A 456,841-nucleotide genomic window follows, 5' to 3' on the forward strand; every position below is an offset into this window, starting at 1 on the left:
CCTTCGATGGCTTCGTGCTCGGCAGGTTCGTCGTGTGAGCGGTAGAGCGTGCGGGCCACGGCGGCGTAGAGGGTGTCGTTCACCAGGGTTGATTTGCCCGAGCCCGACACACCGGTCACGCAGGTGAGCAAGCCCACGGGGAAAGCCACGCTCACGTTTTTAAGGTTGTGCCCACTGGCCCCCACCACGCGAATCTCTTGCAATTCGCCCAGCGTGGCAACGTGTGCCGCTTCGCGCGCCGCGCGTCGTTCGGCGGCCGGGCTGGGGGCAAAGCGGGCTTTGCTGGAAGGGGCAAAGGCTTTGGGTTTCACCGTGGGCAACCAAGGTGTTCGCCTTTTGGGTGTGGCGATGGCGCGCGCGCCGCTCAGGTACTGGCCGGTCAGCGAGCCTTCGGTGGCCATCACTTCGGCGCAGGTGCCTTGTGCCATCACATGGCCGCCGTGCACACCCGCGCCCGGTCCCATGTCGATGACGTGGTCGGCGCAGCGGATCATGTCTTCGTCGTGCTCGACCACCAGCACCGTGTTGCCCAGATCGCGCAGGTGTTGCAGGGTGGCGATCAGGCGGTCGTTGTCGCGCTGGTGCAGGCCGATGCTGGGCTCGTCGAGCACATACATCACGCCGGTGAGCCCGCTGCCGATCTGGCTGGCCAGGCGGATGCGCTGGGCTTCGCCACCCGAGAGGGTATCGGCGCTGCGGTCCAGGCTCAGGTAGTTCAGGCCCACATCGTTCAGGAATTTCAGCCGCTGGCGAATCTCGTTGATCACGCGCGCTGCGATGTCGCCTTTGGCGCCCGACAAGTGCAGCGCACTGAAATAGGCCAGGGATTCCCCCAGCGTGACGTGGCTGATCTTGTAGATAGGCTGGCGTTGCTCACCCTCGCCCACGAACACGTGGCGCGCTTCCTTGCGCAGGCGGGTGCCGTGGCAGTCGGGGCAGGGCTGGGTGGCGCGGTACCGCGCGAGTTCTTCGCGCACATGGGCGCTGTCGGTCTCACGGTAGCGGCGTTCGAAGTTGCGGATGATGCCTTCGAACGGGTGCTTCTTGTTGATCTTCTTGCCCGCGCGTTCACCCGATTCCAGCGCGTAGCTGAATTTGATTTCTTCTTCACCCGAACCGTAGAGCAGGGCCTGCTGCACCGCTTCGGGCAGCGACTCCCAGGGCCCCTCGGCGTCAAATTTGTAGTGAGCCGCCAGGCTTTCAATCATGGCGAAGTAATAGCCATTGCGGCGGTCCCAGCCTTTGATGGCGCCACTGGCCAGGCTCAGCGAGGGAAAGGCGACCACGCGCGCCGGGTCGAACACCTCGGTGTGGCCCAGGCCATCGCAGCTGGGGCAGGCGCCCATGGGGGAGTTGAACGAAAACAGGCGGGGCTCGAGTTCACCCACCGCATGGCTGCAGATCGGGCAGGCGAACTTGGCGGAAAAGCCCTGTTCGGCGCCGGTGTCCATGTCCACGGTGAGCGCACGGCCTTCGGCGAGGCGCAGTGCCGCTTCGAAACTCTCGGCCAGGCGCTGGCGCAAGGGGTTGGCCTTGTCTTCTTCGGCTTCGTCGTGCGCGCGCACCTTGATGCGGTCCACGACCACATCGATGTTGTGTTTCTCGGTTTTTTTCAGCGCCGGCAGGTTTTCGGCCTCAACCACTTCTCCGTTGAGCCGGAAGCGCACATAGCCCTGGGCTTGCATGTCGGCAAACAGATCCAGAAATTCGCCCTTTTTCTCGCGTGCCACGGGCGCCACGATCAGGAGCTTGGTGCCCTCAGGCATGGCCAGCACCGTGTCCACCATCTGGGCCACGCTTTGTGAAGCCAGCGGCAGATCGTGGTCGGGGCAGTAGGGCGTGCCGGCGCGGGCGTAGAGCAGGCGCAGGTAATCGTGAATTTCCGTTACCGTGCCCACGGTGGACCGGGGGTTGTGGCTGGTGGCTTTCTGCTCGATGGCGATCGCCGGCGACAGGCCTTCGATCAGGTCCACATCGGGTTTGTCCATGAGTTGCAGGAACTGGCGCGCATAGGCCGAGAGGCTCTCCACGTAGCGGCGCTGGCCTTCAGCGTAGAGCGTGTCGAAGGCCAGGCTGGATTTTCCCGAGCCGGACAGCCCTGTGATCACCACCAGCGCGTGCTTGGGGATGTCCAGGTCGATGTTCTTGAGGTTGTGCGTGCGCGCGCCGCGCACGGACAGCGTTGCGACGTGGTGCGGGGCAGCTGGGACAAGCGCGGGCGATGACGCTGCGGGCGTGACGGGCAGGGGGATCGGGTTCTGGTTCAAGGCAGGCAGGCGGGCAAAGACGCGGCAAATGGGCAACCCATCATGATAAGCGGCTGAGACAGATGCTGCTTGGGGCCCCCGGCAGGGTCTCTGGATATGGGTTGCGGGCCCCGAGCTGTCATCGTTTCGCCAGGGCACGCTGGCGGAGCCCCTCGAATTCGCCGGCGGTCTGCCGCCCCAAAGAACGGCCGCTGCAGCTCACTCAGGTGGGGCGCCTGCGCCGGAACACGGCCACGGCGGCCACCAGGCCCAACGAGACCAAGCCCAGACCCACCAGCTGCGAGACCGTTGGCCATTCGCCCGTGACCGGGATGCCGATCAGAATCGTGGCGGCGGGCACCAGCGCCGGAAATATGCCGGCGCGTGCGGCGCCCGCCAGTTCGGCCGCGCGGGTGAAAAAAATCACCGCCACCACGCCGGTCAGCACCCCTTGCACCAGCACTTGCGTGGCGAGGCCGGACCACGGCATGGCCGCGATGCGGGAAACGTCCTGGGTGAGCAGGAAGATGGGGATGATGGCCAAGGCGGCCACCGCTGAGAGCGCGGCCGTGGCGGGCAGCGCCTTCACGCGCCAGCGGTTTGTGGTCACCGTGAAGCCTGCCCACATCAGGCCAGCCACGGCAAACATGGCATCGCCTATGGGTGCCTGGCTGCCGCCCTGGAACAAGCCTGGCCCGGCAATCACCGCCAGGCCCAGCACCATCACCGAGATCCCGATCAGGCGCTGCCGTGGCGGCCGGTCTTTCAACACCCAGGCGGCCAGCAGGGTGGTGCCCATCATGGCAAAAGCCGGTTGAATGACTGCGCCGTGTGCCAGCGGAGCAAAGGCGTATCCCCCGGCCCCGAGCAAGATGAACAGCGGGCCGGCCAGCAGCGCCAGCGCCGTGGCGCGTGGCCAGCCCACGCCCGCCAAGGTGGCGGGCTGGTGCAGCAGCAACCAGGGCAGCACCACCACGCCGGCGGTGCCGTAACGAAACAGGGCGAAGTCCATGCCGGTGAGGCCTTGTGTCATGCCGGCGCGCGCATAGGCCATCGAACTGCCCCAGATCAACACGGCAGCGAGCCCGAACAACACGCCCTTCGTGGCGTCAGAGAGCCCGGGTCGGATCGGTTCGATGGGAGAGGTGTCGGGCATGAGGGTGGGGGCTGGCGGTCGGATAACGGGAGGACCCCGGAAGGTGGCTGCAGTGCGGGAGCGCCCATGATGCGCCCCCCACGGCTGGCGCAGGTGTCGCCCGTGTGGCGCGGGCGCTTGGCGCACAATATGGGCCTGACTCACACACCCACAGGTATTGGCTTTCAGCCACTTGTACTGCCTGCACCGATCCGTGTCGCTTTCATCTGCTTCCTCCCCCCCCTTGAATGCCGATGCCGATCCGACGGCTTCGCGCATGACGCCCGGCGAGCGCCGCGCCAGTGCCTCGCTGGCACTGGTGTTCGCGTTGCGCATGCTGGGCCTGTTCATCGTGTTGCCCGTGTTTGCGCTGGAGGCCGCGCGATTGCCGGGTGGCGACGATCCGGCGCGCGTGGGCCTGGCCATGGGCCTGTATGGCCTGACCCAGGCGTTTTTGCAGATCCCCTTTGGTCTGGCCTCTGACCGGTTCGGCCGCAAACCCACCATCGTCACGGGCCTGCTGGTGTTTGCCTTGGGCAGCGCAATCGCCGCCTGGGCACCGGACCTCACCTGGCTGGCCGTGGGCCGGGCGGTGCAGGGCGCGGGCGCCATCTCGGCCGCAGTCACGGCCTTTCTGGCCGATGTGACCCGCGACAACGTGCGCACCAAGGCCATGGCCATGGTCGGCGCCAGCATCGCACTGATGTTTGCTGTTTCGCTGGTGCTGGCACCTTTGCTGGCCGGCTGGGTAGGTCTTTCGGGCATATTTATGCTGACCTGCGCGTTGGCGTTGAGTGGCATTGCGGTGGTCATCTGGGTGGCACCGCCCGAGCCTCGGGTGCACCAACCCGCTGCGATCGGGCAGATCAAGGGCAAAGGGCTGGGCGAAGTGTTGCGCCATCCGGGGCTGATGCGCATGAATCTGGGTGTTTTTGTGTTGCACGCGGTTCAGCTGGCCATGTGGATGGCCGTGCCTGCGCTGCTGGTGCAGGCCGGCTTGCCCAAGGCGGCGCACTGGCAGGTCTACCTGCCCGCCGTGGTGGCCTCACTGTTGGTTATGGGCGGCGTGTTGTTCCCCATGGAACGCCGGGGCCATTTGCGCACCGCTTTTCTGATTTCCATCGGGCTGATCGCCGCGGTGCAGGTGGGGCTGTGGTGGGTGGCTTCATCAGCGGAGGCGGCGCCTCCGGGGGTGTGGGCCCTGGGTGGGTTGATGTTTGTATTTTTCATCGGCTTCAACATGCTGGAAGCCAGCCAGCCCAGCCTGGTGTCCAGAATGGCGCCCGCCCATGCGCGCGGCGCGGCGCTGGGGGTTTACAACACCCTGCAGTCGATCGGATTTTTTGTGGGTGGGGCAGCGGGCGGTTGGTTGGCCCGGGCTCACGGCCCAACGGGCCTTTTTGTCGCTTGCGCCGTGGCTGCGCTGGTCTGGCTGGCAGTGGCTTGGCCCATGCAGGAGCCTGCTGCTCGGCGCTGAGTATCGGCATTGGGTCGGGATTTGTGGTCCCGGGGGGTTGCGCGGTCAGGGCGCCTTAGCGGGACTGGCTTTGCCAGCCCGTCCCAGCCTCAGTCGGGGTTGCGATCTTTGGGCTCAGCTGGCGGCGGCGTGTCGCTGCCACTCAACGGATCGCTTCCGTTTTGGGGCCCTGATTCATCGGGATCAAAGAGACCGGCTTGCGGAGGGCGGGCAAGCGGTGATCCAGCATCATCAAGGGCCGGACCGGCCGGCTGGTCGGGCTGGGCCCCGGGACGGTCAACAGGGCGGGACACTGTGGTCACTTGGGCTGGGGCCTGTGTTGTCTCGACGGCCGCATCGGGTGTCGAAACAACCTTGGCATCCGGGTCATCCGATCGCTCGGGCGGAGCCGCTGTTTTCACCACGGCCTGGATCATCAGCCCGGACAATGTGGTGTAGAGCGGCCGGCTGATGAGGCGGGCGATCAGGCTGGCCAGCATGGCGCCGGCCATCAGGCTCAAGACCATGGAGCGACCGTTGATCATCTCCATCACGATGATGAAGGAGGTCAGCGGTGCCTGCGTGGCCGCGGCGAGAAAACCGGCCATGCCCAGGGCGATCAGGCTGGAGGCCAGCGCACTGTTGTTGCCCGCGAACAACTGGGCCACGTCGTGCCCGATGCCGGCGCCGATAGACAGTGACGGCGCAAAAATGCCGGCCGGCACACCGCTCCACGAAGTGATCCAGGTCGCCATGAACTTGAGCAGCACGTAAAGGCGTGAAATATCGCCCTCGCCCGCCAGCATGCGGCGCACTTCCTCGGCACCCGCGCCAAAGGTCGCTCCGCCGCTGACCAGACCAATCACGGCCACAGCCAGGCCAGCACCGGCCGCAAATCGGATCGGAGCCCCTTTGCGCCACCGGCTGAAGCGATCGGGCATGCCTTCGATGGAGGCCGCCAGCAAGCGGGCGAACAGGCCGCCCAGCAGACCGCAGATCACCACCACCATCAGGCCAGGCCAGAAGGCGCCCCAGCTCAGGCGGGGCACGGCGATGGAGCCGAAGTAGGTGAGGTTGCCGAAAAATGAAATACCCACCAGACCGGCGATCACGATGGCCGTGATCACCAGGCTGTTGTTGCGCGTCACGCTGCGGTTGGTCAGCTCTTCGATGGAAAAAACCACCCCGGCCAGCGGGGCGTTGAAGGCCGCTGCGATACCGGCTGCGCCACCGGCCACCATCAAGGCGTGGTCGCTCAAGGCGGAACCGGAGCGCATCCAGTGGCGTGCGCTGTGCATCACACCAGCGGCCACCTGAACCGAGGGCCCCTCGCGTCCGGCCGACATCCCGGCCAGCAGGCTGCCTGTCCCCAGGGCGATTTTGGCCAGGGTCAGCTTCATGGAGACGAAATGGCGACGTGCCACCGAATTCACCTGGGGGTCGATGGCCGCCATGACTTGCGGAATGCCCGACCCTGACGCGCCGGGGAAAAAGCGCCTGGTTGCCCAGACGATGCCGGCGGTCAGTGCGGGCGTCCAGATCAGAACGGCCCAAGGGTAGGCCTCGTAGAGGTGCTGGAACAGCTCGAAGGCGCCTTCGCTGAGGTAGGTGAACGCCACGACGAATAGGCCGGCCAGGACAGCATAAGCCAACACAATGCTGCGATCCAGCCAAGCACGGCCATCGGACAGCTCGTGGTGCAGGTTCTGGAAAAAGTCGGGTTCGCGGTTCATATTGGCTGGTCTATTGTGGCATTTCACGACCCGAAGCGCGCATGCGGCACAATCTGCTGGATAGCCACCTCAGCGCTAGGCGCAGTGGCTGCCCGTTTTTTCTGCCATCTCAAGGAACCCGTCATGGCCTCAGTCAACAAAGTCATCCTCGTCGGCAATTGCGGCCGCGATCCCGAAATCCGTTACCTGCCCTCCGGTGGCGCTGTGGCCAACGTGACCGTGGCGACGTCCAGCCGCCGCAAGGACAAAAACAGCGGCGAGATGATCGAAGACACCCAGTGGCACCGGGTGACCTTTTTCGAACGGTTGGCCGAAATCGTAGGCGAATACGTCAAAAAGGGCAGCCCGATCTACATTGAGGGTCGGCTTCGTTACAGCACCTACATGGATAAAACCACGGGGGTGGAAAAGAATTCGGTGGAAATTGTTGCCACCGAAATGCAGTTGCTTGGCGGCCGTGAAGGCCGGGGCGGTGGTGATGAGGGCGGTGGCAGTGGTTACTCCCGCCCGGCGGCTGCTCCACGGCAGGCGCCAGCCCGTCCGGCCCCAGCACCCGCGCCTGCAGCCGCCCGGCCTGCCAGCGGCTTCGACGACATGGACGACGACATTCCGTTCTAGACCCTGCTGAGTCAACTCTTGTTGATAGAAGCCCACGGCTCTCAGGCGCTGTGGGCTTTTTTTATGTCCTGAGGGGATCGGGCGGGGTGGCCTGGCAATGGGGGTGAATGCCACGGGTGCTTGGCAATGGGCGCGGCAGATGCGCCCTTCTTTACGCTGGATCAATACTTCCTCCTCAATGTGTGGGCACCATGGACGTGTGCCGACCCTTGACCGTTGGCAGACGTCCGATCCGACCGTGTGCGTTGGTTGAACGGTCACCCATCCTTCGCACGCGGGATTTGAAACGGACAAGATTGTGCTCAGGAACATCAAACTTTCGCTTTGGGGCGTGCTCCTTGGATTGACCGGCCTGTGGGCACTGGCCAATACCGGTCTGCCTGAAACCTTGACCTTTGTCGCCATTCGCAATCTGCTCACCCAATACTCTGGCGTCATCGGCGTCGGCGTCATGAGCGTGGTCATGGTGCTGGCACTGCGCCCGGTCTGGCTGGAACCCTGGCTCGGCGGCCTGGACAAATCCTATCGGCTGCACAAGTGGCTGGGTATCTCTGGCCTGGTCGCCTCGGTGTTCCACTGGGTCGTGGTGAACGGGCCGCATTGGTTGGTCAATCTCGGCTGGATGGAACGCGGCAAGCGCCCCCCGCAATCGGATTCGACCAGCCTGGGCGCGGTCGAGCAATTTCTGGGTGATCTGCGCCATCCGGCCGAATCGGTCGGTGAGTGGGCGTTTTACGCGGTCGTGCTGCTGATTGCCCTGGCCCTGATCAAACGGTTTCCCTACCGGCTCTTTGCCAAGACGCACACCTTGATTGCCGTGGCCTATCTGGCGCTGGCGTTCCACGCGGTGGTGCTGATGAATTTTTCGGCCTGGATGCAGCCCCTGGGCATCGTGATGGGCCTTTTGTTGACCTCGGGCGTGGTCTCTGCCCTGCTGGTGTTGAGCCGCCAGGCCGGCAAGTGGCGACGGGCTGAGGGCGCCATTGAGGCCTTCCACCATTTTCCCGACATGAAGGTGCTGGAGACCATGATTTTGCTGAAGAATGGCTGGAAAGGCCACAAAAGCGGCCAGTTCGCTTTCGTGACCTTCGATCCGAAAGAAGGGCCACACCCCTTCACCATTGCCTCGGCCTGGGATGCCAGCAACCCCCGCATCATGTTCATCACCAAGGGGCTGGGCGACTACACCGACTTTTTGCCCGAACACGTGCAAGTGGGGAACACGGTGGCGGTCGAGGGCCCTTATGGGACGTTCACGTTTGACGACAGCGCCCAGCGCCAGATCTGGATCGGCGGGGGCATCGGCATCACGCCCTTCATCGCGCGGATGAAACAGCTGGCCCGAACGCCCGGCGCCCAGGCCATCGACCTGTTCCACAGCACCACCGAACTGGCGCCCGACGCGCTGGCCAAGCTGACGGCGGATGCCGCCGCGGCCAACGTGACGCTGCACGTGATGATCGATCATCGCGACGGGCGGCTCACCGGGGACGTGCTGCGCCAAGCGGTACCGAACTGGGCAAAGGCGAGCGTCTGGTTCTGCGGACCGGCCGGTTTCGGCAACGCCCTGCACAACGACCTGCTGGCCCATGGTTTGCCGCGCCATGCGTTTCACCAGGAATTGTTCAACATGCGTTGATCGACCGATGGATCGCTCGATAGATCGATCGGTCACAAGAAGGCAATCCAAGGTGCCCCACCGGAGAACGCCCACAACCGCATCCATGGTGTTCCCCCGCCCGGTTGCTGCTCGCAGGCGCGACCCTCATGGTGGCCTCAAGCCATCGATGGGCAACGTCCGGATGTATCCCCTCAACGCCACGGAGGCCCAACCGCACATCAACCTTGCGCCCAAGGCGGATGAAACGCCCCGACAAGCGAAAATCCATCCATTGTCAACAGAGTCAAAGTGGAATGTGGGCTTGAGGACCATGGATCTCGTCGATCTCGTCGGCAAACGAGGGTGCAACCGGGTTCAGTGGCGTGTCCGTTTTTGTGGAAGCGTGGCGGATGGTTTTTTGGGAGCGTCACCGCTTCAGATGGGTGGGGTTTCTTTGAGATGAGATAGGGGACGAGCGCATGAATTTTTGGGATCAGAATTTTTCCGTGGACGGGTTCAAATACGGCACCGAACCCAACGCTTTTCTGGTGCAGCAGGCACACCGGCTACCCGCCGGTGCCGACGTGCTGGTGCCGGGTGACGGTGAGGGGCGCAATGGCGTCTGGCTGGCACAGCAAGGGCACCACGTGACCGCCATGGACGGTTCGTCGGTCGGGCTCGAAAAAGCGCGGGCCCTGGCGCAGGAGCGCGGTGTGACCATCGACACGGTGTTGGGCGATCTGGCCGACTGGGCGCCAATCCCGGGGGCCTTCGATGCCGTGGTGTTGACCTATGTGCACCTGCCTCCCGCGATCCGACAGGGTGCGCACCGGCGCCTGGCCCGGGGGTTGCGGCCCGGTGGTTGGCTGGTGCTGGAGTGTTTCCATCCCCTGCAGCTCGCCAACAGCAGCGGCGGACCCAAGGATGCGGCCATGCTCTATTCGGCCAGCCTGTTGCGCGAGGATTTTGCGGGCTGGCTGGACGAGGTCGAGGCCTGGGAAGGTGCGGTTGAACTGGCGGAAGGTGGCGGGCATCAGGGCCAGGCCCATGTGACCCGCTGGGTGGGCCGCCGCGGCGCCGTTGGCGGCACAATGTGAGCCATGGTCCCATCTGCTGTTCACCACGCCCTTCCCACCGACGACCCGTTGCGCCTGGAGCTGCACAACGAGGTCCATGCGCGGCCATCTGCCCGGGTGCGGTTGCCGGTGCTCATCATCTATGTGGCGGTGTTCAATGCGGGCGTGAGCCGCGAGCAGGAGTGTGAGCACCTGAGCAGGTTGCCGGGGCAGTCCGATCTGGACGTGGGGCAATTGCGGGACAACTTCCTGCGTCTGCGCCTGAGTGGCTGCACGCTCAAGTGGGAGCGGCACACCGAGTTCACCCGCTATTCCATCGTGCAGCCCTTGCCGGAGGCCGCTGCTCTGGGGGCGTGTGATCCCGAGTTGCTGCCCCACAGCATATTGCCCACCGACTGGCTGGCCGGCATTCCCGGGCGCACGCTTGCGGCCATCAAGCTGGTCATGCTGCATGGCGACCTGTCCTCCCCCGGTGTGAGTCTGGACCAGGCCCGCACCTGGATGGGCGAACACACCGTGGTGGCTTCGCTCATGGGCAACCAGGGGCACTCCATGGTGGTCACCGATTTCATGCTGCGGCCTTCTGGGTTCGAGCGCATGCTGGTGGTGGCTCCGCCGGAGACCACCGACACCCGGGCTGGGCGCATCTCGCAGCGGTTGCTGGAGGTGGAGACCTACCGCATCATGGCTTTGCGCGGCCTGCCTGTGGCCAAGCAGCTGGCGGGTTTTCTCGCCGAAAGTGAACGCCAGCTCGCCGAGATCACCGCGCAGCTGGAAAACAAAAGCACGTCGGATCAGGCGCTGCTCGACACATTGGTGGCGCTGGCCGCTGGCGTGGAGCGGGTCACGGCGGAGAACACCTACCGCTTTGCGGCGACACGCGCCTACGACGCGCTGGTGGCGCAGCGCATCGCCGAGCTGCGGGAGCGGCCCATACCCGGCACACAAACCATTGGCGAGTTCATGCAGCGGCGGCTTTCGCCCGCCATGGCCACGGTCGCGGCCACGGCGCAGCGGCTGGCGTCGCTGTCGGAGCGGGTGAGCCGGGCCAGCGCCTTGTTGCGCACACGGGTGGACATTGCCACCGAGCTGCAAAACCACGAATTGCTGGCCAAGCTCACCCGCGGGCAAGACCTGCAGTTGCGCCTGCAAAGCACGGTGGAAGGGCTGTCGATCGCGGCGATCTCGTACTACGTGGTGAGCCTGTTGCTGTACGTGGGCAAAGCCGGCAAGGCGGCGGGCCTGCCCATCAACCCGGAGATGGCGGTCGGGGCACTGATCCCGCTGGTGTTGTGGGCCGTGTGGCGCACCATCAGGCGCATCCACGACAAGCTGCACGCCGAGCACTGACGACGCGCAGTTTCCGCGTCAGTGGGGCTTGGCTTTTCCGCGCGGGTCGGCTTTCAGCCCGGCCCCGCGCACTTCGATGCGCACCGCGTCCAGCACCGTACCCCGGGCATCCACCAGCTCGATGCGGTGCACCCCCGGCCAGGGCGACCACAGGGCTTTTTCACCCCGCGCCACGGTGCGCTGGTCGATGCGCCAGCGCAGGCCGGGGGCATCACTGTTGAGGGTCAACCGCTGGTTGCGGGGCGGGATGTCGGGGTCCAGGGCCACGATGGTGCCACTGGTGGGGCTGAGGATGCGGGCGGGCGCCAGGGGATCGCGCACCCGCGCCGTGGTAGGTGAGGCGCTGTCGTTCAACCGCATCAGCGCCTGTTGGGTGCCGGCGATGAACCACTCCTGTCGCGGCGCTTCCAGCCGGGGCTCGAAGGCCACGGCTTGTGCCATCAGGCCTGGAGGCGGAACGGGCGCGCCGCTGGCGGGGTGGCGGGGTGCCTGGGTGTGCAGCCACTGCATGACGCCGGCCCAGATGGGGGCCGCACCGGTTGAGCCGCTGACCTGGCCCATGGGCGCGCCGCTGGCGTTGCCCACCCACACGCCCACGGTGTAGCGCGCCGACCAGCCCACCGCCCAGTTGTCGCGCATGTCTTTGCTGGTGCCGGTTTTGACGGCGGTCCAGAAGCGCGTGGCGAGGATGCTGTCGGTGCCGAAGGTGGTGGCGCGGGCGTTGCTGTCACTCAGGATGTGGCCCACGATGAAGCTCGCCGCGGGGTCCAATGCGGGCGGCGCTGGCGATGGCGTTGCACCGGATCGGCGGGGTGCCAGCGGCAGGGGCGCCACCTCGCTGAAGTGGCCCTGGTTGGCCAGTGCGCGGTAGGCGTTGCTCAGGCGCAGCAGCGACACCTCGGGGCTGCCCAGCGCCAGGCCCAGGCCGAAGTAGTCGCCGGTTTCGCGCAACTCGAGGCCCAGGCGGTTGAGCTGCTGGTGAAACCGGTTGGGGGACACCATGGCCAGGGTGCGCACGGCGGGCGTGTTGAGCGAAGAAGCCAGCGCGGTGCGCACCGAGACCCAGCCGTGGAAACGGCGGTCGTAGTTTTGCGGGATGTACAGGCCGCTGGGGGTGGGAATGTGGGTGGGCGCGTCTTCGATGAGCGATGCGGCGGTGAGCCGGCGCTGGGCGATGGCCTGGGCATAGAGAAAGGGTTTGAGCGTGGAGCCGGCCTGGCGCTGTGCCAGCACCGCGTCCACTTCGGGCGCCTCGCTGAGCGAGCCCGACGAGCCGACCCAGGCCAGCACTTCGCCACTGGCGTTGTCCAGCACGATGATGGCGCCGTCTTGCACGCGCTGGCTGTGCAGCTCGCGCAGTTGCTGGTTGAGCAGGTCGCTGGCGATGCGTTGCAGGGGCGCCCACAGTGTGGTGTGCACAGCCGCGGGGGAGAATTCGGCGCGGTCGCCCGAAGCCTGGGCGAGGGCCCGGCGCGCGGCGTGGGGTGCGATGCCGTCGCTGGGCGTCCAGTCGCGCCGCCGCAGCCGTGCGTCCATGTTCCAGCCCAGGGGCTCGCAGCGCGGTGGCGCCAGGCGCTGGGCGGTGTGCATCTGGCGCAGCAGGTCGCAGGCGCGCGCGGTCACCCGCTCGGGCGCGGCGTTGGGCGCCCGGACCAGCGCCGCCGCGATCGCCGCCTCGGTGTTGTCCAGCCCGTGGGCGGCTTTGCCAAACAGGCTGCGCGAGAGCGCGTCGATGCCCACCAGCTCGCCCCGGAACGGCACCAGGTTGAGGTAGGCCTCCAGGATCTGGTCTTTGCGCCACGCGCTTTCCAGTTCGCGCGCGGTGAGCACCTGCCCGATTTTCTGGCCCCAGCTGCGCCCGCCCGGGCCGAGCCGCAGTTCGTCGTCGATCAGGCCGGCGAGCTGCATGGTGATGGTGGACGCGCCGCGTGTGCGGTTGTGCCACAGGCGCCCCCAGGCGGCGGCGGCCGCGGCCGACCAGTCGATGCCGGCGTGTTCGTAAAAGCGCCGGTCTTCACTCAGCAGCAGGGCCTGGCGCAGCGCAATCGACATGTCCTCCAGCCGCACCCATTCCCCCTGGCGCCGCTGCGGGTTGCTGCGCAGGCGTTGCAGCAGCTCGCCGTGGCGGTCGAGCACGCGGGTGTCTGAGCCGGCCTCGCCGGCGCGCACCGCTTCGAAGCCGGGCAGCGCTGCGAGGGCTCCGCTGCAGGCCAGCGCGATGGCCACGCAGAGCGCGGCCGGGTGCCAGCGGCGCCGTGGCATCAAGGCGCGGCCTCCACACGGATGCGGGGGTTGGGGGCCTCGCCAAACACCTCGGGCGCGTACAGGGCTTCGACGCGGGTGGGCGGCACTGCAAAGTCGCCCACGTTGTTCAGGCGCAGGGTGTACTGCACCTGCAGCGAGCCCTTGGGCAGATAGCGGTAGTAGCTGCGGTAGGCCTCGAAGCTGCGCTCTTCAAACGCCGGCCAGGCGTTGCCGCGCTGCTGCTCGCCCTGGGTGCTGATCACCGAGTCGCGCCCCAGGCCGTTGCCGAGAATGCTGGCGCCACCGGGCACAGGGTCGCTCACCACCACCCAGGTCATGTCGGTGCTGGCTGTGATGTCGAGAGTGATGCGCAGCACATCGCCCCGGCTGTAGCGGCCCTTGACCTTTTGCGCCAGTGGCGTGATGGTTTTGCGCACCTGGTAGCCCGAAAACAAGGGCTGCGCGCGCTGGACCGCCGCCACGGATTGCACGGTGAGCCAGGGCTTGCCCGTGCCCTCCTGTGTCACGTTCAAACTGGACGGGGCCGTGGCTTTGGGCCAGGGCAAGGCCATGTGGTTGTTGAGCCAGCCCTGGGTGGGCGAGGGCGCGGCGCCCATGGCGGGGGCTTGCTCGGCATCCACTTTTTTCACCTGAGCCCAGTCCACGCTGGCCGTCGCTTCGCCCAGCTTGGCAACGGTTTTGCCTTGCACCGGTGTGGATTCAAAACGGGCCGAGAACTTCTCCAGCGCCAGGCCGCCCCAGAGGTTGGCCGTGGTGGTGGGCCACACGCCCCGCTCCTGGCGCCCCACCAGCCCGCTCGCCAGGCGGCCCATGTCGACTTTCCAGTCGGGCTCGTCCATCACGGCCAGCAGCAGGCGGGCGGCGTTCACATCGGCGTTCTGCATCAGCCACCACCAGTCGTCGTCGCGTTCGGTGCTGAAGCTGGTGCGGGTGCCTTGCTGGCTCAGGCGTGCACGCAGGGTCTGCTGGGCCTCTTTCAGGCGGTCGGCGCGTTGAGGCGCGTCGGGCAAACGCTGCAGAATCTGCAGCCAGTCGATCACGGCATGGGTGGGCCAGCTTTGCGGTGTGATCGCCAGGCTTTGCAGCATGCTCGGCCGGGCCAGGCGGTAGCGCGAAAGGGCTTCGATGGCGGCGAGCTTGCGCACGGCGAGATCGGCCCTGGGGCTCCAGAACTTGCGCTCGATGCGGCCTTCGACAAACGCGGTCAGGCCGCGCTGCATTGCCGCCAGCGGCACGGCCGGCAAGGTGAAGGTCGGGTCGATGCCCGACATTTCATGCGACACCGCCAGCAGGTGGGCGGTGAGCGTGTCGCTGCCCTGGCTCGCTTCTCCGTCGCGCGGGGGGAAATAGTTGGCCAGGCCGTCGGTGTCGAGGTAGGTGGGCAACTGTTCGGCGAGTGTTTTCCACAGGGCGGCGTCGCGCAGGCCGGTGGCCTTGCTGGCTTTTTGCTCCAGGCAGGCAAACGGGTAGTCGGCGAACCAGGCTTTCACTGCGGGCAGGCCGTCGGCCAGTGAGGGCTGCAGGAACATCGAGAGCCCGCCGCGCAACGCCCCATCGGCGCCGGACTGCGCCTGGGCCGGTGCGCGCACCGGCCAGGTCAGCGGGCCGTCGAGCTGCACCAGCGTGGCCTGCTGAACCGCGAGTGGCACCGCCGGCACGATGCGCTGGCTCACCTTCATGCTGTCGCTGGCACCCGAGGCGCTGTCGTTGGCTTCGATTTCCCACAGCAAGGCCTGCAGCCGGCCCTGGCCCAGCGACACGGGCGCGGTCACATCCCACTGAATCTCCCTGGATTCACCCGCCGCCAGTTCAAGCGACTGGGGCGCGGTTTCCATGCCCGTGGCGCGCGCATTCACGCTCAGCTGCATGGGCTTGTCGGTGGTGTTGCGCAGGGTGAACTGGGCCCGGAACGGATCGCCCTCGCGCACCAGGGGTGGCAGGCCGCTGATGAGCTGCAGGTCTTGCGCCGTGCGCAGGGCGGTGCGGCCGGTGCCGAACGCGCTGGTGCCGGCTTCCACGATGGCGACCACCTCAAAACGGCCCAATGTGTCGTTGAGCGGCACCTGCACCGTGGCCTGGCCCTGGGCATCCAGCACCACACTGGGTTGCCAGGTGAGCAGGGTGTCGAACAGCTCGCGCGTGGGGCTGCGCCCGCCGCCACCGCCGGCCGGAATGGCTTTGCGGCCGTAGTGGCGCCGTCCGATGATTTCCATCTGGGCGGTTGAGGTCTGCACGCCCCAGCTGCGCCGCTGGAACATGGCCGCCAGCAGTTGCCAGCTTGGGTTGGGGCTGAGTTCCAGCAGGGCCTGGTCCACGGCGGCGAGGGTCAGCTCGGCAAAGGCCGCGGGCTGGCCGTTGGGCAGCGTGGCCTGCACCCGCACACTGGCGGTCTCACGCACTTTGTAGCTGGTGCGGTCGGGTGTGAGCGTCACCGCGATCTCGTGGGCTTTGACGCCCACCTGCAGTTCGGCCACGCCCAGCCGGTAGGCGGGTTTGCTCAAGTCCACCAGCGCCGTGGGCGCGATGTATTCCTTGCCGTCGTACCAGAAGGCGGTCCACCAGGCGCGGGGGGCCTTGAAGCCCCAGGTGAAGAAGCTGTACCAGGGCACTTCGCGGATGCGCCCGCGCACGGCCAGCACGCTCACGTAGACATTGGGCCCCCAGTCTTGGCCCACCTGGAGTTCGATGGTCGGGTTTTGTCCGCTGAGCTGGACCACGCGCGTTTCCATCACGCCCTCGCGTTCGATAGAGACCAGCGCGGTGGCCGAACGGAAGGGCATGCGCACCTGCAGGCGGGCGGTGTCACCGGGTTGCAGGTGTTTCTGTTCGGCGATCACGTCCATGCGGTCGTGGTCTTGTCCGCCGAACCAGATATCGCCCTGGCGCGTGACATACACCGAGGTGGCGCTCTGGTGGATGCGGCCATCGCTGTCGGTGGCGGTGACGGTGAGCTCCACTTCGCCCGCCTGTCCGAGGCGAGCGGTGCAGTGCAGCAGCCCATTGGCGTCGCTGCTGCCCGAGCAAACCGTGCCCAGGTCTTCTGTCTGGGCCTGGTTGTCGTAGGTGTAGAAACCCCCCACCATGCGCTTGCGTGTGGTGGTGAAGGTGCGCGACTGGGCGCGAACGCTGAGCTTCACGCCGCGCTGGGGTTTGCCCTCAAGGTTCAGCGCCAGTGCGGTGAGCGCCACGTCCTTGCCGGTGGCGATCCAGTCGTCGGCCTGGATGCCGGCCACCACCGCTGCCGGCCAGATCGTGCCGACCTGGCGCAGCGTCTGCACCTCGCCATTGGGGTCGGCGTAACTCGCTTCGATCACCAGCTCGCGGGGGCGTGCGCTGGCCGGCAGGCGGTCGATCACGGTCTTGCCCTGGCCCTGGGCCCCGAGCTTCAGCGGCAGCTTGTCGGCCACGACCTTGGGTGCGTCGCTGTCACTGTTGTCGGTGGCACCGAAGTCACCTTCTTCGCTGTCGTCGTCTCCGCCCGATGCGCCGTCTGGCGTGTCGCTCGGGCGAGGCGGGTAAAAGCTGAAGCCCTCGTGGGCATCAAAACGCAGCAACTTGTTGCGCAGCAAGGCCGAGACATGGGTGGCCAGACCCGCGGCCGGGCCACCAGCCAGGTAGCTCACCTGCAAGCTGACCGGTACAGCGGTCACCGCGATCAAGGGTTTTTTGTCGTTGGTGGTCAGGCTGCCCTCGAACACCGGCAGGCGGAATTCCTCGACCCGGAAGCTGCCGCTGTCGTAGCCTTGCCCCTTGGGCCCGGTCGTTTCCAGCGCAATGCGGTACAGACCCAGCTTGGCTGCCGGGGGCACCTGCCATTCGCTGGTCGCCACCTGCCCGCCGCTGCGGGTCTTGCGCCACACCAGGGGCAGCTTCACTTCTTGTCCGCTGCCCTGGTGTGTGATCACCAGTTGCTGTGGCATCGCTGGCGGCAATGTGAGACCGGTGCGCGTTTCCACGCGCACCAGGTGTTTCATCGACACCTTTTCGCCGGCGCGCAACAGCGTGCGGTCAAGCACGGTGTGCACCCGTTGATCGGGCTCGGCGCTGTCGCTGGTGGGCAGGTTGAAGCGCCAGGATTCAATGCCCTTGTCCCAATGGCTCCAGACGAAGGCCAGATCGGCGACGCCATCGACCCCCTGGGCCCGTGCGCTCACGAAATAGGCGTTGTTGCCATCGTTCACGCCGTCGCAGCGCGGGGCTTCGGGCAAGGGTTTGTCGAAGCGCGCGATGCCCTGGGAATCGGTGGTGGCGCTGGCCAGGGTCTTGCCCTGGCAGGTCGAGATGCGCACCTGTGCACCGCCCACAGGCCGACCCTTGTCCAGCGTGGTGACCCAGACCAGAGCGTTGTCCCGCCCGCGTTTGAAGTGCACCCCCAGGTTGGTGACCAGGGCCGACGTGCGCACGTACATCGTGCGGTTCGCGCCACGCTCGGGGTTCAACAGGGCCGCGCCCAGCTGGGGCGATGCGATTTCCAGCACATGGAAGCCGGGGGGCAAGGGAATGCCCACCACCTCGAAGGGCCGGGGGTCTGCGGCATCGGCCCTTGGCAGCTGGAGCTGGCGGGCGGGCGCCAGGCCGTGGAGCAGGGACAGGCTGCGTGTCTCCACCCAATGTTTGCTTTCGTCGCCCAGGGCAGGAGGCACCGGCGTGCGGGACTCGGCTTGGGCTTCCTTGCGCCCGATGGAGCCGCGCTCAAAACGCTCCAGTCGACCCAACCACGCGATGATGTCGGCGTCGGCCTTCAAGGCCAGCGCGCTCACTTGCCCGACCGGCAAGCCCTGGATCTGAAGGGCCGCTTCGACGTTGCGCACCGTCACCGGCAGCAGCGCCTGCCCGTCGGGCTCGGCCAGCCGCTCGATCACGCCAAACGGTGAGGCCGCGAATTTCGCCAGGGGCGGCATCGGGCCGGTGGCCACGTCGAGCGGGAAGGATGGTGCGTTGTCGGCGGTACGCTCGGCATCGTCCACAAAACCGCCGGGCAACATGATCCGGTAGCGGGCGTTTTCCGGGAAAGGCGGTCGAAACTGCACGCCGCTCACATGGCTCTGGCCTTTGTCGTCCTCGTCGATCTGCGCCGGGGTTGTTGCGCCGCCGTCTTGTGAGGCCAGGCGAATGGCCAACGCCCGCTCACGGGCCACCGGCGCACTGAAGCTCAGCGTCATGGGGCGCAGGGGCAGACAGGCGGCCTGTGCATTTTCACGCTGGCAAGAGAACTCCAGCGAAAACGGCTCGCGCACGCCGTAGTTATTGACCTGAGGCTGGCGGCTCTTGACGCCGTTGGGCGTGCTGATGCCGGCGCCCAGCACCAGCTTGACCGGGGCCGAAGCCGACAGCCGCCGTCCACAATCCAGCACCGCGAGGTCCGGTGTTTCGCTTTCTGGCTTGGCGGCGATGCCCCGCGCTTTGAGGGTCGCTGCGCGCGCTGCGCCGCCGACCCACTGCACGGGCAGGCGCTCCCCGACGCCGTCGAGCTCACACCAGGACTGGGCGAGCAGGCTGGACCGGGTCACCTGACCAGCGAAGCGAACGACAAAATGCTGGTCTTCGGCGATGGTTGCACCGTCGCCCGGCCAGGTGCGTTGCACGACCGGCCCACCGGTGCCGAAGGCATAGGCAGTGCGGCCGGTGATGGCGAGGCCTTGGGGCGAACGGAAACCGGGGGCGGCCACGGAGGTGCAGCGGGTGCCCGCTGGCAAGGAATTCTCGAAATCAAACACCCACTGGCGTTCGCTGAGCCACCGGCCGCTGCCTTTGGCGACGGGCTGGCATTGCAGCTTCAGGGGTGCCGTGGCCTGGGGGTCGCCCAGCGGGACGGCCGGCTGGTCGAACTGCACCGACACTTGTTCAATCTTGGCGATCTCGCCTTGTGGCGAAAACTGGGTGATTTCCAGCGCCATGGCCGATGTCGCCAGCCAAGCGCCCAGCAGCAAAAGACCGGTGGATCTCACCGGCCTGTGTTGTGTATTCACGTTCCGCCTCCTGCGACCTGCCTCGAATTGGGCAAATTTCAAACCGCAATTGTGAATCAGTCGGGCAAGGGGGCCGGCCCGTTGTGCTGAAAACACCCCCTCTCACGGCTGTGGTCGATCGCCACACCCCAGGTGGCGTTTGAGTTACCCCTGCGCTGCTCCCCTTCCTCCGTGAGCGGGTGGCCCAATCCATGGGCTGGCGGCGTCAACGCTTTGAGGACAGTGGGGCTGCGTGCGTGCGGCCTGTCTTGACGTGGCGCCGGGGTGAACCTCTTGGCAGCGTGCGCGCCATTGCGTTGTGCCGCTCGGGCAGCGTCCGACCCTGGTGATTTGAGTTTGTGAAAATGGCACTCAAATACCCCTTGGGGTTTGACCGAACGCAAAGACGTGCAGGGCATCTTGCGATCCAATGGCACCTGGATTCATTCACGTTCATTCCCAAAGCAGGAGGTAAGGCATGAACCCCGCCCAACGCATCACCATCATCGGCGCCGGCTTCGGTGCACTCTCCAGTGTGCGGGAAATCCGCCAACGCGATCCAGACGTGGAGATCACGTTGATCGCGCCACGCGCCGAGCTGCACTACCTGCCCGGCATCATCTGGATTCCCAGTGGCCTGCGCACGCGCGAGCAACTGATCGTGCCGCTGGACAACTTTTTCCAGCGCATGAAGGTGCACCACGTGGCGGCCGAGGTGACCGGGCTGCGCAAGGGTGGGCGCGTGGTGGACACCACCACGGGCGAGGTGAGCAACGACGCCCTGGTGATCGCCAGCGGCGGACGCTTCATCAAGAAGCTGCCCGGCATCGAACACGCCATCACCCCCTGCGAAGGCATTGCCGCCGCCGAGAAGATCCGCGACCGGCTGCGCGCCATGACCGGCGGCACGATTGCGGTGGGCTTTGGGGGCAATCCCAACGAACCCAGTGCGGTGCGCGGTGGGCCGATGTTTGAATTCCTGTTCGGCATCGACGCGCAGCTGAAGCGCGAACGCCGCCGCGACAAATTCGACATCGTTTTCTTCAATCCCTCCAAGGAGCCCGGTGCCCGGCTCGGCCCCAAAGCGGTGAAGCACCTGCTGGCGCAAATGGCCAGGCGCGGCATCCGCACCCATCTGGGTCACAAGATGAAGCGCTTCGATGCCGATCGGGTGGTCACCGAAGGCGGCGAGTTTCCGGCCGATCTCATTCTTTTCATGCCCGGCATGACGGGCAACGCCTGGTTCGATCAGACCGAGCTGGCGCGGTCCCCTGGGGGCTTGCTGCAGGCCGATGCGCAATGCCGGGTGGTGGGCAGCGAGCATGTGTACGTGGTGGGCGATTCAGGCAGTTTCCCCGGTCCCGCCTGGATGCCCAAGCAGGCACACATGGCCGACCTTCAGGCCGCCGCCGCGGCTGAAAACGTGCTGATGGGTCTGCGCGGTGAGACGCCCCATGCCACGTTCAAGGTCGAGCTCATCTGCATCATCGACGCCATCGACCACGGCACGCTGGTGTTTCGCAATGAGCAGCGCCAGATTGTCCTGCCCTCGACGCGCTTGTTCCACTGGGCCAAGCGCTACTTCGAGGGTGTTTACCTGAAGAAATACCGATGAACGACACCCCTTCCAACCCATCCCCAGTCAACGACAGCGCGACCACGATTTACGCCGCCCTGGGCGGTGCCGATGGCATTCACAAGCTGGTGGACCGTTTTTACGGGCTGATGGACGAACTGCCCGAGGCCTACACGGTGCGCCAGATCCACCCCGAGAGCCTCAAAGGCAGTGCCGAGAGCCTGTTTGAATACCTGTCAGGCTGGTTCGGCGGGCCCCAGCTCTACACCGCCAAGAAGGGCCACCCCCGCTTGCGCATGCGCCACGCGCCCTACGCGGTGGGGCCGGTCGAGCGCAACGAATGGTTGCTGTGCATGACCCAGGCATTGACCGAACAGGTGGCCGATCTGCCCCTGCGTGAGGCCCTGATTGACCGCTTCACCCAAATGGCGGATCACATGGTCAACACCGCGGCAGGCGCCCAGGGCTGCAGCCACGCGGTGCAGCGTGCCTGATATCCATTCAAATGCCATTCAACGCCAGGAGATATTCATGGACGCTTTTCAAGACCACTATCCCGAGAACGTGTCGCACTGTTACGGCTGCGGCAGCCTCAACACACACGGCCACCAGATCAAGACTGTCTGGGACGGCGACGAAACCGTGACCCGGTTTCAGCCCGAGCCGTTCCATACCGCGGTGCCGGGATTCACCTACGGCGGGCTGATTGCCTCACTCATCGACTGCCACAGCACCGGAACCGCGGCGGCGGCGATGTACCGGCAAGCCGGACGCGGCATGGACTCGCTGCCCGCGTTTCGCTTCGTCACGGGTTCGTTGCACGTGGATTTCCTCAAGCCCACGCCGCTCACCACCCTGGAAATCCGGGGCACGGTGAAAGAAATCAAAGGCCGCAAAGTGGTGGTCTCGACGACGGTGTTTGCCGATGGTGTGGCGACCGCACGGGGCGAAGTGGTGGCGGTGCAGATGCCCGAGAGCTTCGGACAGTCCTGAGCAAAAAAACGGCACCACAAGGGTGCCGTTTTTCATCGGTTGGAAGGACTCAAAAAGCCAGTGTATGCATGCCCGGCTTGATCAGGTGCGCCGCCACATCGGCTGGCTTGGCCGGCGTCACGCCGTCAATCAGGTCGGTGGGTTTATGGCCGGTGTTGGGCAGGTACAAAGCGCAGACTTCCACCTTTGCGCCGGCCTTGATCAGCCCTTGCAGCATCTGCTGGGGGGTCACATCTTTGGGTTTGAGTTTGGGCAGTTCCTGGCCGGTCACGGCGATATCGGCGGCTTTGTCGCAGAGCAACACGCGCACATTGGCCTTCTGTTCCAGGGCCTGCCCGGCGAGCACCAAGCCTGCGCCTTGCGCCATGGCGTTGCCGCTGTGGATGTTGACGAAGAGCTCTTCAGCGTGCACAACGCCCACAGACAGCAGGGTGGCGGCGCTCAGCGCGATCAGACGTTTCATACAGATGACTCCTTGAATGTGTGAAGGGAAAAAGACCGGTTGCATGACCGGTTCAGTCCATTCTTCATATACTCCGCGTGGTATCCATGAGAAAACGCAAACCTCTCTAAAATTCATGGCATTGAAAGGCACAACATGAACACAACTCCATCCGGTCCCGATCAATGGCCCCAGGTGCCCGATGAGCTCGATGTGCTGGCGGAACTGGTGCCGCTGCAGGCGCAGGCCATCATCGAGCTGGGCTGTGGCGCTGCCCGCCTGGCACGGGGCTTGTTGATGCGTTGGCCCCAGTGCACAGTCACGGGGTTGGAAGTTGACTCGGTGCAGCACGCCAAGAACCTGGCGAGCCCGCAAGACGGGTTGAGTTTTGTGGCCGCGGGTGCGCAGGCTGTGCCGTTTCCCGATGCGTCGTTTGACTTGGCGCTGATGCTGAAGTCGTTGCACCATGTGCCCATGGCTGACATGGATCAGGCGCTGGGCGAAGTGGCTCGGGTGCTGCGGCCGGGTGGGTTCCTGTATGTGTCCGAACCTGTCTACGGCGGCGCGTTCAACGAATTGGCGCGTCTGTACAACGATGAGGCCGTGGTGCGCCCTGCGGCACAGGCTGCGTTGGACCGGGTGCTGGCTAGCGGGCAATCATGGGAGGCGGTGGCGGAACGGCGCTTTGCACAGACCGCCCATTTCGCCAGCTTCGAGGACTTTGCCCAGCGCATGATGTATCCGAGCTTTGCCGACCACAAGGTCGACCAAACCTTGCTGGACCGGGTCCGCGTGGCTTTCGAGCCGCACTGTGGCGAGCAGGGCGCCAACTTCATGCGGCCCATGCACGTGCGGTTGCTGCGCCGAAAGGCCTGACCGATTTCAGGCGGGCGGCTGGGTCAGCGCAGTCACGGCCTGGTGGTGTGTGAGAAACACCCGGCCCGTCAGTTGTTGCAGGAAGTCGCTGCGTTCAAGCCGATCCATCACGGGCCCCTTGACCTCGCTCAGGTGCAGCTTCACGCCGGCGTCCTTGAGGCGCAGTGTGATGGCTTCCAGACTCTCCAGTGCGCTGGCGTCAATGGCATTGATGGCGCTGCACTGGAGCACCACGTGCTTGATGTCCGGGTGCGCCGCCACCTCGGCCGCGATGTGGTCTTCCAGCGGCCGCGCATTGGCGAAATACAGGCTCTCGTCCACCCGCAGACCGAGCACGCCGGGATGGGTTTCAACGGTGTGGCGCAAGACGTTGCGGTAGTGTTCCGTACCGGGCACGCGACCGACCGTGGCGATGTGTGGCCGGCTGGTGCGCCAGAGGTGCAGCAGCAGCGAGACTCCGACGCCAGCCATCAGGCCCGCCTCGATACCGACCGCCAGGGTCAGAACAAAGGTCAAGGCCAGCGCAGTGAAGTCGGTGCGGGCATAGCGCCAGGTGCGCCCAAACGCATGCACATCCACCAGGGTGAGCACGGAGGCCACGATGGTGGCGGCCAGGGCCGTCTGGGGCAGGTGGTAGAGCGCCGGTGTGAGCAACAGGGCCGCCAGCAGCAAGCCGATGGCGGTGTAGATACCGGCGGCCGGGGTGCGCGCGCCAGCGTCGAAGTTCACCACCGAGCGCGAGAACCCGCCCGTGACCGGGAAGCCGCCGGTGAGACCCGCTGCGATGTTGGCGGCGCCCAGGCCGCGCAATTCGGCGTCGGGTTCGATGCGTTCACGCCGTTTGGCCGCGAGCGACTGGCCGAGTGACACCGACTCCACAAATCCCACGAGGCTGATCAGCAGGGCCGCGGTGGCCAGCTGTTGCACCTGAGGCCACAAGTTGGCATCCAGCTTGGGCAGGGTGAGCGGCGGCAAACCGCCCGGCACCGCGCCCACGACGCGCAGTCCACCGTCTTCCAGGCGCAACCCCCAGGCGATCAGCGTGGCCACGGCCAGGGCCAGCACGGGCGCGGCCTTGGCGATCACGTCGGAGGCCATGGGCTGGAGGCCCAGCGCGCGCAGACGGACTTTGAACGAGCGGCGCGCCCACACCAGAAAGACGAGGGTGAGCAAACCAATGGCCGCTGCCGGTGCTTGCCATTGGCCTATGTGTTGCCCAAGGCTGGTCGCGAGTTGCGGCAGCGTCTGGCCTTGAAGGGGAATGCCCAGCAGGTGTTTGAGCTGGCTGGCCGCGATCAGCAACCCGGAGGCCGAAACAAAACCGGAGATCACCGGGTGGCTGAGGAAGTTGGCGATCACGCCCAGGCGCAGCGCGCCCATGAGGAAAAGCATGATCCCGCTCATCAGCGTCAACAAGGCCACTGCGGCCACATAGCCGACGCTGCCAGCCAGGGCCATGGTGCCCAGCGCCGAGGCCGTCATGATGGAGGTGATGGCCGCCGGGCCCACGGCCAGCGTGTTGCTGGTGCCGAACACCGCGTAAGCCACGAGCGGAAGCATGCTGGCGTAAAGACCGGTCTGGGCCGGCATGCCTGCGAGCAGGGCGTAGGCCAGGCTTTGCGGGATCAGCATCAGGGTGACCACAGCCGCGGCCACGCCGTCGGCCGCCAGGTGCTCGGCGCGGTATTGCGGCGCCCATCGCAAGATGGGCAGCCAGTGGGTCAATGGGTTTTTCATGGGTGCGGCACCTGAGCTGGGTTGAGCCGAGTGCTTCAGTGGGTCAGACCGCGTTGATCGGAATCTTCAGGTAGGTCGTGCCATTGTCTTCGGCTGGCGGCAGGTGACCCGCGCGCATGTTGACCTGAACCGCTGGCAGTATCAGAACCGGCATGGCCAGTGTGGCATCGCGCTTCTGGCGCATGGCGACGAACTCGGTCTCACCTCCGCCACCGGGCAGTTGCACGTTGCAGGCTTTCTGTTCGGCCACGGTGGTGACGCACTGGGGCTGGCGACCGTCGGGCGGGTAATCGTGGCAGAGGTACAACTCGGTGTTGTCGGGCAGGGCGAGTACGCGCTGTATCGAGCGGTAAAGGGTGGCCGCGCTGCCGCCGGGGAAGTCGCAACGGGCGGTGCCGTAGTCGGGCATGAACAGCGTGTCGCCGATGAAGGCGGTGGTGCGCAGCGGATCGACACTGTGGTCGCGCACCACGTAGGTCATGCAGGCGGGTGTGTGGCCGGGCGTGTGCATCGCGGTGAGTTGCAGGCCGCCGATCTGGAGGTGGTCACCGTCTTTCAGCAGGCGATCGAACTGGCTGCCGTCACGCGCGAATTCGCTGCCTGCGTTGAACAGCTTGCCGAAGGTGTTTTGTACGGTGGTGATCTGCGCGCCGATGGCGAGCTGGCCGCCCAGGCGCTCTTGCAGGTAGGGCGCGGCGGACAGGTGGTCGGCGTGGACGTGGGTTTCCAGCAACCATTGCACAGTCAGGCCGAGCGCGCTGACGCGATCAATCAGGCGATCGGCGCTGGTGGTACCGGTGCGGCCGGATTTGGGGTCGTAGTCGAGCACGCTGTCGATCAGCGCGCATTGGGCGCTCGCCTGGTCCCAGACGATGTGGCTGAAAGTGAAGGTTGCGGGGTCGAAGAAGGACTCGATGTTCAGTCGTGATGGGGTGGTCATGGTGTGCAACTCCAGAGGGTCATGAGAAAAAGGGCCCAGCCTTTTCAGGTGGGCCCTTGCTGAGCGCACGGTTCGCTTACAGCGATTTGGTTGAGTAGTACCAGTCCACCGTCTTGTAACCTTCGCCGGCGCGCTTGGCAACCGCATCAGCGGTTTTGGGCGGTGGGACGATCACATCGTTGCCAGGCGTCCAGCCTTCAGGCGTGGCAATCGCGTTTTTGTCGCTGGTCTGCATGGCTTGCAGCAGGCGCACGAACTCTTCGATGCTGCGGCCGTTGCTCATCGGGTAGTACACCATGGCGCGCAGGACACCGTTGGGGTCGATGAAGAAGGTGGCGCGAACGGCCTGCGTGTCGGCTGCGCCGGGGTGCACCATGCCATAGGCGCGGGCGACATCCATCTTGATGTCTTCAATGATGGGGAAGCTGATCTCCACGCCAAATTTTTCCTTGATGCTCTGCGTCCAGGCCAGGTGCGAATACAGGCTGTCGATCGACAGACCGAGCAACTCGCAGTTCATGCTGCGGAAGGTGTCGGCATGCTTCTGGAAGCCGATGAACTCGGTGGTGCAGACAGGGGTGAAGTCGGCGGGGTGCGAAAACAGGATGAGCCACTTGCCTTTGTAGTCGGCCAGGCTGCGGTCACCGTGGGTGGTCTTGGCGTTGAAGTCGGGGGCGGCCTCGTTGAGGTGGGGAAATGTGCTGACGGCGGTGTCCATGAGAACCTCCTTGGGGCGGGTTGTTGAAGTGGTCGATCAAGAGAGCGTCTTGTTCGATGGCTTCAGTGTCCATACCCCTGGGCGTTTACCGGTTGCGATTTGTCAAGGCAGCGGTTGAGATTCTCAATGGGCCCGATAGCCGCTTGGGTGCTCAGAATTCGGTGGCCGCGTCGGTGGTGATCACGCCGCCGCCCAGGCACACTTCGCCGTCGTAGACTACCGCGCTCTGCCCGGGCGTGACCGCCCATTGCGGATCGCTGAAACGCAGCGTGAAATGCTGGTCGTCGGGGGCTTCGAGTGTGCAAGCTGCGTCGGCCTGGCGGTAGCGCGTTTTGGCCGCCATGCTGCCCGCGGCAGGCGCGTGGCCGGCGACCCAGCTGGCGTCTTGTGCGTTCAGAGCAGCGGACATCAGCCAGGGGTGCTCATGGCCTTGCACCACCCACAGTGTGTTCTTTGCTATGTCCTTGCGTGCCACAAACCAGGGGGCATGCTCGTTGCCACCTTTCTGGGCGCCTTTTTCCTTGATGCCACCGATACCCAGTCCCTGGCGTTGCCCCAGGGTGTAAAAGCTCAGCCCAACGTGTTTGCCGATGGTGCGGCCGTCGGGGTCCTTGATCGGACCGGGTTCTTTGGCAATGTAGCGGTTCAGAAAATCACGGAAAGGGCGCTCGCCGATGAAGCAGATGCCCGTGCTGTCTTTCTTCTTGGCGTTGGGCAAACCGATTTGGGCAGCGATGCGGCGCACCTCGGTTTTGGGCAATTCGCCCACCGGGAACAGCGTTTTGCTCAACTGCGCCTGGTTCAGCCGGTGCAGGAAGTAGCTTTGGTCCTTGAGGGGGTCCAGCCCCTTGAGCAACTCAAAAAAACCATTGCGCTCGCGAACCCGTGCGTAGTGCCCGGTCGCGATCTTCTCGGCACCCAGGCGCATGGCGTGGTCGAGAAAAGCCTTGAACTTGATCTCGGCGTTGCACAGGATGTCGGGGTTGGGCGTGTGCCCAGCCTGGTATTCGCGCAGAAATTCGGCGAAGACCCGGTCTTTGTATTCGGCCGCGAAGTTGACGTGCTCGATCTCGATGCCGAGCACATCGGCCACGCTGGCCGCGTCCACGAAGTCGATGTTGGACGAGCAGAACTCGCTGTCGTCATCGTCTTCCCAGTTCTTCATGAAGATGCCGATGACCTCGTAGCCCTGTTGTTTGAGCAGGTAGGCGCTCACCGCCGAGTCCACGCCGCCGCTCAAGCCCACCACCACACGCTGTTTATTTGCCATGGGGTGATTATCTCGCTGTGGCAGGGGTCTGCGCTGGACCAAGGTTGCGCCTCGCTTCAAATCCTTTCACGGCTGTGACCGTCTGGCGTGGTCGAATTGGGGCCGAGGGCGCCGTACAGTGTCTGGACGCCACTCTGGCTCGCTCATTCACTGGAATCACACCATGTCCCGACTGCCTGTCGTATTTGTTTCCCACGGCTCACCCATGTTCGCTGTCGATCCGGGCATCGCGGGCCCCGCGCTGACAGCCCTGGGCCAGCAGCTGCCGCGCCCGAAGGCGGTGCTCATCGTGTCGCCGCACTGGATGACGCCTGAGCCGCGTGTGACCACCTCGATTGCGCCACCGACCGTGCACGACTTCGGGGGCTTTCCGCCGGCGCTCTACGGCTTGGACTACCCTGCGCCCGGGCAGCCCGCGCTGGCCGGGCGCGCCATCGCTGTGTTGCGCGCCGTTGGTTGGGCGGCCGAGGCCGATCCACAGCGTGGCCTGGACCATGGCGCATGGGTGCCTTTGAGCTACCTGTTCCCGCAGGCCGATGTCCCGGTTTTTCAGGTGTCGTTGCCGGCTCGCCTCGATGGCGCGCAGGCGTATGCGTTCGGTCAGGCGCTGGCGCCCCTGGCCGACGAGGGCGTGCTCATCGTCGGCTCGGGCAGCCTCACGCACAACCTCTACGAAGTGCGTTTCGACACGCCCGACGCCGTGGGCGAGGCCTATGCCCTGGGGTTTTCGGCCTGGATACAGGAAACGCTGGCCAGCCACGATCACGAGCGCCTGCAGCAGACCATGGCGCTGGCACCCCAGGCCCTGCGCGCCCATCCCACGCCGGAACACCTGTGGCCGCTGATGGTGGCGGCGGGCGCTGCGGGCACCGATGCACCGGTCTCGCGCATCGAAGGTGGGATGACCTATGGCGTGCTGTCCATGGATGGCTTCCTGTTCGGTGGCCTGCCGGCCCCGACCGCCGAGCCGCTTGCCGCCTAAGCGGCTTGAGCTTTTGGTGCCTGCAGATTTCCTTTGGCCCTTCCTGTGTTGCATCTCGAGGTCGGGGCTCGGTCCACCGCGGTCTGCCTCCTATGGTTTTGACGCCGCTGTGGGCGACGCGCTCATCCTGAGCTTGCGGGAATTCATGCGCCACCTTGGCGTGGATGCACTTTAAACGCCGGATTGATCGCCTGGAGATGGCGGGGCTGCGCCTGTCATCAAACATTCACGTGCTTGACTTATTCTGGGCTTTGCTGGATTCTGCGAAGGTGCAGATTTCGGCGATGGCTGGCACGCTTCGTGCAGGCTTTTCGTGAGTTCCAACGTTTCATCCAACTTCCCCGAAAGCGAGTCTTCCCATGAAGATCAAGTTCACTACCCTTGCCTTGGCCGCTGCGGCCTTGATGACCAGCGCTGCCCACGCCGACGACAAAACCCTGCGCCTGCTGACCTGGGGGGGCTATGCGCCGAAAGACGTGATCGAGCAGTTCACGAAAGAGACCGGCTATACCGTCGAGGTCACCACCTCCAACAACGAAGAAATGATCTCCAAGCTGCGCGCCACGGGCGGCGCCGGTTTCGATCTGGTCCAGCCCAGCCAGGACCGCATCGCCGGTCCGCAGACCGAGTTCCGCATCTACAAGCCCATGGACATGAGCAAGCTCAAGGCCGAGCTGTTCATTCCTTCGATGCTGAAGTCCACCGAAAAGAACACCACGGTCAACGGCAAGATTTATGGCGTGCCACACATCTGGGGCACCGATGGCCTGGTGGTCAACACCAAAACCTCCAAGGCCATGGACTACGCCGACCTGTGCGCGCCTGAAAACGCGGGCAAGGTCAGCATGCGCCTGAAGCGTCCAACACTGATTGCTTTTGCCTTTGCTTCGGGCAAGGACCCGTTTGCCCTCTACAACGACCCCAAGGCCTATGGCGCCTTGATGGACGAAATGGGCAAGAAGTTGGCCGACTGCAAGGCCAATGTGAAGTTTTACTGGGACGCCAAGGACCAGCTGCTGGCCGGCATCCGTTCGGGTGAACTGACCACGGCCATGATGTGGGACACCGGCGGCTGGGAGCTCAACAAGGCCAACCCCGATGTGAAATTCATCGCGCCGAAATCGGGTGCCCTGGGCTGGGTGGATACCTTTGCCCTGCCCGCCAAAGGCAAGAATGACGCAGCCGCCTACGCGTGGATCAACTACAACATGCGCCCGGAAGTCGCGGCCAAAGTGGCCAGCGCTGCCGGCAACTTCACCGCCAGCAAAGGCGCCGACCAGATGATGGACCCGGTGCTCAAGAAGCAGTTCGCCGAGAGCTTCCCGGAAGCTGCGCTGAACAACATCAAGTGGTACCCCGCTGTGCCGGCTGGCATCGAGGAGATCGAAGGTCGCGTGCTCGACCGCGTCAAAGCCGGCAAGTAAGCCCAGCTGCGCCGCGTGTCCGACATCAACGCAGGCAGTCCCGCCGCGTTGGATCTCGAAGTCTTGGCAGCCCGCAAACGCTACGGTGCGTTTGCGGCGGTCGATGATTTGAGTTTCAACGTGCCGCGGGGCTCATTTTTTTCCATCCTTGGCCCATCGGGCTGCGGCAAGACCACGCTGCTGCGCATGATTGCGGGATTCATACCGCCCGACGCGGGTGACATCCGCATCAAGGGCCAGTCCATGGCGGGCGTGGGTCCCAACAAGCGCCCGGTCAACATGGTGTTCCAGCACCTGGCCTTGTTTCCCATGATGAACGTGGGCGAAAACATCGCCTATGGCCTGGAGCGCCGCGGTGTCAAAGGGGCTGCGGCCAAAGTCCAGGTGATCGACATGCTCAAGCGTGTCGGGTTGCCGGGCAGCGAGGGCAAACGCATCGACCAGCTTTCCGGCGGCCAGAAACAGCGCGTGGCGATTGCCCGCTCCCTGGTGTTGGAGCCGGCGCTGTTGCTGCTCGACGAGCCCTTGGGCGCACTCGATCTGAAACTGCGGGAGCACATGAAGGTGGAGCTCAAACAATTGCAGGCCGAGGTGGGCACCACCTTTGTGTACATCACGCACGACCAGTCGGAGGCCTTGGTGATGTCCGATCAGGTGGCCGTGATGAACCACGGCAAGTTTGAGCAGGTGGGCAGCCCTCAGCAGTTGTACTACCAGCCGAAAACCGCTTTTGTGGCCGGCTTCGTGGGCAACAGCAACCGCTTCGAAGGCGTGATCGAATCGCGCAACGGTGAACAGGTCGAGTTGCGCACCGCACAAGGCCTGGGGCTCTGGGCGCAGCGCATGGGCACAGCAGACGTGGGCCAAAAAGCCACGCTGTTCATCCGGCCTGAAGCCATTGAGATCGGGCGAAATGCCAACGAGTTGCCTGCGGGTGATCCGGTGTGGAGTGCCCGCGTACAAAGCGTGTTGTTCGACGGCGGCAACTCCACCGTGCAAGTGACCGAGTCGCGGTCGCAAGCAGCCATGCAGATCGCCTTGCCGTTGACAGGCCGCCTGGCCGATTTGCGCGCGGGCGATACGGTGCATTTCGGTTATCAGCCTGCCCAGGCCTGGTGCTTCGCTGTATGACGGGGTCCTCTCAACACCGCTGGATGCTGGGCCTCTTGCTGGCTCCAGCGTTGCTGTGGCTGTTCGGCCTGGTGATCCTGCCCCACATCGAGTTGCTGGTGTTGTCTTTGCAGGGCCGCGTTGGTCCGGGGGAATACGCGTTCAGCACCGAGCAATACCAGACCTTCATCGACGAGCCGCTGTATTGGAACACCTTTGTGCGCACCGCCACGATGTCGGTGCTGGCCACGTTGCTGACCTTGCTGCTGGCATTTCCTGCGGCCTGGTACATCGCCAAGATAGCGCGTGGGCGCGCCAAGACGGCCTTGCTGGTTTTGTGCCTGCTGCCCTTCTGGGTCAGTGAGATGGTGCGCACGCTGGGTTGGTTGATTCTGTTGCGCGAAACGGGCGTGGTGTCCAGCGTGTTGCAGGTGGTGGGGCTCGCCGACCAACCGGTGGAGTTGCTGTACCACGATGCCACGATTCTGGTGGGCCTGGTGTATGCCTCGCTGCTGTTCATGGTGATCCCGCTGGTCAACAGCCTGGAGAGCCTGGACGACAGCCTGATTGAAGCCGCCTACGACCTGGGTGGCTCCACCGCCAACATCGTGCGGCGCATCGTCATCCCCCACGCTGCGCCGGGCATTGCCGCCGGCTCCATCGTGGTCTTCATGCTGTGCCTGGGCAACTACCTCACCCCCACCTTGCTGGGTGGCAAGAACTCGCTCTGGTTCACCGAGCAGATCTACACCCAGTTCATCACCCGATTCAACTGGAACCAGGGCGCGGCGTTCGGCTTCCTGCTGCTGTTCCTGTCCACCGCGCTGGTCTGGGCTGGCTTGAAAATCACAGGCCAGCGCTTTGGCGCGGTGATGAAAACATGAAACAGCACAAGCCCGTTCCTGGTTGGTGGTGTGACGTTCAATCCGCAGTTGAGGTGATCGGATGATCCCCAGCCTTCCACGCCCCTGGGCACAGCGTGTCGGCCTGAACGGGTTCATGGTTGGCTTCTTTGTGTTCCTGTTTGTGCCCTTGCTGGTGGTGGCGGTGTTCGCTTTCAACGATGCGGCCTATCCCACGCCACCCTGGAAGGGCTTCACACTGGACTGGTTCACGGCCAACACCGACGAGCGGGTGGGTCTGTTGTTCGACCGTGATTTGCTCAAGAGCCTGGGTACCAGCGCCTGGGTTGCCCTGTGGGTGACGCTGTTGTCGGTGGGTGTGGGCACCTGCAATGCCTTCCTGCTGGAGCGTTTTGAGTTCCCCGGCAAGAACGCGGTCGCGATGCTGACCATGCTGCCGCTGGTCATCCCCGGTGTGATCCTGGGCATCTCCATCCTGGCCTTCGCCAGCCGCATCGCCAACTTCGCCTACGACACCTGGGACATCGAGCTGGAGTTCTTGCGCCCCGGTTTGCCGCTGGTGATCCTGGGCCAGTTCTGTTACATCGTCACCATCGCCACGCTCACCATTTCGGCCAGCCTGCGGCGCTTTGACCGCACGCTGGAAGAAGCTGCGCTGAACTTGGGCGCCAGCCGCGCAGCGGTTCTGCGGACCATCACGTTGCCGTATTTGCGGCCCAGCATGATCGGCGCGGGCGCCATGGCTTTCCTGATGTCGTTTGAGAACTTCAACACCACGTTGATGCTGGTGGGCTCCGACTCGCCGCTGACCGTGCTGATGTACAGCCGCATGCGCGAAGGCGCCACGCCCGTGCTCAATGCGGTGAGCCTGTTCCTGATGGTCGCGTCAGCCGTGCTGGCCCTGCTGCTGTTGTGGCGAGGCGGTGCGAAGCCGGCGCCCGAGGGCCACTGAGAGAGCACCACCGTGGCTTACCTGCACACCATCGGCTCGCGGCAATACCCATTTGATGACCTGCGCACGCTGATGGGGCGGGCATCGCCTTTGCGCTCGGGCGATCAGTTGGCCGGCGTGGCCGCGGCCGACGCCACCGAGCGGATCGCGGCTCAGATGGCCCTGTCCGATGTGCCTCTGACCCGCTTCCTGAGCGAAACTGTGGTGCCCTATGAGGCCGACGAAGTGACCCGGCTCATTATCGACACCCACGATGCAGCGGCGTTCGCTCCCGTGAGTCATCTCACGGTGGGGGATTTTCGCAACTGGTTGTTGAGCGAGGCCGCAGACACGGCAGCGCTTGGCGCGCTGGCACCCGGGCTCACGCCCGAGATGGTGGCCGCGGTGAGCAAGCTCTGCCGGGTGCAAGACCTGGCGCTGATCGCACGCAAATGCTCGGTGGTCACGCGCTTTCGAAACACGCTGGGCCTGCCCGGCCGGCTGGCCACGCGGCTGCAGCCCAACCACCCCACCGACAACCTCAAGGGCATCGCTGCGAGCCTGATCGATGGCCTGCTCATGGGCAGTGGTGATGCGGTGATCGGCATCAACCCGGCCAGTGACAACGTGCCGCAGGTGATGCGGTTGCTGAACATGCTGGACGAGGTGATCCAGGGCTACGCCATGCCCGCGCAAAGCTGCGTTTTGACCCACGTGACCAACACGCTGCAGGCGATGGAACGCGGCGCACCGGTGGATCTGGTGTTCCAGTCCATCGCCGGCACAGAAGCGGCCAACCGCGGGTTCGGCATTGACTTGTCTTTGCTGGCCGAAGCGCGTGCGGCGGCTCTGTCTTTGCAGCGAGGGGCGTTGTTCGACGAGGGTCATCGCGGAGAGCACGTGATGTATTTCGAAACCGGGCAGGGCAGTGCGCTCTCGGCCAACGCGCACCATGGTTGCGATCAGCAAACGATCGAAGCGCGCGCTTACGCAGTGGCGAGGCATTTCAAGCCATTGCTGGTTAACACGGTGGTCGGCTTCATCGGCCCCGAGTATCTGTTCGACGGCAAGCAGATCCTGCGAGCCGGCCTGGAAGACCATTTTTGCGGCAAGTTGCTGGGCGTGCCCATGGGTTGCGATGTTTGTTACACCAACCACGCCGAAGCGGACTCTGACGACATGGACGCCTTGCTGACGCTGTTGTGCGCCGCCGGTGTCAACTTCATCATGGGCGTGCCGGGCGCCGACGACATCATGCTCAACTACCAGAGTACATCGTTTCACGATGCCCTGGCCATGCGCCAGTTGCTGGGCTTGAAGGCGGCCCCCGAATTTGAAACCTGGCAACAACGAATGGGTTTGACCCAGTCGCAGGATGCGGGGTTGGGTGGTGCGCCCTGGCGGTTGTCCGGTGACTTGCCGCCAGCGTTTGCCCAACGCATTCAACGGCTGATCGCCTGATGACCACGCCCGCCAGCTGGAACAGCCTGCGTGCGTTCACCGACGCGCGCATCGCGCTTGGCCGTGCGGGGGTGAGCCAGCCCACGGTTGCCCATCTGGATTTTCAGCTGGCCCATGCGCAAGCACGCGATGCCGTGCATGGCCAGCTGGATGTTGTCGATATGAAACAAACCCTGGAGGCGTTGGAGCCGGGCGTGTTGCAGCTGCACAGCGCCGCGCCCGATCGCACCCACTACCTGCAGCGCCCCGACTGGGGGCGTCGCCTCGATGCGCCTTCGCGGGACAAGGCCATGGGCCAGCGACCCGCCGAAGGTGCAGCGCCCTATGACCTGGCTGTGGTGGTGGCCGATGGGCTCTCCGCGCTGGCGGTGCAGCGCCATGCGCCGACCTTGCTCGGCCACCTGTTGCCGCTGTTGCGCGACGATGCCGCGCTGCGCTGGCACCTGGCGCCACTGGCGGTGGTTGAGCAGGGCCGGGTCGCGGTGGGCGATGAAGTGGGCGAGTGCCTGGGAGCGCGTTGCTCGCTGGTCTTGATTGGCGAGCGGCCAGGTTTGAGCTCTCCGGACAGCCTGGGCGCGTACTTCACCTGGGCCCCTCGGGTGGGGCGCAGCGATGCCCAGCGCAACTGCATCTCCAATATCCGCGACGCAGGCCTGGCGCCCGCCTTGGCTGCCCGAAAACTCCACACTTTGTTGTCAGAAGCTCGCCGCCGCGAAGTGTCGGGCATCGAACTGAAAGATGAAACCACCGATGGGATGGAACTGGCAGTGCCTTTGAACACTTCGCAGATCTCATCATCTTGAGGTGCCTGTACAGGCGGTTGCACGGCACCCTGGGTGCTCACATTTATTACAAGTGCATTTAAGGTTGGCTTCAAGTTGGGCGGTTGCAATACATCCACCAGCACATGCTGGGTGTTTCCAAACAAGGATGTTTCATGAAGAAGATTATTCTCGCGGCTGCCCTCTTCGCCGTCGCTGGTATGGCGTTTGCTGAACCCTCGTGCAGCGTGCCCAAGGAAAAGTGGATGCCAGAAGCCACCTTCAAGAAGATGGTGGAAGAGCAGGGCTACGCGATCAAGACCTTCAAGGTCAACAAGGGCCAGTGTTATGAGGTTTATGGCAAGAAAGACGGCAAGAACGTCGAGCATTGGTTCAATCCAGAGACCGGCGCCCAGGTGACCAAGTAATTGATCACCTAAGCGGCGACCGTTGCAGATGAACCCCTCCCAGATCATGGAAACCAGCCGCCCTGTGTGGGACCGTTTCGTGCGGTTCTTTCACTGGACGGTGGTGAGCTGCGTTTTTCTCAACTACTTTGTGTTTGAGGCAGGTGAGTGGCCGCACCAATGGGCGGGCTATCTGGCCACGGGCTTTGTGGTTGCGCGCATTGGCTGGGGGTTCATCGGTTCGCGCCATGCGCGCTTCTCAGATTTTTTCCCCACGCCGTCCCGCCTGACGCAACACCTTCGGGCCGTGCGCATGGGTCAGCCCGTTCACCATTGGGGCCACAACCCTTTGGGGGCACTCATGATGCTGGCGCTCATGTCGGTGGTGTTGACGCTGGGCTTCACGGGCTGGTTGCAAGGCACAGATGCCTTTTTTGGTGAAGAGTGGCTGCAAGATTTGCACCGCTACCTGGCCAACTCGCTGATGACGCTGGTGGGACTTCATGCGACATCAGCCCTGATCATGGGTCGCGTCGAGCGCACGCGCCTGGTCAAAGCCATGGTGACTGGGGTCAAAGAGCGCTACTGACACTGGACCCGGCAGGGCAGGTCCGCGCTGTGCCAAACTTGCGTCATGAGTGCGCCGTCTTACACCGTCAACGAAGCCGAAGTGGATTTCACTGCCATCCGGGCGCAAGGCTCGGGCGGTCAGAACGTGAACAAGGTGTCCAACGCGGTCCACCTGCGCTTCGCCATCCACGGATCCTCCTTGCCGGAAGCGATTCGTGAACGCCTGCTGTGCCTGAGCGATCAGCGCATCACCACCGAAGGCGTGGTGGTGATCAAGGCGCAGACCAGTCGCAGTCTGGAACAGAACAAGGCCGATGCGCTGGCACGCTTGCAGGCCCTGGTGGACAGCGTGGCCATCTTGCCCAAAAAACGCAAAGCCACGCGACCGACCCTGGGGTCTCAGCGGCGCCGCGTCGACAGCAAAGTCAATCGCGGCCAGATCAAGGCTTCGCGCGGGCGTGTTTCGGGCGGGGATTGATCGGTTTCAGCGCTTGAAAACCGTTGCGTCGGTGATGACCGTGTTCATGGGGCGCCGCTGACCAGCCAGGTGGTCTTCCATGCATTGCAGCACCAGTGGGCTGCGGTGGCGATCCACGCTGGCGCGGATTTCATCGGGCGTCATCCACAGCGTGCGCACGATGCCGGTGTCCAGAGCGCGCCCTGGTTCCTCGGCCCCCAACTCACCCGCATAGGCAAAGCGCAGGTAAGTGACGTCTTCGCCGGTGGCTTCGCGTTGGAAACGCGACATGTAGATGCCCACGAGTGCCGTGGGCGTGAACGCGTGGGCCGTTTCTTCCAGGGCTTCGCGGGCGGCGCCTTGCTCGGGGCTCTCGCCCGGATCGAGGTGGCCGGCCGGGTTGTTCAGCCGCAAACCTTCGGGCGTGTGTTCTTCAATCAGCATGTAGCGGCCGTCACGCTCGATGACCGCCGCTACAGTGACATTGGGTTTCCATCGGGTGTTCATGGAAGGCGATTATCCGGGATTGGCGGGCTATTCAGGTGGCGGTCGCGTGTGTCGGTGGCACCTCAAGGACATACCCTGATGGGTAGCTGCGGCACAATCCCTCACAATCTGACGGTGTCCTGACGGGTGGCTATGCTGATGTGGCATGACATCGCAAGGCCCGTTCGAGAGTGGTGGGTGATTGGCAACCCACCTCGGATCGCGTTTTTTCAAAACATTGCATTGAGGAGCTCCCCATGACTTCTGCCGTATCGACTGAAACCGCAGCGGCCAGCGCTGCCGCACCAACGCCTCAGCGCATCGGGGTACCGCGCGAGGTCTTCCCTGGTGAAAAACGCGTCGCCACCGTCCCTGAGGCCGTGGTCAAGCTGGTCAAGCTGGGGTTCGCTGTGGTGCTGGAAACCGGCGCGGGCGACCTGGCCAACTTCAGCGATGACGATTACCGCGCGGCCGGCGCCAGCATCGCCGGCTCGGCCGCCGAGTTGTGGAGCAGCAGCGACATCGTCTTCAAGATGCGCGGCCCGACGCCGGAAGAAGTTGAGCTGATGCATGAGGGTCAGACTCTGATCGGCTTCATCTGGCCAGCCCAGAACCCCGAGCTGATGCAGCTGCTCGCCGCGAAGAAAGTCACGGTACTGTCCATCGACGCGCTGCCGCGCATGCTCAGCCGCGCGCAGAAGATGGATGCACTGACCTCGATGGCCGGCGTCAGCGGCTACCGGGCCGTGGTTGAAGCCGCCAACGCTTTCGGCCGCTTCTTCAATGGTCAGATCACGGCAGCGGGCAAGGTGCCTCCGGCCAAGGTCTTCATCGCCGGTGCTGGCGTGGCTGGCCTGGCCGCCATCGGCGCGGCCTCCAGCCTGGGTGCCATCGTGCGGGCCAACGACACCCGCGCGGAGGTGGCCGACCAGGTGGTGTCGCTGGGCGGCGAGTTCGTCAAGGTGGATTACGAGGAAGAAGGCTCGGGCGGCGGCGGTTATGCCAAGGTGATGAGTGAGGGGTTCCTGCAGGCTCAGCGCGAGATGTACGCGAAACAGGCGCGCGAGGTGGACATCATCATCACCACCGCGCTCATCCCCGGCAAGCCCGCACCCCGGCTGATCACGGCCGAGATGGTCCGCAGCATGAAGCCCGGCAGCGTGATCGTCGACATGGCCGCGGAGCAGGGCGGCAACTGCGAGCTGACCGAGCCCGGTCAGGCGGTGGTGAAGCACGGCGTGACCATCGTCGGCTACACCGATCTGGCCTCGCGCATGGCACAACAATCGTCCACTTTGTACGCGAACAACCTGTTTCGGCTGAGCGAAGAGTTGTGCAAGACCAAGGACGGCGTCATCAACGTCAACATGGAAGACGACGCCATCCGCGGTCTGACCGTGGTGAAGCATGGTGAGATTACCTGGCCTGCACCGCCACTGGCTGCCGCGCCGAAGCCACCGCCCAAGCCCGCTGCTGCCCCTGCAGCGAAGAAAGGCCATGGTCACGGCGAGGCTTCCGGGCCGATGCCTGCCCGCAAGCTGCTGGTCGTCGCCGGTGTCACCGCCGTGCTGTTCGCTCTGGTGGGCGCTTACGCGCCTGCCGAGTTCCTGTCGCACTTCACGGTGTTCGTGCTGGCCTGCTTCGTGGGCTACATGGTGGTGTGGAACGTGAAGCCCGCGCTGCACACCCCGCTGATGAGTGTGACCAACGCCATCAGTTCCATCATCGCCATCGGCGCGCTGGTGCAGATATCGCCCCTGGCCAACGCCGGCGAGCGGCCCAACGGCTTGATCGGCGTCTTGGCTGCCATTGCGCTGGTGCTCACCGCCATCAACATGTTCGGCGGCTTTGCCGTCACCCAGCGCATGCTGGCGATGTTCCGCAAATAAGAAGGAGACCCACTCATGTCATCAAGTCTGGCCACGGTCTCCTACATCGGAGCAACCATCCTCTTTATTCTCAGCCTGGGCGGTCTGTCCAACCAGCAAACGGCGCTGCGCGGCAACCTGTACGGCATGGTCGGCATGTCGCTGGCTGTGCTGGCCACGGTGTTTGGCCCTCAGGTCACGCTCGCCGGTGTGCCCTGGATCATCGTCGCCATGCTGATTGGCGGGGGCATTGGCCTGTACGCCGCACGCACCGTGCAAATGACGCAGATGCCAGAGCTCGTGGCGCTGATGCACAGCATGGTGGGCATGGCCGCCGTCTTGGTGGGTTTTGCCACCTATGTGGATCCAGTCGCGTCCATGGGTATTGAAGGCGCCGCGCACTCGATCCACCAAATGGAAATCTACATCGGCATCTTCATTGGCGCCGTCACGTTTTCGGGCTCCATCGTGGCCTTCGGCAAACTCTCGGGCCGCATCGGTGGCAGCCCCATGCTGCTGCCGGGTCGCCACTGGATGAACCTGGCCGGCTTGGTGGCCGTGATCATCTTTGGACGCTTCTTTTTGCACGCCGAATCGGTCGCAGGCGGCATGTTCCCGTTGTTCGTGATGACCGTCATCGCGCTGCTGTTCGGCGTGCACATGGTGATGGCCATCGGTGGCGCCGACATGCCGGTGGTGGTGTCGATGCTCAACAGCTACTCGGGCTGGGCGGCGGCGGCCACCGGTTTCATGCTGTCCAACGACTTGCTGATCGTGACCGGTGCGCTGGTCGGCTCCAGCGGTGCCATCCTGTCCTACATCATGTGCAACGCGATGAACCGCAGCTTCATCAGCGTGATCGCCGGTGGTTTCGGTACCACCAAAGCTGCGCCCAAGGCAGCGGGTGGGGCGGCCGAGCCGGTTGGCGAGGTGTCTCCCATCCTCGCCCAGGAGACCGCCGAGCTGCTGCGCGACGCCAAGAACGTGGTCATCGTGCCCGGTTACGGCATGGCGGTGGCGCAGGCGCAGCACACGGTGTTTGAGATCACGCGTTACCTGCGTGAGAAGGGCGTGAACGTGCGTTTCGGCATCCACCCGGTGGCCGGCCGCATGCCCGGCCACATGAACGTGCTGCTGGCCGAGGCCAAGGTGCCCTATGACATCGTGTTCGAGATGGACGAGCTGAACGACGACTTTCCCACCACCGATGTGGTCATGGTGATCGGTGCCAACGACATCGTGAACCCGGCGGCGCAGGACGACCCGACCAGCCCGATCGCCGGCATGCCAGTGCTCGAAGTCTGGAAGGCACGCACCTCCATCGTGATGAAGCGCAGCATGGCCGCGGGCTATGCCGGGGTGGACAACCCGTTGTTCTACAAAGACAACAACCGCATGCTGTTTGGCGACGCCAAGAAGATGCTCGACGAAGTGCTGACGGCGTTGAAGGCCTGACTGGCGCTCTGATGCTGGCGATCAACGGGCTTTTTTGGTGTTCGGTGACGTCAAGCAAGTGGTCGAGGGCCGGAGCATGGCGATCGAATCCGGCTGGGTTCTGGCCTCGCAAGAGGGCGAACATTTTGGGTGGCCCTTCCTGTTTTCATAGCAGCAGGACGGGCCACAGCGCTTTTTTAGAGTGGGCTGTCAGTATTTCGTCAGGGAAAAACACGAGCCCCTGATGTTGGTTTTTGTCGGAGAATGTTGCCCGACCGATTGTTACAAGATACCTGGAGATCACGCATGACCGCATCGACGGCAGACCGCCCCTGGCTGGCCTCGTATTCACCTGGCGTGCCCGCCGACATCGATGTCGAGCAATACCCTTCGCTGGTGCACCTGCTGGAAGAAAGTTTCCAGAAATACGCCAGCCGCACGGCCTACAGCTTCATGGGCAAAGACATCAGCTACGCCCAGGTCGACAGCCTGTCCCAGGCATTTGCCGCCTATTTGCAGGGTCTGGGCCTGGTCAAGGGAGACCGTGTCGCCATCATGATGCCCAACGTGCCGCAGTACCCTGTGGCCGTGGCAGGCATCTTGCGCGCCGGTTTTGTGGTGGTCAACGTCAACCCGCTGTACACCGCCCGCGAGCTGGAGCACCAGCTCAAGGACTCCGGCGCCAAGGCGATTGTCATCATCGAGAATTTCGCGGCCACGCTGGAGCAGTGCATCTCGAAGACGCCCCTGAAGCATGTGGTGCTGGCGGCCATGGGCGATCAGCTCGGGCTGCTGAAGGGTGCGATCGTCAACTATGTGGTGCGCAACGTCAAAAAGATGGTGCCCACTTTCAGCCTGCCCCAGGCGGTGCGGTTCAATGACGCCATCGCGCGCGGTACACGCGGCACGCTCAAGCGGCCCGACATCAAGCCCGACGATGTGGCGGTGCTGCAGTACACCGGGGGCACCACGGGGGTGTCCAAGGGTGCCGTATTGCTGCAGCGCAATGTGATCGCCAATGCCTTGCAGTCAGAGGCCTGGAACGAGCCCGTCATGAAGCAGGTGCCGGCTGGCGAGCAGCCCACCAGCATTTGCGCTTTGCCGCTTTACCATATTTTCGCGTTCACGGTGAACATGATGCTGGGCATGCGCATAGGCGGCAAAGTCATTCTGATTCCCAATCCTCGCGACATGCCTGCCGTGCTCAAAGAGCTGTCCAAGCAGCGTTTCCACAGCTTTCCGGCGGTCAACACCCTTTTCAACGGCCTGGCCAATCACCCCGATATCGATACCGTCGACTGGAGCCACCTCAAAGTTTCGGTGGGCGGCGGCATGGCGGTGCAGGGCGCCGTGGCCAAACTCTGGCTGGAAAAAACGGGTTGCCCTATCTGCGAAGGCTACGGCCTGTCTGAGACGAGCCCGTCGGTCAGCTGCAACCCGGTGACCAACACCGAGTTCACCGGCACCATCGGGTTGCCTTTGCCCAACACCTGGATGAAGTGCATCGACGATGACGGCGACGAAGTGGCCCTGGGGCAGGCTGGAGAGATAGCGATCAAGGGGCCGCAAGTGATGGCCGGCTACTGGCAGCGCCCGGATGAAACCGCCAAGGTGATGACCGCCGATGGCTACTTCAAGACGGGCGACATTGGCGTCATGGACGAGCGCGGGTACTTCAAAATTGTGGACCGCAAGAAAGACATGGTGCTGGTCAGCGGGTTCAACGTTTATCCCAACGAAATCGAGGAGGTGGTCGCTGATCTGCCGGGTGTGCTCGAGTGCGCGGTGGTGGGTGTGGCCGATGACAAATCGGGTGAGGCGGTCAAGCTGGTGATCGTGAAAAAGGACGACTCCCTCACGGAAGCGGCGGTGCGCGCTTTCTGCAAAGCCAACCTCACAGGCTACAAGCAACCCAAGGTGATCGAGTTCCGGGAGGATCTGCCCAAGACCCCGGTGGGCAAGATCTTGCGGCGCGAACTGCGCGACAAGAAGTAAACCCGCGAGCACGGTTTCCTGAAAGAACGCCCGGACAGCGCTTGCGAGCCTGGCCCGGGCGTTTTGCCTGGAGCGTGTGGCTCACACCTTGTAGGTGGAGAGCAGAATGCTGGTTTCGGTGCCTGCGATCCCGTCGATCAGGCGAATTTGGCCCAGCACACGGTCAAACGCCTCCAGCGTGTCGGCCTGCAGTTCGACCACGATGTCCCACCGCCCGTTGGTGGAGTGCAGGCGCGACACGTTGGGGTGGCCTCTCAAGGCCCGCAGCACCTCGGGGCCCCGGCTGCCCTCCACCGCAACGGTCATGAGCGCACCTATGCGGTGGGCTTCGGTCTGGGGGCGCAGGCGCACCGTGTAGCCCACGATGACACCCTCTCGCTGGAGCCGAGCCAGGCGGTTTTGCACCGTGCCCCGGGCGACCTTGAGTTTGCTCGCCAGGGTGGCGACGGGCAGGCGGGCGTCATCGCGCAACAAGGCGATCAATTCGCGGTCGGTGTCGTCGATGGTGGTCATATTGCTAGATTGATAGATCAAAGTGATCGGTGTGTTGATCATATCGGCCGGTTTGATGGCTGGAAATTGCCCTTGCCTCACACGACACTGCACCTAGGGCTCGCGCATTGAGTGGGGGCCATTCGAATCCAAATGCCATGTCGTCCACTGCTGTTGCTGCTTCGTCCGTCGCCCGTTTTTCCGTGCAAGCCCCTTCGGCAGTGGTCATGGTCCGGCCCCACCGGTTTCACCCCAACCCCCAGACCGCCGCCGACAACGCGTTTCAGGGCCAGGCGGTCGGCATGGGTGCCGAGCCGCTGGCAGCAGCGGCTTTTCAGGAAGTGAGCCAGGCCGCTGAGGTGCTGGAGGCGCAAGGGGTTCGGGTGCATTTGTTCGAAGACGACGGCTCCGGTGACATGCCCGATGCCGTGTTCCCCAACAACTGGTTTTCCACCCACGCCGGTGGCCATGTGGCCATCTATCCCATGTACTCGCCCAATCGCCGGCGCGAGCGGCGCGCCGACGTCATTGAAATGCTCAAAAGCGAATACCGCGTGCAGGACGTGATCGACTATTCGGGCCTGGAGGCCGACGGGGTGTTCCTGGAGGGCACGGGGGCGATGGTGCTCGACCATGTGGCCCGCGTGGCCTACACAGCGGCGTCCAACCGAGCCCATGCCGTGGCGCTCGAGCGTTTTTGTACCCACTTCAATTTTGAACCCGTGGCCTTTGATACCGCCGACGCCCAAGGACGTGCGGTGTACCACACCAATGTGCTGATGTGTGTGGCCACCGAGTTTGCGCTGGTCGGTCTGGACCTCATCACCGATCCGGTCAGGCGCCAGGCGGTGCGGGCGCGCCTGGAGGAAACCGGTCGCACCGTGATCGCCTTGACGCGCTCGCAGATCGAACACTTTGCGGGCAATGCACTCGAGCTGGTGGGCAGTGCGGGCCGTGTACTGGCCCTGTCGACCCAGGCACATGCCAGTTTGAACGATGAGCAGCAAGTGGCCATTGAGCGGTCGGCACGCCTGTTGCCTCTTGCGGTCCCCACCATCGAGCTGGCCGGTGGTTCGGTGCGTTGCATGCTCGCAGGGATTCATCTCGCCCGGCGTTGAGGTTGCTCGAGCGGGCGACAATGCAGGCTGTCTTGTCTCTGGAGCCTTGGAATGACCCGTATCGCCCTCGTAGCCGCCTTGCACGAAGAACTGGCCAGTGTGCTGGGGCTCATGCCCGACGAACACAAGGAGACCTTCGGGGGGCGCGATTTCTGGGTGGGTCACTTGCACGGCCAAGACGTGGTGGCCGTGCTCAGCGGCATTGGCAAGGTGGCCGCCGCCACCACGGCCACATTGTTGATCCAACAGTTCGGCGTGAGCCGCATCGTGTTCACTGGCGTGGCCGGTGGCTTGGGCCCAGGGGTGAACGTGGGCGATGTCGTGGTGGCCCAGGCGCTGCTGCAACATGACTACGACGTTTCGCCCATCTTTCCGCGCTATGTGATCCCTGGTCACGGTTTGAGCGAGTTTCCGACCGACCAGGCACTGTCCGGTCAATTGGCACAGGCGAGCGCATCGGTGCTGGCGGACTTGTCACAGCACGTGGATGTCAGCAGCATCACCGCCTTTGCGCTGCAACAACCCAGGCTTCACCGAGGTTTGATCATCAGCGGCGACCGATTTGTGTGCACCACATCCGAGAGCGACGCCTTGATGCAGGCGCTGCCCGAAGCGCTGGCCGTGGAGATGGAAGGCGCGGCTTTCGCGCAGGTGTGCAAAGACTTCAACGTGCCGTTGGCCGTGGTCCGCACCATCTCAGACCGAGCCGACGACGAAGCCCACGTTGACTTCCCTCGCTTCCTGAAAGAAGTTGCCAGCAAATACAGCGGCGCCATTATCGAGGCCATGTTCACCGACTGATCGCCCCGGATTCAACATCCAGCGGGTGTCCGGAGCGGCGGGTCTTGCCGAGGATGCCGCGGAACCGGCTCCGCCGGGCCGCCTCAAGGCGAATCAGCCCCCTTGGGGGGCAGCGACCCGCACAGCGGCGGAGTGTGGGGGCCGCCGACCGCAGCGCAGGGCCGCCCCAAGCCAGGTCAGCCCCCTCGGGGGGGCAGCGACCCGCGCAGCGGCGGAGCGTGGGGGCCGCCGACCGCAGCGCAGGGCCGCCCCAAGCCAGGTCAGCCCCCTCGGGGGGGCAGCGACCCGCGCAGCGGCGGAGCGTGGGGGCCGCCGACCGCAGCGCAGGGCCGCCCCAAGCCAGGTCAGCCCCCTCGGGGGGCAGCGACCCGCACAGCGGCGGAGCGTGGGGGCCGCCGACCGCAGCGCAGGGCCGCCCCAAGCCAGGTCAGCCCCCTCGGGGGGCAGCGACCCGCACAGCGGCGGAGCGTGGGGGCTCTACTTCAACCAGCCCCGCTTGCGGAAATAAAACATGGGCACGGCACCCGACAAAACCATCAACACGAGCGCAAACGGGTAGCCCCATTTTTGACTCAGCTCGGGCATGTACTGGAAATTCATGCCGTACAAGCTCGCGACCAGGGTGGGGGGCAGCAAAGCCACGCTGGCCACTGAGAAGAGCTTGATGATCTTGTTCTGGTTGATGTTGATGAAACCCACCGTGGCGTCCATCAGAAAGTTGATCTTGTCGAACAGGAACGCCGTGTGGCTGTCGAGCGAATCCAGGTCGCGAAGAATCTGGCGCGCGTCTTCAAACTGCTCTGCGTTGAGCAAGCGGCTGCGCATCATGAAGCTCACGGCACGGCGCGTGTCCATCACGTTGCGGCGGATGCGCCCCGACATGTCTTCGTGCCGTGCAATCGCCGAGAGCACCTGGCCGGCGGTGTCGTCTGTCACTGCGCCAGCCAGCACCTGGCGGCTGACCTTTTCCAGGTCGTCGTAAATGTTTTCGAGCGTGTCGGCGCAATATTCGGCGTCGGCGTCAAACAGCATCAACAGCACGTCTTTGGCATTCTCGATCAAGCCGGGCATGCGCCGTGCGCGCATGCGCAGCAAGCGGAACACGGGCACGTCTTCGTCATGAATCGAAAACAGCACACCCTGGCTGCGCAACTTGTCGTTGTGCTCGTTCAAGATGAAAGCCACGCGGATGGCGCGCGGGTTCTCGTTGTCATCGATCAAGAAGTCGCTGCGCACGTGCAGCTCACCGTTGTCCTCCTCAAAGAAACGTGCAGATTCCTCGATGTCTTCGTCCATCGCGTCTTCTGGTATGGACAGGCCAAAGATGCGTTTGACCCAGCGTCGCTCCTCGAGCGTGGGAGATTCCAGGTCGATCCAGATTGGCTTGACACCTTCGAGGGCATCGCTGGAATTGATTTCTTCTTGGAACAGGCGGCCGTTGACCAGCGTAAAAACATTGAGCATGGGTGCTCCCCGGCAAAGAAATCTGAGAGGCCGGGGCGCAGCAGGGTGCAGCTCCGGCGGGCGGTGTGGACGGGGCTTTCAGCCGTAGAACCGCCAGGAGGCTGCGAAGCTCACTTCAGTGAAGCCGTTCGGTCAGCCCGCAGTGGAAACGACTGAAAGCACGCAACTGGGGGGCGTGCTTTCCATGGAGGTCGATGCGTGGATGGGAGGGCCCAATTATGGCATTGGCGCGGTGCGCGGATGCACCTGTCAAAGGTTGAAAAACACCTTCAGTTCATCCAGCCGTGCCCAGGCGTCGCGCTCCCCGAGCTCGATCAAGGCATTCACAAAATCGGGCTCGAAGAGCAGGTAGCTGGCCAGGGATGCCGCACTGCCAGCAGAAGCCCGGCCGGTGTCCAGCGCGCCCAAGCCTTTGAGGGTGTTGCGCGTTGCAGCTGGAAGCGCTCCGATGTGTTTGTGTGCGAGCTCGTCCAGAGACAAAGACGGCTGGATGGCCAATACCTGCACCGGGTGGTAGGGCAGCGCTGCTGCGATGTGAGGTGGCAAATGGGCCAGAGTCTCACTCACCCGCTGGGCTTGTTCGACATCGTGCATCAACGTGTCGTGAAAGACGCTGGCCATGGCGTGGCCAGCAATCGTGCCCGCTGTGGGCTCCGGGTTGTAGCGACCCACCAGACCCGAGCGTTGCGGTTGACCGACGCCAATGACCAGTACCCGGCGCGCGCCAAACTGGATGGCCGGCGACAGCGGTGAGAGCTGCCGCATCGAACCGTCGCCAAAATGTTCCTTGTGGCCTTCAACCCACAAAGGCACCGCCGGAAACAGGAACGGGATGGCGCTGGAAGCCATCAGGTGTTCGATGGTGATGGGTTGGAATGCTGCACGCCTGCCTGGCCTGTGCCAGGGGCGCAGTTGATGACCAGGGGCGGTCTGGCAAAAGGTCCAGTGTTCGCCCGAGGTGTAGCTGGAGGCTGTGATCCCCAATGCCTCGATCACGCCGCGCGCCAGGGCGCGCTCCAGGCCGGGCAGGTCGATGGCCCTGTGCAAGGTGTCGATCAGGGGCAGGGTGTCGAGCAAGGCGTGGTGGCGCCTGACCTGTCGGGCCAGAATCAGCCCCGCGAGCACGCGGTTGGCGCTGACCCAGCCGGGCGCTTCGAGGCTGTAGACGCGGTCCGAGCGCAGCCCGCTCCAGAACGCGGCCAATTCGGGCAGGGCTTGCAATCCCATCAGTGCGCGGCTCGCGAGGTAGCTGGCGTTCAGCGCCCCGGCCGAGGTGCCAAACAGCCACCGAAACGGAAAGCTGTGCTCATCGGTGGAGTTCACCTTGGGGGACCCGGCCATCACGCGGGCCAGCGCCTTGAGCACGCCTGCCTGGTAGGCGGTGCGGGCTCCGCCGCCCATCAGCACCAGGGCGCAAGCCTTTTCGGTTGACACCGGGGCACGCAAGTCGATGAAGCTGGGGTTGATCAGGGTATCCAGGGACACAAGCGGTGCTTCCGATCGGTGATGCGTGGACGGCAATGGGCCGCCTTTGTCCAAAATCATGACACAGGTCTCCGGTTCGCTGGACGCTCTTTCTGGCGCACTGTCTGCGTCCGTGGCGCGCATGCCTCACCCCGTCCCGGCTTGGACTTTGGGTGCGAGCTCGGTCAGGTGCGGAAAAAGCTGTCACGGTTTCCCGTTGTCGTGCGACCAAGGTGGGGATGGCGCTGCATATGGCAGAGCTGCAACACTTTTTGAAGGACCGCGAACCCCCCACTGTCTTTCCACCCCGTTGCCCTTTACTTTCTTGTCACACCCCCCTGCTCCATCATCATGAAAAAAACCCTGATCGTCCTCGCTGTTGTGGCCACCTCCAGCGCTGCTTTTGCCCAGTCCAACGTTGTGCTCTACGGCGTGGCCGACGCGGCCATCACCAAACGCAGCGATGAGAGTGCCCGCCTCAGCAGCTCATCCGGCCTCAACAACGGCACCAGCCGTTGGGGAGTGCGTGGCACGGAGGACCTCGGTGGCGGCCTGACCGCAGGCTTCAACTACGAGGCCGGTCTCAACCTGGAGACCGGTGCCACCGGTCAGAGTGGCGGCAGTTTCTTTTCTCGTGCAGCCCAGGTGAGCCTGGGGGGGGGTTGGGGTTCGGTGGCGTTCGGGCGTGGCAAGAGCGCGTCGGGCCAGGCCTTGCCGGCCTGGGAATTGACGGGCGACGCCAACTACGCCGTGGCGGTGAAGCAATTTGGTTATGCCGGCGAGACGAGCTCCCGCAACAGCGCGCAGTTGAGCTACACCACACCGAGCATCAGCGGGTTCAGTGCCTCGCTCGCGACGGTGCTCAAGGGCAACCGGGGCACGGCCGCCACGGCCACGGAAGTTGCAGTGGCAGCCGAAGATGCCAAATACGACCTGAACGTTGTCTACAAAGGTGGTCCGCTCTCGGCTGCCGTGTCGTACAACGCGGTTGAAAACGGGGGTGCCAAAGGCGTTCAGATGGGTGCCAAGTACGACTTCGGGACCTTTCAGCTGGCCAGCAGCTACACCGACAGTGAGCAGGCAGGTGGGGCGGTCAACAGCAAGGGCTTTACCCTGGGCGGTGGCATAAAGCTCGGTGCAACGAGCCTGGTGCTCGACGTGGCGCGGGACACCGAGGCCAAAGACACCGATGTGCTGGTTGAGGCCAAGTACGCCCTGAGCAAGCGCACCGTCGCATATGCCTTGTACCTGCGCGATGGCCAGGGCAAGAATCTGGACGACGCCAACAACGTCGGCGTGGGCATCCGCCACAACTTCTGATCGAGCTGGATGGGGGGGCGTCTCATGCGGCGCACCCCTGGCGACCGGGCAGTTCAGCCGCTATGCGGTACCTAAGTCCACAGGCGCCCTGCCAGAACTGACCACCGAAGTTCCTGTTGGCGGCCCTTGTTGCAGTGCGGGATTGCACCGCTCGACATTCATTGGCATAGTGGGGCCAAGTGTTCCCCGTGGCCGTCCGGAAGGCTCTCTTCCAGGCGGCTTGTGTCAACTTGGAGCAAATGGAGGCTCATCTATGAACCTGACTATCAGCGGTCACCACCTCGAGGTCACGCCCGCACTGCGCGGCTACGTCACAACCAAGCTGGAACGCATATCCCGACATTTCGACCAAGTCGTCGACGTCAAGGTGCTGCTGACAGTGGACAACCTCAAGGAAAAGGACTTGCGCCAAAAGGCCGAGTGCAATATCCACGTGAAAGGTAAGGATTTGTTCGCTGAATGCGCCCATGCCGACCTGTATGCAGCGGTCGACGAACTCGCCGATAAGCTGGATCGACAGGTTTTGCGCCACAAGGACAAAACCCGGGAGCACCACCACGAATCGGCCAAGCGCCTGATGTGAAGCCGTGTACGAGCCGTTCGCACCCGTGACCGGCTCATGCTGCACTGCAGCAGGCCGCTTGAATTGTCAAGCGGCTTTTTTGTGTCTAAAGTCTAGCCAAGCTGGCTCAAGTCGGCATAATTTGCGGTCCAAGAGGCCTACATGAACCGACTATCTGCCATATTGCCCTCTGCACAAGTGCTCGTCAGCGTCGACGCGACGAGTAAGAAGCGCGCTTTCGAAGAAGCAGGGCTGCTGTTTGAAACCTTGCACGGACTCAACCGTGCGCTTATCACGGACAGCCTGTTTGCCCGGGAACGACTGGGCTCGACGGGCCTGGGCCACGGCGTGGCCATCCCGCATGGCCGCATCAAAGGGCTCAAGCAGCCATTGGCCGCGGTGTTCCAGCTGGCCAACCCGATTGGCTTTGATGCGCCCGATGAGTTGCCCGTCCAGCTCATGATTTTCCTGCTGGTGCCCGAAGCGGCCACCCAGAAACATCTGGAAATCTTGTCCGAAATCGCCGAACTGCTGAGCGACAGTGGTTTGCGCGACCGCATGAAGGGGGCCGATGAGGCGGTTGCTTTGCACCAGCTCATCACCGGCTGGCAGTCTGCCCACGCGGCGGCCTGAAGCCGTTGTTTGCGCCCTGAATGGCCCATCGACCCGATGGTGCCCTTGTTCTGTGTATCCCACTGCGTGACCGGTCCTGTGGCCTGTTGCCTCACGGCCTGATGTCATGAAGCCCACCGTTGTCAGCGCGGACGTTCTGTTCGAAGACCACCGCGAATCCCTTAAATGGCAATGGGTGGCGGGGCTGGGGGCTTCCGAGCGGCGCTTTGACGAGGTCGCGATCCGCGAGGCCCGATCGGGTGCCGATCTCGTGGGCTACCTGAACTACATCCACCCCTATCGGGTGCAGGTTTGTGGCGAGCGTGAGGTTACCTACCTCACCAGCGCTGTGGAAGACGACAACCGCCGGCGGGTGTCGCGCATCGTGACGCTGGAGCCCCCCGTTCTGGTGGTGGCCGATGCTCAGACGGTGCCCGATGCCCTGATGGCGATGTGCGAGCGTGCCCAGATCCCGATGTTCGCGTCACCCGAGCCAGCGGCCTTCGTCATCGACGTGATGCGCGCCTACCTCTCGCGCCATTTTGCCGATCGCGCCTCCATGCACGGTGTCTTCATGGACATCCTGGGCATGGGCGTGCTGATCACCGGGGAATCCGGACTGGGCAAGAGCGAGCTGGGTCTGGAACTGATTTCCCGTGGTCATGGCCTGGTGGCTGACGACGCGGTGGACATTTACCGGATCAACCAGACCAGCATCGAGGGCCGCTGCCCGGAGCTGTTGCAAAACCTGCTGGAGGTGCGTGGCATCGGCCTGCTCGACATCAAGGCCATCTTTGGCGAAACGGCCGTGCGCCGCAAGATGCGGGTCAACCTGATCGTGCACCTGGTGCGCAAGGAAACGCTGGAGCGCGATTACGACCGCATGCCCCACGAGCCCTTGTTCCAGGATGTGCTTGGCGTGCCGGTGCGCAAGGCCGTGATTCAGGTGGTGGCGGGGCGGAACATCGCCGTGCTGGTGGAGGCGGCTGTGCGCAACACCATTCTCCAGCTGCGTGGCATCGATACCTACCAGGAATTTGTAGCCCGCCACAGGGCTGCCATGAGCCGCGGGGACTGACCCGCCCCTGCGATTCGATCGGCTGGCCGCCGCCAGCCGCTGAGCCGATCAGCCCCTGGATGCCGGGGCGGTTTTGTGGGGGCAGTCTTTCTTGGAGCAGTTGGCGTACAGCGACAAGGCGTGTTCCTGCAAGACAAAACCCCGGCTCTGAGCGACCATTTGTTGCCGCTTCTCGATCTCCGGGTCAAAAAATTCTTCGACGCGGCCACAGTCCAGGCAGACCAGGTGGTCGTGGTGCTGACCCTCATCGAGTTCGAAGACGGCCTTGCCCGATTCAAAGTTGCTGCGGCTCAGCAAGCCCGCTTGCTCAAATTGCATCAAAACCCGGTACACCGTGGCCAGACCGATGTCGGATTCCTCGCCGAGCAAGACGCGGTAAACGTCTTCAGCGGTCATGTGACGCTGCTTGGCGTTCTGGAACACTTCCAGAATCTTCAGCCGCGGCAGCGTGGCTTTGAGTCCGGTGCTTTTCAGTTCGTCGATGTTGGTCATGGGCATGGCTGCGAGGGGTGGTTCAAGGGGGCGCGGCGCAGGTGATCTGGGGCAGGCCTGTCCACGAGGTCCCGTGCGCCCGGGCGGAGGGCTGACAGGGTGTTCGAGTGCGGTGGTCCGCCAGGCAGGCCCGTCAGCCGTTCCGGTTTGGCATCGAATGCGCAACGCAGGCAGTTGAAATACCTTCCCCTAGCCCCGAGGCTACAATGAAGCGATCATATCCCCAGCGTCGGGCGGGTGCATTTACTCTCTGTGATTCCTCCCGTTCATGCACGCTTTTTATGGGTTGTTTTCATGCATCATTTGTTCCCCAGCCTGACCGGTTCGTCCGGCCGTCTTCGCCGGCTCGCCGGGGTTTTTCTCGGGGGGGCGGTCCTCGTTGCGCTAGGGGCCTGTTCCGGCTTTCGCGACAAGCTCCCCTCAGTGCCCAGCGTGGGCAGCTTCATCACACCCTACAAGATTGACATCGTCCAGGGCAACGTGGTGACGCGCGAGCAAGCACAGGCGTTGCGTCCGGGCATGACCCGTGCCCAGATTTCCGATCTGCTGGGGACGCCGTTGCTGACCAGCGTTTTTCATGGGAACCGCTGGGATTATGTGTTCAGCTTTCGCCGCCAAGGTGAGGCGCTTCAGCAGCGCAAGCTCACGGTGTTTTTCAAGGACGAAGTGCTGGATCGTTTCGACGCCGATGAATTGCCCAGTGAAACCGAGTTTGTGGCCTCGTTGGACCAGCGCAAGAAGCCAGGCAAGCCGCCCGTGCTCACGGCGACCGAAGAGCAGCTGAAGGCCTTTGACGCCCAGAACGCTACCCCGCAGAGCGGGGCCCCTGCGCCGTCTGCTTCTCCCGCGACCAGTTATCCCCCCCTGGAGACGCCCGGAGCCACGAAATGAGCGCAAGCGTTCAAGAACGCCCGCACCGCGTGTGTGTGGCCGGCGCCAGCGGGCGCATGGGACACATGCTGATTGATGCCCTGCGTGCCAGCGACGACTGTGTGCTCGCCGGCGCCCTCGACATCGAAACCAGCCCGGCCATCGGGCAGGATGCCGGTGCCTATGCGGGCAGCGCTGCGGGGGTGGCCATCACATCGGACGTCGCCGGCGGCCTGGCCCACGCGCGGTGTCTGATCGACTTCACCCGCCCTGAGGGCACGATGGCCCATCTGCACGCCTGCGTGGCCCAGGGTGTGAACCTCGTGATCGGCACCACGGGTTTCTCCGATGAGCAAAAGGCCGAGATCGCCCAAGCGGCCAAGCGCATTGCCATCGTGATGGCGCCCAACATGAGTGTGGGCGTGAATGTCACGCTCAAGCTGCTGGAGATGGCGGCCAAGGCAATGGCCACCGGCTACGACATCGAAATCATTGAAGCGCATCACCGCCACAAAGTCGACGCACCCAGCGGCACGGCGCTGAAGATGGGTGAAGTGATTGCAGATGCGCTGGGACGTGACCTCAAGACGTGCGGCGTGTTCTCTCGCGAAGGCGTCACGGGCGAGCGCGATCCGTCGTCCATTGGCTTTGCGACCATCCGGGGCGGCGATATCGTGGGCGATCACACGGTGCTGTTTGCCGGCATCGGTGAGCGCATTGAGATCTCTCACAAATCAAGCAGCCGTGCAACCTATGCCCAGGGCAGTTTGCGGGCGGTGCGATTCCTCAGCGGGAAATCCGCAGGCCTCTACGACATGTTCGACGTGCTCGGTTTGCGCTGAGCCGGCAACCCTTCCCTTTTTTGGAATCCAACATGGGTGTTGTGCAAACTGTGATGCAGGGCGATGCGGTCAGCCGCAGCGTGGCGTTGTTGCTGCTGGCCATGTCGGTGGCGAGCTGGGTCGTGATCTTGTGGAAGGGTTGGCTGCTGCGCCGCGCAGGGCGCGATTTGCAACGCGCGACCGTGGTGTTCTGGCAAGCGCCCGATCTGGCCGCTGCCGAGCAACAGGTCGCCCGGGTCGACGCGCGCCGCCTGCTGATACCTTTGCTGCAGGCAGCGAAAACGCTGGACTTGGCATCGCCCCAGTCGCTGGCTGCGGCCGGGGATCGTTCGCAGCAGTTGACACGGGTGTTGCGCGATGCCTTGCACGGGGTTCTCAACCGCCTTCAGTTTGGACAGGTCTTGCTGGCCACCGTGGGCTCCACAGCGCCGTTTGTGGGTTTGCTGGGCACGGTCTGGGGCATCTACAACGCCTTGACGGCGATCGGGCTGGAGGGCAAGTTTCAGATTGAACAAGTTTCTGGGCCGGTGGGCGAAGCGCTGGTCATGACCGCAGCCGGTCTGGCGGTGGCGATCCCGGCGGTGCTGGCCTACAACGTGCTGGGCCGTCTCGTGGTGCGGATCGAAGCCGACCTGGAAGGCTTTGCCCGGGATCTGCGCGAGTTGCTGGTGCACGAGGTGGTGGCGTGACCATGCGATTCGCCGCCGGGCCGCCCCAAGGCGAATCAACCCCCTCGGTGGTGGCGCGACCCGCGTCATCTGTGGAGCGTGGGGGCATGGCCATGCGATTCGCCGCCGGGCCGCCCCAAGGCGAATCAACCCTCTCGGTGGTGGCGCGACCCGCGTCATCTGTGGAGCGTGGGGGCATGGCCATGCGATTCGCCGCCGGGCCGCCCCAAGGCGAATCAACCCCCTCGGTGGTGGCGCGACCCGCGTCATCTGTGGAGCGTGGGGGCATGGCCATGCGATTCGCCGCCGGGCCGCCCCAAGGCGAATCAACCCCCTCGGTGGTGGCGCGACCCGCGTCATCTGTGGAGCGTGGGGGCATGGCCATGCGATTCGCCGCCGGGCCGCCCCAAGGCGAATCAACCCTCTCGGTGGTGGCGCGACCCGCGTCATCTGTGGAGCGTGGGGGCATGGCCATGCGATTCGCCGCCGGGCCGCCCCAAGGCGAATCAACCCTCTCGGTGGTGGCGCGACCCGCGTCATCTGTGGAGCGTGGGGGCATGGCCATGCGATTCGCCGCCGGGCCGCCCCAAGGCAAATCATCCCTCTCGGTGGTGGCGCGACCCGCGTCATCTGTGGAGCGTGGGGGCATGGCCATGCGATTCGCCGCCGGGCCGCCCCAAGGCAAATCATCCCTCTCGGTGGTGGCGCGACCCGCGTCATCTGTGGAGCGTGGGGGCATGGCCATGCGATTCGCCGCCGGGCCGCCCCAAGGCGAATCAACCCCCTCGGGGGGCAGCGACCCGCGTCAGCGGTGGAGCGTGGGGGCATGAGTTTCGGTCGCCTGGAGAAACCAAGGGGCAATCAGCCCATGAGTGACATCAATGTCACGCCGCTGGTCGATGTCATGCTGGTGTTGCTGGTGATTTTCATCATCACCGCACCGCTGATGACCAGCCAGTTGGCGCTGGAGCTGCCGAAGTCGGCGGAGCCGGTGGCCGAAAAATCACAAGAACCCGAGGCATTTGTCTCGATCAATATTGATGCGCAGGGGCAGGTCTACTGGGATCAGGAACCGGTTGATGCAGCCGGATTGCGCGAGCGCCTGAAGCAGGTGGCTCTGAAAAATCCCGCCACTGAACTGCAATTGCGGGCCGACACCAACGTGCCCTATGGGCGGGTGGTGCAACTCATCGGCATGGCACAGGCGGTAGGCCTTTCTCGCATGGGCTTCGTTGCGGACCCGGTCACGGGCGACCCGCTGCCGGGTGAAACCCGCAAGCCCTAAAATTGGTGATGGTCGCCGCGCTGTTCCATGAGGACGGTTCGACGAGTTGACGGCCTGCCATCTGTTTCACTGTTGCCGGTTCCCCGGCCCCTGGTTTTTTTTCATGCAATCCACTTACGCCCACAAGGACATCGAGCGCGCCGCGCACGACCACTGGAACGCCACCGACGCCTACCGCGTGAGCGAAGACACGAGCAAGAAGAAGTTCTACGCTTGCTCCATGCTGCCGTATCCCAGTGGCAAGCTGCACATGGGCCATGTGCGCAACTACACCATCAACGACATGCTCACGCGCTACCTGCGCATGAACGGCCACAACGTGCTCATGCCGATGGGTTGGGATGCGTTTGGTCTGCCGGCGGAAAATGCGGCGCTGAAAAATGGCGTGCCGCCCGCGAAGTGGACGATGGAAAACATCGCGTACATGAAGAAGCAGATGCAGGCCATGGGCCTGGCCGTCGACTGGAGCCGCGAGGTCGCTACTTGCGATCCCAGCTACTACAAGTGGAACCAGTGGCTGTTCCTGAAGATGCTGGAGAAGGGCATCGCCTACCGCAAGACCCAGGTGGTCAACTGGGATCCGGTGGACCAGACTGTGCTGGCCAACGAGCAGGTGATCGATGGCAAAGGCTGGCGCACCGGCGCCACCGTTGAAAAACGCGAGATTCCGGGTTATTACCTCAACATCACCGCGTATGCCGAAGAGTTGCTGGAGCATGTGCAGCTCGGCAACCCCAAGGCCACGCTCAACGGCTGGCCCGACAAAGTGCGTCTGATGCAGGAGAACTGGATCGGCAAGAGCGAGGGTGTGCGTTTTGCGTTTCCGCACGAGATCAAGAGCGCTGCCGGTGGCCTGATTGGCGACGGCAAGATGTACGTGTTCACCACCCGTGCCGACACCATCATGGGTGTGACCTTTTGTGCAGTGGCCCCTGAGCACCCGCTGGCCCTTCACGCTGCGGCCACGAACCCGGCGCTGGCTTCGTTCATCGAAGCGTGCAAGGGCGGGGGCACCACCGAGGCCGAACTGGCCACGCAAGAAAAGAAGGGCATGCAGACCGGCCTGACCGTCACGCACCCGCTGACCGGCAATGCGGTGGACGTGTGGGTGGGCAACTACGTGCTCATGAGTTATGGCGACGGTGCCGTGATGGGTGTTCCGGCACACGACGAACGCGATTTTGCGTTCGCCCTCAAATACGACATCGCCATCCAGCAGGTGGTGGCAGCGGAAGGCGAGACCTTCAGCGACACGGTGTGGGCCGACTGGTTTGGCGACAAGCAGCGCGCCGTCTGCGTGAACTCGGGCGCACTGGACGGCTTGCCTATGAAGGCCGCCGTCGACAAGGTGGCCGAGTTGCTGGCCGCCAAAGAGCTGGGCGAGAAAAAAACCACCTTCCGCCTGCGCGACTGGGGTGTGAGCCGCCAGCGCTACTGGGGCACGCCCATCCCCATGATCCATTGCGACGAGCACGGCGCGGTCCCGGTTCCTGAAAAAGACCTGCCGGTGGTGCTGCCACTGGATTGCATTCCCGATGGCTCGGGCAATCCGCTGCACAAGCACGAAGGCTTTCACGCCGGCGTGGTCTGCCCCGTCTGCGGCAAGCCCGCGCGCCGCGAGACCGACACCATGGACACCTTCGTGGATTCGTCCTGGTACTTCATGCGCTACTGCGACCCCACCAACAGCGAGAAAATGGTGGCCGAAGGAGCTGACTACTGGATGCGCGATCAGACGGCGGCAGTCGGCGGCAGTGGCATGGATCAGTACATTGGCGGTATCGAGCACGCCATCCTGCACCTGCTGTACGCGCGCTTCTGGACCAAGGTCATGCGCGACCTGGGTCTGGTGAAGATCGATGAACCCTTTACCAAGTTGCTGACCCAGGGCATGGTGCTCAACCACATCTATTCGCGCCGCACCGAGAAGGGCGGCAAAGACTACTTCTGGCCGGCCGATGTGGAGCATGTGCTCGACGAGGGAGGCAAGGTGGTTGGTGCGAAACTGAACAAAACGGTGGAGTCGAGTGGCGTGAAGCTGCCGGCGGGCACCGCCATCGATTACGAGGGCGTGGGCACCATGTCCAAGTCCAAGAACAATGGTGTGGACCCGCAAGACCTGATCGAGCGCTACGGCGCCGACACCGCGCGCCTCTACACCATGTTCACCGCGCCACCCGAGGCCACGCTGGAGTGGAACGACGCCGCGGTGGAGGGCAGCTACCGATTCCTGCGCCGGGTCTGGGGCTTTGGCCTCAAGCTCTCGACCCAGACGGGTCTGGGAGCGGCCGCCGCGGCTGTGGGCAAACAGACGCTGTCCAAGGCAGCCAAGGCCTTGCGCCTGGAGATCCACACGGTGTTCAAGCAGGTGGACTACGACTACCAGCGCATGCAGTACAACACCGTGGTCTCGGGGGCGATGAAGATGCTCAACGCCCTGGACGACTTCAAGCCGGACGGCTCGGCGGGCGATACCGCGGTGCTGGCCGAAGGCTTTGGTATCTTGGTGCGCTGCATTTACCCGGCCACGCCCCACATTGCACACACGCTCTGGACCCAGCTGGGGTATGCCGGGGCTTTCGGCGAGTTGCTGGACGCGCCCTGGCCGCAAGCCGATGAGGCGGCTTTGCAGCGCGACGAAATTGAACTGATGTTGCAGATCAATGGCAAGCTGCGGGGCAGCGTGACCGTGGCGGCCGGGGCTGACAAAGCCACCATCGAGGCCGCGGCACTCGCCAGCGAAGCCTTCCTCAAGCAAGCCGACGGTGCCGCCCCCAAGAAGGTCATCGTCGTTCCCGGCCGTCTGGTCAACGTGGTGGTATAAAACCTGAGCCATGAACGCACAAATCCACACCCTTCCATCCCAACCGTCTGTGTCCGTTTCCAATGCTCCGTCTGTAGACGGTGGCCGGCGGTCGACCCTGCTCCGCATCGCCGGCGCTGGGGCGCTGGCGGCGTCCGCGCTGGCATTGGGGGGCTGTGGTTTTGCGCTGCGCCAGACCCCCACGTTCGGTTTTGATACCTTGTACGTGACCAACAGTCTGGAAAGCCCTGTGTCGAAGGCGTTGCAACGCGAGTTGGCCTCTGCAGGGATTCAGGTGATAACGGGCGCTCCCACCGGGCCGAAGGCTCGCACCGTGGTGCTGGGGGTGATGGCGGATCAGCGCGAGCGCACCGTGGTGGGCCAAACCACCAGTGGGCAAGTGCGTGAGCTGGAGTTGCGTTACCGTTTTCGCTTCAACCTCTCGACCCCGACGGGCAAGCGCCTGATCGCAAACCAGGAAATGCTGCTGCAGCGCGACATCAGTTTCAGCGAGACCGATGTGTATGCCAAGGCGGCCGAAGAACAGCTGATGTACACCGACATGCAAAGCGACATGGTCCAGCAGGTCATGCGCCGCCTGGCAGCCGTCAAGTCACTCTGAAGCGCGAAGCGGTATGCAGATTGCGGCGCCGCAGCTCTCTGCGCAATTGCAGCGTGGCCTGAGAAGCCTCTACACCTTGTACGGTGACGAGCCGCTGCTGATTCAGGAGGCGACCGACGCGATCCGCCTCTGCGCACGGGATCAGGGCTACACCGAGCGAACCGTGCACACCGTTGCCGGGGCCCACTTTGACTGGAGCGAGGTGCTGGCCAGTGGTGGTTCGCTGAGTCTGTTCGCCGATAAACAGATCGTCGAAGTCCGTATTCCGTCGGGGAAACCCGGCAAGGATGGATCACAGGTTTTGCAGCATTTGGCGACCCAGGCCCAGGACAATGACAGTCTGCTGACCTTGGTGGTTTTGCCTCGCCTGGACGGGCCGACGCTCAAGGGTGCCTGGTTTGGCGCACTCGATAGCTACGGTGTGACGGTCAAAGTGGATCCGGTGGAGCGCCAGGCTTTGCCGCAGTGGATTGCTCAGCGCCTGCAACTGCAGGGCCAGCGAGTCGCCACGGGCGAAGTCGGGCAACGCACCTTGCAGTTTTTTGCCGACCGGGTCGAAGGCAATCTGCTCGCCGCGCACCAGGAGATTCAAAAACTGGGTTTGCTGTACCCCGCCGGTGAACTGGGTTTCGAGCAGGTGGAAAACGCGGTGCTCAATGTGGCGCGCTACACGCCGTTCAAACTGGCTGAGGCGGTATTGGGCGGACAGGTGCTGCGGGTGCAGCGCATGCTGGATGGCCTGCAGGCGGTGGGCGAGGCTGCGGTGCTGGTGCACTGGGCGCTTTCCGAGGATATCCGCACCTTGCACCGGGTTCGCCTGGCCATGGACGCGGGTCGCCCCCTGCCGATGGCGCTGCGTGAAAACCGCGTTTGGGGCCTGAAAGAAAAGCTCATGGAGCGGGTTTTACCCCTGCTCAACGCCGCCACACTGGGCAAATGGCTGGCCGACGCTCACACCGTGGACGGCATTGTCAAAGGGCTCAAGGCCCCGGGCTGGCCGGGGGATCCCTGGAGCGCTTTGCAGCAAATGGCCATGCGCGTGGCCCAGGGTTGCCACGCACGTTGACGTGCGGGCCCATGGCGGTGGTGGCGTTCAGCCGAATGAAGGCAGTTCGGGCTTGGCCACAGGCTTGCCCGCGGCCACCCAGGCATCGTAGCCGCCGGCAATTGAAGTCACGTTCAGGTAGCCCATGTCTTTCATGGCTGCGGCCGCCAAGGCCGCGCGGCCGCTGGTCTTGCAATACACAACGGCCTTGATGTCACGCGAGGTCAGGGCCGGAGTGCCGCTGAGCTTGAATTCCAGCATGCCCCGTGAGGCGTGGATGGCTCCCGGCAGGTGCCCGGCCGCAAATTCGCTCTCTTCGCGCACATCGATCAGGACATCGGCCTGGCGGATGGCCGCTTCGGCTTCGGTCAAAGGCACTTCGGTGACGCGTGCTTTGGCGGCGGCCACGAGGTCCAGGGCATTTTTCATGGGAATCTCTTTCTAAAACAGGGTTGGTGGACGGTGTGGGGTTCCATGATCCTCACTCGAGCTCGAGCTCGAGTTCGAGCTCGAGATAGGTCCTGCTGGCATTGCCCGGGTGCAGCTCGGCTGCATTGAGCAGGTGCATGTAAGGAGCCGCATCGAATGACTGAATGGCGGCGCTGAGCCCGGCCATGTCGTTCGCAGCGCGCTTCATGTGCGCACGCAGGGCACGCAGGTAGTTGCCTGTGTCAGCCCGGGCCCGAGCGAGGTCGCTCACCTGGCCGTGACCCGGCACGATGGCTTCTGGCTGAAGCGATTCCACCAAGGCAAAGCTCTCAACCCAATGGCGCGTGTTGCTGAAGGGGAAAATGCCGAGCATGCGATCCACGTAGACCACGTCGCCGCTGAAGAGCAGTTTCTGGGCGGGCAACCACACCATGCTGTCACCGGGTGTGTGGCCGCCGCCGCGGTGTTTGATCTCGACCCGGACACCGCCGAGCTGCAACACCTCATCCGGGCCCTCCAGAAACCGGGTGGGCAGGGTGGGGCTTGTGCCGGCCAGCTGTTCTTTCAGGATGGGTTTCAGCGATGCGAGCTGGCCAGCACCGCGGGCGAGCATGCCGGGCCTCGCCGCGGCATGGGCCAGCACCTGTGCACCTTGCTGAATGAAATAACCGTTGCCCAGCCACCGGTGGTCTTGTCCTCCGGTGTTGATGACCCACTTGATCGGCTGCTGGGTGACCCGTTGCACGGCCTGGTGGATCTGCTGCGCTCCCTGGTAGCTGGCGCCGCTGTCGATCAGGAGTGCACCCTCGGGCGTCACGACCAGACCGATGTTCGCGTTCAGGCCTTCGTTGGCGTGGGTGCGGGGGCCGGTTTCCCCAATGAAGGCATACACCCCCGGGGCCACGGGTTCAAAGTGGATGTCCGCTGCCAGGGCCTGCGAGCTGAAGCACGCGGCGGACAGCCATCCAAGGGTCATCAGCCAAAAACGGACCATGGTGGGCAAGTGTCAATCGGGTTGGCGTTTTTCCGGGCTGCGCCCGTTCATGGGCACACGCCGGACAACACAGGTTACTGTACACCCCGCAGTATGCAACGGGCAAACCAGCGGTCAAACGGCCCAAGCTTGCCCGGGAGTGAGAAAATCAGACGCATGAACGCCAGCAACACCACCGAACTCATGAACACCCTGGGGGCTCAGGCCAAACAGGCCTCTGCCCAGATGGCCAAGGCCAGCGCGGCCGTCAAACAGCACGCTCTGCGGTCCCTGGCCGCGCTTTTGCGCGCCAACGTGGACGAATTGCAGGTTGAGAACGCCAAGGATCTTGAGCGCGCTCGGTCTGCAGGCCTGGCCGAGCCGATGGTGGACCGCCTCAAGCTGACGCCCCAGGTGCTGGAAACCTGTGCGCAAGGTTGTGAGCAGCTGGCCGCGATGACCGACATCATCGGCGAAGTCACCGGGATGCGCCAGATGCCCAGCGGCATCCGGGTGGGGCAGATGCGGGTGCCGATCGGCGTGTTTGGCATGATTTACGAGAGCCGGCCCAATGTGACGATCGAGGCCGCATCTTTGTCTATCAAAAGCGGCAACGCGGCGATTCTGCGTGGCGGCTCGGAGGCCATCGATTCCAACCGTGCCTTGGCCAACCTGGTGCAACAGGCGCTGACCGGTGCGGGTTTGCCGGCCGATGCCGTGCAACTCGTGCCCACCACCGACCGTGCGGCGGTGGGCCAGCTGATCACCATGGCGCAGTATGTGGATTTGATCATCCCGCGGGGCGGCAAGGGTTTGATCGAGCGCATCAGCGCTGAGGCCAAAGTGCCGGTGATCAAACACCTGGACGGCAATTGCCACACCTATGTGGACGACCCCTGTGATATCGCCATGGCGGTCAAGGTGGCCGACAACGCCAAAACCCACAAATACAGCCCTTGCAACGCGACCGAGAGTTTGATGGTTGCGCGCGGTGTTGCCGCTGCGTTTTTGCCCCAGATTGGGGCGGTCTATGCAGGCAAGGGTGTGGAAATGCGTTGCTGCCCCACATCAAAGGCCATCCTGGCAGGGACCACGGGAGCGATCCTGAGAGACGCGACCGAGGCGGACTGGAGCGAAGAGTACTTGTCTGCGGTGATCAGCATCAAGGTGGTTGAAGGGCTCGATGAGGCCATTGCACACATCAACCGCTACAGCAGCCACCACACCGATGCCATCCTCACCCGCGACCACATGCATGCCCAGCGATTTTTGCGAGAAGTTGACTCTGCCAGCGTGATGGTGAATGCGAGCACCCGCTTCGCTGACGGATTCGAGTACGGGCTGGGGGCTGAAATTGGCATTTCGACGGACAAATTTCACGCCCGGGGCCCCGTGGGGGTGGAAGGACTGACCTCGCTGAAGTACGTTGTGCTGGGTGAGGGTGAAATCAGAGGGTGATAGCGCTTGCAAGTGGCGGGTCAAACCCCATATCCTTCTTTCATCAGCCGATTTCCAACAATTCAACTTTCCGCCCTAACGCAACGCCTGAGCGCCCAGGTCAGCGTGGGTCCGGCTCTGCCGGCCCGCAGCTGGCGCCCCCCAGTGGGGGGTGACACCGCAGGCGGCGCAGGGGGCGTTCAAATATGGTCCCGCACCTCGTCACAGCCCTGACCGGCCCCATCAACGAACTGGAACAGCGCATCCTGGAGTCCACGCCCGTGATCGAGCGCTGGTTCCGGCTGGAGTGGATGGAGCACACGCCTCCGTTCTATTCTTCAGTGGATGTGCGCAATGCGGGTTTCAAGCTCGCGCCAGTGGACACCAACCTCTTTCCCGGGGGCTGGAACCACCTGACGCCCGAGATGATGCCGCTGGCCGTGCAGGCGGCGATGGCGGCAATCGAGAAAATTTGCCCTGAGGCCAAAAACCTCTTGCTGATTCCCGAGAACACCACAGACTCTTTTTACCTGAGCAACCTGCTGCAGTTGCAGCGGATTTTTTACCAGGCGGGGCTCAACGTGCGCCTGGGCTCGCTCTCCAAAGACATCACAACCAGCACCACGATCGATTTGCCCGGCGGCGAGTCAATCACGCTGGAGCCGCTGGTCCGCACGCAGCGCCGATTGGGTCTGAAGCACTTTGACCCCTGCACGATCCTGCTCAACAACGACCTGAGCGTGGGCGTGCCGGGCATGCTGGAAGACCTGCACGAGCAGTACCTGTTGCCGCCCTTGCACGCCGGCTGGGCAACCCGCCGCAAGAGCAACCATTTCAAGGCCTATGAAGAGGTGTCAAAGCGGTTTGGCAAGCTGCTGGGCATGGACCACTGGTTGATCAATCCCTTGTTCAACCAGTGTGGCGAGGTCGATTTCGCCAAGGCGGGGGGGCTGGAGTGCCTGCGCAGCAATACCGATGCGCTGCTGGGCAAGATCCGGCGCAAGTACAAGGAGTACGGCATCGGCGAAAAGCCCTTTGTTGTGATCAAGGCCGACAACGGCACCCAGGGCATGGGCATCATGACGGTGCGCGATGTCAAGGATCTGGACGCGCTCACGCCGCTGGCACTCGAACGCATGGCCACGGTGCAGGCTGGCCAGGCGGTCAGCGAGGTCATCATCCAGGAAGGCGTGCTGACCAATGAGCGCATCAACCGTGCGGTGGCCGAACCCGTGGTCTACATGATGGACCGCTACGTGGTGGGGGGCTTTTACCGGGTGCATGCCGATCGCGGCGTGGATGAAAACCTCAATGCGCCTGGCTCCAGCTTTGTCCCGCTGGCGTTTGAGCAAAGCGCGCAGCAGCCCCAGCCTGGCATGAAGCCAGGTGCCAGTGTGCCCAACCGGTTCTACATGTACGGCGTGATCGGGCGCCTGGCCATGCTGGCAGCGAGTTACGAGCTGGAAGCCACCGACCCGGACGCCGAACAATACGACTGAATTTCCCACCCCCGTGACGACCCGATGATCGGATCGTCACCCCCTCAAGGGGGCGATGCTGGCCGACCAGCAAAGCCGGATCGACGGCATCCTGGGTGAAGGCGCTTTGCACCGAACGGGTTGTCGATCCAGGTCACCGTGACACCGGCTTTGCCGGGCCCCTTGCATCGTCCCCTGGGGGTTGACGGCGCAGCCGGCGCGGGGGGAACGTCGAGTCCAGCGCAACAGACGCCAAAAAGAGCGCAGAATCGGCCTCCTTGGAACTTTTGAATCCCACGCCGCCAGGTGTGGGTGTGTTTGTGTCGGCCTCCTCTTCAAAAAGCTCGCTCACCGCCCTCACATTGGGTGCGATCGGTGTGGTCTACGGCGATATCGGCACCAGCGTGCTGTACGCCATCAAAGAAATATTCGGATCGGGCCATGTTCCGTTCACCCACGCCAACGTCTATGGCGTGCTGTCCATCGTTTTCTGGACCCTCACGGTCATCGTCTCGTTGAAATACGTGGTGCTGGTGCTGCGGGCAGACAATGCGGGCGAAGGGGGGTTGATCGCCATGCTGGCGCTGGCATCCCAGGCGGTGAAACACAAACCCGAGCTGCGGCGTGTCTTGCTGGTGATTGGCATTTTTGGTACCTCGCTCTTTTACGGTGACGGGGTGATCACGCCCGCTATCTCCGTGCTCTCTGCCGTTGAGGGGCTGGAGGTGATCTCACCGGGCTTGCACCGGTTTGTGGTCCCAATCACGCTGATGGTGTTGTTCGCCCTGTTTGTGGTTCAGAAGCGGGGCACCAGCGGCATTGGGAAGTTTTTCGGCCCCATCACCCTGGTCTGGTTTGTCTCCATCGCTGCGTTGGGGGTCTCGCACATCGTGAACCACCCGGAAATTCTGGGTGCTCTGAGCCCCCATCACGCTCTGCGATTCATGTGGGAGCAACCGGGCACCACCTTCATCATCCTGGGGGCTGTGGTGCTGTGTGTCACCGGCGGCGAAGCCCTGTACGCCGACTTGGGCCATTTCGGCAAGAAGCCCATCCGCCTGGCCTGGTTTTCCATTGTGATGCCTTGCCTGACGTTGAACTACTTTGGCCAGGGTGCCTTGTTGCTCGCCGACCCGGCGGCCGTCAAAAACCCGTTTTTCAACATGGCACCAGACTGGGCCCTGGTGCCGCTGGTGGGTCTGGCGACCATGGCCACGGTGATCGCGTCGCAAGCGCTGATCACGGGAGCCTTCAGCGTTACCAAGCAGGCGATGCAACTGGGCTACCTGCCCCGTCTGCAGGTGCGCCACACCAGCGTGCGGGACACCGGGCAGATCTACTTGCCGTTGGTGAACTGGGGCCTGTTTGTGGCCATCGTGTTTGCGGTGGTGATGTTCAAATCGTCGACCAACCTCGCTGCGGCCTACGGGATTGCCGTCACCCTGGACATGCTGATCACCACGGTGCTGACCTTCTTTGTCTTGCGCTACGGCTGGAAGTACCCGCTGTGGTTGTGCATTGCCTCCACCAGCGTGTTCTTCGTGGTGGACCTGGCCTTCTTCAGCTCCAACCTGCTCAAGCTGTTTGCCGGTGGCTGGTTTCCTTTGATGATTGGTGGCGTGGTGTTCACGCTGATGATGACCTGGAAGCAGGGGCGACGGATCCTGTCGCGCAAACAGCAGGCCGATGCCATCGATCTGTCCAGCTTTCTGGAGGCCGTTTTTACAGCGCCTCCGTTGCGTGTGGACGGAACGGCGGTCTTCCTGACCGCTGAGACCGGTACCGTGCCCAACGCCTTGCTCCACAACCTCAAACACAACAAGGTGCTGCACGAGCAGAACCTGTTTGTCACCGTGCGCAACCACGAGGTGCCCTGGATCGGTCTGGACAAGCGGGTGGCCGTGGAGTCGCTGGGCCGGGGCTGCTGGGAAGTGGTGATCCATTACGGCTTCAAGAACGATCCCGATGTGCCCAAGGCCTTGAGCACGATGCGGGGCCGGGGCTGTGACGTGGAGCCCATGCGGACCAGCTATTTCCTGTCGCGCGATGTGGTCGTGCCCCGGATCGGCAGCGGCATGGCGCCCTGGCGCGAGAAACTGTTTGCCCAGATGCACCACAACGCGGGGGCCGCGGCCGAGTTTCTCAATTTGCCGAGCAATTCGGTGATCGAGCTCGGTTCGAAAATCGAGATATAGAGAGGGGTCCGCTCCCTGCGCCGCGCCCTTCGGCGCTTCAACCCCCCACTGGGGGGCGATGCCTGTGGCCCGCCAAAGCCGGTTCCACTGCCTCCTGGGTTGAGGCACGCGCACCGGAAGGGTCAGTGAGGCGCCTGTGGTGCCGTTCCCCGGCACAATCGCCCAATGTCTTTCTTTCGTGATCTGGGTCTTTCCTCTGTCACGGCCGGCTTTTCCTCGGGAACTGGTGATGGCCATCGCCGACATCGCCTTGTTGGGTAGCATGGGCGGTGGCCTGCACACCGCGCTCAAGGATGACCGGCGCCGCGAAGCGGCGTTGTTCACATTTCTGGTCACACTCAGTGGTGTGAGCATTGCCGGCATTGGATCGGCCTTTTGGGACGTGGTGGCGGGCGCCATCGCGCTCTTTGTGCAACAGTACGGGCTCAAGACAACCCATTCCCTATGAACATTCTTATCGTTGCCGACCCCATTGAGTCCTTCAAAATTTACAAGGACACCACCTTTTCCATGATGCGGGAGCTGCAAAAGCGCGGTCACCGGGTGAGCAGCACCGAGCCGCGTTTCATGAGCTGGCGCAGCGGCCAGCCGGTCACGGCCCAGGTGCGCCATCTCCAGCTCACCGGCCATGCCGACGACTGGTACACCGTGCCCAGCGAAGCGCTGGAGCCGGTGCACAGCTTTGACGCGGTGCTGATGCGCAAAGATCCGCCGTTTGACAGCGAGTTTTTCTACGCCACCCATTTGCTGGAGCAGGCCGAGCGCGAAGGCGCTCGCGTGTTCAACAGCCCGCGTGCTTTGCGCGACCACCCCGAAAAGCTTTCCTTGATGGAGTTTGCGCGTTTTGCACCACCCACGGTGGTCACGCGCAATGCCAATGAGCTGCGGGCGTTTCACGCCGAACACCGCGACATCATCCTCAAGCCCCTCGACGGCATGGGCGGCACCGGCATCTTTCGGGTGGGTTCCGATGGCATGAACCTGGGCTCCATCGTGGAAACGCTCAACCAGGGCGGTGCCACCAGCGTCATGGCCCAGCGTTACCTGCCCGAGATCACCGAGGGCGACAAGCGGCTGCTCCTGATCGGCGGCAAGGTTGCGCCGTTTGTATTGGCACGCATCCCGCAGGGCAACGAGGTGCGCGGCAACCTGGCTGCAGGCGGCAAAGGCGTGGCGCAACCCCTGAGCGAGGAGAACCGTCTGGTGGCCGAGGCCATTGCGCCCACCCTGGCCGAAAGGGGGTTGCTGTTGGTTGGGCTGGACATGATTGGCAACCACGTCACTGAAATCAATGTGACCAGCCCCACCTGCTTCCAGGAAATTCACGATCAGACCGGCTTTGATGTAGCGGCCATGTATGTGGATGCGCTGGAAGCCGCACTGGCGGACAACGCGACATGACCGCACCTGCTGTTCCCGCACCGGCCCCTGACCCAAGGTCTGCACCCGCACCCGCACCCGCAACCGAGGCTGAAGCCGCATCGCCGGCCTCGTCGGTCGCGTCGGCTGCCCCAGCCGTACCCGGCCAGGCCCGCAACCCGCTGCACGGTGTGACCCTGGAAGCCATGGTCACGGCCTTGTCCGAGCACTATGGCTGGGCCGGGCTGGGGGAGCGCATCCCGGTGCGCTGTTTCAACGTGGATCCGAGTGTTTCGTCCAGCCTGCGCTTTTTGCGAAAGACGCCTTGGGCGCGCGACAAAGTGGAGGGGTTGTACCTCTACATGCTGCGAGATTTGAAGCGCTCCGGCGGCGCGCGCGGCGGCTGATTCGGGTTTTCGGGCTGCTACGGCCGCCTGAGATGTCGTTGATTCACCACGTCTCGCATGGGAACTGGCCTTTGTTTGCCCGGATTTGTCCATCAAAAGATTTGCTTTGGACAAGAGGCAGGGCAAGCACCGCTTGTGGTGAGGGCCAACCTCCACTACAAACACCGTTCAGGGAGGCCGTTCCCAGAACTGAAATGCCTCATGTCAGATCCCAAAGAATTCGCCGGTGCCGTTTATGCCAAAACGGTTGCGGGACAGCAGGAAATCCAGACCCGATCACTCGGCCTGGCGCCTTTGGTGCGTCGGTTGCTGGTGCTGGTGGACGGTAAGCGCAGCGCTGCGGATCTCGCGGTCTTTGTTCCGGCAGGACAAAGCGTGGAGCAGATGTTTGGCGAGTTGCTGGCCCAGGGCTGCGTTGAGCTGCGGGTGAAGCCACAGGCGACGGATGCTGGCACTGGCGTTGTGCCTGAGAGCTTGGCCCTTGACGATCCTGACACCGATCTCTTCCAGCCACCGGTGGACGCAGCGATCCCAGGCCTGCCCCCGGCGGCTGTGCGTTCGGCCAAAGAAAATGAGATGGCCCGCAACTTCATGATCAATTCGATCAATTCGATCATCGGCCAGAACATGCGGATTTCCTTGATCCACGACATCTTCCACGCCGAGACCACCGAGCAGTTGCGCGTGGTTTTTCACGCCTGGGAATACAGCATGTCCAACAATGGCATGGGCAACAAGCGATTGCCCGAACTGCGCGAAAAACTGTTCAAGGTGTTGTGATTCGCGGGGACCGATGACCCGCCACCGCGCCGCTTCGGCCAGGCCGAAAAACGGGTCGGTTCAGTGGACCGAGGATTTGGAAAAGAGGTTGAGCACCACGACGCCTGCCACGATCAACCCCATGCCCAGCATGCCGGGCAGATCGATGCGCTGGCCATGCACTACCCACGCCACCAGGGTGATGAGCACAATGCCCAGACCTGCCCAGATGGCGTAGGCCACCCCCACCGGAATGGCCTTGAGCACGCTGGATAGCAAGTAGAAGGCCACAGCGTAGCCCACGACGACGACCAGGGACTGGAGCGGTCGCGTGAAGCTCTCGCTGGCTTTGAGCGCGCTGGTGGCGATCACTTCTGCCGCGATGGCCAGGGTGAGGGCGATCCAGGGATTCATGGGGTTCAGAGTTTCTCGGTTTCACCGGCTTTGGGCTGCCACTTCATCAGGCGCTTTTCAAGCGTGCCGACGAGGCCATCGAGCACCAGGGCAAAGACGGTAAGCACCACAATGCCAGCCATGACGGTGTTGATGTCAAAGCTGCCTTCCGCCTGCAAGATCAGGTAGCCCACACCCTGGCTGGAACCCAGGTACTCGCCCACCACAGCACCGACAAAAGCCAGGCCCACCGAGGTGTGCAGTGAACTGAACACCCAGCTCGTGGCGCTCGGCAGGTAGACGTGGCGCAAGAGCTGCTTCTGGCTGGCGCCCAGCATGCGCGCGTTGGCCAGCACCACCGGGCTCACTTCCTTGACGCCCTGGTACACGTTGAAAAACACGATAAAAAACACCAGGGTCACGCCGAGTGCAACTTTGGAGCCCATGCCCAGGCCAAACCACACCGCGAAGATGGGCGCCAGGATGATGCGGGGCATGGAGTTCATGGCCTTGATGTAGGGCTCCAGGATGGCCGATGCCATGGGGCTCAGCGCCAGCCAAAGCCCTGCGCCCAGGCCTGCGCCCGAGCCGATGGCGAAAGCCAGCAAGGTTTCGGTGAGGGTGATCAGCAGGTGGGGGTAGATGTCGGCATCGGTGACGAACCATGCCCAGATGCGCTGCGCCACCTGCACCGGCTCGCCAAAGAAGAACGCCGCCTGCCGGTCGTTGTCGAACATCATGGGCGGGATCAGGCCCGGCTTGGTCATCGCGTACCAGAAGCCGACCACCAGCAAAAGCAAGGCCAGTTGCCAGAGGCGCAGGGTGGCGGCGCGGGGTTTGATGAGGTTCCACATGGTGTTGATGGCGGCAGTGTTGGGGTGGTTGTGGAGGGGGCGCTGGAAGGGGCCTGCGGTGTCAGGCCGCTTTTTGCAGTTGCTGCTGGTAGCCCTTGAGGACTTCGTCGCGCAGCACACTCCAGATCGCCTGGTGCAGCTCGATGAAGCGGGGCGTCATCTTGACCTCGGCCACGTCGCGTGGGCGCGGGATGTCGATGAGGAACTCGCCAATCGGTCGCGCTGCGGGGCCCGCGCTCAGGATCACCACCCGGTCGCTCATGGCGATGGCTTCGTCCAGGTCGTGGGTGATGAACAGGACCGCCTTTTTCTTTTCTGCCCAGAGCTGCAGCACCTCGTTCTCCATGAGCTGCCGGGTCTGGATATCGAGGGCCGAGAAAGGCTCGTCCATGAGGATGATGTCGGGGTCCATGACCAGCGTCTGGGCCAGGCTGGCCCGCTTGCGCATGCCGCCACTCATCTGGTGAGGGTAACGGTCGCCAAATCCGCCCAGTCCGACCCGGCGCAACCAGGATTCAGCCAGCTCCCTGGCCTCTCGGTCGGGCATGCCGCGGAATTGCAACCCTGCCATCACATTGTCCAACCCTGTGCGCCAAGGCATGAGGCTCTCGGACTGGAACATGTAGCCCGCCCGCGCATTGATGCCTTGCAGGGGTTTACCAAAAATGCGCACCGAGCCTTCGCTGGGCATGAGCAGGCCTGCCGCTACGTTGAGCAACGTGCTTTTGCCGCAACCCGTGGGTCCGACCACGCTCACGAATTCACCATTGCCAACGGTCAGGGATACGTTCTGCACGGCGGTGTAGCGTTGGCTGGGGGCGTCCTTGCTGATGAAGGTGCAAGCAACGTTGTCGAGTTCGATGGCAGCGGTCATAGGGGGTGAATAAATGGAACACAGTGCCGGGGGTTTGCAACACGAACGCTTCAGGCGCGCGCGTCTGAGGCCCAGAACACCGCGGAACTGGCTTTGCCAGGCCGCAGGTGTTGCCTCCTTGGGGGGGGTGACGCGCCGCAGGCGCGGCGCGAGGGGTTACTTGTATTTCAGGTTCGCCTTCTTGACGAAATCGTTGGTGTAGACCGCGCTGAGATCCAGCTTGGCCTGTCCGATCTTCTCGTCCACGCTGGTCAGCGCGCGCAAGGCGGTTTCGGCCCCTTTGGCCGGGAACATGCCGTCAGGGGACAGGGCTTTCTGGGCGGCCAGGAAGCCGTCGATGTAGATAGCCCGGTCGCCCAGAAGATAGCTCTCAGGCACCACTTTGATGATGTCACCGGCGCCGGCTCTGTGGATCCACTTGTTGGCGCGGACCATGGCGTTGGCCAGCGCTTGGGTGGCCCCCGGGTTTTTGTCGATGAACGATTGCGGCGCGTACAGGCAACCCGCGGGCATGGGACCGCCGAAGACCTGTTCGGCCTCGCTCAGGATGCGGGTGTCGGTCACGATTTTCAGATCGCCCGAGCGCTGGAGCAAGGTGATCACCGGGTCGAGATTGCTGATGGCATCGATCTGCCCTGAGCGCATGGCGGCCACGGCACCGTTGCTGGCCCCCACGCCGACAAAGCTCACGTCGGTGGGCTTGAGCCCGGCCTTGGCCAGCACAAAATTGGCCATCACGTTGGTGGAGCTGCCCGGGGCGGTGACACCAATTTTTTTGCCCTTGAGGTCGGCGATCGACTTGAAGTTGGGCATGGTCTTGGGGTTGATGCCCAGCACGATCTGCGGCGCAGCGCCTTGCAACACGAAGGCGCGCATGGGCTGGCCCTTGGACTGCATGTTGAGCGTGTGCTCGAACGCGCCCGACACCACATCGGCGCTGCCACCGACCACCGCCTGCAAGGCCTTGGATCCACCCGCGAAGTCGACGATGGTCACATCCAGACCTTCGTCAGTGAAGTAGCCCAGTTGTTCCGCCACCGTCAGAGGCAGGTAGTAGAAGAGGTTCTTGCCGCCCACGGCAATGGTGAGCTTGGGCTTGTCGACGGCCTGGGCCAGTGCGAAAGCAGGCAGGGTTGCCGCGGCCAGTCCGCCGGCAATGAGGTGTCGTCTTTGCATGTCAGTGTCTCCTGTTGTTGTGGCGAATGCGCGCTTGCGCGGCCGACCCTGCAACCCGTTGCCAGGCCGGAAAGTCATGTTATCAGCCTACTGACGGTTTGCGGCGCCGCACTGCGCGCGCGAGACGCTCAGGCGACGGGCAGTCCGTCGACAAAGACGATCAGTTGATTGGGTTCGAAGGCGGTCCATTGCTCGTTGGACGTGAGGGGCGTGGTGACGATGACGGCCGCTCGGTCCCCCGGCTGGTTCAGGTCTTCGAAATTGACCGTCCAGTCGCGGTCCATGAGCGTGGCCTGGGCAAAGGGGTGCTGGCGCACCAGGTAATGCAGCTTGGTGCTGCAGTGCGCCCACAGGGCGTCGCCGTTGGAGAGCAGGAAGTTGAAGGTGCCGTGGCTGCTGATCTGCGGGATGAGCTCACGCAGGGTGTGCGACATCTCTTCGATGCTGGGCAGGCTGGCGTGCGATTTCGCCAGCTCCTGCATCAGCCAGCAAAAAGCCTGCTCGCTGTCGGTGTTGCCCACGGGGTGAAAGTGGCTGTGCAGGTGGGGCGCGTAGTGGTGCAGATCGCCGTTGTGGGCAAAAACCCAGTGCCGCCCCCAGAGCTCACGCGTGAACGGGTGGGCATTTTGCAGGTTGACTTCGCCGTAGGTCGCCTTGCGCACGTGGGCGATGATGTTGCGGCTTTTGATGGGGTACTTCTGCAGAAAGTCCGCGATGGGCGAGGCGGCCGCGCTCAGGTGGTCCACAAACATCCGCATGCCCTTGCCTTCGAAAAAGGCAATGCCCCAGCCATCGGCGTGGTGGTCGGTTCCGCCGCCGCGCTGGCAAAAGCCGGTGAAGCTGAAGGACGCGTCTGTGGGCGTGGCGCAGTTGAGACCGAGGAGTTGGCACATGAGGCTATTTTGCCTCTTGCGCAACCGCTTTCGGGCGCAATTGCCAGGCTGCGAAGAGCGCCAGCACACAAACAGCCGCCAGCATCAGAAAAGTTTCGTTGAACGCGGCCAGCCGGGCAGGGTTGTCACTGGCGGTGTCCAAGCGAAAACCGTGGGTGGTCATGCGCCATTCGAGCACGATGCCACAAAGGCTCACGCCAGCCGCGCCGCCCAGCATGCGCAAGAAATTGATCACGCTCGCGCCTTGCGGAATGTGGGTGTGTCCTAGCCCGCGCATGGCGCCGATGTTGAGTGATGGCAGGATGAAGCCCAGGCCGATGCGCCCCAGGGTAGCCCAGATCACCAGCAGCGGGATGATGGCCCCCGGACGGCCCGGATCGATGGTAGCCATGAGCGCAAACGAGGCGGTCAGCAGCACCAAGCCAACGCTCACCAGCCTGTGCGTGGGTTGCCGGTCGGCCATGCGGCCCACGATCGCGATGGTCACCGCCAACACCAGTCCGGCCGGCAGCAGGATGCTGCCCACATAAGAAGGCGACAGGCCCAACCCCATTTGCATGTAGACCGGCAGCAGGTAGGTGGAGCCGAAGAGCGCGATGCCATAAATGAACGCCACGATGCTGCCCATGGCGAAACGCCGGTCGGCGAACAGCGACAGGTTCATCAACGGCGCCACGTTCAGGGTCGGCCGGCGGTTATGTGATTTCAGCATGCGCCGCTGCAGCAGCACAAAAGCGCCCACCGCCAGGGCCGCGCTGAGCAACAGCACGCTGGCGATCCCGGCGGGGTTGCTGTGCAGCTCCACCAGACCATTGAGCAGACACAGCGTGCCCACGGTGGCCAGCAGCAGGCCCGGCCAATCCAGCCCGGCACCTTGCGGGTTGGCCGCCGCGCCGCCCGGTGCGTTGGTGGGTACGTAGCGCCGAGCCAGCCAGAGCGAGGCCAGGCAGAAAGGCACCACCATGTAGAAGATGGAGCGCCAGCCCAGGCCGTCTACCAGCAGGCCGCCGATGCTGGGGCCGATGGCCGGAGCCAGCACCACGCCCATGCCGAAGATGCCGCTGGCTCGACCTTGTTCGTGGGGTTCGAAGGCCCGCAAGATGATGATGGCCGGGATGGGTTGCACCACACCAGCGGCCAGCCCTTCGGCCACGCGTGCGGCGAGTACCAGCGGGAAATGCTGGGCCAGGCCGCCAGCGATGCCCCCGGCGAGCAGCAGCCACATGCAGCCCGAGTAGGTGCGTCGGTAGCCATAGCGCGACAGCAGCCATGGGGTGGTCAGCATGGACACGGTCATGGCGGCCATGAAGCCGGAGGTCACCCACTGTGCCCGTTCTTGCCCCAGCACGAAGTAGCGGCTCATGTCCGGGATCGCCACGTTGATGATGGTGGACGACATGATGGACGCCATGGTGCCCACCATGACCGAGAGCAGCAGCAGCCACCGGTACCGATCGCCATAGCGTGCGCGCAGGGCGGCAATGGAGTGATCGGGGGTGGGGGTCTGCATGGGAAGGTTTGGGGGTAGAGCGCCATCATAGGGAGTCAACACAAACGGCGCTGGTGAGGGCCCAAAAAAACAGGCCCCGAAGGGCCTGTCGCAGAGAGAGCAGAAGGGTGTTCAGCTGTAGCGCTTGTACTCGCCAGACTTCACTTTGGCCATGAACTTGTGCAGTTCGGCTTTCACCACAGGCATCAGGAAGTACAGACCAATGATGTTGAAGATGCTCATGGCAAAAATGGCGGCATCCGAGAAGTCGATCACGGCGCTGAAGCCGATGGAGCAACCCACCACCACGAAGAAGCAGAACATCAGCTTGTAAATCAGCTCATTGGTCTTGCCTTCGCCAAACAGGTAGGTCCAGGCCTTGAGGCCGTAGTAGGACCACGAAATCATGGTGGAGATCGCGAACATCAGCACGGCCAGGGCCAGCGGGTAGCGGAACCAGTCGTAGGCGGTCTGGAACGAGGCTGCCGTCAGTTGCACGCCAGTGAGACCTTCTGCGTGGGGGTAAGGGCCGGTGTTGAGGCCGGCGATGGTGATGACCAGTGCGGTCATGGTGCAGATGACCACGGTGTCGATGAAGGGCTCCAGCAGCGATACGAGACCTTCGGTCACCGGCTCGTTGGTCTTGACCGCCGAGTGGGCGATGGCGGCAGAGCCCACGCCTGCTTCGTTGGAGAAGGTGGCCCGCTTCAGGCCCTGAATCAGTGCGCCAATGAAGCCGCCGGCAACCCCTTCAGCGCTGAAGGCGCCGTTCCAGATGGCCGAGAACGCAGCGCCGATCTGGTCAGCCTCAACCACCAGCACGGTGATCGACATGGCGACATAAAGAACCGCCATCAAAGGCACCAGCTTGGAGGTCACCGTGGAGATGGATGGCATGCCGCCGATGATCACCGAGAACACGAAGCCTGCGAGCACGATGCCGGTGACCCAGCCATAACCATCGGCAAGACCAAAGGTCTGCACCAGCATGGCATTGGCCTGGTTGCCCTGGAACATGTTGCCGCCGCCCAGGGCGCCGAGGATGGTCATGATGGCAAACCCCACGGCCAGAACCTTGCCAAGGCCGCCCATGCCGCGCTCAGCCAGGCCGCGGCTGAGGTAGTACATCGGACCGCCCGAGACCACACCCGAGGGCAGCACGGTGCGGTACTTGACGCCCAGCGTGCACTCGGTGAACTTGGAGGCCATGCCCAGCAGGCCAACGATGATCATCCAGAAGGTGGCGCCCGGCCCACCGATGGCGAGGGCCGCGCCCACGCCGGCGATGTTGCCCAGGCCCACGGTGCCTGACAACGCGGTGGCGAGGGCCGCAAAGTGGGACACCTCGCCGTCGTGGTTGGCGTTGGGGTTGTCGTAACGTCCCCGCACGATGTCGGTGGACAATTTGAATGCCCGAAGCTGGATGAAGCCGAAATAGAGCGTGAACACCAGGGCCGCAATCAGCAGCCAGCCGGCGATCAGGGGAAAGCTGGCGTCGCCCACGGGGACCGAAGTGAAGATCAGGCTGGCGAACCAGCCCAGGTAGTCGTTGAAAAACTGGTCAACTGCGGCATCGAAGCCAGCGGCCGAGGCAGACGTGGTGGCAGCAGTGCAAAAAGCTGCTGCAGCAAAGATTTTGAGAGGGGGTTGCCGAAAGGGGCTCACAAGCGACTCCTTGATGGGTAGACAAAGGCTCGACGGAAGACCGAGGGCATCTTTTACGTCACGCAAGATGCAGGCCAGTTGCGGCGCACCGTTGATGGGCGGGCTGCGCAGGCTGACCGCGAAGAACCCGTCCTCTGTCATCCTAAGTGCCTACAGAAAGGGCGCGACTACACGATTACCCCTATAAAAGGCTTCTATCAATCGCATTCATGGGCGATCAGCGATCCCGGGTTCTGCGCCACAGGCGCACGGCGAGCAGCACCAGTGGCACGCTGTGCAGCAGCAGATCAAAGATGTCGAGCGGGCTGCTGAGCGCTCCTTGGCTGAGCATGCGAAGCTTCTCGACCAGATGGGGTTCCGGCACGATGGGCGCCACCGCCAGCCACAACGCCAGCAGGGTCAGCCACACCAGTGGGATACGGTCCAGCCAGCGGAGCATAGTCAGCGGTCAGCCGGCGTTTCGACCGCACGCCGAAAGGTTTGCAAGCACGCACTGCAAATACAGGCCTGACCCCGGGCAGCCTCGGGCAGCTGCGCCAGCAGGGCTGGATCGAAACTTTCGGTGACACACCAGCAAGGCCCTTGCGCCACGCCCGTGTCGCGTTCGCGCTCCATGGCGCAGCGGTTGTCCTGGCCGCACAAAGGGCAGCGGCTGGGGTCTATGCGGGTTGAGGCTGTGGGCATGGTGTGGGCATGGTGTGGGCAGGGTTGGTGGTGGTGTTCAGTTTAGCGAGTGCTGGCCTGCGTGCACCGGAGGGCTGTGGTAATTTCCACCGCGTCATGACTCAGAAAATGCCTTTTCCTTTTTCGCTGATCCTGTTTCGATACAACCGCTTGCTCGCGCTCATGGTGCTGGGCACCGGGGGCTCGATCAGTTGGGCTCAGACGCAGCCCGCTCCGGCCCCTCACCGGGTGCCCGACACCATGGCGCAGCGGGTCATGGCCTGCACCCTGTGCCACGGCAAAGAAGGTCGGGCCACCAACACCGGGTTTTTCCCCCGGATTGCGGGCAAGCCCGAAGGCTACCTGTACCACCAGCTGCGGCATTTCCGCGAAGGCCGCCGCAACAACGCGGGCATGACGGCGTTGTTGGATCATCTGAGCGACGCCTACTTGCATGAGATCGCGGGCCATTTTTCACAACTGGAGTTGCCCTATCCGCCGCCAGCGGTGACCGACGCCAGCGCCGAACAACTGGCCAAAGGAGAGGCGCTGGTCCGGCGTGGCGATGCCGCGCGCAAATTGCCTGCGTGCACCGCCTGCCACGGGGCAGCGCTCACGGGTGTGGCGCCCAATGTGCCAGGCCTGCTGGGATTGCCGCGCGACTACCTGATCGGACAACTGGGGGGTTGGCAGACCGGTCTGCGCAAGGCTTTTGCGCCCGACTGCATGGCGCATGTGGCCCAGCAACTGGAGCCGAGTGAAATTTCGGCGATCACGGGGTGGCTGGCCGCGCAGGCTTTGCCCGCCGATCCCCACCCTGTGGCTGCCATGGCGGAACCCATGCCGTTGCGCTGTGGCTTCGCCCCGGAGGCATCCCGATGAAATGGACTGTGATGCGAAGCGCGCTGGGTGTGATGGCGGTGTCGGGTGCGATCCTGGCAGGGGTGGCGGCCTGGGAGATGCGGGCCGAGCCCTTGCCTGACGCCAACGAACCCGTCCAGGCCAGCGGAGAGACCGTGGCACGCGGAGCCTACCTGGCGCGCGCCGGCAATTGCATGGCTTGCCACACCGCCCGGGGCGGCGAGGCCTACGCGGGCGGGCGCGCCATCGATACGCCTTTTGGCACCGTTTACGCCAGCAACCTCACCCCAGATCCCGCCACTGGCCTGGGGCGGTGGAGCTTGCAGGCCTTTCGCCGAGCGCTGCACGAAGGCCGGTCGCGCGACGGGCGCCTGTTGTATCCAGTGTTCCCCTACACCCACACGACGCTGGTGAGCGATGAAGACAGCGATGCCCTGTACGCGTTCTTGCACACGGTGCCGCCAGTGGTGCAGCCCACGCCAGCCCATGCATTGCGCTGGCCGGTGAGCACCCAGGCCGCGCTTGCGGTGTGGCGCTTGCTGTACTTTGAATCGGGGCGGTTTCAGCCCGAACCCCAGCAAACCGCGGAATGGAACCGGGGCGCTTATCTCGCGCGGGGGTTGGCCCATTGTTCGGCATGCCACAGTGCGCGCGATGTCCTGGGCGGCAGTTCACTGGGCGACCGTTGGCACGCAGGCCTGATGCCCGATGGGCACTGGCTGGCACCATCACTTCGAAACTCGGCGCAGGCCGGCGTGGCTGCGTGGTCAGCGGATGACGTGGCCGATCTGTTGCAAGTCGGGCGAAACGCCCAGGCCACGGTCATGGGCCCGATGGCCGAGGTGGTGTTCGATGGCACGCAACACCTGGAGCGCGCCGATCTGAAGGCCATGGCGGTGTTCCTGAAGGATTTGCCAGCCGAGGGGGACGCCATGCCCGAGTGGAGACCGGCAGAGCCCGATCAGCTGGCACTGGGCGAAAAGCGCTACGACCAGCAGTGCGCTGCCTGCCATGGCCCCCAAGGGCAAGGGGCCGAAGGGGCTTACCCGGCACTGGCGGGCAATCGCAGTGTGGTGATGGCATCGCATGTCAATGCGGTGCAGGCCATTCTGGCGGGCGGGTTCGCGCCCGCCACAGTGGGGGATCCCCGGCCCTACGGCATGCCACCGTTTCGAACCTTGCTCAACGACGCTGAGATCGCGGCTGTCGCCAGCTTTGTGCGCCAGTCCTGGGGCAACCAGGCCAGTGCCGTGGCACCGCAGGATGTGCAGCGCCTGCGCTAGGCTGAAACGGCTCAGTCGATTCGAAACTGCCTCACCGTGGCGGTGAGCCGCTCTGTCTGGTCTTTGAGCCCGCTGGCGGCCGCTGCCTTTCTTCTACCAGTGCAGCGTCTAGTGGGTCATCTGATCGAGGCTGCTGACGGCGCTGCCCACCTGATCGATGCCCGTGCGTTGTTCGGCAGCGGCCTTGGCGATCTCTTGCATCATCTGGGAGGCCTGCCGCACCTGGCGGACGATGTTTTGCATCGCTTCACCAGTGCGTGTGAACCAGGGCCTAACCGGCCTCCACGCTTTCGACCGATCCGCTGATCAAGGTTTTGATTTCTTTGGCCGCGCTTGTGCTGCGCTGGGCCAGATTGCGCACTTCGGCTGCGATCATGGCAAAACCGCCTGTCATATCGCTGTACAGAGGGTTCCAGGCCCCAGCGTGCCGCCACGAACACGCCCCATAACGCTACCGACCCCTTTGCCTTCAGGCCCCAATCCACGGCCGGATTTCTGCGCTGCAGCAAAGCCATGTGCTGGTGGTGGCGATCGATCACCCAGCCCGGTGCAAGGGCATAGCGCCCCAAACGCTGCACGCGCTGGCCAAAGACTGCCCCCGCTGGAAGAAGAGACTGAGCTGGGCGCGGAGGTGAAAAATTGGTGGTGGCCGCGGGCCAGGGCCAGGGTATCGAGCTGATGCTGGCAGCCCATTCCACGAAGGTCACAGCCTGCTGCCGGTTTCCCCAACGGGATCTCACGCGAACAGTTGAGATGCCCGAGAACGCTTGGCGTCGTTCGGGAAAAAGCGCGCGGTGAAATTCACTGGGCGCTGGTGCGAAAGGCCCTAGTGTGGGACCGAGGGGCGAAGTTCAGGCGAACGTCACCCAGTCGGCGAGATCGGGGTGGTCCAGGTGGGGCAAGGTGTTGTAGGTCAGCAGCGAGTGCCGCTTCGGGCCAAACTGGAACTCCGTGACCGAACTGTTGCGCAGGCGCATGTTGAGATCGATGGTGCGCTCCGGGCTCAGCGCCAGAATGTGCCCGACCGCCGTTGAGATCGGTCCACCGCTGGAAACGATCATCACATTGTGTCCCTGGTGGTGCTTGCGCACGTGATCCAGCGCGCTGGTGATCCCTTCAACAAAGGCGGGGTAGCTGGGCATGCCTTTCGGACTGACCGTGCCGGCCATCCATTGGCTCAGGCCATCGCGCAACATGTGGAAGTGCTTGCGGTAGCCCTCGGGCGTGAGCGGCTTGTCCACCGCATCGGGGTGGATGGCCCGGATCACCGCCTCTCCGTCGTATTCATTGAGTCCGGGCCAGACCAATGGCTCCAGGTCCAGGCCGGCGCCTTGGCGAATGCCCTCCCAGGTTTGGGCATGTCGGCGCAAGCTGCCCATGAGTACGGCGTCGAAGCGATGACCGCGCTCGGCCCAATAGCGCCCCAGCCGCTCGGCTTGGCGGCCGCCCAGCTCGCTGAGCTGATCGTAGTCTGCGGCACCAAACGAGGCCTGGCCATGGCGCACTAGATAAAGGTTTCCCATGGATGGCATTCTGGCCTTACCCCTGGGCTCAGGTTTGTCCCGGCAGCGACTGATTGTGGTCTGCGCGCTGCACGCAAAAACCGGGAATGGTGCCAATGCACCGGGATGTTCGGGCTTTTCCCCACCGGTGGACCATGTTTCAATTCCGCATCGGTATTTGATCCCACCTGTTCGCTACATGCACCTTGACTTACCGACCTTGCTGCTGATTCGTCTTTGTTTGGACGGATTTTTGGTGGCGCTTTACCTGTCGTTCGCGCGCAGGCACAACGCTGTGGGCGGGCCCGCCTGGTGGGCGGCTTCGGTGGCGGCTTCAGCGGTCGCCTCTCTGGGTGTCGGTACAGCCTTGTCCGAAACAGCCACCCTGAGTGTCGTGACTGTGGGGGGGAGTCTGACCGCGATGTACGCCTCCCATGCCTGTGTCTGGCTGGGGCTCCGAAGCTACCTGGGCCTGCCCGTTAGGCAGTCCCTGAAATGGGCGATCTGGGGCGGGGTGGCGATGTTTGCCGGCCAGGCGTTGCTGCTGGAGTTATGGGATATTCCCCCGGCGCGTCGGGCCCTGTTTATCTTCGCCGCTTTGGTATTGGTGGTCCTGAACCTGATGCTGGTGCGCCGCCGCGGGGACCGGCACATGTCGGGCGAGTTCCAGGCCCTGCGCTGGTTGCTGGTGTTCGAAGGGGTGGGCCTGGCCGTGTTGTTGATCCGCTTGCTCAGCAGTCTGGGCTCGGATACGGCCACGCTGTTGAGTGTCGGGGCTTCGTATGTGGTGCTGTTCATCACGCTGGATGGCCTGCTCCGGGCGGTCGTGTTGAGTGCGCTGGTGTCCTACCGCCTGCAGCAGAACAGCGAGCGCAACTTGCAAAAACTGGCGGATGGCAAGGCCAAGCTGAGGGCCTTGATCGACAACATCCACGCCGGCGTCATCGTTTTTAATCCCGACCAGTCGATCGAGACCATCAACGCGGCGGCGCGCCGGTTTGTGGGCTGGCCATCGGTTCCATCCACGTGCGCTGCCCAGCCGCACCGGTTGCTGGACTGGTCTCTGCTGAATGCAGAAGGTCAACCCTTGGCTCGCCACGAAATGCCGTTCGAACAGGTGCTGGCCACCGGGCAGCCCCTGACCGACGTGGTCATCGGGGTTCGCCCCCGAGCGGGTGCCGGTGTGCGGTGGGCTCTGTGCAATGCGTTCGCCGAAAACGATGCCCTGGGTGGCTTGCGCCATGTGGTCATCACGTTTGTCGACATCACTTCGCTCCAGCTGGCCCAAAGCGAACAGAAAGCCCTGCAGGTCCAGCTGGCCCAATCTCAGAAGATGGAAGCGTTGGGCACGTTGGCGGGTGGGGTGGCGCACGATTTCAACAACATTCTGGCCGCCATCCTCGGCAACGCCGACCTTGCGCGCCAGGACATATTGCCCGATGCTCCGGCCCGCCAGAGCCTGCACGAGATCAGCACGGCGGCGCGGCGGGGTCGAGAGCTGGTGCGTCAGATCCTGGCCTTCAGCCGCCAGCAGCCCATGGAGCGCCAGCGGATCAGCATGCGGGCCATCCTGGCCGAGAGTTGCAGCCTGCTCAAGGCGGCCATGCCGTCGCAGGTGCACCTGGATGCCCATTGTGGGCCGGGCGATCTGAGCATCTTGGCCGATGCCACCCAGCTGGGCCAGGTTCTGCTCAACCTGGGAACCAACGCCCGGCACGCCATGGGTGGCCAGCCGGGACGGCTGGAACTCCGGGTGGACCGGTTCCGGGTGAACGACCTGGCGCTGCCATCGGGTTTGCCGACGAGCTGGCCCGGCGTGATCCGGGTGCGGGTCAGGGACAACGGCTGTGGCATGGACGAGGCCACACGCCTGCGCATGTTTGAGCCTTTTTTCACGACCCGCAGTCAGGGCACCGGCACCGGTTTGGGTTTGCCGGTGGTCCTGGGCATCGTGCAGTCCCACGAAGGCACGATCGAGGTGCAGAGCGAACTGGGTGCCGGATCGACCTTTGATCTCTTTTTCCCCGCCGCAGCGGTCGATACCGGCTCGGATGACATCGACTCCGATTGGTCGGGCCATGACGCAGGTCCGACGATCGCGACAAACATCACAGCCACAACAACCCCTATTGCAGCCAAATCCTACAGTTCTGTGCAGAATGCGTCTATGAGCCCTGAGCCCGATTCCCCCAACCGCCACATCTTGTACCTCGATGACGACGACACCTTGGTGTTTCTCGTGCGTCGCCTGCTGCAGCGTCGGGGCTACACGGTGAGCACATTCACCGATCAGCAAGAAGCCATTGAAGCGGTGCGCGCTCAACCCGACGCCTTCGATCTGCTCATGACCGATTTCAACATGCCGGGCATGTCCGGGCTGGATGTGGCCAAGGCGGTGCTGGCAATCAACCCATCGCTGCCGGTGGCCATTGCGTCGGGCTACATCACCGACGAGCTGCAGGCGGAGTCGGTTGCGGCCGGCGTGCGCGAAGTGGTGTTCAAGACCGATGCTGTAGAGGATTTTTGCGCCGTGGTTGCGCGCCTGGTGAGCGGCCCGGAGCAGGCCGCCTAACCGTCGGATCGCTGGCCCTCGCGCCCAGACGACTGGGCCGCGGAGCGGTTCAGTGCTCTGTGGTCAGTATGCGGGCGAATGTGGCACTGTCCACGTTGCCACCACACAGCGTGGTTCCTACCACCTGCCCTTTGAGCTGATCCCGCTCTTGCCATGCGGCGGCGAAGCTGGCAGCGCCGGCACCTTCTGCGGTGTTGTGCGTGTCGGCAAACAGGGCTCGCATTGCTTGGCCGACTTCTGCGTCCGTCACCTTCACCACACGCTCCAGATGCGGCGCCATCACCGCCAGTGCTTCGGCGTCGGCCACGCGGCAGGCCATGCCGTCGGCCAGCACGGTGCTCACCGGGGCTTCCACGACCCGGCCAGCCGCCATCGAGTCGGCATAGGTGGTGGCGTGAGCGCTCACCACGCCCACGATGCGCGCAGGATGACCCAAAGCCAGCTTGGCGGCGATCGCCGCACAGGCTCCTGAACCCTGGCCAATCGGCACATACACCACGTCGAGCGATGGCACGGCGCGGAAGAACTCCCACCAGTAGGTGCTGACCCCGAGCAGCAAGTCCAGGTGGAAGCTGGGCACCATATGCGCGCCGCGCTCGGCGGCCAGCGCTATCGCGTGTTCGCGGCTTTCCTGGAAGTCGGCGCCATGTTCGATGAGCGTGACGCCCAACGCGCGCATGGCCGCATTTTTCTCACTGGAGTTGCCCTTTGGCACGACGATGGTGCAGGCCACGCCGTGTGCCCGCGCTGCCCAGCCCATGCTCTGGCCGTGGTTGCCCCGCGTGGCACTGATCACCTCTTTGGGCAACGCACCCCGCTGTGCCAGCCGGTGGAAATACGTGAGCCCGCCACGGATCTTGAATGCGCCCACCGGGGTGTGGTTCTCGTGTTTGACCCAGCAGTCGGTGCCCAGGCGTTGCGAGAGCGTGGCCCACCGGTATTGGGGGGTGGCGGCGAACGCCTGGTACACCACCTGTGCGGCGCCTTCGATGTCTCGCAGCGATGGAAGCGAGGTCGGCGTGGAATCGGTGGGTGGTGTGGCGAGGGTCATGTGGGGGTTGAGTGGCTGGGAATGGAGGAGCCCAGCGTCACCAGGCCTTTGGGCGTTTCAAGTACGGCTTGCAGTTGGGCCGCACCCTGGGTCACGGTGATGCCTTGCAGCCCCATGGCGTCGATTGCGCTTGTGAGTGCTTCTGCCTCGGGGTGCATTGCGCTCAGGCGGAGCAGGCGCAGGCCGCTCCTGGGCATGGAGGTGGCCGGGTGGGTATCACCCCACTGGATCAAAGTCGGCAAACAGCCGCCGAACAGGCGCTGTCCGTCTTCGCGCACACTGATCTGCCATTCCAGCAAGCCTTGAGGGGTGGGCCGTGAAGCAAGGATCGCGGCACCGCGGTCGATGCCTTGCGTCCTGCAGGCGGCAAGGGCTTGTTGCAGATCGGGCACGCGGGCAACCCAGTGGATGAATTGCGGCCCTTGTTCTGCCAACGCATTGCGCATGGCAGGGTCATCCAGATCGAACCAGCGTTTGCAGGGCGCGGCCCGTGTCGGCGCCACTTCCGGGTTGATGGCAATGATTTCCAGATACGCGTTGGGTGCGCCATCACAAGCCAGTTGAAGCAGCCGGTTGTGTGTGCCAAACAGCGGGTGCTTGCCACCAGGGCCCGGAACCACGCCCAGCGTGGCTTTGCACCAGGCCACGCCCTCGTCCAAGGAGCGCGCAGCGATCACCAGGTGGTCGAGTTGATGCGCCGTGGAGGTTTCACTCATGGGTAGGGCGTGCCGTCTTTGTGCAAGAACACCCAGTCCCCCTCAATGATCACAGCTTGCAAGTCTTCATCAGGGTAGTGGGCGTCGTCTCCTGGGGTGCGGTCACCCACTTCCAGATAAATCACTGTTTCGGAGGTGGGGTTGTGCAAACAATGCGCGTCGTCCGAACCCGCCTTGAATCCCGCGCAGTCGCCCGGCATGAGTGCTGTGACGCCCAGGTTGGTGTGCAGGTTGGGATGGCCCTCAACCACGTAGATGAACTCATCTTGGCGGGTATGGGCATGCCGCAAGCTGGACACGCTGCCTGGCGCCAGGTGCGTGAGGTTGACGCCAAAGTGGCTCAAACCAAACAGGTCACCTAAAACCCGCTTTTCGCGGCCAACCATGCGCGAAGCGAAGGGCTCGGGGTACAGCGAGGGTTTTCTGCGAACGGGTACCTCTGCAGAGGCAACCGAAACGGGAGTCTGTCCAGACTTGCTCATGTCATTCCCCAAAGGAGTTGCGTTCGGGTCGGTTAAAAATGGGGCAAGTCAAATCAGGACCGTGCCCTCGATACAGGTGACCGATGCACCGCCCACCCAGATATTGCCTTGGGCGTCGCGCTGAATGTGCACGCGTCCCTCACGTTGCAAGACCGTGCCCTGCGCCGCCACATAGCGCTCGGGCGCCAGACCCGCACCGATCAGCCACTGAGCCAGCGCGGCGTTCAAGCTGCCGGTGACCGGGTCTTCGCACAAGCCGTTGTTGCCCGGGAAAAAAGCACGCACTTCGAAGTCGCTGTGCAGGCCTTCGTTGACCCCGCTCACGCCCACCACCCCAACCTTGCCGCGTGGGCCGACCGCACCGATGTCCAGCCCAGCCAAGACCACACTGTCGGGCCGCAGCCCCAACACCTGCTCTGCGGTCTTCAACATCACGCCACGCCAGCTGGGCCCGTTGTCGCACCAGCTGTGCGCCACGATGTCGATGCGTGCAACGCCCAGGCCGCGCGCGATCAGTGCCACATCGCTCTCGTCCAGCGGGCCGCTTTTGCGCAGCGGCGGCGCGGCGAATGCCAAACGATCTTCCCCTCTGCGGATGCGCACCAGGCCCACGCCACATTCCTGCACCACGTGCTCCGCCTGGGGCATGCCACCGGCCTTCAGCCAAGCGTGACAACTGCCCAGCGTGGGATGCCCGGCAAAAGGCAACTCGCGCCCTGGGCAAAAAATGCGCGCCCGGTAGTCAGCGCCTGCTGCCGCTCCCTCGGCTGTGGGGGGCAACAGAAAGGTGCACTCCGACAGGTTGGTCCAGTTCGTGAAGTGCTGCATGGCCTCGGCGCTCAAGCCTGTGCCGTCCATCACCACCCCCAGTGGGTTGCCCCGATAGGGGGTTGCGGTGAACACATCCACTTGTTGGAACGCTCGGGTTTGCATGGGCAGGTCTCCTGAAGCTCAATACAAGGCAATGGCCGACCGGTTGCGCCACACCGGCGCAGCCGTCTCAACCCTTGGCGAAGGTCCGGATGGCTTGGGCCAAGGCTGCGATGCCCGTGTGGATCTGTTCCACGCTGGCGGTCACAAAACTCAGGCGCAAGGTACGCGGATCGGCGTTGTCGGCGTAAAACGCGGCGCCGGGCACAAAAGCCACGCCGGCGTCCACTGCCTTGGGCAGCAGCTCGACAGCATTCATGCCGTCAGGCAAACGCACCCACAAGAACATGCCGCCGTCAGGCGTGTTCCATTCGAGACCGAGGCCCTGCATTTCGGTATCCAGCGCCTGCAACATGGCGGTGCACTGGTTCTTGTACAGCGAACGGATGGTGGGCACGTGGCGCTCCAGAAAGCCACCCTTCAGCGTCTCCACCACCATGCGCTGGTTGTAGCCCGGCGTGTGCAGATCGGCAGCCTGCTTGGCTTGCAGCAGTTTGGGGTACAGCGTTTTGGGGGCCACCAGGAACCCCAGGCGCAGGCCCGGAGCGAGCACCTTGGAAAACGAACCCAGATAGATGCAGCCGTCAGGGTTGCGAGCCGTCAGCGGCTTGGGCGGCGGGGTGTCAAACCACAGGTCACCATAAGGGTTGTCTTCGATCAAAGGCAGGCCCAGCTCGGCGGCTTTTTCCACCAGGGCCGCGCGGCGCGCTTCGCTCATGGTGCGGCCAGTGGGGTTCTGGAAGTTCGGCAACACGTAAAAGAAACGCGCCGCGTTGGCGCCGCTTCCCATTTGCTGGCTGAGGCTGTTGAGATCGGGGCCTTCTGCGTCACTGGCCACGCTGGCCACCACGGGCTCCATGGGCGCGAAAGCTTGCAGCGCGCCCAGGTAGGTGGGTGTTTCCACCAAAATGCGGCTGCCCGAGTCGATCAGGATTTTGGCCACCAGGTCCAGGCCTTGCTGGCTGCCGGTGGTGATCAGCACCTGGTCTGGGTCAACCTCCCAAGGCAGGTTCTGAGCCACGTGTTCTCGCAGCGCCAGGAACCCTTCGCTGGCCGCGTATTGCAGTGCGGCGGCGCCGTCGTTTTGCAGCACACGCTGGCTGGCTTGGTCAAAGGCCTCCACCGGGAAGGTCTTGGGCGAGGGCAGGCCCCCCGCAAAACTGATGATGCCGGGCTTCTCGGTGATCTTGAGAATCTCCCGGATCACGGAAGGGTTCATTTTTTGGGCGCGTCGCGCCAGGGTCCAGGTTGTCATCGGTGTTTCCCCGAAAAAGGGTGGGCAAAAAAAACGAGGTGAATAGAGGGAAGGATAGCGGTTGGGGGCCTGCGCGGCAGCCGACGCGCCTTCTGCGGCGCAGGCGCCTACGTCAGCATGGGAATCAACGAGCCCACCAGCGCCAACGCCATGAGCATGTTGAACAACCGCAATTTTTTGGGCTCTTGCAGGACGCGCCGCATCGCACTGCCAAAAGCGCCCCAGGTGGCCACACAGGGCAGGTTCAACGCCATGAAGAGCGCGGCCAACGCGAACACATGCGGGGGCTGGGCCTGAGCGGGCAGAAAGGTGCTGATGGCGGTCACCGCCATCACCCACGCTTTGGGGTTGACCCACTGAAAGGCCGCCGCAGCGAAGAAGCCCATGGGCTGTGTTGCACGGGACGCCGTGGCCGATGGTGGCCCGGCGTTGGCGAGCTTCCATGCCAGCCACAACAAATAGGCCGCACCGGCCCAGCGCATCGTGCTGTAGATCACCGGCCAGCGATCCAGCACAGTGTGCAAACCCAGACCCACCAGCAAGACCATCAGGCCAAAGCCCAGCGTGATACCAAACAAATGGCGCAGCGAACGGGCAAAGCCGAAGTTCACGCCAGAGGCCAGAATCATCATATTGTTCGGCCCCGGCGTGATCGAGCTGACCACCGCGAACAGACTGGCTGCGAGCAAGGTATTGGGGGTCATTCTCCGCTTCCTTTTCGTTTGGGCGCAGCCATGCGGCGCCCCATGAACACCGTGGCCACCACGCCCAAGGCGAACACCAGCGTCATCCCGTCCAGCGATTCGCCCAGCAGCGGCACGGCCGCCACCATGCTGATGAAGGGTTGCAGCAATTGCATTTGACTCACCCGCAACGCCCCGCCCAGCGCGAGCCCGCGGAACCAGGCAAAGAACCCGGCCCACATGGAAAACACGCCCACATAGCCCAGCGCCAACCACGCAGACAGGGCAACGGGTTGCTCCGGCCAAGTCAGCCAGGCGCCCGGCAAGGTGAGAGGCAAGGCCATCACACACACCCAGCTGATCACGCGCTCGGCGCCCAGTGTTGGTGTGACCTTGGCACCCGCCACATAGCCCACAGACGCCGCCAGCACCGCACCGAGCAGCAGCAGATCTGCATGGCTCAAGCCAAACCCGTGTCCTTGCTGGTGTGCCCGCAGCAGGCTGTACACCGCCACCAGTGCACTGCCCAGCGCTGCAAACAACCAGAAGCCCAGGCGCGCACGTTGATGCATCAGCCACGCGGCAGCGGCAGCGGTCGCGAGCGGCAACAGGGCCGTGATCACCGCCGCATGGCTAGCCGTGACTTCTCGCAGTGCCCAGCCCAGCAGCAGCGGGTAGCCGATGGCATTGCCCAGCAATGACAACGCCAGGGGACCACGGTGTTCGGGTCGCGGTAGCGGTGACCGCGTAGCCAACAGATAGATGATCGACAAACAACCTGCCAGGGCGGCCCGTCCCCAAGTCACGAACCACGGTGAAAGCATCGGGGCGTCGGCGGTGCCGGTGGCCAGTCGCGTCATGGGCAAGGTGAGTGCGAACACAAACACGCCCACAAACCCCAGCCACAGGCCCCGTGTTTCCTGCCGGTGTTGCGCGTCGATGGTCAGGCTGGGTGTCATGCGGTGCCTCCAGGCGCGCCTATGCCCGCACCCGTCACCAGCATCCACAAAGCGGTGAGCACCAACGCCGAGGCCATGAAGCGGTTGAAGACCAGCAGGCGCGAGCCTGTGGCCACACCGCCCACCACGGGCCCTGCCAGCCAATGGCGCAGCACCGAGCCCACCAGTGCATAGGTGAAGTTGCTGAAAAAGGCGAATGCCAGCATCAGCGGCAACACCTGGGCAAAACGCAGCCAGGCATCGGGTCGGCCCGCCACCCAGCCAGCCACCAGCGAGAGCGCCAGCATCCAGGCCTTGATGTTGAGAAACTGCAGGCCCACGCCTTGCCAGAATGTCACGTTCAGCTGTGCCTGGTTGACCTGGCTCAGGCCGCGGCTGCGCCACAGACGCTGGGCCAGCCACAGCAGGTACACCACACCGCCGATCAAGACCGCCCACCGCAGCAACGGCTGCGCAACCACCAGCGCCCCCAGACCCGCCGAGCACAGGGCGAACAGCAACCCCCAGCCCACAGGCACCGCGCAAACAAAGTGCAAGGCTCGCCCAAGGCCTCCGTTGGCTGCCAGGGCGGTTGACAGCGTGGTGTTGGGGCCGGGCGTGAAGCTGGTGGCTGTGGCCAGCACGAGCAAGGCGCTCAGTTCGGTGGCGTTCAAACGTCGGCCCTCGGCAAGGGTGGGGTGGGGGCTTGCAAACCACCGGGCGGTGCGAAATGGATCAAGGGCATGGGGTCCACTGTAGCTTGACCCATCAGTACACAAGCCATACAGTTCAAAGGGTCAGATCAAAAACTGTGTGGCTCCTTGCAGCCACACAGCCACCCAGCTGCAGAGCGCCCACCCATCTTCAACCCTCTATCCCGTGATGTTGAAATCCACAAGTTCACCCCTGCCCATCGCCCCCGAGGGTGCCGTGGCTGGTGACGGCGCAGCCGGTGCGGTCACCCCCCTGGTGTCGGCGCCGCCGCTCACACGCCAGTCCGCCCAGACGCTCGCCGAACAGCTGGCCGAACGTTTTGCCACCCGGATCCGGGACCGCCTGCTGGCCCCGGGCGCGCGCTTGCCCAGCGTGCGGCAATGTGCCGCGCAGCAGGGCCTCAGCCCGTCCACGGTGGTGGCGGCCTACGATTTGTTGCTCGCGCAAGGCTTGGTGCAGGCCGAACGCAACCGGGGGTTTTTTGTGCGCCAGCGTGTGGTGACGGCGCCAGCCGCCGTGGGGAAACAGGCGGTTCCAGGTCTGTCGACCGGCTTGCGGGCCGGTCCACCAGTGAATGCAGGGGCCTTGATCCGCGGGATGTTCCAGCCGCCGGGTGAGAGGCCCCAGCCTGGCATGGGCGCATTCCCGCCCGACTGGATGGAGACCTCGTTTCTGCAGGCGGCGGTGCGCCGAGTCACCTCGAACCAGGGGTTGAACGACGTGTCGTTGCGCTATGGAGAGCCCATGGGCGATGGTCACCTGCGGCGGGTGCTGTCGGACCGCCTGCACGGCATGGGGATGCCGGCTGAGCCAGCGCAGATCATCACCACGATCGGTGCAACCCAGGCGCTGGATATTGTGAGCCGCACCCTGCTAAAGCCCGGTGACTGCGTGATGGTCGAAGAGCCGGGCTGGGCGATCGAATTCGCCAGGCTCAATGCCCAGGGCCTGCGCATCCTGCCTGTGCCCAGGGGCCCTGCCGGGCCGGATCTGGCGGTGATGGCGCGGTACTGTGCGGAGCACGCGCCCAAGTTGTTCGTGAGCGTGAGCGTGTTGCACAATCCCACCGGTTATTGCCTGACCCCGGCCAGTGCCCACCGGGTGATGCAGCTCGCCCAGGCCCACCAGTTTTACGTGGTGGAAGACGACACCTACAGCCACATCGCGCCCGAGCATGCCACCCGCATGAGCGTGCTCGATGGCCTTCAGCGCACCATTTACGTCAGTGGCTTCTCAAAGATATTGGCGCCCAACTGGCGCGTCGGTTTTCTGGTCGCCCCGCCCGAATGGGTGGAGCGACTGCTCGACACCAAACTGCTCACCACCCTCACCACCCCCAGCCTGTTTGAGCGCGCTTTGGCGTTGTGTATCGAACAGGGGCAGTTGCGCCGACACGCCGAGCGCATCCGGTTGCGGCTGGATGCCGCCCGCTCGCGCAGTGTGAAACTCGCCCAGGGGGCCGGTTGCCACTTTGTGGCTGAGCCGGCGGGTTTGTTTGGCTGGGTGGATACCGGCGTGGACACCGAAGTGCTGGCGCAACGCCTGCTGGACGAAGGCTATCTGATTGCGCCGGGCGCCTTGTTCCACGCGGCCCGAGCGCCCAGCACCCTGATGCGCATCAATTTCGCGACGACGCAGGAGCCTGCGTTCTGGCGCGTGTTCAGCCAGTTGGTGTCGGCGGCTCGGTGAGCAGCGCGGCCCGCCACTCAAGCGGTGCCGAGTGCCTCCAGGCGTTCCATTGCTTTCAGCCACTCCGCTTCTATTTGGGCATGGCGGGAGCCCAATTCGGAAGCGCGCTCGGGATCGCTCGCGTACAAGGCACCGCCGCCCAGCTGCTGCTCGACCGCCGCTTGCTCGACCTCCAGGGCACCGATGCGCTCGGGCAGGGCTTCCAGCTCGCGTTGTTCCTTGTAGCTCAGCTTCTTTTTTCCAGCCGCAGGTGTGGCCGCGGCCACCGGCGCAGCGGGTGCTGGCGCCGCCACCGGCGTTGGAGCGGCTTCTCGTTGCAGCGCTTGGGCGCGTGCTGATTGCGTCATCCAGTCCTGCACGTCACCCACGTATTCGCGCCAGCGGCCTTCGCCCTCGTGCACGATGGTGCTGGTGACCACGTTGTCCAGAAAACGCCGGTCGTGGCTGACAAGGAATACGGTGCCGTCGTATTGCTGCAGCAGATCCTCCAGCAGTTCCAGCGTGTCGATGTCCAGATCGTTGGTCGGCTCGTCCAGCACCAGCACATTGGTCGGGCGGGCAAACAGCCTTGCGAGCAAGAGCCGGTTGCGTTCGCCACCCGACAAGGTGCGCACCGGCGCCATGGCTCTCGCTGGTGAAAACAGGAAATCGCTGAGGTAGCTCTTGACGTGGGTTTTCTTGTTCCCGATCTCGATCCACTCGCTGCCGGGGCTGATGAAGTCTTCCAGCGTCGCATCCAGATCGATCTGGTCGCGCATCTGGTCAAAATACGCCACCGTTTGCTTGCTGCCCTGGCGGATCGTGCCACTGTCCGGCGCCAGTTCGCCCAGGATGATCTTCAGCAGGGTGGTTTTCCCGGCGCCGTTGGGGCCGATCAAGCCGATCTTGTCACCGCGCAAGATGGTCGAAGTGAAATCCCGGATCACCGTGCGTTCCCCACCGCCCGACAATGGGAAGCTCTTGCTGACCTTCTCCAGCTCGGCCACGATCTTGCCGCTGGCGCCACCGCTGGCGACTTCCAGCTTCACGTTGCCCAATGCATCCCGCCGCTGCGACCGCTGATTGCGCAGGTTCTCCAACCGGGTGATGCGCCCTTGCGCCCGTGTGCGGCGTGCCTCGACGCCCTTGCGGATCCAGACCTCTTCCTGCGCCAGCAGCTTGTCCGCCCGCGCATTGATCACGGCTTCCTGAGCCTGTTGCTCCTCTTTCAGGACCTGGTATTGCGCGAAGTTGCCCGGGTAGCTGAGCAAACGACCCCGGTCGAGCTCGACCATGCGCGTCGCGACGCGGTCCAGGAACGCCCGGTCGTGGCTGATGGTGACCACGCTGCCCTTGTAATCCAGCAGCAGGTCCTCCAGCCAGGTGATGCTGTCCAGATCCAGGTGGTTGGTGGGCTCATCCAGAAGCAAGACGTCCGGTCGGCTGACCAGTGCCTGTGCCAGCGCGACCCGTTTCTTGTTGCCGCCGGACAGTGCGCCGACGCGATCCTCCGCGTTCAAGTGCAGGCGGTGCAGCGTCTCCTCTACCCGCTGCTCCCAGTTCCACGCATCCAAGGCCTCAATGCGGCTTTGCAAGGCGTCCAGGTCCAGCCCGTCTGCCCCGCTCAAATACAACTCACGAGCCTCTTTCGCATCGGCCAGTCCGGAGCTGGCAGCGTCGAACACGGTGGCCTGCAAATCCAGCACCGGCTCTTGGGGCACATACGCCACGCGCAAGCCCGTCTGCACCTGCAAAGTGCCGTCATCCGGCTTCTCCAAGCGGGCCAAAATTTTCAGCATCGACGACTTGCCCGTGCCGTTGCGGCCGATCAACCCCACCCTCTCTTGAGGTTCAAGTGAAAAATCGGTGTGGTCGAGCAACGCCACATGGCCATAGGCCAGTTGTGCATCTTGCAGAGTAATGAGTGCCATGAACTAGGTGTCTATAAAGAAGCCACCATTATCCGGCCCCAACACCAAGAGCCGACCGCTGCCGTTTAGAGCCGCACCAGGAACCCCGGGTAACACCCCTCCAAGGGAAGCAAGCCATGGGCTTCCCCCAGTTTCCCGGACACATCCAATGACATGATGTGTTCAGGAGATAGGTATGACAAGAACCCGAAGGAGCTTCACGGACGAGTTCAAACGTGAGGCAGTGAAGCTGTGCAAGCAGCCAGGAGCCACGGTCACGAACATTGCGCGGGACTTGGGTATCCAGACCAGCGTGCTCAGGCGGTGGGTCACCCAGGAACGTGGCGGAGTGTTGGACCTTAGGCCGAACCGGCCGCTTCGCAGTGAGGCCGCCACTGAGGTGGAGCGGCTGCAACGCGAACTACGCCGCGTGACCACGGAGCGCGACATCCTAAAAAAAGCGCTCGGCTACTTTGCAAAGGACCCGCAGTGAAGTACGGCTTCATCGCGCGGCATCGTAGTGTCTGGCCCACCCGCACCATGTGTCGGGTTCTGGCGGTCTCCCACAGCGGCTTCTACGAATGGATGGACAGAGCGCCGAGCCAGCGCAGCCAAGACGACGCCAGGCTCACCCGCCTCATCCGAGAGAGCTTCGAACTCAGCGACCGAACCTACGGCAGTCCACGCGTCTGGCACGACCTTCGAGCGCTGGGGGAGACCTGTGGGATGAATCGGGTCATCCGGCTGATGCACCTGGCCAAGCTGCAAGCCCGCCACAAGCGACGCAGGCTACCTGGTGATACGGGCAGCAGGCTTGAGAACCATATCGCGCCCAACCATCTGCAGCGCGACTTCGAGGCCAGTGGTCCGAACCAAAAGTGGGTGGCTGACTTCACCTACATCTGGACGGCTGAGGGCTGGCTGTATGCGGCAGCGGTGATGGACCTGTACTCACGCCGCATCGTGGGGTGGTCGATGAGCGACACCATGCAGGCCAAGATGGTGAGCGACGCTTTGTTGATGGCCCTTTGGCGGCGCGGCAAACCCAGCTCGCTGATGCATCACTCGGACCAGGGCAGCCAGTACACCAGCGACGACTTCCAGCGGTTGCTCAAGGAACAAGGCATCACCTGCAGCATGAGTCGTCGAGGTGAATGCTGGGACAACGCTGCGATGGAGAGCTTCTTCTCGTCGATGAAGACCGAACGGCTCAGCCGCAAGGTCTACCGGACAAGGGAAGAAGCCAGGTCCGACGTGTTCGACTACATCGAGCGCTTCTACAACCCGGTGCGTAAACACTCAAAGCTAGACTTCCTCAGCCCAGTCAACTTTGAGCAAGGCTTAATGGGCTAAGCAAACCGTCCGGGAAACTGGGGGAAGCCCACCAAGGCCTCTGCGAACATACATATATATAGGGAGCAGGCAAACCGATCTCCCTCAGGTCGGGCAAGGGGGTCAAGAGTCGCCTCAGCAGGCCTCAATCAAAATAGTTTTGAAAGATCTAGAAGGGCCGAAAAATCCGATGTATACTGCAAGGCTTCGCTGCTCACAAGGGCTCACCGGAAGGTGGTTTGAGAGGGTGGTGAGGGGTTAAAAGAAGTCAGGCTGGTTAGTAAAAACCCTGAAATAATTTGACCAGACACTGAAAACTGTGTCATAATACGAGGCTCAGCTGATCGCAGCTAAGCAAGCAAACAAAGCAGACAAGTGCTGCAGAGTTTGTCGGATCATTAAAAATATACAGCCGATAAGCGTGGGCGTTTGAAGGAGATTGCGAAACGAACTCGAAAGAGTTCAAGTCGCAAGACTTTAAACGCTCATGAGAATAGAAGTGAAGTTCACTTCAATTCCGTTTTTATGAGTAAATTCAAGATCGAACTAAAGAGTTTGATCCTGGCTCAGATTGAACGCTGGCGGCATGCTTTACACATGCAAGTCGAACGGTAACAGGCCGCAAGGTGCTGACGAGTGGCGAACGGGTGAGTAATGCATCGGAACGTGCCCAGTCGTGGGGGATAACGCAGCGAAAGCTGCGCTAATACCGCATACGATCTATGGATGAAAGCGGGGGACCGTAAGGCCTCGCGCGATTGGAGCGGCCGATGTCAGATTAGGTAGTTGGTGGGGTAAAGGCTCACCAAGCCAACGATCTGTAGCTGGTCTGAGAGGACGACCAGCCACACTGGAACTGAGACACGGTCCAGACTCCTACGGGAGGCAGCAGTGGGGAATTTTGGACAATGGGCGCAAGCCTGATCCAGCAATGCCGCGTGCAGGAAGAAGGCCTTCGGGTTGTAAACTGCTTTTGTACGGAACGAAACGGTCTGGGCTAATACCCTGGGCTAATGACGACAAGTAGGGCGGGACACGAGAAATCCTGTCTGAATATGGGGGGACCATCCTCCAAGGCTAAATACTCATCATCGACCGATAGTGAACAAGTACCGTGAGGGAAAGGCGAAAAGAACCCCGGGAGGGGAGTGAAATAGATCCTGAAACCGCATGCTTACAAAAAGTAGGAGCCTCGAAAGGGGTGACTGCGTACCTTTTGTATAATGGGTCAGCGACTTACATTCAGTGGCAAGGTTAACCGAATAGGGAAGCCGTAGAGAAATCGAGTCCGAATAGGGCGAATCAGTCGCTGGGTGTAGACCCGAAACCAAGTGATCTATCCATGGCCAGGATGAAGGTGCCGTAACAGGTACTGGAGGTCCGAACCGACTAATGTTGCAAAATTAGCGGATGAGCTGTGGATAGGGGTGAAAGGCTAAACAAACTTGGAAATAGCTGGTTCTCTCCGAAAACTATTTAGGTAGTGCCTCAAGTATTACCGTCGGGGGTAGAGCACTGTTTTGGCTAGGGGGTCATGGCGACTTACCAAACCAAGGCAAACTCCGAATACCGACGAGTACAGCTTGGGAGACAGAGCACCGGGTGCTAACGTCCGGACTCAAGAGGGAAACAACCCAGACCGCCAGCTAAGGTCCCTAAAATTGGCTAAGTGGGAAACGAAGTGGGAAGGCTAAAACAGTCAGGATGTTGGCTTAGAAGCAGCCATCATTTAAAGAAAGCGTAATAGCTCACTGATCGAGTCGTCCTGCGCGGAAGATGTAACGGGGCTAAGCCAGTTACCGAAGCTGCGGATTTGCAATTTATTGCAAGTGGTAGGAGAGCGTTCTGTAAGCCTGTGAAGGTGTCTTGTAAAGGATGCTGGAGGTATCAGAAGTGCGAATGCTGACATGAGTAGCGTTAAAGGGGGTGAAAAGCCCCCTCGCCGTAAGCGCAAGGTTTCCTACGCAACGTTCATCGGCGTAGGGTGAGTCGGCCCCTAAGGCGAGGCAGAGATGCGTAGCTGATGGGAAACAGGTCAATATTCCTGTACCGATTACAAGTGCGATGTGGGGACGGATCTTAATAGGTTATCCGGCTGTTGGATGTGCCGGTTTAGACAGATGTAGGCGACACGTAGGCAAATCCGCGTGTCATATACCGAGGCTGTCGATCGAGTGAGCTTGCTCACGAAGTAACTAAACGAGGTTCCAGGAAAAGCCACTAAGCTTCAGCTTGTAATTGACCGTACCGCAAACCGACACTGGTGCGCGAGATGAGTATTCTAAGGCGCTTGAGAGAACTCTGGAGAAGGAACTCGGCAAATTGACACCGTAACTTCGGAAGAAGGTGTGCCCTTGTAGTGTGATGAGAACATCTGAGCACGAACGGGTTGCAAAAAATTGGTGGCTGCGACTGTTTATTAAAAACACAGCACTCTGCAAACACGAAAGTGGACGTATAGGGTGTGACGCCTGCCCGGTGCTGGAAGATTAATTGATGGGGTGCAAGCTCTTGATCGAAGTCCCAGTAAACGGCGGCCGTAACTATAACGGTCCTAAGGTAGCGAAATTCCTTGTCGGGTAAGTTCCGACCTGCACGAATGGCGTAACGATGGCCACACTGTCTCCTCCAGAGACTCAGCGAAGTTGAAATGTTTGTGATGATGCAATCTCCCCGCGGAAAGACGGAAAGACCCCATGAACCTTTACTGTAGCTTTGTATTGAATTTTGAACAGATCTGTGTAGGATAGGTGGGAGGCTTTGAAGCAGGGTCGCTAGATCTTGTGGAGCCAACGTTGAAATACCACCCTGGTGTGTTTGAGGTTCTAACCTAGGTCCATTATCTGGATCGGGGACAGTGCATGGTAGGCAGTTTGACTGGGGCGGTCTCCTCCCAAAGTGTAACGGAGGAGTTCGAAGGTACGTTAGTTACGGTCGGACATCGTGATGATAGTGCAATGGCATAAACGTGCTTAACTGCGAGACTGACAAGTCGAGCAGATGCGAAAGCAGGACATAGTGATCCGGTGGTTCTGTATGGAAGGGCCATCGCTCAACGGATAAAAGGTACTCTGGGGATAACAGGCTGATACCGCCCAAGAGTTCATATCGACGGCGGTGTTTGGCACCTCGATGTCGGCTCATCTCATCCTGGGGCTGTAGCCGGTCCCAAGGGTATGGCTGTTCGCCATTTAAAGAGGTACGTGAGCTGGGTTTAAAACGTCGTGAGACAGTTTGGTCCCTATCTTCCGTGGGCGCTGCAGATTTGAAGAAGCCTGCTCCTAGTACGAGAGGACCGGAGTGGACGCACCTCTGGTGTATCGGTTGTCACGCCAGTGGCATTGCCGAGTAGCTAAGTGCGGAAGAGATAACCGCTGAAAGCATCTAAGCGGGAAACTCGTTCTAAGATGAGATCTGCCGGGGCCTTGAGCCCCCTAAAGAGTCGTTCAAGACCAGGACGTTGATAGGTCAGGTGTGGAAGCGCAGTAATGCGTTAAGCTAACTGATACTAATTGCTCGTGAGGCTTGACCCTATAACTTTGATATCCTTATATCGAAGTCAAATGTCATCCGACTGAAAAGTCGTGTTATGCCCCTGTGGCCAACCAAGTGTTGAGCTGCATCGTTGGCAGCAATCAAAAAATTAATCTGATTCCAGACTCTATGAATACGTTCGAGCTGTGCCTGCACAGCCTGGACAACAAGTTATGCCTGACGACCATAGCAAGGTGGTACCACTCCTTCCCATCCCGAACAGGACAGTGAAACGCCTTTGCGCCGATGATAGTGCGGATTCCCGTGTGAAAGTAGGTCATCGTCAGGCTCTTACAGCCCCCAACACCCCCTCGGTCGATCGACCTTGGGGGTTTTGGCGTTATAAGTGTGAGGGTTGCCTAGCGGCTCTCACAAAAAACTTGCAGGATCTTGACGAAACCAAAGAATCCGATGTATACTGCAAGGCTTCGCTGCTCACAAGGGCTCACCGGAAGGTGGTTTGAGAGGGTGGTGAGGGGTTAAAAGAAGTCAGGCTGGTTAGTAAAAACCCTGAAATAATTTGACCAGACACTGAAAACTGTGTCATAATACGAGGCTCAGCTGATCGCAGCTAAGCAAGCAAACAAAGCAGACAAGTGCTGCAGAGTTTGTCGGATCATTAAAAATATACAGCCGATAAGCGTGGGCGTTTGAAGGAGATTGCGAAACGAACTCGAAAGAGTTCAAGTCGCAAGACTTTAAACGCTCATGAGAATAGAAGTGAAGTTCACTTCAATTCCGTTTTTATGAGTAAATTCAAGATCGAACTAAAGAGTTTGATCCTGGCTCAGATTGAACGCTGGCGGCATGCTTTACACATGCAAGTCGAACGGTAACAGGCCGCAAGGTGCTGACGAGTGGCGAACGGGTGAGTAATGCATCGGAACGTGCCCAGTCGTGGGGGATAACGCAGCGAAAGCTGCGCTAATACCGCATACGATCTATGGATGAAAGCGGGGGACCGTAAGGCCTCGCGCGATTGGAGCGGCCGATGTCAGATTAGGTAGTTGGTGGGGTAAAGGCTCACCAAGCCAACGATCTGTAGCTGGTCTGAGAGGACGACCAGCCACACTGGAACTGAGACACGGTCCAGACTCCTACGGGAGGCAGCAGTGGGGAATTTTGGACAATGGGCGCAAGCCTGATCCAGCAATGCCGCGTGCAGGAAGAAGGCCTTCGGGTTGTAAACTGCTTTTGTACGGAACGAAACGGTCTGGGCTAATACCCTGGGCTAATGACGGTACCGTAAGAATAAGCACCGGCTAACTACGTGCCAGCAGCCGCGGTAATACGTAGGGTGCAAGCGTTAATCGGAATTACTGGGCGTAAAGCGTGCGCAGGCGGTTTTGTAAGACAGTCGTGAAATCCCCGGGCTCAACCTGGGAATGGCGATTGTGACTGCAAAGCTGGAGTGCGGCAGAGGGGGATGGAATTCCGCGTGTAGCAGTGAAATGCGTAGATATGCGGAGGAACACCGATGGCGAAGGCAATCCCCTGGGCCTGCACTGACGCTCATGCACGAAAGCGTGGGGAGCAAACAGGATTAGATACCCTGGTAGTCCACGCCCTAAACGATGTCAACTGGTTGTTGGGTCTCTTCTGACTCAGTAACGAAGCTAACGCGTGAAGTTGACCGCCTGGGGAGTACGGCCGCAAGGTTGAAACTCAAAGGAATTGACGGGGACCCGCACAAGCGGTGGATGATGTGGTTTAATTCGATGCAACGCGAAAAACCTTACCCACCTTTGACATGTATGGAAGTTTCCAGAGATGGATTCGTGCTCGAAAGAGAGCCATAACACAGGTGCTGCATGGCTGTCGTCAGCTCGTGTCGTGAGATGTTGGGTTAAGTCCCGCAACGAGCGCAACCCTTGTCATTAGTTGCTACATTTAGTTGGGCACTCTAATGAGACTGCCGGTGACAAACCGGAGGAAGGTGGGGATGACGTCAAGTCCTCATGGCCCTTATAGGTGGGGCTACACACGTCATACAATGGCCGGTACAAAGGGTCGCAAACCCGCGAGGGGGAGCTAATCCATCAAAGCCGGTCGTAGTCCGGATCGCAGTCTGCAACTCGACTGCGTGAAGTCGGAATCGCTAGTAATCGTGGATCAGCATGTCACGGTGAATACGTTCCCGGGTCTTGTACACACCGCCCGTCACACCATGGGAGCGGGTCTCGCCAGAAGTAGTTAGCCTAACCGCAAGGAGGGCGATTACCACGGCGGGGTTCGTGACTGGGGTGAAGTCGTAACAAGGTAGCCGTATCGGAAGGTGCGGCTGGATCACCTCCTTTCTGGAAAAATCCACACCAGCTAATTGAATGCTGATCTTGCTTGCAAGGTTGAGCGCAAGGAGCGGCAGTGGATCAAGCAATCAAGCTCAAACGCTCACACTTATCGGTTGTTCAAAAGATGTCAATGACGATCTGGCCATAACAATTATGTTTAGCCAGGTCGATCACTGTCCGGCCTGGGTCTGTAGCTCAGTTGGTTAGAGCACTGTGTTGATAACGCAGGGGTCGTTGGTTCGAACCCAACCAGACCCACCAGTGCACATCTTTTGTCGACAAAATGGGGGATTAGCTCAGCTGGGAGAGCACCTGCTTTGCAAGCAGGGGGTCGTCGGTTCGATCCCGTCATCCTCCACCAAATCTTTTGAGTTGCCTGTCCTTCGGACAAGTTTCAACATCAAAGTACTCTCAGGCGAGAGTACTTTGATGTTGATCGGTATCTATCGATCAATAAGCGGTCTTCGGACTGCAACGGCTGTTCTTTAAAAATTCATAGAGTCAAAATCAGAGTTGCTGGTGGAAAGCGCACATTCGTAAAGGTTTAGTGCGCACCGTGCCATCAGCAACGTAATTTTTGATTGCGTCAACGAATATTCAATTTAGTCATAAGATATAAATTGAAACGGCATAACGCGTCAGGTGAAAGACCTGACAAGACATTTGCTTGATGTAGCGATGTGTTTTACCTGGTTGAACGATTGGGTAAGACGTCAAAGTTATAGGGTCAAGTGAATAAGAGCATGTGGTGGATGCCTTGGCGATGATAGGCGACGAAGGACGTGATAGCCTGCGATATGCTTCGGGGAGCTGGCAAATAAGCTTTGATCCGGAGATTTCCGAATGGGGAAACCCACCTAGCAGTAGGTATCGCATGATGAATACATAGTCATGCGAGGCGAACCGGGTGAACTGAAACATCTCAGTAGCTCGAGGAAAAGACATCAACCGAGATTCCGAAAGTAGTGGCGAGCGAAATTGGAAGAGCCTGTTAGTGATAGCACAAGACTTAACGGAACGTTCTGGAAAGGACGGCCATAGTGGGTGATAGCCCCGTACGTGAAAAGACCTGTGTGGTACTAAGCTAACGACAAGTAGGGCGGGACACGAGAAATCCTGTCTGAATATGGGGGGACCATCCTCCAAGGCTAAATACTCATCATCGACCGATAGTGAACAAGTACCGTGAGGGAAAGGCGAAAAGAACCCCGGGAGGGGAGTGAAATAGATCCTGAAACCGCATGCTTACAAAAAGTAGGAGCCTCGAAAGGGGTGACTGCGTACCTTTTGTATAATGGGTCAGCGACTTACATTCAGTGGCAAGGTTAACCGAATAGGGAAGCCGTAGAGAAATCGAGTCCGAATAGGGCGAATCAGTCGCTGGGTGTAGACCCGAAACCAAGTGATCTATCCATGGCCAGGATGAAGGTGCCGTAACAGGTACTGGAGGTCCGAACCGACTAATGTTGCAAAATTAGCGGATGAGCTGTGGATAGGGGTGAAAGGCTAAACAAACTTGGAAATAGCTGGTTCTCTCCGAAAACTATTTAGGTAGTGCCTCAAGTATTACCGTCGGGGGTAGAGCACTGTTTTGGCTAGGGGGTCATGGCGACTTACCAAACCAAGGCAAACTCCGAATACCGACGAGTACAGCTTGGGAGACAGAGCACCGGGTGCTAACGTCCGGACTCAAGAGGGAAACAACCCAGACCGCCAGCTAAGGTCCCTAAAATTGGCTAAGTGGGAAACGAAGTGGGAAGGCTAAAACAGTCAGGATGTTGGCTTAGAAGCAGCCATCATTTAAAGAAAGCGTAATAGCTCACTGATCGAGTCGTCCTGCGCGGAAGATGTAACGGGGCTAAGCCAGTTACCGAAGCTGCGGATTTGCAATTTATTGCAAGTGGTAGGAGAGCGTTCTGTAAGCCTGTGAAGGTGTCTTGTAAAGGATGCTGGAGGTATCAGAAGTGCGAATGCTGACATGAGTAGCGTTAAAGGGGGTGAAAAGCCCCCTCGCCGTAAGCGCAAGGTTTCCTACGCAACGTTCATCGGCGTAGGGTGAGTCGGCCCCTAAGGCGAGGCAGAGATGCGTAGCTGATGGGAAACAGGTCAATATTCCTGTACCGATTACAAGTGCGATGTGGGGACGGATCTTAATAGGTTATCCGGCTGTTGGATGTGCCGGTTTAGACAGATGTAGGCGACACGTAGGCAAATCCGCGTGTCATATACCGAGGCTGTCGATCGAGTGAGCTTGCTCACGAAGTAACTAAACGAGGTTCCAGGAAAAGCCACTAAGCTTCAGCTTGTAATTGACCGTACCGCAAACCGACACTGGTGCGCGAGATGAGTATTCTAAGGCGCTTGAGAGAACTCTGGAGAAGGAACTCGGCAAATTGACACCGTAACTTCGGAAGAAGGTGTGCCCTTGTAGTGTGATGAGAACATCTGAGCACGAACGGGTTGCAAAAAATTGGTGGCTGCGACTGTTTATTAAAAACACAGCACTCTGCAAACACGAAAGTGGACGTATAGGGTGTGACGCCTGCCCGGTGCTGGAAGATTAATTGATGGGGTGCAAGCTCTTGATCGAAGTCCCAGTAAACGGCGGCCGTAACTATAACGGTCCTAAGGTAGCGAAATTCCTTGTCGGGTAAGTTCCGACCTGCACGAATGGCGTAACGATGGCCACACTGTCTCCTCCAGAGACTCAGCGAAGTTGAAATGTTTGTGATGATGCAATCTCCCCGCGGAAAGACGGAAAGACCCCATGAACCTTTACTGTAGCTTTGTATTGAATTTTGAACAGATCTGTGTAGGATAGGTGGGAGGCTTTGAAGCAGGGTCGCTAGATCTTGTGGAGCCAACGTTGAAATACCACCCTGGTGTGTTTGAGGTTCTAACCTAGGTCCATTATCTGGATCGGGGACAGTGCATGGTAGGCAGTTTGACTGGGGCGGTCTCCTCCCAAAGTGTAACGGAGGAGTTCGAAGGTACGTTAGTTACGGTCGGACATCGTGATGATAGTGCAATGGCATAAACGTGCTTAACTGCGAGACTGACAAGTCGAGCAGATGCGAAAGCAGGACATAGTGATCCGGTGGTTCTGTATGGAAGGGCCATCGCTCAACGGATAAAAGGTACTCTGGGGATAACAGGCTGATACCGCCCAAGAGTTCATATCGACGGCGGTGTTTGGCACCTCGATGTCGGCTCATCTCATCCTGGGGCTGTAGCCGGTCCCAAGGGTATGGCTGTTCGCCATTTAAAGAGGTACGTGAGCTGGGTTTAAAACGTCGTGAGACAGTTTGGTCCCTATCTTCCGTGGGCGCTGCAGATTTGAAGAAGCCTGCTCCTAGTACGAGAGGACCGGAGTGGACGCACCTCTGGTGTATCGGTTGTCACGCCAGTGGCATTGCCGAGTAGCTAAGTGCGGAAGAGATAACCGCTGAAAGCATCTAAGCGGGAAACTCGTTCTAAGATGAGATCTGCCGGGGCCTTGAGCCCCCTAAAGAGTCGTTCAAGACCAGGACGTTGATAGGTCAGGTGTGGAAGCGCAGTAATGCGTTAAGCTAACTGATACTAATTGCTCGTGAGGCTTGACCCTATAACTTTGATATCCTTATATCGAAGTCAAATGTCATCCGACTGAAAAGTCGTGTTATGCCCCTGTGGCCAACCAAGTGTTGAGCTGCATCGTTGGCAGCAATCAAAAAATTAATCTGATTCCAGACTCTATGAATACGTTCGAGCTGTGCCTGCACAGCCTGGACAACAAGTTATGCCTGACGACCATAGCAAGGTGGTACCACTCCTTCCCATCCCGAACAGGACAGTGAAACGCCTTTGCGCCGATGATAGTGCGGATTCCCGTGTGAAAGTAGGTCATCGTCAGGCTCTTACAGCCCCCAACACCCCCTCGGTCGATCGACCTTGGGGGTTTTGGCGTTATAAGTGTGAGGGTTGCCTAGCGGCTCTCACAAAAAACTTGCAGGATCTTGACGAAACCAAAGAATCCGATGTATACTGCAAGGCTTCGCTGCTCACAAGGGCTCACCGGAAGGTGGTTTGAGAGGGTGGTGAGGGGTTAAAAGAAGTCAGGCTGGTTAGTAAAAACCCTGAAATAATTTGACCAGACACTGAAAACTGTGTCATAATACGAGGCTCAGCTGATCGCAGCTAAGCAAGCAAACAAAGCAGACAAGTGCTGCAGAGTTTGTCGGATCATTAAAAATATACAGCCGATAAGCGTGGGCGTTTGAAGGAGATTGCGAAACGAACTCGAAAGAGTTCAAGTCGCAAGACTTTAAACGCTCATGAGAATAGAAGTGAAGTTCACTTCAATTCCGTTTTTATGAGTAAATTCAAGATCGAACTAAAGAGTTTGATCCTGGCTCAGATTGAACGCTGGCGGCATGCTTTACACATGCAAGTCGAACGGTAACAGGCCGCAAGGTGCTGACGAGTGGCGAACGGGTGAGTAATGCATCGGAACGTGCCCAGTCGTGGGGGATAACGCAGCGAAAGCTGCGCTAATACCGCATACGATCTATGGATGAAAGCGGGGGACCGTAAGGCCTCGCGCGATTGGAGCGGCCGATGTCAGATTAGGTAGTTGGTGGGGTAAAGGCTCACCAAGCCAACGATCTGTAGCTGGTCTGAGAGGACGACCAGCCACACTGGAACTGAGACACGGTCCAGACTCCTACGGGAGGCAGCAGTGGGGAATTTTGGACAATGGGCGCAAGCCTGATCCAGCAATGCCGCGTGCAGGAAGAAGGCCTTCGGGTTGTAAACTGCTTTTGTACGGAACGAAACGGTCTGGGCTAATACCCTGGGCTAATGACGGTACCGTAAGAATAAGCACCGGCTAACTACGTGCCAGCAGCCGCGGTAATACGTAGGGTGCAAGCGTTAATCGGAATTACTGGGCGTAAAGCGTGCGCAGGCGGTTTTGTAAGACAGTCGTGAAATCCCCGGGCTCAACCTGGGAATGGCGATTGTGACTGCAAAGCTGGAGTGCGGCAGAGGGGGATGGAATTCCGCGTGTAGCAGTGAAATGCGTAGATATGCGGAGGAACACCGATGGCGAAGGCAATCCCCTGGGCCTGCACTGACGCTCATGCACGAAAGCGTGGGGAGCAAACAGGATTAGATACCCTGGTAGTCCACGCCCTAAACGATGTCAACTGGTTGTTGGGTCTCTTCTGACTCAGTAACGAAGCTAACGCGTGAAGTTGACCGCCTGGGGAGTACGGCCGCAAGGTTGAAACTCAAAGGAATTGACGGGGACCCGCACAAGCGGTGGATGATGTGGTTTAATTCGATGCAACGCGAAAAACCTTACCCACCTTTGACATGTATGGAAGTTTCCAGAGATGGATTCGTGCTCGAAAGAGAGCCATAACACAGGTGCTGCATGGCTGTCGTCAGCTCGTGTCGTGAGATGTTGGGTTAAGTCCCGCAACGAGCGCAACCCTTGTCATTAGTTGCTACATTTAGTTGGGCACTCTAATGAGACTGCCGGTGACAAACCGGAGGAAGGTGGGGATGACGTCAAGTCCTCATGGCCCTTATAGGTGGGGCTACACACGTCATACAATGGCCGGTACAAAGGGTCGCAAACCCGCGAGGGGGAGCTAATCCATCAAAGCCGGTCGTAGTCCGGATCGCAGTCTGCAACTCGACTGCGTGAAGTCGGAATCGCTAGTAATCGTGGATCAGCATGTCACGGTGAATACGTTCCCGGGTCTTGTACACACCGCCCGTCACACCATGGGAGCGGGTCTCGCCAGAAGTAGTTAGCCTAACCGCAAGGAGGGCGATTACCACGGCGGGGTTCGTGACTGGGGTGAAGTCGTAACAAGGTAGCCGTATCGGAAGGTGCGGCTGGATCACCTCCTTTCTGGAAAAATCCACACCAGCTAATTGAATGCTGATCTTGCTTGCAAGGTTGAGCGCAAGGAGCGGCAGTGGATCAAGCAATCAAGCTCAAACGCTCACACTTATCGGTTGTTCAAAAGATGTCAATGACGATCTGGCCATAACAATTATGTTTAGCCAGGTCGATCACTGTCCGGCCTGGGTCTGTAGCTCAGTTGGTTAGAGCACTGTGTTGATAACGCAGGGGTCGTTGGTTCGAACCCAACCAGACCCACCAGTGCACATCTTTTGTCGACAAAATGGGGGATTAGCTCAGCTGGGAGAGCACCTGCTTTGCAAGCAGGGGGTCGTCGGTTCGATCCCGTCATCCTCCACCAAATCTTTTGAGTTGCCTGTCCTTCGGACAAGTTTCAACATCAAAGTACTCTCAGGCGAGAGTACTTTGATGTTGATCGGTATCTATCGATCAATAAGCGGTCTTCGGACTGCAACGGCTGTTCTTTAAAAATTCATAGAGTCAAAATCAGAGTTGCTGGTGGAAAGCGCACATTCGTAAAGGTTTAGTGCGCACCGTGCCATCAGCAACGTAATTTTTGATTGCGTCAACGAATATTCAATTTAGTCATAAGATATAAATTGAAACGGCATAACGCGTCAGGTGAAAGACCTGACAAGACATTTGCTTGATGTAGCGATGTGTTTTACCTGGTTGAACGATTGGGTAAGACGTCAAAGTTATAGGGTCAAGTGAATAAGAGCATGTGGTGGATGCCTTGGCGATGATAGGCGACGAAGGACGTGATAGCCTGCGATATGCTTCGGGGAGCTGGCAAATAAGCTTTGATCCGGAGATTTCCGAATGGGGAAACCCACCTAGCAGTAGGTATCGCATGATGAATACATAGTCATGCGAGGCGAACCGGGTGAACTGAAACATCTCAGTAGCTCGAGGAAAAGACATCAACCGAGATTCCGAAAGTAGTGGCGAGCGAAATTGGAAGAGCCTGTTAGTGATAGCACAAGACTTAACGGAACGTTCTGGAAAGGACGGCCATAGTGGGTGATAGCCCCGTACGTGAAAAGACCTGTGTGGTACTAAGCTAACGACAAGTAGGGCGGGACACGAGAAATCCTGTCTGAATATGGGGGGACCATCCTCCAAGGCTAAATACTCATCATCGACCGATAGTGAACAAGTACCGTGAGGGAAAGGCGAAAAGAACCCCGGGAGGGGAGTGAAATAGATCCTGAAACCGCATGCTTACAAAAAGTAGGAGCCTCGAAAGGGGTGACTGCGTACCTTTTGTATAATGGGTCAGCGACTTACATTCAGTGGCAAGGTTAACCGAATAGGGAAGCCGTAGAGAAATCGAGTCCGAATAGGGCGAATCAGTCGCTGGGTGTAGACCCGAAACCAAGTGATCTATCCATGGCCAGGATGAAGGTGCCGTAACAGGTACTGGAGGTCCGAACCGACTAATGTTGCAAAATTAGCGGATGAGCTGTGGATAGGGGTGAAAGGCTAAACAAACTTGGAAATAGCTGGTTCTCTCCGAAAACTATTTAGGTAGTGCCTCAAGTATTACCGTCGGGGGTAGAGCACTGTTTTGGCTAGGGGGTCATGGCGACTTACCAAACCAAGGCAAACTCCGAATACCGACGAGTACAGCTTGGGAGACAGAGCACCGGGTGCTAACGTCCGGACTCAAGAGGGAAACAACCCAGACCGCCAGCTAAGGTCCCTAAAATTGGCTAAGTGGGAAACGAAGTGGGAAGGCTAAAACAGTCAGGATGTTGGCTTAGAAGCAGCCATCATTTAAAGAAAGCGTAATAGCTCACTGATCGAGTCGTCCTGCGCGGAAGATGTAACGGGGCTAAGCCAGTTACCGAAGCTGCGGATTTGCAATTTATTGCAAGTGGTAGGAGAGCGTTCTGTAAGCCTGTGAAGGTGTCTTGTAAAGGATGCTGGAGGTATCAGAAGTGCGAATGCTGACATGAGTAGCGTTAAAGGGGGTGAAAAGCCCCCTCGCCGTAAGCGCAAGGTTTCCTACGCAACGTTCATCGGCGTAGGGTGAGTCGGCCCCTAAGGCGAGGCAGAGATGCGTAGCTGATGGGAAACAGGTCAATATTCCTGTACCGATTACAAGTGCGATGTGGGGACGGATCTTAATAGGTTATCCGGCTGTTGGATGTGCCGGTTTAGACAGATGTAGGCGACACGTAGGCAAATCCGCGTGTCATATACCGAGGCTGTCGATCGAGTGAGCTTGCTCACGAAGTAACTAAACGAGGTTCCAGGAAAAGCCACTAAGCTTCAGCTTGTAATTGACCGTACCGCAAACCGACACTGGTGCGCGAGATGAGTATTCTAAGGCGCTTGAGAGAACTCTGGAGAAGGAACTCGGCAAATTGACACCGTAACTTCGGAAGAAGGTGTGCCCTTGTAGTGTGATGAGAACATCTGAGCACGAACGGGTTGCAAAAAATTGGTGGCTGCGACTGTTTATTAAAAACACAGCACTCTGCAAACACGAAAGTGGACGTATAGGGTGTGACGCCTGCCCGGTGCTGGAAGATTAATTGATGGGGTGCAAGCTCTTGATCGAAGTCCCAGTAAACGGCGGCCGTAACTATAACGGTCCTAAGGTAGCGAAATTCCTTGTCGGGTAAGTTCCGACCTGCACGAATGGCGTAACGATGGCCACACTGTCTCCTCCAGAGACTCAGCGAAGTTGAAATGTTTGTGATGATGCAATCTCCCCGCGGAAAGACGGAAAGACCCCATGAACCTTTACTGTAGCTTTGTATTGAATTTTGAACAGATCTGTGTAGGATAGGTGGGAGGCTTTGAAGCAGGGTCGCTAGATCTTGTGGAGCCAACGTTGAAATACCACCCTGGTGTGTTTGAGGTTCTAACCTAGGTCCATTATCTGGATCGGGGACAGTGCATGGTAGGCAGTTTGACTGGGGCGGTCTCCTCCCAAAGTGTAACGGAGGAGTTCGAAGGTACGTTAGTTACGGTCGGACATCGTGATGATAGTGCAATGGCATAAACGTGCTTAACTGCGAGACTGACAAGTCGAGCAGATGCGAAAGCAGGACATAGTGATCCGGTGGTTCTGTATGGAAGGGCCATCGCTCAACGGATAAAAGGTACTCTGGGGATAACAGGCTGATACCGCCCAAGAGTTCATATCGACGGCGGTGTTTGGCACCTCGATGTCGGCTCATCTCATCCTGGGGCTGTAGCCGGTCCCAAGGGTATGGCTGTTCGCCATTTAAAGAGGTACGTGAGCTGGGTTTAAAACGTCGTGAGACAGTTTGGTCCCTATCTTCCGTGGGCGCTGCAGATTTGAAGAAGCCTGCTCCTAGTACGAGAGGACCGGAGTGGACGCACCTCTGGTGTATCGGTTGTCACGCCAGTGGCATTGCCGAGTAGCTAAGTGCGGAAGAGATAACCGCTGAAAGCATCTAAGCGGGAAACTCGTTCTAAGATGAGATCTGCCGGGGCCTTGAGCCCCCTAAAGAGTCGTTCAAGACCAGGACGTTGATAGGTCAGGTGTGGAAGCGCAGTAATGCGTTAAGCTAACTGATACTAATTGCTCGTGAGGCTTGACCCTATAACTTTGATATCCTTATATCGAAGTCAAATGTCATCCGACTGAAAAGTCGTGTTATGCCCCTGTGGCCAACCAAGTGTTGAGCTGCATCGTTGGCAGCAATCAAAAAATTAATCTGATTCCAGACTCTATGAATACGTTCGAGCTGTGCCTGCACAGCCTGGACAACAAGTTATGCCTGACGACCATAGCAAGGTGGTACCACTCCTTCCCATCCCGAACAGGACAGTGAAACGCCTTTGCGCCGATGATAGTGCGGATTCCCGTGTGAAAGTAGGTCATCGTCAGGCTCTTACAGCCCCCAACACCCCCTCGGTCGATCGACCTTGGGGGTTTTGGCTTTTCTGGTCGAAATGTCCTCAGGCTTGATTGGGTGACGCCGATTGTTTGTGAGTGGGGTTGGTCGCGCTTTTGCCCGATGAGAGGGCCATATTGCTGGACAATGGATTTGGCCTGAGAGACCGTTGGCTGTCGGTCCCGGCCTGTGATCTTCGGATCCCAACTGGGACGCCAACTTGGTGCCCTCAGGCTGGCCTAAGACTTGCCTGTGAGGATGGGTGCTGCCATCGTAGTTCCCCAGGGGGTCCTGAGGTTCACATCGGTTTGCACCGTTCCGGAGGCCGCTAACCATGATCGAAGAAGCTTTTTCACCAGCCCCAGATAGGTATGTCACCGCTGCTCAGGAGGACCCATGCGTTGTCCCTGCGCTCGTTGGGGAGTTGTTTGAAGTGGCACTGCCAGCGGAGCGAGGACGCCTTCTTGAGTACCTCTTGCCTCACATGGGGGTCTTGGCGCTGGTGTCGATCGCCAACGGCGTCTTTGCCAACATTCGTTTCAACAGCCCGTTGCGTGGCGGGCACGTGCAGTTAGACGAGGCGTTGAGTGTGCAAGGGGGGGATGTTGCTGCGTTGGTTGATCGGTTGCAGATGGTGAGCGTGGAGGCAGTGGACGGATTGGCGCAATTCGTCTCGGCATCTCCTGCCATGGCTGGCACGGCAGCTGCCGCAATGCTGTTGGCGGTGCTGTCCCGGCGCGCCAAGTTGCGGCAGAAACCGGTTCAGGCTTCCTTTGGTGTTTCGCCTTCCGCGCGCTAATGCGGTGCAACGCGCGGCCACTTGAGGTGTGTGTCGTAGCTTTGAAAAGCAGTTCGCTCCCGTTTGATGGCGAGTTTTATGAAATGATTCAGTCCGGCAGCACGGCCGTGACCTCAATCTCGACCTTGGCGCGTGCTTCCACCAGTGCACTCACTTCGACGCAGGTCATGGCAGGAAAGTGTTTGCCCATGACAGCCCGATAGACCTCACCGAGCTCACGCAGGCGGGCACCGTATTCGGCGCGATCGACGATGTACCAGGTCATGCGCACCATGTGTTCAGGTCCGGCACTGCCCACCGCCAGCACGGCGTGCACATTCTCAAGCGCCTGACGGGTTTGGGCAATGAAATCATCGCTCTGGAACTGTTGGGCCGCATCCCACCCAATCTGGCCACCGACGAATATCAGGGTGCCGCGTGCGGCGATGCCATTGGCATAACCCTTGGGGGTTGCCCAGCCAGGCGGTTGGAGTCTGTTCATGGTGGCGATGTCCTTTCGGTTCAGGTGCGACTTTGGGCAGCTTGTTGGCGCAGGGCGAAGCGCTGGAGTTTTCCGGTTTCGGTGCGGGGCAGTTTGTCGGTGAATACCACGTCGCGAGGGTATTTGTAGGGTGCCAGAGTCTGCTTGACGTGGTCCTGCAAAGCTTTGATCTGGCTGGGGTCGCTGGCGTGCCCGGGCTTGAGAACCACATAGGCGACGATGACCATGCCGCGTTCGTCGTCTGGCCGCCCGACCACACCGCACTCGGCCACTGCGGGATGGGCCATCAAGGCCACCTCCACCTCAGGGCCGGCCACGTTGTAGCCGGCGGTGATGATCATGTCGTCAGTGCGTGCCTGGTAGAAGAAGTAACCGTCAGCGTCGTGGCGGAAGGCATCGCCGGGGAAGTTCCAGCCACCCTGTACATAGTTGGCCTGGCGGGGGTCGTCGAGGTAGCGGCAGCCCGTTGGCCCCTTGACGGCGAGGCGGCCGACTTCGCCACACGGGAGCTCGCGGCCCTCGTCGTCGATGATGCGGGCCTGGTAGCCCGGCACAACTTGGCCGATGGCGCCGCGCCGCACGGCTTCGGGTGGGCTGGAGATGAAAATATGGAACATTTCGGTGGCACCGATGCCGTCGAGCATTTCGATACCGCTGCTTTCCTTCCAAAGCTGGCGGGTGGCATCTGGCAGGCCCTCGCCGGCGCTCACGCTGATGCGCAGCCGCCCCAGGCCGTGTTGTTTTGCGAACGGCGCCATCTGGCGGTAAAAGGTAGGCGCGGTGTAGCAGATGGTTGCGCCAACGCGGTTCATCAACGTCACCATGGCCTCGGGGGTGTAGGGAATGCTGGGGAAATAGACCGACGCGCCGGCCCACATCGGGAACACCAGCAGGCCGCCGAGGCCGAAGGTGAAAGCCAGCGGCGGAGAACCCATGACGATGTCGTCGGGTGTGGCGCGCAGCACATGGCGCGGCCAGGTTTCGCAAGCCGCGAGCACGTCGCCGTGGCTGTGCACGGCTGCCTTTGGGCTACCGGTGGTGCCCGAGGTAAAGGCCAGCAATGCGATGTCGGTGGCGGCAGTCGGGCAAGGGTTGGCCGTATCGGGCTGCTTTGCCGAAAGTGCTTCGAGCGAGCCCGGTGGGACGTCGGTGGTGTTGAACACCACGAAGGGCAAGGCGGCGCATTCCGCACTGGTCTGCCAGGCGGTCTGAAGCTCGTCTTGCAGTTGGGCGTCGCACAGCGAAGCGCTAGGTCGCGACTTGTTGATGATGGACGAGAGCTCGCGCGCCCGCAGCAGTGGCATGGTGGCCACGGCGATCAAGCCAGCCTGTACAACACCGAGCCAGACGAGGGCCATGGCGATGGAGTTGCCGCCGCGCAGCAGAACGCGGTTGCCAGGCACGAGTCCGAGCTCGCCGGTGAGGGCGTTGGCTATGCGATTGACTTCGGCGCGGGCCTGGGCATAGCTCAACGTGCGCTCATCGCTGCGGAGCATCGGTCGATGTGCCTGGCCTGCCGCTTCTGCGCGATCGAACAGTGCCTGCACCAGGTTGAGTTGAGTGGGCAGTTGCAGCTCGGGCAGGTCGTAGGATAGTTCTGGCCATTGCTCGCGAGGCGGCAAGTGGTCCGGCACATATTGGTCGGTTTGGACAGAGCTCACAACATTCTCCTAGCCCCGGTAGGCTTCTGCGCTACATGCTGCCGGCAGCGCGTGGAGTGACCTACGCTGCAGCGGTGGCCAAGGTTCCGCCCTTCGACAGACGCGGGGCGGGTCACAGGCATCGTCAGCTGGAAGCGGGCGCGGGAAAGGCGGTGTGCGTGTTTCATTTCAGGCTTTCAAAGCGTGTTTGCCCAGGATGAGCAGCTGCACTTCGCTGGCGCCTTCGTAAATGCGCAGCGAGCGGATGTCGCGGTACAGGTGTTCCACAACCTGCCCGACCTGTACGCCGCGTCCGCCGAACATCTGCAACGCCATGTCAATCACGCGTTGGGCGTTTTCGGTCGCGGTGAGTTTGGCGCTGGCCGCCGCAGCCGTGTAGGCCGGCGTTCCTGCGCCCTGCGTGGTGCTGCAGTCACGCATCCACGCGGCACGGTAGGTCAGCATGGCTGCGGCCTCGATGAGGGCGCTCATTTCGCCGATCCGGGCCTGGGTGAGTTGGAAGTCGGCCAGTGTCTGGCCGAACATCCTGCGCTGCTTCGCGTGACTCACAGCCTCGGCGAATGCCCGGCGGGCCATGCCCAGCGCGGCGGCAGCGACCGACGCACGGAAGATATCCAGCGTCTGCATGGCGAGCTTGAACCCGCCGTGCAGGGGCCCTACCAGTGCATCGGCGGCGAGTGCACAATCTTTGAACACCAAGGTTGCGAGCGGGTGTGGCGCCATCACGTGGATGTGAGCGCTGCTGTCCAGGCCGGCGCATGGCGCGTCGACGACAAAGGCGCTGATGCCGCGCGCACCCGAGTCGGGCTGGGTCTTGGCAAAGACAATGTAGAAATCTGCGAGATCGCCGTTGCTGATCCAGGTCTTGCTGCCGTTGAGTGTCCAGCCGCTCGCGCGCTGCTGCGCCGATGTGGCCATGGCCGCGACGTCGGAGCCGGCGTCGGGTTCACTCAGGGCGAAGGCCGTGATCTTTTCGCCGCTGGCAACCGCGGGCAGGTACCGCGCCTGCTGTTCGGGTGTGCCAGCGAGCGAGAGGGCACCGCTGCCAAGACCTTGCATGGCGAAGGCAAAATCGGCCAGAGGCGAATGGTATGCGAGCGTCTCGCGGAGGACCACCAGGGAACGCGAGTCGAGTGCAGGCAGCGCGCCGCCATGCGCGGCCGCTACGCAGTACCGCAGCCAACCACCACTGCCCAGGCGCTGCACCCAGTCCTTGCAGGCGGCGCGATCGTCTGCCTCGTCCACGCGCTGTTCTCCGGCCCATGCGGCAAGGGAAGGGGCCATGGCCCGGTGGCCATCGTTGAAAAATGGCAGTTCGAGGTGGGCCATCGGCGGCGGCTCGCTGCGGGGGTGGGGGTGTTCGAAGGCCACCATTCAGAAACTCCAGAGTGCGCTGGTTCTCTTCCAGCACGCACGACGGCTCGGGCTATGCCAAATCTGGGATCCAGCCCCCATTCTGGGGCGCTGCGAAGAGGGGCAATGGGCATCCATATCAGTCTCCCTGGAATTGAGGCCGCTGCTTGGCGGCGAAGGCTTCGTAGGCGCGTTTGAAGTCTTGGGTCTGCATGCAGATGGCTTGCGCCTGGGCTTCGGCTTCGATGGCTTGGTCCAGCGTCATGGCCCATTCCTGGTGCAGCATGGTCTTGGTCATGCCGTGCGCAAAAGTGGGGCCTTGTGCCAGCTGCGCCGCGAGATTGTGCGCGGCAGCCAGCAGGGCGCCGCTGTCGTGCAGCGCATTGAAGAAACCCCAGGCATGGCCTTCGGGGGCGGTCATGGTGCGGCCAGTCAACAGCAGCTCACTGGCGCGGCCCTGGCCGATCATGCGGGGCAGCAGGGCACAGGCGCCCATATCGGCGCCGGCCAGGCCAACACGGGTAAACAAGAAGGCCACGGTGGCGGCGGGCGTGCCCAGCCGCAAGTCGGAAGCCAGCGCCATCATGGCGCCAGCGCCCGCACACACACCATCAAGCGCGGCCACTATGGGTTGCGGGCAGGCGCGCATGGCACTCACCAAAGAGCCGGTCATGCGCGTGAAAGCCAGCAGCTCGGGCATGGTCATCTTGGTGAGCGGACCGATGATCTCGTGTACATCGCCACCCGAGCAAAAATTGTCGCCGGCGCCGGTGAGCACCACCGCCTTGATGTCGGTGGCCTTCTGCAGACCGAGGAACCAGTCACGCAGTTCGGCGTAGGAGTCGAATGTGAGCGGGTTTTTGCGCTCGGGGCGGTTGAGCGTGACGGTGGCCACGCCGTCGTGGAAGTGGAGGGCGAAGTGCTGGGGCGCTGTTTGTGCCAGTGGGCCGTACTGGCCACGCATGGGGTTGCGGTCGGGAATGGGGTGTTTCATCGGGTGTTTACTCCGCCTCGGGGCCCAGGCGCTGGTTGATGTCGAGTTGGTGTTGTTTGACTTGGCCGAGCAACTTGTGCAGCTGCTCAAGTTCGCGCGGACTCAGGCCCTCGAAGGCCGCGACGATCCACTGCTCGTGTTGCACGGCCATGCGCTCGAAGGCGCTGCGTCCCCCAGGGGTCAGCCGCACGCGGAAAGCGCGGCGGTCGCCGTCCACTGCCTGGCGCTCGACCAGGCCTTCGGCCACCAGCTGGTCGGTGATGCCGGTGACGTTGCCGCCGGTGACCATGAGCCGGTGGGACAGCTCTTTCATCTTCAGGCCATCGGGATGGCGCTCCAGCTGCGCCATGAGGTCGAAGCGAGGCAGCGTGGTGTCGAACTGCTCGCGCAGGCCTGTGCGCACGCGCTTTTCAATCAGTTGAGAGCAGGTCAGCAGGCGCAGCCAAAGGCGCAATTCGTGCGCATGTTCGCTGTGGGCGCGGGCTTCGAGGTCCAGCGTGTCGTTGGCGTTAGGCGTGTTCATGAGGTTTCGGCGGGGTCCTGTGTCGCGGCGCTGATATGCAGCGACTGCTGACGGGCAATTTCGCGGTAGAGCTGGTCGCGCCCGCTTTCGTAGGGGCGCGGCCACTCGATGGCGAGGGTTTGCAGCTTGGCCGCCTCGTGCAGCGTCCAGGCCGGATTGGCCAGGTGGGGGCGGGCAACGGCACAGAGGTCGGCGCGGCCGGCCCCGATGATGCTGTTGGCATGGTCGGCCTCGGAGATCGCGCCCACAGCCATGGTCAGCATGCCGACTTCGTTTCGAATGCGGTCGGCAAACGGTGTCTGGTACATGCGCCCGTAGACCGGTTTGGCCTCGCGCGTGGTTTGGCCGGAGGAGACGTCGATCACATCACAACCGGCCAACTGGAACAGCCGGGCGATGGCAACACCGTCGTCTGGCGTGTTGCCGCCGGGCGCCCAGTCGTGTGCCGAGATGCGCACGCTCATGGGTTTGCCGGGCGGCCAGACAGCCCGCATGGCACTGAACACCTCTAGGGGATAGCGGCAGCGGTTCTCCAACGAACCGCCGTAGGCGTCCTCGCGCAGGTTGGTGAGTGGGCAGATGAAGGCCGAGAGCAGGTAGCCGTGTGCGCAGTGCAGCTCCAGCCAGTCAAAGCCGGCGGCCTCAGCGCGGCCGGTCGACGCGACGAAGGCGGCGGTCATGGTGTCCATGTCGGCCCGGCTCATGGCGCGCGGCACCTGGTTTTGCACCCCGTAGGCGGCGGCGCTGGCCGAGAGCAACGGCCAGTTGCCGACGTGCAACGGTTCGTCCATTCGCTCCCAGCCGAGTTGTGTTGAGCCTTTGGGCCCGCTGTGGCCGAGCTGCAGTCCGATGAGCGCGCTGCTGTTGGCGTGGGTGAACGCCACGGTGCGTTGCAGCGCGGCTTGCTGCTCATCGTTCCACAGACCGGGGCAGCCCGGTGTGATGCGCCCCTCGGGCGTGGGGCTGGTCATTTCGACCATGACCAGTGAGGCGCCGCCGACGGCGCGTGCGCCCAGGTGCATCAGGTGCCAGTCGCCGACCACGCCGTCGGCCGCCTTGTATTGCGCCATGGGCGATACGACGATACGGTTTTTCAGCGTGACACCGCGCACCGTGAGCGGCAGCAGCATGGGCGGTGTCGGGGGCTGCGGGGGCGCGGAGCCCGGTTTGGCCTGGGCTTCCAGCCAAGTTTCGTAGCCCTCGAGCCACTTGGCATCGCGCAGCCGCAGGTTTTCGTGGCTGATGCGCTGGCTGCGCGTGAGCAGGGAGTAAGCGAACTGCTGCACATCCATGCCGGTATAGCGGTCCACGTGCTCGAACCACTCGGTGGAGTTGCGGGCAGCATTCTGGATCTTCAGCACTTCGATACTGCGGCGCGCTTCGTAGCTCTGGAGTACACCACGCATGTCGGTATGGCCGTGGCGGCTGAATTCGTCGGCCAGGTCAATCGCGTCTTCCAGCGCCAGCTTGGTGCCACTGCCAATGGAGAAGTGCGCCGTGTGTGCCGCGTCGCCCATGAGAACGACAGGCGTGGTCTTGCCACCGATGTCTTGCCAGTGCACCCAGGTGTGGCAGATCACCCGTGGAAACTGGATCCAGCTGGCCGAGCCTCGCTGGTGCTTGGCGTTGCTGACGAGATCGTGGCCATCCAGGTATTTTGCGAACAGGCGCTGACAGAAGGCAATGCCATCCTCTTGGCTCATGGCATCGATGCCGTGGGCTTGCCAAACCGACTCGGGCGTCTCGACAATGAAAGTGGAGGTGTCGGCGTCAAACTTGTAAGCGTGGGCTTGAAACCAGCCGTGCTCGGTCTGCGCGAAGGCAAAGGTGAAGGCGTCGAAGGTTTTCTTCGTGCCGAGCCAGACGAATCGGCACAGGCGGGTGTCGATATCCGGCTGAAAGGTGGATGCGTAACGCGTTCGGATGCGGCTGTTGAGGCCGTCGCTGGCAATCACCAGATCGGCCTGGTACTGCAGGGCGAGCGCCTGGTCGTCGGTGACATCGGTTTCAAACACCAGGTCCACACCCAGCGCCAGGCAACGCTCCTGCAGGATGTTGAGCAGGCGCTTGCGACCGATGCCGCAAAAACCATGGCCGCCGGAGCGAACGCTCTGACCCTTGAAAAAGACCTCGATGTCGTCCCAGTGGTTGAATGCGTCGCCAATGAGTTGGGCTGATTCGGGGTCGGCACGCTGCAGGTTTTGCAGCGTCTGGTCGGAAAAAACAACACCCCAGCCGAAGGTGTCAAACGGGCGGTTGCGTTCGACTACCGTCACCTGCAGCGAAGGGTTTCGCTGTTTCATCAGCAGCGAGAAATACAAGCCGGCAGGGCCACCACCGATGCACAGGACGCTTTGCAGGGTTGTAGAGCGAGGGTTCATGCCTGATTAGTTTAGACATGAAATATCTAACGCCAACCGGGAAAACCCGCACCCGATCGTTCGGTGCAGAATGGAGCGTGTGCAATCGAGGTTCCAGGAGTTGTTATGTCCCTTTACCGTTTTAAGTCCCGCGAGACCGGCGATCTGGTCATGTTGAAGCCGCATGGCGAGCGCATTCTGGAAATCCTGGGCAAGGACAAGACGAAAGGCATCATCCAGCCGGCGGAAATGCCCGCGGCCATGGATGCGATCAAAGCCGCCGTCGCGGCTGAAGAGGCCGAGCAGAAACGTTTGAGCGAAGAGGCGCAGGCCCAAGGCGAGGTACCGCCTGAGTTCGATTCCGTGGGGTTGCGCTTGCGCAGCACCCCTTTCGTCGAAATGCTGCAGCGCTGCGCGCAGGCACAGGTCGAAGTGGTCTGGGGGGTATGACCCTGGGCGGGTCCACCCGCTCGGGTGGCTGCCTTGGTTGTTGAAGTTGCCGGTCAGTCGACCCGTGCGCCTGAGGCTTTGACCACACCCGCCCATTTTTTGATTTCGGCGTCGATGAGTTGGGCAAATGCCGCAGGTGTGTTGCCCCCTGGCATGGCCCCAAGCGCGAGCAGGCGTTCCTTGATGGCCGGTGTGCCCAGCGCTTTGGCGGTCTCCTGCTGCAAGCGGTTCACAATCTCTGGCGGCGTGCCTGCCGGTGCCAGCAGCCCAAACCAGGAGCTGGCTTCAAAGCCGGGGAGCGGGCCTGCTTCGGCGACCGTGGGCAGGTCGGGCAAGCTGGGCGTTCGGGCTGCGCTGGTCACAGCAAAGGCTTTGAGACTGCCCGACTGGATGTGTGGCATGGCCGACGGCAGGTTGTCAAACATCACGTCCATCTGGGCGCCCAGCATGTCTTTCATCGCCGGTCCGGATCCCTTGTAGGGGATGTGGGCCATGAAAATCCCGGTTCGCGATTTGAAAAGCTCGCCGGCGAGATGGATGGAGGTCCCGTTGCCACTGGACGCCATGTTGAGTTGGCCGGGGTGGGCCTTGGCATACCGCACGAAATCGGGGACCGACTGGATGCCCAACTCTTTGGCGCGCTGGGTGTTCATGATCATCACATTGGGCACCCCTGCCACCAGGGTGATGGGAGCGAAGTCTTTTTGCGGATCGTAGGACAGTTTGCTGTAGAGCGATTTGTTGATGCCGTGGGTGCCGACGGTACCCATGAGCAGGGTGTAGCCATCGGGCGAGGCCTTGGCCACTGTGTCGGCACCGATGTTGCCGCCCGCACCGCCCTTGTTCTCGATGACCACCGGTTGTCCCAGCGCCTGACTGAGTTCAGGCGCCAGCACACGGGCCAGCAGGTCGGTTGTTCCCCCGGGCGAAAAGGGCACCACGATGCGCAGCGGTTTGGATGGCCAGGCTGCCTGAGCCCATAAGGGGCCAGACAGGGCCAGTGCGGCGCCAGCCGCCGCGACAAGGATCAGCTGTCGACGGGGCGTGCGGCTGGTTTCGGAGGGGTGGTACATGCGGGCTTCCTCGGGGTGGGATCTAACAGAAACTTCAATGCCGTGCCGGGTGCGGCGTCCAGGGCGAGGGCCGTTGCTTGTGCAAGCCCACATTCCCTGCAACCTCTTTGCCCACGCCTGCGTCGTCGAACACGATGAGCGAAGGGTGGGCCGCTTGGGCATACCGCGCAGAACTCGAGCCCCCCTGTGAGCCGCTTACCGCGATGCAGCCCGCGTCTGCCGGGAACGTTCGGTGATGGCGTCCGCAAGGCGCAATGGCGCCAGGGCAATCAGAGCGCTCGTATCCGAAACAGGTAAGGGCGGGGTATTCATATAGGACCTGCGATGGCTTGCCGCTTTGGGTGGTCGCAGCCTGACGGCAGCGGTGTTTTGATGATGTTAGCGATGACCTCCTCCTGCGCTATGAAGGAAAACACGTAGATGGGCCGAAAAAAAGGCCTGGGGCAGTTGCCCCAGGCCTTTCCGTCTAGATGGCCACCGTCTTGAAACTCAAGGGCCAAAGATCGCGTTGGGCAGTGCCAGAGTGATGGCCGGAATGTAGGTGATTATGATCAGGAACACCATCAGTACCGAGAGCCAAGGCAGCGCAGCGCGGGTAACCTGCATCAAGGTCATCTTGGTGACCCCTGCGGTGACGAACAGGTTCAACCCCACCGGCGGCGTCACCATACCGATCTCCATGTTCACCACCATGATCACACCCAGGTGGATCGGGTCAATGCCGAGCTGAGTGGCGATCGGGAACAGGATGGGCGCCAGGATCAGGATCACACCGGTGGGCTCCATGAACGCGCCGGCCACCAGCAACATCACGTTGACCACAATCAGGAACATCCAGGGTGTCATGCCCATGCCCAAGATGGATTCAGCGATCGTTTGCGGGATGCGCTCGGTGGTGAGCACGTGGGCAAACAACAAGGCGTTGGCCACGATGAACATCAGCATCACAGTGGTCTTGGAGGACTCCAGGAACACTTCGGGCAGGTCCTTGAACCCGAGGTCGCGGTAGATGAACACCGCCACGAACAGGGCATACACGGCAGCCACTGCGGCGGCTTCGGTGGGCGTGAACACACCACCGTAGATGCCGCCCATGATGATGCCCAGCAAGGCCAAGCCCCACATGGATTCCCGGAATTTGCTCAATACCTCGCGCAAAGGTGCTTTGGCAGGCGGCGTCAGTTGCAGCTTGCCAGCGCGCCACCAGACGGCGGCCATGAGCATCAGACCCAACAAGATGCCGGGCACCACGCCCGCCATGAACAGGCGGCCCACCGACACTTCGGTCACCGCGGCATAGACCACCATCACGATGGACGGGGGAATCAGGATGCCCAGCGTGCCGGCGTTGCAGATCACGCCCGCCGCAAACTCTTTGGTGTAGCCGTTTTTCATCATGCCAGCGATCACAATCGATCCAATCGCCACCACCGTGGCCGGGCTGGAGCCCGACACCGCCGCGAACAGCATGCACGCCAGAATCGAAGCGATAGCCAGGCCGCCGCGCATGTGACCAACCGCCGCGATGGCGAAGTTGACCATGCGGCGTGCCACCCCACCGGTGGACATCAGATTGCCCGCCAACACGAAGAATGGAATCGCCAACAACGTGTAGTGCTCGCTGGTCTCAAACAGCTTGATCGACATCGAAGCCAGCGAGTCTTGCGAGAAGAAAAAGATCGTCAACAGGCTGGACAAGCCCAGGCCAATGGCCACCGGCATGCCCATTGCCAGAAAGATGAACAGGCAGGTAAAAAGCAAGATCGTGTTCATGCGGATTCCTTGTCGGCGTTGAGTTTCATGGCGTCAGCCACTTCGTCAGCCAGGTGCAGGCTGGTGGTTTTGCCTGTGATCAGGTTCCACAGGATCTGGAGGAAGCGGAACGCCACCATGGCGTAGCCGATCGGCATGATGATCAGCACCTGCCAGCGCTCGATAGGCATGTCGTCGAATTCAATGCCCACTTCTTTCATCTTGCCAACGTATTCGGTGGCGCCCACCATCACGAAGCCCACATACACCAAGCAAAGCAACACCACCACGATACCGGCGGTACGCTGCATGCCCGCGGGCATTTGCTTGACCAGCGCGTCCACACCGATGTGGGAGCCCACACGCACGCCGTAAGAAATGCCCACAAAAATCATGATCGCAAAGCACACGGTGGTGAGCTCCAGGTTCCATGAAAAGTTGGTGTTGAAGATATAGCGGCGCACCACCTGCATAAATGCGAGGGAGGTCATGGCCAGCAGCATGAGGGACATGATCCACTCTTCGAGTCGGTCGAGGATTTTCAGCATGATGATTCCAAAAAAGACCCCGGACGGGGCCGGGGTTCTGGAGGAGGTGAGCGATTTGCCCGCTTACTTGTTGGCTTTTTGTGCGGCCTGAATCAGGTCGGCACCGATATCGCCTTCAAACTGCTTCCACACGGGCTGCATGGCGGCGCGCCAAGCCTTCAGGTGCTCTGCACTCATCGGCAACACTTTGCCCTTGTTGTCGGCGATCACTTTCTTGCGGAATTCGGCATCTTCTTCGTTGGCCACTTTGTTGCCGAACTTGATCGACTCTTGCATGGCTTCGTTCAGGCCCTTGCGCACATCGGCTGGCAGACCGTCCCACCACTTGGTGTTGGTAATGACCATGTAGTCGAGCACGCCGTGGTTGCTCTCCATGATGTAGCCCTGTACTTCATGGAACTTCTTGCTGTAGATGTTGGACCATGGGTTCTCGGCACCATCGACCACGCCTGTTTGTAGGGCCTGGTACACCTCGGCGAAAGAGAGCTTCTGTGGATTGGCGCCCACAGCCTTGAACTGGGATTCCAGCACGTCAGACGCCTGAATGCGGAACTTCAAACCCTTTGCATCGCCGGGCATGCCCAGTGGCTTGTTGGCCGACAACTGCTTCATGCCGTTGTGCAGATAGCCCAGGCCGGTGATGCCCTTTTTGTTCATCGAGCTCAACAGCGCCTGACCGTCTTTGCTGGCCTGGAAGCGGTCAACCGCAGCCAGGTCGGTGAACAGGAAGGGCAGGTCAAAAATCTGCAGCTTGGGGGTGTACTTGCCGAATTTGGCCAGCGAAGGCGCGATGATTTGCACGTCGCCCAGCAACAGCGCTTCCATTTCCTTTCCGTCACCAAACAGCTGGCTGTTGGGGAACACTTGCACTTCCACTTTACCGGCGAGCTTCTTCTCGGCCAATTCCTTGAATTTCAGGGCAGCCTGACCCTTGGGGGTCACGTCGGCCACCACGTGGCTGTACTTGATGACGATGGGGGCGGCGTAGGTGTTCAAGCCAACAGCGAACAAGGCGGCTGCGAGGGCGAATTTGAGTTTCATGGGGTTTGTCTCCAATGCAAGTTCGGTCCGGATTGGACTGACCGACAGTGTAAGGAGGCTTGGCGACGCGGCCAACTGTGGCCTTCAACAGCAGGGAAAACCCTGAAGTCGTCAGCTCAGCGTCAGGGGCGATGGAGGGCCGCGTGGGCGTCCTGGATCCATTGCGGCCCGATGCGCTGGCCCAGTTGCTGGTGCACCGTTTGCACGGTGTCTCGCAGCAGTTGGCGTTGCGCTGCAGAAGGCTCGTGCACTGCGGTGGTACCTGCCTGGCGCAAGGAGACCAGTGCTTTGCTGTTCTGGCTGTCGGCAATCTGGTTGCCGTAGCGCAGCGCGTCGTTCAGGGCTTCGCGGAGCAAGCGCTGATCCCCGGGGGACAGACTGCGCCAGAACCGCTGCCCTGTGACCACCGCGTAGCCGAGGTAGGCGTGTCCTGTGAGTGTGAGGTCGGATTGCACGCGGTGCATGCCCTGGGTCCAGAAATTCGACAAGGGGTTCTCGGTGCCTTGGACCACCTGTCGGGCCAAGGCTTGTCGGGTCGCACCAAACGGCAGCTGGACGGGAACTGCGCCGAGCGCCCGCATTTGCGCGGCGATCACGCGTGAGGTTTGCACCCGCATGCGCAGGCCCGAGAAGTCGGCGGGCCGCAACAAGGGTCGGTTGGCGCTCATGTGTTTGAACCCGTTGTCCAGAAAGCCCAGGCCAACCATGCCCTGGCGCTCCAGGCTTTTGAGCAATCGGGCACCCAAGGGGCCATCGGTGATGCGGTGCACATCTTGCAGGGTGTCAAACAGGTAGGGCAGGTCAAACAACTCGAATTCAGGAAACCCCACCCGACCGAACTTGGAGAGCGATGGCGCCAGCATTTCCACTGCGCCGGCCTGCAGAGCCTGCATTTCGTCAAGGTCGCCATAGACCGAGGAGCCTGCATAGACCTCCACCACCATGCGCCCGCCACTGCGCTCGGCCACCAGTGTCTTGAACCGCTCCACGGCCAGGCCTTTGGGTGTGTCTTGTGCCACCACGTGGGCGAAGCGAATCTTGAGCGGCTCTGCGAGTGCCGCCGCAGGCAGGCTCAGCAGGCCCATACCAAATGCCAGCGCCATGAGCGGCAAGGCGTGGCGCAAGCGCATGCGCAAGTTCAGACGGATAGGCACAGGCATGGACATCACCGCTATGCTAGTGCAACGCGGCGCCACCCACCACCCAGGCATGAACCCCACTCCCCCTGACGCTTTATTGGATTTCGAACTGCTGACCCGGCCAGACGGGGGCTCGGGTGGCCGGGGGCGGCGCGCGACCTGGTGGTTGCTCGGTTTGCTGCTCATGTTGGCGGTGGCTGTGGTGGCGCTGGTGTTGTACTTGCAGACGTTTGAGGCCGAAGAAGACCAGCGGCGCAAAACCGCGGATCTTCAGTGGCTGGAACAAAGCGCGCGTTTTCACTTTCGGCGTCTGGAGGACGATCTGCAGGTTTTGGCGCACCGCACGCGCGATCCTTCCCGTGTGGGGATGGACGTGCAGGCCGAAGGCGTGCAGGCGGGCTTGTTGCTGCGTGAGCCCGGTGTGGTGCTGGTGCATGGCTGGCTGCCGGCAGGCGCCGCCTTAAAAGATTCGCCAGTGGGGCGTGCCCTGGCCCAGGATCAAGGGCTGCAGTCCGCCGATGGTGAGGCCTTGATGGTGATGCAGGACGTGGCGCGGGAGTTGCGCCGGCCCGCCTATGGTGGCCCGTTGAATGGTTTGACCCCTGGGTCCATGGCCATCATCTGGATGGCGGTGCCCTTGTTTGACCGGGGTGCGTTCTCGGGTCATTACCTGGCCCGACTGTCTCTGCAAGATGCGGTGCGTGCATTCATCCCCGCCTGGTTCACCGACAGCCATGAGGTGTCACTCATGTCGGAGCCTCAGCTGGCGCAGGCCCGACGCGACCCTGCGCCGCCCGATCAGGCATTTCTGGAGTTGCCGGGCGTGGACCTCGCGCTTCAGATGCGCACCACGATTTCCGATTCTCCAACGGTGCCGCGAACCTTCTTTCTGGTGGCGTTGGTTTGTTTGCTGGGCATGCTGGCGGCTTTGTATGCCCTGAGGCGGGATTTTGTGAAGCGCCAGCGCATGGAGGTGCAGCTGAAGGCCCAGGTGGCCCTGCGCATGGCAATGGAAAATGCGGCGACCATTGGCTTGCGGGCCTGGGACCGAAAGGGCCGCATCCTGTATGTCAACCGGGCGTTCTGTCGCATGGTGGGTTTTGAACCCAAAGACCTCATTGGCCGCAGTGCACCCATGCCCTATTGGCCACCCGGCATGGTGGCCGAGCTGGATCTCCTCCACCGCGGTGTGACGGCCAAAGGCACGGATCTCGCGGGCGTCGAGGTGCAGTTTCAACACAAGAGTGGGCATCTGGTGGATGTGCTCGTGCACGAGGCCCCGCTCACCACGGCCACTGGAGAACCCCTGGGCTGGATGAGCTCGGTGCTGGATATCAGTGAGCGCAAGCGTGCCGAGCGCATGGCGGCGCGCCAGCAGGAAAAACTGGAAGCCTCCGGGCGGCTGGTGGCCATGGGGGAGGTCGCGTCCACCCTGGCGCACGAACTCAACCAGCCGCTGGGCGCGCTGAGCGGCTTTGCCAACGGCCTGCTCAACCGCTTGCGTCAGGGGCGCCTGAGTGATGAAGAGTTGACCAGCGTGGTAGAGCGCATGGAGCAGCTCTCGGCCAAGGCCGGTCGCATCATCCAGCGGGTAAATGCCTTTGCCCGCCGTCGTGAGATGAGCCGCCAGCCCCTGGATCTGAATGCATTTTTGCGCCGGGTGATCGAGCCCTTGCAACGGCAACGCGCCGGACCGATCCGGCTTCGGCTGGCGAGCCGCCCCGTCTGGATAGAGGCCGATGCGTTGCTGCTGGAGCACGCGGTGCTCAATCTGGTCCACAACGCAGAACACTGGGCGCAGCAGGGCGAACGCGAGCCCTTGGTCCAGATCGCGCTGGAAGACGGACTGACGCATTGTCTTTTGTCGGTGAGCGACAGTGGCCCTGGTGTTGCACCCGATCAGCGCGATCAGGTCTTCAATGCCTTTTTCAGTGGCAAAGACGATGGCATGGGCATGGGGTTGGCGATTTGCCGCTCGGTGATCGAGGCCCACCACGGCGTCATCGATGTCACGCCGGCGCGTGAATTGGGGGGCGCCTGTTTCACGGTGAAACTGCCCAAGGACCCCCAACAGGTTGATGGGGTGAAAATGCAGACTTCAGTTGTGCCAGACCAAGAGACCCAGGGCTTGCCCAAAGATCTTTCCAGATGAACCCTTCAACGCCTGCCATTCATGTGGTTGACGACGACCCCGATTTTCGGGATGCGTTGGCTTGGCTCTTCGACTCGCGCGGCCATCAGGTGCAGGCCTGGGCATCGGGCGAGGACTTTCTGGGCGCCGCTCGCGCCCAGGCCGATCGTTGGGCGCCCGCGGTCGTATTGCTCGACATTCGCATGGAGCCGCTGTCAGGGTTGGCCACCTTTGAAGCGCTGAATGCACTGGCCTGCCCCTGGCCGGTGCTGTTCCTGACCGGCCATGGCGACGTGGGCATGGCGGTGGCTGCGGTGAAGAAGGGTGCCTGGGATTTCCTGGAGAAACCGTTCCAGGACAACGAGCTGGTGGACCGCGTGGAAGCTGCGCTGCAGGCCGTGATGAGCGAGGAAACCCAGCTGGCGCAGCGCCTGCGTCAAGCCTTGGCGAGTTTGAGTGGACGCGAACGCGAGGTTCTGGATGAACTGTTGCAGGGCCACTACAACAAGAATATCGCCGACCATCTCGGGATCACTCCACGCACCGTGGAGTTCCACCGAGCCAACATTTTCGAAAAAATGGGTGTGCATTCGGCTGTCGAACTGGCGCACCACATGGGGCGCTTCCAGTTGCGCTGAGTGCGCCGGCGAAAACAGCGAAGAAGCCCGTTCGCTTATTGGTAGCTGCGGGTGTCTTCAATCACCTTGCCATCGTTGGGCAGGCTGCCGACCCGCACGATTTGCACCTGCCCGCGCAGTTTGGTCACTTCGCGCATCGTGCTTTCCAGCTGATCCCGCAGGTGGTCATCGACATCGATTGCTTCAACCTGCAGGCACATCTGGTCGTTGGCCATTTCGCCACTGATCACCAGGCGCGCCCTTTTCACGGTTGGGAAGCGCCTGGTGATGTCGGCCACCTGGCCGGGGTGCACGAACATGCCCTTGACCTTGGTCGTCTGATCGGCGCGTCCCATCCAGCCCTTGATGCGGGGCCCGGTTCTCCCGCTCGGGCAGTTGCCGGGCAACACCGCAGACAGATCGCCAGTGCCAAAACGGATCAGGGGGTAGGCCGGATTGAGCGAGGTCACCACCAGCTCCCCGACTTCGCCCTCGGTCACGGGATCGCCCGTGCCCGGGCGCACGATTTCCACGATCACGCCTTCTTCCAGCACCAGTCCCTCGCGGGGCGATGTCTCAAAGGCCACCAGGCCGAGATCGGCGGTGGCATAGGTCTGGTACACATCCACGCCGTGCTCCTTGAACCAGGCCGTGAGGCTGGGGGGACAGGCTTCACCGCCCACCGATGCCTTCTTTATGCAACTGACATCCACTTGGGCTTCAGCGGCCTTTTCCAGCAGGATGCGCAGGAAACTGGGCGTGCCGGTGTAGGCATTGGGCCGCAGATCGCGAATGGCATCGAGCTGTTGTTCGGTCTGGCCGGTGCCGGCTGGGAACACGGTACAGCCCACGGCATGGGCACCGCTTTCCAGGATGAACGCGCCCGGGGTCATGTGGTAGCTGAAGGCGTTGTGCACCAGCTCACCCGACCGAAAACCGGCGGCGTACAGGGCTCGCCCTGTGCGCCAGTAGTCGGCCTTCGCACCTTCCGGTTCGTAGATGGGACCGGGGCTGGCGAAAACACGCGACATCGCTGGTCCGCGCACCAGCGCAGAAAACCCACCAAACGCATCGCCACCTTGAGCGCGCGAAGCTTTCTGCAGCTCCAGCAGTTCGTGCTTGCGTGTGACCGGCAGTTTCGCCAAGGCCTCGCGGCTGTTCACGGTGCTGGCGTCGACGCCCTTCAGGATGGCGGTGAAGGCGGCGCTGTGCGCCTGAGCATGCGACACCTGCCCGGCCAACGATGCCATCTGGTCTGCTTCGCGTTCGGCAGAGGATCGGGATTCTAGGGCGTCGAAAAAATCGGACATGGCAATCAATACAAGTGGTGGAGTGTGAGGTGTCTAACCAAGGGCGCCGCGGGACCGGCTTTGCCGGACCGCCAGCGCCGCCCCCTTGAGGGGGTGACGCCGAAGGCGGCGCAGGGGGAAGCCATTCAAGCCAGCCAGCGCTTACGCCGCTTGTAGCTCTTCACGTCCTTGAACGACTTGCGTTCGCTGCCGCCCATGCCAAGATAAAACTCTTTCACGTCTTCGTTGTTGCGCAAATCGGCCGCTGCACCGTCCATCACCACGCGACCGCTTTCCATGATGTAGCCGTAGTCGGCGTACTTCAGTGCCATGTTGGTGTTTTGCTCGGCGAGCAGAAAGGTGACTTTCTCTTTGGTGTTGAGGTCGCGCACGATGTTGAACACTTCTTCGACCAGCTGTGGGGCCAGGCCCATGGAGGGTTCGTCGAGCAACACGATGCTGGGGTTGGTCATCAAGGCGCGGCCAATGGCACACATCTGCTGCTCACCGCCAGAGGTATAGGCGGCTTGCGAAGTGCGGCGCGTTTTGAGGCGAGGGAAGTAGGTATAAACCTTTTCCAGGTTGCGCGCAATTTCGGCCTTGTCGGTTCGCGTGTAGGAACCGGTCATCAGGTTTTCTTCGATGGTGAGGTGGGCAAAACAATGGCGCCCCTCCATCACCTGCACCACCCCCCGGTTCACCAGATCAGCGGGCGAGAGGTTTTCGATGCGCTCACCGCGCAACTCGATGCTGCCCTTGGTGACCTCACCGCGCTCGCCCTTGAGCAGGTTGGAGATGGCACGCAGCGTGGTGGTTTTACCCGCCCCGTTGCCACCCAGGATGGCCGCGATCTTACCCTCGGGAACGTTGAGGGAAACGCCCTTCAACACGAGAATCACGTGGTTGTAAATGACCTCAATGCCGTTGACATTGAGAACGATGTTGGGAGAAGTGCTCATAGCGTTTTCCTTGCTGACCATTCACAAGACGCAGCAGCAAGCTGGTCTTGTGAATGGCGGCTGAAGCTCGATCCAGCCGTTGTTGAGTGGCCCTTTCGCGAGCAGTCGCCCCTCCCCGTGACACCTAGGGTCCGGCTTTGCCGGCCCGTTGGTGTCGCCCCCTTGAGGGGGCCGCGCAAAGCGCGGCAGGGGTGGGTCAATCGCTGTGGCGGGGAGGGCTTAGCTTTGGCAGTCGGCCGGTGTGCGGCGTGTCAGCTTCTTGTCTGCCGCGTACTTGTCGGCGGCCGCCTTGACCATCGGGTTGATGATTTGCTCATCGCCCTTCAGCCAATCGGAAGACCAGACGAACTTCGTGCCGTCCCAGGTGTGGACACGTGCCCAGGCAGCACCCATGTGGTCTTTGCAGCTGGTAGAGATCGGGCGCATCACGCCTTTGAAGCCCAGCGCGTCGAGTTTGGCCTGCGTCAGGTTCAGGTTTTCGTAGCCCCAGCGCGCTTGCTCGCCGGTCATGACTTTGCCCTTGCCAAAGCGCTCTTGCGCTGCGCGCACGCCCTCAACGGCAAACATGGCAGCGGTGAGACCACGCATGTAAAGCACTTCGCCGACCTCTTCTTTTGGCCCGGTGCCCTGACCCTTGTCGTGCAGCTTGCTGATAATCTCCTTGGCCACCGGGGAATCCTGTTCGGCGCCGTGCTGCATCATCACCGCGTTGTAGCCCTTGGCGCCCATGCCCACGTCTTTCACATCAGGTTCGGCACCTGCCCACCACACGCCATAGATCTTCTCGCGGGGGTAGCCAGTGGCCTGGGCTTCTTTCAGCAAGGTGGAGTTCATCACGCCCCAGCCCCAGTTGATCACGTAGTCGGGGCGATCACGGCGGATCTGCAGCCAGGTGGCTTTCTGTTCCACACCGGGGTGGGTGACAGGCAGCAGGGTGAGCGAGAAACCGTGCATGGCTGCGCGCTCTTGCAACAGCGGGATAGGCTCTTTGCCGAACGGGCTGTCGTGGTAGACCAGTGCAATCTTCTTGCCCTTGAGCTTGTCCAGACCGCCGGCCTTGTTGCCGATGTCCTGGATGATGGTGTCGGCAGCCACCCAATAGGTGCCAGCCAGCGGGAAGTTCCACTTGAACACGCCGCCGTCAGCCGATTCGCTGCGGCCATAGCCGGCGGTGATCAGCGGGATCTTGTCGATGGGGGCCTTTTCGGTCAGCGCGAAAGTGATGCCGGTGGAGAGTGGCTGGAACACGGTGGCGCCACCGTTCTTGCCTTTCAGGCGCTCGTAGCACTCGACACCACGGTCGGTGGCGTAGCCGGTTTCGCACTCTTCAACCAGCGTCTTGACACCGTTGATGCCGCCGCGCAGGTTGACGAGTTTCATGTAATCGGCCATGCCGTTGGCAAACGGCACGCCGTTGGGCGCATAGGCGCCGGTGCGGTACACGAGGGAAGGGAAGAACTGCTCTTTGGCTTGCGCCATGGCCGAAGGGGCGACCAAAGCCGCTGACATGCCGATGCAGGCTGCTGACACAGAAAGTACGAGGTTACGAATTTTCATTTCTCTTGTCTCCTAGGGATAAAAACACACACAAAAACCAGGGCCCTTGAGTTCAACCGGCTGACGCTGTTTGTGCATCGGGAATGTCCCCATCGGGATGTACCCTGATGCTCGGCGAGTGCAGACGGTCGAGCTTTCAGTGCGGGAAGGGCCAGAGCCGCAACTTCTGTTTTCCAATGCTCCACAGCTTGGCCAGACCGTGGGGCTCCACGATCAGGAACCAGACGATCAGCGCACCGAAAATCATGAATTCGGTGTGCGATACCGCCGCAGTGGAAATCTCAATGCCCACCATCGAACCGAGGAAGGGCAGGAACTGGTTCAGGAAGATGGGCAGAACAACGATGAAGGCCGCGCCAAAGAAGCTGCCCATGATGGAGCCCATGCCGCCGATGATCACCATGAAGAGCAGCTGGAACGAGCGGTCAATGGAGAAGGCTGCGGGCTCCCACGAACCCAGGTGTACAAAACCCCACAGGCCGCCGGCCACGCCGATGATGAAAGAACTCACGGCAAAGGCACTGAGCTTGGCGTACATGGGGCGAATGCCGATGACAGCCGCGGCCACGTCCATGTCACGGATCGCCATCCACTCACGGCCCACGGCCGAGCGCACCAGGTTTTTTGCGAGCAAGGCAAACACGACCAGGAAGCCCAGGCAGAACAGGTACTTTTCAACTGGGGTGTTGATGGTCCAGCCGAACACCTGCAGGTTGGACACTGAGACCGAGCCCGAAGAGGTGTTGTTGGTGAACCAGCCAATGCGCAGGAAAGCCCAGTCGCAGAAGAACTGCGCCGCCAGGGTGGCCACGGCGAGGTAGAGCCCCTTCACCCGCAAACTCGGTATGCCGAAGATGATGCCCACCAGGGTGGCGAAGACCCCTCCCGAGAGCAAGGCTACGATCAGGGGCATGCCGTCGATGCGGATGTAGGTGTTGTAGGCCATGTAGGCGCCCACCGCCATGAAGGCGCCCGAACCCAGCGAAATCTGGCCGCAGTAGCCCACCAGGATGTTCACGCCGATCGCGGCCAGCGCCAGGATCAGGAAGGGGATCAGGATGGCCCGGTACATGTACTCGTCCACCATGAACGGCACAGCGATGAATGCGAAGGCGATCAGCGCGTAGATGGCCCAGCGGTCTTGCGCGATGGCAAAGATCTGCTGATCGGCGCGGTAAGAGGTCTTGAACTGACCGTTTTCTCTGTAAAACATCGGAATTCCTATACGGTTGGGGAAAGAGCAGGCGCGCTAAGCGGCCCTGGTCTTTTCCGCAAAAACTCAGACTCGGTCAATGATCTTCTCGCCGAACAAACCTTGTGGCCGAAACAGGAGGAACACCAGGGCCAGCATGTAGGCAAACCAGATTTCGATACCACCGCCCACATAGGGGCCAAGGTAAACCTCTGAGAGCTTCTCACCCACGCCGATGATCAGGCCGCCGATGATGGCGCCGGGCACTGAAGTGAGGCCACCCAGGATGATCACGGGCAAGGCGCGCAAGGCCACTGTGGTGAGCGAAAACTGGACCCCCAGCTTGGAACCCCAGATCACACCGGCCACCAGTGCGGTGATACCGGCCACGAACCAGACAATGACCCAGATGCGGTTGAGCGGGATACCAATGGATTGCGCGGCCTGATGGTCATCCGCCACGGCGCGCAGGGCGCGGCCGGTAGATGTTTTCTGGAAAAACAGCGACAGCACAGCGACCAGCAAAGCCGCGACGCAGGCCGCGTAGACGTCCTCCATGTTCACCAGCACACCGCCATCGAACGTGTTCTCAAACAGGAACAGCGGATCTTTGGGCATGCCCACATCGATCTGGTAGATGTCGCTGCCAAACAGGGTCTGGCCCAGGCCGTCGAGGAAGTAGCTGATGCCCAGTGTGGCCATCAACAGCGTAACGCCTTCCTGGTTCACCAGGTGGCGCAAAACCAGGCGCTCGATCAGCCAGGCCAGCACAAACATCACGCAACCCGCCAAGGCAAATGCGATGACGTTGCCCATCAGTTTGCTCTCTATGCCCAGCCAGCCAGGAATCCACTCCGAGAAGCGGGCCATGGCCAGCGCGGCGAACAACACCATCGCACCTTGCGCGAAGTTGAAAACGCCGGAGGCCTTGTAGATCAGGACAAAACCCAGAGCGACCAGTGAATACAGCATGCCGGCCATCAGGCCGCCAATGAATGCTTCGATGAAAAATCCCATGATTTATCTCTCCCCCGTTGCTGGCTCGCTGCGCGCAGCCGCATCCAACCTGAAGGGGGCTGCGCTGGCAGCCTGGCCTGAGCTTGTCAGAGGGCGGTTCTGCGGCGCTCTGGGTTGGCGCATTGGTGTGCGCTGGGTTGTGGTTGTGGAGTGCATGGTGTCGTGTTCCATCAATCTGAAGTACCGAGGTAGGCGGTGATGACTTCTTCGTTGTTGCGCACTTCGTCGGGTGTGCCGTCGCCAATCTTCTTGCCGTAGTCGAGCACCACCACGCGGTCGGAAATGTCCATCACCACGCCCATGTCGTGTTCGATCAGAACGATGGTGGTGCCGAATTCATCGTTCACATCCAGGATGAAGCGGCTCATGTCCTGCTTCTCTTCCATGTTCATGCCGGCCATGGGCTCGTCCAGCAGCATCACCTGGGGCTCCATGGCGAGGGCGCGGCCCAGGTCAACCCGCTTTTGCAGGCCGTAGGGCAGTTGGCCTACCGGGGTCTTGCGATAGGCCTGGATTTCCAGGAAATCAATGATGTGTTCGACGTACTCTCGGTGCTGCTCTTCTTCTTTTTGCGCGGGGCCGATGCGCAGCGCCTGCAGGAAGATGTTGCTCTTGATGTGCAGGTTGCGGCCGGTCATGATGTTGTCGATCACGCTCATGCCCTTGAACAGCGCCAGATTCTGGAAGGTGCGGCCAATGCCCATTTCGGCCACCTGGCGCGAGCTCATGTGGTCAAACTTCTTGCCCCGAAACGTGATGGAGCCTTCTTGCGGGGTGTAGACGCCGTTGATGCAGTTGAGCATGGAGCTCTTGCCTGCGCCGTTGGGGCCGATGATGGCGCGCACCTCGTGCTCCTTCACGTTGAAGGAGATGTCGGTCAGCGCGTTGACACCGCCAAATCGCAGGCTGATGTTGTTGACGTCGAGAATGACGTCGCCGATTTTTTTATCGCTCATACAAATGTCCGTTCACCGTGAGCCTGTCGAGGGGCTTGCGCCATGTTGATCTGGGTGGCGTTGGGCTTCATGCGGCGGCCTTCACCTGGGCAAAGGTCTTGGCGTCGGCAACCTTGAGCGTGGCGCTCACGCTGCCGGTGCGTCCGTCTTCAAACTTCACCTGGGTTTCGATGTACTGCTCGGTTTTATCGCCATAGAGGGCGTCGATCAGCACGCCGTACTTCTCGCCGATGAACCCGCGGCGAACCTTGTTGGTGCGGGTGAGCTCACCGTCATCGGCATCGAGCTCCTTGTGCAGGATCAGGAAGCGGCTCACCTGGCTGCCTGCCAGCAGTTCGTCGCGGCTCAAATCGGCGTTGACTTTCTCCACACAGTCGCGGATGAGTTCGTACACCTCGGGTTTTTGTGCCAGGTCGGTGTAGCCCGCATACGGCAGGTTCTTGCGCTCGGCCCAGTTGCCAACGGCTTCCATGTCGATGTTGACCATCACGCAGACCTTCTCGCGCTGGTCGCCGTAGGCCACCGACTCCTTGATGTAGGAGAAGAACTTGAGCTTGTTCTCGACATACTTGGGCGCAAACATGGCGTTGTCAAAAACGCCGCCCTTGATGCGGCCCACGTCTTTCACCCGGTCGATGATCTTGAGGTGGCCCGATGCGTCGATGAAGCCGGCATCGCTGGTGTGGTACCAGCCGTCGGCGGTGAGCACCTCTGCCGTGGCCTCGGGGTTTTTGTAGTACTCCTTGAGCAGGCCCGGCGACTTGACCATGATCTCGCCGTTGTCGGCCAGCTTGATCTCCACGCCTTCACACGGCACACCCACGGTGTCGGCGCGCGCTTCGTGATCGGGCTGCAGGCAGACAAACACGGCGGTTTCGGTCGAGCCGTAGAGCTGCTTCAGGTTGATGCCGATGGAGCGGTAGAAGCTGAAAAGGTCTGGGCCGATCGCTTCGCCAGCGGTGTAGGCCACCCGCACGCGGCTGAAGCCAAGGGTGTTGCGCAATGGGCCGTAGACAAAGAAGTTGCCCAAGGCGTATTTGATGGAGTCGAGCAAGCCGATGGACTTGCCGTCCATGCGGTCGGGCCCCACGCGCTGAGCCACAGCCATGGCGGCATGGAACATCTTGCGCTTGATCGCACCGGCGTCTTCCATGCGGATCATCACCGTGGTCAACAGGCCTTCAAACACACGGGGCGGTGCGAAGTAGTAGGTGGGTCCCACTTCATTCAGATCGATGGCCACCGTGGCGCCTGATTCCGGGCAGTTGACCACGTAGCCCGCCACCAACCACTGGGCGTAGGAAAAGATGTTCTGCCCGATCCAGGCGGGTGGCAGATAGGCCAGCACCTCGTCGGATGCCGTGAGCTTGTCGAACCTGGCGCCCACCGCGGCGCGGTCGATCAGGGTGCTGTGGGTGTGGACCACGCCCTTGGGTTTGCCCGTGGTGCCTGACGTGAAAAACATCGACGCCACATCGCTGGGGCTGGCCTTGTCCACTTCGCCCTGGAACAGCTGGGGATGGATCTTGGCAAAAGCCTGGCCGGCGGCAATCAGCTCTTCCATGGCGCTCAGGCCCGGCTCGTCGTACTTGCGCAGGCCGCGCGGATCGTCAAAGTAGATGTGGCTGAGTTGCGGACATTCTTCGCGAATCTCCAGCATCTTGTCGACCTGCTCCTGATCCTCCACCACGGCGAAGCGCACATCGGCGTTGTTGATGGGGTAGACGCACTCACCACCCACCGCGTCCTGGTACAGCGGCACAGGAATGGCGCCCAGCGACTGGGCCGCGAGCATGGTGGCGTAGAGGCGGGGGCGGTTGGCACCGATGACGATCATGTGTTCGCCGCGCTGCAGGCCGGCCTGATGCAGGCCGCACGCGATAGCCTCGACCAGCTTGGCCATCTCGGCCCAGGTGGTGGTCTGCCAGATGCCGTATTCCTTTTCACGCATGGCCGCGCCGGTGGGGCGCGTTTTGGCGTGGTCCAGCAAGAGCCGGGGGAAAGTCGTTTGCATGTGTGTCTCCAGGGTCCGCAACCGGTAGGGCCAGAGGCCCATCAGTGGTCACGTCGATTCATTCTGGGGTCCATACTAGGCTGAAGTTTGACGTTATGTTGTCAGTCGGACGACAATTCACGGGTCTCCCCGCCTAGGACTTTCCCTTAGCCATGCCATCCCAATATGCCGTCGACCGGCCCTCCCCCTTGCGAAAAAGGGCGCGTGCGCTCACCGAGCAAGAGCTCAACCAGATTCCCTGGCTCAAGGGCCTGACCGCTGAGGAGCGCGAGCGCGCCCAAGGGGATTTGATGGTCACGCAGGCACAGGTGGGTGACTACGTGTGCCGCATCGGGCGCCCTGCAGCGTACTGGTTTGGGTTGATCGAAGGGTTGCTCAAAATGAGCAACGACGAAAGCCAGGGGCCCGTCATCACCTTCACTGGCGTGGCTCCGGGGGGGTGGTTTGGCGAGGGCACGGTGCTCAAGCACGAGCAGTACCGCTACAACATCCAGGCCCTGCGCACCAGTCTGATCGCCGGCATTCCGGTGGCCACGTTCGACTGGCTGCTGGACCATTCGATCGGTTTCAACCGCTTTGTCATGAGCCAGCTCAATGAGCGCCTGGGTCAGTTCATTGCGGCTCGTGAAATCGATCGCATCAACAACCCCGATCTGCGCGTGGCCCGCAACCTGGCGGCCCTGTTTCATCCTTTGCTCTCCCCCAATGTGGGCGGCGTGTTGCGCACCACCCAGCAAGAGCTGGCTTACCTGGTGGGCCTGTCGCGGCAGCGGGTGAACGAAGCTTTGACCACGCTGTCGGCCAAAGGCTGGATTCGGGTGGAGTATGGCGGCGTGCGCGTGTTGGACTTGCAGGCGCTCCGATCGGGTGATCTCTGATGCGCCGTTGGGCGGAAGATGGTGCTGCATTGGCAAAAACCGGGACTTTCGGGGTTTGGCGCGCCCGCATTCTGGGATGATCCCCCCATGACCTCCGACGACGACAAGAAAACCCCTCCCCGCACACTCAAGCTCGACCCGAGCGCCGCCAAGGCCAAAAAGCCGGCTGATCCGTTTGCCCCGCGCCGAGCGCCGGTGCGCCCACCCGGCCCGGCCCGCGCCAAAACCGTGTCGGCTTCGGCGCCCAAACCACCGTCCCGCCCCCAGGGTGCCGGGGGGGCCGACCGCGGGCCTGGTGCCGAGCGCCCGCGTTTCAACGCCGATCGCAATGGCGATCGTCCAGGCGGCACGGGTGCGGGTCGTTTTGACCAGGGCCGGCCCCGGTCCGGACCAACGGGGGACGATCGCGGCCGTGGCCGGGACGACCGTCAGGATCGAAGCCCTGGTGACCGGCGCGGGCCATCCGCCGCGCCGCGCCCGGCGCCCGCTTTTCAGCCCCACCGGCCCGACCTGGCTAGAGTGGGCAATGTGCGTGGAGAGGTGCGGCTGAACAAGCGCATGGCCGATCTGGGGCTGTGCTCTCGCCGTGAGGCCGATGCCTGGATCGCACGCGGTTGGGTGCTGGTCGATGGCGAGCCTGCCGTGATGGGCATGCCCGTGGCCCCCGACGCCAAGATCGAAGTTTTGCCTCAGGCCCGCCACCAGCAGGCCGGGCAAGTGACCATCCTGTTGAACAAGCCCATGGGCTACGTGAGCGGGCAGCCTGAAGACGGCCACGAAGCGGCGGCCACCCTGATTGGCGCGCCCAGCCAATGGCGTGGGGATGCCCGCCACCCGGCTGACGCTCGGCGGTTCGCGCCCGATCACACCCGGGGCCTGGCGCCTTGCGGCCGCCTCGACATCGACTCGATCGGCCTGCTGGTGCTGACCCAGGACGGCCGCATCGCGCGCCAGCTGATTGGCGACAGCAGTGGCGTGGAAAAAGAGTACCTGGTGCGTGTGCAGTGGGCGCCCAATGGGCCCCAAGGCCAAGGTGTCATTGCCCAGGACGTGCAGTCGGTGTTTCCCGAGGCGCTGCTGGCGCGACTGCGCCACGGACTGAGCCTGGACGATCAGCCGCTCAAGCCCGCCCAGGTCAACTGGATGAACCCCGAACAATTGAGCTTTGTGCTGGTCGAGGGCAAAAAACGCCAGATCCGCCGCATGTGTGAGCAGGTGGGCCTGCACGTGGTGGGCCTGAAGCGCATCCGCATCGGCAATGTGGTGCTGGGCAACCTGCCTGTGGGGCAGTGGCGGTATCTGGGCGAGAGCGAGGGGTTTTGAGCGCCTTGCGCACCCGCTGGTCCGACTGACCTGCTCAAAAGGATGGCTTTATCGCCACAATGGGTCATGAACGCATCTACCCCACCGGGCAAGCCCAATCAGGCCCTGCTTCGACACCTCCGCCCCACGGACCTGAAGGCCGCCGCCCAGCTGGCGACCCAGGCGACACATGGGGTGATCAACCTCGTTGAGGGCGTTCACAGATCGGTGCACCGTCAGCTGGGGCTCTCCAAAAGCGCCGCGCCAGAGCAGACCGGTGGACTCACCGGGCAGATCTACCGCGGCATTCGTGGTGTGGCTGCGCTGGTGGGGCAGGGCATGGACGGACTGCTCGGTGTGCTGCTGCCGCTGCTGGACGACCCAGCCACCCATCCCGAGGCCTCGCCGCAACGCGACGCTGTACTGGCCGCGTTGAACGGCGTGCTGGGTGACCGACTGGTGGCCACAGGCAATCCGCTGGCACAGGCGATGGAGTTGCGGGTGGATGGCAAAGTGCTGGCGCTGAGCGCACCCGACGCTCTCAAAAACCAGCTGGGCGAAGCGGTCAGCCCGCACGTGGTGTTGCTGGCCCACGGCCTGTGCATGAACGATACGCAGTGGCGGCGCGACGGGCACGACCATGGCGCCTACCTCGCCGAATCATTGGGTTGCACGCCGATTTACGTGCGTTACAACAGCGGTCGGCACACCTCGGAAAACGGACGCGACCTTGCCTTGTTGCTGGAGCAGCTCGTGGCTGCCTGGCCGGTGCCGCTGCAGCGCCTCACGATCTTGGGGCACAGCATGGGTGGGCTGGTCGCGCGCTCGGCTGTGCAGGTGGCGCGAGAGGCTGGCCTGGCCTGGCCTGGCCAACTGCGAGAGCTCGTGTTCCTGGGCTCGCCGCACCACGGCGCGCCGCTGGAACGAGCCGGCCACGGGGTGGACGTCTTGCTTGGCGTCACGCCGTTCACCGCGCCGTTTACCCGGCTCGGTCAACTGCGCAGCGCCGGTATCACCGACCTTCGCCATGGCCATGTCCTCGATGCCGACTGGCAAGGGCGCAGCCGCTTTGGCTCTGCCGAGGACCACCGTGTGCCACTACCCTTGCCAGAGGGTGTGGCCTGCTTCACGGTGGCCGCCACGCTCGCCGCGCAACGGGGCCTGCTGGCGGATCGCCTGACCGGTGATGGCCTGGTGCCACTGGACAGCGCCTTGGGGCGTCACCAGGAACCCAGTCGCAGGCTCGTGTTTGCGCGCGACAGCCAGCGCATCGTCTACCGCACGGGCCATCTGGACCTGCTGTCCAGCCCGGCAGTGGCGCAACAATTGGTGGACTGGCTGGGGGACTCGGCGGCGCCTGACGCCTGACATCTGAACGCCGTGGAATTTCAGGCGCAGGCTGTGGTGTTTGTGCGCAATTGCGCGTTTTCCCTGTCGTATCAACAGCCCTGTTTTGATAGCATCGCGCCCATTCGCTCGCTCGCCTTCTCAGGCGGGTGTGGTGCCGTCAAATCAGGGAGTGTCAAGCGTGATCAAACAATGGGCGATGGGGTGGGCGTGTGTCCACAGGGGTGGTCGTGGCTGGTCAGTTGGGGCTGCGCTTGCTGTGTGTGCGGTCTCCCTGCAGGCGCAGGCGGCGAATGAAATCGTGGTCGGGCAATCTGTGCCTTTGACCGGCGTGGCGGCATCGGTGGGTATCCCTCTGGCCGCGGGCACACAGGCGGTGATTGATGCGGTGAATGCCACGGGCGGCATCCGCGGGACCAAAATCAAGTTGATCACGCTGGACGACAACTTCGTGCCCGCCCGTTCACACGAGAATGTGAAGAAGCTGGTCGGCGAAGACAAGGCGGTGGCGGTGCTCAACGTGATTGGTGCGCCCAACAGCGAAGGCCTGGTCAAACAAAACATCTTGTCCGACGCCAACGTGCCGCTGATCGGTCCGTTCACGGCTTCGTCGGGTGTGCGCGCGCTTAAAAGCCCTCACATATTTTTTGTCGCGGCCGGCGCGCAGCACGAAGCCGACACCATGGTCAAGCAGGCGCGATCGATGGGGTTGACGCGCTTTGGGGTGATGTACCAGAACGACCTGTTCGGGCAGGACGGGCTGGCCGAAGTTCAGCGGGCCGCCAAGGAGGTGGGCGCGGAAGTGACCGCCACGGGGCCTTTTGAGCGCAACGCCGAAGACATCCAGCCTGCGATCGATGCCTTGGGGAAATCGTCGGTCCCGGTCATTTTCATGTTCGCGCCCGGGGTGACCAGCGCCAAGTTTGCCGCCATGTACCGCAAGCAATACGGCAAAGGCACCTTGCTGATCTCGTCCAGCGCGGGCAGCACCAGCGCGATCGTGGCGGCTGCGCCGACACCAGCCGACGCTTCTGGCATCGGGCTGGTGCAGGTGTTGCCCAACCCGGCCAGCAACAAAGAGGGGATCTCCAAGGACTACCGGGCGCACATGAGCAAGTACGGTGGCAAAGACTGGAAACCCTCCAGCTATGGCTTGCAAGGGTATGTGAGCGGTCGCCTGCTGGTGGATGCCTTGAGGGCTGTCCAGGGCCCGGTGACGGGCGCCAGCGTGATCGACGCGCTGGAGGCCATGAAAAAGCACGCCGTCAGCAGCCTGGTCTACGATTTTTCCAGTGGCAACCGCCAGGGCATGACCTACACCGAGATCGGCATCATCGGCTCCGCCGGCAAGCTGCTGAACTGATCGGGCGCCCGCCACCCGTGGGGTTTTGTTGCCTCAGATACCGGGCGTTGTCCGCTTGGCGGGGGTTTGCGTCTTGAATTTTCGAGGGACGCCCATAATTGCAGGTTGCCTTGCCAGTGGCTCCTGTCGAGCCGTGGCGTGTCCTGTCCCTCAGATATTCCGTACGTATGAGCAAACAAACCCTGTCTTTCCAGGCCGAGGTCGCACAGCTGCTGCACCTCGTCACCCATTCGCTGTATTCCAATCCCGAGATCTTCTTGCGCGAGCTGGTGTCCAATGCGTCGGACGCCTGCGACAAGCTGCGTTTTGAGGCGTTGAACGACGCAGCGCTGTTTGAAGATGCGCCCAACCTCGATGTGCGCGTGTCCTTTGACAAGGCCGCCAAAACCATCACCATCACCGACAACGGCATTGGCATGAGCCAGGCCGAGGCCGTGGAGCACCTGGGCACGATCGCCAAGAGCGGTACCAAGGACTTCATGGGCAAGCTTTCGGGCGACCAGAAGAAAGACTCGCAGCTCATCGGTCAGTTTGGCGTGGGCTTTTACTCGGGCTTCATCGTGGCCGACCAGATCGTCGTCGAGTCGCGCCGCGCCGGGATGCCCGCCAACGAAGGTGTGCGCTGGACCAGCGGTGGCACCGGTGAATTTGAAGTGGAAGCCATTGAGCGCGCCGCACGCGGCACCACCATCACGCTGCATGTGCGCGAAGACCAGGCCGAGTTCCTGAGCCACTGGAAACTCAAGTCGCTGGTCACCAAATACTCCGACCACATCAGCCTGCCCATCCTGATGCAAAAGGAAGAGTGGGATGCCGAGAAGAGCGAGCATGTTCAGAAAGACGAGTGGGAAGCCGTGAATTCGGCGAACGCACTCTGGGCGCGCAGCAAGAAAGACATTTCCGACGAGCAGTACGTCGAGTTCTACAAGAACCTCAGCTACGACCAGGACGCGCCGCTGGCCTGGAGCCACAACCGCGTGGAAGGCAGCACCGAATACACCCAGCTGCTCTACATCCCGGGCAAGGCGCCCATGGACATGTGGAACCGCGATCGAAAAGCGGGCATCAAGCTCTACGTGCGCCGTGTCTTCATCATGGACGAGGCTGAGAGCCTGATGCCTTCGTACCTGCGCTGGGTCAAGGGTGTGGTGGATTCGGCCGACCTCCCGCTCAACGTGAGCCGGGAGCTGCTGCAGGAAAGTCGCGATGTGAAGGCCATCCGCGAGGGCAATACGCGCCGCGTGCTGGCCATGCTGGAAGACCTGGCGAAGAAAGACAAAGCACCCGAGGCCACGGAAACCGCTGACGGCGTGACCGATGTGGTGAGCGATGAAGACAAAGCCGCGGCAGAGAAAGACGCCGGGAAGTATTCGGCCTTTTACGCCGAATTTGGCTCCGTGCTGAAGGAAGGCCTGGGCGAAGACTTTGCCAACCGCGAAAAGCTCGCGAAGCTGTTGCGTTACGCCAGCACCACCACCGACACGGTGAGCGTGGGCTTTGCCGACTACAAGGCGCGCATGAAAGAGGGCCAGGACGCCATCTACTACATCACCGGCGATTCGCTCGCCGCGGCCAAAAACAGCCCGCAACTGGAAGTGTTCAAGAAGAAGGGCATCGAAGTCTTGCTGATGGCCGACCGGGTGGACGAGTGGGCGATGTCCCATGTGCAAGAGTTTGACGGCACCCCGCTGCAAAGCGTGGCCAAGGGCGCGGTTGATCTGGGCAAGCTGCAGGACGACGACGAGAAGAAAGCCGCCGAAGCCGCGGCCGAGAGCTTCAAGCCCACGCTGGACCGGCTGAAAGAAAGCTTGAAAGACAAGGCCAAAGATGTGCGCGTGACCACGCGTCTGGTCGATTCGCCGGCCTGTCTGGTGGTCGAAGATGGCGACATCTCCAACCAGCTGACCCGCATGCTCAAGGCCGCGGGCCAGCCCGCGCCCACCAGTCAGCCGATCCTGGAAGTGAACGCAGAGCATCCATTGGTGAAAAAGCTGGAAACCTCGGCCCATTTCGACGACTTGGCCCACATCCTGTTTGACCAGGCTTTGCTGGCCGAAGGCGGTTTGCCGGATGACCCAGCCACCTATGTGAAGCGGGTAACGTCCTTGCTGGTTTGAGGGGCCCGCCTGGCTCAAGCGCCGGGCTCTACAGAAAGGCTTGAGGCACCCATGTGCCTCAAGCCTTTTTTGCGACGGTCCATCGCCTGGAATGGCCCCACGCCACGACTGCCTGGGTACTGACTGCTCCGAACGAAATCAGCCAAGCCCGCTTTCAAGATTCTTATGCACGCTGCCGTGTTCGCATCGTGCGTGCATTCTGGCCTGGCGTTCAAGAAGCACGTTGACAGCCTGCCGCACAATGACCTGAGCTGGCAGGCGGTGCGGGGGGTCTCCTGATCGTTTGCACCGCGGTGTTGACGCACGTTCTGGTACCCACGTCTGGCGCCAGCTGATGCCCGATCAATAGCACGGAGTGACCGAGTGCCCCAAGCTGCTGGCGGTGCCAATGTTCTTGATTTCGCAGCTGGGGAAATACCCGCCGGGCTACGTTGGGCAGTTGCTGAGGCGGGGCGATCTCGACGTGAACGGGCTCCGATGCAAGGGGGGGCTCGACACCGTGCGTGGTGACGCGCCTGTTTTGGCAAAGGCTTTGCGGGGTGTGCGAGTGAATCTTGTTTTCCGCGACTTCGGTGACCGCTGGCCGCCCAGTTCTGACTACACTTGGCGTGATCAAGAAGTTGTCTTGGCGGGGCTACTGCATGTCTGTCCCACCTCACACCACCGAGACCACCCACACCGTGCAGCTACAGCGTCCATTTGATCCCGTCATATCGTTTCGGAACAGCCAAGGGGAAGCCGCGCGAGCAACGCTGACCAGTGTTCAACGGCGAGCGCTGGTCATGGAGATCTACAACCCGTACTCCATCGTGCAGGTGAGTGAGGTGCTGGACGACGTCAACATTCGCTCGGGAGATCGCAGTATTTACAAAGGCAAGGCTGTGGTGGTGAGCTTGCTCAACACCGGGCTGATGGCGGTTGTGTCTGTTGCGCTGACGGATGAGTGGTCCGATTTGAATTTTGCGCAAGGAGATCCCGGACAGATTGCGATTGAAACAACCCGGTTTGTAGAGGGGTGGGAAGATCGATTTCGAATCAGCCAAAGCTATCAGGTCACGATCAGCGAGTTCCGTGCCTTTTTGGCAGAGACCTCGCGTTGGATCGGCCAAGCGGAAATGGCGAAAACCTTGCCACGTGACGCCCAAGGCCAGATCACTGACGAAGTGTTTTGGGCGATGGCAGAGCCCTTGATGCGCAAGGGGAAAAGCTTCCTGGTCCGTCTTGAGGGGGAAGCTTCTGTCATTTCTCCGGAGGATGCGACGTTGCATCGCAACTATGCCCAAGCGGCATTGCATCCCTTGGTACTTCGGGCCCCGTTTGTCTACCGAACGTTTGTCAAGCCATTGGGCTATGCCGGTGATTACGAGATGGTGAACCAATTGTTGGGCGACCCCCGTCAGGGAAGCAGTACCTACATCCAGGTTGTCAATGCCACTTTCTTGAGAGCGGCGGTTGCCGAAGCACATCGAAATCGAATCGATGTTCTCGTCACGTACTTGAGGCGAGCCGCAGCCTTGGCAGAATCAGAGGGACGTCTGATACGGATCCTGAATATTGGGTGTGGTCCTGCCGTAGAAATTCAACGACTGGTGGCTTCTGACGTCGATTTGTCGAGATTGCAGTTCACTCTGATCGACTTCAGTCGGGAAACGCTGGACTACACGCGAGAAAAGGTTTCGCAGGCCGCAGCGCTGTCGGGCACGGCGCTGCACGTTTCCTATGTGCAAGAGTCGGTTCACGAACTTCTGAAGCGCGCCGTTCGTGCGCGACACGCAGATGCCAGCGAGGATTTGTACGACTTCATTTATTGTGCGGGACTGTTTGATTATTTGTCGGACAAAGTTTGCTCCCGCCTGATTCGGTACTTTGTATCCAAGAGTCGGCGAGGGGCGCGCATGTTGCTCACCAACGTACACGCAAGCAACCCGGAGCGCCACGGGATGGAGCACCTTCTCGAGTGGCATCTGATTTACCGTGATGAGCGTCAGATGCTTGAGATCATGGCGGATGTCCATGCTCCCATCGATCTATACACCGATCCAACGGGAGTCAACCTTTTCGCGGAGACCACGCTCGGTGGCGGGTCTGGCGATGGGGGACACGGCGCATGAATTCGGCTGCGCGCCTTCCATATGAGGCGCAGCTCTCAGAATTCAGGCTGACCTATAGCAAGGCTGGGAGTATCACCTCGGCTGTGTTGGTGCTCGCAGGCGTTGGGCTGGACTACTTCACGTATCCGGATCGGTTGTTTGAGTTCTTCATGTTGAGGCTTGCTGTGGTGGTGCCGACCATCGTTGTCTTTGTTGTCCTGTTTACCCGCTTCGGGTTGGAGAAGGTACGACTGCTCACCATGGTTTGGTTGTTGTTCCCACAGGCCATGATTGCCTGGATGATCTACCAGACGGAGGGGGTTCAATCGATTTACTTCGTCGGCCTGCATTTGGCCATGTATGCCGTAGGCATCATTCTTCCAATTTCCTTGGCGGAAGGCATTGTTTTTGGTCTTGTTACCCTGGGACTGTACGTGTCTGCCTGTGTCTTCCATTCGAGTGGTGTGGGCGATGGTGCTCGGCTCTACGCAAACAGTCTTTTTGTGGCGTTTTCGGCGGTTGCAAGCGCCGTTTGCACTTGGTTCAACGAACAGGCTCGCACGAAACTTTTTTCTCTCCAGCATGAGGCTGTGTTGAACAACGCGAGATTGAAGGAAACCAACGAGACTTTGGCGCAGGTGAAGGGGCAACTGATCCAACGCGAGAAAATGGCCGCGATCGGGACCCTGTCGGCCGGCTTGTTGCATGAGCTCAACAACCCGGTGAATTACAGCCTCATGGCGATCAACATGGGGTTGACACTCCCATCTGCGAAGGCGGATGGGTTGATGCGCGAGAGCCTCAACGACGCGCGTGAAGGCATGGACAGGGTGCAGAGCATCGTCTCGGATCTCAAGACCTTCGCCTATCAAAAACAGGGTGAAGATATTCAACGCCCTTTTTTGTTGGACCGTGCTGTGCGTTCCGCAGCTCGCTTGGCGGGCTTCGACCTCAAAGGTGTGGATGTGGTGGTCGATATGCCGCAAGACACCCATGTGTTGGGAGACGAGCCTGCCATTATTGGCGTGCTGATCAATTTGTTGAGCAACGCCGGACATGCGATGCGCGATGCGAACAATCAGGACCCGTGCATCGGTGTTCACGCAGAGCTTTATGGCGCACGGCTTCGGGTGACAGTACGCGACAACGGCCAGGGCATTGCCCCGGAGCACCTGGGTCGCGTTTTTGACCCCTTTTTCACCACCCGCGATGTGGGTGCGGGGCTGGGATTGGGGCTGAGCGTGAGCTACGGCATTGTCCAGCGCCATGGCAGCACTCTGGCCGTGCACAGCGAGTTGGGCGAGTGGACCGAATTTTCTTTTGATCTGGCAAGACCTTAAATGACCCAACCCCCCGTTCCTGATGTCTTGCCCGGCGCTGGCGCCCATGTGGTGTTGCTGGTGGACGATGAGCCACAGGCGTGTAAATGGTTCGCGCGCCTGTACGGCGATGAGTTTGTGGTGTGGACCGCTGAGAGCGTGGACCAGGCGCTGCAGTTGCTGGCCACCAGCGCTCATGCGATCGCCGTGGTATTGACCGATTTCCGCATGCCGGGGCGCGATGGTGTGGCTTTGTTGCGGGTTTTGCGCAGCGACTTCCCCCATGTGGTTCGCTTGCTGGCGTCGGCCTATGCCGACAAAGAGTTGGCGTTTTCCGCCGTGAATCAAGGGCAGGTCGAGGGCATTCTCGAGAAGCCGCTGGACGACGCGCTGACCCGGCGCACCTTGCGAGAGGCCTTGGCCCAGGGTGCTGAGCGCGCCCGCCATTTTGACCAGCTGCGGCAGCGCGCCGACAGCTTGCGCGAGACGCTGGGGTTCCTGGCCCACGAGGTGGCCACGCCTCTGGCCACGGTGAGTGGGTACTTGTCTGGCATGAGGGATCGCCACCAATTGGCTCCGCAGCTTGAGCCTGGCATCGCCCGCCTGAGCGAGCGGCGACCCGGTGAGGTGATGCACATGATTGACGCAGCTCAACGCCGCACCGAATACGCGCAGTCGTTGGTGTCAACCTTTGTTCAAAGTGCGCGCGATGCTTGCATGGGCGGCACAGGGGTGAGTCTGCGTGCGCGGGATCTGGTGCAGGCCGTGCAGGCCGAGTACCCGTTCGAGCCTGAAGAGGGGGCCTGGTTTGACGGCGATGTGGAGGCCGACTTCGAGTTGCCCGGCCGCCGCGATTTGCTGTATCTCGTGTTGTGCACGCTGGTCAAGAATGCTTTGATGGCCATGCGGACCGCCAAGCCCGAGCGGCCGCGGTTGCAGGTCAGGCTCACGCGATCTGCCCCGGCACCAGGCATGGCGGCGACTCCGGCCATTGTGGTGATCGACAATGGACCGGGCATTCCAGAGGCGGTGTTGAGCCGCTTGACCCGGGAACCGGTGACCACGCGCGCCGAGACCGGTGGGAGCGGTATGGGCTTGCTGTTTTGCCAGCGGGTGATGACGTCTCTGGGCGGCTCTGTCAGCGTGGCTTCGGAACTGAGCGCGGGCGCGTCGGTGACGCTGCATTTTCTTTCGATGAATCCGAATCAGGAGCCGGCATGAAGCCCACCAAAATTCTGTATGTGGACGATGAGGCCATGGCCTTGAAGTATTTCGATCGTCTGGTGAGCCCGATGGCCCCGGTGATCACGGCGGGTTCGGTAGAGGCCGGTCGCGCCGCACTCGCCGAGCACGGCGATGAGATTGCGGTGCTGGTGTGCGACCAGCGCATGCCGGGCGAGATGGGCAATGCCTTGTTGCGCCATGCGCGCCAATACTACCCGGGCATTGTCCGCATGCTCACCACCGCTTATTCTGAGTTGGGCGATGCGATTGAGGCCATCAACACCGGCGAGATCTACCGCTACATCAACAAGCCCTGGGAAATGGAGAGCCTTCGGGCCGACCTGAAAAATGCGCTGGAGCTGGCCGAGTTGCGCAGCGAGCGCGACGATCTGATGCGCGACAAACTGCTGGCCCAGCAAGGGCAGCTCCTGGCCAACCGCATGGCTTCGCTGTTGATGTTGACGGCCGCCGTGCAACACGAGGCCCACGACGCGGCTTTGTTTCAATTTGCCGAGGGCGCACTGGCGTGCCGAAGTGCCCATCCCAAAGTGGACTGGAACCGCTGGGAGCATGCAGACTTGCTTCAGGCCGAGGCACAGCGGGGCGTGGCCGTCGCTTCACATTTGCGGCATTGGCTGCAGTTGTGGGAGGCTGCGCCGTCCGACGGACCACAGGCCTTGCGGGTGTTGGCCGAGTTGCTGGACGGAGACCCTCTGGGGGACGACACGGTCTTGGTGGCCGATGCGCAAGCCTTCACCGCCTTGTTGACGGCCCCCGCGGGTCAGGTGGTGACCGCGCCTCAGTGTGTCTGGCTGGCCTGGTTGCTGTGGCAGCGCGGCCTGGCCCGTCTGGAGGCGGTTGACGGCACGTTCAGGGTCAGCCTGGCCACGGCCAGTGTTTTGCCTGGTGACTGGCTGGCGGACGCGATGGAGCGGCTCACCCAGCCTTTGGATTGATACCGATGACCGGTTCGCCTTCAAGGCGATCGCTGCGTTGTTCGGCTTTGCGGTGATGTGGCACTGTCTGCGGCCTCTCACCCTGTTCTCACCTTGAATGCAAATCGGTCTGTGCCCTCGCTCACCGGCGGTGAGCAGAGGGAATGGCCTTCGAAGGCTTCAGGTCAGCGAGAAAGTTTGGCCCACGGCGGGGTCGCTGCGGCCTGAGAGCATGCGGGTGTAGGCCTTTTCCAGCGCGGCCTGGCCGCTTTGGTGTTCAACCGTCATCCAGGGTTGAGCCGGATCGGTTGCTTTTGCTGTGAACGCCTGCCAGGCCGTCACCATGCGTTGGCCCAGCTCGGCGGCGCCCCAGTCCTTGTTGCGTTTTTTCACCTGTGCTGGGGCGAAGAACATGGTGGGCGTGGGGCCGGGCAGGCCCTTGGCGCCGCGCAGGCTTTCCACGTGGGTGGCGCCGATGGCACAGCTATATTTCAGCTGGGCAAAATGCTCGTGGATCTGGGTGCGCAGCTGGCCGTTGCCGGCAAAGTCGAGGTAGACGCAGGGCGTGTCTGCGGCCAACTGGTCCAGCTCGCCATAGCCCAGCACCTGGCTGTAGCAGCCTAGGCTTTTGCAGAAATCCTTGTTGCCGTCTGAGGTCAGGCCGACGATCTGGATGCCTTTGCGCTGGGCCAGCTGGAAGGCTGTGCCGTAGGCGGTCTTGCTGGATGCGCTGGAGAGCAGCAGGGTGCTGGCGCCAAAAAAGGCGTTGTCGTCCAGGAAATCGTCGATCAACCAGGAGGTCACGAACAGGGGGCGCAGCAGGGCTTGTGTGCTTTCGGTGCCGGACGTGTGAAAAGCGTCGGTGGTGGTGCGAACATACTGGTTGTAAACCGCGTGCAGTTCGGCACGGTGGGGCGCGGCGTCTGAAAAACCCAGGGGTGTCACGCGATCGGGTTGCAGCACTGCCCGGTTTGACGTGGGCCAGTATCCATAGAGCCGCTCGCCCACGGGCACTTCGCCATGCAACGATTCAATCACGGTGGCAAAGCCCCAAACGGGGATGATGCCCCACTCGGCGTCGCCCGACGGGTAGAAGTCCCAGTAGCGCATGGCGTCGCCCATGGCGGCGTAGGTGATGTTGTTGGCGGTGAGCGCAAACAGCTCCACTTCCACTCGGATCTGGCCTTGTGCCAGAGGGACATCGGCGACGGCTTGCCAGCGGGTTTGTGCGATCTGGTTTTTGCGCACCTGCAGGGTGGTCGTGGTCATGGGTCTCCTGATCTTTGTGGGTATTGAGTTCACCACGTTAATGCAAACAGCCCACCGGCTCAATGCGGGTGGGCTGCATGGGAGACAGGGCGCGCGCACTGCGGCGGCGATCAGGCCAGTGTGATCGTCACATCAACGTTGCCGCGGGTGGCGTTGGAGTACGGGCAGACCTGGTGGGCTGCGTCGACCAGGGCCTGGGCCTGGGTGCGGTCCATGCCGGGAAGGCTGACCGCCAGGCGCGCGGCAATGCCGTAGCCACCGGTGATGGGGCCCAGATCCACTTCAGCGTCCACGGCCACATCGGCTGGCACGGTGACTTTCATCTGGCCGGCCACGGCCTTTATGGCGCCAATGAAGCAGGCCGAGTAGCCCGCTGCGAACAGCTGCTCGGGGTTGGTGCCCGTGCCTGGACCGCCGGGCGCGGAGTGGGTGACTTCCAGGCGGCCGTCGTCGGAGCGCGAGGCACCATCACGGCCACCGGTGGTGTGGGTGCGGGCGGTGTAGAGGACTTTGTCGAGGGTTGCCATGGTGTGGCCTTTCTATGGAGGGCTTCAGTTGAAGCGATGGGTAACGGATAAGGAGGAAGAAATTCTCGAGCGGCCGCGGTGAAGGCACTACCCCACCAGCTTGTCCCGCAAGGCTTTCACCTGGCGGGTGAGCGAGGCCACTTCGGCCAGATCGCATTGCGTGGCCTGCAGGATGCAACCCGGGATGCGGCCGGCCCGGAGTTTGAGCGCCCGACCTTCTGCCGTGAGCACCACGCGCACGCGGCGCTCGTCATCGGCATCGCGCAAGCGGCTAAGCCAGCCGGCGGCTTCCAGGCGCTTGAGCAAGGGCGTCAGGGTGCCCGAATCCAGGTTGAGGCGCTGCCCCAGCTCGGACACGCTCACACCGTCTTGCTCCCACAGCACCAGCAACGCGAGGTATTGCGGGTAGGTCAGACCCAGCTCATCGAGCAGGGGCTTGTAGAGCTTGGTCATGGCCAGCGAAGCCGAATACAGCGCAAAGCAGAGCTGGTTATCGAGCCGCAGGGCCTGATCGGAGAGGGGGAGCTTGGACGGCATGGGGGAACTGTAGATCACAATTAAATTGTGTGCAATTTAATTGTGAAAAACCTTTTTGAGTGAAAGGACGTCCATGGCTCGGGCCCTTGAAGGTCTGCTGGCGTGGTAGCTGCGAAAGAGCCAGGTGCGCGACCTGCCTGCGAGCAGGGCCGGGCGTGTGCGATCGAATGCGCACAGCCCCGGGTTTTTCGGTTCAGGCCACCAGCGGCGCGTTTTGCATTTCTTCGATCTGCTCGACCAGCATGTCGACTTGCCCCTGCCAGTAGTCGCGGCTGCCAAACCAGGGGAAGTTGATCGGGAAGGTGGGATCTTCCCAGCGCCGGGCCAGCCAGGCGCTGTAGTGAATCAGGCGCAGCGTGCGCAGGGGCTCGATCAGGGCCAGTTCGCGTCGGTCAAAAGGGCGAAGTTCCTCGTAGCCATCGATCAGGGCCCCGAGTTGCTGGGTTTGCTGGCGCCTGTCGCCGCTGAGCAGCATCCAGAAATCCTGCACGGCCGGGCCCATGCGGGCGTCGTCAAGGTCGACAAAGTGTGGGCCTGCACCGGGGTTGCCTTCGGGGGTCCAGAGGATGTTGCCCGGGTGGCAGTCGCCGTGCAGGCGTATGCGCTGGATCTGGTCTGGATCCGCTGGGGGTTGTGGGCGCAGGCAGGGATGGGCTTCTATGAGGGCCAACGCTTCTTCCAGTGATGCGCGCCAGGCCGATTGCACTTCGGGTGCCACCATGTGGTGTTGCAGCAGCCAGTCCCGGGGCTCTTGTGCAAAATTGGCCAGATCGAGCGCTGGCCGGACGACGAAGGGCTGTTGTGCGCCCACGTTGTGGATGCGGGCAAGAAAGCGTCCAATCCATTCTTGCACCTCCATCTGATCCAGCTCGGGGCGCCGGCCGCCACGCCGGGGGCTGACAGCAAATGAAAACCCGTTGAAGTGGTGCAGCGTCTTGCCACCGAGGCGCAGGGGCGGCACGGCCGGGATCTCGGCCGCGGCCAGGGCCTCAGCGAATGCGTGTTCTTCTCCGATCTGGGCATCACTCCAGCGTTCTGGGCGGTAAAACTTCGCCACCACCTGGGCATGGCCCTCATGGGGGGACTCCAGGTGTATCTGGTAGACCCGGTTCTCGAAACTGTTGAGCGCGGTCATGCGGCCGTCGCCCCACAGGCCCACGCTGGCCAGTGCGTCTTGCACCACGTCGGGGGTGAGTGCGGTGTAGGGATGCACGTGCGAGAGGCTGGTTTGATTCATGCACCCATTGTCGCCGCCCGCCCATGCCAAAATCGACCAATGGCCACTCAGCGACGACAACGACACCACCTCATGCGCAGGGGGTTGTGGTATTCCCTTGGTTTGTGCGTTGTGATCCTGCTGATCGGCGGTGCGGGATTTTGGGCGCTGGAGCCAGAAATCCACTCCTTGCACGAGGGCTTGTGGCTGGCATTCACCACCGCGGCCACCGTGGGCTATGGCGACACGGTGCCGCAGACACAGGCGGGCCGCGTGTTTGCCGTGCTGGTGGTTCTGATGGGGCTGGCGGTGCTGTCCCTGGTCACGGCATCCTTGGCCGCCGTTTTTGTGGAGCACGACGTGCAAGCTGACGAACGCCAGATCGAGGTGGACTTGCTGCGCGAAATCCGCGCCTTGCGCCACCAGGTCAATGCCCTGGAACGCCGGCTTGATCCCGATCCACCCGAAACACCTGTTGAAAAGAAATCTTTGTGAAACCCCAGAAAACCCTGCAAGAGCAACTGCCTGAGTTGCGACCCGGCCAGTCCGTTGAGCTGCTCAAAGAGCTGCACATCCTCACGCGCGACGGCAAACTGAACCAGGACACACGGCGCAAGCTCAAGCAGGTGTACCACCTGGTGCAGTTCATCGAGCCTTTGCTGGCGGAGGTATTGAAGTCCAAACGGGACGTCACGCTGGCCGACCATGGCGCCGGCAAGTCCTACCTGGGCTTCATCCTCTACGACCTGTTCTTCAAGGACAAACCGGTGGGCTGGGTCACGGGTGTGGAAACCCGGGCCGAGCTGGTCGAGCGCTCACAGGCCCTCGCAACACGCCTGGGCTTTGACCGCATGCGCTTTCTGGCGACGACGGTGCAAGCGGCGTTGACCCACCCCGACTTGCCTGCCTCAATCGATGTGGTCACGGCCTTGCACGCCTGCGACACAGCCACGGACGACGCCATCGCTTTTGGCCTGGCCAAACAGGCCCGGCACATGGTGCTGGTGCCTTGTTGCCAGGCGGAAGTGGCGGCGGTGATGAAGCGCAGCAAAGCCCTGAATCTGGCCCGAACGCCCTTGGCCGAACTGTGGCGCCACCCGTTGCACACCCGCGAATTTGGCAGCCAGATCACCAACGTGTTGCGCTGCCTGCAGCTGGAAGCCCACGGCTACAGCGTGACTGTCACCGAGCTGGTGGGGTGGGAGCATTCCATGAAAAATGAGCTGATTCTCGCCAGCCGAACTGGCGGCTCAGGGCAGGGCGCACAACAGCGGCACGCGGCAGAGCGCCTGCACCAAGTGCTCGACGAAGTGGGTCTGCAGGATTTGCGTGCCCGCTTTGAGGTGCCCGAACCGGCCTGATTCGGGCAGCTGATGGCCGACCTTACTTGGTCGCGGGCTTGGCGGCAGGTGCCGCAGCAGCAGGTGCGCTGGCTGCTGGCGCATTGATGCCCAACCGGGCGCTGATGGCCGCCTCCAGTGCCTTCAGCTTGCCTTCGACGCCGGAGCGGGTGTCGGTCACCAGCTGGGTTTGCAACGCCGCCTGCATTTCACCGCTCATCTTCTGGTACTTCAGGTACTCAGGCGATTCGAGCAACGACAGGAGCTTGCTCAGCTCGGCCTCGGAAAAATTCTTGTCCAGCAGGGGGCCGACCGTTTCCGGAGCCAGCGCCAGCGCGCGGTCACGCACCAGAGGCACGGCTTCGTCGAGGTATTTTTTGGTGTCGGCCTGGATCCCTTTGGCCACGGCTTCCTGCTTGTCGGGCTCAATGCGCGCAGGCAGCACAGCAGCAGCGCGCTCCAGCATCTGCGCCGCAGGCTCTTCGGCCATGGCACGGGACATGGCCTCAACGCCAGGCCGTTGCAACTTGATCATGCGGGCCACCAACGCCTTTTTAGCGGGCGTGCTGGCGGGGGTGGATTGGGCCAGGGCCATGTGGGCCGGAATTGCCAGCACCAGAGCCAGAGCGAGGGATGAAAGCGAATTTTTTTGCATGGCGAATGTTACCCACAAAATGAAGGGGTGCCTGTAACCACCTGCCCAGGCTATTTCTGCCCGCATTACCATCCTCAAATGCGCTTCAATTACGCCTGCGGCTTGAACCGAATCGCCACTTGTGGGCGATGGGTTGCCTTGGGCTGTCTGCTGACCCTCGCGGGTTGTGCGGCGGCCCCAACCGAGCACAGCCCCCCTGAATCGATGGCTCAACGCCAGACTTGCGGCCCCTTCATGCAGCGGCTGGACGCGCTGGTGGATCAACAGGGGGTGCGGGATGGCGGTGCTGCCCGGCTGGCGGGGTTTGCCCACGCGCGCGTGGACCGCTTGCTGGCTTCTTTTGCCCTGGAGGCTCAGCGCTCCGACGAACGTTGGCTTGCCTGGGCGAGCGCAGCCGCTGCGCTGGACCGAGAAGCACGCACCTGGGAGTTGATGAACCTGACAGAGGCTGTGTTGCCCGATCTGAAGGAAGGCGATCGCCCAGCGATCGCCCGGCGCGCCGACAACTGCTCGGAGCAGGCCTGGACAACGTTGGGGCAGGACCCGTCGAGGCGTCGGATGCTGCTGGAGCAGGCGCGGGTACCCGACGACTATGCGATGTGGAAGCGTGCGCTGGGGTTGTACCCCTTGACCCGTTGGCCGTTTTACGCGGGGGTGGAGCGCTGGCAGGCCGGTTGGGCGCGAGAGTTGCGGCAGGGTCAAACGCAAGCTGCGGGTGGTGAGGGCGGGCAGCGTTGGTCAGCCGCGAGCGCGGCAATGGCCCCCGCCGGGGTCTCGGCGCTGATGGAAGCGGTTTCAGCAGACGCGCTCGGTATTCCCCGGCCGACCGAAGCCCAGTCGCTGAGTTTGCTGCAGGCGTATGCGCCAGAGATTGAAGTCGCACAGCGTGGGCCGTTTGACCTTTTGGGGCGGTTGCATTGGGGCGATGCGGTAGCGCCTCAGGTGGATGCTGCCCACCCGACGGTGTACGCGCGGGTGGCCCACACCCGATACGGGCAAACCACTTTGCTGCAACTGGTTTACAGCGCGTGGTTCAGTGAACGCCCGGCCGAAGGGCCTTTTGATTTGCTGTCCGGTGCGGTGGATGGGGTGGTCATGCGTTTGACCCTGGCCCCGGATGGCCGCCCGCTGCTGGCCGACAGCATCCATGCATGCGGGTGTTACCACCTCTTTGTTCCGGCCCAGGCGCTGGTGCCCAGGCCCGCTCCCGGGCTGGGTGAGGAGTGGGCGTTTGCGCCGATACGCTTGCCTGCGCTGGCGCCGGGCGAGCGGTTGCTGTGGCGATTGGCTTCGGGCAGCCACATGGTGGAAAGTGTGACTGCCGCACCACAGGGCATTGAGGTTTCTGCTGGTGGCTATCAGCTGGTGGAAGAAGACCAGCTGCGCAGCCTGTCCGTGCCAGAGGGTGGCCGCCGCAGCGCTTTTGCGCCCGACGGGATCATGCCGGGCACCCAGCGGGGCGAGCGTGTGTTTTTCTGGCCCATGGGCATCGCGAGCCCGGGTGCCATGCGCCAATGGGGTCGGCAGCCCACGGCTTTTGTGGGTCGCCGGCATTTTGATGAACCCCGGTTGATCGAGGAGCGGTTTGAGATTGAAGCCGGGGTATTGCCCTGAGACAAGAGCGGGCTGGCTATCGCCCTCTCACCGTTTGTCAGTGAAAAAAGCGGTGTGTTTCCCTGTCTTCTGAGGCCTTGTCAGGCAAACACCTACACGCGGTATGGCGGTCCGCCGACTTAACGTCTTGAAACAGGATGAATACAGTTTGTGACATGGACAAACAAATTGTCTTCTCTCCATTTTTCACCAGGGACACCGCCATGAACTCCACCGCCAGCCGCCTCAACCCTTTCTTCATGATGCTCGATCCCGAGGCAGTCATCAGCGCCATGGAAGGCAGCAAGAACCTGCGCGGCTTGCGTCAGCGCATCTGCCGCCCGCTGGACAAGCCCCTGATCCCCAAGACACACGGTGTGGACCGTGTGATCCAGCAGACGTTCGACAGCATGATCGACACCGAAGACTTCATGGACTCGGGCACCGAGTGCTACGCCGACGCGCAACCTGCTTTGCGCGCGGTTCATTGAGCTCCCCCCGCGCCGCACGGCGAACAAGCCCACCCCCATCGCGTCCCATTGCGTGGGCCGCTCAGCCTCTCAAGGGGCGATGCTGGTGGGCCGGCGAAGCCGGGGACCCACGGCATCCTTGAATGAACGGCCCTTCTCGGCGAGCCGTGTCTTCAACCGAGAGCAACGCCAGCGGATCAGGTGCTTATCCCGCGAAGCGTTTTCGGGTCAACGCCAGCGCGATCCAGAAACCGCCCACAGCGTAGACCACCAGCACCAGCATGTGCAACCCGGCCTGCTCAGGCCATTGGTCCATGAACAGCGGCCTCACCAGCTCCACGGCGCTGGTCAATGGCAGCCAGTCGGACACCCTTCGCACCACCTCGGGCAATTGCTCTCGCGGGAAGAATACGCCGGAGAGGAACATCATCGGGGTCAGGAACAGGGTGAAGTAGTAGGTGAAAAAATCGTAGCCTTTCGCCACCGCGTTGAACACCAGGGCGATGCACGAAAACGTGATGCCGGCGCACATCAGCACCGGGATGGCCAGCAACAGCTTGGGTGAGTGGCTGATGCCCAGGGCCAGCATCACCAGCAGAATAGCGACCACTGAAAACAGCGCTTTGAACGCGGCCCACAGCATTTCGCCCAACACCACGTCGTCCAGGCGAACAGGCGCGTTCATGATGCCTTCCCAGGTTTTCTGCACGTGCATGCGTGAGAACGCAGAGAACAAGGCCTCAAAACTCGCGGCGTTCATGGCGCTCATGCAAATGCTGCCACTGGCCAGAAACAGGATGTAGGGCACGGCCACCGCGCCTTGGGGCGTTTCCATGTTCACCTCGCCCACCAGTGCGCCCATGCCATAGCCGAACGCCACCAGCCACATCAACGGTTCGACGATGTTGCCCACCAGGCTGGGCATGGCCAGCTTTCGCCACACCAGCAGATTGCGCAGAAACACCGGCCACCAGCGGGCTGAGAGGCGGGGAGGGGACCAGTGAGAGGGTGCGGGGGTGATCAACATGGGGAAAGTCTGTGGCTTGGAGGGGGAGGAATCCTTGGGCACTGCGGAACCGGCTTTGCCGGGCCGCCAGTGCCGCCCCGTGGGGGGGCGCGCGAAGCGGCGCGGGGGGCGCTACCCATCCTCCCGAATTTTCCGCCCTGTCAATTTCAAGAAAAGGTCTTCCAGGTTGGCCGGCCGGTGGAGTGTGCGAAGGTGGGTGTGGGCGCCGAGCGCGAAGATCAGGGGCGCGGCCTGTTCGGTGTAGAAAAACACGGTCTCACCGCTCACTTCAACCCGAGCGGCCAGATCGCGCAGGGCGGCGTGCTCGTCGTGGTGGGCCAAGGCAAGTGCGCCCTGGCCATAGACCTCGACCACATCGGGCTCCAGGTGTTGCGCGATCAGCTCGCGCGGCCGCCCTTCTGCAATTTTCTTGCCATGATCGAGCACCAGCAGGCGCGAGCACAGCCGCTCGGCTTCGTCCATGAAGTGGGTGGTGAGCAGGATGCTTTTGCCTTGTTGCAACAAAGCTTGCAAACGTTCCCACATCAGGTGGCGGGCTTGGGGGTCGAGCCCGGTGGTGGGCTCGTCGAGCAGGAGCAGTTGGGGGTTGTTGACCAAGGCGCGGGCCAGCGAGAGCCGGCGCTTCATGCCGCCCGACAACTCGTCCGGGCGAGCATGGGCCTTGTGGGCAAGGGCCGCAAATTCGAGCAGTTGGGGGATGCGCGGCCGAATCGTCTGGGCGCTCAGACCAAAGTAGCGCCCGTAAACGAGCAGGTTTTCGGCGCAGGTGAAGTCGGGGTCCAGCGTGTCCATCTGGCTCACCACGCCCATGTGCTGTTTGATGAGCAGCGCATCGTCGGGCATCTGGTGCCCGAAGGCCTGGATGGTGCCGGCGTCGGGCGCTGTCAGGCCCAGGCACATGCGGATGGTGGTGGTTTTTCCAGCCCCGTTGGGGCCGATCACGCCCAGGCATTCGCCGGGAGCGATCGCAAATGACAGGTCGTTGACCACGGTCTGATCGCCGTAGCGTTTGACCAGATTCCGGCATTCGAAGAGGGGATCGTGCATGGCAGGGCATTGTGCCCGCCTCGGCCGGAGTCTGCGGAGCCGGGATGCGGGAGCCCCCGCCTACAATGAGGATCCCCCGTTTTACGGCTTGTTGCCGCCCTATCTGTGTCTTTGTCGCTCGCCGTTGCCCTTCAGTATGTGTTGCCCAAGCAGGCGTTGACGGCCTTTGCCGGCTGGTGCGCCGGATCGCGCGCGACCTGGTGGACGCACAACGTCATCCCCTGGTTCATCCGCCGCTACGGCGTCAACATGAGCGAGGCCGCCCATCCGGATCCGCGCAGCTACGAGACCTTCAACCTGTTTTTCACCCGCGCGCTCAAGCCGGGTGTGCGCCCTCTGGCGGACGCCGCCTATGTGAGTCCAGTGGATGGCGCCATCAGCCAGGTGGGGGCGATCAAGGGCGACCAGATCTTCCAGGCCAAGGGCCACAGCTACAGCACTCAGGCCCTCGTGGGCGGCGACGCCGGGCTGGCAGCGCAGTTTGAGGATGGGGACTTCGCCACCATTTACCTCAGCCCCAAGGACTACCACCGCATCCACATGCCCAGCGATGCGCGCCTGCGCCGCATGATTTATGTGCCGGGCGAGCTTTTTTCCGTGAACCCGGCCACGGCGCAAGGGGTTCCCGGGCTGTTTGCGCGCAACGAGCGGGTCGTGTGTGTGTTTGACGTGCCGCACGGCGCTGACGGTGGTGTGCGAACATTTGTTCAAGTGCTGGTGGGTGCGACCATTGTGGGCAGCATGTCGACTGCCTGGCACGGTGTGGTCAACCCCCCCCGCTCCAGCCACGTGCGGGAGTGGACCTACGATGACGACGAGCCGAAGATCCTGGCGCAAGGCGACGAAATGGGGCGCTTCCTGCTGGGCTCCACCGTGGTGCTGCTCTGGCCCAAAGGCACCATCGCCCTCCAGCCCGATTGGCAAGCCGGGCGTGCCGTGCGCATGGGCGAGGCCATGGGCACAGCCGTCTGAGCAATCCGACCGAATACCCCCCCCCGATATTGAACGTCAAGAAAGCGGATCGAACCATGACCACCCTGGGAACCCCGTTGTCGCCTTCTGCCACCCGCGTGATGTTGCTGGGCTCTGGCGAGTTGGGCAAAGAGGTGTTGATTGCCCTGCAGCGCCTGGGCGTCGAAACCATTGCGGTGGACCGTTACGAGCACGCGCCAGGCCAGCAGGTCGCACACCATGCGCGCACCATCACCATGAGCGATCCCGCGCAACTGAAAGCGTTGATCGAGGCCGAGCGGCCCCATCTCGTGGTGCCCGAAATCGAAGCCATTGCCACGCCCATGCTGGAAGAACTGGAAGCGGCGGGTGTGGTGCGGGTCATTCCCACGGCGCGGGCAGCGCGTCTGACGATGGACCGCGAAGGCATTCGCCGCCTGGCCGCCGAGACCTTGTCGTTGCCCACCAGTCCGTACCAGTTTTGTGATTCGCTGCAAGAGCTGCAGGCCGCCATCGACGCGGGGATTGGCTACCCCTGCGTGGTCAAGCCGGTGATGAGCAGTTCGGGCAAAGGGCAGAGCAAGATCGATGGACTGGCCGATGTTCAAAAAGCCTGGGACCACGCCATGGCGGGCGGGCGCGTGGGGCCAGGCCGTGTGATCGTTGAAGGCTTCATCGATTTTGATTACGAGATCACCCAGCTGACCGTGCGAGCGCTGGGTGCTGATGGCACCGTAGAAACGCATTTCTGCGAGCCCATTGGCCATGTGCAGGTGAGTGGTGACTATGTGGAAAGCTGGCAGCCTCACCGCATGGCGCCTGCGGCCCTGGCCGAGTCGCGCCGTGTGGCCAAGGCGGTGACCGACAACCTGGGTGGGCAAGGTTTGTTTGGGGTGGAGCTGTTTGTCAAGGGCGATCAGGTGTGGTTCAGCGAAGTGAGCCCGCGCCCCCACGACACCGGCATGGTCACCATGATCACGCAGTGGCAAAACGAGTTTGAGCTGCACGCCCGCGCCATCCTGGGCTTGCCGGTGGACACCACACTCAAGAGCCCGGGCGCCAGTGCGGTGATTTACGGTGGCGTGGACGCCACCGGCATCGTGTTCGACGGTGTCGATGAAGCGATGCGTGTGCCCAACAGCGATATCCGGCTGTTTGGAAAACCCGAGAGTTTTGTGAAACGCCGCATGGGCGTGGCGCTGGTGTTTGATGCCGATGTCGACGTGGCCCGTACCCAGGCCAAGCTGGCGGCCTCGCGTGTGAAGCCGCGCCAGGCCTGATCTGTCTCAGCGCGGCGGCAACCGCGCGAGTTGGGCGTCGTGCCAGCGCGCCAGCAGGATCTGCGCGGCGATGGCGCCCACAAAGGCCAGCGCCATGTCTTTCTGGGTGTCCCAAGGGTCGCCCTGCGTGCCGAGAAAAGCCTCTGCACCCGCGCCGATCGCGACAGCGACGCCCCACTCGATCAGCTCGTACAGCGCGCTGATGCCCCCGCAGGCCAGCACCACCACCACGAACAACCACCGACCCGGGCGCAAAGGCGTCTGACGCAGCAACAGCTCGCGCGCCACCATGGCGGGAATGAAGCCTTGGGCCAGATGGCCAATGCCGTCGTAGGGGTTGCGAGCGAGCGAGAAGGTGTCTTGTATCCAGAAACCCAGGGGCACTTCGGCATAGGTGTAGTGCCCGCCCAGCATGAGCACCAGCGCGTGCACAAAGATCAGGCCGTAGACCAATGGCGTGAGCGGAAAGCGCCGCCAGGAGAACCAGAGCAGGAGCAAGGCCACCAGCACGGGTGCAGTTTCCAGCGCCCAGGTGTCCAGTTCCTGGGCCCCCACGCCGGATACCGCGAGCAGGGCAATCAGGGCAATGGAATACAGGCCCAGACTCCGGGCGCTGAGGGTGTGTGATGCGTGCATGGGCGAATCATATCGACGCGCCACCGTTGTTTACTCGTGGCGCAGCGCGTCGATGGGATTCAGCCGCGCGGCACGCCGTGCGGGGAAGTAGCCAAACACCACGCCGATCGCAGCTGAAAACACGAAGCTCAGCAAATTCACGCTGGGGTTGAACACATAGGGCACGTCCATCAGCGCCGAGAGGCCAATCGAGGCGCCGGTGGCGAGCACGATGCCGATCAACCCACCCAGCGCGGCGAGCACCACGGCCTCGATCAGGAATTGCAGCAACACCTCGCGCTCCAGTGCGCCAATGGCCAGGCGCAGGCCGATTTCTTTGGTGCGTTCGGTGACGCTGACCAGCATGATGTTCATGATGCCGATGCCCCCCACCAGCAGGCTGACCGCGGCCACCGCGCCGAGCAACATGGTCAGCACCTTGGTCGTGCCCGACAGGGTGTCGGCCAGTTGTTTGGTGTCGAGCACGTTGAAGTTGTCTTCGTCGGTGTCGGCGAGCTTGCGGCGTTCGCGCAGCAACTGGGTCATGCTGGCCTTGACGCGGGTGGTGTCGCTGCCCTCGGTCATGGACACCAGCACGTCATTGACCTGGGTGTTGCCGGTGATGCGGCGCTGCAGGGTCTTGATCGGCATGAAAACCAGGTCGTCCTGGTCGTTGCCGAAAGAGCCCTGGCCTTTGGATCCCAGCACAGCGATGACCTCGCAGCTGATGTTCTTCACCCGCAGCGATTCCCCCAGTGCAGGCGTGTTGCCGAACAGTTCGCGGCGTATCGTCTCGCCGATCATGCAGACCGCCGAACCGGCGCGCAGTTCATCGTTGGTGAATTCACGCCCCTGAGCCAGCGTCCAGTTGCCGATGCTCAGCCAATCGTTGGTGCTGCCCGTGATCGTGCTGCTCCAGTTGCGGCCATTGGCGATCAGAGTGCCGCTCGAACGTGATTGGGGGGCAGCGGCCGAGACGCCACCGATCTGGGTGGCGATGGCCTCGGCGTCTTCAACCTTGAACGAAGGCGCGCTGCTGCCACCGCTGCCCGGGCCCATGCGTTGGCCCGGGCGGATCTGCAAGAGGTTGGTTCCCAGGCCTGAGATCTGGGTTTGCACGGCCAGCGTGGCGCCATTGCCCACGGTGACCATGGTGATCACGGCGCTCACGCCGATGACGATACCCAGTACCGTGAGAAAAGAGCGCATCAGGTTGCGCCGGATCGAGCGCAACGCGAGCAAGAGTGTGTTGAGCCACATGGTCAGCCCGCTCCCATGACCGTCGCTTCATGCCCCGGCTGGAGCCCGACGGGGTCCGGGTTGCGCTCGTCACTTTCCACGACGCCGTCCACAAAGCGCACGATGCGCCGCGCGTAGGCCGCCATCTCGGCCTCGTGCGTGACCATCAGCACCGTGATGCCCTGGTCGGTGTTCAGGTGCCAGAGCAGGTCCATGATTTCCTTGCTGCGGTGGGTGTCGAGGTTGCCCGTGGGTTCGTCCGCCAGCAACACGGCAGGCTCGGTGACGATGGCCCGGGCGATGGCCACGCGTTGTTGTTGTCCGCCTGAGAGTTCGCCTGGCGTGTGGTGTTCCCATCCTTTGAGGCCGACCTGTTCCAGCGCACGCGCAGCCATGGCGTGGCGCTGGGCTGCAGGCTCGCCCCGGTAGATCAAAGGCAGTTCCACGTTTTCCTGGGCTGAGGTGCGGGCCAGCAAGTTAAAACCCTGGAAGACGAATCCGAGGTAGCGCCGGCGCAGGCGGGCCCGTTCGTCACGACTGAGCGACTGCACCTCCACACCCTCGAATTCGTAGGTGCCCGTGGTCGGCGTATCGAGACAGCCCAACGTGTTCATGGCGGTGGACTTGCCCGAGCCGCTGGGGCCCATGATGGCGACAAAATCACCTTTCTGAATATCGAGGTCCACCCCCTTGAGTGCCTGGAAAGCCGTCTCGCCCGTGCCATACACCTTGGTGACGCCGCGCAGGCGGATGAGGGGGGGCTGGCCCCCACGCTCCGCCGCTTCGCGGGTCGCTGCCCCCCGAGGGGGCTGATCCGGCTTGGGGCGGCCCTGCGCCGGATCGAAGGCCCCCACGCTGTCCTGATGCGCAGGGTCCGATGTTTCGGCCCCGGTGGCCGGCAGCGGTGGTGTGTGAGGACCTGACCCCGTGCTCATGATGCGCTGCCGGCGGTGCGCTGATCGGTGATGACGGCCATGCCAAGCGTCAGATTGTCGCCGCTGACCTCGGTCAGGCGGCCGTCGCTGATGCCGGTCTGCACGGACACGGTCACGGGCTGGCCGTCGCGCAAGATCCAGATCTGGCGCGTGCCCGGTGCTTTGCTCTCGGTGCCCGCTGTTTTGGTGGCGTTGCCGCGCGAGGGGCGGGGCATCATTTTGGAAAGAATGCCACCACCCGACGCTGTGCTGCTGGCAGCGGTCGAGGTCGGCGTGAAGCGCAGCGCCGTGTTGGGCACCAGGAGCACGTCGTCGCGCTCGGTGGCCACGATGGTGGCCACGGCGGTCATGCCGGGACGCAGGCTGAGGTCGCTGTTGTCCACGTCCAGTGTGGCCACGTAGGTGACCACGTTGTTGGTGGTGGTCGATCCGAACGCCACGCGCCGGATGGTGGCCGGGAACCGGCGCGAGGGATAGGCGCTGACGGTGAAGGTGGCCTTCTGATCCACTTTCACCGAGCCCACGTCGGCCTCGTCCACGCTGGCCTCCAACTGCAGCTGGGCGAGGTTCTCGGCGACCGAAAACAGGGTCACGGCCTGCAGCGATGCGGCCACTGCGTTGCCGGGGTCGACCGAGCGGCTGAGCACCACGCCATCGATGGGCGACCGGATGGACGCCTTGGTGAGGTTGGTTTCGTCGGTGGACAGGGTGGCGCGCGCGACCGCCACGTTGGCGTTGGCGCTGGCCTCGTTGGCCACGGCGCGTGCGAGCGCGGCGCGGGCGGTGTCGAGCTCGGTGGCCGAGGGCACTTTGCCGCCCGAGAGCCGGGCGACTTCTTCAAAGCGCGCCAAAGAGGATTGGGCTTCGGTCACGGTGGCCTTGTTCTGTGCCAAGGCGGCCTGGGCTGCGGCCAACGAAGCGCGTGACCGGTTGACCTGATCCACGAATTTAGACGTGTCCAGCTCCACCATGACCTGGCCGGTTTTCACCCGGTCGTTCACGTCGACCAGCACCCGCTGTACCGTCCCCGACAGCTCGCTGCCAACGTTGACCGATCGGGTGGGCTGCAGGGTGCCATTGGCCGATACGGTCAGCGTGATGTTGCCTTTGCGCAGCTCGGTGGTGACGTAGGCGGGCGCTGCCTTGCTGGCGTTTTGGGTTTGCCAGTAATAGAGCCCTGCGCCCAGGAGCACCAGGATCAGGAGGCCGATCCAGAGTGAGCTGCGCTGCCACCAGCGGGGCGGCTTGTCCTCGCCCAGCAGGGTTTGCAGGTCGGTGGGTTGGGCATTGGTGGTTTTGGAGCTCATGGCGTGACGACGGGTGAGGGGTGTGTTCAGGCAGGAGGGGCGGCGCGGCCGAGAGGTGATCAGCGCTTGGCGGTTGCGTTCGGGGTGTCGCTGTTGGCATCGGGCGTCCAGCCACCCCCCAGCGACTTGTACAGGCGCACATGATCGGTGCTCAGGCTGGCCTGGGCGGTGGCCACACTGTCTTGTGTGGACAAGAGGGATCGCTGGGTGGTCAAGACGGTTGCAAAATCGATCAGACCGCTGGTGTAGCGCTGGCGGGCCAGCTCGTCGGCCTGGGCGGCTGCGGTGGTGGCGGCCTGCAAGCGGGCCAGACGCTCGGCGTCGCCCTGAATCGCGACCAGCGCGTCTTCCACTTCTTGCAAGGCGGTGAGTACCACGCCCTCGTACGTGGCCAGCGTTTTCTCCATGGCAGCTTGTTGCGCGCGAACCTGGGCCCGCGCCGCGCCGCCATCAAAAATGGACGCTGATACGCCGGCCAGCAGCGACTTGACCAGCGAGGCGCTGTTGGTGAGGCTGCCCAGGGTCAAGGCTGAAAGACCCAGAGAGCCCGACAGCTGAAAGCTGGGGTAGCGGGCGGCATCGGCCATCGCCACCCGCGCCAGGGCGGCGCGCACGTTGTACTCGGCCGCGCGCACGTCCGGGCGCTGGCGCAGTGTGTCGGTGGGGAATGCGAGGGCCAGGTCTGCAGGCGCTGGCGGCACAGGCTTGGCCTGTGACAGGGCTGCATTCACTTGCCCTGGCGCTTGACCGGTGAGCACCGCCAGAGCGTTCAACGCCTGGCTTACGCTGGTTTGCAAGGCGGGTATCTGCGCGCTGGTCTGCTCCATGGCACCGACCGCTTGCGCCACGTCGAGCGAAGAGGCCAGACCGGCCTGGGCCCGCCAGCGGGTGATTTGCACGGTGTCGCTTTGGGTGTCGAGGTTGGTGCGGGCAATGGCCAGGCGGCTTTGCAGCCCGCGCAGGTTGATATAGCCAGTCGCCACTTCGGCCGCGAGCGACACCTGGGTGTCGGCCAGGCTGGCGGCGGAGGCCTGGGCGTCGGCCTCGGTTGCATCGACGGCGGCGCGGTTGCCGCCAAAAATGTCGGGCTCCCAACTCGCGTCAAATCCGGCGCTGAACGAATTGCTGGCGTCATTGCTGCCCGACTGGCTGCGTTGCGCCGAACCCGATGCGCTCAATGACGGGCCGAGACCCGCCTGTTGCACCTTGATCAGTGCCCGCGCTTGGCGCAGGGCAGCCTGGGCGCTCTTCACACTGGTGTTGGCCTGCAGCGCCTGGCCGACCAGCGCGGACAGTTGTGCATCCTGAAAACGCGTCCACCAGGTGGTGATGTCGGTAGCCGATGTGCTCGCTGATGCCGAGGACCACTGCGTGGGCACTGACGCCAGGGCCATGCCGGGGTTTGCCGGCAGTGCGCTGGCGCAGGCGCCGAGTGCCAGAGGCAAAGCGAGGGACAAGGCGCTCGGCCACCAACGCCACGCGCCTGACCGAGGCGATGAATCGGGAAAGCGGTCGGTGCGGGGCGGAGTCATGGTCGTGGAGGGGGCTGATCAGGGTTAACCCCATTATGGACAGCCAGAGCGTCGCCTTTGCAAGCCTCGTGTGAACCGCGTGTAAAGCTGGCGCTTTCTTTCAGCCCCCTTCGGGCTCGCTGACGGCGTCCGGCGCTTCTGCAGGGCCGCCGTTTGCGAGATGCAAGGTCTGGGTCGGGAATGCGATTTCGGCCCCGTGGCCCTCGATGATTCGCCCGATGGTGAGCAGCACGTCTTGTTTGATCCCGTGGAACAGCACCCAGTTGCGCGTCCGGGTGAAGGTGTAGATCATGATGTCGAGCGAGCTGGCCGCAAATGCGTTGAAGTTGACGATCAGGGTCTGGGTGTTGTCGATGTCCTTGTGCTGCTCCAGCATGGTCCGGATATCGGTCACGATGGCCTCGACCTGTGCGAAGTCGTCGTAGCGGATGCCCACGGTTTCCTTGAGGCGGCGGTGGGTCATGCGCGAGGGGTTTTCCACCACGATGGTCGTGAACACAGCGTTGGGCACATAGATCGGGTTCTTGTTGAATGCCCGAACGCGGGTGTGGCGCCAGCTGATGTATTCCACCGTGCCCTCGATGCTTTTGTCGGGTGAGCGAATCCAGTCGCCAACACTGAAGGGGCGGTCGAGGTAGATCGTGAGGCCGCCGAAGAAGTTGGCCAGCAAATCTTTGGCGGCCAGGCCTACTGCGAGACCCCCCACGCCGCCCAGCGCCAGCAGAGCGCCCACATTCAAGCCCAGGTTGTGCGCCACGGTGATGGCCGAGACGATGACCACCACCAGCCGCCCCAGCTTGCTCAGCGCGTAGACGGTGGTCACGTCAAACTCCTGGCCGGCTTCGCGACCTCGCTCAATGGTGGACAGGGTCAGCTGCTGGAAAAAGTGCCAGAAAAACCATGCCACGGCCAGCACCACCGCCACGTTGCGTGCCTGAAAAACCTCTTCTGCCATGTCCAGCTCAGGCCAATGGGCTTGAAGCACCCGGGCGATCCAGGCGAGTGCCACGATGCCGATGATGAGGTGGACCGGCTTGCGGGCGGCCTGGATCAAGGCCTCGTCCCAGTGGGTATGGGTCCGTTTGGCGAGCTTTTCAAACTGGTTGAACACCAGTCGGGCCACCTGGGTGATCACGAAGGCCAGCACCACGATGGCCAGCACCATGGCCAGCCATGCCTCAATGCCGAAGGTCTGGATGAAAAATTCGCGTACCGCTTGCATATCTCAAATACCCGTCATTAGAAATTACTGGAAGGCCACTTCGGCAAAGCTGCGCAGCTTGCGGCTGTGCAGCTGCCCTGCACCGCCCCCGCGCAGAAGTTCAACAGCGCGAATGCCAATGCGCAGATGCTGGTCGACCCGCTCCCGGTAGAAATGGTTTGCCATGCCGGGCAGTTTGATCTCTCCGTGCAGCGGCTTGTCGCTCACGCAGAGCAGCGTGCCGTAGGGCACGCGAAACCGGAAACCATTGGCCGCGATGGTCGCGCTTTCCATGTCGAGTGCGACCGCGCGCGATTGCGAGAAGCGGCGTTGGGGCGTGTTGTCGGGCAGGAGCTCCCAGTTGCGGTTGTCGGTGCTGGCGACCGTGCCGGTGCGCATGATGCGCTTGAGCTCCTGCGCAGGCACGCCAGTGACATCGGCCACCGCGGCTTCCAGCGCCACCTGAATCTCGGCCAGCGCCGGGATCGGAACCCACAAAGGCAGCTCTTCGTCGAGCACATGGTCTTCCCGCACGTAGGCGTGGGCCAGCACATAGTCGCCCAACTGCTGGCTGTTGCGCAGGCCGGCGCAGTGGCCCAGCATCAGCCAGGCGTGCGGCCGCAAGACGGCGATGTGGTCGGTGATGGTTTTGGCATTGGCTGGGCCCACTCCGATGTTCACCATGGTGATGCCGCTGCGGTCCTTGCGCATCAGGTGGTAAGCCGGCATTTGTGGCAAGCGGGGGGGCGCCACCCCCAGCGCATCGATGGCCTGCGCTGGCAAACCGCTGCGGCGCATGACCAGGTTGCCGGGCTCGATGAACGCGGTGTATTCGCTGTCGGGATTGGCCATCTCGGCGCGCCCCAGCTTGATGAACTCGTCGATGTAAAACTGGTAGTTGGTGAACAGCACAAAATTCTGGAACCATTCGGGCGCGGTGCCGGTGTAGTGGCGCAAGCGCTGCAGCGAATAGTCCACCCGCGGCGCAGTGAACAGCGCCAGCGGCTGGGCTTCACCCGAGCGGGGAACGTGGGTGCCGTTGGCGATGCCGTCGTCCATGGCGGTCAGGTCGGGCAGGTCAAAGACATCGCGCATCAGGGCGCGGCGATTGGCGGTGAGCTGGCCCTCGATGTGGTCGTGCTCGGCAAAGGAAAAGTGGATTGGAATCGGTTGTGTGCTGGTGCCCACTTCCAGTTCTCCGCCATGGTTGGTGAGCAACAGCTGAAACTGGTCCAGCAAATAGTCGCTGTACAGGTCGGGCCGTGTGATCGTGGTCTCGAACCGGCCGGGGCCGGCGACAAAGCCGTAGCTCAGCCGGCCCGATCCCCGGTGCGAGACACTGTGGGTGTGCAGTCGCACAAACGGGTAGCAGGCGCGCACGCGGATTTGCTCAACGTCTGTCCCACTCACAAACTCGCGCATGGCGGCGCGCAGGTGGTCCACGCTGCGCTGGTAGATCTTCTGGACCTGCGCCAGAGCCGCCGCTGCGTCGGTGTAGAAAGCGGGCGCTGTAAAGTCAGGGGTTTTGTGCATGGGGTCTATTGTGACCAAGCCTCATGACATCCGATCACCCAAGGATATCGATGCTGAATCCGGTGTCAGCGCTCAGTCCCGTCCCCTTCAGTCTGCAGGGCGCCCTGGCCGTTCTGGTCACTGCGCTGGGCTGCGGGTTGCTGATCGGGATCGAACGGGAGCGGCGCAAGGGCATAGGCCCGGGTCGGGCGTTGGCTGGGTTGCGGAGCTTTTCGATCACCTGTGTGACCGGGGCCGTGGCGGCATTGACGCCATTTCCTGGCTTGGTCGTGACCGGCGCTGTGATGGTGGTCGCGCTGTCGGTTGTGGCCCACCTGCGCAATCGGTCGGATGATCCGGGCACCACCACCGAAATTGCACTCTTCCTGACCTATCTCATTGGTGTCCTGTGCGTCTGGAGCCTGCCGCTGGCAGCGGCCTTGGCGGTGGGCCTGACCGCCTTGCTGGCAGGTCGAGAGCCCTTGCACCGGTTTGCCCACCATTGGCTGCGCCAGGGGGAGGTTCGCGACGGCATCATCCTCGCGGCCCTGGTGTTGATGGCCCTGCCGCTGGTTCCCAACCGGCCGTTCTGGGGTCCAGTGCTCAACCCCTATGTCATCGTGCAACTGCTGGCATTGCTGCTGGCGGTTCAGTCACTGGCGCACCTGTGCCGGCGCCTGCTGCGTGCCCGGGAAGCCGTGGCATTTTCGGCTTTGGCGTCCGGCTTTGTGTCGAGCACCGCGACGATTGCCACCCTGGGGCTGGCCGCTCGTGAAGGCCGCTCCAGCCCGCGCCTGATGGCGGGCGGCGGGCTGATGTCCTGTGTGTCGACCCAGGCGCAGCTGTTGCTGGTGGCGCTGGCGGTGCAGCCCGCATGGTTGTCGGTGTTGTGGCTGCCGGCTTTGATGGGCGGGCTGATGGCGGCTGGGTGGGGCTGGTGGCTGGTGCGGGGAGCGCCGCCTGAGCCGTCGGACGGTGTGGTGTCCAGCCCCGGCGTCAAAGGGTTGCCTGGCGCCGGCGATGACCGCATGTTCAGCCTGTGGGGTGCCGCCGCGGTAGCGGCCCTGCTGGCGGGCATCCAGGTGGTGGTCCATGCGTTCGACCTTTGGCTGGGACAGGCGGGTCTCCTGGTGGGGACCCTGCTGGCGTCGATCGCCGACCTGCACGCTGCGCTGGCTGCTGTCTTTGCTTCTTCGGGCCCGGTGCTGTCCGATGGTTCGGTCTGGCCGGTCATGTTGGCGTTGTCGGTGCACGCCGGCAGCAAGAGCCTCACCGCCGGTCTGGTGGGTGGTTGGGCTTATTTGCGCTGGCTGGCGCCCGGGCTCTGGCTGCACACAGCGCTGGCTGTGGGGTTGCTGTACGGGTTGAGGTAACGCACCTCATCCGGCGGGCCTTGCCCGCCGCCGCGTCGCTTCAGCTTCGCACCGGTTCGCGCATGGTCACAAATTCTTCTGCCGCTGTCGGGTGGATGCCGATGGTGCTGTCGAAGACCGCCTTGGTGGCCCCCGCTTTCATGGCCACTGCAAAGCCCTGCACGATTTCGCCAGCGTCCGGGCCCACCATGTGCAGGCCCACCACACAGTCGGTAGCGGTGTCGACGATGAGCTTCATCAAGGTGCGTTCGCTGCTGCCGGATAGCGTGTGGCGCAAGGCCTTGAACTCGCTGCGGAACACGGTGATGGCACCGAATTCTTCCCGAGCCTTCTCCTCGCCAAATCCGACGGTGCCAATGTTGGGGTGGGTGAACACCGCGGTCGGGATGAAGTTGTAGCTCATGTCGCGCGGCGCCTTGCCGGCGGCCGGGCCAAAGAGCTGATCCACCACGACCATGGCCTCGCCCAGCGCCACCGGTGTGAGCTGAACGCGGTTGGTGACATCGCCCACGGCATAAATGTGCGGCACATTGGTCTGGTAGCTGGCGTTGACCACCACTTCGCCCTGGCCGCCCTGGGCCACCCCCACGGACTCCAGCCCCAGCCCTTTGACGTTGGGAACGCGCCCGGTGGCGTAGAGCACGGCGTCGACCGTGATCACATTGCCGCCTTCACACTCGACCTTCAAGCCTTCATCGGTTTTCTGGATGTCCACCACGTCGACATTCAAACGCAGGTCCACGCCGGACTTGATCATCTCGCCCGCCACAAAGTGGCGGACCTCGTTGTCAAAACCGCGCAGCACTTGCTCGCCGCGGTAAAGCTGGGTCACTGTCGAGCCGAGGCCATTGAAAATGGACGCAAACTCGCAGGCGATGTAGCCACCGCCCACCACGAGCAGGCGCTGAGGGAACGGCTCGAGGTCGAATACCTCATTGGAGGTGATGACGTGCTCGCGCCCCTTGAAGTGCGGTACGAAGGGCGTTCCGCCAGTGGCGATCAGGATGTTTTTTGCGGTGAAGTGCTGGTGGCCGGGGGTCCCGTCGACGTTCAGTGTGGCCAGGGTGATGGCATGCTCGCCGTCGATGCGGGCAAAGCCATTGAAAACGGTCACGCCGGAGCCGCCGAGCAGGTTGCTGTAAACACCATTGAGTCGGCTGATTTCCTGGGCGCGGTTGGCTTTCAGCGTGCCCCAGTTGAGGGTGGGCGCCGGGCCTTCCCAGCCGAACCCGGCCGATTCGTGGAAGCTCTCGGCGTAGTGCGCTGCGTAGCTGTAGAGCTTCTTCGGGATACAGCCCACGTTGACGCAGGTGCCGCCCAGGCCATCGGTGCCCAATGTTTCAGCCAGCGCCACCCGGGCGCCGCGCTGCGCGGCCATGCGCGCGGCGCGCACGCCACCGCTGCCGCCACCAATGACGAAGAGATCGAAGTCGAAAGCTGAAGCCATGTCAAAAAGTCCTTGTGTGATGGGTTGATGTTAAGCCGGTCGCACAATTGCTGCATGCAAGCTTTACAACCCCCTGCGGCCGCTCCGGGTGTCACGCTGGTCCTTGGTGCAGGCGGTGGTCTGGGTGCTGCCTTGGTGCAAGCGCTGACTTCGCGCGGTGAGACAGTGATCGCGCTGGGGCGTCAAACGCAACCGGCGCTCGACTACCGTGATGCGGCGTCTCTGGCTTGCTGCGCCCGCCATGTATCCGATCAGTTGGCCCAGCTCGGGCAACCTTTGGTGCGCGTGCTGGTCACCACTGGGTTTCTGCACGGCCGCTTGCCTGGTGGCGAGGCCGCCATGCCTGAGCGCAGCTGGGAGCAGCTGGACGCTGCCGTTTTGGGCCACAGCTTCCTGATCAATGCCATCGGTCCTGCCATGGTGATCAAGCATGTGTTGCCCTTATTGCCGCGTCATGGCCGCTGTGTGGCGGCGTTTTTGTCGGCCCGCGTGGGCAGCGTGAGCGACAACCAGCTCGGCGGGTGGTACGGTTATCGCGCGTCCAAAGCGGCGCTGAACCAGCTGGTGCACACGGCCGCCATCGAACTGAACCGGCGCAACCATTCGGCCATTTGTGTGGTCTTGCATCCCGGCACGGTGGACACCGATCTGTCCCGACCTTTCGCCAAAACCGGGTTGAAGGTTCGGGCACCCGATGTGGCGGCCGCAGAGCTTCTTGCGGTGGTCGATGGACTCACTCCGGCGCAGTCGGGGGGGTTCTGGGACCAGCATGGTGCACCCGTGCCTTGGTGAATGCCCCGGGCGGGCCGCGGCGGCTCATTCGTGAGAGTCCCTTCGCTGGCGCATGGCCTTGAACCGGCGTTGTGCCATTTCCCGGCCCATGCCGACGGCATCGCAGGCAACGAGGCGTTTTTGCGCGGCCGGATAAGCGATGGACTCCTCGAGCATGATGTGGTCCAGATACAGCGCTTCAAACACGTCCAGTGCATGTCGCAACTCCTGGATATCGAACCAGAGGTTGCCATTGGCCGCAGCGTCCAGCGACGGCGCCATCTGCAACCAGTTTTCCTCCAGCCAGCCATGGTCTTGGGTGAGCCGCTCGGCGGCGTGCACGATCTCGGCGTCCTGACTCGCCAGCATTGCCGGGAAGATGTGCTTTTCTTCGTCGAGGTGGTGTTGGCGCGCTTCAGTGTTGAAGTAGTGCAGGATCCGGCGCGCCTGTTCGCGGTTGGCCGCGTTCAACCCGCCTGATTCAATGGCGTCCACCAGCGGGGCGAGCTGGCGCAACCGCTCCAGAATTTCGCGGTGGGTGCTGTCCAGGAATTCGAACAGGGCTGGGGCCGCGCGCATTGCACTCATGATGAAAGCCTTTTGTGTTGCCAGCCTTTCATCTTAGGCAGCCCTTGCGCTGACCTTTTGATCTGGCGCAAGGGTTCGCCTCGGTCAGCCTCGCGGCCCAGCGACCTGGCTACCCACCAACGCTTTCAGCTACGGCGCAGGGCGGTACTTTCGGACGTTGGACCCGGCCATGTGGACGATCCTCACGGCCAGGCACACATTCATTCAGACACGGTCAACTTGGGCCCAGGGACGGTGCCGCCCTGGCCGGGTCATCGCAGGGGTCGAATTTTGAGCACGGCGTTGTTACGATCGGCACTCACATAGATGACGCCGTCGTCGCCGACGGCCACCCCCGTGACGTTGTATGGCGGGGGCATGCCCGGGCCACCCTCCAGCCCGATGGGCAGGTTTTCAGCCACGGTGCGGCGTTGTCCGTTGAGTGGATCGATCTCGGTCAGGCGGGCTGCCATGGGCTCGGCCACGATGAAGCTCCCCCAGGGTGTTTGAGCCAGGCCCTCGGGCAGGGCCAATTGGCTGGCGATCACGGTCTTGGTGCCTGTGGCGAGATCGACGCGGACCAGGTTGCCCGCCGCTTCGGTGAGGTACAGGTCGCCGTCCTGGCCCAGCACCATCTGCACCGGCCCTGCCAGCCCGGAGGTCACCACCTTGCGCACGTCGTGCTTGGCGCCGCTCACACGCAGCAAATTGCCTGTCGCGATTTCGATCACCAGCAAGCTCCCGTCGTCCATCGGGATGGCGTCGTAGGGGGTCTTGAAACCATGCACCATGTCCACCGTTTTCAGGGTCTTGCGGTCAATCAGTTGCACCGTGTTGGTGAACCAGGAGGTCAGCGCGATTTGTCTGGAGCCCAGGCCGACCATCGCCGGGTACTCGATGTCTGACGCCTGCATGCGGGCGATGTCGGTGACGTCACCCGTTGCGGTGTCGATGCTGCGAAAGGCAAAGGTATCGGCGATCCACAGCTTGCCATTGCCCAGCTTCATGCCGCCCGCTACAGCCAGCTTGCCCGATAGCAGGGTCTTGGTCTGGCCCGTGGTGGGGTTGACTTCGATGATGGCGTTGTCGGCCATGTTGGACACGTAGATCGTGCCCTCGGGTGAGATGGCCAGGTTGTCCAGCGCCGTGTTCAGCTGAGCCACCACCGTTTTTCGTCCGCTGGCCAGGTCCACCTTGGCGAGCTCGCCGGTGCGGGTGTCGATGGCCCACAGGTTGCCCTTGCCGTCCAGGTTGGCCGCTGCCGGCACCTTGAATTCGCTGTTGATGACCGTGATGGCACCGTCTGCGGGGTTGATGCGAACCAATTGCCCTTTGAACCACAACGGGCCGTAGAGCATGCCGTCGGGGCCCACTTCAAATCCGTTGAAGCCGCCGAGGTCTTTGGCGATCGCACGCGGTGGTTTTTGGCCGCTGGGGTCCATCTCCCACAGGGCGTCGCCGAGGAAGACCTGACTTCCGTACAGCTTGCCGGTCTTTTGATCGAAGGCCAGGGAGTTGATGCCCGGCAAGCCTTGAGCCACTACGCGGGTAGGAGCGCCGTCGTTGTCACGGATGCGCAAGACGCCCTGCAGGTAGGAGGTCCAGGCCAGCTCACCCTTCGGGCCAATGGCGATGTCATCGGCCTGGCCTTCGGGCCCGGCGATGAACACCTTGGCCTGTCCGGTCTTTCGATCAACTTCCCACAGGTTGTTGCCCACCACGCTGCCCGCCAGCAATCGTCCCTTGGCATCCACAGCCAAGCCATGGACCCCATGGAAAGCCGACGGCGCCACCAGCGTCTCGGGCGTGGCCCAGGCCGCTGGACGCATGGGTTTTTGGGGGGCCGCACACCCGCCAATGGCGAGGGTGAGGCCGATGGCTGCGGTCAGGCGCAGGAGGAGCGTCGAATGCATGGCTTGCCTTTCAGTGGGGTGAAGTCAACCTGTTTTAGACCTCCCCCCAAGGCTGCGCCGGTCTCACGGGCGACATCTGCGGGTATGTCCCTGTGCGCCCAGACACGGTTGTTCTGCCGTGCCGCAGCGGTGTGTCAGTAGGTGTACACGCCTCGGCCCGTCTTGCGTCCCAGCCAGCCAGCGGCCACCATTTCTTTCAGCAGCGGCGCAGGGCGGTACTTGCTGTCGTTGTACTCGGCTATGTAGACGTTCATCACGGCCAGGCACACGTCCAGGCCGATCATGTCGGCCAGGGCCAGGGGGCCGATGGGCTGGTTGGTGCCCAGCTTCATGCCGGCGTCGATGTCTTCAGGCGTGGCCAGGCCTTCGGCCAGCACGAAGAAGGCTTCATTGATCATGGGCACCAGGATGCGGTTGACCACAAAGCCGGGCGCGTTCTTCACCGTGATGGGTGTCTTGCCCAGGCGTTCGGCCAGCGCTTTGACCGCGTCGTGCGTGGCGTCGCTGGTTTGCAGGCCACGGATGATTTCCACCAGCGCCATCATGGGAACGGGGTTGAAGAAGTGCATGCCGATGAAGCGGTCGGCGCGCTGGGTGGCGGCAGCCAGTTTGGTGATGCTGATCGAGCTGGTGTTGGTGGCCACGATCACGTTTGCGTCGAGCAAGCTATCCAGTTGCTGCAGGATCTTGACTTTGAGCGCTTCGTTTTCGGTGGCGGCTTCGATCACCAGCTGCGCGCCTTTGAGGTCGTCGTAGTTGGTGGAGCCTTTGATCAGTGCAAGGGCCGCATCTTTGTCGGCGGCACTGATTTTTTCTTTCTTGATCAGGCGGTCCAAGCTGCTGGCCACCGTGGTCAGGCCTTTGTCAACGGCGGCCTGGCTGATGTCGACCATCACCACCTGGATGCCATTGGTGGCGCAGGCCTGGGCGATGCCGTTGCCCATGGTGCCCGAGCCGATGATGCCGACGGTCTGGATGCTGCTCATTGTCAAAACTCCTGAAAAAAATCCGAAAGAAACGGGGGTTGTGAAACCTGCGGAGACTGGGGCTGTCCCTCGCCGTCGCGCAGGCGTCGAATCTAGATGGTGGAGCCTACCGAGGTGCGCTCCCGCATGCTAAGTTGCATGTTGATTGTCGCGCACACCCTTGCTTGGGCCTGTCGCGCAACACCCCCATCACGGAGACTTTGATCCATGTACGACTACATCATCGTTGGCGGCGGCTCGGCTGGCAGTGTGCTGGCCAGCCGCCTGAGCGAAAATCCGGCGCTTCGCGTGGCCTTGCTGGAAGCGGGGCCACCCGACAGCAGTGTGCTGATCCATTGCCCTGCGGGTCTGGCCATCATGGCCAAGTACCAGCTCAATGGCTGGGACTACAACACCGTGCCCCAGCCTGGACTGAACGGGCGCCGGGGCTATCAGCCACGCGGGAAGGTGCTGGGGGGCTCGAGTTCGATCAACGCGATGATTTACGCCCGTGGCCATGTCTGGGACTACGACAATTGGGCGGCCCAGGGCAACCCGGGGTGGTCCTGGGCCGATGTGTTGCCATACTTCAAAAAAGCAGAACACAACGAGCGCGGCGCCGATGCCCTGCACGGTCAGGGCGGACCGCTCAATGTGATGGACCTGCGCAGTCCCAATCCGTTTCTGCCGGCCTATATCCAGGCGGGCCAACAAGCGGGCTACCCGCTCAACCCCGATTTCAATGGGCCAGAGCAAGAGGGCGTCGGGGCCTATCAGGTCACCCACAAGAACGGTGAGCGCTGGAGCGCAGCCAAAGGCTACCTCACGCCGCACCTGGGGCGACCCAACCTGACGGTCTTGACCGGCGCGGCAACCACCCGCATCGTGACGCAACCAGGCGAAGACGGGCGCCCTCGTGCGGTGGGGGTGGCCTACCGGGTGGAGAGCGGTCGGGGTTCGGAGCAGACGCTGCAACTCAACGCCGGTGGCGAGGTGGTGCTGAGCGCGGGTGCGTTTGGGTCGCCGCAGTTGCTGATGTTGTCGGGTATCGGTCCGGCAGCGCATCTGCAAGCCCATGGCATCGCCGTGACAAACGATTTGCCCGGAGTCGGTGAAAACCTGCACGACCATCCCGACGTGGTGATCGTGGTGAATGCGCCCAAGGTCAGCGACGTGTTTGGCATCTCGTTGAAGGGCATTGTGAGCGTGATCCGTGGCATCTTTGAGTGGCGACGCGCCCGCAGCGGTCCGCTCACCAGCAACTTCGCCGAGGGCGGGGGGTTCATCAAGAGCGTCGCTGACGAAGCCATTCCCGATCTGCAATGGCATTTTGTCGTGGGCAAGCTGGTGGACCATGGCCGCAAGACCGTGTTGGGCCACGGGTACTCCTGCCATGTGTGCCTGTTGCGGCCCAAGAGCCGCGGCACCTTGCGCCTGGCCAGCGCCGACCCACTGGCCGCGCCCCTGATCGACCCGGCGTTCCTCCAGGATCCGGACGACATGGCCCGGCTGGTGCGCGGGTTTAAGCTCACACGCCAGATGCTGCAGCAACCGGCACTGGCGCGCCACGGCGGTGTGGAGGCCAAGGTGTCGGCCTCGGCGCAGAGCGATGGTGAAATCGAGCAGTTCATCCGCAACCACGCCGACACGATTTACCACCCGGTGGGCACCTGCCGCATGGGGGATGATGCGCTCGCGGTGGTGGACGCCCGCTTGCGGGTGCATGGTGTGGCGGGCCTTCGGGTGGTGGATGCGTCGGTGATGCCGCAGGTGGTGGGGGGCAACACCAATGCCCCTGTGATCATGATGGCCGAGAAGGCGGTGGATATGATCCGTGAGGACCGGCAGGCACTCCCTGCCTGATGCATCAATCACACCATTGAGGACACACAGTCATGATTCTGGAACACGCCGACATTCGCATTGACCCCGCCCAGGCTGCGGCCTTCGAAGAAGCCATCGAACGCGGTGCTCGCACCGTCGTATCCAAGGCCAAAGGCTTTCAGGGATTCAAGGTCCACCGCAGCATCGAGACCCAGGGTCGCTACATCCTGACCATTGACTGGGACACCCTGGAAGACCACACCGTGGGCTTCCGCGAGTCCCCCGCCTTTGCCGAATGGCGCGCCATCGTGGGACCGTTTTTTGCTCAGGCTCCTGTGGTGGAGCACCTGGAGCTCGTCTGCATGTCTGCCTGAGTTCGACTCCCCAGCCTATTGGGGTCAGCGCATGCCGCCCAGCGCCAGGCCGAACGCCACAAACACGCTGCCGGCCGCCCGGTTGATCCAGGTGGCGGTACGTGGGCGGGCCAGCCAGTGGCGCGCGCGTTGGGCCAGCCACACGTAGGTCAGCAGACAAGAGCTGGACGCGCACATGCTGATGCTCATCAGCAGCAAAAACTGTGGCATCAGGGCTTGGCTGGTGTCGATGAACTGCGGGAACAGCGCACCAAAAAACAGGATGGCCTTTGGGTTGGTGAGCGAAACCCAAAGGCCTGTGCGCAGCAGGGTGCCATGGCTTTCTGGGTGCGCTGCACCAGCGTCCTCAGCGCTCAGATCCATGCCCCTGTGTGCGTTCAGCATGCGCCATCCCATGTAAATGAGGTAGGCCGCGCCCACCCATTTCACCAGCGTGAACAGCCATGGGAGGGTGTGAAGGATCACGCCGAGGCCGAGAATCGAAGCGCTTGCCAGCATCACCAGGCCCAGCAGGTTGCCCAGCGTCGAAAAAAGACCCGCCCGGAACCCATGTGTCGCGCCATTGCGCAGCGCCAGCAGCACGGCTGGACCTGGCGTGGCCGCGGCCAACCAGGCGATCAGCGCATAGGCGACCAGTGATTGGGGTGCGATGGGCATGTTTTTTAGGCGTGAGGTGCAGTCTTGCGCATCAAGGTCGACTTGCCGAACAGGCTCTCAATCAGGTCCACCGACACCAGCGCCGTGCGGTTGCGCACATCGAGTGCGGGGTTGAGTTCCATCACGTCCATGGATGCCATGCGACCGGTGTCGGCGATCATCTCCATGCACAGTTGCGCCTCCCGGTAGGTGGGGCCTCCGGGCACCGTGGTTCCCACACCGGGGGCGATCTCGGGGTCGAGAAAGTCCACGTCAAAGCTCACGTGCAGGTGGGTGTTGTCGTCCATGCCGGCGAGCGCCTGTTCCATGGTGTGGCGCATGCCCATTTCGTCTATGTAGCGCATGTCGAACACTTCCAGACCGTGTTCGTGCACAAAGCGCTTTTCACCTTCGTCTACGCTGCGGATGCCAATCTGGCGGACCACCGATGGCGAGATCGCTGGTGTGGTGCCGCCAATGCCTGTCAGCTCGTTCGGACCGTGTCCACACAGCACGGCCACGGGCATGCCGTGTACGTTGCCGCTGGGGGTCAGGTCGGACGTATTGAAGTCGGCATGGGCATCCAGCCACAGCACGCGCAATTGTTTGCCTGTGTCGCGGCAGTGGCGCGCGACGGCGCTGATGGAGCCAATGCCCAGGCAATGGTCGCCGCCCAGCACCATGGACAGATGGCCGTCGGACAAGGCTTCGTAAACGGCCTCATGCAGGCTTTGATTCCATTGTGCGACCTCTTGCAGGTGGCGATACCCCTGAAAGGGAGGCAGCCAGGGGTTCGCTGGACCGCTGAGGTTGCCCGCATCGTGCACACGCAGGCCATGGCTCTCCAGTACTGCCGCCAGTCCGGCGACGCGCAGAGCCTCTGGCCCCATAGACGCGCCGCGCGCACCGGCACCGATATCGGTTGGTACACCAATCAGACGAATAGTTTTTTTCATGGGGCCATTGTGGCCGAAACGGTCGCGCTAGATCGGCATTGCCGTACAAAACCATCTCGCTTTGGCGTCTGCATTCACAGATGCAGACCTTGGAGCCGCGGCACAAGTGCCTGACTGGCTCGGCGCGCGTTCAGCGTGGATCGGGGCCGTCCACAGGCCCGATCCACGACTGCAAGTCTTTATGACAAGCGCGCGCTGCGTCGCAAACGCCAGGCCTGAATCTCGCCGACCATGCCTTTGCGGAAAGCCATGACGCACAACACAAAAATTGCGCCGATGATGACGGTCACCCAAGCACCGACTTTGTCAGCCAGCACGTTTTGCAAGGCAATCACGGTCCCCGCACCGAGCACCGGTCCGAAGAAGGTGCCGACACCACCGAGCAGGCTCATGAGAATGACTTCACCGGACATGGACCAATGCACATCGGTGAGCGTGGCAAACCCCATCACCAGGGTCTTGAGCGAGCCCGCCAGGCCGGCCAGGCTGGCCGACAAGACAAAAGCCAGCAGCTTGTAGCGATCGACCTGGTAACCGAGCGATATCGCTCTGGGTTCGTTTTCCCGAATCATCTTCAGCACCTGGCCAAAAGGCGAGGTCACGATCCGGGTGATGGCCATGAAGCACAGGACAAACACCAGCACGGTGAAGTAGTACATCACGGTGTCGGGCTTGAGGGACAGCAGTCCGAACAGGGCGCCGCGCGGAACACCCTGCAAACCGTCTTCGCCACCGGTGAAGGGGGCTTGCAAGCAGACGAAGTACACCATCTGGGCCAATGCCAGCGTGATCATGGCGAAGTAGATGCCCTGGCGCCGGATCGCTACGGAGCCGATCAGCAGGCCCAGCAGTGCCCCGGTTCCGGTGCCGGCCAGCAGTGCCAGCTCCGGTGTCCAGCCCAGCGCGGTGACCACCCAGCCAGTGACATAGGCGGCAAATCCGAAAAACGCCGCGTGTCCGAAGGACAGCAGACCCGTGAAGCCCAGCAGCAGGTTGAACGCACAGGCAAACAGTGCGAAGCACAGCAGCTTCATCACGAGCACGGGGTAGATGCCCAAAAAGGGCGCGATCAGCAAGAGGGCGAGCAAAACCAGATAGGTGATGCGTGTGACGCGGTTGGCTGACATCATGTTCAGGCTTCCTTTCCAAACAACCCTGCTGGACGCAGGAACAGCACGATGACCATGATGACAAACACCACGACGCTGGACGCCTCAGGATAGAAAACCCGTGTCAGCCCTTCGATCAGACCCAGTCCGAGGCCCGTGAGGATGGAGCCCATGATGGATCCCATGCCGCCGATCACGACAACCGCAAAAACCACGATCACCAGGTTGGATCCCATCAAGGGCGTGACCTGGATGATCGGTGCTGCGAGCACGCCGGCCAGGCCAGCCAGGGCCGCACCAGCGCCGTAGGTGAGCATCACCATGAGCGGCACGTTGACACCGAACGCCTGCAACAGCTTGGCGTTTTCAGTGCCTGCCCGCAGATATGCGCCCAAGCGGGTGCGTTCGATCAGGAACCAGGTCCCCAGGCAGACGGTCAAGGAGACCACCACGACCCATGCCCGGTAGTTGGGCAAGACCATGAAGCCGAGGTTGGTCGCGCCTGAGAGCAGCTCAGGCACCGGGTACGACTGTCCCGACACACCGTACTTCTGGCGCAGGAGACCTTCAAGAATCAGCGAGATGCCGAAGGTGAGCAAAAGTCCGTAGATGGGGTCAAGCCCGTAAAGCCGTTTGAGGAGCAGCCGTTCGATGATGGCGCCGAAGAGCCCCACGATCAGCGGTGCCAGAATCAGCGAAAACCAATAGTTGATGCCCCATTGGTCCAGCAGAATCCAGGCCGCAAAAGCGCCCAGCATGTAGAGGGCGCCATGCGCGAAGTTGACAATGTCCAGCAAGCCAAAAATGACCGCCAGGCCCAGGCTGAGCATGGCGTAAAAAGCGCCGTTGACCAGCCCGAGCATGAGCTGGCCCATGAATGCCTGAATGGGAATACCGAAGATGTCCATGGTGCCCGAATGGTTGCACAGTAAAAGGCGTGGCGGGCCGCAAGGGCCCGCCACGCAACCGATCTCAGCCGTTTATTTCATCATCGAGCACTTCGACTCGGCGGGCGTGGTGAAAGCCTGGTCTCCAGGTACCGTGGCCACCAGCTTGTAGTAGTCCCATGGCTTGGTCGATTCTTTGGCTGACTTCACTTCGAACAGGTACATGTCATGGATCATGCGACCGTCTTTGCGGATGCTGCCCTTGGTGTAGAAGTCGTCAATTTTCATGCTCTTGAGCGTGCTCATGACCTTTTCACCGTTGGTGGTGCCCGCAGTCTGAACGGCCTTGAGGTAGTTCATGGTCGCGGAGTAGTCGGCTGCCTGCAGGCTGGACGGCATGCGCTTGTACTTGTCGAAGAAGCGCTGGGCAAACTTGCGTGAAGCGTCGTCCTGGTTCCAGTACCAGCTGTCTGCCATTTGCAGGCCTTCGGTATTCGCCAGACCCAGGCTGTGCACGTCGTTGATGAACACCAGCAGGCCGGCGATCTTCATCGTCTTGTTGACGCCAAATTCCTTGGCCGCTTTCATCGCGTTGGTGAAGTCACCACCGGCGTTGGCCATGGCGAGGATCTGCGCCTTGGACGATTGCGCCTGGAGCAGGAAAGAGGAGAAGTCGGAGGCGCTCAGCGGGTGCTTCACTGAACCCACCACGGTGCCACCATTGGCTTTCACCACGGTGGACGCATCGGCTTCCAGCGATTGTCCGAAAGCGTAATCGGCGGTGAGGAAATACCAGCTCTTGTTCCCGGCTTTGACCAGCGCACTGCCGGCGACTTTGGCCAAGGCGACCGTGTCGTAGGCGTAGTGCACGGTGAACGGCGAGCAGTCTTCGTTGGTCAGGCGTGCTGAACCGGCGCCGATGGAGATGAAGGGGCGCTTCTTCTCTTTGGCCAATTGGGCCATAGCGAGGTTGGTGCCCGAGCTGGTGCCACCGAGCAGCATGGACATGCCGTCCTGGTCGAACCACTCACGGGCCTTGGAGGCGGCCACGTCGGCCTTGTTCTGGTGGTCGGCGGACAGCACTTCGATGGGGCGGTTGAGCACCTTGCCGCCGAAGTCTTCAGCAGCCCACTTCACCATCTCGGCGCCTGCGGGGCCGTCGATGTCGGCGTACAGGCCCGACATGTCGGTGATGAAGCCGATTTTGACCGGTCCGCTGTCTTGTGCAAATGCGCTGGTGGCGCCGAGGCCGACGGCGAGGGCTGCAACGAGGGTTGTGAGTTTCATGGACTGTCTCCGGTGGGTTGAAAAACGGGGGGCGAAAAAGAAGGGTCTCAGACCCCGAGATACTGCTGCAGCATGGTCATGTTGTCCTTCAGTTCGGCCTGAGCGAACTGCTGAACGATCTGGCCATGCTCCATAACATAGAAACGATCGGCCAGCGGCGCAGCGAAGCGAAAGTTTTGCTCGACCAGCACGATGGTGTAGCCGCGCGCCTTGAGCGCCAGAATCATTTCAGCGAGCTTTTGCACGATCACCGGCGCAAGACCCTCGGAAATTTCATCTAGCAGGAGCAGGCGTGCGCCCGTGCGCAAAATGCGAGCCACTGCCAGCATCTGTTGTTCTCCGCCTGACAAGCGCGTGCCGGGGCTGCTGGCGCGCTCTTTCAAGTTGGGGAACATTTCGTAAATTTCATCCAGGCTCATGCCGCCTGGGCCCACCACGGGCGGCAGCATCAGGTTTTCCTCGGCGCTCAGACTCGCGAAAATGCCGCGCTCTTCCGGGCAGTAACCGACACCCATGTGTGCGATGCGGTGAGGCGGCAGATTGATCGACTCTTCGCCATTGATTTGAATGGATCCCTTGCGCTGGCCCGTCAGGCCCACGATGGCACGCAACGTCGTGGTGCGGCCGGCGCCATTGCGGCCCAGCAACGTGACAACCTCGCCCTCGTGAACCAGCAGATCAACACCATGCAAGATGTGTGACTCGCCATACCAGGCGTGCAGTTGATCGATACGCAACAGCTCTCGGCTCATGCATGGGCTCCTTGCAATTCGGCGTCGGTGTTGCCCATGTAGGCCTCGATCACTTGGGGGTTGGCAGAGACTTCGTCGTAAGGGCCGTCGGCGATGATCGCGCCACGCTGCAAAACAGTGATCCGGTCGGCGATGGACGACACCACGTTCATATTGTGTTCAACCATCAGGATGGTTCGGCCGACAGAGACCTTTTTGATCAGCGCGGTGACGCGGGCCACATCTTCATGTCCCATGCCCTGGGTGGGCTCATCAAGCAGCATGAGCTCGGGCTTCAGTGCCATGGTGGTGGCCAATTCCAGCGCCCGTTTGCGCCCGTAGGGCAAATTCACGGTCAGCTCTTCGGCGAAATCCTGGAGGTCCACCTCGGCCAGCAATTCGTGGGCGCGGTCGTGCAAGTGTTCCAGCGTGGCTTCAGATTTCCAGAAGTGAAACGAAGTACCCAGGTTGCGCTGCAGCGCCGCACGCACGTTCTCCAGCACCGTCATGTGGGGGAACACCGCCGAAATCTGGAACGACCGGACAATGCCGCGTCGTGCGGTCTCGGCGGGTTTTTCGTGCGTGATGTCAATGCCGTTGAAACGGATGGTTCCGGCGCTGGGCGTCAGGAACTTTGTGAGCAGATTGAAGAATGTGGTTTTGCCCGCGCCGTTGGGCCCGATCAGCGCATGGATATGGCCTCGACGCACTTTGAGATCCACGTGATCCACCGCAACGAAACCTTTGAAGGCTTTGGTCAGGCCTTGAGTTTCCAAAATGATACCGTCTGACAATGTGCTCGCTCCTCAGCAATAGAGGGGCTCATCATACGGGTCGAAGCAACGCCGGAGCGAAGGGGATTGTCCTTACGTAGTATTACGTATGAGCTTGTGTGGCAGGGTCGATGATCCGGTCATTTGGGCCGGTGGCTTCATGAGCGAAGTGGGTCGCGCGCGCTTGCGTCCGGCACCGGAGCGGCCCACTCCCCCGAAACAAACGCACAGTTGCCATCGGCCGTTCTTTGGCCTCCACGCTGGCTGCGCTGACGCTTCAGCAATAGGGCGGAGGTGGTGCGCCTCTCAACGGGCATGGGCATAGGATCGCGTCGGTTGGCGTAAAAGACCTCGTGCTCGTTGATCTGGTGGTTCGGGCGTCGCGCATGGGACCTTGCCTCAGGGCAGCGCGGGTTCAACCGCGGTCTAGGCCCGTGGCAGCTCAATGTGAAATGTGGATCCTTGCCCGGGCGCACTTTCCGCCCAGATGCGGCCGTCCATGCGCTCCACCGCCTTGTGCACCATGGCCAGTCCGATGCCCGTGCCGCTGACCTCATCTGGCCGGTGCAGGCGCTGGAAGATCGCAAAGATTCGGTCATGGTATTTCATGTCAAAACCTTGCCCATGGTCTTTCACTGAAATGTGCACCTTGTCGGCCTGGCTGGTGGCTTCGATGGTGATCTCGGGCGGTACGCCTGGGCGCTTGAATTTCAGGGCGTTGTCAATGAGGTTGCGCAGCACCATGGCAAGGCCCTGCGGATGTGCGCGAACCGCCAGATCTTCGGCAACAAGCAGTTGTACGCGGCCACCACTGGCTTCAATGTCGTTGTGCAAGGCATCCACGACTTCGCCTGCGGTGCGCGCCAGCGGCACTGCAGCGAGGAGCGTGTCCATTTGCTCGATGCGCGCATAGGCCAGCAGATCGTTGATCAGGCGCGCCATGTGGTGGGCCGAACGCTGGATGCGCTGCAGGTAGTCGCGCGCTTCATCATCCAGGCGGGCGCCGTGATCCTCCAGCAGCAACGCGGTGAAACCTTCAACGCTCCTGACCGGTGATTTGAGATCGTGCGACACCGAATAGGCGAAGGACTCCAGTTCGCGGTTGGCCTGGCTCAGGCGTTTCACACTCGTGTCGAGCTGCTGTGTGCGTTCCTTGACCCGCATTTCCAGTTCGGTGGTGAGCTGGTGCAGTTGGGCTTCTGAACGCTGGCGGCCCAATACGTTGACCAGCATTTCTGCAAACAGACTCAGCAAGGCCACCTCTTCCGGGGTGTACTCGTGGGTGGCGTGAACCGAGTCGAATCCGACGAAACCCAGCAGCCCGCTGGACGCGCTCATGGGCAACGCGATCAGGCTCCGTATGCCCTGTGGTTCCAGGATCTCGCGCAGAGGGCCTGGGGGCAGACTCTGTACGTCGTCCACGCCGAAAGCTTCCTGTCGCATATGGGCGTCAACCCATTGGGGTATCAAGTCCATGGGCAAGTCTTGGAGCTGGTCGATGGCCGGCTCAATGCCTGAGGCACACCATTCGTGGGTGTTGCTGGCGGTCTGGGACTGCAAGTCGTAGGCAAAGATGTAGGCCCTGTCCGCCTGCACAAACGCACCAATCTCACCCAGGGCCAATCCGATGTCGTGGTCGAGTTCGGCCACGGGCAAGTTGATGAATCGCGTGGCCAGCCGGGCCTGCAACGCCATGAATTGCTGCAGCCGCTCTCGCTGGCGCCTCAGACTCTCGCGCTCGGTGATGTCCCTGGCCACCAGCATGGAGTGGTCGCTGTCGGGCAGGCGAGCAAGGCGGGCGTTGAATCTCCGCAAACCTTGTGGCAACTCCAGTGTGTACTCGAATTCACGCATTTGCCCGGGGGCCACCAAAGCCAATTCCCGGTTGATCAGGGCCGCCACGTCGGGTGGCAGGACTTCGGCGGCGGTGCGGCCCATAAACGCCTCAGGTGGCACATAGAGGATGTCATCGGCGGCGCTGTGGTACGAAACGATGCGGCCTTCCATGTCCATCACGAACAGCATGTCTTGCAGCACGGTGAACACGCTTTCCAGCATGGCGCCCCGTTGCCGGGCATCTGCTTCGGCTTGCTTGAGCGCGGTCAGGTCCAGGCAAGATCCGATGAAGCCGATGGGCATCTGATCCGCGTCAAGCAATGGCCGGCATTGCTCCATGACCCAGCGGTGGCTGCCGTCGCGAAAGCGGAGCCGAAATTCCATGGCAAACGGGCGCTGGTGAATCAGCGTGGTCGCCATGGCTTCTCTGGTGCGCTCGCGATCATCGGGGTGGATGCCGTCGAGCCAGCCATGGCCCAGCTCTTCTTCTTCGTCCCGTCCGGTGAACTCCAGCCATCGGTGGTTCACCCAGTCAACCTGTCCCGACAGGTTGGATGTCCAGTACAGCACGGGCGAAGCGTTGGCGACCGTGTCCAGGCGTTTGAGGATCTGGCGCTGCGTGTCCTCAAGCATCTGCCGGGACGTGATCTCGAAGGCGGTTCCGGCCATATACCGGGCTTGGCCGTCGCTGTCCCAGAAGGCTTGCCCCTGCGTTTCAAACCAGTGGATGTGGCCCTGCGCATCCCTTGTGCGGAAGGTCTCTGCGTAGCGTTCCCCTGTGGCGAGGTGGTTGTTCAGGGCTGTCTTGAGGCGCAGGCCGTCTTCGGGCTCGATGTGCTCGAACAACGCATCGATCTTGCTTTCATGAGGCTCGTTTGTGTAGCCCTGGCGTGCGAGGAAGTGCTGCGTGTACCGCATCTTGTTGGAGGGGATGTCCCAGTCCCAGACGTGGCCAGAGTCCAGCACCAGCTGGAACCGTTTCTCACCCAGCGTCAATGCCCGCAAAGCCCGGTTGAGTCGCCAGCCGCCAAAGCCCATGGCCAATGACAGGAGCAGTACCAGGCCCACCAGGAAAGGCAACTGAGCCCGCCAGGCCGAGAGTGCCGCGGGGATGTCCGCGCCGTAGACGATTACCAGCGAGCTGGCGGCACCGGCGAGGCGGTGGTAGGCCACGCGGCGGTGATGCTGGTCGATCTGGCTCACCAGGTCGAGCACGCCAGACGGCTGTTGCAAGGCTGGCGCCACCCAGTCTGCGGTAACCCGGCGCCCGAGTCGTTCGGGTACGTTGGGTGAGCGCGCCAGCAAAGTCGCCGAACCGTCATCGTTGAGCCAGAACAATGAGACCCGGTCATCTGGCAGTTTTCGATCCCGGTCCAGCCAGTTTTGAAGCGATGCAAACGACAAGTCAACGCCATACCCTGTGACGCGGTGCAGATTGGGCGTGGCTGGCCAGGAAAGCGGAAGCGTTTGCTGGCCCGTCAAGAATTCGACAGAGCCCAGCGACCAGGTCCCTGGCGGGAGGGGTTTCCCACCGTTGTGGTGCTCTGGCTGAAGGCGCTTGGATGGGTTCAGCAGGCCGACCAGTGCCTGTGTGTGTCCTTCGGGGGCCAGGACATGGAGTTCAAACGGCAGCGGGAGCGCGGCGAGCAGCTCCGCGTTGGCTTCGGCTTCGGTGGAGGGCGAAGCTTGAAAAGGCGTGGTGGACGCGCGCTGGAGGCGCTCATCAAATTGTGCGATCGAGGTGCGCGCCACTTTGAGCGTCTGGTCCAGATCCTGCGACAGGCGCAGGGCTTGTCGGCTGGTGTGGGTGCTGGTCGCTTCCAGGGTCAGATGGCGGTCACGCCACAAAAAAGCGGCCGTCGCCACCCACAGCAAGACTACGGTGCCTAGCATCAGGACGACCAGCAGCCAGCGTTGATCGCGGGGGGGCGAAGCATTCCATGGCGCATCGGGTGCACCTTGCGCTGAGCGCAAGCGGTCAGTAGGAGGGGCGGGCATGAAACAAAGTGTGAACCTTGTACCAGTCTAGCAGCCGAGTGCAACAGGCCACCAAGGCGCTATCCCGTCGCCATCACATGTTGCGTCGGTACTGCCCCCCCACCTCGAACAATGCGCCCGTGATCTGACCCAGTGAACAGACCCGCACGGCGTCCATCAGCACGTCAAACACGTTGGCGTTGTGGATCACCGCGTGCTTCAGGCGCTCAAGCATGGCGGGGGCCTCAGCGGCGTGAATTTCGTGGAAAGCTTTCAGACGCTGCAGCTGGCTCTGTTTTTCGTCGTCGGTGGAGCGCGCCAACTCGAGGGTTTCCATGACTTCGTCGCCATGGGGATTCCGGAAAGTGTTGACGCCGACGATGGGGTATTCGCCCGTGTGCTTCAGCATCTCGTAGTGCATGGATTCGTCTTGAATCTTGCCGCGCTGGTAGCCGGTTTCCATCGCGCCCAGCACCCCGCCGCGGTCGGCGATTTTTTCGAACTCGGCCAATACGGCCTCTTCGACCAGTTCGGTCAGGTCGTCGATGATGAACGCGCCCTGGTTGGGATTCTCATTCTTGGCCAGGCCCCACTCGCGGTTGATGATGAGCTGGATTGCCATGGCGCGGCGCACCGACTCCTCGGTAGGCGTGGTGATGGCTTCGTCGAACGCGTTGGTGTGCAGGCTGTTGCAGTTGTCGTAGATGGCGATCAAGGCCTGCAGCGTGGTGCGGATATCGTTGAACTGGATTTCCTGCGCGTGAAGACTTCGGCCACTGGTCTGCACGTGGTATTTCAGTTTCTGGCTGCGCTCGTTGGCGCCGTATTTCTCTTTCATGGCCACCGCCCAGATGCGGCGTGCCACGCGGCCCAGCACGGTGTATTCCGGATCCATGCCGTTGCTGAAGAAGAAGCTCAGGTTGGGGGCGAAGTCATCGATGTGCATGCCTCGCGCGAGGTAGGCTTCCACAAAAGTGAAGCCGTTGCTGAGCGTGAAAGCCAGCTGGCTGATGGGATTGGCGCCTGCTTCGGCGATGTGGTACCCCGAGATAGAGACCGAATAGAAGTTGCGTACATCGTGGTGCACGAAATACTGCGCAATATCGCCCATGACCTTGAGCGAAAACTCGGTGCTGAAGATGCAGGTGTTTTGGCCCTGGTCTTCCTTGAGGATGTCGGCCTGCACCGTGCCGCGCACATTGGCCAGCACCCAGGCTCGGATCTTGGCGGCCTCGGTGTCGGTGGGCTCACGGCCGTTGTCGGTTTTGAATTTTTCGATGTTCTGGTCGATGGCGGTGTTCATGAACATGGCCAGGATGCTGGGTGCTGGCCCGTTGATGGTCATGGAAACCGAGGTGGCCGGAGCGCACAGGTCGAAGCCGCCGTACAACACCTTCATGTCGTCCAGCGTGGCAATGCTCACGCCCGAGTTGCCCACTTTGCCGTAAATATCGGGGCGCGGATCGGGGTCGTTGCCGTAGAGCGTGACCGAATCAAATGCAGTCGACAGGCGCTTGGCCGGCATGCCCTCGCTGAGCAGTTTGAAGCGCTTGTTGGTGCGAAACGCGTCGCCCTCGCCGGCGAACATGCGGGTCGGGTCTTCGCCTTCACGCTTGAAGGCAAAGGTACCCGCCGTGTAGGGATAGCTGCCGGGCACGTTGTCGAGCATCAGCCATTTGAGGATCTCGCCGTGGTCCTCAAATTGCGGCAGCGCCACCTTGCGTATCACGGTGCCTGAAAGCGATTTGGAGGTGAGGGCGGTGCGGATTTCTTTGTCCCGGATCTTCACCACGTATTCTTCGCCCGCGTAGGCCTTTTGCATGTCGGGCCATTGGGCGAGCAGCTTGCGTGCGTCGCCGTCCAGGCGGATCTCGCGCTCTTTGGCCAAATCCATGGCGGCCTCTGACGCTTTGGGGCGGTGGGTTTTGTCCGCGGCCAGCATGCGCGAAGCTTCGGTGAGCTGTTGCACTTCACGGGCCAGGCGGGCCTGGGCGCGGGCCCGACCCTTGTAGCCGCGCACGGTGTCCGTGATCTCGGCCAGGTAGCGGGTGCGGGCTGGGGGGACGATGGGGGTCTGGTTGGTGCTGTGGCGCACGTTGGCCAATGGCAGCTTGCCTTCCGTCAACGGCAAGCCCAGCGCTTGCAGGCGGATCTTGATGGCCTGATACAACGCGGTCACACCGTCGTCGTTGAAGCGGGCGGCCATGGTGCCAAACACCGGCATGGTGTCGGGCATCACGGTGAAGGCTTCGCGGTTGCGCTGCACCTGTTTGGACACGTCTCTCAGCGCATCGGCCGCGCCCTTGCGGTCAAATTTGTTGATCGCCACGAACTCGGCGAAATCGAGCATGTCGATCTTCTCCAGCTGGCTGGCTGCGCCGAACTCGGGCGTCATCACATACATGGGCACACTGACGTGCGGCACGATGGCGGCGTCCCCCTGGCCAATGCCCGAGGTTTCCACCACGATGAGGTCAAATCCGGCCACTTTGCAGGCAGCCAAGACGTCGGGCAAAGCGGCACTGATTTCGCTGCTGGCCTCGCGCGTGGCCAGGCTTCGCATGAAGACACGCTGCCTGTTGTCAGGGCCACCGCCGGCGCCGGGGCTCACCAATTCGGTGGGGACCCAAGGCGATATCGCGTTCATGCGGATGCGGTCACCGAGCAAGGCGCCGCCGCTCTTGCGGCGCGAAGGATCGATGGAAATCACGGCGATGCGCAGCGCGTCGCTCTGGTCGAGGCGGATGCGGCGGATCAGCTCGTCGGTGAGCGAGGACTTGCCGGCCCCACCGGTGCCGGTGATGCCGAGCACTGGCGTCTTGTCGTCAGCGGCCTGAGCGCGCACGGCATCGAGCAAGGCTGGCGCAGCCTTGCCGTTCTCCACGGCGGTGATGAGCTGCGCCAAGGCACGCCACTGCATTTCCGAGTGGCCTTGGATGGCCGCCACATTTTTGGGGGCGTAGCCGGTGATGTCTTGATCACAGCGCATCACCATTTCACCGATCATGCCGGCCAGGCCCATGCGCTGGCCGTCTTCCGGGCTGTAGATGCGGGTGACACCGTAGTCTTGCAGCTCGCGAATTTCGGCTGGCACGATCACGCCACCGCCACCGCCGAACACTTTGATGTGTTCGCCGCCGCGTGCCTTCAAGAGATCGACCATGTACTTGAAGTACTCCACATGGCCGCCCTGGTATGAGCTGATGGCAATGCCCTGGGCGTCTTCCTGCAATGCGGCCGTGACCACTTCGTCCACCGAGCGGTTGTGGCCGAGGTGAATCACTTCTGCGCCCATGCCCTGCAAGATGCGCCGCATGATGTTGATGGCGGCGTCGTGGCCGTCAAACAGGCTGGCTGCGGTGACGAAGCGCACCTTGTTGGTGGGCCGGTAATTGGCCAGGGCTTTGTAGTCGGCAGAAAGCTGGGTCATGGGTTTGTCTCTTGAGTTATCGGTGTGGATTCGATGGCGAATGCGATAGCGGGCCAAAGTGACGCAAAGCCGTTTCGGCTATTCAATGCGCATGCCTTTGAGGGCTGGGTCTTCGGGCGGAAAGCGCAGGTCCATGGCTTTCAGCGTGTCGCGCACGAGGGTGGCAATCATCAGGTTGCGGTGGGTCTTGGAGTCGGCGGGGACCACGGTCCAAGGCGCCCAGGGCGTGCTGGTGGCGTTCAGCAGGTCTTCATACGCTTGCTGGTAGGCCTTCCACTGTTTGCGCACGGCGACATCTCCTTGGCTGAATTTCCAGTGTTTCTCGACGTTGTCGATGCGCTCTTGCAGCCGTTCCCGCTGCTCCTCAAAGCTGATGTGCAGCATGAACTTGAGGACCACGGTGCCAGTCTCCGTCAGCAGGCGCTCAAAATCGTTGAGGTGGGCGTAGCGCTGCGCGGTCTGCTCGGGGGTGATCCACTCGTTGACCACCGGCACAAGCACGTCTTCATAGTGGCTGCGGTTGAAGACCATGATTTCGCCCGCGCCGGGCATGCGCTGGTGGATGCGCCAGAGGTAATCGTGGTCGCGCTCGGTTTCGGTGGGGGCTTTCCAGCCCACCGTGTGCACGCCCAGCGGGCTGGTCTGGCTGAACACGCCGCGCACTGTGCCGTCTTTGCCTGCGGTATCCGTGCCCTGCAGCACGATCAGCAACTTGTGGCGGCCATCGGCGAAAAACAGGTTTTGCAGGCCATCGATTTCGGTCGCCAGTGTCTGCACCAGCGCTTTGTCTTCATCCTTCTTGCCTTGAGACCAGGGCTTCTCGCCGGGTTTGAAGGTGTCCAGCGAAACGCGGTCTTTGGCCTTGCGATCGACACCCGCGCTCACCTCAACCTGCCAGTTGGCCCAAAGACTGCCTTTGGGCGCGCGGACCACTTTTTCCGGGGGGATCAGTGGTGGGGCATCCTTGCGGGCAGCTGGCATGGGGGTCTCCTCAAAGGCGGGCACAGGTTTTTGATTGACGTTTACGTAAACGTCAATTCGGAATCTTACCGCAGCCGACGTTGACTTGCCATGGGGTGGACCCGCATGCGGCACTTCAGCGCCACCGCATGCGGGGGAGGGTGGCATCTGCGTCGGAGGTCGTTGCAGATCTTTGGCGCCACCTTCTAGAATACTTGAAGGGGTATGGTTTACATGCCCTCAGGCCGGGCGGTTTGAGCCCCCTTTGTTACTTTCAGGAACCACCATGTCCACAGTCCATGACCCCGAACGCAAACGAGCCTTGGTGCTTCGCCTCAAACGTGTGGAGGGGCAATTGCGTGGCATCCAGAAACTGATTGAAACGGACACCGATTGTGAAAAAGTGGCCCAGCAATTGGCTGCTGCGCGCAAGGCTCTGGACAAGACCTTCTTTTCCATGATTGGTTGCATGATCGCCCAGGGTGATGTGCCCGCTGACGACGTGGCCGATATGCTCGCCCGTTTTTCCTGAGGGCCTCAAGGCCCGAACCCCGGAGACCGCCATGAACCCGATCCAGTTGTTTGATACCGATTCCAGCACCTACACCTACATCGTCTTTGATCCCGATACCCGGGAAGCGGTCATCATCGACCCGGTCGAAGAGCAGTTGCAAAGGGATCTGGAGGCCGTGCGGGAATACGGGCTCAAGGTGGTCTGGACGGTGGAGACCCATGCCCATGCCGACCACATCACCAGCGCGGGTCAGCTGGCCGAGCTCCTCGGTGCGCGCACCGCCGCCCCTGCGGGCTGCGGCATTGGAACCGCCGGTGTGCAGCTGCAACACGGCGATACGCTGGATTTTGGTGGCGAGGCGCTCGAAGCTTTGCACACGCCTGGCCACACCGCGGGCAGCATGAGCTTCGTCTGGCGGAATCATGTGTTCACGGGCGACACCCTGCTGATCAACGGCTGTGGCCGCACCGACTTTCAGTCGGGCAGCTCGCATGACCTGTATCGCAGCCTCACTGAGGTGTTGTTCGCCTTGCCCGCCAGCACCAGCGTCTGGCCGGGGCACGACTACCAGGGCCGAACCCATTCCAGCATCGGACAGGAAAAGACCAGCAATGCGCGCGTGGCGGGCAAGACCGAGGCCGAATTTGTGGCGCTGATGGCCGCGCTCAATTTGCCCAAACCCCGTCGAATCGACGAGGCAGTCCCGGCGAACCTGAGTTCGGGCCTGCGCCACGACGCCGACGGCGCCTTGCTCATGCAGCCTCGACCCGTGTCGGCGGGCTATGCGGGCGATGTCTCACCACAGCTGGCCTGGCAATGGGTGCAGGCGGGCGAGGCCGTGATGGTCGATGTGCGCACCGACGCGGAGCGTGAGTGGGTGGGTCATGTGCCTGGCGCTCACGCGGTGGCGTGGAAGCAGTGGCCTGGCATGGCCTTGAATCCCGGGTTTGATGCGGGCGTGCAGGCTGCGGTCGGCGCTGAGCAGAAGCTGGTGCTGTTGTGCCGCAGTGGTGTGCGTTCGATTGCGGCCGCACAGCGGGCGACCCAGCTGGGTCTGGAGGCCTACAACATTCTGGAAGGCTTTGAGGGCGATCCCGATGCGTCGGCCCACCGCGGCGAGCGCGGCGGTTGGCGGTTTCGGGGGCTGCCCTGGCGCCAGAACTGAGGGCAAAACCGGGTTAAACCGGTGTTCAGGCGTGGGATTCTGGCGCCATCCCGGGCCGAAAACGGGCCGCTTATCGGCTTCTTAGCCAGATTCTTGAGCACAAAAGCAAACACGACCTGTCAGCCCTGACAGGTGGCGTGGGGTTTGTTACGCATTTCTTTTTTCAATGGGGTTTTCTATCCACTAAGGAAAACTCCATGGAACTGCTTGAACTGACCCGTGAAAACACCCAAATCAACCCCGCTCTGTCCGCGCATCTGTGTGACCGCATCGAGCGTGATTTCATCAAACGATGGAATGGCCCTTGGGGTGGTCGCTCCCTGGTTCATGGGCGTGATCCGGGCCCCAATTCGGTTCGGCTCAACGGCAACGACTACCTGAACCTGACCGGCCGCCCCGAGATCGTTCAGGCCCAGTCGGAAGCCTTGCGCTCGGACACGGAGTTCGTGATCCAGTCGGGCTCGTTTTTGCTGGAAACCCACCCGGTGCGGGCTTTCGAAAAGAAGATGGCGAACTGGATTGGCAAAGACGATGGGGTGTTGTGCCAGTCGGGCTACGCGGCCAACATGGGCCTGTTGCAGTGCATCGCAGACGCGCAGACCCCGGTTTACATGGACATGCTCGCCCACACCTCGTTGTGGGAGGGCGCGCGGCGCGCCGAGGCGCCGGTCCATCCGTTTCGCCACAACGATGTGGACCATCTGAGGCGCCTGATCGCCAAACACGGTGGCGGGCTGGTGGTTGTGGATTCGGTGTACAGCACCACCGGTGCCATGGCGCCCCTGGTGGATCTTGTGGACGTTGCCGAAGCAGGGGGCTGCATGATTCTGGTGGACGAGTCGCATTCCCTGGGCACCCATGGGCCTGGTGGGGCGGGCTTGTGCGTGGCATTGGGCCTGTCGCACCGCGTGCACTTCGTCACCGCCAGCCTGGCCAAAGCCTTTGCCGGCCGGGCCGGATTCTTCAACATCCCGACCGGGCTGCGCAATTACATCCTGAGCACCAGCCACCACAACATTTTCAGCTCCTGTCTGTTGCCCCATGAGGTCGCAGGCCTGAGTACCACGCTGGATGTGGTTCAGGGCTGTGATGTCGAACGGGAGCGGCTGCACCGCATCAGCCGCCAGATGCGCGAATCGTTCAGCGAACTGGGGTACCCGGTGCACCAGGGCACGGAGCAGATCATCGCGCTGGAGGGGGGGACCGAGCCCGATACGCTGGTGCTGCGCGACCACCTGGAATCGCGCGACGTGTTTGGCGCGGTGTTTTGTGCGCCGGCCACCGCCCGCAACCGCACCATGGTGCGCCTGACGCTGAGCTCGGCCTTGACCGATGCCGAATTGGACCATGTGGCCCATGTGGCCCGGGAGATCGCACCTTTGGTCAAACCCTGGGAGTGGCCGCTGGCCCGGCGCGCGCGCAGCGCCCGGGTGCAGATCCCGGCTCAGGTTCAGGCGTCCTGAATCGAGCGGGAGCCCTGCACTTCCAGAAAGTTGTGATACGGGTAGACGGGTTGCGCCAGATCGCTGTCTTCCAGGGGGAAGACCGCCCCCAACAGCAACCCGTCTTCTCCGACCGGAAACGCCTGGTTGGTGCGGATGGGACCACGAAGGTTCAGGTGTTGGTGCAGCTCCACCGCTGGCAATTGCAGTCCTTTGCCAATATCGCGCATCCGATCGAGGGGGACGCCTGCCGAGCTGGCCAGATCGGTCAGGTCTTCCAGACCGGTGGTGGGCTCCAGTTGCAGCCATTCGCAGCGGCCCTGCGCCGTCAGGCCCAGCATGCCAAACGGTTCGCCAAGCACCACATACTCGATCCAGTTTTTCTGCGTATAGGCTTGCAGATCCCGCACCACGGACGGCACCTGCAGCAAAGACAGCTGGGCCGGTTGCAGCACGGCGCGCCACATGGTGTTGAGCCGTGGATGGGCCGCGTGGGCCAGTTTGGCCAATGCGGCCACCAGGCGGCCCGCGATGTCGGGGATCTGTTTGGCGATGAACTGGTCGATCAGGCCGCCGTTGAACGCCTGGATCGCAATTTGCTCGTCGGCCTGTCCGGTCAGGAGGATGCGCGAGCCCGGCCAGTCAAGCAGGGTGTTGAGCACCTTGAGCCCATCGGTGCCGGGCATCGCAAAGTCGACCACACAGGTCTGGGCGAACCGGTAACGGGCTGTGTTGTTGGCCCAATACCGAAGGATCTGCGGCATCAGTGGCTGGCCCTGGCGCCAGCGCTCGATCATCTGCAGATGCAGTCCGGCGTCGGCCTCCCACCGGGCAGGCTCACCGTGCATGCGTTCGATGAACGTCGACGGGCGTGAATACATCTCGACCTGAAGGTGGGTGGGTACCACCATGCCCAGCATTTCAAGGTAATTGTGGTCATCGTCCAGGAACAGCGTGCAGCCTGAGCGGTGGTAAAGCGGGAGCGTGAGGGCCATGAATGAATTCGATCGCGAAAGGGGTTATGCACCGATTTCGGTGGACTGGTGCAGCGGGAGATCGACGATGAACACCGCACCCTCGTTGGGCTCTGAGTGCACACGGATGTGCCCATTGACGGTATCGACCACGTTCTTGCAAAACGTTAATCCCAGGCCGCTGCCTACCCCTGTTTGCGTCGAGAAAAAGGGTTCAAATATCCGTTGTTGCTGGTCGTGGGAGATGCCCAGACCTTTGTCGGCCACCACCAGGCGGCCTTTGCCATGGTAAAGGCCAACCGTGACTCGCAAATCACCGGGCTCGGAGGCCCGGCTGGAGGCGGCCAGGGAATGCAGGGCATTTTTGAGCAGGTTGATGAGCATTTGGGCGAACAGCGCTCGCGAACCCATGATGCAGAAGTCGTGCAAGACCTGTACTTCCACACAGTCGCGTTCGCGTGAAGAGCGGTAGGGGAATTCTGCAATCACTTCGTGCACCAGTTCGGCCGCCTGGATCAAGGTCTTTTCGCGGGGCAGGCGCAGAAGCTGCGCGTTGGAAATCTGGGTGTCGATCTGGCGGTTCATGCTGCGCACCAGGTTTTGCAGCCGGTTGGCGAGTTCTTCGACCTTCTTGCTTTTGTTTTCCGGCATGTCGTGCTGGGCCTGGTTGCGCAGCACGTCGCCCAGCAGGTCCACTGTGGCCAGGGGCGTGCGCAACTCATGGGCCATGACGCCCATGGTGCTCAGCATGTTGAGCAGGCGAACCCGCCTGAGGTTGGCGCTGGAGAACCCCAGCAACATGCCCGTGCTCCAAGCAAAAAACATCACGACAACATGGTCTCCCGCCAAGGGCGGCGGCGTCAAGGCCACCGACTGGACCAGCAACCAGGCCATCAACGCGCCGGCGACGGTGCCAAGGGAGGCCAGACGCCAGTCGGTGAGATGGTAGTACACCAGGATCATGGCGCTCACACTGGCCAGCCAGACCGGGCTGGTGTCGTTGTTCCAATACATCCAGAAAAACAACACCGGCATCACCAGCCAGCAGATCAGCGAAAAAATCCAGAGGGTCCGGGGCGCCAGGCAGTCTCGGGTGATCGAAGGCAGCAACAACACCAATCCTGAGGCCGCGGCGAGCACGCGCAACACCCCACTTTCGTAGGGCTGGGGCATCAGAAAGCCCCAAATGGCGAAAAAAATCAAATTTCCGGCGAAAATCGCAGCACCTGCCCAACGCAGCCGTGCAGCGGATGGGTGCAAAATCGGGTCTAAGGGGGCCAGGACCACTTCGTCCAACACCCAGCGCTTCAATCTGGCTTTGGCGCTGTGTATCCACAAACGGTCCAACGACAATATGTTCTCCTTGCAACATGGCATTTTCCGGTCCTCGAGGATCGTTGATGCCCACCTCTCTATTGTCGGCGCATGGCGGCCGGACTTTTCATGACCTTACCTGTCAACTTTGACAGCGTGGGGGTGGACGCCATCCTCGCGGACTGGCTGTGCGCTTTGGCCGAGCACGGCGTTGATGCGGTGGCGGTGTTGGGCCCCAATCCGACGGGCGGTCGAGACGATCGCGAAGTGCTCGCGGTTCATCCTCCCAGGCTGCTGGGGCCTGCCCAGGCGCTGGCCGAGAGCCGGGAGTTTGGCGCCAGCTGGCGGGACAGCGACGCGCCCTTGGTGGCCTGGCAAGATATTTCCAAATCGGCCTACATGGAGCATGCCGGTCGCTGGCGCCGGCTCTGGCTCGCGCATGGCCACCAGACGCTGGTGCGCGTGGCCTTTCCCTTGGCGGCCGGCCGCTCGTTTGAATGCTTCATGTTCAGTTCGCGGACGTTTGGCGACCGCTCCGAGGCTGCGGCACTGGCGTGGTCCGCCTTCAACATCTGGCCCATGCTGCGCCGGGCCATTGCCGAGAAACGCCTCAGCTTGAGCCCTCGTGAGCTTGAAAGTCTGAATCTGGCGTTTGAAGGGCTGACGGCGCGGGAAACCGCGGGCCGGATGGACTGCTCTGAGCGAACGGTCAACTACCACCTGGCCAACGCCATGGCGAAACTGAAGACCGACAACAAGCTGGCGGCGGTGCAGCGGGCTTGCTGGATCGGTCTTATCTGATCCGCGGTCGGGGTGTGTTGTCGCTCATGGTGCAGTGTGCCCAAGGGTCCGTGCGCGGCTTCGTCATAATGCGCCCATGACTTTTCTGGCCCTGGACGTTGGGAACACCCGTTTGAAATGGGCGTTGTACGAGGAATCTCGGGTGGGAGCCCGACTTCTGGCGCATGGTGCGCAATTCCTTGAAAACATTGAAACCCTGGCGGAAGGCGACTGGTGTGCCTTGCCAGAGCCTTCTGCTGTACTGGGGTGTGTGGTGGCGGGCGACGCCGTGAAGCGCCGCGTGCAGGAGCAATTGGAGCTGTGGGACGCAGACCCTCGGTGGGTGATCTCCAGCGCCGAAGAGGCCGGCCTGACCAACGGCTATGACCACCCGGCCCGGCTGGGTTCGGACCGTTGGGTGGCCATGATCGGTGCCCGCCAGCGGGTGCTCGCGTCGGGCCCGGCGCGTCCTTGTATCGTGGTGATGGTGGGCACGGCGGTCACGGTCGAAGGCATTGACACACACGGCAGGTTCCTGGGGGGCATCATTTTGCCCGGGCACGGCATCATGTTGCGGGCGCTGGAGTCCGGCACGGCGGGTCTGCATGTGCCCACGGGCGATGTGCGTGACTTCCCAACCAACACCAGCGATGCCCTGACCAGCGGCGGCACGTTTGCCATTGCCGGCGCGGTGCAGCGCATGGTCGATAACCTGCAGCGCCGTTGTGGCCAGACACCTGTGGTTTACATGACCGGCGGCGCAGGCTGGAAAATGGCCCCCAGCATGTCCACCCCCTGTGAGCTGGTCGACAGCCTGATCTTTGACGGCCTGTTGGAAGTTGCAAACCGGCGGTTTTAGGGTCCCCCCGCGCCGCCTGCGGCGTCACCCCCCAGGGGGGCGGCACTGGCCGACTGGCAGAGCCAGATCGGCGGTGCCCTGGGATCGCGCGGCCTGCGGGACGCTCGAAGCGCGCTGCGCACGCGAATCACCCGGCTAACAATGAATGCATGCGGTCGAACGGTCCGAAGGCCGATTGACCCCGGGGCACAGTGGAACCGGCTTTGCCGGGCCGCCAGTGCCGCCCCCTGGGGGGTGACGCCGCAGGCGGCGCGGGGGGGTCAATCTCCCCACGGCAACATCAACGTCACCATGAGCAGGCGCTGGAACTCGGGCTCAAAGGCATCGATGATGCGCTGGGGGTCGGGGCACAGTGTGGTGTCGGCAATGACGCCAAACTGCACGCCGCCGCCATAGCTCAGGATCGAAACCCCCAGGCCCACGGTGCCCGTCTGGGGCACCCAGACCATGGTCTGCTCCAGGGTGGAACCACAGACCTGCAACTTGGTGCCCGGACCGGGTACGTTGGTCATCACGGCGGTGGTCTTGCGGCCAAATATGGCGAGCATGGCGTCTTGGGCCGGTTTGACCAGCAGACCTGCGATCGACAGCAAGCCGAACGTCAGCAAGGGCTGCATGCTGCCTTTGAGTTCGTTCATGCGTGAGCGCACCTCGAACACGCGCTCGATGGGGTTGTCGAGCCCGATGGGCAGCACCAGTGGCACCAGCCCAAAGCGGTTGCCGAGCTTCCAGGCGTCTTCCATCGAGCGCAGATTGATGGGCACCATGGCGCGGATTTCCTGCCCCTGGGTATCGTCCCCCAGATCGCGCAGGTAGGTGCCGATGGCGCCGGCCACGCAACTCAGGAGCACGTCATTGACCGAGCAGTTCAGCGCCTTGCCGATCGCCTTGACCTCGTCCAGCGGGATGGGCTCACACCAGGCCACGCGTTTGGTGGTGCCGGGTGTGCCCTTGAGGCGGGTGGGCGAATCGTCGGGCATCAAGGCCAGGGCGGCCAGATCGCTGGCGAGTTGGGCGCCCGTGCGCGCCAGGTTCATGGCCTGGCCCAGCGTGTCGCTGAAGCCCTGTTGGGGTGAAGCCATGAGCGCAATCGATTTGGCCGCGCCACCACCGGCGGCATCCAGGGCGCGCGCCGTGAGATCCCCAAATGGGCGGATCAGGGTGTCGACCACCCAGTCCTCAGCGGCGCCCGCGGCACTGCGCTGGCGGTGCGAGGGTTTGCGCTGGGGCGGTAGTCCACCACCATCCGCGAGGCTCATCATCACGCTGATCAGCGCAATGCCGTCGGCGATGCAGTGGTGGATGCGGGCGATCAAGGCCGAGCCACCGTCGTAGTCTTCGACGAGTTCGAACTGCCAGCGGGGATGCATGGGGTCCAGGGGCTGCATGGCCAGATGGGCCACACGTTCCTGCAGCGCGGCCTGGGCGCTTTGCCCCGGTTGCTGCTGGAGTGGCAGGCAGGTCACGTGGCGAGCCAGATCAAAGTGAGGATCGTCCACCCAGTGTGCGCCTGCGGCGTCTTCCCGGGCCACCTGTACAAAGCGGCGGTAGGGCGGCAAACGATCGTGTATGCGTTGGCTCAGCGCCGCGTGCTGGATGCCCGGACGCAGAATCCACACGCCCAGGATCATCATGAGGTTGCTGGGCGAGTCCATGCGCAGCCAGGCGGTGTCGACCTTGCTCATGCGCTCACCTTCGAACCCCAGCGCACCCATCAGTCCCTGCCCCATGGGTTTGCCGGGCTGTGCGTCTGGCGCCGGCGCTGCCGTGGGGCTGCGCCGCTGGGTATTGGCTCGGGTGACGCGCTGGACCATGAATTCTCCTGATGGCGGGCCGCGACGCAGGTCAAGGTCGAAGGCTGGTCGGGCCGGCACGGGTTGGGTGTGTCAGTCTATTTTGCCGCCAGTCTTAACCGTAAGATACAGGGCGAGCCCTGATACCGATCCGCCTTTAAAGCAATGCAGCGTTGTCGGCACTTGCCGTGCTAGGGCGCGGCAAGGCCTTTCGCCTTGTTCTTTCTTTGAATGCAAATGGGTATGAGTCCCGGATCTGACCGCAGGTGTGCTGCGTGCGCATGGGTCGTTCCGGACTCTTGCGGCGAACCTTTTCCGATGAATTTGTCTGTTTCACAGGAGCCTTTGCATGTCCGATCTGAAGTCCCAATTTGAAGCCGCTGTGGCCAACTCCAAGAACCTGAGCGAGCGCCCCGACAACGCGACCCTGCTGAAGTTCTATGGCCTGTACAAGCAGGCCACCGCCGGTGACGTCACCGATAAGAAGCCCGGCTTCAGCGACATGGTGGGCCGCGCCAAGTGGGACGCCTGGAATGGCCTCAAAGGCACGGCAACCGATGCGGCCCAGCAGCAGTACATCGACCTGATCGAGTCTTTGCGCTGAGCCGGTCCCTGCCTGAGGCCCGCCTGAAATGCCTCGTTGCGGGGTTTTCAGGCGGGTTTTTTCTTGCGCGCTGCCGGTTTCTTGGCCGCCAGCAAGTCGTCCAGATTTTTGACGATCTCGCTTTCGATGCGGTCCTTGAAGGCGCCGAGCAGAAATCCCAGCTGGGCATTCAATTCAAAGTGATCGCTGCACACGCGCAGACTCCCCTTGACGCCTGAACGGCTGAACTCCACTTCGTCTTCGTCCTCCCCCTCGGCGTAGGCGCAGGCCATGTCAAATTCCGATTCGGCCTGCTCGGCCCATTGCCAGGCGACCTTGCGCGCGCCCTTCAGTCCGAGTTCGTGGTGGCGGTGGATGTGGATGTCGGCCATGATGAGGTGAGGTGTTCTCGATAAAGCTTTAGCGAATGCTACTGCGGGGGTGAAAGGGGGCTGATGGCAGCGCTGCTGGCTGGCGAGACCAGTGCTTGCAACCGGGCGTGGCGCTGTTCTGGTGGCTGTTGAGCCAGGTCGCGAACCGCATCATAGAACCGGACGAAGTCCTGGCCCTCGCGCTGGAACAGGGCTTCAAAAGCGGGCACCAGATCGTCGTAGGCGGCCTGTGCGCCAAAGCTGGCGTTGTTGGCCCTTTTGACCCAGGCGTCGTAGCCGCTGTAGCCTTCCCATCGTTCGCGCAGTGCAGCATAGCGCGCCTGGAACTGGGCCATGGCTTGTGCCTTCGCCGTCTGTTTGCTGGCCTCGCTGGTCAATGCGTCTTTGTAGATGGCCGCCAGCTGGTCGCGTGTCTCGCGTGTCAGGGCGCGAAATTCACGGCGGCGGGCGTCGAACGTTTCGTATCGCTCACGCGCTGCGGGCGTGGATTGCGCGAGCCAGCGCGCACCCCCCAGCCGCTCAACTGCGGTCGCAAACGATTCGTTGAAGGCGGTGTCGCCTGCGGCATAGACCACCTGGTGGGCCAGCTCGTGAAACAGCAGGCGGGCGAGTTCGCCTTCGGGGTAGCCGATGAAGGTGTTGAGCAGCGGGTCGCCGCCCATCCAGTTGGTCCAGCCGAGCGTGGAGTAGGCGGGAACGGGGTAAACCGCCACCTCCAGAGCTGCGGGCAAGGTGCGGGCGAAGGCCTCGGCGTGGGTTTCGTCGAAATAGCCCCGGTAACCCACACAACCCACCACAGGAAAGCACCAGCGCTCCAGCGTGAGCGACAGGTCAGGCGCGGCCACCACGTTGTAGACCGCCGCTTTGCGCTTCAGGTCGGCGTAGCGCTGGTAGCTGGGGCTGTCGGGCAAATGCAGGGTCTGCACACCGAAAGTCCGCATGCGCTGGGTCAGGGCCAGTCGCTCGCGCAGGGTTTCCGGGGTGTGGCTGTCGGCGATCCATTCGCTGACCGGTTTGGCCGCCTGCAGGATCTTCAGGTGGCCAGAAACGGATTGCCAGTAGTAGCCCAGGCCAGTGGTGGTGCCGGCGCAACCAGAGAGCAGTGTGGCAGCGAGGACCACACCGCGTGCACGCCATGGGACCCGCTTTGCCGGGCCGCAGGCGTGGTCCCCCAGGCAGGGGGCGGCAGCGCGGAGCGGCGCAGGGGGGGTCATTGGCCTTCCACTTCAACCAGGCAATCGTAGAACACGGGCCCGTGACCCATGTCGGTCAGGCGCTGGCTGGTGAGCTGGTTCACGTTGGTGCCATCCAGACCCAGCTTGCGCCACCAGACGCCCAGACCGTTGACCACTCCGGGCCTGGCCCGTTTGGAGATTTTTACCTTGCAGTGGTGGACGCCTCTGTCGTTGAACACCCGCACCACCTGGCCGCTTTCAATGCCCCGCGAAGCGGCATCATCGGCGTGCATCTCCAGCAGCGGCTCGCCTTCCATGTCGCGCAGGCTCTTCACATTGACAAAGCTGGAATTGAGGAAATTCCGCGCTGGGGGCGAGATCATGGCCAGGGGATGGCGCGCGTCGCTGCCAGCGGTTTCGTGGTTGGGCAGGTGATCGGGCAGGGGATCGATGCCCTGTGCGGCCAGGCGGCTGCTGGCGAACTCGCACCGCCCGGAGGGCGTGGGAAATCCGCCCTGGGCAAAGGGTGCTTCCGGCACCGACAGCGTCGCATAACCTTGGGTCAGCAGGGTGTCGAAGTCCACGGCATCGCCAAAAGCGGTGCGGCACAAAGTCAGATCGTCGTCGCTGAAGCAGGCCTCGTCGAAGCCCATGTGGGCGGCCAGGGCGCGGAAAATATCGGCGTTGCTGCGGGCCTGGCCTTGTGGTTCGATGGCCGGACGGTTCAGCAAGACATCGGTGTGGCCGTAGGCCGCGTGCACATCCCAGTGTTCGAGTTGGGTGGTGGCGGGCAAGATGAAGTCGGCGTAGTCGGCCGTGTCGGTCTGAAAGTGCTCGAGCACCACGGTGAACAGGTCTTCGCGCTCGAACCCTTTGACCACCTGGCCGGAGTCCGGGGCCACGGCCACCGGGTTGCTGTTGTAGACGATCAAGGCTTCTATCCTGGGGCCGAACTCGGGCGAAGCCACGCGTTGCAGGTCGTCACCGATGCTGATCATGTTGATCAGGCGCGGCGTGCGGCCGGCCAGCAAGTCGGGGCGGTGCAGCGCCGCACGCTGGATCGGGAAATGGCCGCTGGACGACAGCAACATTCCGCCTGCGCGGTGCCGCCAGGCGCCGATCAAAGCCGGCAGGCACGCCACCGCGCGCACAGCGTTGCCACCGCCGCGCACGCGTTGCATGCCGTAGTTCAGACGGATCGCGGCGGGACGGGTGGTGCCGTAGGCGCGCGCCAGATCGATGATCTGTTGTGCCGGGATGCCGCACACCTCGGCCGCCCGTTCGGGGGGCCATTGCAGGGCCCGTTCGCGCAGGCTTTCCCAGCCCAGGGTGTGTTGCTGGATGTAGTCGTGGTCCAGCCAATCGTGGGTGATGAGCTGGTGCATGAGCGACAGCGCCAGGGCCGCATCGGTACCTGGGCGCAGGGCGATGTGTTCGTGGCATTTTTCGGCGGTTTCAGATCGGCGCGGATCGATGCACACCAGGCGGGCCCCGTTGCGCTTGGCTTGTTGGGCCACACGCCAGAAGTGGAGGTTGCTGGCGATGGAGTTGCTGCCCCAGATCAGGATCAGCTGGCTTTCAGCGAAATGCTCCAGTTTCATGCCGACTTTGGCGCCCAGGGTGGCCATGAGGGCCTCTCCGCCCGCGCTGGAACAGATCGTGCGTTCGAGGTGGGACGCACCCAGGCGGTTGAAAAATCGAGCGGCCATGCCCTCGCTCTGAACCTGTCCCATGGTGCCGGCATAGCTGTAGGGCAGGATGGCCTGAGGGTCCTGGGCGGCAATGGATTTCAGGCGTTCGGCGATGGTCTGCAGCGCCTCCCCCCAGCTCACTGGCGCGAACTGCCCGCTGCCTTTGGGGCCCACCCTTTTGAGCGGATGCAGGAGGCGCTCGGGGTGGTAGGTGCGCTCGGTGTACCGCGAGACCTTGGTGCACAGGGCGCCATCGGTGTGTTGGTGGTCGGGGTTGCCTTGCACGCGGATGGCCACGCCGTCTTCGACGGTGGTGATCAAGGCGCAGGTGTCGGGGCAATCGTGGGGGCATGCGCCGCGCACTGTGCTGTGGCGACCGCTGGTTTCTGCGGATGTCATGAAGTCTGTAAGTTGTTGTAAGCTGCGAGGCGCTCGAGATCTGAGGCGCTGTTTGAGCAGTCAGGTGCATCAGAATATCAGGAGAAAAACGATATGCAACGCCGTCGTGCCTTGGTTCAAGGAGCCAGTTTGTTGGGGGCCGCCACTTTTGGGGTGTGGCCGAGCGTTGGGCGTTCCCAGCAGCTGGCCGGTTTGACGGCCCAGAGCATCGTGCTGGGCCAATCTGCCGCGTTCAGCGGACCGTCCGAGCAGCTGGGCCTGCAGTATTACTTGGGGGCGAAGCTGTACTTTGATGGGCTCAACGCCCAGGGCGGCGTGCTCGGTCGCACGATCGAGATCAGGCGCCTGGACGATGCCTATGACCCCGAGCGTTGCGTGGGCAACACCCGCCGTCTGATCCAGGACGGCGTGTTTGCGCTGTTTGGGTATGTGGGAACGCCCACTTCGCTGGCGGCCATGCCTTTGGCCACCGCCGAAAAAATGCCGTTCTTTGCGCCCAGCACCGGCGCCGATGCCTTGCGTGAGCCCTTCAATCGCTACGTTTTCCACCTGCGGGCGTCTTACACGGATGAGACCGCGGCCATCGTTCGGCAGTTGACGTCGGTCGGTATCAAGCGCATTGCCGTGTTCTACCAGGACGACGCCTACGGCAAGTCGGTGCTCGCCGGGGTAGAGACCGCACTCAAGGCGGTGCAGCTGGCGCCGGTGGCCACGGGCACCGTGGAACGCAACACCACCGATGTGGGGGCTGCCCTCAAGACCATCCTGGCCTCGGAACCCGAGGCCATCGTGCAGGTCAGCAGCTACAAGGCTTGCGCTGCGTTTGTGCGCCTGGCGCGCCGACAGGGCTACACGCGCAATTTTTACAACGTGTCGTTCGTGGGCACACAGGCCCTGCTCGATGAGCTGGGGGCGGAAGCGCGGGGCGTGGTGGTGAGCCAGGTGATGCCTTTCCCCTATGCGTCCGCCTCACCCCTGGCTTCGGAATACCTGGCGCTGCTCAAAGACAAACGCGGCATTGCCCCCAATTACTCGGGGATGGAGGGGTTTGTGGCTGCCAAAGTATTCGCCGAAGGGGTGAAGCGCGCCGGGCGCAACCTGAGCCGGGAGGGCTTTGTGAATGCGGTTGCCGGCATGCAAAAATTCAACCTGGGCGGCTTTCAGCTCGACTTTGGCGCGCAGCAGCGCGTGGGCTCTCACTTTGTGGAGATGACCCTGCTCACCGACGACGGCAAGGTGCGCCGTTGAGCTGCATTGGCGAAGGGTTCGCCCTTGGAGGCTTGGGCAGCAGGGTTGTCGCGCACGTCGCTGGCGCGGGGGCGGTTCGGTGGTTAGGATGGCGGCTGGGGTGCGCATCGCTCTGGTGCGATCACCTGTCTGACTCGCCGAGGACACCATGAAACTGATCGATTCCATCCTGACGCAGGCCGCCAGCATCGCTGCGGTGCGCCGGGACATCCATGCCCACCCCGAGTTGTGCTTCAAAGAGGTGCGCACCGCCGATGTCGTGGCGGACAAACTCACCGAATGGGGCATCCCCGTTCACCGGGGGCTGGGCACCACCGGGGTGGTGGGCATCGTGCATGGTCGAGACGGTGGCAAGAGCGGCCGGGCCATTGGACTGCGCGCCGACATCGACGCCCTGCCCATGCAGGAGCACAACACCTTTGCCCATGCCAGCCAGCACGCGGGCAAGATGCACGCCTGCGGCCACGATGGCCACACCGCCATGCTGCTCGCAGCGGCGCAACACTTCGCTCAGCACCGCCAGTTCGACGGCACGGTCTACCTCATCTTCCAGCCCGCAGAAGAGGGCGGTGGCGGCGCTCGCGAGATGATCAAGGAAGGCTTGTTCAAGCAGTTCCCCATGGACGTGGTGTACGGGATGCACAACTGGCCAGGTCTGCCGGTGGGCTCATTTGCCGCCAGCGCCGGTCCGGTGATGGCATCGAGCAACGAGTTCCACATCGTCATCCGGGGCAAGGGCGCTCATGCGGCCATGCCGCACAACGGCATTGATCCAGTCCCCGTGGCCTGCCAGATGGTGCAGGCCTTTCAGACCATCATCACGCGCAACAAGAAGCCGGCGGACGCGGGCGTGATTTCCGTGACCATGATCCACACCGGCGAAGCCACCAATGTGGTGCCGGACAGCTGCGAGATCCAGGGAACGGTGCGCACCTTCACATTTGAGGTGCTGGACCTGATCGAAAAACGCATGCGGGAGATTGCCGAACACACCAGCGCGGCGTTTGGCGCAACTTGCGAGTTCAAGTTCAATCGAAACTACCCGCCCACCGTCAACCACCCTGACGAGACCGCTTTTGTTCGACAGGTGATGACCGATATCGTGGGCTCGGACCAGGTGCTGGACCAGGAACCCACCATGGGGGCCGAGGATTTTTCCTTCATGCTGCAAGAGCGGCCGGGCGCCTACGTGTTCATCGCCAACGGGGACGGCGCTCACCGCGCCGGCTACGAAGGCGGGGGGCACGATGTGGGCCCTTGCATGCTGCACAACCCGCACTACGATTTCAACGACGACCTCATTCCACTGGGCGCCACTTTGTGGGTGCGCCTGGCTGAGCAGTGGCTGGGCCGTGAGGTGGCGGGCGATGTGACGGGGGAGGCGCCATGATCAGCCCCCAGGCTGGTTTTGCGCCAACCTATGCACGGGCCCGTGTGCAGTTCCTCGAGGGGGCTGCTGCTGGCGGCATGGCGATCCGCAGTTACAACCACCCTTTGCCGGGGCTGGAGGGAGAGGCCTTGGCCATGGACGTGGCACTCGATGGCGCCACCGATGCACAAAAGCTGTTGATCGTCAGCAGCGCTTGTCACGGCGCAGAGGGGTTTTGCGGCTCGGGCGTGCAGGTCTTTGCGCTCCACGACGAGGCCTGGCGGCGGCATGCGCGCGAGGCCGGTGTCGCGGTGCTGTATTTGCACGCGCTCAATCCCTACGGGTTCTCCCACATGCGTCGGGTCACCCATGAAAACGTGGACCTCAACCGCAACTTCCAGAACTTTGACCAACCCTTGCCGGTCAATGCAGGCTATGAAGAGCTGCACCCTTTGCTGTTGCCGAAAACATGGCCCCCAAGCCCGGACAACGAAGCCGCGATTGCCCGGTATGTGGCGCAACACGGATTGCCGCACTACCAGTCTGTCGTGTCGCAAGGCCAGTATGCGTTTGCGGATGGTCTGTTTTTTGGCGGAACAGCGCCGACCTGGAGCAACACCACCTTGCGTCAGGTGTTGCGTGACCATGGCCAAGCCGCGCGAAACCTCGCCTGGATCGACCTGCACACGGGGCTGGGCCCCAGTGGTGTGGGTGAGCGCATCTTCGCTTCGCGTGAAGATGAGCAGGCCTTGCAGCGGGCCCGTGCCTGGTGGGGCGGCGGGGGCACCACGCCCATCACGTCGATCTACGATGGCTCCTCCACGTCTGCCCCCATCAAAGGCATGATGTGGAGCGCCATTTTTGACGAGTGCCCGCAGGCCGGGTACACCGGCATAGCCCTGGAGTACGGGACCGTGCCCATCGAGTCGGTGATCAATGCCTTGCGCGGCGCACACTGGCTGGCTTTGCATCCCGAGGCTCCCGAGGCGCTCCAGCAAGACATCCGTCGAGTGGTGCGCGATGCGTTTTACACCGACACCGACGAATGGCGCGCGCAGGTGGTGGTCCAGGCGCGCCAAGCGATGTTCCAGGCCGTGGACGGCTTGTCTGGCCGCGGCGGTGCCTGAAGTCCCGGCTCAAACGTCTTGCAGATCGGCCTGGGCGGCCCGCAGGTAAACGTGTTCCATGGCGTCGTGGGCCTTCAGTGGCCAGGCGCTCTCCCGGAGTTGCTGGGCACGTTCCAGCGCTCGCGGGCCTTCCAGCAGTATCCAGCCCTGCGCCACTTCGCAACGTGTGATGGCCGAGTTGGGGTTCAATTCCAGCGCGCGGTCGTACAGGGCCAGTCCGGTGGCTTTGCGGGCGCCGTGGGTCATGCCGCCAATCAGCTCGCCGACTTTGTCGATGACCTCGGCGTGGTAGTGGGCCAGGGCCAGGTGCGCATCGGCGTGATTCGGCTCCAAGCTGAGGCAGCGTTGCAGCGCTTCGCGCATCGTCCGGCCCAGCCCGCTGCTCAAGGCCTTGGCCACACTGATGCCTTGGCTGTAGCGGCCCAACGCGTAAGCGTGCCAATAGTGGACGTTGGCGTTTTCGGGTGTGATGGCTTGCTGGTCTCGCGCCTGAGTGGCCACTTGTTGCAGCAGGGTCAGTCGCCGTGCTTCGCTGGGCTCCAGGTAGTTGGCGTAAATGCAGGTGGCTTTGCAAGTGAGCGTGGTTCCCTCTGCTCCCAACAACAACCCGGCCTGGGCCGCCGCTTCAAAATCACCGTTGTGGTAGAGCAACCAGCCTGCCCGCAAGGGCTCAGAGGAGGGCAAACGCTCACCATCACCGGCGTGCAAATCGGGCCAGTTGGCCACCAGGGTCTCCAGCGTGAGCTGGTACCGTGCCTGCTCCGGGCAGGCTACCCATGGGCTGACCGAGACGGGGTCAATCGGCATGGCGGTAGGCGCCGGTGAGGTCCATCAAATGCTGACGCTGTCCCGCCTCAAGATGAGGGGCCAGCAGGTTGAGCACATGTTGTGCGCCCCTCAAGAGAGCCTGTTCGGCATGTTCCGGTTCCAGCGCGTGGCGTGGGTCGCGCACGTATTCGAAGCTGAGCCAGTAGGTCAGCAGCACCACCATGCAGTTGGCGGTGGGTTCAACTTCCCGGGCATCGATGTCGATGGCGCCGCTGCGGCTCATGCCCGACAGGATCGCCCGAACGGCCCGTGTCTTGCTTTTGAGAACCCCCTGGAAGCGGGTCTCGAGCAGCCGGTTTTTGGACAGCAGATCGTTGAGGTCTCGGTAGAGAAAGCGGTAGGCCCAGATGAGCTCAAACAGCGAGTGCAGGAAGAACCAGGCGTCCTCCACGTCGCGCACATCGTCTGCGGCACCCAGCAGCTCACCCAGCGACCGCTCGTAGCGCTCAAACAGGGTGTTGATCAGTTCGTCTTTGGCCGGGTAGTGGTAATACAGGTTGCCCGGACTGATGCTGAGCTCGGCCGAGATCAGGGTGGTGGAGACATTGGGTTCGCCAAATCGGTTGAACAGCTCCAGCGTGACTTCAAGAATGCGCTCGGCGGTGCGGCGGGGTGCTTTTTTGGCCATGTTCAGGCCTTTCCGGCTTGTGGTTCGAGTTGGTGTTGCAGCTCATCCAGCGTGTCGTGCAAGCGTTGCAGTGCGGGCAGGGCCGGCCGGGCCGGCTGTGGTTTCAGCAAGCGGCGGGAGGGGTCGTTCAGGGCGACCATGTCCAGGTGGATGCCATGTCGGGCCAAAAGCGGCTGCAATTGCACTTTTCGGGCGAGCAGCAACGCCCGCGTTTGTTGGTAGGCGTGCTCGGCAAGATCGCGGCGCTGGCGGTAGCTGAAGGTGTTGGCGAAAAACAGTTTGGCGTCGCGCTGATCGGGTTCGATCAGCACGATGTCGGTGTCGGGGTAGGCGCGCTCGTAGTGCTTGAGGCCCAATGCCAGCCGGGAGTGGATCATGGAGCGGAAGGTCTGGCTCATCACCGCGGGCAGGCCGCCCTCGATCAGGGACGGAATGCGGTGCTGCTGCTCAGCCTTGGGGTCGGCATGGAAAGGCACCAACGGATTCAGGCACAGCAGCAGATCCACGCCTTCTTCCAGCGCGACCGTGGCGTGCAGTGTTTTCTTCAGAGCGCCGTCCACAAAATGGCGGCCATCGATGGCCACAGGCGGAAACAGGCCGGGCAGGGCGGAGCTGGCCTGAATGGCCCGTGAGATTGGCACGTGATCCCAGCCCGGCCGCCCGAAGGGTGCGGCTTCACCGGTGTCGAGCTCGGTGGCGATCAGGGTCAGGCGTGCGCGCAGCTGGCGGAAATCGTTGGTGCGACCATCTCGGCTGAACAGCCGCTCGACCTGCTCGTGGATTTGCTCGTTGTCAAACACCCCGGTGGGCAGTGCGGCGCCCAGACGTTCCAGCGCCTGGGTGAAGGGTTTGCCTTGCACGCCCCAGGCCCAGGCAGCGCCACCGACCAGGCCGGGGAGGCGCAGCAGGCGAGCGGTCCACTCCGACCATGCAGGCCGCATCAGGCCCGCAGGATCAAAGTTCTCGGCGTTGGCGTGGTCTTCGATGAACGAGGCACACAGTTGTCGCGGTGTCATGCCGTTGGCCAGACCTGCGGCGATGAATCCACCTGCCGACACACCGAGGTAGTGATCGCAGGCATTGACCTTCAATCCCGGGAGGCTCTCCTCGAGCGCACACAAGGCGCCGATCTCGTAGATCGCTCCCAGTGGGCCGCCACCGGCAAAGGCCAGCGCAATGCGGGCTTTGTGACCGGATGAGCGCTGCGCAGGTGCGCGGACGGCTGTGGTGGACTTCTTCGTCATGTGTTCAAGTGTAGAGTGCGCGGGCCCTTGGAAATGCTGCAGCGCAGCACCGGGCACGGGCGTAAAAAAGGGGCGCCTTGCACCCCTTCGATACGGACAGGCCTGTTGGCCTCGCGCAATGATCAGGCTTCTGCGGGCGCGCTCACTGCAGCTTTGCGTGCTGCCGGCTTGCGTGCTGGCGTCTTGCGCACAGCGGTTTTGCTGGCGGCGGCCTTGCGTGGAGCTGCTTTCTTGGCAGGCGCCTTGGCTGCAACGGCCTTGCGAGCCGGGGAGGCCGCCTTGGCAGGGGACTTGGTGCCTTTGACCTGGAGGCTGAGGGCATCGATGCGCTTGATCAGGGCGTCAACATCGCGAGCGGAAGGAACCCCCAGTTTGTTCAAGGCCTTGGCCACCCGGTCTTCAAAAATGTTTTCGAGCTTGTCCCACTTGCCCGTGGCCTTGGACGAAATGTCGGTGGCCATGTGGGTCACCCGGTTGGTGGCTTCGGAGATGCGCTCTTCGGCAACCGCCTGGGTTTTTCGCTGGATGGAAAGGCCTTCTTTCACCAGGGTTTCAAAGGCTTTGCCGCCTTCGGCCTGGGCTTTGGAGAAAGCGCCCAACCCGGCGAGCCAGATTTGCTGAGCCGAATCCTTGATCGCGCCGGACAGTGGCGAAGCCGCCTGGCTGGTGGTTTTGGTTTTGGACTTGGCAGACGATTTTTGGACTTTTTTGACCATGACGGACTCCATCGATGTGGGTTGGTGATGAAAATATGTGCACCTTGTGGGACACCTGCTTTCCAATTTAATGCGGTGGGTGCCTGTTGTGTAGGGTATGGCGACTAAATTGGCGTCTGTGGCCGGCAAGCCCGGGTTTGTGCGGAAACACAGGCTGCTGGCGCTGGTGAAGAATGGGGGGAACGAATGGGATTCGACCCATTTACCTTTACCCCCACTCAGGCAGGAGGCATTGCATGCACTATTTCGTTACAGGCGCCACGGGATTCATTGGCAAGCGGTTGGTCAAGAAGCTGCTGGAACGCAAAGGTTCCGTGGTGCATTTTCTGATCCGTAGAGCCAGTGAAGACAAAGTGGCGGGGCTGCGTGAATACTGGGGCGTGAGTGCGGCGCGGGCTGTGCCGGTGTTTGGCGATCTCACCGCCAAGAAGCTGGGCGTGGGCGCCGACATGGTCAAGACCCTCAAAGGGCATGTGGACCATTTTTATCACCTGGCGGCGGTGTACGACCTGGAAGCCGATGAAGAGAGCCAGATCGCCGTCAACATCGAGGGCACACGCAACACGGTGGAGTTGGCCAAGGCCATTGGTGCCGGCCATTTTCACCATGTGTCGTCGATCGCGGCCGCGGGCTTGTATGAGGGCGTGTTCCGGGAGGACATGTTTGACGAGGCCGAGAACATCGAGCACCCCTATTTCATGACCAAGCACGAGAGCGAGAAGATCGTGCGCCTGGAATGCAAGATCCCCTGGTCGGTGTACCGCCCGGCGCTGGTCGTGGGCGATAGCCAGACCGGCGAGATGGACAAGATCGACGGGCCCTATTACTTTTTCAAGCTGATCCAGCGCATGCGCCAGATCCTGCCGCCCTGGATGCCCAGCATCGGGCTGGAAGGGGGGCGTATCAACATCGTGCCGGTCGATTTTGTGGTGAATGCGCTGGACCACATCAGCCACCACAAGCTGGTCAGCGGCCGCTGTTTCCATCTCGTGGATCCCATGGGTTACCGCGTGGGTGATGTGCTCGACATTTTGAGCAAGGCGGCCCATGCACCCAAGATGAACCTGTTCGTGAATGCCGCGCTGCTCGGCTTCATCCCCAAGGCGGTGAAGAAAGGGCTGATGGCGCTGGCGCCGGTGCGCCGCGTGCACCGCGCGGTGATGCAAGACCTCGGGCTGCCCGAGGACATGATGAACTTCGTGAACTACCCCACGCGGTTCGACTGCCGGGAAACGCTGGCGGCGCTCAAGGGCAGCGGGATTGCGTGCCCCAACCTCAACGACTACGCCTGGCGGTTGTGGGACTACTGGGAGCGGCACCTCGACCCCGATCTGCACATCGACCGCAGCCTGCGCGGTACGGTGGCGGGCAAGGTGGTGCTGGTCACAGGCGGCAGCTCGGGCATCGGCCTGGCGGCAGCCCACAAATTTGCCGAGGCTGGCGCGATCACCCTGATTTGCGGGCGCGACCAGGCCAAGCTGGACGAGGCCTGTGCCGAGGCCCTGGGCCGGGGGTATGCGTTTGTGGCTTATTCGGCCGATATCGCCGACATGGCCGATGCCGACCGCTTTATCAAGCAGTTGGTCGCCGATCATGGCGGCGTGGATTTCCTGATCAACAACGCCGGGCGCTCGATCCGCCGCGCCATTGAGGGCAGCTACGACCGGTTTCATGATTTTGAGCGCACCATGCAGCTCAATTATTTTGGATGTCTGCGCGTGACCATGGGACTGTTGCCCGGGATGGTGACCAAACGCAGGGGCCATGTGGTCAACATCAGCTCCATTGGGGTGCTGACCAACGCACCCCGCTTCTCCGCCTATGTGGCCAGCAAGGCAGCGCTCGATGCCTGGACCCGTTGCGCCTCTAGCGAATTTGCCGACCAGGGCGTGAGCTTCACCACCATCAACATGCCTTTGGTGCGTACCCCCATGATCGCGCCCACCCAGATCTACAAAAACGTGCCCACCCTGGCACCTGAAGAGGCGGCCGACCTGATTGCGCAGGCTTGCATTTTCAAGCCGGTGCGCATCGCCACACGCCTCGGGATGACCGGGCAGGTGTTGCATGCCTTTGTGCCGCGTGTGGCCCAGATTGTCATGAACACCAGCTTTCGCATGTTCCCCGACTCGTCTGCGGCCAAGGGGGAAAAGGGTGCCAAACCCCAGTTGTCGCCCGAAGCGGTGGCGATGCAGCAGATGATGCGCGGCATCCACTTTTGATGACCCCTGCGCCGGCTGCGCCGTCACCTCCCCCGAGAGGCAATGCCTGTGGCCCGGCGAAGCCGGTTCCACGGCATGTCTGACCAGGGCATTGTTGGCGCAAGGCGTGCTTGGCCTGACCGTCCACGCCGGTCCTGTCGCCTGCTGGTCTCACATGAGGGCGCCTGCTTTCAAAGCCTACAATTTCCAAGGTTCAAGAACCTCTGACCCAAGCCACAGTCCATGACCACACCACCGACCACCGCCGACGAGCTCACCCAGATCCAGCCGCGAGAAAAGGCCGAAATCCTGGCGCAGGCCCTGCCGTATATCCGCAAATTCCATGGCAAGACCATGGTGATCAAGTACGGTGGCAACGCCATGACCGATCCGGCCTTGCAGCAGGCCTTTGCCGAAGACGTGGTGCTGCTCAAGCTGGTCGGTATCAACCCGGTGGTGGTGCATGGCGGGGGGCCGCAGATTGAGAATTTGTTGCAGCGCCTGGGCAAGAAGGGCGAGTTCAAGCAAGGCATGCGCGTGACAGACGCTGAAACCATGGAAGTGGTGGAGTGGGTACTGGCTGGCCAGGTGCAGCAAGACATTGTGGGGTTGATCAACCAGGCGGGGGGCAAAGCGGTGGGGCTGACCGGACGCGATGGCGCCATGATCCGGGCGCGCAAGCTGCGTCTGGCCGACCAGAAAGATCCGAATCAAGAACACGATGTGGGCCAGGTCGGCGACATCGAAAGCATCGATCCGAGCGTGGTCAAGGCCTTGCAGGACGACGCCTTTATTCCGGTGGTCACCCCGATCGGTTTTGGCGAGCACAACGAGAGCTACAACATCAACGCCGATGTGGTGGCGGCCAAGCTGGCCACGGTGCTGCAGGCCGAGAAACTGCTCATGTTGACCAACATCCGGGGCGTGCTTGACAAGGCCGGTGAACTGCTCACCGAGCTCACGCCGCGCGGCATCGATGCCCTGATTGAAGACGGCACCATTTCCGGCGGCATGATCCCCAAAATCGCCGGCGCGCTGGACGCCGCCAAGAGCGGGGTGAGCGCGGTGCACATCATCGACGGGCGGGTGCCCCATGCCTTGCTGCTGGAGGTCCTGGGCAATCAGCCGTTTGGCACCATGATCCGTTCGCACTGAGCTTTGGATTGCGGCCCGTCTGCGGCGCTTCGGTGCGAACGGGACTTGTAAGCAGCTGTGCCAAAATGCGAGCAAGGAAGACAACCTCTGGGCTGGCCGCCAACGTGCCGGTCTGCCGATCATCACGGACCACTCACTGCCCATGACCTCCAGCGCTCCTCTGCAGTCGGCCGATCAGCCATCAGGCCTGCCCGCCGGTGAATCGGCAGAAGCCTTGCCGGACAACGGGGGGGCGCGCAAGCGTCCCAAGCCCGGTGAGCGGCGTGTGCAAATCCTGGAAGCCCTGGCCACCATGCTGGAGCAGCCTGGTACAGATCGGGTGACCACAGCCGCGCTCGCGGCCCGCCTGGCCGTGAGCGAAGCCGCCCTCTACCGCCATTTCGCCAGCAAGGCCCAGATGTTCGAAGCCCTGATCGACTTCATCGAGCAGTCGGTTTTCAGCTTGGTGAATCAGCTGGTCGAACGCGAACCCGACGGCACGGCGCGCTCGCGCAAGCTCGTCACCTTGTTGCTTCAGTTTGGCGAAAAGAATCCGGGCATGGCACGCGTCATGGTGGGGGACGCCCTGGTGTTCGAGAACGAGCGCTTGCAACAGCGCATGAACCTGTTTTTTGACAAGATCGAATCCACCTTGCGCCAGAACCTGCGCGAAGCAGCGGTCCTCGCTGGCACAGCCACGCCCACAGTGGACGCCCAGGCCGATGCCTCGGTGGTGACGTCGTTTTGTCTCGGGCGGTTGCAGCGCTTTGCCCGCAGCGGCTTCAAGCGACTTCCCACCGAAAGCCTGGAACACAGTTTGGCTTTGCTGTTGCCGGTGACGCACGCCTGAGCGCCCCGCCACGGGTTCAGCGATCGGGGTTAACCCTGATCGCTGGGGCGATTTAGGGTCGTACCCCTAAAACAATTACACGAAATGCCCGTGGTTTTTTGGGCTTGGGCAATTTTTGCGGTAAAAATAGCACGACCGTTCGATTATTTCAGCGGTCCCTTTTTTGACTGCTTCGAATTTGCCATTGCCCCATTGATGCCCATGAGTTCCACCAGCCCCGCCAAACGCCATCCAAGGTCTATCGCCGAGGCGCGCCCCTTGCAAAAAGGGCAGCAAACCAAAGCGGCAATCGTGGACGCGGCGCTGGGTCTGGCGACCCAAATCGGCTTGGAGGGCTTGTCCATCGGTGCCTTGGCCGAAGTCATGCAGATGAGCAAATCGGGGGTGTTCGCCCATTTCGGCTCGCGGGAAGAGCTGCAGATTTCAGTGGTGCGGGAGTACCACGCCAGATTTGAAGATGAGGTGTTTTACCCCGCAATGGCCTTGCCCCGCGGTCTTCCCCGTTTGCGGGCCATGTTTGACAACTGGATGAAGCGCACATCGGTGGAAATCGATTCGGGCTGCATCTACATCAGCGGTGCGGTGGAATTTGATGACCGGCCTGGGCCTGTGCGCGACGCGCTGGCGAGCTCGGTCAACACCTGGTTGTCGGCGATGCGCCGGGCCATTGAGTTGGCGGCGCATGAAGGTCATCTGCGCGCCGATGTCGATGCGCACCAGACGGCGTTTGAAATCCATGCCCTGATTCTCGCCCTGCATTACGAGGCCCGATTTCTGCGCAGCCCAGGCTCGGTGAACCGCGCCTTGCGGGCGTTTGACAGCATCGTGGCCCGTTGCGCGAGCAGCGGCACCGAAGCCATCCCGGTTACCAGCGACCCCGCACCTGCCGCGCGATCGCGCAAGAAGCTGGGCTCCCCGGCCTAGTCTGAAGTCTCTTTACTTTCTCGCAAATTTTTCTCAGGAGTATTGCCATGCCCGTTTACAACCCGCCCCTGCGCGACATGCAGTTTGTGATGCACGAAGTGCTCAAAGTCACCGAAGAATTCAAATCGATGCCGCAGCATGCCGACGCCGATGTCGAGACGATCAACGCGGTGCTGGAAGAGGCTGGCAAGTTCGCATCTGAAGTGATTTTCCCGCTCAACATCAGCGGGGATACCGAAGGCTGCCAGCTCGATACCAAGACCCACGAGGTCACCACGCCCAAGGGTTTCAAGGAAGCGTACAAGGCCTATGTCGAGGGTGGCTGGGCGGCGCTGTCGTGCGATCCCGCATTCGGCGGCCAAGGTCTGCCGCTGGTGGTCAACCAGTGCCTGTACGAGATGATGAACTCGGCCAACCAGGCCTGGACCATGTACCCCGGTCTGACACACGGTGCTTATGCCTCGTTGCACACTTATGGCACCGACGAGCAGAAAGCCGCTTACCTGGCCAAGATGACCAGCGGTGAGTGGACCGGCACCATGTGCCTGACCGAACCCCATTGCGGCACCGACCTGGGCCTGATGCGCACCAAGGCCGAGCCACAACCCGATGGCACCTACAAGATCACCGGCAACAAGATCTTCATCAGCGCCGGTGAGCACGACATGGCCGACAACATCGTCCACCTGGTGCTGGCACGCCTCCCAGATGCCCCGGCGGGCATCAAAGGTGTGAGCCTGTTTGTGGTGCCCAAGTACCTGGTGAACAAGGACGGCTCGATGGGCGAGCGCAATGCGATCCACTGCGGTGGCCTGGAGCACAAGATGGGGATCAAGGCCAACGCCACGGCCCAGATCGTGATCGACGGCGCCATCGGCACCATGATCGGCAAGCCCAACAAGGGCATGCAAGGCATGTTCGTGATGATGAACGCGGCCCGCCTGGGCGTGGGCAACCAGTCGCTGGGTCTGACCGAAGTGGCCTACCAGAATGCCCTGGCCTATGCCAAGGATCGCATCCAGATGCGCTCGCTGAGCGGCGTGAAGGCCAAGGACAAGGCTGCCGATCCGATCATCGTGCACCCCGATGTGCGCAAGATGCTGCTGACCGCCAAGGCCTATGCCGAAGGCGGCCGTGCCCTGTCGATCTACAGCTCGGTATTGCTCGAGAAGGTGCACAACCACCCCGATGAAAAGGTGCGCAAGGACAGCGACGAAATGCTGTCCCTGTTGACACCCATCGTCAAGGCCTTCCTGACCGACAACGGTTACCAGGCTGCCACGATGTGCCAGCAGGTCTTTGGTGGCCACGGCTACATCAAGGAATGGGGCATGGAGCAATACGTGCGCGATGCCCGCATCAACATGATCTACGAAGGCACCAACACCATCCAGTCACTGGACCTGCTGGGTCGCAAGGTGCTGGGCGACAACGGCGCTGCGCTGAAGAAATTCGGCAAGCTGGTCGGCGCGCTGGTGCAGGAAGAGGGCGTCAACGAGAAGATGGCCGAGTTCATCAACCCGATCGCCGTGCTGGGCGAACAGATCACCAAGTTCACGATGGAGATCGGCTTCAAGGGCCTGCAGAACCCCGACGAAGTGGGCGCAGCCGCGGTGGACTACCTGCGTGTCGCAGGGCACCTGGTCTTCGGATACTTCTGGGCCCGCATGGCTCAGGTGGCCCTGCGCGAAATCGCCGCCGGCAACACCGACCCGTTCTACCAGGCCAAGCTGCAGACCGCGCGCTTCTACTTCGCCAAGCTGTTCCCCGAGACGGCATCGCTGATGCGCACCGCACGCGCCGGCTCGAAGGTGCTCATGGACACCGACGCAGCATTGGCCTGAATTTTCCCCACCCCTGCCGCGCTTTGCGCGACCCCCTCAGGGGGGCAACACCAGCGGCCCGGCAGAGCCGGTTCCGCGGTGTTCTCGGTTGGATACATTTTGCATTTCAAAGGTCTCCATGATCAAGCAATCCGCCCTTTCCTTGTTGTTGGCTGCCGCCAGCGTTTCGGGTTTTGCCCAGGGCACGCCCGAGGGCCTGTGGCGCTCCATCGATGACGACTCGGGCAAGCCCAAGGCCGAGATCCGCATCGTGGCAAACGCCGCTGGGGTCCTGACGGGCAAGGTCGAGAAAGCGCTGATCGAAAGCAAGGAGCCGCTGTGCACGGCTTGCACCGATGCGCGCAAGGACAAGCCCAAGGTGGGCATGGAGATCATCCGGGGGGCCAAGAAATCGGACTCAGAAGCGGTGTGGGAAGACGGCAATATCCTCGACCCCGAAAACGGGAAGACCTACACGCTGCGCATGGCGCCGCTGGAAGGCGGTAGAAAATTGCAGGTGCGGGGCTACATCGGGCCGTTCTACCGCACTCAGGTATGGCAACGCATTGAGTGAATGAACACCCCCGCCGCGCTTTGCGCGACCCCCTCAAGGGGGTGGCGCTGGCGGACCGGCGGAGCCGGATCCGCGGCGCCCTCGATGAAGCCATCGCGCGCCACGGCAGGTCCACAGCATGATTGAAGGATTTTTATGAAACGATTTCAAGTGAACAAAGTCGCCGTTCTGGGCGCGGGTGTGATGGGTGCGCAGATCGCCGCCCATCTGGTCAACCTGAGAGTGCCGGTGGTGCTGTTTGATCTGCCAGCAAAAGAAGGCCCCAAGAACGGCATCGTCACCCGCGCCGTGGACGGCTTGAAGAAGCTCAAGCCCTCGCCGCTGGGTGTGGCCTCTGACGCGAGCCTGATTGGCCAGGCCAACTACGAAGAGCACCTGGAGTTGTTGCGTGGCTGCGACCTCATCATTGAGGCCATTGCCGAGCGCATGGACTGGAAACACGACCTCTACAAAAAGATCGCTCCATTTATCGCAGAGCACACCATCGTGGCGTCGAACACCTCGGGGCTGTCGATCACCCAGCTGAGCGAAGGCCTGCCCGAGGCCATCAAGCCCCGTTTCTGCGGCATCCACTTTTTCAACCCGCCGCGTTACATGACGCTGGTGGAGCTGATCAACACGCCGACCACAGAGCCCCGAATTCTCGACGACCTGGAGGCTTTCGTCACCAGCGGTCTGGGCAAGGGCGTTGTTCGCGCCAAGGACACGCCGAACTTCGTGGCCAACCGAATCGGCATTGCGGGCATGCTGGCGACGATGAAAGAGGTGGACAACTTCGGCCTCACCTATGACGTGGTGGACGACCTCACGGGCAAACGACTGGGGCGCGCCAGCAGTGGCACCTTCCGCACCGCCGACGTGGTGGGTCTGGACACCATGGCCCACGTGATCAAGACGCTGCAGGACAACCTGTCGCTGGATGCCGACCCGTTTTACGAGAGCTTTGGCACACCGCCGGTGCTCAAGGCGCTGATCGAGGCGGGCCACCTGGGTCAGAAGGCCAAAGCCGGCTTCTTCAAGAAAGTGGGGCGCGATATTTTGCGCTTCGAGCTGGACAGCGGTGAGTACGTGCCTGCCGGTGCCAAAGCCGACGAGGTGTATGGCCGCATGTTGAAGCGGCCGGCCGGTGAGCGCCTGCGCCTGCTGCGCGACAGCGAAGGGCCTCAGGGCCAGTTCTTGTGGGCGATCCTGCGCAACGCCTTTCATTACGCGGCCGTGCACCTGGCCACCATTGCCGACACCGCGCGCGATGTGGACCAGGCCATGCGCTGGGGCTTCGGCATGAAGCAAGGCCCGTTTGAGCTCTGGCAGGAAGCCGGCTGGCTCGACGTGGCCAAGATGGTTCAGGACGACATTGATGCGGGCAAAGCGCTGAGCAAGGCGCCGCTGCCCGAGTGGGTGTTCAAGGGCCCGGTGGCCGAGGCCGGTGGCGTGCACACCGCCGATGGCTCGTGGAACCCTTCGACGAAGAAATTTGAGCAACGCCGTGACCTGCCGGTGTACCAGCGGCAGCACTTCCCCGAGCTGTTGCTGGGTGAAGCGGGTGCCAAGTTCCAAACGGATGGCACGACCATCGAAGAAAACGATTCGATCCGGGTCTGGACACAGGACGATGGCGTGTTGATCGCCAGCATCAAGACCAAGATGCACGCCATCAGCCCCGAAGTCTGCGAAGGTCTGATGATGGCGATTGAACTGGCCGAGAAGGAATACCAGGGTCTGGTGGTCTGGTCGGGTGATGAGCCTTTCAGTGCGGGTGCCGATCTGCAGGCCATGCTGCCCGCTTTCATGGCGGTGGGTGTGGCGGCGATTGAAGACGCCGAAGGCTTCATGCAGCAGACCATGCTGCGCCTGCGCTACGCCAGTGTGCCCGTGGTGTCGGCCGTGCGCGGCCTGGCCCTGGGTGGCGGCTGTGAGCTGGCGGTGTACAGCGCGCGCCGGGTGGTGCACATGGAAAGCTACATGGGTCTGGTTGAAGTGGGCGTGGGCCTGGTGCCTGGCGCCGGCGGCCTCACCTACATCGCCCGCCGCGCGGCTGAAAACGCCGAGACCTCGACCGGAAAAGATCTGCTGCCTTTCCTGACAGAGGGCTTCACTGCCGCGGCCATGGCCAAGGTGGGCACCAGTGCCATTGAGTCGCGTCAGTTGGGCTATGTGTTGCACAGCGATGTGATCGTGCCGCACAAGGACGAGCTGCTGTTTGTCGCCATCAACGAGGCCAAGGCCTTGTTTGCCGGTGGTTACCGCGCGCCCCACAAGCGGCTGTTCCCGGTGGCCGGACGCGATGGCAAAGCCACCATTCTGGGCAGCCTGGTCAACATGCGCGACGGCGGTTTTATCAGCCAGCACGATTTCCACATTGCATCGTTGATCGCGAATGTGGTCACCGGTGGCGATGTGGACCCCGGCACGCTGGTCAACGAGGAGTACCTCATGACGCTGGAGCGCCAGGCATTCTGCGCGTTGATCGTGCACCCCAAGACGCAAGAGCGCATCTTGGGCATGTTGAACACGGGACGTCCGGTCAGGAACTAGCCCACCCCTGCCGCGCTTCGCGCGACCCCCTCAAGGGGGCGGTGCTGGCGGCCCGGCGGAGCCGGTTCCGCGGCCCCCTGGGTTGGGGGCACCTCGCGCCGTTGGCGCCTTGGAATAACTGATTTGGAGATAGGTATGACTGATCTGGTTTCTTACGCTTTTGCCGATGGCGTGGCCACCTTGACCATGGACGATGGCAAGGCGAATGCCATGAGCCCCGCGATGCAGGCCGCGTTGAACGCAGCCTTCGACCGCGCCGAGGCCGACAAGGCGATTGTGGTGTTGACCGGGCGTCCGGGCGTGTTTTCGGGCGGTTTTGATCTGGGCATTTTTAAGGCGGGCAACCCGCTGGAGACGTTCAAGATGCTGACCGGGGGTGCACAGCTGGCACAACGGGTGTTGTCGTATCCGCACCCGGTGATCGCGGCCTGCTCGGGCCACGCCGTGGCCATGGGCCTGTTTCTATTGCAGTGCGCCGATGTGCGCATTGGTTTGAACGTGGGGGCCGTCTTCCAGGCCAACGAAGTGATGATTGGCATGACGTTGCCGTATTTCGCGCTGGAGTGCTGCCGCGAGCGCGTGGCCACACCGGACCTGCATTTGGTGGGGACCGCTTCACCTTACGTGGGCGAAGAGGCGCAAACGGCGGGCTTGCTCGACGAAGCGGTGGCGCCCGATGCGATGGCGGCCGTGGTGCAAGCGCATGTGGAGCGGCTGAAGAAGGCCGATCCGGCCTCGTTCACGGCCACCAAGCAGCGCCTGCGCGCCAACGTGATGGCGGCCATGCCCGGCGCCGTTGAAAAAGACATTGTCGACTGGAAGCGCCTGGGCGCGGCCAAGGCCTGAGCCATTTTGTATTTGACACGCGCTGTGGTGCACCGCACGCAGCCGAAACCCTGAGGCATTTGCCATGAAACAAGTTCAAGACGCCTACATCGTTGCCGCCACGCGCACGCCCATTGGCCGTTCGCACAAAGGCTCTTTCAAACACCTGCGCCCCGACGAGCTGCTGGCGATAGCGCTGCGCTCGGCATTGGCGCAAGTGCCTGGACTCGATCCGAAATCCATTGAGGACGTGATCTGCGGCTGCGCGATTCCCGAAGCCCAACAGGGTTTGAACGTGGCGCGCATCGGCGCCATCCTGGCGGGCCTGCCCAACACCGTGGGCGGCATCACCGTGAACCGCTTCTGCGCTTCCGGCCTGTCGGCTGTTCAGATGGCGGCCGACCGCATTCGCGTCGGCGAGGCCGATGTGATGATTGCGGCGGGTACCGAGAGCATGAGCATGGTGCCCATGATGGGCAACTCACCCAGCCTGTCGCCCACCATTTTTTCGAATACCGACGATGTTGAGAGCTACGGCATTGCTTATGGCATGGGCCTCACGGCCGAAAAGGTGGCCCAGCAGTGGAAGGTGAGCCGCGATGCGCAAGACGCGTTTGCCGTGCAATCGCACCAGCGCGCCATCGCCGCCATGAAGAACGGCGAATTCACCGCCGAGATGACGCCTGTTGAAGTGACCGACCGCAGTGTGAATCTGGAAACCGCTGAAGTCTCAAGCTCGACGCGCACGGTGAGCCTGGACGAGGGCGCACGCCCCGACACCACGCTCGAAGGGCTGGCCCGCCTGCGCACGGTGTTTGCCGCGCGCGGATCGGTGACCGCAGGCAACAGCTCGCAGACCAGCGATGGCGCCGGCGCGTTGATTCTGGTGAGCGAAGCGGCCCTGAAGCGATACAACCTCAAGCCCTTGGCCCGCTTCGTGAGCTACGCCAGCCGTGGCGTGCCGCCGCACATCATGGGCATTGGCCCCATCGAAGCCATTCCAGCCGCGCTGAAAAACGCCGGGTTGAAGGTGGACGACATGGACTGGATCGAGTTGAACGAGGCGTTTGCCGCCCAGTCGCTCGCTGTCATGAACACGCTGGGGCTGGACCCTGCCAAGGTCAACCCCATGGGTGGTGCCATTGCACTGGGCCACCCGCTGGGTGCAACCGGTGCAATCCGCTCGGCCACGGTGGTGCATGCCCTGCAGCGCACGCAGAAGAAGTACGGCATGGTCACGATGTGTGTCGGCATGGGCCAGGGTGCTGCGGGGATATTCGAGCGCATGTGAACATGCGACCCTCCGCGCCACTTTTGGTGTCACCCCCCTGAAAGGGGGGCAATGCCTGCGGCCTGGCGAAGCCAGTTCCGCGGCATTTCTGGGTTAATGCATTGCGCGCCGGAGAGCGGGCGGCACTGGCGGTCCGGCGGAACCGATTCCGAGGTGCCCTGGGGCTTCGCCGCGCAACGCTCCCCCCGGTCTCGGAGACGACTGTGGTGATCTCTTTCTCTGGGCAAACTCCTGCAATGACTTCACATCCCTTTGATCAAGCCATCGCACTGAACGCCACGGGCGAGCACACCTTTGCCGGAGCCACCTCGCCGGCCTACGCCAACATGGTAGGGCCTTATGGCGGCATCACCGCGGCCACGGCCTTGAACGCGGTGTTGCAGCACCCGGCCTTGCTGGGTGAGCCGGTGTCGTTGACCGTTAATTTTTGTGCGGCTGTGGCCGATGGGCCGTTTGAGGTGCAGGCGGTGGCCGCGCGCACCAACCGCTCCACCCAGCACTGGACGGTGGCGATCACCCAAGGTGGCGAGACCGTGGTCACGGCCACGGCGTTGACGGCGGTGCGCCGCGATACCTGGGCTGCGGTGGAGCACACCATGCCCCATGTACCCGCGCCCGAAGCCGTGGCCTTGCCCACGGCACAAGGCCGTGTGGAGTGGCTTAATCGCTACGAAATGCGTTTCATCGAAGGCGGTTTTCCTGGCGTGTGGGACGAACGCGATCAAGGCCACAGCCGCACCCTTCAGTGGGTGCGGGACCAACCTGCGCGCCCGCTGGATTTCGCCTCGCTGACCGCGATGGCCGATGTGTTTTCTCCCCGTATCTGGCACCGTCGCGCCAAATTTGTCCCGCTGGGCACGGTGTCGATCACGGTGTATTTCCACGCCAGCCAGGCCTTGCTCAGCGCCAACGGCGATGCCCACGTGCTCGGACAGGCCCAGGGCCAGGCTTTTGGTCAGGGCTTTTTTGACCACTCGGCTCAAATCTGGAACCAGTCCGGCGTGCTGCTGGCCACCAGCCACCAGGTGGTGTACTTCAAGGAATAACGCTTCCGCGCAGCGGCGGAGCGTGGGGGCCTGAAAGACCGCAGCGCCGGGCCGCCCCAAGCCAGGCTAGCCCCCTCGGGGGGCAGCGACCCGAGCAGCGGCGGAGCGTGGGGGCCCTATCCCTATGTTCACGGCCGGCCGAGAAACAAATACAAGCCCGTATACCCTTTGGGCGCGTGCACCACACTCAGGTAGAGGGGGCCCAGGCCGGTGTCGGTGCCCACGAAAAGGCTGGATCCGACGCGCAGGTCGCTCAGGCTCATGTCGCTTCGATCGGCCCAGGCGTTGCCAAGCTCCAGCGAGCCGCCAGCAAACAAGGCACGCACCACGCCCCCCCTCCAGGCCAGACGCTGGTAGTAGGTCAGGCGGCCGAAGGTGAGGTAGTTGCCTGCCACCTGGCCGACGCGGTAACCCGAGAGCTGCTGAAACCCGCCGAGGGAGTATTCGTCGATGGCGCCGACGGGAATGTCGCTCGCCATGCCGACCCGAACCGATGCATTGAGCGTGTGTGGGCCCCAGCTTCGGACGCCGGTTGCCGTCGCGTTGAGGCGGGTGAACTGGTTGCTTTTCCCGTTGTTGTACAGGCGGCCGACGGCCAGCTCGGCGTCTGTGCGGTAGCCGCTGGACGGAAAATTGGCATAGTCCAGCTGATCGGATGTGACCCGTGCGCGCAGCCCGATTTCGCGCCAGCTTTCCGCGGTCACGGTCACGCCTTCGTCCACCAGGTCGGCGGACACCAGTTCGGGCACGGCACGGCGCGCGTTGGCGAAGGTGCCCAGGCGCAAGTCGCCAAACCGCCCCAGGCGGTCCAGCGGCAGGCCCAGGTCTGCGCCCACCTGCACTGTCTGGCGCCGTCCGATGGCGGCCAGGTCGCCATCGAGGTTGTACAGCTCAAGGCGTTTCAGATTTGCGTCCAGGTAGGCGGCGGCAAAGCCTTGCCCTCTTGACCCCCAGGGCTGGTAGAACTCCGAGTACAGGCCCACGGTTTCGCCAAGCTGGACGCGGTTGCGCCACTCGGCGCCGCTTTCATCGAGCCAGTGGCGGTTGTGGCTCAGGCGCAGGTTGAAGGCGGACCGGCCTTCAAAATCGGTTTGCAGATCCATGCCAATCCGCAGGTAGTTGGGCCCCCAGTCGTTTTCGCGCAGGCTCACCACCAGCGCCTCTGTTCCTTGCGCCCCCTGGTTTTCGAGCCGGTAGTCCACGCGCTCATAGTCCCCCGTGGCCGCCAGTTCCTGCATATCATTTTCGATCTGTTTCACACTGACGGGTTGGTTCAGCGGCATGTCGAGCACCTGGCGCAGGCGCTCTGCGCGTTCGACGCTGACCCCTTCAAACTGGACTTGTTTCAGAGAACCCACCCGGGCCGAGTTGGCCAGCGTCTGAGCGATGCGCTGGGTTTGCCAGGTTGAGTAGGCCTGCTCTGGCGCTGCGTACCGGCGCAACGACTCACGTTCTGCATCGGCATAGGCATGGCCGATTTCCACAAGCTCGAGTGCCTTGTCGAAGTCGGCGGAGGTGTGGTTGCCCAGATCCGGGGTCAGCAGCAGGTCTTTGGGGGTGAGCTGCGCCAGGCTGACCTGTACGTTCTGTTCGGTGAGGATGTTGACCATCTGGGCCGTGACACCCAGGACGGTGCCCAGGGTCTCGCGCCCGGCCAGCGGCGTGCCAATGTTCACCGCGATGATGATGTCCGCGCCCATGCGCCGGGCCACATCCACAGGCAGGTTGTTCACCAGGCCGCCATCGCCGAGGATCTGCCCATCTACCTCCAGGGGTGAAAAGACGCCGGGCACCGACATGCTGGCGCGCAGGGCAGCGGCCAGATCGCCGTGTTCCATCACCACCGCTTTGCCGGTTTCCATGTCGGTTGCGACGGCTCGGAACGGGGTGGGCAGGCCGTTGAAGGTGGCCAGGTGGCGTGTGGTGAGTGTGTAGCGACGCAGCAGCATTTCCAGCGAGCGCGACGACACGGCTCCCGTGGGCAGTCTGAACTCACCGTCGCGAAAACCCATCTGCAACATGGGCGCGAATTCAAAGTCTTCTTCCTTGCGCCGCTGCGACAGCAGTTGCCGCGGCTCCCGGCGGTCAAACAGGTCGCCCCAGTCCACGGAAACGAGTTCACGCTCGAGCTCGTCGGCGTTCATGCCGCTGGCGTACAGGCCACCGATGATCGCGCCCATGGAGGTGCCCACAATGAAGTCCACCGGCACCCGCGCTTCCTCCAGCGCCTTGAGCACCCCCACGTGCGCGAAACCCCGTGCACCGCCGCCGGAGAGGACCAGACCGATTTTGGGTCGGGGTGCCTGGGCGACGGCTGTGGTGTCTGAGGCCAAAACAGGCGCCGGGCTGGCCGCTTGCGCCTGGGTGCTCAGGCACAACGCCGCCGCCCCGACCACCAGCCACACTTTGAATCGATCAAGGCGTGGCTGGCGGGGGGGCGAAGCCGGAGGGAATGGGTGGAACATGGCAACTTGGGTACGTGGATTGGCCGAGGCAAATGGCCCTGTCCCGACAGTGTAGTGGTGAGGATGGGCGTGGGGGCCAGGCATTTGTGGTGGTGCGACCAAGCGCTTCGCTGTCCCGCACTGGGCTGCGCTGCACTGACAGCGCGATGGGATTCTGTTAACTTGGCGGCCTTCATGGCGAACCATGCTCCGGGGGCTCCCGTGGCTTGTTTCGCGCCATTACCCCGACCCACACAGCAGAACCCCCACCCATGAGCAATGACATCCTCGTGCACGCCGAAGACGGTATCACCACCCTGACCTTCAACCGCCCCGACAAGAAAAATTCCATCACCACAGCGATGTATGCCCACCTGGCCGATGCGCTTGAAGCTGCGCAGGCGGACGACGCCGTGCGCTGCGTGGTGTTCCAGGGCCATGAGGCGGTGTTCAGTGCGGGCAACGACATTGGCGATTTCCTCAACCAGCCGCCGGCATCGGATGAGTCCCCTGTGTTTCGCTTCATGCGGGCGCTGGCCGGGTTTTCCAAGCCGGTGCTGGCGGCCGTGTGTGGCCCGGCGGTGGGCATCGGTACCACCCTGCTGTTGCATTGCGACCTGGTTTATGCCGGTGACAACGCGGCTTTTTCCATGCCCTTTGTCAACCTGGGCCTGTGCCCTGAATTTTCATCGAGCTTGCTGGTGCCGCAGATGATGGGCTACCACCGCGCGGCCGAGGCTTTGTTGCTGGGCGAGCCCTTCATGGCCGAGGCGGCCCTCGAAGTGGGGCTGGTCAACCGCGTATTGCCCCCGACCGAAGTCGCGGGCTTTGCCCAGACCGTTGCGCGCCGCCTGGCCGCCAAGCCGTTGTCAGCGCTGGTGGAAACCAAGCGGCTGATGAAGCAGGGGCAGCGTCAGCAGGTGATGGCGGTCATGGCCGAAGAAGGGCAGAGCTTTGGCCGCATGTTGCGGGAGCCGGCCGCGCGTGAAGCCTTTGGCGCTTTCATGGAGCGCCGCAAACCCGACTTCTCCAAAATCTGAAGATGCGACCGGCCTGGCTCAACCCTTGAGCAAGGCTTCAAGCGCCTTGCGCGTGGACGGCGACACCAGCGCCAGGGCTTGTTCGTAGGTGGTCTGGTGCCGCATCATCAGGCGCGCCGAGGCCACCGCTTTGGAGCGGCAATACCAGTGGCAGGTGTGCTGAAACAAGAACATCTCGGCCAGCAGGCGGCGGGCCTGCTGCTTGCGCGGCAGTTCCTCGGCATTCGCGACCCCTTGGGCGAAGCCTGTTGAGTGGATGCGCAAGGCCTCGCGCAGGTCGAAACTGGCATCGGGAAACAGGCGGGTGGCCATGGGCAAGGCCATGGACCACCGGCTGACGCGCGCTTGAACTGGCGTCAGGTTTTGCCCGTCGCGGGCCAGGCGGTCGAGTTGCTGCACCAACGTGGCCTCGGAGCCCTCCAGCATGCGCCAGATCGGATCGCTGCGCTCGGGGTCGGTCTCGGCCAGTGCGCGCATGTACCCCGTGGCCAGCGTTTCCATGCTTTTTTCCAGCTTGATCGGTCCCAGGATGGCGCTGAGCCAGGCGATGCGCTGGCGCTGTTCGGCGTTTTTGATGACAAAGGCGCCAAAGGCGAAAAACAGCAGGGGAATGAGAAGATCCATCCCCCGATTGTCGACGGGTTCGGTCAACCCCATGGCTGACACCTGTCCAGCCTTGCCTTAGGATGGGCAATCACCGATGAATGCAGGGGCCAAAACCATGTCTTACATGTTGTTGATCGTAGAGCCGGTGGGCCAGCGCGCCACCCGCAACGAAGCCGAGGGCCGGGAGGCTTACGCGCAGATGCAGCGCTTTGGAGCCGCCCTGGCGGCAGAAGGCAAGCTGCAGGCTGTTGAATCCCTGGCGTCTACCGCCAGCGCGGTGCGCGTCAGCCAGGCGCCGGGTCAACCGGCCTTGCGTGACGGCCCGTTTGCCGAGGCCAAGGAAATGATAGGCGGCTTTTTCCTGCTGCAAAACGTGGACCGCGACGAGGCCATTGCGTGGGCCCAGCGTTGTCCGGCTGCGGCATGGGCTTCGGTTGAGGTGCGTGCCCTGGCGCCGTGTTTCGACGAGAGCCTGCCCTGATGCCCTGATTCGGGTTTTCCCTGATTCTGTCCGTGTCGATTCCGTGCACGCTGGTTCGTCGTGTGCATGAGGTGGGTGAATGGTTTGAGCCCAAAGCCTGAAGCCCCAACGCCCAAAGTACAAAAGTACGGGTGCCACTGTGTGGCCCTCATCAGGAGATGACGCATGGACTATGTTGATGGATTTGTGGTGGCGGTTGCCTTGGCCAACAAGGACGTTTATGTGCAGTACGCCCGCGAGGCTGCCGCGGTGTTCCGCGACCATGGCGCTACGCGCCTTGTGGAGTGTTGGGGCGATGATGTGCCCCCTGGAAAACTGACCTCTTTTCCCATGGCGGTGATGTGCAAGGCCGATGAAACCGTGGTGTTTTCCTGGATCACCTGGCCGTCGCGTGCGGTACGCGATGTCGGCATGGAAGCCGCCATGAAAGATCCCCGCCTGACCGCGCAAGGCGAAATGCCGTTTGATGGCAAGCGCATGATTTATGGCGGATTCCAGATGGTGGTGGACGCATGAACACGCCCATCCAACCCTGCCTGTGGTTTGAACACCAGGCCGAAGAAGCCGCGCGTTTTTACGTGTCGGTGTTTCCGAACTCCCGCGTCGGCGCCATCACCCGTTATGGCCCCGGCATGCCCTTGCCCGAAGGCACCGTTTTGACGGTCAATTTCGAGCTCGATGGCCTGGCCTGGATCGCCATGAACGGCGCCTCGTCCACCCCATTCAATCCGGCGGTGTCGTTCTTCGTCACCTGCCATTCGCAGGCTGAGGTGGACCACTATTGGAACCACCTCGCGGCCGATCCCGCTGCGGGCCAATGCGGCTGGCTCACCGACCGTTTCGGCGTGTCCTGGCAAATCGTTCCCCAGCAGATGATGGACCTGTTCAAACACCCCGATGCGGCCGGCCGCCAAAGGGCCGTGGCCGCCATGATGACCATGAAAAAACTCGATATCGCAACGCTGGAGCGCGCGTTTTCTGAAAGCTGATTTCTACCCTGACTGAATGAAGGAGCCCCCATGTCCAACGTGCCCATGTGTGCTGTGATGCACTTTGAAATGCCCTACAAAGACCGCGATCGTGCGGCCCGCTTTTACGCTGCCGCCTTTGGCTGGGCCCACCAGCAATTGGGCCCCGAGATGGGCGACTATTTGCTGGTGACCTCCGCTTTGCCGGGTGAGCGCCCCAACATGCCACCTGGTGCAGCCTTGGGTGCCATCAACGGCGGCTTGTTTCCCTTCAAGGCCGACTGGCCCATGCAGCATCCTTCCGTGGTCATCGATGTGGACAACGTCGAAACGGCCATGGCACGGGTTGTGGCAGCCGGTGGCGAGGTGTTGGGCGAGCCCATGGACATCCCGGGCGTGGGGCGCTATGTGTCGTTTGTGGACACCGAGGGCAACCGCAACAGCATGATGGCGCCCTCGCCGTAAATGCGGGGTCGAAGAACCCGTCAACCCACTTTGGTCTCAATTGTTCCATGATCAAAACCATCGCCTTGCTGCTTGTGCTGACCGTCCTCGCCTTGCTCGCTTACGCCGCAACGCGCCCGGATACTTTTGCCGTGGAACGTTCAGTGACCATCGCCGCGCCCGCCGAGAAACTGTTCCCACTCATCAACGACATGCGCAGCTTCAACACCTGGAATCCATACAACCGCAAAGACCCGGCGATGAAGGGCATATACAGCGGACCACAGGCCGGCGCCGGCGCAGCCTTCGACTTTCATGGCAACAAAGGCGCGGGCAAAGGCCGCCTCGCCATCACCGGCACAACAGAGGTTTCGCGCGTGTCCATGCAGCTAGACATGGAGGAGCCTTTTGAGGGCCACAACGCCATCGATTTCACGCTCGCGCCTGAAAGCGATGGCACCACACGCGTCACTTGGTCCATGCACGGCCCGAGCAGTTTCTTGCCCAAGCTGATGGGCATCTTTTTCAACATGGACCAGATGATCGGAAAAGACTTTGAAACGGGTCTGGCCAACCTCAAGGTGCTCGCGGAAAAACCTTGAGCCAACAGTGAAGGAGTCCGCCATGTTTCGCCAAATATTTGTCAACCTGCCTGTCAAAGACCTTGCCCGATCCAAAGCGTTTTTCGAATCGCTGGGGCTGAGCTTCAACCCGCGCTTCACCAACGAGCAGGGCGCGTGTCTGGAGATCGCTGAAAACATCTTCGCCATGTTGCTGGTTGAACCCTTCTTTCAGGGCTTCACTCAAAAACCCATCAGCGATGCGCACCAAAGCACCGAGGTGTTGATCGCACTCTCGCTTGACAGCCGGGCAGCGGCAGAAGAAGTGGTGCGCAAAGCAGTGGTCGCAGGCGCGACCACACCCAACCCTCCGAAGGACCATGGCTTCATGTTTCAGCACGGGTTTGCCGATCTGGATGGCCACCAGTGGGAGGTGTTCTGGATGGACACGGCAGCCTCGCCCGAGCCGGTTTGAACAGGCGTTGACCGCGCGTGCACTCGGTCGTTCACGATGCCATTGCCGCTGTCTGGCGCGCTGAATCGCCCCGCATTGTGGCGGTGGTGATGCGATGCGTGCGCGACCTGGGTGTGGCCGAAGAGCTCGCACAAGACACGCTGGTCGCCGCGCTGGAGCATTGGCCGATCGACGGTGTTCCGCGCAACCCGGCGGCCTGGCTCATGACCACAGCCAGGAACCGGGCGCTGGACCACCTGCGCCACCGCCAGATGGCCGGCCAGCGGGAAAACGAGCTGGCGCTCGACATGCAGGCCATGCAATCTGATCACACCCCTGATTTCTCGGAGGCTCTGGGCGAGTCTCTGCAAGACGATGTCGGCGATGACGTGCTGCGTCTCATGTTCATCGCTTGCCATCTGGCGCTCTCAGCCGATGCGCGCGTGGCTTTGACCTTGCGCTTGGTCGCTGGCTTGACAACCCCCGAGATCGCCCGTGCATGCCTGGTAAGCGAGACCACCATCGCACAGCGGATCGTGCGCGCCAAGCGCGCTTTGGTTGCGGCCCAGGTGCCGTTCGAGCTGCCTCGAGGGGCTGATAGGGACCAACGGCTGGCCTCTGTTCTGGCGGTGGTGTACCTGCTGTTCAACGAAGGGTACTCGGCCACCAGCGGACCCCAGTGGGCACGTCCCGATTTGTGTCGGGAGGCCCTTCGCCTGGGCGAATTGCTGGCCCAGATTGCGCCCGAGGAGCCTGAGGTTCATGGGTTGTTCGCGTTGATGGCGATCCAGGCGTCCCGACTGCCCGCGCGCGTCAATGAGCTGGGCGCGCCCGTGTTGCTTCGAGACCAGGATCGGCGGCTCTGGGATCGGGCGATGATTCGCCAGGGCCTGGATGCACTGGCGACGGCCGAGCGGAGCGGAGACCCGTCTGGCAGCTACGCTTTGCAGGCCGCCATCGCCGCGTGCCACGCCCGAGCCCAACGGCCTGAAGACACCGATTGGGCGCACATGGTGGGCCTGTACGACGCACTGACCGAACTCGAGCCCTCACCTGTGGTGTTGCTCAACCGGGCGGTCGCCTTGGGTATGGCGCAAGGGCCTGCAGCTGGGCTGGTTGCGATTGAGGTTCTTGCGGATCATCCCGCGTTGCAGCGATACCCCTGGTTTTACAGCGTGAGAGCCGAGTGGCTGGAGCAGCTGGGGAAAGGGGACCGGGCACGTGCGGACTGGACCCTGGCGGCCACTCTCACCGACAACGAAGCCGAGCGCAGTTTGTTGAATCGCCGTGCCCGGACGGCTGCCGCGGAGGGGACGACCTCCCGTGCAGACTGATTTTTACCCGCAGACGATGGGGGGCTGTGGGACTTGTGGCACGCTAGGGACCTGTACAGGTTCACGGATTTGCCGCTCGTCAGCGGCGTGGACCCCTGTGGTTTTGACCGGGTCTTTTTGATGAATGCGCTTAACGTTCTGGGCACGCCATTGATGGCCTGCTCATTTGATCCGCTGACCGGCTATTTCCGGGACGGCTGCTGCAACACCGACCACAACGATCTGGGCACCCATGTGGTGTGCGTGCGGTTGACCGCCGAGTTCCTGGTGTTCTCCCGCGAGCGGGGCAACGACCTCAGCACGCCCCGCCCTGAGTTTCGGTTTGTCGGCTTGCGCCCGGGCGATCGCTGGTGCCTGTGTGCTTTGCGCTGGCGGGAAGCGCTGCAGGCCGGGGTGGCGCCGCCGGTCAACCTGAGTGCGACCCATGCGCATGCGCTGGAACTGCTCGAAATAGACGACTTGAAGGCGCACGCTTTTTAGGGTTTGTGCCGGGGTGACAGGGCGATCCCGCATATCACGTCAAGGCACCAGCCAGCTCAGTTGCCCCCCTTGCCACCGGGCCCGCTGGTGGCCTGCGCGCGAAAGCGCCAGCCAGTCCATCGATTCAACCTGGGCCATCAAGACGGCCAGGTGATGGGGCGTACCCGCGCGCCCTTCGCCCGGCGCAACGGCCGGACGTTCGCTGCCTGGCGAGGCCGGTGTGAGGTAGTCCGCGGCAGACGCTGTTTGTCGAACCCGCTCCCAGGCCGAGTTCACTTCATCGCCTTGTGTCATCACTTCGAAGCGGGCGCTCACCCGCAGTTGCCATTGCAGTTCGCTGCTCCAGAAGACCAGCGAGGCCATGGCCTGGCCCTGGAGCTCTGCGACCTTGGCCGAGCGGCGATCGGTGTAGATGCGCAGCTGCAAAGCGCCTGCATCGACCGCACGCAAAACCACCGTGCGTGCTTGTGGCATGCCCAGCGTGTCGGTCGTGGCGAGCACCGGCGTGCGCCAAGCGTGGCCGCGTTGGGTCACGGCGTGGTCGAGCTCACGCCAGAGGCAGTGGGGCAGGTCGTGGTCGGGGTGTTCTGTGGTGGACATGCCCCGATTCTGATTCGACCTTCAAAGGCCTGTGGTCAGCCGGGTTTGATGGCGACTTTCAACACGCCGTCGCGCTGGTGGGCGAACAGGTCGTAGGCCTTCGCAATATCATCCAGGGCGTAGTGGTGTGTGACCATTACACCCAGATCGAGCCGACCCGATGCCAGCACGTTCATCAGGCGGCGCATGCGTTCCTTGCCCCCAGGGCAGAGCGCCGTGTTGATCTTGTGGTCGCCCAACCCCGCGGCAAAGGCCGACAGGGGGATCGTCAGGTCTTCCGAATACACGCCCAGGCTGGACAGCGTGCCGCCCGGCTTGAGCACCCGCAGCGCCGATGCAAAGGTGCTTTGCAGGCCCAGCGCTTCAATCGAGGCATCTGCACCCCGGCCGCCCGTGAGCTTCATGATTTCGTCGACCACGTCGCAGGTGTTGTGGTTGAGCGTGATGTCCGCGCCCAGCTGTTTGGAGATGCCCAGGCGGTGGTCGTTGCCGTCAACCGTGATGATGGTCGAGGCACCCATGAGCCGCGCGCCCGCTGTGGCGCACAAGCCGATCGGCCCTTGCGCAAACACCACCACGGTGTCGCCGATGCGGATGTTGGCGTTTTCGGCGCCCCTGAAGCCGGTCGACATGATGTCGGGGCACATCAGCACTTGCTCGTCGGTCAGTCCGTCGGGGATGGGGGCGAGGTTGGCCTGCGCGTCGGGCACCAGCACATATTCCGCCTGGGTGCCGTCGATCAGGTTGCCAAAACGCCACCCGGCTGTGGCCTTGTAACCGTGGCAACCGCACAGGCCTTGCGGGACCAGGTAGCTGCCGTCCTGGGACGGCACGCCGTCTTGCGCCGCATACGAGTTGAAGTTGGGGCAGATCGCGCCGGCGATCACACGCTGGCCCTCGGTGTAGCCCACCACAGCGCTGCCCAGTTTCTCGATCACGCCCACCGGTTCGTGGCCCACTGTCAAACCCTTGGCGACCGGGTATTCGCCCTTGAGGATGTGCACATCGGTGCCGCAGATCGTTGTGGTGGTGATCCGCACCAGTGCGTCGTTGGGGCCCACGTCGGGGATGGGCTTGTCGGCCAGTTCGATTCGACCGGGTTCAATAAAGATGGCTGCCTTCATCATCCTGGACATGGTGACCTCCTGTAGCGGGTGAAACGAACCAGTTTGGCGCTGGCCACTTGGCCGGGCATTGATCTGCATCAGGAAACCCCGCACCCGGGGCTCCGCGAGGCGAAGGTTTTGGCGGCGGTCTCCCGCTATGCTGGAGTGACCAGCCAGCCTTCAACGCAGGAGCCGCCCTTGTTTTCATTGCCCATCACCACCCAACCCTCCATCGGTCGCCTCGCCGCCCGCCTCAGCGGCCTGGTGCGCGCGCGGTTGTGGCTGCAGGTGCTGGTGGCCATGGCGATCGGGGTTGGGCTGGGCATGGCCATCGGCCCCACCGGCGGCTGGCTGGCGCCTGACATGGCCCTGCTGGTGAGCAATTGGCTGGCCATGCCGGGCTACCTGTTTCTCGCGATGGTGCAGATGATCGTCATTCCATTGGTGGTGGCTTCCATCATTCTGGGCATGACCAGCTCGCGCGACCTGCAGCAACTGCGCAGCATGGGCTTGCGAACCGGTCTGTTTTTCCTGTTCACCACCGTGGTCGCCGCATTGCTGGGTCTGGGGATGGCATTGGTTGTGCAGCCGGGCGACTACCTGCAAGTGGCCCAGTTGCCAGCCTCGGCCGCCACCCAGGCCGCAGCCCAAGCGCCCTCGCTGGCCACCTTGCCCACGCAGCTGGTGCGCATCGTGCCCACCAATCCGCTGCAGGCCAGTGTGGAGCAGAACATGCTGCAGGTCGTGGTCTTTTCGATCTTTGTGGGGGTGGCGCTGGTCACGATGGAGCGAAAACTGGCCCAGCCGCTGCTGGATTTGCTGGGTGCTGTGCAGGAAGTGAGCATGGTGGTGGTGCGTTGGGCCATGTACCTGGTGCCTGCGGCGGTGCTGGGCCTGATGACGCAACTCACCGCCCGCATGGGCCTGGATGCGCTGCTCGGCATGGGTGTGTATGTGGCCACGGTGCTGGGCGCGTTGCTGCTGGCTTTTGCGTTCCTGATGGGGGTGTATGCCCTGGGGCGGCGCCGTTCGCCCTGGGCGTTTCTGCGCGGCTGCCGCGATGTGTTGCTGCTGGCGTTTTCCACCTCCAGCTCGGCTGCGGTGATGCCGCTCACCATCCGCACCGCTGAAGAGGCCCTGGGCGTGCGGCCTGGGGTATCGCGGTTTGTGATCCCGTTGGGGACCACCATCAACATGGCGGGTACAGCGCTGTACCAAGTGATCGCCACCCTGTTTCTGGCCCAGGTTTACCAGGTGGACGTGGGTCTCTCGGGTCTGCTGCTGGTGGTCGTGCTGGCGGTGGGTGCGTCGATTGGTTCTCCTGGCACGCCAGGCGTTGGCATTGTCATTCTGGCCATGATGCTGGGCACGGTGGGGATACCGGCCGAAGGGATCGCCCTCATCATTGGCGTCGACCGCATTCTGGACATGAGCCGCACCACGCTCAATGTGGCAGGGGACCTGGTGGCGGCCAGTGTGATCGATGAAAGCATGGGTGTGGTTGCTCCCGAGGCAACGACGCTGCCCGGAGAGACCGCGCCACTGGGCTGATGCGCCGCCAAACCGGCGCGTCAGCCGGATTCTTGTTAGGCTGAGGTTCTGGCTTGCGCCTTTGACGGCAGCCCTTGAAGAGACCTTGTTCCATGAAATCATTTGGTCAACGCGCCACAGGCGTTCGCTTGGAGCGCATGCGCGCTTCTCCCCTCTGGCGGGACGGCGGTTTTCGCAATCTGCACCCCATTGAAGCCGGTCTGCGCGACCCATCGGTGCCCATGCCGTCGGTGAAGGACTTCCTGTGGGGTGGCGAGCGTCGAACGCCTGAGGTCCCCTTGCCCTCGTTCGATCCCCGCGAGGCCTGGAGCCGCAACGCCATCAGCGGTCTGCGCGCCACCTGGCTGGGGCATTCCACCGTGTTGCTGGAAATGGACGGATGCCGGGTGCTGACCGATCCCGTCTGGGGAACCCGCGCTTCACCTTTTCGCTTGCTGGGGCCCAAGCGCTTCCAGCCGGTTCCCTTGCGGCTGCGGGATGTGCCCGATGTCGATGTGGTGGTGATTTCGCACGACCATTACGACCATCTCGATTACCCCACCATCCGGGCGCTGGCGGGCCAGAGTCGGGTTCCGTTCGTGACCTCGCTGGGGGTGGGCGCGCATTTGCAGGCCTGGGGTGTGGCACCCGAGCGCATCACCGAGCTGGATTGGTGGGAGTCTCACCGCGTCCCAGGCACGGGGTTGACGGTGACCGCGGCACCTTCGCAGCATTTTTCAGGCCGTGGACTCAAAGACCGCAATGCCACCCTCTGGTCGTCCATGGTCATGCGCACCGATCGCCACAGCGTATTTTTCAGTGGCGACACGGGGTTGACGGCCGAGTACGCGTTGATCCGCGAGCGCTTGGGACCGTTTGATCTGGTGATGCTGGAGGTGGGTGCGTTTCACCCCGCGTGGGGCGATATCCACCTCGGTCCGCTCAACGCCCTTAAAGCGCACCAGCTTCTGGGCGGCGGTGCTTTTCTGCCTGTGCATTGGGGAACCTTCAGCCTGGCCATGCACGCCTGGGACGAGCCGGCCAATACCCTGTTGGCCAACGCGCCTTCGCGTGATGCCCTCGTGATGCCCCGGCTGGGTGAAGCGGTGGAGCCGAAGGAGCAACGGTCTGCGAAGGCCTGGTGGCGCCAGGGCGGATCAGAGGAAGCGCATCCTGCCGAAGTGGAAAAACCCAAGGAGCCGACCCAGACCATGGCCGTGCAGGAGCGGGATTTGCCCTGGCCACTGGATTGAAGGCGTGGCTTCGATGGGGTGCTTGTTGCACCGAGGAGCTGGGGGTGGGCGTGGGGTGAGGCCTCTTCATATTCAGTTAATGCGTACGGATCAATATGGCGCCAACTGCGGAGCCCCCATGCCAAAGACCTCATCCATCCGTTACGACACGCTCAGCATCGCCTTTCATTGGGTCACAGCCATTGCCGTGCTCGCCGCGTTTATCTTGGGCCCAGGGGGATTCGGTCGCCTGTTGCACCAGGGCATTGATCCCGGTACCCAGCTTGATATCCTCTGGCACGAGTCGCTGGGCATCCTGATTTTTGCGATGACGGCGCTGCGGCTGCTGTGGACCGCGGTGCGACCCACTGCGCCACAGGTGGCGATGTCGAGTCGGCTGCGGCTGGTGAGCCAGCTTGTGCACCTGCTGCTCTGGACCTTGTTGTTGATCACCCCCATCACCGCTCTTCTGACGTTGGGCAGCGAGGGCGCTCCATTGACGTTGCTGGGCGGCCTGCGGGTCGAGAAGCTGGGCTTGGTAGCGGATTCTTTTCTGGCTCCGCTGGCCGATTGGGGCGATGTGCACAGCCTGCTCGGCGACGCGATCATCTGGCTGGCGGGTCTGCATGCAGTGGCTGCGGTTTTTCACCACCTGAAGCTCAAGGATGGTGTTCTGGTCACGATGGTGCCCTGGATCAAGGCGCCTAAGTAGTGAGCTGATCGACCGGATGGGTCGGACCCGGTCGCGATCCTCGGCGGCGATTCTTAGCCAGGCCCCCCGTTGAAAGGGGAAGGTCAATCGCCCATGGGCCCGACTGGAGACACCGACTCAACAGGCTGCGGCCCCGGCTGGTTGAAGCGTTGGGAGTCCAACAGGCAAACATCTGCGAAGGGCTGGAAACGCCAAGGTGGGCGAGGGCTGGCTCGGTTTGCAGCGGCGACAAAGCCCGAAGGGCCCGCCCAGACCATGGCCTTGCGGGAGCGGGGTTTGCCCTGACCGCTGGATTGACGCCGCCGGGGGGCGGCGCGGACCAGGCATCAAGACAAGGGCTTGCGCTACCATCGGGCGTGAAACTGGTTTCCGACACGCATCCTCATGAAAATACTGCCCCCGACGCCTGAAAAGCACGAAGTTCGCGTCACGATCGACGACGTTGCCCGATTGGCCGGCGTGTCCAAAGCGACCGTCTCGCGTTTTCTCAACCACCGCACCACGCGCTTGTCGCCCGAGATCGCCATGCGGGTGGAGAAGGCTGTTGCCGAGCTGTCTTACATGCCAAGCCCCATGGCCCAGGCGCTCAAACGGGGGCGCTCCCGGCTGCTGGGGTTGGTGGTGGCGGACATCACCAATCCGTTTTCAGTGGCAGTGTTGCGCGGAGCGGAGAAGGCCGCGCAACAGGCGGGCTACCTGGTGATGTTGTTCAATCTGGGCAATGCCAGCGAGCGCGAGCGCGAGGGCATCGAGGCGTTGGCCTCGTACCAGGTCGAGGGGTTCATCCTGAACACGCTGGGCGCAGACCCCTCGGTCGCCAGCGCACTGGCACGCCACCGCAAACCGGCCGTGCTGGTGGACCGCAAGCTGACGGGTTTGCAGGCCGATTTCGTGTCCTTGGACAACGCGGATGCCGTGCGCCAGGCGGTCACCCACCTGCTGGACAACGGGTGGCGGGAGCTGCTCTACGTGACCGAGCCTGTGGTGGGCGTGAGCCCAAGGATCGAGCGCGAGGCGGCTTTCCGGGACGTGGTGGCAGGGCGGAAAAAAGAGGTGGGTGCCCGTGTGATCGAGGCCGCCGAAGACGACGACGCCGCTCTGGATCAGGCCTTGCGTGATTTGATGCAGCGCGGGGGCCAGCGGCCCAAAGCCGTGCTGGCCAGCAACGCCCGAACCTCGTTGCGCGTGGCTTCGGCTGTGGCCCGCCTGGGGTGGGCGCTGGGTCATGAAATCGGTTTTGTGGGTATCGATGAAACCGAGTGGGCGCCCTTGATCGGCCCCGGCCTGACCACGATCGAGCAACCCACCGAAGAGATTGGCCGGATCGCCGTGAGTTGTCTGCTTGAGCGCATCCAGGGCCAGGATCTGGAGCCCAGGCAAGTGCTGCTGACCGGTCGCCTGAAGCCACGCGGGTCTTCGCAGCCCACTCCGTCTTGAGGCTGCCGGCGTTCGCGGCAATGGACTGACACGGTCCCATTCCGCTGCGGAGGATTTCGGCGCCGACCCCCCTGTTCCACTTCACCCCACAAGCCTTGAACGCAGCGGGGATCGCCTGTTCGGGACTCACAGGACGTTGACGCGCCTGGCTGGGTATCGGGGGTCAAGCGCCCGGTGATCGAGCCATTTTGGTGGGTATCAGGGAAAACACTGATGTTGTTTGGAAACCGGTTTCTTAAAATGGAAACCGGTTTCAAACAACGGTGAAATTCGTGACTTACACCTTCCAGTTTTCGGACGTCCTGGCCGCGTGGCCCCTGTTGCTCAAGGGCACGTGGATCACGGTGCAGCTCTCGCTGATGGCGACTGTGCTGGGTTTGCTGGTGGCCATCTTCTGTGCCTGGGGCAAGACGTCGGGTCCCAAGTTGTTGCGTTGGGTCATCCAGGCCTATATCGAGCTGATCCGCAACACGCCCTTCCTTGTGCAGCTGTTCTTTTTCTTTTTTGCCTTGCCGGCGATCGGTCTGCGCTGGTCCCCCTACACCGCAGCGCTGACGGCCATGGTGGTGAACCTGGGGGCCTACGCCACCGAAATCATCCGCGCGGGCATCGAGTCCATTCCCAAAGGGCAGGTCGAAGCCGGCCTGGCCTTGAGTCTCAAACCCCATCAGGTCTTCCGTCTGATCATCCTGAAGCCCGCGCTGCGTGCGATTTTTCCGGCCCTGAGCAGCCAGTTCATCTTGTTGATGCTCAGCTCCGCCGTGGTGTCCGTCATCTCGGCCGACGACCTGACTTCGGTGGCGGCCAACCTGCAGTCCCAGACCTTCCGCAGTTTTGAAATTTACATTGTGGTCACGCTGATCTACCTCACGCTGGCCTTGTTGTTCTCAGGCCTTTTCCGTCTCATTCAGCGCAGGGCCCTGTCGTACCCCGACCGCCGCTGAATCAGGAGCCCCCATGCGTACCTTCGGTTTTCAAGACGTCTGGTTCATCGTGCAAGCCGCACAGTGGACGATTGGCCTGTCGCTCATCGCCTTCATCGGCGGCGCCGCAGGCGGTCTCATCGTGGCCCTGGCCCGTACGTCAGAGCGCCCCACACCCCAATACCTGGCCACCGCCTTCATCCAGGTCTTCCAGGGCACGCCCTTGCTGATGCAGCTGTTTCTGGTGTTTTTCGGTGCCCCGGTGCTGGGGTTTGACGTCAGCGCCTGGGTGGCGGCGGGCGTGGCCCTGGTGTTGAACACCAGCGCCTTCCTCGGTGAAATCTGGCGCGGCTCGATCCAGGCTGTTCCGCGCGGCCAGTGGGAGGCCGCCGACGCGCTGGGCCTGAACTACCTTTCCCGCATGCGCCTGGTGGTCCTGCCGCAGGCCTGGAAGATCGCGCTTCCGCCCACGGTGGGCTACATGGTCCAGGTCATCAAAGGCACCTCGCTGGCCGCCATCATCGGCTTCGCCGAGATCACGCGGGCGGGCCAGATCATCAATAACGCTACCTTCCAGCCGCTGATCGTGTTCAGCGTGGTCGGAGCCGTCTATTTCGCGCTGTGCTGGCCTTTGTCCTTCTGGGCCGGACGCATCGAGAAACGCAGCGCGGCCTTGCAGGCGCGTTGAACCCCACCCCAACCCCGGAGACTCCAACATGACCCGCCTCAACCGCCGCCACCTCATCGCCACCACCGCTGCCATCGCCTGCAGCACCCTGCTCGCCGCCTGGGCGCCTGCTGCCTCTGCGCAGACCGTGGACGAGATCAAAAAAAAGGGGTCGATCACCGTCGGCCTGCTGGTCGACTTCCCGCCCTACGGCACTGTGGATGCCTCCAACAAGCCCGATGGCTACGACGCCGATGTGGCCCGCCTGCTGGCCAAAGATCTGGGGGTCACGCTGAACCTGGTGCCCGTGACCGGCCCGAACCGCATCCCCTTCTTGCTGACCAACAAGGTGGATGTGCTGGTGGCTTCGCTGGCGGTGACGCCAGAGCGCGCCAAACAGGTGCAGTTCTCGCGCCCCTATTCGGCAGCGACCATCGTGCTCTACGGCGACAAAAAAACCACCATCAAGGTGCCCGCTGATCTGAAGAATGTGCGTGTGGCCGTGGCCCGGGCCAGCACCCAGGACACCGCCTTGACCGCCATCGCGCCCGAAGGCACGGAAATCCGCCGCTTCGATGACGACGCGTCGGCCATGCAGGCCCTGATGTCGGGTCAGGTGGACGCCATTGGCTGCTCCACCACCGTGGCCGCCCAGATCGCCCAGCGCATGGGCGACGCTTATGAAAACAAGCTCGTGCTCAAGCAGCAGTTCATGGCTGTGGCCATGCGCCAGGCGCAGCCCGAGCTGGAGAAGTCCATGAACGACTTCGTGGCCCGCAACACCGCCAACGGCGAGTTGAACAAGCTCTACAAAAAGTGGCTGAAGTCAGACCTGCCAGCCCTGCCCGCCAACTGATCCCACAGCGAAACATCCTGGAGACCGCATGAGCACCGAGCCCATCATCCGCATTGAAAAGGTCGACAAATGGTACGGCCAGTTCCAGGTGCTGACCGGCATTGACCTGACCGTGGCCCAGGGTGAGCGCATCGTGATCTGCGGGCCTTCGGGCTCGGGCAAGTCCACCTTGATACGCTGCATCAACCACCTGGAAAAATTTCAGGCAGGCCGGATCGTGGTCGATGGCATCGACCTCACCGGACACCAGCGCCACAACATCGAAGCGGTGCGCCGCGAGGTGGGCATGGTATTTCAGCAGTTCAACCTGTTCCCCCACCTCACGGTGCTGGAGAACTGCATGCTCGCGCCGATGCACACGCGCTCGGTGGGCGAGGCTGATGCCAAAGCGACGGCCATGAAGTACCTGGAACGGGTGCGCATTCCTGACCAGGCGTTGAAGTACCCCAGCCAGCTGTCCGGTGGCCAGCAGCAGCGCGTGGCGATCGCCCGAGCACTGTGCATGAACCCCAAAGTGATGTTGTTTGACGAGCCCACGTCGGCACTGGATCCGGAGATGGTCAAAGAGGTGCTGGACACCATGATCGGACTGGCCGAAGACGGCATGACGATGTTGTGTGTCACCCATGAAATGGGTTTTGCGCGCAGCGTGGCCGACCGGGTGATCTTCATGGCCGATGGCCGCATCCTCGAAGAGGCACCACCAGAAGCCTTCTTCTCCCGACCGTCCCACCCCAAGCTCCAGGCTTTTCTTGGGCAGATCCTGAGTTCGCACGAGCACACCGCGCCTGCCTGACTGCCCATGACGCCCATTCTGATTTCCTTGTCTTCCTTCGGCGCGACCGAGGTGCGTCGGCATGGCCAATTGCGGTTTGCGCAGCTGGCGCATCAGGCGGGCGCCGATGGCGTAGAGGTGCGCGGTGAGTTGCTGCTGAACGGCGTGGCCGAGCTGTCGGCGCTGGCCCAGGCACTGCCCGCCATGATCCGTGTCTATTCCAGTCCCGAAGGGCTCTGGGCCCCGGATGGCCAGCTGGACGCTGAAGCGCTGAAGCGAGGCCTGATGGGCGCCCAAGCATTGGGATCCGCGCGGTTGAAGATGTCCATCGGCGGATACCGCCCCGGCCAATCCGCCAGTCTGGCCCGCGTGAGCCAGTTGCTGGACGGATCGGGCGTGGAGCTGGTGATCGAAAACGACCAGACGGCAACCGCCGGAACCCAGGATGCACTGGCTGCCTTTTTCGCCGCGGTGGACGCTCATGGCCATCCCATCGGCATGACCTTTGACATCGGCAACTGGCATTGGGCCGGTGAATGCCCCCTGTTGGCCGCCGCTGAATTTGGGCTTCGGGTCTGCTACGTGCATTGCAAGGGCGTGCAACGAGATCTCCGGCGCTGGACGGCCGTGCCCCTGGCGGAATCGGCCGCGCCATGGCGCGCCGTCCTGCGCCGACTGCCCGTGAACCAGCCGTGGGCGATCGAATACCCGCTGGTGGGGAGCGACTTGTTGTTGGTGACCCGAACTGAATTGGCACAACTGCGCGACGTCGCAAGGAGCATGGCATGAGCCTGGATGTGATCACTTTTGGCGAAGCCATGCTGTTGCTCGTCGCCGACCGGCCCGGCCCCCTGGAAGACGCTGAATTCTTTGGCAAGCGCACAGCAGGCGCCGAGACCAACGCCGCCATCGGCCTGGCCCGTTTGGGCCTGAAGGTCGGTTGGGCCAGCCGTGTGGGCGCGGACTCGATGGGTCGTTACCTCATGCGGGTCATGCAGAACGAGGGCATTGATTGTTCCCATGTGATTGCCGATCCCACCCAGCGCACGGGCATCCAGATCAAGGGCCGAGTGGAAGGCGGCGGGGATCCACCCACCGAGTACTACCGCAAGGGTTCGGCGGCCAGCCTGTTTCAGCCCGACCAGATCGATGTGCCGTGGTTGATTTCAGCACGGCACCTGCACACCACGGGTGTGTTTTCCGCCGTGTCCGACAGCTGCCTGGCCACCGTGCAGCGCAGCATGACGCTGATGCGCGGTGCGGGCCGGACCGTGTCTTTTGACACCAACCTGCGTCCCTCGTTGTGGTCTTCGCCTGAGCGCATGCGCGAGGTGATCAATGCTCTGGCCGCACAGGCCGATTGGGTCTTGCCTGGCCTGGAAGAGGGGCAGGTCCTGACCGGCGAAACCACACCCGAAGGTGTTGCGGCCTTTTACCGGGCGCAGGGTGCCAAGCTGGTGGTGGTCAAGCTGGGGCCAGAGGGTGCCTATTTCGAAGGCGACGCGGCTCGCGGCCATGTGCCCGGGTTTCCGGTGGCGCAGGTGGTGGACACCGTGGGCGCAGGGGACGGGTTTGCGGCGGGTGTGATCAGCGGCTTGCTGGACGGCCTCAGCGTGCCCGATGCCGTGAAACGGGGCGCCTGGATCGGTGCCCGGGCCGTGCAGGTGTTGGGCGACAGCGAAGGCTTTCCCACCCGCGAAGAGCTGACAGGCGCCGGCTTGTGATCCGCAAAAACGTGCTCGTCTTTCGCGAGCTGCCCGATGACCAGATGGATCGGCTGCGGGCCGTTCATGAGGTCACCGTGGCCAACCCTCGGGTGCCCGAGCAGCGCGCCGCTTTCTTCGCGGCCTTGTCGACTGTCCATGGATTGATTGGCGCCAGTTACCCCATCGATCCGTCGGTGCTGGCGTTGGCCCCATGCCTTGAGGTGGTCTCCAGCGTGTCTGTGGGGGTGGACAACTACGACCGGCCCGCCTTGCGACAGCGCGGCATCGTGTTGACCCACACGCCGGGCGTGTTGACCGAAACCACGGCCGACACCCTCTTTGCGCTGCTCATGGCCTGCAGCCGGCGTGTGGTCGAGCTGGCCAACCATGTGCGCGACGGCCATTGGAATGCCGCTATCGACGAGACACTGTTTGGCTGGGACGTGCACGGCAAGACCCTGGGCATTCTGGGTTTCGGGCGCATCGGCCAGGCCGTGGCCCGGCGCGGTGCGCTGGGGTTTGGCATGCCGGTGGTCTACCACCACCCGCGCGTTGTGAGCTGCCCGGAGCTGGCGGACAAAGCGCTCGCGGTGTCTCAGGCCGAGTTGTTGTCCCGTGCAGATTTCCTGGTTTTGACCCTGCCGCTCACGGTCGAAACGCGGGGGCTGATGAATGCGGAGCGCCTCGCCGCCATGAAGTCCGGCGCCATCCTGATCAACGGTTCGCGTGGCGCGGTGGTCGATGAGGCCGCCTTGCTGGCATCGCTTGACCGTGGTCACCTGCGGGCGGCGGGGCTGGATGTGTTTGCGGTGGAGCCATTGCCGCTGGATTCCCCTTTGCGCCGCCACCCTGGTGTTACAGCGTTTCCGCACATTGGCTCGGCCACCCACGAAACCCGCCATGCCATGGCCGAGCTCGCGACCAGCAACTTGTTGCAGGCACTGGCGGGTGAGCGCCCGATCTCTGCGGTGGACTGAGCGCTGGCTGGCTTCGGGTCACGGTCGGGCTCCCTGCTGATCTCGGACGCCAAGAGCCCGCTGTAACGCCTGAACCTGGATTCACTGAGCGTGAGCGCACAGCGGAAGGCGTTGAACGCTTTGCTGCTGCACTGCAGCAAAAAAGCGCATGGCCCTCGACAACCAGTCGTCGGGGCAAAAGGCCGCTGCGGTCTGATGCAAAACCTTTGACCGACCACACTCGCAGGCAATTTTTCGCAGGTCGCCGGGGCCCGGGGGCACGCTTCTCCGATCGCCAGGATGCTCCGCTGCCGCTGAGCGGTGTAACAGCCTGTGCGCTTCCATGTTACGGTGTAAGGCTACGTTAAGCCACGTGGCGCTAGCCATGATTGGCCGCAAGTTCGCGTTTTGGAGAAATTATTTGAGCGATAAAAAAGACCCCATGATCCCCGATGGGAAGGTCAATCCGATCAGCACCGATTACAAGATCGGTCAGGACAACATTGTGATGAACCTGGGGCCCTTTGGTCTCGACATCCACAACCGGGTGTTCGCTATCTCGGCGCTTGCAGTGATCGCCTTCGTGGCGCTGACGCTGATGTTCCAGACCCAGGTGGAGCCCCTGTTCGGCAGCATGCGCGGCTGGCTCACATCGAACCTCGACTGGTTCTTCCTGTCTGCAGGCAACATTTTTGTGGTGGTCTGTATTGGCCTGGCGGTCTCGCCATTGGGCAAAGTGCGCCTCGGGGGCACCACGGCCAAGCCCGATTACAGCTACACCGGCTGGTTCTCCATGCTGTTTGCCGCAGGCATGGGCATCGGATTGATGTTCTACGGCGTCTCTGAGCCGTTGTCCCACTTCGGGACCTCGATGGGTGGCACCACCATGGAAAATGGCGTGCGCACCGACTGGGCGCCGCTGGGCGCCGCCATGGGCGACGCTGTGGGGTCCGAGCGACTGGCCATGGCCGCCACCATCTTCCATTGGGGTCTACACCCCTGGGCGATCTACGCCATCCTGGCGCTGGGCCTGGCCCTGTTTTCGTTCAACAAAGGGCTGCCCCTGACGATCCGCTCGGTGTTTTATCCGCTGCTGGGTGAGCGCATCTGGGGCTGGCCTGGCCACATCATCGATATTCTGGCCGTATTGGCCACCCTGTTTGGTCTGGCCACGTCGCTGGGTCTGGGCGCGTCGCAAGCCGCTGCCGGCCTCAACTACCTGTTTGACATCCCTCTCGGCAATACCACCCAGATTGTTCTGGTGATCGGCATCACGGCCATCGCTTTGACTTCGGTGCTGGCAGGCCTGGACGCGGGTGTGAAACGCCTGTCCGAAATCAACATGGTGCTGGCGATCTTGCTGCTCGTGTTCGTCATCATCGTGGGCCCCACGCTGGCCATCGCCACCGGGTTCTTCTCGAATCTGGGCGCGTATGTTGAATACCTGCCCGCGCTGGCCAACCCGTTTGGTCGTGAAGACGCCAACTTCTCCCAGGGCTGGACGGCCTTTTACTGGGCCTGGTGGATCAGCTGGTCACCTTTCGTGGGCATGTTCATTGCCCGCGTGTCGCGTGGCCGCACCGTGCGTGAATTCATTGTTTCCGTGCTGCTCGTGCCTTCGTTGGCCTGTGTGCTGTGGATGACGGTGTTTGGTGGCACGGCCATCACACAAGTGGTTCAAGACGGTTACCGCGCCGTGGCCGAAGCCGCCCTGCCGCTGCAGATTTTCCAGATGCTCGACGCGCTGCCTCTGGCGCAATTGACGTCCTTCCTGGCCATCGTGCTGGTGGTGGTGTTTTTCGTCACCTCCTCTGACTCCGGTTCGCTGGTGATCGACGTGATCGCCGCAGGCGGCAAGGTTGACGCACCAACGCCCCAGCGCGTGTTCTGGTGTGTGTTCGAGGGCCTGGTTGCCATCGCACTGATTCTGGGCGGCGGGCTGGTGGCTTTGCAGGCCATGGCCGTGTCCACAGGGTTCCCGTTCACGGTGGTGTTGCTGGTCGCCACGGTTTCCGTGGTCAAAGGGCTGGCATCTGAGCCTCGTGCTTGAGTGAGCTGCAGATGCAGGACGAACAGCTGGAAGTTCTGCAGTTTCTCACGCGGCAAGCACTCTTTGGGCAACTGCCCGAAGAGGCGCTTCGCCGTGTCGCCGCTGCGGTGGATGTGCGCTACTTCAAGGCGGGTTCACCCGTCATCGCCTTCGGCGAACAAGCCGAATGGTGGTTTGTGGTGCGCAGCGGCGCCGTCGAGGTTTTTCGCCGCGATGGCACCCTGTACAACCGCCTGACCGAAGGCGGGCACTTCGGTGAAGCCGGCTTGCTTCTGAAGAAAAAGAAGGTACGTTTTCCGGTGTCGGCGCTGGAAGACACGCTGCTGTACCTGATTCCCGAAGCGGAATTCACGGCGTTGTTTGACGCCCATGAAGGCTTCGCCGATCAGGTCGAAACGGAAGACAGCACCCGGTTGCGCCAGGTGATGTCGCGCCGCGAAGAATCCAATCAGCTGATGTCGGCTTCCATCGAGAGCCTGGTGAATCGTGAACCTGTCTGGCTGCCCAGCACGGCCAAAGTATTGGAAGCAGCGCAGTGCATGACCGAGGCGGGGGTGTCTTCGTTGCTGATTCTGGACGACGCGCGCGGTGAAGATGATCCCGCCATCGCGGGCATCATCACCGACCGCGATTTGCGCACCCGTGTGCTGGCCGGGGGCCTGAGCCACGACACGCCCGTGAGCCAGGTCATGACCACCCAGCTGGTCACGGTGGAGCACAACCAGCTGGTGTTTGAGGCCATGCTGCAGATGCTGCGCCACAACGTCCACCACCTGCCGGTGATGCGGCACCAGAAAGCGGTGGGTGTGATTGCGCTGTCTGATGTGGTGCACTACGAATCGCGCAACAGCCTCTTTGTGGTCAGCAGCATTTTTCGGCAGTCGAGTGTTGAAGAGCTGGCGGCCCTGACGGCCGATGTGCGTGCCAGTTTTGTGCGCATGGTGAACGAAGACGCCAGTTCGCGCATGGTGGGCACCGCCATGGCCCTGATCGGCCGCAGCTTCAAGCAACAGCTGCTGGCGCTGGCCGAAGCGAAGCTGGGTCCGCCGCCGGTGCCGTATTGTTTCCTCGCGCTGGGTTCCATGGCGCGCAACGAACAACTGGTGGTGACCGATCAGGACAATGCCCTGGTGCTCGACAACCGGTTCGATCCCGCGCTGCACGATGCCTATTTCAAAGAGCTCGCGGCGTTCGTGAGCGATGGCCTGGCCCAGTGTGGCTACACCTATTGCAGCGGGGGCATCATGGCCACCAATACCCAATGGCGACAGCCACTGAAGGTGTGGGAGCGCTATTTCAGCGAATGGATCGAACAGCCCACCGCGGGAACGCTGCTCAGCGCCAACATTTTCTTCGACCTGGACGGCGTCTGGGGAAAGATCGAATGGGCTGAAAAGCTCAGAGCCCTGATTGCCCAGAAGGCCAAGGGCCAATCCCGTTTTCTCGCCAGCATGGCGCGCAATGCGTTGTTGCGCACACCGCCGCTGGGTTTTTTCAAGGACTTTGTGGTGGAGGCCGACGGGCGCCACAGCAAAGCCATCAACCTCAAGCGCCGCGGCACCGCGCCCATGGCCGACCTGATCCGCGTGCATGCGCTGGCGGTGGGCTCACAAGCACAAAATTCGTTTGAGCGCCTGAAAGACGTGGTGGCCGCTGGTGTGTTGCCGCCCGGTCGGGGCCAGGATTTGCACGACACGCTGGAGTTCATCTCCACGGTGCGCATCCGAAACCAGGCCAATGACCTGGCCGCAGGTCTGGAGCCCGACAACAGCATCGAGCCCGACAAGCTGTCGGCATTTGAGCGCAAGAGCTTGCGAGACGCCTTTTTGATCCTCAGCGAAGCCCAGGGCTACCTGAAGTTTCGTTACCAGCCCGGCCGGTCCGTCTGAGGAAAGCACCCGTGTTGCATTCGAGCTTGCTTCGTCCAGTGGATGCTGCTGCCCAGGCTGGCGCGGGTCAGGAGGCCTGGCCCGAACGTTTTGCATCTTTGGCCGAAAGTGCCAAAGACGCTCGCTTGCGGGCGTTTTACGCCGCGGGGACTGTGAGCCAGGAAACCCCGTTGTGTGATGTGCCGTTGATGGCGATGGATGTGGAAACCACGGGGCTTGATCCGGTCAAGGACGGCATTGTCAGCATCGGTCTGGTGCCCATGAGTCTGGAGCGCATCCGCACCAGCGCCTCACGACACTGGATCCTAAAGCCGCGGGTGCCGCTGGCTGCCGAGTCGGTCACCATCCACGGCATCACCGACTCGCAGGTGCATTCCGCGCCCGATCTGGATGCGGTGCTGGCGGAGGTGTTGGCCACCATGGCGGGCCATGTCCTGGTGGTGCATTGCCGCGACATTGAGCGGCAGTTTTTCAATGGCGCCTTGCGCACGCGCATCGGCGAGAGCATCGAGTTTCCCGTGATCGACACCATGGAACTTGAGGCGCGGCTGCACCGGCGTTCTCAGCGAAGCTGGTGGGACTGGGCGCTGGGCCGCCAGCCTCAGCGCCTGTCGATCCGCCTCGCCGACAGCCGCCGCCGGTACAACCTTCCGCGGTACCAGCCGCACCACGCGCTCACCGATGCGCTGGCGTCGGCGGAGTTGTTGCAGGCGCAGGTGGCGCACCGCTATTCGCCCGAGACACCTGTGCGCGATCTCTGGAAGTAGCGGTGGCGCAGTCCCAGCCCAGCAGGCCCTGGCGCATGCCCGTCGGCAGACTCCTGGCTGGCCACCGGGCTGAGGCTGAGTGCCTCGTTTTGCGTTCCCAGTCGAGACAAGCGGCCGCCCACCCGCATTTTTACCAGTGGGTATTGTTGTGCATTTGGAGCGGTGGGGCACCCTGATGGAGGCGCCTGGACGCACCAGTGCCCCGAGTGCGGTCCTGGGCCACGGAGACACTTCTGGTGATTGATGCTTTCATGAAGCGGCTTCCCCACTTCGTCTCCGTGCTGGGGGCAATGTGCTCTCGGCGAGGCGCACGGCAACGAAGAGCGACGCGTCTACCTTGAGATGCAAATGCAGAGGTATTGCTCCGGATCGACTCAACCCGCCAAACCGGCGTAGAGGTTCTGCACGTCATCGTGCTCGTCCAGCGCGGCCAGGAAGGCTTCCACTTCTTCCAGTTGCTCTGGGCTGAGGTCGGCCGGGTTGATCGGGTTCTTCGCGCGGTAGGCGAGCTGGTTGGCCAACACGGTGAAACCGTGATCGGGCAAGGCCTTGCTGACCAGATCCACATCGGCCGGATCGGTGATGAAACGTGTGGTGCCTTCTTCGTCGCCGGGCTCGAAGTCTTGTGCGCCCGCTTCGATGGCAGCGACTTCGGGGTCGGCATCGGGTTGGGCGGGTTCGGCTTCGATGTGTCCCACGTGGTCAAAATCCCAAGCCACTGAGCCCGAGGTGCCGAGCTGGCCCTTGCGAAACAGCACACGCATCTCGGGCGCCGTGCGGTTCACGTTGTCGGTCAGGCATTCGACCATCACCGGCACCTGGTGCGGCGCAAAACCTTCGTAGATCACACGTTCGTAGTTCACCGCCTCGCCGGTCAGGCCTGCCCCCTTTTTGATCGCGCGGTCCAGCGTCTCTTTTGGCATGGACACCTTGCGGGCTTGCTCAGACACCAGGCGCAAGCGGGCATTGGCGGCCGGATCGGCGCCGGCGCGGGCCGCGATCATGATGTCTTTCACCAGTTTGCCGAAGAGGCGACCTCTGGCGTTGGCTGCGATGTCTTTGTGTTTGGCTTTCCACTGCGCGCCCATGGTGCTGCTTTCTGTTGAGGTGGGGGCGCTGGCCCCGGGTTTGAAGGATGTCCAGTGTAGTGGAGGCCTGTGCCCCTGGCCCCGTCCTGATGCGGGTGTCCGTTTGAGCGCGCAGAATGAAGGCAAGATCACCTGCCGGAGACCACCATGGACCAAGCCCTCAACAACCACCGCAGCCAGCTCGCCACTCTGGCGGCCTGGGCCATGTTCAGCCGGGGACTCGAAGCGGAGTTTTCGTCCGCAGCGCAGGAACAGCTGGCGAGTCTGAACGGGCCTGCCACCGAAACCGGCGAGGGGATCCGCGACCTTCGGGAGCGCGACTGGTTCTCGATCGACAACGATGATTCGCGCGACCTGGACCAGCTCTCGTTGAGCGAGCCTTTGCCCAAGGGTGGCCTGCGGGTCTGGGTGGCGGTGGCCGATGTGGATGCGCTGGTGAAAAAGGGCACGCCTATCGACCAGCATGCCCAGCTGAACACCACGTCGGTCTACACCTCGGCGCGCATCTTTCCCATGCTGCCCGAACGCCTGTCCACCGATCTCACGTCGCTCAACCAGGACGAAGACCGGCTGGCCATGGTCATCGAGATGGCTTTCTCGGATGACGGTGTGTTGGTCGAGAGCTCGATCTACCGCGCCCTGGTGCGCAACAAGGCGCAGCTGGCTTACGATGCCATGTCGGCCTGGATCGACGGCGAGGGAGCGCTGCCCGAGCCAGCCCAGCGCGTGCACGGCCTGTCTGTACAACTGCGCGCCCAGGACGGTCTGGCACAAAAGCTGCGCGTGCTGCGGCGTGCCGAAGGCTCGCTGGAGTTCGAGACTTTCCAGCCTCGCGCGCAGTTCGAGGGCGAACGCATCGCCAGTATCCACCTGCAGCCGCAGAACCGCGCGCGCCAGCTGATCGAAGAACTCATGATTGTCACCAACGGCTGTACCGCGCGCTTCCTGGCCGCCCACGGCGGTGTCGCCCTGCGGCGTGTGGTGCGTTCACCCGAGCGTTGGTTGCGCATCGTCGATGTGGTGCGGGGCTTTGGCACCCAGCTGCCCAACCAGCCGGATGGCCCGGCGCTGGAGGCCTTTCTGGCGCGCCAGCACAAGGTGGATCCGCTGCGTTTCCCCGATCTTTCGCTGGTGATTGTGAAGCTGATGGGATCGGGGGAGTACGTGGTGGAGCGATCCGGCCAGCCGCCCATCGGTCACTTCGGTCTGGCGGTGCGGGACTACATGCATTCGACCGCGCCCAATCGGCGCTTTCCAGACCTGATCACGCTGCGCCTGCTCAAGGCGGCACTGGCTGGTGAGCGGTCGCCATACGCGCCTGCCGAACTGGCGGAACTGGCGGACCATTGCACCCTGCAGGAAGACGCTGCGCGCAAGGTGGAGCGGCAGATGCGCAAATCCGAAGCGGCCCTGCTGTTGCACTCACGCGTTGGGGAACGCTTCGACGGGGTGGTCACCGGTGTCAGCGATCAGGGCACCTGGGTGCGCATTTTCGAACCACCGGTCGAAGGCCGGTTGAGGGGGCACGTGCCCGATCTCAACGTGGGCAAGTTGGTGCGTGTGCACCTGGTATCGACCTCGGTGGAGAGGGGCTTCGTCGATTTTGCGCTGGAGCGCTGAGCACTGCAGAGCTGCGACCCTTCGCGGCTACTGCGGGGCCCGATGCGCACTCGCCCGGCCCGGGCAATGGTCCATCGGGCGGCGGTGTTGATGGCCGTCATGCCACTGCCACACTGCGTGTCCAGCATGGTGCCGGTGGTGTTCATTGATGGGTTCGAAGCCGTAGCTGTGCCACCCCACCAGGAGGATTTCCGTGCACCACCACCGTTTGCTGATGGGCCTGGCTCTGGTCGGCGCTCTCCTGGGCCAAGCCCTGGCCGACAACGGCCAAAACGACCACAACAGCCGCAACCGCCACACCTGGCAGCAGGTTGACCGCCCCGTCCAGGTGCAACTGGGCCCGCGTCCGTTCTTCCTGGTCGACGACATGGCTGACAGCCGCCTCAAACGCCAGTTGCAGCAGTGTGCGGCGCGCGGTCACTTCATGGCCAGCGACTTTTCCATCGGTCATCGGGGGGCTTCCCTGCAGTTTCCGGAGCACACCCGGGAGTCCTACACGGCCGCGGCCCGCATGGGTGCGGGCATCGTCGAGTGCGACGTGACCTTCACCAAGGACAAGGCGCTGGTTTGCCGTCACGCGCAGAATGACTTGCACACCACGACCAACATCCTGGTTACCCCACTGGCCGCCACGTGCATCCGGCCTTTTGTGCCGGCCACGCTGGCTGCCGACGGCAAGGTGCTCACGCCGGCCGGCGCCGAGTGCCGAACCAGTGACATCACGCTGGCCGAGTTCAAGACACTGCGCGGCAAGATGGACGCCGCCAACCCGGCCGCGCGCACCCCCGAGCAGTACCAGGGTGGCACCGCCGGCTTCCGAACCGATCTCTACGCGGGGCCCACCAGCGGCACCTTGATGACCCACCAGGAAAGCATTGAACTGTTCAAGCGCCTGGGCGTGAAAATGACCCCGGAACTCAAAAGTCCGAGCGTGGCCATGCCGTTCGATGGTTTCACGCAAGAAGCCTACGCGCAGAAGATGATCGACGAATACCAGCAGGCTGGCGTGAAGCCGCGCGACGTCTGGCCGCAGTCGTTCAACAAGAGCGATGTCTTGTACTGGGTGCAGAACGCGCCGGCATTCGGCCGCCAGGCTGTGTACCTGGACGATGCCAGTACCGCCGCCGACCTGCCCGACGCTGCCGAACTGCAAAGCTACAAGCGCGACGGTATCCATACCGTGGCGCCACCCATCTTCGCGCTGCTGGATGGTGATGCCAGCGGAAAAATCGTGCCCTCGACCTACGCCCGCAACGCCAGGGCGGCGGGCCTGGACATCATCGCCTGGAGTCTGGAGCGCTCGGGCATCCTCGCCGATGGCAACAACGGCTTTTACTACCAGGGCATCGATCCAGCCATCAAAACCGAGGGCGACGTGATGCGGGTGCTTGACGTCCTGGCGCAAGAGGTCGGTGTCATCGGCGTCTTCTCTGACTGGCCAGCCACGACCACCTTTTATGCCAACTGTGCGGGCCTGCGCTGATCCGGCAAGGGCACCCACCCGGGTGGTGGGGCGTGAGGTGCTCAGCGGGGAGGGCGGCTGATGCGCCAGGTCTGGTAGCGGCAGCGCTGCAGGGCCAGAAATTCCAGCAGACCACACGCCACAGCAGCGCCAAGCAGCGCCCAATGACTCAGGTGGCGAAGCACTTCAGTCCTCCGGCCCGAGGGGCCATGCTTCGTGCGCGGGTGTTGCGGCGTCGGGCGTCCACAGGGTGCACCAGTGTTCGTCGAACAGGTGGTCGAGGAGCTTTTGCAAGCCGAGCAGTTTCAAGAGCATGGAGGCCTCCTTTCAGGACATGGCGTGGGGTTCACTTTAGCGGCGGTGTGTGACGGTTTCGCGTCGTTCCGGCAGGACCAGTCCTCGCCCCACCCGGGTGCTGTTGTCGTCGAACAGCGGTAGATAGCCAAGCGAATTCCCGCTAGGCTTCTCGGCTGCCCATCCCTACGAACCGCGCTGACGCATCTGCCTTCATCACCGTGCCCAACAACGTGTTGCCCGAATTGCAGGCACTGGAACAGATCATCGAGCTGGGGGCGGGTCGCCTGCAGTCCCGCGTGGTGCGGCAGGTTCCCGTGGCAGGGGGGCACAGCTTTCCGGTCTACGCGATCACGTTGGGCAATCCCGACCTGGGGGTGCCGGGCGTGGGGTTTTTTGGTGGTGTGCATGGTCTGGAGCGCATCGGCTCCGAGGTGGTGATGGCGTTTCTGCGCAATGTGGTGCAACGCCTGTCCTGGGACGCCGTGCTGAACCGGCAGCTCGAGTCGGTGCGGCTGGTTTTCATGCCGATCGTCAATCCGGGGGGCATGTGGGCGGCCACGCGGGCCAACCCACGCGGCGTTGACCTGATGCGCAACGCCCCAGTCGATGCCAAGCAGAAAGCGCCCTTTTTGCTCGGTGGACAGCGGCTGAGCGCGGGCCTGCCGTGGTACCGCGGACCGGCGGGCGCGCCGATGGAGGCCGAGAGCGCCGCGGTGTGCGAAGTGGTGCAAACGGAGCTGTTGTCGCGCCCCTTCAGTCTGGCGCTGGACTGTCACTCAGGCTTTGGTGTGCGCGACCGGCTGTGGTTTCCCTTTGCGCACACCCGTGAACCGATTCGGCACTTGCCCGAGCTACACGCCTTGCAACGCATCTTTCTTGAAGCCCACAGCCACCATCCTTACATCATCGAGCCGCAAAGCGCGCAGTACCTGACCCACGGCGATCTCTGGGACCACCTGTACTTGCAGGCTTGCACCGAACCGCAGCGCACTTTTCTGCCGCTGACACTCGAGATGGGCTCCTGGCTCTGGATCAAGAAGAACCCACGCCAGCTGTTTTCCCGAAATGGCATCTTCAACCCCCTGATCCAGCACCGCCTGCAAAGGGTGTTGCGGCGCCATGTGACTTTGCTGGACTTTCTGGCGCGCGCGGCCAGCAGCCACAGGCATTGGTTGCCTGCGTCCGATGCCCGGGATGAGCAGCTGACTGCGGCGATGGCCGACTGGTATCCGGAGGGTGGGCGATGAGCACCTGGGTGCTGCTCCGGGGATTGACGCGCGAAGCCGCGCATTGGGGCGCCTTTCCGACCATTTTGGCGGAGGTGTTGCCCGAGGACCGAATGGTGATGCTGGACTTGCCCGGCAACGGGACGCTACATGATCAAGCCAGCCCTGCGTCGGTGGGTGAAATGGCACAGGCCTGTCGCCGCGCTTTGCGCAGTCAGGGGTTTGCCCCGCCGTACCACTTGCTGGCCATGTCGCTGGGTGCCATGGTGGCGACCGAATGGGCGCATCAGGCGCCAGCTGAGGTCGCCGGTTGCGTGCTGGTCAACACCAGCTTCCGCCCTTTTAGCCCCTTTTACCGGCGGCTGCGGCCTGGCAACTACCCTGCGCTGTTGTGTCTGACCACTGGGGCTCGTGATCCCTGGGTGGCAGAGGCCCTGGTGTGGCGTCTCACCAGCCAGCAGACGCCCCCCAACGCCGAGGTGCTGGCGCAATGGGTGGCGGCGCGGGTCGTGCATCCGGTGGCCCGGGGCAACGCGATCCGCCAGCTGGTCGCTGCCGCGCGCTACCGGGCGCCGATCACCGCACCTGCAGCCAGGACTTTGCTGCTCGCCAGCGCGCAAGACACGCTGGTGCACAGCGGGTGTTCAGACGCCATCGCACAGGCCTGGGGCTGTCCGCTGGTGTTGCACCCGACGGCCGGGCACGACCTGCCTCTGGACGATCCGGCGTGGGTTGCGCGCCAGGTGGGTGCCTGGGTTGCTGGCGGAGGGGCCGGTCAGCTGTGAGCGTCGCGGCGCCGGTTCAGGGCCTGCAGCCCCGCCGCCAGTTCCACGATCTCTTCGGTGATGGCTTCCTGGCGCAAACGGCGTGCATCGGCCGCCAGTTCTTCTGCCAGGTGGGTCACGTTGTCATGGGCGGCCGCCATGGCCTGCAGGCGCGAAACGTTTTCGGCGCAGTGGCTGTGCAGCAGGGCATGGGTCAGGCGCGCCGAGAGGTATTCGTCGATCAGCTGATCGAGCAGGCGCTGCGGGGTGAGGTGAATCAGGGGATCTGAGCCCTGGGCCCGGCGCAGCGTGTCCAGGTCCAGCGGCAGCAAACGGTGGCGGGCCACCTGGTACTGGTTGCCTTCACCGACTTCGGCAAACACCATCTCGACGCTGCTGGCGGGCTCGCGCGCCAGGGCTTGCTCCAGCGCGGCCTGCAGGTGGTCGCTGGCCTCCACCACTGCATCGGCATGGGCGATCAGTGGTCCGGACCATTCAGGCTCGATACCCAGGGTGGGCGCCTGGCGCAGCCCTTGGGCGCCCAGCAGCATCACACGGGTGCCCGCCAGGTCGGGTATCGCGGTCAGGACCTTGTCACTCAGGCCGCCATTGAACGCCTGTTCGGCGCAGAACAGGATGCGCAAAGGTCGGATGCCTGCTGGCGCGGAGCGGCGGTCCTGGTTCGGCGGGATCAAGGCCAGTGCCTGGCCCATGGCGTCGGCCACCGCGCGGGCGTAGGCGTTGGTGCCCGCAATGAGTTTTTTGGCGTGCTCGGCGCGCGCGGCCGCCACGCCTTGCATGGCGCCCACCAATTCGCCGAAGCTGCTCACGGTGGCGAGGCGGGCCTGAACGTCGGCGGCACGTTGGGCCATGGTCAGGCGGTGGGCGGCAGCGCCAGCAGGGGCACAACAGCCTTTGTCAAACGCGCGCGCTCGTCGGCGTCCACAGCGTTGCGCACGGTCAGGCGTTGGGTCAATTTGGGTTGGGCCGCCAGCGCCTGTGCCAGCCGCTCCACCACGGGCCCGATATCGGCCGGCTCCACCGCGTCGAGCAAGCCCCCTTGCAGAGCGATCACGAGGGCGATCTGCGCGGCCGCGGCTTGTGGTGCGAGGCGGGGCTGGGCCAGCGCGGCCCGGATGCGGCGCCCGCGCGCAATCTGGGCGTGTACTTTGGGGTCGAGCTCGGTGCCGAAGCGGGTGAACAACTCCAGCTCCAGAAACTGGGCGTACTCCAGGCGCAGCGAGCTCACGGCCTCGCGCATCAGCGGCGCTTGCGTCTTGCCGCCCACGCGGCTCACGCTCAGGCCGGTGTCCACCGCAGGCAATTGCCCCAGGTGGAATTGTTTGGCATCGAGCACGATCTGGCCATCGGTGATGGAGATCAGGTTGGTGGGAATGTAGGCGGCCAGGTTGCCGGCTTCGGTTTGTGCAATGGGCAGGGCCGTGAGCGAACCACCGCCGCGCTCGGGTGAGAGCATGGCGGCGCGTTCCAGCAGGCGTGCATGCAGGTGAAACACATCGCCCGGGTAGGCTTCGCGCCCGGGCGGCTGCTGCATGAGCAGCGCGAGCTCGCGGTGGGTGGCGGCGTGTTTGCTCAGATCGTCAACCACCACCAGCGCGTGTTGCCCGCGATCGCGGAAGTACTCCGCCATGGAGAAGCCGGCAAACGGCGCGAGCCATTGCAGGCCGGGCGCAGCGGTGCTGGCCGCCACGACAAAGATCGTGCGTTCGGGGGCCCCCAGTCGGCGCACGGCGTCGATCACCGAAGCCGTGGCTTCCGACTTTTGCCCGACCGAGATGTACACGCAAATCAGTTCACTGTCGCGCTGGGCCAGCAGCGCATCCACGGCCACGGAGGTCTTGCCGGTGCCCCGGTCGCCGATGATGAGTTCGCGCTGACCGCGGCCGAGCGGGAACAAGGCGTCCACCGCCAGTGTGCCGGTGTGCACCGGCTCGCGCACCAAGGCCCTGTCGATGATGGTGGGCGCCGCACGTTCGGCAGGCAGATACCCATCGTGGGAAATCGGCGGGCCGTCGTCGAGCGGGCGCCCCAGCGGATCGACCACGCGTCCCAGCAGGCCCGGGCCGACCGGTACTTGCACCACATCACGTCCCCGGGTGACCGGTTGACCGGTGCCCACGAGGTCGGGTTCATCGAGCAGCACGCAGGCGATGTGGTCGGGTTCCAGGCCGGCGGCGTAGCCCATGCGCCCCCCAGGAAAGTGCAACAGTTCGTTGAGCCGCACACTGGCCAGGCCGGTGACATGGGCGATCCCGTCGGCCACGCTGTGCACTCGGCCGATTTCTTCGAACCGGGGCGCTTGCGCCGGCTGGGCCGCGATGCGCGACCAGGCGGCTGCGCGCCAAGGGGCCAGGCTGGCCGTGATGGGGGGTGCGTTGTTGCTCATGGGGCAGTCGGCTGCATCGCGGCTCGAGCGGCCGCCAGCTCGGCTGACCAGCTTTGCGACAGCACGCCGTGCTCAAAATGCAGTTCGGCACCGCGCAACAAGGCCGGCAGGGTCTCTGATTGCAGATGGACTTCCGTCCCGAGTAACCGGCTGAGCTGGTCTTTCACCTTCTGCACGGTGACCTCGCTCGGTGCGCTGGCGCAGACCAGCGTGACGGGTGCGGGTTGCGTGGCGCCCAGCCAGTGTTGCCGTTCTTCTACCGGCGTTGCGTTCGCGTGCTCGAGCAGGGCGTCCACGAAGTCGTTGTCGGTGAGGGGTGTCGGGCTGCTGTGGATCAGGCGGGTGGCGAGATCAACGGCCATCGAGCCCGCTTCGGTCAACAGGGTTTGACTGGCCTGCAGGCGCTCTTTATCGAGTTGCTGACGTGCTTCGTTCTGCTGGGATTTCAGGGTGGCTTCGCCACTGGCCATCAGGGCCAGGCGCTCGGCCTCGGCGCTTTGCCGGGCTTCGCTCAGCACGTGTTCTCGGTCGCTGTCGATGGCCGCGCGCTGGGTCGCCAGCGCCTGGCTTTCCTGCTCGACCTGCTGGCGGGCTTGCGCCGCCTCGGACAGCTCGCTGGCAATGCGTTGCTGGCGCTTGTCGATCACAGCCATCAGCGGCTTGTACAGCAGCCAGCGCAGCAGGGCCAGCAGCACCGCCAAATTGATCGCCTGCAGCAGCAGGGTCCATCCGTCGAGTTGCATGGCTTATTTCACAAAAGGATTGGCGAACAACAGCAGCAAGGCCACCACCAGGCAGTAGATGGCCGTGGTTTCGATCATGGCCAGGCCCACGAAGAGCGTGCGTGAGATGGTGCTGGCGGCCTCAGGCTGGCGGGCAATGGCGTCCATGGCGGCGGCCACGGATCGGCCTTCAGCCAGCGCCGGCCCGATCGCGCCAAAGGCCACCGCAAATGCAGCGCAAACGATGCTGCCCAGTTGAAGCCAGGTGGTGTTGTCCATGGGGTTTCCTTTCGGTTCGATTCAGAAAAAAATCAGGTTTCGGTGTTGCCTGCCGCGGCGGCAATGAAGACCATGGCGAGAACCATGAAGATATAGGCCTGTATCAGGCCCGTGAGCAAGTCCAGTGCCATGAAGGGAATGGGCACCAGCAGCCCGGCCAGACCCAGCACCACGGCTGAAATGAACATGCCGCTCATGATGTTGCCAAACAGGCGCACCGTCATGGAGAGCACGCGGGTGACCGCCTCGAGCAAATTGAGCGGCAACACAAACAGGTTGGGTTGGGCATAGCTCTTCATGTAGCCCCAGACGCCATGGCGTTTGACGCCCCAGCCCGTCACGGCGAAGAACACGGCCAGCGCCAGCACCAGATCGGTTTCGAGCGCGGCCGTGGGCGGTTCGGCGCCGGGCAGAAGACCGCTGAGGTTCGCAAACAGGATGAAGAGAAACAGCGTGCCGATCAGGGGCAAAAAGGGCTCAGGGTCGAGCCGCATGGTCGATTTCATTTCGTCGCGCAGCGTGGTGATCATCAGTTCAGCGAAGGTTTGAACCCGACCAGGCTTGTCCACCGACAGGCGCCGGGTGACCCACCATGAAAGGGCCACCATGACCACCATCACGACCCAGGTTGTGACCACCGGTCGGGTGATGAGCATGGGGCCGATCTGCCAGACCAGCTCGTGGTTGAACGGATTGGTCTTCATGGCTGCACCGGGTTCCCTTCTGTGCGGCGCGCTCTTCTGATCAAGACCACGCGCGCAGCCACGATGCCCAGCGCCAGCGCCAGCAATGGCCAAGCGCCAAAACGCACCGCCCACCAGCATGCGCCCACGAGCACCGCGATGCGCAGCAATTGCACGGGCAGCACGGTGCGCCAGTTGGGTCCTTCGGCGCTGACCAGGCGTTGGCTGAGCCAATGCAGCGAGCCAAAGTGCCACAGGCCCACGAGCAGACCGAGTCCACCAAACAGAAGCAGGTTCAAGGGGGTCATGAACAGAGGTCCTTGGAATTCATGGTTCGTGCATCCAGCGCCAGGCCGACCAGCCGCCCAGCAACAAACCCAGCAAGAGCAGGGCGGCCGTGAAGGTGATGCCGGTGGACAACCAGTTGTCCAGCCAGCGCCCCAGCCACACGCCCAGCAGGGCGGGTATCACGATGATCCACCCGAGCACGCCCACCGCCGCGAACTGCCGGGCCAGCGAGGGGTCGCCGTCGCGCAGCCAGCGCTGGGCAGAGCCCGCGCGGCGGCGCACCTGTTTCAACAAAGCGCTGTTGGTGTCTTCGCTGGCCCCGGGGCGGTGGTCGTCTTCGTTCATGGCCAGCTCCCCTGAGGTTGTGCGCCATGGGCCTTCGGGCGCACCAGTTCACGCAGCGTGCGCACTTCCAGTTGCCGCACCTGGCGCCGCGAATCGTCTTCGACCTGTTGGCGCTGTATGAGCTGCGCCAGCACTTCGTTTTCCAGCTGGTCCAGGTCATCGCCCGGAATGGCTTCCCGCGTGGCGATGCTCAGCTCGGTGCCGTGTGTCAGTGTCATCACACCGCGGCGCACCGCGCAGTGGTGCCAACGCTCGGCGCCGTCTTTCCAGCTCACCACACCCACGCCGAGCACGGTCAGGAAATCGGCGTGGCCAGGCCACAGCCCGAAGCCGCCACTCGCGTCTTCGGCGCGCAGCGACAACACGCCGCTGGCGTCCACGATCACCTGCCCCAGGCTGCTGAGCACGAGGTGCAGGCCATCGGCATGGGGCCAGGAGACGGGTGCAGCCGGGCTGTTCATGAGGCGACCCGCGAACGGACATCGTCCAGATTGCCTGCCATGAAAAAGGCGCTCTCGGGCCAGTCGTCGCCTTCGCCATCGAGGATGGCGCGGCAGCCTTTGAGCGTGTCGGCAAGGGTGACCTGGCGGCCGGGCTTGCCGGTGAAGGCTTGTGTGACGGAAAACGGCTGGGTGAGAAAGCGTTGCAATCGACGCGCGCGGCCCACCAGTTTTCGGTCTTCTACGCTCAACTCGTTGATCCCCAACAAGGCGATGATGTCTTGCAACTCGCGGTAGCGGGCAATGGCCTCGCGCACATCGCGCGCGAGGTCGCAATGCGCTGCACCGACCACCAACGGGTCCAGCAGCACCGACTGAGAGCTCAGCGGGTCGATCGCTGGGTACATGCCTTCGGCCGCGAGCTGGCGCGAGAGCATGATGCGGCTGTCCAGGTGGGCGGCAATGGTGGTGACGGCCGGGTCTGTGAAGTCGTCCGCTGGCACGTACACCGCTTCGATGGCGGTGACCGATGCGTGCTCGGCGCAAGCGATGCGTTCTTGCACAGCGGCCACTTCGCTGGCCAGCGTGGGCTGGTAGCCGACTCGCGAAGGCAGTCGGCCCAGCAGGCCTGAGACCTCTGAGCCCGCCTGCACAAAGCGGAACACGTTGTCCATCAAGAGCAGCACGTTGCGCTGCTGTTCGTCGCGGAAATACTCGGCGATGGTGAGCGCGGTCAATGGGGTGCGCCAGCGTGCGCCCGAGGGCTCGTTCATCTGGCCAAACACCAGGGCGCTGTTGGACAACATGCCAGATTCGTGCATGTCCAGCAGCAGTTCGTGGCCTTCGCGGCTGCGTTCACCCACGCCGGCAAAGACCGAGATGCCCTTGTAGGTTTCGGCCATCACGTGAATCAGCTCCATCACCAGCACCGTTTTCCCCACGCCGGCACCGCCGAACATGGCGGCTTTGCTGCCCAGCGCCAGCGGCGCCAGCAGGTCGATCACCTTGATGCCGGTTTCGAACACCTCAACCGCAGCCCGCCGTTTGGCCAAAGGCAAAGGCGCCTGGTGAATCGCGCGCCGCGGTGCGTCGTCTGCAATGGGCCCCAGGCCGTCGCCGGGGCGGCCCAATACATTGACGAGCCGGCCCAGCAAGGCTTCGCCCACTGGCACGGTCAGCGGTGCACCGGTGTCGCGCACGGCGACGTGGCGCGCCAGACCCTGGGTTTCCTGCAGCGCCACAGTGCGCACCGTGTGTTCGTCCAGCTCGGCCTCGACCTCCAGCACCAGCGGCAGGGGCTCGTCCCAGAGCACTTCCAGCGCATGGTGGATGGCCGGCAGCGGGCCGCTGTCGAAGCGCACATCGACCACGCCGCCTCGCACGGCCACCACCGTGCCGTTGGCTTGGGAAGTCGGTGCAGGCGAAGGGGCTGTGTCGGTGGCGGCGGTCATGCGGACAGCATCCTCACGCTGATTGGGCGGCGATCCAGCGCGCAATGGGTGGCCAGGTTTCGGACAGCGTGCGTGCGCCCATGAACAGGCCGATGTGACCGCCAGGGATGGTCTGCTGGCGAATCTGCTCCGGCGGTGTGCCCACGAGTTGCGCGGCGTTGAGCACCTGCTCCGGGCTGGTGATGTCGTCGTCGGCTCCCGCCAGCAAATAGAGTGGGCAGGTGATGTCTTTCAGGTGCAGCTCGCGCCCGAGTCCGACAAAGGTGCCCTTGGCCAGGCGGTTTTCCTTGAAGAGCTGCTGAATCACCTGCAGGTACCAGCGACCCGGCAGGTCGATCGGGTTTTCGTACCAGCGCTCGAACCTTTCCTCTTTGGCCAGGTAAGCGGCATCGTCGATGTGTTCGTAGAGGTCGATGTGGTCCTGCATGTAGTGCTGCTCGGGGTGCATGTTCTTCCAGCCCTGCAGCATGAACTTGCCCTTCATGAGGCCCTGACCCAATCCCACCAGTTCGTCGTAGAACGAGCTCGGCGAGTCATGGACCATCTTGCGGATCGGGCCTTGCCCGGCATCGGTGTCGATGGGTGCGCCCGCCAGCACAAGGGCGTTGACCTTGTCGGGGAATCGCGCCGCCAGCATGGTCGACACCCAGCCGCCTTGACACAGGCCGACCAGGTTCACCCGGCCGCCCAGATCGTCGATGACCACCAGCATCTCTTCCAGGTAGTTGTCGATTTCCAGGTCTTTCATGTCGGGCGTGGCGCTCTTCCAGTCGGTCAGAAGCACATGGCCGACCCCGTTGGCCAGCAGGGTCTCGACCAGGCTCTGCCCGCGGTGGTAGTCGGCGATGGACGCGGTATGGCCAGCGTGGGGGGCATCCACCACGGTGGGGATGCCCTGCCCGGGTGTGCCGTACTCGCGCAGCACCATGGTGCGCAGGTCGAGCCGCGTGCGGTGGGGCGTGGCCAGCTCGGGTCGCTGGTGGCTGTGGATGAGGATCTCCTCTTCCACAAAATGGAGATTTTTGGCGTAGAGGGCCGATCCCTGTTGCATGAGGGCGCTGGCCATGGCCATGGGCCAGAAGGCTGGGACACTCATCCAGGCCGCGCTCTTTGGCACGGTGGGAGAGGCAACTTCAGGTAGGTTTTTCATGGAACCATGATGGGGCAAGAAGATGACTCGGGGCTTAAGCTGGATCAAATCATTTGAAGATGTTCAAGTCATCACCCCGTGAAAAACCCAGGAGTGTGGCGGATTCAGCGCTGCAGAGTTCGTAGCGTCAATGGACCATGCCAGTCGCCGCCGCGACTGGCGGTCTCGCTTGAGGTGTTTAATTTGCTCGGTACTTGTCGGTACCGTGCGGCCATGCGCTGTTCTAAAAATCATCCATCCAGGAGACAAAACATGACAAAACAGGCGACGGACTACCTGGTCATCGGCAGCGGGGCAGTGGGTCTGGCTTTTGTCGACACCTTGCTCGACGAGGCTCCCAATGCCCACATCACCATCGTGGACCGACACGGCAAACCGGGCGGGCACTGGAACGACGCCTACTCGTTCGTGGCACTGCACCAGCCATCGTCTTTTTATGGCGTCAACTCCTTGCCGCTGGGCAGCGACCGCAAGGACGTGATGGGGGTGAACAAGGGCTTTTTCGAGCTGGCCTCCGGGCCCGAGGTCAGTGGCTACTTTGAGCGGGTGATGCACCAGAAGCTGCTGCCCAGTGGCCGGGTCAACTACCACCCCATGAGCGACTATGTGGGCGAAGGCCGCTTTGTTTCGCTGTTGTCGGGCGCAGCCACCGAGGTGGAGGTCCGCCGGCGGGTGGTGGACGCCAGCTACTTCGGAACCCAGGTGCCGTCGACCCGAAAGCCCAAATACAGCGTTGCCGAAGGCGTGCGGGTGGTGCCGCCCAATGCCTTGCCCGACCTGTGGCAGCAGCCAGCGGCCTTGCCCCGGCACTTCGCCATCGTGGGCGCCGGCAAGACGGCGATGGATGTGGGCGTGTGGTTGCTGCAGTGTGGCGCACATCCCGACGGCATCAGCTGGGTGGTGCCGCGCGACTCGTGGTTGATCAACCGCCAGTGCGTGCAACCCGGATTGGAGTTCTTCAAGGAAGTCATTGGGGGGCAGGCCGACCAGATGGAGGCTTTTGCCGCCGCCTCGTCGGTGGACGATCTTTATGCGCGGTTGGAGGCTTGCGACCAGATGCTGCGCATCGACCCCGAGCAGCAGCCTTCGATGTTCCACTACGCCACGATCTCCAAAGCCGAGGTGGCGCTGTTGCGGCAGATCCGCCAGGTGATTCGCAAGGGCCATGTGCAGGCGATCGAGGCCCAAGGGCTGACGCTGGACGGTGGCTTTGAAGCCATGCCCGCCGAGACCTTGTACATCGACTGCACCGCCTCGGCTGTGGAGCAGCGGCCACCCCAACCGATCTTCCAGGACCACAAGATGGTCTTGCAACTGGTGCGCGCGCCGCAACCCACTTTCAGTGCCGCGCTGATCGCTTATGTAGAGGCCCATTTTGAAGGGGATGCGCGCAAGAACCAGCTGTGTATGCCGGTGCCGTTCCCGACCAACCTGGCGGGCTACCTGGGGTCCACTGCGGTCAGCATGATGAACCAGGTCAGCTGGTCGCAGGACGAAGCCTTGCGCGCATGGGTGCGCAACAGCCGCCTGGACGGTTTTGGCAAAGTGATGGCCTCTGCCGACAAGGCCAACGCCGAACACCAGGCCATTCTGGGGCGCATGCGCAGCGTGGCCAAGGCCGCCATGGGCAATGTGCAAAAACTCATGGTGACGGCCCCGGTATCGCCGGCGGGGCGCTGAAGCAATAGATCAGCGCCCAAGCGTGTCGTGGGCGCTGCCTGGGTGCTGGCGTCAGTCGGCCTCGATGGCGAAACTGAGGCCAGCCCGGGCCTGCAGCCGGTTCAACAAAGGCAAGCCCATGGCAGCACCTGGGGTCCAGACGCCACCGGGTGCCATGGTGTGGTCCACTTCGCGGATCAGGCACAACGCGCTCTCGGCGATGAGCTTGCAGGTCGAACCGTAGCCTGGATCGCGGTCGCCCTTGACGCGGGCGCGCAGCACCTGGCCGCTGGCGGTCTGGCCCGCGAAAACCAGGTCGTACAGGCCCGACTCGCGTTGCTGCAGGCTCGGGCCTTCACCCGGCTTGGGCAGTACAAAGCGCCGGATCAGAGCCCGGGTGGGCGCGATGGCGAGCAGGATGTTCTGGATGCGGTCCTTGCGGGCACTCTTCTTGGCACGCAGCTCGCCCTTTTCACCTTTGCCGGTGAGCATGCGTTCGCTGTAGAGGAAGTCGGTGCCCCAGGGGTGTCCGCGCAGGGCGTTGGTGCGGTGCACGTTCTTGGTGTTGATGGGCGCCATCACAAAAGGCGCGGTCCAGCTTTGCACCAGTTCGTCCCATTCGGCCACGCTGTCATCGGGCTGCCGCGGGCCTTTGAATCCGGGCACCAGTGCGTAGGGGTTGCCCAAGGTTTTGATGAGCGATTTGTCGCGGCCCACAGCCTCCATGGTGGCGAGCAGGCTGGCAGCGGTTCCACCCGAAGGTCCGCCCTTGATGGCCTTGACCCGACCATGCACGCGTTTCAACGGTTCCCCGAAACGTTGCTGTGCTTCGTTCTGCAGAAACAGCACGCCCAGGTCAAACGGGATGGAGTCGAATCCGCAGGAAAACACGATGCGCGCGCCGCTGGCCGCAGCGACCTTTTGCAACTGGGGGATTTTCTGGGCCATCCAGCCCGGTTCGCCGCACAAATCCACATAGTCGGTGCCGGCTTCTGCGCAGGCCGTGACGAGTTGATTGCCCACGAGCTGGTAGGGGCCCACGGTGGTGATGACCACGCGGGTCTGGGCCACCAGTGCCTTGAGCGCAGCCGTATCGCTGGCGTCGGCCACCAGCAGCGGCAACGCCGCATCGATGCCCAGCTGATCACGCACCTGCCGCAGCTTGGCTTCGCTGCGTCCGGCCATGGCCCAGGTGACTTCGCGCCCATCGCCGTAGGTTTTGTGGAGGTATTCAGCGACCAGCCGGCCGGTGAACCCGGTGGCGCCAAAAACGATGATGTCGTAGGGTTTTTGCATGGCGAATGTTGCCACGCCGTGGCCGCAAAATCCGTCATTCAGGCGACTGGTGGGGGGGGCCGTGTGGCGTCGCAGCCGCTCCAGGGTGCAAGGTGAAGCGGAACACGGCGCCTTCGCCCGGTTGTGCTTCGGCCTCAATCTGCCCGCCATGGCGCTGGATGACCCGCAGCACCGTGGCCAGTCCGATACCAATGCCCGGGAATTCTTCGTGCCGGTGCATGCGCTGGAAGGGCTGGAAGAGTTTCCCAGCATGCTTCGGGTCAAACCCGGCGCCGTTGTCGACCAGGCAGAACCAGGTCACCCCCTGGCGCTCCTGGGCAAAGAAACGGACGTTGGGGCGGGCCGTTTTTCCGGTGTATTTCCAGGCATTGCTCACCAGGTTGCTCACCACCACATCCAGCATGCGGGTATCGCCCTCCACAATAAGACCGGGCTGGACCTCTATCCGAACGCTGCGTTCAGGCTCGGCCGCCGCCAACTCACCCAGGCGCCTCTGCACCAGCTCCGACAGGTTGACGGGCGATACCGCCAGGTCATGGCGCGCGCTGTGGGTGAGCGTGAGGATGCCCTCGATCAGGTTCTTCATGCGCATGATGGCCGAACCAATCTTGTCCAGGTGGTTCTGGGCATCGGCCGGCAGTTGGGCGCCGTGTTCTTCGCGGAGCAGATGCAGGAACCCGTCCATGGCCCGAAGCGGGGCCCTGAGGTCGTGAGAAACGGTGTAGGCGAAGCTGTCGAGTTCCTGGTTGGCCTGGGTCAACTGGGCCGTGCGTTCGGTCACCCGCCGTTCCAGTGTGTCGTGCAGTGCGCGGATCTCGGCTTCGGCGCGGTTGCGTTCGGTGAGGTCAATGGCATAGACCAGACGGGCCAGCGGCTTGCCCTGTGCATCGTGCACCACGGTGATGTCGAGCAAAACCGGGAATCGGCTTCCATCCTTGCGAAAATGCTCGCATTCGAGCGTGAAGTGAGGCCGCTCCTGGAGCTGCGAAAGCTGCTCTTTGATGCGAGCGTGGCTTTCTGGCGGCTGGATCCGTGAGGTGGGCATGCCCAGCAACTCTTCGGGGGAGTAACCACGGGAACGTGCGAATGCAGGGTTGACCGCCAACACGGTATCAGTGGTGGCATCCCCTATCGCCAGGTCGAGCTCGGCGTATTGGAAGGCGTCGGCCCAGAGCCTCAAGCGGCTTTCGGTCATGCGTTTGTCGGTGAGGTCGACGAAACTCGACAGCATTCCATCGGGCAACAGAATGCCCAGCACCTGCACGACTTTGATCTGACCGTCCTTGGCCGTGATGTGAAACTCACCTGAGCGCAGTGCCCGCCTGCCGAGCTGTTGTTCATCGTTGGGCATGCCCCAGATGCGGGCCACACGCTGGCGATCTTCGGGGTTGGGATAGGCGCGCTCCATCCAGACCGACAAGTCGGGTACATCGGCCATGGTGTAACCAAACAAGGCTTCGAACTCCGCGTTCTGGGCCATGATTTTTCCTTGGCGGTCGGTCAGCCGCATGCCGATGGGGGAATTCTGGAACAGGCTCTGGAAGCGCGCTTCACTGGCTTGGTCGTGTTTCACGGTCTCGTCCAGCAGTGTCCTGGCTTCCCGGACTTCGTGGATGTCGAGTTCGTCTGTGGCGGGGTTTATCTGCGTCAGGGAGGCCATCGCCGTGTGCAGCCGCCGGCTCCCTGACCAGCCGACGAAAACACCCATGCCGGTGGTGATCAACAGCAGCAAACCCAACGCACCACCAGTGGCCAGCAGCGGCGGGAGACGCTCATCGCTTGGAATTTGCAGCTTGACCGCCCATTGTGTGATCGTGGACGGCACCACCACTTCGCCGGCAACGCCTTGATCCGTTGCTGGGTCGAAATTCGCGGGTTTTCTCTGTGCCAGGGGTTGGCCGCTGCCATCAGCCAGCGTCAAGGCCCAGCCCGGCGGCAAGGCAAATTCGTCCAGAAATGACTGAAACGTGGACACCTCGACGGGGCTGACCACCGCATGGGTTGCACGACCGTTTCGCACGCTGGCCACGGCGACAACCACCACGGTTCGCTGGGTGATGGCGCTGGTGACCGCATCCCCAACTGCTGGCCTCAAGGTTTGCAGGGCGGCTGGCACCGCTTGAAAGCCCTTAGGCTTGGGAATGGGGGGCAGAGTTGAGCCCCAGGGCGCCAGCGTATTGATTTGCATGGCATAGGGCGGTGTGGCGTCCAACACGACGAAATCCATCCCCAACTGCGTTTTCAGCGCATTGGCTTCCTGGTAAAGCTCGGACCTTTGGTCTGGCGAGTCCAGGCGAGTCGACTGGGCGAAGGCGGTGAGGGCGTTGATGCGAGCCTGCAGCTTCTGGTCCATAGCCTGAGCGAAATTGCTGGCAATGCTTTGCGCTTGAAGGTCTTGGGCCGCCTTCGTTGAGGTCACGTTGTCGTACGCCAGCCAGCCGGCCAGCAACAGCAATGGCAGCGCGGTGAGCAGGTACAGGCGCAGCAGGTAGCGCTTGAGCGAAATGCCACCCGGCGTCTGGATTGGCTCAGGGGGACGAGTCAAAGGTTCCATGCAAGGGTGGCGAGTGCTTTTTCGGGATGCCCGTGTGGGATACCTAGGGGTTGGGGTTGGGGTTGGGCCAAATGATCCTACCGGATTGCGCTGTTGGGCGAAGCCGGGAAAACGCTGGGAAGGTGTGAATTCTGGCCAGGAAAAGGCTTTGTGCCGGCCAGGATGGAAGGGTACTGGGCCCGAAGTTGCCTGCGCAATTGAAGCCCGAGGGGACGGTCCCGGGGGAGGGTGATTCATTTTTGCCAAGCATTTGCTTGCTGAAAATAGACAGGGCTGCTATCGTTTCGGCGATGACGAACGCCTCCCCGGTTGAAACCAAGCCCGCACGCCCCCGGGGTCGCCCCCGCAAGACCGCCGATGAGCGCGACGGTGGCAATCGCCGTCGCGAACTCCTGTTGGCTGCCGCACACCTCTTTCGCCACCAGGGTTTTGCCGCCACCAGCACGCGCGACATTGCCGCCGCAGCGGGCATGCAGGCGGGGTCGCCGTTTTACCATTTTGAGAACAAGCAGGTGCTGCTTGCGGCCGTGATGCAGGAGGGCATGCACAGCGCTTTGCTGCGCCAGGCTGCGTCGTTGGCACCGCTGACCGAGCGCCACCCGGCCAAGGACCGTTTGCGGGCACTGGTGCGTAACCACTTTGAGGTTTTGCTGGGCGACCACAGTGATTTTGTCCCGGTGATGCTCTATGAGTGGCGGGCGCTGGACGCCACACAAATGGAGGCGATCACCGCGCTCAAAGACCGGTACGAAGCGGCCTGGGTACCTGCGCTGCAACAGCTGCACGCCAGTGGCCACCTGGCGGGTGACCCCGGCCTGGTGCGCTTGATGATCTTCGGCGCCATGAACTGGTCTGTGCAGTGGTACCAGGTGCCGAGTGCAGCGCGGAATTCCCATGCAAATTCCATCCACCAGCGTCACCTCGCTACGCTGGATGAGCTGACCACCACCGCGTTGATGCTCTTTCTGAAGACGCCCGCATGAGCGCACTTTCGGCGCCTTTCCCGGGCACCTGCCCAACGGGGGCCGACGCCATCATCCGGGGCCCCGGGCTGATCGGCACCGGCGCTGGAGCGGGTTCAGCTGCCGGGTGCTGCGCGGTGTTTTTGCTGCCCCGCATTCAGACGCAGGCCATGCACCGCGGCTCCCTGGCGGCAGGGGGGCGTGTGGCGTGGAAAATCGCCCGGCGATAGGCCCATTGACAACATGAAAAAACGGCTTGCACAACATTCAACTTATGACCACCAAAAACCTGCCTTTGCCCATTGACTTTGAGCCCGAATTTGTCGCGGGCCTTAAACACATCTTTGAAGAAAAAATCGTGTTCAACAAAGTGCTGGGACTCACGATCACCAGCCTCAAGGCCGATCAGGTGGTGGCCACCATCGCCATGAAGCCCGAGCTGATTGGCCATTACGCACACAACCGCCTGCACGGGGGTGTGATCAGCGCCGGGCTGGACGCCATGGGCGGGCTCGCCTGTATGGCGGCCATCGGCGCGCGTCACATGGACGAGCCTCCCGAGCAGCGCTTGTTGCGGTTTGGCAAGCTGGGCACCATTGATCTGCGCGTGGACTATTTGCGGCCTGGTGTCGGGGCGCATTTTGAGCTGCGTGCCGTGGTGATGCGCCTGGGCTCGCGCGTGGCCTCCACGCGCATGGAGTTTCTGGGCGCGGACGGCACATTGCTGTCCTGTGGCTCGGGCGCCTATATCGTGTCTTGAGACCGCCACCCATGCACCAACACACCGGGGCGGGGGCCGGGCGGGCAGGTCCGCGATGGCCTCGCCTGTGGCGGCTCTGGTCGTTGTTCTGGGCGTCGCCATATTCCTTGCTGGGCTTGCTGCTGTGCGCCCTGGGTTGGCTGGTCGGCGCGCGAATGCGGCGTGTGAACGGCGTTCTGGAAGCCACGATGCCATCGAGCGCTGGCGTGGGCGGCTGGCGTCAGTGCCTGCTGTTTTCGGCGATCACCCTGGGCCACGTGGTGATCGCCACCAATGACCGGGAGCTGGAGCGGCTGCGCGCCCACGAGCGGGTGCATGTCCGGCAGTACGAGCGCTGGGGCCCGTTGTTTGTCCCGGCTTACCTGTTGTCCAGCTTGGCGCTGTGGCTGCGCGGACGCGACCCCTACTGGGACAACCCGTTTGAGGTAGAGGCGAGGCGCCTGGGCGGCGGCTGAAGCCGCGATGGGTGGATAAATGCCGCTGTCACGGCGGCGCGATGGGTACGGCCCGGGGGATGGGTTGGGGCTTGCCAAAATCGTCAATGGCGACATAGGTCAAACTCGCCTCGGTCACCTTCACGTACGCGCCCTGGGCTCGGAAGCGCTCCGCAAACACCTCCACCTGCACCGTGATCGAGGTGTTGCCGATGCGCTCGACATGGGCAAAGAAGCTCAGGATATCGCCGACGCGCACGGGTTGTTTGAAGATGAACTGGTTCACGGCCACCGTGGCCATGCGCCCCTGCACGTGGCGCGCCGGCAGCACCGATCCGGCCAGGTCCACCTGGGCCATCACCCAGCCGCCAAAAATATCGCCGTTGGCATTGCAATCGGCGGGCATGGGAATGACCTTGAGCACCAGCTCGCGGCCAGCGGGAAGGGCACTTTCGGGGCGGGGGCTGGATTCGTCGGTCATAGGCACAATGGAAGATCAACAGCCCGCCATTGTCCTGCATGCGCTCCTCTTCTGCTTCACCCCACTCCGCCAACACCCAGACCGCTGCCGAGCGCGCGCGGGAAATCCAGGGACGCCGCTCCGATTGGGAGACCCTGTCGCGCCTGTTTCCCTACCTGTGGGAGTACAAATGGCGCGTAGGCGCTGCGCTCGCCTTCATGGTGGGGGCGAAAGTGGCCAATGTGAGCGTACCGCTGCTGCTCAAGCAGTTGGTCGATTCGATGACCATCAAGCCGGGCAGCGTGGAAGCCCTGCTGGTGGTGCCTGTGGGCTTGCTGGTGGCCTACGGCGGGCTCCGATTGTCGACGTCGCTGTTCACCGAACTGCGAGAACTCATCTTCGCCAAGGCGACCGAGGGGGCGACGCGCAGCATTGCCTTGCAGGTGTTTGGCCACCTGCACAACCTCAGCCTGCGTTTTCACCTGGAGCGCCAGACCGGCGGCATGACCCGCGACATCGACCGTGGCACGCGGGGTGTGCAGTCTTTGATCTCGTATTCGCTCTACAGCATCTTTCCCACGCTGATTGAAGTCACCATGGTGCTGGTGCTCCTGGGCACGAAGTTTGACATGGGCTATGTCTGGATCACGCTGGGCGCCCTGGTGCTGTATGTGACCTTTACCGTGAAGGTGACCGAGTGGCGAACCCAGTTTCGCCGCGAGATGAACGAGCTCGAGTCGGCCAGCCAGAGCCGTGCCATCGACTCCTTGCTCAATTTCGAAACCGTCAAGTACTTCAACAACGAGGCCTTCGAGACCCGGCGCTACAACGACGCCCTGGAGAAGCTTCGCCTGGCGCGCATCAAGAGCCAGACCACGCTGTCGCTGCTGAACACCGGGCAGCAAATGGTGATCGCCGTGGCCCTGGTGTGGATGCTGTACCGGGCCACACAAGGCGTGGCCACCGGCGCCCTGACCCTGGGTGACCTGGTGATGGTCAACGCGTTCATGATCCAGCTCTACATCCCGCTGGGGTTTTTGGGGGTGTTGTACCGCGAGATCAAACAGAGCCTGACCGACCTGGACAAAATGTTTGTCTTGCTGGAGAAAGAGCGCGAGATCGCCGATGTGGCGGGTGCTGCGGAACTGGTGCTGGACGGTCCACCCGCCGTGAAATTTGAAAACGTGCGGTTTTCCTATGACCCTGAGCGTGAGATCCTGCACGGCGTGAGTTTTGAGATTCCAGCCGGGAAAACCGTGGCCGTGGTGGGGCCGTCGGGCTCGGGCAAGTCAACCCTGGCGCGCCTGCTGTACCGCTTCTACGATGTTTCGAACCATGACGATAAGGGGCCCCAAGGCGCCGGTCGCATCACCATCGCCGGGCAGGACATCCGGGAGGTGACCCAGACCAGCGTGCGCCAGGCCATTGGTATCGTGCCGCAAGACACGGTGCTGTTCAACGACACCATCGAATACAACATCCTCTATGGCAGGCCTGACGCCGGGCACGATGCGGCCGTGGCTGCGGCCCAGGCGGCACACATCCACAGCTTTATCGAACGCTTGCCCAAGGGCTACGCCACCATGGTGGGTGAGCGGGGCTTAAAACTCTCGGGTGGCGAAAAGCAGCGGGTGGCCATTGCGCGCACCCTGCTCAAAAACCCGCCCATCGTGATTTTTGACGAAGCCACATCGGCCCTGGATTCCGCCAACGAGCGGGCGATTCAGGCGGAGTTGCGCAGCGCTGCCCGCAACAAGACGTCGCTGGTCATCGCGCACCGGCTGTCCACCGTGGTGGACGCGCACGAGATCCTGGTGCTGGTGAACGGTGAAGTGGTTGAGCGCGGGCGCCACGCGGATCTGGTCACGCGGGTGGATGGGGTGTATGCGGGGATGTGGGCTTTGCAGCAGTCTGGCGCTGACTGACCGAGTTGCGTTGGCCTCGCGCTGCTCACGTCTGGAGGGGGGGTGAACTCGCTTCGCTCAGGCAACGCCCGCCCTGATCCGCCCGCCGCTGTGCCGCACAGCCACACGGCCCAGTGATGGAGTCGGGAACGGGGCAGAGCCCATGCATCCCCTTTGCCCCTTTTAGTGGGCCTGACTCAGTGCAGGCGCTTCTGCGGCATCCTTTGTGGCTTCTGCCCTGACGGGAAGCTCCGTCTGCACCGGCCGCATCTCGCCGAAGTTCTCGTACCGGCTGTGCCACGAAAGGGCTTCGTCCAGCAGGTGAGGCGTGTGCATGCCGCCATGGCCCGCCCGGGCGTTCGCTTCGCTTCGTTCGACATAGTTGAGCAGCGCAGGGCGGAAGTCCGGGTGGGCGCAGCGTTCGATGATCAGGCGTGAGCGCTGGCGTGGAGACAGGCCGCGGAGATCGGCGATGCCTTGTTCGGTCACGAGGATCTGCACGTCGTGCTCGGTGTGGTCCACATGGCTGACCATGGGCACGATGCAGGAGATCTTGCCGCCTTTGGCGGTGGATGGCGTCATGAAGATCGACAGGTAGGCGTTGCGCGCGAAATCGCCGGATCCGCCGATGCCGTTCATGATGCGCGTGCCCATCACGTGCGTCGAGTTCACGTTGCCATACAGGTCGGCCTCGATCATGCCGTTCATGGCGATGATGCCCAGCCGCCGGATCACCTCAGGGTGGTTGCTGATTTCTTGCGACCGCAGCACGATGCGCTCGCTGTAAAACGTCTGGTTGGCGAGGAATTCTTCCATGGCCGGCGCCGACAGCGACAGGGCGGTGGCGGAAGCCACGTCCATCTTGCCCGATTTGAGCAGGGCCAGCATGCCGTCCTGCAGCACCTCGGTGTAGCCCTGCAGGCCATTGAACGGACCCTCGTTGAGACTCTCCATCACGGCGTTGGCGATGTTGCCCACGCCCGACTGCAGGGGCAACAGCTCTGGTGGCAAACGGCCTTGTTCGATCTCCTGTTGCAAGAACGCCATGAGGTGCCCCGCGATGCGTTGCGAACACGCATCGGGCGCAGCGAACCGGGTGTCGCGGTCGGGCAGATTCGTCTCTACGATGGCAACCACTTTGGTCGGGTCACAACGCAGGTAGGACTCGCCGATGCGTTCACCCGCGTGCGTCATCGGGATCGGCTTGCGGTGCGGCGGGCGCTCCGTGCCGTAGTAGATGTCGTGCATGCCTTCCAGGCCCAGGGTGTGGCCATGGTTCACTTCCAGGATCACCTTGTCGGCCTGGTCCAGCCAGGTCTTGTTGTTGCCCACCGACGTCGCCGGAATCAGTCGGCCGTCTTCCAGAATGCCGGCAACTTCAATCACCGCCACGTTGAGCTTGCCCAGGAAACCGAACCACACGTATTGCGCCACGTGCGAGAGGTGGATATCGATATAGGCCATTTCGCCGCTGTTGATGCGCGCGCGGCAGACCGGGTCGGACTGGTAGGGCAGCCGCATGTTCATGCCGTCCACCTGGGCCAGCGCGCCATCCAGCTCCGGTGCGGTGGACGCGCCAGTCCACACCCCGATGCGGAATTCGCGGCCCGCATCGTGGTGGGTCTGAATGTGTTGAGCGAGGGCGAGCGGGATGGCCTTGGGGTAGCCCGCGCCGGTGAAGCCGCTCATGCCGACATGATCGCCGTGCTGGATCAGGGCAGCCGCTGTTTCGGCCGACATCACTTTCTGGCGCAGGCCGGGATGGGCGATGCGGGACCGTGGGAGGACGGGCGGATTTTGGGTCATGGTGAAGTGAGGGTAAACCCTATGTTTCTCCGGATGGTACCCGATCGCGGTGCTCTTCAGGTGTGCAAATGGCACGGCTTTTGCCCGGCGCGCATAATCCGCCGGCATGGAAACCAAATGGTTAGAAGATTTCGTGAGCCTGGCTGAAACCCGCAGTTTCAGTCGGTCGGCGCAATTGCGCCATGTGACGCAACCGGCCTTCTCACGCCGCATCCAGTCGCTGGAGGCCTGGGCCGGTACCGATCTGGTGGACCGCTCGTCCTACCCCACCCGCCTCACGCCCGCCGGCAAGACGCTGTACGAGCAGGCGCAGGAAATGTTGCAGGCGCTGCAAAACGCCCGGGCCATGTTGCGGGCCCACACGGCGGCCGCGCAAGACGTGATCGAGTTTGCGGTGCCCCATTCACTCGCGTTCACCTTTTTCCCCTCCTGGTTGTCCGGGTTGCGGGAGGATTGCGGGCCGATCAAAAGCCGTCTGATCGCGCTCAATGTGCACGACGCCGTGATGCGCCTGGTGGAGGGCAGTTGTGACCTGCTCATCTCTTACCACCACGCGGCGCAGCCCATCCAGCTGGACCCCGACCACTACGAAATGCTCCACCTGGGTGACGAGCTTTTGTCGCCCTATGTGCGCCCCGACGCCCATGGTGCCCCTCGCTATGTGCTGCCCGGAACCGCCGCGCAGCCGCTGCCATACCTGGCCTATGCGCCGGGCGCCTACCTGGGGCGGGCAGTGGACCACCTAGTCAAACTGAGCGCCACGCCGGTGCACCTTGACCGCATCTATGAGACCGACATGGCAGAAGGTTTAAAAGCCATGGCGCTAGAGGGGCATGGTGTGGCGTTCCTGCCCGCCAGTTCGGTGCGCAAAGATGTGCAGGCCAAGAAATTGGTGCCGGCCGGCGAAGGGCTTGAGGCCGCACTGGACATCCGCATTTACCGCGAACGCCCCAATGCGCGAAAAGCCAAGCGGGCGCTGGAAAAGTTCTGGACCGACCTGCAGCGGCACCTGCTCGCCAAGTCCCCGGTCTGAGCGGTGAGGGCGCGGCGCGGGGTGGGCCGTGCCTTTTGAGACAATCGGGGCATGAACACCTCCGCCGCTCCCTCGACCCTCACCCTGACCCGTCCGGACGACTGGCACCTGCACCTGCGAGACGGCGAAGCCTTGCGCACCGTGGTGCCCCACACGGCGGCGCAGTTCGCACGCGCCATCGTGATGCCCAACCTCAGGCCACCCGTGACGACGGCGGCCTTGGCCATAGCCTACCGGGAGCGCATCCTGGCCGCCGTGCCCACCGGCATGGACTTCGAGCCTTTGATGACGCTCTACCTCACCGACAACCTGCCCGCCGATGAAATCGCGCGTGCCCGGGATGTCGGTGTGGTCGCGGCCAAGCTGTACCCTGCGGGGGCCACCACCAACAGCGACGCCGGGGTGACCGACATTCGCAAGACCTACAAGACACTGGAGGCCATGCAGCGTGCGGGCATGTTGCTCCTGGTGCACGGCGAAGTCACCAGCCCGGATATCGATCTGTTCGACCGCGAAGCGGTGTTCATCGAGCAGCAGTTGCAGCCCTTGCGCCGGGATTTCCCCGAGCTCAAGATCGTGATGGAGCACATCACCACGAAAGAGGCGGCGCAGTACGTGGCCGAGTCCGACAGTTTCCTGGGTGCAACCATCACCGTCCACCATCTGCTCTACAACCGCAACGCCATCTTCACCGGTGGCATCCGGCCGCATTACTACTGCCTGCCGGTGCTCAAGCGCGAAACCCACCGCCTGGCGCTGGTGGCCGCCGCCATCAGCGGCAGCCCCAAGTTTTTTCTCGGCACCGACAGTGCCCCCCACCCGGCCCACCTCAAGGAGCACGCCAGCGGTTGCGCCGGCTGCTACACGGCCCACGCCGCCATCGAGATGTACGCCGAGGCGTTCGACAACGCTGGCGCCCTGGACAAGCTCGAAGGCTTTGCCAGCTTCTTCGGCGCCGATTTTTACGGGCTGCCGCGGAACACCGCGCAGGTGACCCTCAAGCGCGAAAGCTGGACGCCGCCCGAGAGCTTTGCCTTCGGCGAGGCCCAGCTCAAGCCATTGCGCTCAGGCGAAGCACTGCCGTGGCGTCTGGTGGCCTGACCTGGGGCCAGTGTTGATGTGCGCAGTGGACCATGTGGATGGGTTGGGCCCTGGGGATCGGAGCCGCGTCGCATGGCCTTCCCCAGATTGGTCTCAGCCCTGGTTGGCGCCGGTAGCGGCCGATGGCGTGGCGGTTCGTGCTGCCTGCGAGCAGGGTCACCCGCTGGGCGACGCGCTGACCGACCGCGCCGCGGCAGTACCCGGGAGCCCAGCGGCAACGCTGCGGTTTGTGTCCCAGTCCGATCTGCCCGTGGGCATGGCCTACGAGCAGCACATTTTTGACACCGGGCGTGTGCCCACCCGCGAAGGCCTGCACGACTTTTTCAATGGCCTGTGCTGGATACGCTTCCCGGCCACCAAGCGCCGGCTCAACCAGTTGCAAGCGGGTGAAATCAACAGCGCCGGGGGTGTGGGGCAACTGCGGGGGCCGGTTCGCGATGCCCTGACGCTGTTTGATGAAAATGCCGCGCTGCTGCAAGCGCCCGATGCGCTGTGGCAAGCCCTGCTGCAGCGCGAATGGCAGCGATTGTTTGTGGAACTTCGACCACTGTGGGCGCAGGCCAGGCTGGTGTTGGTGGGGCATGCGCTGATGGAAAAGCTTGTGTCACCCTACAAGAGCATCACCGCCCATGTGTACCGGGCCACCGTGCCGCTCGAGCTGGGTGCCGACCTGGCTGCCTGGGACACGTGGGTTGCCGGCCAACTGGACCCCGTCAATTTGGCCACCAAGCCGTTCACGCCCCTGCCTGTTCTGGGGGTGCCGGGCTGGTGGGCGGCCAATGAGGATGCCGGGTTTTACGATGACGCTTCGGTATTTAGAGCGCCTCGTGTGTAAATGAGAAGTTTCTACCTGAGGGTGGTTCTCAAAAAACCGTTCTTGAAATCCCGGGCCACTCGTCCCCATATGATGCGCACTGTGCCCTCGGGCTATTTTTCTCTGGAGCTTCCATGAAACGCATCTTGTTGTTTGTCATGACCAACTTCGCCGTGATGGCGGTGTTGCTGGTCACCACCCGCATCCTGGGGGTGGACCGTTTTCTCACCGCCAACGGGCTGAACATGACGGCGCTGGCCGGGTTCTCGCTTGTGATCGGTTTTGGTGGAGCGATCATCTCCTTGCTGATCAGCAAGCCCATGGCCAAGTTCAGCACCGGCGCACGCGTGATCACCCAGCCGCAGACCGCCGACGAGGCCTGGATCGTGCAGACCGTTCAGCGCTTTGCCGAGAAGGCCGGCATTGGCATGCCCGAAGTGGCCATTTACGAAGGCGCGCCCAACGCTTTTGCCACCGGTGCGTTCAAAAATTCGGCTCTTGTGGCAGTGTCCACCGGATTGCTTCAGAGCATGACCAAAGAAGAAGTCGAGGCCGTGATCGGCCACGAGGTGGCCCACGTGGCCAACGGCGACATGGTCACCATGGCGCTGATCCAGGGCGTGATGAACACCTTTGTGGTGTTCCTCAGCCGGGTCATCGGCTACGCGGTGGACAGCTTCCTGCGCCGGGGCAGCGACAGCAATTCGGGACCGGGCATCGGCTACATGATCACGACTATCGTGATGGACATCGTGCTGGGCTTCCTGGCGGCCATGATCGTGGCCTGGTTCAGCCGCCAGCGCGAATTCCGGGCCGATGCCGGTGCCGCCAACTACATGGGCCGCAAGCAGCCGATGATCAACGCGTTGGCCCGGTTGGGCGGCCTCACCCCCGGGCAGTTGCCGAAGACCATGCAGGCCATGGGCATTGCCGGTGGCCTGGGCAAACTGTTCTCCACCCATCCACCCATGGAAGAGCGCATCGCCGCGCTTCAAAAACTGTAAGGCTCCGCGCCGACTGCGGCGCCGTCCTTTCTGTGGAAGGGAACAAGGCGAAAAAAGCGACCCGGAGGTCGCTTTTTTGTTGGTGAGAAGACCACCCCGCACTCCCGCCCAGCGGTGTTGCGGGTCCATCCGTTTTCAGTAACGGTCCCAGCGATCGTTGTCGCGGTGGTGGCGGCGCTGGCCGCCGATATACACCACTTCGGGCTCGTCGTATTCAGACTCGTACCGGACCTGGGGCCGGGGTTCCACGGGCCGCACGTTGATGGGCTGCACACTCACCGGCACATAGCGGCCCGGTTCCTGGTCCATTTGCATGCTGTATTGCCGGCCTGCGTATTCGTAGACCACGTTGTAGGCCACGGTCTGGTTCTGGTAGGTGGTCTGGGTGCTGCATTCCTGCACGGTGCGCACCCGGTCAGGGCCTCGGCCTTCAATGCGGTTACCCAAAATGGCGCCGCCAAAGATACCGATGGCCGTGGCCGCCGCGCGTCCTGTGCCGCCGCCGATGGCATTGCCCATGGCCCCGCCTGCGATGCCGCCCATCAGCGCGCCTGCGCCGGAGGTGCGACTGGGTTCCCGCACGGTGACGTTTTCGCAGATTTCCCGTGGAACAGCCACTTGCTGGATCACCGGGGTGCTGCTGATGACACGCCCCCGTTCGTCCTGGGCCTGAGCGGCTCCCATGCTCATCAGCGTGATGGCACCCGTGATCACGGGAAGAAGAAGGTTGCGGTTGAGTTTTTGCATGAAAAGCTCCTTGTTTGAAGAGCCTCCATGGTGCGGCCAGCTTGTCAACCCATCGCGCACCGCGTGTAAAGCTGGTGCGCTGTTTGTAACGATGTGTACAAGCCCCGGCGGGGCTCAGGGAGTGGAAGACACGCCGGGTATGTCCTGGGCCAGCGCTTCGGCCACCTTCAGGCCGTCGACGCCGGCCGACAAGATGCCGCCGGCGTAGCCCGCGCCTTCGCCGGCCGGATAAAGGCCCCGGGTGTTGAGGCTCTGAAGGTTGGCGCCGCGGGTGATGCGCAAGGGCGCCGAGGTGCGGGTTTCCACGCCGGTGAGCACGGCCCCGGGCATGTCGTAGCCTTTGATCTTTTGGCCGAACACCGGCAAGGCCTCGCGCATGGCCTCGATGGCGTAGGCGGGCAGGGCAGACGCGAGATCCACCAGTTTCACGCCGGGTTTGTAAGAGGGCTCCACGTCGGCAAGGGCGGTTGAAGGCAGGCCTGCGATGAAATCGCCCACCAGTTGGCCCGGCGCCTCGTAGGTGTCGCCGCCCAGCGTGTAGGCCCGGGCTTCCAGCTGGCGCTGCAAGACGATGCCCGCCAGTGGATGGATCTGCCCCTGGGCTATATGGGCCTCGGCCTGCACCGCGTAGCGCGCGCCAGCGGTCTCGCCAAACGCGGCCACCCACAGTGGGGTGTCTTGCGGAAATTGCAGGGGAAAGTCGGGCGGCTCGACGCCCACCACCATGCCTGCGTTGGCGTTGCGCTCGTTGCGCGAATACTGGCTCATGCCGTTGGTGACCACGCGGCCAGGCTCACTGGTCGCCGCCACAACCGTGCCACCCGGGCACATGCAAAAGCTGTAGACCGCGCGGCCGTTCTTCGCGTGGTGCACCAGTTTGTAGTCGGCCGCACCCAGCAAGGGGTGGCCGGCATGGCGCCCCCAGCGGGCGCGGTCGATCACGCTCTGGGGGTGCTCGATGCGAAAGCCCACCGAGAACGGCTTGGCCTCCAGGAACACGCCCGCATCAAACAGCAGGGCAAAGGTGTCGCGCGAGCTGTGGCCGAGCGCCAGCACGGCGCGCTGGGTGGGCAGCTCCGTGGTTTCGCCGGTGTCCAGGTGCTTGACCTGCAAAGCGGTGAGCTGGTGTTGGCCTTCGCTTTCGCTTTCGCCTGTGGCTGTCAGTTTGAACCCCACCACCTGTTGTTGAAACCGGATCTCACCCCCCAGCGCGATGATCTTCTCGCGCATGGCCTCAACCACCTTCACCAGCTTGAAGGTGCCGATGTGCGGGTGTGCCTGGTAAAGGATTTCCCGGGGGGCGCCCGCGTCCACAAACTCGTTCATGACCTTGCGGCCCAGAAAGCGTGGATCCTTGATCTGGCTGTAGAGCTTGCCGTCGGAAAACAGCCCGGCACCGCCTTCGCCGTATTGCACGTTGCTCTCCGGATTGAGTTTGTGGTGGCGCCACAGGCCCCAGGTGTCTTTGGTGCGCTCGCGCACCGGCTTGCCGCGCTCCAGCACGATGGGCTTCAGCCCCATTTGCGCCAGGGCCAGGGCGGCGAAAAGGCCACAAGGCCCCAGGCCGATCACCACCGGGCGCTCTGAAGCCTCTGCGGGCCAGCCCGCGGGCGCATGGCCGGGCGCACGCCAGGCCATGTCGGGTGTGGGCTGGATGTGGGGGTTGTTTTCAAACTGGGCCAGCAGCGCGGCTTCGAGCGCCGGATCGGCCAGGGTGATGTCCACGATGTAGACCGCCAGCAGATCTGCCTTGCGGGCATCAAAACTCCGTTTGAATACTTGCAGGTGCTTGATGGCTTGCTGCTCCAGGCCCAAGGCGCTGGCCGCCAGCTGGATCAGCGCTTCTGTGGGGTGGGGCGGCGGCTCCCGGTCGGCCCGGGTTTCGGTGGGCGCATCGGCGGCACGGCGGTGCTCGGTGGGCACGTCTGCCAGGGCCAGTTTGAGTTCGGAGAGGCGGATCATGGGTTTTTCCAAGGCTTGTGGTGATCAAGCAGTCGGGTGAAAAGAGGGGCTGCAGGAGGTCCCGCTGCGTATTGTCGCAAAGACGTCTCCATCGGGTTGGCGATGTTTTTAAATAACCCGGGTAAAAGTAAATAACCCGGGTAGAATTCGGGCATGCCTACGGAAACACACAACCCAACAATCCCCTCCTGCACCGCTTTTCTTGGAACCACACGGGCCGCTTTTGGCGGCTATCCCGAGGTCGCCGGGCAGTTGTCGGCGCTTCGGCTGGACCAGGGCGGCGGCCTGCTGGTCTTTGACGACGCAACCGGTCAGCTGGTGGACTACCCTTGGCCCGATGGCTACGTGCCAGCGCAGCCCGGCGTGGTTTCGGTCGAGACCGATGAAGATGTCCGCCCTGCCGCCACGCCCGCCACCGTGGGTCGTCCAAGGTTGGGCGTTGTGGCCCGGGAAGTGACCCTGCTGCCGCGGCACTGGGAATGGCTGTCCGGGCAGCGGGGTGGCGCGTCCGCCGCCTTGCGCCGACTGGTAGAAGATGCGCGTAGAACCTACGCCGAGCAAGACGCCCAGCGCCAGGCCAAAGAGCGCGCTTACCGTTTCATGAGCGCCATTGCGGGAGCTTTGCCTGGTTTTGAAGAGGCTTCCCGCGCACTGTTTGCCCACGACCCCGGGGCTTTTGCCGAGCGCATTCAGGACTGGCCCGCCGATGTGCGCGCGCATCTGGACTGGCTGGCTCGAAGGGCATTTCCCCAGCTGTGAACGCCAGCGATTTCCGAACCCAAACTGCTTGCACATGAACCCGACACCGACACCCGCCGCCACCCTTCCAGCGGCCCAGCCCCCTGTGCGCGCTTTGTGGAAAATCTACCTGTTGTTCCTCGCGCCCATGGTGCTGTCCAACCTGCTGCAAAGCCTGTCGGGCACCCTCAACGGCATCTACATTGGGCAAATGCTGGGTACCCACGCATTGGCCGCGGTGTCGGGCATGTTCCCCATCGTGTTCTTTTTTATCTCGCTGGTGATCGGGTTGGGCGCAGGCGCTTCCGTGTTGATCGGCCAGGCCTGGGGGGCAAAACAGCCTGAAAAAGTCAAGGCCATCGCGGGCACCGCCCTGGCGGTGGGTATCTTGATTGGATTGACGGGGGCGGTTGTGGGCGGTGTGTTTGCCCGCGAGGCGCTGGTGGCGCTGGGAACGCCTGCCGATGTGCTGGACGACGCCACGGGCTATGCCCGCATGATGATGCTGCTCATGCCGCTGCTGCTGACTTTCATTTTGTTCACCCAGCTGCTGCGCGGTGTCAGTGACACGGTGTCTCCGCTGTTGGCGCTGCTGATGTCGACCACGGTGGGCTTGGCGCTCACGCCGGCGTTGATCAAGGGCTGGCTGGGCCTTCCGCCTCTGGGCATCCAGAGCGCGGCATTGGCAGGCTTTGTCTCCACCAGCGTCGCGCTGACTTTCCTGGCGGTCCGGTTGCGTCGCCGCGCCCATGTGCTCGCACCCAACGCGGCGTTGTTCGCCACGTTGCGGCTGGACCGCGTGATCCTGGCCAAGGTGATGCGCATCGGATTGCCGACCGGGGTGCAGATGGTGGTGATCTCGATTTCCGAACTGGTGATCCTCGCCTTGGTCAACCGCCATGGCTCGGAGGCCACGGCGGCCTATGGCGCAGTCACCCAGGTCGTGAACTATGTGCAGTTCCCGGCCCTCTCCATCGCCATCACCGCTTCCATCCTCGGGGCTCAGGCCATTGGTGCAGGCGCGCTGGATCGCGTGCGTTCCATCTTGCGCACCGGGCTGGCCCTCAACGCCATCATCACGGGCTCACTGATCCTGATCGGCTACGCCTTGTCGCACTGGCTGCTGGGCCTGTTCATCACGCAACCCGCAGTCCGCCTGCAAGCCGAGCAGCTGCTGCACATCATGCTGTGGAGCCTGTTGCTGTTTGGCTTTCAGGCCGTGGTGGGCGGCATCATGCGCGCCAGTGGCGTGGTTTTGGTGCCGGTGGCGATATCCATCGGTTGCATCGTGCTGGTGCAGGTGCCAGCGGCCTACGCGCTGAATGCACAGTATGGACTTGAAGGCGTGTGGATGGCCTTTCCCATCACTTACGCCGCCATGCTGGCTTTCCAGACGGCGTACTACAAGCTCGTGTGGAAGTACAAAAAAATTGAGCGACTTGTCTGAGCCTCCGGCTGGCAGCGACCCGCGCAGCGGTGGAGTGTGGGGTCCGCCGACCGCCGCGCAGGGCCGCCCCAAGCCAGGTCAGCCCCCTCGGGGGGCAGCGACCCGCGCAGCGGCGGAGCGTGGGGGCCACTTTTCAGGGGATAATCACCCTGTGAAGCGCGCTAGGCCGTCGCTGGTGCAATCGCCGAAAGGCCGCACTGGAGGAACGTCCGGACTGCACAGGACAGCGTAGGAGGTAATACCTCTCCACCGACCAGTTTGATGGGTTCGCCCAAAGAGCCCTAAGGTGAGGATCAGAGCAACAGAGACGAGCCGATTCAGTTCGGGTGAAACGGGCAATCTCTACGCGCAGCAATACCAAATAGGCCAGCGTTGACGTGGTTCCGCGGAGCTGGCGGGTAGGTAGCATCGAGCCGTTTGGGTGACCAGCGGCCCAGAGGAATGACGGTCACGTTCGGGACCCTTGAAAAAGGGTTTTGAACGCACAAAATCCGGCGTATCGGCGCGCTTCACACTTTATTCAATGCGTCATACCCGTGGCATGAAGCCCGTGCGAAGGGCGTGTGCCCAATCGGGTCGCCCATTGCGGTCAGCCACTTCAGCCATCGAATGAAAATCGTAGGCCACGCTGATCAGCTCACAACGCCACTGACCGCTCGCTTTCTCCACCATGGCGTAGCGCGCATCGGGGCTGCCATTTTCTATCCGGTGGTAGCTGGATTGCGGCAGTGGGTGGTCGTCATCGTAGGCCGGCAGACCCACGCTGCCCGGATTGACGATCAGCAGACCGCTGGGCGTGCGCACCGATCGAGGCACATGGGTGTGGCCGCAGGCCAGCAAGGTGATGTGTGGTCCCAGGCGGCTGTCCAGGCGCTCTTCGATTTCGGCGGAAGTGGCCAACAGCGCCACCTCACCCACAGGCGTTTCCAGCAGGTATTCGATATCACTTCGCGGGCTGCCGTGGCACAGCGCCACGTCGGGCCCCAACCGATCGGCCCACCTGCGGCCTTCGTGAAGGCGTTTGTCTCCAGGGTTGGCATGGCTGCCAATCCAGGCCTTGGTATCTTCATCAATGGCAGCGCTGGTAAAGGCGTCGGACTGGTTTTGTCGGTTCAGTGGCAAGCTCAGAACCTGCCGTTCGTGGTTGCCGCCGACGTGATGCCAATCGAGCTGACGCAACAGCTCGGCGGTTTCCTGGGGCAGCAAGGGGCCGCTCAACGTATCGCCCAGGTTGATCACCGCATCCGGCTGGTGCCGCCGGATATCTTTCATGATGGCCTGCAAAGCGGCTAGGTTGCCGTGGATGTCAGAGACGAAAGCGATGCGCATGACAGGGCATTCCCCAAGGGTTGATGTGGCGCCGCGATCAGGCTTCTGGCGTACCCGTGTCAACCAGCCCTTTGTCCAGCTCAACCCGCGCTGCGGCGGCCAGCGCCTGGTACTTGGCGCGAAACGCGTCCAGGTTGTCCTCTTCCAGCTCTTCCAGATCCAGCAGGGCGTTGTGCGCGCCCTGGGTGGCACGGATCAACTCGTCCAGCTTCACCTGAATCGCCTCGGTGTCGCGGTTCTGCGTGTTCTGGATCAGGAACACCATCAGGAACGTGATGATGGTGGTGCCGGTGTTGATCACCAGCTGCCAGGTGTCGCTGAAGCCAAAGAGTGGGCCGGTGATCAACCACACCACGATCACCGCCGCAGCCAGCGAAAACACCCGCGGTCGTCCGCAAAAATGGGCCGCAGCCTTGGCGAATCGGGAGTAGCCGGAGTTTGGGTAAATCATGTCCTGAGCGTTCAGAGGTTGAAGCCGCTCAGGCTCTGGAGGCGTTCCACGTGGGCCAGCATCGAGCGCTTGGCCACGGGCCAGAGCCGGTCGGGCACGTCGTCGTAGGCCAGTTTCACCCAGTCGTCCATGGTGCCGTGTGGCACGGCTTGCATCGCGCGCGCCACTTTGGCTTCGCGGGCCAGGCGGTGGGCCTTGAGATGTTGGACGGCGGCTTTGGCACCACCCTCCAGGGGGGCGGAGCGGTTGTCGGGGCTGAGGCGGAGGTCGCCCAGCACATAGCCATGGGCTGGCAAGATGAAATCGATGTGGTGTTCGTCGCAAAGTGCGGCGAGCTTGTCCAGGGAATCCAGGTAATTGCCCATGTGACCATCCGGTGGGTCGATCACCGTGGTGCTGCCGTTAAGAATGTGGTCGCCAGAAATCAGCAATCCATCTTCCTCCAACACCAGACACAGGTGGTTGGCCGCATGTCCGGGCGTGTGGACCACACGCAGGGTGTGTTGCGTTTCACCGGAGGTATTTTTGAGCGCGAGGCGTTCGTTGTCGGCCAAGCAGCGTTCTGGGATGAAATGGCTGTTCGCACGCGCGGTGGCGGCACTGGGCAAGCCCAGTATGGGGGGCTTGTTGGCGCAAAGCGCCTGCAAGAGGGGTGCGCCGGGCGAGTGGTCAGCGTGTGAATGCGTGCAAACAATGAAACGGATGTCGCCTCCAGCGGCGCGCCACAGGCGCTCGATGTGTTCAGGCTCGGCCGGGCCAGGGTCAATGGCGATGTAGCCTGTGGTCGGGTCGCCGATCAGGTAGCTGTTGGTGCCGGGGCCGGTCATGAACCCGGGGTTGGGCGCGGTCAGGCGCACCGCGTTTTTGAGCAGCGGCACGGGGCGCTCGGTCTGCCAGCCCAGCTCGTGGTTGATCTGGCCATCGGGGCTGACCAGCGCGAGTTCACCAAAAGGGGCTTCGTGTTCCATGTGGCGCGATTCGGCGCCGTTCAGGAGCCCGGCGCGGGGGCAGCTGGTGAACAGGGGCTCTTCGCTGGCTGCGCAAGTATTCAACACCGATTCAACGGTGTCGTGGGCCTTCAAGCGGTCCAGCGTCCGGATGGTCGGGAAGATGATGAAAAAATGGCCAGCTTCGTGGCGCGTCAAGGCTTCAGCGGGCCGTATCCACAGAGGTTCAAACTGCTCAGACTCGTCGGCTTCGGGCTCCTGCTCTTCGGGCATGCGGGCGATCAGAAACGGCACGTCAAAGCGCCGCGGCAGATCGCGATCCGTGATCCAGTGGGCGAGCACGAACACCTCGGCGCCGGCCAGCGTGAGGCCGCGGGCCGCACATTGGGGGGCGAAAGGCGCCTGGCGATCCAGCGCAGCGATGTCTTCGGCGCTGGCATGGGAACCATCGGCCCGCCGGGCCAGCAATATGCCCAGCTCTTCGAAGCTCTCACGGATCGCCGCAATGGCCTGTGTCAGATGCAGATCGCTCTGGGTGTCCCGGCGCGTCGACAGCCCGTGGGCCTGTGCGTCGGCGGCGTCGATGCCGCCGCCGGGGAACACGTAGGCACCGGGCGCGAAACTGGCTGTTGTCGAACGGCGCGTCATCAGCACTTCAATGCCTTGCGGGCTGTCGCGCAGCAGCAGGACGGTGGCGGCGGGGCGCGGCGCGGCAGGCGCACGCTGGGGGTGGAGCAGTTGGGTAGAGCGGACCATGGCGACATTGTGCGCCGAGACCCGGTGCCCTTTCCTGGCCCCTGGGCGGCGGAACACGGATAATCGACCCATGCACATCCGCTTCACCAAAATGCAAGGCGCAGGCAACGACTTTGTCGTGCTGGACGAAACGCGCGGGCCGCTCGGGCTGTCCCATGCGCAATACCGCTGGATCGCCGACCGCCACTTCGGCGTGGGCGCCGACCAGATTCTCAGCGTGCGTCCATCCCCCGCGGAAGGCCTGGATTTTGAATACGTGATCCACAACGCCGACGGCGGTGAGGTCGAGCACTGCGGGAATGGCGCGCGGTGTTTTGTGCGCTACGTGCACGAGAAAAAACTCACCGAACGCAACCCGGTTCGGGTGAAAGTGAAAAATGGCGAGTTGTCGCTGCAGATGGATGGTGATGGCCGTGTGACCGTCGACATGGGTCCGCCGGTGTTTGCGCCTGACCGAGTGCCGTTCGATGCAACTGGGCTGGACCCTCAGGCCATGGGGAACTTCGATCGTTGGCCTCTGGATCTGCCCGATGTCGGTGAGATCCTGCTGTCGGTCGTGTCCATGGGCAATCCCCACACCGTCTTGCTGGTGGGGGATGTAGACACCGCCCCGGTCTTGCAATGGGGTCCGGTGCTTGAATCCCACCCCCGGTTTCCTGCGCGGGTGAATGTCGGTTTCCTGCAGGTGGTGAACCGGGGGACAGTGCGTTTGCGGGTGTTTGAGCGGGGAGCGGGCGAAACCCTGGCCTGCGGGACGGGCGCCTGTGCGGCCGTGGTTGCCGGGATCCGGCTCGGGCTGCTGGATGCGAAGGTCGACGTGCACACCCAGGGTGGTGTGCTCACCATTGAATGGCAGGACGGTCCTGGGCACAACGCCCCGGTGTTCCTGACCGGGCCGGCCACCACGGTGTTCGAGGGCTCAATCGACGTGCCCGATCTCGCCTGAAAAACCCCTGCGCTATGCTTCCAAGAACATGACCGAATCCAACATCCCCCCGATCACCGAAGACGATATTGCCAACTACCTGGCCAACACGCCCGATTTTTTCGAGCGCCATGCCAACGTCCTGGCCACCGTCCAGCTGACCAGCCCACACGGCAACCGTGCCGTCAGCCTGCAAGAGCGCCAGGCTGAAATGCTGCGCGAGAAGATCAAGGGACTGGAGCTGAAGGCGGCGGAAATGATCCGCCATGGTCAGGAAAACTCCGCCATCGCCGACCGGCTGCAGCAATGGACGCGTACCTTGCTGCTGACCCGCGATGCACGCGAGTTGCCCCGCGTGATCACGCGGGCGGTCGCCGATGATTTTCTGGTGCCGCAGGTGGCGATCAAGGTCTGGGGTGTTTTGCCCGAATTTGACGGCGAGCCGTATGCCCAGCATGCCAGTGAAGACGTGCGGGCCTTTGCGTCATCGCTGTCTTTGCCCTACTGCGGCGCCAACCCCGGCCTGGAGGCCGCGCAATGGCTGGACGACACCACGGCGGCTGCTTCCCTGGCGCTGATTCCATTGCGTGCCGGTGCCGCGCCTCAGGCTTTTGGTCTGCTGGTGTTGGCCTCGGCTGATCCGCAGCGCTTCGGCGCCGACATGGGCACGAGTTTTCTGGAGCGCATCGGTGAGCTGACCAGCGCAGCGCTCTCCCGTCTGCGCCCCGAGGTCAAGCCAGACCTCGACTGAACTTCAAGTGGAGGAACCGGTGCCCGCGTCTGCCCCTGTGCCGGATCCCGCGCGGACCGACGATGAAACACTGATTCAGACCTACCTGACCCATGTGCGCGTGGAAAAGCGCCTGGCCGATCGCACCGTCGCGCTCTACACCCTGGATCTGGAGCGCCTGATGGCCTCGGCTCTGGACGCCGGCGTGGCGCTGCGACAGGTGCGCAACACCCACATCCGGCGCTGGGTCGCCCAGATGCACAGCGGCGGACGCAGTGCCCGGGGCATTGCGCTCATCCTGTCGGGTTGGCGCGGCCTGTACGTCTGGATGGGACGACAAGGCCTGATGGATCACAACCCGGTACAGGATGTTCGTGCGCCCAAAGCGGGCAAGCCCTTGCCCAAAGCGCTGGGGGTCGATGAATCGGTCCAGCTGGCGTCGCATGTCGAGGTCGCCGATCCACCGGGGCTTGAAGCCCGGGACCGCTGCATCACCGAACTGCTCTATGGCTGCGGGCTGCGCATCGGTGAACTCGTGGGGCTCGATGCATCCGCCAGCGCTTCGGCGCGCGGCTGGATCGACCAGGAAGCGGGCGAAGCCCATGTGCTCGGCAAAGGCGCCAAACGCCGCAGTGTGCCGGTGGGCCGACAGGCCCTGGCCTCACTGGCCGAGTGGCTGGCCTTGCGCAGCACGTGGGCGCGGGATGACGCGGCCTTGTTCATTGGCTCCCGCGGGCAGCGCCTCACGCCGCAACACATCCGCGTGCGTCTCAAGCGCCGCTCGCAGCTGGCCGGTTTGAGCACACCGGTTCACCCCCACATGCTGCGCCACTCGTTTGCCAGCCACGTGCTGCAATCCAGCGGTGATCTGAGAGCGGTGCAAGAGCTGCTGGGCCACGCCAGCATCAGCACGACGCAGGTCTACACCCGGCTCGATTTCCAGCACCTGGCCAAGGTGTACGACGCGGCGCATCCGCGGGCCCATGCCAGTCCGGCCTCCGGTGCGCCTTATCCAGAAGTCCCCGCTTTGGCCGTCAGGGCCGAACCCGACTCAGAGGCCGTATGAATGCATGTCTGAATGGCCCCGTCCGGCGCTGAGGCCGGGTTATCCCTCTAGGACTTCAACCGCTGGTAAAGAGAATCTGTCCATAAGCGTATTCGCATTTGCTTCTTATTCTTATTGGCCACCCACGGAGACAACCATGTTCAAGATTCTGTCCTTTCTCAAGTCCGCCGCCATCGCCACGGCATTGATCCTGCCACTCGCAGCGAGTGCCGAAGAGCCGATCAAAACCGTTTACCACATGAGTGAGGGCATTCCTCAGGCCTCGCGCGGGCTCAACAACATCCGCAACCATCTCGCGGCGGACCCCACGGCCAAGATTGTGGTGGTGGCCCATGGGCTGGGGATCGATTTTCTGCTGCAAGGCGCGACCAACCAGATGGAACAGCCTTACGCGGGCATCATTGCCGACCTGACCAACCAAGGGGTGGAGTTCCGCGTGTGCAACAACACGCTTGTCTCTCGCAAAATCGATCCCAGCAAGGTGGTGCTCGAAGCCAAGGTGGTGCCTTCCGGCGTGGCAGAGGTGGCCCGCCTGCAGGCCCGCGAAGGCTTTGTTTACCTCAAACCCTGAGTCCTGTCCGTTCTCTCCTGACAGAAGCCGGGCAAGCCCCGGCTTTTTTTTGGACCGGGTGATTTGCTCGCCAACTGATCCGTGTGCTGCACAGGGGATGCGGGTCTGGTCTACACTTTCTGGCTTTGACGGCCTGAGCCGTTGACCCCACCCTGATTCTGATCTGCCATGTCCCTTATTCCTGCAACCATCCTCACCGGTTTTCTCGGCTCGGGCAAAACGACCTTGCTCAAGCGCGTTCTCAGTGAGGCCCACGGCCAGAAAATCGCGGTGATCGAGAACGAGTTCGGTGAAGAGAACATCGACAGCGATATCCTGGTATCGGACACCACCGAAAACATCATCCAGATGAGCAATGGCTGCATCTGCTGCACCATTCGCGACGATTTGCGGGCCACGCTGCAAGATCTGGCGACACGCAAGCGCAAAGGCGAGATCGAATTTGACCGTGTGGTGATTGAAACCACGGGGCTGGCCGATCCGGGGCCGGTGGCGCAGACCTTTTTCATGGACGATGAGGTCGCCGAGCAGTACCTGCTGGATTCCATCCTGACCTTGGTGGATGCCAAACATGCAGCCCAACAACTCAACGACCGCCAGGAAGCGCGTCGCCAGGTGGGGTTCGCCGATCAGATTTTTATCAGCAAGGCCGATCTCGTCAGCGCCGAAGAGCTGGATGCCCTGACCCACCGACTCAAGCACATGAATCCTCGCGCACCCATGCGCCCGGTGCATTTTGGCGAAGTGGCGATCAAGGAAGTGTTTGACCTGCGGGGCTTCAACCTCAATGCCAAACTGGATATCGATCCCGATTTCCTCAAGACAGACGACCATGAACATGGCCATGAGGGCCATGAAGGTCACGACCATGCGCCGGGCGAAAGCTGCAACCACCCCTCTCACCAGGAGGGTCATGCGCACGACAAAGACCATGGGCACCACCACCATCACGATGACGACGTGAAGAGCTTTGTCTACCGGGCAACCCGTCCGTTCAATCCGGCCAAGCTCGAAGACTTTCTGGGGGCCGTGGTGCAGGTGTACGGCCCGCGCATGCTGCGCTACAAGGGTGTTCTGGACATGCAGGGCACCGATCGCAAGGTCATTTTCCAAGGCGTGCACCAGCTGATGGGCAGCGATCTGGGTCCCGCCTGGGGCGAAAACGAAGAGCGTGTCAGCAAGATGGTGTTCATCGGCCTGGATTTGCCCCGCGACATTCTGGTTCAAGGTCTGGATCAGGCGCTGGTCTGAAAAAAAACGCGGCCGTTTGTCGTACTTTTATCCTGAAATCCACTCTGTCCGTGCTGTTTGTCGCACTTCTCCAACGTCTGTGCTGGGGTGAGCGCAGCTTGTCAGTGTGTGTTCCCCGTCCCTCGTTACAATCGCGCCCCGTATCGGTCGTCCTGCGGCCGACCTGGCCTGCCTTCAGCCTGCAGGTCGGGCGTGATCCGAAATCGGGTCATAAACGGGGTATAACAAGAACCCAGCCACTGGCGGAGCCGGTGAGCAGCGACAACCCACGGGATAGGCCCGGGGTTTGCAGCACCCCCAAACAGGCTTTGTCAGGCACTGAGAGGAGACCCTTGTGAAAGCCACGGCCAGCAAGTCAGCAAAGAACACCCAGCCCACTGTGGCAGTGGCGAAGGGGCGTGTGTCCCCTGCTGGCAAGAAGCCCACAGCAGCGCCCGGCGCCAAGGCCTCCTCTGCGGTGAAGACCGTTGCCACGAAGACACCGCCCGCCAAGAACCCGCCTGCTGTGAAAGCTGCGGCGAAAGCGGGCACTCCCAATGCTGCAAAAACAGCGGCACCCGCCGCTGCCAAGCGTACAACCCCATCCCTACCGGCACCCGCCGCCAAAAAGGTGCCTGTGACTCCTACCACTACCCCTCTCAAGAAGACCGCTGTAGCGCCGAAGAAATCGGCGACAAGCAGCAAGAAGTCATCCGCTTCAGCCCCCATCGTGATCGAGCCCACCCCCAAGCCCCTGGGCAAGCGGGCGGCCAAGAAAGTGATGATGGAGCAAATGACCCAGGCCGCCGTGGTACCCACCCACGCCCCAGACGCCGCCAAAGCTACTTTTTCCACCATGAACGAACGTGTAATGACCCCCCCTGTCCCCTCATCCATCCAGAAGGACCCCAAGCGGGCCAACAACTGGAAGACTCTGGCGGTTGAGCAGCTGACGGATCTCGATGTTCAGGCCATGCCGGACGGCGAGTACATGAACGATGTCCAGCTTGCGTTCTTCCGCCGCAAACTCTCCCTGCTCAGGGCCGACATGCTCGCCAACGCCGGCGAGACCACCGAGCACCTTCGCGAAGACACCGTGGTGGTGCCCGATCCAGCCGATCGCGCGACGATCGAAGAAGAGCACGCACTGGAGCTCCGCACCCGAGATCGCGAGCGCAAGTTGCTGAAAAAAATCCAGCAGGCGATCACCCGCATCGATACCGGCGACTACGGTTTTTGTGAAGAAACCGGGGAGGCCATTGGTGTCGCCCGCCTGATGGCGCGGCCCACGGCCAGCCTGTCCCTGGAAGCCCAACAGCGGCGCGAGCTCAAGCAAAAAATGTTCGGGGACTGATCGATCCAGCCCGTTATCCACTTTTATTGATTCACCCAGGCGCAACGGCTTCATGTCCAAGGACGACTCCAACGGCGGCTTTCTGTCCAAAGTGGCGAAATTCGTCCGCCATCCGACCACCAGCTGGTCGGATCTGGACACCCGCAGCGCCGACCGCGAAAGCGAGTACAGCAAGGCCGCGCTCAAGGAGATGATCGAGCGCAAGCGGCGCAACGATTTTGTGCGCAAGCGCGAATTCGAGATGTTGCGAAAAATCCGCAGCCGCGAGGCCAGCGGTGAAGGCGGGCAGGGGGTTCGTCCGTCGTTCTTCCAGAGCAGCTTGCCATCCAAGCCGGATGACCGGGCCATGACGCTCAAGAAAATCGACGAGATCGAAGCCCAGATGTCGATGCAATGGTGGAAAACCAAGGGCCCCGACTCCCTGGTGACCACGGGCTCCAGCCTCAACCCGAGCAGCGGTTCTTCTGCGGGTCGCAAAGGCAACAGTGGCAAGGACAAGGCTGGCGCTGCAGTAGCTGCCGGTGCCACTGCCGAAGCAGAGCAGCAAGCCCAACGGCGAGTCGCTCAGTACAACGAAACAGAGCCGGCTCCGCTCGGGTATTCGTCAACCCAACAGGGCACCACACAACCCAAGCCGGAGGGGCCAGCCGGTCAAGCAGCCCCGGCTGCTCCGAACGCAGCGCCGCCGCGTCCCTCGAAGCCCGATAGTCAGGCGGCGGCTGCGCAATCGCTTCCTCCGCCGGCCCCTGCGCCGATGACCGCGCGCACAGGCTTGATGGCGCCCACCGGCCAGGGTGATCTGGTGAGCGTCCAGCCGGGTTTTTCTGCCTCACATTTTTATGCCCTTGATGTGCAGGAAATAGCTCAAGACCCTGAGGTCGAAGAGGCTGCCATCCGCTTTGCCAATGGTGATGATGCGGGCGCCGAGCAAGGGTTGCTGGATTCGGTGGGCGGCGGCCAACCGGGCGAGGGCCGTCTGGATGACTGGCTGGCCCTGTTTGACCTCTACCGCGCGACCGGCCAGCTGGCAGCCTATGAAAGCCAGGCCCTGGATTTTGTGAACCGTTTTGGCCGGTCGGCACCGCAGTGGTTCGACATGCCCGATCAGGTCTCGGCCATGACGGGCAAAACCTACCAGCCTTCGGTGGCCAATGCCCGCGCTGCCTGGGTGAGCGATGGCGAGCTGGATGCCCACGCCGTGGGGACTTTGCAAAACGTGCTGCTCCGGGTGAGCCAGCCCTGGGTGCTGGACTGGACGCCGATCGAGACGGTGGATGTGAAAGCCGCCCGCGGCTTGTTGGGCATCTTTACGCTGTGGGGCGACCAGGATATCGATCTGTGCTTCTTGGGTGCGTCCCACTTGCGCGAGGTGCTGAAGTCCCTCACGCCCTCCGGGCGCCGCGATGTGGAGCAGCTCTGGTGGGAGCTGCGCATGGCAGCTTTGCGCATCATGAACCGACCGGACGAGTTCGAGCTCACTGCGCTGGATTTCTGTGTCACCTACGAGGTGTCTCCGCCGGGCTGGGAACGGCCACAGTGCCGCTTTCGCAGCCTTTCCAATACCCCCGACGCTGAGGCGGGCGCGTCGGTGCTCGGTGAGTCGTCCCTGGAGCAGGTGCCGTCAGGGTACTCCGGTTTCTCGGGCTTTCACGGCGATACCACCTCGGATGGACAGAGCTCTGGCTACAACCAGCTGGGACTGGTCGAACTGTCTGGGGAAATCCGAGGCGATCCTGAGGCCATGCTGGAGAAACTCGAGCGGCGCTTGGTCGGCGTTGATGTGATGATCATTTCCTGTCGCAATTTGATCCGGGTCGATTTCTCAGCCGCGGGCACCTTGCTGAACTGGGTATCGGGCCACCACGCCCAGGGACGCATGGTGCAGTTTGTGGACACACATCGGCTGGTGTCGGCGTTTTTCCACGTGATCGGCATCACCGAATACGCCAAGGTGGTTGTTCGCAACGACTAGGTGAGCCTCCCCCTGCGCCGCCTGCGGCGTCACCCCCCTGGGGGCGGCACTGGTGGCCCGGCGAAGCCGGTTCCACGGTGCCCTGGATGGGCGCAGTGGTGTGCACGCGTTACAAACTCTTCTCAAGTCACTTGCTGTTATCGCGGGGCTTGAAATCTGTTTTGTCGATCCCACCTCTGAGGCTATGGAATCATTTCACGGAACCACCATCGTCTGCGTGCGTCGTCAAACGCCCGACGGCGTGCAAGTCGCTATCGGCGGCGACGGCCAGGTCACACTGGGTCATATCGTCGTCAAGGGCACGGCCCGAAAGGTGCGCAAAATCCACCACGACAAGGTCTTGGCCGGCTTCGCAGGTGCGACCGCCGATGCCTTCACGCTTTTTGAGCGTTTTGAGGCCAAGCTGGAGAAGCACCAGGGACATCTGGTCCGCGCTGCCATTGAGCTGACCAAAGACTGGCGCACCGATCGGGTGTTGCGCAAACTGGAAGCCATGCTGGCCGTGGCCGACCACAGCGCTGCCCTCATCATCACGGGCCAGGGCGATGTGCTGGAGCCGGAGCATGGGATTGTTGCGATCGGGTCTGGCGGCGCTTATGCGCAAGCTGCGGCCCGGGCCTTGGTGCAGCACACCGAGCTGAGTGCCGAAGATATCGTTCGCCAGTCGTTGTCCATCGCTGGCGAAATCTGCATTTACACGAACATGAACCACACCGTCGAGGTGTTGTGAGTCCGCAGCCGGTCGGGTTACCGCCGGGCCCGGGCCGATCCGCAGGCTCATCTGCTGCTGGATTGTTCTTCCTTGTTGAACTTCCGGTGTCACCACCGGCAACGCCTGTCCCAGGCGTCCCAAATATTGAGAGTCATCCCCTATGTCATCCATGACCCCCCAGGAGATCGTCTCCGAACTCGATCGTTTCATCATTGGCCAAAATGGGGCCAAGCGTGCTGTGGCCATTGCATTGCGCAACCGCTGGCGCCGTCAACAGGTGGACGCGAAGCTGCGACCCGAGATCACGCCCAAGAACATCTTGATGATCGGACCCACCGGTGTCGGCAAGACCGAGATTGCCCGGCGCTTGGCCGCCCTGGCGGACGCGCCGTTCATCAAAGTCGAGGCCACCAAGTACACCGAGGTCGGATACGTGGGCAAGGATGTGGATGGCATCATCCGCGACCTGGTGGAGATCGCGATCAAACAGACGCGCGAGGTCGAAATGCGCAACCAGCGTGCGCGGGCCGAAGACGCCGCCGAGGAGCGTATTCTCGATGTGCTGGTGCCGCCGCCCCGCAGCGCACCCGGCGAGCCGCCAGCGCTGGGTGGCGACAACACCGCGCGCCAGACGTTCCGCAAGAAGCTGCGCGAAGGGTTGCTCGATGACCGTGAGATCGAGGTGGATCTGGCCGAACCCCGGCCGACCATGGACATCATGGGGCCAGCCGGCATGGAAGACATGGCCGAGCAGCTGCGCGGCATGTTCAGCCAGATGGCCCAGGACAAGCGCCGCAAGCGCAAGCTGCCGATAGCCGAGGCCTTGAAGCTCCTGATCGACGAAGAGGCGGGCAAGCTGGTCAATGAGGAAGAGATCAAGACGCGAGCGCTGCACAATGCCGAGCAAAACGGCATTGTGTTCATCGACGAGATCGACAAGGTGGCGTCGCGCAGCGACGCCGGCGGCGCAGAGGTGTCGCGTCAAGGTGTGCAGCGCGATCTGTTGCCACTGGTGGAGGGCACAACGGTGTCCACCAAGCATGGCATGCTCAAAACCGACCATATCCTGTTCATTGCCAGCGGTGCCTTCCACCTGGCCAAGCCCAGCGATCTGATTCCTGAGTTGCAGGGTCGCTTCCCGATCCGGGTGGAACTGCAATCTTTGTCGGTCGACGATTTTGAAGCAATCCTGACGCAAACCCATGCCTCTCTGGTTCGCCAGTACCAGGCCTTGCTGGCCACCGAGGGCGTGACCGTTGAATTCACGCCCGAGGGCATTCGCCGGTTGGCCCAGATCGCCTGCGATGTGAACGAGCGCACCGAAAACATCGGCGCGCGGCGCCTGGCCACCGTGATGGAGCACTTGCTGGATGAAGTGAGCTTTGGCGCCACCCAGCTGGAGGGCCAGACGGTGACCATCGATGTCACTTATGTTGATGGGCGCCTCGCCGAGCTCAGCCGCAACGAAGACTTGTCGCGCTACATCCTCTGAGTCTGAGGCGAGGCCCTTTCACGGGGCTGCATGGAGGCTGGAAACCGTGTCGCACTGACTGTGTGGCGCGGTTTTTTCGTTGAATGCGGTCCCTGTGGGAGCGGATGGGACCTTGAGACAAGGCCGCTTGTCGGCCTGTGCACGGATCTGGTGCCACCCAACTTGCTCACACATCACTTTCACAGGGCGTTGTAAGTGCTTGCTTTTGCTGCATTTTTAAGCAATATCTTGCTTCAAAATGTGTTCTAAGTGGTTGATTTCATTGAAAAAAAGAATGACCACGCCCTTGCGTGCATGGCTTTTCCTGATAAAGTGGGAAAAAGTGCAATTAAGTGGTGAAAAGTGTTTTTCAAGGATTGATCGCTGTGTTTCAGGGTGCTTCTTCTCTCAGTCTCGATGCCAAGGGCCGGCTTTCCGTGCCCACACGGCACCGTGACGCCTTGGGAGCAGACACCGGCCAGTTGACGATCACCAAACACCCCCACGGTTGCCTGATGATATTCCCTCGTCCGGAGTGGGAGCGCTTTCGAGAGCGCATTGCCGCTTTGCCCATGCAGGCCCAGTGGTGGCGCCGCATCTTCCTGGGCAATGCCATGGATGTGGAGATGGATGGCTCGGGGCGTGTGCTGGTTTCGCCTGAGCTGCGAGCCGACGCAGGTATCACGCGCGAATCCATTTTGCTGGGCATGGGTTCATACCTCGAGCTCTGGGATGCCGAGACCTACGCGGTCAAGGAAGCAGAGGCCAAGCAGGCCGAGATGCCCGATGTGCTCAAGGACTTTTCCTTCTGAGGCTCATGGTGCAAAACGAAAGACAACACCAGACCGTGCTGCTGAATGAGGCGGTCGATGCCTTGGGCATCCGGCCGGACGGTCACTATGTCGACACCACGTTTGGCCGCGGTGGTCATTCGCGCCTCATTCTCGAGCGCTTGTCACCCCAGGGGCGGCTCACGGTATTTGACAAAGATCCGCAGGCCATCGCTGCTGCACAGGCGATGGCTGAGGGTGATCCCCGCCTGTCCTTCAGGCACCAGGGTTTTTGCCATCTGGGCGAACTGGGTGTTGGTGCGGCAGATGGGGTGCTCATGGATTTGGGGGTGAGCTCGCCCCAGATCGACGACCCCGAAAGGGGTTTTTCTTTTCGCCACGACGGACCTCTGGACATGCGCATGGACACCACGCGCGGCCAGAGCGTGGCTCAGTGGCTGGAAACGGTCGAAGTGCCCACCCTCGCGGAGGTGATACGTGGATATGGCGAAGAACGGTTTGCTAAACAGGTTGCAGCGGCGATTGATCGTCGCCGACAGGAACGGGGCCCTTTTCGAACCACCCGTGAGTTGGCCGAAGTCGTGGCTGGCGCGGTCAAAACCCGCGAGCCGGGCAAGGACCCTGCAACGCGCACATTTCAGGCTCTTCGGATTTTCATCAACGCCGAGCTTGAGGAGCTGCAACAAGCGCTAGACGCCAGCCTGGACGTGTTGGGCGCTGATGGTCGGCTGGTGGTGATCAGTTTTCACTCGCTGGAAGACCGCATGGTCAAGCAGTTCATGGCGCGGCATTCCCGTGCTGTGGTGGACCGGCGCGTGCCTTTCGTTGAACCTCGAGCCATGCCGCTTGAGGCCGTGAGCCGGGTGATGCCGTCCAAGGCCGAGGTGGAGCGCAATCCGCGTTCGCGCAGCTCGGTCATGCGCGTGGCCACACGCACGGAGGCGCCCGCATGATCCGCCTCAACCTTGCGTTGATGCTCGCGGTGATGGTCAGCGCTTTCTATCTGGTTCACACCCAGTACGAATCGCGTCGCTTGTACACGTCGCTGGACCGTGCCAATGCACTGTCTCGCCGTCTGGATTCGGAGCACGAGCAGCTGCGGGTGCTCAAGCGAGAGCAGGCCGCTTCTGCGCGTGTGCAGCAGCTGGCCACCAGCAAGCTGGCCATGCGCCCAGTCAGCCCTGGCATCACGCAGTATGTGACGGTATCGGGTCAGACCGCGCCTTCGGTGGCACCGGCGCAGGAGGTGCAGCGATGAGCAAGCGCCGCAGTTCAGCGTCCAGTCGCAGCATCAACTACAGCGCCAGCCCATTGCTGGCGAGCAAGACGCCGGTCTGGCGCAGCAAATTCATTGTGGCCGCTCTGGCCATTGCCTTTGCCGGTCTGGGTGCCCGGGCCGCCTATGTCCAGGTGTTTGGCAATGATTTTTTCCAGCGCCAGGGAGAGGTGCGGTTTGCGCGCACGCTGGAGTTGCCGGCCAACCGTGGGCGTGTGCTCGATCGCAACGGCCTGATCCTGGCCTCCAGTGTGGTGGCGCAAAGCATCTGGGCCATTCCGGAAGATGTCGACAAAGCGGATCCCAAGCTGCAAGAACTGGCCAAGTTGCTGAACATGCGCTTGTCGGATGTGAAAAAGCACTTGGCCAACGAAGACAAGACTTTTGTCTGGGTCAAGCGGCAGGTTGATGCCCCGATTGCCAAGGAAATCGCTGCGCTGGGCATCAAGGGCATTTACCAGCGCCGTGAATACAAACGCGAATACCCTGAGGGTGAGGCAGCTGCGCATGTGGTCGGCTTTACCAACGTGGAAGACCGCGGACAGGAGGGCGTTGAGCTGGCGTTCAACAAGGCGCTCTCCGGTCGCAATGGTTCTCGCCGCGTGATCAAGGATCGACTGGGGCGTGTGGTCGAGGACATGCGCGACGTGATCCCGCCGGTGGATGGTCCAGACCTCCAGCTGTCCATCGACAGCAAGGTACAGTATTTTGCCTACCAGAAGCTGCGTGAAGCGGTGGAAAAAAACAAGGCGAAGGCCGGTAGTGTGGTCGTGCTTGACAGTGTTTCGGGCGAAGTGCTGGCGCTGGCCAACTACCCCAGCTTCAATCCCAACAACCGGCAAAATCTGACGGGTGAGCAGCTGCGCAACCGTGTTCTGACCGACAGCTTTGAACCCGGCTCGACCATGAAGCCCTTCACCATCTCCCTGGCGTTGGAAAAGGGCTTGGTCACGCCCACCACCCAGATCGAGACGGCGCCAGGACGTATCACGATCGGCCGCTCAACGATCAGTGACTCGCATCCCCATGGGGTGCTCACGGTCAACGAAATTATCCAGAAGTCGAGCAACGTGGGCACGGTCAAGATCGCCATGCAGATGCAGCCGCGTGAGATGTGGGAAGTGTTTGCCCAGGCCGGCTTTGGTCAGAAGCCGCAGCTGCCTTTCCCTGGCGCGGTCACCGGTCGGCTGCGCCCCTACAAGAGCTGGCGTCCGATCGAGCAGGCCACCATGAGTTATGGCTATGGGCTCTCGGCGTCGCTGTTTCAGCTGGCGCAGGCCTATACGATTTTTGCCCGCGACGGCGAATTGATCCCGATTTCATTGATGAAGAACGCAGACCGGGCAACGGGCGTTCGCGTGTTCAGCGCCCAGAATGCCCTGGCCGTGCGAAATATGTTGGCCATGGCCGCAGGCCCAGGCGGCACGGCCCCGCTGGCACAGACCATGGGCTACTCGGTGGGTGGCAAGACGGGTACAGCGCACAAGGTCGAAGGCAAGGGCTATTCAACCAACAAATACCGCAGCTGGTTCGTCGGACTGGCACCGATCGATTCACCGCGCATTGTGGTCGCCGTGATGATTGATGAGCCTTCGAATGGCAAGTACTTCGGGGGTCTGGTGGCCGCGCCCGTTTTCAGCGAAACGGTGCAGCAGACCTTGCGTATTCTGGGGGTTCAGCCGGACATGAACGTGAAGCCACAGATCGTGACTGAAGCGGTGGAGGAGTCGTTTTGATGCCCGCCGCCCACGTGATCAACCACGGTCATTGCATGTTGCCTTCTGCCATGGCCGGAGGTTCAAGGTGAGCGTCGAGATGAATACGCCTGTGGCGGTCGCGCAGTGGTTGCGCGAGCGCGTAACGGGGGCGCTGGTGTGCGACAGCCGCCTGGTGGCGACGGGCGATGGTTTTGTGGCCTGGCCCGGCGCTGCGACCGATGGTCGTCGCTTTGTGCGTTCGGCGCTGGAGGCCGGAGCCACAGTTGCCGTGGTGGAGCGCGCCGGCGTCGAGGCATTCGATTTCGACGATGCGCGGGTCATCGCGGTGCCCGATCTCAAGGCCCAGGCCGGCGCCATCGCCAGCGCCTTCCACAGCGATCCGAGCGCATCGCTGGCCGTGGTGGCTATCACGGGAACCAATGGCAAAACCTCCACGGCCTGGTGGGTCGCGCAGTTGCTGTCGGCCGCACACACGCCCTGCGCTGTGGTCGGAACCCTGGGCATCGGCCGTCCTCCCCTGGCGGGTGAGTCCGGCCATGCCCTCGTGCCCACCGGCCTCACCACACCCGACCCGGTGCTGCTCCAGTCGCGTCTGCGCAGCATGCGCGACAGCGGCCTGGAAGCCTGCGCCATTGAGGCTTCTTCCATTGGTTTGGTCGAAGGGCGCCTCAACGCGACACGCATCCGTGTCGCGGTGTTCACCAATTTCACCCAGGACCACCTGGACTTTCACGGCAGCATGCCTGCCTACTGGGCGGCCAAGGCCAGCCTGTTCGATCGCCCGGAGCTGGCGGCAGCGGTGATCAATCTGGACGATGCCAGGAGTGCAGATTTGTTGACCGGCCTGCAAGGCCGGCCCGTCGACACGTGGACGGTGAGCGTGGGCGGCCCCGCGCGCCTGTCGGCCCAAGGGCTGACCCACACCAAGGACGGCATGCGGTTCACCATTGAAGAGTGTGACCGCCAGGGCGCCGTGTGCGCGCAAGCCACTTTGCGTCTTTCGCTGGTGGGGAAGTACAACGTCAGCAATGTGTTGTGTGGTCTTGCCACCTTGCGCGCTTTGGGTGTTGCGCTGGATGACGCTGTGAAGGCCTGCGCGTCCCTGACGCCGGTGCCGGGTCGCATGGAGCGGGCGGGAGAGGTGCAGACTGGTCAGCCGATGGTGCTGGTGGACTATGCCCACACGCCCGATGCCCTGGAGAAAGCTTTGCAAGCCCTGCAACCCATCACCGCAGAGCGGGGGGGCTCATTGTGGGTCGTGGTTGGTTGCGGTGGTGATCGGGATGCGGGCAAGCGACCCCTGATGGCCGCGGTGGCCGAGCGGGAGGCCCAGCGTGTGGTGCTGACCAGCGACAACCCGCGCAGCGAAGATCCGGCTCGGATTCTGGCGCAGATGGTGCAGGGCGTTCTGGACGCCGGCGAGGCGATGGTTGAAGTGGATCGCGCTGTCGCGATCGCAGTGGCCATCAAGGCAGCCGACGCTCGGGATGTGGTGTTGATTGCGGGCAAGGGCCATGAGGACTACCAGGATATCCAGGGTGTGAAGACCCCGTTTTCGGATCTGGGCCACGCAAGCGCCGCCTTGAAGCTGCGACCGCAGATGGCGGGAGCACAGGCATGAAAATTCTGGAGCAACTGCTGCCGCAACTGCCGAACGCCCAGTTGGTCGGGGCCTTGGCTGGTCCTATTGAGCGCGTGCACACCGACACTCGCAGTCTGCGAGCGGGCGATCTTTTTGTCGCGCTCAAGGGTGACAGCTTTGATGCCAACACGTTTTTGACCCAGGCGCAAGCGGCTGGCGCCGTCGGTGCCATCGCGCACCAGGGCCTGGCCGACGCTGGTCTGGGTGGCGTGGAGGTTCCCGACACCTTGGAGGCACTGGGCCAACTGGCCCAGCGCTGGCGGCAACAGTGGTCTGGGCCGTTGATCGCCGTCACGGGGAGCAACGGCAAGACCACGGTGACACAGATGGTCGCCGCCATTCTGCACGCCGAAGTGGGTGACGCGGCGTTGGCCACGCAGGGCAATTTCAACAACCACATTGGTGTTCCACTCACCCTGCTGCGCCTGCGCGACACCCATCGCCTTGCCGTGGTGGAGCTGGGCATGAACCACCCGGGTGAAATCGCCTACATCGCCGGACTGGCCCAGCCGACCGTGGCGCTGGTGAACAACGCGCAGCGTGAACACCAGGAATTCATGGCAACGATCGAAGCGGTGGCGATTGAAAACGGCCAGGTGATCCGGGCGCTGTCCGATGGCGGCGTTGCGGTCTTCCCCAGCGATGACGCGCACACGGCAGTCTGGCGTGGCCTCGCGGGTGCACGGGAGCAGCTGACCTTCAGCGATCGCGATCCCGCGGCCGAGGTGCAGGCTGGCCAGGCCGACTGGATCGACGGTGCATGGAGTGTGGACATCCGCACACCAAAAGGCGCGTTCAACTGCCGCTTGCACATCGCAGGACGGCACAACGTGCGCAATGCGCTGGCGGCCACGGCGTGTGCGCTGGCGGCTGGCGTGTCCCTTGAAAAAATTGCGCAAGGACTGACGCAGTTTGAGCCCGTGGGTGGCCGCTCGCGGGCCAGCGAGATCATGTGGGCATCCGGTCCCATGACCCTGGTGGACGACACCTACAACGCCAACCCCGATTCGGTGATTGCCGCCATCGATGTGCTGGCTGAGCTGCCCGGGCCGCGTCGGCTGGTGTTGGGGGATATGGGCGAAGTGGGTGACGAAGGCCTGGCGTTTCACCTGGAAGTGCTGCGCCATGCGCAGGCCCGGGGCATTGACAACGTGGATGTGGCTGGAGCCTGGATGGCGCAGGCCGTCGCGGCCTTGCAGACCGAGGGTGCAGAAGCGCCTCGTCTGTGGGGCGATGTGGACGCGCTGGCGGCCCAAATTTGCGCCACTGCGGCCGAATACCGCAGCGTGCTGGTCAAAGGATCCCGTTTCATGCGAATGGAGCGTGTGGTGAACGCCTTGCAGGCGGCGTCTGCGCGCCTGGCCCAACAACAACCCAAAAAGGATGCGTCGCATGCTGCTTAGTCTGGCCCAGTGGCTGCAAACCTTGGGACCCGAGTTCGGGTTCCTGCGGGTGGTGCAGTACCTGACCTTTCGCGCCGTGATGGCCGCCCTGACCGCCCTGATTGTGGGGTTGGTCGCTGGGCCGTTCTTCATCCGCCGCCTCACCGCGCTGAAGATTGGTCAGCCGATCCGCGACTACGCCATGCAGTCCCACATGAGCAAGAGCGGCACGCCGACCATGGGGGGCGTGCTGATCCTGTTTGCGATCGCGCTTTCCACGCTGCTGTGGTTTGACCTCTCCAACCGCTTTGTCTGGATTGTGCTGCTGGTCACCCTGGGCTTTGGTGCGATCGGATGGGTCGATGACTGGCGCAAGGTCGTGCACAAGGATCCTGAGGGCATGCGCTCGCGGGAGAAGTATTTCTGGCAGTCCGTGATCGGATTGCTTGCCGCTTTTTATCTGGTGTTCAGCGTGTCGGAAACCAGCAACCTGCGGGTGCTGGAGCTGTTCTACAACTGGGTGGTCTCGGGCTTCACCATCGACCTGCCGCCCCGTGCAGGCCTTCTGGTGCCCTTTTTCAAGGAAGTGAGCTACCCCCTGGGTGTGTTCGGTTTCGTGATCATGACCTACCTGGTCATCGTCGGATCGAGCAACGCCGTGAATCTCACCGATGGTCTCGATGGCCTGGCCATCATGCCGGTGGTGATGGTCGGGTCGGCATTGGGTGTTTTTGCCTATGTGACGGGCAGCTCGGTGTTCTCCCGCTACCTGCTGCTGCCGCACCTTCCGGGCGCTGGCGAGCTGCTGGTGTTCTGCGCGGCCATGGCCGGAGCCGGCCTGGCGTTCCTCTGGTTCAACACCCACCCGGCGCAGGTGTTCATGGGAGACGTGGGCGCGCTGGCTTTGGGCGGGGCGCTGGGCACCATCGCCGTGATCGTGCGCCAGGAAATCGTGCTGGCCATCATGGGCGGCATCTTTGTGGTCGAGGCGCTGTCGGTGATGGCCCAGGTGGGCTGGTTCAAGTACACCAAGCGCCGCTACGGCCAGGGTCGCCGCCTGCTGCAGATGGCGCCGCTGCACCACCATTTTGAGAAAAAGGGCTGGAAGGAGACCCAGGTGGTCGTGCGCTTCTGGATCATCACCATGTTGTTGTGCCTCGTGGGCCTGTCCACCTTGAAGCTGCGATGAACCACTTGAAGGACCAATCCGTTCTGATCCTGGGCCTGGGCATCTCCGGCCTGGCGATGGCGCGTTGGTGCGTGCGAGCGGGTGCCAAGGTGTCGGTGGCCGATACCCGGGCACAGCCCCCGCAGCTGGGCGTTTTGCGGGAGCAATGCCCTGAGGTGGCTTTCCTTCACGGCGCCTTTGACCGGGAATTGATGGACCGGTGTGGTTGGCACCTGATCGCCCGCAGCCCCGGCCTGGCCCCGGCGGCATTGAGCGGTGTGCGTGAATGGGCGGAGGAACACGGCGTCCCCCTCTGGGGTGAGCTGGACCTGTTTGCGGCTGCGTTGGGTGAATTGGGCCAGCGCGCTGAGTGGGCTTACCGCCCCAAGGTGCTGGCCATCACGGGAACCAACGGCAAAACCACCGTGACGGCCCTGACCGGTTTGTTGCTGGAGCGCTGCGGCGTGCCGGTCGCGGTGGCGGGCAACATTGGCCCGGCGTTGCTGGATGTGTTGTCGCAGGCTTTGGATGCCGAGGCCACGGCCAACGAACAAGACCTTGCCGAGGCGGCCCAGCTGGCGCAAGAGGCCGCGACCACAGCCGAGGCCGAGACAGTGACGGTCCCGTCCAGCGAAACGGCGAATGAGCCGGTCCAGGGCCGTTTGGTGCATGAAGCACCTGCGACCGATGTGGAGGTTGACGCAACCGATGACGAAGCGGCTGATGAAGCCGGTTCGGTGGACGCGGAGGAAGAGGGCGCGGCTCCCTTGCTGGTGCCACCACCGGTGGAGCCCCCTCAACCGCCCCATTTGCCTGCAGTCTGGGTGCTGGAGCTTTCCAGCTTCCAGCTCGATGCCACCGCCGGTGGACCCTGGGATGCGGTTCCAACGACCGCCACGGTGCTCAATATTTCCGAGGACCATCTCGACTGGCATGGTTCGTTGGACGCGTATGCGCAGGCCAAGGCCGCAGTGTTCGGGCAACAAGCCCTGATGCTGGTCAACCGCAACGACCCCCACACGCTGGCGTTCGTGCCGCCAATGGTCACGGTGAAAATCAGCGGCCGCAACCGCCAGCAACCCGCACGCCCTTGGGCCAGTTTTGGGCTGGACGAGCCTGTGCGGGCTGGCGACTGGGGCCTGGAAACGGTCAACGGTATGACCTGGTTGGTGCGCGCACTGGCCGTGGACGAAACCCGCAAGAAGGGTCGCAACCAGGACGACGAAGAAGATCTGTATTTCCAACGGCTGATGCCCGCCGATGCGCTGCGCATCCGAGGGCGGCACAACGCCGCCAATGCTTTGGCGGCGCTCGCGCTGGCCACGTCGACTGGCGCACAGCTGGCGCCGATGCTCCACGGCCTGCGCGAATACCGCGGCGAACCGCACCGGGTTGAATCCGTGGCGCTGATTGAAGGCGTGGAGTACTTCAATGACAGCAAGGGAACCAACGTCGGTGCGACGCTGGCCGCCATTCAGGGTTTGGGCGCTGAGCGGCACCTGGTCCTGATCCTTGGGGGTGATGGCAAAGGGCAGGATTTTTCGCCGCTGGCACCCGCCTTGGCGCAGCACGCCCGTGCCGTTTTCCTGATTGGGCGCGATGCCCCTGCGATCCGTGCCAGTGTCCACGCCGCCCTGTCTGATGCAGGGGTACCGCTGGACGACGCAGCCAGCCTGGTCGATGCGGTCCAGCTGGCGGCAGGCGCTGCGTTGTCGGGCGATGCCGTGCTCCTGTCGCCGGCGTGTTCCAGTCTCGACCAGTTCGACAACTACCCACACCGTGGCCGGGTGTTTGTACAAGCCGTTGCCGATATCGCGCATGAGCACGGTGTGGATATGGAGGGCACTTTGTGATGAAGGCCCTTCGTGCAACTTTCAAAAGCTGGCGAGACAGTGTTGTCGCCCAGCTGCCGCGCTTGGTGGGCTTGCGCCCGGCCACGGGCGATGGCCTGCCTGTGCGCCTTTCGAATCGCACCTACGCCGGCACCCGCAGCACGCCCGTGGGCGAGCTGGGTTTTGATCAGCCCTTGGTTTGGGTGATCGTTGCCCTGCTGTCGTGGGGCATCGTCATGGTGTATTCGGCCTCCATCGCATTGCCCGACAACCCCCGTTTTGCCAATTACGCCTCGACCCATTTTGTGATGCGCCATGGCATTGCCATCGCCATTGGGCTGATCGGGGCGATGGTGGCCTTCCAGTTTTCCATGAACAGCTGGGAGCGCATGGCGCCCTGGCTGTTTGCACTGGCCCTGCTGCTGCTGGTTCTGGTGTTGATTCCCTTCATCGGCAAAGGCGTCAATGGCGCACGCCGCTGGTTCTCGCTGGGCATCATCAATTTCCAGCCGTCCGAGCTCGCCAAGCTCACGGTCTTGCTCTACGCCTCCGATTACATGGTCCGCAAGATGGAGGTGAAGGAGCGCTTCTTCGCCGCCGTGTTGCCCATGGCAGTGGCGCTCGCCGTTGTGGGCATGTTGTTGCTGGCCGAACCCGACATGGGTGCCTTCATGGTGATCGTGGTCATCGCCATGGGTATCCTGTTTCTGGGCGGTGTGAACGCCCGCATGTTTTTCCTGATTGCCCTGGTGGTTGTCGGTGCGTTTGCCCTGATGGTCATGATGAGCGAATGGCGTCGGGAGCGCATCTTTGCCTATCTCGATCCCTGGAGCGCCGAATACGCGTTGGGCAAAGGCTATCAGCTGTCGCACTCCTTGATTGCCTTTGGCCGGGGTGAAATTTTCGGCGTGGGCCTGGGTGGCAGCGTGGAGAAGCTGCACTGGTTGCCCGAAGCACACACCGACTTCCTGCTGGCCGTGATCGGTGAGGAGTTTGGTCTGGTGGGTGTGCTGATCCTGATCGGTGTCTTTCTCTGGATGATTCGCCGCATCATGCACATTGGCCGACAAGCCATCGCACTGGACCAGGTCTTCTCCGGCCTGGTGGCCCAGGGCATTGGCCTGTGGATGGGTTTTCAGTGTTTCATCAACATCGGCGTGAATCTGGGGGCCTTGCCGACCAAAGGCCTCACCTTGCCCCTCATGAGCTACGGCGGATCGGCCATCCTGCTGGAATTGATTGCCTTGTCCATCGTCCTGCGCGTGGATTATGAGAACCGTTTGTTGATGAAGGGAGGTCGCTCATGAGCCGCCAACCCTGCGCCCTGATCATGGCTGGCGGCACCGGCGGGCATATCTTCCCGGGCCTTGCCGTGGCCGAGGCCTTGCACGAACGCGGCTGGCGGGTGCACTGGCTGGGCTCGCCCGGCAGCATGGAAAGCCGGCTGGTACCCCCCCGGGGCTTTGCGCTCGAGACAATCGACTTTGGTGGCGTGCGTGGCAAAGGGATCAAGACCCTGGTGTTGCTGCCGCTGCGTTTGCTCAGGGCCTTCTGGCAGGCGCTTCAGGTCGTGCGCCGGGTCCGCCCCGACGTCTTGGTGGGCTTGGGGGGCTACATCACTTTCCCGGGCGGCATGATGGGCACCCTTTTGGGCAAGCCCATGGTGCTGCACGAGCAAAACTCGGTGGCGGGCATGGCCAACAAGGTGTTGAGCGGACTCGCTGACCGGGTGTTCACCGCTTTCCCCCACGTGTTTGCAAAAGCCGAATGGGTGGGCAACCCCTTGCGCAGTGAGTTCCTGCGCCAGCCAGGGCCTGCGCAACGCTGGCAGGGGCGAACCGGCCCGCTGCGCTTGCTGGTGGTCGGTGGCAGCCTGGGCGCCAAGGCGCTCAACGACACCGTGCCCCAAGCACTCGCCCTGTTGCCCGTGGATCAACGGCCGACCGTGTTGCACCAGAGCGGTGAGAAACAGATCGACGCCTTGCGCGCCAATTACGCTGCGGCTGGCGTGACCGCCGATCTGACCCCCTTCATTGATGACACGGCCCAGGCCTTTGCCGACGCGGATCTCATTCTCTGCCGCTCAGGCGCCAGCACGGTTACCGAGATCGCTGCGGTGGGGGCCGCCGCCCTGTTTGTGCCTTTCCCCTTTGCCGTGGATGACCACCAGACCACGAATGCCCGCTTTCTGGTTGAGGCCGGGGCCGCCTGGCTCGTGCCGCAAACCGAGCTGACGCCTGCCATGCTGGCCGAACGCCTGAAGACCGTGACACGTGACCAACTGCTGAACATGGCGTTGAAAGCCAAACAAATGCAAAAAACCGATGCTGTGCAAGCCGTTGTGGCCGCCTGTGAACAACTTTCGAAAGTGACACCGGCATGAAACATGCCATTCGCCATATCCATTTCGTCGGCATCGGTGGCTCCGGCATGAGCGGCATCGCCGAGGTCCTGCTGAACCAGGGTTACCGCATTTCGGGCAGCGACCTGGGCGAGAACGCGGCCACACGGCGCCTGGTGTCGTTCGGCGCCGAGGTATTCCTGGGCCACGATGCGCGGTACATCGAAGGCGCGGATGCCATCGTGACCTCGACCGCAGTCAAAGAAGACAACCCGGAAGTCGTGGCAGCCCACGCCAAGTTGATCCCAGTGGTGCCACGGGCGGTGATGCTGGCCGAGTTGATGCGCATGAAAAAGGGTGTGGCCATTGCCGGCACCCACGGAAAAACCACCACCACCAGTCTGGTGGCGAGTGTGTTGGCCGCCGCCGGCATGGATCCGACGTTTGTCATCGGCGGGCGCCTCAACAGCGCGGGAGCCAACGCCCAATTGGGCTCGGGCGAGTACATCGTGGTCGAAGCCGACGAATCCGATGCCTCGTTCCTGAACCTGTTGCCGGTGGTGTCGGTGGTGACCAACATCGACGCCGATCACATGGACACCTATGGGCACGACTTCGAGCGGCTCAAGGGCGCCTTCATCGAATTCCTGCACCGCATGCCCTTCTACGGCGCGGCCGTGGTTTGTGTGGACGATGCGGCGATCCGCGACATCCTGCCGTTGATCGCACGACCGATCACCACCTACGGCTTCGCCGAGGACGCGCAGTTGCGCGCAGTCAATGTGCGGCCTGTGGCCGGTGAAATGCACTTCACGGTCCAGCGGGCCAACAACACTGGCTCCCTGCCCGATCTTGACGTGGTGCTGAACCTGCCGGGCAACCACAACGTGCTCAACGCGCTCGCGGCCATCGGTATCGCCGAAGAGCTGGGTGTGCCGGACGCTGCGGTGGTGAAAGCGTTGGCCGAATTCAAGGGCGTGGGACGCCGCTTCCAGCACTACGGTGAAGTGGCGCTGCCTTCGGGTGGTACCTGCACCCTGGTGGACGACTACGGTCACCACCCGGTGGAAATGGCCGCGACCTTGTCCGCAGCGCGCGGAGCGTTCCCAGGCCGGCGCCTGGTGCTGGCCTTTCAGCCCCACCGCTACAGCCGAACACGCGACTGCTTCGAAGACTTTGTGAAGGTCATCGGCCAGGCCGATGCGGTGCTGCTGGCCGAGGTGTATGCCGCTGGCGAATCGCCTATCGTGGCCGCCGATGGCCGCTCTCTCGCACGCGCCTTGCGGGTGGCGGGCAAGCTTGAGCCGGTGTTCGTCGATGAGATCTCCGCCATGCCGCAGGCCATCCTGGACAACGCACAGGATGGCGACGTGGTGCTGTGCATGGGCGCGGGCACCATCGGGGCCGTCGCTGGCCAGACCGTGGAGCTGGCGCAAGCCGCCGCCGAGAAAGCAGAACCAGCATGAACACAAACCAACTGAACCTTCCCGCTGTCGATCCCAAGGCCATGGGCAAAGTGGCCGTCCTCCTGGGCGGCCGCTCGGCCGAGCGCGAGGTCTCCTTGATGTCGGGCAACGGTGTCCTGACGGCGCTGCGGGCCAAGGGCGTCGACGCACACCCGTTTGATCCGGCCGCACGCGAGTTGAGCGAACTCAAGCATGAAGGTTTTGACCGGTGTTTTATCGCCTTGCATGGCCGATTCGGCGAAGACGGCACGGTGCAAGGAGCGCTTGAGCTGATGGGCATTCCCTACACCGGCCCTGGTGTCATGGCCTCCAGCGTGGCCATGGACAAGCTCATGACCAAGCGCATCTGGATCGCCGAAGGCCTGTCCACTCCCGCCTGGCGGCAGGTCAGGAGTGCAGCAGATACCCGCGCGGCTTTCGCTGATCTCGGATCGCCCATGATCGTCAAGCCGGTGCGCGAGGGTTCAACCATCGGGCTCACCAAAGTGACCACGCTGGAGCAATGTGAAGCGGCCTATGCGCTGGCCTCGCTGCAAGATCCCATGGTGATGTGCGAGCAGTTCATCGCAGGCGACGAAGTGACTTGCCCGGTGCTGGGCACGGGTGACCAGGCGCGTGCCTTGCCTGTGATCCGCATCGTGGCGCCTGACGGCAACTACGACTACCAGAACAAATACTTCACCGACGACACCCAGTACCTCGTGCCCTGCGGATTGCCCGAGGGCGAAGAAGAGCGCATCCAGGCGCTGGTCCTGAAAGCCTTCCTCACGCTGGATTGCCGTGGCTGGTCGCGTGCCGACGTGATGATCGACGCCACCACCCGCCAGCCCTACCTGCTGGAAATCAACACCTCGCCCGGCATGACCGGCCATTCGTTGGTGCCGATGTCGGCGCGCGCGGCTGGCCTGTCTTACGAAGACCTGTGTTTGTCCCTGTTGGCCGGCGCATTGCTGGACAACGCTGTTTCCACGCACGGCTAACAACCCGCCCCGCCATGTCCCAACCCGACCTTCCATTGGACGTCAAACTCATGACTGTGGTGACCAACACCCTGGTGATGGTGTTCGCCGTCCTGTGCCTGGTGGCTTTGGGCAACTGGGTGCTGCGCCACCCCTTCTGGGCGGTGCGCTCCATCACCGTGCAAGGCGAGGTGGACCACCAGAACGCTGTGGGGCTGCGCGCGCAGCTCGCCTCGTCCTTGAAAACCAATCTGGCCGGCGGCTTGCTGGCGCTCGACCTGCAACCCGTGCGCGCAATGTTTGAATCGGTGCCCTGGGTGCGCCATGCCCGCGTGCAAAGGGACTTCCCCAACAGCCTGCGTGTGACGCTGGAAGAGCACCGTGCGGTGGCCTGGTGGGGACAAGCGGGTTCGGGCTACCTCGTCAGCCGGATGGGCGAAGTGTTTGAGGCCAGTCCGGATGAGGGCGAAGGTTTGCCTGAGCTGGCGGGTCCGCCAGAACTGTCTGGACGTGTCTGGGATTTGTTCCAGATCCTTTCTACCGAATTCAAGCGCCTGGAGCTTGAAATCGTGCGGCTCGAGCTCACCGACCAAGGCAGCTGGCGTGCCACGCTGGACAGCGGCGCAGCCATCGAACTCGGCCGTGGTGAATCGGCCGAGCTGCTGGAGCGGGTTCACCGTTTCACCGCCACGCTCAGCCAGCTCACGCAACGTTATCCAGGCGCCGTGCAATCGGTCGACCTGCGTTATCCCAACGGCTACGCCCTGCGCATGCGCGGCGTGACCACCGTCACCGAAGACGGCCCTTCTTCCACCTCAAAGACCCGGTAAACAAGAAACGATCATGGCCAAGGAATACAAGGATCTGGTGGTTGGACTCGACATTGGCACCGCCAAAATCATGGTGGTGGTGGCCGAGGTCCAGGCCAATGGCGAACTCAAGCTCGCGGGCCTGGGCGTCTCGGCCAGTCACGGCCTCAAGCGCGGCGTGGTGGTCAACATCGACGCGACCGTACAAAGCATCCAGGCGGCATTGAAAGAGGCCGAACTGATGGCCGACTGCCGCATTGCCCGTGTGTACACGGGCATCACCGGCAGCCACATTCGTGGCATCAATTCCAGTGGCATGGTGGCGATCAAGGACCGAGAAGTCACCCAGGCCGATGTGGCCCGCGTGATTGAAACGGCCAAGGCCATCAACATTTCGACCGATCAGCGCCTGCTGCTGGTGGAACCCCAGGAGTTTGTGATCGACGGCCAGGAGGTCAAGGAACCCATTGGCATGAGCGGCATACGCCTCGAAGCCAAGGTGCACATCGTCACGGGTGCCCAGAGCGCTGCAGAGAACATCATCAAGTGTGTGCGCCGCTGCGGCCTGGAAGTGGACCAGCTCATGCTCAACCCCCTGGCCTCCAGTCAGGCGGTGTTGACCGAAGACGAAAAAGAACTGGGCGTGGTGTTGGTGGATATCGGCGCCGGAACAACCGATGTGGCGATTTTTGCGGGGGGGGCCATCCGCCACACGGCGGTGATCCCGATCGCCGGTGACCTGATCACCAGCGACATCGCCATGGCGCTGCGCACCCCGACCAAAGACGCCGAAGACATCAAGGTGGAAAGCGGTTGCGCCAAACAGCTGTTGGCCGACCCGGACACGCAGGTGGAGGTGCCCGGTCTGGGTGACCGCGGCCCACGCATGCTGAGCCGCCAGGCACTGGCGGGTGTGATCGAGCCGCGGGTCGAAGAAATTTTCGCCCTGGTGCAACAGGTGGTGCGGGAATCGGGCTTCGAGGAAGTGCTGTCCTCGGGCATCGTGCTCACCGGCGGCAGCGCAGTGATGCCCGGCATGGTCGAGCTGGGGGAAGACATCTTCCTCAAGCCGGTGCGCCGCGGCATGCCGCACTACGCCAGCGCGTTGTCGGACATGGTGGCGCAGCCCCGTTCGTCCGCTGTGATGGGCTTGCTGGAAGAAGCCCGGCTGGCCCGCGTTCGTGGCCACAAGGTGGCGCAGAAAGCGGGCTCCATGCAAGGCGCACTGGAGCGCGTGAAAAACTGGTTTGTGGGGACATTCTGATGAACAACACACACAGGCATACCCGTTTGTCTTCGCGCCACGATCCGGGGGCGGGCGGTCCACCACCCCGCCGACGAAGGCCGGTGGCCCAGTGCGGAAAAGGCACCGGGCCGCCCCGCGAACAGGCCTGACAATAGCGGCAAGAAAACCCATTTGAATTTTTAAGAATCGCCCGGCTACTCCAGGTCGCCAGGGCACCAACAGGAGAGTGTTATGACCATCGAAATGATTGAAGTGGAAGAGTTCAACCAAGGCACACAGATCAAGGTGATCGGCGTGGGCGGCGGCGGCGGCAATGCGGTGGACCACATGATTGCGCGTTGTGTGCAAGGCGTGGAGTTCATCTGTGCCAACACCGATGCCCAGGCGCTGACCCGCAGTTCGGCAACGCGCACCATCCAGCTCGGCGCGACCGGCCTGGGTGCCGGCAGCAAGCCCGAAAAGGGTCGCGACGCCGCTGAAATGGCCATCGACGAAATTCGCGCGGCCATCGACGGCGCTCACATGCTGTTCATCACGGCCGGCATGGGCGGCGGCACCGGCACCGGCGCCGCGCCGGTGATTGCCCGCGTGGCCAAGGAAATGGGCATCTTGACGGTGGGCGTGGTCACCAAGCCTTTCGACTTCGAAGGTGGCAAGCGCATGCAGAATGCCGACGCCGGCCTGGCCGAGCTCGAAGCCAATGTGGACTCGCTGATCGTGGTGCTCAACGACAAACTGCTGGAAGTGCTGGGGGACGACGTCACGCAGGACGAAGCCTTTGCCCATGCCAACGACGTGCTCAAGAACGCCGTCGGCGGTATTGCCGAAATCATCAATGAGTACGGCAACGTCAACGTCGACTTCGAAGACGTGCGCACCGTGATGGGTGAGCCTGGCAAGGCCATGATGGGCACGGCCGTGGCCGCTGGCCCGGACCGCGCCCGCATCGCGGCCGAACAAGCTGTCGCCTGCCCGCTGCTGGAAGGCATCGACCTGTCGGGCGCCAAGGGCGTGCTGGTGCTGGTCACGGCCGCGAAGGGTTCGCTCAAGCTGTCCGAGTCCAAGCTGGCGATGAACACCATCCGTGCCTACGCCTCGCCCGAGGCACACGTCATCTACGGCGCGGCCTACGACGAAACCCTGGGCGATGAAATGCGCGTGACCGTTGTGGCCACCGGTTTGTCCCGTCAGAACGCACGCCGCACGGCGCCGCCCCTGCAGGTGCTGCGTACCGGTACCGACAACGTGCCGTTCCACGTCCCATCGTCGAATGCCGGTACGGGTCCCGTGGGTGTGGCGCAGCCTGATTACAACGCCATGGCGACCCCCAGCGTCTGGCGCACGAACCGCACGCAGGCAGCCGCCAAAGTGGACGCGCTGTCTTCGGGTGGCATGGACGACTTCGAGATTCCAGCCTTCCTCCGCAAACAAGCCGATTGATCGACGCAAAGCTACTGCGCACTCCGATTTGACGCTTGCAGTGCTCGCCGTACGTGAGTACGGCTCCGCGCTTCAGCGTCACCTCGGAGCGCTCGCTACGCTTTTCGTTCGATCCATCTCACAGAGGATTGGTTTTTTAGATCTCAGGAATAGAGTTTGCTGTCTCACAAACGGCGGATGAAAAACTAAAATACCCGAATGCTGGCTCAACGTACCCTCAAATCCTTGTCCAAAGCGGTCGGTGTCGGCCTGCACAGCGGGCAGCGGGTGGAGTTGACGCTGCGTCCCGCTGCGCCCGACACCGGCATCGTGTTCCGGCGTGTGGATTTGCCTGAGCCGGTGGACATCCCGGTGTCGGCGGAATCGGTCACAGACACCCGTCTGGCATCGACCATTTCCAATGGTGGGGCCAAGGTGCACACCATCGAACACCTGATGAGCGCCGCGGCGGGCCTGGGACTGGACAATCTGTATGTCGACATCACCGCCGAAGAGGTGCCCATTCTTGATGGCTCTTCGGCTTCATTTGTCTACCTCTTGCAAAGCGCGGGCATCGCGGTGCAGGCGGCGCCCAAGCGCTTTATCCGCGTCAAGAAATCCGTTGAGGTGCGCGAAGGTGAAGGCCGCAGCCTCAAGTGGGCCCGTCTGGACCCCTACCACGGCTACAAGCTGGCGTTTGAAATCGAGTTCGACCACCCGGCCGTGAATTCCAGCGGGCAGCGGGTGGAGTTCGATATGGGCAGCGGCCGGTACGCGCGCGAAATCGCCCGTGCCCGCACCTTCGGTTTCACCCGGGATGTCGAGATGATGCGGTCGCATGGCTTGGCGCTGGGCGGTGGGCTGGATAACGCCATCGTGATGGACGATGTCAAGGTACTCAATGCCGATGGCTTGCGCTACCAGGACGAATTCGTCAAGCACAAGATCCTGGACGCGATCGGGGATCTCTATGTGATTGGCAAGCCACTGCTGGCAGCCTATAGCGCGTTCCGCTCGGGCCACGCCATGAACAACCAGTTGCTGCGCGCCTTGTTGGCCCAGCCCGACGCCTACGAAATCGTGACCTTCCAGCAAGACCGGGATGCGCCGGCCGGCTTCGCCCAGCTCGCGCCCGCCTGGTAAAGCTGAGCCTGGGAATTCTCCATGGTGCTGTTCCGATTCGCTATCTTCTTTCTGTTGCTGGCCGCAGGCGTGTCGTTCGCGTTTTACATTGGTACAGGCCAGCAGCGTTATCGCGCCTGGGGGCTCAAGATCCTGAAATGGACCTTGATAGCGGCCCTGGGTTTCTTCGGCGTGCTGGTCCTTGAGCGGTTGCTTTAGCGCCTAGTCAGGTCGGGTCTGAAGCGCCCGATGGCCCTGTTCAATGGCGACGGCATGCATAAAAACGACCGCAACAGGGCCTGCCTGGACTCGATCAATGCGAACGACCTGCCCCCCCGAAATGGAATTCATCAAGACCGACGTGGCTTGAGCGCAGATGATCGCCAAGGCCCCTGCGCGGCAGAAGGAACATCGGCTGCAACCCGAGAGAAACCGGTCTCGCACGGTACGACCGCCTGCGCCCAGGGGGCACCCTGGGCTTCTCGGTATCACCGCGCGATCTTCGGTTTTCACGAGTTTCGCTGCGACGCCTTCTGCCACGCGGACTCCCAGCGCTTGCGTAAAAAAGGCGCGCGTCCACCAGGGACCTTGTGCGGCTGGCGAGCGAGAGGTGCAGCTGGGCGGCCTTGCTTGCCGCAGGTTCCCAACTGACCGGGTGCGGGTGATGCCCGATCTTAGAAGGCCCCGACCATGTCCTCGCGCTCGATGTGGCGCGGTTCCTTTCTCGTGCGGTATTGTGCCCAGGCCACCAGGCCAAACATGCCTGCGAACCCACCAGCCATCAAAGCGAAGTAGGGGGTGAGCAGGAGCATGAGGGGGTATTTCCACGAGAGGGGACGGCCAACGCCCAACAAGGCGGCATAGAACCAGGACGTTGCGGAGAAGGTGCCGGTGAACAGGGCGACCGCGCGCTGACCCCAAGACAGGTTCAAGAGGCTTTTGGCCTTCATCATCAGGGGCAGTACGGTGTTGTGCAGCAGGATGCCGTTGAGCGTGAGCACGCAGACGATGATGATTTTGGCTTGCAGCTTCGGATTGTCGAAGTAGCCCATGCCTTTGCCGGCGACGTCGATCGCGACCAGTACCGCGCCGGAGATCCAAAGCGCCACCAGGGCAAGGGTCACGGTCTTTTGCAGGCTTTGCAGGTGTTTGGGATCCTCACCGCGATAAGGATCGCCGGAAACCAGTTGCCGGACCGCGGCAAAGTCGCTGACGAGTATGGCCCCGATGGCGACCGAGCAAGCGATGAGGTGCCCGTACACAATAGTCAGGCGGAAAAATTCGAGTTCCATGGAAATTCCAGATGAGAGTTGGCAAGAGCAAGCGGCCGTTGGTTGAACAGCCGTGGGTCGGACGTGGAATGCCCTGACACCATGCCTTGACTGTGTCACTGGATTGCGTGGAAAGCTGTGCCTTGTTGAAACCAAAGGTCTGGCTGCATTGACATTTGTCAACTCAGAAAAATCGCTAAATACCCACGTTCTCCAAATGAAAACCAAAAAATCGTGGCCGCTTCACCGGGCGCTTGGCACCTCTCCGCCATGTACCTTTGTTACGAACTTAAGGTAGAAAATGGCGTCTTCAGAAGCCTGTCAATAGCTCCGGCCGCCTTTGTAAGCCGCATGGGTGCGGGCTTGCAAGGGGCTGACCTTGTTGATGGCCGCCATCGACCTCGCCACCTGCGCATGGGTGATGCAAAGCCCCAGTGCATCGGCGGCATCTTTGCCGGGCAAGCCGGGCAGGCTCAGCAAGCGTTTGACCATTTCCTGCATTTGCGCCTTGTCCGCCCGACCGTAGCCCACCACCGCCTTCTTCAGCTGCAAGGCGGTGTATTCGGACACGCCAAGGCCGTTGGCGACCAGGGCCGTCAGGCAGGCGCCCCGTGCCTGTCCCAGAAGCAATGTGGCCTGAGGATTGACGTTGACGAACACGATCTCACAAACCGAAACTTCGGGTTGATAGCGCTTGACCACTTCGGTGATGCCGTCAAAAATAATTTTGAGTCTGGCGGGTAGCAGCGCCCCGTCCTTGGGGCTGGTTTGTATGGTGCCGCTGGCGACATAGTGCAGCGCTGGTCCCTCGGTGTCGACGACGCCGAAGCCGGTGCATTGCAAGCCAGGGTCGATGCCAAGAATACGCATAGGGTCTACACCTGTGTCTCAGGCTCAGAGCCCGAACTTCCAGCGAACGGAATGGAAGAAAACGGGGGCTGCAAAACACAGCGCGTCCACCCGGTCGAGCAAACCGTTGGCGCCGGTGACCGAGCGCCCGGCCGAGCCCCAGTGGGTGACGCCACGGTCGCGTTTGATGGCTTTCATCACAAGGTGGCCGAAGCTCCCCGCCATCGCTGCGACCAGGGCCATGGCCATCGCGGGCAGGGGTTTGAAGGGGGTGAAACCTGCAAGCGCCGCGCCCAGCAGTCCGCCAGCCATCACCCCTGCGGCCCAACTGCGCCAGTGAAAGCTCTGGCTGATGGCGGGTGCCACGGGTTGGCTCAAGCGGTGCGCCACCACATGCTGGACCAGCATGGCGGTTTGCACCACGAGCACCAGAAAAAACACCAGAAAGGCCATCTTTCCATCAAAGCCCGGGAAATCCAGCAAGAGCAGGGCGGGTACATGGCTCATGCCATAGACACAGACCATGATGCCCCACTGCAGCTTGGCATTGCGCTCCAGGAAGCGGTGGGGGTCGTTGCCCAGGGCGCCCACGGTGGGAATGGCGAGGAACACATACACCGGAATGAATACCGTGAAAAGGTCAAAGTGTTCGGTCCAGACCAGCAGGTATTGCAGGGGCAACACGATAAAAAAGGCCAGCAGCAGGCTGCGGTGGTCGCCCCGGCGCGTGGGGGACAAGCTGATGAACTCCCGGAGGATCAAAAACGACACCAGAGCAAACAAGCTTGTGGCCACGCCCTGGCCAGCGGCCCAGGCCAGCCAGAACACCAACGCCATCATCCAGGAGGTGCGCAACAGGCTTTGGTAGTCCTGCAGTTTCAGGCCTCGCCGCGTGGGTTCGGGCATCTCCGTCGGGTGTTTTTCACGCAGTGACATCGCCAAGGTCACGCCGGTGGCCAGGGTCAGGAGGCCAAAGAGCACCACAAACAGCAGGCTGACCTGCTGGTCGGGGGTGAGGCTGCGCAGAAAAGAAGTCATGCGTCGCTCAGTTCAATTACCGCTTCGCGGGCTCGCACCAGAAAGTCGGCGCGCGCTTCGCCCTGTTCGAGTTGCATGGGGCTGCCAAAGGTCACGGAACACAGCATGGGCACAGGGATCACCTCTCCCTTGGGGATCACGCGCTGCACGTTGTGGATCCAGGCCGGGACCAACACCACACCGGGAAACCGTTGCGCGAGGTTGTACAGGCCCGACTTGAAGGGCTGCGGCAGCTCCTCAAAACCCCGGGTGCCTTCGGGAAAAAGGATGAGCGAGTCCCCGCTCTCCAGCGCGTCGATCAGGGGCTGCAAGGGATCCTCATCGCCCTTGCGCTCGCGTTCGATGTACACCGCATTGAACACCTCGGTCGTGATCCAGCGCTTGAGAGGTGATGCGGTCCAGTAGTCCTTGGCCGCAATGGGGCGGGTGATGCTGCGCAAGGCCGTGGGCAGCGCCGCCCAGATCAGCACCAGATCGGCGTGGCTTTGGTGATTGGCGAAGTAAATACGTTGCTCGGCCTTGGGCGGGCAACCCTGCCAGCGCGCCTGGGCCCCGGTGAGCAAACGCACCACACCCAGCAGGAACAGGCTCATGGCCTTGGCGCGCAGGTTCACGCGCGGCTCTGATCTGTGCCGCTGGTGCGGGCGGTCATGGGGCGTCGACGCCGCCCATGCGCGCGACGATGGTGGACGTGCGGCGGGCCAGATAGGACGAACCCTGGCGGGTTTCAAAGAACTTGGGGCTGGGCAGCATCACGGCCAGGCGAGCCGCCTCAGCGGCACCGAGCTGGCTGGCCGACTTCTTGAAGTAGCGCTGGGCAGCCGCCTCGGCGCCAAAAATGCCTTCGCCCCATTCCACATTGTTGAGGTAGATCTCCAGGATGCGCTCTTTGCTGAGCACGGCTTCGAGCGTCAGGGCGAGCATCAGCTCCTGGCCCTTGCGCAGCAGGTTGCGTTCGCCCGACAGGAGCAGGTTTTTGGCCAGTTGCTGGGTGATGGTGGAACCACCGACCACCTTGACCGGTTTTTCGGTGGCTGGCGTGTTCGCGGCCGCTGCTTTGGCCGCCGTCGGGTTCTTTGCAGCCCGGCGGGCCTCGCGCTCGGCGCGCTTGGTGGCCTGTTTTTCGGCGATTTGCTGGCGCCGCTCGTTTTTGGCCCAGGCCGATTCAATCGCATCCCAGTCCACGCCACCGTGTTCGGTGAAGCCAGCGTCTTCCGAGGCCATCACCGCCCGCTTCAGATGCGGACTGATCTTGTCGTAGGGGACCCACTGGGAAGACCAGCGCCACTGGCTGTCGCTGCTGAGGCTTTGCTCCGAAATCCGCCAAGCCTCGGAACGCATGAAAGCGGTACTTTGGGGGTCGATCACCAGCATCATGGCCACACGGGCCACAAAAAACAGCTGCAGCGCGACGCCTGCCAGCAGCACCCACAGCAACCAGCTGCCCAGCGAACGGAGGCGGCTGCGACCGGACTTCATTGGCTGCTCATCTGGGTTTGAAGGCCGGCTTCACGCGTGAACTTGAAGCGGGAGACGACCACGATCTGGTCGGCGCGGCGGCGCATGGCATCGTTGAAGCGGCCGAAGTCCAGGCTCTTGACGATGGCCTGCGCGCGGCGGTCCAATGTCGTGTTTCCAGAGGTTTGAACGACCTCAGAGCTCAGCACCTTGCCTGTGAAGTTCACCGTGATCACCATGGTCAAGGCGCCATAGAGCTTGCGGCCCGCCGCTTCGGGAAAATTGCTGGTGCCTTTGTCTTCAATCTTGCGCCGCAGCTCGTCGTAGTACACCGCGTACACCTCTTCGCGTGTGGCCGGGCTGATGTAGCGTTTGCGGGGACGCGCGTTTTCTTCGTTGATGCGTTTCTCAATTTCAGCCAGCAACTTGACGAGCGCTTGGCGCTGGCGCTCGCGTTCGATCGAGGCTTGGTCGACATTGAGGGCCTGCAGATCGGGCGGCGGCAGATTGGCCAGGCGCTGGCGCACTTGGGTCAGGATCTGGTTTTGCTGTTCCTTGAGCTCCTGGAGGCGGCGCTCTTCCTGGTCTTCCGGTGCATCACCCAGTCGGGCAATGGCCTCTGAGGGCAGCGGTGATGTTGCGCGGCCCTTTTCCGTGTCTCCTCCACCGGCCAGCGAAGCCTGGGCAATCGCTTTGGCCTTGTCCGGGCGCTCATCGCTTTTGGCGTTGACCAGGATCACTTCCAGTGGCGTGTCCTGAAACACCCGGTTGAAATTCTCGGGGTCCACAAAACGCACCGTGAGCAGCAAGGCGTGAACGCCCACCGACACGGCGAGCGCCCACTGCAAAGTGCTGAGTTGTTTGAGGAAGGCCAGAAGCGGTTTCACGCGCGCATTATCCGTGTAAGGCCGGCGGTCAGCCTGCGGCGGCAGGCGCTGCCGCGCTTTCATCGCCGGCCGTTTCGTTGACGTCGATGGCCAGTGCCAGCGGGGTTGAAAGGCCGTCGTCTTCGCCATCTTCGTCGCCGGAGCCATCGCCGTCGTCGGTTTGGGCATCCATCGGCTGATCGATCCGCTCGATCACGGTGCCGGACACCTCCAGCGTGATGTCGTCCACTTGACCCAGGCGCACGCGCACATGGGCACCGCGGGGCAAGCCCTCTGCCCCCATCACGGGCAAGACCAGTGGCAGGGTATCGGCCCGCACGAGGTTGTCCTTGAACAGCGTGGCGGTCAGCTCGCTGATGCCCGCCTGTTCCAGGTGCTTGAGTGTCCAGTAACGTTCCATGCCATTCTGGAAGCCGTTGTAGGCGCTGTGGGCCGCGTCAAATGCGCTGATCACGGCAAACAGGTTGGCGTCTTTCGGCTTGAAGGGTGCGACCAAGGCGGCGGTGTTGCCGTGGCGCGCGCAAGCAATGATCTGCCATTGGTTGACGAGGTCCACATAGCGCCGCAGCGGTGATGTGCTCCAGGCGTAGGCCGGCACCCCGAGTCCAGCGTGGGGTTGCGCTTTGGTGCCCATGCGCACCTTGACACCCGGCGCCATGCTGGCCTGGCTTCGGTAGATGCCGGGAACGCCACAAGACGCCAGCCATTGGCCCCAGGTGCTGTTGGCCAGGATCATGGCCTCGGCCACCATCAGGTCCAGCGGTGCGCCGCGCTGCCGCGTGCCAATGACCACGGTCTCGCTGCCATCGGGCTGATCGCCGACCACACCTTGCAACCGGAAGTTGTAGTCGGGGCGGGTGAAGTTTTCAGGTTTGCCGCGCACCACCTCGCGCTGGGCCTTGAGATGCCGGGCCAACCGGAACAGGAAGGCCAGGTCGGGCTGCAACGCTGCAATCTCTGCGGGCGCTGCTTCTGTTGTCGTTTCACCCGCCAACCAGGCTTCGGTGATCACGGTATCGAGCTGGTCGTGGCGCAAGTTGAGTGTGATGGGCACGCGCTCCAGGGCCGTGCGGCTGTCGGTGACGGCCAGGGTGCTTTCGTCGAGCGTCACGTAAAGGGACACGGCGGGACAGTCCCGCCCGGCCATCAGCGTGTAGGCCTGCACCACCTCGTCGGGCAGCATGGTGATTTTGTGCCCCGGCATGTACACCGTGGACAGGCGGTTGCGTGCCACCTCGTCAATAGGGCTGTCGGGGTCGATCGCCAGGCCGGGGGCCGCGATGTGGATGCCCAGGGTCACCGATCCGCTGCCCAGCCCCTGAACGGAAAGGGCGTCGTCGATTTCCGTGGTGTGGGAGTCGTCGATCGAAAAAGCCTGGGCCGACGCCAAAGGCAGATCGTCTGCGATGACCGGCGCTTGCAGGGCGGGAAAGCCCGTGCCCTTGGGGAACTGGTCAAACAGAAAACGCTGCCAGTGGAACTGGTAGGCGCTGCTGATGGCGCCGGCCCGCTCCAGCAAGGCCAGTGGCGCTGCGTGGCTGTTGCGTGCGGCTTCCACCACGGCTTTGTATTCCGGCGCATTCTTGTCGGGCTTGAACAGGATCTTGTAGAGCTGCTCCCGCACAGGCTCGGGGCATGTTCCGGCCACCAGTTCGGCCGCCCAGGCTTCGATCTGGACTTGCACCTGTTTCTTCTTCTCGATCCCGGCGAGAGCCAGGGCGAGGATGTCTGCGGGGGCCTTTTTGTAACGGCCTTTGCCGGCGCGCCTGAAATAGTGGGGGGCGCCTTGCAGGCAGACCAAGGCCGCCACCTGTTCGGTCGTGGTGGCGTGGTCACTGAAATATTCGTGGGCCAGATCCACAAACCCGAAGTCTTCTTCGGGCGCAAATTCGTAGGCCAGCTCCAGCTCCATGCTGTCGGCCAGCGCGGTGGCTGCGGGCATGAGCTCGGCCGGAGCGGGCTTTTCAAAACGCAGCAGGGCGTTGGCGGCTTTCACCTTTACGCGCTTGCCCGAATCGAGCTCCACCTGCAGTGAACTCTCAGCTTCGGACATGAGGCGGCCGGTCATCAGTTTTCCGGCGTCGTCGAACAAAATGTGCATGTTGGCGATTGTCCCACGGGCCGTCGGAGCACCTTTGGGCGGGCCCGCTTTTTCTGACATTCACCCGGGTTGCCCATCGGGGGCAGGCTTGCCGGATGGACGCTGCGGCGGTTTTCGGGTCTCAGAACACCAGAGCCAGGTAGCGGAACAGGTCGTCCATGTGCCTAGAAAAATCGCTGATGGCGTGGTCTCCCCCGGGCAACAGGCGCACCGTTCCACCTTCGCAGGCGGCCGACATTTCCTCCCAGCTCAGCACTTCGTCGCCTTGGGTGATGAGGGCAAACAGCTGGTCAGGACGATGGGGGCGCTGAAGGGCCTTCTGGCGGATCAGGGTTTCCAGGGCCTCGAGTTCCTGAACATAGCCTGGCTCAAAGAAAAACCGTTCGTCTGGATCGTGCCAGCTGGTTTGCTCGCCGATGTGGTGTGCCAGATCGCGGGATGGCAACACCGCTGGATTCAACAGCGCGGCCCGACATCCGCGCTGCAAGGACAGTGCCCGGGCATAAAAACCGCCCAGGGAAGAGCCGATCACCACCATGCGCTCAGAGGGCCAGGCGGCGGTTTCGGCCTGGATCAGCCGCCAGGCTGCGGCTGGTGAAGGGGGGAGTTGAGGGCAGTGCCAGACCACCTGGGGATGGTCCAGCCGGACGCGCTCGGCCACCTGGCGCGCTTTGACCGACTGCGGCGAAGAGCGGAAGCCGTGGAGATACAACACATGGGAGGTGGATGGGCAGGTGTTCGTGGGCATGGGGCAAGAATAGGTGAAGTGTCCATCGGGTGCCCTGGACCATGGCGATAATCAACCCATGGCAGCCGTCTTTGACAAACCCAACTTGTGGCAACGCATCTTCCCGATCTTTCAGGGTTTTGATGTGCCGTTGGCGATCGCCGTCCTGCTGCTGGCGGGCACCGGCCTGGTCACCATGTACTCCGTGGGTTTTGACCATGGCACGCGTTTCGTGAGCCATGGCCGCAACATGATGCTGGCGGCCGGCGTGCTTTTCCTGGTCGCGCAGGTGCCGCCACAGCGGCTCATGGCGCTTGCAGTCCCCATGTACACGCTGGGTGTGGCGCTGCTGCTGGCGGTGTTCTTTTTTGGGATCGAAAAAAAGGGCGCGCAGCGCTGGTTGAACGTGGGTTTGGTGATTCAGCCCAGCGAGTTGATGAAGGTCGCCATGCCCCTGATGCTGGCCTGGTGGTTTCAGCGCCGGGAAGGGCAGCTCAAGCCCCTCGACTTTGCAGTGGCAGGGGTGTTGCTGGCGGTGCCGGCGGCGCTGGTCCTCAAACAGCCGGACCTGGGCACCACCTTGCTGGTGCTGGCCTCGGGCCTGGCGGTGATTTTTTTCGCAGGCCTGAGCTGGAGGCTGATCATTCCGCCGGTCTTGATTGTCGCGATCGGCATTGGTACGCTGATCGCCATGGAGACTGAATGGTGTGCCCCCAATGTCGACTGGCATGTGCTGCACGAGTACCAGCGCCAGCGGGTTTGCACCTTGCTGGACCCGTCCCAGGATCCCCTGGGCAAAGGATTTCACATCATCCAGGGCATGATCGCCATCGGTTCGGGCGGCGTATGGGGCAAGGGTTTCATGCAGGGAACGCAGACCCACCTGGAATTCATTCCCGAGCGCACCACCGACTTCATTTTCGCCGCTTTTTCTGAAGAATTTGGCCTGGTGGGCACCCTGGCACTCATGGCCGGATTCATCTTTCTGGTGGTTCGCGGACTGATCATCGCGGCAGAAGCGCCTACCTTGTTTGCCCGCCTCCTGGCGGGCGCCATGACGCTCAATATTTTTGTCTACGCCTTTGTCAACATGGGCATGGTGAGCGGCATCCTGCCGGTGGTGGGTGTGCCCTTGCCCTTTATCAGCTATGGAGGTACGGCCATGGTCACACTGGGCGTGGGGCTGGGGGTGTTGATGTCCATTGCCAAATCCAAACGGCTGATGCAGTCATGAGTCTCGACCCCCTCGACCCACCGCTGCACGGCTCGCTGCCTCCTGAAGGCGCGCCGACTGCGGGCACGGTCGCGGTCGTTGGCGCGGGCAACATGGGCGGCGCCATGGTGGCTCGGCTGAGCGAAAAAGGGTGGAAGGTCACGGTATGTGACATCGATTTGACTTGCCAGCGCGCGGCGCGCGCAGCCGGTGCCATGCTGGCCGAAAATCCGGCCCGGGCCGTGGCGTCGTTGCGCCCCGGCGGGGTGTTGATCGTCTGCGTGGTCACGGCGCGCGAAGCGCGTGAAGTGCTGTTCGGCGATTTTGGTGCGGCCAGACACATGCGCTCCGGACAGACCGTGATGCTGTGCCCGACCATCGCACCCGAAGACACCGAGGCGATGGCGGAGCAGCTGGGCTGGAGCGATATCGCCTGCATCGACGCACCCATGTCTGGCGGGCCTGGGCGCGCGCGAGACGGCAGCATGAGCTTGATGCTGGCCGGGTCGGCGCGGGTTCTGGACCGGCACGCCGGTTTGCTGAACGACCTGTCAACCCAGCAATTCCGCGTGAGCGAGCGCGTGGGGGATGGCGCCCGTACCAAGCTGGTCAACAACCTCCTGGCCGGTATCAATCTGGTGGGGGCAGCCGAGGCGTTGGCGCTGGCCGAGCGCCTGGGCCTGCGTCTGGACACCACCCTGGATGTGATCGAGCGTTCCAGTGGGCAAAGCTGGATCGGATCCGACCGCATGCGGCGGGCCATCGCGGGTGACCTGGCGCCACGGGCCCATGTGACTGTGCTGGAAAAAGACACCCGGTTGGCGGTCGAAGCGGCACAGGCCGTTGGCTTTGTTGGGCCGCTGGGCGCGCGAGCCGCCCAGGTTTTCGCGCAGGCCCATGGGGCCGGACTGGCCAAACTCGACGATGCATCTCTGCTGAAATACCTGCGCAGCGGCGGGCAACCACCGCCATAACCACGCGCTCAGCGTGCTGGCCCGGTCCTTCTTACAATGGGACCTATGATTTCACGCGAACCCACCCTGGCCCGTCTGGCCGTTGCCCAAGCCCAGTTGCTTGATCCGTTTGGCCTGACGCCTGCGCATTTGCAGCGCGCGCTGGGCGAAATCATGACGCGCGGAGCGGACGATGCCGACCTGTATTTCCAGACCACCCGCAGCGAAGGCTGGAGCCTGGAAGAGGGCATCGTCAAGACCGGCAGCTTCAGCATCGATCAAGGTGTGGGCGTGCGCGCGGTCAGTGGGGAGAAAACGGCATTTGCCTATTCGGACGATCTTTCCTGGGCTTCGTTGCAGGACGCTGCCCACACGGTGCGGTCCATCGCGGGGCAGGGGCAGGACAAACGGGTCCGCGCCCGTGCGCCCAAGGTTTCGAAATCCCGCTCGCTGTACCCGGGCGTAGACCCGATCGGCACGCTGGACAGCGCGGCCAAAGTGGCTTTGCTGGAAAAAGTGGAAAAAATGGCCAAGGCCAAAGATCCGCGCATCGTGCAGGTCATGGCAGGCATGGCCGCTGAGCACGACGTGGTCCTGATCGCCCGCGCCGATGGCACCATGGCCGCCGACGTGCGTCCGCTGATCCGCTTGTCGGTCACGGTCATCGCCGAGCAAAAAGGCCGCCGCGAGGTGGGTTCGTCGGGCGGTGGTGGGCGCTTTGGCCTGGCCTATTTCGACGACGCCATGGTGCAGTCCTATGTGGACGACGCGGTGAGCAATGCCCTGACAAACCTTGAGGCACGCCCTGCGCCCGCCGGTGAAATGGTGGTGGTGCTGGGTTCGGGATGGCCCGGTATCTTGCTGCACGAAGCCGTGGGCCATGGCCTGGAAGGGGACTTCAACCGCAAGGGTTCGAGTGCATTTTCTGGCAAGATCGGCCAGCGGGTGGCGGCCAAGGGCGTCAACGTGCTGGACGACGGCACGATTGCCGACCGCCGAGGCTCGCTCAATGTGGACGACGAAGGCCACCCGTCGCAGAAAAACGTGCTGATCGAAGACGGCATCTTGCGCGGCTACATCCAGGACGCCATGAATGCGCGCCTGATGGGCGTCAAACCCACCGGCAATGGCCGGCGCGAAAGCTACGCCCATGTGCCCATGCCCCGCATGACCAACACCTACATGACGGGTGGGGACAAGAGCCCCGAGGAAATCGTGGCCAGCATCAAGAAGGGGCTGTACGCCACCAATTTTGGTGGCGGCCAGGTCGATATCACCTCGGGCAAGTTCGTGTTCTCCGCCAGCCAGGCCTACTGGGTGGAAAACGGCCAGATTCAGTACCCTGTCAAGGGCGCCACGCTGGTGGGCAATGGCCCCGATACGCTGACGCGCGTGAGCATGATCGGCAACGACATGAAGCTCGACAGTGGTGTGGGCACCTGCGGCAAAGAGGGCCAGAGCGTGCCAGTGGGCGTGGGGCAGCCTACTTTGCGCATTGACGGTCTGACCGTGGGCGGAACCGTCTGAAGCTTGAGCCCCCACGCTCCGCCGCTGCGCGGGTCGCTGCCCCCCCATTGGGGGCTGATCCGCCTTGGGGCGGCCCGGCGGCGGATCGGGGGCATTGCAAATGGATTGGCAATCCGCCTGTGCTACATTTGTTTCCAATGAAATTGCGCTCAGCTACTTTTGGTTTTTATTTTTGGTTCTCAGTCCCAGGCGGACGAGAGGCGAAGCTGTAAACGCGACACCGAATCTCGATCAAACCGCCGGCTTCCACAGCCAGGCGGTTTTTTTTTGCCTCAGTCCCATTCTTCAATCTGCATTTTTTTGTTTCAGGAGCCCGTGATGAACTCGAAAAATACCGCCACCGTCGCCCCAGATGCCTGGCACCTGCGCCAAGTCGACCGCACCAGCCAGACCGACGACGAACGTATCCAGGACATCACCGTGCTCCCGCCTCCCGAACACCTGATCCGCTTTTTCCCGATCGGGGGGACAGCGGTTGAAACCTTGATCGGCCAGACCCGCCAGCGCATCCACAACATCCTGCAAGGCAAAGACCCGCGTTTGCTGGTCATCATTGGCCCCTGCTCAATTCACGATCCAGCCGCTGCGCTGGACTACGCGCGCCGCCTGAAGCCCCTGCGCGACAAGTACGCGGACACGCTGGAAATCGTGATGCGCGTGTATTTCGAGAAGCCGCGCACCACGGTGGGCTGGAAAGGGCTGATCAACGATCCCTATCTCGACCAGAGCTTCCGCATTGACGAAGGTCTGCGCATCGCGCGCCAGCTGCTGATCGAGATCAATCGGCTCGGTCTGCCCGCAGGCAGCGAGTTCCTGGATGTGATCTCCCCTCAGTACATCGGTGACTTGATTGCCTGGGGCGCCATCGGTGCGCGCACCACCGAAAGCCAGGTCCACCGCGAGCTGGCCTCCGGTTTGTCGGCGCCCATCGGGTTCAAGAACGGTACCGATGGCAACATCAAGATCGCCACCGACGCCATCCAGGCCGCCGCTCGTGGGCACCACTTCCTGTCGGTGCACAAAAACGGCCAGGTGGCCATCGTGCAGACCAACGGCAATCCCGACTGCCACGTGATACTGCGCGGCGGCAAGGCACCCAATTACGATGCAGCCCATGTTGCTGCTGCGGTCAAGGATCTGGAGTCCGCCAAGCTTGCGCCCCGCCTGATGGTGGATTGCAGCCATGCCAACAGCAGCAAGCAACACGAAAGGCAGCTGGAAGTCGCGCGCGATATCGCCGCTCAGATCTCTGCGGGGTCCCGCAGCATCTTTGGCGTGATGATTGAGAGCCATATCGAGGAGGGCGCCCAGAAATTCACGCCAGGAAAAGACTCTCTGGAGGGCTTGACCTACGGCCAGAGCATCACCGACGCTTGTCTCGGTTGGGACCACTCACTGGAGGCTTTGGACGTGTTGTCTTCCGCGGTGCGGGCGGCCCAGACGGCCGCCCGCTGAGTCGCCGCCCATCTCCATGTCGCTGCCAAGGGGCCGCCTGGCTTCTTGGTCTTGTTGAGTCGGGCATGCGATGAGCGCTTGTTGATTGTCCGACCTCTTGCTATTCTTGCGCGCCTGGCGCCGGGGTTGGTTCATCGGGGTGTACAGGGCGGTCGAACAATATCAATAAAAGGCGGAGACGGTAGTGGAACAGCCGATGTTGCGTCTGGGTTTGTTGGGGTTTTCGGATCCGGCTGGCCTGCGCCTGCAGGCTTGGGCGACCCACGCCCGTGAAGGATGGCCCTTGTGGAGCTGCTGTGATCCGCACCTGGCCGACGCCTGGATGATCAACGGGCATTCGGTTGAAGTGCAGGACCGCGACTCGGTGGTCATTCGCCACCCTCTGGACGGTGACGACTGCTTGCAGCTCAACCGCGCTGAGGTCGATCGCCCGCTGGCGTTTGCACAGCCGCTGCCCCAAGGGTTTGCTTCTGCCGAGTTCTTTGACGCCGACGACGAGGCGAGCGTGCGCCAGCGTCTTCAGCGTTTCGAGGCCTGGCTCCGACCGTTGCGCAGCCAGTTTGCCCTGGGTGCTGAAGTGCTCCAGCGCGTTGGTCAGTTTGATGGTGTGGTGCATGTGCAGCGCGAAGGCCGTTTGCTGGCCGTGATCGATTTTTCGCGCTGGTATGCGGGTCTGCTGGTGCCCGCCAGACCGGTTGACATCGCCATGGCCGAATGGGTGCCGGTGAAGCAGGCGACGGAAGGCATTCCGCCGTCGTTCATGCGCCTGCCCCTGCACCGGGTGATGTGGACCTACGCGGTGCGCACGTCCCGCGATGTCTTGCCCGAACGTTACCGCAGGAAGTCCATGTACCTGCGGCGCGTTCCGCAAGTACCCGCTCGTTGGTTCAGTGAAGACCACCTGGAGATCATGCGTGAGCTTCTGACGAACCCCGCAGATTTTGATGATTTGTCGGCGCGAACCGGTATTCATCCTGAGCTACTTGCCCGCCATCTTTCTGTCCTGTACCACGCGGGCGGCCTGACGACAGATTCGGAAAGCGCGCGCAGGGCCGATGCGATCACGCGGCGCGCCATGGCCTTGTTGCGATTCGATCAAAGGGACGATGCGACTGATTTCAGGGATGCAGCCCAGAGTCAAAATACCCGACCCCCTTCCAGCATCTTGCGTGAGGCTTTCCATTCGCCGCTTCGGGTATCAGGTTTCCAGGACCGGCCCGACAAGGGCGGCAGCGGCACCGAACGCCTGGCGGGCTGAAGGCGCAAAGATCCTTGACAGCGGTCTGGGCCTTCGGTTCAGGTGGCGTCGGAGAAGCCGGATTTTGTGATCAGGCCGGCCGGCAGGGCACAATGGCGTCTGACCCCATACCCCCGACCCCATTTTTCAAGGAGTTGATCGCATGCGCAGCCAAGTCGCCGTGACCTGGAACGATTCCAGAACCTACCGCATTGATCTGGAGGAGGTGCAGCCCATACCGCACGAGCAGGCCCGCGTATGGCTGGATCAGCAATTCACCGAGCTGGACTGCGAACCGATCCGCCAGAGTGGGAAAGTGCTGACCGCTGACAAAGTACTTTGCGTGGCTCAGGCGGCCGGCGAAAAACACTTTCGCGATGCAGAACACCGCGAGTGGGCGATTTCGTTCGCCCGTGCGGCCAGTGCAGCCTTGGCCAAGCCCGTGGTCACGGTGGACTTGACCACCATGTCCATCGGTTACTGAACCCATTTGCATTCAAAGCGATCGCTGCGTAGTTGGACGTTGTCGTGCGCCAGCACTGTCTGCGGCTTCTCACCTTGCGCTCACTTTGAAGACTAACCGGTCAGGGTCAATTGTCGGGGTTCAAGCCTGGCCGCCCAAGGCTTTGAGCAGCAGCGCATGGATGCCCCCGAAACCGCCGTTGCTCATGCAAACGATGTGATCGCCGTCTTGCGCGGCAGCCACCACCTGGGCCACCAGCTCGCCGATCTGGTGAGCGACCTGGGCGCGGTCACCGAGCTCAGCCAAGGCTTCTGAGGCACTCCAGTCCAGTCCACCGGTGTGGCAGAAGGCCAGGTCGGCCGATGCCAGGCTCCAGGGCAACTGGGCTTTCATGTTGCCCAGCTTCATCGTGTTGCTGCGAGGCTCGAACACCGCGAGGATGCGCCTCCTGGGTCCGCTCTCCTGGTCCAGCCGTCGGCGCAGTCCGTCCAGCGTGGTGCGGATCGCCGTGGGGTGGTGGGCAAAGTCGTCGTACACGGTGATGGGGCCGCCTGGGCGGGCCACGGTGCCGCGCACCTCCATGCGCCTGCGCACGTTTTCGAACTGGCCCAAAGCATCGGCTGCCATTGCGGGAGACACCCCGACATGATCGGCTGCGGCGATAGCCGCGAGGGCATTGAGCTGGTTGTGGGTGCCCGTCAGCGACCAGTCCACACGGCCAACGCGCACGCCCTGGTGCAAGACATCGAACGCGTGGGGCTCGCCCGAGGCCGTGAAGTCGCTCACCGCAGCCCCGAAGCTGCGCACTTCGCTCCACAAGCCTTGGTGCAAGACGCGTTCCAGGCTGTCTTCCACTCCATTGACGACGATTCGCCCCGAGCTGGGCACGGTGCGCACCAGGTGGTGGAACTGGCGTTCGATGGCGGCAAGGTCGTCAAAGATATCGGCGTGGTCAAACTCAAGGTTGTTGAGGATGGCTGTTCTGGGCCGGTAGTGCACAAATTTGCTGCGTTTGTCGAAAAAAGCGGTGTCGTATTCGTCCGCCTCGATGACAAAGAGAGGCCCCCGCGCTCCGCTGCTGCGCCCGGTTGATACACCTGTTTCACCGAGGCTGGGGTGGTGTGCACCCAAGCGGGCCGAGACGCCAAAGTTCATGGGGACGCCGCCCACCAGGAAGCCGGGTCGCAGACCGGCGGTTTCCAGGATCCAGGTCAGCATGGCGGTGGTGGTTGTTTTGCCATGGGTTCCGGCCACGGCCATGACATGGCACCCTTGCAAGACATGTTCTGCCAGCCATTGCGGTCCGCTGGTGTAGCGGGCGCCGCTGTCCAGAATGGCTTCCATCAGGGGGAATTTGGGCGTGCCGTCGGGTCGGCGGGCACGGCTCACCACATTGCCCACCACAAACATGTCGGGATTCAAGGCCATCTGGTCGGCGTCAAACCCTTCGATGAGGTCGATGCCCAGTGCGCGCAACTGGTCGCTCATCGGGGGGTAAACGCCTGCGTCACAGCCGGTAACGCGGTGGCCCGCTTCACGGGCCAATGCAGCCAGTCCGCCCATGAAGGTGCCACAAATGCCCAGAATATGTATATGCATCCGGCGATTCTAGGCGCCCGTGGACCCATGGGGTTTTACTTCGCGCGCCGCCAGCCTGCGGTGCGTCAGAGGCACAATCAGGGCATGGACATACACGGATCCGATCTGCAGGTCGAAGTGGCGGCGGTGGCCGCACGGCTGGTGGTGGACGAAGGGCTGGACTACGGCGGCGCCAAGCGCCAAGCGGTCAAGCTGCTGGGCCTGGGGCCACGCACGCCATTGCCCAGTGCGGCTGTGATGGATGCCGCTGTGCGCGAGCACATTGCCATTTTTTGCGGCGATACCCAGCCTGTGGAATTGCTGGCGCTGCGGGAGTTGGCCCTGGTCTGGCTGGATCGCCTGGCCGAGTTCACGCCTTTTGTGGGAGGCGCTGTGTGGCATGGCACCGCGACCCGCCACAGCGACGTCTATATTCAGTTGTTTTGTGAAGATCCCAAGGTGGCCGAATGGCGGTTGATCGACCGGGGAGTGGATTACCTGGTGAGCACCGTTCATGGCTGGAAGGGCGAGCCGGTGGACGCCTTGAGTCTTCGGGTACGCTGTGAGCCGCTGGCGCAATGGGTACAGGTGCACTTGATGGTCTACGACCGGGACGATGTCCGTGGTGCACTCAAGCCGGATGCACAGGGCCGCAAGCCGCGAGGGGATGCACAGGCATTGCGTGGGATGTTGGTCGCTGGTGGTTCGGAGTCCATCTAAATGGCGCTGTGGACCGTTCAGATGTTGCCCCGATTCGGGTGGGCTGCCTCAAACCCCTTGGGACGCTTCACTCACGGCGGGCGACGGGTTCCCCGGTGGACCGTCTTTGATGGTCCAGTTTCTTATTTTGTTCGCGCTGTCTGGCCCTTCTTCAAGCGGTATTCGAGTTCCAAATGACCCCATCTCACCACCGACGAGTTTTTCTGGGCGTGGCCGCCGCGGCAGCCGCTGCCGGCGCTGGTGTTGCCTGGTGGCGCCACGAACCGCAGCCCGTTTTGTCTGAAGCAGAGCAGATGTTCTGGGGGATGGCGCTGGAAGACCCTCAGGGGCAGCCGTTCACACTGGCCGCCATGCGGGGGCAGCCTTTGCTGGTGAACTTTTGGGCAACCTGGTGTCCCCCCTGTGTGGAGGAGTTGCCTTTGCTGAATCGATTCTTCAAAGCGCAGGCGGCTCGAGGTTGGCACGTGTTGGGGCTGGCCGTGGACCAGCCTAAAGCGGTTCAGGCCTTCCTGAAGAAGCTGCCGCTGGACTTCCCGGTGGGGATGGCGGGACTGGCTGGCACGGAGTTGAGCCGCGCGCTGGGCAACCCCAACGGCGGGCTGCCCTACACCGTCGTGATGGACCGCGCGGGCGTGGTGCGGCACCAGAAGGTGGGCAAGGTCAGCGAATCCGACCTGGAAGCGTGGGCAGAGGGCGTCTGACAGCGCGCTTTGAGGGGCGTGGCCGTGTCTTGGTGATATGGGTCAGGCAGTTTGGATAAACTGACGGCATCCGGCGCAATAAAACCGGTAAAGTGACGCAAAAGAATAAGAAAGCGACAATGGGGCCGGTTGGCAGGTTTCGACCAACGGCGTTTTGAGCGGGCCTTGGCTGCTGTAACTTCGTGTACACTGCGCAGCCCGCTGATTGAAAAATCCAGAAGATACAAGAAATTGTAGACTTTTGGGTTGATTTAGCCGAAGTTCGTTGGAGAAATCATGGATTTAAGAAAACTGAAAACGTTGATCGACTTGGTGTCCGAGTCCAACGTGTCCGAGCTCGAGATCACCGAGGCTGAAGGCAAGGTTCGCATCGTCAAAAGCCCTCCCATGGGCATGGCCCAGCCCGTCACCTACAGCATGGCGCCGGCGCCAGCCGCCGTGGGTGCACCAGCAGCAGCGGCGGATGCGGTGCCCGCGGTGGACGCGCCCGCTGCCGTGCCCGAAGGGCACACCGTCAAGTCGCCCATGGTCGGTACCTTCTACCGTGCGGCCAGTCCGGGTGCCAAGGCGTTTGTCGAGGTGGGAGACACCATCAAGGAAGGCGAAACGATTTGCATCGTGGAAGCCATGAAGATCCTCAACGAGATCGAGGCCGACAAGAGCGGTACCGTGACCCGCATTCTTGTCGACAACGGTCAAGCGGTGGAATACGGCCAGCCGATGTACGTCATCGCATAAGCGGGTTAGCCCATGTTCAAGAAAATCCTGATCGCCAACCGCGGTGAAATCGCCCTTCGAATCCAGCGGGCTTGCCGCGAGATGGGCATCAAGGCGGTGATGGTGTACTCCGAAGCCGATCGCGATGCGAAATACATCCGTTTGGCCGATGAAGCGGTGTGTATCGGACCGGCGCAGTCGGGCCTGAGCTACCTCAACATGCCGGCCATCATCTCGGCGGCAGAAGTGACCGATGCCGAGGCCATTCACCCCGGCTACGGCTTCTTGAGCGAGAACGCCGACTTTGCCGAACGGGTCGAGAAGAGCGGTTTCACCTTCATTGGTCCGTCGCCTGAGTCGATCCGCACCATGGGCGACAAGGTGGCGGCCAAGCAGGCCATGATCCGCGCTGGCGTGCCATGCGTGCCAGGCTCGGAGGGGGCGTTGCCCGCCGATGCGGCGGCGATCAAGAAAATCGCCAAATCGGTGGGTTATCCGGTGATCATCAAGGCAGCGGGCGGCGGCGGCGGGCGCGGCATGCGTGTGGTGCACACCGAAGCGGCCTTGCTGCACGCGGTGCAGACCACCAAAGCGGAAGCCGGTGCTGCATTTGGCAATTCCGAGGTCTATATGGAGAAGTTTCTCCAGAACCCCCGCCACATCGAAATTCAGATCCTGGCCGATACCCACCGCAATGCGGTGTACCTGGGTGAGCGCGACTGCTCCATGCAGCGGCGCCACCAGAAGGTGGTTGAAGAGGCCCCTGCGCCGGGTATTCCCCGTCGCGCCATCGAGAAAATTGGTGAGCGCTGTGCCGCTGCCTGCAAGAAGATGAGTTACCGCGGCGCGGGCACGTTTGAGTTCTTGTATGAAAACGGTGAGTTTTATTTCATTGAGATGAACACCCGCGTGCAGGTGGAGCATCCGGTCACGGAATGGATCACTGGCGTGGACATCGTGCGCACCCAGATCGCCGTGGCAGCGGGTGAGAAGCTGCCATTCACCCAGCGCCAGATCCAGCTGCGTGGTCATGCCATCGAATGCCGCATCAATGCAGAAGACGCGTACAAATTCACGCCTTCTCCTGGTCGGATTACCACTTGGCACATGCCCGGCGGCCCAGGTGTGCGTGTGGACTCCCACGCCTATGCGAACTACTTTGTGCCGCCGAACTACGATTCGATGATCGGCAAGCTCATTGTGTACGGCGATACACGCGAGCAAGCTTTGGCCCGCATGCGCACAGCGCTGGCCGAAACCGCTATTGAAGGCATCAAGACCAACATCCCGCTGCACCGCGAGATCATGGTGGACGCCAACTTTGTGGCGGGTGGCACCAACATCCATTATCTGGAAGAGTGGTTGTCCCAACATGAACGCTGAAGCCTCGGGCCCCGCCGTCGCGGGTGGCACGCTGTACGAACTCGTCCTCATGGCTCCCGAAGCGTCGGTGGAGCTCGTTGGCGATGCGCTGGTGGCGCTGGACGCGTTGAGCGTGTCGGTGGAAGATGCCGACGCAATGACCCCTGCTGAGCAGGCCCTGTTTGGCGAGCCTGGTATGCCACCGCCCCGCGAGGGATGGCAGCGTTCCCGCGTCGTCGCGTTGTTCCCCCAGGAAGCGCTGGCGCGCGAGGCGGCCGCTTTGCTGCAGCCGCAGGATTTCTTCGAAGGTTGTCAGGTGCTGGGTGTGCAGGCTGTGGTTGAGCAAGACTGGGTGCGATTGACCCAGTCGCAGTTTGATCCGGTCGAAATCACACCCACCTTTTGGATCGTGCCCACCTGGCACGAGCCGCCTGAGCAGGCCGAGCAGATCATTCGACTCGACCCCGGACTGGCCTTTGGTACCGGCACCCATCCCACCACCAGCATGTGCCTGCGGTGGACCGCTCAACACGGCGCCCGCGGTCAGCGGGTGCTGGACTACGGCTGTGGATCCGGCATTCTGGCGATTGGCGCGTCCAAGTTTGGGGCCATCGAGATCGATGCGGTGGACATCGATCCGGCTGCGGTCGAGTCCACGCAGTTGAATGCCTTGGCCAACCACGCCACGCTCAAAGCGGGCTTGCCCGACGCGGCCCACGGTGAGTACGATCTGGTGCTGGCCAATATTCTGGCCTCACCGCTCAAGGTCCTCGCCCCGTTGCTGTGCCAGCACGTTCGCCAGGGCGGTCATCTGGTGCTGGCGGGCATTTTGTCCCGACAGGCGGACGAACTGCGTGAGGCTTACGCGCCGTGGCTGCAGTTGACGGTCAGCGACGAAAACGACGGCTGGATCTTGATGACCGCACAGCGGGCGTGAGACCAGCGCGCGTCCGATTGGCCGGCACTTGAGCGACCCCTTTCGCCTGCAATAATCGGCGCATGAGTTTCACCACCCGTTGTCCAGCTTGCGGCACGATCTTCAGGGTCGTTCCCGATCAGCTGAAAATTTCAGACGGGTGGGTGCGTTGCGGGCACTGTGCGGATGTTTTTGATGCCAGCCTGCATCTTGAGGCCTGGAAACCACCAACGCCAGTGGTGCCCCCCGAGCGTGCCGATCCCCCCGTTACCGTTGTCGAATCCGATGAAGCCCCTGTCAATGCAGCTTCGGTAGCCTCCAGGCCGCAGCCGCAGCCGCAACAGGAACCGGAGCAGCAGCCCCTGGTTGAAGCAACGCCAGCAGATCGAGACCCTGCGCCTCCGGCTGGGCAAGAAACGCAGCCCTCGGCTTTTTTGGCCAATGGATTTGTGCCGCCCACGCCCATGGCTGGGGACTCCGGCCAGGGTCAACAGCCCTTCAACCAAGATTCGACGTTTCAGTCGCCCACACCCGCCCCCCAGTCTTGGCCTGCTCAGTCCTCCAACTGGGCGCCGAATGCGGTGGATCCGGTGGCACCATCCGACGCCAACGGCGGCTTTCAGCAGCCGTCCCAGGCGCCGGGCCCCGTTGCCGCTCCTGTCAATGCAGCGCCGAACATGGACGCACAGGCAGCGGGCCTTGTGCCCTCGTGGGTGGCTTCCGCACCAGACCCGATGCAGCAGGAACCGACCGTGGCAGAAGAGGTCGCTGGCGACTGGCGGCATCCCACGGGACAACCGTTCTCCGAAACGGAGTCGATGCCTCTGGCGTCTGCGGATCAGGCTGCACCGCCGTTTGACGGTGAACTGCGCGCAGACGGCACCGAGGGGTCTCCTTTTCCGGCCGAGACCGACGCTTCTGCCGGGTTGGAAGCTTTGCTTCCAACACCGCCTCCTGAACCAGCACCAGCACCAGCACCAGAGCCAACACCAGCACCAGCACCAGCACCAGCACCAGCATCCGTGCCCGTGCCCGTGCCTGTGCCTGTGCCGGCGCCGGCGCCGGCGCCAGGCGCGGGCATGGAAGACGTCGTGGGTTTGTCCCTCCCGTCACCTGAGTCGGATGCGGTTGACTCCGATTATTTTGAAGAGTTGGAGCGATTTGCCTCGGCCACTTCGGGTGCCGCCCGCGCCATCGCTTCGGAGGCCGAAGAAGAGGATGAGCAAGCTGCCCGTGTGCCAGATCCGGAACCACCCGTCACTGAAGAGGCCGCGGAGGCGTCCTTGCCGTCGGTTGAGCCGGGTTTTGTACGCCAGGCCCGCCGTCAGGCGTTTTGGCGCAGCCCCGCAATCCGTGTGCTCTTGCTGGGGGTGGCATTGCTGCTGGGCACGCTGTTGGCAGCCCAGTGGGCTGTGCAGGAACGCGACCGCTTGGCGGCGCGGTACCCGGGGAGTGTGCCGGTGTTGATCTGGTTGTGCGAGCCCATGCGGTGTGAGCTGGGAGCCCCGCAGCGCATCGAGTCGGTGGTGATCGACAGCTCCAACCTCGTTCGCCGAATCGGAAATTTTTATTCCTTTGACTTCGTGGTCAAGAACAGTGAGCCCATCGCCTTGGCCATGCCGGCGCTGGAGCTCAGTTTGACCGATGGCGCGGACGCAGTCATTGCGCGTCGCGTGTTCCTTCAGGAGGAGCTGCCGGGTATGCCAAAGGTGGTGCCGGCTTCAGGTTCGATCAGCATCAGTTTGCGCCTGTCTCTTGCTGAGAGTGGGATCGGGGCCATGACAGGCTACCGAGCCCTGGTGTTTTATCCGTAACGCCGTGTTCACCCCGTTCGCACTTGAAAATACAGTGTGGACGGGCCCCGTCACCAACCCTTATTGCATTCCATGTCCATTCTGATCTGCGGCTCTCTGGCCTTCGACACCATCATGACCTTCGAGGGTCGCTTTGCTGAGCAGATTCTGCCCAGCCAGTTGCACATCCTCAATGTCTCCTTTCTGGTGCCAGCCCTGCGCCGGGAGTACGGCGGATGCGCGGGCAATATCGCCTATGGTTTGCGTCAGCTTGGGGAAGAGGCCGTTCCACTCGCGGCCTTGGGCAACGACGGACAAGATTGCCTGCAGCGCCTTCGCGCGCTCGGTGTCGATACCCGTTTTGTGGGCGAGGTGTCTGACCACTACACGGCCCAGGCCATGATCATGACCGACCGGGACAACAACCAGATCACCGCCTTCCACCCAGGCGCCATGTCGCTGGCCCACAACTATCCGGTTCCGGTGCAGGAAGCGATCCGCATCGCCATCATTTCTCCGGACGGGCGCGATGCGATGCTTTCCCACGCGGAGCAACTGGACCAGGCAGGCATCCCGTTTGTGTTCGATCCAGGACAGGGCCTGCCCATGTTCAACGGAGAAGAGTTGAGCCGGTTCATTTCGCTGGCCACCTGGGTCACGGTGAATGACTACGAGGGACGCATGCTGTGCGAACGCACGGGGCTCTCACTCGAGGCCATTGCCGGGCAGGTGAAGGGTTTGGTGGTGACTTTGGCCGAACAGGGTTGTGACGTGTGGGAAGAGGGGCAACGCAGCTTGGTGCCTGGTGTCAAAGCCAGCGAAGTGGTGGACCCCACAGGCTGTGGCGACGCGTTCCGCGCAGCTTTGCTCCATGGGCTGGCCCAGGGCTGGTCCTTGGTTCGGTGTGCCGAACTTGGCAACCGCATGGGCGCCACCAAAATCGCCAGCCGGGGCGGCCAGAACTACAGCTTCACGGTCTGAACTGAACTGGGCCGGTCAAAAACGGCCTCGACTTCTCACAACCCACGCGCCTGCGCGCATGAAAAAAGCCCGACGCTTTCACGTCGGGCTTGGCGTCATCGGAACGACAACTTCAGGGCTTGCTTGACGTGGGAAACGGCCAGGCAGCCTGTGGGTTCAGCTTGGTCTTAGCTGCGGGTGCCGCTGAGGCTGCCGGCTTCTTGGCCGGCTCAGCTTTTTTTGCTGGGGCAGCCTTTTTAGCGACGGCTTTTTTGGCCGGAGCGGCCTTCTTGGCCGGAGCAGCTTTCTTGGCTGGAGCGGCTTTCTTGGCCGGAGCGGCTTTCTTGGCCGGAGCGGCCTTCTTGGCCGGAGCGGCTTTCTTGGCCGGAGCAGCTTTCTTGGCCGGAGCAGCTTTCTTGGCCGGAGCAGCTTTCTTCACCACGACAGCCTTTTTCACCACAGCTTTTTTCGCTGGTGCGGCTTTCTTGGCCACAGCCTTTTTCACAGCGACGGCTTTTTTCACCACAGCTTTTTTCGCTGGTGCTACTTTCTTAACGACGGCTTTCTTTACCGCCACGGCCTTCTTCACGACCGCCTTCTTCACCACAGCCGCTTTTTTCACGACCGTTTTTTTCACCGCAGCGGCCTTTTTGGCCGGGGCTTTTTTCGCAGTTGCCATTGTGTTCTCCTTGATCAAGTTGCAAAGAGCACTTCACCCAGCCTTGTGCCGGTGAAGTGATTCAATGCCCTGGATTCGCGTGGATGCATCCACCTGCGAACCCAAAGCTCTGAATCTTGTGACAAAACCCTGTCCCATAACGCCAAGGCGCAGGCAACAGGGTTTTGATAATTTGAAAAACATGTGATGGATGTGCGGCCCCGGTCGATGGGTTCAGTCCCAGGACAGTGCGCCGCCCGATTGGTACTCGATCACACGGGTCTCAAAGAAGTTGCGTTCCTTCTTGAGGTCGATCATTTCGCTCATCCAGGGGAAGGGATTTTCCTCGTTCGGGTAGAGCGGTTCCAGGCCGATTTGCGCGGCGCGCCGATTGGCAATGTAGCGCAGATAGCCTTTGAACATGGACGCGTTCATGCCCAGCACGCCCCGTGGCATCGTGTCTTCGGCATAGCGGTATTCCAGCTCGACCGCTTTCTGGAACAAGATCTTGATCTCGGCCTTGAATTCGGGCGTCCACAGCAATGGATTCTCCATCTTGATCGCGTTGATCAGGTCGATGCCGAAATTGCAGTGCATGGACTCGTCGCGCAGGATGTACTGGTACTGCTCGGCAGCACCCGTCATTTTGTTCTGGCGGCCCAGCGCAAGGATTTGGGTGAAGCCGACGTAGAAGAACAGCCCTTCCATCAAACAGGCAAACACAATCAGGCTCTTGAGCAGGGTCTGGTCGGTTTCGTGGGTGCCGGTGTGGAAGTGCGGATCGCTGATGGCCTCGATGAAGGGAATCAGGAACTGATCTTTGTCGCGGATGGACTGGACTTCGTTGTAGGCATTGAAGATCTCGGATTCGTCCAGACCCAGCGACTCGACGATGTACTGGTAGGCGTGGGTGTGGATCGCTTCTTCAAACGCCTGGCGCAACAGGAACTGGCGGCATTCGGGTGCGGTGATGTGGCGGTAGGTGCCGAGGACGATGTTGTTGGCGGCCAGCGAGTCGGCGGTGACGAAGAAACCGAGGTTGCGCTTGACGATGCGGCGTTCGTCTTCGGTCAGGCCGTTGGGGTCTTTCCAGAGCGCGATGTCGCGGCTCATGTTCACTTCCTGCGGCATCCAGTGGTTGGCGCAGGTAGCGAGGTATTTTTCCCAGGCCCACTTGTACTTGAACGGCACCAGCTGGTTGACGTCGGTCTGACCATTGATGATGCGCTTGTCGGCCGCGTTGATGCGGCGCGCTGTTGACGTCGAAGCTGTTGATGCAGCGGCAGCGGCTTCAGAGTGGGAGGGGGACGGTGTTGCTTGCGCACCCTTGAACTGGGGTGGCAGGGGAGTCGCAGCGGTCTTCGAGGCGGGCGTGATTTGATCGTCCCAGGTCAGCATAGAGTTGTCCAATTCATTGAATTATCGAAGTGTCGGAAAGAAATGCCAAGGACACACGCGTGTGGTGGTGAATTTGTGTTGCGGTGTTGCATCGAATCGGTGATGTTCAACACTTCAAGTCACACGCGGTGTCGTTGCGGCATCACTGACAAGCTTCGCAACCAGGGTCGTCGATAGCGCAAAACTTGATGTCGGTCGCAGGTTCCGACGAGAAGGATTCTTGTTGCGTTGGGGGGGCACTTGCGGTGGCTTCAGGCGTGTGCGCGGACACGGCATTGAGCTGCCCGGTGCGGCCTGTGGACTTCTCTGCTTGCGTGGCAGATGTTGTGCGCAGGTAGTAGGTGGTTTTTAAGCCGCGCAGCCAAGCAAGCTTGTAGGTGTCGTCGAGTTTTTTGCCCGATGCACCGGCCATGTAGATGTTCAGGCTTTGTGCCTGGTCGATCCACTTCTGGCGACGCGCTGCGGCTTCTACCAGCCACAATGGCTCGACTTCAAACGCCGTGGCGTACAAGGCCTTGACGTCTTGTGGCACGCGGTCGATCTGGCGCAGTGAGCCATCGAAGTGTTTGAGGTCCATGACCATCACGTCGTCCCACAGGCCCAGGCGCTTGAGGTCTTTGACCAGGTAACCGTTGATGACGGTGAACTCGCCGGAGAGGTTGGACTTTACCGAGAGGTTGCCGAAGCAGGGCTCGATGGAGGCGTCAACGCCGATGATGTTGGAGATGGTGGCGGTCGGGGCGATGGCCACGCAGTTGGAGTTGCGCATGCCGTCGGTGGCGATCTTCTGGCGCAAAGCGTCCCAGTCGAGCGTGGTCGAACGATCGACATCGACATAACCGCCGCGCTCATGGGCCAGCATGTCCAGTGTGTCCAGCGGCAAGATGCCCTGGTCCCACAACGAGCCTTTGTAGCTGGCGTAGCGCCCGCGCTCTCGGGACAGTTCGGTGGAGGCCCAATAGGCGTAGTAGCAGACCGCCTCCATGGACGTGTCGGCGAAAGCCACCGCTTCGTTGGACGCGTAGGGAATGCGCATCTCGTACAAGGCGTCCTGGAAGCCCATGATGCCCATGCCCACGGGGCGGTGGCGCATGTTGGAATCCCGCGCCTTCTTGACCGCGTAGAAGTTGATGTCGATCACGTTGTCGAGCATGCGCATCGCGGTCTTGATGGTGCGCTGCAGTTTTTCGTGGTCGATCTGGCCGTCTTTCAGGTGTTGCTTGAGGTTGATCGAGCCCAGGTTGCACACCGCGGTTTCCGTGTCACTGGTGTTGAGTGTGATCTCGGTGCAGAGGTTGGAGCTGTGCACCACCCCGGCGTGTTGCTGCGGTGAGCGAATGTTGCAAGGGTCCTTGAAGGTGATCCAGGGATGGCCGGTTTCGAACAGCATGGAGAGCATCTTGCGCCACATGTCGGTGGCAGGCACCTGGCGAAAGGGCTTGATCTCGCCTCGCACGCCCTTTTCTTCATAGGCCACGTAGGCCTTTTCGAAGTCAGCGCCAAAGAGGTCGTGCAGATCTGGCACATCGTTGGGGGAGAACAGGCTCCAGTTGCCTTTTTCCATCACGCGTTTCATGAACAGGTCGGGGATCCAGTTCGCCGTGTTCATGTCGTGGGTGCGGCGGCGATCATCGCCGGTGTTCTTGCGCAACTCCAGGAATTCTTCGATGTCGAGGTGCCAGGTTTCCAGGTAGGTGCAGACAGCGCCCTTGCGCTTGCCGCCCTGGTTCACCGCCACAGCGGTGTCGTTCACCACTTTGAGAAAAGGCACGACGCCTTGCGATTCACCGTTGGTACCCTTGATGTGGGCGCCCATGGCGCGCACGCGCGTCCAGTCGTTTCCCAGGCCGCCGGCGAACTTGGAGAGCAGGGCGTTTTCCTTGATGGACTCGTAGATGCCGTCGAGCTCGTCGGGCACCGTGGTCAGGTAGCAGCTGGAGAGCTGCGATCGCAGGCCGCCGCTGTTGAACAGCGTGGGCGTGCTCGACATGAAGTCGAACGAAGACAGGATTTCGTAGAACTCGATGGCGCGGGCTTCACGGTCGATCTCATTGAGCGACAGGCCCATGGCCACGCGCATGAAAAAGGCCTGTGGCAGCTCGATGCGGGTTTTGCGCACATGCAGGAAATAGCGGTCGTACAGGGTTTGAAGGCCAAGGTAGTCGAACTGCAGGTCGCGCTCAGGCTTGAGGGCGGCGCCCAGGCGGGCCAGATCGAACTGCTGCAGTTTTTCATCGAGCAGGTCGTTTTTGATGCCCTTCTTGATGAACAACGGGAAGTATTCGGCGTAACGTGCGCCCATTTCGCTGGAGGGCACTTCTTCGCCAATGACTTCCTTGACGATGGTGTGCAGCAGCAGGCGGGCGGTGGCGTAGGTGTAGTCGGGATCGCGCTCGATGAGGGTGCGTGCGGCGAGGATGGAGGCCTTGTAGACCTCCTCGATGGGCACGCCGTCGTACAGGTTGCGCATGGTCTCGGCCACAATAGGCTCGGCCTTGACGTCCTGACCCAGACCTTTGCAGGCATCTTCGATCAGGCCGTGCAGACGGGCCAAGTCGAGTGGAATGCGCTGGCCGTTGTCGAGCACGTGAATCGCAGCGGACGACACGGGTTGTGCTGCCTCCACCTGGTGGGCCCGCTCCTGGCTGCGGCGCTCGCGGTACAGCACATAGGCGCGGGCAACTTCGTGGTTGCCGCTGCGCATGAGGCCCAGCTCAACATGGTCCTGTACGTCTTCAATGTGGAAGGTGCCACCACCGGGGCGCGAGCGCATGAGGGCGCGCACCACGGTCTGGGTCAGATCGTCCACACTCTCGCGCACGCTGGCCGATGCTGCGCCCTGGGTGCCATGCACGGCGAGGAACGCTTTCATCATCGCCACCGCGATCTTGCTGGGCTCAAAGGCCACCACGGCCCCATTGCGACGGATGATCTGGTACTGGGTGAAGGCCGCAGAAGCGGTGCTCCCGCGCTGGCCCGTGGCAGCAGACGCGGAATGGGCGGTGGCGGTGGTGGCTGCTGGCGTGGTGGAAGGGGTGGCGGTCTGCATGGTCCTCTTTCTGTCGTTTATTGGGATGGGCGGCGGATGCGTGCCCCGGCTACTCGCGGATTCGCTGGCTGTGTCCGGACCTGGAACAGACGTGTCGAACCGCCGCCTGAGGGCGGGGCAGAAGTTCCAGGGGGGCGAAGGATTCGCGCAGCACACACTATATCTGGTGTGTCGAGATGCTTCAACCCACTACCGGTAGTGTTTACAAAATTTTTTTGATCCAGGCGTGCATGGATTCAATTCTGTGGTGCTGAGGCGGGAGGCGCGTTGACAACTGTTGGTCAAGGGCTGTGCGGACGAGTCCTTGCGCGGTCTTCCCCCTGTTCTTGGGGGTCAGATAAACGGCGGTTTCCAGTCGAGTTTTGCGGTGAATGCCCCGCCGCTTCTGGCGATCGGATGGTTCGGCCCGGTTACCCCCTGGCGGTCAGGTCGTGCTTGGCCGCGGTCCGGGTACAGGAGGGAAGCTGGCGGGATTCCAGCCCAGGTCCCCTTGAAAACGCACCCAATCGAAACCAGGGCCGGGGTCTCGTTTGCGCCCCGGAGCAATGTGCTCATGGCCGGCAATGTGTTGTACGGGATAGCGCGCTTGCAACGCACGGCAGAGCTCACCGAGTCGCTGGTACTGGGCCTCTTCGAAGTCACCCCCCTCCAGGCCCTCGAGTTCGATGCCAATCGAATCGTCGTTGCAGTTGCAGCGCCCCCGCCATTCGGACGCGCCTGCGTGCCAGGCCCGTGCATCGGCATCGACGAACTGCACCAGTTCGCCGTCGCGGCGCAGGAAGAAGTGGGCCGACACTTCCATGCCGCGGATCGAATCGAAGTAGGGGTGGGCGTCCCAGTCCAGCTGGTTGGTGAACAGTTGCTCGACCTGTGGGCCTCCGTAGACACCCGGTGGGAGGCTGATGGAGTGCACCACGAGCAGGTCGATGCAGGCGCCGATCGGTCGCGGACCCCAGTTGGGCGAGGGGCTGTGCCGCGCCATGCGCAGCCAACCGCCGTCCCACAGCGGCGCAACGTGCGTCAAGGCATCAGAATGGATCGCCATCGGGGGTGGGCGCTTCGATGCCCAGGCGCTGGATGCGGTAGCGCATCTGGCGCAGGTTCAGGCCCAGTCTGGCCGCCGCAGCGGTTCGGTTGAAGTCGGTTTCCTTCAGGGCCTTGAGCAGCACCTGGCGCTCCTGGTCATCGAGGAAGGATTGAAGGTCTGACGGTATGTCAGGCGGGGCCTCTGTTGTTGCATCGGGTGCGTCGTCGCTCGTGGCCGGGCGATCGGGTGTTGCTTCAGGGGGCGGATCGGACGGATCAGCGAAGTCCGAAGGTTCGAGGTTGGGGCCTGTGCTCAGGGCCAGCGCTCGCTGGAGCAGGTTTTCGAGCTCGCGCACGTTGCCCGCCAACTCACAGTTTTGTAGCCAGTCCATGGCCTGCGGAGACAGGTGGGGGGCCGGGTGACCCGATTCGTTGCAAATGCGCTCCAGCAACACGCGTGCGAGCAACGGCAGGTCTTCCCGGCGCTCACGCAGGGGTGGGGTGCGCAAGCCGATGACGTTGAGGCGGTAGAACAGGTCTTGCCGGAAATCGCCCGACTTGACCAGCGCGGCCAGATCCCGATGGGTGGCGCTCACCAGACGCACGTCCACGTTTTCTTCCTGCACACCACCCAGTGGGCGAACCCGGCGTTCCTGGATGACGCGCAGGAGCTTGGCCTGCATGGCCAGCGGGAGGTCTCCGATTTCGTCGAGGAAGAGCGTGCCGCCCTTGGCCGCTTGAAAGTAGCCCTCCCGGTCCTGGGATGCGCCGGTGTAGGCACCCTTGCGGGCACCAAAGAACTCGGCCTCGATCAGGTTGTCGGGGATGGCGCCACAGTTGACCGCGACAAACGGGCCTGTTGAGCGGTGGCTGCAGTCGTGCACGGCACGGGCCACCAGTTCCTTGCCGGTCCCGGACTCGCCAAGGATCAGCACCGGCGCCATGCTGGAGGACACTTTTTCGATCCGGTGCCGTATCTGTTCCATCGCCGGTGAGGCGCCGACGATGCGGGCCAGTGCCTGAACGCCTGATGGTGGTGGCGCCGGGGCGAGCGGCACGCCCGGGGCCCGGGTGGGCTGGGTTGCTGTCAGCCCGCCTGAGACCTGGCGCTGGCTTTGCAGCGCGGCGGCCACGGCCCCCCGGAGTTGCTTGAGGTCAACCGGTTTGGTGAGGTAGTCGAAGGCGCCTGATTTGAGCGCCTCGACAGCATTTTCGGCCGAACCATAGGCGGTGATGACGATGCAGGTTTCGCGCCGTTGTTGGCCTGATATTTCGCGCAACAGCTCCAGCCCGAGGCCGTCCGGCAAACGCATGTCGGTGATGAGCACGTCAAAATTGCGTTGCGCCAGGCAGGCGCGGGCTTCTTGCAGATCGGCGGCGCAGGTCAGGTCGTGACCCTCGCGCAACAGGGTGAGCTCGTAGAGGGTGCGCAGATCGGGCTCGTCGTCGACGACCAGAATGGCAGCAATTTGATCAGAAGGCATGGATCTGGGTCCCTACAGGGTGGAGAGGGACGGCGGCCCCGCCAGGGTGTGGCCGGGCGGGCGGGTGAATCCGGGAACCGAGTCAACCGGGTACGACAGGCTTTGCTGGACGGGTTGGCGGGCGCCCGACGTGCTGGGTATCAAGAGATAGAACTCATTGCCTTCCATTTGATCCAGGCGGCTGCGCTGGTAGGCGATGTGGGTATCGTAGCGCTCGCACAACTCGCGGCAGATGTAGAGGCCCAGTCCGCTGGAGCGGCTTTCGGACGAAAAGAACGGCTCGAACAGGTGGCGCAGAACGCTGGGCTCCAGGGGCTGGCTGTCGCTCCAGACGGAAACCCTGACCCGGTCGGGCCCATTGGGCTGTGTGATCAGGCGCACGGAGGCACTGGATCCACTGGCATGGCGCAAGGCGTTGTCCAGCAGGTTGATGAGTACCCGGCGCAGGTGGTCGGGGTCAAAGGCCACGTGGGCATTCGGAGCGTGCAGGTGCACGCTGACCACACCCTTGGCGGGATTCTGGCGCAGCCATTCCTGTGCGGTCTGGCGCACGGACACGTCCAGCGGCAGGGCGGCAGTCAGCGGCGCGTGTTCGCTGGGGCGCACGCGGGCCACGTTCAGGATGTCGTCCACGATGCGCGACAGCCGTTGCGCGTTTTGATCGATCATGTGGGTCAGCCGCTTTTGTCCGGGATCGGAGACTTCTTCGTCGAGCAGGGCATTGGCCTGCGTGATCGCCGAGAGAGGGTTGCGGATCTCGTGGGCCACAGCGGCCGACATGCGGCCCATGGAGGCCAGCTTTTCGGTTCTCACACGGGCCTCGACTTCGCGCAGGTCTTCGAGAAACAGCACGCACAGCGAGGGGTGTGCGTCTTCGTGTGTCTGGGTGAGGCGCGTGCGGGCGAAAAAGCGGTGCGTGGTGAAGTTGTCGATGTTCACCTGAACTTCGGCCTCCATGGATTGGCCCCGAACAAAAGTCTCATTGACCAGATGCGCCAGGCCTTCCCAACCGTCTCGCGCCGACAGCAGCAGTTTGGCGGCCCGGGGCGTGGGCTCTCCCATCAGCATGGATTTGGCGGCTGGGTTGGCGTTGCGGACCACGCCATGGGGATCCACAATCAGCACACCCTCACTCAGGCTTTCGATCACCAGCTCATTGACTTCTGCCTGTGTGCGCGCTGCGGCCTGGCTGGCGCGTGAGAGGATTTCTTCGCGTGCCAGACGCGCTGCGAGCTGGCTGGCCAGCAGGGCGACCAGGAAAAACCCGGTGCCACTCAGACCCGCCTGCAGAAAGCTCGTGGTGGAGACGTCGCTCAGCAAGGTGGCACTGAAACTGGCGTCTGCCAGCAAAATCAACGTGACCGCCGCTGCGGTGGCCAGCGCGACCGTGAGTGAGCCGAGGATGGAGGCCAGCAAGACGGGCAGAAAAAACAGGGGTGTGTAGTTGAAACCGCTCTGCTGGAAGGTTTGCAAAACCGCAAAGGCGAGCAGGTCCACCCCGATCGTCAGCGACCAACGCCAGCGATCGACGGCGGAGCCACCGAACTGAGGCCACCAGAACCACACGGCCAATGTGAGGGAGAGGTGCAGCGATGCGGCACCCACCAGCCACGTGGGCCCACCCGACTGGTTGAACATCTGGAACAGTTGCAGACCCAGCAGGACCAGTGACACCAAAACCCGGGCGCGCAGAAAGGCGCGCCACAGGCGATCGAAGGCGTGGCGGCGCTGTGTCCGGCTGTGCACACCCGTGTCTTCCAGGCTGGAAAACCAGGAAGGCGCTTGGGTGGGGTGGGGGTCGGTGGCCATAGGGGCGGTGCGGCGTCAGGCCGGCCGTGTCAGGGCGCAGCCTGTTCGTCTTGCTGCCGGTGCTCGGTTGAGCAGTAGTGGCCGCGAGGACCTTTGACGGACTCTGTTTCAGGTAAATGGGTGCCGCAATGCAGGCAAGCCACCATGTTGACTGGCAGGGCGGTGGGCTCTGGCCGGGAAGGGCGCTGACGTTGGATGTCTTCGCGGCGGTTGTTGCGCCAGACCCAGAAGCCGATCAGAACAACGCTCAGAACCAGTAGGTATTTCATGAAAAGGACCAGGTCATCAGGCGCGGTGGAGAATTACTTCGAGCACGAAGCGCGAGCCGACATAGCCCAGCAGCAGCAAGCCCGCACTGAGGTAAAGCATGCGAACGGCGGTGCGCCCTCGCCAGCCCAGACGCCAGCGCCCCAGCAGCAAGACACCCAAGACCAGCCAGGACAACACCGAGAAGGCGGATTTGTGGTCCCAGACCCAGCGCTGGTTGATCACCTCGGAGAACCAGCCGCCCACCAGCAGGGTCGCACTGAGCAATACAAAGCCAGCCCCGACAAAGCGGAAGGTGAGGCGCTCCAGGGTGAGCAGGGGCATGGCGGTGTCCAGCGTTGTGCCCATGCGCATGGCCTTTTCTGCGCGCTGCATCAACCACGCGTGAACAACAGCTGCTGCGACCAGGCCGTAGGCGGCGATACCCAGGGCCCAATGCAGGGGCATCCAGTGCGACGGCAGGCTGGGGTGGTGGGTGCCGGGGAACACCAGTGCGATGAGGACCACAACCATGCCCATGATGGCCAGCGTCCAGCGGGCGCGCAACTGGGGATACAGGCGGCTTTCCACCAGATAGACCGTGAGCAGCAACCAGGCGGTGACCGACAGAGCGGGCGCGAATCCAAAGCGCACGGGGTGGGTCGTGAGGCTGACAAGCAGCACGAGCAGGTGCAGTATCCAGGCAGCAGAGAGCAGGCCGCGTGCCTGGATGGGCGTGACACGGTTGTGCAGGCCTGCCAGCGCCGCATACGCCAACGCAGCGCCGACTGACAAGGCGCTCGCAAGGGGATGGACAGAGAGGACGGACAACAGGGGCATTGTGCGCAAATGGGTGTGGGCGAAAAGGCGGCGCCCCCAGTTCGGAGCGCCGCAGCTAAAATCCTTCTTACAGTTTAACGGCCCAGCTCGCCCCGCGCTCCCCGCGCTGGCAGGGTACTGTGTTTCCCCTGTCGCGGGCACTCAGCCTGTGTCGCAGCCGCCACTCACCTCCATCCGAGCACCCTCCACCATGGCATCAGCCCTTTCCGACCGTTTGTCTCGCATCGTCAAGGAGATGCGTGGCCAGGCCCGCATCACCGAGAGCAATGTCACCGACATGCTGCGCGAGGTTCGCATGGCCTTGCTGGAGGCCGACGTGGCTTTGCCAGTGGTGCGCGATTTCATCGCGCGGGTCAAGGAAAAGGCGTTGGGCCAAGAGGTGGTGGGCTCGCTCACACCGGGCCAGGCCATGGTGGCCATCGTCAACCGCGAGCTGGCGGCGACCATGGGCAAGGGGGTGGCGGATCTCAACCTGGCTGCCCAGCCGCCTGCGGTGATCCTGATGGCGGGTCTGCAAGGTGCCGGTAAAACGACCACCACCGCCAAGCTGGCCAAACACCTGATCGAAAAGCGCAAGAAAAAGGTGCTCACCGTCTCGGGTGACGTGTACCGCCCAGCGGCCATCGAGCAGCTCAAAACCGTGACGGCGCAGGCCGGCGCTGAATGGTTTCCCAGTTCGGCGGACCAGAAGCCGGCCGACATCGCGCGTGCTGCCATCGATTACGCGCGCAAGCACTACTTTGATGTGTTGCTGGTGGACACGGCCGGTCGCCTGGCCATTGACGAAGTGTTGATGCGTGAGATTCAGGAACTGCACAAGATCCTGAATCCGGTGGAAACCCTGTTTGTGGTGGACGCCATGCAGGGCCAGGATGCGATGAACACGGCCAAGGCGTTTGGCGCCGCTCTGCCGCTGACCGGCATTGTCCTGACCAAGACCGATGGTGACTCGCGCGGCGGTGCGGCTTTGTCGGTGCGCCAGGTGACGGGTGCCCCCATCAAGTTTGCGGGTGTGTCCGAGAAGATCGATGGGTTGGAAGTGTTCGACGCCGAGCGCCACGCTGGCCGCATCCTGGGCATGGGCGATATCCTGGCCCTGGTCGAGCAGGTGACTGCGGGCGTGGACATGGCGGCAGCGCAGAAGTTGGCGGCCAAGGTCAAGAGTGGCTCAGGGTTTGACCTGAACGACTTTCTGGATCAGATCCGCCAGATGAAACAGATGGGTGGACTCTCGAGCTTGATGGACAAGCTGCCTGGCAACATGGGCGCCAAGGCCACCGAGGCTGATCTGACCCGCGCCGAGAAAGACATCAAGCGCAAGGAGGGCATCATTTGCAGCATGACCCTCAGGGAGCGCATGAAGCCTGAAATCATCAAGGCCACGCGCAAGCGGCGCATCGCGGCGGGCGCGGGCGTGCATGTCCAGGAAGTCAACCGCCTGCTCAAGGAGTTTGACCAGATGCAGGGCATGATGAAGAAGATGAAGGGTGGCGGCCTCATGAAGATGATGAAAAAAATGGGCGGCATGAAGGGCATGCCCAAACTGCCCGGCATGGGTTGATGCCGGTTGGCTTTCAAGGGGATCACTGCGTTGTTCGGCCTTGCTGTGCCTATGCACTGTCTGCGGCCTCTTGCCTTGTTCTCTCGGTGAATGCAAGTCGGTCTGAGACGGTGTGCTGCGTGAGGGCGGCCACAGTACCTCCGCTCACCCCCGCGAGGCTCGTTGCCCCCCTTCTGGACGGGGCGGAACCTGGTTGGTAGGGATGGGCAGGTGGACACGCCAACAGAAGCTCACCAGGGTCGTGGCGGGGGCCACTTGACCGAAGTCAACGCCTTGCCCCGGCAGGTCGGCCATACTGGTTGCCCATGTTGACCTCAATTGAAACTGTGCTGGCGTTGCTGTCGTTGGCGGCGGCGCTTTCTTTGCGCCCATGGCGCATGCTGCAAGGGCCGTTGCTCACGCCGGCGCTGGCCGCTGTTGTGGTGTTGCCCTGGCTGTGGCTGTTGCCGCAGCAGATGCCGCAAGGTTTGCAAATCCAGCTCTCGGGCGCCAGCTTGCTGGTGCTCATGCTCGGGTGGCCTTTGGCTGTGGCGGTCTTGGCTCTGGTGGGGCTGGCCGTGTGGGGTATCGGGCAACACGACGCCGCGATGGTGTTATCGCAATGGGTCTGGATCGGTTTGGCGCCGGCCACCATCACGCTCGGCATCGGGCAGTTGCTGCGCCGCTGGTTGCCTCCCCATCCTTTCGTCTACACCTTGGGCCGGGGTTTTTTGGGCACCGCGGTGGCGGTCTTTATCTCCGGCGTTTTGCTGGAGCTCCTTCACCGGTTGGTGGGCGGCGTGGTGCAGGAACAGGTGCTGGTGGCCCGTTGGCTGATGGCTTGGGGCGATGCGTTCCTGACCGGCATGGCCACGGCCATCTTCGTGGCCTTCGCCCCGCAGTGGTTGGCCACCTGGTCGGATACACGCTACCTCAAGCCGCCAGTCCCCTGAGGCGCAGGGGCTTGGGTCAGCCCAGGGTACGGGCCAGGGCCTTTGCAGCTTTTTGCAGGGCTGGCAGTTCGGCCTTGGCCTGCGCCAGACTCATGCGGGCGGCAGGTGCCTGCAATGCGAGGGCGCACCGCACCGCGCGCTGGCCGGGCGCAAACACGGGCACCGCCACACAAACCAGTCCCTCCACAAATTCTTCAGCATCCACCGCATGACCGTCGCGCCGGATGGCGTCGAGTTCGGCATCCAGTGCCGCGCGCTCGCCCAAGGTGTTGGCCGTGAAGCGCACGAGATCCAGACCCTGCAGCAAGGCTTCGCGCTGGCGGGTCGTCATCCAGGCCAGGAATAGCTTTCCGCTGGCCGAACAGTGCAGCGGCACCCGCGTGCCCGCGCGCAATTCCATGCGCAGGGGAAAGGCCGATTCAACACGGTCAAGGTACACCACTTCGGCGCCAGAGAGCGCGGTCAGGTTGCAGCTTTCGCCCACCTCGTTGACCAGTTGGCGCAAGACCGTGTGGCGCACGCCCTGCAATGTGCTGTTGCCCAGCGAAGCTTCGGCCAGGCGCAGCAGGCGCGGCGCCAGCGCGAAGTGACGCCCGTCGGGTTCACGTGCCAACCAACCTCCGCGTTCAAGCTGGATCAGCATGCGGTGCACGGTCGGCTTGGGCCAACCGGTGAGTTCGATGAGCTCGGGCAGGGCCTGCGGGCGTTCCTGGCGGGCAAGCAGCTCGAGCAACTCCATGAGTCGCAGGCCGGGACTTGAATCGGGTTCGGTGTTCATATCTCGAAAAATGAGACGAATCATTAAATTATTTCGAGACGAAGTGTAGGCCCGACTACAGTGAGTGCACAACAAAACGGAGACAGGCGGTTGCATGGCAAGCCTTTTTGACAATGTGGTTCTCACTGGCGCCTGCGGTGGCTTGGGTCAGGCGCTGGCGCGCGAGCTGGTCGACCGGGGTGCCCGCGTGGCGCTGGTCGGCATGCACGCGCCCACGCTGGAAGCTCTGGTCGCGCTGGCACCGCAACGGTGTCAGGCGTATACCCCCGACGTGTCGGACACGGCGGCGATGCAGGCCATGGCTGGGGATTGGATGGGTCGATTTGGGGCCCCCACTCTGGTCGTGGCCAACGCGGGCGTGGCCGGTGGCTTTGATACAGGCGAGGCGAGCGATCTGGCGGTGATGCGCCGCATGCTGGAGATCAACTTGCTGGGCGTGGCGACCACCTTCCATCCCTTTTTGTCGGCCATGCGCAAGCGTGGTGAGCCTGCTGCCCTCGTGGGCATTGCCAGTGTCGCGGGCTGGCGCGGCATGCCGGGCAATGGCGCCTATTGCGGCAGCAAAGCGGGCTTGATCGCCTACCTGCAGAGTCTGCGCGCCGAGCTGCGAACTTCGCCGCTGACCGTGCACACGGTGAGCCCGGGTTATTTGCGCACCGCGCTGACCGCAGGCAACCGGTTCGCCATGCCCGGCTTGATGGAGCCCGAGGCCGCTGCGCGCGCCCTGTTGCGTGCGGTGGCATCCGGGCACGAACACATCGTGTTGCCGCGCCGCGTGGGCTGGCTGTCTCGCGCCCTGTCTTGTTTGCCAGCTCGCTGGCATGACGCCTTGTTGCTGCGCCAGCCTCGCAAGCCCCGCGCCGGACAACCCGGCGCCACCCCGATCCCTGGGTTGTCCGCTGCGACGCCCGCCCAGCCAGCTTCCCCGACAGAGCGCCCATGAACGACGTCCCCACCCAAGAAAAAATCGCGCTCATCGGCGCAGGGCCTTCTGGCCTGGCCGGTGCGCGTTGTCTGCAAAAGCAGGGTGTGCTGTTCCAGGGCTTCGAGGCCCACAACGATCTGGGGGGCTTGTGGAACATCGGCAACCCGCGCTCCACTGTGTACCAGTCGGCGCACCTGATTTCCAGCAAGCGCATGACCCAGTTCACCGAGTTCCCCATGCGCGAATCGGTGGCCGATTACCCCAGTCATCGGGATTTGCTGGACTACTTCCAGGCGTTTTCCGAGCGTTTCGGCTTGCGCCAACACTACCGCTTCGGCGTGCGTGTGAAGTGCGTGGAGCCGGTGAGCGACACGCCCGATACGCTGTGGCGCGTCACCGTCGAAGATGCCGATGGCCAGCTTGAGACCGCTGAGTACAAGGGCGTGATCGCCGCCAATGGCACGCTGGCGGAACCCAACATGCCCCGCTTCAACGGCCAGTTTGATGGCGAGCTGCTGCACACCTCCGCCTACAAATCGCCCGAGCTGTTCAAGGGCAAGCGCGTATTGATCGTAGGTGCGGGCAATTCGGGGTGCGACATTGCCGTCGACGCGGTGCACCACGCCCGTTCGGTGGACATTTCCGTGCGGCGTGGCTACTACTTCGTGCCCAAATACGTGTTTGGCAAACCCGCTGACTCGCTGGGCGGCAAACGCCCGTTGCCACCCTGGCTCAAGCAGAGGGTGGACAGCACAATCCTCAAGTGGTTCACCGGCGACCCGGTGCGATTCGGGTTTCCGAAGCCGACGTACAAAATGTACGAATCACACCCGGTGGTGAACTCGCTCATCCTGTATCACATTGGCCATGGTGACGTAGGTGTGCGCGCTGACGTATCGCGCCTCGAAGGCCATACCGTGCATTTTAAGGACGGCAGCGCACGCGATTACGACCTGATCCTCGCGGCCACGGGCTATTTGTTGAACTACCCGTTTCTTGACAAAAAATGGCTCAACTGGGAGGGCATGGCGCCTTCGCTCTACCTCAATATTTTTGCGCCACGCTTTGATCGTCTGGCTGTTCTCGGCATGGTCGAGGCCAGTGGCTTGGGCTGGCAGGGTCGATATGAGCAGGCCGAGCTGGTGGCTCGGTACTTCAAGGGACTGGAAACGGCGCGTCCCGAGGCCTTGGCTCTCAAGGCGGCCAAAGCCGGACCGCCGCCCGATCTCTCGGGCGGCTACAAATACCTGAAGCTCGAACGCATGGCGTACTACGTGAACAAAGATGCCTACCGCCGCGCGATCCGCGAAGCCTCGGCGGCTTTGAACTGAAGGATGCACGATGCAGCCCGTTGACCTCATCCATCTCAACTTCAATCCCGCCGCCCTGGCGGTGCTCAATGGCGTGCTGGCGTTCCTCATGTTCGGCATCGCACTGGACACGCGGCTGGACGACTTCAAACGCGTTGCGCGCATGCCGGTGGCTTTTGCCGCAGGCATCCTGGCGCAATTCATTGCGTTGCCCGCCATCACTTTTGGCCTCACGCTGCTGCTGCAACCCGGCCCCAGCATTGCATTGGGCATGATCCTGGTCGCCTGCTGCCCGCCGGGCAATGTCAGCAACATCCTGACGCACCGGGCCAACGGCAATGTGGCGCTCAGTGTGTCGATGACAGCCGTGTCCAACGCGATCGCCATCGTCGCCATGCCGCTGAATTTCGCGTTCTGGGGTGGGCTGCATCCAAGCGCGGCGCCGCTGCTCAAGACGATTGCACTGGATCCGTTGCAAATGGTCGGCCACATTCTGCTCATCATCGGTCTGCCCTTTGCGCTGGGCCTCTGGTGCGCCCACCGTTTCGAGCGCTGGACAGCGCGTTTCAAGAAGCCCGTGCGCATCCTGAGTTTTCTGGCCCTGATCGGCTTCATCATCGGCGCCATCGCGGGCAACTGGCGCTATTTCCTTGATTATGTGGGGCTCGTGTTGCTTGCCGTGGTGCTGCACGATGCGCTCGCATTCGGTACCGGCTACGCCGTGGCACGTGCTTTCGGCCTGTCCGACTACGATCGCCGTGCTGTGGCCATCGAAGTGGGCATCCGCAATGCGGGGTTGGGACTGGTCTTGATCTTCAGTTTCTTCGGTGGCCTGGGCGGCATGGCCGTGGTGGCCGGGGTCTGGGGCTTCTGGGACATCATCGCCGGCATGACCCTGGCCGGGTGGTGGGCGCGTCGACCGTTGCAGGGCGGTGTACCGGTGCTGGCGGAGGAGCGGGCATGAGCGTCTCGCCGATTGGCGCCGCGCGGCGCGTATTGGTCACTGGGGGCGATGGATTTCTGGGGCGCGGATTGGTGAAGGCGTTGGCCCAGGAGAGGGGCGTCGAGGAATTGGTGGCACTGGATGTTCGCCAGGTCCCTGTTGAGCGGCGCGTGCCTGGTGTTTTGTACCAGAGGGCCGATGTGCGCGATGCGGCCGCCGTGGCCGATGCGGTGGCGGCGCATGAAGTCGACACCGTGGTGCACCTCGCGTCCATCGTGACGCCTGGAAAAGGCTCCAGCCGCGCGCTGGAGTACGCGGTGGACGTGGGCGGCACGCGCAACTTACTGGATGCCTGCATACGCCATGGCGTGCGCCATCTCGTGGTGTCCAGCAGCGGCGCGGCCTATGGGTATCACGCCGACAACCCAGCCTGGCTGACCGAAGCACACCCCTTGCGCGGCAACCCAGTTTTTGCCTATGCAGACCACAAGCGCTTGGTGGAGGAAATGCTCTCAGAGGCCCGCCTGAAGCACCCGGCACTGGCGCAGACTGTGCTGCGCATTGGCACGATTCTGGGTGAGCGTGTTGACAACCAGATCACGGCGTTGTTCGAAAAATCGCGCCTGATCGCTATCCGGGGCAGCGACAGCCCGTTCGTCTTCATTTGGGACGAAGACGTCACCGGTGCCATCCTGCACGCGCTCAGTGGACAGGGCGTTCCAGGTTGCTACAACCTGGCGGGCGATGGTGCGCTCACCATCCACCAGATCGCGCAGCGGTTGGGCAAGCGCACGCGCAACTTTCCAGCGGACCTGCTGCGCGCCGCGCTCTGGCTCGGCTCGCGCACGGGTCTCTCTCGCTACGGACCCGAGCAGCTCGACTTTCTGCGCTACCGCCCAGTCTTGCTCAATGCGGCACTCAAGTCTCAGTTCGGTTATGTACCACGCAAGACCAGCGCACAGGCGTTTGATGCTTTTGTGGCTGCGCGCACTGCTCAAAGCCGACCCGTCAAGGCGGGGGCTTGAAACCCCAGGCGCGCCTGAGTGGCGTCGACCTGCTGTGTGCCTTGGGCGTGGTCGTGATCTGGGGGCTGAACTTTGTGGTGATGAAGGTGGGCCTTCAAGGCTTGTCGCCCATGCTCATGGGCGCGTTGCGCTTTGCCGCAGCTGCGCTGCCATTCGTCTGGTTCGTGAAACGCCCTGCCTTGCCCTGGCGCTACTTGGCTGGATACGGTCTGGCGCAAGGGTTGGGGCAGTTCGGTTTTCTGTTTCTCGGTCTACAACTGGGCATGACGGCGGGTATGGCCTCGGTGGTGATGCAGACGCAAGCCTTTTTTACGCTGTTGCTGGCAGCGCCTTTGCTGGGCGAGCGCGCGCGGCCAGCCCAGTGGGCCGGACTGAGCGTGGCGCTGGCGGGCTTGGTGTTGATCTCGGTGGCACACGGCGAGGGCCCGGGGCAGATGACGCTGATAGGTTTTGTGCTCACGTTGTCAGCAGCCTTCATGTGGGCTGTGTCCAACATGGTGGCCCGAAAGGCCAGCTTCGCGGGCTCGTTTCAGCCCTTCCCGTTCATCGTCTGGAGCAGCCTTTTCCCTGTTCTGCCGTTTCTGGCGCTGGATATCGCCATCGACGGCCCTGCGCTCGTTTTGCAGCAGTTGCAAAGCATGAGCATCAACGCTGTGCTCTCGGTGCTGTATCTGGGATGGCTGGCCACCTTGTTGGCTTACAGCCTATGGACACTGCTGCTCAAGCGCCATCCCGCTGGGCGTGTGACCCCGTTTTCCCTGCTGGTGCCTGTGGTGGGACTGTGGGCGGCCTGGACCTTCTTTGGCGAGGTGCCGCTCCCGCTTCAATGGCTGGGCACGCTGGGCGTTTTGTTGGGCTTGGTGGTGAACCAGGCCAGTGGCTTGCGGAATTTTTGGCGGTCGTTGCGCACCCGTTGATGCAGTGTGGTGCACATCGATCAACCCACCCACCAGACGCACGCTGTTGGGGCCGCCATGGCCCCCTGGGTATCAAGACCTCATTCCCTGGAGTGGGCCAAAGCAGGCTGGAAACCGATTACCCTTTCGGTGGTTGAAAGGGTCTGGATGGCGGCCTTTGTGCGGGTGGCGATCATCGCCCGTCAAACGGGTCATCGCTGAGCCGGCGGTCCGCTGATCCAGTGACCCAGATATCCAGATGCCCAGGTGTTGGCTCCGAGCCGGTGCCCGGGTTCAACCCACGCCCGCAACGTCTGATGGAAGAAGCCGCACCGCCATGGCGTTTGTCTCTGCACTCACCCTTGATACCCTGTGGGTCTTGCTCTGCATCGGCCTGGCCTCGTACGTGCAGAACCTCACTGGGTTTGCCTTCGGCCTGATCTTTTTGGCACTGGTGGGCGTGTTTGATCTGCTGCCCATTGCCGAAGCCGCCAACGCGGTGACCTTGATCACCCTGACCCAGACGCTGATCTATTTTCGGGAGTACCCGCTGACGCCAGAATGGCGCGTGGTGAAGCCGGTGATTGTTCCCAGCCTCATTGGTGTGTTGGCGGGACTGGGTTTGCTGGTCTGGTTCAGCTCCAGCGCTTTGTACCTGTTGAAAATTGCGCTGGGTGTGGCCGTAGTGGGGTCATCGGCCTTGCTGGTCATGCGGTTCAAACCCAAAACCCAGATGGATTCACCCGCTTCATTTGCTGTCATTGGCGTGTTCTCTGGCTTGATGGGCGGGCTGTTTTCCACCGCCGGCCCTCCGCTGGTCTACAAACTCTATCGGCAGCCGCTCAGCCTGCCGGTGGTCCGCCAGGCGCTGCTGGTGATGTTCGGCATCAACCAGCTGGTTCGCCTGATCGTCGTGGTGGGCGCCGGTCAGTTGACCCTGGCCTCGCTGGTGCTCGCCGTGATGGCGCTTCCCCTGCAGTTTCTGGTCACGCGGGGCAACCGGCAATACCCGTTGAACATGTCGCCCGTGGCCATTTCTCGACTGTCGGCCGGTCTGCTGTTCATGGCGGGTTGCGGGCTGAAGATGAAGGAACTGGGGCGTCGAAACCCACACTGTCGATCAGCTTAGACCGCTTTCAAGGCCAGGCGACTGGCGTGCTTCCAGGCGCGGCGCAGCACCGCAGGCGACCACGACTCTTCTGGAATGATGAGCACACCTTGGGTGCGGAGCCAGACCCCCAGGGACACGTGGCTGGTCAGGACAGTGAGTGGAATGGCCAGCAAAAGGGGCAGCGCCACTGGTGCCAACCACATCAAGGCTTGGGGGCTGAACATGGCCACACCCGTGGCGACCGCCACAGCCGCCAGTGTCATGGGGGTGAGCTGACGCAGTGCATCGCTCCAGGCCACGCCGTTGGCTTCACGGGGTGGGGATTTCCATTCCAGCTTCCAGCCGGTGATCGCAATCAACACAAACAAGGTGTGGCCGAGCATGCGCACCGGGGCTTGCAAAACCGCCAACAGCGTCTCCAGACCGGTGTTGACCACCAACGCCAGGCCGCCGCCAAACTGCTTTTGTTCGCGCTTCAAGAACACCGCTGCCAGACCCAACACGCGCGGCATGAAAAGCAGACACAGCGTCCAGGCCCACAAGCCAAGCAATTCAGCAGGCACCACGCCCTCAAAGCCGGCGCTGCCACCCTGATGCAGCCACAGCGCGGTGCCCACGCTCAAAAACGCCAGCCACAGCGGGGCCGATACATACGACATTGCGCCCACAACAAACATGGCTCGGTGCACCCGGTGAATACCGGGTTCAGCGCACAGGCGTGAGTTTTGCAAATTGCCCTGGCACCAGCGGCGGTCGCGCTGCAACTCGCTCAACAAATCGGGGGGTTGTTGTTCGTAGCTGCCCGTGAGGTCGGACACCAGCCACACGTGGTAGCCGGCACGGCGCATGAGTGCGGCCTCGACGAAATCGTGCGACATGATGCCGCCGGCCATGCCGCCGTGGCCTTCAATCGGTGCGAGCGCACAGTGCTGCATAAACGGTTGCATGCGGATGATGGCGTTGTGGCCCCAGTAGTGGGATTCGCCGAGTTGCCAGAACTGCATGCCGAGGGTAAACAACCGCCCAGTCACGCGCGAACCAAACTGCTGCACCCGCGCATGCAGTGTGGCGTGCCCAATGGACTGCGTGGCGGTTTGAATGATGCCGGCGCTGGGGTTGGCGTCCAGCAGCTTGGCCAGGTTCACCAGGCATTGGCCGCTCATCACCGAATCGGCATCCAGCACCACCATGCTGTCGTAGTCTTTGCCCCAGCGGCGGCAGAAATCGGCCACGTTGCCCGCCTTGCGGTGACTGCGGCGCGTGCGCAGCCGGTAATACACCTCGATGGGGGCCTGGCCACCGGGCCCGCTCAGATCGCTGCGCAGTTGTGCCCAGGCACTTTTTTCGGCCACCGCAATGGCGGGGTCGTGGCTGTCTGAGAGTACAAACACATCAAAAAATCGCGCGTGGCCGGTGGCGGCCAGCGACTCGCAGGTCGCGCGCAGCCCGGCAAACACCGTGGCCACATCTTCATTGCAGATGGGCATGATGATGGCGGTGCGCTTGTCGGGGCTGAGCGTGCGGTGCACCACTTGCCCGGCCGAGAGGGCGTGCTTGTCGCCAAACAGCAGCACCCAGAAGCCCATCCAGGCGGTCACGAAGCCGACCACGACCCAGGCCGAGAGCACCACAAACAGCACCAGTTGTGTGCCTTGCAGCCAGGCATTGCCGCCCGCGGGCTGCAGGTGTGCATACAAGGCGCTGGCCAAGGCTGTCCACAGCACGATCAACCCGGTCAGCACCGCCCGGCGGCGCCCGGCGGCCTGTTGCCAGGGGGCCGGGACGGGCTTGGCTTGGGCAGGCTCGCGCGGTGGCAGCCAGGTGCTGGCCTTGGCCAGCACGGCTGAGCCCAGGCTGTTCCAGAAACCGCGCCAGGGCAGCGGCGTCATGGATCCACGGTGGATGAGTGGTGCCGTGGCCGCGGTGGGGTGGCGTTCTTCACGCACCGCGCTGCGGCGTGGACCGGCCGTTTTCACTGGGGCAGCAATAGGTGTGTCCATACTTCGCTCACGCTCTGGTTTTGGTGTTGGAGAAAGGCGCGCAGCTCCACCGGTTTGGCCGGATCGACGCGGGCCACCTGCAGGCTCATGCGCCAGGTGCGAGTAGCTGGGTTGGGGTAGGTCGTGGCTTCGAGCACGCGGCCATTGCCGTCGGTGTTCACCACGGCTTTGAGTTCGGTGCCCGCGGGCAGTGAGTCCAGCGCCGGACCCTTGAAATCGAGCACATATTGGGGCTGGGCGTCTTGCTCGGCAGCGCTGCGCTGGGTGTAGCCGTAGCCCCTGCGGCTCTGGGTGACCCAGCTGCCAGGTGGGCGCTGAAACTGGTCACCTTGCCAGTGAACTTCGTAGGAAAACGCCAGTGGCTGGCCGGGTTCGGGCAGCTTTTCGGGCACCCAGTAAGCGACCACGTTGTCCTGGGTTTCGTCGGGGGTCGCCAGTTGAACCAGTTCGACCCGACCCGCGCCCCAGTCACCCAAGGGAACGACCCAGGCACTGGGGCGACGCTCGTAGCGCGCTTCCACGTCTTCGTAGTGGTCGAAGTTGCGGTCGCGCTGCATCAAGCCAAAGCCGCGGATCTGTTGGGCTTGAAAGGAATTCACCAACACGTCGGCAGCAGGACGTTGCAACGGGCGCCACAACCACTCTGGTCCATGGGGGCCGTCGGTGTGCAGCATCAGGCCGTCGGAGTCGTGAACTTCAGGGCGGTAGTCGCGTGCGTTGGGTTGGTTGTCACCCGACACAAACATGCTGGTCAGCGGTGCAACGCCCAGGGTGTTGATGGGGGGGGCGCCGCGGCGCACATGCAGCTGTGCGCGCACTGTTGCAACCGACTCGGGGCTTTGCTCGGTGCCGGGACGGATCACAAACTGGTAGGCGCCGGTGACACGCGGTGACTCGAGCAAGGCGTACAGGGTGACTTCTTTCGCGTCGGGGGCAGGGCGCTGCAACCAAAACTCGGTGAAGCGCGGGAATTCTTCGCTTTGCCCAGCGGGAGCGCCCACGGTGTCGATGGCCAGCCCACGGGCCGACAAGCCAAACTGCTGGTCGCGCCCGAGCATGCGGAAGTAGCTGGCACCCAGGAACACGGCCAGCTCGTCCTTGTAGGCCGTGTTGTTCAGCGGGTAGTGCAGGCGCAAGCCCGCAAAACCGAGATCGCCCCAGGCCTGGGTGTCAGGCCGCTGGTGTTTGAATTCCTGGCCAAAGCCGAACAGGTCGCCGCTGTAGGGAATGAAGCGTGCCTGGCCGAGGGCGTCGATTTCGTGCACACGCACCGGTTGCTTCTGGTTCAGGCCGAGGTGGAAGTACTGCACCTCAAACGGCAGGGCTTGTTGGCGCCAGGTCGACTGCTCGGTTTTGAACCGGATGTCGCGCAGCTGGTCGTAGTTGAGGTTTTTCACCTCGGTGGGCAAGGTGTCGCTGATTTCGCTCCAGGGCGCCTGAGCGCGGGTTTTCGCGAGCTGGGCCAGGCTCTGCCAGTCAAAAGCATTGGAAGCAGTCCGCACCGGCTCTGCGGCCAATGCCGCCGGGGCCAGAGCCACAACCAGCAGCGCTGCGCACAGCCAGCGGACTGTGCTGCCCTGGCGGTGGTGGATGGGGGGGGAACGAGCGTCCATGCCTTGATACGGCAAGCCCCGTGCCAGGGCTGAAAAACGCTTTTAAATCAAGGGCTTAGATCGAAAAGTTGATGGCAGCCGGTGAATTTATCTTCCAGAGCAAGGGAAAACCCTCAATTTTGTCGCTATGTGGCGACAAGCTGAGTGTGGGTTTGTAAAAAACCCTTAAAAATCAACCCACTAACGGTGTCACTCACCAGCGACAACATCGTCGCTACCCGCCTTGAACAGGCCTGGTGTGAGCCCGTGCTTTTGCAGCAGTCGGTAAAACTCGGTGCGGTTGCGTTGCGCAAGGCGGGCCGCGTCGGCTGCGTTGCCATCGGTCATTTTCAGCAAATCGACCAGATAAGCGCGCTCAAAGCGTTGTTTTGCATCGGCAAAACTCAAAACCTCCACCGCCGGGCCGCTGCGCAGCGCGCGCTGCACCAGCGACAGCGGCACCAGCGGCGTGGTCGACAGGGCGCACACCTGCTCGACCACGTTGTAGAGCTGGCGCACATTGCCCGGCCAGGGAGCCTGTGACAAGCACTTCAGCGCCTCGGGCGAAAACCCCGAACTGCGCTTGGCGTATTTGGCCGCGAGCTTGGCCAAGAAGTGGTTCGCCAAGAGGGTGATGTCTTCACGCCGTTGGGCCAGTGTGGGCAAATGCAAGGTGACCACATTGAGCCGGTAGTACAGGTCTTCGCGAAACTGGGCGCTTTCCATGGCGGCGTCCAGGTCGCGGTGGGTGGCGGAGATGATGCGCACATCGACCGGAATCGACTGGCTGGAGCCCAACGGGCGCACCGCGCGCTCTTGCAGAACGCGCAGCAGCTTTACCTGCAGGGCCGGCGGCATGTCGCCGATCTCGTCCAGCAGCAGGGTGCCGCCGTGGGCCATTTGAAAGAGGCCTTTGTGGTTGGCCACGGCATCGGTGAACGCGCCTTTCATGTGGCCAAACAGCTCCGACTCGAGCAGTGCTTCAGGAATGGCGCCGCAATTCACTGCCACAAACGGCTTGCCCGCGCGAGGGCTGGCTTTGTGAATGGCGCGGGCAAGCAACTCTTTGCCGCTGCCGCTGTCGCCGCGCAGCAGCACGCTGGCATCCGACTGCGCCACCAGGCGCGCCTCGGCCAGCAGATCGGCAATGCGAGTCGAACGGCTCACGATCTCGCTGCGCCACGTTTCGTCGGCGAGCGGGCCCGGTTCGTTGGGTGCGCTCAAGGCGGCGGCCTGAGCGATTTTCTCCAGCAGGTCTTTCGAGTCAAACGGTTTCGTGAGGTAGGTGAACACGCCTTTGGCGGTGGCGGCCACTGCATCGGGAATGGTGCCGTGGGCGGTGATCAGAATCACTGGCAACGCGGGGTGGCGCTGGCGAATTTCGTCAAACAGCGCCAGGCCATCGCGTCCGGGCAGGCGCACGTCGGAGAGCACCACCTGCGGGCGTTCGATCTCCATGTGCGCCAGCGCCGCTTCGGCCGAGCCCACGGAGGTCACCGCATAGCCAGCCGCATTCAGGCGCATGGAGAGCAGGCGCAGCATGTCTGCATCGTCGTCGACCACCAGCAGGCGCACACGTTGGGTCGGGGCGGTTTGTTGGCTCATGGGCGGACAGGTCGAGGCCCGTGGGGTGGGGGGGGCGCATTCATGCTGCGCTCAATCGCGCGCATGGCGTCGAGGCGCTCATTCAAGGCGTCGATCCGGCGCTGGCTCTCACGCAGCTGTTGGGTGGTCCGCTCCAGGTTGTCCTCAAGGCGGCGGATGGTGGTGAGGTTGTCTATCAACACATGCGCCAGCGCTGTGTACGCGCTGGCATCGGCCTCCGTGCTGGAAGCCACCCGCTGGAGCAAGCCCAGGGCCCTTGCGGTTTCCACCGGCTCACGGGTTTGCAGCAGGGCGAGTGCAAACTGCATCAGGATTTTGGGACTGGGGGCAACGGCGGGTGAGGTGCCCTGGCCCGACTTGGGGACTTGGGTCCCCTGCGTGATCAGCTCCTGCTTGCGCTCGACCGCGCCCATGGCTCGCAAGCGTTCGGCATACCGCAACAGGTCGGCCAGTGCATCTTCGTCGGTTGTGACCGTTGCCGGATTGGGCACTGGGGCGGTCTCGGTCACCGGTGCGGCAGCTGCAGCGCTGGTCGGCGCAGCCACCTCGACAGCGGCGGGCGCAGACGCGGGCGGCGAGCTGTGTTGACACGCTGCCAGCAGTGCGCTGCATGCGGCCACCGCCAGGCGGCTACGGCCATTCCTCAGGCGCCGCGTTCGGTTCGCGGTGTCGATCTCAATGCGCATGGGGTAGTTCAATCCTGAAGTGCGTGGTGTTGGGCCGGCTGCGCACCAGGCGCACCCGTCCACCATGGGCTTTGACATATTCCTGCACGATAGACAAACCAATACCGGTGCCACGCACTGCGTCGACCGGTTGGCGTTCACCGCGGTAAAAGGGTTCAAAAATACGTTCCCAGTCGGCCTGCGCAACGCCAGGGCCTTGATCGATGATGTCAATGCCCACGCCGTCGGCGTCTTGCGCCAGGCGCAGCACAATACTGGCCCCAGCGGGCGAAAACCGAATCGCATTCAGCAACAAGTTGCCCACTGCCGAGCTCATTTTTTTCCGGTCCAGAGGCAGTGTGACCGCTTCGCCCTCTACCCGCACCACCAGACCGCGACTCTGCCAGTTCAAGCGCTGTTCCTCGATTTGCGCTTCGAGGAGGCTGCGCACGTTGGTGGGTTCGCGCTGGAGTTGTTTGGCGTCAAACGCAGCGGCATTGAAGCTGAGCAGCGCCTCAATCTGTTGCTGCAGCAAGTCGGTGTTGTGCCGCAAGATGTGGACCACCTCGGCTTGGCTGGGCGTGAGTGCGCCGGCCACGCCGTCGCCCAGCACCGCCACGCCCTCGTGTAGCGAGGCCAGCGGAGTTTTCAGCTCGTGCGAGACGTGACGCAGAAAGCGTGCCTTGTCGTCGTCGAGTTCGGTCAGGCGAATGCGCAGCCATTCGAGCTGCTGGCTGACCCGCCGCACATCGCGCGGGCCTGCGATGTTGATGGCTCGATCCAGCTGGTTTTGACCCAAACCCGCGATGGCTTGTTCCAGACGCTTGAACGGGCGCGCCAACCACACGCCAAACGCCAGCGCCAGCAATGCAGCAAGCAGAATCGAGCCAGTGACCTGTTGCGTGAGTTGCTCTCGGCTGCGATCCAAGCTCATCTGCAAGGCCACATTGCGCCGCGCGATGATGGCCTGCACCTCTTGCCCCAGCGCCACGTTGTGGCCATCGAGGGCGCGAAAGGCGCTGGCCACGGCTTGCTCGCGCTCCAGAGCGGTTTCGGGTTCACCATCCAGAAGCGCGGTGATGGCTTGCAACTGGTCGCGCCATTCCTGAATGCGTTGGGGCGTGACCTCGTTGTCCTGCAGACGTTCTACGATATCTCTCGCGTGCTGGGCGGTGTCGTCGAAATTGGCGCGCAGCACCGCATCACGCAGCACCAGCGATTGACGCGCACTGCGCTCCATGTTTTCGCTGCGCTCGCGCAGCGACTGCGCATCGGTCGACAGCTCGATCGCCAAGCTCGCGCCGGCACTGGACTGCGCCATCAGTCGCTCCAGCGAGAACAGCGCACGCACCGCCACTGTGCCCAACAATGCGCCAATGAGCAAAAACGCGACCATCAACAGCTGGGGAAACGAAAACGGAGAAGCCCTCAAGGTGTTGCGTCGGCGGTGATGACCACTTCACCGCGCAAGGAGTGCGCGGTGGCTTGCGTGATGTGCACATCGATCATCTGTCCCACCAGGCGTGCGCCGTTGGGGCCACCATGAAAATTCACCACACGGTTGCACTCGGTGCGCCCCATGAACTCGGGCGCTTGGGGCGTGGACTTGCGTGAAGGGCCTTCCACCAGAATGCGCTGGACCGTGTCCAACCGGCTGGCGCTGATACGGGCCACGTTGGCTTCGATCGTGGCCTGCAGGTGTTGCAGGCGCTTGAGTTTCACGGCGTGTGGTGTGTCGTCGAGCAGGTTGGCCGCCGGTGTTCCGGGGCGCGGGCTGAAGATGAAGCTGAAGCTGATGTCAAAGCCCACGTCGTCGATAAGTTTCATCGTCTTGCCGAAGTCTTCTTCGGTCTCGCCAGGGAAGCCGACGATGAAGTCGCTGCTCATCTGGAGATCTGGCCTGATGGCGCGCAGCTTGCGCACCGTGCTCTTGTATTCCATGGCCGTGTAGCCGCGCTTCATCGCCATGAGGATGCGGTCGCTGCCGTGTTGCACCGGCAGGTGCAGGTGGGTGACCAGCTTGGGCAGCTTGGCATACGCCTCGATCAGTCGCGGCGTGAATTCGTTGGGGTGGCTGGTGGTGTAGCGGATGCGTTCGATGCCGGGGATATCGGACACGTATTCGAGCAGCAAGGCGAAGTCGGCGATCTCGCCGCCTCCCTTTGAAGCGCTGCCCATGGGGCCGCGGTAGGCGTTGACGTTCTGGCCCAGCAAATTGACTTCGCGCACACCCTGGTCGGCCAGGCCGGCGATTTCCACCAGCACATCGTCAAATGGCCGGCTCACCTCTTCGCCGCGCGTGTACGGCACGACACAGTAGCTGCAGTATTTGGAACAACCTTCCATGATGGAGACAAAGGCGCTGGCACCGTCCACCCGCGCGGGTGGCAAGTGGTCGAACTTTTCGATTTCGGGAAAGCTGATGTCCACCTGGGGCTTGGACAACTTGACGCGCGCATTCAGCAACTCGGGCAACCGGTGCAGCGTTTGCGGGCCGAAGACCACGTCCACATACGGTGCGCGCTTGATGATCTCGGCGCCTTCCTGGCTGGCCACACAACCGCCCACGCCGATCAGCACGCCCTTTTTCTTCAGGTGCTGCACCCGGCCGAGGTCGGAAAACACTTTCTCTTGCGCCTTCTCGCGCACCGAGCAGGTGTTGAACAAGATCAGGTCGGCTTCATCCACATTTTTGGTGGGTTCGTAGCCTTGGGCTGCATGCATCACGTCGGCCATCTTGTCCGAGTCGTACTCGTTCATCTGGCAGCCGAAGGTTTTGATAAAGACTTTTTTGCTCATGGTCTTGAGAATAGAAATGGAATGAGAAGCCGGCCGGCATGCGGCACAGCATTGAAGTTCAGCAGGGGCGGGGGGCGCGACCGAAGGCGGTCGGGCAGGCAGCAGGCCCAGCAGGGGGCCGCGCAGCGATGCAAAGGCCGGATCAGTTGCTCAGGTCTGCTGCGCGAGGGCGCTTTTCCGCCGCTTCGATGTCTGTGAGGATCCAGACGTCGTGCACTTGCCCATCGGGCGTCAGCACGTAGTTGACGGTGAGCTCTTGCCCCACCACGGTGCCCGACAACACCATCAGGTTGTTGGTGGCGCGGATGCGCGAGCCGGGGGCCAGGCGGTTTTGCACGCCGTCCATGGTGATCACGGGGGGCTGCAAGACCACCAGCGTACCGCGCAGGGCTTTGCCGGGGAACATGCGGTGCAGGGTCTGGGCCTGGGCAGCGGGCCACAGGGTCACAGAAGCCAACGCCAAAGCGGCGAGCGTGATGCGTCGAAGGCGTTGGCCGGGTGTCGGGCAGCGGTTCATGGTGTGTATCCAGAGGCTGAAATGAAAGAGCCGCAGCAGACTTTGCGGGCTCCAAGAGCCTCAGATTGTCTCATGAGAGCTCGGCGCATGGGGTGTTTGTGTGCGCCGGTGTGGTCACCTGGGCACGGATCGATGGCGGCCAAAAAACCGCGTCTGGCTGAAGTGGGCCACACCATCGTTTGGCGGCATGCAGCCGTTCACAATGCAAGGCTTCACAAGAACACGGAGACACCATGGCCCGCCTGCAACCCTTGCCGCCCGAGACCACGCCCGAGCTGAAACCCCACTTTGACTTTTTCCTGGGCACACTGGGGTTCACGCCGAACAGCGTGCTGACCATGCAGCGCAAGCCCAAGCTGGCCCAGGCGCTGGCTGTGATGAACGCCGCCGTGATGGACCCGGAGGGCGAGGTGGACCTGGGTTTCCGGCGCCTGATCGGGCATGTGGTCAGCAAGGCTTCAGGCTGCCTGTACTGCCAGGCACACACCCTGCTTGGCGCGCAAAATTTTGGGGTGAGCGAAGCGAAGCTGGCCGATGTCTGGACCTATGCCAGCAGCTCCCACTACAGCGAGCGCGAGCGGCTGGCGATGGATTTTGCGCTGGCCGCCGCGTCGCAGCCCAATGCCGTGACCGATGAGCAGTTCGCCGAGTTGCAGCAGCACTGGAGCGATGGCGAAATCGTGGAGCTGCTGGGCGTGGTGGCGATGTTTGCTTTCCTCAACCGCTGGAACGACACCATGGCCACGCCCCTGGAAGCGGTGCCGGAACAGGTGGCTTCAAGGGCGCTGGGCGAACAGGGCTGGGGGCCAGGCAAACACAGCGCCTGAAGGCCTGGTAAGGGCTGTTTACTTCCAGCGAATCGGCTCGATGTCCACGCTGCCCTGCGCGCTGGACAGGGTGATCGAGCCTTCCTGGATCGTCGCCTGCAGCTGCATGCTGCGTTCGGCCAGGGCCGCCAGGGCAGGGGCGGCCTCGGTCGGCAGGCGCCAGGCCTGGAGCTTCTCCAGCCGGCTCAGCTTGGTTTCGATACCGCGCCACCACACATCGGCCGCCGAGCCAAAGGCATAGACGAACACCGCGTCGGCCTTGCTGCAGGCTTTGGCCAAAGGTTTGTCTTCGGGCTGGCCCACTTCGATCCAGATGCGCTTGCGCCCGGTGAAATCGGTCAGCGACACGTCTGGATCGTCCGGGTCGGACAGTCCCGCGCCAAAGGCCAGGGTGCCATCGCCGTTGCAAGTATCTTGCAGTTCATGGGCATGGATGGCCAGCGCCACCAGACGCACCATCATGCGGTCGTCGGTCTCGCTCGGGTGGCGGGCCAGCGTGAGCGCGTGGTCTGCGTAATAGCCGTGGTCGATGTCGGCAATTTGCAGGTTGACTTTGAAAATGGTGGATTTGAGGGCCATGGGGCGTTGTGGCCGCGCAGGGCGCGTCCATTCATAAAGTAACGGACAACAAAAAAAGCGGACACCGTCACCGGGGTCCGCTTTTTGAATCTGGTGGCGATAGGTGGACTTGAACCACCGACATCAGCATTATGAATGCTGCGCTCTAACCAACTGAGCTATATCGCCGAAGCCCCACATTATAGCCAGAATTTCAGCTTTTTTATACCAGCTGAAACTTTTGCGGCACTTTGGGATGATATCTGCCGAGGCATCGTGTTGGTGGTCTTTATGCCCCTGGAAAACCTGGCTTGGCGGAGATCATTTGTGCTGGAACACCGCCTTGCGCTTGTTCACGAAAGCGTCCATGCCTTCCTTTTGATCTTCCGTGGCGAACAGCGCGTGGAACAGGCGGCGCTCGAACATCACGCCGTCGTCCAGCCCGGACTCAAAGGCGCGGTTGACCGATTCTTTGGCGGCCATGAGGCTGATGAGCGAGTAATCACAAATCATGAGCGCGGCGCCCATAGCCTCTTCCATGAGCTTGTCCAGCGGCACCACGCGGCTGACCAGACCGGCACGTTCGGCTTCGGCGGCGTCCATCATGCGCCCGGTGAGCACCATGTCCATGGCCTTGGCCTTGCCCACGGCGCGGGGCAGCCGCTGGGTGCCGCCGGCGCCGGGGATGATGCCCAGCTTGATTTCGGGCTGGCCAAATTTGGCGTTGTCGGCGGCGATGATGAAGTCACACATCATCGCCAGCTCGCAGCCGCCGCCCAGCGCGAAGCCGCTCACGGCAGCGATGACGGGTTTGCGGATGCTTCGAATGGTTTCCCAGTTGCGGGTGATGTAGTCGCCTTTGTAGACGTCGGTGAACGAGTAGCTGGCCATGGCGCCGATGTCGGCGCCCGCGGCAAAGGCTTTTTCGCTGCCGGTGACAATCATGCAGCCGATGGCATCGTCGGCATCGAAGGTCTTGAGCGCTGTGCCCAGCTCGATCATGAGCTGGTCATTCAGGGCGTTGAGCTGCTTGGGGCGGTTGAGCGTCACGATGCCCACTCGGCCTTCGGTGGTCACGGTGATGAGTTCAGGGGTAGCGGTCATGGGGTGTCCTCGAGTGGGTGGGGGATTCGAACTTGACGTAAACGTCAACTATAGCGTCCCAAACCCCGGGAAAACATTAACCGACCGATTGGTTGGTTAATGGTAAATTGGCGAAATCCATCCACACGACAGGCGCTGCCCAAGAGCAGCCCGAGGAGACACATTTGACGACCAGTCCCCCAAAGGCACCCACGGTGCTGTTTGAGCAACGTGGTGCCGTGGCCTTGATCACGCTCAACCGACCCGACGCGCTCAACAGCTTCACCCGCGCCATGCACGCCGAGTTGTGGGTGGCCCTCGACCGCGCCGAGGCCGAGAGCAGCATCCGTGCGGTGGTACTGACCGGCGCCGGGCGGGGCTTTTGTGCCGGTCTGGATCTCGCCGAGCTGGATTTTTCGCCGGGGCCAGGGCAAGTGGAGCGCGCAGACCCCGGCCCGGTCATTGACCAGGCTTTCAACCCCACAACACGCCGGTTGCAAAACTTGAGCGTCCCGTCCGTGGTGGCGGTCAACGGGGTCGCTGCAGGGGCCGGCGCTTCGCTGGTGATGGCTTGTGACATTGCCATTGCCGCACCCAATGCCAGCTTTGTGCAGGCTTTCAGCAAGATCGGCCTGATCCCGGACGCGGGCGGCAGCTGGTGGCTGGTTGAGCGCCTGGGGCTGGCGCGGGCCATGGCGCTAGCGATGACCGGCGACAAGTTGCCGGCCGGACAAGCCAAAGAGTGGGGCCTGATCTGGGACGTGGCCGACGATGCACTCGCCGCTGCGCTGGCCCTGGCCGACAAGCTGGCGACCATGCCCACCAAAGCCCTGGTCGCCACGCGCGCCTTGCTGCGCGATGCCAGCACGCGCAGCCTGAATCAACACCTCGATGTGGAGCGCGACACACAGTCAGCGCTGGGTGCGACACACGATTACATTGAAGGCGTGACCGCGTTTCTGGAAAAGCGGCCTCCCCAGTTCAAGGGGGCCTGACCATGACACCCGAACAAACCGCTGCCCGCGTAGGGCAGGTGATGTTTGCCAACGATGTGGCCAGCCAAAACACCATGGGCATGGTGCTGGTGACCGTGGAGCCCGGCCGCGCGGTGATGCGCATGGCCGTGCAAACCCTGCACCTGAACGGCCATCAGATCTGCCATGGGGGCTTTATCTTCACCCTGGCCGATTCCACGTTTGCCTTTGCCTGCAACAGCCACAACCGCAACACGGTGGCGGCCGGCTGCAGTATCGAATTTTTGAAGCCCGCCCATGCCGGTGATGTGTTGACCTGCGAGGGCGTGGAGCAGATGCTGCAGGGTCGGCATGGCATCTACGACATGGTGGTCCGCAACCAGCGGGGTGAAACCGTGGCCATGTTCCGTGGCAAAAGCGCGCAGATCCCCGGTACCGTTTTTCCAGAAGAGGCGCCCGAATGACTTCATTCCCCCTGGAGCCGATCGAGACGGCCAGCGTCGACGAGCTTCGTGCCTTGCAGCTCAGGCGTCTGCAGTCAACGCTGCGCCACGCCTACCAAAACTCACCGGTGTACCGGGCCAAGTTCGACGAAGCTGGCGTGCACCCGGACGACTGCAAGACGCTGGCCGATCTGGCGAAGTTCCCTTTCACCACCAAAAAAGATCTGCGCGACAGCTACCCGTTTGGCATGTTCGCCGTGCCGCGCGAAAAGTGCGCGCGCATCCATGCCAGCAGTGGGACCACCGGCAAACCCACGGTCGTCGGCTACACACTCAAAGACATCGACACCTGGTCCTCCGTGGTGGCGCGCAGCATCCGCGCCAGCGGGGCCCGGCCGGGCGACATGGTGCATGTGAGCTATGGTTACGGCCTGTTCACCGGGGGGCTGGGTGCGCACTACGGTGCCGAGAAGCTGGGCCTCACTGTGGTGCCGTTTGGTGGTGGCCAGACCGAGCGCCAGGTGCAGCTCATGCAGGATTTTCGGCCCGACATCATCATGGTCACGCCCACCTACATGCTGGCGATCGCCGATGAGTTTGAACGCCTGGGCCTGGACCCGCGTGAGAGCAGCATGCGCATCGGCATTTTCGGCGCCGAGCCCTGGACCAACGACATGCGCCTGGCCATCGAGCAGCGCATGGGCATTGACGCGGTGGACATTTACGGCCTGTCAGAGGTGATGGGCCCCGGCGTGGCCAACGAGTGCGTGGAGACCAAGGACGGCCCAACCATCTGGGAAGATCATTTTTTCCCCGAAATCATTGATCCCGACACCGGCGAACCCGTGGCCGATGGCGAGATGGGTGAACTGGTGTTCACCAGCCTCACCAAAGAAGCGCTGCCCATCATCCGCTACCGCACGCGGGATCTGACCCGCCTGCTGCCTGGCACGGCGCGCACCATGCGGCGTATGGAAAAGATCACCGGCCGCAGCGACGACATGATGATCGTTCGAGGGGTGAACGTGTTCCCCACCCAGATCGAAGAGCTGATCTTGAAGCGGCCCGAGTTGAGCGCGCACTACCAGTGTGTGTTGACCCGAGAAGGCCCGATGGACAACCTTACTGTGGTGGTGGAAACCGCCGCGGGTGTGTCGCCGGAGGGCATCGAGGCCCGTGCGGCGGCCAAGTTGCTGCAGCACGAAATCAAGACCTTTGTAGGCAGCAGCGTCGAGGTGGACCTCAAGCCCGAAGGCGGTGTCGAACGCAGCATGGGCAAAGCCAAGCGCGTGGTGGACTTGCGGCCGCGCTGACCATGCTCTCTCCGGTCACCGAGGGGCGCTCAACCACCCTTTGAGACGGGCGACGTCACCCACGTTGAGTTTCACTGCCTGGGCAGGGGCAGGCCAGGCCATGGCACAGCGCAGCAGCCGTTTGTCGCGCGACACGAGTGCGGTGAGTTTCTCTCGTTGTCCGCGCAACTGGTTCACTTCTTCCAGCCGGTTGACGCGCCAGGCTTCGGCTGGCTGACCGCGCTTGGCTGGCGCAAACTCCACGCCCAGCCATTCGTCGCCCGCTGCCATGCCGGCCGCCTCGGCTGCGCCACCGCGCAACACGTTTTTCAGCGCCAGGCCATGGGCTTCGGACACGCGCAGACCGAGCTGCTGCGCCAGCGGTGTTTTGTCGAGTTGTACCTTGACGCCGGCCTGTTCCAGCAGAGCCAGCACAGGCAGATCGGCGGTGCCATGCACCCAGTGTTGCAATTCGCTGTCGAAAGCGCGTCGGCCCACGCGTTTGAGCGCGCGTGCCACGTCGGCTTCGCGGATGGGCCCACCGCCGCTGGAGCGCCAGAGCTCGCGCATGACGTCGTCCAGCGTGCCGTGTCCCTCCGTGCGGAGTGTGAGGTCCAGGCACAGGGCCACCAGCGCGCCCTTGGTGTAGTAGCTCACCGTGGCGTTGGGGGAGTTTTCCTGGATGCGGTAGTACTTCAGCCAGGCATCAAAGCTGGCCTGCGCCACGCTTTGCACCCGCTGGCCGGGCGTCTGGGCCACCTGGTTCACCGTCTTGGTGACCAGGTTGAGGTAGGTGGCATCGTCGATCAGCCCTGCGCGGCGCAGGAACAGGTCGTCGTAGTAGCTGGTGAAGCCTTCAAACAGCCACAGCAGCTCGGTGTGGTTTTCGCGGTCGTAATCGTAGCGTTTGAACTCGGCAGGCCGCAGGCGCTTGACGTTCCAGGTGTGGAAGTACTCGTGGCTGATCAGACCGAGCAGGGTGGTGTAGCCGTCAATGGCTTTGAGTGCTGCGGGTTTGTCGCCTTTGGGCATCAACCGGGGCAGGTCGGTGCGCTGGCAGATCAGGGCGGTGGAGTTGCGGTGTTCCAGCCCGCCATAGCCTTCACCGCTGGCGTGCAGCATGAACAGGTAGTTCTGGAACGGGGGCTGTTCGTCGGGGCCGTGCCAGAAGTTGATCTCGGCTTCGCAGATGCGCCGGGTATCGGCGAGCAGGCGTTCGCCGTCCAGCCAGCCACCGGCGCCGCCCACCACAAAGCGGTGTGGCACGCCGCGCACGTTGAATTCGCCGCTCCAGAAACGGCCCATTTCCACCGGGCAATCGGCCAGCTCGTCGTAGTCGTGCGCCAGATAGGTGCCAAACCCGGCCGCATCCACGGTCACCGGTGTGAGGCCGGTCGCCACGTGCCAGTTGGCGGGCAAGTGGGTGTCACAAACTTCCAGGTGGTGCGGTGCATCGTCTTGCCCCATCACGCGCAGGCACAGGCTGGTGGCGTTGAAGAAACCGCGCGTGCTGTCAAGAAATGCGGTCCGCACCGAGGCATCAAAGGCGTAGATTTCGTAGGTGAAACTCAGCGGTTGGTCGGGCTGTGCCGATGCTTGCCAGGTGTTTTTGTCGAGTTGGCGCAGTGCCACGGGTTCGCCGCCCTGGGTGGCCCGCAGGTGCTGCAAATGTTGTGCAAATTCACGCACCAGGTAGCTGCCCGGTATCCACACCGGCAGGCTCACGCGCTGGCGAGCCGTTGGCTGCTGCACCGTCAGAGTGACGGCAAACAGATGGCTGTTGGCGTTGAGGACTTCGACCCGGTAATGCAAACCGGGGAGAGCAGCGTGCGCGGGTTTTCGGGTCTTGCGTGGCTTGCTGGAGGGGCTTGTGGTGCTTGTGGTGCTGGCGTTCATGGGAGGGCTTTTCAGAGAGCCCCTGCACCGATGAAACAGCTCAAGGCCGCCACCGAAGAGAGGCGAAAACGCAGCGTCAGCCACGCCTGCAGTCCGGCGCGCACATACAGGCTGCGGTCGGCGAGGTAACACAGGATCAGCACAAAGCCCAGCCAGGCCAGGCCGGCAAAGGGCGGCATCAGCACCCCTGGCCAGGCCAGCAAAGACGGCACGATGCCCCAGAGAAAATGCCGGCGTTGTGCGTGCAAGGCTCTTGGGATCCGCTGGGCCTGCTGGTCGCGCTGGCTGGCCAGCCAGCCAATGCCCCAGTGGATGCCACCGAGAAACGACGCGATGAGGGCGGCATACGCCACCAGCGCCATGGCCACCCAGCTTTGCAACTCGGCGTTCACCAGCCAAACCAGGGCTGCCAGCAAGACAAACGGGATCAGGCCAGCGTGACCCAGGGTGCGAACCAGGGCGGTGTCGCGTGGATCTTCAGCATCCAGGGGAAGGGGCAGGCTCATGGCGTGTCGCGGTGGGTCAGGGCTGGGCTTCGCTCAGCATCTTTTCGATGCGATCGGCGGGGATGGCGCCGGGAACACGCGAGCCATCGGCGAAGAAGAGGGTGGGGGTGCCCGTGATCCGGGCTTTTTTGCCGAACTCCACATTGCGGCCCACGGCAGAGGCATCGCACTTGGCTTCAGCAGGCGTGATGTCCTTGACCATCCAGTCGGTGAAGCTCTTGCCGGGGTCTTTGGCGCACCAGATATTGCGCGACTTGTCGGCCGAGTCGGCGCCCAGGATGGGGTAGAGCAAGACATGGACGGTCACGTCGGTGATCTTGTCCAGATCACGCTCGAAGCGCTTGCAGTAGCCGCAGTTGGGGTCTTCAAAGACCACCAGTTTGCGTTTGCCGTTGCCACGCACGATGGTGAACGCATCTTTGAGTGGCAACTGGTCAAAAGACACGGCCGACAGCTTGGTCACCCGTTGCTCGGTCAGGTCCACCTTGGCCTGGGTGTCCACCAGGGAGCCCTGGATCAGAAAGTCGCCCTTGGCGTCGGTGTAGAAGATGTCGCTGTTGTTGATGCGGATCTCGTAGAGGCCGGGCATGGGGGTTTTCCGGACTTCGTCAATCTTGGGCAGATTGGGCAAGCGAGCTGCCAGATTTTTTCGGATTACAGGCTCTTGGGCCAGCGCGCCCAGCGAGACGGCGGCCAGCAGGGCCAGGAGGGTCGATTTGAAAAAGTTCATGAACAGGCCCGCGGGCGCTCCAGAGGGTGAAGGGTCAACAAAAAAACTGTGTGTAAAGGATTCGTGCCTCAGCCGATGGTTCCCATGGCCTGGCGTGTGAGCCAATGTTTGAGCGGTGCGAGCCGGTCGAAACCCGTCATGCCCCAGTTGCGCAGGGTCTGGATACGACCATCGGGCTGTGCGAACAGGCCAAAGAGGCCATCGGTGACCCAGCCCATGGCACCCACCTCTGCCTGCCGCGCGCGCTCGTAGCGGCGCAGCAGCTTGGGGTCCCCGAGCTCGCGCCAGTATTCGCGCTCGTGAATGACGCGGGTGAGCTCGGCCACATCGGCCAGACCCACATTCAATCCCTGCCCGGCCAAGGGGTGCATGGCGTGTGCGGCGTCGCCCGCCAGCGCCACGCCGCCCTGAGCGGTGTGGGTGATCCAGCGTTGGGCGCGCGACAGCTCCAGAGGCCAGGCCTGGGGCCCGCCATCGAGGTTCATGTCGCCCAACACCTGGCCGCAGCGTTCCTGCACGGCCAAGGCCAGGGCCTCTGGTGCACCCGCTATCAGGCAGTCGGCGCGCTCATGCGCCATCGACCACACCAGGGCCACCCGGTGCCCGTCTGCGCCGTCCAAGGGCAGCAGGGCCATGATTTCGCCAGACTGGAACCATTGGCGCGCCGCGCCGCCATGCGGCAAGGCACAGGTCAGCCGGGCGGCCAGGGCCTTGTGGGGATAGGGCCGCACATCAAATGCCAGGCCGAGTTCGTCGCGGGTGGCGCTGCGCTTGCCTTCACAGATGACGGTCAGCGTTGCCTTTTGCGGGGCCTCATCCAGCACCTCGATGCCGCTTTGGAAGTGCACGGCATGGGCCAGCCGTTGCTCCAGCGCCGGCACGTCCACGATCCAGGTGAGGGCCTTCTCCGCCGTGCGATCGGCGTTGAACTGGACCCGCCCACCGCTGTCGCCCCAGACGTCCATGGTTGTCACCGGTGTGATCACTGGGGTGGCAGCCGGGGCGCCGGGGTCATGCAGGCCGGCTGTGCCCTGGTTTTCTGGCCAGGCTCGCACCGTCTGCAGCAGGGTGCGTGAAGCGGCATTGAGCGCATAGGCCCGCACGTCAACTTTCCCTGTTGCCCGGGGCGGGGCGACCAGCGCCACCTTGAGCCGTTCGCGGGCGAGCAGCAAGGCCAGGGTCTGGCCCACGATGCCGCCGCCACGCACGGCCACGTCAAAGCGTCGGGACGAAGAGGGGGCTGCGCGGGTTTGTGTCATGAGAGGATTTTATGAGCAGGGCACAATTTGGTCGAAGCCAGCTTTTGTGACCTTTCGGGTGAGCCGGTGGTTGCAACGGGTTCTACGCGCCCCGCCGCAGGGGTGGTGTCGTCCTTGACCTGTTCCCGACCTGGCCCAACCGTCCCAAATGCCCCATGAACAAACGCTCTGAACCTTCGACACCTGCAGATGTGCAGGCCACCATCGCGCAACTCTGGGTCTATCCAGTGAAATCCTGTGCAGGCCTTTCACTGCAAGCCGCGGAGCTGACCCGTACCGGGCTGCTGTACGACCGCGCCTGGATGGTGGTGGACAGCAACGGCGACTTCGTGACCCAGCGGGAGCTCCCCCGCATGGCGCTGATTCAGCCGGCCTTCAAGATGGACGAACTGGTGTTGCGCGCGCCGGGCATGCTGGCCTTTCACCTGGCGCTGAGTGCGGTCGAGGCGCCGACCCAGGTCCGGGTGTGGGACGACGAGCTGGCGGCTTTTGACATGGGTGATCTCGCGGCACAGTGGTTCAGCGACTTCCTGGGGCCAGACGCACCGGAGGCGCTGAAGCGCTTGCGCCTGGCCCGCTTTGATCCAGCGGTGCGGCGCCTGTGCAGCGCGAAATGGACCGGCGGACGCGAGGCCGTGACGCAGTTTGCCGATGGCTTTGGTGTGCTGGTGACCAGCACCGCTTCGCTGGATGAGCTCAATGGCCGCCTCGCGCAAAGCGGGTTGGCCCCCGTGGGTATGGACCGGTTCCGGCCCAATGTGGTACTGGGGGGCGTGGAGCCCCACGACGAAGACCGCTTCGGCCCTTGGCGGGTCGAGGCCGATGGAGGTGAGGCCTGGTTTGACAATGTGAAGCCCTGCGCCCGCTGTCCCATTCCCAATATCGACCCGGTGACGGCTTTGTCCAGTCCAGCGGTGGGCGACACCTTGCAAACCTACCGACAAGACCGCCGCCTCGATGGCGCGGTGACGTTTGGCATGAATGCCATTCCGCTGCAGGGCGATGGCGTGGTGTTGCGTGTGGGTCAGCGGGTTGCTGCCGATTGGCGCTTTTGAACAGCCTGCAGCCCTCTCGAAGTAAAATGCCGGGTTTCCCCTTGAATTTGAAAGCCTTGCCATGAGCCTCCAATGCGGCATCGTGGGCCTGCCCAACGTCGGCAAGTCCACCCTTTTTAACGCGCTGACCAAGGCTGGCATCGCGGCTGAAAACTACCCCTTCTGCACCATCGAGCCCAATACCGGCGTGGTGGAAGTGCCCGATCCGCGCTTGGCGCAGCTGGCCCAGGTGGTGGAGCCCGAGCGCGTGGTTCCGGCCATTGTGGAGTTTGTGGACATCGCCGGTCTGGTGGCCGGGGCGAGCACGGGCGAAGGCTTGGGCAACAAGTTTTTGGCCCACATCCGCGAGACCGACGCCATCGTGAACGTGGTTCGCTGCTTTGAAGACGACAACGTGATCCACGTGGCCAACAAGGTGGACCCGATTGCCGATATTGAGGTGATCCAGACCGAACTGTGCCTGGCCGATCTGGCCGCCGTTGAGAAAGCCTTGCACCGCGTGAGCAAGACAGCCCGTTCCGGCGACAAGGAATCCATCAAGCAGGTGGCAATCCTGGAGAGGTGCCTCGCTGCGCTCAACGATACCCAGCCGGTGCGCACCATCGATTTCAGCAAGGATGAACAGGTCCAGCTCAAGCAATTTTTTCTGATCACCGCCAAGCCGGCGATGTTCGTGGCCAATGTCTCGGAAGACGGCTTCGAGAACAATCCCATGCTGGACCGCCTGAAGGCTTTTGCCGACAAGCAAAACGCCCCCGTGGTGGCCATTTGCGCCAAGATCGAAGCCGAGCTGTCCGAGATGGACGATGCCGACCGCCTGGATTTCCTGAAAGAACTGGGCCAGGACGAACCCGGCCTGAACCGCTTGACCCGCGCCGCTTATACCCTGCTGGGTCTGCAGACCTATTTCACCGCAGGCGTGAAAGAAGTGCGCGCGTGGACGATTCACGTCGGCGACACCGGCCCCCAGGCGGCTGGCGCGATCCACACCGATTTTGAGAAGGGTTACATCCGAGCCCAGACCATTGGTTTTGATGATTTCATCGCGTTCAAGGGTGAGCAGGGCGCCAAAGATGCGGGCAAGATGCGCGCCGAAGGCAAGGACTACGTCGTCAAGGATGGCGACGTGATGAACTTCCTTTTCTCGTCCTGAGCCCAGCCATGAACCAAGCTGCACGGCCCGAGCCACAGCGTCTGGCCAAGCGGCTGGCGAACCAGCTGCCGTGCTCGCGCAGCGATGCCGAGAGCTATATCGCCGGCGGCTGGGTGCGCGTGGATGGGCAAGTGGTTGAAGAGCCCATGGCACGCGTACACGATGCGCAGGTGGTCACGCTGGATGCCAAAGCCAAGCTGGAAAGCCTCGATGCCGTCACGCTCATCTGGCACAAGCCGTCGGGTCAGGCCCTGCCCGATGGCGAGATCGTGCCCGACGAATGGGCCGGCCAATTGATGACGCAGGCGACGCGCTTCAAGGGCGACCGCTCGGGGGTGCGCACGCTGAAGGCCCATCTGCACAAGCTGTTGTCCGTGGCGCCCATGGAGCCACGAGACAGCGGGCTGATGGTGTTCACCCAAAACGTGGGGGTGGCCCGCAAGGTGTCGGACACATCAAGCCAGATCGAACACGAGTGGCAAGTCCGCATCCGTGGCGAAGCCGGCCTGCAAGACGATGCCGAGCGGCGGGATGCCATCATCCAGTCGCTACAAAAAACAGTGTTTTTTGATGGCTGGGCCTTGCCCAAGGCCAAAGCCAGCTGGCAGAGCGAGCTGCGCTTGCGGATGGCGATCAAGGGCGCGGTGCCCGGCCAGGTGGTCCATTTGTGCAAGCGCGCAGGTGTGCAGATTACCGGCATGGAGCGCATGCGACTGGGCCGCATTGGCCTGGCCGGGTTGCCGGTGGGCGAGTGGCGTTACTTGCTGGGATACGAGCGCTTCTGAATTCGCGCGGCCCACAGGCTCAAGGCCATGGCCGTGAGCATGACCACCAGGCTCACCTGGTGCAGGCGCAGCATGTGGCCGTGTGCGATGAGGATGCCCCCCAAGGCTGCGCCCATGGCCTGGCCTCCGTACATGGCTGATGTGTTCAGCGCGACGGTGGCGGGCGCCAGCTCAGGTGCCTCTTGCACCAGGCGTGCTTGCTGGGCAGAATTCGAAGAAAAACACCCCAGTGCCCAGGGCACAGCGATCAACGCTTGTGGCCAAAATCCGTAACGGCCCAGTGGCCAGAGCAACAGGCTCAGCGCGATCAGGCCCAGCGTGATCAACACGGCACGCGCCGTCCCCACGCGATCAACCCAGCGGGAGAGGCCCAGGTTGCCCGCCAATCCAAACACGCCGAACCAGAGGAACATCAGCGCCAGCGTGCCGCTGGTCGCGCCGATGGTCTGGTTCAGGTAAGGGGCGAAATAGGAAAACAGAATGAACTGGCCGAAGGAATAGGTCAGCGTCACGCTCAAGGTCACCATGAGCGTGGGGGAGCCGAGCGTTTGCCCCCAGGCGCGGCGTGTGAGCGCCGCTGGCCGGATACCCGACGGCATGACGCGCCAGATCCAGATGGCGACCACGATTGATGACACAGCCACAAGTGCGAAGGCCCATCGCCAGCTGGAAACCCCAGCGATCCAGGCCGACAAAGGCATGCCCATGACCGAAGCCACCGACCAGCCCAGAAAGACAAAGGTGATCGCTCTCCCGCGCTGGGCTGGCGAGACCATCAGGCCCACGCTGGCCGCGGCTTGCGGCGTGAAAATCGCCGGAGCGATCACGGTCAGAATGCGCAGCGGCAGCAAGCTGGCGTAGTCGGGTGCCAGGGCGCTGATGCCGGTCATGACGCCGTACCACAGCAATGAAATGGTGAGCAGTTTGCGCCGGTCCCAGCCGGCGACGATGCCGGCAAACAGCGGAGCGCCCACCCCCATCAGGATGGCCGCGGCTGTGATGAGCTGACCAGCCTGCGGAATGGAAATGGCCAGCGAACGGCTGATGTCGTTCAGCGCGCCCGGCACCATCATCACACCGGTGCCGATCACGACGTTGCCCACCATCAACGCCCAAAGGGCATGGGGCAGCGAGGTGGTCTGGACGGGCGACGGATGGGGCATGTGAAGGATGGGGTGCGGCAATGCTGTTGGGTGAGCGCTGGAGGGTTGAGTATCGGGGTCTTGGCGCCCGAAGCCTCAAAAAGGCAGTCCCCCAGGGAACACCTGGAGCAGGGCGATGGTGAGCACGATGTAGCGCAGCAATTTGCCCACCGCCATGTAGGCCACGCAGGGCCAGAAAGGAAACTTCAGCCAGCCGGCCACTGCGCACAAAGGGTCACCGATGATTGGCAGCCACGAAAGCAGGCAGGCTTTGGGCCCGAAGCGCTGCAGCCAGGCCAGCGCCCTCAACTCCGTGGTTTGTCCGTGCCGGGCTTTGTCCACCATGCGGTGGGCGCCCAGGCCCATGAACCAGCTAAAAGCGCCGCCAGCGGTGTTGCCCACCGTGGCCACCGCGATGGCGGGCCAGAACAGATCTGGATTGAGTTTGAGCAAACCAAAAAGCGCCGCCTCCGAGCCCACGGGCAACAGCGTGGCGGAAATAAAGGACACCACAAACAGCGTGCCCAGGCCCGCCTCGGGCATGGCCAGCCAGTGCAGCAGGGAAGTCAACCAGTCGGGCATGTGTGGAAAAGGGATCGATGTGGAGGGCAGCATATCGCCTGCTGAAAAAACAGGCAGATACAATGCCCATCCCTGTGGCGCAAAGTGCGCCGACCCCAAAGCCGTCCGATTTTCACACGCTCATGCAATTGGGTCCGTATACCCTGTCCAACGCCTTGTTCGTCGCGCCCATGGCCGGCGTGACAGATCGGCCGTTTCGCAAGCTCTGCAAGGAGCTGGGCGCGGGCTACGCTGTGAGCGAGATGGTGACGTCCCGGCCCGACCTGCAAGACAGCCTGAAGACTTCGCGCCGAGCCAACCACGATGGTGAAACTTCCCCCATCGCCGTGCAGATTGCCGGCACAGATGCCCAGATGATGGCCGACGCCGCCCGGTACAACATGGACCGTGGCGCACAGATCATTGACATCAACATGGGTTGCCCCGCCAAGAAGGTGTGCAACAAATGGGCGGGCTCGGCCCTGATGCAAGATGAGGCGTTGGCGATCGAGATTGTGGAAGCCGTGGTGAAAGCCTGCGAACCACACGGTGTCCCCGTTACGCTCAAAATGCGCACAGGCTGGTGTGCCGAGGTGCGCAACGCGCCCGCGCTGGCTCTGGCGGCTGAAAGCGTGGGGATTCAAATGTTGACTGTTCACGGGCGCACCCGCGAGCAGGGCTACAAGGGTTTCGCCGAGCACGAGACCGTGGCCTTGATCAAGAGCCGGGTGAACATTCCCGTGGTGGCCAATGGCGACATCACATCGCCCGAGATGGCCCGAGACGTTCTTGCGCGCACCGGCGCCGACGCCATTATGATTGGCCGCGCCGCCCAGGGGCGCCCCTGGATTTTCCGCGAAATCGCCCACTTTCTGGCCACAGGCGAACACCTGCCGCCGCCCGGTTTGTTGGAAGTCAAGGGCTGGTTGCTGGAGCACTTGCACGATCATTACGCACTGTATGGCGAGTACACGGGCGTGCGGAGCGCGCGCAAGCATCTGGGCTGGTATGCCCGCTCGCTGCCGGTGTCGCCGCTGGTGTACGACGCGTTTCGCAGCCGCATCAATACCCTGACTTCGGCTGAAGAACAGTTGCTCTGCGTGAGCGAAAGCTTCGACAGTTGGCACCACAGCCCCACCCCCTTACACCCGACCACAGAAGAACCCTGGAGACTGGCCGCATGAACATTGAGGTGTGCCGCAGCGTGCACTCCAACGGTTCGAGCCAAGCCCACAAGGCATTTACATGAGCAAGCACAACCTGCACGACTGCGTCCGCGGCAGTCTGGAAGACTATTTTCGCGACCTGGATGGAACCGACCCGGCGGGCCTGCACGACATGCTGGTCAAGGCCGTGGAAAAGCCCTTGCTGGAAGTGGTGATGCAGCAGTCGCAAAACAACCAGTCGCGTGCGGCCCAGTGGCTGGGCCTGAACCGCAACACGTTGCGTAAAAAATTGCTGGAGCACAAGCTCATCGACTGAGCGCCGCTTGTGCGCGCCTCACAAACAACTTCGAATTTCAAACCCTTCCGAGACCCATTCCCATGCGAGCACTCATTTCCGTCTCCGACAAGACCGGCATCGTTGAACTGGCCCAGACCCTTCACAGTCTGGGCGTGGCCTTGATTTCCACCGGTGGTACGGCCAAGCTGCTCGCTGAAAAAGGCCTGCCAGTGACCGAGGTGGCCGAAGTCACGGATTTTCCTGAGATGCTTGATGGCCGTGTGAAAACCTTGCACCCCAAGGTGCATGGGGGTTTGCTGGCGCGTCGCGATGTACCGGAACACATGGCGGCCCTGAAGACCCACGGCATCGACACCATCGACCTCCTGATCGTCAACCTCTACCCGTTTGAGGCCACCGTCGCAAAAGCGGGCTGCACGCTGGAAGATGCCATCGAAAACATCGACATCGGTGGCCCCGCCATGGTTCGCAGCGCAGCGAAAAACTGGAAAGACGTCGCAGTGTTGACCGACGCGGCCCAGTACCCCGCCGTGATCGACGAGCTCAAAACGAGCGGAAAACTCAGCGACAAGACTCGCTTTGCGTTGTCGGTGGCCGCGTTCAACCGCATCAGTCAGTACGACGGCGCCATCAGCGACTACCTCTCCAACATCCAGTTCGAAGAGGGCGTGAGTGTGCCCAAGCAGCACAACTACCCCGGTCAGATCAATGGTCGCTTCATCAAGCTGCAAGACCTGCGCTACGGCGAAAACCCGCACCAGACCGCAGCCTTCTACCGCGATCTGTCTCCTGCGCCCGGCTCCCTGGTGACCGCGAAGCAGCTGCAGGGCAAAGAGCTCAGCTACAACAACATCGCCGATGCCGACGCCGCCTGGGAGTGCGTCAAAAGCTTCGATGCTCCGGCCTGCGTGATCGTCAAACACGCCAACCCCTGTGGCGTGGCCGTGGGCAAAGATGCGCTGGAGAGCTACAGCAAGGCGTTTCAGACCGACCCCACCAGCGCCTTTGGCGGCATCATCGCCTTCAACCGTCCGGTGGACAAAGCCGCGGCCGAAGCGGTGAGCAAGCAGTTTGTCGAAGTGCTGATGGCGCCCGGCTACAGCGAAGAAGCCCTGGCGATCTTCAAAGCCAAGGCCAATGTGCGTGTGCTGGAAATCGCCCTGCCGCCGGGTGGTCCGACCGCATGGGATCAAGGCTCGAACCTCACCGACATCAAACGCATTGGCTCGGGCTTGCTGATGCAAAGTGCAGACAACCATGTGCTCTCGCGCGCCGACCTGAAGGTGGTGAGCAAGCTGCAGCCGAGCGAGCAACAGCTTGAAGACCTGATGTTCGCTTGGAAGGTCGCCAAGTTCGTGAAATCCAACGCCATCGTGTTCTGCAAAGACGGCATGACCATGGGCGTGGGCGCCGGCCAGATGAGCCGCCTCGATTCGGCCCGCATCGCCAGCATCAAGGCCGAACACGCCAAACTCACGCTCCAAGGCACGGCTGTGGCCAGTGATGCCTTTTTCCCCTTCCGCGACGGCCTCGATGTGGTGGTGGACGCGGGCGCAAGCTGTGTGATCCAGCCAGGTGGCTCCATGCGTGATCAGGAAGTGATCGACGCCGCTGATGAGCGCGGCGTGGTGATGGTGACCACGGGCGTTCGCCACTTCAGGCACTGAATCTGGCTCCCCCCGCGCCGCCCTCGAACTGAAGGCACCTCGCTCCGGGCGAGGTGCCTTTTTTTACAGGGTTTTGAAGACTTCTTTGGCGGCTGAGACGGTGTCGGCGATGTCCTGTGCCGTGTGTGCAGCACTCACGAACCCCGCTTCATACAACGCCGGCGCGATGTACACCCCGCGGTCCAGCAGGCCGTGGAACAGCTTGTTGAAGCGGGTGCTGTCGGTGGTCATCACCTTGGCATAGTTCTGAGGGAGTTCGTCGAAAAGGAACACCCCGAACATGCCACCTTGGCTGTCGCCGCAGAAGGGGATGCCTTCGGCCTTCGCGGCGGCGGTGAGGCCATCCACCAGCGAGCGTGTGGTCGCTGAGAGTTTGTCGAAGAAGCCCGGCTTCTGGATTTCTTTCAGCGTCGCCAATCCGCATGCGGTGGCCACAGGGTTGCCGCTCAGGGTGCCTGCCTGGTACACCGTGCCCAGGGGGGCCAGCTGCTCCATCACGGCGCGCTTGGCACCAAATGCGGCCAAGGGCATGCCCCCACCAATGACCTTGCCCATGATGGTCATGTCGGGCTCAAAGCCTGGGATGAGCTGGGCATAAACGCTTTGTGCGCCGCCCAGGGCCACGCGGAAACCGGTCATCACTTCGTCAAAGGCAAACAGGGCACCGTGTTCGGTACAGAGCTCGCGGCAGCGCTTCATGAACGGCACTGAGGAGCGCACAAAGTTCATGTTGCCGGCAATGGGCTCGATGATCAGGCAGGCGACCTCGTGGCCATACTCGGCGAAGGCAGCCTCGATCTGCTCCACGTTGTTGTATTCCAGAACCATGGTGTGTTGCACCACCTCTGGCGGTACGCCGGCGCTGGTTGCCGTGCCAAAGGTGGCCAGACCCGATCCGGCTTTCACCAGCAGCGCATCGGCGTGGCCGTGGTAGCAGCCTTCGAATTTGATGATCCTTTTGCGCCCGGTGGCGCCGCGGGCCAGCCGGATGGCGCTCATGCCGGCTTCGGTGCCGGAGCTGACCAGGCGCACCATGTCAATGCTGGGCACCAGCTTGATGATTTCTTCGGCCAGCTCGATCTCGCGCTCGGTAGGGGCACCGAAAGAGAAGCCCTCCAGAGCCGCTTTTTGCACCGCTTCCAGCACGGCCGGGTGGCCGTGTCCCAGGATCATCGGGCCCCAGGACCCGATGTAGTCGATGTATTTCTGGCCGTTCGCATCCCAGAAGTAAGCGCCTTGTGCGCGCTGTACAAAACGTGGCGTACCACCCACGGCTTTGAAGGCGCGTACCGGTGAGTTCACGCCACCGGGAATGAGGGCTTTGGCGCGGTCGAAGAGGATTTGGTTGCGGTCGGTCATGGTGGTTGTCTTTGGATGCAAATCAACAAGGGGTATTGAGCAAAGGGAGGGGCCTGTGTGGAGCAGCCGCTGGTGGGCCAGGCAAGCGGCTCCTGTCCATCAATGGGCCTGTGCTTGCGGGCTCAGTGCCGGGTGGTGTCCAGGGGGAAATCGTTGGCATCCAGCGTCCCGGCACCAGCAGGCTCGTCGGCACCGTCGTCGTCTTCGTGTGCCCAGAACAGGCGGTCGGGAATCGCGTGCCCCATGCCGGGTTGAAAGCCTGCGTCCAGGCATTGGTCCAGGTAGGTGAGGGCCTCGGCGCAGGCAGCCTGCAGATCAGATCCTCCTGCAATCAAGGCACACAGGGCTGCCGATAGCGTGTCGCCGGCGCCGCCGAACGTGGCTTCGAACCGCTCGTACCGCGCCGTTGCCAGCACAGATTCAGGCGAGGCCAGATGGCTTTCCAGGTACTGATCCGCAGCATTGAATCCTGTGACCAGCGTGTAGGGCACACCGTGCTCAGCAGCCGCGCGTGCGACGTCACGCGGACCCGGGGTCCGGTCACCGTCCCAATCGGGCAACAGCCAACGGCACAGCGTGCTGTGATTGCCCACCAGGACCGTGGTCTGGGGCAGCAGCAATTCGGTGCAGGCATCCAGGTACGAGTCGATGGCCAGTTCATCCCACCACGACAGATCGGGCATGTAGGTGATCACCGGAATCTGCGCGTAGTCGGTGGTGATGGCGGCGATTGCACTGAGGTTTTCCGGGCTGCCCACAAAGCCGACTTTGAAGGCTTGCACAGGCATGTCCTCCAGCGCACAGCGCGCCTGATCGGTCACCGCCTCTTCGTCGAAAGCGAAGTGGTCGTGGATCTCGGTGGTGTCGCGCACATAGCAACCGGTGACCACAGCCAGCACATGCGCTGAAGCGCTGGACATGGCGGTCAGGTCTGCCGCCAACCCGCCTGTTCCACTGGGATCATTGGCGTTGAAGGTCATCACGCAAGGCAAGCCCTCCGCGACGGGTGTTTCGCTGATGGCGTCTTCTGCTGCGTCAGGGATGTTGGGCATGGGCGTATTGCTTGCGGTGGCATGGGGGGCGGGGATCAATGCACAGCGAAAAGCGGTGCAGGCATTCCGCCTCGCCAGTCATGTTAGCGCAGGCCATGTGCGGCTTGGGGCGCCGGAGCGGCCCTTTAGACGACCGGGCGTCGGACCCCGTCGCCCATTGTCTCCAAACCCCGTGATACTCGGTGCGAATCATGCAGTGTGTCCCTAAGGGGAAACCAGTGGGGTTGGCCGCCAAGAGAGAGGACTTGGCTCGATACAATGATTGCATTCTAAGACAATGCCCTCTATAACCATGACCGACTCGAAGACTTGGATGTGCCTGATTTGTGGCTGGATTTACGATGAAGCCACCGGCGATCCGGAGCATGGCCTTGCGGCGGGAACAGCGTGGGCCGATGTCCCGATGAACTGGACCTGCCCTGAGTGTGGCGCGCGCAAGGAAGACTTCGAGATGGTGCAAATCTGATCGGGCTTTGCCTCGCCCAGCTTGCCATTCACATTGACATTCAGTCCAGGTAGCCATTCAAGAGCGCTGTCCTGACACCTTTTCTGGAGCCTTCCTATTGTGAGCACGACACCTGCCTTGAAAGTTCTGGTGGTGGATGACAGCAACACCATCCGCCGAAGTGCTGAAATTTTTCTCAAACAGGGCGGCCACGAAGTGTTGCTCGCTGAGGATGGTTTTGATGCTCTGGCCAAGATCAATGACTACCAGCCCGACTTGGTCTTTTGCGACATCCTCATGCCGCGTCTTGATGGGTACCAGACCTGTGCCATTATCAAGCGCAATGTCCGTTTTTCAGATATCCCTGTGGTCATGCTGTCTTCCAAGGACGGCGTCTTTGACAAGGCCCGGGGGCGCATGGTGGGTTCGCAGGAATACCTCACCAAGCCATTCACCAAAGACCAGCTCTTGCAAGCCGTGCAGCAGTTTGGATCACAACCGTCCGGAGTAGCCTGATGCCTATACACAAAGTTCTCGTGGTCGATGATTCCAAGACCGAGCTCATGGTCCTGTCCGAGCTTTTGGGAAAAAATGGCTACAGCGTGCGTACCGCCGAGAATGCCGAGGAGGCCTTTCGTCGGTTGGGCGAAGAAAAGCCGGAACTCATTTTGATGGACGTGGTGATGCCCGGTCAGAATGGCTTTCAGCTGACTCGGGCCATTGCCCGGGATCCCCAGTTCTCTGCTATTCCCATCATCATGTGCACCAGCAAAAATCAGGAGACCGATCGGGTCTGGGGCATGCGCCAAGGGGCTCGTGACTACGTCACCAAGCCCGTGAATGCCGAAGAGCTGTTGTCCAAAATTCGGGCCCTGGGCTGAAGGCGCAGCGTCCCGCTGTCGTCCTGATTCCATACGAGCCTATGTCCAACAAGCGTCAGTCACTCAAAGATCTTCAGGAGCGCCTCGCCAAACGGCTGAGTGAAGCCAAAACTCAGGCGATTTCCGCTTCGTGGCTGGCGGTCGAAGTCGATCGAAGCCGGTACCTGCTGCCGCTGGTGCAGTCAGGTGAGATTTTCCCCTGGACCTCGCTGCAGATCGTCCCCTATACCCAGGAGTGGTACGCGGGCGTGGTCAGCTTGCGGGGAGGCCTTCACGGCGTGATTGATTTGTTTCGCTTTCCGGGTTTGCGGTCCGATGCGGAGAGCGGGCGCGGTTCGTCGTCTGCCGACCGCGTCAGTTCGGAATCACGTCTGGTCAGTCTGCATACCGCGCTGGGGGTCAATGCCGTGTTGTGGGTCGATCGATTGCTCGGCCTGCGCAATCCCGCCATGTTTGCGGCGCTGGGTGAAGCGATCCCGGAAGCATCAAAGTTTTCCCCTCGGACATTGATTGATCACCAAGGTGTTGCCTGGCACGAGCTGGATTTGCAACTGTTGTCGACCAGTCCCGAATTTCTCGCCATCGCTGCATGACCGGGCGCTCGCCAGGTTGTCCGCTTCGTCGTTCCATTATGCGTAGAGGGGTGCTTCATGCGTCCCCGTACTTGTTAATCAGTAGGAAGGTTTTTCATGGCCATGCTTGATCGGTTCCAGGGAGTGTTTGGAAAGCAGGGAGCAGGTGAGCCCGGTCTGGACGAGGTATCTGACAAAGAGCTCGCGCAGATGGCCGTGGAGCGGCTGGCGCCCAAAGAAGACGACGGTGACTTTCCGGACAGCCGCATGGCTGCGGACGATGTGCCCGAGCCCATGGCGTCTTCGACCGATCAGGTCACTGTCCCTTTGTTGGGGACCAAGCCGCCCGAAGAGCATCGTCGAACCTTGACCATGTTGCTGGCCGTGTTCCTGGTGGTGCTGGCCGGTTCCGTGTTCTATGTGTTGAGTCAGACCGAAAAACTGAGTCAGCAGGTGGCGGCCAGTGGTCAGGCGCTGATGCAGTCGCAACGACTTGCCAAAAGCGTGTCGCAGGCCTTGGTGGGAACACCTTCGGCTTTCGCTGAAGTCCGTGACAGTTCCGAGGTGCTCGGCAGCAGCCTCAAAGCCTTTACGGAAGGCAGCGACAGCATGTCGGTGGAGGCATTGGGGACGGCCTATCAGGGGCAGCTCGATGAGCTCAAGCCAGGCGTGGAATCGGCCACAAAGAACGCTGAAGTGGTGTTGAACCAGGAAAAAATCCTGACCCAGGTGGGTGATTCGCTGCGCTTGATCAACCGCCAGTCGTCGGATTTGCTGGAAATCGCAGAGACCATTTCTTCGCTGAAGCTCGAAGCCAATGCGCCATCGACCGAGATTTCAGCATCCGGTCAGCTCGTGATGTTGACCCAGCGTATCGGTAAATCTGCCAACGAATTCTTGACCCTGGAAGGGGTGAGTCCGGAGGCCGTGTTCTTGCTGGGCAAGGATTTGAACACCTTCAAGGAAATTTCGGATGGTCTGCTCAAAGGCAGCGAAGAACTGCGTTTGCGCGCCTCCAACGATCCGCAGATTCGGGAGCGTCTGGAAGCCCTTCAGGCCCTCTATGAAAAGACCCGCACGGAAGCGGGTGCCATTCTGGGCAACCTGCAAGGTCTGGCTTCAGCGCGCGAGGCCCAGGCGGCCATCGTAACGGGCAGCGAGCCGCTGCGTTTGGGCTTGCAAAAATTGCAGGCGAGTCTGTCTTCGCGATCGGGTCTGGGGGGCGTGGAGCTGATCGCTCTGCTCGGCTCGGCTTTGTTGGCGCTGCTCAGTGGTGCTGGTCTGGCCTATGTGCAGCTGCAGGAAAGCCGCCAGCGCCAGATGGAAGCTGAAGGGCAGCGCCACGCGGCTGTGTCCCTGGAGCAGGATGCCAAACGGGTGAATGACGCCAACCAGGCAGCCATTTTGCGCCTGATGAACGAATTGCAGACGGTGGCTGAAGGCGACTTGACACAAGAAGCCACGGTGACCGAAGACATCACGGGCGCCATCGCCGACTCGGTGAACTACACGGTGGAAGAGCTGCGATCGCTGGTGAGTAACGTGCAGGCCACGGCCACCCGAGTGGCGCAAACCACCTCGGCGGTGGAAAGCACCTCAACCGAGCTGCTGGCCGCTTCCAACGAACAGTTGCGCGAGATTCGCGAAACCGGTCAGTCGGTGGTGGACATGGCGAAGCGCATCAACCAGGTGTCGGGCCAGGCGCAAGAGTCCGCTTCGGTGGCCCGTGTGTCGCTGCAAGCTGCAGAGTCGGGTTTGCAGGCGGTGCAGAACGCCATCGGCGGTATGAATACCATCCGGGACCAGATCCAGGAAACATCCAAGCGGATCAAGCGACTGGGTGAGTCCTCGCAAGAGATTGGTGAAATCACCGAGCTGATTTCTGACATTACGGAACAAACCAACGTGCTGGCTTTGAATGCTGCCATTCAGGCCGCCTCTGCTGGTGAAGCCGGCCGTGGTTTCTCGGTGGTGGCAGAAGAAGTGCAGCGGCTGGCCGAGCGGTCTGCCGACGCCACGCGTCAGATTGCCGCTCTGGTGAAAACCATTCAGACCGACACGCAAGATGCAGTTGGCGCCATGGAGCGCTCTACACAAGGTGTGGTCGAGGGGGCCCGGCTGTCTGACAACGCGGGTACTGCGCTGTCCGAGATTGACCAGGTGTCGCGCCGATTGGCCGACCTGATTGAACAGATTTCCGATGCTGCTTCCCGCGAAGCCGATTCGGCCAACGAAGTGGCTGGCAACATCCAGCACATTTTTGCCGTGACCGAACAAACGGGTGAAGGTACCCGTTCGACCGCGCAGCAGGTGCGTGAACTCTCTGCCATGGCCGAAGAGCTGCGCCAATCGGTGTCGCGTTTCAAGATCGCCTGACCCCGGTCCGGCCCTCAAATTTCCACAGACATGCTCGATTCCACCAACGACCGGTCGCCTGCGGACACTCCGCTGGCCGATCTGGGTCCGCTCGCATGGGTCTTTGATGAACTGCGCAAGTCGCTTGAGGCGGCCAATAAGGCTGTCAAGCGTTTTGTCCGGGAGTCGGAGCAGTCGCGTCAAAACGACCTTGAGGGCGCCGACCCTGCCTCCTTGCGGATGGCCCGCCAGCAACTGCACCAAGCCGTGGGCGCTCTGGAGATGGTGGGCTTGTCCGCCCCTGCACAGGTCTTGCGAGGTATGGAGGCTGCGGTTCAGCGGTTTGTTCAGCGACCCCAGACTTGCACCGACGAGGCGGCACTGACGGTGGAACGCGCGGGCTTTGCGCTGATCGAATACCTTCAGGCGGTGCTCAACAACAAGCTGGTGCAACCCTTGGCGTTGTTCCCGCAGTACCGTGATGTGCAGACCCTGGCAGGCGCCGAGCGCGTGCATCCTGCCGATCTCTGGACTTTTGAAAACAACCGCCAGGAAATGGCTGCCCCTGAGGTTGCCAAGCCGATGCATCCCGAGCCTGGTCTGCGGGCCATGTTCGACAAGCTGGTGTTGTTGTTGGCCAAGACCGAGAGCCCGACGGCATCGCAACAGCTGGCCCGACTGTGCGGGGGCTTGTCGGCAGGTGCAGAGCAGCCACGGGTGCGCACGTTCTGGCGTGTGGCAGCGGGTTTCTTTGAGGCCGTCAACCAGCAACGTCTGCCCAACGATGTCTATGTGAAGCGTGCCGCGTCGCGCGTTTTGTTGCAGTTTGCGGGTGTGGCCAAGGCGAAGGGCAACGCTGAGGTGTCCGAGACCCTGCTGCGAGACCTTTTGTTTTTCTGCGCTCAGGCCTCGATGGAGCGTCCCGCACCAGCACCTTTGCTCACTGCGGTGCGTGAGGCGTTTGGGTTGAGCCAGATGCGGCCGCTGAATTACTCGGTGGTGACACTGGGCCGGTTCGATCCTTCGGTTTTGGCCCAGGCGCGCAAGCGCATAGGCTCGGCCAAGGAGTCCTGGTCGCTGTTCACCGGAGGGGACGTCAACCGCATTCGCCAGGTGATGGATCAGTTTGGCCTGATCGCTGACTCCCTGATCAAATTGCACCCCACCAGCACGGCGCTGGCCCAAGCCCTGGTGAAGGCTGTGGAGCAGGCGACGCGAGAGCGCAGCAGCACCATGGTGCGTCCTGAGTTGGCCATGGAAGTGGCCACGACCACGCTGTATCTGGAAGCGGCGTTCGAAGATTTCGATCCGAATGACCCTGGGTTCGTGCAGCGAACGCAGGCTTTGGCCAAACGGTTGGACGGCGTGATCCAGGGTGCCCAGGCCGAACCCCTGGACCCCTGGATGGAGCAGTTGTATCGCCGGGTTAGCGATCGCCAGACCATGGGCAGCGTGGTCGGTGAGCTCAAGATCTCCATGGGCGAGGCTGAGAAGTCGCTGGATCAGTTTTTCCGCATGCCTCAAGAAAAGGGTTGCCTGCATGTGGCCGCCGCCCAGTTGAGCCAGATGCGCGGCGTACTGTCGGTTCTGGGCCTGGATCAGGCGGTGCAGACGGTCAATCGAATGCGTCAGACCGTAGACGAAATTCTCGATACCGAAGTTGATGAGGCCAAGGCCCGCGAGGCCGGGACTTTCCAGGCTTTGGGCAATAACCTGAGTGCGTTGAGCTTCCTGATTGACATGCTGAACTACCAGCCAGCGCTGGCCAAGAAGCTGTTTGTATTTGACGAAGCGTCTGGTGAGTTGCGTCCATTGATGGGGCGTACCGCCCACATCATGCCGCCCACCTTGACCGAAGAAGCACGTGTCATCAGTGCGGGCGTACAACAGGTCGTGGCCGATGCCCAGGGTCCTGTGGACCTGGCCAACCTGAGCGATCAGCTGGGTAGCCTGGCAGACAAGGCTGCGTTGGCCGAGCAGACCGGCGTGGCCAAGGCCGCCCGCGACGCTGCCCAGGCTGTGATGAGCAACGATGCCGAGAGTGGCGCTCATGCGCTGGTGGGTTTGTCAGAAACAACGGGCTCACACGCTGAAGAACTCTCAACTTCCGTGTCGGTGGATGGGGGAGACGATGAGGATGATCTGCAAGACATCTTCCTGGAGGAAGCGCGAGAAGTCGTGACCGTCGGCCTGGAGGCGGTGGGCTTGCTCAGAGGCGATGCAAGTGACCTGGAGCAGCTCACCACTTTGCGGCGCGCATTCCACACCCTCAAAGGCAGTTCCCGCATGGTCGGACTCACCGAGTTTGGTGAGGGGGCCTGGGCACTCGAGCAGCTCTTCAACGGCGTCTTGGCGGAGCAAATTCCGGCCGAGGGCGCTTTGCTGACTTTGGCTCAGGAAAGCTTGATGGCGTTTGGCCGTTGGGCCGACGACATAGACCAAGGTGTGGATGCTCAATGGCGCGCCAAGCCCTTTGTTCAAGCCGCGGAAGCCTGGCGTGAGTCGGGCGTCTATCAGCCTCTGGACTTGCCTTCGTTGCAAGGCGAGACAGACGCCGACGCCGAAATCGCAGCCATGCCTGCGACAGGCGCACCAGAGGCAGGCAGCCTGGTTGACGGCGCGGCGGGCGGGGAAGCCGATGGCGCAATGGATGCCGATGCTTCGAATCGGCCTGACGCAGATGCGTCCGCCCAGGGCGATGAAACCCTCAGTGCTTCAGAGTCCTTGTCGACGGACACCGAAGACGAAATCGAGCTGGTCTCGCCACCCGAGATCACCATTGAGGTCGATGAACCGCTGGATGGGCTCGGTCTGGATGTTTCAGAAGGGTCCGACGGGACCTCGATGGTGCCGGTCGAAGAGCCCCAGGAGCTGCCAGAGGGCGAGCCCTGGGAGCGGGAGTTTGCCGAAACCGCAACCTCGAATCTTGAGGAGGTTCGTCCGCAAGACGGCAACCCGCTTGAGGAAGGCGCCGATCTGGAAGCCTTGCTGGAAGACCTGGATTTTTCTTCACCATCAGATGCGGCTGCGGATGAGCCGTCGAATTCGTCGATCACCGTTGACTCAGAGGACGAACTGCCGGCGCTCGACGCATCGGGGCAAGCCGACGTCGCTACAAACGAATTGTCCCCTGCGACCGATGTCTTGCCGTCCATGTTTGACGCCATTTCACTGGACCTGGACGACCTGCCACCGCTCGACGCCGAGGGAAAACACGAACCAAAAGCGGAGCCCGAAACCACCGAGGTGTCGACCGAATCAGCAGCCCCGCAGACTGGAATGCCGCTGGTGGAAGCCGCTGCGGCAGCTTCAGAGGAAGTCCCAGACGACCAAACGCGCCAGATTGGCCCCTTGCGCATTGGAATCAAACTCTACAACGTGTACCTCAATGAGGCAGACGAATGGTCGCGCCGATTGGTGAACCTGTTGGGCGAATGGCTGCTGGAACACCACGAACCCTTGCCCGATCAGGCCGAGGGCCTGGCCCACTCGCTGGCGGGCAGTTCTGCCACGGTGGGTTTTCAGCCCCTTTCTGGGATTTCCCGGGCCCTGGAGCACGCTTTGGGTGCCGTGGCTTTGCATCAAACCGACGGCACTGTCGCCACCCGTCCGCAGGCGCAGTTGTTTGTTGACTCGGCCGAAGACATTCGCCGGTTGTTGCACCAGTTTGCGGCCGGCTTCTACAAGGAGCCTCAGCCCGAGTTGCTGGAGGCTCTGGATCATCTGTTGCACGAGTTGCCCGCAGGCAGTGGTTCGGACCTCGACATTGAGCTGCTGTCCCAATGGGACGCAGAGGGCGCTTCTGCTCAAGACCCGGTGATTGACCGGGTAGACGACGCCGTGCCCTCTGCGTTTGCGCCGCCCGATTTCAATCGATCGAGCTATGTCGATGCGCCCACCGAGTTCGCGCCATTGCCCTCAGAGCCAGAAGTGTCTGGGCCAGTGCAGGATATCGATGACGACATCGATGTGATGGACACCATCGATGTGGATCTCTTCCCCATCTTTGCCGAAGAGGCGCTGGAGCTTTTGCCCAAACTGGGTGCTGCTCTGCGCCAATGGGTCGCTCGCCCGGACAACGCCAGTGCGCGCTCCGAAGTGCTGCGCAATTTGCACACACTCAAAGGCAGTGCCCGGTTGGCCGGCGCCTTGCGCTTGGGCGAAATGGCGCACCGCATGGAAACAGACGCTGAGCGTCTGGGATCCGATGTTCAAAGCAGTACAGACGTTGAGCCACTGCTGACGGCTTTTGATGCCTTGGTTGCACGCTTCGAATTGCTGCGGCGCATGGATCCCGAGGCGCAGGGGCTGGAGCCCGTGGCGGTGCCAGACCTGCCCACCCATGTGGTGTCGGTGGCGCCTGAACGTGCAATGCTGGATGGTGCGGCGTTTGTGCCGGACCCAGAGGTATCGGAAACGCCATCTGTGGTGCAGGCTGGGCCTGGGCTGACTGGGCTGTCATTGCCACAGGCTCCCAAAGCTGCGCTGGCGCGGGCGGGTGCTGCGGTGCGCGTGCGTCCAGAGCTGCTCGATCGCCTGGTCAACCAGGCTGGTGAGGTGATCACGACGCGTTCGCGGATGGAATCGGAAATGGTCACGGTACGAGGTTCACTCAAAGACCTCACCGGTAACCTGGATCGTTTGCGCCAGCAGTTGCGTGATCTGGAACTGCAGGCTGAAACCCAGATGCAATCCCGCTTGGCGCAGGCCCGGGACTCTGAGCTTTCGTTTGACCCGCTCGAATTTGACCGCTTCACGCGTGTTCAGGAACTGACCCGCATGATGGCGGAGTCGGTGAACGACGTGGCCACGGTGCAGCGCAACCTGCAGCGTGCGGTGGAAGTGACCGAAGATGGTCTGGTCGCCCAGGCGCGCCAGACGCGGGAGTTGCAGCGCGATCTGCTCCGCACCCGCATGGTGGAGTTTGAGGGTATTTCCGAGCGCCTGTACCGTGTGGTGCGGCAGGCTTCCAAGGAAACCGGCAAACAGGTTCGTCTGGACATCAGCGGTGGCCATATTGAAATGGACCGGGGTGTGCTGGACCGGATGACCGCAGCCTTCGAACACCTGTTGCGCAACAGCGTGGTGCATGGCATTGAGTCGCCCGAGGACCGTCTGGCCGCTGGCAAGTCGGCCGAAGGTGCGATCGACATTCGGCTGGCGCAGGAACTCAACGATGTGTCCGTGGTGTTCCAGGACGATGGTGCTGGTTTGAATCTGGTCCGCCTGCGCGAAAAAGCGCAGGCACAAGGCTTGGTGCCCAGCGGCGCAGTGCTCAGCGATGCCGAAGCCGCCCAGTTGGTGTTTACACCAGGGCTGAGCACCGCAGCCGAGGTGACATCTTTGGCCGGTCGTGGCGTGGGCATGGACGTGGTTCGAAACGACGTGGTCGCACTGGGTGGACGCATTGAGACGTCAACCCAGCCCGGCCAGGGCACAGAATTCAAGCTGGTGTTGCCGCTGACGACCGCCGTTACGCAGGTGGTGATGGTGCGAGCCGGCGGGTTGACTCTCGGGGTGCCCTCGACGCTGGTGGAGCTGGTCCGCCGTGTGAGTGCCAACGATCTGGCGCAAGCCTACGCCAAGAATACCCTCACGGTCGGGGACGAAGAGGTTCCTTTCTATTGGGCGGGGGCGTTGTTGCAGCTGTCGGCCCGCACGACAGAGCCGCAAGGCCGCACCTTGCCCGTGGTGATTTTCCGAAGCGCGGCACAGCGTGTGGCCATGCACGTCGACGAAGTGCTGGGCAACCAGGAAGTGGTGGTCAAGAACCTGGGTCCGCAGCTGTCTCGATTGCCTGGCCTGGCAGGGATGTCTGTGCTGGCTTCGGGCGCCGTGGCGTTGATCTACAACCCGGTGGCGCTGGCAACGGTGTACGGTGCCCGTGTCCAAAGTTGGCGAGATGAGCAGGTCAATGCGATCGCACAGATTGGAATGGCCGCTGGTTCGCCTGCGTATCCGGCCGTCGAGTCCATGCCCAGCGCGGTGCCGATGGTTCTCGTGGTCGACGACTCGATCACGGTGCGTCGCGTGACGCAGCGCCTGCTGCAACGCGAGGGTTACCGCGTGACGCTCGCAGCCGATGGTCTGCAGGCCCTGGAGCGTTTGCAGCAAGAGCTTCCGACCGTGGTGTTGTCCGACATTGAAATGCCGCGCATGGACGGCTTCGACTTGGTGCGCAACCTGCGGGCTGATCCGCGCCTGGCCAGCTTGCCTGTGATCATGATCACTTCGCGCATTGCCGAGAAACACCGCGAACACGCCAGGGAATTGGGTGTGGATCACTACCTGGGCAAGCCTTACTCGGAAGACGAGTTGCTGGCCTTGATTGGGCACTACGCCCAGCTGGCCGCGGACGCGAACGCCTGACGCCTGGCTGGCTGGCTAGGCGCCTGCGCGGCAGAGGATGCTCCTTCTGCCGCGCAGGTTCCTAGGTCGCCGCTTTTCGAGTGGCGGCTTGGCTGGTCGGCTTTTTGACCACGGCATAGCGGAGCAAGGTGCGCTCCCGTGCCTCGGCATGGTCGACGATGGGGCGGGGGTAGTTTTGGCCAAGGGTCAGCCCCCCTTCGGCGAGATCCAGTTCCCGAGCTTTCCAGGGGGCATGAATGGCTACATCGGGCATATTGGCGAGTTGAGGCAAGTAGCGCCGGATGAATTTGCCTGACGGGTCAAAGCGTTCGCTCTGGGTGACCGGGTTGAAAATGCGGAAATAGGGCTGTGCATCGCACCCGCTGGAACTGGCCCATTGCCAACCGCCATTGTTGGCCGCCAGATCAAAGTCGATCAGGTGGTCTGCGAAGTACTGTTCGCCCCAGCGCCAGTCAATCCCCAGGTCTTTCACCAGAAAACTGGCCACCACCATGCGCAGGCGGTTGTGCATGTAGCCGGTCTGGTTGATCTGCGCCATGGCGGCGTCCACCAGCGGGTAGCCGGTGCGGCCTTCGCACCAGGCGGCAAACAAAGACTTGGCGTGTTTGCCGTGTTCAAACTTGATCTGGTCGTATTCGGGCTTAAAAGCCTGTCCGACCACGTGCGGGTAGTTGGCGAGGACCTGGTGGTAGAAGTCGCGCCAGATCAGCTCGGACAGCCAGGTGCTGGCACCTTGCATGCCCTGCACATGCATGGCGTAGGCAACTGAAGCAACCTGGCGGATGGAGATGGTGCCAAAGCGCAGGTGCACGCTGAGGTAGCTGGGGCCCTTGACCGCAGGGAAGTCGCGGCTGGCGTGGTACCGGTCGATGCGTTCCGCAAAATCTTCGAACAGCTGGTGGGCACCCTGAGCCCCGGTGGGGACCTTGAGTTGGGACAGATTGGTGGTTTCAAAGCCCATGGCGCTCAAACTGGGCGCCGGAGCGTTCCAGGGCGCCCGCACCGGAGCGAGTGATTCCGCGTAGCGCGCGACCGGATAGGATTTCAGGTGAAACGGCTCCAGATTTTTGAGCCAGGCGTTTTTGTAGGGTGTGAAAACCCCGAACGCATGACCGGCCTGGGTGAGTACCTCGCGGCGCTCAAACACCACATGGTCCTTGTAGCCATGGAACATGATGCCCTGGTGGGCCAGGGCGCCCAGCACATGGGCATCCCGGGCATGGCTTGCCGGCTCATCGTCGTGATTGGCAAACACCGCCTGAACTTGCAGCGCCTGCGCCAATTCAGGAATGGCGTCCTGAGCACGTGCGTGGCGAACGATCAGGCCCACGCCTTTTGCGCCTTCGGCCCGGCCCAGCGCCTGCAGGCGGGTATCGAGCTCGGCCAGCGATCGGTGTATGAACTCCACCCGGCGGTCAGCCTGCAGCCCGCGTTCCAGCAGGCCATCGAGAATGTCGGTGTCGAACACAAACACACACCACACCTGTCGGCAGGCCTTGAGTGCGTGGTACAGAGCGGCGTTGTCTTCCGTTCGCAAATCGCGTCGGAACCACATCAGACCTTTGTCATAACTGTTCATGGCTGGGGGCGGCTTGGAGTGCTCAGAGGTGTTCATCGGCGCGACCAGGGTGGGCCGCTTAAAATCTGCTCATGCCTCCTGATTCTGACTCCATCAATCTGACCAATCATTTTTTGATTGCAATGCCCAGCCTCAGTGATGAGCTTTTCAGCCGCAGTGTGGTTTTCATGTGTGAACACAGCGAGCGTGGCGCGCTGGGCCTGGTGATCAACAAGCCCAGCGACATCCTGTTGCCCCGGCTGTTTGAAAAAGTCGATCTGCTCATGGGGCGCGACGACCTTCTGAATGTGCCGGTGTTCCAGGGTGGCCCAGTCCAGACCGAGCGGGGTTTTGTACTGCACGAAGCCATTGACTGCGGCGATGGTGAGTCGGTTTATGCCTCGACCCTCAGCATCCTTGGGGGCCTTGAAATGACGACCTCCAAGGACGTGCTGGAAGCCATGGCTGCCGGGGCCGGCCCCCGCAAGGTGTTTGTGACGCTGGGCTATGCCTCCTGGGGTGAGGGGCAGCTGGAGTCTGAAATCACGGAAAACAGCTGGCTCACGGTGGAGGCCGATCCCAAGCTGATTTTTGACGCGCCTGTGGCGGAGCGCTATGACCGTGCCATGGCCTTGCTGGGCTTGCAGCCCTGGATGCTGTCGCCTGACGCAGGTCACGCTTGATCATGCCGTCTCCCAGCCCGGTCGAATCGCAGAACGCAGCGGTGCAGGTACCTGCACGGTGCCAGCGCTTTCTGGCATTCGACTACGGCCTCAAGCGCACCGGCGTGGCCAGTGGCAATCGGCTCACGGGCAGCGCCACACCCCAGTCCACCATCGCCGCTGCAGGGGATGCGCGCCTGGCCGAGATCGCGATGCGCTTGAAAACGTGGGAGCCCGACGCGTTGGTGGTCGGCGTGCCATATCACCCCGACGGCGCGGCGCATGAAAATACGGCGCGCGCCTTGAAGTTTGCCCGGCAGCTGCGCGGGCGGTTTGGACTGCCTGTTTATGAGGTGGACGAGCGTTACAGCACCACCGAGGCCCTTGCCCAGGGGGCCAAAGATGCCGACGCCGCGTCGGCCTGCATCATCCTGGAGCAATTTTTGAGGAGCTTGTCTTGACTTCATCGATCCCGCTTGACGCCGAGGCGTTGTACACCGACCTGCGGGACGGCGTACAACGGCTCCTGGCAGCCACGCCACAGCCGGCCTATCTCGCTGGCATCACATCGGGGGGGGCCTGGCTGGCGGAACGGCTGCAGCGCGATCTGGGGTTGCCGGGCGCGGCGGGGGTGATTTCGTCCAGCATGCACCGCGACGACTTTGCCCAGCGCGGATTGGCCATGAGCGCGCAGACCGCTTTGCCCTTTGACGTCAATGGGGCCCACGTGATTCTGGTGGACGATGTGCTCTATACCGGGCGCACCATCCGTGCCGTGCTCAACGAGCTCTACGACTATGGCCGTCCGGCCACGGTGCAGCTGGCGGTGATGGTGGACCGCAGTGGGCGCGAACTGCCCGTCCAGGCCAATGCTTCCGCCACCACGGTCACCTTGCCCGACGACCAATTGCTGGAACTGGCCCGGGATGAGGCCAGCGGGCTTCTGAGCTTTGTGCTGGAAAACAAGATCCGAACAGGGGCCTGAACACCATGCAGCACCGCAAGAACCCCCAGCTCAACAAGAACGGCGAGCTGATTCATCTGCTCTCCACCGAGGGTCTGTCGCGCGACATTCTCACGCAAATCCTCGACACCGCCGGCAACTTTGTGAGTGTCAACGACCGCGAAGTGAAAAAGGTGCCGCTGCTGCGAGGCAAAAGCGTGTTCAACCTGTTTTTTGAGAACAGCACGCGCACACGCACCACCTTTGAGATCGCCGCCACGCGCCTGAGCGCCGATGTGATCAACCTGGACATCGCCCGAAGCTCAACCGCCAAGGGCGAATCGCTGATCGACACCATCGCGAACCTCAGCGCGATGGCGGCCGATATTTTTGTGGTGCGCCACAGCGAGTCGGGCGCGCCCTACCTGATTTCGCAGCATGTGGCGCCCCATGTGCACGTGGTCAATGCCGGTGACGGGCGCCATGCGCACCCGACCCAGGGGCTGCTGGACATGTACACCATACGGCACTACAAGAAGGACTTCACCAACCTGTCGGTGGCCATTGTGGGTGACGTGCTGCACTCGCGTGTGGCGCGATCCGACATCCATGCCCTGACCACTTTGGGTGTGCCCGATGTGCGGGTGGTCGGCCCGCGCACCCTGGTGCCCAGCGACATGACCCACATGGGTGTGCGCGTGTGCCACACGCTGGAGGAAGGCATCCGGGACTGTGATGTGGTGATCACGCTGCGCCTTCAGAATGAGCGCATGAGTGGTGCGCTGCTGCCCTCCAGCCAGGAATATTTCAAGAGCTTTGGCCTCACGGCCGAGCGCCTGCGCTGGGCCAAGCCCGACGCCATCGTGATGCACCCCGGGCCGATCAACCGCGGCGTTGAGATCGATTCGGCGGTGGTGGATGGTGCCCAGAGTGTGATCTTGCCCCAGGTGACTTTTGGCATCGCCGTGCGCATGGCTGTCATGGGCATCGTGGCCGGCAACGAAGCATGAGCATGGTCCCCAAGCTCCACCGCTGCGCGGGTCGCTGCCTCCCAGGGGGGCTGGGCCTGCCGTGGGGCGGCCCGGCGGCTGACCCGGTGGCCCCCACACTGCGCCGCGGTGACCAACCGCTTTTGCAAAGAGAGCTTTCATGAAAATCCTGATTCAAAATGGCCGTGTGATGGACCCGGCCACTGGGCGCGACGAGCTGGCCGATGTGGCCATAGCCGCCGGCCGCATCATCGCCATGGGCCAGATCGCGGCCGACTTCCAGCCCAACCGCACCATCGATGCCGCCGGTTGTGTGGTGGCCCCGGGCCTGGTGGATCTGGCGGTGCGTTTGCGCGAACCGGGCCAGGAACACGCGGGCATGCTCGAGAGCGAAATGGGCGCGGCGGTGGCGGGCGGTGTGACCTCGCTGGTGTGTCCACCCGATACCGACCCGGTGCTGGACGAGCCCGGCTTGGTGGACATGCTGAAATTCCGCACCGAAAAGCTGCACCAGTCGCGGGTGTTTCCGCTGGGCGCCCTGACCCGGGGCTTGCAGGGCGAAGTGCTGACCGAAATGGCCGAGCTCACGGAGTCGGGCTGCATCGGCTTTGGCCAGGCCGAAGTGCCGATTGTGAACACCCAGGTGTTGCAGCGCGCCTTGCAGTACGCGGCCACGTTTGGCTACACCGTGTGGCTGCGGCCGCAGGATTTTTACATGGGCAAAGGCGTGGCTGCCAGCGGTCCGCTGGCCACCCGCATGGGCCTCTCGGGCATCCCCGTACTGGCCGAGACGATTGCCTTGCACACTTTGTTTGAGGTGATGCGCGCGGCTCAGGGCAAAGGCAAAGCCAACGATGGCAAAGGCGCTCGCGTTCACCTGTGCCGCATCAGCAGTGCGGCCGGTCTGGAGCTGGTGCGCCAGGCCAAGGCCGATGGGCTGCCGGTGACTTGTGACGTGAGCGTGCACAACCTGCACCTGACCGATGTAGACATTGGCTATTACGACAGCCGCTTGCGCCTGCAACCGCCAGTGCGCCAGCAGCATGATCGCGATGCCTTGCGCCAGGGGCTGGCTGACGGCAGCATCGATGCGCTGGTGTCGGACCACAACCCGGTATCGGCCGATGCCAAGCTGCTGCCGTTTGCAGAGGCCGAGCCTGGCGCGACGGCGGTTGAGTTGTTGCTGGGTCTCTCAGCCAAGTGGGCGCGGCAGGACGGCCTGGGCTTGATGCGAGCCCTCGCCGTGCTCACCAGCGGGCCGCAAGCCGTTCTCGGCAACAGCCTGGGGACCCTGCAGCACAGCGTGGGCCAGCTGAGCGTGGGTGGTCAGGCCGATCTGTGCATTTTCGATGCGGACCGAAGCTGGCGCATTGAGCCCACGGCCCTGCGCAGCCAGGGTAAACACACGCCATTTGGTGGGCACGAGCTGCCCGTTGCAGTGCGTGCGACGCTGGTGGGTGGGTATGTGGCATTTGATGCCCACGCTGCGGCTGCATGAACACCCAGCGACCTGCTTTGGCGGTTGTGTGGCGCATGGTGCTGGCGACGCTGCATGTCTTGAAGGGTTTGTGGACCATCCGCACACGCTTTGCCAAACTGACTGCTGAGGAGCGTACGGCACGCGTGCACGTGTGGTCGCGCGAAGTGGTGCGTATCCTGGGTGTGAAGCTCATCGTGCACGGCGACGTGCCCGCCCAAGGGCCCGCGTTGGTCGTGGCCAATCACGTGTCGTGGCTGGATATCCTGGTGATGAATGCGGTGCAACCGGCGCGCTTTGTCTCCAAGTCGGATGTCAAGCGCTGGCCGCTGCTGGGCAGCCTGATCACGGGTGCGGGTACTTTGTACATCGAGCGCGAAAACCGGCGCGATGCCATGCGTGTGGTGCACCATGTCGCAGAGCGCTTGCAGGCCAACGATTTGATCGCCATTTTTCCGGAAGGGACCACCGGCGATGGGGCTTCGCTGCTGCCGTTCCACGCCAACCTGTTCCAGGCGGCGATCGCGGCTCAGGCGCCGGTGCTGCCTGTGGCGCTGTGCTATGTCCACGCTGGCACGCCGTCGCGCCATGATGCCCCGACCTATATTGGTGATACGTCGCTGGTGGCCTCCATGTGGGCCACGCTGCGGGCCACCGATGTGCAGGCGGTGGTGCACTTTGGATCCCCGCAGCGGGCGCTGGGGCGGGATCGGCGACGCTGGGCGCAAGACGTGCGCGCCACGGTCGGGGACATGCTTCGGGCTTGAAACCCGGTGGCCATCGGTTGCGCACCCATTCAGCTCAGCCCACATCCTTGGCCGCGTGCGGCTGGGTCACCAGCTGGGCGCGCAGCGTCTCGACCTCATCCAGCAATTGGAGTGCCACGGCTGCACCGGGCAGGTTGACGCCGAGGTCCCGATGCAGGCGCCAGGCCACCGACACGTGATGAACCTGGACAGCGGTGAAACGCCAGCTTTCCGGAGCTTGGCCTTGCGCGGGTTCGATCACCCCTTCTTCGAGCATTTCCAGAATGAACGCACTCTGCACCGAGCAGGTGCGACAGAGGTCTTCCAGTGTGAGCGAGTCGTCCTGGGGCGCGAGGTCGGATGCATTGGTTTGCAGGGGTGTGTTCATGACGTGGCTCCCAGTTGCGATCTTGGGTTGAACGAGGGAAATTCCTTGGCCATGTTGTCGTACATGGCTTTGGCTGCATCGGTGTTGGCCGGCGGCAAGGCAATTTTCAGCACAAAGTAAAAATCTCCCGGCGTTTTAGCGGGAATCCCGCGTCCCTTGAGGCGAAGTTTGCGTCCTTCGCCAGAGCCCGCAGGCACGGTGAGCGCAACCGGGCCGCTTGGGGTGGGCACCTCGATGGTGGCGCCCAGTGCGGCCTCCCAAGGGGCCACAGGCAGATCCAGGTAGACATCGTGTTTGTCTACGCGGTAGTGTTTGTGGGGCAGAAAAGCGACTTCCAGGTACAGGTCGCCGGCCTCACCCTGACCCATGCCCGGACCGCCCTGACCGGCGAGACGGATGCGTTGGCCGGCTCGAACACCGGGCGGAATGGTGAATTCGATGGGGTGCTCGCGCATGACCACATGGCCTTGTGCGTCCATCGAAGGCATTTGCAGCGTGACCTTGCGGGACCCACCGTGGTAGGCCTCTTCCAGGCTGATCTGGATCTGCGCGTGGCTGTCCTGCCCCTTGGCATTGAAGCTGTGACCCCGGGGTGAACCTCCACCGCCGCCGCCGCCCTGGCTGGCGCGGGCCTGGCGAAACAGGGATTCGAAGAAGTCGCTGTGGTCGTCCGCCCCCCGGCCATCAAACCCGCTGCCGCCGGTCTCGAAGCCGGCATTCCAGTCGGGTGGCGGCTGGAAGTCCTGGCCACTTTTCCAGTTGGCGCCCAGCCGGTCGTAGGCGGCGCGCTTCTCCGTATCCTTGAGCACGTCGTAGGCTTCGCCCACTTCCTTGAAGCGCTCTTCGGCATTCGCTTCTTTGCTCACATCCGGGTGGTATTTGCGTGCCAGTTTGCGGTGTGCACGCTTGATCTCGTCTTGTGAAGCGCTGCGCTCCACGCCCATGATCTTGTAATAGTCTTTGTATTCCATGCGGTGCCTTGGTCCGTGATCAAACGCTGCCTCGCCTTGGGCGAAGAGCCGCTTTCAATGTACGTCGAAAGCCGACGGAAAAACCGGGCCTGCCAGCCGTCTTTTGACTCAGGTCAACGTGTAGTCGGTCAGGTTGGGGTGGCGCACTGCGCTCACGTATTCGGCGGTGAAACCGGGGAACAGGGCCACGATGCGGCCGCCCTCCATGCGGTACCAGCTGCGGCATTGTGCCCAGACCGAGTCGCCCAGCCGGGCTTGCAGCGCTGCATTGTGGGCCAACTGAATTTCGGGTTTGACAGCGATCCAGCGGTGGTTGCCACTTCGCACCGCCTGCATGCAGGCGATGGCGTGTTGCACCTCCGGCTCGATGTACAGGAGGGTGGAGGTGTGGCCGGTGGCTGTGTTGGGACCCAGCATGAGGAACAGGTTGGGGAAGCCAGCCACGCTCACGCCGTGGTAAGCGCTGGGGCCGGAGTGCCAGGCCTGCTGCAGCGTCTGGCCACCCAGCCCCGTGACCTTCACGCCTGAGAGCAGGTGCACGGCGTCAAATCCGGTGGCACAGACCAGCACATCCACTGGGTGCTTTTGCCCGTCGGTGGTGAGGATGCCGTCGGGTGTGATGCGCTCGATAGCGGCGGTGATCAGCTCCACATGGGGCCGACCCAGAGCCGGGTAAAAATCGTTCGAGTAGATGATGCGTTTGCAGCCCAGGGGATAGTCTGGCGTGAGTTGGTCCCGCAAATCCGGATCGCTGATCTGGCGCCGTTGGTGGGCCGACGCCGTCTTGAGCATGCCCTTGCGCGCCAATGTGCCTTCGTCAAAGCCCCGGCGTCCCCACTCCAGCACTTGCGTCCAGGTCCAGCGCACAGCCGCTGCATAAGGGGGGCAGTGCGCAAGGGTGCGGTCGAGGGCGTTGTAGCGACGGTCCAGACGCGGCATGACCCAGTTGGCTGTGCGCTGGAAAACCATCAGCTGGCCAGCAGTTTTCGAGATCGGCGGGATCAGTTGCGAGGCGGTGGAGCCGGTGCCGATGACAGCCACGCGCCGCCCGGCAAGGGCCACTCCGGCATCCCAGCGCGCGGAATGCAGGCGCTGCCCCTGGAAGTCGTCCAGACCAGGGATGTCGGGCCAGCGCGGCTGGCTGAGCGGCCCGGTGCTGCAGATGAAAAAACGCGAACGCAGGGTGTCGCCACTTTCGGTCTGGAAATGCCAATGGCCGCTGGTTTCGTCAAAACGGGCTTCGGTGAGCCGGGTGTTCAGCCGCAAGTGGGCGAGCAAGCCGTGGCGCTCGGCCAGGGACTGCTGGTAAGCCTGGATTTCAGGCGCACTGGCGAAGCGGCGTGTCCAGTTCGGGTTGGGCGCAAATGAAAACGAATACACCGGCGCGGGCACATCCACATGGGCGCCCGGATAGATGTTGTCCCACCAGGTGCCGCCCAGTCCGGGCTGCTTTTCCAGGATCACAAAGTTGTGTTGACCGGTGCGCTGCAGCTGGATCGCCATGCAGATACCCGACATGCCCGCGCCCATGATGACCACGTCGTGTTCGCTGTACCGGGGCGCTTGTGCGTTCTGAACTGTCTGCAGCGCAAATCGGGTCAGTCGATGGATGGCGGCATCGGCGCTGTCCAGTACCCCACCATGGAGTTGAAATACGTGCCAGCGGTGCTCGGTGATGTCCAGGGTGCTTGGCACGCCAGCGATTTCCAGAGCCGCATGCAGGTCCAGGGCCTGTCCGTGCAGCATTTCATCTGTGCCCGCCTGGATCAAGGTGGGCGGTAGGTCGCGCAGATGGGCATGCAAAGGAGAGGTGAGCGTCTGTCTGGGGTCGCCTCCATTCAGGTAGAAACCAGCGCAAGCCTGGGCCCAGGCCGGGCTCAGTATCGCTTCGCCCCGCACGGGCAGGGGCGGGGGATCGGGCATCACCACGTCGCTCCAGGGAGAGAGCAGGAGCAGGGCGGCAGGCCGGGGTCCGCTGGCGTCGCGCAAAGCCAGGGCCGTGGCCAACGCCAGACCGCCGCCGGCCGAGTCGCCTGCAATGACCACGGGGCCATCCCGGTGCAGTGCGCGAAAGGCCGCCAAGGTGTCATCCAGCGCCGCGGGAAAGGGGTGATCGGGAGCGAGCCGGTAGTCCAGTGCGAACACAGGCAAGCCGGTGAACTTCGCGAGGCGAGCGGTGAGCGAGCGGTGTGTGGCAGGGGAGCCCAGGCAGTAGGCGCCCCCGTGCAGGTACAAGATGCAGCCCGGTTGTACTGCATCGCCATGCGCGCGCCGCAGCCATTCGCCTGGCACGCCCCCAGCGGCGCCCGCTTCGACCGTCACGCCGTGCGGGACCAGGGTGGTTTTGGCGATCAGCGACAACCAGCGGCGCTGGAAGGCGATAGAAAAACGGGGGCTAAAAACCGGCTTGAGCAGCAGGCGCAGGCTGGTGCGCAGCACGCCCGCCTTGCAGGCTTCAAACCAGCCGCTGGGGCGGAAACTGGCCATGCGTGTATTCCCCTGTAGAGCGCTGCTTGTGCGGCGTTGCAGCGTCGGTCTGGCTTGTCATCAGCGCCGCGCCGCGCTCGTGCTGGCGCTGCTGGTTCAGCCTTTGGCTGCTGCTTCAGTTGCTTTGGCTTTGGCGCGCTGCATCATCAGCTCGGTATTGGTCTTTCGATCGGCATTGACCTGCACGACCGACGGACGCGCACCCACCAGCTTCAGGTAGTCCCGCAAGGGCAGGTCGGCCAGAAAATCACGGCCGTAGATGATCTTGGTGGCGGCGGAGACCAGTGGCAGGTGCACCGTGGCCGCGCAGTCGGCCAAGGTGAAGCTGTCGCCGGCAATGTAGGGAGCAAAGCGGGTCAGGGTGGCAAAGGCGGCGGTATTTTTTTCCAGTTGTTGTCCTACCTTTTCCTTGGTCGAATCGCTGACCTTGCCGCCAAAGAAGGCTTCCGGATACAGGTTGCGTGCCACCAGTTCCAGGTGGAGCTCGATGTAGCGAACGAGTTCGCGCGCTTTGGCCGCTTGAAACGGATCAGCCGGCAACAAGGCCGGTGTGGGGTATTGGGCTTCCACATACTCCAGCATCACGGTCGATTCGCTCAGCGGGCCTGCGTCGGTCTTGAAGTAAGGCACCTTGCCGATGGGGCTGGCGCTGGGATCGGTCTCCCCCACCCAAGCCAATTCCTCTTCAAACGCCACGCCTTTTTCGAGCAGGGCGAGTTTGACTTTGTTGTAGTAGTTGCTGGCCGAAAAGCCACAGAGCTTGAGCATGGTTGTCTCCTGTTGTAAGGGGGTGAGCGAATCTTCAAAAAGCGATGGTAGTGCGTGATGGCAGCAGGGGCGGGTCGCGCAGTTGACCAGCCGCTGATAAACTGGCGGGATGTACTTTTACCGTGCTCACCGCCGATTCGCTGCATGGCTTGCCATGATGGCGATGGTGTTGAGCGCGCTCGCGCCCACGCTGGCGCATGCCTGGGTCGCGGCCGCCGACAAGGGCCAGTGGATCGAGGTCTGCAGTGCCAGCGGCATGGTCTGGCTAAATGCCGACGGACTGGACGCGTCTGCGGACAAGGCAGCAGATTCAAACATGCCCATGGCCGACATGGCGCAGCATTGCCCTTGGTGCAGCTTCCATGGCTCAACGGCAGGCTTGCCTCCCGCAACGCTGGATGCCGCAGTGGCCGTGCACGCTGTGCACGCCATGCCGGGCTGGATCGACATGGCATCGCCGCACCAGCCGTTGCTCGGCGCGCTGGCGCGCGCGCCTCCTGTGACCTCCTGACTTCACGCCGCAGTGCGCCTCTTAAATGGGGTGTGCCAGTGTTGATCCCTGTTCAGGAGGTTGCATGCCTCAAAAATCACTTTTGTTTGAGAATCGTCTGGGGCGGACATCGCGCCGCAGCGCCCTTAAGGCCTGTGTGGCCCTGGGCGTGGTGCCTTGGTTGGTGGCTTGTGATCCGCTGGTGAGCAGCGGCGCTGCATCGGACGGATTCAAGGGCATCGACATCACCGGTGCCGACTACGCCCGGGATTTCGCGCTGGTCGATTTCAACGGCGCGCCGCGCACGCTCGCCGACTACCGAGGCCAGGTGGTGATGCTGTATTTCGGTTTTGTACAGTGCCCCGATGTGTGTCCCACGGCCCTGGCTCGGGCCGTAGAGGTGTTGCAGCTGTTGGGCCCGGCAGCGGCGCCCCAGGTGCAATTGCTGTTCATCACCGTGGACCCCGAGCGTGATACCCCTGCGCTGTTGCTGGAGTACATGGCCGCGTTTGATCCCTCTTTTGTGGCCATGACCGGCTCGCTGGCACAGATCAAGGCCACTGCCGATGCCTTCCGGGTGTACTTCAAGAAGGTGCCAACCGGTAGCACCTACACCATGGATCACACCGCCCTGACTTACCTGTTTGATCCCAAAGGGCAGATTCGTGTGGCCATGCGCCACGAGCAGACAGCTGCCGAATACGCCGCTGACATTCAGCGCTTGCTGACCGAGGACGAGGCCTGACAGGCTGTCCCGTTCACTTGTTCAATTCCCCCGTTTCTTTGCCGCTTTTTTTTGTTTCTTAACCCTGGAGTTCCCATGAAAAAACTGTTGATTGCTTCTATCCTCACCATCACCGCCGGCGCTTGGGCGCAAACCGTCACCGTCAAGGTCGAGGGCGCCTGGGTGCGCGGCACCGTGGCCACACAGAAAGCCACCGGCGCCTTCATGCGCCTGACCCCCAGTGCCAAGGTGCGCCTGGTGTCCGTCAGCTCGGCAGCGGCAGGTGTCGCGGAAATTCACGAAATGTCGATGGAGAACGACGTCATGAAGATGCGCCAGATCGACGGTCTGGACCTGAACGCGGGCAAGGCCACGGAGCTCAAGCCCGGTGGTTTTCACATCATGCTGATGGACCTGAAGGCCCCACTCAAAGGCGGTGATTCAGTCCCCATGACGCTGACCTTTGAGGACGCCGCCAAGAAGACCTTCACGCAGGATCTGACGGTGTCGGTGACGGCTTTGGGCAAGGGCAAGGCGCCCAATGCGATGAAGCCCGACATGAAGTCGGAAACGAAATCGGACATGAAGTCCGAGATGAAGCCAGAAATGGAGCACAAGCAATGATCGGCCTTCGGTTCTTCCCGATTTTCTGATGCCCTGATCGCTGCAGCCCATGCGCTGGATGTCCCCCTCTCTCCTGCGCTCGCTCGCCCGCTGCCTGCTGGGCGCGATGTTGCTCGCGACCCTGGCGCCGGCGGTGTCACGCACGCTCACGGCTTCGCGTCAGGCCGGTGACTGGGTAGAGATCTGCACGACGCAGGGTATGCGCTGGGCCCAGCTGAGCGGGGGCGACACCCACCTGGATTCGGGATTGAAAGAGGGCTTGCTCCACGCCCTGGACCGTTGCGGGCATTGCGCGTTGACGGCGGAGCGCTTTGCTCCTTTGGTGTCCGGTGTGCCTGCAATAGAGGCCCTGGCGGCGGCCTGGCCCCGGCCTCATCACACAGAAGCGAGCCAACGATCTCATGCGGCGCTCACTCCGAGCGCCCGCGGCCCGCCTTGCGCCTGAACTGAACGCACTGGCCACCCTGCCCGGGAGGCCCGTTGTCCCGTCGCGCTGCTTCGCTGCACGCGATGCAAGCACCAGTTTCAGGAGTTTTCATGAATACCGTTTTTCACCCTCGGACGCTGGATTGCGCCTGTGCGGAACCTGTTTTTTTGGCGGGCGATGTCGGGCCGATCTGGCGCATCACCGAAGGCGTGGTCCGTCTGGACCGCGATCGGGGGCCGCAGCGCCAGCCAGTGCAAATCGCCATGCCCGGCGACCTGATCGGAGCTGAAGCCCTGTGTGATCAGCATTACCGCTTCAACGCCACGGCCCTGACCGCTTGCCGACTTGAGTCGGTCGACGCCGCAGATGCTTCCGCGCGCGAGCGCCTTCTCCAGCAGGCCTTGCTGCAGCAGCAGAGCCGTTCGCAAGACATGGCCGCGTTGCGCACAGGCAGTGTGCTTCAGCGCATCACCCACCTCATTCACTTGCTCGGATTCGAGAGGGCCCAGCCCGGCCTGCAACCCCATGCCGAGGCCATCCGATTGGCTTTGCCCACGTTGCGGGAAATTGCGCAGGTGATCGATGCCAAGACCGAAACGGTCTGCCGTGTCCTGGGGCAGTTGCTGCCGCCCCGGCGGCGAAAAGCAGGCGCAGCTTCCGCTACAAGCGCCGGGCGCAGCCGCCGAAACTCAATCCCTGTGCGAACCGGCAGACTCGCCTTGCTTTCGGCCTGACGCTGGCGTTGTCCCGGGTGGCGCGGCCTCATGGGCGGGTCGTCGGGTCTCTGCTCTTTCGTCTTTGCCTTCACCCACCCATGCGTTTCAACGGGATGTCCAGCCCTTCTGTGGATTCAGCCGATCCTGCGACCTGCGGCTCTTCTCGCTTCTGCGCCATGGCGCAGCGGTGGCATTTTTATGCTGACCTGCATGTGGGTGACTGCCTGATTGAAACAGCGGCCGGCCTGGCCGTGGTGATGTTGGTCACGGGTGTGTGGCTTTTCTGACCCCGCCAAGGCAGTGGCTGGTCGCAGGTGCTCGTGCCCAACCTGCGGGCGCGAGATCGAGCGTGGCGCCGCCGGCAGGCCAGCCGGGGTTCAAAGACCCGTTTCACGTACGGCCTCCCAAAGGTGAAGACGGCGTGTTCACCGTGTCGGCCGACTCCATGAGCGGTGACTTGACCGACCCAACTTCAGACCGCACCGTGCACGTGGACCGCTACACCGGCAAGGTGCTGGCTGAGGCGGTGATCAAAGACTGTTCCACTGTGGCCAAAGTCATGGCCGTTGGCATCGCCTTGCCCCAGGGGGATTTGGGGTGGTGGAGACGCAGGCCGGCTGGCCGCGGGCGAATGGTGGCGCCGGGCACGCCACAAAACGTTGTGCGCTGGAAAACCGGTGCCTCCGTGATGCTGGGCGTGGCGCTGGCGTTTCCGCTGGCGGGTGCTGCGTTGGTGGGCTTTTTGCTGCTGGATGCCTTGCTGCTGTCCCGCATTCCGGTGCTGCGCCGAGCGTTGAGCTGAGCAGACTGGAGTGCTTTTTCCTTCGTTCAGACCGCGGACGATGCGGGTCGGCCCCCGTGCGCCGGGGTGCTGCGCTCAAAGGTGACCACGTGCTCCACCTCGGCGCGGATGCCGATCCACTCACCCACGGCGTGGTTGTGGTGCGAGGGCACGTGGGTCATCACGGTCTCGCCTGATGCCAGTCGCAAGGTGTAGAGGAACTCCGAGCCACGGAAAGCCTTGCGCACGATCTGAGCCTTCACGGGCGCTGCGTCGTCGTGCACGATGTCGTCGGCGCGGAGCAACACATCACACAACCCATCCGTGTAGGCCGTGGGCAAGGGGCACTCTTCGAGATCGAGCAGATCACCCAGCGGGGTGCGCACCACCACGTGTTCGCCTTGCTGGCGAATTTGGGCAGGGGTGAACACGCCGTGGCCGATGAATTCGGCCACGAAGCGCGTGGCGGGGCGGTGGTAGAGCGCGTAGGCGTCGTCCCACTGGTGCAGGTGACCTTCGTGCATGACACCGATCACGTCGCCAATGGCAAAGGCTTCGAGCTGATCGTGGGTCACAAACAGCGCGGTGGCCCCTGCGGCTTTCAGGATGGCGCGCACCTCATGCGCCAGGCGCTCGCGCAGGTCCACGTCCAGATTGGAAAAAGGCTCGTCGAGCAGGAGCAGGCGAGGGCGGGGGGCCAGGGCGCGGGCCAGAGCCACCCGCTGTTGCTGCCCGCCGGACAGTTCGTGAGGCCAGCGACGCTCCATTCCACTCAGTCCGACCAGGGCCAAAACCTCGGCCACCCGGGTCTCTCGCTCGGCACGGGGCAAGCTGGCGATACCGAAACCCACGTTGCGCCCCACATCGAGGTGGGGAAACAGCGCGTAGTCCTGGAACACCATGCCAATGCGGCGCTTTTCTGCGGGCATGTGGTGCGTTGCATCGCTCACGGTCTCGCCATCGAGCACGATGTTACCGGCGCTGGCCCGCTCCAAGCCTGCCACGGCGCGCAACAGGGTGGTCTTGCCGCAGCCCGAGGGGCCGATCAGCACGCCAATATCACCCGCCCGCAGGCCCAGTGAAACGCCGTCCACCGCAGCCACGGATTGACCGGGGTATTGAATGGACAAATGGGTGGCCGTCATGAACATGGGACGATTGTAGATAATATCCATTCTCATTTGTGTTGAGCGGCTTCTTAGGCCCTAACTGGATCGCCTTTTCCCATGTTGCGCTGGATGGCTTTGGCCGCTTTGATGTTGTTGGCAGCAATGCTGACTTTGCCCGTGTTGTCGCTGGGCCTTTCCTGGCTGCAATTCGATGCCGCTGCCCGCGATGTGCTGGTCCAGATGGCGCAGACGGTGTTGCCCGAATACGCGCTCACGTCGCTGTGGCTCTGCCTCAGTGTGGCGGTGGGGGTGGCGCTGATGGGCATGGCGACGGCCTGCGCGGTCACGCTGTTCGATTTCCCGGGTCGACGGGTGCTCGAGTGGGCGCTGCTGTTGCCCTTGGCGATGCCGGCCTATGTGGTGGCCTACGCCTACACCGATTTCTTGCAGTTCAGCGGGCCGCTGCAGGTGGGTTTGCGCGAAGCGTTTGGCTGGCAAGGTCGCCTGTTGCCCGAGGTGCGGAGCATTACTGGCGCTGTCTGGGTGTTCACATTTTCGCTCTACCCCTACGTGTACCTGCTCGCGCGCACCGCGCTGGCCGAGCGGGCCAGCCAGCTGATGGAAGCGGCGCGGTTGCTGGGGGCGCCCCTGTCGCGTCGCATCCGCGAGGTGGCGTTGCCACTGGCGCGCCCGGCGGTGGCCGCCGGGGTGGCGCTTGCATTGATGGAAGTTCTCGCCGACTTTGGCGTGGCCAGCTATTTCGGCATCCAGACCTTCACCGCTGGCATTTACAAGGCCTGGTTGGCCATGGACAACCGGATCGCCGCCGCGCAACTCGCCACCGTGCTGTTGGCCACGGTGGCTTTGCTGCTCTGGGTGGAGCACCGCGCCCAGCGGCGCTTGCGTTTTGCGTCTTTGCGCGGGCAGAGGGCCGGCAGCGCTGACGCCCAGCCTGTGCGTCTGCAGCGCGGACAGGCCTTGACCGCCTGGCTGGTCTGCGTCTTGCCGGTTCTGTTTGGTTTTGTATTGCCGGTGTTGTTCATGTTGCGTCCCTTGCTGGGCGGCTGGGAAGAGCTGGCTTGGCAGTCGTTTCTGCAGTGGTCGGGCAACAGCATCCGGCTGGCCGGGGTGTCTGCCATCGCTGCCACGCTCCTGGCGCTGGCGCTGGCCTTTGCCGCCCGGGCCTGGCCCTCGGCGTTGTCGCGCGGCGCAGTGCGGTTGACCAGCCTGGGCTATGCCGTGCCCGGGGCGGTGATTGTGGTGGGGCTGTTGTTGCCCGTGGGCTGGGCACAGGCGACCTGGCCCGACAGTGGCATTGGGTACTGGGTGACTGCGACCGCACTGGGCATTGTGTGGGCCTATCTGGTGCGCTTCACTGCGGTGGCCCTGCAATCGGTGCAAAGCGGTTACACGCGGCTGCCCCAGAGCCTGGACGATTCGGCGCGCATGCTGGGGGCCACGGGTGTGGCCCTGGCCTGGCGTGTCCATGCGCCTTTGCTCAAACGCTCGGTGGCCGCTGGCGCCTTGCTGGTGTTTGTGGATGTGATGAAAGAGCTGCCCGCCACCCTGGTGCTGCGACCGTTCAACAGCGATACGCTGGCGGTGGTCACCTACCAGCTGGCGCGCGATGAACGCCTGGGGGAAGCGGCGTTGCCCGCTTTGGCGCTGGTGCTGGTGGGGCTGGTGCCGGTGATGCTGCTCAGCCGCACCTTGCGGCGCCAATAGGGCCGATCTGACTTCGCCAGGAGCCGGTTGAAATAGGCCAGCTGTTCGATCTGGGCCACTACTGCGAGGGTTCATGGACGTTCACTTCCTGTGCGCCTTTCTGGCATGCGACCAGGCAGGGGCTGCTGGCGCTGCCTTCCATGAAGCGCCTGGGCTTTTAATCCCCGGGCAGGCCGGGGCTGCGGCCGGGTAGCATAGGCGATTCGCCTGTCGGCGGGCCTTCATTCGGAATGCCCCGCCATGAGGCTTCCGGAGAAGCGAGTTTGAGTCCCAGCCCCGTCACTGCCAGCGCATCCGCACCGTTTCGCGACATCGCGCTGGCCCATGCTGTGCGCCTGCTGGAAGAAGCCGGCGCGCTCGACGACGCCGGGGAGATGACCCTGGCCCACGCGCGCCAGCACAGCGAACAAGACCGCATTCTCGAACGTGCCCGTTTGCTGGGCGCCCGGTTGGGGTTGCTCACCGACTGGTCGCGTCTGCGCGGTGCGTTGTGGCTGGCGGCTGTGCTCACGGTGGTGCTGGCCTATGGCCTGGCCGGAGGACTGCTGGCCAAGGCCCTGGGTACCGGCCAAACCATCAACGCCGCGCTGGCCTTCGTGGCTGTGCTGGGCGTGCCGGTGGTGGCCTTGCTGTTGTGGTTGCTCTGGGCATCCGGCGCCGTGCTGTTCTCAAGCGGTGCAGCGCCCTGGTCGCTGGGGCAGTTCATGCTGGGCCTGGCCGCCCGCTTGCCCTGGTTGCATGGTCCGCACTCCCTGAACCTGCTGCGCGGCATTCACGCGGTGTTGCGTGACAACCGCCTGGGGCTGTGGCTGTTTGGCGCGATCAGCCATGCGCTGTGGGTCCTGGCGTTTTCCTTGATGCTGGTCACGCTGCTGGTGCTGTTTTCTTTCCAGTCTTACCAGCTAACCTGGGAAACCACCATCCTGGACGCCGATTTCTTCGAGCGTTTTCTGGCGGTCACCGGCTGGTTGCCCCAGGCGCTGGGTTTTGTGGTGCCCCAAAGCGTGACGGTCAATGGGGCTGCCGGCGCCGTGCTCAACAGCGCGCCGCCTTCGTTGCCGATCGCGCTGTGGTTGCTGGCATGCACCCTGTTGTACGGGTTGCTGCCGCGCCTGTTGGCCTTTGGCGTTTGTGCCGTGGTGTGGTTTCTGCGCGCCGGCCGCTTGAGGCTGGACACCCGCGATCCTTACTTCCGCCAGTTGGCCGCCCGTTTTGCCGCCATGGCGCCCGCCACCGTGGTCGACGCCGAGCACGCCGCACCGCGCGAGCCCGGACGCTTGTTTCGCACACCAGTGCCCGGCGTGCCCGTGCCCGGCGTGTTGATCGGGTTTGAATTGCCGGCCGAGGCGGCTTGGCCTCCAGCAGGGCTGGACGCGGCCCTTTATGAGCAGGTGCACAGGATTTCTGGGACCATGAGCGAGCGCCTGCAACTGCTCACGGCACTGGCCAGTGGACCGCCGGCCAACGTGCTGGTGGTCTTCACGGCAGCCGCCAGCCCGGATCGCGGGGCTGAGCGCTTCTTGCGCCAGGTGTGTGCCGAGGTGGCCGCTTGCGCTTTGTGGCCCCAAGCATCGTCCAATCCCAAGCAAGACAAACCCGAACGCTGGGCCGAGTGGCTGAACGCGACCGATCTCAAGGCAGTTGCCTGGTGCCCTGCGCCCGCCGATGCCCAACGCTGGCTGGAGGCCCGCGCCCATGGCTGACTCCCTGCGCAAATCGACCATTGACGTTGCGGTGGTTGGCCACACCAACGCCGGCAAGACTTCGCTGCTGCGCACGCTCACACGCCAGGTGCGTTTTGGTGAAGTGTCCGACCGCCCCGGCACCACGCGCCACGTCGAGGCCATTGGCCTGGAAGTTGACGGGCGCACCGTGATGCGGTACTTCGACACCCCGGGTCTGGAAGACTCGGTGGCGTTGCAATACCACCTGAAGCAAATGCCCGAGCAGTTGACCCCGCCCCAGCGCGTGGCCGCCTTGCTGGACGGCCCTGAGGCGCACGGCGTGTTCGAGCAAGAGGCCAAGGTGCTGCGGCAGATGCTGGGCGCTGATGCGGCCATTTATGTGATCGATTGCCGTGAGCCGGTATTGCCCAAGTACCGCTGCGAGATCGAGGTGCTCAACACCTGCGCCCGGCCGATCATGCCTGTGCTCAATTTTGTGCGCAGCGAGCACAGCCGGGAGCCCGAGTGGCGCGAAGTGCTGGCGGCCTATGGCCTGCACGCCGCTGTGCTGTTTGACGCGGTGGCCCCGTTTGTGGGGGCTGAACGCCAGCTGTACGAAGACCTTAGCGTGCTCATGCGGCAGCACAAGGGGATGCTGCAGACCGTGCTCGACGACCTCGATCGCCAGGCCGACGAACGCCGCACCGCCAGCGCCCAGCGCGTGGCGGATACGCTGATTTCCGCTGCGGCCATGCGCCGCGAAATCGAGCCCGGAACGCTGGCAGACACCAAGGCCAAAGAGCGTTTTGTGACCACCTTCCGCAAGGAGCTGGTGGACAGCGTGCGCAAGTGTGTCGATGACCTGCTGCAAATGCACGGCTTCGAGAAAGACGATGCGCAGCTGGACGTGATGCAGTGGACCAGCGGGCGCTGGGCGTCCGATCTGTTCAACCCCGAAACCCTGGCCAGCGTAGGCCGCCTGCTGGGCAAGGGCGCGGCGGCGGGCGCGGCGGTGGGTTTCACGCTGGATCTCGCGCTCGCCGGCATGTCCCTCGGCGCCGCCACGGCGCTGGGCGCGGCCATTGGTGGCGCCTTGGGCCAAGGCTGGGGCCAGGCGCCGCGCAAATTGCGCAACGCCATCATGGGGGTTGAAGAACTGACGCTGGACAACGATGTGCTGATCGTGCTCGCCGATAGTCTGGTGCATTTGTGCCAGGTATTGCAAGCCCGCGGCCATGCGGCGCAAGACACCATCGAAGTGCGCATGGCGCCCTCGGGAACCTACCGCAAGGTCTTGCTGCAATTGCTTGAGCCGCTGGAACAGGCCCGGGCGCATCCCGAGTGGGAGCACCATGCGGGCGCCCGCAGAAACCACAGCTCACGCCGTGAGGCGCTGGGGCGTTCGCTGGCCGAGCAGGTGATGGGTTTGCTGGATGTGGTACCGCCAGAAGCACCCCCCATCGGGGTTGAAATGCAGTGACTTCTCGTGAGCCGTTCAACACCGAGGGCTCGAGTTGTCATGGGGGCCAATGAAAAAGCCGGAAGGCTTTGGACCGTTCCGGCTTTAAATATGGTGCCTCCAACAGGAATCGAACCTGTATCTAGCGCTTAGGAGGCGCTCGTTCTATCCGTTGAACTATGGCGGCATGTGTAGCAGAGTCAGCATTGTAGGGGCCTTGGCATGACGGGGCTGAGCAAGGGCCTTCGACTACACTCTCGCTTCACCCGTCATCGGGGAGTAGCCGCCCTGCCGCCTGGCAGGGGTTTGCGTCAACACACTGGGTCCACACGGCCCTGGCGCCGACAGCCTCTGGCCTGGCAAGACCTTTGACCGCAACGCCTCCGGTTGGGCCGGGGTCGCGTTGTGGTCGTCTGTTGGTCTGGCCCTGAGGACATCATTTTGGAAGCTTTCTGGGTATCCACCGGTGTGGTGGCGCTGGGCGAAATGGGTGACAAGACCCAGTTGCTGGCGGTGTTGCTGGCCGCCCGTTTCAAAAAACCGATTCCCATCATTCTGGGCATCCTGTTTGCCACGCTGGCCAACCACGCCTTGGCAGGTGCGCTGGGCGGCTGGGTTGCGGCGGCTCTCGGGCCTGAGGTGCTGCGATGGGTGATCGGCTTGTCCTTCATCGCCATGGCGGCGTGGATGCTGGTGCCCGACCAGCTCGACGACGATCTGGCTGTGAAAGAGATGGCCCTCTGGGGTGTCCTGGGCACCACCTTCGTGGCGTTCTTCCTGGCCGAAATGGGCGACAAGACGCAGATCGCCACCGTGGCCCTGGCCGCGCGGTATGGCGATCTGGTGGCGGTGGTGGCGGGCAGCACGCTGGGCATGATGCTGGCCAATATCCCGGCGGTGTATCTGGGCGACAAGGTGGCCGAACGCGTGTCCATGGCCTGGGTGCACGGCGTGTCGGCTGTGATCTTCCTCGCGCTGGGGGTGCTCACCCTGTTCAATGTGGGGCACCTGTTTTAACGAAGCCCCAGCCCTTTTGGGCTGTAGGTGGCTATTCGTAGCGGTGGGTGAAGATCACATCGACGGCGTTTTCCGTGCCGGCCCTGGCGCGCAGTGTCAGGCTCTTGGAGAGGTCGTACAGGATGGACACCGTGCTCACGGCGCCCGCCAGGCTTTGCTCATAGCTCAGATACAGGTCTTTGGACAGGCGCTTGCCCACGGAAAGCGCGGCTTCGGTGGTGGTGCCATCGGTGTTGGTGCCCGGGCCTGCGAAGCCGATTTCGTCCAGCCCCAGGGTCTTGGCCAGTTCGCCGTCCATCGGCTCTCCGCCGCGCGACAGCAGCTTGCGGGCCGCCTGTTGCAAGACAAAGGCCTGGGCGCCTGAGGCCGATGCGGGTTTGCCCAACACCAGCCAGGCCAGCTTGTCACCATCGGGCAGGTCCGGGTCGGCGAACAGGCCGACGCGCGGCGTCTGCACATTGCCCGTGATTTGCACCCCGACCCGCTGATCGGTGCCTTCGGGCAGTTTGCGCACCGCGAGAATGTCGAGCGCTGGATCGTCGTAAGGGCCGGTAAACCGCAGCACGCCCGTTTCAATGTTGAGCTGCTGGCCATAGGCCTTGTAGGTACCGCTGATGGTGCGAACTTCGCCAAAAGCGCGCGGCGTCGGCAGGGCAGGCGTGGCCCGAACGGTGATCTTGCCTTCGAGCCGGGTTTGTATGCCCTGGCCGCGCACTTCAAACGCCGGTCCAAGATCCAGAGTGACCGACACATCCGGCTGCACCCGTTGGCCATCTTCGCCTTCGGTCGGCAGCGTGCGGGTGCTGCGCACGATCACGTCCTTGCTCAGGCTGGGCGCGAGCTCGTCCGGCAGGATGAAGGTGGCGGCGTCGGTTTTGAGGTCTCCACGCAACTGCAGTTTGGGGCCGACCAGCTGGGCCGTCACATCGCCCGACAGCGTGAGCCGGCGATCCACCCGGTTGGACACCCGCAGGCGCTGTGCTTTGGCCTGGAGCTCGATGAAGGGTTGGCGTACCAGGCTCCCAGGCACGGCCCGCCACTCGGCCTGACCGGTGGCTTCCAGCGTCCCGCCCTGGCTGGCGCCGCCCGGCCCTTGCAGGCTGAAGCGGTCCACCTTGAGGCGTTCGCCCACAATCGTGGCGCGCAAGAGGCCGTTGGTGAAGGCAAATCCATCGACGACCGAACGCAATGCCAGCTCGTCGGCCTGCAGGTTGCCGCGCCACTCGGGCTTGGCGCGTGTTCCGTTGAGGGTGGCATCGGCGCTGAGCGTGCCGCGCATGCGCCATCCGGGCGGCGCCAGCATGGACCACACCCCGACCTGTGGCAATCGCGCTTGCGCGCTGCCCCGGATCGGAGTACCGGCCGGCCACCAGCGATCCACCATGTCTGCCTCGCTGTTGGCTCCATTGGGATTGAGCTGGGTCTGGAAATCCACTTTGGCCTGACCCAGACGCTCGGTGTCCCAGCGCAATTGGGCCTCCACCTGCCGGTCTCGCACGGTGAGACTGATTCGGCCGTCTTTCACGCCCGCCGCCACAGGCCCACTGGCCCCCGCCTCTGTGCCCGGGGTGCCTGCAGTGCCACTGCTGCCCAGCCAGCGCAGATCGCCGCTGCGGCGTTGCAAGGTGGCCGACAGCTCCAAAGGCGTGCGGGTATCAGCGGGAATGCGCACGTTCCAGGCGCCATCAAACACCAGGTCACCGCTGAGGTTGTTTTGTGAAAGGACACCGGCTTCGGTCGCGGGTTGCCCGGCCGCGGCCAGGGCTTCGATCCAGGGCAGCGACAGGCCCTGCAGTCGACCCTGGGTTTCCAGCGCCTGCGCTTGCCAGACGATCTGTTGCCAGGTCACGATCAGCGGTGTGTCGAGAAGTGCGGAGGCGTTGGAAGCCGGGCGCAGCTGCAACTCACCGGTGCCCGCATTGACCACCAGGCCTTGCGGGCCTTGCGACGTCCACCGGATCTGCAGGGGCTGTGCATTTTCCAGGCGCCAGCCAGTGTTTTGCGCAGGCTTTGCGGCTTCTGCAGGTATCGGGGTGAGCGCCAGGGCCAGGCGATCCAGGCGCAAAAGCCCGCCAGCCGCGGCATTGGCGCCGACCTGGAGTTGTCCTTGGGTGTCAAGGGCAACGCGCCAGGGCGCTGCGCTGGCGTTGCCCTTGACACTGATGCGCATCGCACTCAAGGGGCCTTCAGCCTGCAGCGACAGGCCATCAAGCACGGTAGCCGGAGCTTCGCCCGATCGGACCGACAGACGCGGCATGCTCAGGGACCCACCGAGTTTGGGCCAGGCTGGTATGGCAACTGAGCTGGCCGGGGTCGTTCCCGTGTTCGGTGCCGGGAAGCCCAGGGCCCCCAGTCCGCCCGTCCACTGCCATTGGCTGTCCAGGCTGCCTTCAACGCTCAGATTCTCTTGGCCGGCCAGTGCGGTCTGGATCTGGGGTCCGACCCAAGGCAGCTTTTGCAGGCCGCGAACCCAGGCCAGCAAGCGCTCGGCGCTGTCAATTTTAAGATCGATGCGGCCTTGACCCTTGGCGTAGGCCGCCAGACCTTTCCAGCTGAGCTGGGTGCCGGGCAGCGTCAGGTTCAGTTGCCCGTCGTAACTCATCTGAGCGGCATCCAGTTGGCCGCGTGTGTCGAGTTGGGCGCCGGCCATGGTGATCAGGGCTTCCTGCAGATCCAGCAGGCCTGCGCTGGCTGTGTTTGCCGAGGCCGCTGAGCTGGGCTGCCACAAAGCGCGCAGCTTCACTTCGCGCAACTGAAGTCCTGTGAGTTCTGTGCCCTTGGGCTGCTGTGAAGACGGCTGGATGCGTGCCTGCAGCGCCACGGCATCGGGTGATCGGTCGGTGGGGGCCGCTCGGGCGCTGAAGCTGCTGTCCAGAGCGCCTTTGGCGAGCTCGCTCCAGAGCAAAGCTGGGCGAATACCCGTGGCCTTCATCTCGCCTTGCCAGTCGCGCACGGCGGTGGTTTCGCCCTGGTTATCGAGCCGGAAGCTGCCCTGGCCTTGCAAATCGCCGCCACCGACTTTGGCCATCAGGCGGGCGATGGTCCATTGATCGCCACGCTGTTCGACCTCGGCCTGCAGCGATTGCAAGGGCAGGCCTTTCTGATCTGCGGGGCGCACCAGCTGGTTGTTGAGCTGAACCGTGGCGCGCCAGGCTTCGCCATCGGGCTGGGCCTTGAGCTGACCGCTCAAATCGGTGACCGGCGCGCTGGGCCACAAGGCGGCCAGATTGAGCGCTCGGGCCGTGGCCTCGGCGGTGACCACGGGCTGTTTCGCCCAGGGCATCACGCGGGCTTTCAGTGAGAGCTGGCTGGGCTCGGCGCCCGGCGTCTGGGGCGTGCCTTCGGCTTGTGCGGTCACCTCCAGGGTCGCGTCAGGGCCGGCCAAGGTACCGCGCGCTTTCGCCTGTGCGGTCAAGGCGACCAGCGGTCCATCTGGAATCTGGGTGGTGACGTCGCCTTGCAGATCCAGGCTCAGGGCCATGGGCGCCTGGCCGTCCAGATTCAGCTGGGCTTTGTAGTGGCCATCGGCCAGCTGCAGGGAATCCAGCCGGAGCTGGTGGGTGGTGGCGAGGGAGGCAATCCCGTCGGCGGGGAGCAACGCGGGTCCGTACTGGTAGAGCCCCCGGACGTCCGACAGCGTCAGCTCGGTGTTGCCACTCAGTTCGACAGCACCCAATTCAAAAGCCAAGCTCACCGGGATCGGCAGGGTGAGTGATTCCATAGGCTCGCTGGGTGTCGGCGCACGCTGGTCCCGGATTTTGAGGGTGCCCATCTTGAGCGCGGCGAGGTGCACGCCGCGGCCCATCAAGGCATCCATCCAGAGTGCGTCGTTCCAATCGAGCTCGACGCCCTTGGCTTGCACGTCCAGCTCGCCTTGTGCCCAGCTGAGCGAGGCGATTTTGCCGCCACCGCGCAGGCTGCCTTCGATGCCCTCGGTCTGCAGCGCACCCACGCTTTCAACGGCTGGGCGTCCATCCATCCAGCTCTCGGCCCAGCCCAAGGTCTGGGCCAGTGAGCCTTGTGTGCCCGCCCACAGCCAGAAGGCAATGGCACAGGCCAGCAGCAGGGCAACGGTGGCGCCAGCGATCCACACAACTGCCCAGCCCAGGCGCCCGAGCAGCTTGAGCGCCGTGCTGGGTGAATCCTTTGGGTTGGGTTCAGGCGCGCTCGGCGTTGTGGAATCGGCGGGAGTGTTCATCAAAAACTGAAGCCCACGTTGAGGTGGATGCGAAATTTCTTGGGGTCCAGGCCATAGGCCAGGTCCAGCTGCAGCGGGCCCACCGGGCTGTTGTAGCGCACGCCTGCGCCCACGCCGACCTTCGCTTGCAGGTCGGCGGGGTCATCGGCCACGGCCCCTGCGTCCACGAACACCACGCTTTCCCACTCCGTGCGAATGCCATCGCTCCATATCGGGCGCTGCCATTCGAAGCTCGCCACGGCCAGGTAACGGCCGGCGCTCACCGTGCCGTCGGATTCTTCCACGCCGATGTCGCGCAAGCCATAGCCGCGCACTGTGGTGTCGCCGCCGGTGAGGTAGAGCAAGGTGTCAGGGATCTCGGCCGAGGTCTCGGCCGTTACAGCACCCCCTTGAAGCCGCAGTGCCAGTCGCCCATTGCGGCTGCGGGTATCGGCAGGGCGGTCTTCGCCCCGGGTCAAACCGGCGAGCAGATCTTCCCTGACGACGCCTCCCAGTGGCCAATAACCCAGCCAGCGGGCCTGGGTACTGAAAAACGGTTTGCGTTCGGTGCCCAGCGTGGTGCCCACGCCCAGTGTGACGCCCAGGCCGTAGCCCCGGTCGGGGAAGGGCACGTTGTCAAAGCGCCGCCATGTCCAGCCGTAATTGAGCGACAAGGCCGACTCATAACCGTCGGAGGAGGCCAGTTCAGACTCGGTGTTGACGGTCCGGGCGCGGTCGTATTGCAGGAAGTAGCGCCGGTCCAGGTCGGCGCGTTCCTGGGACTTGCCCGCGCTCACCCGCAAGCCGGACGTGGTGGTGTCGTCGTCGATCTGGCGTGCCAGTTTGCCGCTGGCCAGCCAATGCCAGCCATCTTCTTGAATGGGAGCGTTCCAGTCTGAGGACAGCAGTTGGTCGTTGGTCTCGAGCTGAAGCTTGCTGTGGGCACGCCAGCCAATCAGGGGCAGTTGCAAATGGGTATGCTCCAACGACAGCCTGGCGCCGTTGTTGGTGCTGCCGCCGACACCCAGTGTCACTTTCTGGGGCAGACCTTCCTTGACCTGAACCACCACCGGGGCCGCGGAGTCTTTGTTGGTACCGTCCTGGTCCAGATCGACATAAGCGAACACCGAGGTGTAGTAGCCACTGTCCGAGATTTTTTGCTGGGCGTCCTGCAGCTTGCTCAGGCTGTAGTCGGCTCCCGGGTGCAAACCCGCCAGCCGCACCAGCCGTTCGGCTGTGAGGGTGTCATACCGCTCGCCCCCTACAACCCTCACCTCGCCGATCTGTACCGCCGGGCCCGAGTCCAGCTCGACATACCAGTGGGCCTCGCTTTTCGTGGCATCGATATCGCTCAGGCTGTTGGCGATGCGGCCTCGGGGGTACCGTTCAGCCGTGAGCTGCCTCAGTGTCTCGGATTTCACCTGATCCCAGCGGGATTGCGTGAAATCGGTTCCAACAGCCTTCTGGCTGCTGCGCACAATGGATTCACGCTGGGGCTTGGCGATCTCGGCGCTCAGGATGTCGCCCGAAAAGTAGACATTGGACGTGGCGACCCGGGTCGCGGGTCCGGGCTCGATGACGATGCGCACGTCGCCCAGCGGCGGCGCGGGCGTTTTGCCGCCTGCAGTGGCGGCAACCCGAGACACGGTAATGGTGGGGGAGAAATAGCCCTGGGTGCCCAGCAGGTCGCGCAGGTTGTCGGGGGCGGCCAGGAGGAGCCGGTTCAGTTCGCTGCTGTCCAGGTCGCCCAGCGTTCGAAACCGCTGCAAATCAATGTGGCGCAAGACAAAGGGCTTGAGCTTTCCGTCGGTTTCCACGGTGATGCCGAAGCGTGGCGGCGCTGACGCGTCGGTTTGCACCTGATCCGCATCGGGCTGATTGGCGGGTGTTTCAGTGGCTTCGGGCGTTGCAGGAGCCAGATCGGCAGCGCGCGCAGAGCCATCCTGGGCCCACGCGCCCAAGGGCAACAGACAGACCAAGATGCAAAAAAGCCGTGTGGGGGAAGCCACACGGCGCAGGAAGGGAGGGTTCATGCAGGGCTTATTTCGAGAGCATTCTCATGGTGTCCTCCAGCCCCTTCAAGGTCAACGGATACATCCGCGGGCCAATGAGCTGCTGAATCACACTGATACTCTGTCGATACTGCCACACCCCTTGAGGTTCCGGATTGATCCAGGCAAATTTTGGAAAAGCGTGTGTCAGGCGCTGTAACCACTCCGCTCCAGCCTCTTCGTTGTTGTATTCCACGCTGCCGCCGGGCTGCAGGATTTCATAGGGGCTCATGGTTGCGTCGCCCACAAAAATCAGCTTGTAGTCCTTGTTGTACTTGCGAATGATGTCCCAGGTGGGGAATTTTTCGGCAAAACGGCGCTTGTTGTTCTTCCACATGTAGTCGTAGACACAGTTGTGGAAATAGTAAAACTCCAGGTGCTTGAACTCGCTCTTGACCGCTGAAAACAGCTCCTCTATCCGCTGGACGTGTTCATCCATGGTGCCGCCCACATCCATCAACAGCAGCACTTTCACGTTGTTGTGCCGCTCGGGAATCATCTTGATGTCCAGCCAGCCGGCGTTGGCGGCGGTGGAACGGATGGTGTCGGGCAGGTCAAGTTCCAGTTCGTTGCCCTGGCGCGCAAATTTGCGCAGGCGGCGCAGGGCCACCTTGATGTTGCGCGTGCCCAGCTCCTGGGTGTCGTCGTAGTCGCGGTAGGCGCGCTGGTCCCACACCTTCACGGCCGATTTGTTGCCGCCCTTGCCGCCAATGCGGATGCCTTGCGGGTTTTTTCCGCCGTGGCCAAAAGGCGAAGTGCCGCCGGTGCCGATCCACTTGGAGCCGCCTTCGTGGCGTTCTTTTTGCTCTTCGAGGCGTTTTTTCAGCGTCTCCATCAACTCGTCCCAGTCCATCTTGGGCGCGTTGGCGACCTGCTCGGCAGACAGGATGCGCTCCATCTCCTGGCGCAGCCAGTCCGCCGGGATCGGTTTGGTGAAGTCGGCGATCATCTCCACGCCTTTGAAGTAGGCAGCGAAGGCGCGGTCAAACTTGTCGTAGTGCTTCTCGTCCTTCACCAGCGATGTGCGGCTCAGGTAATAGAAGTCGTCCATGGTGCAGGCATCGGGATTGGTCGGGCCGACCACGTTTTCCTTCAGCGCTTCGAGCAGCGTGAGGTATTCCTTGACCGAGACCGGCAGCTTGGCTGCGCGCAGGGTGTAGAAGAAATCGATCAGCATAGAAACTCTCCGAAGGGCAGCGAACGCAAGGAGTCGCTCATGGCCTGGAGCCTGACCAGGTCACTTGTTGTATTCGCCGCTGCAATAGGGGTCATAGGGTTTGGATCCATCGCCGCGTTGAGGTTTGTCGCGCCGCCCCGGGGCGGCACATGCCGTTAGCGAAAGCAAGCTCATGACGAGCAGGCCAGGCTTTGCTGTGTTCATGTGCGCTCCTGTGCCAGGCGGTTGCTTCCCCGCTTTACCGGTTCCGTTGGTTCATGAACACCAGCTTCTCAAAGAGCGTGGTGTCTTGTTCGTTCTTGAGCAAAGCGCCCACCAGCGGCGGGATGCTCACTTTGCTGTCGGCACTTTGCAGGGCTTCGAGCGGGATGTCTTCGGCCATGAGCAGCTTGAGCCAGTCGAGCAACTCGCTGGTACTGGGTTTTTTCTTCAGGCCGGGCAGGGCGCGCACGTCATAGAACGTCTTCATCGCGGCCTTGAGCAGGTCTTGCTTCAGGTCGGGGAAGTGCACATCCACGATCTTCTGCATGGTCTCTGCTTCGGGAAACTTGATGTAGTGGAAGAAGCAGCGGCGCAGAAAAGCGTCTGGCAGCTCTTTTTCGTTGTTGGAGGTGATGAACACCAGCGGGCGGTGCTTGGCGCGCACCAGTTCGCGGGTCTCGTAGCAATAGAACTCCATGCGGTCGATTTCGCGCAACAGATCGTTGGGGAACTCGATGTCGGCCTTGTCGATTTCGTCGATCAGCAACACCACGGGTTCATCGGCGGTGAAAGCTTGCCAGAGCACGCCCTGTACGATGTAGTTTTTGATGTCCTTGACGCGCTCGGCGTTGTCGCCCGTATTGAGCTGGCTGTCGCGCAGGCGGCTCACGGCGTCGTATTCGTACAGGCCCTGCTGGGCTTTGGTGGTGCTCTTGATGTGCCACTGCAGCAGTGGCATCTTGAGGGCCTCGGCCACTTCTTCGGCCAACATGGTCTTGCCGGTACCGGGCTCTCCCTTGATCAGCAGCGGGCGTTTCAGGGTGCTGGCGGCGTTGACGGCCAGCATCAGATCGGGGGTAGCGACGTAGTTGTCAGTGCCTTGGAATTTCATGTCAGATGTTTCGGATATGGTTCACGGGCTGGGGGCAACGCCGCGCATCGGGTTATCAACAGGTCTTGCTCGACCATCGAGTCTATATAATCAAGGATTGATTTTTATCAATCGTCCATCTCATTGTGCTTGCAAAATGAACCAACTGTTGTCCACGATCGTCCGTACTCTTGTCGCCGTTGCGACCCTCTCCGTGGCCGCAGCGAGCGCCCAAGCCCAAGGTGTGACCGGTGACGCGCAGGCGGGCCAGAAGAAGGCCGACATGTGTATCGGCTGCCATGGCATCGTCGGCTACCAGAACAGCTTTCCCGAAATCCACAAGGTGCCCATGATCTCCGGGCAGTCGGACAAATACATCGTCGCGTCGCTGACGGCCTACAAAAAAGGCGATCGCAAGCACCCGACCATGCGCGGCATCGCCGGTTCGCTGAGCGAGCAGGACATGGCCGATCTGGCTGCGTTTTACACGGCTCAGGGCGGCAAGGCCGCTCCCGACGCGCCCAAGGCCGCCGATGTCGCTGCTGCTGCACTGGTCGAAAAGGGCGCTTGCGCTTCTTGCCACGGAGCCAACTTCAGCAAGCCCATCGACCCCAGCTACCCCAAAATTGCTGGCCAGCATGCCGACTACCTGTACGTTGCGCTCAAGGCCTACACGGTCGAGGGCAACAAGTTTGTCGGGCGCAACAACGCCATCATGGGCGGCATTGCCAAGCAGTTCAGCCACGCCGAGATGCGTGAAATCTCCAAGTACCTGGCGGCTCAGGAGAGTGAACTGGCCGTGGTGCCGCAGGCGCGTTTCCGCTGATCTGATCCCCCGTCGCTCAAAAAGGCCGCTCGTTGAGCGGCCTTTTTTTGGGCCATGTCCTTTGCCATGCTCAGGATGGGCGACAGGGGGCCTCTTCGCGATGCCGATTTTCAGTTGTTAACCGGAGCACGGAACCCAACCCAGGGCACGGCCGCAGGGGGGGGTCAATCCTTTGTCGCGCGTTGGCGCACTTGCTCGATATACGCCTGTCCATCGGGTGGGCGCCCGGCACGCTGGCTCTCCCACAACATGCGGCCCAGGCATTCCATTACCTCGTGGTGAGCGGCGTGCAAGTCGCCGCGTCGGGCCGTGAGCAGCTCCACAGCCTGGCGGATGCCTGCGGGCTGATCGATGCTGCATTGTTCGCTGATGGACAGGTGCATGGACAGGTGCAAAAAGGGGTTTTCTTGCCCCTCCGGGGCGGGCTCACCGACGCGGGCCAGCGCCGAATCCACATCGGCCAATTCGGCATGGTGTTCAGGATGCTCAGCGATCCATTGGTGCGCCAGCGTCTCGATCGCTTCCATGGGTTCTTTGCCCGTGCCCTTGGAATAGACCGTGCAGAAAAAGCGCCGAACATCGGCTTGGGAGGGATTGAACATGCGTTGATTGTCCCGCAAGTGAGCCAACCTTTGCCCGGGTTTGGGTACAGTGGAAGCGAGTCAAGTTGCGGCGAGGTCACTCGCCCAACGCCATCAACATTTGGAGACCCCGATGAACCAGGCCTACATTTGCGACGCGATTCGCACCCCATTTGGCCGCTATGGCGGAGCGTTGTCCGGTGTGCGCACCGACGATCTGGGCGCCATTCCGCTCAGGGCCTTGATGGCCCGCAACCCGGGGGTGGACTGGGAGAGCGTGACCGACGTGCTCTACGGTTGTGCCAACCAGGCCGGCGAAGACAACCGCAACGTGGCCCACATGGCCAGTCTGCTGGCCGGTCTGCCGATTGCGGTGCCCGGCGCCACGATCAACCGCCTGTGCGGATCGGGGCTGGATGCGGTGGGCAGTGCCGCGCGCGCGATCAAGGCAGGCGAAGCGGGGCTGATGATCGCCGGCGGCGTGGAAAGCATGAGCCGCGCGCCGTTTGTGATGCCCAAAGCCGAAGCCGCTTTCAGTCGGGCCAATGCGGTGTACGACACCACGATCGGGTGGCGCTTCATCAACAAGCTGATGAAGGCGCAATACGGTGTGGACTCCATGCCCGAGACGGCGGAAAACGTGGCGACCGATTACAGAATTGAACGCGAGGCACAGGACCGCATGGCTTTTGCCAGTCAGATGAAGGCGGTGGCCGCGATCAAAGCCGGTCATCTGGCGCGCGAGATCACGCCCGTGAGCATTGCGCAGCGCAAGGGCGATCCCGTGGTGGTGGATACAGATGAGCACCCCCGTGAGACCAGCCTGGAAGCGCTGGCCAAATTGAAAGCGATTGTGAAGCTCGAGGGCACCGTGACCGCCGGCAACGCCAGTGGCGTGAACGATGGGGCATGCGCCTTGTTGCTCGCTGACGAAGCCAGCGCCGCAAAAAATGGCCTGACACCAAAAGCCCGTGTGGTGGGCATGGCCACAGCGGGCGTTGCTCCCCGCATCATGGGCATGGGCCCGGCGCCCGCCACGCAGAAGGTGCTGGCGCTCACCGGTTTGTCGCTGAAAGACCTCGATGTGATCGAGCTCAACGAAGCTTTCGCTGCTCAGGGCCTGGCGGTGTTGCGGACCTTGGGTTTGCAGGACGAAGACGAACGTGTCAACGCCTGGGGTGGTGCCATTGCGCTGGGGCACCCGCTGGGCGCCAGCGGTGCGCGGCTCGCCACCACGGCGGTCAACCGCCTGCACGCCACGGGCGGGCGTTATGCGTTGTGCACCATGTGCATTGGCGTGGGGCAGGGCATTGCGCTGGTGCTGGAAAGGGTGTGACCAGCTGGCAGGTGCAGCGACTGGTGCCGGCGCATGCGGCGGTCTACCAGGCGCTGCGCTTGCGCGGGTTGAAAGAGCATCCGGAGGCGTTTACTTCCAGCCACGAAGAAGACCTGGCACGTCCTCTGGACGCCGCTGAGGCGCGTTTGACGGACTCGCCAGCGTTGCCGCACGACGCGTTTTTCGGCGGCTGGCGGTCGAATCAGTTGATTGGCGTGGTGGGCATGCAGGGGCGCTACCGGCAGAAAGAGCGCCACACGGCCACCGTGGTCGGCCTGTTTGTTGTGGCAGAAGCCCGTGGGCTTGGTGTCGGTGACGCATTGATGCAGGCCCTGTTGAGGCATGCCCGCCATTGCTCCGCTTTGCGCCAACTCGATTTGACAGTGACTGCTGGCAATGACCCTGCCCGTCAACTCTACGAACGGTTGGGTTTTTGTGTCTGGGGTGTCTATCCGGATGCGGTGTGTGTGAACGGTGTTTACGCCGACAAGGTGCATCTGGCATTGCCCTTGCGCTGACTCAATCCTCCCAGGCAGGCAGCTCCCAGCGGCGCCACAGCGCCAGCCCGCGCAGTCCGGCGGTGACGCTGACGCAGGCCAGCAGCGCCAGCCAGCCCGGCGCGGCCACTTGCCAAAGACCGACATAAACCCAACCGCCGGCGAAAGCGCAAATGGTGAAGGGCCGGTGGCCGTGGAACGCCGAGGGGATCTGGTTGCAGACCACGTCGCGCAACACACCACCAAAAACGCCCGTGATCACGCCCATGAGCACCGCCACGATGCCAGGCAAATCCAGCAGCAGGGCCTGGTGGGTGCCTGTGGCGGCAAAAAGACCCAGGCCCAGGGCGTCTGGCACCTGGATCGCCCTTTCCGTGAGCTCAAAGTGCCGGTGCCGCAAAAAGGCCATCGCAAGCACACACAGCGCCAGCACCCCCCAGAGCATTTCCACGTGTTGAACCCAGAAAAAAGGGCGTTGATCCAGCAGCAGATCGCGCAGCGTGCCCCCGCCAAAAGCGGTCAGGAATCCCACCACGCAAACGCCCACGGCATCCAGCCGTTTGCGGGCAGCCTCTATGATGCCGGCCAAAGCAAACGCTGCAGTGGCTGCGAGTTCGACGACCAGGCGCAGTGTTTCGCCCCAGAATTGCACTTTATCCATGCGGTCCATTGTCGCCGCGCTGATAACCCATGACCCTCATCACCGATCCATTCTTCTATGCCGTGGCCATTCCCGCCGTGTTGTTGCTGGGCGTGAGCAAGAGCGGATTTGGTGCTGGCTTTGGTTCGCTGGCCGTGCCCATGATGGCGCTGGCGATCAGCGTGCCGCAGGCGGCGGCCATTCTGATGCCTGTGTTGCTGGTGATGGATGTGCTGGGCATGGCCGCATTTCGCAAAGAGGTGGACCGGCGTTTGCTGGCTTTCATGCTGCCGTTTGGCCTGATCGGTACGCTGGTGGGCACCGCGCTGTTCAAGCTTCTGGACGCCCATCTGGTGGCGGGCATGGTGGGCGTGGTCACCTTGCTGTTCCTGGCGCAGAGGCTGGCCTTTCCGCCGCGGCCCGACCAGCCGCCGCCCCCCCGCTGGCTGGGCGCCCTGCTCACGGTTCTCTCCGGCTTCACCAGTTTCATCGCCCACGCCGGTGGACCGCCCGTGAACGCCTACGTGATTCCTTTGCGCCTCTCGCCGCTGGTGTTTACAGGGACGCTGGCCTACTTTTTCTTTTTCATCAACCTCTCCAAGTGGATCCCCTACGCCTGGTTGGGGCTGCTGGACGGGCGCAATTTCCTCACGTCTCTGGCGCTCCTGCCTTTGGCGCCGCTCGGGGTCTGGATCGGTGTTCGCATTGCCCATCGGATCAAACCCGAACTGTTTTATCGCCTGATCTACGCTGGGATGTTGCTGACCGGCATCAAGCTGGTCTGGGATGCTTGGGGATAACATGGGCCACTGCTGCTGGGGCTGGCGCCTCAGTGCTTTGCCCGGAATCAAAAATCGGAGGTCGGTATGCCCGTGGTGGTGATTGCGAATCCCAAAGGAGGGGTGGGGAAGTCGACCCTGTCCACCAACGTGGCGGGTTACTACGCCAGCCAGGGTCACGGTGTGATGCTGGGCGATGCCGACCGCCAGCAATCTTCGGCTTTGTGGCTCCAGTTGCGGCCCCCGGCGGCCCGCCCCATCAAGTCCTGGGATGTCTCGCCCGACCTGATTGCCCGCCCCCCGCGCGACACCACCCACGTGGTGCTGGACACCCCCGCAGGACTCCACGGCTGGCGGTTCAAGGATGTGCTCAAGATGGCCAACAAAATTCTGGTGCCATTGCAACCCAGTATTTTTGATATCTATGCCACCCGGGCATTTCTAGACGAGCTCGCCGACTCGCGCCACGCTGGCAGCGTTGAGATCGGTATCGTGGGCATGCGGGTTGACGCGCGCACCATCGCGGCCGACAAACTGCGTGAATTTGTCGAGAGCCTGGGGTTGCCGGTGCTGGGGTATCTGCGGGACACCCAAAACTACATCCACCTGGCCGCGCGTGGCCTCACTCTGTTCGATGTCGCGCCCAGCCGTGTGGAAAAGGATCTTCAGCAGTGGCAAGTGATTCGCCACTGGCTGGACCACTGACACCATCAGGGCGCGCGCAGGTGGGCGGACCCAACTGTCGCCGTGCCGACAACGGTGCGGCGCTGTCTGGGTCTAGAGTCGAGCTCTATGAAAATTTTTCAAACGCTGGCCGAGGTGGCCGCCTGTGTGGGCCAGGAAGTGGCTGTGAGCGACTGGATTGAGGTCACTCAGGAGCGGGTCAACCAGTTTGCCGAAGCCACGGGCGATCACCAGTGGATCCACGTCGATCCCGAGCGCGCCAAGGCGGGACCTTTTGGTGCACCAATCGCCCACGGCTTCCTGACGCTGTCGATGCTGCCCGTCTTCTTTGCGTCTTCGTTCAAGGTCGAGGAAACCCGCATGGGCGTCAACTACGGTCTGAACAAAGTGCGCTTCACGGCCCCCGTGCCCGTGGGCAGCCGCTTGCGTGCGCGCATGACGCTGCTTCAAACGCAGCCCATCGACCAAGGCGGCATGCAGATGACCTGGTCGGTTGTGGTGGAGCGGGAAGGGTCGGACAAGCCGGTCTGTGTGGCTGAATCGCTGGCGCGCCACTACCCCTGAAGCTGCGCACTGAGGTGGTATTACGGGCCGATGGGCCCGTAGGCGGCCGGAAAACCCGTGGGGCAGACGAAAAGTCAGGCCGCTGGGCAGCCCTACTTGATCTTGGCCAGGTGCCGTGGCTCCAGCCAGCCTTCAAAGACATTCCGCAGGCCGTTGATGCGGGTCACCGCCGCGCTTTGGCTGTGGTGGTGCGAAATGATCTGGTAAGCATCGTTGCGCAACAACCATAGTTCCTGAGCGTTTTTTGCGCCTGAAATTTTGTGGCGCAAACGCTCCGTCTGCAAGCTCTCACAATCCTCAATGCTCTGCAACAGGGCAGATCGAATGCCTTGCAAATCGCGCAGGCTGGCGACCTTGCGGCTTTTGGCGCCAGGCTGAAAGGTGTTGAGCACCAGGCGGGTCAACGTGGCAAGCATGCAAATCCTTGGGTAGCGTGGGCCTGGGCGAAGCGGGAGGGGTCCAGATGGGCCAGCAATGGAACGCGGCCGTCCATGGAAGCAGCAAGATGTGTGTGATTCATGAGGCCACCTCGGCAAAGCCCAGTTGTCGCCAGGCTTCGAACACCACAACAGCCACAGCATTCGACAGGTTGAGGCTGCGTTGCCCGGCGCACATGGGCAGGCGTATGCGTTGGCCGTCGCTAAAGTGCTCGCGCACCGCCTCGGGAAGCCCCTGGGTTTCCGATCCAAACACCAGCCAGTCGCCTGCCTGAAAGCGCGTTTCGTAGACGCTCACGCTGCCCCGGGTGGTGCAGGCAAACATGCGAAGGGGGTCGGGGCGGGTCGTTTCCAGGAACGCTGACCAATCAGCGTGTTTTTCAAGCTTGGCGTATTCGTGGTAATCCAGTCCGGCTCGGCGCATCTGCTTGTCGTCCATCGAAAACCCCAAGGGTTCGATCAAGTGGAGATCGCAGCCCGTGTTGGCACTCAACCGGATCACATTTCCAGTGTTGGGCGGGATTTCGGGGGCAACGAGAACGATGTGGAACATGAAGTCGAAATGGCAGGGATGAAGGCGGGTTGTCTGAGGTTCGTCCAGAGGCACCCCGCCGGTGACCGGCTGGGCTCGTGATCTTTCGGGGCCATCGCTGGGCGGGGCCACGCACTTCGCGGCCCAAGGCTGCCGCCCCGCCGTGCCTGGATTGGCCGGTTGGCGCTTCGCCATGCCAACGCCATGCCTCGCTAGGCGGGAGTCTTGTTGTGTCGCTTTTTGGCAACTATCTGTTATGTATATGCTCCCTGTCTGGCCGGCATGATACCCCCCATTTGTGGGGAAATTGTGTCGACCCTATGCTCGTTTGCCCTTAAGCAACTTGCGTTCATCTGGGGGCTGGCGTTCTGGCCAGCACCACCGCGCTGACCCTGCAGGCACCGGCAGCCATGAGGGCATGGGCCGCGCTGCGCAGCGTGGTTCCGGTGGTGCTCACGTCGTCCACCAGCACCACAATCGCACCCTTCAGCCGACCTGCGTGCCTGTCGTGCGCATTGAACGCTGTTTTCAGGTTCAGGGTGCGATGTTTTTTGTCCAGCCGGTGCTGGTCTGGGCCGTCTCCCTTGCGTTCCAGGGCATCCGGCACAGCAGGGCCGCTGGCCTTTCCCACGCCCTGGCGCAAAGCTTTGACCAGCTCCCAGGCTTGGTTGTATCCCCGTTGTGCCAGGCGGTCGCGCGAAACCGGAATCGGGACGATGAGATCGGCCCGGCACAGCAGATCGGTGGCCCCAGGTGCCTTCAGCATCAGTGCGGCCAATGGGCCGGCCAGGCCCGGTTCTTCGCGAAACTTGAACCGGGCAATCAGATCATCCCAGGGATAGGCGTAGTCCACTGCCGCCACGCAGGCGCTCAGCACGGGGCCACCAGGTCGGGTCAGGCATTCCCCGCAGCGTGTGGTGTCGCCAGTCAGCGGGCGTGCACAGGTGTGACAACGCACCCGAGAAGGTGCGTGCCGAGCCACGCACCGGTCACAGACAGGCTGGGCGGGCCAGCGGTGGCAGATCTGGCAGGTGCCAGGCAGGCGTTGCAAGGGGCGGGCAAGGCATTGGGATACGTTCCACATGGGAGGTCAATATACTGGCGGCCGTGACAACTGCCCAAATTTCATCTGAGAATGCTGTTCCTGGTCTGGACCCAACCGCCGCTGAGAGGTGGGCGCAGTTCTCGCCCTCGACCTCGCCCTGGTTGCATGAAGAAATCGCGCGCCGCATGGTGGACCGCTTGCAGTGGTTCAAGGCCTTGCCGACGAGTTGGTTGCACTGGGAGCCGGTACGGGGCGGCCTGGAGGCGCACCAGCGCTTGCGCGAAGTGCTGCCAGTAGCCGAGTGCCTGATCCATGCGCAAGACGCTGCGCTGGCCCAGCGGGCCACGCGTGAGCCTGCCCAGCGGTCCTGGAATCCGGCCCGGTGGCGCAGGGCCAGTCAACCGGCCGCCGCCGAGCCCGACCGGCAGGTGGCCATGGTCTGGGCCAATATGGCGCTGCACCATGTAGCCCAACCCATGGGCCTCCTGAAGCAATGGCATCAAAGCGTGGACACCCATGGGTTTCTCATGTTTTCCTGCTTGGGGCCTGATTCGTTGCGCGAGTTGCGCGATGTGTTTGCTGCCGAAGGCTGGCCCGCGCCGTCTCATTCCTTCACCGATATGCACGATTGGGGCGACATGCTGGTGGCTTGTGGGTTCGCCGAGCCCGTGATGGACATGGAACGCATCACCCTGTCTTACAGCACACCGATGGCGATGCTGGACGAGTTGCGCGGTCTGGGGCGCAACCTCAACGTTTCGCGTTTTCAGGGCTTGCGCTCCAGGGCTTGGCGCGATGCCTTGTGTGCGGCCATTGAGCAACGGGGAGCCCGCGGCGAAGATGGGCGCCTTATTCTGACGTTTGAAGTGGTCTACGGCCACGCTTACAAGCCGGTGCCGCGGGTACCACTGGGTCCCAACCAAACCGTCTCGATGGACGACATGCGCGCCATGCTGCAGGCGGGGCGCCGCTGAGGCGCCTGTCTGGCCCGACAGGTCGGTGAGTTGCGGGTCAAAACCGGCAGCCCTTGCCCCGCCTCGATCCACCTGGGAATCCCGCCGCGTCAGGAAAACAGGGCGCGCTGGCCGCTACAATTGACATAAATCAATCTCTTCCGGGTATTTCCCCTGCTCGACCTTGTCGCGCCTGTTGGTGCAGGGCAAGGTCTTTCTAGGTGAGGCATGGCGATGGACAGTCGAAACATCCCCCGTCTGGGCACCGAGTCTGGCGATGGCGTTCACTGGTTGTTGCGTCCGAACTGCTCGGTGTCGCCAGTTCAGCTGGGCTGGGTCTTTGGATGGCTCAGTCTGGTGTCGTTGGCGGTGGCTGGTTTTTTCTGGTCCATGGGCGCCACTTTGGTGCTGCCCTTCACGGCGTTGGAGCTGGTGGCGGTGGCCACGGCGTTTCTGGTGTATGCCCGTCACGCGACCGACCGTGAGAGCATCCGCCTGGCGGGTGGGTGGCTGGTGGTGGAGCAAGAACTGGCGGGCAAGATCCGCCGGTGCGAGTTTTCCAGCTTCGCGGTCCAGATTGAACCCCGCCTGGGCAGGGGCGGTCTGATCGAGGTGCGTGGAGGGGGTGAGGCGGTGCAGGTGGGGCGTTTCCTGCGGGCGGATCAGAGGCCGGCTTTGGCCAACGAGATTCGCCGTGCACTGCAACGGTTTTGAGTGTGTTGAAGGTTTGGGTTATCCCGCAGTGGGCTGCCTGCTGAAATTTTGTTCTAATCGGCATTGATATAAATCAATGCTTATATTTGAGGCGCAAAAGTGAGTACGACAAAGAAGATGGGTGATTCCCTGCGAAACCGGCTGGCTCAGCTGCGTCACGTGGCCTCGGTGCTGACCTTGGGTGCGGGTGTTTGGGTGAGTCAGGCGGCCCATGCCGTGAACGACTTGCCTGGTGGCCCGGCCGTCAATCAGCTCAATTTTGCGCCTGCGGCCACCAAGATCGCAGAAGAGCAGCACTGGCTGCACTGGTTCATGATGATTATCTGCACGGTGATCTTTGTGCTGGTTTTTGGCGTGATGTTCTATTCCATCATCAAGCACCGCAAGTCGGTGGGACACAAGGCGCAGGAGTTGTCTGAACCGATCTGGGTGGAGTTGGGCTGGACCATCGTTCCCCTGCTGATCGTGATCGGCATGGCTTTGCCCGCCACCAAAGTGCTGGTGGCCCAGAAAGACACCACCAACAGCGACCTGACCATCAAGGCAACGGGTATGCAGTGGAAGTGGGGCTACGACTACATCACGGGTGAAGGTCAAGGCATTGGCTTCCTCTCCACGCTGGATCCGGCGCAGCGCGAAATGTCCAACAGTGGCAACCCACCCCCTACCGATGACTACCTGCTCAAGGTGGACAACCCGCTGGTGGTGCCTGTGGGCAAAAAGGTCCGCATCATCACCACGGCCACCGACGTGATCCACGCGTTCATGGTGCCCGCCTTCGGTATCAAGCAAGATGCGATCCCCGGCTTTGTGCGCGATACCTGGTTCCGCGCCGAGAAAACCGGTACCTTTTACGGACAGTGTGCTGAGCTGTGCGGCAAAGAACATGCCTACATGCCCATCCAGGTCAAGGTGGTCAGTGCTGAGGAATACACCGCCTGGGTGGCCGAAAAGCAAAAGGCCATGGCTGCGGCCGCTGACGATCCATCCAAAGTCTGGGAGCTCGCCGCTCTGGTCAAGCGTGGTGAGTCCGTCTATGCTGCCAACTGTGTGGCCTGTCACCAGGCCAACGGCAAAGGCGCAGGCCCTATCTTTCCATTGGACGCTTCGCCGATCGTGCTGGATTCCGACATAAACAAGCAAATTGACGTGATCCTCCACGGGCGCAACAACGGCACCATGCCTGCGTGGAACGCGCTGTCTGACACGGAAATTGCGGCGGTCATCACGTACACCAAAAACAGCTGGTCGAACAAGACCGAGCAAATTGTGCAGCCCGCCGACGTGGTGGCTGCCCGCAAGTGAGCGCCAGCAGGCCCAAGATTGAATTGCTAAGGAAATCGAAATGAGTGCAGTACTTGATCCCCATGACGCTCACGCGCACGACCACGACCACGACCACCATGCCCCGACGGGCTGGCGCCGCTGGGTCTACGCCACCAACCACAAGGACATCGGTACCCTGTACCTGCTGTTTTCTTTCACGATGCTCATGGTGGGCGGCGTACTGGCGTTGATGATCCGCGCCGAGCTGTTCCAGCCCGGCCTGCAGCTGGTCAACCCCGGTCTGTTCAACCAGCTCACGACCATGCACGGGATGATCATGGTGTTTGGCGCCATCATGCCGGCCTTCGTGGGCTTTGCGAACTGGATGATTCCGCTGCAGATCGGGGCCTCTGACATGGCGTTTGCCCGCATGAACAACTTCAGCTTCTGGCTGATGATTCCTGCCGCGCTGATGCTGGTGTCTACATTCTTCATGGCCGGTGGTGCCCCTGCGGCCGGCTGGACGCTGTACGCACCGTTGACCCTGCAGATGGGTCCGTCCATGGATGTCGGTATTTTTGCCTTGCACATCCTGGGTGCCAGTTCGATCATGGGTTCGATCAACATCATCGTGACCATCCTGAACATGCGCGCCCCTGGCATGACGCTGATGAAGATGCCCATGTTCTGCTGGACCTGGCTCATCACCGCCTATCTGCTGATCGCCGTGATGCCCGTGCTGGCCGGCGCCATCACCATGACGCTGACCGATCGCCACTTTGGCACCAGCTTCTTCAACCCCGCCGGCGGCGGTGACCCGGTGATGTACCAGCACATCTTCTGGTTCTTCGGCCACCCCGAGGTCTACATCATGATCTTGCCGGCCTTCGGTATCGTGAGCCAGGTGATTCCGGCGTTCTCGCGCAAGAAGCTGTTTGGTTACGCCTCCATGGTGTACGCCACCGGTTCCATCGCCATCCTGTCGTTTGTCGTGTGGGCTCACCACATGTTCACCACCGGCATGCCGGTGACGGGTCAGCTGTTCTTCATGTACTCCACCATGTTGATCGCCGTGCCCACGGGTGTGAAAGTGTTCAACTGGATCGCGACCATGTGGAAGGGCTCGTTGACGTTCGAGACGCCCATGTTGTGGGCTGTGGGCTTCATCTTCGTGTTTGCGATCGGGGGCTTCTCGGGTCTCATCCTCGCCGTCGCGCCGATCGACATCAACTTCCAGGACACCTACTACGTGGTGGCCCACTTCCACTACGTGTTGGTCGCCGGTTCGTTGTTCGCCATGTTTGCGGGCATCTACTATTGGTTGCCCAAGTGGACGGGTGTGATGTACAGCGAATTCCGCGGCAAGCTGCACTTCTGGTGGTCGATGATCTCTTTCAACGTCACCTTCTTCCCCATGCACTTCCTGGGTCTGGCCGGCATGCCCCGTCGTTACGCCGACTACCCCATGCAGTTCGCTGATTTCAACGCCATCGCTTCCGTCGGCAGCTTCTTCTTCGGTTTCGCCCAGGTGTACTTCTTCGTTGCCGTGATCATCCCCGCCATGCGTGGCAAAGGTGAAAAGGCCGTGCAGAAACCTTGGGAAGGTGCAGAGGGCCTGGAGTGGGAAGTTCCTTCACCAGCGCCTTTCCACACCTTCGAAAACCCGCCCAAGCTGGACGCTACCGCGACCAAAGTGATTGGCTGATTCCGCCCGCCACCACGATATCAACTGGATCGAACCCATGAAGTCTGAACAGAAAAAGAACAATCTGCGCCTGGCACTTGTGCTGGCGTCGGTGGCCTTCGTCTTCTTTGCCGGTTTTGTGGGCAAGCTGATTTTGATTGGCGGCTGAGGCCTCTGCAACCGAGCACTGACCCGTTATGGCACTGAAAAGCGAAAATCTGAAGATGGTTGGCAAGCTGGGCGTGATCACGCTGGGCATGTTCGCCTTCGGCTATGCGCTGGTGCCCATTTACCGGGCCATTTGCGAAGCCACAGGCATCAATGTGCTGGCGGTGGTGGAGCGCCAGGTGCCGGGTACCAGTTCCCAGCTGCCAGCCAACTCCCAGGTGGACCTCTCTCGCTCCATCACGGTGGAGTTCGATGTGAATTCCCGTGGACCCTGGCATTTCAAACCGGCGGTGCGCAGCCTGCAGGTGCATCCCGGTGAACTGACCACGGTGCTCTACGAGTTTCAAAACGTTCAGAACCGGACCATGTCCGCTCAGGCGATACCGAGCTACGCACCCAAACAGGCGGCCGCACACTTCAACAAACTGGAGTGTTTCTGCTTCAACCAGTACACCCTGGCGCCGGGCGAGAAGAAGGAGTGGCCGGTCGCTTTTGTGATCGACCCCAAACTGTCCAAAGATGTGACCACGATCACGCTGTCCTACACCTTCTTTGAGGTGGGCGGCAAGGTGCCGCAGGCACCTGAAGATGTGGCCTCACAGGTGCTTGCGCCGGCGGTGCCGCCGAAAGTGGCGGGCGCGGTGTGAGCAATAAACCACTGCACAAACGCAAGGGCTCGCTGCTGGGCACCGTGAAGGCGGTTCTCTGGGGTTTCCTGGGCGTGCGGCGCAATGCCGACTACCAGGACGACATTGCCAAGCTCAACCCGATACACCTGGTGGTGGTTGGGCTGATCATGGCGTTGGTATTTGTTTTTTCATTGATTTTGATTGTCAGGTGGGTGGTGTCCTGAGGGGCATACACCGATCGACTGAGCGGTTTTTCTCTCAAGTATTCATATAAGCGAAAGCATTGGAGTGAGCATGTCAGCAACCACACACGGCGCCACGCCCTACTACTTCGTCCCCGGGCCTTCGCGCCATCCGGTGATGTCGGCCATCGGGCTGTTTTTCGTCATTCTGGGCGCCAGCCGATGGGTCAACGGAGAGGCTTGGGGTGCTTATTCGCTGGCGTTTGGCATGGCGTTCTGGTTGATTGTGTTGTTCCAGTGGTTCAGCGAGTCGGTCGGCGAGAGCGAGAGCGGTCGTTATGGCCACAAGATCGACTTGTCTTACCGCTGGAGCATGAGCTGGTTCATTTTCTCGGAAGTGATGTTTTTCGGCGCCTTTTTCACCGCGCTGTGGTGGGCACGTATCCACTCCGTGCCGGCCTTGGGCAGCATTGAAAATGCACTGATCTGGCCCAACTTCACGGCGGTCTGGCCCAGCCTTCAGGCGGGTGCCACCGCTGCGCCCGCCGGCATGGTTGAGCCCTTCCAGACCATGGGCCCGTTCTGGCTGCCCACGATCAACACGGCGCTGCTGCTGACTTCAGGTGTCACGCTGACCATTGCCCACCACGCCCTGCAGGCCAGTAACCGGGGCAAGACCATCGCCTTCATGTGGATGACGGTGATTCTGGGTATCGTGTTCCTGTTTGTGCAGGGCTACGAGTATTACCACGCGTACAACGAGTACAACCTGAAGATGAGCTCAGGCGTCTTTGGTTCGACCTTCTTCATGTTGACCGGCTTCCACGGTTTCCACGTGTTTGTCGGCATGTTGATGCTGCTGTTCATCACCCTGCGCCTGCAGAAAGGCCATTTCACGGCCAAGCGCCATTTCGGCTTCGAAGGAGCGGCCTGGTACTGGCACTTTGTGGACGTGGTCTGGCTGGGTCTTTACATCCTCGTTTACTGGCTTTAAGGCAGGATTCAGGCTTGGCTTGGCTTGGCAAAGCTTGGCTCGGACTTTGCCCGAAAAAAAGGCGCCGTCAGGCGCCTTTTTGCTGCAGGGCCTGGACCCTCAACGGCCCAGCGGTAAACCCGTGGGTTGTATCCAGCCCATCTTGTAGCTGATGAGCACCGCCACAAACAACAAAATGGAGAAGCCCACGCGGAAGGCCAAGGCCCGGGCCATGTGGTTTTTCCGGGGGGGCGTGGTTGCATCTTCGTCGGCCGGGTCGCTGACGCCTCCGCGCATCATTGCCACCAAGGCAACAACCAAACTGCCAATGATGGCCACAAACGCCACAATCACAAGGTATGTCATGGCTGCATTATCCAACGATCTCTACATCCAACGATCCGCCCTGGGTCGAAAGCCTGGCGTTGATAAGAGGCGCGCTGGCGGTGCCGCAAGGAGGCCCATTTGGCTGGATTGATTCCGCGCAGCTGGGTGATTGCCCTGGCCACGGTCATCACGATGGCGGTGACGGGTTCTCTGGGGACCTGGCAGTTGTCCCGGGCGGCCGAGAAGCAGGCACTCGAAGATCTGATTGAGGCCCGGGCCTCATTGCCTGCGTGGGATGAGCAGACCCTGACCCAGACGCAAGACTTGAATGCCGGCTTGCACCGGCCTGTGCGTCTGCAAGGCGAATGGGTGTCCGAGAACAGCGTGTTTCTGGACAACCGGCCCATGGGCGGACACAGCGGGTTTATTCTGGTGACACCTTTGCGCCTTAAGGGCGACGACCAGTCGATCCTGGTTCAGCGAGGCTGGGTCCCCCGTGATTTCGGCGACCGCACCCGGGTCCCGGCGGTGGCAACGCCGACTGGGCTGGTCACCGTGGCGGGGCGTTTGGCCCCGCCGCCAAGCCAGCTATTTGAGCTGGGCGAGGCCCAGCCGGGCGCGATCCGGCAAAATATCGTGCTCCCGGCATTTGCCACTGAAACGGGCCTCGCTCTGATGCAGGCCTCGGTGTTGCAAACCGGGCCGCCAGATGCCGCGCTGCAACGCGACTGGCCGCGATTTGCGGCCGGCGTGGCCAAGCACCAAGGCTATGCGTTCCAGTGGTTTGCCATGTGCACGACCACCGCAGCGTTGTACCTCTGGTTCCAATTCATTTCTCCCCGCCGAAAGCGTCGCACCGATGGCCCAGAATTCCGATGAACCCTTGACCCTGACCGTGCACAACCTGCCTAACCTGGATGAAGGGGGGGCGGCCAGGACGGTGAATGTGCGCGCGGGTCGGTGGAAACTGTTGCTCATGCTGCTGGTGTGTGTCGCGCCGGTGGTGGCTTCGTACCTCACCTATTACGTCATCCGCCCCGATGGCCGCCGCAACTACGGTCAGCTGATCGATCCGCAGCGGCCCTTACCCGCCTTCAGCGGCACAGATGCTCAGGGGCGGGTGGTTCCCTTGACACAGCTCAAAGACCAATGGCTGTTGATCAGCGTGGCCGACACGGCCTGTGACGAGGCCTGTAACCAGCACCTGTTTGTGCAGCGTCAGTTGCGCGAAGGCTTGGGCAGAGACAAAGACCGGCTGGACTGGGTCTGGTTGCGCACGGGAGATGCCGAGCTCCCCGAGGCCTTGAAAAAGGCGACGGAAGCGGCCACTGTGCTGCACGTCGATGCAACGCAATTGGCGACCTGGCTGCAGCCCGAAGCAGGGCATCAACTGGCCGACCACCTGTATGTGGTGGACCCGCTCGGCAACTGGATGATGCGGTTTCCTGCGGATGCCGAACCGGCCAAGGTCAAGCGGGACCTGGGGTGGTTGCTGCGCGCCTCGGCCTTCTGGGACACCGACGGGCGCCCAGAAGCCGCCCCGGCAACCACGCCTGCACCTGCACCCGCCAACGGCGGTTGAAACGCACCGCTGCCCACCATGGACGCTTCGCCCGCTCTTTACGACCTGTCACCGCTGCTGCGGATGATGCTGCTCGGCTTGGTGATCGCGCTCGGGCCGCTGGCCTGGGTGTGGTTGCGCAACCGCCATGCGCCTGCGGCACAGCGCTTGCGGGTCCTCACGCTGCTCACCTTGTTTCTGACCTTTGATCTGGTGTTGTTTGGCGCCTTCACGCGGCTCACCGATTCCGGGCTGGGCTGCCCTGACTGGCCCGGTTGCTACGGCCACATGAGCCCGGTGGGCGCCAAAGAGGCCATCGCTGCGGCACAAAGCGCCATGCCCACCGGACCGGTGACCCATTCCAAAGCCTGGGTTGAGATGGTGCACCGCTATCTGGCCACCGGTGTGGGCGTCCTGATTCTGGTGCTGGCCCTGGTCAGCTGGGGCGAGCGCAAACGCCTGAGCGTCTGGCACGGCTGGCCTTTGCTCACGCTGTTCTGGGTCTGCCTGCAGGGCGCTTTTGGTGCACTGACGGTGACCATGAAGTTGTTTCCAGCCATCGTGACCCTGCACCTGTTGGGCGGCATGGTGCTGCTCGCTTTGCTGCGCATGCAGGCCGTGGGCTACGCGCTCGCCGCACCCGGCAGCCCTGGCAAGACAGGCCTGAGCCCGGGCGCGCGCACGGCCTTGTGGTCGGTGTTTGCCTTGGTTTGGCTGCAGATTGCACTGGGCGGCTGGGTGAGCACCAACTATGCGGTGCTGGCATGCAGCGAATTCCCGACCTGCCAGGGCAGCTGGTGGCCCACCATGGATTTTCGCCAGGGCTTCTCGTTGTGGCGAGAACTGGGTGTGACCGCCCAGGGCGATGCCATTCCATTCGTGGCCTTGACCGCCATCCACTATGTCCACCGCTTGAGCGCCTATGTGGTGTTGGCCGGTCTGGGCTGGGCGGTGTGGCGCCTGTGGCCTGTGCCTGCCATGCGCAGCACGGCGAAAGCGCTGTTGGCACTGGCCCTTTTGCAACTCGCCAGTGGTATGGTCAACGTGGTGCTGGATTGGCCCTTGCTGGCCGCCGTGGCCCACACCGGCGGTGCGGCCGCTCTGGTGGTGGTGTTGACGGGCGCTCTGGTTTCTACGCGCACCTATTCTGAACCGGTCGGCGACGCCGCCTACAACCTCTCCCAAGCGATCCGATGAGCAGCGCGCCTTCCCCTTCCCCGTCTATTTCTCCGCCCCCGGTGGCCGCCATGCCAGTCTGGCGCCAGTTTTATGCGCTCACCAAGCCGCGAGTGATCCAGCTGATTGTGTTTTGCGCCTTGATCGGCATGGTGCTGGCGGTGCCTGGATTGCCCAGTTGGGCACAAGTCCAGTTGGCGGCCGTGGCCTGTTTGGGGATCTGGCTGGTGGCGGGTGCCGCCGCAGCCTTCAATTGTGTTGTCGAGCAGCAGATCGATGCCAAGATGCGCCGCACGGCCTGGCGCCCCACCGCCAAGGGTGAGCTGTCCAATGTGCAAACCTTGAGCTTTTCAGCGGTGTTGTGCGCCACGGGCTCGGCCATTTTGTATGTGTGGGTCAACCCACTCACGATGTGGCTCACCTTCGCAACCTTCGTTGGGTATGCGGTGATTTACACGGTGATTCTCAAGCCATTGACGCCGCAGAACATCGTCATCGGCGGGGCTTCAGGTGCGATGCCACCGGTGCTGGGCTGGGTCGCGATGACCGGGGTGGTGGCACCGGAAGCCCTGATCCTCTTCCTCATTATTTTCCTTTGGACGCCGCCCCATTTCTGGGCGCTGGCGCTGTACCGGGTCGAGGACTACCGCAAATCGGGGTTGCCGATGCTGCCGGTGACGCATGGATCTGAATTCACGCGGTTGCAGATATTGCTCTACACGTTTGTGTTGTTTGCCGCTTGCCTGATGCCGTTTGTCGTGCGCATGAGCGGCTACCTGTACCTGGCAGTAGCCGTGGTGCTGAGCATCGGGTTTTGTCTCTATGCGTTTGCCTTGTGGCGCGACTACTCAGATGCGCTGGCCCGCAAGACCTTTCGTTTTTCCCTGATCCACCTGTCGCTGCTGTTTGCGGCTCTGTTGGTTGACCATTACATTTGAATCTCCCTCGGCAATCCGCGCGCGACCTCCCTACGGGACAACGCAGGCGGACCGACGGGGCCGTACCCACGGCATTCTGGGTGGAAGGCATCGTGCTCTGCCTGTTGCGTTTTTTGGGCCCTTGGATATGTACTTTTCTTCTTTGATTCGCGCGGGTGTGTTGGCCGCCGCGGGCTTGTTGGCTTTGACCGCGTGCTCAGACAAATCGGCTGAAACGGCTTTCCACAGCATCGACATCACGGGCGCTGACTACGCCGATGGTTTCTCGCTGACCGACCACAACGGACAGGCCCGTACGCTGGCGGACTTCAAGGGCAAAGCGGTGGTGATCTTTTTTGGCTTCACGCAGTGCCCTGACGTGTGCCCCACCTCGATGAGCGAGTTGGCCCAGGCCAGGCAGCTCCTGGGTGCCGATGGTGATCGGTTGCAGGGGCTTTTTGTCAGTATCGACCCGGAGCGCGACACGCCTGAGATCATGAAAGCCTACATGGGCAGTTTCGATCCCAGTTTTCTGGCGCTCTACGCCAAACCCGATGAACTGCCGGACCTGGCCAAGCGCTTCAAGATCTACTACAAGAAAGTGGATGGCAGCACACCCGGCACCTACACCATGGACCATTCGGCGGGCAGCTACATCTTTGATCCGCAAGGTCGGGTGCGCCTGTATTTTCGGTACGGCGGCGGCGCACAAGCCATGGCCGACGACGTGAAGAAGCTGCTGGACGGAAAGTGAACCCCCGGTCTTCATCCTGCCGGGCGGGTTGTCGAACGGCTATGAGCGCGGTTTAAGTCCGGTCTAAGCGCAACCCGCCATCATCCTTATGTGGCTTGAAGGGGCGCTTTCAGGCGTGGTCGCCGAACGCCTGGGGCCTTGCTGAGCGGGTGCGGTCTGAGCGTTGCAGGTACGCGCGCCCTGAGTGCCTGTCCCGGGGCAACGCCTGCGTTGTGCAGGGATTACTGCGAAGGAGGTGGGTATGCGCTTGTTGCTGGTTGAAGACGACGCCATGATCGGCGAAGCGGTGCTGGACCTCTTGCGGGCCGAGCAGTACGCCGTGGACTGGGTCCGGGACGGCGACATGGCCGACACCGCCTTGCTCACCCAGGCCTACGATCTGATCTTGCTCGATCTGGGCTTGCCGAAGCGCGATGGCCTGGACGTTCTGAAAAGCCTGCGGGACCGCAAACTGCGCACGCCGGTGCTGATCGCGACAGCCCGAGATTCGGTGGCACAGCGCGTCCAGGGGCTGGATGCCGGGGCCGATGACTACATCCTCAAACCCTACGATCTGGATGAGCTGCTGGCGCGCATCCGTGCACTGATGCGGCGTGCCGATGGCCGGGCCGAGCCCGTCTACGAATACAAAGGTGTCGCGATCAACCCCGCTTCCCGCGAAGTGCGGGTGCACGGTGAACCTGTGGTGTTGTCGGGCCGTGAATGGGCTGTGCTGGAACCCTTGCTGGCCCGGCCTGGGCGTGTGCTGTCGCGCAGCCAGCTGGAGGACAAACTCTATGGCTGGAAAGACGGGGTGAACAGCAATGCGGTGGAGGTGTATGTGCACGGCCTGCGCAAGAAGCTGGGCGCTGAACTGATTCAGAACGTGAGAGGCGTGGGCTACATGGTGCCGCCGCTGTGATGTTTGGCCTCAACCGCTTGCGGCACTCCTTGCGGGGCCGCTTGCTGGGTGTGCTGTTGCTGGCCATTGTGCTGGCTGCGGCGGTGCAGGCGGCCGTGGTGTACCGGCAGGCGAGGGCAGAAGCGGACAGCATCTTCGATTACCACATGGAGCAGATGGCGCAGGCGCTGCGGGCAGGGGTGGCGGTGTCTGGCCTGCCGGTTCTGAGCGATGAGCGCCATGGCGGCAGGCCGGTGGATTTTGTGGTGCAGGTCTGGAGCATGGAGGGCCTGCAGGTCTACCGCTCCAGCGATCGGGTGGGCTTGCCGCAGCGAGCGGTGCTGGGCTTTTCGGAAGCCGATCTGAGTGGCCGGCCTTTCCGGGTGTTTGCCCTGCAGACGCCTTTTCAGGTGATCCAGATTGCGCAGGACATGGGGCCGCGCCGTGCGATGGCACGCTCGCTGGCGCTGCGCACGGTCATGCCCATCGTGTGGATGGCGCCGCTGCTGATGCTGGTGGCCTGGTGGGCGGTGGGGGCCTCGCTCAAACCGGTGGCACGGGTGCGCGAGCAGGTGGCCGCTCGGGCCGCTGACGACCTGGCCACTGTGACCGAAGAAGGCTTGCCCGACGAAATAAAGCCCCTCGTGCGGGAGCTCAATTTGCTGTTCGGCCGGGTGGGGCAGGCGTTCGAAGCGCAGCAGCATTTTGTGGCCGATGCGGCACACGAACTGCGTTCTCCGCTGGCGGCATTGCGCCTGCAGGTCCAAGGCTTGCAGAGGGCGCGCGACGATGCCACACGGCAGGTCGCCGTGGACCGGCTGTTGGCGGGTATTGACCGTGCGACCCGGCTGGTGGAGCAGTTGTTGGTGCTGGCCCGCCACCAAGCGGGGTCCGTTGCCCCCGGTGGGCTGGTTCCCGTGTCGCTCGATGCGTTGGCGCGGGAAACGGTCGCTGAAATGGCGCCCAAAGCAGCGCTGCGCGCGATCGACCTCGGGGTGGAGGCTGCCCAGGCTTTGCAGGTACAAGGGCAAGCGGAGGCCTTGCGCATCCTGCTGCGCAACCTGGTGGACAACGCCATCAAATACACACCAGCCGGCGGGCAGGTGGACGTGTCTGTGTTCGCTGAAAACGGTGATGCTGTGCTGGTTGTTGAAGACAGCGGGCCAGGCATTGAAGAGAACGACCGTGCACGGGTGCTGGACCGCTTCTACCGTGTGCCGGGTGAGGTCGCGCCTGGCAGCGGACTGGGTTTGGCCATCGTGAGTGCCATCGCTCAGTGGCACGGCGCGCGAATGAGCCTGGGGCGCAGTGAAGCCCATGGCGGTTTGCGTGTGGCCGTGCGCTGGGCGAAGGGTTCGCCGACCAAGGCCCTTTGACGTGGATGCCGATGGCATGCGTTCACGCGTGATCGGCCTTTTCCCCGTTTCCTGAGTTTTCAAATTCTCCAAGCGCTCGCCGACAGGCGCCCCCGGTGCCTTTGCTGCCATTCGCCATGTGTGTGATCGCGCCGGCACTCAAACAGCCTTTGCGCTCAAGGCAGCGGTCACCTGCGGGGTCCAAAAACGGTTAAGAACCCTCTAACTGTCACGGTGCACAGTGAGGGCGTGTTCCAACATCGTTCGTCAGGAGTCCGACATGAAAACGTTTTCTTTGAGCGCCAACCGGCTGGTCTTGGCTTTGATGGCCGCAGGCGTTTTGGGTGGCGCGGGTGTGGTTTTGAGCGAAGGTGTGCGGGCTCATGCCACGGTGCCCACGGCCAGCCTGTCCGCGCCAGCGACACCGCCAATAGCCACCATTGTGGCCCCCGACTTTTCCCAGATTGCGCAGCGCCATGGCGCTGCCGTGGTGAACATCAGTGTGGTGGGCAAGCTACCCGCCGAGCAGGACGGCGAAGCCCAGGCCGCCGCGCCCTCCATCGATCCCAACGATCCTTTTTATGAATTTTTCAGGCGCTTTGGTGGCATGCCGGGCATGCCCGGGCGGGGTGGCAATGCTGCCCCCGAGCAACCCAGTCGCGGACAAGGCTCGGGCTTCATCATCAGCGCCGACGGTTTGATTCTCACCAATGCGCATGTGGTGCGCGATGCCAGCGAGGTGGTGGTGAAACTCACCGACCGACGCGAATTCCAGGCCAAGGTGCTGGGCTCTGATCCCAAGACCGATGTGGCCGTGCTGCGCATCGCGGCCAAAGACCTGCCCGTGGTGCCGCTGGGCAGTGCCACCGATCTGAAAGTGGGCGAATGGGTGCTCGCCATCGGTTCGCCGTTCGGATTCGAAAACAGTGTGACCGCCGGGGTGGTCAGTGCCAAGGGGCGCTCTTTGCCGGACGACAGCCTGGTGCCGTTTATCCAGACCGATGTGGCGGTGAACCCTGGTAATTCTGGCGGGCCCCTGTTCAACGCCCGCGGCGAGGTGGTCGGTATCAACTCGCAGATCTACAGCCACACCGGTGGCTATCAGGGGCTGTCGTTTGCGATTCCGATCGAAACGGTGCTCCAGGTGAAAGACCAGATCGTTGCCACCGGCAAGGCGCAGCACGCGCGCCTGGGGGTGTCCATTCAAGAGGTGAACCAGGCGCTGGCCGA

402 protein-coding genes, 6 tRNA genes, 7 rRNA genes, 1 other RNA gene, 2 pseudogenes, 1 riboswitch and 1 other annotated feature (2 of these 420 cut by a window edge) are annotated in these 456,841 nt (G+C 62.8%); of the genes and pseudogenes, 244 read left to right on the forward strand and 174 right to left on the reverse strand.

What is annotated here, in order from left to right:
- Nucleotides 1-2,180 carry the 5' portion of an excinuclease ABC subunit UvrA gene (uvrA, locus tag E5678_RS19085; RefSeq protein WP_247597052.1) on the reverse strand. It extends 796 nt beyond the left edge of the window, so 2,180 of the gene's 2,976 nt are visible here — the first part of the coding sequence; it begins with the start codon at nt 2,178-2,180; its stop codon lies off the left edge, out of view.
- A gap of 289 nt (nt 2,181-2,469) precedes the next feature.
- Nucleotides 2,470-3,402, reverse strand: coding sequence for a DMT family transporter (locus tag E5678_RS19090; RefSeq protein ID WP_168708611.1), 933 nt, complete (start codon nt 3,400-3,402; stop codon nt 2,470-2,472).
- 256 nt (nt 3,403-3,658) lie between these two features.
- Between E5678_RS19090 and E5678_RS19095 the strand changes: the two genes are divergently transcribed.
- Nucleotides 3,659-4,858, forward strand: coding sequence for an MFS transporter (locus E5678_RS19095; protein WP_136180874.1), 1,200 nt, complete (start codon nt 3,659-3,661; stop codon nt 4,856-4,858).
- A gap of 89 nt (nt 4,859-4,947) precedes the next feature.
- Here the strand turns inward: E5678_RS19095 and E5678_RS19100 are convergent, their stop codons facing one another.
- The gene (locus E5678_RS19100; protein ID WP_136179999.1) at nt 4,948-6,570 is read right to left on the reverse strand and encodes a chloride channel protein; all 1,623 of its coding nucleotides are present in this window, start codon (nt 6,568-6,570) and stop codon (nt 4,948-4,950) included.
- Between the two features lie 123 nt (nt 6,571-6,693).
- On the opposite strand from E5678_RS19100, the gene ssb reads away from it, so the two are divergent.
- From ssb to E5678_RS19120, 4 genes are all read left to right on the forward strand, one after another.
- Nucleotides 6,694-7,188: a single-stranded DNA-binding protein gene (ssb, locus tag E5678_RS19105; protein ID WP_136180000.1), complete on the forward strand. Its 495-nt coding sequence runs from the start codon at nt 6,694-6,696 to the stop codon at nt 7,186-7,188.
- Between the two features lie 331 nt (nt 7,189-7,519).
- Nucleotides 7,520-8,827 carry a ferric reductase-like transmembrane domain-containing protein gene (locus tag E5678_RS19110; protein ID WP_247596834.1) on the forward strand — a complete coding sequence of 436 codons (1,308 nt, stop codon included), beginning with the start codon at nt 7,520-7,522 and terminating at the stop codon, nt 8,825-8,827.
- A gap of 440 nt (nt 8,828-9,267) precedes the next feature.
- Nucleotides 9,268-9,885, forward strand: a complete 618-nt coding sequence (locus E5678_RS19115) for a class I SAM-dependent methyltransferase (protein WP_136180002.1) — start codon at nt 9,268-9,270, stop codon at nt 9,883-9,885.
- A gap of 3 nt (nt 9,886-9,888) precedes the next feature.
- Nucleotides 9,889-11,214 (forward strand): DUF3422 domain-containing protein, encoded by a 1,326-nt coding sequence (locus E5678_RS19120; RefSeq protein ID WP_136180003.1) that lies wholly within the window; start codon nt 9,889-9,891, stop codon nt 11,212-11,214.
- Nucleotides 11,215-11,232: 18 nt separating this feature from the next.
- Here the strand turns inward: E5678_RS19120 and pbpC are convergent, their stop codons facing one another.
- Both pbpC and E5678_RS19130 read right to left on the reverse strand, forming a co-directional pair.
- Nucleotides 11,233-13,476 carry a penicillin-binding protein 1C gene (gene pbpC, locus E5678_RS19125; protein WP_136180875.1) on the reverse strand — a complete coding sequence of 748 codons (2,244 nt, stop codon included), beginning with the start codon at nt 13,474-13,476 and terminating at the stop codon, nt 11,233-11,235.
- Nucleotides 13,476-19,448, reverse strand: a complete 5,973-nt coding sequence (locus tag E5678_RS19130; protein WP_348770354.1) for an MG2 domain-containing protein — start codon at nt 19,446-19,448, stop codon at nt 13,476-13,478. Before E5678_RS19130 ends, pbpC begins: the two co-directional genes overlap by 1 nt.
- A gap of 457 nt (nt 19,449-19,905) precedes the next feature.
- On the opposite strand from E5678_RS19130, the gene E5678_RS19135 reads away from it, so the two are divergent.
- The 3 genes from E5678_RS19135 to E5678_RS19145 are packed head-to-tail and all read left to right on the forward strand — an operon-like array spanning nt 19,906 to nt 21,996.
- Nucleotides 19,906-21,042, forward strand: coding sequence for an FAD-dependent oxidoreductase (locus E5678_RS19135; protein ID WP_136180004.1), 1,137 nt, complete (start codon nt 19,906-19,908; stop codon nt 21,040-21,042).
- A complete protein-coding gene (locus E5678_RS19140) occupies nt 21,039-21,497 on the forward strand; it encodes a group II truncated hemoglobin (RefSeq protein WP_136180005.1) in 459 nt (152 codons plus the stop codon). The genes E5678_RS19135 and E5678_RS19140 overlap by 4 nt, the downstream gene beginning before the upstream one ends.
- 37 nt (nt 21,498-21,534) lie before the next feature.
- Nucleotides 21,535-21,996: a PaaI family thioesterase gene (locus E5678_RS19145; protein ID WP_136180006.1), complete on the forward strand. Its 462-nt coding sequence runs from the start codon at nt 21,535-21,537 to the stop codon at nt 21,994-21,996.
- A gap of 49 nt (nt 21,997-22,045) precedes the next feature.
- On the opposite strand, the gene E5678_RS19150 is transcribed toward E5678_RS19145, so the two are convergent.
- The gene (locus E5678_RS19150) at nt 22,046-22,459 is read right to left on the reverse strand and encodes a DsrE family protein (RefSeq protein WP_136180007.1); all 414 of its coding nucleotides are present in this window, start codon (nt 22,457-22,459) and stop codon (nt 22,046-22,048) included.
- Nucleotides 22,460-22,594: 135 nt separating this feature from the next.
- Here E5678_RS19150 and E5678_RS19155 point away from each other — a divergent pair, with 135 nt between their 5' ends.
- Nucleotides 22,595-23,314, forward strand: coding sequence for a class I SAM-dependent methyltransferase (locus E5678_RS19155; protein WP_136180008.1), 720 nt, complete (start codon nt 22,595-22,597; stop codon nt 23,312-23,314).
- 6 nt (nt 23,315-23,320) lie between these two features.
- Here E5678_RS19155 and sulP read toward each other — a convergent pair whose 3' ends face one another.
- The 4 genes from sulP to mnmA all read right to left on the reverse strand — a co-directional run bounded on the left by sulP (nt 23,321) and on the right by mnmA (nt 27,979).
- A complete protein-coding gene (gene sulP, locus E5678_RS19160) occupies nt 23,321-25,051 on the reverse strand; it encodes a sulfate permease (protein ID WP_136180009.1) in 1,731 nt (576 codons plus the stop codon).
- Nucleotides 25,052-25,094: 43 nt separating this feature from the next.
- Nucleotides 25,095-25,991, reverse strand: a complete 897-nt coding sequence (locus E5678_RS19165; RefSeq protein WP_136180010.1) for an MBL fold metallo-hydrolase — start codon at nt 25,989-25,991, stop codon at nt 25,095-25,097.
- A gap of 76 nt (nt 25,992-26,067) precedes the next feature.
- Nucleotides 26,068-26,709 carry a peroxiredoxin gene (locus tag E5678_RS19170; protein ID WP_136180011.1) on the reverse strand — a complete coding sequence of 214 codons (642 nt, stop codon included), beginning with the start codon at nt 26,707-26,709 and terminating at the stop codon, nt 26,068-26,070.
- Nucleotides 26,710-26,860: 151 nt separating this feature from the next.
- Nucleotides 26,861-27,979, reverse strand: coding sequence for a tRNA 2-thiouridine(34) synthase MnmA (gene mnmA, locus E5678_RS19175; protein ID WP_136180012.1), 1,119 nt, complete (start codon nt 27,977-27,979; stop codon nt 26,861-26,863).
- Nucleotides 27,980-28,142: 163 nt separating this feature from the next.
- Here mnmA and E5678_RS19180 point away from each other — a divergent pair, with 163 nt between their 5' ends.
- The 10 genes from E5678_RS19180 (at nt 28,143) to arfB (ending at nt 36,966) form a co-directional block, all read left to right on the forward strand.
- Nucleotides 28,143-28,961, forward strand: coding sequence for a class III extradiol ring-cleavage dioxygenase (locus E5678_RS19180; RefSeq protein WP_136180013.1), 819 nt, complete (start codon nt 28,143-28,145; stop codon nt 28,959-28,961).
- A 359-nt stretch (nt 28,962-29,320) separates the two neighbouring features.
- On the forward strand, nt 29,321-30,385 hold the full coding sequence (locus E5678_RS19185; RefSeq protein WP_136180014.1) for an extracellular solute-binding protein: 1,065 nt from the start codon (nt 29,321-29,323) through the stop codon (nt 30,383-30,385).
- A 15-nt stretch (nt 30,386-30,400) separates the two neighbouring features.
- The gene (locus E5678_RS19190) at nt 30,401-31,516 is read left to right on the forward strand and encodes an ABC transporter ATP-binding protein (RefSeq protein ID WP_247596835.1); all 1,116 of its coding nucleotides are present in this window, start codon (nt 30,401-30,403) and stop codon (nt 31,514-31,516) included.
- Nucleotides 31,513-32,379 (forward strand): ABC transporter permease, encoded by an 867-nt coding sequence (locus tag E5678_RS19195; RefSeq protein WP_136180015.1) that lies wholly within the window; start codon nt 31,513-31,515, stop codon nt 32,377-32,379. The genes E5678_RS19190 and E5678_RS19195 overlap by 4 nt, the downstream gene beginning before the upstream one ends.
- Before the next feature lie 61 nt (nt 32,380-32,440).
- Nucleotides 32,441-33,310, forward strand: a complete 870-nt coding sequence (locus E5678_RS19200; RefSeq protein WP_136180016.1) for an ABC transporter permease — start codon at nt 32,441-32,443, stop codon at nt 33,308-33,310.
- A gap of 72 nt (nt 33,311-33,382) precedes the next feature.
- On the forward strand, nt 33,383-34,750 hold the full coding sequence (locus E5678_RS19205; RefSeq protein ID WP_247597053.1) for an ethanolamine ammonia-lyase subunit EutB: 1,368 nt from the start codon (nt 33,383-33,385) through the stop codon (nt 34,748-34,750).
- Nucleotides 34,750-35,553, forward strand: a complete 804-nt coding sequence (eutC, locus tag E5678_RS19210; RefSeq protein WP_136180018.1) for an ethanolamine ammonia-lyase subunit EutC — start codon at nt 34,750-34,752, stop codon at nt 35,551-35,553. The genes E5678_RS19205 and eutC overlap by 1 nt, the downstream gene beginning before the upstream one ends.
- A gap of 134 nt (nt 35,554-35,687) precedes the next feature.
- On the forward strand, nt 35,688-35,939 hold the full coding sequence (locus E5678_RS19215; RefSeq protein WP_136180019.1) for a PepSY domain-containing protein: 252 nt from the start codon (nt 35,688-35,690) through the stop codon (nt 35,937-35,939).
- A gap of 46 nt (nt 35,940-35,985) precedes the next feature.
- Nucleotides 35,986-36,507, forward strand: coding sequence for a cytochrome b/b6 domain-containing protein (locus tag E5678_RS19220; RefSeq protein WP_210731952.1), 522 nt, complete (start codon nt 35,986-35,988; stop codon nt 36,505-36,507).
- A 45-nt stretch (nt 36,508-36,552) separates the two neighbouring features.
- The gene (gene arfB, locus E5678_RS19225) at nt 36,553-36,966 is read left to right on the forward strand and encodes an alternative ribosome rescue aminoacyl-tRNA hydrolase ArfB (protein ID WP_136180021.1); all 414 of its coding nucleotides are present in this window, start codon (nt 36,553-36,555) and stop codon (nt 36,964-36,966) included.
- 6 nt (nt 36,967-36,972) lie between these two features.
- On the opposite strand, the gene E5678_RS19230 is transcribed toward arfB, so the two are convergent.
- The gene (locus E5678_RS19230; protein ID WP_136180022.1) at nt 36,973-37,452 is read right to left on the reverse strand and encodes an NUDIX hydrolase; all 480 of its coding nucleotides are present in this window, start codon (nt 37,450-37,452) and stop codon (nt 36,973-36,975) included.
- A gap of 236 nt (nt 37,453-37,688) precedes the next feature.
- Here E5678_RS19230 and E5678_RS19235 point away from each other — a divergent pair, with 236 nt between their 5' ends.
- The 3 genes from E5678_RS19235 (at nt 37,689) to E5678_RS19245 (ending at nt 42,728) form a co-directional block, all read left to right on the forward strand.
- On the forward strand, nt 37,689-39,320 hold the full coding sequence (locus tag E5678_RS19235) for a Re/Si-specific NAD(P)(+) transhydrogenase subunit alpha (protein WP_136180023.1): 1,632 nt from the start codon (nt 37,689-37,691) through the stop codon (nt 39,318-39,320).
- Nucleotides 39,321-39,335: 15 nt separating this feature from the next.
- Complete coding sequence (gene pntB / locus E5678_RS19240; protein ID WP_136180024.1) at nt 39,336-40,754, forward strand: Re/Si-specific NAD(P)(+) transhydrogenase subunit beta; 1,419 nt, start codon at nt 39,336-39,338, stop codon at nt 40,752-40,754.
- 285 nt (nt 40,755-41,039) lie between these two features.
- Nucleotides 41,040-42,728 carry a long-chain-fatty-acid--CoA ligase gene (locus E5678_RS19245; RefSeq protein ID WP_136180025.1) on the forward strand — a complete coding sequence of 563 codons (1,689 nt, stop codon included), beginning with the start codon at nt 41,040-41,042 and terminating at the stop codon, nt 42,726-42,728.
- 81 nt (nt 42,729-42,809) lie between these two features.
- Here the strand turns inward: E5678_RS19245 and E5678_RS19250 are convergent, their stop codons facing one another.
- Nucleotides 42,810-43,241, reverse strand: a complete 432-nt coding sequence (locus E5678_RS19250) for an Lrp/AsnC family transcriptional regulator (protein WP_136180026.1) — start codon at nt 43,239-43,241, stop codon at nt 42,810-42,812.
- Between the two features lie 137 nt (nt 43,242-43,378).
- On the opposite strand from E5678_RS19250, the gene E5678_RS19255 reads away from it, so the two are divergent.
- Nucleotides 43,379-44,338 (forward strand): arginine deiminase-related protein, encoded by a 960-nt coding sequence (locus tag E5678_RS19255; RefSeq protein ID WP_136180027.1) that lies wholly within the window; start codon nt 43,379-43,381, stop codon nt 44,336-44,338.
- Between the two features lie 51 nt (nt 44,339-44,389).
- Complete coding sequence (locus E5678_RS19260; protein WP_136180028.1) at nt 44,390-45,139, forward strand: 5'-methylthioadenosine/adenosylhomocysteine nucleosidase; 750 nt, start codon at nt 44,390-44,392, stop codon at nt 45,137-45,139.
- A 477-nt stretch (nt 45,140-45,616) separates the two neighbouring features.
- On the opposite strand, the gene corA is transcribed toward E5678_RS19260, so the two are convergent.
- Both corA and E5678_RS19270 read right to left on the reverse strand, forming a co-directional pair.
- Nucleotides 45,617-46,603 carry a magnesium/cobalt transporter CorA gene (gene corA, locus E5678_RS19265; RefSeq protein ID WP_136180029.1) on the reverse strand — a complete coding sequence of 329 codons (987 nt, stop codon included), beginning with the start codon at nt 46,601-46,603 and terminating at the stop codon, nt 45,617-45,619.
- A gap of 249 nt (nt 46,604-46,852) precedes the next feature.
- Nucleotides 46,853-48,148, reverse strand: a complete 1,296-nt coding sequence (locus E5678_RS19270; RefSeq protein WP_247596836.1) for a patatin-like phospholipase family protein — start codon at nt 48,146-48,148, stop codon at nt 46,853-46,855.
- A gap of 270 nt (nt 48,149-48,418) precedes the next feature.
- Here E5678_RS19270 and E5678_RS19275 point away from each other — a divergent pair, with 270 nt between their 5' ends.
- The 4 genes from E5678_RS19275 (at nt 48,419) to hprK (ending at nt 51,639) form a co-directional block, all read left to right on the forward strand.
- On the forward strand, nt 48,419-49,387 hold the full coding sequence (locus E5678_RS19275; RefSeq protein WP_136180030.1) for a porin: 969 nt from the start codon (nt 48,419-48,421) through the stop codon (nt 49,385-49,387).
- Nucleotides 49,388-49,640: 253 nt separating this feature from the next.
- Complete coding sequence (gene raiA, locus E5678_RS19280; protein WP_136180031.1) at nt 49,641-49,970, forward strand: ribosome-associated translation inhibitor RaiA; 330 nt, start codon at nt 49,641-49,643, stop codon at nt 49,968-49,970.
- A gap of 141 nt (nt 49,971-50,111) precedes the next feature.
- The gene (locus E5678_RS19285) at nt 50,112-50,582 is read left to right on the forward strand and encodes a PTS sugar transporter subunit IIA (RefSeq protein ID WP_136180032.1); all 471 of its coding nucleotides are present in this window, start codon (nt 50,112-50,114) and stop codon (nt 50,580-50,582) included.
- 106 nt (nt 50,583-50,688) lie between these two features.
- A complete protein-coding gene (gene hprK / locus E5678_RS19290; protein ID WP_136180033.1) occupies nt 50,689-51,639 on the forward strand; it encodes an HPr(Ser) kinase/phosphatase in 951 nt (316 codons plus the stop codon).
- A gap of 48 nt (nt 51,640-51,687) precedes the next feature.
- On the opposite strand, the gene fur is transcribed toward hprK, so the two are convergent.
- A complete protein-coding gene (gene fur, locus E5678_RS19295; RefSeq protein ID WP_136180879.1) occupies nt 51,688-52,131 on the reverse strand; it encodes a ferric iron uptake transcriptional regulator in 444 nt (147 codons plus the stop codon).
- 294 nt (nt 52,132-52,425) lie between these two features.
- Between fur and bamE the strand changes: the two genes are divergently transcribed.
- The 8 genes from bamE (at nt 52,426) to holA (ending at nt 60,287) form a co-directional block, all read left to right on the forward strand.
- The gene (gene bamE / locus E5678_RS19300; protein WP_136180034.1) at nt 52,426-53,022 is read left to right on the forward strand and encodes an outer membrane protein assembly factor BamE; all 597 of its coding nucleotides are present in this window, start codon (nt 52,426-52,428) and stop codon (nt 53,020-53,022) included.
- Entirely contained in the window at nt 53,019-53,843 is an 825-nt protein-coding gene (gene dapB / locus E5678_RS19305) for a 4-hydroxy-tetrahydrodipicolinate reductase (RefSeq protein WP_136180035.1), read from the forward strand. The genes bamE and dapB overlap by 4 nt, the downstream gene beginning before the upstream one ends.
- Before the next feature lie 32 nt (nt 53,844-53,875).
- On the forward strand, nt 53,876-54,532 hold the full coding sequence (locus tag E5678_RS19310) for a MotA/TolQ/ExbB proton channel family protein (protein ID WP_136180036.1): 657 nt from the start codon (nt 53,876-53,878) through the stop codon (nt 54,530-54,532).
- A gap of 2 nt (nt 54,533-54,534) precedes the next feature.
- Nucleotides 54,535-55,341 (forward strand): hypothetical protein, encoded by an 807-nt coding sequence (locus E5678_RS19315; protein ID WP_136180037.1) that lies wholly within the window; start codon nt 54,535-54,537, stop codon nt 55,339-55,341.
- Entirely contained in the window at nt 55,338-55,796 is a 459-nt protein-coding gene (locus tag E5678_RS19320; RefSeq protein ID WP_136180038.1) for a biopolymer transporter ExbD, read from the forward strand. The genes E5678_RS19315 and E5678_RS19320 overlap by 4 nt, the downstream gene beginning before the upstream one ends.
- 103 nt (nt 55,797-55,899) lie before the next feature.
- Nucleotides 55,900-58,620, forward strand: coding sequence for a leucine--tRNA ligase (gene leuS, locus E5678_RS19325; protein ID WP_136180039.1), 2,721 nt, complete (start codon nt 55,900-55,902; stop codon nt 58,618-58,620).
- A 10-nt stretch (nt 58,621-58,630) separates the two neighbouring features.
- Complete coding sequence (gene lptE / locus E5678_RS19330) at nt 58,631-59,221, forward strand: LPS assembly lipoprotein LptE (RefSeq protein WP_136180040.1); 591 nt, start codon at nt 58,631-58,633, stop codon at nt 59,219-59,221.
- A 13-nt stretch (nt 59,222-59,234) separates the two neighbouring features.
- Entirely contained in the window at nt 59,235-60,287 is a 1,053-nt protein-coding gene (holA, locus tag E5678_RS19335) for a DNA polymerase III subunit delta (RefSeq protein WP_136180041.1), read from the forward strand.
- 27 nt (nt 60,288-60,314) lie between these two features.
- On the opposite strand, the gene E5678_RS19340 is transcribed toward holA, so the two are convergent.
- Complete coding sequence (locus E5678_RS19340; RefSeq protein WP_136180042.1) at nt 60,315-60,695, reverse strand: rhodanese-like domain-containing protein; 381 nt, start codon at nt 60,693-60,695, stop codon at nt 60,315-60,317.
- Nucleotides 60,696-60,747: 52 nt separating this feature from the next.
- Nucleotides 60,748-61,689 (reverse strand): MBL fold metallo-hydrolase, encoded by a 942-nt coding sequence (locus tag E5678_RS19345; protein ID WP_136180043.1) that lies wholly within the window; start codon nt 61,687-61,689, stop codon nt 60,748-60,750.
- 156 nt (nt 61,690-61,845) lie between these two features.
- Here E5678_RS19345 and E5678_RS19350 point away from each other — a divergent pair, with 156 nt between their 5' ends.
- The 7 genes and pseudogenes from E5678_RS19350 (at nt 61,846) to E5678_RS19380 (ending at nt 69,324) form a co-directional block, all read left to right on the forward strand.
- Entirely contained in the window at nt 61,846-63,126 is a 1,281-nt protein-coding gene (locus E5678_RS19350; protein WP_136180044.1) for a glutamate-5-semialdehyde dehydrogenase, read from the forward strand.
- A 185-nt stretch (nt 63,127-63,311) separates the two neighbouring features.
- A complete protein-coding gene (gene gshA, locus E5678_RS19355) occupies nt 63,312-64,604 on the forward strand; it encodes a glutamate--cysteine ligase (RefSeq protein WP_136180045.1) in 1,293 nt (430 codons plus the stop codon).
- A 299-nt stretch (nt 64,605-64,903) separates the two neighbouring features.
- Nucleotides 64,904-66,778 carry a potassium transporter Kup gene (locus E5678_RS19360; protein ID WP_136180880.1) on the forward strand — a complete coding sequence of 625 codons (1,875 nt, stop codon included), beginning with the start codon at nt 64,904-64,906 and terminating at the stop codon, nt 66,776-66,778.
- Nucleotides 66,779-66,986: 208 nt separating this feature from the next.
- A pseudogene (locus E5678_RS19365) lies at nt 66,987-67,226 on the forward strand (benzoate/H(+) symporter BenE family transporter); the annotation flags it as partial.
- A complete protein-coding gene (gene gshB, locus E5678_RS19370) occupies nt 67,223-68,179 on the forward strand; it encodes a glutathione synthase (RefSeq protein WP_136180046.1) in 957 nt (318 codons plus the stop codon). The pseudogene E5678_RS19365 and the gene gshB, both read left to right, overlap by 4 nt.
- Nucleotides 68,176-68,544, forward strand: a complete 369-nt coding sequence (locus E5678_RS19375) for a VF530 family protein (protein WP_136180047.1) — start codon at nt 68,176-68,178, stop codon at nt 68,542-68,544. The genes gshB and E5678_RS19375 overlap by 4 nt, the downstream gene beginning before the upstream one ends.
- 201 nt (nt 68,545-68,745) lie before the next feature.
- Nucleotides 68,746-69,324 (forward strand): hypothetical protein, encoded by a 579-nt coding sequence (locus E5678_RS19380; RefSeq protein ID WP_136180048.1) that lies wholly within the window; start codon nt 68,746-68,748, stop codon nt 69,322-69,324.
- Nucleotides 69,325-69,384: 60 nt separating this feature from the next.
- On the opposite strand, the gene E5678_RS19385 is transcribed toward E5678_RS19380, so the two are convergent.
- The 9 genes from E5678_RS19385 to E5678_RS19425 all read right to left on the reverse strand — a co-directional run bounded on the left by E5678_RS19385 (nt 69,385) and on the right by E5678_RS19425 (nt 77,331).
- Nucleotides 69,385-69,717 (reverse strand): SMR family transporter, encoded by a 333-nt coding sequence (locus E5678_RS19385; protein ID WP_136180049.1) that lies wholly within the window; start codon nt 69,715-69,717, stop codon nt 69,385-69,387.
- A gap of 5 nt (nt 69,718-69,722) precedes the next feature.
- Entirely contained in the window at nt 69,723-70,550 is an 828-nt protein-coding gene (locus E5678_RS19390) for an ABC transporter permease (RefSeq protein ID WP_136180050.1), read from the reverse strand.
- 61 nt (nt 70,551-70,611) lie between these two features.
- Complete coding sequence (locus E5678_RS19395; protein WP_136180051.1) at nt 70,612-71,424, reverse strand: ABC transporter ATP-binding protein; 813 nt, start codon at nt 71,422-71,424, stop codon at nt 70,612-70,614.
- A gap of 156 nt (nt 71,425-71,580) precedes the next feature.
- Entirely contained in the window at nt 71,581-72,600 is a 1,020-nt protein-coding gene (locus E5678_RS19400) for an ABC transporter substrate-binding protein (RefSeq protein WP_136180052.1), read from the reverse strand.
- Nucleotides 72,601-72,728: 128 nt separating this feature from the next.
- Complete coding sequence (locus tag E5678_RS19405) at nt 72,729-73,493, reverse strand: class II glutamine amidotransferase (protein WP_136180053.1); 765 nt, start codon at nt 73,491-73,493, stop codon at nt 72,729-72,731.
- A 4-nt stretch (nt 73,494-73,497) separates the two neighbouring features.
- Nucleotides 73,498-75,003, reverse strand: coding sequence for an MFS transporter (locus E5678_RS19410; protein ID WP_136180054.1), 1,506 nt, complete (start codon nt 75,001-75,003; stop codon nt 73,498-73,500).
- A gap of 111 nt (nt 75,004-75,114) precedes the next feature.
- Entirely contained in the window at nt 75,115-76,647 is a 1,533-nt protein-coding gene (locus tag E5678_RS19415) for an alanine/glycine:cation symporter family protein (protein WP_247596837.1), read from the reverse strand.
- 217 nt (nt 76,648-76,864) lie between these two features.
- The gene (locus tag E5678_RS19420; protein ID WP_136180056.1) at nt 76,865-77,086 is read right to left on the reverse strand and encodes a hypothetical protein; all 222 of its coding nucleotides are present in this window, start codon (nt 77,084-77,086) and stop codon (nt 76,865-76,867) included.
- A gap of 2 nt (nt 77,087-77,088) precedes the next feature.
- Nucleotides 77,089-77,331, reverse strand: a complete 243-nt coding sequence (locus tag E5678_RS19425; RefSeq protein ID WP_136180057.1) for a cysteine-rich CWC family protein — start codon at nt 77,329-77,331, stop codon at nt 77,089-77,091.
- A gap of 108 nt (nt 77,332-77,439) precedes the next feature.
- Here E5678_RS19425 and E5678_RS19430 point away from each other — a divergent pair, with 108 nt between their 5' ends.
- On the forward strand, nt 77,440-78,192 hold the full coding sequence (locus tag E5678_RS19430) for a c-type cytochrome (protein ID WP_136180058.1): 753 nt from the start codon (nt 77,440-77,442) through the stop codon (nt 78,190-78,192).
- The gene (locus E5678_RS19435; protein WP_136180059.1) at nt 78,189-79,454 is read left to right on the forward strand and encodes a cytochrome c; all 1,266 of its coding nucleotides are present in this window, start codon (nt 78,189-78,191) and stop codon (nt 79,452-79,454) included. The genes E5678_RS19430 and E5678_RS19435 overlap by 4 nt, the downstream gene beginning before the upstream one ends.
- A gap of 108 nt (nt 79,455-79,562) precedes the next feature.
- On the opposite strand, the gene E5678_RS22855 is transcribed toward E5678_RS19435, so the two are convergent.
- The 3 genes from E5678_RS22855 to E5678_RS19445 form a co-directional block, all read right to left on the reverse strand.
- On the reverse strand, nt 79,563-79,697 hold the full coding sequence (locus E5678_RS22855; RefSeq protein WP_281728083.1) for a hypothetical protein: 135 nt from the start codon (nt 79,695-79,697) through the stop codon (nt 79,563-79,565).
- Between the two features lie 28 nt (nt 79,698-79,725).
- Complete coding sequence (locus E5678_RS22860; RefSeq protein WP_281728084.1) at nt 79,726-79,830, reverse strand: hypothetical protein; 105 nt, start codon at nt 79,828-79,830, stop codon at nt 79,726-79,728.
- 475 nt (nt 79,831-80,305) lie between these two features.
- Nucleotides 80,306-80,977 carry a histidine phosphatase family protein gene (locus E5678_RS19445; RefSeq protein ID WP_136180060.1) on the reverse strand — a complete coding sequence of 224 codons (672 nt, stop codon included), beginning with the start codon at nt 80,975-80,977 and terminating at the stop codon, nt 80,306-80,308.
- A 178-nt stretch (nt 80,978-81,155) separates the two neighbouring features.
- Between E5678_RS19445 and E5678_RS19450 the strand changes: the two genes are divergently transcribed.
- Complete coding sequence (locus E5678_RS19450; protein WP_168708613.1) at nt 81,156-83,528, forward strand: ATP-binding protein; 2,373 nt, start codon at nt 81,156-81,158, stop codon at nt 83,526-83,528.
- Nucleotides 83,529-83,577: 49 nt separating this feature from the next.
- Here the strand turns inward: E5678_RS19450 and E5678_RS19455 are convergent, their stop codons facing one another.
- The 8 genes from E5678_RS19455 to E5678_RS19490 form a co-directional block, all read right to left on the reverse strand.
- Nucleotides 83,578-84,579 carry a threonine dehydratase gene (locus tag E5678_RS19455; protein WP_136180062.1) on the reverse strand — a complete coding sequence of 334 codons (1,002 nt, stop codon included), beginning with the start codon at nt 84,577-84,579 and terminating at the stop codon, nt 83,578-83,580.
- A complete protein-coding gene (locus tag E5678_RS19460; protein ID WP_136180063.1) occupies nt 84,576-85,295 on the reverse strand; it encodes a VOC family protein in 720 nt (239 codons plus the stop codon). Before E5678_RS19460 ends, E5678_RS19455 begins: the two co-directional genes overlap by 4 nt.
- On the reverse strand, nt 85,292-85,777 hold the full coding sequence (locus E5678_RS19465) for a cupin domain-containing protein (protein WP_136180064.1): 486 nt from the start codon (nt 85,775-85,777) through the stop codon (nt 85,292-85,294). Before E5678_RS19465 ends, E5678_RS19460 begins: the two co-directional genes overlap by 4 nt.
- 48 nt (nt 85,778-85,825) lie before the next feature.
- A complete protein-coding gene (locus tag E5678_RS19470; RefSeq protein ID WP_136180065.1) occupies nt 85,826-86,710 on the reverse strand; it encodes a PhzF family phenazine biosynthesis protein in 885 nt (294 codons plus the stop codon).
- A 67-nt stretch (nt 86,711-86,777) separates the two neighbouring features.
- Nucleotides 86,778-87,962 (reverse strand): PLP-dependent aminotransferase family protein, encoded by a 1,185-nt coding sequence (locus E5678_RS19475; protein ID WP_136180066.1) that lies wholly within the window; start codon nt 87,960-87,962, stop codon nt 86,778-86,780.
- A 107-nt stretch (nt 87,963-88,069) separates the two neighbouring features.
- Nucleotides 88,070-88,666 carry a LysE family translocator gene (locus E5678_RS19480; protein ID WP_136180067.1) on the reverse strand — a complete coding sequence of 199 codons (597 nt, stop codon included), beginning with the start codon at nt 88,664-88,666 and terminating at the stop codon, nt 88,070-88,072.
- Nucleotides 88,663-89,604, reverse strand: a complete 942-nt coding sequence (locus tag E5678_RS19485) for a DMT family transporter (RefSeq protein ID WP_136180068.1) — start codon at nt 89,602-89,604, stop codon at nt 88,663-88,665. Before E5678_RS19485 ends, E5678_RS19480 begins: the two co-directional genes overlap by 4 nt.
- Nucleotides 89,601-90,257: a LysE family transporter gene (locus E5678_RS19490; RefSeq protein ID WP_136180069.1), complete on the reverse strand. Its 657-nt coding sequence runs from the start codon at nt 90,255-90,257 to the stop codon at nt 89,601-89,603. Before E5678_RS19490 ends, E5678_RS19485 begins: the two co-directional genes overlap by 4 nt.
- Before the next feature lie 208 nt (nt 90,258-90,465).
- Here E5678_RS19490 and E5678_RS19495 point away from each other — a divergent pair, with 208 nt between their 5' ends.
- Complete coding sequence (locus tag E5678_RS19495; protein WP_136180070.1) at nt 90,466-91,986, forward strand: PLP-dependent aminotransferase family protein; 1,521 nt, start codon at nt 90,466-90,468, stop codon at nt 91,984-91,986.
- A gap of 17 nt (nt 91,987-92,003) precedes the next feature.
- Here the strand turns inward: E5678_RS19495 and E5678_RS19500 are convergent, their stop codons facing one another.
- Nucleotides 92,004-93,896 (reverse strand): ATP-binding cassette domain-containing protein, encoded by a 1,893-nt coding sequence (locus E5678_RS19500; protein WP_136180071.1) that lies wholly within the window; start codon nt 93,894-93,896, stop codon nt 92,004-92,006.
- A 175-nt stretch (nt 93,897-94,071) separates the two neighbouring features.
- Between E5678_RS19500 and E5678_RS19505 the strand changes: the two genes are divergently transcribed.
- The 13 genes from E5678_RS19505 (at nt 94,072) to E5678_RS19570 (ending at nt 111,626) form a co-directional block, all read left to right on the forward strand.
- A protein-coding gene (locus E5678_RS19505; protein ID WP_136177586.1) for an IS3 family transposase occupies nt 94,072-95,228 on the forward strand; the annotation gives its coding sequence in 2 pieces (ribosomal slippage) (nt 94,072-94,339 and nt 94,339-95,228; 1,158 coding nt in all).
- 530 nt (nt 95,229-95,758) lie between these two features.
- Nucleotides 95,759-98,740 (forward strand) — a sequence feature (most likely nonfunctional fraction of RNA operon).
- A gap of 177 nt (nt 98,741-98,917) precedes the next feature.
- Nucleotides 98,918-99,030, forward strand: a 5S ribosomal RNA gene (rrf, locus tag E5678_RS19515).
- Between the two features lie 475 nt (nt 99,031-99,505).
- Nucleotides 99,506-101,038 (forward strand): 16S ribosomal RNA (locus tag E5678_RS19520).
- A 178-nt stretch (nt 101,039-101,216) separates the two neighbouring features.
- Nucleotides 101,217-101,293, forward strand: a tRNA-Ile gene (locus tag E5678_RS19525).
- Between the two features lie 24 nt (nt 101,294-101,317).
- Nucleotides 101,318-101,393 (forward strand) — tRNA-Ala (locus tag E5678_RS19530).
- Between the two features lie 364 nt (nt 101,394-101,757).
- Nucleotides 101,758-104,636 (forward strand): 23S ribosomal RNA (locus tag E5678_RS19535).
- 177 nt (nt 104,637-104,813) lie between these two features.
- Nucleotides 104,814-104,926, forward strand: a 5S ribosomal RNA gene (gene rrf / locus E5678_RS19540).
- A 475-nt stretch (nt 104,927-105,401) separates the two neighbouring features.
- Nucleotides 105,402-106,934 (forward strand): 16S ribosomal RNA (locus E5678_RS19545).
- Nucleotides 106,935-107,112: 178 nt separating this feature from the next.
- Nucleotides 107,113-107,189 (forward strand) — tRNA-Ile (locus tag E5678_RS19550).
- A 24-nt stretch (nt 107,190-107,213) separates the two neighbouring features.
- A tRNA-Ala gene (locus E5678_RS19555) sits at nt 107,214-107,289 on the forward strand.
- A 364-nt stretch (nt 107,290-107,653) separates the two neighbouring features.
- A 23S ribosomal RNA gene (locus tag E5678_RS19560) occupies nt 107,654-110,532 on the forward strand.
- A 177-nt stretch (nt 110,533-110,709) separates the two neighbouring features.
- Nucleotides 110,710-110,822, forward strand: a 5S ribosomal RNA gene (gene rrf / locus E5678_RS19565).
- The 16S, 23S and 5S rRNA genes sit together here with 4 tRNA genes alongside, the layout of an rRNA operon.
- A 339-nt stretch (nt 110,823-111,161) precedes the next feature.
- Nucleotides 111,162-111,626: a hypothetical protein gene (locus E5678_RS19570; protein ID WP_136180072.1), complete on the forward strand. Its 465-nt coding sequence runs from the start codon at nt 111,162-111,164 to the stop codon at nt 111,624-111,626.
- Between the two features lie 88 nt (nt 111,627-111,714).
- Here the strand turns inward: E5678_RS19570 and E5678_RS19575 are convergent, their stop codons facing one another.
- From E5678_RS19575 to E5678_RS19600, 6 genes are all read right to left on the reverse strand, one after another.
- The gene (locus E5678_RS19575) at nt 111,715-112,107 is read right to left on the reverse strand and encodes a RidA family protein (protein WP_136180073.1); all 393 of its coding nucleotides are present in this window, start codon (nt 112,105-112,107) and stop codon (nt 111,715-111,717) included.
- 20 nt (nt 112,108-112,127) lie between these two features.
- A complete protein-coding gene (locus tag E5678_RS19580) occupies nt 112,128-113,768 on the reverse strand; it encodes an AMP-binding protein (RefSeq protein WP_136180074.1) in 1,641 nt (546 codons plus the stop codon).
- Between the two features lie 168 nt (nt 113,769-113,936).
- Nucleotides 113,937-115,142, reverse strand: a complete 1,206-nt coding sequence (locus E5678_RS19585) for an acyl-CoA dehydrogenase family protein (protein ID WP_136180075.1) — start codon at nt 115,140-115,142, stop codon at nt 113,937-113,939.
- Nucleotides 115,143-115,260: 118 nt separating this feature from the next.
- Complete coding sequence (locus E5678_RS19590) at nt 115,261-116,115, reverse strand: enoyl-CoA hydratase family protein (protein WP_136180076.1); 855 nt, start codon at nt 116,113-116,115, stop codon at nt 115,261-115,263.
- Between the two features lie 7 nt (nt 116,116-116,122).
- Nucleotides 116,123-116,611: a MarR family transcriptional regulator gene (locus E5678_RS19595; RefSeq protein WP_136180881.1), complete on the reverse strand. Its 489-nt coding sequence runs from the start codon at nt 116,609-116,611 to the stop codon at nt 116,123-116,125.
- Nucleotides 116,612-116,634: 23 nt separating this feature from the next.
- Nucleotides 116,635-119,019: a bifunctional salicylyl-CoA 5-hydroxylase/oxidoreductase gene (locus E5678_RS19600; protein ID WP_136180077.1), complete on the reverse strand. Its 2,385-nt coding sequence runs from the start codon at nt 119,017-119,019 to the stop codon at nt 116,635-116,637.
- Between the two features lie 105 nt (nt 119,020-119,124).
- On the opposite strand from E5678_RS19600, the gene E5678_RS19605 reads away from it, so the two are divergent.
- A complete protein-coding gene (locus tag E5678_RS19605) occupies nt 119,125-119,448 on the forward strand; it encodes a DUF1840 domain-containing protein (protein WP_136180078.1) in 324 nt (107 codons plus the stop codon).
- Between the two features lie 53 nt (nt 119,449-119,501).
- Here E5678_RS19605 and E5678_RS19610 read toward each other — a convergent pair whose 3' ends face one another.
- The 5 genes from E5678_RS19610 to E5678_RS19630 form a co-directional block, all read right to left on the reverse strand.
- On the reverse strand, nt 119,502-120,521 hold the full coding sequence (locus E5678_RS19610; RefSeq protein ID WP_136180079.1) for a tripartite tricarboxylate transporter substrate binding protein: 1,020 nt from the start codon (nt 120,519-120,521) through the stop codon (nt 119,502-119,504).
- A 489-nt stretch (nt 120,522-121,010) separates the two neighbouring features.
- Nucleotides 121,011-122,294, reverse strand: coding sequence for a TRAP transporter large permease subunit (locus E5678_RS19615; RefSeq protein ID WP_136180080.1), 1,284 nt, complete (start codon nt 122,292-122,294; stop codon nt 121,011-121,013).
- The gene (locus E5678_RS19620) at nt 122,291-122,821 is read right to left on the reverse strand and encodes a TRAP transporter small permease (RefSeq protein ID WP_136180081.1); all 531 of its coding nucleotides are present in this window, start codon (nt 122,819-122,821) and stop codon (nt 122,291-122,293) included. The genes E5678_RS19615 and E5678_RS19620 overlap by 4 nt, the downstream gene beginning before the upstream one ends.
- Nucleotides 122,822-122,884: 63 nt before the next feature.
- Nucleotides 122,885-123,862: a TRAP transporter substrate-binding protein gene (locus E5678_RS19625; protein ID WP_136180082.1), complete on the reverse strand. Its 978-nt coding sequence runs from the start codon at nt 123,860-123,862 to the stop codon at nt 122,885-122,887.
- Between the two features lie 122 nt (nt 123,863-123,984).
- Nucleotides 123,985-125,028 (reverse strand): DctP family TRAP transporter solute-binding subunit, encoded by a 1,044-nt coding sequence (locus E5678_RS19630; protein ID WP_247596838.1) that lies wholly within the window; start codon nt 125,026-125,028, stop codon nt 123,985-123,987.
- Between the two features lie 43 nt (nt 125,029-125,071).
- On the opposite strand from E5678_RS19630, the gene E5678_RS19635 reads away from it, so the two are divergent.
- Together E5678_RS19635 and E5678_RS19640 are read left to right on the forward strand one after the other, a co-directional pair.
- On the forward strand, nt 125,072-127,153 hold the full coding sequence (locus E5678_RS19635) for a PAS domain S-box protein (RefSeq protein ID WP_168708614.1): 2,082 nt from the start codon (nt 125,072-125,074) through the stop codon (nt 127,151-127,153).
- A complete protein-coding gene (locus E5678_RS19640) occupies nt 127,150-127,770 on the forward strand; it encodes a response regulator (protein WP_136180085.1) in 621 nt (206 codons plus the stop codon). The genes E5678_RS19635 and E5678_RS19640 overlap by 4 nt, the downstream gene beginning before the upstream one ends.
- A 35-nt stretch (nt 127,771-127,805) precedes the next feature.
- Here the strand turns inward: E5678_RS19640 and E5678_RS19645 are convergent, their stop codons facing one another.
- From E5678_RS19645 to E5678_RS19675, 7 genes are all read right to left on the reverse strand, one after another.
- Nucleotides 127,806-129,059 carry an AMP-binding protein gene (locus tag E5678_RS19645; protein ID WP_136180086.1) on the reverse strand — a complete coding sequence of 418 codons (1,254 nt, stop codon included), beginning with the start codon at nt 129,057-129,059 and terminating at the stop codon, nt 127,806-127,808.
- 125 nt (nt 129,060-129,184) lie between these two features.
- Nucleotides 129,185-129,997, reverse strand: a complete 813-nt coding sequence (locus E5678_RS19650; RefSeq protein WP_136180087.1) for an ABC transporter ATP-binding protein — start codon at nt 129,995-129,997, stop codon at nt 129,185-129,187.
- 219 nt (nt 129,998-130,216) lie between these two features.
- Nucleotides 130,217-131,554: an ABC transporter substrate-binding protein gene (locus E5678_RS19655; RefSeq protein WP_136180088.1), complete on the reverse strand. Its 1,338-nt coding sequence runs from the start codon at nt 131,552-131,554 to the stop codon at nt 130,217-130,219.
- Between the two features lie 136 nt (nt 131,555-131,690).
- The gene (locus E5678_RS19660) at nt 131,691-132,767 is read right to left on the reverse strand and encodes a branched-chain amino acid ABC transporter permease (RefSeq protein WP_136180089.1); all 1,077 of its coding nucleotides are present in this window, start codon (nt 132,765-132,767) and stop codon (nt 131,691-131,693) included.
- Nucleotides 132,768-132,833: 66 nt separating this feature from the next.
- A complete protein-coding gene (locus E5678_RS19665) occupies nt 132,834-133,763 on the reverse strand; it encodes a branched-chain amino acid ABC transporter permease (RefSeq protein ID WP_136180090.1) in 930 nt (309 codons plus the stop codon).
- 170 nt (nt 133,764-133,933) lie between these two features.
- On the reverse strand, nt 133,934-134,719 hold the full coding sequence (locus E5678_RS19670) for an ABC transporter ATP-binding protein (protein ID WP_136180091.1): 786 nt from the start codon (nt 134,717-134,719) through the stop codon (nt 133,934-133,936).
- Between the two features lie 67 nt (nt 134,720-134,786).
- A complete protein-coding gene (locus tag E5678_RS19675) occupies nt 134,787-136,733 on the reverse strand; it encodes an AMP-binding protein (protein ID WP_136180092.1) in 1,947 nt (648 codons plus the stop codon).
- Nucleotides 136,734-136,885: 152 nt separating this feature from the next.
- On the opposite strand from E5678_RS19675, the gene E5678_RS19680 reads away from it, so the two are divergent.
- From E5678_RS19680 to E5678_RS19720, 9 genes are all read left to right on the forward strand, one after another.
- Complete coding sequence (locus tag E5678_RS19680; protein WP_136180093.1) at nt 136,886-137,611, forward strand: Crp/Fnr family transcriptional regulator; 726 nt, start codon at nt 136,886-136,888, stop codon at nt 137,609-137,611.
- 87 nt (nt 137,612-137,698) lie between these two features.
- On the forward strand, nt 137,699-138,934 hold the full coding sequence (locus tag E5678_RS22925) for a pseudouridine synthase (RefSeq protein WP_348770355.1): 1,236 nt from the start codon (nt 137,699-137,701) through the stop codon (nt 138,932-138,934).
- Between the two features lie 66 nt (nt 138,935-139,000).
- Nucleotides 139,001-140,281: an alpha/beta hydrolase gene (locus tag E5678_RS19690; protein ID WP_136180095.1), complete on the forward strand. Its 1,281-nt coding sequence runs from the start codon at nt 139,001-139,003 to the stop codon at nt 140,279-140,281.
- Nucleotides 140,282-140,519: 238 nt separating this feature from the next.
- Nucleotides 140,520-141,623, forward strand: a complete 1,104-nt coding sequence (locus E5678_RS19695; protein WP_168708615.1) for an ABC transporter substrate-binding protein — start codon at nt 140,520-140,522, stop codon at nt 141,621-141,623.
- 167 nt (nt 141,624-141,790) lie between these two features.
- Entirely contained in the window at nt 141,791-143,740 is a 1,950-nt protein-coding gene (htpG, locus tag E5678_RS19700; RefSeq protein ID WP_136180097.1) for a molecular chaperone HtpG, read from the forward strand.
- 641 nt (nt 143,741-144,381) lie between these two features.
- Nucleotides 144,382-145,851, forward strand: coding sequence for a class I SAM-dependent methyltransferase (locus E5678_RS19705; protein WP_136180098.1), 1,470 nt, complete (start codon nt 144,382-144,384; stop codon nt 145,849-145,851).
- Nucleotides 145,848-147,170 carry an ATP-binding protein gene (locus E5678_RS19710; protein WP_136180099.1) on the forward strand — a complete coding sequence of 441 codons (1,323 nt, stop codon included), beginning with the start codon at nt 145,848-145,850 and terminating at the stop codon, nt 147,168-147,170. The genes E5678_RS19705 and E5678_RS19710 overlap by 4 nt, the downstream gene beginning before the upstream one ends.
- Complete coding sequence (locus tag E5678_RS19715) at nt 147,171-148,370, forward strand: hybrid sensor histidine kinase/response regulator (protein ID WP_136180100.1); 1,200 nt, start codon at nt 147,171-147,173, stop codon at nt 148,368-148,370.
- On the forward strand, nt 148,367-149,329 hold the full coding sequence (locus tag E5678_RS19720; RefSeq protein WP_136180101.1) for a response regulator: 963 nt from the start codon (nt 148,367-148,369) through the stop codon (nt 149,327-149,329). The genes E5678_RS19715 and E5678_RS19720 overlap by 4 nt, the downstream gene beginning before the upstream one ends.
- Before the next feature lie 159 nt (nt 149,330-149,488).
- Here E5678_RS19720 and E5678_RS19725 read toward each other — a convergent pair whose 3' ends face one another.
- The 4 genes from E5678_RS19725 to E5678_RS19740 form a co-directional block, all read right to left on the reverse strand.
- Nucleotides 149,489-150,577 carry a DUF2855 family protein gene (locus E5678_RS19725; RefSeq protein WP_136180102.1) on the reverse strand — a complete coding sequence of 363 codons (1,089 nt, stop codon included), beginning with the start codon at nt 150,575-150,577 and terminating at the stop codon, nt 149,489-149,491.
- A 110-nt stretch (nt 150,578-150,687) separates the two neighbouring features.
- Complete coding sequence (locus tag E5678_RS19730; RefSeq protein ID WP_136180103.1) at nt 150,688-151,104, reverse strand: organic hydroperoxide resistance protein; 417 nt, start codon at nt 151,102-151,104, stop codon at nt 150,688-150,690.
- A gap of 87 nt (nt 151,105-151,191) precedes the next feature.
- Nucleotides 151,192-151,641: a MarR family transcriptional regulator gene (locus tag E5678_RS19735; protein ID WP_136180104.1), complete on the reverse strand. Its 450-nt coding sequence runs from the start codon at nt 151,639-151,641 to the stop codon at nt 151,192-151,194.
- 193 nt (nt 151,642-151,834) lie between these two features.
- Complete coding sequence (locus E5678_RS19740; protein WP_136180105.1) at nt 151,835-152,878, reverse strand: serine/threonine protein kinase; 1,044 nt, start codon at nt 152,876-152,878, stop codon at nt 151,835-151,837.
- Between the two features lie 111 nt (nt 152,879-152,989).
- On the opposite strand from E5678_RS19740, the gene E5678_RS19745 reads away from it, so the two are divergent.
- Together E5678_RS19745 and E5678_RS19750 are read left to right on the forward strand one after the other, a co-directional pair.
- Complete coding sequence (locus E5678_RS19745; protein ID WP_247596839.1) at nt 152,990-153,352, forward strand: potassium channel family protein; 363 nt, start codon at nt 152,990-152,992, stop codon at nt 153,350-153,352.
- Nucleotides 153,349-154,218 carry an SAM-dependent methyltransferase gene (locus E5678_RS19750; RefSeq protein ID WP_247596840.1) on the forward strand — a complete coding sequence of 290 codons (870 nt, stop codon included), beginning with the start codon at nt 153,349-153,351 and terminating at the stop codon, nt 154,216-154,218. Before E5678_RS19745 ends, E5678_RS19750 begins: the two co-directional genes overlap by 4 nt.
- A gap of 22 nt (nt 154,219-154,240) precedes the next feature.
- Here E5678_RS19750 and E5678_RS19755 read toward each other — a convergent pair whose 3' ends face one another.
- Nucleotides 154,241-154,852, reverse strand: coding sequence for a hypothetical protein (locus E5678_RS19755; protein WP_136180108.1), 612 nt, complete (start codon nt 154,850-154,852; stop codon nt 154,241-154,243).
- Nucleotides 154,853-154,930: 78 nt separating this feature from the next.
- Between E5678_RS19755 and E5678_RS19760 the strand changes: the two genes are divergently transcribed.
- Together E5678_RS19760 and E5678_RS19765 are read left to right on the forward strand one after the other, a co-directional pair.
- On the forward strand, nt 154,931-156,466 hold the full coding sequence (locus tag E5678_RS19760) for a hypothetical protein (protein WP_168708616.1): 1,536 nt from the start codon (nt 154,931-154,933) through the stop codon (nt 156,464-156,466).
- Between the two features lie 203 nt (nt 156,467-156,669).
- Nucleotides 156,670-156,936: a hypothetical protein gene (locus E5678_RS19765; RefSeq protein ID WP_136180110.1), complete on the forward strand. Its 267-nt coding sequence runs from the start codon at nt 156,670-156,672 to the stop codon at nt 156,934-156,936.
- A gap of 184 nt (nt 156,937-157,120) precedes the next feature.
- Here the strand turns inward: E5678_RS19765 and E5678_RS19770 are convergent, their stop codons facing one another.
- Together E5678_RS19770 and E5678_RS19775 are read right to left on the reverse strand one after the other, a co-directional pair.
- Nucleotides 157,121-157,942 (reverse strand): ABC transporter permease, encoded by an 822-nt coding sequence (locus tag E5678_RS19770; RefSeq protein WP_136180111.1) that lies wholly within the window; start codon nt 157,940-157,942, stop codon nt 157,121-157,123.
- A gap of 111 nt (nt 157,943-158,053) precedes the next feature.
- Nucleotides 158,054-158,989: an ATP-binding cassette domain-containing protein gene (locus E5678_RS19775; protein WP_136180112.1), complete on the reverse strand. Its 936-nt coding sequence runs from the start codon at nt 158,987-158,989 to the stop codon at nt 158,054-158,056.
- Nucleotides 158,990-159,094: 105 nt separating this feature from the next.
- On the opposite strand from E5678_RS19775, the gene asd reads away from it, so the two are divergent.
- Both asd and purT read left to right on the forward strand, forming a co-directional pair.
- Nucleotides 159,095-159,961, forward strand: coding sequence for an archaetidylserine decarboxylase (gene asd / locus E5678_RS19780; RefSeq protein WP_136180113.1), 867 nt, complete (start codon nt 159,095-159,097; stop codon nt 159,959-159,961).
- Nucleotides 159,962-160,017: 56 nt separating this feature from the next.
- Nucleotides 160,018-161,220 carry a formate-dependent phosphoribosylglycinamide formyltransferase gene (gene purT, locus E5678_RS19785; protein WP_136180114.1) on the forward strand — a complete coding sequence of 401 codons (1,203 nt, stop codon included), beginning with the start codon at nt 160,018-160,020 and terminating at the stop codon, nt 161,218-161,220.
- A gap of 6 nt (nt 161,221-161,226) precedes the next feature.
- Here the strand turns inward: purT and E5678_RS19790 are convergent, their stop codons facing one another.
- From E5678_RS19790 to E5678_RS19820, 7 genes are all read right to left on the reverse strand, one after another.
- Nucleotides 161,227-161,856: a DUF2238 domain-containing protein gene (locus tag E5678_RS19790; protein ID WP_136180115.1), complete on the reverse strand. Its 630-nt coding sequence runs from the start codon at nt 161,854-161,856 to the stop codon at nt 161,227-161,229.
- 30 nt (nt 161,857-161,886) lie between these two features.
- A complete protein-coding gene (locus tag E5678_RS19795; RefSeq protein ID WP_136180116.1) occupies nt 161,887-163,095 on the reverse strand; it encodes an ABC transporter permease in 1,209 nt (402 codons plus the stop codon).
- Between the two features lie 2 nt (nt 163,096-163,097).
- Nucleotides 163,098-164,009 carry an ABC transporter ATP-binding protein gene (locus E5678_RS19800; RefSeq protein WP_168708617.1) on the reverse strand — a complete coding sequence of 304 codons (912 nt, stop codon included), beginning with the start codon at nt 164,007-164,009 and terminating at the stop codon, nt 163,098-163,100.
- Entirely contained in the window at nt 164,006-165,316 is a 1,311-nt protein-coding gene (locus tag E5678_RS19805; RefSeq protein WP_136180117.1) for an efflux RND transporter periplasmic adaptor subunit, read from the reverse strand. Before E5678_RS19805 ends, E5678_RS19800 begins: the two co-directional genes overlap by 4 nt.
- Nucleotides 165,317-165,375: 59 nt before the next feature.
- Entirely contained in the window at nt 165,376-166,773 is a 1,398-nt protein-coding gene (locus E5678_RS19810; protein ID WP_348770356.1) for an efflux transporter outer membrane subunit, read from the reverse strand.
- A 175-nt stretch (nt 166,774-166,948) separates the two neighbouring features.
- Nucleotides 166,949-168,070: a mechanosensitive ion channel family protein gene (locus E5678_RS19815; protein ID WP_136180119.1), complete on the reverse strand. Its 1,122-nt coding sequence runs from the start codon at nt 168,068-168,070 to the stop codon at nt 166,949-166,951.
- A gap of 24 nt (nt 168,071-168,094) precedes the next feature.
- On the reverse strand, nt 168,095-169,582 hold the full coding sequence (locus E5678_RS19820; protein ID WP_136180120.1) for an AMP nucleosidase: 1,488 nt from the start codon (nt 169,580-169,582) through the stop codon (nt 168,095-168,097).
- A 50-nt stretch (nt 169,583-169,632) separates the two neighbouring features.
- Here E5678_RS19820 and E5678_RS19825 point away from each other — a divergent pair, with 50 nt between their 5' ends.
- Complete coding sequence (locus E5678_RS19825; RefSeq protein WP_136180121.1) at nt 169,633-170,934, forward strand: DUF4010 domain-containing protein; 1,302 nt, start codon at nt 169,633-169,635, stop codon at nt 170,932-170,934.
- A gap of 40 nt (nt 170,935-170,974) precedes the next feature.
- Here the strand turns inward: E5678_RS19825 and gorA are convergent, their stop codons facing one another.
- The gene (gorA, locus tag E5678_RS19830) at nt 170,975-172,381 is read right to left on the reverse strand and encodes a glutathione-disulfide reductase (protein ID WP_136180122.1); all 1,407 of its coding nucleotides are present in this window, start codon (nt 172,379-172,381) and stop codon (nt 170,975-170,977) included.
- A gap of 54 nt (nt 172,382-172,435) precedes the next feature.
- Between gorA and E5678_RS19835 the strand changes: the two genes are divergently transcribed.
- Nucleotides 172,436-173,173, forward strand: a complete 738-nt coding sequence (locus E5678_RS19835) for an SDR family NAD(P)-dependent oxidoreductase (RefSeq protein WP_168708618.1) — start codon at nt 172,436-172,438, stop codon at nt 173,171-173,173.
- A 24-nt stretch (nt 173,174-173,197) separates the two neighbouring features.
- Here E5678_RS19835 and E5678_RS19840 read toward each other — a convergent pair whose 3' ends face one another.
- The 3 genes from E5678_RS19840 to E5678_RS19850 form a co-directional block, all read right to left on the reverse strand.
- The gene (locus E5678_RS19840; protein ID WP_136180124.1) at nt 173,198-173,740 is read right to left on the reverse strand and encodes a hemerythrin domain-containing protein; all 543 of its coding nucleotides are present in this window, start codon (nt 173,738-173,740) and stop codon (nt 173,198-173,200) included.
- A 251-nt stretch (nt 173,741-173,991) separates the two neighbouring features.
- Entirely contained in the window at nt 173,992-175,632 is a 1,641-nt protein-coding gene (locus tag E5678_RS19845; protein WP_136180125.1) for a hypothetical protein, read from the reverse strand.
- Between the two features lie 134 nt (nt 175,633-175,766).
- Complete coding sequence (locus E5678_RS19850; protein WP_136180126.1) at nt 175,767-176,618, reverse strand: 3-hydroxybutyryl-CoA dehydrogenase; 852 nt, start codon at nt 176,616-176,618, stop codon at nt 175,767-175,769.
- 207 nt (nt 176,619-176,825) lie between these two features.
- Here E5678_RS19850 and E5678_RS19855 point away from each other — a divergent pair, with 207 nt between their 5' ends.
- Nucleotides 176,826-178,460, forward strand: coding sequence for a choline dehydrogenase (locus tag E5678_RS19855; RefSeq protein ID WP_136180127.1), 1,635 nt, complete (start codon nt 176,826-176,828; stop codon nt 178,458-178,460).
- A 32-nt stretch (nt 178,461-178,492) separates the two neighbouring features.
- Nucleotides 178,493-178,795: an antibiotic biosynthesis monooxygenase family protein gene (locus E5678_RS19860; protein ID WP_136180128.1), complete on the forward strand. Its 303-nt coding sequence runs from the start codon at nt 178,493-178,495 to the stop codon at nt 178,793-178,795.
- Nucleotides 178,796-178,819: 24 nt separating this feature from the next.
- Here E5678_RS19860 and E5678_RS19865 read toward each other — a convergent pair whose 3' ends face one another.
- From E5678_RS19865 to E5678_RS19910, 10 genes are all read right to left on the reverse strand, one after another.
- Nucleotides 178,820-179,452, reverse strand: coding sequence for a LysE family translocator (locus E5678_RS19865; protein WP_136180129.1), 633 nt, complete (start codon nt 179,450-179,452; stop codon nt 178,820-178,822).
- A gap of 5 nt (nt 179,453-179,457) precedes the next feature.
- Nucleotides 179,458-180,387, reverse strand: coding sequence for an arginase (rocF, locus tag E5678_RS19870; RefSeq protein ID WP_136180130.1), 930 nt, complete (start codon nt 180,385-180,387; stop codon nt 179,458-179,460).
- Between the two features lie 179 nt (nt 180,388-180,566).
- Nucleotides 180,567-181,514, reverse strand: coding sequence for a branched-chain amino acid ABC transporter permease (locus E5678_RS19875; protein WP_136180883.1), 948 nt, complete (start codon nt 181,512-181,514; stop codon nt 180,567-180,569).
- A 5-nt stretch (nt 181,515-181,519) separates the two neighbouring features.
- A complete protein-coding gene (locus tag E5678_RS19880) occupies nt 181,520-182,404 on the reverse strand; it encodes a branched-chain amino acid ABC transporter permease (RefSeq protein ID WP_136180131.1) in 885 nt (294 codons plus the stop codon).
- Between the two features lie 72 nt (nt 182,405-182,476).
- Entirely contained in the window at nt 182,477-183,670 is a 1,194-nt protein-coding gene (locus E5678_RS19885; RefSeq protein ID WP_136180132.1) for an ABC transporter substrate-binding protein, read from the reverse strand.
- Between the two features lie 47 nt (nt 183,671-183,717).
- Nucleotides 183,718-184,422, reverse strand: a complete 705-nt coding sequence (locus tag E5678_RS19890; protein ID WP_136180133.1) for an ABC transporter ATP-binding protein — start codon at nt 184,420-184,422, stop codon at nt 183,718-183,720.
- Nucleotides 184,419-185,195, reverse strand: a complete 777-nt coding sequence (locus tag E5678_RS19895) for an ABC transporter ATP-binding protein (RefSeq protein WP_136180134.1) — start codon at nt 185,193-185,195, stop codon at nt 184,419-184,421. Before E5678_RS19895 ends, E5678_RS19890 begins: the two co-directional genes overlap by 4 nt.
- Nucleotides 185,196-185,600: 405 nt before the next feature.
- On the reverse strand, nt 185,601-189,008 hold the full coding sequence (locus tag E5678_RS19900) for a PAS domain-containing protein (RefSeq protein WP_136180135.1): 3,408 nt from the start codon (nt 189,006-189,008) through the stop codon (nt 185,601-185,603).
- A 73-nt stretch (nt 189,009-189,081) separates the two neighbouring features.
- The gene (gene icmF / locus E5678_RS19905; RefSeq protein WP_136180136.1) at nt 189,082-192,417 is read right to left on the reverse strand and encodes a fused isobutyryl-CoA mutase/GTPase IcmF; all 3,336 of its coding nucleotides are present in this window, start codon (nt 192,415-192,417) and stop codon (nt 189,082-189,084) included.
- A 78-nt stretch (nt 192,418-192,495) separates the two neighbouring features.
- Complete coding sequence (locus E5678_RS19910) at nt 192,496-193,398, reverse strand: PPK2 family polyphosphate kinase (RefSeq protein ID WP_136180137.1); 903 nt, start codon at nt 193,396-193,398, stop codon at nt 192,496-192,498.
- Between the two features lie 265 nt (nt 193,399-193,663).
- Here E5678_RS19910 and E5678_RS19915 point away from each other — a divergent pair, with 265 nt between their 5' ends.
- The 4 genes and pseudogenes from E5678_RS19915 (at nt 193,664) to cqsA (ending at nt 196,519) form a co-directional block, all read left to right on the forward strand.
- Nucleotides 193,664-193,909 (forward strand): metal-sensing transcriptional repressor, encoded by a 246-nt coding sequence (locus E5678_RS19915; RefSeq protein WP_136180138.1) that lies wholly within the window; start codon nt 193,664-193,666, stop codon nt 193,907-193,909.
- 31 nt (nt 193,910-193,940) lie between these two features.
- Nucleotides 193,941-194,393: pseudogene (locus E5678_RS22740) on the forward strand (MBL fold metallo-hydrolase); the annotation flags it as partial.
- 252 nt (nt 194,394-194,645) lie between these two features.
- Nucleotides 194,646-195,056 (forward strand): rhodanese-like domain-containing protein, encoded by a 411-nt coding sequence (locus tag E5678_RS22745; protein ID WP_247597055.1) that lies wholly within the window; start codon nt 194,646-194,648, stop codon nt 195,054-195,056.
- A 197-nt stretch (nt 195,057-195,253) separates the two neighbouring features.
- Nucleotides 195,254-196,519, forward strand: a complete 1,266-nt coding sequence (cqsA, locus tag E5678_RS19925) for an alpha-hydroxyketone-type quorum-sensing autoinducer synthase (RefSeq protein ID WP_136180140.1) — start codon at nt 195,254-195,256, stop codon at nt 196,517-196,519.
- Here cqsA and E5678_RS19930 read toward each other — a convergent pair.
- Together E5678_RS19930 and E5678_RS19935 are read right to left on the reverse strand one after the other, a co-directional pair.
- Nucleotides 196,507-197,493: a response regulator gene (locus E5678_RS19930; protein ID WP_136180141.1), complete on the reverse strand. Its 987-nt coding sequence runs from the start codon at nt 197,491-197,493 to the stop codon at nt 196,507-196,509. The two genes, cqsA and E5678_RS19930, sit on opposite strands and share 13 nt — an antisense overlap.
- Nucleotides 197,494-197,517: 24 nt before the next feature.
- On the reverse strand, nt 197,518-198,645 hold the full coding sequence (locus E5678_RS19935; RefSeq protein ID WP_247596841.1) for a HAMP domain-containing sensor histidine kinase: 1,128 nt from the start codon (nt 198,643-198,645) through the stop codon (nt 197,518-197,520).
- A 270-nt stretch (nt 198,646-198,915) separates the two neighbouring features.
- On the opposite strand from E5678_RS19935, the gene E5678_RS19940 reads away from it, so the two are divergent.
- Together E5678_RS19940 and E5678_RS19945 are read left to right on the forward strand one after the other, a co-directional pair.
- Complete coding sequence (locus E5678_RS19940) at nt 198,916-199,587, forward strand: helix-turn-helix transcriptional regulator (RefSeq protein ID WP_136180143.1); 672 nt, start codon at nt 198,916-198,918, stop codon at nt 199,585-199,587.
- Nucleotides 199,588-199,663: 76 nt separating this feature from the next.
- The gene (locus E5678_RS19945) at nt 199,664-200,425 is read left to right on the forward strand and encodes a type III pantothenate kinase (protein WP_136180144.1); all 762 of its coding nucleotides are present in this window, start codon (nt 199,664-199,666) and stop codon (nt 200,423-200,425) included.
- 260 nt (nt 200,426-200,685) lie between these two features.
- Here E5678_RS19945 and E5678_RS19950 read toward each other — a convergent pair whose 3' ends face one another.
- A complete protein-coding gene (locus E5678_RS19950) occupies nt 200,686-202,155 on the reverse strand; it encodes a wax ester/triacylglycerol synthase family O-acyltransferase (protein WP_348770382.1) in 1,470 nt (489 codons plus the stop codon).
- Nucleotides 202,156-202,567: 412 nt separating this feature from the next.
- Here E5678_RS19950 and E5678_RS19955 point away from each other — a divergent pair, with 412 nt between their 5' ends.
- Nucleotides 202,568-202,822, forward strand: coding sequence for an acyl-CoA-binding protein (locus E5678_RS19955; RefSeq protein ID WP_136180145.1), 255 nt, complete (start codon nt 202,568-202,570; stop codon nt 202,820-202,822).
- 47 nt (nt 202,823-202,869) lie between these two features.
- On the opposite strand, the gene E5678_RS19960 is transcribed toward E5678_RS19955, so the two are convergent.
- From E5678_RS19960 to E5678_RS19970, 3 genes are all read right to left on the reverse strand, one after another.
- Nucleotides 202,870-203,193 carry a polyhydroxyalkanoic acid system family protein gene (locus E5678_RS19960; RefSeq protein WP_136180146.1) on the reverse strand — a complete coding sequence of 108 codons (324 nt, stop codon included), beginning with the start codon at nt 203,191-203,193 and terminating at the stop codon, nt 202,870-202,872.
- A 38-nt stretch (nt 203,194-203,231) separates the two neighbouring features.
- Entirely contained in the window at nt 203,232-204,314 is a 1,083-nt protein-coding gene (locus tag E5678_RS19965) for an aminopeptidase (protein WP_247596842.1), read from the reverse strand.
- An 89-nt stretch (nt 204,315-204,403) separates the two neighbouring features.
- Nucleotides 204,404-206,458 (reverse strand): molybdopterin oxidoreductase family protein, encoded by a 2,055-nt coding sequence (locus E5678_RS19970; RefSeq protein WP_136180148.1) that lies wholly within the window; start codon nt 206,456-206,458, stop codon nt 204,404-204,406.
- A 93-nt stretch (nt 206,459-206,551) separates the two neighbouring features.
- On the opposite strand from E5678_RS19970, the gene E5678_RS19975 reads away from it, so the two are divergent.
- The 3 genes from E5678_RS19975 (at nt 206,552) to E5678_RS19985 (ending at nt 210,202) form a co-directional block, all read left to right on the forward strand.
- Nucleotides 206,552-207,706: an ABC transporter substrate-binding protein gene (locus tag E5678_RS19975; RefSeq protein WP_136180149.1), complete on the forward strand. Its 1,155-nt coding sequence runs from the start codon at nt 206,552-206,554 to the stop codon at nt 207,704-207,706.
- A gap of 148 nt (nt 207,707-207,854) precedes the next feature.
- Nucleotides 207,855-209,096, forward strand: a complete 1,242-nt coding sequence (locus E5678_RS19980; RefSeq protein WP_136180150.1) for a M20 aminoacylase family protein — start codon at nt 207,855-207,857, stop codon at nt 209,094-209,096.
- Nucleotides 209,093-210,202 carry a M14 family metallopeptidase gene (locus E5678_RS19985; RefSeq protein ID WP_136180151.1) on the forward strand — a complete coding sequence of 370 codons (1,110 nt, stop codon included), beginning with the start codon at nt 209,093-209,095 and terminating at the stop codon, nt 210,200-210,202. Before E5678_RS19980 ends, E5678_RS19985 begins: the two co-directional genes overlap by 4 nt.
- A gap of 9 nt (nt 210,203-210,211) precedes the next feature.
- Here E5678_RS19985 and E5678_RS19990 read toward each other — a convergent pair whose 3' ends face one another.
- The 4 genes from E5678_RS19990 to E5678_RS20005 form a co-directional block, all read right to left on the reverse strand.
- Nucleotides 210,212-211,009: a hypothetical protein gene (locus E5678_RS19990; RefSeq protein ID WP_247596843.1), complete on the reverse strand. Its 798-nt coding sequence runs from the start codon at nt 211,007-211,009 to the stop codon at nt 210,212-210,214.
- On the reverse strand, nt 210,999-211,658 hold the full coding sequence (locus tag E5678_RS19995) for a TetR/AcrR family transcriptional regulator (protein WP_136180152.1): 660 nt from the start codon (nt 211,656-211,658) through the stop codon (nt 210,999-211,001). The genes E5678_RS19990 and E5678_RS19995 overlap by 11 nt, the downstream gene beginning before the upstream one ends.
- 2 nt (nt 211,659-211,660) lie before the next feature.
- Nucleotides 211,661-212,902, reverse strand: coding sequence for a patatin-like phospholipase family protein (locus E5678_RS20000; protein ID WP_136180153.1), 1,242 nt, complete (start codon nt 212,900-212,902; stop codon nt 211,661-211,663).
- A 122-nt stretch (nt 212,903-213,024) separates the two neighbouring features.
- A complete protein-coding gene (locus E5678_RS20005) occupies nt 213,025-213,618 on the reverse strand; it encodes a phasin family protein (RefSeq protein WP_136180154.1) in 594 nt (197 codons plus the stop codon).
- A 236-nt stretch (nt 213,619-213,854) separates the two neighbouring features.
- Between E5678_RS20005 and E5678_RS20010 the strand changes: the two genes are divergently transcribed.
- From E5678_RS20010 to E5678_RS20055, 10 genes are all read left to right on the forward strand, one after another.
- Nucleotides 213,855-215,840, forward strand: a complete 1,986-nt coding sequence (locus tag E5678_RS20010; RefSeq protein ID WP_136180155.1) for an SDR family oxidoreductase — start codon at nt 213,855-213,857, stop codon at nt 215,838-215,840.
- A 222-nt stretch (nt 215,841-216,062) separates the two neighbouring features.
- Complete coding sequence (argB, locus tag E5678_RS20015; RefSeq protein WP_136180156.1) at nt 216,063-216,974, forward strand: acetylglutamate kinase; 912 nt, start codon at nt 216,063-216,065, stop codon at nt 216,972-216,974.
- Between the two features lie 142 nt (nt 216,975-217,116).
- Nucleotides 217,117-217,803, forward strand: a complete 687-nt coding sequence (gene slmA, locus E5678_RS20020; RefSeq protein WP_136180157.1) for a nucleoid occlusion factor SlmA — start codon at nt 217,117-217,119, stop codon at nt 217,801-217,803.
- 201 nt (nt 217,804-218,004) lie between these two features.
- Entirely contained in the window at nt 218,005-218,727 is a 723-nt protein-coding gene (locus tag E5678_RS20025; protein WP_247596844.1) for a TetR/AcrR family transcriptional regulator, read from the forward strand.
- 47 nt (nt 218,728-218,774) lie between these two features.
- On the forward strand, nt 218,775-220,571 hold the full coding sequence (locus E5678_RS20030) for an acyl-CoA dehydrogenase C-terminal domain-containing protein (RefSeq protein WP_136180159.1): 1,797 nt from the start codon (nt 218,775-218,777) through the stop codon (nt 220,569-220,571).
- Between the two features lie 118 nt (nt 220,572-220,689).
- Entirely contained in the window at nt 220,690-221,124 is a 435-nt protein-coding gene (locus E5678_RS20035) for a DUF2147 domain-containing protein (protein WP_210731953.1), read from the forward strand.
- 135 nt (nt 221,125-221,259) lie between these two features.
- A complete protein-coding gene (locus E5678_RS20040) occupies nt 221,260-223,659 on the forward strand; it encodes a 3-hydroxyacyl-CoA dehydrogenase/enoyl-CoA hydratase family protein (protein WP_136180160.1) in 2,400 nt (799 codons plus the stop codon).
- 135 nt (nt 223,660-223,794) lie between these two features.
- On the forward strand, nt 223,795-224,505 hold the full coding sequence (locus tag E5678_RS20045; RefSeq protein WP_136180161.1) for a crotonase/enoyl-CoA hydratase family protein: 711 nt from the start codon (nt 223,795-223,797) through the stop codon (nt 224,503-224,505).
- 64 nt (nt 224,506-224,569) lie between these two features.
- Complete coding sequence (locus tag E5678_RS20050) at nt 224,570-225,775, forward strand: acetyl-CoA C-acyltransferase (RefSeq protein ID WP_136180162.1); 1,206 nt, start codon at nt 224,570-224,572, stop codon at nt 225,773-225,775.
- Nucleotides 225,776-226,011: 236 nt separating this feature from the next.
- Entirely contained in the window at nt 226,012-226,821 is an 810-nt protein-coding gene (locus E5678_RS20055) for a thioesterase family protein (RefSeq protein WP_136180163.1), read from the forward strand.
- Between the two features lie 128 nt (nt 226,822-226,949).
- Here E5678_RS20055 and E5678_RS20060 read toward each other — a convergent pair whose 3' ends face one another.
- A complete protein-coding gene (locus tag E5678_RS20060; RefSeq protein WP_168708619.1) occupies nt 226,950-229,286 on the reverse strand; it encodes a patatin-like phospholipase family protein in 2,337 nt (778 codons plus the stop codon).
- 251 nt (nt 229,287-229,537) lie between these two features.
- Between E5678_RS20060 and E5678_RS20065 the strand changes: the two genes are divergently transcribed.
- Nucleotides 229,538-230,305, forward strand: coding sequence for an enoyl-CoA hydratase (locus E5678_RS20065; protein WP_136180165.1), 768 nt, complete (start codon nt 229,538-229,540; stop codon nt 230,303-230,305).
- Nucleotides 230,306-230,323: 18 nt separating this feature from the next.
- On the opposite strand, the gene E5678_RS20070 is transcribed toward E5678_RS20065, so the two are convergent.
- Complete coding sequence (locus E5678_RS20070; protein WP_136180166.1) at nt 230,324-230,929, reverse strand: hypothetical protein; 606 nt, start codon at nt 230,927-230,929, stop codon at nt 230,324-230,326.
- 97 nt (nt 230,930-231,026) lie between these two features.
- Between E5678_RS20070 and E5678_RS20075 the strand changes: the two genes are divergently transcribed.
- The 8 genes from E5678_RS20075 (at nt 231,027) to E5678_RS20110 (ending at nt 235,632) form a co-directional block, all read left to right on the forward strand.
- Nucleotides 231,027-231,392: a YciI family protein gene (locus tag E5678_RS20075; protein WP_136180167.1), complete on the forward strand. Its 366-nt coding sequence runs from the start codon at nt 231,027-231,029 to the stop codon at nt 231,390-231,392.
- A gap of 165 nt (nt 231,393-231,557) precedes the next feature.
- Nucleotides 231,558-231,908, forward strand: coding sequence for a DUF1428 domain-containing protein (locus tag E5678_RS20080; RefSeq protein WP_136180168.1), 351 nt, complete (start codon nt 231,558-231,560; stop codon nt 231,906-231,908).
- Entirely contained in the window at nt 231,905-232,381 is a 477-nt protein-coding gene (locus E5678_RS20085) for a VOC family protein (protein ID WP_136180169.1), read from the forward strand. The genes E5678_RS20080 and E5678_RS20085 overlap by 4 nt, the downstream gene beginning before the upstream one ends.
- Nucleotides 232,382-232,411: 30 nt before the next feature.
- A complete protein-coding gene (locus E5678_RS20090) occupies nt 232,412-232,825 on the forward strand; it encodes a VOC family protein (protein WP_210731954.1) in 414 nt (137 codons plus the stop codon).
- 47 nt (nt 232,826-232,872) lie between these two features.
- A complete protein-coding gene (locus E5678_RS20095; RefSeq protein ID WP_136180170.1) occupies nt 232,873-233,406 on the forward strand; it encodes an SRPBCC family protein in 534 nt (177 codons plus the stop codon).
- A 22-nt stretch (nt 233,407-233,428) separates the two neighbouring features.
- Nucleotides 233,429-233,839, forward strand: a complete 411-nt coding sequence (locus tag E5678_RS20100; protein WP_136180171.1) for a VOC family protein — start codon at nt 233,429-233,431, stop codon at nt 233,837-233,839.
- A 17-nt stretch (nt 233,840-233,856) separates the two neighbouring features.
- Nucleotides 233,857-235,152: an RNA polymerase sigma factor gene (locus tag E5678_RS20105; RefSeq protein WP_136180172.1), complete on the forward strand. Its 1,296-nt coding sequence runs from the start codon at nt 233,857-233,859 to the stop codon at nt 235,150-235,152.
- A gap of 120 nt (nt 235,153-235,272) precedes the next feature.
- Nucleotides 235,273-235,632 carry a DUF2237 domain-containing protein gene (locus E5678_RS20110; RefSeq protein ID WP_136180173.1) on the forward strand — a complete coding sequence of 120 codons (360 nt, stop codon included), beginning with the start codon at nt 235,273-235,275 and terminating at the stop codon, nt 235,630-235,632.
- A gap of 39 nt (nt 235,633-235,671) precedes the next feature.
- Here the strand turns inward: E5678_RS20110 and E5678_RS20115 are convergent, their stop codons facing one another.
- Nucleotides 235,672-236,232 (reverse strand): pyridoxamine 5'-phosphate oxidase family protein, encoded by a 561-nt coding sequence (locus E5678_RS20115; protein ID WP_136180174.1) that lies wholly within the window; start codon nt 236,230-236,232, stop codon nt 235,672-235,674.
- 35 nt (nt 236,233-236,267) lie between these two features.
- Nucleotides 236,268-237,368 carry an NAD(P)-dependent alcohol dehydrogenase gene (locus E5678_RS20120; RefSeq protein ID WP_136180175.1) on the reverse strand — a complete coding sequence of 367 codons (1,101 nt, stop codon included), beginning with the start codon at nt 237,366-237,368 and terminating at the stop codon, nt 236,268-236,270.
- Between the two features lie 168 nt (nt 237,369-237,536).
- Here E5678_RS20120 and E5678_RS20125 point away from each other — a divergent pair, with 168 nt between their 5' ends.
- The 14 genes from E5678_RS20125 (at nt 237,537) to E5678_RS20190 (ending at nt 252,838) form a co-directional block, all read left to right on the forward strand.
- The gene (locus tag E5678_RS20125; RefSeq protein WP_136180176.1) at nt 237,537-238,889 is read left to right on the forward strand and encodes a dicarboxylate/amino acid:cation symporter; all 1,353 of its coding nucleotides are present in this window, start codon (nt 237,537-237,539) and stop codon (nt 238,887-238,889) included.
- Between the two features lie 92 nt (nt 238,890-238,981).
- A complete protein-coding gene (locus E5678_RS20130; protein ID WP_136180177.1) occupies nt 238,982-240,121 on the forward strand; it encodes an MBL fold metallo-hydrolase in 1,140 nt (379 codons plus the stop codon).
- A 118-nt stretch (nt 240,122-240,239) separates the two neighbouring features.
- The gene (locus tag E5678_RS20135; protein ID WP_136180178.1) at nt 240,240-240,812 is read left to right on the forward strand and encodes a cytochrome b/b6 domain-containing protein; all 573 of its coding nucleotides are present in this window, start codon (nt 240,240-240,242) and stop codon (nt 240,810-240,812) included.
- A 384-nt stretch (nt 240,813-241,196) separates the two neighbouring features.
- Nucleotides 241,197-242,249: a LacI family DNA-binding transcriptional regulator gene (locus E5678_RS20140; RefSeq protein WP_136180179.1), complete on the forward strand. Its 1,053-nt coding sequence runs from the start codon at nt 241,197-241,199 to the stop codon at nt 242,247-242,249.
- A gap of 272 nt (nt 242,250-242,521) precedes the next feature.
- On the forward strand, nt 242,522-243,193 hold the full coding sequence (locus E5678_RS20145) for an amino acid ABC transporter permease (RefSeq protein WP_136180180.1): 672 nt from the start codon (nt 242,522-242,524) through the stop codon (nt 243,191-243,193).
- A gap of 13 nt (nt 243,194-243,206) precedes the next feature.
- Nucleotides 243,207-243,860 (forward strand): amino acid ABC transporter permease, encoded by a 654-nt coding sequence (locus E5678_RS20150; RefSeq protein ID WP_136180181.1) that lies wholly within the window; start codon nt 243,207-243,209, stop codon nt 243,858-243,860.
- Between the two features lie 28 nt (nt 243,861-243,888).
- A complete protein-coding gene (locus tag E5678_RS20155; RefSeq protein ID WP_136180182.1) occupies nt 243,889-244,695 on the forward strand; it encodes a transporter substrate-binding domain-containing protein in 807 nt (268 codons plus the stop codon).
- Nucleotides 244,696-244,723: 28 nt separating this feature from the next.
- Nucleotides 244,724-245,491, forward strand: a complete 768-nt coding sequence (locus tag E5678_RS20160) for an amino acid ABC transporter ATP-binding protein (RefSeq protein ID WP_136180183.1) — start codon at nt 244,724-244,726, stop codon at nt 245,489-245,491.
- A gap of 6 nt (nt 245,492-245,497) precedes the next feature.
- The gene (locus tag E5678_RS20165) at nt 245,498-246,259 is read left to right on the forward strand and encodes a TIM barrel protein (RefSeq protein WP_136180184.1); all 762 of its coding nucleotides are present in this window, start codon (nt 245,498-245,500) and stop codon (nt 246,257-246,259) included.
- Nucleotides 246,256-247,194, forward strand: coding sequence for a sugar kinase (locus E5678_RS20170; protein WP_136180185.1), 939 nt, complete (start codon nt 246,256-246,258; stop codon nt 247,192-247,194). Before E5678_RS20165 ends, E5678_RS20170 begins: the two co-directional genes overlap by 4 nt.
- 44 nt (nt 247,195-247,238) lie before the next feature.
- Nucleotides 247,239-248,153 (forward strand): D-glycerate dehydrogenase, encoded by a 915-nt coding sequence (locus tag E5678_RS20175; protein WP_247597056.1) that lies wholly within the window; start codon nt 247,239-247,241, stop codon nt 248,151-248,153.
- A 400-nt stretch (nt 248,154-248,553) separates the two neighbouring features.
- Nucleotides 248,554-250,182, forward strand: a complete 1,629-nt coding sequence (locus E5678_RS20180; protein ID WP_136180186.1) for a BCCT family transporter — start codon at nt 248,554-248,556, stop codon at nt 250,180-250,182.
- A complete protein-coding gene (locus E5678_RS20185; protein ID WP_247596845.1) occupies nt 250,179-252,071 on the forward strand; it encodes a DUF294 nucleotidyltransferase-like domain-containing protein in 1,893 nt (630 codons plus the stop codon). Before E5678_RS20180 ends, E5678_RS20185 begins: the two co-directional genes overlap by 4 nt.
- Nucleotides 252,072-252,082: 11 nt before the next feature.
- Nucleotides 252,083-252,838, forward strand: coding sequence for a 3'-5' exonuclease (locus E5678_RS20190; protein WP_210731955.1), 756 nt, complete (start codon nt 252,083-252,085; stop codon nt 252,836-252,838).
- A gap of 374 nt (nt 252,839-253,212) precedes the next feature.
- Here E5678_RS20190 and E5678_RS20195 read toward each other — a convergent pair whose 3' ends face one another.
- Nucleotides 253,213-253,926, reverse strand: coding sequence for a YebC/PmpR family DNA-binding transcriptional regulator (locus tag E5678_RS20195; protein ID WP_136180188.1), 714 nt, complete (start codon nt 253,924-253,926; stop codon nt 253,213-253,215).
- A gap of 147 nt (nt 253,927-254,073) precedes the next feature.
- On the opposite strand from E5678_RS20195, the gene E5678_RS20200 reads away from it, so the two are divergent.
- The gene (locus E5678_RS20200; RefSeq protein ID WP_136180189.1) at nt 254,074-255,546 is read left to right on the forward strand and encodes an RNB domain-containing ribonuclease; all 1,473 of its coding nucleotides are present in this window, start codon (nt 254,074-254,076) and stop codon (nt 255,544-255,546) included.
- A gap of 193 nt (nt 255,547-255,739) precedes the next feature.
- Nucleotides 255,740-257,029: a glycerophosphodiester phosphodiesterase family protein gene (locus E5678_RS20205; protein WP_247596846.1), complete on the forward strand. Its 1,290-nt coding sequence runs from the start codon at nt 255,740-255,742 to the stop codon at nt 257,027-257,029.
- Between the two features lie 41 nt (nt 257,030-257,070).
- Here the strand turns inward: E5678_RS20205 and E5678_RS22865 are convergent, their stop codons facing one another.
- Nucleotides 257,071-257,193, reverse strand: a complete 123-nt coding sequence (locus E5678_RS22865; protein ID WP_281728085.1) for a hypothetical protein — start codon at nt 257,191-257,193, stop codon at nt 257,071-257,073.
- A gap of 1 nt (nt 257,194) precedes the next feature.
- Complete coding sequence (locus E5678_RS22870; RefSeq protein ID WP_281728086.1) at nt 257,195-257,323, reverse strand: hypothetical protein; 129 nt, start codon at nt 257,321-257,323, stop codon at nt 257,195-257,197.
- A 200-nt stretch (nt 257,324-257,523) separates the two neighbouring features.
- Here E5678_RS22870 and E5678_RS20210 point away from each other — a divergent pair, with 200 nt between their 5' ends.
- Together E5678_RS20210 and E5678_RS20215 are read left to right on the forward strand one after the other, a co-directional pair.
- On the forward strand, nt 257,524-258,552 hold the full coding sequence (locus tag E5678_RS20210; protein ID WP_168708620.1) for a M14 family zinc carboxypeptidase: 1,029 nt from the start codon (nt 257,524-257,526) through the stop codon (nt 258,550-258,552).
- Nucleotides 258,549-259,316: an alpha/beta hydrolase gene (locus E5678_RS20215; protein WP_136180190.1), complete on the forward strand. Its 768-nt coding sequence runs from the start codon at nt 258,549-258,551 to the stop codon at nt 259,314-259,316. Before E5678_RS20210 ends, E5678_RS20215 begins: the two co-directional genes overlap by 4 nt.
- Here E5678_RS20215 and E5678_RS20220 read toward each other — a convergent pair.
- From E5678_RS20220 to E5678_RS20265, 10 genes are read right to left on the reverse strand one after another with little or no spacing between them, the layout of a single operon-like run.
- Nucleotides 259,307-260,167 carry a F0F1 ATP synthase subunit gamma gene (locus E5678_RS20220; RefSeq protein WP_136180191.1) on the reverse strand — a complete coding sequence of 287 codons (861 nt, stop codon included), beginning with the start codon at nt 260,165-260,167 and terminating at the stop codon, nt 259,307-259,309. The genes E5678_RS20215 and E5678_RS20220 overlap by 10 nt on opposite strands.
- A gap of 2 nt (nt 260,168-260,169) precedes the next feature.
- Nucleotides 260,170-261,702, reverse strand: coding sequence for a F0F1 ATP synthase subunit alpha (locus E5678_RS20225; protein ID WP_136180192.1), 1,533 nt, complete (start codon nt 261,700-261,702; stop codon nt 260,170-260,172).
- Nucleotides 261,699-262,445, reverse strand: a complete 747-nt coding sequence (locus tag E5678_RS20230) for an ATP synthase F0 subunit B (protein ID WP_136180193.1) — start codon at nt 262,443-262,445, stop codon at nt 261,699-261,701. The genes E5678_RS20225 and E5678_RS20230 overlap by 4 nt, the downstream gene beginning before the upstream one ends.
- Before the next feature lie 3 nt (nt 262,446-262,448).
- The gene (locus tag E5678_RS20235; protein ID WP_136180194.1) at nt 262,449-262,703 is read right to left on the reverse strand and encodes a F0F1 ATP synthase subunit C; all 255 of its coding nucleotides are present in this window, start codon (nt 262,701-262,703) and stop codon (nt 262,449-262,451) included.
- Nucleotides 262,704-262,735: 32 nt separating this feature from the next.
- Complete coding sequence (gene atpB / locus E5678_RS20240) at nt 262,736-263,407, reverse strand: F0F1 ATP synthase subunit A (protein WP_136180195.1); 672 nt, start codon at nt 263,405-263,407, stop codon at nt 262,736-262,738.
- Nucleotides 263,404-263,694, reverse strand: a complete 291-nt coding sequence (locus E5678_RS20245) for an ATP synthase subunit I (RefSeq protein ID WP_136180196.1) — start codon at nt 263,692-263,694, stop codon at nt 263,404-263,406. Before E5678_RS20245 ends, atpB begins: the two co-directional genes overlap by 4 nt.
- A gap of 19 nt (nt 263,695-263,713) precedes the next feature.
- Nucleotides 263,714-264,019: an AtpZ/AtpI family protein gene (locus tag E5678_RS20250; RefSeq protein WP_136180197.1), complete on the reverse strand. Its 306-nt coding sequence runs from the start codon at nt 264,017-264,019 to the stop codon at nt 263,714-263,716.
- Nucleotides 264,016-264,480 carry a F0F1 ATP synthase subunit epsilon gene (locus tag E5678_RS20255; RefSeq protein ID WP_136180198.1) on the reverse strand — a complete coding sequence of 155 codons (465 nt, stop codon included), beginning with the start codon at nt 264,478-264,480 and terminating at the stop codon, nt 264,016-264,018. The genes E5678_RS20250 and E5678_RS20255 overlap by 4 nt, the downstream gene beginning before the upstream one ends.
- Complete coding sequence (gene atpD / locus E5678_RS20260) at nt 264,477-265,910, reverse strand: F0F1 ATP synthase subunit beta (RefSeq protein ID WP_136180199.1); 1,434 nt, start codon at nt 265,908-265,910, stop codon at nt 264,477-264,479. Before atpD ends, E5678_RS20255 begins: the two co-directional genes overlap by 4 nt.
- A gap of 13 nt (nt 265,911-265,923) precedes the next feature.
- Nucleotides 265,924-267,060, reverse strand: a complete 1,137-nt coding sequence (locus tag E5678_RS20265) for an alpha/beta fold hydrolase (RefSeq protein WP_247596847.1) — start codon at nt 267,058-267,060, stop codon at nt 265,924-265,926.
- 252 nt (nt 267,061-267,312) lie between these two features.
- Between E5678_RS20265 and E5678_RS20270 the strand changes: the two genes are divergently transcribed.
- Nucleotides 267,313-268,740, forward strand: a complete 1,428-nt coding sequence (locus E5678_RS20270; RefSeq protein ID WP_136180200.1) for an NAD(P)/FAD-dependent oxidoreductase — start codon at nt 267,313-267,315, stop codon at nt 268,738-268,740.
- A 51-nt stretch (nt 268,741-268,791) separates the two neighbouring features.
- Here E5678_RS20270 and E5678_RS20275 read toward each other — a convergent pair whose 3' ends face one another.
- Nucleotides 268,792-270,015, reverse strand: a complete 1,224-nt coding sequence (locus E5678_RS20275; RefSeq protein WP_136180201.1) for a saccharopine dehydrogenase NADP-binding domain-containing protein — start codon at nt 270,013-270,015, stop codon at nt 268,792-268,794.
- A gap of 34 nt (nt 270,016-270,049) precedes the next feature.
- Nucleotides 270,050-272,569, reverse strand: a complete 2,520-nt coding sequence (locus E5678_RS20280; RefSeq protein ID WP_168708621.1) for a PAS domain S-box protein — start codon at nt 272,567-272,569, stop codon at nt 270,050-270,052.
- A 290-nt stretch (nt 272,570-272,859) separates the two neighbouring features.
- On the opposite strand from E5678_RS20280, the gene E5678_RS20285 reads away from it, so the two are divergent.
- The 4 genes from E5678_RS20285 to E5678_RS20300 are packed head-to-tail and all read left to right on the forward strand — an operon-like array spanning nt 272,860 to nt 274,746.
- Nucleotides 272,860-273,552, forward strand: a complete 693-nt coding sequence (locus E5678_RS20285) for a TetR/AcrR family transcriptional regulator (protein ID WP_136180203.1) — start codon at nt 272,860-272,862, stop codon at nt 273,550-273,552.
- Nucleotides 273,549-273,761 carry a hypothetical protein gene (locus E5678_RS20290; protein ID WP_136180204.1) on the forward strand — a complete coding sequence of 71 codons (213 nt, stop codon included), beginning with the start codon at nt 273,549-273,551 and terminating at the stop codon, nt 273,759-273,761. Before E5678_RS20285 ends, E5678_RS20290 begins: the two co-directional genes overlap by 4 nt.
- Before the next feature lie 44 nt (nt 273,762-273,805).
- Nucleotides 273,806-274,291, forward strand: a complete 486-nt coding sequence (locus tag E5678_RS20295; RefSeq protein WP_136180205.1) for a thioesterase family protein — start codon at nt 273,806-273,808, stop codon at nt 274,289-274,291.
- A gap of 11 nt (nt 274,292-274,302) precedes the next feature.
- Nucleotides 274,303-274,746, forward strand: a complete 444-nt coding sequence (locus E5678_RS20300) for a signal peptide prediction (RefSeq protein WP_247596848.1) — start codon at nt 274,303-274,305, stop codon at nt 274,744-274,746.
- 28 nt (nt 274,747-274,774) lie between these two features.
- Here the strand turns inward: E5678_RS20300 and E5678_RS20305 are convergent, their stop codons facing one another.
- Entirely contained in the window at nt 274,775-275,206 is a 432-nt protein-coding gene (locus E5678_RS20305) for an acyl-CoA thioesterase (RefSeq protein ID WP_136180206.1), read from the reverse strand.
- A 38-nt stretch (nt 275,207-275,244) separates the two neighbouring features.
- Here E5678_RS20305 and E5678_RS20310 point away from each other — a divergent pair, with 38 nt between their 5' ends.
- On the forward strand, nt 275,245-277,110 hold the full coding sequence (locus E5678_RS20310; protein ID WP_136180207.1) for an ABC transporter ATP-binding protein/permease: 1,866 nt from the start codon (nt 275,245-275,247) through the stop codon (nt 277,108-277,110).
- A 162-nt stretch (nt 277,111-277,272) separates the two neighbouring features.
- On the opposite strand, the gene E5678_RS20315 is transcribed toward E5678_RS20310, so the two are convergent.
- A complete protein-coding gene (locus tag E5678_RS20315; protein ID WP_136180208.1) occupies nt 277,273-278,895 on the reverse strand; it encodes an acetyl-CoA hydrolase/transferase family protein in 1,623 nt (540 codons plus the stop codon).
- A 106-nt stretch (nt 278,896-279,001) separates the two neighbouring features.
- Here E5678_RS20315 and E5678_RS20320 point away from each other — a divergent pair, with 106 nt between their 5' ends.
- From E5678_RS20320 to htpX, 4 genes are all read left to right on the forward strand, one after another.
- Entirely contained in the window at nt 279,002-279,928 is a 927-nt protein-coding gene (locus E5678_RS20320; RefSeq protein ID WP_136180209.1) for a LysR substrate-binding domain-containing protein, read from the forward strand.
- Nucleotides 279,929-279,979: 51 nt separating this feature from the next.
- Nucleotides 279,980-281,029, forward strand: a complete 1,050-nt coding sequence (gene pyrC / locus E5678_RS20325; RefSeq protein ID WP_136180210.1) for a dihydroorotase — start codon at nt 279,980-279,982, stop codon at nt 281,027-281,029.
- Between the two features lie 103 nt (nt 281,030-281,132).
- The gene (locus E5678_RS20330; protein WP_247596849.1) at nt 281,133-281,864 is read left to right on the forward strand and encodes a DUF3025 domain-containing protein; all 732 of its coding nucleotides are present in this window, start codon (nt 281,133-281,135) and stop codon (nt 281,862-281,864) included.
- A 113-nt stretch (nt 281,865-281,977) separates the two neighbouring features.
- Nucleotides 281,978-282,847, forward strand: coding sequence for a protease HtpX (htpX, locus tag E5678_RS20335; RefSeq protein WP_136180211.1), 870 nt, complete (start codon nt 281,978-281,980; stop codon nt 282,845-282,847).
- 135 nt (nt 282,848-282,982) lie between these two features.
- Here the strand turns inward: htpX and E5678_RS20340 are convergent, their stop codons facing one another.
- Nucleotides 282,983-283,594, reverse strand: a complete 612-nt coding sequence (locus tag E5678_RS20340; RefSeq protein ID WP_136180212.1) for a hypothetical protein — start codon at nt 283,592-283,594, stop codon at nt 282,983-282,985.
- Between the two features lie 114 nt (nt 283,595-283,708).
- Nucleotides 283,709-285,556, reverse strand: coding sequence for an FAD-dependent protein (locus tag E5678_RS20345; protein WP_136180213.1), 1,848 nt, complete (start codon nt 285,554-285,556; stop codon nt 283,709-283,711).
- Between the two features lie 153 nt (nt 285,557-285,709).
- On the opposite strand from E5678_RS20345, the gene E5678_RS20350 reads away from it, so the two are divergent.
- From E5678_RS20350 to rnpB, 3 genes are all read left to right on the forward strand, one after another.
- Entirely contained in the window at nt 285,710-286,315 is a 606-nt protein-coding gene (locus E5678_RS20350; RefSeq protein ID WP_136180214.1) for a DUF2239 family protein, read from the forward strand.
- 34 nt (nt 286,316-286,349) lie between these two features.
- A complete protein-coding gene (locus E5678_RS20355; protein ID WP_136180215.1) occupies nt 286,350-287,741 on the forward strand; it encodes an MATE family efflux transporter in 1,392 nt (463 codons plus the stop codon).
- 153 nt (nt 287,742-287,894) lie between these two features.
- Nucleotides 287,895-288,256, forward strand: an RNA gene (gene rnpB, locus E5678_RS20360) — RNase P RNA component class A.
- Between the two features lie 13 nt (nt 288,257-288,269).
- Here rnpB and E5678_RS20365 read toward each other — a convergent pair.
- From E5678_RS20365 to E5678_RS20375, 3 genes are read right to left on the reverse strand one after another with little or no spacing between them, the layout of a single operon-like run.
- On the reverse strand, nt 288,270-289,070 hold the full coding sequence (locus E5678_RS20365; protein WP_136180216.1) for a metallophosphoesterase family protein: 801 nt from the start codon (nt 289,068-289,070) through the stop codon (nt 288,270-288,272).
- Nucleotides 289,071-289,107: 37 nt separating this feature from the next.
- Nucleotides 289,108-289,521, reverse strand: coding sequence for a low affinity iron permease family protein (locus E5678_RS20370; protein WP_168708622.1), 414 nt, complete (start codon nt 289,519-289,521; stop codon nt 289,108-289,110).
- An 11-nt stretch (nt 289,522-289,532) separates the two neighbouring features.
- Nucleotides 289,533-291,224, reverse strand: a complete 1,692-nt coding sequence (locus E5678_RS20375; RefSeq protein ID WP_136180217.1) for an MBL fold metallo-hydrolase — start codon at nt 291,222-291,224, stop codon at nt 289,533-289,535.
- Between the two features lie 70 nt (nt 291,225-291,294).
- Between E5678_RS20375 and dapF the strand changes: the two genes are divergently transcribed.
- The 26 genes from dapF to E5678_RS22380 all read left to right on the forward strand — a co-directional run bounded on the left by dapF (nt 291,295) and on the right by E5678_RS22380 (nt 320,645).
- Nucleotides 291,295-292,170, forward strand: coding sequence for a diaminopimelate epimerase (dapF, locus tag E5678_RS20380; RefSeq protein WP_136180218.1), 876 nt, complete (start codon nt 291,295-291,297; stop codon nt 292,168-292,170).
- 28 nt (nt 292,171-292,198) lie between these two features.
- On the forward strand, nt 292,199-292,900 hold the full coding sequence (locus tag E5678_RS20385; RefSeq protein ID WP_136180219.1) for a DUF484 family protein: 702 nt from the start codon (nt 292,199-292,201) through the stop codon (nt 292,898-292,900).
- A 37-nt stretch (nt 292,901-292,937) separates the two neighbouring features.
- Nucleotides 292,938-293,945, forward strand: a complete 1,008-nt coding sequence (locus E5678_RS20390) for a tyrosine recombinase XerC (RefSeq protein WP_136180896.1) — start codon at nt 292,938-292,940, stop codon at nt 293,943-293,945.
- A 136-nt stretch (nt 293,946-294,081) separates the two neighbouring features.
- Nucleotides 294,082-294,516 (forward strand): DsrE family protein, encoded by a 435-nt coding sequence (locus E5678_RS20395; protein WP_136180220.1) that lies wholly within the window; start codon nt 294,082-294,084, stop codon nt 294,514-294,516.
- 168 nt (nt 294,517-294,684) lie between these two features.
- Nucleotides 294,685-295,767: a GTP-binding protein gene (locus E5678_RS20400; RefSeq protein WP_136180221.1), complete on the forward strand. Its 1,083-nt coding sequence runs from the start codon at nt 294,685-294,687 to the stop codon at nt 295,765-295,767.
- A 334-nt stretch (nt 295,768-296,101) separates the two neighbouring features.
- The gene (gene dksA, locus E5678_RS20405; RefSeq protein WP_136180222.1) at nt 296,102-297,100 is read left to right on the forward strand and encodes an RNA polymerase-binding protein DksA; all 999 of its coding nucleotides are present in this window, start codon (nt 296,102-296,104) and stop codon (nt 297,098-297,100) included.
- A 52-nt stretch (nt 297,101-297,152) separates the two neighbouring features.
- Complete coding sequence (locus E5678_RS20410) at nt 297,153-299,072, forward strand: hypothetical protein (RefSeq protein ID WP_136180223.1); 1,920 nt, start codon at nt 297,153-297,155, stop codon at nt 299,070-299,072.
- A gap of 184 nt (nt 299,073-299,256) precedes the next feature.
- Complete coding sequence (gene hslV / locus E5678_RS20415) at nt 299,257-299,802, forward strand: ATP-dependent protease subunit HslV (protein WP_136180224.1); 546 nt, start codon at nt 299,257-299,259, stop codon at nt 299,800-299,802.
- A 142-nt stretch (nt 299,803-299,944) separates the two neighbouring features.
- Nucleotides 299,945-301,276 (forward strand): ATP-dependent protease ATPase subunit HslU, encoded by a 1,332-nt coding sequence (gene hslU / locus E5678_RS20420; protein WP_136180225.1) that lies wholly within the window; start codon nt 299,945-299,947, stop codon nt 301,274-301,276.
- Between the two features lie 365 nt (nt 301,277-301,641).
- The gene (gene mraZ / locus E5678_RS20425; protein ID WP_136180897.1) at nt 301,642-302,067 is read left to right on the forward strand and encodes a division/cell wall cluster transcriptional repressor MraZ; all 426 of its coding nucleotides are present in this window, start codon (nt 301,642-301,644) and stop codon (nt 302,065-302,067) included.
- A 5-nt stretch (nt 302,068-302,072) separates the two neighbouring features.
- Nucleotides 302,073-302,999 carry a 16S rRNA (cytosine(1402)-N(4))-methyltransferase RsmH gene (gene rsmH / locus E5678_RS20430; protein ID WP_136180226.1) on the forward strand — a complete coding sequence of 309 codons (927 nt, stop codon included), beginning with the start codon at nt 302,073-302,075 and terminating at the stop codon, nt 302,997-302,999.
- A complete protein-coding gene (ftsL, locus tag E5678_RS20435; RefSeq protein ID WP_136180227.1) occupies nt 302,996-303,304 on the forward strand; it encodes a cell division protein FtsL in 309 nt (102 codons plus the stop codon). Before rsmH ends, ftsL begins: the two co-directional genes overlap by 4 nt.
- The gene (locus tag E5678_RS20440) at nt 303,301-305,058 is read left to right on the forward strand and encodes a penicillin-binding protein 2 (RefSeq protein ID WP_136180228.1); all 1,758 of its coding nucleotides are present in this window, start codon (nt 303,301-303,303) and stop codon (nt 305,056-305,058) included. The genes ftsL and E5678_RS20440 overlap by 4 nt, the downstream gene beginning before the upstream one ends.
- 79 nt (nt 305,059-305,137) lie before the next feature.
- Nucleotides 305,138-306,661 carry a UDP-N-acetylmuramoyl-L-alanyl-D-glutamate--2,6-diaminopimelate ligase gene (locus E5678_RS20445; RefSeq protein WP_136180229.1) on the forward strand — a complete coding sequence of 508 codons (1,524 nt, stop codon included), beginning with the start codon at nt 305,138-305,140 and terminating at the stop codon, nt 306,659-306,661.
- Nucleotides 306,658-308,085, forward strand: a complete 1,428-nt coding sequence (murF, locus tag E5678_RS20450) for a UDP-N-acetylmuramoyl-tripeptide--D-alanyl-D-alanine ligase (protein WP_136180230.1) — start codon at nt 306,658-306,660, stop codon at nt 308,083-308,085. The genes E5678_RS20445 and murF overlap by 4 nt, the downstream gene beginning before the upstream one ends.
- On the forward strand, nt 308,075-309,253 hold the full coding sequence (gene mraY, locus E5678_RS20455) for a phospho-N-acetylmuramoyl-pentapeptide-transferase (protein ID WP_136180231.1): 1,179 nt from the start codon (nt 308,075-308,077) through the stop codon (nt 309,251-309,253). Before murF ends, mraY begins: the two co-directional genes overlap by 11 nt.
- Nucleotides 309,250-311,085 (forward strand): UDP-N-acetylmuramoyl-L-alanine--D-glutamate ligase, encoded by a 1,836-nt coding sequence (murD, locus tag E5678_RS20460; RefSeq protein WP_136180232.1) that lies wholly within the window; start codon nt 309,250-309,252, stop codon nt 311,083-311,085. Before mraY ends, murD begins: the two co-directional genes overlap by 4 nt.
- Nucleotides 311,085-312,371, forward strand: coding sequence for a putative lipid II flippase FtsW (gene ftsW, locus E5678_RS20465; protein ID WP_136180233.1), 1,287 nt, complete (start codon nt 311,085-311,087; stop codon nt 312,369-312,371). The genes murD and ftsW overlap by 1 nt, the downstream gene beginning before the upstream one ends.
- Complete coding sequence (gene murG, locus E5678_RS20470; RefSeq protein WP_136180234.1) at nt 312,368-313,447, forward strand: undecaprenyldiphospho-muramoylpentapeptide beta-N-acetylglucosaminyltransferase; 1,080 nt, start codon at nt 312,368-312,370, stop codon at nt 313,445-313,447. Before ftsW ends, murG begins: the two co-directional genes overlap by 4 nt.
- Nucleotides 313,444-314,871 carry a UDP-N-acetylmuramate--L-alanine ligase gene (murC, locus tag E5678_RS20475; RefSeq protein ID WP_136180235.1) on the forward strand — a complete coding sequence of 476 codons (1,428 nt, stop codon included), beginning with the start codon at nt 313,444-313,446 and terminating at the stop codon, nt 314,869-314,871. Before murG ends, murC begins: the two co-directional genes overlap by 4 nt.
- A complete protein-coding gene (locus E5678_RS20480; protein WP_136180236.1) occupies nt 314,868-315,851 on the forward strand; it encodes a D-alanine--D-alanine ligase in 984 nt (327 codons plus the stop codon). The genes murC and E5678_RS20480 overlap by 4 nt, the downstream gene beginning before the upstream one ends.
- 14 nt (nt 315,852-315,865) lie before the next feature.
- Complete coding sequence (locus E5678_RS20485) at nt 315,866-316,660, forward strand: cell division protein FtsQ/DivIB (protein ID WP_136180237.1); 795 nt, start codon at nt 315,866-315,868, stop codon at nt 316,658-316,660.
- Nucleotides 316,661-316,673: 13 nt separating this feature from the next.
- Complete coding sequence (gene ftsA / locus E5678_RS20490; RefSeq protein ID WP_136180238.1) at nt 316,674-317,903, forward strand: cell division protein FtsA; 1,230 nt, start codon at nt 316,674-316,676, stop codon at nt 317,901-317,903.
- A 213-nt stretch (nt 317,904-318,116) separates the two neighbouring features.
- Nucleotides 318,117-319,325 (forward strand): cell division protein FtsZ, encoded by a 1,209-nt coding sequence (gene ftsZ / locus E5678_RS20495; RefSeq protein WP_136180239.1) that lies wholly within the window; start codon nt 318,117-318,119, stop codon nt 319,323-319,325.
- A gap of 198 nt (nt 319,326-319,523) precedes the next feature.
- Nucleotides 319,524-320,447, forward strand: coding sequence for a UDP-3-O-acyl-N-acetylglucosamine deacetylase (gene lpxC, locus E5678_RS20500; protein WP_136180240.1), 924 nt, complete (start codon nt 319,524-319,526; stop codon nt 320,445-320,447).
- A gap of 21 nt (nt 320,448-320,468) precedes the next feature.
- The gene (locus E5678_RS22380; RefSeq protein WP_168708623.1) at nt 320,469-320,645 is read left to right on the forward strand and encodes a hypothetical protein; all 177 of its coding nucleotides are present in this window, start codon (nt 320,469-320,471) and stop codon (nt 320,643-320,645) included.
- 455 nt (nt 320,646-321,100) lie between these two features.
- Here the strand turns inward: E5678_RS22380 and E5678_RS20505 are convergent, their stop codons facing one another.
- The 8 genes from E5678_RS20505 to E5678_RS20540 form a co-directional block, all read right to left on the reverse strand.
- On the reverse strand, nt 321,101-321,718 hold the full coding sequence (locus E5678_RS20505; protein WP_136180241.1) for a hypothetical protein: 618 nt from the start codon (nt 321,716-321,718) through the stop codon (nt 321,101-321,103).
- Nucleotides 321,719-322,018: 300 nt separating this feature from the next.
- Nucleotides 322,019-322,567 carry a crossover junction endodeoxyribonuclease RuvC gene (gene ruvC, locus E5678_RS20510; protein WP_136180242.1) on the reverse strand — a complete coding sequence of 183 codons (549 nt, stop codon included), beginning with the start codon at nt 322,565-322,567 and terminating at the stop codon, nt 322,019-322,021.
- Between the two features lie 24 nt (nt 322,568-322,591).
- Nucleotides 322,592-323,584 carry a phosphatidate cytidylyltransferase gene (locus E5678_RS20515; protein ID WP_136180243.1) on the reverse strand — a complete coding sequence of 331 codons (993 nt, stop codon included), beginning with the start codon at nt 323,582-323,584 and terminating at the stop codon, nt 322,592-322,594.
- Nucleotides 323,581-324,192 carry a lysophospholipid acyltransferase family protein gene (locus E5678_RS20520; RefSeq protein WP_168708655.1) on the reverse strand — a complete coding sequence of 204 codons (612 nt, stop codon included), beginning with the start codon at nt 324,190-324,192 and terminating at the stop codon, nt 323,581-323,583. Before E5678_RS20520 ends, E5678_RS20515 begins: the two co-directional genes overlap by 4 nt.
- A gap of 40 nt (nt 324,193-324,232) precedes the next feature.
- Nucleotides 324,233-325,063 (reverse strand): transglycosylase domain-containing protein, encoded by an 831-nt coding sequence (locus E5678_RS20525; protein WP_136180244.1) that lies wholly within the window; start codon nt 325,061-325,063, stop codon nt 324,233-324,235.
- Nucleotides 325,060-325,929: a TonB C-terminal domain-containing protein gene (locus E5678_RS20530; protein ID WP_247596850.1), complete on the reverse strand. Its 870-nt coding sequence runs from the start codon at nt 325,927-325,929 to the stop codon at nt 325,060-325,062. The genes E5678_RS20525 and E5678_RS20530 overlap by 4 nt, the downstream gene beginning before the upstream one ends.
- Nucleotides 325,930-325,957: 28 nt before the next feature.
- Nucleotides 325,958-328,030 (reverse strand): RNB domain-containing ribonuclease, encoded by a 2,073-nt coding sequence (locus E5678_RS20535; RefSeq protein WP_136180246.1) that lies wholly within the window; start codon nt 328,028-328,030, stop codon nt 325,958-325,960.
- Nucleotides 328,031-328,151: 121 nt separating this feature from the next.
- Nucleotides 328,152-328,778, reverse strand: a complete 627-nt coding sequence (locus tag E5678_RS20540) for a YqiA/YcfP family alpha/beta fold hydrolase (protein WP_136180247.1) — start codon at nt 328,776-328,778, stop codon at nt 328,152-328,154.
- Between the two features lie 58 nt (nt 328,779-328,836).
- Here E5678_RS20540 and rodA point away from each other — a divergent pair, with 58 nt between their 5' ends.
- The 6 genes from rodA to E5678_RS20570 all read left to right on the forward strand — a co-directional run bounded on the left by rodA (nt 328,837) and on the right by E5678_RS20570 (nt 335,626).
- A complete protein-coding gene (rodA, locus tag E5678_RS20545) occupies nt 328,837-329,991 on the forward strand; it encodes a rod shape-determining protein RodA (protein ID WP_136180248.1) in 1,155 nt (384 codons plus the stop codon).
- A complete protein-coding gene (locus E5678_RS20550; RefSeq protein WP_136180249.1) occupies nt 329,988-330,944 on the forward strand; it encodes an NAD(P)-dependent oxidoreductase in 957 nt (318 codons plus the stop codon). The genes rodA and E5678_RS20550 overlap by 4 nt, the downstream gene beginning before the upstream one ends.
- Before the next feature lie 45 nt (nt 330,945-330,989).
- On the forward strand, nt 330,990-332,450 hold the full coding sequence (tldD, locus tag E5678_RS20555; protein ID WP_136180250.1) for a metalloprotease TldD: 1,461 nt from the start codon (nt 330,990-330,992) through the stop codon (nt 332,448-332,450).
- Nucleotides 332,451-332,768: 318 nt separating this feature from the next.
- Nucleotides 332,769-333,905, forward strand: a complete 1,137-nt coding sequence (locus E5678_RS20560; RefSeq protein ID WP_136180251.1) for a 3-deoxy-7-phosphoheptulonate synthase — start codon at nt 332,769-332,771, stop codon at nt 333,903-333,905.
- A gap of 184 nt (nt 333,906-334,089) precedes the next feature.
- On the forward strand, nt 334,090-335,163 hold the full coding sequence (locus E5678_RS20565; protein ID WP_136180252.1) for a hypothetical protein: 1,074 nt from the start codon (nt 334,090-334,092) through the stop codon (nt 335,161-335,163).
- A gap of 142 nt (nt 335,164-335,305) precedes the next feature.
- Nucleotides 335,306-335,626 (forward strand): hypothetical protein, encoded by a 321-nt coding sequence (locus E5678_RS20570; RefSeq protein WP_136180253.1) that lies wholly within the window; start codon nt 335,306-335,308, stop codon nt 335,624-335,626.
- Between the two features lie 120 nt (nt 335,627-335,746).
- Here E5678_RS20570 and mpl read toward each other — a convergent pair whose 3' ends face one another.
- A complete protein-coding gene (gene mpl, locus E5678_RS20575) occupies nt 335,747-337,204 on the reverse strand; it encodes a UDP-N-acetylmuramate:L-alanyl-gamma-D-glutamyl-meso-diaminopimelate ligase (RefSeq protein ID WP_136180254.1) in 1,458 nt (485 codons plus the stop codon).
- Nucleotides 337,205-337,288: 84 nt separating this feature from the next.
- Here mpl and E5678_RS20580 point away from each other — a divergent pair, with 84 nt between their 5' ends.
- From E5678_RS20580 to E5678_RS20610, 7 genes are all read left to right on the forward strand, one after another.
- Nucleotides 337,289-337,903 carry a hypothetical protein gene (locus E5678_RS20580; protein WP_136180255.1) on the forward strand — a complete coding sequence of 205 codons (615 nt, stop codon included), beginning with the start codon at nt 337,289-337,291 and terminating at the stop codon, nt 337,901-337,903.
- Between the two features lie 173 nt (nt 337,904-338,076).
- On the forward strand, nt 338,077-338,604 hold the full coding sequence (locus tag E5678_RS20585; protein ID WP_136180256.1) for a TlpA disulfide reductase family protein: 528 nt from the start codon (nt 338,077-338,079) through the stop codon (nt 338,602-338,604).
- Nucleotides 338,605-338,880: 276 nt separating this feature from the next.
- The gene (gene accB / locus E5678_RS20590; protein WP_136180257.1) at nt 338,881-339,342 is read left to right on the forward strand and encodes an acetyl-CoA carboxylase biotin carboxyl carrier protein; all 462 of its coding nucleotides are present in this window, start codon (nt 338,881-338,883) and stop codon (nt 339,340-339,342) included.
- A 12-nt stretch (nt 339,343-339,354) separates the two neighbouring features.
- The gene (gene accC / locus E5678_RS20595; RefSeq protein WP_136180258.1) at nt 339,355-340,704 is read left to right on the forward strand and encodes an acetyl-CoA carboxylase biotin carboxylase subunit; all 1,350 of its coding nucleotides are present in this window, start codon (nt 339,355-339,357) and stop codon (nt 340,702-340,704) included.
- Between the two features lie 31 nt (nt 340,705-340,735).
- Complete coding sequence (gene prmA / locus E5678_RS20600; protein WP_136180899.1) at nt 340,736-341,620, forward strand: 50S ribosomal protein L11 methyltransferase; 885 nt, start codon at nt 340,736-340,738, stop codon at nt 341,618-341,620.
- Between the two features lie 443 nt (nt 341,621-342,063).
- Nucleotides 342,064-343,413 (forward strand): DUF3426 domain-containing protein, encoded by a 1,350-nt coding sequence (locus E5678_RS20605; protein WP_247596851.1) that lies wholly within the window; start codon nt 342,064-342,066, stop codon nt 343,411-343,413.
- A 72-nt stretch (nt 343,414-343,485) separates the two neighbouring features.
- Entirely contained in the window at nt 343,486-344,373 is an 888-nt protein-coding gene (locus E5678_RS20610) for a carbohydrate kinase family protein (RefSeq protein ID WP_136180260.1), read from the forward strand.
- A 112-nt stretch (nt 344,374-344,485) separates the two neighbouring features.
- Here the strand turns inward: E5678_RS20610 and E5678_RS20615 are convergent, their stop codons facing one another.
- The 8 genes from E5678_RS20615 to ccsA all read right to left on the reverse strand — a co-directional run bounded on the left by E5678_RS20615 (nt 344,486) and on the right by ccsA (nt 354,862).
- Nucleotides 344,486-345,031 (reverse strand): histone H1-like DNA-binding protein, encoded by a 546-nt coding sequence (locus E5678_RS20615; protein ID WP_136180261.1) that lies wholly within the window; start codon nt 345,029-345,031, stop codon nt 344,486-344,488.
- 213 nt (nt 345,032-345,244) lie between these two features.
- The gene (locus E5678_RS20620) at nt 345,245-346,408 is read right to left on the reverse strand and encodes a ribonucleotide-diphosphate reductase subunit beta (RefSeq protein ID WP_136180262.1); all 1,164 of its coding nucleotides are present in this window, start codon (nt 346,406-346,408) and stop codon (nt 345,245-345,247) included.
- Between the two features lie 142 nt (nt 346,409-346,550).
- Nucleotides 346,551-349,457: a ribonucleoside-diphosphate reductase subunit alpha gene (locus E5678_RS20625; protein ID WP_136180263.1), complete on the reverse strand. Its 2,907-nt coding sequence runs from the start codon at nt 349,455-349,457 to the stop codon at nt 346,551-346,553.
- A 424-nt stretch (nt 349,458-349,881) separates the two neighbouring features.
- Nucleotides 349,882-350,502, reverse strand: a complete 621-nt coding sequence (gene ampD, locus E5678_RS20630; RefSeq protein ID WP_136180264.1) for a 1,6-anhydro-N-acetylmuramyl-L-alanine amidase AmpD — start codon at nt 350,500-350,502, stop codon at nt 349,882-349,884.
- A complete protein-coding gene (locus E5678_RS20635) occupies nt 350,486-351,967 on the reverse strand; it encodes a sigma-54 dependent transcriptional regulator (RefSeq protein ID WP_136180265.1) in 1,482 nt (493 codons plus the stop codon). The genes ampD and E5678_RS20635 overlap by 17 nt, the downstream gene beginning before the upstream one ends.
- Nucleotides 351,968-351,979: 12 nt before the next feature.
- Nucleotides 351,980-353,776 carry an ATP-binding protein gene (locus tag E5678_RS20640; RefSeq protein ID WP_136180266.1) on the reverse strand — a complete coding sequence of 599 codons (1,797 nt, stop codon included), beginning with the start codon at nt 353,774-353,776 and terminating at the stop codon, nt 351,980-351,982.
- A 29-nt stretch (nt 353,777-353,805) separates the two neighbouring features.
- Nucleotides 353,806-354,045: a PP0621 family protein gene (locus E5678_RS20645; protein WP_136180267.1), complete on the reverse strand. Its 240-nt coding sequence runs from the start codon at nt 354,043-354,045 to the stop codon at nt 353,806-353,808.
- Nucleotides 354,046-354,061: 16 nt separating this feature from the next.
- Nucleotides 354,062-354,862 carry a cytochrome c biogenesis protein CcsA gene (ccsA, locus tag E5678_RS20650; RefSeq protein WP_136180268.1) on the reverse strand — a complete coding sequence of 267 codons (801 nt, stop codon included), beginning with the start codon at nt 354,860-354,862 and terminating at the stop codon, nt 354,062-354,064.
- A 190-nt stretch (nt 354,863-355,052) separates the two neighbouring features.
- On the opposite strand from ccsA, the gene ffh reads away from it, so the two are divergent.
- Both ffh and E5678_RS20660 read left to right on the forward strand, forming a co-directional pair.
- A complete protein-coding gene (ffh, locus tag E5678_RS20655) occupies nt 355,053-356,423 on the forward strand; it encodes a signal recognition particle protein (protein WP_136180269.1) in 1,371 nt (456 codons plus the stop codon).
- Between the two features lie 305 nt (nt 356,424-356,728).
- Complete coding sequence (locus tag E5678_RS20660; RefSeq protein WP_136180270.1) at nt 356,729-357,355, forward strand: hypothetical protein; 627 nt, start codon at nt 356,729-356,731, stop codon at nt 357,353-357,355.
- A gap of 16 nt (nt 357,356-357,371) precedes the next feature.
- Here E5678_RS20660 and E5678_RS20665 read toward each other — a convergent pair whose 3' ends face one another.
- The gene (locus E5678_RS20665; RefSeq protein WP_136180271.1) at nt 357,372-358,133 is read right to left on the reverse strand and encodes an IclR family transcriptional regulator; all 762 of its coding nucleotides are present in this window, start codon (nt 358,131-358,133) and stop codon (nt 357,372-357,374) included.
- A gap of 94 nt (nt 358,134-358,227) precedes the next feature.
- On the opposite strand from E5678_RS20665, the gene E5678_RS20670 reads away from it, so the two are divergent.
- The 6 genes from E5678_RS20670 to E5678_RS20695 all read left to right on the forward strand — a co-directional run bounded on the left by E5678_RS20670 (nt 358,228) and on the right by E5678_RS20695 (nt 364,361).
- Nucleotides 358,228-359,076: an SDR family oxidoreductase gene (locus tag E5678_RS20670; RefSeq protein ID WP_136180272.1), complete on the forward strand. Its 849-nt coding sequence runs from the start codon at nt 358,228-358,230 to the stop codon at nt 359,074-359,076.
- A complete protein-coding gene (locus E5678_RS20675; protein WP_136180273.1) occupies nt 359,073-360,389 on the forward strand; it encodes an NAD(P)-binding domain-containing protein in 1,317 nt (438 codons plus the stop codon). The genes E5678_RS20670 and E5678_RS20675 overlap by 4 nt, the downstream gene beginning before the upstream one ends.
- A gap of 10 nt (nt 360,390-360,399) precedes the next feature.
- Entirely contained in the window at nt 360,400-361,332 is a 933-nt protein-coding gene (locus E5678_RS20680) for a bile acid:sodium symporter family protein (RefSeq protein ID WP_136180274.1), read from the forward strand.
- Nucleotides 361,329-362,336 (forward strand): SDR family oxidoreductase, encoded by a 1,008-nt coding sequence (locus tag E5678_RS20685; protein ID WP_136180275.1) that lies wholly within the window; start codon nt 361,329-361,331, stop codon nt 362,334-362,336. The genes E5678_RS20680 and E5678_RS20685 overlap by 4 nt, the downstream gene beginning before the upstream one ends.
- Before the next feature lie 80 nt (nt 362,337-362,416).
- Nucleotides 362,417-363,253, forward strand: coding sequence for an EamA family transporter (locus tag E5678_RS20690; protein ID WP_247597057.1), 837 nt, complete (start codon nt 362,417-362,419; stop codon nt 363,251-363,253).
- A 316-nt stretch (nt 363,254-363,569) separates the two neighbouring features.
- On the forward strand, nt 363,570-364,361 hold the full coding sequence (locus tag E5678_RS20695; protein WP_168708624.1) for a sulfite exporter TauE/SafE family protein: 792 nt from the start codon (nt 363,570-363,572) through the stop codon (nt 364,359-364,361).
- Here the strand turns inward: E5678_RS20695 and mdoH are convergent.
- The 7 genes from mdoH to E5678_RS20730 all read right to left on the reverse strand — a co-directional run bounded on the left by mdoH (nt 364,358) and on the right by E5678_RS20730 (nt 373,521).
- Nucleotides 364,358-366,343, reverse strand: coding sequence for a glucans biosynthesis glucosyltransferase MdoH (mdoH, locus tag E5678_RS20700; RefSeq protein WP_136180277.1), 1,986 nt, complete (start codon nt 366,341-366,343; stop codon nt 364,358-364,360). The two genes, E5678_RS20695 and mdoH, sit on opposite strands and share 4 nt — an antisense overlap.
- On the reverse strand, nt 366,316-367,956 hold the full coding sequence (locus E5678_RS20705; RefSeq protein ID WP_136180278.1) for a glucan biosynthesis protein G: 1,641 nt from the start codon (nt 367,954-367,956) through the stop codon (nt 366,316-366,318). The genes mdoH and E5678_RS20705 overlap by 28 nt, the downstream gene beginning before the upstream one ends.
- 189 nt (nt 367,957-368,145) lie before the next feature.
- Nucleotides 368,146-369,540, reverse strand: coding sequence for a sigma 54-interacting transcriptional regulator (locus tag E5678_RS20710; RefSeq protein ID WP_136180279.1), 1,395 nt, complete (start codon nt 369,538-369,540; stop codon nt 368,146-368,148).
- Complete coding sequence (locus E5678_RS20715) at nt 369,537-370,226, reverse strand: hypothetical protein (protein WP_136180280.1); 690 nt, start codon at nt 370,224-370,226, stop codon at nt 369,537-369,539. The genes E5678_RS20710 and E5678_RS20715 overlap by 4 nt, the downstream gene beginning before the upstream one ends.
- Nucleotides 370,216-371,601, reverse strand: coding sequence for an ATP-binding protein (locus tag E5678_RS20720; RefSeq protein WP_136180901.1), 1,386 nt, complete (start codon nt 371,599-371,601; stop codon nt 370,216-370,218). Before E5678_RS20720 ends, E5678_RS20715 begins: the two co-directional genes overlap by 11 nt.
- Before the next feature lie 32 nt (nt 371,602-371,633).
- Nucleotides 371,634-373,004 (reverse strand): tRNA (N6-isopentenyl adenosine(37)-C2)-methylthiotransferase MiaB, encoded by a 1,371-nt coding sequence (gene miaB / locus E5678_RS20725; protein WP_136180281.1) that lies wholly within the window; start codon nt 373,002-373,004, stop codon nt 371,634-371,636.
- 142 nt (nt 373,005-373,146) lie between these two features.
- Nucleotides 373,147-373,521 (reverse strand): hypothetical protein, encoded by a 375-nt coding sequence (locus tag E5678_RS20730; protein WP_136180282.1) that lies wholly within the window; start codon nt 373,519-373,521, stop codon nt 373,147-373,149.
- Nucleotides 373,522-373,754: 233 nt separating this feature from the next.
- On the opposite strand from E5678_RS20730, the gene E5678_RS20735 reads away from it, so the two are divergent.
- Nucleotides 373,755-374,348, forward strand: a complete 594-nt coding sequence (locus E5678_RS20735) for a carboxymuconolactone decarboxylase family protein (protein ID WP_136180283.1) — start codon at nt 373,755-373,757, stop codon at nt 374,346-374,348.
- 18 nt (nt 374,349-374,366) lie between these two features.
- On the opposite strand, the gene E5678_RS20740 is transcribed toward E5678_RS20735, so the two are convergent.
- From E5678_RS20740 to E5678_RS20750, 3 genes are all read right to left on the reverse strand, one after another.
- Nucleotides 374,367-374,927 (reverse strand): YaeQ family protein, encoded by a 561-nt coding sequence (locus tag E5678_RS20740; protein WP_136180284.1) that lies wholly within the window; start codon nt 374,925-374,927, stop codon nt 374,367-374,369.
- 91 nt (nt 374,928-375,018) lie between these two features.
- Nucleotides 375,019-375,095: transfer RNA gene (locus E5678_RS20745), tRNA-Met, on the reverse strand.
- 132 nt (nt 375,096-375,227) lie between these two features.
- A complete protein-coding gene (locus E5678_RS20750; protein ID WP_136180285.1) occupies nt 375,228-376,010 on the reverse strand; it encodes an enoyl-CoA hydratase in 783 nt (260 codons plus the stop codon).
- A 164-nt stretch (nt 376,011-376,174) separates the two neighbouring features.
- Here E5678_RS20750 and E5678_RS20755 point away from each other — a divergent pair, with 164 nt between their 5' ends.
- From E5678_RS20755 to paaK, 3 genes are read left to right on the forward strand one after another with little or no spacing between them, the layout of a single operon-like run.
- Entirely contained in the window at nt 376,175-376,984 is an 810-nt protein-coding gene (locus E5678_RS20755) for an enoyl-CoA hydratase-related protein (RefSeq protein WP_247596852.1), read from the forward strand.
- A 2-nt stretch (nt 376,985-376,986) separates the two neighbouring features.
- Nucleotides 376,987-377,427, forward strand: coding sequence for a hydroxyphenylacetyl-CoA thioesterase PaaI (gene paaI, locus E5678_RS20760; RefSeq protein ID WP_136180286.1), 441 nt, complete (start codon nt 376,987-376,989; stop codon nt 377,425-377,427).
- Complete coding sequence (paaK, locus tag E5678_RS20765) at nt 377,424-378,719, forward strand: phenylacetate--CoA ligase PaaK (RefSeq protein WP_136180287.1); 1,296 nt, start codon at nt 377,424-377,426, stop codon at nt 378,717-378,719. The genes paaI and paaK overlap by 4 nt, the downstream gene beginning before the upstream one ends.
- 15 nt (nt 378,720-378,734) lie before the next feature.
- Here the strand turns inward: paaK and E5678_RS20770 are convergent, their stop codons facing one another.
- The 4 genes from E5678_RS20770 to E5678_RS20785 form a co-directional block, all read right to left on the reverse strand.
- Nucleotides 378,735-380,594: a M61 family metallopeptidase gene (locus tag E5678_RS20770; RefSeq protein ID WP_136180288.1), complete on the reverse strand. Its 1,860-nt coding sequence runs from the start codon at nt 380,592-380,594 to the stop codon at nt 378,735-378,737.
- 11 nt (nt 380,595-380,605) lie between these two features.
- Nucleotides 380,606-381,100: a DUF3429 domain-containing protein gene (locus E5678_RS20775; protein ID WP_136180289.1), complete on the reverse strand. Its 495-nt coding sequence runs from the start codon at nt 381,098-381,100 to the stop codon at nt 380,606-380,608.
- A gap of 16 nt (nt 381,101-381,116) precedes the next feature.
- Nucleotides 381,117-381,830, reverse strand: coding sequence for a DsbC family protein (locus E5678_RS20780; protein ID WP_136180290.1), 714 nt, complete (start codon nt 381,828-381,830; stop codon nt 381,117-381,119).
- Nucleotides 381,831-381,898: 68 nt separating this feature from the next.
- The gene (locus E5678_RS20785) at nt 381,899-383,089 is read right to left on the reverse strand and encodes an FAD-dependent monooxygenase (protein WP_136180291.1); all 1,191 of its coding nucleotides are present in this window, start codon (nt 383,087-383,089) and stop codon (nt 381,899-381,901) included.
- 155 nt (nt 383,090-383,244) lie between these two features.
- Here E5678_RS20785 and E5678_RS20790 point away from each other — a divergent pair, with 155 nt between their 5' ends.
- The 3 genes from E5678_RS20790 (at nt 383,245) to E5678_RS20800 (ending at nt 386,082) form a co-directional block, all read left to right on the forward strand.
- Entirely contained in the window at nt 383,245-384,144 is a 900-nt protein-coding gene (locus E5678_RS20790; protein ID WP_136180292.1) for an MOSC N-terminal beta barrel domain-containing protein, read from the forward strand.
- 61 nt (nt 384,145-384,205) lie between these two features.
- Nucleotides 384,206-385,297 carry a redox-regulated ATPase YchF gene (gene ychF, locus E5678_RS20795; RefSeq protein ID WP_136180293.1) on the forward strand — a complete coding sequence of 364 codons (1,092 nt, stop codon included), beginning with the start codon at nt 384,206-384,208 and terminating at the stop codon, nt 385,295-385,297.
- Nucleotides 385,298-385,305: 8 nt separating this feature from the next.
- Nucleotides 385,306-386,082: an RNA pseudouridine synthase gene (locus tag E5678_RS20800; protein WP_136180294.1), complete on the forward strand. Its 777-nt coding sequence runs from the start codon at nt 385,306-385,308 to the stop codon at nt 386,080-386,082.
- Here E5678_RS20800 and E5678_RS20805 read toward each other — a convergent pair.
- Together E5678_RS20805 and E5678_RS20810 are read right to left on the reverse strand one after the other, a co-directional pair.
- Entirely contained in the window at nt 386,055-387,245 is a 1,191-nt protein-coding gene (locus E5678_RS20805; RefSeq protein ID WP_136180295.1) for an MFS transporter, read from the reverse strand. The genes E5678_RS20800 and E5678_RS20805 overlap by 28 nt on opposite strands.
- Nucleotides 387,246-387,320: 75 nt before the next feature.
- Nucleotides 387,321-387,806 carry a YqaA family protein gene (locus E5678_RS20810; RefSeq protein WP_136180903.1) on the reverse strand — a complete coding sequence of 162 codons (486 nt, stop codon included), beginning with the start codon at nt 387,804-387,806 and terminating at the stop codon, nt 387,321-387,323.
- Nucleotides 387,807-387,928: 122 nt separating this feature from the next.
- Here E5678_RS20810 and dusB point away from each other — a divergent pair, with 122 nt between their 5' ends.
- The 3 genes from dusB (at nt 387,929) to purH (ending at nt 390,916) form a co-directional block, all read left to right on the forward strand.
- Entirely contained in the window at nt 387,929-388,969 is a 1,041-nt protein-coding gene (gene dusB, locus E5678_RS20815) for a tRNA dihydrouridine synthase DusB (protein WP_136180296.1), read from the forward strand.
- A gap of 61 nt (nt 388,970-389,030) precedes the next feature.
- Nucleotides 389,031-389,267 carry a helix-turn-helix domain-containing protein gene (locus E5678_RS20820; protein WP_136180297.1) on the forward strand — a complete coding sequence of 79 codons (237 nt, stop codon included), beginning with the start codon at nt 389,031-389,033 and terminating at the stop codon, nt 389,265-389,267.
- A gap of 56 nt (nt 389,268-389,323) precedes the next feature.
- On the forward strand, nt 389,324-390,916 hold the full coding sequence (purH, locus tag E5678_RS20825; RefSeq protein WP_210732082.1) for a bifunctional phosphoribosylaminoimidazolecarboxamide formyltransferase/IMP cyclohydrolase: 1,593 nt from the start codon (nt 389,324-389,326) through the stop codon (nt 390,914-390,916).
- Between the two features lie 63 nt (nt 390,917-390,979).
- Here purH and hemL read toward each other — a convergent pair whose 3' ends face one another.
- Together hemL and E5678_RS20835 are read right to left on the reverse strand one after the other, a co-directional pair.
- The gene (gene hemL / locus E5678_RS20830; protein WP_136180299.1) at nt 390,980-392,275 is read right to left on the reverse strand and encodes a glutamate-1-semialdehyde 2,1-aminomutase; all 1,296 of its coding nucleotides are present in this window, start codon (nt 392,273-392,275) and stop codon (nt 390,980-390,982) included.
- Between the two features lie 122 nt (nt 392,276-392,397).
- Nucleotides 392,398-393,327 (reverse strand): bifunctional hydroxymethylpyrimidine kinase/phosphomethylpyrimidine kinase, encoded by a 930-nt coding sequence (locus tag E5678_RS20835; protein WP_136180300.1) that lies wholly within the window; start codon nt 393,325-393,327, stop codon nt 392,398-392,400.
- A gap of 292 nt (nt 393,328-393,619) precedes the next feature.
- Here E5678_RS20835 and E5678_RS20840 point away from each other — a divergent pair, with 292 nt between their 5' ends.
- The 6 genes from E5678_RS20840 (at nt 393,620) to E5678_RS20865 (ending at nt 403,949) form a co-directional block, all read left to right on the forward strand.
- Nucleotides 393,620-393,793, forward strand: coding sequence for a rubredoxin (locus tag E5678_RS20840; protein ID WP_136180301.1), 174 nt, complete (start codon nt 393,620-393,622; stop codon nt 393,791-393,793).
- A gap of 96 nt (nt 393,794-393,889) precedes the next feature.
- Nucleotides 393,890-394,288, forward strand: a complete 399-nt coding sequence (locus E5678_RS20845; RefSeq protein ID WP_136180302.1) for a response regulator — start codon at nt 393,890-393,892, stop codon at nt 394,286-394,288.
- Nucleotides 394,288-394,653 (forward strand): response regulator, encoded by a 366-nt coding sequence (locus tag E5678_RS20850; RefSeq protein WP_136180303.1) that lies wholly within the window; start codon nt 394,288-394,290, stop codon nt 394,651-394,653. The genes E5678_RS20845 and E5678_RS20850 overlap by 1 nt, the downstream gene beginning before the upstream one ends.
- A 41-nt stretch (nt 394,654-394,694) precedes the next feature.
- Nucleotides 394,695-395,246 (forward strand): chemotaxis protein CheW, encoded by a 552-nt coding sequence (locus tag E5678_RS20855; RefSeq protein WP_136180304.1) that lies wholly within the window; start codon nt 394,695-394,697, stop codon nt 395,244-395,246.
- Between the two features lie 246 nt (nt 395,247-395,492).
- Nucleotides 395,493-397,601, forward strand: coding sequence for a methyl-accepting chemotaxis protein (locus tag E5678_RS20860; protein WP_247597058.1), 2,109 nt, complete (start codon nt 395,493-395,495; stop codon nt 397,599-397,601).
- Between the two features lie 30 nt (nt 397,602-397,631).
- Nucleotides 397,632-403,949 (forward strand): Hpt domain-containing protein, encoded by a 6,318-nt coding sequence (locus E5678_RS20865; RefSeq protein WP_168708625.1) that lies wholly within the window; start codon nt 397,632-397,634, stop codon nt 403,947-403,949.
- 61 nt (nt 403,950-404,010) lie between these two features.
- Here the strand turns inward: E5678_RS20865 and E5678_RS20870 are convergent, their stop codons facing one another.
- The gene (locus E5678_RS20870; protein ID WP_136180306.1) at nt 404,011-405,528 is read right to left on the reverse strand and encodes a deoxyribodipyrimidine photo-lyase; all 1,518 of its coding nucleotides are present in this window, start codon (nt 405,526-405,528) and stop codon (nt 404,011-404,013) included.
- A gap of 71 nt (nt 405,529-405,599) precedes the next feature.
- On the opposite strand from E5678_RS20870, the gene E5678_RS20875 reads away from it, so the two are divergent.
- The 6 genes from E5678_RS20875 to E5678_RS20900 all read left to right on the forward strand — a co-directional run bounded on the left by E5678_RS20875 (nt 405,600) and on the right by E5678_RS20900 (nt 410,345).
- Entirely contained in the window at nt 405,600-406,190 is a 591-nt protein-coding gene (locus tag E5678_RS20875; RefSeq protein WP_136180307.1) for a YqgE/AlgH family protein, read from the forward strand.
- A gap of 2 nt (nt 406,191-406,192) precedes the next feature.
- Nucleotides 406,193-406,630, forward strand: coding sequence for a Holliday junction resolvase RuvX (ruvX, locus tag E5678_RS20880; protein WP_136180308.1), 438 nt, complete (start codon nt 406,193-406,195; stop codon nt 406,628-406,630).
- Nucleotides 406,627-407,154 (forward strand): bifunctional pyr operon transcriptional regulator/uracil phosphoribosyltransferase PyrR, encoded by a 528-nt coding sequence (pyrR, locus tag E5678_RS20885; RefSeq protein WP_210731956.1) that lies wholly within the window; start codon nt 406,627-406,629, stop codon nt 407,152-407,154. The genes ruvX and pyrR overlap by 4 nt, the downstream gene beginning before the upstream one ends.
- Before the next feature lie 5 nt (nt 407,155-407,159).
- Nucleotides 407,160-408,122 carry an aspartate carbamoyltransferase catalytic subunit gene (locus E5678_RS20890; RefSeq protein ID WP_136180310.1) on the forward strand — a complete coding sequence of 321 codons (963 nt, stop codon included), beginning with the start codon at nt 407,160-407,162 and terminating at the stop codon, nt 408,120-408,122.
- 139 nt (nt 408,123-408,261) lie between these two features.
- A complete protein-coding gene (locus E5678_RS20895; protein ID WP_136180311.1) occupies nt 408,262-409,599 on the forward strand; it encodes a dihydroorotase in 1,338 nt (445 codons plus the stop codon).
- A complete protein-coding gene (locus E5678_RS20900; protein ID WP_136180312.1) occupies nt 409,596-410,345 on the forward strand; it encodes a lysophospholipid acyltransferase family protein in 750 nt (249 codons plus the stop codon). The genes E5678_RS20895 and E5678_RS20900 overlap by 4 nt, the downstream gene beginning before the upstream one ends.
- Nucleotides 410,346-410,379: 34 nt before the next feature.
- Here the strand turns inward: E5678_RS20900 and E5678_RS20905 are convergent, their stop codons facing one another.
- From E5678_RS20905 to E5678_RS20920, 4 genes are all read right to left on the reverse strand, one after another.
- Nucleotides 410,380-410,712: a chaperone modulator CbpM gene (locus tag E5678_RS20905; RefSeq protein ID WP_136180313.1), complete on the reverse strand. Its 333-nt coding sequence runs from the start codon at nt 410,710-410,712 to the stop codon at nt 410,380-410,382.
- Nucleotides 410,709-411,683, reverse strand: coding sequence for a DnaJ C-terminal domain-containing protein (locus E5678_RS20910; protein WP_136180314.1), 975 nt, complete (start codon nt 411,681-411,683; stop codon nt 410,709-410,711). Before E5678_RS20910 ends, E5678_RS20905 begins: the two co-directional genes overlap by 4 nt.
- Before the next feature lie 108 nt (nt 411,684-411,791).
- A complete protein-coding gene (locus E5678_RS20915; RefSeq protein WP_136180315.1) occupies nt 411,792-414,170 on the reverse strand; it encodes an alpha/beta hydrolase fold domain-containing protein in 2,379 nt (792 codons plus the stop codon).
- Between the two features lie 96 nt (nt 414,171-414,266).
- Nucleotides 414,267-414,938, reverse strand: a complete 672-nt coding sequence (locus E5678_RS20920; protein WP_136180316.1) for a glutathione S-transferase — start codon at nt 414,936-414,938, stop codon at nt 414,267-414,269.
- Between the two features lie 109 nt (nt 414,939-415,047).
- On the opposite strand from E5678_RS20920, the gene E5678_RS20925 reads away from it, so the two are divergent.
- The 7 genes from E5678_RS20925 to E5678_RS20950 all read left to right on the forward strand — a co-directional run bounded on the left by E5678_RS20925 (nt 415,048) and on the right by E5678_RS20950 (nt 418,721).
- A complete protein-coding gene (locus tag E5678_RS20925; RefSeq protein ID WP_136180317.1) occupies nt 415,048-415,449 on the forward strand; it encodes a DUF2946 family protein in 402 nt (133 codons plus the stop codon).
- A 64-nt stretch (nt 415,450-415,513) separates the two neighbouring features.
- Nucleotides 415,514-416,173: an SCO family protein gene (locus tag E5678_RS20930; protein WP_136180318.1), complete on the forward strand. Its 660-nt coding sequence runs from the start codon at nt 415,514-415,516 to the stop codon at nt 416,171-416,173.
- Between the two features lie 75 nt (nt 416,174-416,248).
- Nucleotides 416,249-416,776 carry a copper chaperone PCu(A)C gene (locus E5678_RS20935; protein WP_136180319.1) on the forward strand — a complete coding sequence of 176 codons (528 nt, stop codon included), beginning with the start codon at nt 416,249-416,251 and terminating at the stop codon, nt 416,774-416,776.
- A 58-nt stretch (nt 416,777-416,834) separates the two neighbouring features.
- Complete coding sequence (locus E5678_RS20940) at nt 416,835-417,221, forward strand: DUF2946 family protein (protein ID WP_168708626.1); 387 nt, start codon at nt 416,835-416,837, stop codon at nt 417,219-417,221.
- Nucleotides 417,222-417,313: 92 nt separating this feature from the next.
- Nucleotides 417,314-417,937 (forward strand): cyclic nucleotide-binding domain-containing protein, encoded by a 624-nt coding sequence (locus E5678_RS20945; protein WP_136180321.1) that lies wholly within the window; start codon nt 417,314-417,316, stop codon nt 417,935-417,937.
- A 95-nt stretch (nt 417,938-418,032) separates the two neighbouring features.
- Nucleotides 418,033-418,206: a hypothetical protein gene (locus tag E5678_RS22385; protein WP_168708627.1), complete on the forward strand. Its 174-nt coding sequence runs from the start codon at nt 418,033-418,035 to the stop codon at nt 418,204-418,206.
- Nucleotides 418,194-418,721, forward strand: coding sequence for a hypothetical protein (locus E5678_RS20950; protein ID WP_136180322.1), 528 nt, complete (start codon nt 418,194-418,196; stop codon nt 418,719-418,721). Before E5678_RS22385 ends, E5678_RS20950 begins: the two co-directional genes overlap by 13 nt.
- Before the next feature lie 26 nt (nt 418,722-418,747).
- On the opposite strand, the gene E5678_RS20955 is transcribed toward E5678_RS20950, so the two are convergent.
- Nucleotides 418,748-419,851, reverse strand: a complete 1,104-nt coding sequence (locus E5678_RS20955; protein WP_136180323.1) for an ABC transporter ATP-binding protein — start codon at nt 419,849-419,851, stop codon at nt 418,748-418,750.
- A 75-nt stretch (nt 419,852-419,926) separates the two neighbouring features.
- Between E5678_RS20955 and E5678_RS20960 the strand changes: the two genes are divergently transcribed.
- The 3 genes from E5678_RS20960 (at nt 419,927) to E5678_RS20970 (ending at nt 424,678) form a co-directional block, all read left to right on the forward strand.
- The gene (locus E5678_RS20960; RefSeq protein ID WP_136180324.1) at nt 419,927-421,534 is read left to right on the forward strand and encodes an iron ABC transporter permease; all 1,608 of its coding nucleotides are present in this window, start codon (nt 419,927-419,929) and stop codon (nt 421,532-421,534) included.
- A gap of 263 nt (nt 421,535-421,797) precedes the next feature.
- Nucleotides 421,798-423,237: a DUF2868 domain-containing protein gene (locus tag E5678_RS20965; RefSeq protein WP_168708628.1), complete on the forward strand. Its 1,440-nt coding sequence runs from the start codon at nt 421,798-421,800 to the stop codon at nt 423,235-423,237.
- Complete coding sequence (locus E5678_RS20970) at nt 423,230-424,678, forward strand: GTPase/DUF3482 domain-containing protein (RefSeq protein WP_168708629.1); 1,449 nt, start codon at nt 423,230-423,232, stop codon at nt 424,676-424,678. The genes E5678_RS20965 and E5678_RS20970 overlap by 8 nt, the downstream gene beginning before the upstream one ends.
- Nucleotides 424,679-424,769: 91 nt before the next feature.
- Here E5678_RS20970 and E5678_RS20975 read toward each other — a convergent pair.
- Nucleotides 424,770-424,844, reverse strand: a tRNA-Arg gene (locus E5678_RS20975).
- 75 nt (nt 424,845-424,919) lie between these two features.
- A riboswitch (yybP-ykoY riboswitch) is annotated at nt 424,920-425,092 on the forward strand.
- Between the two features lie 6 nt (nt 425,093-425,098).
- Between E5678_RS20975 and E5678_RS20980 the strand changes: the two genes are divergently transcribed.
- Complete coding sequence (locus tag E5678_RS20980) at nt 425,099-425,674, forward strand: TMEM165/GDT1 family protein (RefSeq protein WP_136180327.1); 576 nt, start codon at nt 425,099-425,101, stop codon at nt 425,672-425,674.
- A 31-nt stretch (nt 425,675-425,705) separates the two neighbouring features.
- Here the strand turns inward: E5678_RS20980 and E5678_RS20985 are convergent, their stop codons facing one another.
- The 5 genes from E5678_RS20985 to E5678_RS21000 are packed head-to-tail and all read right to left on the reverse strand — an operon-like array spanning nt 425,706 to nt 434,172.
- Nucleotides 425,706-429,872: a translocation/assembly module TamB domain-containing protein gene (locus E5678_RS20985; protein ID WP_136180328.1), complete on the reverse strand. Its 4,167-nt coding sequence runs from the start codon at nt 429,870-429,872 to the stop codon at nt 425,706-425,708.
- Nucleotides 429,872-431,884 carry a BamA/TamA family outer membrane protein gene (locus E5678_RS20990; RefSeq protein WP_136180329.1) on the reverse strand — a complete coding sequence of 671 codons (2,013 nt, stop codon included), beginning with the start codon at nt 431,882-431,884 and terminating at the stop codon, nt 429,872-429,874. The genes E5678_RS20985 and E5678_RS20990 overlap by 1 nt, the downstream gene beginning before the upstream one ends.
- A 7-nt stretch (nt 431,885-431,891) precedes the next feature.
- Entirely contained in the window at nt 431,892-433,079 is a 1,188-nt protein-coding gene (locus E5678_RS20995; RefSeq protein WP_136180330.1) for a VWA domain-containing protein, read from the reverse strand.
- Nucleotides 433,080-433,139: 60 nt separating this feature from the next.
- Nucleotides 433,140-433,283: a hypothetical protein gene (locus E5678_RS22390; protein ID WP_168708630.1), complete on the reverse strand. Its 144-nt coding sequence runs from the start codon at nt 433,281-433,283 to the stop codon at nt 433,140-433,142.
- 34 nt (nt 433,284-433,317) lie between these two features.
- On the reverse strand, nt 433,318-434,172 hold the full coding sequence (locus tag E5678_RS21000; protein ID WP_136180331.1) for a MoxR family ATPase: 855 nt from the start codon (nt 434,170-434,172) through the stop codon (nt 433,318-433,320).
- Between the two features lie 136 nt (nt 434,173-434,308).
- Here E5678_RS21000 and E5678_RS21005 point away from each other — a divergent pair, with 136 nt between their 5' ends.
- The gene (locus tag E5678_RS21005; protein ID WP_136180332.1) at nt 434,309-434,977 is read left to right on the forward strand and encodes a c-type cytochrome; all 669 of its coding nucleotides are present in this window, start codon (nt 434,309-434,311) and stop codon (nt 434,975-434,977) included.
- Nucleotides 434,978-435,141: 164 nt separating this feature from the next.
- On the opposite strand, the gene E5678_RS21010 is transcribed toward E5678_RS21005, so the two are convergent.
- Entirely contained in the window at nt 435,142-435,579 is a 438-nt protein-coding gene (locus E5678_RS21010) for a DUF1841 family protein (protein ID WP_136180333.1), read from the reverse strand.
- A 112-nt stretch (nt 435,580-435,691) separates the two neighbouring features.
- Here E5678_RS21010 and pcaF point away from each other — a divergent pair, with 112 nt between their 5' ends.
- A complete protein-coding gene (pcaF, locus tag E5678_RS21015; protein WP_136180334.1) occupies nt 435,692-436,894 on the forward strand; it encodes a 3-oxoadipyl-CoA thiolase in 1,203 nt (400 codons plus the stop codon).
- Nucleotides 436,891-437,412 (forward strand): GNAT family N-acetyltransferase, encoded by a 522-nt coding sequence (locus E5678_RS21020; protein WP_168708631.1) that lies wholly within the window; start codon nt 436,891-436,893, stop codon nt 437,410-437,412. Before pcaF ends, E5678_RS21020 begins: the two co-directional genes overlap by 4 nt.
- Before the next feature lies 1 nt (nt 437,413).
- On the opposite strand, the gene E5678_RS21025 is transcribed toward E5678_RS21020, so the two are convergent.
- Nucleotides 437,414-438,052, reverse strand: coding sequence for a trimeric intracellular cation channel family protein (locus E5678_RS21025; RefSeq protein WP_136180336.1), 639 nt, complete (start codon nt 438,050-438,052; stop codon nt 437,414-437,416).
- Between the two features lie 29 nt (nt 438,053-438,081).
- Between E5678_RS21025 and E5678_RS21030 the strand changes: the two genes are divergently transcribed.
- The 3 genes from E5678_RS21030 (at nt 438,082) to E5678_RS21040 (ending at nt 440,058) form a co-directional block, all read left to right on the forward strand.
- Nucleotides 438,082-438,831: a sulfite exporter TauE/SafE family protein gene (locus E5678_RS21030; protein WP_136180337.1), complete on the forward strand. Its 750-nt coding sequence runs from the start codon at nt 438,082-438,084 to the stop codon at nt 438,829-438,831.
- Between the two features lie 66 nt (nt 438,832-438,897).
- Nucleotides 438,898-439,515 carry a ParA family protein gene (locus tag E5678_RS21035; protein ID WP_136180338.1) on the forward strand — a complete coding sequence of 206 codons (618 nt, stop codon included), beginning with the start codon at nt 438,898-438,900 and terminating at the stop codon, nt 439,513-439,515.
- Between the two features lie 87 nt (nt 439,516-439,602).
- Complete coding sequence (locus E5678_RS21040) at nt 439,603-440,058, forward strand: MaoC family dehydratase (protein WP_136180339.1); 456 nt, start codon at nt 439,603-439,605, stop codon at nt 440,056-440,058.
- Between the two features lie 92 nt (nt 440,059-440,150).
- On the opposite strand, the gene E5678_RS21045 is transcribed toward E5678_RS21040, so the two are convergent.
- From E5678_RS21045 to E5678_RS21055, 3 genes are all read right to left on the reverse strand, one after another.
- Nucleotides 440,151-440,474 (reverse strand): hypothetical protein, encoded by a 324-nt coding sequence (locus tag E5678_RS21045; protein ID WP_136180340.1) that lies wholly within the window; start codon nt 440,472-440,474, stop codon nt 440,151-440,153.
- A 100-nt stretch (nt 440,475-440,574) separates the two neighbouring features.
- A complete protein-coding gene (trmL, locus tag E5678_RS21050; protein ID WP_136180341.1) occupies nt 440,575-441,048 on the reverse strand; it encodes a tRNA (uridine(34)/cytosine(34)/5-carboxymethylaminomethyluridine(34)-2'-O)-methyltransferase TrmL in 474 nt (157 codons plus the stop codon).
- Between the two features lie 328 nt (nt 441,049-441,376).
- Complete coding sequence (locus tag E5678_RS21055; protein WP_247596853.1) at nt 441,377-441,904, reverse strand: phosphoribosyltransferase family protein; 528 nt, start codon at nt 441,902-441,904, stop codon at nt 441,377-441,379.
- A gap of 230 nt (nt 441,905-442,134) precedes the next feature.
- Here E5678_RS21055 and E5678_RS21060 point away from each other — a divergent pair, with 230 nt between their 5' ends.
- The 8 genes from E5678_RS21060 to E5678_RS21090 all read left to right on the forward strand — a co-directional run bounded on the left by E5678_RS21060 (nt 442,135) and on the right by E5678_RS21090 (nt 448,662).
- Nucleotides 442,135-443,046, forward strand: coding sequence for a biotin synthase (locus tag E5678_RS21060; protein ID WP_247596854.1), 912 nt, complete (start codon nt 442,135-442,137; stop codon nt 443,044-443,046).
- Between the two features lie 213 nt (nt 443,047-443,259).
- Nucleotides 443,260-443,739 carry a DUF2244 domain-containing protein gene (locus E5678_RS21065; RefSeq protein ID WP_136180343.1) on the forward strand — a complete coding sequence of 160 codons (480 nt, stop codon included), beginning with the start codon at nt 443,260-443,262 and terminating at the stop codon, nt 443,737-443,739.
- 117 nt (nt 443,740-443,856) lie between these two features.
- Nucleotides 443,857-445,044, forward strand: a complete 1,188-nt coding sequence (gene coxB, locus E5678_RS21070) for a cytochrome c oxidase subunit II (protein WP_136180344.1) — start codon at nt 443,857-443,859, stop codon at nt 445,042-445,044.
- Nucleotides 445,045-445,084: 40 nt separating this feature from the next.
- Nucleotides 445,085-446,710, forward strand: a complete 1,626-nt coding sequence (ctaD, locus tag E5678_RS21075; protein ID WP_136180345.1) for a cytochrome c oxidase subunit I — start codon at nt 445,085-445,087, stop codon at nt 446,708-446,710.
- A gap of 37 nt (nt 446,711-446,747) precedes the next feature.
- Nucleotides 446,748-446,858, forward strand: coding sequence for a cytochrome oxidase small assembly protein (locus E5678_RS22505; protein WP_210731957.1), 111 nt, complete (start codon nt 446,748-446,750; stop codon nt 446,856-446,858).
- Between the two features lie 28 nt (nt 446,859-446,886).
- Entirely contained in the window at nt 446,887-447,504 is a 618-nt protein-coding gene (locus E5678_RS21080; RefSeq protein WP_136180346.1) for a cytochrome c oxidase assembly protein, read from the forward strand.
- The gene (locus E5678_RS21085) at nt 447,501-447,710 is read left to right on the forward strand and encodes a DUF2970 domain-containing protein (RefSeq protein WP_136180347.1); all 210 of its coding nucleotides are present in this window, start codon (nt 447,501-447,503) and stop codon (nt 447,708-447,710) included. Before E5678_RS21080 ends, E5678_RS21085 begins: the two co-directional genes overlap by 4 nt.
- A 70-nt stretch (nt 447,711-447,780) precedes the next feature.
- A complete protein-coding gene (locus E5678_RS21090) occupies nt 447,781-448,662 on the forward strand; it encodes a cytochrome c oxidase subunit 3 (RefSeq protein WP_136180348.1) in 882 nt (293 codons plus the stop codon).
- A 99-nt stretch (nt 448,663-448,761) separates the two neighbouring features.
- Here E5678_RS21090 and E5678_RS21095 read toward each other — a convergent pair whose 3' ends face one another.
- The gene (locus tag E5678_RS21095) at nt 448,762-449,007 is read right to left on the reverse strand and encodes a twin transmembrane helix small protein (RefSeq protein ID WP_136180349.1); all 246 of its coding nucleotides are present in this window, start codon (nt 449,005-449,007) and stop codon (nt 448,762-448,764) included.
- Between the two features lie 99 nt (nt 449,008-449,106).
- On the opposite strand from E5678_RS21095, the gene E5678_RS21100 reads away from it, so the two are divergent.
- The 8 genes from E5678_RS21100 to E5678_RS21135 form a co-directional block, all read left to right on the forward strand.
- Nucleotides 449,107-449,847, forward strand: a complete 741-nt coding sequence (locus tag E5678_RS21100; protein ID WP_247596855.1) for an SURF1 family protein — start codon at nt 449,107-449,109, stop codon at nt 449,845-449,847.
- Nucleotides 449,828-450,550 carry a hypothetical protein gene (locus tag E5678_RS21105; protein ID WP_136180350.1) on the forward strand — a complete coding sequence of 241 codons (723 nt, stop codon included), beginning with the start codon at nt 449,828-449,830 and terminating at the stop codon, nt 450,548-450,550. The genes E5678_RS21100 and E5678_RS21105 overlap by 20 nt, the downstream gene beginning before the upstream one ends.
- 18 nt (nt 450,551-450,568) lie before the next feature.
- The gene (locus E5678_RS21110; protein ID WP_136180351.1) at nt 450,569-451,726 is read left to right on the forward strand and encodes a COX15/CtaA family protein; all 1,158 of its coding nucleotides are present in this window, start codon (nt 450,569-450,571) and stop codon (nt 451,724-451,726) included.
- On the forward strand, nt 451,723-452,643 hold the full coding sequence (gene cyoE, locus E5678_RS21115; protein WP_136180352.1) for a heme o synthase: 921 nt from the start codon (nt 451,723-451,725) through the stop codon (nt 452,641-452,643). Before E5678_RS21110 ends, cyoE begins: the two co-directional genes overlap by 4 nt.
- 127 nt (nt 452,644-452,770) lie before the next feature.
- Nucleotides 452,771-453,376, forward strand: a complete 606-nt coding sequence (locus E5678_RS21120) for an SCO family protein (protein ID WP_136180353.1) — start codon at nt 452,771-452,773, stop codon at nt 453,374-453,376.
- 241 nt (nt 453,377-453,617) lie between these two features.
- Nucleotides 453,618-454,277: a response regulator transcription factor gene (locus tag E5678_RS21125; RefSeq protein WP_136180354.1), complete on the forward strand. Its 660-nt coding sequence runs from the start codon at nt 453,618-453,620 to the stop codon at nt 454,275-454,277.
- On the forward strand, nt 454,277-455,632 hold the full coding sequence (locus E5678_RS21130; protein WP_136180355.1) for an ATP-binding protein: 1,356 nt from the start codon (nt 454,277-454,279) through the stop codon (nt 455,630-455,632). The genes E5678_RS21125 and E5678_RS21130 overlap by 1 nt, the downstream gene beginning before the upstream one ends.
- A 259-nt stretch (nt 455,633-455,891) precedes the next feature.
- Nucleotides 455,892-456,841 carry the 5' portion of a DegQ family serine endoprotease gene (locus tag E5678_RS21135; RefSeq protein WP_136180356.1) on the forward strand. 550 nt of this gene lie beyond the right edge of the window, so 950 of the gene's 1,500 nt are visible here — the first part of the coding sequence; its start codon is at nt 455,892-455,894; the stop codon falls past the right edge of the window.

Source organism: Hydrogenophaga sp. PAMC20947 (genome assembly GCF_004795855.1).
Classification (GTDB): Bacteria; Pseudomonadota; Gammaproteobacteria; order Burkholderiales; family Burkholderiaceae_C; genus Hydrogenophaga.

Bases quoted from the DNA above. Each gene is read 5' to 3' on its own strand.
- E5678_RS19090 (WP_168708611.1), bottom strand. From the start codon at position 3,402: ATGCCCGACACCTCTCCCATCGAACCGATCCGACCCGGGCTCTCTGAC.
- E5678_RS19095 (WP_136180874.1), top strand. From the start codon at position 3,659: ATGACGCCCGGCGAGCGCCGCGCCAGTGCCTCGCTGGCACTGGTGTTC.
- E5678_RS19100 (WP_136179999.1), bottom strand. From the start codon at position 6,570: ATGAACCGCGAACCCGACTTTTTCCAGAACCTGCACCACGAGCTGTCC.
- ssb (WP_136180000.1), top strand. From the start codon at position 6,694: ATGGCCTCAGTCAACAAAGTCATCCTCGTCGGCAATTGCGGCCGCGAT.
- E5678_RS19115 (WP_136180002.1), top strand. From the start codon at position 9,268: ATGAATTTTTGGGATCAGAATTTTTCCGTGGACGGGTTCAAATACGGC.
- E5678_RS19120 (WP_136180003.1), top strand. From the start codon at position 9,889: ATGGTCCCATCTGCTGTTCACCACGCCCTTCCCACCGACGACCCGTTG.
- pbpC (WP_136180875.1), bottom strand. From the start codon at position 13,476: ATGCCACGGCGCCGCTGGCACCCGGCCGCGCTCTGCGTGGCCATCGCG.
- E5678_RS19135 (WP_136180004.1), top strand. From the start codon at position 19,906: ATGAACCCCGCCCAACGCATCACCATCATCGGCGCCGGCTTCGGTGCA.
- E5678_RS19140 (WP_136180005.1), top strand. From the start codon at position 21,039: ATGAACGACACCCCTTCCAACCCATCCCCAGTCAACGACAGCGCGACC.
- E5678_RS19145 (WP_136180006.1), top strand. From the start codon at position 21,535: ATGGACGCTTTTCAAGACCACTATCCCGAGAACGTGTCGCACTGTTAC.
- E5678_RS19150 (WP_136180007.1), bottom strand. From the start codon at position 22,459: ATGAAACGTCTGATCGCGCTGAGCGCCGCCACCCTGCTGTCTGTGGGC.
- E5678_RS19155 (WP_136180008.1), top strand. From the start codon at position 22,595: ATGAACACAACTCCATCCGGTCCCGATCAATGGCCCCAGGTGCCCGAT.
- sulP (WP_136180009.1), bottom strand. From the start codon at position 25,051: ATGAAAAACCCATTGACCCACTGGCTGCCCATCTTGCGATGGGCGCCG.
- E5678_RS19165 (WP_136180010.1), bottom strand. From the start codon at position 25,991: ATGACCACCCCATCACGACTGAACATCGAGTCCTTCTTCGACCCCGCA.
- E5678_RS19170 (WP_136180011.1), bottom strand. From the start codon at position 26,709: ATGGACACCGCCGTCAGCACATTTCCCCACCTCAACGAGGCCGCCCCC.
- mnmA (WP_136180012.1), bottom strand. From the start codon at position 27,979: ATGGCAAATAAACAGCGTGTGGTGGTGGGCTTGAGCGGCGGCGTGGAC.
- E5678_RS19180 (WP_136180013.1), top strand. From the start codon at position 28,143: ATGTCCCGACTGCCTGTCGTATTTGTTTCCCACGGCTCACCCATGTTC.
- E5678_RS19185 (WP_136180014.1), top strand. From the start codon at position 29,321: ATGAAGATCAAGTTCACTACCCTTGCCTTGGCCGCTGCGGCCTTGATG.
- E5678_RS19195 (WP_136180015.1), top strand. From the start codon at position 31,513: ATGACGGGGTCCTCTCAACACCGCTGGATGCTGGGCCTCTTGCTGGCT.
- E5678_RS19200 (WP_136180016.1), top strand. From the start codon at position 32,441: ATGATCCCCAGCCTTCCACGCCCCTGGGCACAGCGTGTCGGCCTGAAC.
- E5678_RS19205 (WP_247597053.1), top strand. From the start codon at position 33,383: ATGGGGCGGGCATCGCCTTTGCGCTCGGGCGATCAGTTGGCCGGCGTG.
- eutC (WP_136180018.1), top strand. From the start codon at position 34,750: ATGACCACGCCCGCCAGCTGGAACAGCCTGCGTGCGTTCACCGACGCG.
- E5678_RS19215 (WP_136180019.1), top strand. From the start codon at position 35,688: ATGAAGAAGATTATTCTCGCGGCTGCCCTCTTCGCCGTCGCTGGTATG.
- E5678_RS19220 (WP_210731952.1), top strand. From the start codon at position 35,986: ATGGAAACCAGCCGCCCTGTGTGGGACCGTTTCGTGCGGTTCTTTCAC.
- arfB (WP_136180021.1), top strand. From the start codon at position 36,553: ATGAGTGCGCCGTCTTACACCGTCAACGAAGCCGAAGTGGATTTCACT.
- E5678_RS19230 (WP_136180022.1), bottom strand. From the start codon at position 37,452: ATGAACACCCGATGGAAACCCAATGTCACTGTAGCGGCGGTCATCGAG.
- E5678_RS19235 (WP_136180023.1), top strand. From the start codon at position 37,689: ATGACTTCTGCCGTATCGACTGAAACCGCAGCGGCCAGCGCTGCCGCA.
- pntB (WP_136180024.1), top strand. From the start codon at position 39,336: ATGTCATCAAGTCTGGCCACGGTCTCCTACATCGGAGCAACCATCCTC.
- E5678_RS19245 (WP_136180025.1), top strand. From the start codon at position 41,040: ATGACCGCATCGACGGCAGACCGCCCCTGGCTGGCCTCGTATTCACCT.
- E5678_RS19250 (WP_136180026.1), bottom strand. From the start codon at position 43,241: ATGACCACCATCGACGACACCGACCGCGAATTGATCGCCTTGTTGCGC.
- E5678_RS19255 (WP_136180027.1), top strand. From the start codon at position 43,379: ATGTCGTCCACTGCTGTTGCTGCTTCGTCCGTCGCCCGTTTTTCCGTG.
- E5678_RS19260 (WP_136180028.1), top strand. From the start codon at position 44,390: ATGACCCGTATCGCCCTCGTAGCCGCCTTGCACGAAGAACTGGCCAGT.
- corA (WP_136180029.1), bottom strand. From the start codon at position 46,603: ATGCTCAATGTTTTTACGCTGGTCAACGGCCGCCTGTTCCAAGAAGAA.
- E5678_RS19270 (WP_247596836.1), bottom strand. From the start codon at position 48,148: ATGATTTTGGACAAAGGCGGCCCATTGCCGTCCACGCATCACCGATCG.
- E5678_RS19275 (WP_136180030.1), top strand. From the start codon at position 48,419: ATGAAAAAAACCCTGATCGTCCTCGCTGTTGTGGCCACCTCCAGCGCT.
- raiA (WP_136180031.1), top strand. From the start codon at position 49,641: ATGAACCTGACTATCAGCGGTCACCACCTCGAGGTCACGCCCGCACTG.
- E5678_RS19285 (WP_136180032.1), top strand. From the start codon at position 50,112: ATGAACCGACTATCTGCCATATTGCCCTCTGCACAAGTGCTCGTCAGC.
- hprK (WP_136180033.1), top strand. From the start codon at position 50,689: ATGAAGCCCACCGTTGTCAGCGCGGACGTTCTGTTCGAAGACCACCGC.
- fur (WP_136180879.1), bottom strand. From the start codon at position 52,131: ATGACCAACATCGACGAACTGAAAAGCACCGGACTCAAAGCCACGCTG.
- bamE (WP_136180034.1), top strand. From the start codon at position 52,426: ATGCATCATTTGTTCCCCAGCCTGACCGGTTCGTCCGGCCGTCTTCGC.
- dapB (WP_136180035.1), top strand. From the start codon at position 53,019: ATGAGCGCAAGCGTTCAAGAACGCCCGCACCGCGTGTGTGTGGCCGGC.
- E5678_RS19310 (WP_136180036.1), top strand. From the start codon at position 53,876: ATGGGTGTTGTGCAAACTGTGATGCAGGGCGATGCGGTCAGCCGCAGC.
- E5678_RS19315 (WP_136180037.1), top strand. From the start codon at position 54,535: ATGCGATTCGCCGCCGGGCCGCCCCAAGGCGAATCAACCCCCTCGGTG.
- E5678_RS19320 (WP_136180038.1), top strand. From the start codon at position 55,338: ATGAGTTTCGGTCGCCTGGAGAAACCAAGGGGCAATCAGCCCATGAGT.
- leuS (WP_136180039.1), top strand. From the start codon at position 55,900: ATGCAATCCACTTACGCCCACAAGGACATCGAGCGCGCCGCGCACGAC.
- lptE (WP_136180040.1), top strand. From the start codon at position 58,631: ATGAACGCACAAATCCACACCCTTCCATCCCAACCGTCTGTGTCCGTT.
- holA (WP_136180041.1), top strand. From the start codon at position 59,235: ATGCAGATTGCGGCGCCGCAGCTCTCTGCGCAATTGCAGCGTGGCCTG.
- E5678_RS19340 (WP_136180042.1), bottom strand. From the start codon at position 60,695: ATGAAAAATGCCCTGGACCTCGTGGCCGCCGCCAAAGCACGCGTCACC.
- E5678_RS19345 (WP_136180043.1), bottom strand. From the start codon at position 61,689: ATGGTCCGTTTTTGGCTGATGACCCTTGGATGGCTGTCCGCCGCGTGC.
- E5678_RS19350 (WP_136180044.1), top strand. From the start codon at position 61,846: ATGAACGCCAGCAACACCACCGAACTCATGAACACCCTGGGGGCTCAG.
- gshA (WP_136180045.1), top strand. From the start codon at position 63,312: ATGGTCCCGCACCTCGTCACAGCCCTGACCGGCCCCATCAACGAACTG.
- gshB (WP_136180046.1), top strand. From the start codon at position 67,223: ATGAACATTCTTATCGTTGCCGACCCCATTGAGTCCTTCAAAATTTAC.
- E5678_RS19375 (WP_136180047.1), top strand. From the start codon at position 68,176: ATGACCGCACCTGCTGTTCCCGCACCGGCCCCTGACCCAAGGTCTGCA.
- E5678_RS19380 (WP_136180048.1), top strand. From the start codon at position 68,746: ATGTCAGATCCCAAAGAATTCGCCGGTGCCGTTTATGCCAAAACGGTT.
- E5678_RS19385 (WP_136180049.1), bottom strand. From the start codon at position 69,717: ATGAATCCCTGGATCGCCCTCACCCTGGCCATCGCGGCAGAAGTGATC.
- E5678_RS19390 (WP_136180050.1), bottom strand. From the start codon at position 70,550: ATGTGGAACCTCATCAAACCCCGCGCCGCCACCCTGCGCCTCTGGCAA.
- E5678_RS19395 (WP_136180051.1), bottom strand. From the start codon at position 71,424: ATGACCGCTGCCATCGAACTCGACAACGTTGCTTGCACCTTCATCAGC.
- E5678_RS19400 (WP_136180052.1), bottom strand. From the start codon at position 72,600: ATGCAAAGACGACACCTCATTGCCGGCGGACTGGCCGCGGCAACCCTG.
- E5678_RS19405 (WP_136180053.1), bottom strand. From the start codon at position 73,493: ATGTGCCAACTCCTCGGTCTCAACTGCGCCACGCCCACAGACGCGTCC.
- E5678_RS19410 (WP_136180054.1), bottom strand. From the start codon at position 75,003: ATGCAGACCCCCACCCCCGATCACTCCATTGCCGCCCTGCGCGCACGC.
- E5678_RS19420 (WP_136180056.1), bottom strand. From the start codon at position 77,086: ATGCTCCGCTGGCTGGACCGTATCCCACTGGTGTGGCTGACCCTGCTG.
- E5678_RS19425 (WP_136180057.1), bottom strand. From the start codon at position 77,331: ATGCCCACAGCCTCAACCCGCATAGACCCCAGCCGCTGCCCTTTGTGC.
- E5678_RS19430 (WP_136180058.1), top strand. From the start codon at position 77,440: ATGCCTTTTCCTTTTTCGCTGATCCTGTTTCGATACAACCGCTTGCTC.
- E5678_RS19435 (WP_136180059.1), top strand. From the start codon at position 78,189: ATGAAATGGACTGTGATGCGAAGCGCGCTGGGTGTGATGGCGGTGTCG.
- E5678_RS22855 (WP_281728083.1), bottom strand. From the start codon at position 79,697: ATGCAAAACATCGTCCGCCAGGTGCGGCAGGCCTCCCAGATGATGCAA.
- E5678_RS22860 (WP_281728084.1), bottom strand. From the start codon at position 79,830: ATGATCGCAGCCGAAGTGCGCAATCTGGCCCAGCGCAGCACAAGCGCG.
- E5678_RS19445 (WP_136180060.1), bottom strand. From the start codon at position 80,977: ATGGGAAACCTTTATCTAGTGCGCCATGGCCAGGCCTCGTTTGGTGCC.
- E5678_RS19450 (WP_168708613.1), top strand. From the start codon at position 81,156: ATGCACCTTGACTTACCGACCTTGCTGCTGATTCGTCTTTGTTTGGAC.
- E5678_RS19455 (WP_136180062.1), bottom strand. From the start codon at position 84,579: ATGACCCTCGCCACACCACCCACCGATTCCACGCCGACCTCGCTTCCA.
- E5678_RS19460 (WP_136180063.1), bottom strand. From the start codon at position 85,295: ATGAGTGAAACCTCCACGGCGCATCAACTCGACCACCTGGTGATCGCT.
- E5678_RS19465 (WP_136180064.1), bottom strand. From the start codon at position 85,777: ATGAGCAAGTCTGGACAGACTCCCGTTTCGGTTGCCTCTGCAGAGGTA.
- E5678_RS19470 (WP_136180065.1), bottom strand. From the start codon at position 86,710: ATGCAAACCCGAGCGTTCCAACAAGTGGATGTGTTCACCGCAACCCCC.
- E5678_RS19475 (WP_136180066.1), bottom strand. From the start codon at position 87,962: ATGACAACCTGGACCCTGGCGCGACGCGCCCAAAAAATGAACCCTTCC.
- E5678_RS19480 (WP_136180067.1), bottom strand. From the start codon at position 88,666: ATGACCCCCAATACCTTGCTCGCAGCCAGTCTGTTCGCGGTGGTCAGC.
- E5678_RS19485 (WP_136180068.1), bottom strand. From the start codon at position 89,604: ATGACACCCAGCCTGACCATCGACGCGCAACACCGGCAGGAAACACGG.
- E5678_RS19495 (WP_136180070.1), top strand. From the start codon at position 90,466: ATGTTGAAATCCACAAGTTCACCCCTGCCCATCGCCCCCGAGGGTGCC.
- E5678_RS19500 (WP_136180071.1), bottom strand. From the start codon at position 93,896: ATGGCACTCATTACTCTGCAAGATGCACAACTGGCCTATGGCCATGTG.
- E5678_RS19570 (WP_136180072.1), top strand. From the start codon at position 111,162: ATGATCGAAGAAGCTTTTTCACCAGCCCCAGATAGGTATGTCACCGCT.
- E5678_RS19575 (WP_136180073.1), bottom strand. From the start codon at position 112,107: ATGAACAGACTCCAACCGCCTGGCTGGGCAACCCCCAAGGGTTATGCC.
- E5678_RS19585 (WP_136180075.1), bottom strand. From the start codon at position 115,142: ATGGTGGCCTTCGAACACCCCCACCCCCGCAGCGAGCCGCCGCCGATG.
- E5678_RS19590 (WP_136180076.1), bottom strand. From the start codon at position 116,115: ATGAAACACCCCATTCCCGACCGCAACCCCATGCGTGGCCAGTACGGC.
- E5678_RS19600 (WP_136180077.1), bottom strand. From the start codon at position 119,019: ATGAACCCTCGCTCTACAACCCTGCAAAGCGTCCTGTGCATCGGTGGT.
- E5678_RS19605 (WP_136180078.1), top strand. From the start codon at position 119,125: ATGTCCCTTTACCGTTTTAAGTCCCGCGAGACCGGCGATCTGGTCATG.
- E5678_RS19610 (WP_136180079.1), bottom strand. From the start codon at position 120,521: ATGTACCACCCCTCCGAAACCAGCCGCACGCCCCGTCGACAGCTGATC.
- E5678_RS19615 (WP_136180080.1), bottom strand. From the start codon at position 122,294: ATGAACACGATCTTGCTTTTTACCTGCCTGTTCATCTTTCTGGCAATG.
- E5678_RS19620 (WP_136180081.1), bottom strand. From the start codon at position 122,821: ATGCTGAAAATCCTCGACCGACTCGAAGAGTGGATCATGTCCCTCATG.
- E5678_RS19625 (WP_136180082.1), bottom strand. From the start codon at position 123,862: ATGAAACTCAAATTCGCCCTCGCAGCCGCCTTGTTCGCTGTTGGCTTG.
- E5678_RS19630 (WP_247596838.1), bottom strand. From the start codon at position 125,028: ATGTCCATGCCTGTGCCTATCCGTCTGAACTTGCGCATGCGCTTGCGC.
- E5678_RS19635 (WP_168708614.1), top strand. From the start codon at position 125,072: ATGAACCCCACTCCCCCTGACGCTTTATTGGATTTCGAACTGCTGACC.
- E5678_RS19640 (WP_136180085.1), top strand. From the start codon at position 127,150: ATGAACCCTTCAACGCCTGCCATTCATGTGGTTGACGACGACCCCGAT.
- E5678_RS19645 (WP_136180086.1), bottom strand. From the start codon at position 129,059: ATGTCCGATTTTTTCGACGCCCTAGAATCCCGATCCTCTGCCGAACGC.
- E5678_RS19650 (WP_136180087.1), bottom strand. From the start codon at position 129,997: ATGAGCACTTCTCCCAACATCGTTCTCAATGTCAACGGCATTGAGGTC.
- E5678_RS19655 (WP_136180088.1), bottom strand. From the start codon at position 131,554: ATGAAAATTCGTAACCTCGTACTTTCTGTGTCAGCAGCCTGCATCGGC.
- E5678_RS19660 (WP_136180089.1), bottom strand. From the start codon at position 132,767: ATGTTTTACAGAGAAAACGGTCAGTTCAAGACCTCTTACCGCGCCGAT.
- E5678_RS19665 (WP_136180090.1), bottom strand. From the start codon at position 133,763: ATGGGATTTTTCATCGAAGCATTCATTGGCGGCCTGATGGCCGGCATG.
- E5678_RS19670 (WP_136180091.1), bottom strand. From the start codon at position 134,719: ATGAGCGATAAAAAAATCGGCGACGTCATTCTCGACGTCAACAACATC.
- E5678_RS19675 (WP_136180092.1), bottom strand. From the start codon at position 136,733: ATGCAAACGACTTTCCCCCGGCTCTTGCTGGACCACGCCAAAACGCGC.
- E5678_RS19680 (WP_136180093.1), top strand. From the start codon at position 136,886: ATGCCATCCCAATATGCCGTCGACCGGCCCTCCCCCTTGCGAAAAAGG.
- E5678_RS22925 (WP_348770355.1), top strand. From the start codon at position 137,699: ATGACCTCCGACGACGACAAGAAAACCCCTCCCCGCACACTCAAGCTC.
- E5678_RS19690 (WP_136180095.1), top strand. From the start codon at position 139,001: ATGAACGCATCTACCCCACCGGGCAAGCCCAATCAGGCCCTGCTTCGA.
- htpG (WP_136180097.1), top strand. From the start codon at position 141,791: ATGAGCAAACAAACCCTGTCTTTCCAGGCCGAGGTCGCACAGCTGCTG.
- E5678_RS19705 (WP_136180098.1), top strand. From the start codon at position 144,382: ATGTCTGTCCCACCTCACACCACCGAGACCACCCACACCGTGCAGCTA.
- E5678_RS19710 (WP_136180099.1), top strand. From the start codon at position 145,848: ATGAATTCGGCTGCGCGCCTTCCATATGAGGCGCAGCTCTCAGAATTC.
- E5678_RS19715 (WP_136180100.1), top strand. From the start codon at position 147,171: ATGACCCAACCCCCCGTTCCTGATGTCTTGCCCGGCGCTGGCGCCCAT.
- E5678_RS19720 (WP_136180101.1), top strand. From the start codon at position 148,367: ATGAAGCCCACCAAAATTCTGTATGTGGACGATGAGGCCATGGCCTTG.
- E5678_RS19725 (WP_136180102.1), bottom strand. From the start codon at position 150,577: ATGACCACGACCACCCTGCAGGTGCGCAAAAACCAGATCGCACAAACC.
- E5678_RS19730 (WP_136180103.1), bottom strand. From the start codon at position 151,104: ATGGCAACCCTCGACAAAGTCCTCTACACCGCCCGCACCCACACCACC.
- E5678_RS19735 (WP_136180104.1), bottom strand. From the start codon at position 151,641: ATGCCGTCCAAGCTCCCCCTCTCCGATCAGGCCCTGCGGCTCGATAAC.
- E5678_RS19740 (WP_136180105.1), bottom strand. From the start codon at position 152,878: ATGAATCAAACCAGCCTCTCGCACGTGCATCCCTACACCGCACTCACC.
- E5678_RS19755 (WP_136180108.1), bottom strand. From the start codon at position 154,852: ATGCAAAAAAATTCGCTTTCATCCCTCGCTCTGGCTCTGGTGCTGGCA.
- E5678_RS19760 (WP_168708616.1), top strand. From the start codon at position 154,931: ATGCGCTTCAATTACGCCTGCGGCTTGAACCGAATCGCCACTTGTGGG.
- E5678_RS19765 (WP_136180110.1), top strand. From the start codon at position 156,670: ATGAACTCCACCGCCAGCCGCCTCAACCCTTTCTTCATGATGCTCGAT.
- E5678_RS19770 (WP_136180111.1), bottom strand. From the start codon at position 157,942: ATGTTGATCACCCCCGCACCCTCTCACTGGTCCCCTCCCCGCCTCTCA.
- E5678_RS19775 (WP_136180112.1), bottom strand. From the start codon at position 158,989: ATGCACGATCCCCTCTTCGAATGCCGGAATCTGGTCAAACGCTACGGC.
- purT (WP_136180114.1), top strand. From the start codon at position 160,018: ATGACCACCCTGGGAACCCCGTTGTCGCCTTCTGCCACCCGCGTGATG.
- E5678_RS19790 (WP_136180115.1), bottom strand. From the start codon at position 161,856: ATGCACGCATCACACACCCTCAGCGCCCGGAGTCTGGGCCTGTATTCC.
- E5678_RS19795 (WP_136180116.1), bottom strand. From the start codon at position 163,095: ATGTGGCTCAACACACTCTTGCTCGCGTTGCGCTCGATCCGGCGCAAC.
- E5678_RS19800 (WP_168708617.1), bottom strand. From the start codon at position 164,009: ATGAGCACGGGGTCAGGTCCTCACACACCACCGCTGCCGGCCACCGGG.
- E5678_RS19805 (WP_136180117.1), bottom strand. From the start codon at position 165,316: ATGAGCTCCAAAACCACCAATGCCCAACCCACCGACCTGCAAACCCTG.
- E5678_RS19815 (WP_136180119.1), bottom strand. From the start codon at position 168,070: ATGCAAGCGGTACGCGAATTTTTCATCCAGACCTTCGGCATTGAGGCA.
- E5678_RS19820 (WP_136180120.1), bottom strand. From the start codon at position 169,582: ATGCACAAAACCCCTGACTTTACAGCGCCCGCTTTCTACACCGACGCA.
- E5678_RS19825 (WP_136180121.1), top strand. From the start codon at position 169,633: ATGCTGAATCCGGTGTCAGCGCTCAGTCCCGTCCCCTTCAGTCTGCAG.
- gorA (WP_136180122.1), bottom strand. From the start codon at position 172,381: ATGGCTTCAGCTTTCGACTTCGATCTCTTCGTCATTGGTGGCGGCAGC.
- E5678_RS19835 (WP_168708618.1), top strand. From the start codon at position 172,436: ATGCAAGCTTTACAACCCCCTGCGGCCGCTCCGGGTGTCACGCTGGTC.
- E5678_RS19840 (WP_136180124.1), bottom strand. From the start codon at position 173,740: ATGAGTGCAATGCGCGCGGCCCCAGCCCTGTTCGAATTCCTGGACAGC.
- E5678_RS19845 (WP_136180125.1), bottom strand. From the start codon at position 175,632: ATGCATTCGACGCTCCTCCTGCGCCTGACCGCAGCCATCGGCCTCACC.
- E5678_RS19850 (WP_136180126.1), bottom strand. From the start codon at position 176,618: ATGAGCAGCATCCAGACCGTCGGCATCATCGGCTCGGGCACCATGGGC.
- E5678_RS19855 (WP_136180127.1), top strand. From the start codon at position 176,826: ATGTACGACTACATCATCGTTGGCGGCGGCTCGGCTGGCAGTGTGCTG.
- E5678_RS19860 (WP_136180128.1), top strand. From the start codon at position 178,493: ATGATTCTGGAACACGCCGACATTCGCATTGACCCCGCCCAGGCTGCG.
- E5678_RS19865 (WP_136180129.1), bottom strand. From the start codon at position 179,452: ATGCCCATCGCACCCCAATCACTGGTCGCCTATGCGCTGATCGCCTGG.
- rocF (WP_136180130.1), bottom strand. From the start codon at position 180,387: ATGAAAAAAACTATTCGTCTGATTGGTGTACCAACCGATATCGGTGCC.
- E5678_RS19875 (WP_136180883.1), bottom strand. From the start codon at position 181,514: ATGTCAGCCAACCGCGTCACACGCATCACCTATCTGGTTTTGCTCGCC.
- E5678_RS19880 (WP_136180131.1), bottom strand. From the start codon at position 182,404: ATGGACATCTTCGGTATTCCCATTCAGGCATTCATGGGCCAGCTCATG.
- E5678_RS19885 (WP_136180132.1), bottom strand. From the start codon at position 183,670: ATGAAACTCACAACCCTCGTTGCAGCCCTCGCCGTCGGCCTCGGCGCC.
- E5678_RS19890 (WP_136180133.1), bottom strand. From the start codon at position 184,422: ATGAGCCGAGAGCTGTTGCGTATCGATCAACTGCACGCCTGGTATGGC.
- E5678_RS19900 (WP_136180135.1), bottom strand. From the start codon at position 189,008: ATGCCCGCCCCTCCTACTGACCGCTTGCGCTCAGCGCAAGGTGCACCC.
- icmF (WP_136180136.1), bottom strand. From the start codon at position 192,417: ATGACCCAGCTTTCTGCCGACTACAAAGCCCTGGCCAATTACCGGCCC.
- E5678_RS19910 (WP_136180137.1), bottom strand. From the start codon at position 193,398: ATGCCAGCTGCCCGCAAGGATGCCCCACCACTGATCCCCCCGGAAAAA.
- E5678_RS19915 (WP_136180138.1), top strand. From the start codon at position 193,664: ATGTCCACAGTCCATGACCCCGAACGCAAACGAGCCTTGGTGCTTCGC.
- E5678_RS22745 (WP_247597055.1), top strand. From the start codon at position 194,646: ATGCAGCCTCGACCCGTGTCGGCGGGCTATGCGGGCGATGTCTCACCA.
- cqsA (WP_136180140.1), top strand. From the start codon at position 195,254: ATGGAACTGCTTGAACTGACCCGTGAAAACACCCAAATCAACCCCGCT.
- E5678_RS19930 (WP_136180141.1), bottom strand. From the start codon at position 197,493: ATGGCCCTCACGCTCCCGCTTTACCACCGCTCAGGCTGCACGCTGTTC.
- E5678_RS19935 (WP_247596841.1), bottom strand. From the start codon at position 198,645: ATGCCCCAGCCCTACGAAAGTGGGGTGTTGCGCGTGCTCGCCGCGGCC.
- E5678_RS19940 (WP_136180143.1), top strand. From the start codon at position 198,916: ATGACCTTACCTGTCAACTTTGACAGCGTGGGGGTGGACGCCATCCTC.
- E5678_RS19945 (WP_136180144.1), top strand. From the start codon at position 199,664: ATGACTTTTCTGGCCCTGGACGTTGGGAACACCCGTTTGAAATGGGCG.
- E5678_RS19950 (WP_348770382.1), bottom strand. From the start codon at position 202,155: ATGGGGCAGGGACTGATGGGTGCGCTGGGGTTCGAAGGTGAGCGCATG.
- E5678_RS19955 (WP_136180145.1), top strand. From the start codon at position 202,568: ATGTCCGATCTGAAGTCCCAATTTGAAGCCGCTGTGGCCAACTCCAAG.
- E5678_RS19960 (WP_136180146.1), bottom strand. From the start codon at position 203,193: ATGGCCGACATCCACATCCACCGCCACCACGAACTCGGACTGAAGGGC.
- E5678_RS19970 (WP_136180148.1), bottom strand. From the start codon at position 206,458: ATGACATCCGCAGAAACCAGCGGTCGCCACAGCACAGTGCGCGGCGCA.
- E5678_RS19975 (WP_136180149.1), top strand. From the start codon at position 206,552: ATGCAACGCCGTCGTGCCTTGGTTCAAGGAGCCAGTTTGTTGGGGGCC.
- E5678_RS19980 (WP_136180150.1), top strand. From the start codon at position 207,855: ATGAAACTGATCGATTCCATCCTGACGCAGGCCGCCAGCATCGCTGCG.
- E5678_RS19985 (WP_136180151.1), top strand. From the start codon at position 209,093: ATGATCAGCCCCCAGGCTGGTTTTGCGCCAACCTATGCACGGGCCCGT.
- E5678_RS19990 (WP_247596843.1), bottom strand. From the start codon at position 211,009: ATGCCGATTGACCCCGTCTCGGTCAGCCCATGGGTAGCCTGCCCGGAG.
- E5678_RS19995 (WP_136180152.1), bottom strand. From the start codon at position 211,658: ATGGCCAAAAAAGCACCCCGCCGCACCGCCGAGCGCATTCTTGAAGTC.
- E5678_RS20000 (WP_136180153.1), bottom strand. From the start codon at position 212,902: ATGACGAAGAAGTCCACCACAGCCGTCCGCGCACCTGCGCAGCGCTCA.
- E5678_RS20005 (WP_136180154.1), bottom strand. From the start codon at position 213,618: ATGGTCAAAAAAGTCCAAAAATCGTCTGCCAAGTCCAAAACCAAAACC.
- E5678_RS20010 (WP_136180155.1), top strand. From the start codon at position 213,855: ATGCACTATTTCGTTACAGGCGCCACGGGATTCATTGGCAAGCGGTTG.
- argB (WP_136180156.1), top strand. From the start codon at position 216,063: ATGACCACACCACCGACCACCGCCGACGAGCTCACCCAGATCCAGCCG.
- slmA (WP_136180157.1), top strand. From the start codon at position 217,117: ATGACCTCCAGCGCTCCTCTGCAGTCGGCCGATCAGCCATCAGGCCTG.
- E5678_RS20025 (WP_247596844.1), top strand. From the start codon at position 218,005: ATGAGTTCCACCAGCCCCGCCAAACGCCATCCAAGGTCTATCGCCGAG.
- E5678_RS20030 (WP_136180159.1), top strand. From the start codon at position 218,775: ATGCCCGTTTACAACCCGCCCCTGCGCGACATGCAGTTTGTGATGCAC.
- E5678_RS20035 (WP_210731953.1), top strand. From the start codon at position 220,690: ATGATCAAGCAATCCGCCCTTTCCTTGTTGTTGGCTGCCGCCAGCGTT.
- E5678_RS20040 (WP_136180160.1), top strand. From the start codon at position 221,260: ATGAAACGATTTCAAGTGAACAAAGTCGCCGTTCTGGGCGCGGGTGTG.
- E5678_RS20045 (WP_136180161.1), top strand. From the start codon at position 223,795: ATGACTGATCTGGTTTCTTACGCTTTTGCCGATGGCGTGGCCACCTTG.
- E5678_RS20050 (WP_136180162.1), top strand. From the start codon at position 224,570: ATGAAACAAGTTCAAGACGCCTACATCGTTGCCGCCACGCGCACGCCC.
- E5678_RS20055 (WP_136180163.1), top strand. From the start codon at position 226,012: ATGACTTCACATCCCTTTGATCAAGCCATCGCACTGAACGCCACGGGC.
- E5678_RS20060 (WP_168708619.1), bottom strand. From the start codon at position 229,286: ATGTTCCACCCATTCCCTCCGGCTTCGCCCCCCCGCCAGCCACGCCTT.
- E5678_RS20065 (WP_136180165.1), top strand. From the start codon at position 229,538: ATGAGCAATGACATCCTCGTGCACGCCGAAGACGGTATCACCACCCTG.
- E5678_RS20070 (WP_136180166.1), bottom strand. From the start codon at position 230,929: ATGGATCTTCTCATTCCCCTGCTGTTTTTCGCCTTTGGCGCCTTTGTC.
- E5678_RS20075 (WP_136180167.1), top strand. From the start codon at position 231,027: ATGTCTTACATGTTGTTGATCGTAGAGCCGGTGGGCCAGCGCGCCACC.
- E5678_RS20080 (WP_136180168.1), top strand. From the start codon at position 231,558: ATGGACTATGTTGATGGATTTGTGGTGGCGGTTGCCTTGGCCAACAAG.
- E5678_RS20085 (WP_136180169.1), top strand. From the start codon at position 231,905: ATGAACACGCCCATCCAACCCTGCCTGTGGTTTGAACACCAGGCCGAA.
- E5678_RS20090 (WP_210731954.1), top strand. From the start codon at position 232,412: ATGTCCAACGTGCCCATGTGTGCTGTGATGCACTTTGAAATGCCCTAC.
- E5678_RS20095 (WP_136180170.1), top strand. From the start codon at position 232,873: ATGATCAAAACCATCGCCTTGCTGCTTGTGCTGACCGTCCTCGCCTTG.
- E5678_RS20100 (WP_136180171.1), top strand. From the start codon at position 233,429: ATGTTTCGCCAAATATTTGTCAACCTGCCTGTCAAAGACCTTGCCCGA.
- E5678_RS20110 (WP_136180173.1), top strand. From the start codon at position 235,273: ATGAATGCGCTTAACGTTCTGGGCACGCCATTGATGGCCTGCTCATTT.
- E5678_RS20115 (WP_136180174.1), bottom strand. From the start codon at position 236,232: ATGTCCACCACAGAACACCCCGACCACGACCTGCCCCACTGCCTCTGG.
- E5678_RS20120 (WP_136180175.1), bottom strand. From the start codon at position 237,368: ATGTCCAGGATGATGAAGGCAGCCATCTTTATTGAACCCGGTCGAATC.
- E5678_RS20130 (WP_136180177.1), top strand. From the start codon at position 238,982: ATGAAATCATTTGGTCAACGCGCCACAGGCGTTCGCTTGGAGCGCATG.
- E5678_RS20135 (WP_136180178.1), top strand. From the start codon at position 240,240: ATGCCAAAGACCTCATCCATCCGTTACGACACGCTCAGCATCGCCTTT.
- E5678_RS20140 (WP_136180179.1), top strand. From the start codon at position 241,197: ATGAAAATACTGCCCCCGACGCCTGAAAAGCACGAAGTTCGCGTCACG.
- E5678_RS20150 (WP_136180181.1), top strand. From the start codon at position 243,207: ATGCGTACCTTCGGTTTTCAAGACGTCTGGTTCATCGTGCAAGCCGCA.
- E5678_RS20155 (WP_136180182.1), top strand. From the start codon at position 243,889: ATGACCCGCCTCAACCGCCGCCACCTCATCGCCACCACCGCTGCCATC.
- E5678_RS20160 (WP_136180183.1), top strand. From the start codon at position 244,724: ATGAGCACCGAGCCCATCATCCGCATTGAAAAGGTCGACAAATGGTAC.
- E5678_RS20165 (WP_136180184.1), top strand. From the start codon at position 245,498: ATGACGCCCATTCTGATTTCCTTGTCTTCCTTCGGCGCGACCGAGGTG.
- E5678_RS20170 (WP_136180185.1), top strand. From the start codon at position 246,256: ATGAGCCTGGATGTGATCACTTTTGGCGAAGCCATGCTGTTGCTCGTC.
- E5678_RS20175 (WP_247597056.1), top strand. From the start codon at position 247,239: ATGGATCGGCTGCGGGCCGTTCATGAGGTCACCGTGGCCAACCCTCGG.
- E5678_RS20195 (WP_136180188.1), bottom strand. From the start codon at position 253,926: ATGGGCGCGCAGTGGAAAGCCAAACACAAAGACATCGCAGCCAACGCC.
- E5678_RS20200 (WP_136180189.1), top strand. From the start codon at position 254,074: ATGGACCAAGCCCTCAACAACCACCGCAGCCAGCTCGCCACTCTGGCG.
- E5678_RS22870 (WP_281728086.1), bottom strand. From the start codon at position 257,323: ATGCTCTTGAAACTGCTCGGCTTGCAAAAGCTCCTCGACCACCTGTTC.
- E5678_RS20215 (WP_136180190.1), top strand. From the start codon at position 258,549: ATGAGCACCTGGGTGCTGCTCCGGGGATTGACGCGCGAAGCCGCGCAT.
- E5678_RS20220 (WP_136180191.1), bottom strand. From the start codon at position 260,167: ATGGCCCAACGTGCCGCCGACGTTCAGGCCCGCCTCGCCACCGTGAGC.
- E5678_RS20225 (WP_136180192.1), bottom strand. From the start codon at position 261,702: ATGAGCAACAACGCACCCCCCATCACGGCCAGCCTGGCCCCTTGGCGC.
- E5678_RS20230 (WP_136180193.1), bottom strand. From the start codon at position 262,445: ATGCAACTCGACGGATGGACCCTGCTGCTGCAGGCGATCAATTTGGCG.
- E5678_RS20235 (WP_136180194.1), bottom strand. From the start codon at position 262,703: ATGGACAACACCACCTGGCTTCAACTGGGCAGCATCGTTTGCGCTGCA.
- atpB (WP_136180195.1), bottom strand. From the start codon at position 263,407: ATGAAGACCAATCCGTTCAACCACGAGCTGGTCTGGCAGATCGGCCCC.
- E5678_RS20245 (WP_136180196.1), bottom strand. From the start codon at position 263,694: ATGACCCCCTTGAACCTGCTTCTGTTTGGTGGACTCGGTCTGCTCGTG.
- E5678_RS20250 (WP_136180197.1), bottom strand. From the start codon at position 264,019: ATGAACGAAGACGACCACCGCCCCGGGGCCAGCGAAGACACCAACAGC.
- E5678_RS20255 (WP_136180198.1), bottom strand. From the start codon at position 264,480: ATGAACAGCCCGGCTGCACCCGTCTCCTGGCCCCATGCCGATGGCCTG.
- atpD (WP_136180199.1), bottom strand. From the start codon at position 265,910: ATGACCGCCGCCACCGACACAGCCCCTTCGCCTGCACCGACTTCCCAA.
- E5678_RS20265 (WP_247596847.1), bottom strand. From the start codon at position 267,060: ATGAAAAACCTACCTGAAGTTGCCTCTCCCACCGTGCCAAAGAGCGCG.
- E5678_RS20270 (WP_136180200.1), top strand. From the start codon at position 267,313: ATGACAAAACAGGCGACGGACTACCTGGTCATCGGCAGCGGGGCAGTG.
- E5678_RS20275 (WP_136180201.1), bottom strand. From the start codon at position 270,015: ATGCAAAAACCCTACGACATCATCGTTTTTGGCGCCACCGGGTTCACC.
- E5678_RS20280 (WP_168708621.1), bottom strand. From the start codon at position 272,569: ATGGAACCTTTGACTCGTCCCCCTGAGCCAATCCAGACGCCGGGTGGC.
- E5678_RS20285 (WP_136180203.1), top strand. From the start codon at position 272,860: ATGACGAACGCCTCCCCGGTTGAAACCAAGCCCGCACGCCCCCGGGGT.
- E5678_RS20290 (WP_136180204.1), top strand. From the start codon at position 273,549: ATGAGCGCACTTTCGGCGCCTTTCCCGGGCACCTGCCCAACGGGGGCC.
- E5678_RS20295 (WP_136180205.1), top strand. From the start codon at position 273,806: ATGACCACCAAAAACCTGCCTTTGCCCATTGACTTTGAGCCCGAATTT.
- E5678_RS20300 (WP_247596848.1), top strand. From the start codon at position 274,303: ATGCACCAACACACCGGGGCGGGGGCCGGGCGGGCAGGTCCGCGATGG.
- E5678_RS20305 (WP_136180206.1), bottom strand. From the start codon at position 275,206: ATGACCGACGAATCCAGCCCCCGCCCCGAAAGTGCCCTTCCCGCTGGC.
- E5678_RS20310 (WP_136180207.1), top strand. From the start codon at position 275,245: ATGCGCTCCTCTTCTGCTTCACCCCACTCCGCCAACACCCAGACCGCT.
- E5678_RS20315 (WP_136180208.1), bottom strand. From the start codon at position 278,895: ATGACCCAAAATCCGCCCGTCCTCCCACGGTCCCGCATCGCCCATCCC.
- E5678_RS20320 (WP_136180209.1), top strand. From the start codon at position 279,002: ATGGAAACCAAATGGTTAGAAGATTTCGTGAGCCTGGCTGAAACCCGC.
- pyrC (WP_136180210.1), top strand. From the start codon at position 279,980: ATGAACACCTCCGCCGCTCCCTCGACCCTCACCCTGACCCGTCCGGAC.
- htpX (WP_136180211.1), top strand. From the start codon at position 281,978: ATGAAACGCATCTTGTTGTTTGTCATGACCAACTTCGCCGTGATGGCG.
- E5678_RS20340 (WP_136180212.1), bottom strand. From the start codon at position 283,594: ATGCAAAAACTCAACCGCAACCTTCTTCTTCCCGTGATCACGGGTGCC.
- E5678_RS20345 (WP_136180213.1), bottom strand. From the start codon at position 285,556: ATGATCCGCCTCTCCGAACTCAAACTGGCCCTGGCAGACGTGCCCACC.
- E5678_RS20350 (WP_136180214.1), top strand. From the start codon at position 285,710: ATGCCTACGGAAACACACAACCCAACAATCCCCTCCTGCACCGCTTTT.
- E5678_RS20355 (WP_136180215.1), top strand. From the start codon at position 286,350: ATGAACCCGACACCGACACCCGCCGCCACCCTTCCAGCGGCCCAGCCC.
- E5678_RS20365 (WP_136180216.1), bottom strand. From the start codon at position 289,070: ATGCGCATCGCTTTCGTCTCTGACATCCACGGCAACCTAGCCGCTTTG.
- E5678_RS20370 (WP_168708622.1), bottom strand. From the start codon at position 289,521: ATGATTTACCCAAACTCCGGCTACTCCCGATTCGCCAAGGCTGCGGCC.
- E5678_RS20375 (WP_136180217.1), bottom strand. From the start codon at position 291,224: ATGGTCCGCTCTACCCAACTGCTCCACCCCCAGCGTGCGCCTGCCGCG.
- dapF (WP_136180218.1), top strand. From the start codon at position 291,295: ATGCACATCCGCTTCACCAAAATGCAAGGCGCAGGCAACGACTTTGTC.
- E5678_RS20385 (WP_136180219.1), top strand. From the start codon at position 292,199: ATGACCGAATCCAACATCCCCCCGATCACCGAAGACGATATTGCCAAC.
- E5678_RS20395 (WP_136180220.1), top strand. From the start codon at position 294,082: ATGTTCAAGATTCTGTCCTTTCTCAAGTCCGCCGCCATCGCCACGGCA.
- E5678_RS20400 (WP_136180221.1), top strand. From the start codon at position 294,685: ATGTCCCTTATTCCTGCAACCATCCTCACCGGTTTTCTCGGCTCGGGC.
- E5678_RS20410 (WP_136180223.1), top strand. From the start codon at position 297,153: ATGTCCAAGGACGACTCCAACGGCGGCTTTCTGTCCAAAGTGGCGAAA.
- hslV (WP_136180224.1), top strand. From the start codon at position 299,257: ATGGAATCATTTCACGGAACCACCATCGTCTGCGTGCGTCGTCAAACG.
- hslU (WP_136180225.1), top strand. From the start codon at position 299,945: ATGTCATCCATGACCCCCCAGGAGATCGTCTCCGAACTCGATCGTTTC.
- rsmH (WP_136180226.1), top strand. From the start codon at position 302,073: ATGGTGCAAAACGAAAGACAACACCAGACCGTGCTGCTGAATGAGGCG.
- ftsL (WP_136180227.1), top strand. From the start codon at position 302,996: ATGATCCGCCTCAACCTTGCGTTGATGCTCGCGGTGATGGTCAGCGCT.
- E5678_RS20440 (WP_136180228.1), top strand. From the start codon at position 303,301: ATGAGCAAGCGCCGCAGTTCAGCGTCCAGTCGCAGCATCAACTACAGC.
- E5678_RS20445 (WP_136180229.1), top strand. From the start codon at position 305,138: ATGAATACGCCTGTGGCGGTCGCGCAGTGGTTGCGCGAGCGCGTAACG.
- murF (WP_136180230.1), top strand. From the start codon at position 306,658: ATGAAAATTCTGGAGCAACTGCTGCCGCAACTGCCGAACGCCCAGTTG.
- mraY (WP_136180231.1), top strand. From the start codon at position 308,075: ATGCTGCTTAGTCTGGCCCAGTGGCTGCAAACCTTGGGACCCGAGTTC.
- murD (WP_136180232.1), top strand. From the start codon at position 309,250: ATGAACCACTTGAAGGACCAATCCGTTCTGATCCTGGGCCTGGGCATC.
- ftsW (WP_136180233.1), top strand. From the start codon at position 311,085: ATGAAGGCCCTTCGTGCAACTTTCAAAAGCTGGCGAGACAGTGTTGTC.
- murG (WP_136180234.1), top strand. From the start codon at position 312,368: ATGAGCCGCCAACCCTGCGCCCTGATCATGGCTGGCGGCACCGGCGGG.
- murC (WP_136180235.1), top strand. From the start codon at position 313,444: ATGAAACATGCCATTCGCCATATCCATTTCGTCGGCATCGGTGGCTCC.
- E5678_RS20480 (WP_136180236.1), top strand. From the start codon at position 314,868: ATGAACACAAACCAACTGAACCTTCCCGCTGTCGATCCCAAGGCCATG.
- E5678_RS20485 (WP_136180237.1), top strand. From the start codon at position 315,866: ATGTCCCAACCCGACCTTCCATTGGACGTCAAACTCATGACTGTGGTG.
- ftsA (WP_136180238.1), top strand. From the start codon at position 316,674: ATGGCCAAGGAATACAAGGATCTGGTGGTTGGACTCGACATTGGCACC.
- ftsZ (WP_136180239.1), top strand. From the start codon at position 318,117: ATGACCATCGAAATGATTGAAGTGGAAGAGTTCAACCAAGGCACACAG.
- lpxC (WP_136180240.1), top strand. From the start codon at position 319,524: ATGCTGGCTCAACGTACCCTCAAATCCTTGTCCAAAGCGGTCGGTGTC.
- E5678_RS22380 (WP_168708623.1), top strand. From the start codon at position 320,469: ATGGTGCTGTTCCGATTCGCTATCTTCTTTCTGTTGCTGGCCGCAGGC.
- E5678_RS20505 (WP_136180241.1), bottom strand. From the start codon at position 321,718: ATGGAACTCGAATTTTTCCGCCTGACTATTGTGTACGGGCACCTCATC.
- ruvC (WP_136180242.1), bottom strand. From the start codon at position 322,567: ATGCGTATTCTTGGCATCGACCCTGGCTTGCAATGCACCGGCTTCGGC.
- E5678_RS20515 (WP_136180243.1), bottom strand. From the start codon at position 323,584: ATGACTTCTTTTCTGCGCAGCCTCACCCCCGACCAGCAGGTCAGCCTG.
- E5678_RS20525 (WP_136180244.1), bottom strand. From the start codon at position 325,063: ATGAAGTCCGGTCGCAGCCGCCTCCGTTCGCTGGGCAGCTGGTTGCTG.
- E5678_RS20535 (WP_136180246.1), bottom strand. From the start codon at position 328,030: ATGCACATTTTGTTCGACGACGCCGGAAAACTGATGACCGGCCGCCTC.
- E5678_RS20540 (WP_136180247.1), bottom strand. From the start codon at position 328,778: ATGCCCACGAACACCTGCCCATCCACCTCCCATGTGTTGTATCTCCAC.
- rodA (WP_136180248.1), top strand. From the start codon at position 328,837: ATGGCAGCCGTCTTTGACAAACCCAACTTGTGGCAACGCATCTTCCCG.
- E5678_RS20550 (WP_136180249.1), top strand. From the start codon at position 329,988: ATGAGTCTCGACCCCCTCGACCCACCGCTGCACGGCTCGCTGCCTCCT.
- tldD (WP_136180250.1), top strand. From the start codon at position 330,990: ATGATTTCACGCGAACCCACCCTGGCCCGTCTGGCCGTTGCCCAAGCC.
- E5678_RS20560 (WP_136180251.1), top strand. From the start codon at position 332,769: ATGAACTCGAAAAATACCGCCACCGTCGCCCCAGATGCCTGGCACCTG.
- E5678_RS20570 (WP_136180253.1), top strand. From the start codon at position 335,306: ATGCGCAGCCAAGTCGCCGTGACCTGGAACGATTCCAGAACCTACCGC.
- mpl (WP_136180254.1), bottom strand. From the start codon at position 337,204: ATGCATATACATATTCTGGGCATTTGTGGCACCTTCATGGGCGGACTG.
- E5678_RS20580 (WP_136180255.1), top strand. From the start codon at position 337,289: ATGGACATACACGGATCCGATCTGCAGGTCGAAGTGGCGGCGGTGGCC.
- E5678_RS20585 (WP_136180256.1), top strand. From the start codon at position 338,077: ATGACCCCATCTCACCACCGACGAGTTTTTCTGGGCGTGGCCGCCGCG.
- accB (WP_136180257.1), top strand. From the start codon at position 338,881: ATGGATTTAAGAAAACTGAAAACGTTGATCGACTTGGTGTCCGAGTCC.
- accC (WP_136180258.1), top strand. From the start codon at position 339,355: ATGTTCAAGAAAATCCTGATCGCCAACCGCGGTGAAATCGCCCTTCGA.
- E5678_RS20605 (WP_247596851.1), top strand. From the start codon at position 342,064: ATGGCTGGGGACTCCGGCCAGGGTCAACAGCCCTTCAACCAAGATTCG.
- E5678_RS20610 (WP_136180260.1), top strand. From the start codon at position 343,486: ATGTCCATTCTGATCTGCGGCTCTCTGGCCTTCGACACCATCATGACC.
- E5678_RS20615 (WP_136180261.1), bottom strand. From the start codon at position 345,031: ATGGCAACTGCGAAAAAAGCCCCGGCCAAAAAGGCCGCTGCGGTGAAA.
- E5678_RS20620 (WP_136180262.1), bottom strand. From the start codon at position 346,408: ATGCTGACCTGGGACGATCAAATCACGCCCGCCTCGAAGACCGCTGCG.
- E5678_RS20625 (WP_136180263.1), bottom strand. From the start codon at position 349,457: ATGCAGACCGCCACCCCTTCCACCACGCCAGCAGCCACCACCGCCACC.
- ampD (WP_136180264.1), bottom strand. From the start codon at position 350,502: ATGGCGATCCATTCTGATGCCTTGACGCACGTTGCGCCGCTGTGGGAC.
- E5678_RS20635 (WP_136180265.1), bottom strand. From the start codon at position 351,967: ATGCCTTCTGATCAAATTGCTGCCATTCTGGTCGTCGACGACGAGCCC.
- E5678_RS20640 (WP_136180266.1), bottom strand. From the start codon at position 353,776: ATGGCCACCGACCCCCACCCCACCCAAGCGCCTTCCTGGTTTTCCAGC.
- E5678_RS20645 (WP_136180267.1), bottom strand. From the start codon at position 354,045: ATGAAATACCTACTGGTTCTGAGCGTTGTTCTGATCGGCTTCTGGGTC.
- ccsA (WP_136180268.1), bottom strand. From the start codon at position 354,862: ATGCCCCTGTTGTCCGTCCTCTCTGTCCATCCCCTTGCGAGCGCCTTG.
- ffh (WP_136180269.1), top strand. From the start codon at position 355,053: ATGGCATCAGCCCTTTCCGACCGTTTGTCTCGCATCGTCAAGGAGATG.
- E5678_RS20660 (WP_136180270.1), top strand. From the start codon at position 356,729: ATGTTGACCTCAATTGAAACTGTGCTGGCGTTGCTGTCGTTGGCGGCG.
- E5678_RS20665 (WP_136180271.1), bottom strand. From the start codon at position 358,133: ATGAACACCGAACCCGATTCAAGTCCCGGCCTGCGACTCATGGAGTTG.
- E5678_RS20670 (WP_136180272.1), top strand. From the start codon at position 358,228: ATGGCAAGCCTTTTTGACAATGTGGTTCTCACTGGCGCCTGCGGTGGC.
- E5678_RS20675 (WP_136180273.1), top strand. From the start codon at position 359,073: ATGAACGACGTCCCCACCCAAGAAAAAATCGCGCTCATCGGCGCAGGG.
- E5678_RS20680 (WP_136180274.1), top strand. From the start codon at position 360,400: ATGCAGCCCGTTGACCTCATCCATCTCAACTTCAATCCCGCCGCCCTG.
- E5678_RS20685 (WP_136180275.1), top strand. From the start codon at position 361,329: ATGAGCGTCTCGCCGATTGGCGCCGCGCGGCGCGTATTGGTCACTGGG.
- E5678_RS20690 (WP_247597057.1), top strand. From the start codon at position 362,417: ATGAAGGTGGGCCTTCAAGGCTTGTCGCCCATGCTCATGGGCGCGTTG.
- E5678_RS20695 (WP_168708624.1), top strand. From the start codon at position 363,570: ATGGCGTTTGTCTCTGCACTCACCCTTGATACCCTGTGGGTCTTGCTC.
- mdoH (WP_136180277.1), bottom strand. From the start codon at position 366,343: ATGGACACACCTATTGCTGCCCCAGTGAAAACGGCCGGTCCACGCCGC.
- E5678_RS20705 (WP_136180278.1), bottom strand. From the start codon at position 367,956: ATGGACGCTCGTTCCCCCCCCATCCACCACCGCCAGGGCAGCACAGTC.
- E5678_RS20710 (WP_136180279.1), bottom strand. From the start codon at position 369,540: ATGAGCCAACAAACCGCCCCGACCCAACGTGTGCGCCTGCTGGTGGTC.
- E5678_RS20715 (WP_136180280.1), bottom strand. From the start codon at position 370,226: ATGCGCATTGAGATCGACACCGCGAACCGAACGCGGCGCCTGAGGAAT.
- E5678_RS20720 (WP_136180901.1), bottom strand. From the start codon at position 371,601: ATGGTCGCGTTTTTGCTCATTGGCGCATTGTTGGGCACAGTGGCGGTG.
- miaB (WP_136180281.1), bottom strand. From the start codon at position 373,004: ATGAGCAAAAAAGTCTTTATCAAAACCTTCGGCTGCCAGATGAACGAG.
- E5678_RS20730 (WP_136180282.1), bottom strand. From the start codon at position 373,521: ATGAACCGCTGCCCGACACCCGGCCAACGCCTTCGACGCATCACGCTC.
- E5678_RS20735 (WP_136180283.1), top strand. From the start codon at position 373,755: ATGGCCCGCCTGCAACCCTTGCCGCCCGAGACCACGCCCGAGCTGAAA.
- E5678_RS20740 (WP_136180284.1), bottom strand. From the start codon at position 374,927: ATGGCCCTCAAATCCACCATTTTCAAAGTCAACCTGCAAATTGCCGAC.
- E5678_RS20750 (WP_136180285.1), bottom strand. From the start codon at position 376,010: ATGACCGCTACCCCTGAACTCATCACCGTGACCACCGAAGGCCGAGTG.
- paaI (WP_136180286.1), top strand. From the start codon at position 376,987: ATGACACCCGAACAAACCGCTGCCCGCGTAGGGCAGGTGATGTTTGCC.
- paaK (WP_136180287.1), top strand. From the start codon at position 377,424: ATGACTTCATTCCCCCTGGAGCCGATCGAGACGGCCAGCGTCGACGAG.
- E5678_RS20770 (WP_136180288.1), bottom strand. From the start codon at position 380,594: ATGAACGCCAGCACCACAAGCACCACAAGCCCCTCCAGCAAGCCACGC.
- E5678_RS20775 (WP_136180289.1), bottom strand. From the start codon at position 381,100: ATGAGCCTGCCCCTTCCCCTGGATGCTGAAGATCCACGCGACACCGCC.
- E5678_RS20780 (WP_136180290.1), bottom strand. From the start codon at position 381,830: ATGAACTTTTTCAAATCGACCCTCCTGGCCCTGCTGGCCGCCGTCTCG.
- E5678_RS20785 (WP_136180291.1), bottom strand. From the start codon at position 383,089: ATGACACAAACCCGCGCAGCCCCCTCTTCGTCCCGACGCTTTGACGTG.
- E5678_RS20790 (WP_136180292.1), top strand. From the start codon at position 383,245: ATGAACAAACGCTCTGAACCTTCGACACCTGCAGATGTGCAGGCCACC.
- ychF (WP_136180293.1), top strand. From the start codon at position 384,206: ATGAGCCTCCAATGCGGCATCGTGGGCCTGCCCAACGTCGGCAAGTCC.
- E5678_RS20800 (WP_136180294.1), top strand. From the start codon at position 385,306: ATGAACCAAGCTGCACGGCCCGAGCCACAGCGTCTGGCCAAGCGGCTG.
- E5678_RS20805 (WP_136180295.1), bottom strand. From the start codon at position 387,245: ATGCCCCATCCGTCGCCCGTCCAGACCACCTCGCTGCCCCATGCCCTT.
- E5678_RS20810 (WP_136180903.1), bottom strand. From the start codon at position 387,806: ATGCCCGACTGGTTGACTTCCCTGCTGCACTGGCTGGCCATGCCCGAG.
- dusB (WP_136180296.1), top strand. From the start codon at position 387,929: ATGCAATTGGGTCCGTATACCCTGTCCAACGCCTTGTTCGTCGCGCCC.
- E5678_RS20820 (WP_136180297.1), top strand. From the start codon at position 389,031: ATGAGCAAGCACAACCTGCACGACTGCGTCCGCGGCAGTCTGGAAGAC.
- hemL (WP_136180299.1), bottom strand. From the start codon at position 392,275: ATGACCGACCGCAACCAAATCCTCTTCGACCGCGCCAAAGCCCTCATT.
- E5678_RS20835 (WP_136180300.1), bottom strand. From the start codon at position 393,327: ATGCCCAACATCCCTGACGCAGCAGAAGACGCCATCAGCGAAACACCC.
- E5678_RS20840 (WP_136180301.1), top strand. From the start codon at position 393,620: ATGACCGACTCGAAGACTTGGATGTGCCTGATTTGTGGCTGGATTTAC.
- E5678_RS20850 (WP_136180303.1), top strand. From the start codon at position 394,288: ATGCCTATACACAAAGTTCTCGTGGTCGATGATTCCAAGACCGAGCTC.
- E5678_RS20855 (WP_136180304.1), top strand. From the start codon at position 394,695: ATGTCCAACAAGCGTCAGTCACTCAAAGATCTTCAGGAGCGCCTCGCC.
- E5678_RS20860 (WP_247597058.1), top strand. From the start codon at position 395,493: ATGGCTGCGGACGATGTGCCCGAGCCCATGGCGTCTTCGACCGATCAG.
- E5678_RS20865 (WP_168708625.1), top strand. From the start codon at position 397,632: ATGCTCGATTCCACCAACGACCGGTCGCCTGCGGACACTCCGCTGGCC.
- E5678_RS20870 (WP_136180306.1), bottom strand. From the start codon at position 405,528: ATGAACAGTTATGACAAAGGTCTGATGTGGTTCCGACGCGATTTGCGA.
- E5678_RS20875 (WP_136180307.1), top strand. From the start codon at position 405,600: ATGCCTCCTGATTCTGACTCCATCAATCTGACCAATCATTTTTTGATT.
- ruvX (WP_136180308.1), top strand. From the start codon at position 406,193: ATGCCGTCTCCCAGCCCGGTCGAATCGCAGAACGCAGCGGTGCAGGTA.
- E5678_RS20890 (WP_136180310.1), top strand. From the start codon at position 407,160: ATGCAGCACCGCAAGAACCCCCAGCTCAACAAGAACGGCGAGCTGATT.
- E5678_RS20895 (WP_136180311.1), top strand. From the start codon at position 408,262: ATGAAAATCCTGATTCAAAATGGCCGTGTGATGGACCCGGCCACTGGG.
- E5678_RS20900 (WP_136180312.1), top strand. From the start codon at position 409,596: ATGAACACCCAGCGACCTGCTTTGGCGGTTGTGTGGCGCATGGTGCTG.
- E5678_RS20905 (WP_136180313.1), bottom strand. From the start codon at position 410,712: ATGAACACACCCCTGCAAACCAATGCATCCGACCTCGCGCCCCAGGAC.
- E5678_RS20910 (WP_136180314.1), bottom strand. From the start codon at position 411,683: ATGGAATACAAAGACTATTACAAGATCATGGGCGTGGAGCGCAGCGCT.
- E5678_RS20915 (WP_136180315.1), bottom strand. From the start codon at position 414,170: ATGGCCAGTTTCCGCCCCAGCGGCTGGTTTGAAGCCTGCAAGGCGGGC.
- E5678_RS20920 (WP_136180316.1), bottom strand. From the start codon at position 414,938: ATGCTCAAGCTCTGTGGCTTTTCGGCCAGCAACTACTACAACAAAGTC.
- E5678_RS20925 (WP_136180317.1), top strand. From the start codon at position 415,048: ATGTACTTTTACCGTGCTCACCGCCGATTCGCTGCATGGCTTGCCATG.
- E5678_RS20930 (WP_136180318.1), top strand. From the start codon at position 415,514: ATGCCTCAAAAATCACTTTTGTTTGAGAATCGTCTGGGGCGGACATCG.
- E5678_RS20935 (WP_136180319.1), top strand. From the start codon at position 416,249: ATGAAAAAACTGTTGATTGCTTCTATCCTCACCATCACCGCCGGCGCT.
- E5678_RS20940 (WP_168708626.1), top strand. From the start codon at position 416,835: ATGTCCCCCTCTCTCCTGCGCTCGCTCGCCCGCTGCCTGCTGGGCGCG.
- E5678_RS20945 (WP_136180321.1), top strand. From the start codon at position 417,314: ATGAATACCGTTTTTCACCCTCGGACGCTGGATTGCGCCTGTGCGGAA.
- E5678_RS22385 (WP_168708627.1), top strand. From the start codon at position 418,033: ATGTCCAGCCCTTCTGTGGATTCAGCCGATCCTGCGACCTGCGGCTCT.
- E5678_RS20955 (WP_136180323.1), bottom strand. From the start codon at position 419,851: ATGTTCATGACGGCCACCCATTTGTCCATTCAATACCCCGGTCAATCC.
- E5678_RS20960 (WP_136180324.1), top strand. From the start codon at position 419,927: ATGTTGCGCTGGATGGCTTTGGCCGCTTTGATGTTGTTGGCAGCAATG.
- E5678_RS20970 (WP_168708629.1), top strand. From the start codon at position 423,230: ATGGCTGACTCCCTGCGCAAATCGACCATTGACGTTGCGGTGGTTGGC.
- E5678_RS20985 (WP_136180328.1), bottom strand. From the start codon at position 429,872: ATGAACACTCCCGCCGATTCCACAACGCCGAGCGCGCCTGAACCCAAC.
- E5678_RS20990 (WP_136180329.1), bottom strand. From the start codon at position 431,884: ATGAACCCTCCCTTCCTGCGCCGTGTGGCTTCCCCCACACGGCTTTTT.
- E5678_RS20995 (WP_136180330.1), bottom strand. From the start codon at position 433,079: ATGCTGATCGATTTCTTCTACACCCTGCGCGCAGCCAAGCTGCCGGTC.
- E5678_RS22390 (WP_168708630.1), bottom strand. From the start codon at position 433,283: ATGAACACAGCAAAGCCTGGCCTGCTCGTCATGAGCTTGCTTTCGCTA.
- E5678_RS21000 (WP_136180331.1), bottom strand. From the start codon at position 434,172: ATGAAATTCCAAGGCACTGACAACTACGTCGCTACCCCCGATCTGATG.
- E5678_RS21005 (WP_136180332.1), top strand. From the start codon at position 434,309: ATGAACCAACTGTTGTCCACGATCGTCCGTACTCTTGTCGCCGTTGCG.
- E5678_RS21010 (WP_136180333.1), bottom strand. From the start codon at position 435,579: ATGTTCAATCCCTCCCAAGCCGATGTTCGGCGCTTTTTCTGCACGGTC.
- pcaF (WP_136180334.1), top strand. From the start codon at position 435,692: ATGAACCAGGCCTACATTTGCGACGCGATTCGCACCCCATTTGGCCGC.
- E5678_RS21025 (WP_136180336.1), bottom strand. From the start codon at position 438,052: ATGGATAAAGTGCAATTCTGGGGCGAAACACTGCGCCTGGTCGTCGAA.
- E5678_RS21030 (WP_136180337.1), top strand. From the start codon at position 438,082: ATGACCCTCATCACCGATCCATTCTTCTATGCCGTGGCCATTCCCGCC.
- E5678_RS21035 (WP_136180338.1), top strand. From the start codon at position 438,898: ATGCCCGTGGTGGTGATTGCGAATCCCAAAGGAGGGGTGGGGAAGTCG.
- E5678_RS21040 (WP_136180339.1), top strand. From the start codon at position 439,603: ATGAAAATTTTTCAAACGCTGGCCGAGGTGGCCGCCTGTGTGGGCCAG.
- E5678_RS21045 (WP_136180340.1), bottom strand. From the start codon at position 440,474: ATGCTTGCCACGTTGACCCGCCTGGTGCTCAACACCTTTCAGCCTGGC.
- trmL (WP_136180341.1), bottom strand. From the start codon at position 441,048: ATGTTCCACATCGTTCTCGTTGCCCCCGAAATCCCGCCCAACACTGGA.
- E5678_RS21065 (WP_136180343.1), top strand. From the start codon at position 443,260: ATGGACAGTCGAAACATCCCCCGTCTGGGCACCGAGTCTGGCGATGGC.
- coxB (WP_136180344.1), top strand. From the start codon at position 443,857: ATGGGTGATTCCCTGCGAAACCGGCTGGCTCAGCTGCGTCACGTGGCC.
- ctaD (WP_136180345.1), top strand. From the start codon at position 445,085: ATGAGTGCAGTACTTGATCCCCATGACGCTCACGCGCACGACCACGAC.
- E5678_RS22505 (WP_210731957.1), top strand. From the start codon at position 446,748: ATGAAGTCTGAACAGAAAAAGAACAATCTGCGCCTGGCACTTGTGCTG.
- E5678_RS21080 (WP_136180346.1), top strand. From the start codon at position 446,887: ATGGCACTGAAAAGCGAAAATCTGAAGATGGTTGGCAAGCTGGGCGTG.
- E5678_RS21090 (WP_136180348.1), top strand. From the start codon at position 447,781: ATGTCAGCAACCACACACGGCGCCACGCCCTACTACTTCGTCCCCGGG.
- E5678_RS21095 (WP_136180349.1), bottom strand. From the start codon at position 449,007: ATGACATACCTTGTGATTGTGGCGTTTGTGGCCATCATTGGCAGTTTG.
- E5678_RS21105 (WP_136180350.1), top strand. From the start codon at position 449,828: ATGGCCCAGAATTCCGATGAACCCTTGACCCTGACCGTGCACAACCTG.
- E5678_RS21110 (WP_136180351.1), top strand. From the start codon at position 450,569: ATGGACGCTTCGCCCGCTCTTTACGACCTGTCACCGCTGCTGCGGATG.
- cyoE (WP_136180352.1), top strand. From the start codon at position 451,723: ATGAGCAGCGCGCCTTCCCCTTCCCCGTCTATTTCTCCGCCCCCGGTG.
- E5678_RS21120 (WP_136180353.1), top strand. From the start codon at position 452,771: ATGTACTTTTCTTCTTTGATTCGCGCGGGTGTGTTGGCCGCCGCGGGC.
- E5678_RS21125 (WP_136180354.1), top strand. From the start codon at position 453,618: ATGCGCTTGTTGCTGGTTGAAGACGACGCCATGATCGGCGAAGCGGTG.
- E5678_RS21130 (WP_136180355.1), top strand. From the start codon at position 454,277: ATGTTTGGCCTCAACCGCTTGCGGCACTCCTTGCGGGGCCGCTTGCTG.